Genomic DNA, 461,373 nt, shown 5'->3' with positions numbered 1-461,373 from the left:
CGATAAGACTGTCGAGTTCTTGAAAGAGTTTGGCAATGTCTTCTTGCTTAGGTGTATCCGCATGGCGTTCGAATTTGAGCAGCGTGATTTCCAGATTACTCAGCTGAGCATAGGAATCGGCAATACTATTGGCTTTTAGCCCAGCTTGTTGCATCTGCTGAAAATTCATCACAGCGTATAAGCCAAACCCAGCAAAACCGATACATACGAAAAGCAAAATAGCGATCAGCTTTTGTCGAACAGAAAGTTTTAAGGACACAAAAACTCCTAAGTCAAAGGAAATGAGAAGAGCATAAATTAACGCATAAATATGAACAGTACATTTAAAAAAAGCCCGAGCAAGTGCGCGGGCTAATAAAAAGTACAAAGATTCTCAAAATAAGAAGCATTGAGAGGGCTTCTTAAGAGCTACCAGCGCTAATTAACAAGGGTGATGCCATTACTCAACACTGATAGCTCCACATTAGAGAAGCTCACTAGGGAGTGAAACGCTGTTGTCTAAACCTAAAGTTAGGTGTTGACCAAACAAACCTAGGGATCACAATGAATTGGCCATGTGGAATGCTATAAAGATCGGATATACTGAGTAACATTAGACATCTAGCTGAGTTGTTAGGGGGCATGATGAGCGTGAAAAATTACTCGCTTGGTCAAGTAGGCGACTACGAAATCAAGCAACTGAAAGTCTTTAAAACAGTCGTAGACTGCGGTGGGTTTTCAGCGGCGGAGACCATGTTAAATATTGGCCGCTCTACGATCAGCCTGCATATTTCAAACCTTGAGTCTCGTTTGAACCTAACCCTCTGTAAGCGTGGTCGTGGTGGCTTCTCGTTGACCGAAGAAGGTGAAATCATTTACCGCATGACCGAAACCTTACTGGAATCGTTAGATGCGTTTCGTATTACCGTGAACAACCTCAATGCCAGCTTGACGGGCCGTTTGCGGATTGCGCTGTCAGACTCGGTGAGTCTGGATCCGCGTTGCCGTTTTCCTGAGTTGATTCGTGAGTTCACCGACCGTGCACCGGAGGTGACGCTCGAAACCAACATCACTTCGATGGCTAAAATTGAGCGTACTATTTTAAACGATGGCGCAGACGTGGGGTTTATTCCCTATCACCGTAAACTTGATGGCCTTGAGTACATCCATTTATACAGTGAGCCCTGCTATATCTATGTGGCCAAAACGCATCCATTGGCGCTGTTATCAGAGCAAGAGCAAATCGATTCTGTTGATAGCTTTCCCGCCACACATGCGGGCTTGAAGCCTCATGAAGGGGCAAGTGAGCAGATATCTAACATGACTTTATCTGCAATCTCATATTTTTACGACACGCGTTTAGCGCTTATTTTGTCCGGGCGATACATTGGCTTTTTACCCGAAACTTACGCGGCGGAGTATCTAAAACGTGGTGATATTGTTGCTGTTGCCACATCTCAGCGTTTTTATAACCTCGGCATGGCCGCTATCTACAAGAAAACCGCCCAGCCTAATAAGCCTAGAGAATTGTTTTTAGACGTGATTAGAGCGTACTTTGGACAAGGTGAAATGGGGGCCGCACCTTATTAGGATTAGGCTCAGTGTAACCACATGATCATCTTCTAAATCGCTAATACTGCATTTAATTTTCGAAGTCATTGGCGTTTTTTAAAGTGGGTTAATGGTACTGTCAATGAAACATCCACACAGGAGCTAGAACCATGGCTGGTACAAATTTACTCGCGTTGATTGATGACATCGCTACCCTACTGGACGACATTGCGTTGATGTCTAAGGTGGCCGCTAAGAAAACCGGTGCAGTGCTCGGTGATGATCTAGCACTGAACGCTCAGCAAGTTACAGGTGTCAGCGCTGACCGAGAGCTACCAGTAGTTTGGGCCGTTGCCAAAGGCTCTTTTATTAATAAACTGATTCTAGTGCCGCTCGCTTTACTGATTTCAGCCTTTGCGCCGTGGCTCATTACACCGTTGTTAATGATTGGAGGCTTGTATCTTTGTTTTGAAGGCTTCGAAAAGGTTCTGCACAGCTTAACGCATAAAAAAGAGCACAGTGACCAGTTAAATCTACCAGAGGGTACAGATTTGGTGGCCTACGAGAAAAATAAAATCAAAGGCGCCATCCGCACTGATTTTATACTCTCAGCAGAAATCGTCGTTATTGCCTTAGGTACGGTTCAAAGCGCTGCGTTTATTAGCCAAGTCTTAGTGGTTTCCCTTATAGCCTTTGTTATGACCGCCGGTGTGTATGCTCTGGTTGCTGGGATCGTTAAGCTCGATGATCTAGGACTTTATCTAAGAAAAAAATACCCAGATGGCTTACTAAACACTCTGGGGATGGGGCTCGTAACCTTCGCACCTAAGCTAATGAAAACACTTTCTGTGGTGGGCACCTTCGCCATGTTCTTAGTCGGTGGTGGCATCATTGCTCACGCCTTACCACACTGGGAAGCTCCGCTGTCATCCTTACCACCCGCACTCGAAGCCATTGTATCTGGACTTATCCCGATGCTGATTAATTTAGGGATTGGTGTATTGGCAGGCGCATTCGTTTACCTTGTCTTGCAGTACGTAGCTGGCCCCGTACTATCTAAAATACGCCCTTAAGTTGCCAGAAATGGTTATTCCGTCGCTAAGAAAACAAATACCCATCAAAATCCGGCGCTTCGGTGTCAGACAGTTCAAACAGGGTTCGCTTGACGTTCTCTAGGTGTTGCCACATCGCATCACGCGCGCCTTCAGCACTGCGTTTGCGCAGTTGCATCAATACTTTTTCGTGATCTTTTAGCCATTGGCCGTGATAGGACGACTCAGGGATACGAGCATGCAGTTGCTGCCACATGGGGTTGTTGTCGCGCATGTCCCAAAGACGCAGTACATTATCGACCAATAACGTGTTTTGCGTGGCTTGGGCGACCAATAAATGAAACTCACGATCGGCGGCATTCGCTTTTTCAACGTTTTGCATTTCGGCTTCTTCAAGGTCTAATGTGTCTTGCAGTCGCTGTAAATCTGCTTTTGTCACTGTCAATGCTGCACAGGCGGCCACGGCGCTCTCAATCACTTGCCTTGCTTGAAGCAATTCGAAAGGGCCGACATCTGATACTTGTCGGTCAGGGCGATCAAATGGGCGAGCTTTTAGGTAGCTGCCAGAGCCTTTTTTGACTTCAATGAGCTCTTCAATTTCAAGCATGATGAATGCTTCACGCACCAACGTTCGGCTCACACCAAACAGCTCTGCGTAGACTCGCTCTGTCGGAAGCTTATCGCCAATACCCATGTCTGATTTGAGTATTTCTTGTTTAATCTTCTCACCAATTTCTTTGTAAAGACGTTCTGCCATGATTTCTACTGATTAGATGGTTACAAAAGTGGTATGCCATATTTACGCACTTCCTCGAAAAAGTCGATAGGAAGTCGCGATCTTGTCCGGTTACAGCGAAAAATGGTATGCCAATAGTGCAAGAATGCTTGTTTGTGGTTGAAAATTAGGCTAGTTTTAGCCTCGTAATCCATTTTTTGGTATGCCAAAAAAATAATAAGTTAGGTTTGTCAGTATGAAAATTCGATCTGCAAAAGTGATTGTGACCTGCCCCGGACGCAATATGGTTACGCTTAAAATTGAAACCGATGAAGGCGTATATGGTATTGGTGATGCGACGCTTAACGGCCGCGAGAAAGCGGTGGTAGCGTATCTAGAAGACCATGTTATCCCAACGCTCATTGGTAAAGATCCGCAGCGTATCGAAGATACTTGGCAGTACTTATACCGCGGTGCTTACTGGCGTCGCGGTCCTGTGACCATGACCGCTATTGCAGCCGTCGATGTGGCCCTGTGGGACATCAAAGCAAAAATGGCAAACATGCCTTTGTACCAATTGCTCGGTGGTAAAAGCCGTGAAAAAGTGATGGTCTATGGTCATGCGACCGGTTTAGACATCGACTCTTGTTTAGAAGAAGTGCAAAAGCATGTCGACCTAGGCTATAAAGCCGTACGTGTGCAATGTGGCATCCCTGGCGTACCGACTACTTATGGCGTCGCTAAAGAAGCGGGTAAGCCTTACGAGCCAGCCGACTCTGATCTGCCCGCTGAGCATGTTTGGTCGACGGAAAAATATCTCAACCACGTGCCAAAGTTATTTGAAGCAGTACGCAATCAATTCGGTGAAGACTTGCATATTTTGCACGACGCACACCATCGTTTAACGCCGATTCAAGCGGCGCGTCTTGGCAAAGAAGTGGAACCTTACCACTTATTTTGGTTGGAAGACTGTACCCCTGCCGAGCATCAAGCGTCTTATGAAATCATTCGTCAGCACACCACTACTCCATTGGCAATTGGTGAGGTCTTTAGCTCATTGCACGATTGCCAAGAGCTGATTCAGAAGCAATTAATTGACTACATTCGCGCCACCATTACACATGCTGGTGGTATTACAAACGTGCGTCGTATTGCGGATTTTGCAGCGCTGTACCATGTGAAAACAGGTTTCCATGGCGCGACAGATTTATCGCCTGTCTGCATGGGCGCGGCGCTGCATTTTGATACGTGGGTACCGAATTTTGGTATTCAAGAACACATGCCGCACACCGCTGAAACGGATGCTGTGTTCCCACATGCCTACGAATTTAAAGACGGCTTCTTCACTCCGGGCGAAGTGCCTGGGCACGGTGTTGACATCGATGAAGAACTGGCCGCGAAATACCCTTATAAACCTGCTTATCTTCCAGTGAATCGCTTGGAAGATGGCACCCTGTGGAACTGGTAACCCTATGAAAGCTTTCCAAGTTAAAAACGTTAACGAATACAACCTAATCGACACCGAGATGCCAGAAGTGGCGGCCGGTGAAGTGATGATTAAAACATCGTTCGCAGGGATTTGTGGTTCCGACTTGCACATCATTCATGGTCAAAACCCATTCGTACAGTTCCCCCGTGTCACAGGCCATGAATTCTCTGGCGTGGTAACGGCGCTGGCGGACGATGTCGAAGGTTTAGCCGTCGGTGATCGCGTGTGCGTTGACCCCGTTATTAGTTGTGGCACCTGTTACCCTTGCCGCGCTGGACGCCATAACGTGTGTATGAACATGCAAGTATTTGGTGTGCACCGTAACGGCGGCTTTAGCCAGTTTACCAGTGCGCCAGCGTCCAATGTGATTAAACTGCCAGACAACGTCACGCTAGAACAAGCCGCGTTGGTCGAGCCGTATTCCATTGCGATGAATGTGTTATCGCGTATGAACCCAATTGATGGGGATACGCTATTGATTTATGGCGCGGGCGTGATTGGTCTGACCATCGTGCAAGTCGCTAAAGCGATTGGCATTGAGCGAATTATCGTGACGGACATCGTTGCGGAGCGTTTAGAAACCGCCAAAGCATTGGGCGCAACCGATACGATCAATAGCCGCGAGCAAAACGTCGAAGACACCGTACGTGAATGGACAAATGGCGAAGGCGTACCTTTGATCGCAGATGCGGCGTGCATTCCTGCCCTATTGCCTGAAATTTTGCGCATTGCCTGTCCTGCGGGCCGTGTTGGTCTATTGGGCTTTAGTTCTGCACCCAGTGATCTGTCGCAAATCGAAGTGATTAAGAAAGAGCTCACACTGGTTGGCTCTCGCTTAAATAATCGCCGATTCCCACAAGTGCTGGAATTGATTGCGTCTGGTCAACTGGACCCACTGAAATTAATCAGTCACCGTGTTGCCTTGAATGAAATGCCGGATGGCATCCAGTTAATGGAAAAACACCCAGAGATTACCCGCAAAGTGCTCGTCACTATGGGTGAGTATTGAGAATACGCCTTAAAAAGACACCAGAAAAAGACTTTCTGTCTAAAATAACCACAAAAATAAAAAAGAATGGAGACGATTATGAATACAAAAAAAATACTGCTTGCTGCATCGCTATCGTGTGTTGGTATGACGGCAAGTGCTGAGTCTTATAAGCTAAATATGAGTACGGTGTTAGCCCCTAACAACCCATTGACCAAAGGTCTAAAGCACTTTAAAGCGGAAGTCGAAGCGGCGACGGAAGGGGATATTAAAATCAATGTGTATCCAAGTGGCTCTCTAGGGGGGACAGGTGATTTGATCGAGCAAGCCAGAGCTGGATCAAATGTTTCTATGATGGCTGATCCATCACGCTTGCAAAACTATGTGAATGACTTCGGGGTTTTGGCTAGTCCTTATGTGTTTGAATCATTAGAGCAAGCACAGAACTACTACCAATCTGATGCATTTTCCGACCTGCAAACTGAGCTACAACAAAAAAGTGGCTTAGTTATTCTTTCAGCGAATTGGTTTCAAGGCACTCGAATGCTTGTTACGAAGAAGCCCGTTTCCTCTCCAGAAGATGTAGAAGGCATGCGCATCCGTGCAGCAGGCTCTACTATCGGTGTTAAAACAGTTGAAGTACTCGGTGGTACTGCGACCCCTATGCCTTGGAACGAAGCGTATACCGCATTACAACAGCAGGTTATCGACGGTGTTGAAGTGCATCCAGCAGCATTTTACGACTCCAAACTTTATGAAGTTGCAGACTATATCCAGCCGACAAATCATGCGTTCTTAATGACCTACTTAGTAGTCGGTGAGTACTGGTTAAACTCTTTGCCGGAAGAGTATAAAACGTTGCTAAAAGAGGAAGCAGTGGAAGCGGGTGAATTTGTGACGAAAATGATTCTAGAGAATGAAAAACAATACATCGATGAGTCCATACAACATGGTATGACCTTTAATGACGTCGACATAGAACCTTTCCAAGAGAATAGCAAAACTCTTTATAAAGCGCTGGACTTGACCGAAGAATATGAAAAAGTGCAAGAAAGCCTAAATTAAAAAAGATTAATTATGATTGATCAAAGGGTTTATTATGTTTAATAAAATCAGTCGATCTATCTACAAAATAGAAGTAGCTTTGGCTCAGATTATTTTGTCGTTAATCGTTATACTTGTTTTTTCTGCAGCGATAGCTCGAAGTATGAGCTATCCAATTATTTGGTCGGTTGAAATAGCAAAAATACTATTCATGATTATTTGCTTTCTTTGCATAGACATTACTTTAAAGAAAAATAAGCATATAGGTATCACCTATTTCGTTGAAAAATTAAAACCCAAAGCACAAACCGCTATACAGATTTTTGTACTTCTATTGATGTTGGCGTTTACCATATTTTCGATAGATAAAGGTGTTGAAATTATCGAGCTTTATAAATTTAGGTTATTTAATGCAACGGGTATTCCCTATCGTTACGTAATGCTTGTTATCCCTTTATCTATGGTTCTTATGTCGATTACTATTATGGCACATATAGAAAATAGGATAAGATCGCTGAAGGCTATTAAAAATACAGGAGAAACTGAGCGAAGTGATATGAATAAAAAGGTAGGAGTTTGAAATGTTAACACTGGGTTTAGCGTTTTTATTCTTAGTTGTGATAGGGGTCCCTGTCTCTTTTTCAATTCTCATTTCGACAGCTATATATTTTAGCTTTGTAGGTGAGATTCCCTTCACCATTTTTTATCAGAAAGTGGCTTCACCCACTCAAAATTTCGCATTACTTGCTGTACCATTATTTATTTTAGTGGGCAATATTATGAGTGAGACAGGTATTGCTTCCCGTTTGTTTCACTTCACTAAATATGTGGTTGGCTGGATTGCTGGTGGGCTTAGTCAAATTTCCGTGTTCATGAGTGCTATTCTGGGTGGCGTATCTGGTTCAGCGGTAGCTGATGCGTCGATGCAGAGCCGCTTAATTGGTCCTGAGATGGAGCGCAAAGGCTACCCTGTTGCCTACTCTGCGAATGTTATAGCCTACAGCTCTTTGATCACTGGGCTTTTTCCCCCGAGCATTAGTTTGATTTTGTTTGGTTTTGTTGGGAATGTCTCCATAGGCAAGTTATTTCTAGCCGGAATTATTCCTGGCCTTCTGTTAACTGTGATGCAAATGATCTTAAGCTGGGGTATTGCAAAGCATTATCATATTAAACCTGAAATACCTGGGTTACCTAAATTTAAGGACGTCGCTTCAAGTGCAAGGATCAATATATGGGCGCTGCTGTTTCCTGTATTTCTATTATTTGTCATTCGACTAGGCATTTTCACACCTAGCGAAGCAGGGGCATTTGTTGTTGTATATGCACTGATCGTTGGCCGTTGGATTTACAAAGAATTATCATTTAATGGCCTAAAAAAAGCATTGAAGTATTCTGCGACTGATTTAGGGATGGTGATGTTTCTAATTATGGCAGCCGGTGCATTAGGCTACGCGATTACTTTAGAGCAACTACCTGATGTGGCCGGAGGCTTTATCTCTAATATTACTAATACCCCCTATTTAGCCCTGACATTATGCTTATTATTGGTGCTTATATTCGGCATGATATTAGATGGAACAGTATGTGTATTGCTACTAACGCCTATTATATTACCAATATTGACCTCTTTTGGCTTCGATTCTGTACACATAGGGGTCATCATGATCACTACTATTTTGGTTGGGGCTAATACACCACCTGTAGGGGTTTGTATGTTTACAGTCTGTAGTTTACTAGGGTGTAAAACAGAAGACTTCTTTAAATCGTCAGTGCCTTTTATCCTTACTTTTATACTGTTCCTCGTTTTATTGGTTATTTTTCCAAGTATTTCGCTGGTACTACCCTCTACTTTAATGGAGTAATACATGAATTTTACGTATTTTGATCGCAATGAACTTAAATCATTAGGCTCGCAATTGCTTAGTCAATATGGCATGTCCGATGAGCAAGCTAGTGTTACAGCGGAATTATTGATACAAAGTGATGAACTAGGATTTACCACTCATGGTTTGTCTTTAATTCCTTACTATATTCCAGAATTAGAGGCTGGAAAAATGCAAGAGTCAGATGATATCGAAGTGGTCAATGACACGGGCTCTACATTCGTTTGGAACGCGCATTATATGCCAGGTATCTGGATGATGAACAAAGCCATGGAAGAGGCATTTGCACGTATCAATCAGCATGGAGTGGTAACAGCATCGATCAATCGTGCACATCATATTGGCTGCTTATCAACTTACATTAAACTTGCCACTGATAGAGGCCTAGTTTGTATTGTAACGACTTCTGATCCCGCCGGTAAATTGGTTGCGCCATTTGGGGGGATTGATCCTGTACTAACCCCCAACCCATGGGCTATTGGCTACCCTACTAATGGTGACCCTGTAATTATTGATACGGTAACCTCTATTTGTACTTTTTCTAAAGTGAGAGAGCATCTTAATACAGGAGTTGATATGCCTTTTCCTATGCTTCAAGACAAGCACGGAGAAGCGACGACTGATGCAAGTGTTATCAATGATGGAGGTGCAATACTTCCAATAGGTGGTACGGATTATGGCCACAGAGGTTACTGCTTTAGCATGATGGTTGAAATGCTTACCCAAGGGTTATCTGGTCATGGTCGTGCAGATGATGTTGCACGCTGGGGTGGGAATGTCTACATCCAATTGATTGATCCTAATGCATTTGCAGGCTTGGATGCATTTAAGCGACAAATGGATAAGCTAAACGAATTGTGCCTAGCATCTCGTCCAAGAGAAGCGGATAAGCCTGTGCGAGTGCCAGGACAATTTGGGTTATCTTGTGCTAAGCAGTCTCAAATTCAAGGCGTGCGAATGAACGATGAAACTTTAACTCGCCTGCAAGAGTCTGCCGCTCTGGCAGGTCTAGAGTTTCCCAAAGCACTTTAGAGCGTTGTTGTGTAGAGCCTCGTAATTTCACCTTATAGTCGATCTTTCTTTCATAGACTAAGTTAATTAATTTTATGAATATAACAACAGTAACAAGCCCTATTACGCCTGAACAGCATCAAGCTGGCATCGTTCATATTGGTTTGGGGGCGTTTCATCGTGCCCACCAAGCGGTTTATATCGAAAACACCTTAGTCAAATGTGGTGGTGATTGGGCGTTGGTCAGTGCGAATATCCGCTCTAATGTAACATTGGTTGAGCAATTAAATGAGGCCAACAATGTGTTTCATGTGGTGGAATACGCTGATCAGAATACCGCCACAGTGCGAGAAATTCGCGCCATGAAAGAAGCGTTATTCGCAGGTGATGCAATGGGCCGACAAGCGTTGGTGCAGCGTCTGGCGGATACACATACCAAGATTGTCACGATGACAGTGACAGAAAAAGGCTACTTTCTATCGCCTGCGACAGGTCAGTTGCAAACGGACAATGCGGATATCCAACATGACTTGGCGAACCTAGAGAGTCCAAAGACGATTATCGGGTTATTGGTCCAAGGTTTGCGTTTGCGCCGAGAAGCGGGTTTTGAGCCCTTTACCGTACTGTGTTGTGACAACATGCCCCACAATGGCAAACGCGTGCAAACGGCGGTGGTGAGCTTTGCTAAAGCGTTTGATGCTGAGCTCGCGGCATGGATAGAGCAGCAGGTGGCTTTCCCAAGTTCGATGGTGGACCGTATTGTGCCTGCTATGACCGAGGCGGATTTTGCAGCGATCAAACAAGACACCGGGATCGATAGCCCGACGGTGGTAAAGTGTGAGCAGTTTAGCCAATGGGTAGTAGAAGATAACTTCCCACAAGGTCGCCCACAGTGGGAGGCGTTTGGTGTGCAGATGGTCGCTGACGTGTCTGCATACGAAATGATGAAGTTGCGTATGCTCAACGGTAGCCATTCACTGTTGGCGTATTTGGGTCCTATTGCAGGTTATGAAACTGTCGCTCAAGCGATGACCGATCCTGCGATTGAACAGTTTCTGCGTTTCTATATGATGCAAGAAGTTTCGCCGACCCTGCCATCGTTTGATCAACAAGAATTAGAAAATTACTGCTCTGCCTTGATTCAACGCTTTAAAAATGACAGTTTGCAGCATCGCTTACAACAAATTGCCATGGATGGATCGCAAAAATTGCCACAGCGTTGGTTGCAAGGCTGGTGCGATTTGTCGCAGCAAGGTATGGCTCGACAAGCGACAGAGCTTGGGCTAGCGGGCTGGATGCTGTATGTTATGCAACATCAACAAGCGCAGACCTCGATAAATGACCCGTTAGAAACTACTGTGTTCGCTGCGATCAGTCAGAGCGAGAATACGGTAGAAAAAGTCGCGTCTTTGCTGGCTATGACAGACATTTTTCCTGCACTCTTGGCTGACGACACGGCATTGTGTGAACGAATCAGTTACTTAGTCACACAGCTGCAGCAGTCGCCTTTACAGCCAACACTCAGTTCCCTCTCTTCTTAGACATTGTCATAGCCGCTTAACCTCAGATTAAGCGGCTATGCTTGGAGTTCTCATATGTCCAACATAAAAATTGCCTGCATCGGTGAATGCATGATCGAGCTAACAACAGGCGATACCCCTAACAACTTGATTAAAAATTACGCCGGTGACACCTACAACACGGCTTATTACTTAAAGAAGCTATTAAATAACCAAGCAGATGTGAGCTATATAACTGCAGTAGGTACAGATGAGCTCAGTCATAAACTCATTGATGCACTCAGCGCCGCTGATTTGAATACGGGCTCGATCCGTTGCCTTGAGGATGGCAAGGTGGGGTTATACCTTGTATCAAATGATGACGATGGTGAACGCAGTTTTACCTATTGGCGTGAAACATCGGCGGCTAAGCGCATGTTTGATGGCGATGAAGGCGATGCTCTATTAGCTTCGTTAAGTGACTATCAAATGGTGTATCTGTCTGGTATTTCTTTGGCGATCTTGACGCCGGTAGCACGCATGAAGCTGGTCAATGCATTAAAAGCGGCGCATGTCAGCGTAGTGTTTGATCCGAACTACCGCCCTAAACTGTGGCAAGGTGCCAAAGAGGCATCGTCTGCCATGCAAGATCTGGTCTCAGCTACCCAAGCCACGGTAATGACAACCCTTGACGACGAGCAACTGCTCAATGACCTGCATACAGACCGTGATGTGGTTGCGTTTTGGAAGCAAGCAGGCGCACAGGAAGTCATCGTTAAAAAAGGCGCAGAAGGCTGTCTAATTGCCTCAGAAGAACAGCTTGTCCCCTCGCTGGAAGGCATTCGTCCACTGGACACAACGGGTGCGGGTGATTCCTTTAACGGCGGCTATTTAGCCGGCTTAGCGTTAGGCAAGAGTAAAGCCGACAGCGCCAAGCTTGCGCATAACATTGCAGCACAAGTCATACAGCACCGTGGCGCGATTGTCCCCGAGCATCTATTAAACTTAGCGTAAAGCGCACATAAAAAAGCCGCTGCCCTTGTGAGGCAGCGGCTGAAAACAAGACATTCAACCTGGAGGGCTTGTCTTGTAAACGGAAGTCTAGGTGGACTAAACCGTTAAAACTGACATCTTACACAAGCTCTTTAAAGATGCGCTTGAAGATGTCCATACCCTCATCAATGATCTCCATCTCGATCGTCAATGCTGGTAGGAAGCGGATAACGTTGCCGCGGATACCACAAGAAAGCAGTACTAGACCATTTTCAGCGGCTTTTGCCGATAGGCCTTTCGCTAGCTCTGGGTATGGCTTAGTTACGTCACCGTCGTGAACGAATTCAACTGCGATCATGGCGCCAGCGTTACGCACGTCGCCAATGATGTGTGGGTATTCCGCTTGTAGACCTTTTAGGTGCTCAACAAAACGCGCGCCCACTTGATTAGCACGTTCGCATAGGTTTTCTTCTTCGATCACGTCGAATACTGCAAGACCCGCTGCACAACCTACTGGAGAACCACCGTAAGTACCGCCAAGACCACCAGGAATTGGCGCGTCCATGATGTCTGCTTTACCCACTACCGCTGCGATGGGGAAACCACCTGCGATGCCTTTTGCTGCCGTCATAAGATCCGCTTCGACGCCAGATTGTTCGTGGCAGAACATCGTACCAGTACGGGCGAAACCTGCTTGGATTTCATCCATGATCAATAGAATGCCATGCTCATCACATACCGCACGTAGCTTTTGTAGGAAGCTTGCTGACGCCATGTAGAAACCACCTTCGCCTTGAACTGGCTCGATGATGATCGCCGCTACTTTAGACGCCTCAATGTCACACGTAAAACGCATTTGCAGGTCAGCAAGTGCTTGCTCTTCAGTAATGCCTAGGTACTCATTTGGGTACGGCACGTGGAAAATGTCGCTTGGGAATGGACCAAAGCCAATTTTGTAAGGGTTTACTTTACCTGTTAGACCCATGGTCATGTTGGTACGGCCGTGGAAGCCACCGTTGAACGCGATGATGCCCGGACGACCCGTGTAAGCACGGGCGATTTTCACACAGTTCTCAACCGCTTCTGCACCCGTCGTTACGAAGATAGATTTCTTCGGCGTGTTACCAGGTGCGGCAGCGTTTAGTTTTTCTGCAAGAGCAACAGCTGACTCGTATGGGCTCACCATGACACACGTGTGGGTGAAGCGCTCAACTTGTGCTTGGACTGCGGCTTTCACTTTCGGGTGGTTGTGGCCCGTGTTCACTACCGCGATACCCGCACCGAAGTCGATGTGACGGTTGCCTTCAACGTCCCAAATTTCAGCGTTTAGGGCACGGTCTACATACACAGGAGCCATGTTGCCTTGGCCACGTGCGATGGCATTTACTTTGCGTTCTTGTAAGCTAGCGTTGTTCATTTGTCTCGATCTCTCTTAATTAGGTGCGAGCAATGTCATGTGCTTAGGTCATGTTGGCTGTCTATTGTCGCAAGCAATAAGCCCATGGATGGGCGATCCGCCCCTTTAGGGCATGGACGCCCTACAGGGCGGTGCTGCGACAATAGACGGTCAAACGTTCCGCGCGTCAATGACACTGGCGGGCATTACGGGTGGCTTAGTTAATGCCGCCCATGCATAGGTATTTAATTTCCACGTACTCGTCGATACCGTACTTGGAACCCTCACGGCCACTGCCAGACTCTTTCACACCACCAAATGGCGCAACTTCGCTGGAGATAATGCCTTCGTTAACACCGACCATGCCGTATTCCAACGCTTCGGAAACACGCCAAATACGGCCGATATTTTGGGAATAGAAGTAAGATGCCAAACCAAATGGGGTATTGTTTGCCATCTCAACAGCTTCATCTTCTGTGCTAAAGCGGAACAACGGAGCCACAGGGCCAAAGATCTCGCTTGAGAAAATGGTCATGTCGGGTGTTACACCCGTTAGGATGGTTGGCTCGAAGAACTGCTCGCCTGCTTGCTCTGCTTTTGCGCCACCGATTAATGCTTTTGCGCCTTTGCTCACCGCATCGTTAACAAGCTCTTCAACCTTGTTAACCGCTGCTTTGTTGATCAAAGGACCGATGTTTACGCCGTCTGCAAAACCGTTACCGGTTTTAAATTCCGCAACACGTTTTGCCAATTTCTCAGCAAAGGCATCGTAAACACCGTCTTGAACAAGAATACGGTTGGCACACACACACGTTTGGCCGGCGTTGCGGTATTTGGAAGCAATCGCGCCTTCTACCGCTGCATCAAGGTCAGCGTCATCGAATACGATGAAAGGTGCGTTGCCACCTAGCTCCATGGAGGTGCGTTTTACCGTTTGTGCGCATTGAGAGAGTAGTAGTTTTCCTACTGGTGTTGAGCCAGTAAAGCTCAATTTACGCACGATAGGATTGCCAGTCAGTACGCCGCCTATCGCCTTAGCGTCGGTACCCACTACCACGTTCAGAACACCCGCTGGGATGCCCGCCTGATGCGCCAACTCGGCAAGCGCCAAGGCACACAGAGGTGTTTCTTCTGATGGTTTGATAACGATCGTACAGCCCGCTGCAAGTGCAGGACCGGCTTTACGCGTAATCATGGCAATTGGAAAGTTCCAAGGCGTGATCGCTGCCACAACGCCCACACCCTGCTTGATAGTTAACACGCGCTTGTCATTGGCGAAAGACGGAATCACTTCACCGTATAAACGACGTGCTTCGTCGGCAAACCAATCGATGAACGACGCGCCGTACAGCACTTCGCCTTTCGCTTCAGCAAACGGTTTGCCCTGCTCTAGAGTCATTAGCTTAGCCAGGTCTTCTTGGTTATCAAGAATCAGCTGATTCCACTTGCGTAGTAACATCGCACGTTCTTTTGCTGTTTTACCTTGCCATGCTTTTTGCGCCGCATTCGCCGCTTCGACAGCACGCGTTGTCTCGTCTGCCGCAACATCTGCTACATCAACAATGTGTTCACCCGTTGCAGGGTTGATCACTGCGAAGGTTTTACCAGAATCAGCCGCAACCCACTCACCGTTCACGAATGATTGGCTTTTCAGTAGGTTTGGTTGAGCTAATGTTACTTGCATAATAACTCCAGACTCATAATGAGGTATGTGTGTTCGGACACTATTTGTCCGTAATGATTGGATAGTAGGAGAACTATAGGGCGGAAAAAATGGGAAGCTATCAATGCTTTGTTTGATGTTATTCAAACATTAGAAATTACTACTGCGTTCAGGCAAAGATAAGCCATACACGGCCGCGTTTTTTAAGCCGGTAAATAGTGATGGGACGAGACATTCAAATTGTAATCTAGCCATGAAGTTGACCAATCTATAGTCAGGTATTTTTTCGATAGCATCAAAAGGGCGTGTTTAGCGTTTGTCTGTTTTTAAAGCGAAAGACTAATTGATTTAAATGAAAATGATATTTGCTTTTAAATGATAATGGTTATTTATTTTGGTTTCATTTCATGCATCAAGAGTTAGTGCCCTACCGTGGTATTCCTATTGCGACTAACGCGCCCAATCCAGGCTTCCCCGCCTTCCGTGAAAACACCACCAAAACCCTAGGTCTATATTTGCAGGATATGATTACGGTGGGAGATTGGTTGTTCACAGGGAATGTGCGCCAAGACCGTATGGAGTCTACGAGCTTCAATGTTTGTTCAATTCTTTGTTAACAAAAGTATCGGTTTTACATCATGACAAATCGTCAGCGAAGGGTCGGTGGTAAATGGGATCTATATAAGAAGGCGAGCCAATTGGCTCGCCTTCTTATTATGGGATAGACGTGACACTTATTTAGCGTCTTCTTGTATACCGCCCATACACAGGTATTTGATTTCGACATAGTCTTCGATGCCGTATTTCGAGCCTTCGCGACCGCTACCTGACTCTTTGATACCACCAAAGGGTGCGACTTCGGTAGAGATACCACCTTCGTTGATGCCGACCATGCCGTATTCTAAGGCTTCTGAAACACGCCAAATACGGCTAAACCCTTGGGAATAGAAGTAAGACGCTAAACCAAATGGGGTATTGTTAGCACGTTCAATCGCTTCGTCTTCTGTCTTGAAACGGTAGAGTGCGGCAACGGGACCAAAGATCTCGGTGGAAAACACATCCATATCGTCGGTTACATTGGTCAATACGGTGGGCTGATAGTAGCGCTCGTCACCTTGCTCAGAATCATGTCCGCCGACAGTCACTTGTGCGCCCTTCTTCACGGCATCATCGACCAATTCGACTACCTTCTCTACGGCGCCTTTATTAATCAAAGGGCCCACTTTAACGCCTTCTTCAAGGCCATTGCCTGTTTTTAGCTCAGCAACGCGTTTAGTCAGCTTGTCGGCAAACTCATCGTAAATGCCGTCTTGCACTAGGATACGGTTGGCGCTGATACACACTTGGCCGGCGTTACGGAATTTACAGCCCATCAAGCCATCAATGGCGGCATCGATGTCAGCATCGTCAAAGACAATAAACGGCGCATTACCGCCTAGCTCCATCGATGTGCGTTTTACGGTGTCAGAGCACTGCGACTGAAGCGCCTTACCGACAGGCGTTGAGCCAGTGAAACTTAGCTTGCGAACGGTTGGATGGCTCGTCATCACGCCACCCACATCTTTTGAACTACTGCCGACGATGATATTGAGGACACCCTCAGGTACGCCTGCTTGGTGGGCCAATTCAGCCAGTGCTAACGCACTCAAAGGCGTCTCTTTGGATGGGCGAGCGACCACCGTACAACCAGCGGCTAATGCGGGTGCAATTTTACGAGCGATCATCGCATTTGGAAAGTTCCACGGAGTAATCGTAGCAACCACTCCAACAGGCTGTTTAATAGTAAGTACTCGCTTACCTTCCGCAAAGGTTGGTATGACATCACCATAAATACGACGCGCTTCATCGGCAAACCAGTCTATGAATGATGCGCCGTACAAGATCTCGCCTTTCGCTTCGGCTAACGGCTTACCCTGTTCAAGCGTCATAATTTTGCCTAAGTCTTCTTGGTTGTCCAAGATAAGCTGATGCCACTTACGCAAGATCAGGGAGCGCTCTTTGGCAGTTTTGCGTCGCCACGTCGTGAGCGCTACATCGGCGGCTTCAATGGCGCGTGTGGTTTCATCTGCACCACAGTCGGCAAGGTCGGCGATGGTCTCGCCATTAGCGGGATTAGTCACAGCAAAGGTCTTACCTGAATCCGCTGGGACCCATTGGCCGTTGATGTAAGATTGGTTTCTCAATAAGTTTGGTTGTGCGAGAGTGATATTCATCATTGCTCCAGACTCATAGTGAGTTAGTGCGTTTAAGCTTTTAACTTGAACGCTTGGTGACTTCTGTAGGGTCGATTCCTACGGCTGGTTTCAATATAGCGCTTTATTAGGGCAGTATTTGCTTAAGAAAAATGAAACCATAATGAAGAAAAGAGTAAATACTCTGGTGACACCCAATCAGAACACTAGCGTTGTTCGACGTATTATTAGGTATAATCGATTTATTACCTGTCAGAATGATAATGAAAGGAGACACCTTTTGGCCCCAAAGCGTGCAGTTGTAAGACAAAGCCTGCCTGATGTGATTGTTGCAGATCTACGCCAACGTATTCTTTCTGGCGATTTAGAAGAAGGGGCTTTGATTCGCCAAGAATTACTCGCGCAAGAATACGATGTTTCTCGCATGCCAGTTCGAGAAGCCTTGAAACGTTTGGATGCAGAAGGTTTAGTGGTGTTTCAAAATCATCGTGGTGCCACGGTGACCAAGCATACTTTGGATGAAATCGCCGAGATCTTTGATTTACGCATCCAATTGGAAGTGGCTCTATTCCAGCACGCGATTCCTAAGATGACAGAACAAGATTTTACCGAGTGCGCAGCACTGCTTGAAGAAATGGATGCCTCCTATGAAAAGAGCGACGTCGCACAATGGGGACCTTTAAACACGCTTTTCCATCAATGTTTATACCGAGCGGCGGGTCGTCATTTGACCGAAGCTTTGTTAGAGCGTGTGACTTTGCAAGCCAGTCGCTACGTTGGACTGCACATTGATATCACCAACCATCGAGCGCGCTCAGACCATCAATCTTTGTTAGAGTTTGCTCGAGCAAGAGATGTGGCGAGTGCGACAGAGATGCTACGTGCCCATTTGATAAATACCAAACAACAGGTTTTAGACTGGGTACAGAAAAAGCGTGAGTCTGCATAGCGTCACGTCATGACGATGGTTGTCTAGTACGCTAAATTGTAAGACTCCCCTTGTGTCATAGCGTTATTTCATCAACAATGAAATTGGATACAAAATACAGTTTCATTGTTTGGAAAACGGAGTGCTCTATGACGTTCAAACCTCACGGTAAACATCTCATTGCTGGACAGTGGGTCGATACACAGGACTATTTCCTGTCCTCCCCGGCCAGTGGCAGTGCGCATTCTTACTCCAAAGGCCGAATCGAAGACGTCAAGGTTGCGGTTCAAGCAGCAGAAGATGCGTTTAATGTCTATAACGAAAAGAACCGACTGGATCGCGCAAAATTCTTAAACACCATTGCTGATGAAATCGATGCCAGAGCCGATGCGATTACGGCTATTGGTACCAGCGAAACGGGATTGCCGGAAGCGCGTTTGCAGGGTGAACGAGGCCGTACTTGTGGTCAATTACGTATGTTTGCCGAACATATTCTTGATGGCATGTATTTAGACCGCCGTTTTGATTCACCTTTACCCAATCGCCAACCGCTACCCCGTGCCGATCTGAAAATGATGCAAGTGCCGATTGGCCCTGTGGCGGTGTTTGGCGCGTCCAACTTTCCGCTGGCATTTTCGACAGCAGGCGGTGATACGGCGTCGGCACTGGCCGCGGGTTGTCCGGTTGTTGTCAAAGGTCACCCTGCACACCCCGGTACAGGGGAAATTGTGGCCGAAGCGATTCATGCCGCGATTGAGAAGTGTGACATGCCAGCCGGTGTTTTTAGCTTAATCCAAGACAGCGGTGACAGCTTTGCCATGGGCGAAGCGCTGGTGACACACCCATTGATCAAAGCAGTGGGGTTCACTGGCTCCTTACGCGGAGGTCGTGCGCTCTATGATCTTTGTGCGCAACGTCCTGAGCCAATACCATTCTTTGGCGAGCTAGGATCAATTAACCCCATGTTTCTCTACCCTAATGCGTTGGCGAAGCGAGCTGGCGAACTGGCGCAAGGTTGGGCCAACTCCCTTTGTATGGGCGCAGGTCAGTTCTGTACCAACCCTGGCGTAGCGGTGGTCATGGCTGGCAGCGAAGCCGATGAGTTTGTCACTAAAACCAGTGCCGCATTGTCTTATGTACCCACTCAAACCATGTTAACCGATGGCATTGCTGAGGCCTATCGTGCGGGTCAACAGCGCATTGCCTCCAGCGATAATACCCAAGAGATTTTAGCAACAGAGTGTCAAGACCGTTCTGCTACGCCGTATTTATACACGACAACAGCTCAGCAATGGTTAGCAGATGAACGCTTGTCTCATGAAGTATTTGGTCCATTAGGCATTGTGGTTGTCGCCGACTCCTTGGCGGAGTTTGAGCAGATTGCTCAGCAACTTGAAGGTCAGCTGACGGTCACACTGCACGTGGAGGACGCGGACCATGATGATGCGAAACGTCTAATGCCCACCTTGGTGCGCAAGGCTGGCCGTGTGCTGGCCAATAGCTTCCCTACAGGCGTTGAAGTATGTGACAGCATGGTGCATGGCGGTCCCTACCCCGCGTCGACAAACTTTGGCGCGACGTCTGTTGGCTCCCTAGCGATTAGACGCTTCTTGCGTCCCGTGTGTTATCAAGACATTCCTAGCGCTTTGTTACCAGAGGAACTAATGTTCGCACCGCTGATGGACGATGACTTTATGTAATGCCCATCAACAAAAACGGCACGCTTAGCGTGCCGTTTTGAGCCTTAGAACCGCTTTTGTTGAAAGCGACTAGGTTTGCTTCAACGCCAATAAATCGTCGTACAGCGTTTTAGGGATCTCAACCGCTTGGCGCGCCAGATTATACGCTTGAGCCGCTTGTCGACGTTGAGAAGGCAAGCGCGCACCCTGATCAATGACGTCGGCAAATAAACGTTCAGCGCGATCGTTGTTTTCCAGTGCGCGTCCGCCGCTTAATAGAGTTGGGTCGAACGCTAAAATGATTTCGCCATGATACGGCGCTTCAGGTTTGCCTTCGGCAAAGTCCATGCTTTCTTTGCTGGTCAGATCATCGATCAAAGGCCCAGCCATCAATTCAATCATCAAAGACAGCGCCGAGCCCTTGTGCCCCCCAAAAGTCAGCATGGCGCCGTCCATCGCGGCCTCAGCATCGGTGGTGGGCTGCCCCTCTTTATCGATCGCCACACCTTCAGGTAACGCTTTGCCAGCACGACGGTACAGTTCAATTTCCCCCCTGGCGAACTGGCTGGTGGCAAAATCAAAGGTAAACGGTGATTTTCCCTGACGCGGCCAGCTGAAAGCAAACGGATTAGTGCCTAACAAACCGCGACGCCCCCCCGCCGGTGCTACCCAAGCATGACTCGGCAGCATGGCCATCCCTGCTAAACCCGCTTCGGACAGCTTTTCTACTTCGGGCCATAAAGCGGAGAAATGAAAACAACGGTTGATGGCTAAGGCTGCGATGCCGTTTGTTTTGGCTTTCTCGATCAGCAATGGCATGGCCGCTTGCATCGCCAGTAACGACACACCGTCATTGGCATTGGCTCGAACTACCGCGGGTGCCGCATCTATGATGGTTGGTGCTGCTGTGCCGTCAACGCGTCCAGAGCGGATACTTTCGACGCACATAAATAAGCGGTACAAACCGTGAGAGTGGCAATCGCCGATTTGATTGGTGTAGATAATGTCCGTAATGGCACTGGCGTGGGCTTGGTTAAAGCCATTGCTCACTAGAATGGTTTCACTCAATGTGCGGATATCATCCAGTGATAAGGTGATTTGCTCGCTCATAGTCATTCCTATTATTGGGGCTTACTTGCGCCTTTGCGCAAGGTGTTAAGTTAAAAGCGTTGCGCTGAAAAAGGCGCTAAATCGATACGCGGGGATTTACCAAGCAACAGGTCACAGACCAATTCGGCCGTTCCAGCGGACTGCGTGAGCCCTAAATGGCCATGGCCAAAGGCGTAGACAACGCGTTTAGACTGACCTGATGGGCTGATCACCGGCAAGCTGTCTGGCATTGACGGACGAAACCCCATCCATTGTTGGCCACCTGTTGGATTGAGTGACGGGAGAAACTGAGTGGCTTTATCAAGCAGTAGTTTAGCGCGACGATAATTGGGGGCAAGCGCCAAGCCGCCTAATTCTACCGCCCCCCCGACACGGATTTGCTCGCCGACCTTTGTGACGACAAAACCGTGGTTGCTGAAGATGAGATGGGTACGCAAATCAAACGCCCCTGCTGGCAACGTTGTGTTGTACCCACGCTCAGTTTCTAATGGCAAACTGTCGTCAATTGAGGTGGCTAAGGCCTTAGACCATGCGCCAGCCGATACGACAACTTGTGGGGCGAAATAGTCGTTCTTCTGGCCTTTTATATGCACGCCATTGTCCTTCAACTTCAGTGATGACGCATGATCATGAAGCACTTGGCCTGGCCCACTGAAAAAGGTGCGCGATAAATGGTTCAGCCATGCCTCAGGGTGCGTGGTGTTTTTCCATTCCGGTGTAAAGCCGGCATGGGTAAAGCTACTGTCTAACCCCGGTTGAATGTCAGCGATGTCGGCTTGGTTTGTGAGCAGCTCGCAAGTAACACCGTGTTCTTGTCGTGTTCGCCAACCGGATAACGACTCTTCAAATTCAGCTTGGCCTTGGTAGAGTTGTAATTGACCTTCGTGGCGAATTAGGTGTTCGGCATGGGTGGTGAGTACCTGACGATCGAGAGCGGCCTTAGACAGCTGCATTAGGCTTGCTTGTGCGGTCAGAGAACTCTGGTAACGATCCGCCCAGCTGGCACGCCAAAAGTGCAGCATCCATGGTAAGATCGGCAAGGCATAGGATGCGGGAATCGACAGTGGACCTAGTGGATCCACCAACCATTTAGGCGCTTTTGCCATAATGCCGGGTGTAGCGAGCGGAATAATGTCTGAAAAGGCAAATGCCCCTGCGTTACCAATGGACGTACGAGCGTTAGGATCTTGATTGTCCAGCAGCAAAACCTGTTTGCCTTGCTGCTGCAGCTGTAAAGCAATGCTGATGCCGATAACGCCTGCGCCAATAATAATGATGTCGGCTTGCTGAACGGAAGGCATTGATCGGGTCATTAAGGCACTCCATGGCGCAAGGGGTCATTAGGGTTAGCCATTATTTTCGACTCGCGCGTCACAAAGGCTTGTCCAGTGATACGCGGGATGACCGCATGGCTAGGATGATCGGGCGAGGCAAATTGATAGCTTAAAGTGTAGCCACTGCCAATGATGCTTTCTTGATACATCTCATTCTTAGGTGCCAGTAATTGATCAGCGGCTAAGCAGGCTAAGCGTGCTGAGCTGCCAGTACCGCATGGCGAGCGGTCATAAGCATTATCAGGGCATAGCACGAAGTTTCGGCTGTGATGGGCCGGATCTAACGCTGGCCCATAAAAGATAATATGGTCAATAACGCCACCCTCTTTGCCCTCTATCCCTTTGGCGTACAGAGCGTCGCGAACCTTGATACTGGCTTCTGTTAATTGGCGAATATTGTTCGGGTGTACAGTCACGGGGCTTTGATCAACAATAAAAAACCAGTTACCACCGTAGGCCACATCGCCGATCACCGTGCCCACCTCGGCAACATCCAGAACAACACCTTTTTGAAAACGGTAACTGGGAATATTTTGCAGTGTCACGGTATGGGCATCGTTCAAGGTCACTTCAACGATGCCCACTGGCGTTTCAAGACGATGGCTACCGACCCCTATTTTTCCCATGTGTGCGAGGGTTGCGGCAACGCCAATGGTGCCATGACCACACATTCCAATGACCGCTGCCGCATCAAAGTAAATGACCCCAGCCACGCAGCTTGGGTCGTTTGGTTCCACCAATAACGCACCCACCATGGCTTCTTGACCATAGGGCTCAACGACCAAAGAGCGGTAAAAATCTTGATGATCTGTCGCTAATTTCTGCGCTTTTTGAGCAAGTGTTCCCTTCCCAAGATCTGGTCCACCTTCTATTATGACGCGCGTAGGCTCACCTTCCGTATGACTGTCGATTACCAGCATTCCTTGATTACCCCACCTTGTTTGAACCAATTCTTGAACCACGCTTTAAACAGTGCGTATTGTTGTTCGCAGTAATGTTTTTGCGCGCTGTTCAGCTCATCTGTTGCGTTAAAGTGTAGGCGATAGGCTTGTTCTCCGTTAAGTTCCAGTAAGTATTTAAAGAATAAGACCAGTTCTGGACCTTCGTCGAAACTGGCGAGCACCCCCATGGCTTCTTCTAACTCTTTTGCACGTAGGCGGGCCTCCGCATGGCCTTGAGCGGCTTTACGAGATAAATGAGCCAACAGTAAAACTTCTTTCGGCAGTGCTGTGCCAATACCAGTGATCGCACCCACTGCGCCGCAGTTCACAAAACCGTGGTAAACCGCAGTATCCACGCCCACCATTAACAAAACATCGTTATCGTGCGAGGTGATGTTTTCTGCCGCATAGCGTAAGTCTGCGTCGCCACCAAATTCTTTGAAGCCTACTAAATTAGGGTGCTCTGCACGCAAACTGAAGAACAAATCGGCTTTGGTCGCGAAACCATAGACAGGGCTGTTGTAAATAATGGCCGGAATGCTCGGAGCAGCGTCTAAAATCGCTTTGAAATGATGTCTTTGCGCCGCAATCACGCTACCACGGGACAGTACTCGTGGAATCACCATCAGTCCCGCTGCACCGACTTTCTCAGCATGGGCAGCGTGTGCGACGGCGGATTGGGTATTGATCGCACCGGTTCCAACAATCACTGGAATGCCCGCTTGAACCAAGCGCTCCACTCCTTCCATGCGCTGAGCATCGCTCAACAGTGGCCAATCGCCCATCGAGCCACAATACACCACGGCTGACATACCTGCCGCGATCATCTCATGACCTTTCTCGACTAACGCATCAAAATCTGGGGTTCGATCGGATTGGCAAGGCGTCATCAACGCTGGTATGACACCGTGAAAGACTTGTGTATTCATCGCGAGCTCCTTGGTTAATTGTATTTTGTATCCAAAATACAATTAACCAAGGATGTACGTCAATACCAAGAAGAGACTGCTTATAAAATAAACGATCTGGGAGTGAATCTAATGGAGAGAGCAGAAATCAGGTTTAAGTGTACGTCCCTGTACAGATAGAAATTTGATTATTTATAAAAGCGCTTCATTTCGTCCATAGCTTTTGATAACACACTATAGTCGAGTGCGGCGGAAGAGACCTCATGCATGTTTTCATCATAGATGTGCATGGATCCGTCTAAACTGGAGACGATAATAAGCCCTTCAGAAATCACCGCAAAGGAGCTGTAGCTACCCGCCAGGCGCCAGTTCTTCTGTACTGGAGCGAGTAAGTTACCACCCATAGAGTAGTCTCGTTCAGGGCTAGTCACACTCAAAGCGCGATGCAATAGTGTTGGTACGATATCAAAGTGAGAGGTCTCTACAGCGATTTCGTTTGCTGTTTGCCCAGGCCAGTGCATGATAAAGGGGACATGGGTTTGAGGGGCCGCAAAGTTGCTATTGTGTCCCCAGTAGTTGTGCTTTGTATCATTAAACTCTTGCCCATGGTCGCCGGTAATGATGACAATGGTGTTGTCTAACAGCTGTTTATCTTGCAAGTCGCTGAGGACTTGCCCGATCAATTTGTCATCTTGGTAAACGGCATTGCGATAGCGGTTACGGATCAAGGTGGGATCATAATCATTATCCAGTACCAGATAGTTAATGTCTTCTTCTGGCAAGAATGGCGCAGGCAATGAGTCATCTATCGAGTAGCCATGAGGGGCATCGTAGAATAAGAAACCGAAGAAAGGTTTATCAGCGCCTTGTTGTTGATGTTGATCGATCCATTGTAGCCAATCCTCTGTGAGATCAATGTCTCGCGCAATAGGGGTATCGCCTTCAGAGGTTAGGCGCAAGTTATCGACGTCGCGAAATACAGTACGGTCAAACTCTGGGTTAGTTAGGGTCGCGGCGGTAAATATGCCAAATTGATAGTCGTTGTCTTTGAGCTGTTGTATTAGTACGGGGCCTTGTTTGTTGGCAAACATGGCATCCCAGTAAACACTGGGTAAACCGTAAAACAGCGAAAATATCCCAGCGCGTGTCGAATTACTTCCGCTAAAGTGCGCGTTATAGCGCATGCTTCTTTGCGAGAAATCCCAAATGTTTGGCGACACTTCTGCGTTCATTTCATCGGCACGCCAAGAGTCCACCGCGATAATCAGGACATTCATCGGTGCTGTTAATGGGGCCGCTCGCAGCGGATTCAGCGGGTATTGAATACTGGCATTTTGTTTATTCATCGACAACGAAGCATTGGCTTGTTGCGCCTCTTCATTGAGCCAGCCATGTTTCGCCATAAACTTGGTCGCGGTCGCTGGGTAATAGACGGGCAGATTGCGATTATAGCGCGTGAGACTTTGAATATATTGAGCATCGGCCCAGATATGAATGAGGTTTGCGCTTAAATAGACTACCAAAAGTGCTGAGATGAGGCGTACATGTGGCCATGATTTTTTGGGCTGTGCGAGCTTTTGACCGATAAAGAACAATATCGCCATTACCAACGCAATGGCCATCACAGCCAAGGCCTTCATGGTATTGGAAAAAGCGAAGATCTCATTATTGGTATCATTAAGGATCAGCTTCCAGAGAAACATGTTTAGGTGAAAGCGGTATTGTTGGAATACAAAGGTGTCCACAATGAGAAGCAAGAGTAACGCGCCCAGTTCAAGCGTGATCAGAACCTTGGCGAGTTTCAGATTGGGGATAATTAACGCCGTGGGCAAGATGACGCTGCACCAAGCGATGAGCGCTAAGAAGGCGAAATGCCCGACAAAAGCGGTTGTCAGATAAACAGCACCAAGAAAGGAGTCAGGCCACGCTACGCCAGCAAGATAACGTAAAGCAATTAAATAACCAAATGCTAAGCAGACAAAACCCAGCCTTAAGCTCCAGCTGATGGATCGCATGGGTTGGTAATCAAGGTGTTTCATACAATATTTTTCGCTCAAAATAAAAAAACAGCGCATTGTAGCATCTGCTCATAAAGTTTCATTTAAACTGTCTCTCCATATTTCCCTATAGCGTCTGACGTAGCGATAGGTTAAAAATAGATCTATCAATTGATTAGTTTTAAACATGGATACGCACGATGGATATGAAGTCAAAGTTGGAAGCGCCAAACAAAGCGGTTAATACGACCAAGATAGCGATTCTTGATGCGGCACTTGAGGCCATGCTAAAGCAAGGTTACAAGGCTATGAGCTTTCGTGATTTAGCGGCTGTAGTGGGGATTAAAAGTGCCAGTGTGCATTATCATTTCCCGACCAAAGGTGATCTATGCACAGCGGTCATGCGCCGCTATAGAGATGATTACGCCGAGCGTTTGGTATTACCGAAGAAAAAACGTCAAGCCGCGCAGAAAGCACTGAATAAGTTTATTGACGATTTTAAGCTGCAAGTGATTGACGAAGAGTACGTCAGCCTTTGTACGGTCTTGGCGGTGGAGAAAAGTCTACTCGACGAGGCAACGTTGGAAGCCATGTCTGAATTTTATGAAATGAAGTACGACTGGCTCGCTACGGTTATCTCCTATATGAAAAAAGAATGGATGCCGACCGAAGAATCCCGCCAATATGCCAGCCAAATCTTGGCCAGCATGCATGGTGCCTCGGTGCTGGTACGTGCTACCGGTCAGTCAGAGTGCTTTGAACAAGCGGTTGCCCCATGGCGTAACCTCGTCGATCGCATTTAATCTTATCCAGCGAGAGCGTTCAGTGTACGCGCTGAACAATGTTAGAATGGCTCCAATTTATGTCATACGGATTGGAGCCAAATTGTGAGCGCATTAACCGAGGATAAGATCAACACCGTCAAAGCGTATTTGATGGGCCTGCAAGATCGCATTTGTCAGCGTCTGGAAGTATTTGAACCCAGTGCTCGTTTCCATGAAGATGCGTGGCAGCGTGACACCGGCGGCATGGGCCGCACTCGAGTGCTGTCAGGTGACGTGATCGAAAAAGGGGGCGTTAACTTTTCCCACGTTCGTGGTGATAAACTCCCGCCGTCAGCCACGGCCGATCGTCCAGAACTGGCCGGTGGTAGCTTTGAAGCCATGGGCGTTTCGCTTGTTATTCATCCGCGTAATCCTTACGCTCCCACATCGCACGCCAATGTCCGTTTATTCGTTGTTCACAAAGAAGGCTTAGACCCGGTTTGGTGGTTTGGTGGTGGTTTTGATCTGACCCCTTATTATGGTGATGATGAAGACTGTATCCAATGGCACCAACACGCGTTCGACTCGTTAGCGCCATTTGGCGAACACTATTACGACCGCTTTAAAGCGTGGTGTGACGAATATTTCTTCCTAAAACATCGCCAAGAGCACCGCGGCATTGGTGGTCTTTTCTTTGATGATTTCAATGAGTTACCGTTCGATGAAAGCTTTGCTCTCATGCAAGCCGTCGGTGATGGCTACATTGAAGCGTACGAACCGATCTTAGCGAAACATCAAAATACGCCATTTGGCGAACATGAACGCGATTTTCAATTACATCGTCGTGGTCGCTATGTAGAATTTAACTTAGTATTTGACCGTGGCACGCACTTTGGTTTGCAAAGTGGCGCGGGGCGCACAGAATCAATACTGATGTCTTTGCCACCAGAAGTGAAATGGACTTACGGCTATGAGCCAGAAGCAGGCAGCCCAGAAGCTGCATTAACGGATTACTACTTAACGGGTCGCGATTGGCTAGGTCGCGCCTAATTTTCATAAGCATAACTAGATCAATGATTGGGGTGTACAGTGGAACAGCTCGCAGTAATTGGTAATCCAATAGAACACAGCAAGTCTCCAGATATTCATCATGCTTTTGCCGCACAAACAGAATTGTCCGTGAATTACACTAAGATTCTGGGCGACTTAGAAGGCTTCGAGCAGCAAGTGCGTGACTTCTTTGCTGACGGCGGCCTAGGCTTAAATGTCACCGTGCCGTTTAAACAGCGTGCTTTTGATATGTGTGACAAACTGAGCAAACGCGCCGAACAAGCCGGTGCTGTGAACACCTTGATGATGGGCAAAAACGGTGAGTTATACGGTGACAACACAGATGGCGCTGGCATGGTACGAGACATTGTCAAAGTACTTGAGCAACCGCTTAAAGATAAGCGTATCTTGGTGTTGGGCGCAGGCGGTGCGGTACGCGGAGTCTTGGGTCCGATGATGGCGCAAAATCCCGACATTATTACCATTGCGAACCGTACGGTGGCCAAGGCGGAAGAGTTGGCATTGCAGTTTAGTTGCGATTACTCAAGCTATGATGACCTTGAAGGGCCGTTTGATATCATTGTCAATGGCTCGTCGGCTAGCTTAGGGGGCGAACTACCGCCACTAAAAGACAGCCTCGTGAGCGATAAAACCTGGGTGTACGATATGGTGTACGGTGCTGAACCGACGGTCTTTATGCAATGGGCCTTTGCCCGTGGTGCGCAAGGCGCGGACGGTCTTGGTATGTTGGTTGGGCAAGCCGCAGAAGCGTTCTTTTTATGGCTTCATAAACGCCCAGAGCAAGCTCCCGTGATTGAGAAACTTCGCGCTGAGATGTAAGGCTTTCAGTTTTAAAATCATAAACTCACCTCGCACTGACTAAACGGCACAGGGATGTGCTGTTTAGTCGACTCGGAGATGATGGCTAAGTCACAATAAATAACTTCATTTCGGAGGTGTCATGAAAGCACAATGGTTTGCGTCGGTAGCGGACATAGGCTACCACCGGTGGCAAGAAGCCATTGGTGAGACTTCTTATCCATTTGCCCAATACGCCTTTTATCAAGCATTAGAAGCGCACAACTGCCTGGGTGATGGAACAGGTTGGTATCCAGAATACCTGCTGGTGATGGAAGACGATGAAAGCCCGGTTGCGATCGCACCGACGTTTTTGAAAACGCATTCGCAAGGCGAGTTTGTGTTTGATTGGTCATGGGCCGAAGCCTATGAGCGCTATGGCTACCCCTATTATCCCAAGCGCATTTGGGCGGTTCCCTATTCGCCTGTGACTGGCCCGCGTCTGTTTACGCATCTAGATCCAAGTGGCCGCTCTGAAGAATACGTGTCTATGTATGCAGCGCTGGCGCCGCTACTGACGCAAGCCAACCAAGATCGTCAGTTCTCCAGCTGGCACTTACTGTTTTGTCGCGAGCATCTTGCCAAACACTTAGGGCAATCTGATGAATACTTACATCGTGTCTCCTGTCAGTTCCATTGGTTTAACAAGGGCTACCAGTCCATGGAGGACTACTTTAGCCATTTCTCCAGCCGCAAACGTAAAAGCGCCCGAAAAGAGCGCGATAAGATTGCTCAACAAGGGCTGCATTTAACCCGTAAACTGGGTTCGGAGTTAACCTCAGAAGAGATACAGTTCTTTTATACTTGCTATCAGAGTACCTACGCTAAACGCGGTCAGACAGGTTATTTAACCGAAGCCTTCTTCCAGCAATTGGTCGATACCATGGCAGATCAAATTTTATTGGTATTGGCGTATAAAGGCGATCAGCCAGTAGGCGCATCATGGTGTTTCTTCGACGATTACTCACTTTATGGCCGTTATTGGGGCTGTATCGAGGAATTTGATTGCTTGCACTTCGAAGCCTGTTACTACCAAGGCATCGAGTTCTGCATCGATAAAGGGTTACAGCATTTTGATCCAGGCACTCAAGGGGAACACAAAATCGCCCGTGGCTTTGAACCGGTCTTTAGCCACAGCATTCACTACATCGACAACCCAGGCTTTCGTGATGCGATCGGCCACTTCTGCAAAGAAGAAGCCGAAGCCGTGCGTGGCTACCATCAAGATACCCACGCGTTACTGCCGTTTAAATCCCCTAACCAGTAGAAACCTCGCTGCGCAAGGGATTAAGCTTCTGAATCGAAGCCATTCCCGCGGTAGCCGCGGTCCTACATTGGCTTTTTCTTAAAAGCTTTGATGCGGACCAAACACTTCGTAATGAATGCGATCTTCGCTCACGCCAAGGCTTAGCAGCTGTTCTTTGACGAACATCATAAAACCTACAGGACCACATAAGTAGAAGTCACCCTCTGATAGCGGCAGTACTTCAGCCACTTGTGCCAGTTGCATTTGGCCGGCTAACACATGATCAGTGTTCTCAGGCGCATCGGTTTCATACCAAGTGTAGTAAGTCAGTGCTAACGTATCCGCTAAGCTGGCAACATGCTCGGCGAATGAGTGTTGTTGAGGGTTACGGCATGCGTGTAGGTAGAAAACAGGGTTTTTACTGCCTTGTGCCGCCAGCGTATCCAGCATTGCGTTCATTGGGGTTAAACCCACCCCTGCTGAGATCAGAACGACTGGACGTTCGCGCTCTTGGTAATGGAAGTCACCGGCTGGTGGCATTAATGCAACTTCATCGCCTTCTTGAACACTTTCGTGTAGATAGTTTGATACCACACCATTTTTCACATCGCTCAGCTCGCGTTTCACGCTAATACGGTAGCTTTTGCCATTCGGGGCCGTAGAAAGGCTGTATTGACGAATTTCATCGAATTCGTGATTGCTTGGATGTAACTTAATGCCCAAGTATTGGCCAGGTACGTAATCGACCACCGCAGCGCCATCCGTAGGCTCGAGCACAAAACTTGTTACCAACTCAGATTCAGGGTGTTTTTTGGCAACGCGGAAAGTACGGAAGTCATCCCAACCACCCTGCTTCGCCGCATTGGCTTTGTATAAATCACCTTCAATCTGAATAAACAGATCCGCCAGTTGTTGGTACGCTGCCCCCCATGCTTCTTCGATGTCTGGTGTGAACGCATCGCCCAGTAATTCACGTAGTGTTTCGATTAAGTGATGGCCGACGATTGGGTATTGATTAGGCTGAATGTTAAAACTGGTGTGCTTGTGAGCAATTCGCATCACGGCGCCCGTCAATACTTCTAAGTTATCGATGTGTGTCGCGTACGCGGCAATGGCATTAAACAAAGCTGCTGGTTGGCGGCCAGTGGCTTGATGCGACATATTGAACACGTCTTTAAGCTCAGGGTTGTGTGCGAACATACGCTTGTAAAAATGTTCGATGATAGCCGTACCAGCAGACGCTAAGACTGGGATAGTGGCTTTGACGGTGTCGATATGAGTTTGCGATAACATAAATAGGCTCCTAAGAACGCTCAAGGTAATAAGCTCGATTGACTGAGCAATTTTCATAACAATTACCTAGATCTATAGCGAAAACAGTGCCAGTTTTAATTTTCCTTAAAAATCATAAGGTTAATAAATTCAATAAATCTGATTTATGTCAATTTGACTCTTTTTAAGATATGTCATTATGCTTTAAATAGGTCAATATGACATATACAAGAACGAATCAGTGAGAACTCTATGATTGCCAGCGATAATCTGCTCCGTTTTGCCTTAGATCTTGCCAGCTCTGTCACGCTTGAAGATCGCTTTGAGCGGCTAATTCGTGCGGTGCGTGCCACCATTGAAAGCGATGCCGTGGTGTTGCTTGTGCATCAAGGTGAGCATCTTCAGCCGCTGGCGCAACAAGGCTTAGTGGATGATGTGATGGGTCGTCGTTTTGTGATTGCTGAGCACCCACGCTTCGCGGCCATCTGTGACTCGTATCAGCCAGTACGCTTTCCGACCGGCAGTACACTGCCTGACCCTTATGATGGCATGGTCGCCGGACACGATGACGGTCTGCCTGTGCATGCTTGTATGGGGATTCCTCTGTATGTTCAAGGGAAGCTACTGGGTGTTGTGACGCTCGACAGCATGTCCCCGGGAGTCTTTGATGACATTGATTCACGGGCACTGGACATTGTCGCGACGATGGCGGCGATGAGTCTTAACACGGCCATGTTGTTGGATCGCCTTGAGCAGAAATCGAAGCATGCGCAAAACCTACTTGTCGAATTAAACGAAGAAGCGCTGCTCAAAGAAGGCAGTGATATGGTTGGCAACAGTCAGAGTATGCAAACCCTTCGACAAAATCTTGAACTGGTCGCGCCCGCCGATCTTGCGGTATTGATTGAAGGTGAAACCGGTGTCGGCAAGGAACTGGCGGCGCGAACGCTGCATCGACTCTCGAAACGTGCCCAAGCGCCGATGGTGTACGTCAATTGTGCGGCCATTCCGGAAAGCTTGATTGAAAGTGAGCTGTTTGGTCATGTGAAGGGGGCGTTTACTGGTGCGGATCGGGATCGAACGGGCAAGTTTACGTTGGCCAATGGCGGCACCCTATTTTTGGATGAAATTGGTGAGCTGCCACTCGAAGCACAGGGGAGCTTGCTGAGAGCCATCCAAAACCAAGAAATTCAAGCCGTGGGGAAAGATACTGTCGAGTACGTCGATGTCCGCATAGTTGCGGCGACCAATCGTAACTTAAAACAAGAAGTCGCCGAAAAGCGTTTTCGAGCCGATTTGTACCACCGTTTGAGTGTGTTTCCGATTACTGTGCCGCCATTGCGAGAGCGTCAGGGCGATGTACTCTTGTTGGCAGGGTTTTTTGCCGAACAACTGCGTCGCAAGTTTGGCTTACAGCAAATTACCCTCAGTGCATCAGCACGTCAGCAATTGCAGCAGTATCCATGGCCAGGCAATGTCAGGGAGCTAGAACACGTACTCTCGCGTGCGGCGTTGTTAGCCAAACAACATACAAATCAAGGGATTACCTGCATTGACGTGACGCATTTGAGTGACCTGGATGCGTTTATAGCGGAGCCTGAACCTTGGGATACACTCGCGATAAGCGAGGATGAAAAGGATGCAGTTGAAACACTCGATTTGAAACAGGCCACAGAAGCTTATCAACGTCGTTTGATTCAACGGGCACTTGATCAATCACAGTTAAACTGGTCGCAAGCCGCACGCTTGTTGTCCATGGATAGAGCAAACTTAGTGCGTTTAGCGAAGCGCTTGGGTATCGAAGTCACTAAGCAGCGCAGTTGATACGCTGCTCATTAGAGGGGATTAAGATTGTGCGGCGTGTTGTGCTTGGCTGACTTGTTGAATACGCCCAGCTGGCACGCTAAATGCGGATACTAAGTATTCACGTAGGTCTTCAGGGTAGCCTAAATCACTGATCGCATCCGACATGCAGTTTAGCCAAACTAAGCGTTCGTGATCGTTGATCTTCAGGTGCGCATGGGCACGAGGCAGTGCGATTTGACCGTATTTCTTTGCATACAGACGTTCACCACCCAACCAACCATGCAAAAACAAGATGAGCTTATTAATCGAAGTCTCAATGGGTTGCGGATGCATGTCGTACAGCGGACGGTAAGTTGGTACTTCAGCCATAATGCGGTAAAAGTTATGCACCAGTTTGGTCAACCCTTCTAAGCCACCCACGGCTTGTAAGGTAGCATCGCCTTCACCGTATACGCTTGTTGTAGTCGCTTCAGTCATTTTTTTGTTCCGCAGCGGCTGCTTTATCCGCTTTCGCTTTGTCCATTTTGATGGAGTTGCGGTAACCGCCTAACGCCGCTAAAGCGCCAATGACTAAACTCATGTACATTGGAATATCAAACAACATGGTAATGCTGACAAAGACACAGCCAACGGCGAGGCCCTCAAGAACAGGTTTTAGTGCTTTTTTCATAAAATTCCCCAAAATTTTCGACGCTGAGTTTAGCAAAATACCGACTATTTTAAAGCAAATTGTGGAAAAAACACCCACTTATCCAGAAGTCAATATGTTTGCCTTGGGATACAAGATGAGCGGTTTGTTTTGTGGATAAACAAATTCAAAGAGTGGATTGTGGGTATAAATGGTGTTTATTTCCCTGGCTTGCAGTTGAAAACTTTCTAGTATTCCCTGTTTTGTGTATAAAGTGCTGTTATGTCCACAAGTGAATATTTTTCTTTGGCAGTGCATAAAACAACCACTTATCCACAATAAGTGGATATCCACAGACGACCTATTGTTGAGGCTTGTATTGTTTTATCAACATCTTATAAAGCGCTTTCAAAAAGACGGTGAATTGAACCTAAAAATTTGGCGCATGGCTTGGCCGCCGATGGTTGCCAATATCACCACGCCTCTATTGGGATTGGTGGATACGGCGGTCGTGGGTCATCTAGGGACAGCCGTACATCTTGGCGCTGTTGCCATTGGCGCGAGCATTTTTAGTTTTCTATTCTGGGCGTTTGGCTTTTTGCGTATGGGCTCCACCGGATTGACCGCGCAAGCGCTCGGCCGAGAGGATGGCCGCCAAGTTCGAGCATTGTTATTGCAGTCCATTACTATGGGCGTGGGACTCGGCTTGCTGCTGATTCTGTTGCAAACCCCAATCATTGAGCTTGCCCTCTACTTTATGGCACCCAGTGCTGAATTAGAGCCTTGGGCGAGAGCCTATTGTGAAGCGCGTATTTACAGTGCGCCTGCCGTGTTGGCGGGTTATGCGCTCATGGGATGGTTTTTCGGTGTACAGTATTCTAAAGGCCCGCTTTGGATGCTGTTGGTGATCAACATTGCCAATATGGTATTGGATTACGTGGCGGTGTATCAGTGGGACATGGCCAGTGTTGGCGTCGCTTGGGCGACCGTAGCGTCTCATTACTTGGGTGTTATGGTGGCGTTATTCTTCGCGGCGAAACAATTACGACGTTTTGACGGCCATGTGCCGTTAATCGACTTATCGAAATGGCGTACTTATATCGAATTGATACAAGTGAATCGTTATTTGTTTGTGCGCACGATTTTACTGCTTACCGTGATGAGCTTCTTTACCGCGCAAGGGGCTCGCCTAGGGGACTCGGTCCTAGCGGCCAACGCGGTGTTGCTGACCTTTCTAATGATTATCTCCAATGCTTTGGATGGCTTTGCTTTTTCCGTGGAAGCGCTGTGTGGCGAGTCTCTCGGCCGTAAGCAAAAAGCGCTGTTTCAAAAGGTGATACGGCTATCAACCTATTGGGCACTGCTCGCTGCTGTACTCTTGATGCTGATTTTTAGCGCTTTTGGCGGCATGATCATTGATTTACTGACCAATGTTGAATCGGTTCGCGCTGACGCCAAACTGTACCTGCCTTGGTTAATCGCTTTCCCACTGTTGGGTATTTGGTCGTATATGCTCGATGGTATTTTCATCGGCACGACCAGTGTGAAACAGATGCAAAACACCATGATCGCCAGTGTTCTAGGCATCTTCTTTCCATTGTGGTTTGTCACCCAAGGGTTCGGCAACCATGGCTTATGGTTCAGTATGGCGGTGTTCTTTGTCGCCCGCGCAATCACCCTTTGGTGGTGTTACCGCCGCAATATGAAAGCCGGCGTTTGGTTTGATGCATCATAACTTACCAATCGCCGTTTTCTGTGCGTCGTAAGGAGCGTTGAATACGTGATGCCTCGCGGCGCATTTCCAATAAGTTATCTTCAACAAATATCAGATGGGAGTGAACTGCGGCGCGGGCTTCCTCTGGTTGGCCTGCCATGATCGCATCGTACAACGCTTTATGCTGTGCCATAACGTGACCGCGTGCGGCTTTTTTTTCAAATAAGTTGGTTAAGTTCGCCGAAATACTTTTTTCCAATGTGGAGAACAGGCTGCGTAAAGTATGCAGCAGGACAACATTGTGAGCACATTCCGCAATGGCCATGTGAAATTCTGCATCGAGTTTGGATTCTTGGCTGGCATCTTCTCTAAGGTTTGCTTCCACGAGGGCGTCATAGCGTTTGGTGAGCATGACTTTGTCTGCATCGGTAGCGCGCAAAGCGGCGTAATAAGCCGATAGTCCTTCTAATGCGTCTCGAAATTCGAGTTGATCGTAGAGAAACTCATCGTGTGAACTGAGCAGCGCCTGTAATGGGTCAGTAAACGAAGACCCGAGTTGTTCTGACACGTACGTGCCACCGCCATGTTTGGAATTAAGCACACCTCGGGCGGCTAATTTCTGGATGGCTTCGCGTAACGACGGACGCGAGACTTCAAATCGTTCGGCTAATTCTCGCTCTGGCGGTAATTTTTGCCCCGGCTTAAACGTCCCTTCTAAAATCATGGTTTCCAGCTCTTGCATGATGATGTCTGAGATTTTTGGTTGCTTTACTCGCCCAAAGTTACGCTTTTCCATTGATAGCTGCCTTTTCTGCGGCTCTACGCCATTGGTTTGAATGAACTTTATATATTTGGTATTACCAATATTGGAGTTTTTAACATAATAATGGGGGTCTTTCAAATCATGTGGATAAGTTTAAAAGTGGTAAAACCAATGCTAATTTTCGCGAAAATGTCGACAAAAGTCTTAAATATAACCGGTTGACAAAATTATGACATGTTCTTATCTTTGCCATACTGTGATTAGGTAAATTGGTATGACCAATTTATTTGATCTTGGATAAACTCTTCAAATGACTGGGAGTATTTGAAGGGGAACGATAAAAATAACCATATCCAAATAAAGGTCTGACATATGAACACTACGGTTAAAACGTTGCTTACCGGCACAGCCTTGGCTGTTTCTCTTGCTTCACTCGCGCCACAAGTAGCGCTGGCGGCAGACAGTAAAGTGTTGCTGAAAGTCCCAGTGGCTTTCTCGACAAACTTGCCAAGCCTAGGCTCTCCAATTCTTAAAGTGGCTGATCAGTTAAAACTGGTGTCCAACAATACCCTGCGTATGAAAGTATACGAGCCTGGGAAATTGGTTGCGCCATTTGAAATTCTTGATTCGGTTTCTCGTGGCAAAGTAAACGCTGGTTTTACCCTAGCGGGTTACTGGGCCGGTAAGATTCCTGCCTCACCAATTTTCTCTTCTGTTCCATTTGGTCCTGAAGCGTCTGAGTATCTGGCGTGGATATACTACGGTAATGGTCTGAAACTGTATCAAGAGATGTACGATCAAGCGGGTTACAACGTTCACGTGGTGCCATGTGGTATTACACCGCCAGAAACCTCTGGTTGGTTTTCAAAACCTATTGAGAAGCCGGAAGACTTAGATGGCTTGCGCATGCGCTTCTTTGGCTTGGGTGGCAAAGTGATGGAGAAGCTGGGCGTATCGACGTCGCTACTGCCAGGCTCTGAAATCTTCCCCGCCCTTGAAAAAGGCGCCATTGATGCGACGGAATTCTCGATTCCTTCAGTCGATAAAAACATCGGTTTCCATAAAATCGTCAAGTACAACTACTTCCCTGGTTGGCATCAGCAAGCCACATTGGCAGAGCTGTTGATCCATAAAGACACATGGAATGACATGTCAGAAAGTCATCAAGCGCAAATTAACCAAGTATGTAAAGCCTCTGTTGCAGACTCCTTAGCACAAGGTGAAGCTGAGCAGTTTGCCGTGATGAAAGAAAACGTTGAAAAACGTGGTGTGGTGATCAAGCAGTGGAGCCCTGAAATGCTGAGTACGTTCAAGTCGGCTTGGGACGAAGTGGTGCTAGAAGAAACATCGAAAGACCCATTCTTTGCCAAAGTGTGGCAAGACCTATCTGAGTTCCGCGACGGTTATAAAGTATGGGGCGAAAACGCTTTTCTACCTCGATAACGCTATCTGAGTGATTGCCAAATGCCAGCAAGCTTTTGAGTTTGCTGGCTTTTCTGACTGATTTTACAGGAGAGTAGCGTGTCTCATTCTGATTCCGACGCTTTGCCAACTGTGCCCTTTGCAACCTTTCTAGAGAAAATTGTATTAGGCAGTGGGCGTCTATTTGCTTGGTCTTACGTCGCCTTGATTGCCGTCATACTGCTGCAAGTCGTGCTGCGCTATGGCTTTAACCATGGCATGGTGCTACTGGAAGAACTGCAATGGCATCTGTACGCCATTGGCGTCATGTTTGGTGTGTCCTATGCGCAAGTGACGAATAGCCATATTCGCGTGGATTTGCTGCATAACACCTTGTCTGCTCGTGCTCGTCATTTGTGGGAAGTCTTTGGCATTGTGTTTCTATTGTTCCCGTTTATCTATGTGGTCTTTGACACGAGCTTGCCGTTTGTCTACGACTCTTGGCGCATCAATGAAACCTCCGCTTCTCCGACAGGCCTGTCTTATCGTTGGCTGATCAAGTCGGTCATCCCATTGAGCTTTGCATTGCTGTTCTTATCAAGTTTGGCGCGTCTAATCCGTACCATTGCAGCACTGCGCCGAGGTTAACACTATGGAAATGAATGAAATTTTAGTCATCGCGATGTTTATTACCTTCATCGCGTTGCTGTTCACGGGCTTCCCTGTTGCCTTCGTTTTAGGCGGTGTGGGGGTAGCGTTTGCCTTCATTGGCTATCTATCTGACATCTACTTAGACACGTTCACGGGGTTAGATTATTTAACCTTAAGTTTGGTGGTCAACCGTATTTATAAAGTCATGGATAACTGGGTCATGGTGGCGTTACCCATGTTTATCTTCATGGGCATCATGCTGGACCGCTCCGGTGTCGCCGAGCGATTGATGCAATCGATTCAACAGCTGTTTGGTCGAGTGCGCGGTGGTTTAGCCATTACGGTGACGTTGATCGGTATTATCTTGGCGGCCTCGACGGGGATTGTTGGCGCGTCGGTGGTGTTATTGGGATTGATGTCGCTCCCTGCAATGCGTGCGCAAAATTACAACAAACCCTTAGCACTGGGCACCATTGCCAGCGCCGGTACACTGGGGATTTTGATTCCACCGTCGATCATGTTGGTGATCATGGCGGATCAATTAGCTCTGTCCGTGGGTGACTTATTTATGGGCGCGGTGGCTCCAGGCTTTTTGCTAGGTGCGATGTACATCTTTTTTATTCTCGCGGTGGGCATTATTCGCCCGAGCATGTTCCCTTTGCCTGAGGACGTGAAAAAAGTCGATTGGCCGATTATTTGGAACGTATTTAAAAGTATTTTGCCGCCAGTGGCATTGATCTTCGCCGTACTGGGGTCGATCTTCGCGGGTATTGCAACAGCAACGGAAGCTTCCGGTGTCGGTGCGTTTGGCGCAACGGTATTGGCATGGTGGAATAAGAAACTCAACTTCAGCGTTTTCAAGGACGTGTTGAAAGGCTCTTACAATACAACCGCTTACATTTTTGCGGTCTTCCTAGGCGCAACGTGTTTTGCCCTCGTTTTGCGTGAATTAGGGGGTGATGAGCTGATCGAATCTTGGCTGCATGCTCTGCCATTCGGTGACTACGGTATTATCGTCTGTGTGCTGTTGATTATCTTTCTGCTGGGCTTCTTCTTAGACTGGATCGAGATCACCTTGATCGTATTGCCATTACTGGCACCGGTCATTTCTGCGCTGGATCTAAACATCAACGGCTATGGCGTAATCGATAATCCAGAGCTGGTATGGTTCGTGATGTTGGTCGCGATGGCACTGCAGACCTCCTTCCTGACACCGCCGATGGGCTTCTCATTGTTTTATTTGAAAGGTGTGTGCCCGCCAGATGTGAAACTGTCAGACATCTACAAAGGGGTAGTGCCGTTTATTATCCTGCAGTTAATGGCACTGGCAATCATTGTCGCGTGGCCGCAGCTGGTACTATGGTTACCTGCAATGGCTTACGGCAGTTAGAGAAAAGGATAGAAGAGCGATATGAAACCGCAATATCAAGCGTTATACGACACCTTAGCGCAACGCATCGATCGCGAGCGTTTAATTCATGACCCGTTGCGCACCCTCGCTTACGGCACAGATGCGAGCTTTTACCGCCTTGTGCCGCAGCTTGTGGTACGTGTGCATGACGAAGACGAAGTGCGGTTCGTGCTGCAACAGACCCGTGCGCTTGATATTCCGGTGACGTTTCGTGCCGCCGGGACCAGTCTATCAGGGCAAGCCGTGACAGAATCGGTACTGATTCAACTGTCGGATCAATGGAAAGGCTATCGCATTCACGATCACGGCCATTCGGTGTCGTTGCAGCCCGGTATCATTGGTGCCCGAGCCAACCAGCTATTGGCGCCTTATCAACGCAAGATCGGCCCGGATCCAGCCTCGATCAATGCCTGTATGATTGGCGGCATTGCCGCCAATAACGCCAGTGGCATGTGTTGTGGTACCGCACAAAACAGCTACCACACCGTGAAAAGCATGCGCGTGATCATGGAAGATGGCACCTTGCTTGATACGTCCGATGAGCACAGTCGTACAGCGTTTCGCGAAAGCCACGCAGATTTGCTGTCTGAATTGGAAACACTTGCGGACAGCGTGAAAAATAACAGCGATTTAGCCAATAAAATCAGGCACAAATACAGGCTAAAAAATACCACAGGGTACAGTCTGAACAGTTTGGTCGATTTTGAGGATGCGTTCGACATTCTGACCCACTTAATGATCGGCTCAGAAGGCACACTGGGATTTATCAGTGAGGTGACCTATGAAACGGTTGAAGATCATCCGATCAAAGCCGCGGCACTGATTTATTTCCCTGATATGGAAGCGACCTGTCGTGCGGTGACGGTTCTAAAAAGCACGCCTGTCTCCGCGGTTGAACTGATTGACCGTGCTGGTCTTCGTACTGTCGCCGGCAAACCGGGCATGCCAGCTATTTTGGCGGACTTAGGCGATGACGTCGCTGGCCTGCTGATCGACGTTCGTGGCAGTACAGCCGATGAACTCGATCAAAAAGTACAACAGGTAACACAATCATTGCAGGGTATGAACGCGCTGTATGAGATTGAATTTACCCAAGAAAAAGCACTCTACGATACCTACTGGAAAATCCGCAAAGGCATGTTTCCCGCGGTGGGCGCCGTCCGGAAAGTTGGCACCACCGTCATCATTGAAGATGTCGCGTTTCCCGTGGAACAATTAGCGGAAGGCGTCGCGGAACTGCAGGGCGTCTTTCAAAAGTACGGTTACCGCGAAGCTATCCTGTTTGGCCACGCGCTAGAAGGCAACTTGCATTTTGTCTTTACCCAAGGCTTTGATGATCCGGCGGAAGTAACACGTTACGAAGCGTTGATGGATGAAGTGGCGCAATTGGTGGCGGTGAAATACAACGGCTCGCTAAAAGCAGAGCACGGCACGGGCCGCAACATGGCACCGTATGTGCTGCTGGAATGGGGGCAACAAGCTTACGACATCATGTGGCAGTTGAAAAAAGCCTTTGATCCTAAAGGCTTACTGAATCCCGATGTGATACTCAGTCATAACGCTAATATCCATGTGCAAAATCTAAAGCCCTTACCGCAAGCCAACGACAAGGTAGATACCTGCATCGAGTGTGGCTTCTGTGAGCACGCTTGCCCTTCCCGCGATCTGACCTTAACACCACGCCAGCGCATCGTACTGTGGCGTGAAATACAGCGTTTAGAGCGCTCTGGTGAATCGCCCCAGCGTCTTGCTGAGTTGCGAGAAGAATACAGTTACCAAGGCGTCGATACCTGCGCCGCGTGTGGCTTATGTTCAATGCAATGTCCTGTCGGCATTAATACGGGCGACCTGACTCGCGAGCTGCGACATGAGCGTTATCAGGACACCAAAGTTGGCTATTGGATCGCCGATCATTTTGCCGGCGTCACCAAAACCGCACGCACGGGGCTTGCTGTCGCGGGCACGATGCGAGGTGCCTTGGGTAACGGCGCTATGAAAGCGGTGACGGGCGTGGCCCATAAAGTCAGTGGCGGCATGGTGCCTAACTGGCATCCGCAAATGCCCACAGCCGCGTCTATGCCAAAACGTATTCCTATGGTCAATGACGAACGCCCCAGCGTCGTCTACATGCCCAGTTGTGCCACCCGTGTTATGGGCGCAGGCCCAGATGCTTCTGACAAACGTCCTGTGATGGAAGTCATGTTGTCTGTACTCGAAAAAGCGGGTTATAACGTGATTGTACCTAAAGACGTCGAAAACCAATGCTGTGGCATGGCGTTTCAATCTAAAGGCCAATTTAACGCAGCAGCGAAAAAAGCAAAGGATATCAACACGTTACTAATGGACGCCAGTCAAAAAGGCGCATTACCGATCGTGTGTGACACCAGCCCATGCTTACTCACCATGAAAGACACGCTGGATCCATCCTTGAAACTGTACGAGCAAGTACAGTTCCTTGCAGAGCAAGCGCTGCCGAAGCTTACTATTGAACGCAAAATCCCAAAAATGGCCCTGCACATCACCTGCAGCACCACCCGTATGGGCTTGGGTCAAACGTTTATCGACTTGGCGAGACAGTTGGCAGACGATGTTGTGATACCGCCTGATATTACCTGCTGTGGCTTTGCCGGAGACAAAGGATTCTCCACACCTGAGCTGAACCAAAGCGCACTCAAAACTCTGAAAAGCGCTGTACAAGACTGTGATGTCGGCTATTCCAACTCCCGCACCTGCGAGATAGGTTTAACCGAGCATTCGGGGATAGAGTACCAGTCGATCGTGTATCTAGTAGATCAACTGACACATTGAGCTCACCCCTTCCGGCACTGTCGCGTTTCGGGTTCCCTCCCCTTGTTTTTTTAAGGGGAGGGTTACAACCAAAACGTGGTGTATAACCCAAACACACAGACGAGTAACAGCGCCCAGCCGATGAATTTGAAGAACACAGGCGTTTCGGCCTTTTGAATTTTGTCGTAAAAATGCTGGCCGATCAGGTGCCCAATGAAAGCACAAGGCAGCAACCACAGCTGATGGATCAGTTGCAGATCGACGCCCGCAATCAGGAACGAGACCATCTTGATGCAGACCAAGATGAACCACAGCACAAACAAGGTATCGCGTAACTGATGGCGCGGTACTTTGGTGGCAAACACTGAAACAATCAATGGCGCGCCGATTAATGACGTGCCGCTCACATAACCACCCATCATCAGCAGACCGGTGCTGACAACAGGGCTGTTGCTGTAGAACGGTTTAGCCAGAATATAAGACACGGCAAACACCGCAACGATGATGAAAATCACCCCAGTCACAATGTCATGGGGCAAGGTCAGCAAACCAAATACACCGATCAATTTTGGGACAATCATAATCCCCAGCGCTTTGCGCAAATAGCCCCATGCGATATTGCCCGTAGCTTCGCCGTGCTCTGTGGTGGCGTGTTCCTGTTTGGCTTTTTGCGAGCCTCGCCAGGCGATCCAGCTCGAAAACACCAGTAAATGAATCGAAATGATGGGTAAAAATACCAGTGGGTCGTTATGGACGAGCAGTAGAAATGGCAATGCTAAGACGGCACCGCCAAAGCCTAATCCTGTACGGACAAAGCCGCTCCAAATAAAAATCCCTGCGATGGCAGCGTACTGCCACCAAACTAAATGTTCCATGATGAGGTGGTCTCGTTTGAATCTGAGTGGCTAAATTATGAGGGTTTGAACCACGCTTGGCTATGGAGAAAGGCCATCAACTCATCGCGTACCAGTGTTGCTCTGACAGATAAACTGCGGCGATACGGCCATACCACATAGATTTCGCGCGATCGACCACGCCATTCAGGTAGAACACGCTTGAGCTGCCCTGCTTGAATCTCGTCATACACAAGACTTTCGGGTAAAAACGTCACCCCGTGCCCATGTTTGACAAGGTTGACTGAGATGCGCATATCGTTACAGGTGTGGCGATGGGGCTTATCGATGGTTTGCTCCGCGCCAGACGCATCGTGAATCAAATGCCACTCATTAAACAGCTGCCCTGCAATACTTTGTGTTTGTTCCAGTTGCTCTATCGTCTCGGGAAAAGGCGACAAACTGGGTGAAGCCACCAATATTCCTTGTATTTCACCCACCTTACGTTGAATTAACGATTGATTGCTGGACTGGCCAGAGCGCAAAGCGAGGTCTGCTTGAGTATCTTGTAAGCTTTGAAAATCATTACTCAGCTCAATACGAAGTGAAATTTGTGGGTACTTGATGGCGAACAGAGGCCAAAACTCATCCAACGGCCCCGCACCAAGGTTCGTCGGCGCGAGGATCTTCACCTCCCCTTCTAAACTGTTTAGCGTGTGGTCCAAATCGGAGATACGTTGGTCGAGGGCTTCGATAAATTCCGCGCACTCACGATAATAAGACGCCCCCGTCGTTGTCAGCGTCAGGCCTTTGGTAGAGCGATGCAGCAACACCGAACCAAGGGTGCTTTCAAGATTCGCTATACGACGTGACACCGTTGCGATGGTCATACCCAACTTCTCGGCTGTTGCCGTCAGGCTTTTGGTTTGCGCCGCGGTGATAAAGATTTTTAGATCATCTAGCATTTTGCATATTTGTAAAAAGGGTTCTTAAAAGTGTCTATTTTTACCAATATAGCGATTTGTTATGCTGTATGCATTGTTAAACTTATGCAGTAACGCAGAGGCTTCCTATGAAACACCGTATTATTTTCGCCACCATGATGTCTTTTGTGCTGTCGTTGTTGATGTCCGCTTGGATTACTTTTTTGAACATTGGCCTGCACCCTGACTTTGTATCATTCTGGATGCACGCATGGGTATTGGCATGGCCGGCGGCGGGTGCGATTTCATTTTTATTCGCGCCCTTCTTGCATCAGCTGGCCCATCGCTTGGCGGAGAAAGTGTAAGCACTGAAAAAGACGCTGGTTTAATGGACGCCTTCCAGTTCCAATAGCACGGCTTTGCGTTCGAGCCCGCCCGCATAGCCTGTGAGTTTACCGTTGCTGCCGATCACTCGGTGGCACGGTACCACAATGGAAATCGGGTTTTTGCCATTGGCGAGCCCCACCGCACGCACGCCTTTCGGGTTGTCGATGGCATTCGCGATGTCTTGATAGCTGCGTGTTTCACCAAAAGGTATGGCGCAGAGCGCTTGCCAAACGCTTTGCTGAAACGGCGTTCCTTGAGCCGCCAGCGGCAAATCAAACACCGTCAGCTGGCCCGCAAAATACGCATCAAGCTGGCGGCAGGCTTCGATGGTCAGCTCAGATGGATTCGACGTATGCGCGCCCGACGCTTCGACAAATCGAATCGCCGTAATGCCCTCCTCAGTCGCTTGAATATGAATCAGTCCACATGGGCTTTGAAGGTATTGGTTGTACATAGCAGGCTCCTTATTTTTGATGACATCGGCCATGTGCCACAACTGAATGGCTAAATAACTGCGCCAGGGTGCCGCGCGCTCAGGTTGGATCGGCAGCGTATCGGTCATAGTGCGCACGATTAAGTCGCCGGCTAACGTTCTGTCTGGGTCGCTCAATCCGCGCATCATTATATAATCCAGCGTCCAAGGGCCAATGCCTTTTAACGCGAGTACGGCGTCGGGCGAAAAGTCTTTGGTGTCGGTAGTGGCCATATAATGGGCAAACGCTCGCAAGGTGTTTTTTCTCGCTTGCGGCATTTTAAAAAAGGCTAGGTCACTGGCCGCGACCGCCTCTGGCGTCGGAAACGTCAGGCCGAAGCCATTGTCTTGCCCTAAGGCTTGAGTCAGTTTGTTGATTTGGGAAATGGCCGCTTTCACCGCCACTTGCTGACCTAAAATGGCTCGGCACCCTGCTTCAAACACACTCCAAACACCAGGTAACCGCAGCCCTTCGACCGCCTCATCAGGGTTGATGCCCGCCGACAAGAGCGCTTGGAAAATAAGATCAGGATCGGCATTGAGGTCGAGCACGCGCGTTAACGTCGCCAGTATGTTAGGTGCCGCTTGCAACGTATCAATCGATACGCTCACTGCAAACCCATTGTGCTCGGGTTGATGCTCTGCATAAATCCAACCATTGACGCCATCCTCGCTAAATACACGTCGATAGCTGCTATCACGCACCTCTTCTACCTTGGTAATAGCGCGCCTACGCAAGAAGTCCCGAACCATCGCCCATGGGTAAGGCGGACGATACGCAAGAAAGAGCGTTAACTGAGGCACAGCTTGTTCTAAGCCGTCGGGGTTGGCGCGACGCAGTTGCGAAGGGGTTAATGACCAATGGTTTTTCATCGCGCTCTGCAAACGTCTGGCGGAGTGAAAGCCAACGCTCGATGCCACATCCTCAATCGGCAGACGGGTTTGCTGCAACAAACGCTTAGCAAACATTAGCTGATGGTAAAGCTGAACGCTCTTAGGCGACAGGCCTAACTCGGCATGAATCAATTTATGTAAGTAACGCTCGGAGATGCCCAAACGCTCGGCAATCGTGCTAATCGGCTCCGGTGGCAGATTCGACAGCAGCGTTTGCGCTCGCGTGGCCGTGGTTTGAACGCCCTGCCAAGCACAGGAACCGGGCGCACTGTCGGGTCGGCAACGTAAGCACGGTCGAAAACCATCGCGCATCGCTTCAAGTGCTTGCAGATAGTAGGCAACGTTGGATTCGTTCGGCAAACGCGCAGGGCAAATAGGACGACAGAAAATCCCCGTACTTTTGACCGCCACGAAAAATGTCCCGTCAAAGCGCGGATCACGCGCCAGCCTTGCTTGCTGAAAGGCCGATCGCTGCTGACTAGAAAGCGTATTACTGCTCATCCCGATTACCCATTAAAAAAGAGTGTCAGCAACAGTGTAAAGCAACACCCCCGAAAACATGCGACGAAATCGGAACTCAATAGAACCCCTTCACATCTGTGGGTTGGCGATACCACGCATTTGCTTCGCTTAGCAAAGCGTTTGTATGACCCGATTGTATCGGGGACACGTTGTACGACCTCGCTGTGCGAGGGAATCCGCCCCCGCTCCGCTTCACATCTGTTGGTTTGAGCTGCCATGCATTTGCTTCGCTTGCGCAATGTCTCATGCCGAGACCGTCAGCGCGAATCAAACGCATGACATCGCTTAGGAAAGCATTTGTACGACCCGATTGTATCGGAGACACGTAGTACGACCTCGCTGCGCGAGGGAACCCGCCCCCGCTCCGCATCTAACCTGCTGGTTTGCAATGCCATGCATTTCCTTCGCTTGCGCAATGTCTCGTGTCGGGACCGTCAGCGCGAATCAAACTCACGGCATCGCTTAGCAAAGCATTTGTACGACCCGATTGTATCGGGGACACGTTGTACGACCTCGCTGCGCGAGGGAATCCACCCCTGCTCCACTTCTCATCTGCGGGTTGGAGCAGCCATGCATTTCCTTCGCTTGCGCAATGTCTCGTGCCGAGACCGTCAGCGCGAATCAAACGCATGGCATCGCTTAGCAAAGCGTTTGTACGACCCGATTGTATCGGGGACACGTAGTACGACCTCGCTGTGCGAGGGAACCCGCCCCCGCTTCGCTTCACATCTGCTGGTTGGAGCTGCCATGCATTTCCTTCGCTTGCGCAATGTCTCGTGCCGAGACCGTCAGCGCGAACCAAATGCATGGCATCGCTTAGCAAAGCGTTTGTACGACCCGATTGTATGATAGCTAGGAGTATTCACTCCCCGTAATGTGACCGTGCTCTGATAATCACCACGACACAGCGGCCATTCTCGATCCGGTAGACGATTCTGTCTTGAAAGCTTAAGCGAACCGAGTAATAGCCCTTTAGGTCGCCGACGAGTGGCTTGCCAGTTTCAGGAGCGACAGAGATTTTGTGGCGCAGAATATCTTTTAGCTTGTCCTTAAGCTTTGGGGTTAGCTTGGCAATATCCTTTTGCGCCTGTTTGGTGAACTCTATATGGTAGGGCTTCTCTGTCACAGAGGTTCCCCAAACACATCGTCAAAGCTATCGGTTTGGCCTTCATCGGCTTCTTTAACAGATTGATCGAATGTCTGTTTGAAATGGGGTTGTGACAGCAAATGTAGCGTTTCTTGCAAACTTTCGTAGTCTTCTGCAGACATGATCACCGCATTGCCAGTCTTATGTTGTACCTCAATGATCTCGTGCTGCTGATTGGTTTGTTTAATCAACTCGAAAAATGATTTTCGAGCTTCTGTCGCCGTCATGGTTACCATGATGAATATCCTCTATGAACGTACCATAAAGCGTACCACTTAGTATTTTGAGAAGTATATTAGTATTTAGCTATTCAGATAAACTATTGGTCGCTTTTTAAGCTATCGGGGACACGTTGTACGACCTCGCTGCGCGAGGGACCCCGCCCCCGCTTCGCATCTAACCTACTGGTTTGCAATGCCATGCATTTCCTTCGCTTGCGCAATGTCTCGTGCCGAGACCGTCAGCGCGAATCAAACGCATGACATCGCTAGCAAGGCTTTTGTACGACCCGATTGTATCGGGGACAAAGCAGCGTCCTAGATGATAATAAGCAGGGTTCAAACTACTATTAGCCTGTTTTGATTGGCACTCATTTGAAAATAGATTAGTGTGTCAGCATAGCGTCAAGGAAGACGAGAGCTACACATCTTTTCCTCTCCCTGACTCGCACGGTTATTTAGAAAAACGCGCATACTTGTTTTTACAGTGAGAGAGCGCCTGAAGATTCTTTTTAACCCTGTAATAATCAAATGTTTAGCAACCTTAGCCTTAAGGTGCTAAACAGAATAACCCGCACGTACGGTATGTTGCATAAACGAGCATTCGCGCTATTAAGCTGTTAGTACACTAAGTAACCATAGAGGGAGTCGAAATTGAAAGAATTGAAAAACAAACCAGAAACAGTCTCTGATCTACAAGAATACCTGAAAAGCCTGTACGGCGATGTCAATGCGGGTCGTGATGTAGAGTACATCTTTTCATACCTGTTTAGGAATGTTTCGTACCTCTCTCGAGCCATACCAAGGAAACAAAATTGTGTCCAAAACTTTATAAAAACATTTTCTTGGCTTTTTGCTATAGCTAATAAATTAGAAATTGATCTTCAAGAGTCATATTTGCGGAAATACCCTGAAGTTTGCCCCTATTGCATTACGAGCCCCTGCGTTTGCTCAAAAACAAATAAGAAGCCTGTTTCGTATATAAAAGAATGGAAAATACAGGAAGAGCTTGGTATTAAATATAATATTGCTAGGTCGGCAAACCCTAACCCTTCGATTGACTCATTTGTTAAAAAGACAAACGATCTATATCCTGCAAATACACATATTTGGAAGGCTGCAGGGCCAACTTTTCATTTCTTTAGGCTTCTAGAGGAGCTAGGGGAGGTTCACGAAGCATACACTTCGTTTTGTAAAGGAACAAAAAATAAAATTGAAATTGAAAATGAGCTTGCTGATTGCTTTGCATGGATATTATCCGCTTGGGGAATCTACTATTTAGGAGAAAGCTTACAGGATAGTTTTATTACCTACTACTACAATTCGTGCCCTGTTTGTAGCTCTGATCCATGTAAGTGCGAAGCATATTCTGATAGAGGAGAGATGCTCGTTAAGATTGAGGAATTAAGGCTGTATCGCGATAAAGTCGCCGAACTAATCGAAGCTGCGCCTGACCATAGTGAGCTTCTTAAAAGTGTAATCGAAGATTTAGAGTTTGCAGAAAAACAGGGGAATACCACAGTCGCGATAAGTGCAATTAAGCAAAGTGAATCCGCTCTGCAAAAGGTATCAGGAGAGCTAAAGCACGTTGATAGCTCCGCAAAGTCTATAAAATCAATTATTTCATCGGCTACCGCCATACTTCAAAGTTTCAACTGGCTTTCCTAAGTGCCGGCTTTTGGGTTTGTACTAACAAACAGCTCAAACCGACCTTCACTGCGTTGCTCGTTTTGTGCGTTACCGCTACGCTTGCACAAAACAATCAACTCCGTTCCGGCGGCTTAGCTGGGCGTGGGCAGGAACAAAACTTAACTGCCCGCCCCCTCATCGCTTCTTAACTTCCAACCCTAGCTCAAATCCGCAGGCTTTGGCGTACTTAAGTAAAGTCTGCCAGCTTGGGTTGGCGTTGCCTCGCTCTAGTCGGCTAATGTTGCTTTTTTGCGTGTGCATGCGTTCGGCGACTTGTTCTTGAGTAAGGCCAGCTTTGGTGCGCATGGAAAGCAGTTGATCGATTAAGGAAAACTCGCTTTCTAAGTTGTTGTATTCGTCACGCACCTCAGGGTTCGACAAAGCACGTTGTTTGAGATCTTTTAAACTCATTTCGACTGCACCTCTTTTTGTCTATGCTTGGCTATGGTCAATTCTTTTTTAGGCGTCTTTTGGCTTTTTTTGACAAATGCGTGCAAGACTATAATTTCATTACCTTTTAAGTAGCAAAACAAGCCTCGTCCAATACCTTCTTGTGCTTTTGCCCGTATCTCGAATAATCCATCGCCCATCGGCTCTGTATGGGGAGAACCTAGGTTGGCACCGTGGCGCTCCATGAGCTCTAATAATCGAATCATTCTTGCTTGTATTTTGGGTGGCATTGATAAGATTGACTCTTCAACGCCACTGTAAAACTGTAACTTCCAACTCATGATTCCCTCCATGAAAAGTTATCCTTTATGATAACTTTTGTTGGTTGTTTTTTCAACAATTCTACTCAAGCTAATCGGGGTCGGATGAAAATAACCACTGAATGTTTTGATGCAAAAGCCTTGGGTGGTCTATTGCAAATCAGCGCTTGAATATCGCTCGACCTTGGTGACGTATTTAGCACGCTATAGCCATCGTATTGCCTTATCTAACAACCGCTTCCAAGTGTGGAACAACGACAAAATCAGCCTTCAATATCGAGACTATCGTTCCGGCAAGCAATCGCTTTTAACACTCACGCCACAAGAACTGGTAAGGCGTTTTTTACTGCATGTCTTACCCAAAGGATTTATGAGAATCAGGCACTATGGCTGTTTATCGAATGCCATAAGAGCCAAGGTGAAGAAGCGGGTAGATAATCAGTTAGAGATATACGAACCGCGAACCAAGAACGACAGTGAAAAGGCAGCTGAATCAGGATGTTCGTGTCCTGCTTGTGGCGAGCGTGCTGTGATGTATCTTGGTGATGTCACTGAGAATAAAGCGGCAAAAATGGTCCCCATGTTGTCATGGGACAATAGCAGTTAGCGTTAGCAAACGGCGAGATCAGCGTATAAAAACAGATCAGGTCAAAAGGCCTGAGGGAATCGCTTGCCTCACAAGTCAAATCACGCTACAAAAGGGTTTATTATGAACCAACATAGCGGCGATCAAAGACGATCTGAAGCGGCATAGTCCAAACAGACTTTGGTATTAAGCGAGTTATTTTACAGGGACGTCCTACCATGAAAAAAGCAAATCCCCTATATAGACAACGCAGCCGTTCAACAGTGGGTTATAGCCGCAGCTACGCTGCCGTATAACCCTTAATTGTTAGCTTACAAGGAATATTATGACCACTTTAGATCATTTAACTAATTGGGATATTGAGTTGGTTAAGAAAGTAGTAGACCACTTGAATGAGTTCGGGATTGTATCGGATGAAGATAGTTATGGCTTTCCATCTACTTGGATTGAAAGGTGGTCAGATGCATGTACCGATTACTTAAAAACACATGGCTACGAAGGTGGGCCTTTATCTGATATTAGTGAATATTTTCAGGGGTATGGTGCGGTATATGGTCTATTTAATACAACTGGTATTAGCTATAAGTCCGCAGGTGAATACATCACTAAATTAGCAACTAGCAAAATGTAAGCTAACAAGCAGCTAAAGTCGGAAAAATTACCGCCTGCCATCGCTTCGCGATTATGGCAAACGTCAATTTTCCACTTAGCTGGGCGTTATGTTTCCATCGTTCTCCACCAGCTTGTTACGGCGCGTGCAAGTAATCGGGGTCAGATGAAAAATAGCCGTAACTGCCCGCCCCCTTATCGCTTCTTAACTTCCAACCCCAGTTCAAATCCACAGGCTTTGGCGTACTTAAGTAACGTCAGCCAGCTTGGGTTGGCGTTGCCTCGCTCTAGTCGACTAATATTGCTTTTTTGCGTGTGCATACGTTCGGCGACTTGTTCTTGAGTAAGGCCAGCTTTGGTGCGCATGGAAAGCAGTTGATCGATTAAGGAAAACTCGCTTTCTAAGTTGTGGTATTCGTCACGTACCTCAGGGTTCGACAAAGCACGTTGTTTGAGATCTTTTAAACTCATTTCGATTGCACCTCTTTTTGTCTTTGCTTGGCTATGGTCAATTCTTTTCTAGGCGTCTTCTGGCTTTTTTTGACAAATGCGTGCAAGACTATAATTTCATTACCTTTTAAGTAGCAAAACAAGCCTCGTCCAATACCTTCCTGTGCTTTTGCCCGTATCTCGAATAATCCATCGCCCATCGGCTCTGTATGGGGAGAACCTAGGTTGGCACCGTGGCGCTCCATGAGCTCTAATAATCGAATCATTCTTGCTTGTATTTTGGGTGGCATTGATAAGATTGACTCTTCAACGCCACTGTAAAACTGTAAAACTGTAACTTCCAACTCATGATTCCCTCCATGAAAAGTTATACTTTATGATAACTTTGGTTGGTTGTTTTTTCAACAATCCTATTAGTGCTAAAACCAGAAGTAATTTGGGTCAGATGAAAAATAGTCCCAATAATTGTTCCAACAAATGAGCAAGTAAAAGAAGCATTGGATATTCTTGGCATGGATTACGATAGTTTCCAGTGCTTCTACTGTGGTGCTACTGCTTCGGAGTGGAATCACTTGCGTTAAGAGCAATCAACTACGCGCCTGCTGAGCCGGACGCTACTACTTCGCGCCGGTTATTGCGGCATTAGCAGCACTGTAAAGTGATGCACAATATCCTGTACATGTACTTAGTCTTAAACTAAACTTGTCCCATATATTGTACAAGTGAGGTGCAAAATGAGAATAGTCTCTTTTACCGAAGCCCGAAATAGCCTAAAAGCCGTTTTGGATAATGTCATTAACGATGCGGATACGACTGTAATCACTCGTCGTGACTCTGAAGATGCTGTGGTAATGTCATTGGATTACTACAACAGTCTTATGGAAACGGTTCATTTACTTCGTTCTCCAGCGAACGCTGAACACTTAAATCGTTCAATTGCACAGTTTAAAGCGGGTAAAACGACCCAGCGAGAACTTATTGATGAGTGACAGGCTATTATCATGGACTGATGAAGCTTGGAATGGTTACGTTTATTGGCAGACTCAAGACAAGAAAACCTTGAAACGTATCAATAAGCTAATTGCCGATGTAAAGCGCACTCCATTTGCTGGGATTGGAAAACCGGAACCTCTTAAAGAAAACCTTTCAGGCTTCTGGTCTCGCAGAATAGATGATACCAATCGTTTGGTATATGCCGTGGATGATACAGCAATTACGGTTATTTCGTGCCGTTATCATTACTAGTAATTACCCTTTCTTTGGGCGTTAAGTATTCAAGGAATACGCATGAGATTAGTTGTTATATATAAAGACAAGCTTGAGATGGTGGGTCATTGAAGTAATCGGGGGCAGATGAAAAATAGCCCAAAATAAGCGCCATTAAGTTTTCACCGTTTAAGCGGGCGTTATGCTGCTACAAGGAGATGAGTCGTGGGGTTCTCAGAATCTGAAAAAGCCGCTTTGTTAGCGGTGAAAGGTGTTGGGCCTACTGTGGTTAGGAGGTTTGAAGAAATCGGCATTGATTCCTTCGAGGCGTTATCTGCGCACACTGCAAAAAATGTCGCAGAAATGGTGGCTTCAATGCTGAGAACCAGCTGTTGGAAAAATAGTCCTCAAGCATTGGCGGCTGTTGAAGCTGCCATCTCGCGAGCGAAAGAAGGTCTTTAGCATTGCTCAGCTTGAACGGTTACTGGGGGCAGATGAAAAATAACCAATGTTCGACAAGACGCGTTGTTTAAGGTCTTTTAGACTTATCAGGTCTGTACCTCTTTCTATTTGACAATGATTAGCACAAAAACGGCCTCCGATGAGGCCGTTTTTGTTAGACAGGCAAATCGTTACGATTTCGTCGTGGGGATGTCTTGGGTTTCATCTTCGTTGTTTTCATTCCAGATGTTTTCATCGATCTGGTCTTTCAGCTCAGGGTATTCTCTGGCATCAAAGACAGGGATGTGAGTTTTACGTTGCTTGAAGAAGTCTTTGGTCAGTTTCACGACCACGCCTGACAACATGACGATGGCGATTAAGTTGATGGTTGCCATCAGCCCCATGGCCGCATCGGCGGCATTGAAGACCATCGCAACACTTTGGTATGCCCCCCAAGGGATCATGGCTAATGCCAAGACACGTAGAATGAAAATACCGGGCTTGGTCGCCCATTTGAGGTACGTGAGCGCATTTTCTGCGTAGCTGTAATTACCAATGATGGATGTAAAGGCAAAGAACAAAATCGCAATGGCAACAAAGTAGCTACCAAAGCCGCCTAGGTGCTCATCAAGGGCTGTTTGTGTGAGCATAATGCCGGTTTCATCTGTACCCATTGCGCCTGACAGTAAGATCATCAATGCCGTGGCAGTACAGACAAGCAAGGTATCAATGAACACACCGAGTGACTGCACCATGCCTTGAGACGATGGATGATGCGGATAGGGTGTCGCGACGGCTGCGATGTTCGGCGCCGACCCCATGCCCGCTTCGTTTGAGAACAAACCACGTTTTACACCGTTTAGTAAGGCACCCGCGACGCCACCTGCCGCTTGCTCAAAGCCGAAGGCACTTTTCACAATCAGTGCCAGTGCGGCAGGTACTTCTTCAATATTGACGACAATCACGAACAGCGCCAATAGCAAGTAGGCGCCCGCCATAAACGGAACAAGGATCTCGGCAACACGGGCAATTTTCTTGATGCCACCGAAAATTACCACAGCAGCCAGCGCCATGATGACAAAGCCGGTTGCCAGTTTAGGGATGTTAAAGGCTTCTTCCATTGCGCCAGCAATTGAGTTGGCTTGCACGGCGTTAAACACTAAACCAAAGGCAAGAATCAATGCCAATGAGAACAGCGCTCCAGCCCACGGGGCTTTTAGGCCTTTAGCAATATAGAATGCAGGGCCGCCGCGTAGCTGGCCGTTGGCGTCGCGCACTTTATAAAGCTGCGCCAAAGTGCTCTCAGCATAGGCGGTTGCCATACCAATCAATGCAACCATCCACATCCAGAAAATCGCGCCTGGGCCACCTAAGACGAGTGCAACAGCCACGCCTGCCATGTTGCCGGTGCCGACACGAGAAGCAAGGCTGGTGCAAAGTGCTTGAAAAGGAGAAATACCGCCACGGTCGTTTTGTGGAGTGCGCATGATGGTGCGAATGAACTCTGGGAAGTGTCGGATTTGAATAAATGCGAGTCGGATGGTGAAGAATACACCGACCGCGAGCAAGCCATAAATGAGGATATAACCCCAAAATAGATTGTTTAATGTATCAATAATAGCGGCCATAAGACTCTCCATATTATGTTTTTATGTAGGGAAAGCACATGGAGCATAGGATCGAGCGCCCCTTCCCTGGAAGCACGCAAAGACAGCGCGACACTAAACATAGCAATTATAAAGTCGATCAACTGGACAAAAAGAGTGCAAACACTAAGTGACTAAAATCATTGGGTAATTGGGATCAGATGGTTTGGGTAAGATGAAAACAATCTCGAACCGCCAACGGTGATTCTCGTAGCTTTTCCTTAATCTGATGTCTTCACCGCAGAGAAAGACGCGTCTTACACAGCGTGAAACACAGTGGTAGTAGGGGAATTAGTTGGCTTCTTGCTTTAGGCATGTGCTGATTATCGGTCAATTGGCTTATAATGCGGCACTCAAGTCTGTGTGTGATAACGCATCAGCGTAGCAGAACATTAGGGATTTAAGATTTTTGAAAATGGAGTAGTAAGGATGAATAGGACTGAAATGGAAGCATTCGAATCAACACAAGAGTACGTTGGGTTTTGGGCAAGATGTGGTGCGTCATTTATTGACAGTATTTTAATAATTGTATTTACATTTCCAATGTTACATACAATCTATGGCAGTCAGTATTGGAGCTCAGATCAGTTCATTATAGGGTTGCCTGATTTTATTATTAGTTGGGTGCTGCCTATTGTCGTAACAGTTTTGTTTTGGATTTATAAATCAGCTACCCCAGGTAAAATGGTGATCAAAGCCAGAATACTCGATGCCGCTACAGGTAACGTTCCAACAATAAAGCAGTCAATCATTCGTTATTTTGGCTATTTTATTTCAATGCTGCCCTTTGGTCTTGGTTTTTTCTGGGTCGCTTGGGATAAAAAGAAACAAGCGTGGCATGATAAGCTTGCTGGTACAGTCGTGATACGTCCGGTTAATAGAGGTGTTGAAATCGTAAAGTTTTCCGTGAAGTAATTGGGTTCAGATGAAAGTAACCAAAAAAAGCCACGCCTGTATCAGGCGTGGCTTTTGTGTGTTAGGCGTGTTGGTTACGCAGGTATTTGCTGGGTAATGCAGTGCAAGTTCCCACCGCCGAGTAGGATTTCGCGTGAGGGAATGCCCACTAACGTATGCTCTGGAAAGGCGGTTGCTAAGACGTCTTTCGCGCGTTCATCTTGTGTGCTGTCCAGTTGCGGGTAGAAGATGGCGTCGTTGCAGATTAAGAAGTTCGCGTACGATCCGCCGAGACGTTCGCCTGCTTCGCGTGCCATACGGTCCGGTTGTACTAAGCCTGCGGCTTCTTCTTGAGACATGTAGAGTGGTCCCGGAAGCGGCATCTGATGCACTTTGATCTTCCGCCCCTTGGCATCGGTTTCGTTGGCCAGTACGTCTAACGCTTTTTGGCTGATGGCGTATTGCGGATCCGCGTTGTCGTCACAGACGGTCAGGATCACTTCGCCGGGTTTGACCACATGCAGGATGTTGTCAATGTGGCCATTGGTTTCATCGTTGAATAAACCTAATGGCAGCCAGATGACTTTTTCGATGCCCAAGTAATCCATGAGATACGCTTCGATCTCTGCACGGCTTAAATCTGGGTTACGACTGGGGTGCAGTAGACATTCTTCGGTGGTGTAGACGGTACCTTCTCCATCGCAGTGAATGGAGCCACCTTCAAGAATAAGCGGGGCGTTGTAGCACACCACATCTTCATGTTCGGAGATACGTATGCCAACGGTTTCGTCGTCTGACCAGTCATCGTAGAGCCCATCAAGCTCCCCACCCCATGCGTTAAACTGCCAATTGACGGCACGCTTCTCGCCGGCGTTGTTGATGACCATGGTCGGGCCAATGTCCCGCATCCACGCATCGTTATAGGCCATCGGAAAAATCTGTACCTGATCTGGCAGCATGGCTCTTGCTTGTGTCTCTTGCTCCGGCAGGACGGCGACTTTGACGGTGACGTAGCGGCTTAGGCATTTGATGAAATGCGCGAAGATCGCCTGTGCTGGTGCGGCTTGTTTGCGCCAGTTGTCTGGTCGAGTGGGCCACGCCAGCCACACGCTGGCAAGAGGGCTATGCTCTCCCGGCATCCAAAAACCGTCTGCTTTAGGGGTAGGTACTTGCATAGCGGCTCCTATTTGACTTGTCCATCAAGGGTTTTGATCACATCGTAATGCTCTGGACGACGATCTCGGAATAAGCCCCACGCTTTGCGCTGAGTGCGTATGTGCGCAAGATCGAAGGTGTGGACTAACACGTCTTCGCTGTCGCGGTTGGCTTGTTGAACAAGCTCGCCAGTTTCATCACAAATAAATGAAGACCCGTAGAACGTCAGTTCTAAATCGCGATGCTGAGCGGTTTCCTTGCCAATACGGTTGGAGGCAATCACAGGTACTTGGTTGGCGGCGGCATGACCGCGCATGGTGTTGGTCCAGTGTGGCATGGTATCAAGCTGTGGTTGGCTAGGTTCAGAGCCTATCGCAGTTGGGAACAATAAGATATCCGCACCCATTAAGGCCATAGAGCGTGCGGTTTCAGGGAACCACTGATCCCAACAGATGCCTACACCAACGCAACCGAACTTGGTTTGCCATACTTTAAAGCCGGTATCCCCAGGGCTGAAGTAGTATTTTTCTAAGTAGCCATCGCTGTCTGGGATATGTGTTTTACGATATACGCCCAGTAACTCACCACCGGCATCGATCATGGCGACGGAGTTAAAGCGAACTTGCCCTGCTTTTTCAAACCAGCTGAACGGCAAGACCACATTAAGCTCTTTGGCCAGAGTGGTAAAACGCTGGAATGCCTCATTTTCAGCAAGTGTGGTGGCCAAGTCATGGTAAGGCTCATGAATCTCAATACAAAAATACGGCGTCTCAAAAAGCTCTTGGATCAAAATAATTTGTGCGCCTTGCGAGGCCGCGTTGCGAATCAACTTTTCAGCACGGCTGAGGTTGTCCTGTTGATCCCAAGTACAGTGCATTTGTGTGGCCGCCACCGTTACTTTTGACATAGTGTGCTCTCCAGATCATCACCCAGATGGGTACAGTTATTGTAATAAACAAATCGGCAAAGAGTTTGCTTTGACGTACTGCCTCATCTTAGTGAGCTGCTAAAAAAACGATATACCCCCACGGGGATATGGTGAGATAGGATGGCACTCAGTTAACTTAGAACCCTAGCAATTCACTACACGTTCCCCGTGAGCGTCAGAGAAAGGACGGACGAATGAAAACCTATCAACAATGGCAAACACTTCAACAGGAACTGTCCCTGTCGACGCAGGCCTACATCAATGGACGTTTCACGCCAGCGCAAAGCGGTGACACATTCGCCTGCATTAATCCGACTGACGAGCGCTTACTGGGAAACGTTGCCAGCTGTGATGCGGCGGATGTCGACATCGCTGTGGATGTGGCGAAAGCGGCCTTTAAAAGCGGTACTTGGTCGGATATGGCACCGAGTAAACGCAAGCGCATTTTACAAAAGTGGGCTGATTTACTGGAGCAGCATCAAGACGAGTTGGCGTTAATCGATACCTTAGATATGGGGAAATCCATTTCTGAAATGGTCAATATTGATGTACCAGACTCGATCGACTCCCTACGTTGGTCGGCGGAATGCATCGATAAACTGTATGGCGAAATTGCGCCAACCAATAAAGACAATCTAGCGTTGATCAGTCGCGAAGCATTAGGTGTGGTAGCGATCATCACACCATGGAATTACCCTTTGATGATGGTGATGTGGAAGATTGCGCCTGCGCTGGCAGCGGGCAATTGCGTTATCCTGAAACCCTCTGAAAAGTCGCCGTTGAGTGCGTTACGAATTGCCGAGTTAGCAACGCAAGCGGGGGTCCCAGATGGTGTCTTCAATGTCCTCCCCGGTTATGGTCACACCGCTGGTAAAGCCCTTGCGTTGCACCACGATATTGGCACGTTGGCTTTCACTGGTTCCAGCCGTGTCGCCGGAATGCTGATGCAATATGCGGGTCAGTCCAATATGAAGCGCGTATGGCTCGAAGCCGGTGGTAAATCCCCGTGCTTGGTGTTTGAAGACTGCAAAGACATTCAAGCGGCCGCGAAAGGCGCCGCAACGGCCATCTTTACTAATCAAGGCGAAGTCTGTATCGCTTGTTCGCGTTTGTATGTGCAAAACAGCATCAAAGACGAATTCATGGTGGCGCTACTGGAGGCGGCCAAAGCGTATGTGCCGGGCGACCCTTTGGACCCTGCAACCAAAATGGGGCCGATGGTCGACAAAGCCCAGCTGGATACCGTGACGCGTTTTATTGAAAGTGCCATCGCGGATGGGGCGACGTTAGCCTTAGGTGGCGTACCTGAGTATCAAGCGGGGCAAGGCTTCTACGCTAAGCCAACTATTTTTACCGACGCGACGCATGAGATGGAATTTGTCCGCGAAGAAATTTTTGGCCCAGTGTTAGCCGTCATGGGATTTGACAGCGAAGACGAGGCGATTGCGCTGGCAAATGACTCTAAATACGGGTTAGGGGCCTCTGTATGGACCAACGACTTAGGCCGTGCGCATCGTGTTAGTCGTCTTTTAGAGTCGGGCATGGTGTGGGTAAACACTTGGGGCGATGGTGATAGTACAGTGCCATTTGGTGGCGTTAAAGCCTCTGGTAATGGCCGTGATAAATCATGGCACGCACTAGAGAAATACACCGAACTCAAAAATACGTGGATCAGTCTCAAATAAATATTGGGGTTGCTAACCACCGTTTATCGCCCTCTCAGCGTTTAAAACGAGGGCGGCAGGCGAAGCCTGCCATAAACCTATTATCAGTCTTTAAGCTTTGGAAGGTCGTTTATTATGTCATCTCCTACTCATGCAAACTCTTATTATGCGGCCTCCGCAAACGACAAAACACCGCGTCCGCAGTTAACCGGCGAGCACCGTTGCGATGTCTGTGTGGTGGGGGCTGGATTTACCGGCATTTCTACTGCGCTGGCGTTGGCCGAAAAAGGCAAACGTGTGATTGTCGTTGAAGGCAGTCGTATTGGTTTTGGCGCCTCGGGTCGTAACGGCGGTCAAATCGTTAACAGCTTCAACCGAGATATTGATTACATCTTTGATAATTACGGTGAGGATATTGGCCAGAAAATGGCGAAAATGGCCTTTGCTGGGGCCGATCTGATCCGTCATCGCATTGAAAAATACAATATTGATTGCGACTTAAAACACGGCAACGTCTTTGCGGCCTGCAATAAAAAGCAATTTGAAGAGCTAAAAGCCAAGCAAGCATTGTGGGAGTCTCATGGCCACAATGAACTTGAGCTACTGACTTCCTCTACGATTCAAGACCACATTGGTAGCGATCGCTACGAGGGTGGTTTACTGGATCGCAAAGGCGGCCATATTCAACCGTTAAACCTTGTTTTAGGCCAAGCACAAGCCTTTGAAAGCCTTGGAGGACTGATCTTCGAAGACTCAGAAGTGGTGCGTTTAGAAAAAGGTGTGCCAGGCAAAGTCGTGACCAAACAAGGTTCTGTGATTGCCGATAAAATCGTCGTCGCAGGTAATGCGTACATCTTTGGCATATTGCCAGAGATCGAGAAAAAGGCCATGCCTTGTGGCACACAAGTGATTGCTACCGAGCCGTTATCGCCTGAGATGCAAAAACAACTGTTACCAACGGATCGTTGTGTAGAAGACTGTAACTATGTGCTGGATTACTACCGCTTATCCGGCGATGGACGTCTAATTTATGGCGGCGGCACCACCTATGGCGCGCGTGATCCAGGTGAAATTGAGTCGATCATTGTGCCGAAGATGCTGAAAACCTATCCGATGTTGAAAGGCACAAAAATCGATTTTGCGTGGACCGGTAACTTCCTGTTGACCATGATGCGCATGCCTCAGGTCGGTAAAATCGGCGAGAACTTGTACTACGCACAAGGCTACTCTGGCCATGGCGTGACCAATTCACATTTGATGGGCGAAATCTTATCGGATGCGATAGACGGTGATACCGAACGCTTTGATGTGTTCGCCAGCATGCCACAGTATCAGTTCCCAGGCGGTCGCATGTTACGCGTGCCCTACACCGTTGTTGGTGCGGCGTACTACAACATGCGTGATCGATTAGGCATCTAGTGGGGTCACGGATAAAGAAATGAAAACAGCCGCTCATGAGCGGCTGTTTTGTGTTTATACATTCGGCAGTGATCGCATTCAGTTATACAACTTCTCGGTCTAATGCGTCTAAGTGACTGAGAAATAGCGTGAAAATTTCAGATTGTGTGGAGGTGTCCAAGCGCGCATGAATGTTTTTACGATGCACCTTAACTGTGCCAGCGCTGATGCCCAGTTCGTTGGCAATGGACTTTGATGAGTGCCCTTTCAGTAATAGCCCGAGTATCTCCTGCTCGCGGGTCGTTAAAACACCTTGAGCAAAGGTTTTCAGTGCATGTTTAAGCGGCCCGGTAGACGGTGCTCGCTCAATAAACTCCCCTGCTTGCGCCATCCAAAACTGCCCTATTAACGCTTCCAACATAGGGAATACGGTTTTTAGATTATTCAGCTCTGTACGGCGCACAGAGCCAATCGTTTTTTTACGCCCCAGAGACACGGCGCAGGTGGTGTTTTTATCCAAGTCCACCAAGATGTTGATCTCATCGACCAAATCAAACTTTTGATAGCAGGACTGGTAATACTCCGTTTCTTCAAATGAATCGGGCGCCATATCCACCAAACGATAAATGCCGGGTGCAATGCCTTGTTGGATCGAGTTAAACACAGGGTCGAGTAAATACGCCTGATTTAAATACGTGCGTAAGGTTTGGCTTTGCTCCGCTGGGTCGGAGGGATAAATGAGCAGTGGTTTCAGTGCTTTTTTATAAGTCACCACGATAATGGTGTCAAAGTAGCATAGATTGCTTAAAACCCCTTCTAATACACTTGGAAAGCTAGGCACACGAACGTGACAGGTCAGTGTGGCTAAATCCTTCATGATTTCTGAAAGACCTAGCTGTCCTCGTAAGGTGTTTGTTTGCATGAGTATAACGCCTCTTCTACTTGGATCGAATACGGTGTGACGGGTCAAGCAAGCCTAGCCGTCCTGACGCTGGCTTAAATGAAGCAACTTGTGCGCCAGTTTTCAGGTCTTAACGCATCCTCTATAAATCGATCAAAATGTCGGTTTTTATTTTCTTATCCCGTCTAGGAATGTGCTCTTAGTCAGACAAAAATACATCGACTTTGTATCTGTCCGTGTAGTAAAAATAAATCGGATAACCCGAAATATTTTTCGGTTTAAGATGCGCAGGTTCGCTCCATTTAGGTCTGCTTCCTTATCAAAGTGCCTATATATCAATGCCTTTAGAGCAGCAAAGATAAATAACTGTAATCCTATTAGAGTAGTTTTTATACAAATAGTGCCTTATTGCATATACCTAATCGGGGATAGTTACTCGCATCATTTGCTCGGGTTACAGTGAGTTATATCGAGAGAACCTAACCTGAAATCACTGATTTAATGCTTAACTCGAATTAAAGTTCGGCTATTCATGCGTTAAAGAGTCTCCCGCAGTAAGACTAATTTCATAAGAGAGCTTTTTATGTCGGATATTTACGATAGCAACAATGAGTTTGATTTGTTCATTACAGATCTTAACGGTAACTTGCGCGGTAAGCGTATGCCTTCGAGTGGTTTGAAAAGCGTGATGACGCAAGGAGTGAAATTGCCTCACTCTGTCATCGGTTTTGACCACTGGGGAGATGACGTGCTTGAAAATGGCATGGTGTTTGAGACAGGCGACAGCGACGGTATTTGTTTACCCGTTCATGATGCACCGATTTCTGTACCGTGGGCCGAGTCGGCACGTGATCAGCTCTTAGCGATGATGTTTAATGCCGATGGCACACCGTTTTACCCAGATCCTCGTCAAATCCTAACGCGCATCGTAAAGCGCTTTAAAGATCTCGGTTATACCCCAGTGGTGGCAACAGAATTAGAGTTTTACCTGTTGGATGGTTCGTCTGAAGCCAAGCGTGTCCCTTCGCCACCGGTCATTGTGGATGGCAATGGCTGTCGTCTTAGCAAGACAGATTGTTATTCCATTGAAGAAATGGATGGCCTAGAAGGCTTTTTCGCCGAAGTACGTGCTGCCTGTGAAGCGCAAGGCATTCCAGCGGATACGATCATTTCGGAATTAGGCCCAGGCCAATTCGAAATTAATATGAAGCACACCGATGATGCCGTGCTTGCTGCGGACCACGCGATCATGTTCAAGCGTTTAATCAAAGGCGTGGCTCGCCAACATGATTTCGGCGCGACCTTCATGGCGAAACCGTACGCGGATAAGAGTGGTAATGGGTTCCATGTACATTTCAGCTTGCTGGATGAAAAGGGCAATAACGTGTTCGACAATGGCACGGAAGAAGGCTCAAGTTTGTTAAAACAAGCCGTGGCCGGACTGCTCAATCACATGTCAGATTCTATGCTGGTGTTTGCGCCGCATTTAAACTCTTATCGCCGTTTTCAAAATGGCGCTCATGCACCTACCTTCGCCAGCTGGGGCTATGAAAACCGCACCGTAGCCGTTCGTATTCCTGAAAGCGAAAACATTGCACGCCGTATCGAGCACCGTGTCTCGGGCGCCGATGCGAATCCTTACCTTGTTTTAGCCGCCGTCTTGGGCGCTGCCTTACATGGCATAGAAGCGAAAATGTCGCCTCCAGAACCTATTGAAGGCGATGCCTACGCGATGTCTGAACGCTTTGAAGCACTGCCTAATCGATGGGAGTTGGCGTCTGAATCGTTTCTGGATAGCGCCTTTTTACTGGATTACTTAGGGCCTGAATTTGTCCGTGTTTATGGCTCGGCCAAAGAACAGGAACAACAAAAAATTTATGCGCGCATATCCAATGTGGAATATGAAGCCTATTTATAAGCGCGTTACCCTGAATAAATAACAAGAGAGTCTCAAAGCCTCCAAGAACAAAAAATAATGTCACAACTGGAACAGGCCAATAACAGTTGGCCTATAATGGGAGTCCCCAATATGAAACGTAATACATTAAGTTTTTTGATCGCTGGTGCTGTGTCGACCTTTGCTGCAAGCAGTTATGCAGAGGACGTGGTCAACGTTTATAACTGGTCAAACTATATGGCGCCGGGCGCTTTGGATCAATTCACCAAAGAAACGGGTATCAAGGTGAATTACGACGTGTATGACAGCAATGAAGTGCTAGAAGCCAAGCTGATGGCGGGCGGTTCTGGCTACGATGTTGTCATGCCGTCTAACTCTTTCTTTGAGCGTCAAGTACAGGCTGGCGTGTACCAGAAAATCGATAAGAGCAAGCTAAGCAACTACGCCAACCTCGACCAGACCTTGGCGAAGACGATTGAGCAGCATGATGCTGGCAACCAATACAATATTCCTTACGCATGGGGCACCATTGGGATTGGCTACAACACCAAAATGATCGAAGAGCGTCTGGGGACTACTGAGATCGATTCTTGGGATGTTCTGTTTGACCCCAATACAGCGGCAAAACTGGCGGACTGTGGCATTACCGTGTTGGATTCCCCAGCTGAAATGATGTCTGTCGTGAATAACTATCGCGGCGTAGATCCAAATTCGGAAGACAAAGGTGAGCTGGAAGCCTCGGCTAAACTGATGGCGGGTCTTCGTGAGAGCATTAAGTACTTCCATTCGAGTCAGTACATTTCTGATCTGGCCAACGGTGATGTGTGTGTCTCAGTGGGTTACAACGGCGATGTATTGCAGTCGCAAAGTCGTGCTACCGAAGCGGGACAGGGCGTAGACATTGAATTTGTGATTCCGAAAGAAGGCACGGTGGCGTGGTTCGACTTGATGGCGATTCCTGCCGATGCCCCTCACCCAGAAGCAGCGCATAAATTCATCGACTTTATCTTAAAAGCGGACATCGCTGCGGCGATCTCAAACTATGTGTACTTCGCGGTACCGAATACAGCCGCTGAGTCGATGCTCAATGACGACGTAGCGAACAATAAAGGCATCTACCCTCCGCAAGCGGTAAAAGAAAATCTATACGTACAGTCGGCGCACACATCGCGCTTTGACCGTTCGTTAACGCGTGCTTGGACCAATATCAAAACCGGTCGTTAAGCTCACGCGACGTTGCTAGGCGGTGCCCTTTATCGCCTAGCGGCTTTCTTTTATTGCTAAGTAGGTGAGCTATGTCTGTATCCTCCGTTATGCCTCAAACGACGTCACATGAGAAACTAAACTGGCGTCAGAACGATGCGGAACCCTTTGTCCGAATCGAACAAATCAACAAACAGTTCGGCGATTTCACCGCCGTCAATAATGTCTCGCTGGATATTTATAAGAATGAACTGTTTTGTCTGCTGGGGGGCTCTGGCTCCGGGAAAAGTACCTTATTACGCATGTTAGCGGGCTTTGAAGCGCCGACGTCAGGCCGCATCATTATTGATGGCGTTGATATGTCTAACACGCCTCCTTGGGAACGCCCAGTCAATATGATGTTTCAGTCCTACGCGTTATTTCCGCACCTGAGCGTGGAAGCCAATGTGGGGTTTGGCCTGAAACGCGAAGGGTTGCCCAGTGGTGAAGTGCAAAAGCGCGTTGCTGACATGCTCGACATGGTGCAACTCGGTCACTTGGCGCGCCGAAAACCGCATATGTTGTCGGGTGGACAGCGTCAGCGGGTTGCACTGGCACGCTCGTTGGTGAAACAACCCAAGCTTCTTCTATTGGACGAACCGCTCGGTGCGCTGGACAAAAAACTCCGTGAAGAAACGCAGTTTGAACTGATGCGCATACAAGAAGAGTTGGGCATTACCTTCGTCGTGGTCACCCATGACCAAGAAGAAGCCATGACGTTGGCGACGCGTATTGGCGTGATGAACAATGGTGTGATTGTGCAGACGGCCGAGCCCCATGACATGTACGAATACCCAAACAATCGTTTTGTCGCCGAATTCATTGGTAATGTGAATCTATTTGAAGGCACCGTGGTTACGGATGAACGCGACAGCGCTACCGTGCATTGCTCTGACCTCCAAGAGATGGTGTATTTGGATCATGGTGTCAGCTGTGCGCCGAACCAAAGTGTCAGTGTTGCCATTCGTCCAGAGAAAATACGCATCACCCGTGATGCCCCCGACAGCCCTCACAATCGCAGCGAAGGCGTGATCACAGACGTGGCGTATATGGGCAGCCAATCGATCTACAAAGTGCGATTACTTTCAGGCAAAGAAGTGCGAGTGACACAGCCTAATGTGTATCGAGATTCGGGCGACCGTTTAACATGGGATGATCATGTCTACCTTTCATGGGAACCTGAGAGTAGCGTGGTACTGACATCATGATGACTACTTCAGCACCCTCCGATTCCTCGCGTCCAAGTCTGTTTCAGCGGTTTAAATCACTTCGTTTAGGTCGCTGGTTAGTGATCATGGTTCCCATGTTGTGGTTGGCGGCCTTTTTCTTTATTCCCTTTTTGGTGGTGTTCAAAATCTCCTTATCCGAGGCGATGATTGCCATTCCGCCCTATTCACCTTTGTTTGAATGGGACCCAGACAGTGCCTTTGCGACGCTTAAAGTGACCTTTGGCAACTACTTGTTTTTGTTTGAATCGCGGTTTTACCTCGACGCGTATTTAAGCTCATTACGCATTGCGGCCATCTCAACGTTTTTCACCTTAATTATCGGTTTTCCCATTGCCTATTTGATTGCTCGCAGTGGACCGACAATGCGTACGGTTCTACTGTCGTTGGTGATACTGCCCTTTTGGACCTCGTTTTTATTACGTGTGTACGCCTGGATGGCGCTGCTGAAAAAGAATGGTTTGGTCAACGAAGTTTTGATGTCGATTGGTTTGATTGATCAGCCGTTGCAGATACTACAGACGGATTTTGCCGTGTACCTCGGCATTGTGTATACCTATTTGCCGTTTATGATTTTGCCGCTTTACACGACGCTGGAAAAAATGGATTTGAGCTTGATCGAAGCCGCGCAAGATCTTGGTGCCAAACCTTGGCGCGCGTTTTGCTTAGTAACGTTGCCGTTGGCCAAGCCCGGCATTATTGCTGGCTGTATGCTGGTGTTTATTCCAGCGGTGGGCGAATACGTTATCCCGGCACTATTAGGCGGTTCCGATACGCTGATGATCGGACGTGTACTGTGGGATGAGTTCTTCTTAAATCGAGACTGGCCGCTCGCTTCTGCAGTCGCCATTGTCATGTTAATTGTGCTGGTAGGGCCAATTATGTTCATGCGTAATGGCAATAAGGAGGGGTTATGATTAAAGGTAACTCTTGGACACTTAAACTCAGCGCGGGCTTTGGTTTTTTGTTTCTTTATGCGCCCATCATTGCGCTGATTGTCTACAGCTTCAATAAATCTCAGCTGGTAACGGTCTGGGGTGGTTGGTCATTGAAATGGTATGGCGAGCTGTTTCAGAATGAGCAAATCATGAATGCCGCGTGGGTGAGCCTGAAAATCGCTCTGATCAGTGCGACTTTAGCTGCGGTTCTAGGCACAATCGCGGGCTTTGTTTTAAGCCGAATGCGTAAGTTTCGTGGCAAAACCATCTTATCGGGTTGGGTGACGGCCCCTTTGGTGATGCCAGAAGTGATCACCGGCTTATCCTTGTTGCTGTTGTTCGTTGCGTTGGAAAATATGTTCGGCTGGCCTGCCGGCCGAGGCACGATGACGATCGTCATCGCGCATACGACGTTTTGTTTGGCGTACGTCGCCGTGGTGGTGCAATCCCGCCTAGCGTCGTTAGATGAAACACTGGAAGAAGCGGCGATGGACTTGGGTGCCAAACCTACATCGTTGTTTTTCTTAATTACATTACCGTTGATCGCCCCTGCTATCTTGTCGGGTTGGTTGCTGTCGTTTACCTTATCACTGGATGATTTAGTGATTGCCAGCTTTGTTTCCGGTCCGGGTAACTCGACCTTGCCGATGGTGATTTTCTCTAAAGTTCGTCTCGGTGTTACACCAGAAATCAATGCCCTAGCGACCTTAATGATCCTTGCCGTATCCATCGCAGTGATTGCGGCCATTGTGATCATGCGTCGTCAAAATCGATTCCAAGGGCCTTAAACGCGGTTTGTCAGAGGAAAGTTGTACATGAAAATAGGTATTCTTGCGGCGGGTGTGACGCCCGAGGTACTGCAGTCGCAGTATCCGACTTACGCACAAATGTTTGCACAGCAGCTGCAAGCGCATGAACCTGAGCTCGCATTTGAAATCTTCGACGTGCGCCTAGATGAGTTTCCAGCCAGCATCGATGTGTGTGATGGCTGGCTCATTACGGGCTCTAAGTCGGATGCCTATGGCGATGAGCCGTGGATTCTTCAGCTGTGTGATTTCATTCGTGACGTGGATGCTAAAGGCCAAGTCTTAGTCGGTATCTGCTTTGGGCATCAAGTGATTGCCCGAGCGCTGGGTGGGCGTGTAGCAAAATTCCAGAACGGCTGGGGCGTGGGTGTGCATCATTACCAAGTCGTGGAGGGTTTTGACATTCCAGTGGACCAAAAAGACATTGCGTTCTGTGCGTTTCACCAAGACCAAGTGCTTGAAAAACCCGAGAAGTTGGAGACGTTTTTAACCAGTGACTTCTGCCAACATGCAGGGCTTATTTACCAAGATCGTATTCTTACGTTTCAAGGGCATCCGGAGTTTTCGAAGCAATACGAAAACGAACTGATCGAGCTGTATGATGGGGTTACGTTAACCCCTGAGGTGGCTGAAAAAGCCCGTCAGAGTGTGGAGCAAGACGATATACAAAGCCCCCAGTTGATGGCTTGGATTGGACAGTTTTTAAAAGCCAAAGCGTAAACTCAACGCCTACTCGCTACGTTGAGTAGGCGTTACCTTCCCTCAAATGACTCCCCTGCAGCGATTTACTCGGATCCAAAGGTCTAAAATTATTAGCTTTGTGGTAGCGTTAGTGACAACGTAAGCAAATATTATGTTGGATACGCATGACGGTTAACCACACGCAATATAAAAAAGTTTGCCTTGGTCGAGACTATCTCACCCAGCACTACGCGCTCGCTTTCGATCTAGCGGACGTCGCAACGTATTCGTGTATGTCTAAATATCACTTTTGCCGTGTGTTCTCTGAAGTGTTTGGAGAATCGCCGTACCAGTACATTTCGAAAATTAGGATTGAGCGAGCAAAGGAACTCTTGGTAACGAGCCAACGCAGTATCAATGACATTTGTGAGTTGGTTGGCTACACCAGTATTGGCAGCTTTTCTGCGTTATTTCGCAAAAAGACTGGGTTGTCGCCGACGCAATATCGGACAAAATTACAGGCGTTAGCGAACGACCCGCTCACTCACCCCATTCAGTCTATTCCTATGTGTTACGCGCACCATTTGTTTGGCGCCAAGCTTGAAAAGAGCAATATTGAATAAGGTATCTTCGCTTCCTTTGGCTATGATCAGTAGCTCTACTTACTTTGTTGCCGGAGATGCCAATGATTCAGTCAATCGCCCATGTTACCGTTTACGTTCTTAACCAAGATGAAGCGCTCGATTTCTACCAAAATAAGTTAGGTTTTGAAGTCGGAACCGACATGACCGTAGACGGAGGTTTCCGTTGGCTAACCGTCTTTGCAAAAGCGCAGCCGGATCTTGAGCTTGTCTTAGCCGAGCCAAAAGAAGGGCCAATGTTTACCAAGGATTCCGCGGACAAGATACGAGCCCTCGTCGCGGATGGCGCGTTTGGTGCTGGGGTTTTCGAAACAGCGAACTGTCAAAAGACCTACGAAGAGCTTGTCGCGAAAGGCGTTGAGTTTATCCAACCGCCTACCGAGCAGTTTTACGGGGTCGAAGCCTTAGGCGTCGATAACTCGGGAAATTGGTTCAGCCTAACGCAACGAGCGAAATAACGATCTAACGCGTGTTAAGTTGATCACTAGATTAAAAAAGCTACCCGATCAGGCAGCGAATTGAGCCAAATGAAAAGGAGCTATGCTTCTCATCTGACTCTCACTATTCTCTGCGCAACGTTGCCGTCGCCACCGTTATTTAAAACGTATTCTGAATGACGATTTCAGACAGCGGTAGCTGGCCGCCTCGCGGGTAGGCTTGCGTGGTGCCTTTGCCGATGGCGATCATCATAACAATCACGTGGCTTTCGGGCAGGTTAATAATCCCACCGACTTTATCGATATCAAAACCGATCATGGGGCTGGTCTGATAACCCAGTGCTGTGGCAGAGAGCATAATATTTTGTGCCGCCATGGCTCCTGAGCGGATGGCTTCGTCCCGTTGTAGCCACTCTCGGCCATGGTAAAAATCCTGCAACATGTTGACCAAGGTTTCTTGAGTGCTTTGATCGACATTTTCCCAGTAGCGTTCTGGTGTTTCTTGCCATGATTGAGTATTCGCGGTAACCACCAGCAGAGTCGACGCATCGGTCACCTGTGTTTGATCCCATGCTGCGCTACGCAGCTGTTGGCGAATGTCCATGTCTGTGACATGCACAAAACGCCAATGTTGAATATTGAACGAGGTCGGTGCGAGGCTAGCGGCTTCGAGCAGGGTGTTTACATCCTCTTGGGGCATAACATGGTTAGGGTCGTATTGCTTAATGGAGCGACGATGATGAATGGCTTCGATAGTGTTCATTTGGAGCTCCTATAAAGGGTCAGTGACGATAGAAGCCATTGTGTTTTGATATGCTCTTTGCGTAAATTATTGATATCACTGTTTCGGTTTTGCGTAGTATGCAAAAGTGAGTGCTTTACTTTGTGAGTGATGGTGGTATTTAGTTCAGGTTTGGCTAAGGGAGCAGAACATGCTTGAAGCGATGGAGCAGTTTGTCAAAGTGGTGGAGCTGGGGTCGTTCAGTGCCGCGGCGTCCACATTAGGGAAAACGCCCAGTACCATTACGCGTCGGCTGGACCAATTGGAGCACGAGCTAGGGGTCAAATTACTGGTGCGCTCAACACGGCACCTTGAAGTAACGCCGGATGGAAAGCAATTTTACAGTCAGTGCCAAGAGGTTCTGCAATCGGTTAACCAAATCAAAGAGAGCTTTGGTAAGCCAAGCGAGCGGATAGAAGGGCTGATCCAGATAACGACCTTTGACACGATTGGACGCGAAACATTGACGCCGCTCGTGGCAGAGTTTCGCAAGCGTTATCCAGACGCCCGCGTAGCAATTCATCTGACGAATCAACTGGTTAACCTCTATGACAGCCCTTTCGATTTAGCCATTCGCTATGGTCGTCCAGAAGACTCCAATTTGATTTATCGCCCACTACTGGATATGTCCGCGGTCTTAGTCGCGGGAGCAGACTATGTCGCCAAACACCCACCTTTAACCACCCCCGAGGATTTACACAAGCATGCGTGTTTGACGTTTTTCCGACCCCGTCAATTTACCTGGTGGTATTTTCAAAAAGGCAACGACACTCGCAAAGTGCGCATTGATCCTGTGCTGGCGTCAGACGGTGGTGCGCCTTTGCTAATGTGGGCGCGCGCGAATCAAGGCGTCACGCTGGTGAGTCGCACATTCGTTGAGGACGACTTGCGCTCTGGGCGTCTAGTAGAGTTATTACCAGACTGGCAGCCCTCGTTAACTGAAAGTGGCGAAGCGATGATCTACCTAAATTGGAAAGCCAGCAGCGCTAAGCGCCCTGTTGTAAGAGCCATGGTGGATTTCTTAATTGAGCAGATTCGCTAGTGTCCCCATCATGCGCGACGTTCCCTTCCTAATATCGTCGATATTAACCAAATCCATACAAAAGTCGCTATTACAGACACCGTTTATTTCAATATGGGTGTCGTTTGTCGAGTGTGCAACCACTATTATAAACAGGTGAAGGCATGGACAGACGGTATGAACAAACGTTATTTAGGTAAGACATTGGAGTGGCTGCTTGGTGATAACAATCAGCCATTTGAATACACACATCATGCGGTGCTTTTGGTCGCTTCAGTGCTGTATCTGTGTTCGGCCGTTTTCAATTATGGCTTAGAATTAACCAGCGCTTTTAATATTTACCTTCAATACGCGCTCTCTCTCTTGATACTGATGATTTGGTATCTGTCGCGCTGGAAAATGCAATTCCACGCGATGAGGTTTGTCTTTATCGGTCTGGTTGTATTGGTGTCGATCCCTGCGAATTGGATTGGTAATGCGGGATCTAATGGCCCTACTTATCTCATGATCTTTGGTTGCCTTAGCTATATTTCTGTTTCCTTCAAAGACCTAGGTTGGTACCGACGCCTCGGGCAGTTATTTTGTATCATCATCCCTATTCCATTGATTTTAATTGAGAAACATTATCCCGATATTATTTTTCAATACGCGACGGAAGAACAGAAACAATTTGATCTGACGTTTGCGTTCATCATTATGGGGCTTTTTTTAGTGGTGATGATGGAAAGTTTATCAACTCGATTCAAGCTAGAAAGAGCGAAAGCAGAGACGTTGGCTGAACAGTTACGCGCCCTTTCAGAAAAAGACGCTTTGACCGGATTGTTCAATAGGAGAATGTTGGACAAAGAGTTTCTGACATGGAAAGGTCATCAACCTATTTTCAGTCTAGCTTTGTTGGACCTTGATCATTTTAAGTACCAAAATGATCAATGGGGCCATAGCTATGGCGATGAGATTCTAAAAAGCTTTTCGGCGTTATTGCAAGAGACCGCAGCGCGTAATAAGGGCTTAGCGATCCGCCAAGGGGGAGAGGAGTTTGTGCTCCTGTTACCGTTGTCATTAGATGACACCTATCGAGAGCTGAAATACCTTGCAGAGTCATTTCGCACGACGGATTTGGAGCACGGCCCCGTGACGTTTAGTGCAGGCATCGCAGAAAATACCGCGACGGATAACGAGAGTGACCTACTGAAACGTGCGGATAAATTAATGTATCAGGCGAAAGACGCCGGCCGAAACCGCATTTGTCGATAACACCTCTGTTGGTCAATGTGGCGCAAACGTTTGCCGTATCACGAGTCAGAACGAAAAGCCTCATCATGTTGATGGGGCTTTTTTTGTCAGTTTACAAAGGAGAACTACGCTCTGTTGGGTATTTTAGCGATGCTCGTAACTGACCTATGCTCAATGATCGATGCGCTATCGTGCGCGCTATCTACTCACCACAGGCACGTATGACGTTGCCATAAATCTCAGAGGTCTCTATGTTTTCTCTCGAAGGAATGAATGCACTTATTACGGGCGGTACGTCGGGTATTGGACTGGCAACGGCCAGACGGTTTGCAGCCGCAGGGGCTCGGGTGGCGATTGTGGGTCGTCGGGATGCCACGGGTCTTGCAGAAGAGCTAAATGGAATATTTTTGCAGGCAGATGTGACCAATGAAGATCAGTTGCGCGCGTGTTTTGAAGCGGCCGAAGCGCGCCTAGGTAAGCTCGATATTATTATGAACAACGCGGGCATTGAGAATTCAGGGCCGACCATTGCCGAGCAAAGCGCCGATGAGTTTCAGCGTATTCTGGACATCAATGTTAAGGCGGTCTACAACGGCTTGCGCTTCGCGCCCCAGCACATGAACGACGGCGGCTCCATTATCAATACATCATCAGACGTATCAAAAGTCGGCTACCCCGGTTACGGTCAATACTCGGCCACCAAATCAGCGGTGTGCAGCCTAACACGCGTCGCGGCGATGGAGTTGGTACCCAGAAAGATTCGAGTCAATGCCATCTGCCCAGCGTCGGTATGGACGGAGATGCTGACGCCAGACCATCCAGAAGTGCTGATGACTGAACGTACCAGTCCTATGGGACGGGTGGGTCATCCGGAGGAAGTCGCGGCGCTGTGCCATTTTCTCGCCGCGCCGGATTGCAGTTACCTGACAGGGCAATCCATCAGTGTGGACGGCGGATTGTCGGCGGGGATGGCGGAGCATACCTTTGAACGACTCATAAAAGACTAAAAGCATTGAAGCTTATTAGTTATTGAGAGAAATATAAAAAGCCTGGCGAATCGACCAGGCTTTTTTGAGCGTAACGTATTGAGTGAGATCAACAGAGTGCTGGGGTGTTAACCCAGCGCTGTGAGGCTCTCGTTCATTGCGTTGATGAAGAAATCGACTTCCGCTTCCCCCCACGCCAACGAAGGGCGGACCTTGAGAGTGCCGGGAAGGGATTTACCGATCATGACGTGGCGTTTAATCATTTCTGTGATCAACTGCTCGGTCTCGGCTTCTGCACGGGTGCGTTGCTCTCGGCAATTCACCAGCTCGATGCCGACCAACATACCACGGCCGCGAACGTCCCCGATCAACGGGTGTATCTCTGCCAACTGGCGCAGTCTTGCGCGGAGTAAGTCACCGATGTCGTTGGATTTTTGCACCAGTTGCTCACGTTCGATGACATCCAACACCGCCATGCCCGCGGCGCAGGCAACGGTATTACCGCCAAATGTACTGAACAGCAACGGATGGGTGCCACCAATAAACTGCTTCATCATCTTGCTAGAGAGAATCACCACACCTAGCGGATGGCCGTTGGCAACGGGTTTACCCATGGTGATAAAGTCCACTTTCTCGGGATTAAGCCCTGCGCCCATGAATCCCCAAAACGATCCCATGCGGCCAAGACCCGCTTGCACTTCATCGGCGATGACATAACCTCCAGTTGCACGTGTTTTGTCCGCTACCTGATCAAAATACCCCTCAGGAGGTGTGATCACGCCATGGGCACACAGGGCGGTGTCGAGCAGCAACGCCGCGGTTTTATAGCCACGATTGTCCAGCGCTGCGATGGCGCGGTCGGCATCCGCGGCGTAGCGCGTCGCCGCATCCGCCTGGTCGGCGTAGGGGCCGTTGTACATGTCTGGCTCGATCAGGCGCTCAATTTGCTTTGGATGCAACGCCTCAGGCAAGTGTTGCCACGATTCTGGCGAGTACTTGGTCGTGAGTTCGGTACAGCCGTGATAAGCGTTATGCAGCACCAAACCGCCTTGATGACCGCTTAACGATTGCGCGATCTGAACCGCCAAATCGTTGGCTTCACTGCCTGAGTTAACGAAAATGCAGGTGTCCAAATGGTCGGGGAGGTCTTTGGTCAATCGGGCTGCATAATCGGCAACGATGTCACACATATAGCGCGTGTTGGTATTCAAGGCTTCAGCCTGACGGGCGATGGCTTTAACGATGTGCGGGTGGCAATGGCCCATCTGAGGGACGTTGTTGTACGCGTCTAGATAAGCCGTGCCATCCGCACTGTACATCCAGCCGCCTTGAGCACGAGTGATGTGCAAAGGCTGATCATAGAAGTGCCAAATCTTGCCGAGGTGCTGTTCACGGTGCTGCACCAATTCGTTTTGATCGGTCGCAAACGGCTGACCCTCGTTGTCAATGGGGCTGTAGACTGGGAAGCGTAACGCCTCGCGCAAGCGGCGAGTCACCGTCTCTTGGCCCATGTCGTTCAGCTTGAACAGCATCTTGGTAAAGAAGCGATCTTCTAAATGCGTGCCGGCTTCTGGGTCGTTGAGCTTGCGGAAGTTGATAATAAGAGACGCCATTGCCAAGCGCAGACGCATGACATCAAACAGCAAATCGACTTCTTGCCCCGTCAATGGGTAAGCGCTGTCGAACCCTTGTGCCACATGCAGTAAAGGGCGGATTGGATCTTCTTCGCCTTCGCCGTAAGTCTCTGAAATAGTAACGATTTCTGCCAAAATGCTGTTAAAACCTACATCGCCAAAATCCAGAATCGCGGCGATTTCTGTCGGGTCATCATGACTGACCATGACATTGGCGTCGTTTGCGTCTTGATGGACTAACTGGCAGCGTGTTTTCTTCAACGCGGGGAGGGTGTGCTGTTCCGCAAGCGCGAACACAGAGGTCAACAGATCACGCAATTCGCCCTCAGGAATACCGGAAATCATGTCACGTAATTGCAGACAGTGGCCCAAGTCCCATAAGTGCTTGTTGCTGCCCGCATAGGGGTGGTAGAAGCTTTGCAACGCGGCATTCATACGTCCCATGGTCGCGCCAATATTGTAGTAATACGCATCGCAATAGGCGTCGGGGGTGTCTTCCACCACGCGCCCATCCATGAAGGCAATCAGGCGGATCATGTGGCGCTCACCACTGATATCAGACGTAATCCAGTCGTACGCTTTGCCTTGGCGAGTCGTGATGACAGGCGGAACCACCAGCGTTGGCTCCTGCTCTAAAATGTGGTCCACCGCCTTGATTTGCAGATCGACGATGCCTTCTGGCTCCTGCGCATTGGAGATTTTGATGACACCCTGTGGGCCATCGTCATTACGAATCAACCAAGCTAAATCCCGTTCGCTGTTTAGGGCAGTAAAGCTACCTTCCAGACCATACAGTTCCTGCACCAATGATTTGATTTGGGACAGTTCAAACTGAGGCGGATTACGGTTAGCCAAAGATGAATGATTCGTCATGTTTTGATCCTTTCAAGAATAGAGAGTCGCTATGTGTTTGGTTGGTATATGACCATGGAGCCTAGTGTGAGAGGCGTATCAAAAGAAGGCTATATCCCCTGTGGTGTAATTTGCGCGATGCAATAGAGAAAAATACCTTGCGCAGGGTATACCGCTTTGACACACGGCGATTCAGACTTTCTGAAGTGCATGGAAGGTTTGTGTTGAGTGGTGAGTTAAAACGCTCGTCCAACCGCCCCCTCCGTTTGATTTCCACCAAGACAATTACGAGATCTGTTATGAATAAGACGATTGAAGCAATGCTGGAAAAATACAATGTCACCCCCGAGACGCGTGCTTTCCTCGAAGCCGGCCATCAAAAAATATTTATTGATGGGCAGTTCGTTGACAGTGAGGGCGGGCAAACACTGAACATCGAAGACCCTTCCAACGGCGAACATTTACTCACGGTCCCGAGAGCGACCGTTGCTGATTTGGATAAAGCCGTCGCGGCGGCCAATCGTGCTTTTCGCAGTGGCCCTTGGGTAGACATGAAACCAAATGAGCGTCAGGCGCTACTCTTCCGCATGGCCGATGTGATGGAAGAACACGCTCAGACACTGGCAGAGCTAGAAGCCATTGACGCCGGCAAAGCCATCAGTGGGTGCCAAGAAGTGGACATCGCTGGCTCCATCGACTTCTTGCGTTATATGGCTGGATGGACCACCAAGCTGCAAGGCAACACGCGCAATGTTTCCTGCCCTGGGGAAGCGTTTGGTTTTACCTTAAAAGAGCCCATCGGCGTGGTAGGAGCGATTGTGCCTTGGAACTGGCCCCTGAACATGGCGATGTGGAAAATGTGCGCGCCGCTGGTCGTCGGTTGTACCATTGTTCTGAAACCCGCTGAAATCACGCCTATGAGCATGATTTACCTAATGAAAATCTGGCAAGAAGCGGGCCTACCAGACGGTGTGGTCAACATCGTGATCGGGACGGGTGTTGAGATTGGTAGCCCATTGGCAGGCCATCCAGGGATCGATAAAGTTTCCTTCACAGGTTCAACGCCGGTCGGTAAGCTCGTGGGTAAAGCCGCGATGGATAATCTGAACCCCGCGACACTGGAGCTAGGCGGTAAATCCGCGATGGTCGCGTTTGACGATGCCAAGCTAGATGACATCGTCACTGGCACATTGCAATCCGTCTTCTTTAACTCGGGCCAGACGTGTTCAGCAGGCTCGCGCTTGTATGTTCAGCGCGGCTTATACGAACAAGCAGTACAGGCGGTCGCCAAAGCCGCCAACGAGATGGTTACGGGCGATCCACTTGATCCGAGCATTACTCAGGGGCCACAGATTAGCCAAGCGCAACTGGACAAAATACTGAACTACATTGAATCAGGTAAAGCCGAAGGTGCACGATTAGTGTACGGTGGTCAGCAGGAAGATCGCCCAGGCTACTACGTACAGGCCACAGTATTTGCGGACTGCACCAACGACATGAAAATCGTTCGCGAAGAGATCTTTGGCCCTGTGCTGGCGGTGATCCCATTTGATACCGAAGAGGAAGCAGTACGTCTTGCTAACGACTCGGATTATGGTCTAACGGCGTCGATCTTCACCCAAAATGTCAGCCGCGCCCACCGTTTGCTTAAGAAAATGGAAGCGGGTACAGTATTTGTAAACACTCATGATGCCATGGATTCATCATTGCCATTTGGTGGTTACAAGCAGTCTGGTATTGGTCGAGATTTAGGCCCAGAGCAGTTAGATCACTTTCTACAAGTCAAAACCGTGATCATGCAGCTTTAATGAGTGATCCGTTGCTAGTGGAAACGGTCTATATCCTGCAACAATTCGTCGCAGGTATATAACATTGAGGTACGTATGAGTCGAACAATATCTCCAACCGCCCTAGCAATGGTCGATCGGTTGTCAAAAGGCTTGGTTGATCTCGTCCCTCAAATCGGTAGTGAGGATTTTCCTCGCTTACTGGCTGAGGTGATCAAAGAGTTTGTGCCATCAGACGAGCTCACACTGATCCTGTTTGAAGATAAGCCCGTCTTTCTGGTCTCGGAAAAGACGGAGCTTATTGGCAGCCAGTCTGTTGATATGTATCTGGCAGGTGCTTACTTGCTGGATCCTTTCTACCGCGCCAGCGTTGATCTCAAAAAAAGCCAATTCTTTACCTACGATGAGTTGGTGCCGGATGGCTTTCGTCAGAGCGAATTCTACAAGCAATATCTCGTTAAAATCGGGCTAGAAGATGAATGTGGTTATTTGATTATCTTTCCCGGTGGGCAATTTTTGCACCTAAGTGTCGGTCATGGAAAGGGCAGCGAGGCTCGCTTAAACCTCTCCGAACTGCAATTGCTGGACACTTTGACGCCGCTGATCGACATGCTGTGCCAACAGCACTGGGGCGAGCAACTCTCTAACCCGTTGAATCGACAACTGGATCAGGCGCTCGCCAACTTTGGCTCGTCGAAACTCACCGACCGCGAAGGCACCGTCATCCGCATGGTGTTGCAGGGCTACTCCACGTCCGCCATCGCCGAAAAGTTATTTATTTCACCCGGTACAGTGCGAGTTCATCTGCGCAACAGCTACCGAAAACTCGATATTGGTTCCCAAGTGGACCTACACAACCTTTTCATGGGCGCCTTAATGCAGTTTGAACACTACGAAGGCGGCGACCCTCTGGAAGGGTTCTTCTGATTCCATGCAACTTAATGCACTTGCTCATGGTCGTCACTTGAATAACAACCTTTGCTGAATGTCATCATTCAAAGTCGTTAAAAATGACGCTGTTTGTTGGACTAAGAGCCGAGGCATCCTTACCATTACTTTCAAGTCAATAAACTCGAAAGAAGACACAGCATGATCAATTGGCAAATTAAACGTTTCTCTCAGCTGACAACCTTGCAGTTATACCAAATGCTCAAACTCAGAGTGGATGTGTTCGTTGTTGAGCAACAGTGTGCTTATGCCGAGCTGGATGATAAAGATCATCATCAAGGGGTGTATCACTTATTAGGCTATCAAGGCGATGTGCTTGTTGCGTGCGCGCGTCTATTGCCCCAAGGGCTGAGCTACCCTTCGGTCAGTATTGGCCGGGTGGCGATTTCAGAAAAGCATCGTGGAGGGGGTTTGGGGCATCAATTGTTACAAGAGGCTTTGATGTCCTGTGAAACGCTATGGCCGAAGGCGTCGATCGAAATCGGTGCGCAACATCATTTGTCCGCTTTTTATCAGCGCCACGGTTTTAAGCCCTCGTCGGCGATGTATTTGGAAGACGGCATTGAGCACATCGATATGACGTTGGAAAAATGACGTGTTTTAGATTCAAAAAACCAGAGCAAGCGCTCTGGTTTTTGCGTTGAGAGTTATGTGCTTGCTAGACGGTGTAGCCCAGTATCACAAAGATAGCGAAGCTTGTAACGGCGCCGATGGCGACATACGGCAGTTGAGTAAGAGCGTGCGACATAGGCGAACAACCTGCCCCTTGGGCCGCGAGTACGGTCGAGTCACTGAAGAAACACGCATGACTACCGAATGAAGACGCCGACAACAGTGCACCGATGATCAATGCCATATTGGCATCGACACCTAAAGCAATCGGTACCACGATGGGAATCGCAATGATGAACGACCCCCAGCTGGAAGCCGTACCAAAGACCACCGCGGCCATCACCACAAACACCAGTGCTGGCATCAATTCTGCCGTCATTAAGGGTGCAACGACGCTCACAAGGTAGCTGGTCATGCCCAAGTCATCGTTCACGCTTTTAAGCATAAAGCCGGCGATCACCGTTGAAAGTGGGTACAACATGACTTTAAAGCCTTCAAAGATCCCCTTCATTTGATCTTCTAATGAAAGCAACCCTTGCACGTAATACATCGCCACAGTGATGGCGAGCGTGACGATAATGCCTTTCAATAGATCAATATCGTAATACAGCGTGGCACCAATGAGGATCAACATCGGGACGATAAAGTTAAGCATGCCGACCAAGTTGCTGGTTTTGCGGTATTCAGGTGCCGCCGCTTCCATGGTGTCTCCCGTGTAGTCATCCGGCAATGGCTGACCATTCATCGCGCGCTGTTCAGCTTTTTTCATCGGGCCGAAGTTACCCAGCATGCCACTAGCAACCAGGAACACCACTACCAGAGCAACCCAGCCATAAACCATATATGGGATGGCCGACATATAAACACTCAGACCTTTACCGGTAGCGGCTAAGTCGTTTTCTTCTAACAGACCCGAGAAGAACACCGCCCAAGTAGAAACCGGCACTAAGATACACATAGGCGCCGCCGTCGAGTCGATGATGTACGCCAGTTTTTCACGGGATACTTTGTAATGGTCGGTGACTTTTTTAACCGTAGACGAGACGGCTAGACAGTTTAAGTAGTCGTCTATGAACACCACTAAACCGATAAAGAAGGTCGTTAATAACGATTGGCGTCGGGACTTTATGCGCCCTTTGAGCCAATCACTGAAGCTATTAAGACAGCCACTTTTTTCCAGTAGCACAATCAACCCGCCCATCAAACCACAGACCAACACTACCCAGACAATGGTGTCGTTGCCCATGACAGCAGAAATAGTATCCGTGAATGACGTGACCACCGTGGTGTTGTCGATCATGATTAAACCTGCGACAACACCGATCAGTAGAGATTCAAACGGGGCGCGAGATATCAGAGCAATCGCAAGAACAAGCAAGGTGGGTAATAAAGATTGAGCGCCCCACTCCTCCCCGGGGGAATGGCTGGCTGACAGTGACCAAAAGAAGGCAATGGCGGCGAGCGTAATTAATATAGAGAGCAACAGATGTCGCTTAGGATGAATGGCTTTCATTACCTTAATGACTTGTTCCATGGAGTGTTCCCGATTCGTAGAATAGTTGTTATAGCTTAAAAACTACCTTGAAACACAAGATGGAAAATATACCCCCGACGAGGTAATACATAGGGGATATTGTTATCTGCTGCTTTTCATCTAAATCACCCGAATCCGCCCCTGCTCCGCTTCTAATCTGCTGGTTGGAACTACCATGCATTTCCTTCGCTTGCGCAATGTCTCGTGCCGAGACCGTCAGCGCGAATCAAACGCATGGCATCGCTTAACAAGGCGTTTGGTCGACCCGATTGTATCGGGTACAAGACCAGCACCCTAGATGACAATGAGCAGAGTTAATCCACTATCAACCTGTTTTTATTGGCACTTATTTAAAAATAGATTAGTGTGTCAGCATAGCGTCAAGGAAGACGAGAGCCTACACATCTTTTCCCCTCCTTGACTCGCACGGTTATTTAGAAAAACAAGCACGCTCGCGTTTGTAGTGCGGGTACGCCTGGAAATTCTGTATAACCCCTTAATAATCAAATGTTTATTGCTCTTGAAATTATAGGCACTAAACAGAATAACCCGCACGCACGGTATATTGCATAAACGAGCATGCGCACTATTAAGCTGTTAAGTGCTTTGAGGACATCACACGTATGGCAAGAACAGTGACAAAAGCAGATTGCTTAGCAGAGATGAAAAGATTCTTTAAGTACTACGCTACCTACTGCCAAAGCCCAGACCCTGACTCAGTAAGAGAGGTGCTAGCATCCATTTACAGTGTCAATGACAAAGTACGAAAAGCTGGGTATCCGAATTTTTTTAATAGTGATGAATTTTTAGCAATAAAAGCTATTCGTAACTATGCAATCCATCAAGCTGAAATATATAACGAAGCCAGAGCCTTACCAATGGTCTCTGATGTTCCTATAGAGGCTGAGCTGAATATTCTTTGTTTAATACCAATAGGTGTTATTGACGCCGTTTGTGAAAACACAAATTCAGAAGGTAAAACTGCCATTAAAAACACGTGCATTTATTACAAGAGGTATGTCGATATATACCCATGCATTTTTAATTTTGGGGTTCAGCTGTTTCTTTATAGCGAAGATAACCGTTTGGAGGTTAGCTCTAAAGAGTACAGAGAGTTTAAAAATTCTATCGAATATGAAAGAGCCAATAATTACTCGCACCTTGTATTAGGTGGCTTTAGTTTGCCTCATGGAGAGGACGTAGACGATTTTATTGAGCGTAGCCTTCACACGGTAGAAGAAAAATCGGAATTGCAAAATGCGCTATATTCTGAAGAAAACGGTATGTTCACCTTCAAGGGCTTCAGCTAAATGCACTTAACAAGTCAAAGCACGCGGACGTGGCAAAGCTGTCACCTTTCGTGCAAAAACACGCACAAAAACCGCCAACTTCACCACGCCGGTGTTTGGGGCGTTATGAGAAACGTACATAATTACTATGGCAAATAAAAAAATCTGGGCGTATGCCAAAAGTGACTCAGGCAGCTTCATTAAAGATGAACGTGGACGGTTAAAACTCTTCTTTATTTGGCAAGTGCTGAAGCTAAAAAAGCATGATATTTTCGAATTTAATAAATTGTCTTTCTTCAGCACTCAAACAGACGAAAGCAAGCGGTCTCGAATGACGCCTGTAATAAAAGGTTTTTTTCGATACATTGAGAATTCAGAAGGGGGTTCATTTTCTGGAGATGGGGAGTCATTATCCCACTCCATCGCAATATTAGTGTTATCTGAATTGTCGTCGATTAATTTTGTTTTCGGAAAAAAAGAGTGCACATTCAATTTTTCTGAAATAAAGACTGAAGATCTAAAAATTAGATTTGAAAGTGGTCGATTCTACTTTCCTGATCTAGTAGGTTTTTTCTCCGATGATAATCCTTATTATGAGAAATGGGACGGAAAGGTAGCGATTGAAGTTAAAGTTAGTCATGGTTGTGAGCCTGAAAAAGTACAAGACTTTTTAGAGCACAATATACCAATTATTGAAATAAATATTACTGAAAAATTGAGATTCAAGGAAGAACTGAACAAGCAGTCTTTTGATGAAAATGATTTAGAGCGCTACTACAATTTTTTAACGAGTATATTTAGTAATAAAGTGTACGGTAAAATTGTAGTTGATTCGTCATCAGGAGCATACAACAACAAGCTCATCTCTGCTGAAAAAAATAGAAGTTCTAAGCTAAAAGCTTTGCTTGATAGTGAAGTCGAAAAATCAAATTTTTTAAATCAACAATTGGCCAATAGTAATAATGATCTTCAGCGACATAAAGATAGGCTAGATGTTCTAAATGCTAAACTAAAAGAGTACTCAAAAAAAATTAAAGAATTCAATGGCCGCACCTTATTACAAAAGATATTTGATGTGTTTAGATAATCTCATAAAAAGTTGCTGAACACGGATAAATTACTCGATTCGCTCGCAATTTACCGGTGAGCAAAGCATTATGGTAGGCCACAGCGTAGACGGCACAATGGACTTTGGAATTAATAAATGATCCAGACTAAATACGGAACTTTTGACGGGGATTCATGGGAAGACCTGTGTCAACTGGTTTTCAAATCAAAGTATAAAGATCTACAATACCAAGAGATGGTTGCATCACCTGGTGATTTTGGGATCGAAGGCTTTACGAAATTAGACGGCGTTGCATTTCAATGTTATTGCCCCGATACCCACTACACTCAAAAAGAATTGTACGAAAAGCAGAGAGACAAAATAACTAAAGATCTTGAGAAGCTTCGAGCCTACGAAAATGAAATATCTCGTCGAATGGGTAATACGAAAATTAGGGAGTGGGTTTTCGTGACTCCGCTAATTACCGATAATAAATTGCTAAGTCATGCGCAAACGAAGCAAGTAGAGGTTGTCACATGGGCAGGGCGCGAGCATACTTTGAAGAACTAGCTTCAAGCCTGCCAAAACCTGTATTGTAGCGCTTGTAGTTCATCAAACAGGCTTCATTCCGTGACTCTTATCGAACATCTATCTGTTATTAAAGAAACTCGCTCTGATATTAACCAAAAACATGATTTAGTGGATGTCATGTTTCTCGTTATCACCGCCATTATGGCTGGCGCCGAAGGTTGGCAAGATATCGAAACGTATGGGAATGGGAAGTCTGAATGGCTGAAACAGTATAGAGCATTTAAACATGGTATCCCAAGACGCCACACTATTGCTCGCATTCTAAAGGGCCTGGTGCCAGAAACCTTACTGGAAGCATTAATCAATTGGGTTAATGAGAACCGGAAATCACAAGGAAAACCCTTGATCGCATTGGATGGAAAAGTGCTACGAGGAGCTTATAGAGGGAACCCGCAATCAGCTCTTCAACTTGTCACAGCTTACGATACTGAAAATGGCTTAGTTTTAAGTCAGAAAGCTACGGCCACGAAAACAAGCGAAATCACGACAGTACGAGATATGTTGAGTGTGTTAAATATTCAAGGGGCTGTGGTGACGGTTGATGCACTGCATTGCCAGAGAGAAACGCTAGAGCAAATTAGGGAGCAAAAAGGTCATGTTGTGGTTCAGGTTAAAGGCAATCAAGGGCAGCTAAAAAAAGCGATTGAACAGCAATTTGAGGCGTACTTTAAAAAGCCGAAAGCCACGCCTGTTATAGAGTTGAAAGAAAAAGGACATGGGCGAACAGAAGAGCGAAATGTCTTTCAACTGAAAGCGAAATTCCCGCCGGAGTTGTCTGAGAAGTGGCCCACTGTACGCAGTATCATCGCTGTAGAGAGGCTTAGAACGGTCAAAGGAAAAACAACGATAGACACGTCGTTTTATGTGAGCTCTTTATCGCCTAAACATAAGTCATTGCATCATTACATACGCCAACACTGGCGTATTGAAAACAATCAGCACTATGTTCTGGATGTCGTGTTTAATGAAGATAAGTCAAGAATCGTGATGGATGATGCGGTAGAGCATATGGCTCTATTCAAACGTTTTGTGATGAACATACTTAGGCAATGTAATGATGATTCACCGAGCCAACGGCAGAAGCTAAAAAGAGCTACTTGGAGCGATGATTATCGTGCTCAATTATTGTTTGGTTAAAAAAGAACAAAGTATGCTCGAGCCCTGGTCACATGGGGGCTCTCCATCATAGACCCTGAATTCAAAGTTATTCTGCAAGACGCTGATTATTTTGCTACGGAAATTAACACAATACAAACAGTGAAAGGGAAGAAAATTACTCTTTTTTCTACATTAGAATTAGAAAACAAAGCAGAAGATAAAGAAGTCTCAGAATATGAAAAAAATATTAGCAAGAAGAATAAAGTTCGCTGTACATTCAATGGTGTTTTAGATGAAGAAAAGCATCTAAAATTGAATTACATAACATCAAATAAATGGCTAAAAAACGATCCATTCCTAAAAGAAATAGAGAATAACGCTTCGGAAATCTATTTTCACGTGTTGAGAGCAATAAATCAGTACGAAAGTGAAGTGGAAGAGTTGTGTATAACTTGGCGCGGGGATGCTGAAGAATTGATATCTAAGGTTCGAGACGAATTAGCCCAAAGATTAAGTGAGGCAACACCTACTTTAGGTGAGGCAGAGATATACCGGATAGCTGATCAAATGACTTCAAAATGGATTGCATTGTGTCCGTTAGGTATTGAATGATGAGTAAACTTACATTTCACAGAAAGCCAATGCCTCTTATGGCTGAGCATAGGCCTATATATAAAATTACTCAACTATTACTGGTATTATATCTCTCATCACGAGGAAAGAAGTCTAGCCTAATTCGACTACATTTATTCAGCTGGGTTTTGAAAGATGAGATAAGAAAGAAAATGTTGTTAGAGTCGGCGAACCAAAACCAAATTTTATTTGGGGTATGGGGGATTGATCCAGCAGTCAATATATCACTTCAGTATGCTGAAGCTGAAGGGCTGATTAGTAAGTCTGGAATTTCATATAAGTTAACTCAATATGGCGCAAAATACGTTTCAGGAATTGATAGTGAGATTGCTTTCAAAGATGATTACTTTTTTCTTCAGTCAATAGGTTCGAAAATAACTGAAGGCATGGTGGAAAATATTATTAGGGAATGGGAATGATTGGTTTGAAACTAGAGAAATTTAAAATAGTTCTCAATACGACCGACGGTGAATACGGTTTTGAATGTGAATTTAAATCTGGATTAAATATTGTACGCGGTAATAATTCTTCTGGTAAAAGCACATTGGTTAACTCTCTTATCTATTCTCTTGGAATGGAGGAAATTCTTGGCGGGAAAGGTGAAAAAACCTTACCTTATGCATTGAAGGAATATGTTGAAAGTGAAAATAAGGATAAGATAAGAATAGTATCATCTTATGTTTACTTACAGATCTAAAATAAAAATAGCGATGTTGTAACTTTAAAAAGAGCGATTAACTCTACAGATAAGGATACCAAACTAATCGAAGTGATACATGGGGATTATCTTTCGGGGGAAAATCGAGAATTTGATATATCTCATAAGTATTTGCATGATAAAGGTTCAGCACAGAACGTTGAATCAGGGTATTTTACATTCCTTGAAAATTTCGTCGGTTTAAGACTTCCTTTCGTTCCTGCTACCAATGGTGGTGAGGTAAAGCTCTATATCCAAACTATTTTTTCAGCCCTCCTAATTGAGCAAAAGAGAGGGTGGACTGATTACATAGCTAACACACCCTATTACGCTATCCGTGATGTGAGAACAAAAATTGTTGAATTTATTCTGGGGTTGGATGTTTTCGAAAACGAAAGAATCAAATCAACTTTGATGTCAGACTTGGCTAATCTTCAATCAAAATGGTCGGAGGAGAAGGTTAAAATTGAATTGATGGAAGAGGATCAGTCTATCAATGTGATAGGTATTAAACGCACAGCAGACGATATGTTTGACCCACAACTAGTCAGAATTACGAAGCAAGTTGAAGATGCTACCTTTGTGCTAAGTGATTACATTGTTGAATTGGTAAGAAAAATTGAGGCTATTGACGAGGCTGAGAATAAAACAAGAGATGATGTTTCTATCGATTTGATAGAGGCATATGAGAGTTCAAAAGCAGAATTAGACCTGCTAGTTTCTATGCTTGATTCCGCTAATGCGGAGATTCGGCTTTCCAAATCAAGGCTGACTGAGTATTTATCACTTAGATCAGAAATAGAAAAAGATTTAGAAAAAAACAAGATTGCTAAAAAACTCAAAAATTTTGGTGCCGAGAGTGGTTTGAGCCTTGCGCTTGATAGTTGTCCGGCTTGTCATCAACACGTAGATGACTCCTTGTTTTTAGCAGATACCCTTATACAACCGATGAGTATTGACGAAAATGTAAAATACCTCGATAGTCAGAAAAAGATGGTATCTAAGTATATTTTAGGGTTAGAAAAAACCATTGCAAAATTAGAGTCTCAAGCTCGTGAATATTCAGAAAATGTTTCTGATAAGCGTGCAGTATGCTTGACTTTTAAAAAGCAGATACGATTATCTGGCAATGCAGAAGAGGCTGATTTAAGAGTTAAACTACAACTTGAGCTTAAAGTAGAAAGCCTCTTAAAAGCAGAAAGGGTCATAAACAGTTCAGTCAATAATCTAGTAAATTTCAGAAATGATTTTCGGAATATTAAGGCCAAGTTGGCAGGCTTGCCGGAACGAAAATCCTCTGCTGAGGATGTCAAGAAATATAATAAATTTCAGAATCATTTTCGAAGCTATGCGAGCCTTTTTGGCTATAAAAGTGCGCCAACTTCAGATATAGAAATAAATAGAGACACATTATTTCCATATTTGGCAGGGCTGGAGTTGAGAGAAGTAAATACGGATATAAAATCTGATTCTTCAGCAAGTGACTTTGTGAGACTCATCTGGGCTTACCTACTAGCAGTATATTCTGCCTCAGACGAGTTAGGCGGGAATCACCCTGGATTAGTTCTTTTGGATGAGCCAGGTCAGCATCCTATGGGGGTCACAAGTGTAAATGCACTTTTAACAAATATCTCTAAACAGCGAAGTATCCAAGGTATTGTGGCTGCGTCTTTTGATGAGAGTGATGAAGTATTTGATGAGTCTGTGCTCGGAGTAAATCATCACTTAATTGAGTGCGGCTACAAGCTTTTGAAACCTGTGAGTCAAATGCCATAACAAGCGCCTGTAACCTGACCTTCGGCCACTGCCACCTTCTGTGCAAAAAGCCGCACAAAAGGCGCCAATAGTCTCCGGTTACGGCCAAGGAGGTCAAATGAGCAAGTATGGCGATGTGGCTATCGAGGCAACTCGTATTGCCCAAACGGGAGTCTGCCCAATTGAAGCATGGAAAACAGCTGCTACACGTGAGTTTAAAGACCGCATAGCTTCCATTAACAAGGGATGCCCCAAAAGTACTTTCCTAGGTTTAGCTGAAGATGGTTTCGTCCTAGGTGTACCGAGTGGCAGTTATACTAAGTCGGTTTTAAATAAGCAGTATGCTTTAGAGGCTTTGGCGCTACTAAATCACGACCGAAATGTTAGAAATGACTTAAAAAACTATGGGCTCAATCGTGTAGTTCCGAGTCGAAAGCGCATAACCATCAAATGGACGTTGTTGTTTCGCTGTGGTTAAGTGGGTTGTTGAAGTAAGCACATAACAAACTGTTCAAGCTAGGGCGCAGCCAAGCTGTGCCTCTTAGCGTTAGCGCGGTGGAGGGAAACTATATGGACCAATCTGTTAACCCTAAAACCAGCAGGCTTACCTTTAGCGTTAAGTAACCGGAGCCATTCATGTCATCCATACCCAAGAACAAAGACGAGTTGCTTAGCGCTATCACCGCGGCGTCATCAAAGCTGTTAGAGGATTACATTGCGATACCCGAAGATATGTCGAGAGTTGTTGGGATTGAAGGCAATGTTAAGGGAACAGAGATCAGCGTATGTGACACCGCCGCATACTTAATCGGCTGGGGTAGGCTGGTACTTAAGTGGCACTCTCGAATGTCTAGTGGGCAGCAAGTTGATTTTCCTGAAACTGGATATAAATGGAATCAGTTAGGGCCGTTAGCGCAGCACTTCCAAGAAGAATATAAAGATTGGAGTTTCATTAGCTTGCAGAAGGCGCTTCAACAAGTAACTCAAGAGATTTTGGCGTTGGTTCAATCCCTTGATAATTATGACCTTTATGAAACCTTGTGGTACGAGAACTATACGCTCGGACGCATGATTCAGTTCAACACGTCGTCGCCCATGAAAAATGTTCGAACTAAGGTAAGACGCTTTAAAAAAGCCAATCGGATCAAGGGCTAATGCGACTGTTTTGGGTGTGCATGTGCTTAGATCGCTACTTCAACTCCCAAAATACCTCGACCAGCATGGTTTTCACGGCCAAAGCGCAGTCATGATTCTTTCAAATGTCAGCTTATTGTAATTTTTCGCAGGATAGGTTTAGAAGTTTTCACATGTGAAATGTTTATGGATAAAATACGTTTATTATTTTTGAATGAATGTTTTTACATAGGGAAATGGTTCATGAACAAGGAAGACTTTTGTTTTTCAAATCTTGGTTGGGTACGAAAAGTTTATATTATACTGATGTGGTTGTTCACCTTGGTACTAGTCGGATTTTTGTTTAGTAAATTTTTGAGTGATAAAGAAGATAGCTCTTCTCTGGGTCTATTTTTATTTTCCTTTGTTATATTAACTGGTTTTTCAGCTTGGAAGCATTTCACCATAGTTAAAAGAAAGTCAATACAGCTGGGTGTGATCGCAGTAATAGACCTGTTTAGTGTTAATATTTTGTCATTTATTGCTTTGCTTATTTTCGCTGATGTTAGTAAGAAGGAGCAGGTTGCGCTTATCGCTTCTACTTAAAAAGCAGGCTTAATTAATGTTTATAGCATGACATGACGGGCGCGCATTTTAATTTCAGCTTTACTGTCAACATTAAGCCGCGCCCATCATTTAATTACGCGCTGATGTGTCGAGTTGCGAGGCATGGCGCAAGTTTAGTTGACCCCTACATCAGTTCCCAGAACGCCTCTACCAGTGGGTTTTTCAGGCTTTTCTTTAGCGTAAACAAGCCGATGTCGTAAGGTTCCAGTTCGGGTTGTACGTCTAAAATCTGTACCCGTTCCATCAATGGGCTGTTATCCAGTACGATTTTCGGTACTACGCCGATGCCAAACCCTAGACTCACCATGCTGACGATCGCTTCATTACCCGCGACTTGCGCGTAGATATTCGGTGTGATGTTGAGTTCGCTAAACCAATCGTCTACACGAATACGCGAGACACCACCTTCTGACACGATCATCGGTATCTTTTCCCAATCTTGTAAGGTAGTGGGTGACGTCGTGGGTACGTTGGGTTGTTGCTCGACGGGCGCGATAAATACCAAGGGGGATTTGGTAATGGGTTTAAACGCCAAACCTCGGTGCATGGTCACGGGGCGTGCAGCGATGGTGATTTCTTCGATGCCATCTAAAATGCGTGTGATGGCTTTGTCTGGGTCGCCGGTGTGTAGCTTAATTTCAATGTGCGGGTGTACCTGACGAAAGCGGTTCAACAGTTCGAATAGAAAGCTGTAGCTGGCGGTGACGGAGCAATAGATGCTGATTTCACCACTCAGTTGATCAGAGTTGTCGGTTAACTCGTGACGAATTAAGTTCCACTGGCTGGTGGTTTCCCGTGCGTATTTAACAAAGCGCTTACCCTCGCGAGTCAGTGCGACGGTACGGTTGTCCCGATTAAATAAGTCGACCCCGAGCTCTTCTTCTAAGCTTCGGATGTTACGGGACAGTGCGGAAATGCTGATGTGGCACTCGTCACTGGCGCGGCCAAAGTGGAGTGTTTCCGCTAACGCGAGGAATTGTTTAAGTGCTTTTGTGTTCATAGATCCTATGATAGCTCTGTTTTGCAAAAAATGGGACGTTATATTGCAAATATATCAATTTACGAAAGAGTTGCGCTTCTATACATTGATCTCACTCGCAGCAGGTCTTATTTGTTCAAGGCATGTCTGTGTCACTCTTTTTTAATATCGGCGTGCTTAGATGTCGGTACTTTAAACATAAAATTTTAGGATGTGTTTACCATGGCTAACTACTTCAATACTTTGCCGCTACGTGAGCAATTAGCTCAACTAGCAAAATGTCGTTTTATGGACAGCTCTGAATTTGCAGATGGCGTTGAAGCGCTTAAAGGCAAAAAAATGGTTGTTATCGGTTGTGGTGCACAAGGTCTTAACCAAGGTCTTAACCTACGTGATTCTGGCCTAGACGTGTCTTATGCGCTACGTCCTGAAGCGATTGAGCAGAAGCGTCAGTCTTGGAAAAACGCGACTGAAAACGGTTTCGTTGTAGGCACTTACGAAGACCTAATCCCAACTGCGGACGTTGTTCTTAACCTAACGCCTGATAAGCAACACACACCAGTTGTTAAAGCGGTTATGCCGCTTATGAAAGAAGGCGCTTGCCTATCTTACTCTCACGGTTTCAACATCGTGGAAGAAGGCATGCAAATCCGTGACGACCTAACAGTAATCATGGTTGCACCTAAGTGTCCTGGTTCTGAAGTACGTGCAGAATACGTTCGTGGCTTCGGTGTACCAACGCTTATCGCTGTTCACGAAGACAACGATCCTAAAGGCGAAGGTCTTGCACTAGCAAAAGCGTACGCTGTTGGTACTGGCGGTCACAAAGCAGGCGTTCTAATGTCTTCTTTCATCGCGGAAGTTAAGTCTGACCTTATGGGTGAGCAAACGATCCTTTGTGGTATGTTGCAAACTGGTTCGATCCTTTGCTTCGACAAAATGGTTGAAGAAGGTGTTGACGCAGGTTACGCATCTAAGCTGATCCAGTACGGTTGGGAAACCATCACTGAAGCACTTAAGTACGGTGGCGTGACTAACATGCTAGACCGTCTTTCTAACCCAGCTAAGATCAAAGCATTCGATCTAGCGGAAGAGCTTAAAGTGATCATGCGCCCACTTTACAACAAGCACCAAGATGACATCATCGACGGCACTTTCTCTCGCGTTATGATGGAAGACTGGGCGAACGATGATAAGAACCTTCTACAATGGCGTGCAGACACGGCTGAAACTAACTTCGAGAAAACACCAGCGGGTGACGTTGAAATCTCTGAGCAAGAGTTCTTCGACAACGGTATCTTGATGGTTGCTATGGTTAAAGCGGGCGTTGAGCTAGCATTCGAAACAATGACAGCTGCCGGCATCATCGCTGAATCTGCTTACTACGAGTCTCTACACGAAACTCCGCTAATCGCGAACACAATCGCTCGTAAGAAACTTTACGAAATGAACGCGACGATCTCTGATACAGCTGAGTACGGTTGTTACCTATACAACCACGCTTGTCTACCTCTATTGGCTGACTTCATGAAAGACATCAAAACTGACGTGATCGGTAAAGGTCTTTCTTCCGATGACAACGGCGTTGATAACGCTCGCCTAATCGAAGTAAACACAGCACTACGTTCTCACCCGGTTGAAGCGATTGGTTCTGTATTACGTGGCCATATGGCTGACATGAAAAAAATCGTTTAATTTCCCTTAGGAATTAAGCGCTTAAAAAGCCGAGTGACTCATTGAGCACTCGGCTTTTTTGTCGCGTTACTGTTTGCTTTTAGTCTTTGAAAAGGAATCTCTCATGGATACTGCCATCTGCTTAGACGATCTGAGCGTTAACTTTGATGATCGCTTTCATCTACATCACATCAACTGGACGATTGAGCCGAACCAGCACTGGGTCATTACCGGCACCAATGGTTCAGGGAAGTCGGCTCTGGCGGCGGTGTTGGCGGGCGTTGGCGATATCGAGCAAGGTACGTTATCCGGCGTGCCGAGCCGCGTAGGCTTGGTGTCGTTTGAGGCGCAAGCCGAGTTGATTGCCAAAGAACTGAAGAAAGACGACGCCGACATTATGGATGTCATTTCGTTAGGCACGCCTGTTCAAGAGATGATTTTTGATGCGTGTGCCGACCCTGAGTTGGCCACGGACTTAGTTGAGAAGTTTGGCCTAAGCCATTTATTAGACCGCGCATTTCGTAAGTTATCGACCGGTGAAACCCGCAAAGTGATGTTGATCCGTGCTTTATCGAGCAAACCTGATTTACTGATCTTAGACGAGCCGTTTGATGGTTTGGACGTGGATACCTTAGCGATGTTGCAACAGCATCTTGCATCCATCATTGAGACCACGCCGATGGTCATGGTGTTGAACCGTTTTGACGAAATGCCCGACTTTATTACCCATGTGGCGTACTTAGAAAAAGCCGCCGACGATTGCGGCCAATTGGCGTTCAAAGTGGATCGTCAGGATAAAAGCGCCTTTGCTGAGTTGTACCAACTGCTGCATCTGAAGACCACGGATCTGCAAGTGCCCGCGCCGGATTCAGCGTCTAAGCTCCCAAGCCTCGACCCCGCTCAACCGCTGGTAAAGCTCACTGATGCCACCATAAAATACGATGAAACGGTGATTGTCGACAAGCTCAATTGGACGATTGAACCGGGTAAGCATTGGCAGTTAAGTGGCCCCAACGGCAGCGGTAAAACAGGCGTATTGTCATTGATTACCGGCGATCATCCGCAGTGTTACAGTAACGATATTTTTGTGTTTGGTTTCCAGCGTGGTAACGGTGAAAGCATCTGGCAAATTAAACAGTTTATTGGTTATGTTTCGACGTCGTTGCAGTGGGAATACCGCGTCAGCGTAAGCTGTAAAAACGTGATTATTTCTGGTTTCTACGACAGTATCGGTATGTACTCAAAATCGACGGATAATCAGAAAAAGATTGCCGATGAGTGGCTTGCTCTGCTCGGTATGAAAGATCGTGCCGATCAGCCGTTTAATAAGCTTTCATACGGCGATCAGCGTTTGTTACTGATTGCTCGTGCCATGGTCAAATATCCGCCGCTACTGATCTTAGACGAGCCGTGCTTAGGGTTGGACGACATGAACCGCCAGTTGGTGTTAGCGTTAATTGAGAAAATTTGCGCAGGCCATGAAACCACCGTGTTGTATGTGAATCATCATGCGGAAGACCAGATATCAGGCATTGAAAACTATCTAGCGCTTGAGAAAAATCATTAAGCCAAGGATGAGAAAAGTCTTGAACATATAATGTCTCAAGGCTTTTCTGTAAAGAAGGTACGATCAGTCGCTTGTTTGTAGATGGTGTGCCAGCAGGCTGGTTAGCATCAGTTTCAGATCTTCAAGGGTACGTAAAGCACGGCGCTCGTTTTGGTTGACCACAACTAAGTAGGTGCTGTGTGTGAATTCAAGGTATAAGCGGGCGATCCGCTCACGCTCTCGGATATGCTTTTTCAAACCAATGCGTTTAAAGACTTTCGACATTTGCGAGATCACCATGTCGTCATGACGCTCGTCGAGCTCGCGCAGTTCTGGCACGGAAAACATCGCTTGTACTAGTCGCAGTACTGCACGCTGTTGACGGTAGGTATGCAGGTTGATATCGACCACCTGGTCGATGAATTCCGATAGGCTCAGCGCTTCTAAATCCCATTCTTGGATTTCTTTCAGCACGACTTCGATACTGTCGAGCCAAGTTTTGCCCATGGCGTATAAAATGGCCTGCTTGTTAGGGAAATAGTGATACAGAGAACCAACGGAGATACCTACTTCTTTAGCGATGATCGCCGTATTTAAGTCATTTAAACCAACCGTTTCGAGCAGTTCACTGGTGACATCTAAAATCTGTTGTGTGCGTTTGATCGAGCGCGATTGTACCGGCTCGCTGCGTGGAGAAACAGATTGCAGGGTTTTCATCGTCTCGTTGGGCTTGGCCATAATGAGGTGGCATCCTTGTTAGCTAATGACGGTGAGTCGTAAACTGAAATTATACACTTCCGATTTCACACTGAATATCTTTGTTCAATGTCAGCACGTGGTTTGCGGCGCTAGGGTAACCGGTCGAGCATAGAATAATAGAGCATACCAGCCACTAAGCCGGGCCAGCGTAATAGCGTGCCACCAGGGAAGTCTCGCATCGGTAGCCGCTCAAACGCATCGATGCCTTCTAATGAGCCTTGCACGGCTTTGGCAAAGATAGCACCTGCGTAAGTGGCCATGGCAACACCATGACCAGAGTAGCCATGTGCCACAAAGATATTGTCTTCTTGACGCGCTATGTGTGGCATACGGTTGAGTGTGATGGCTAATGTACCGCCCCAAGCGTAGTCAATTTGATAGTCGCCTAGCTCGGGATAGGTTTGCAGCATGTGCTTTTTAACGAAACTGGCGATGTCTGTTGGAAAGCGGGCGCTGTAGTTTTCACCGCCGCCCCATAACATGCGCCTATCTTTAGATAGGCGGTAATAGTTCACCACGAATTTTGAATCGGCAACGGCCAAGCGGTGCGGGTTGATACGATCTGCTACAGCCTCAGGCAATGGTTCAGTGGCGATGATGAAATTGTTGATCGGCATGATTTTACGTGCCGCTGGGCCATTTAAGTGCCCTAGATAGCCATTGCAGGCAAACAAGACATAACGACAGGTTACTAGTCCTTTCGCCGTGGTGATCACAGGTCGCGGCCCCGTCGTGTATTCGATGACCGCAGAGTCCTCATACAGCTGAGCCCCATGGGATTGTGCCGCATCGGCCAATCCCAATGCAAAATTTAACGGGTGGATGTGAGCGCCTTCTTTGTACCACTCGCCTCCGTGATAACGGTCGGTGCCCAGTGTTTGGGCAACGGCGTTCGCATCAAGGTATTCGACGGCCTCGTAATGCAACGTGGAATGTTTATAGTCGACGGCCGCTTGTATGTCTTGGGCGTGACGCGCTTTATTCGCGACGTGTAAGACGCCATCGGTCAGGTCGCAGTCGATTTGATAGGCGTTGATTAGAGATTTAACCAAGGCCACTGAGTCAACTGAGCTCTGCCACAATATGTCGGCTGTCGCTCTGCCGACTTGTTTGGCGATATCGGCATGGCTCATGTTGTGACCTGGGCACAGTTGTCCACCGTTACGTCCGGAGGCCCCCCAGCCTATTTTATTCGCTTCGAGTAAGGTGACGTTATAGCCCGCCTGTGCCAGATGCAACGCCGCAGAAGTGCCAGTAAAGCCGCCACCAATGATGCAAATATCACTGCTGTGTTCGCCGATAAGCTGGGGATGCTCTTTCATCTTTGTGGCGGTAGCGGTGTAATAAGACGTTTCATGTGTGCTCAAACAAAGACACTCCTGTTGGTATCAAAGCCTAAAAACGGGTTGCTTCGTCAGTTGATAAATATGTCATCACTTTCTGGTATCGATGTAGGCGATATGGTTGATTTAACCCGTAATCTAAAATATGGTTAAACCGAAGTATTGTTCGGTTTATCGCCAAGCATAACCCAATACAAACAGATCGCAAGAGCAAAGTACGGCTTTGTATGATGTACAAAGCCGTCCACGTAAGGTGAGTTATGACAGAATTCGAGACGTTTTTAAAAGAGCACGCCATTACGGAAGTCGAATCAACGTTAGCAGACATGACAGGCAATGCTCGTGGCAAGTTCTATCCAACATTTAAGTTTTTAGCAGAGAAGACCGGACGTATCCCTGAAACCGTGTTAGTGCAAAGTGTCACCGGAGATTGGGCCGATAACCACTACGATATTGTCGACGCCAGTGACCGCGACATGGTGCTCAAGCCTGACCCAAATACCTTGCGCATGGTGCCTTGGGCAGATGAGCCAACAGCGCAAGTGATTAATGATTGTTACACCACGGACGGCCGCTTGCATCCGCTTTCCAGTCGCACCATATTGCGCCACATCTTGTCTTTGTACGAGAAAGAAGGCTGGCAACCGGTGATTGCACCCGAGGTGGAGTTCTACCTGATTGATCCAAACACCGACCCTGATTATGAGCTGAAACCTGCGGCTGGTCGCTCTGGTAAACGTGAGACTTCTCGACGCTCCTATAGCATTGATGCAGTGAATGAGTTCAATACCATCATCGACACACTATACAGTTATTGTGAAGCACAAAACCTAGACGTCGATACTTTGATTCATGAATCGGGTGCGGCCCAGATGGAGATCAACTTTATTCATGGCGATCCATTGGATTTGGCGGATCAAGTCTTTGTATTCAAACGTACTTTGCGTGAAGCCGCCTTGAAACACGGTGTTTATGCCACGTTTATGGCGAAACCTATGAGGGATGAGCCCGGTAGCTCCATGCACATTCATCAAAGTCTTATTGATGCCAAGACGGGTAAAAATGTGTTTGATGATAATGGCGAGCCCAGCGCGTTGTTTTACCATTATCTAGGTGGTCTGCAGCAATACACGCCCAATGCGATTTCGTTCTTTGCACCGAATGTAAATTCCTATCGTCGATTCTCGCCAGAGATGGCGGCGCCGATAAACATGAACTGGGGCTTTGATAACCGTACGGCCGGGCTGCGTATTCCCTATGCTGCGCCTGAAGCGACACGCATCGAGAACCGTTTCCCCGGTGCGGACTGTAACCCTTATCTTGCGATTGCCGCGACCCTGGCCTGTGGCTATCTTGGCATTAAGCAACAGCTCAAGCCAACCGATCCGATACAAGGTAATGTGCCACCTTCTGAATACCCGGAAGTTGAGATTGCTCGTACATTAGAAGAGGGTCTGCGTTTATTGGAGGATTGCGAACCACTGTGCGACATCTTAGGCAAGGACTTTGTGACCGCCTACATGGGGGTGAAACGCAGTGAGTTTGAAACGTTTAACCGAGTAATTAGCTCTTGGGAACGTGAGCACTTATTGCTAAACGTGTAATGACTTTATTTAAGTATTTGTTTAAACGGAATGTTGGGTAGTTTGTTTAACAGGTATAAAAAAAGCGGTTGGTATAAGCCAACCGCTTTTTTGCTTTTCCAGAGACTGGATTAGTCTTGTTTTGGCTTTTCGTCCCACACACTTAGGTCAATGTCTTTCTGGACTTCTGGATAGTCGTCCGAGTTAAACGTCGGTGTATGCGTTTTATTTTGCTCGAAGTAATCTTTGGTCAGTTTCACAACCAGACCGGACAGCAATACGATCGCGATTAAGTTGATCGTCGCCATTAGACCCATCGCCGCATCGGCGGCATTGAATACCATCGCAACACTTTCGTAAGCGCCCCAAGGAATCATCGCCAACGCTAAGATACGTAAAATAAAGATACCCGGTTTGCTGGCCCATTTTAGGTAGGTTAGGGCGTTTTCCGCGTAGCTGTAGTTACCAATGATCGACGTGAAGGCGAAGAAGAAGATCGCAATCGCAACGAAGTAATGACCCGCGCCACCGATGTGGTGGGATAAAGCGGTCTGTGTCAGCACAATGCCTGACTCGCCGTTACCAAGTACACCAGATAGCAAGATCATCAGCGCCGTTGCCGTACAGATCAATAGTGTATCAATGAAGACACCCAGTGCCTGAACCATACCTTGTGACGATGGATGATGCGGGTTAGGGGTTGCAACCGCCGCAATGTTCGGAGCAGAACCCATACCGGCTTCGTTAGAGAACAGGCCGCGTTTCACACCGTTTAATAGGGCACCCGCCACACCACCAGCTGCTTGCTCAATACCAAAGGCACTCTTGAAGATCAGCGCAAACATGGCCGGCACTTCGGTGATGTTCATCGCAATAACGAACAAGGCCAACAGCAAATAGGCAATGGCCATAAATGGCACGACGATTTCAGCGAAACGAGCGATTTTACGAATGCCGCCAAAAATAACGATCGCGGCTAAAGCCATGATGATCAAGCCTGTGGTCAGTTTTGGAATACCGAACGCACCTTCCATTGCACCAGCAATCGAGTTGGCTTGTACGGCATTGAAGACCAAACCAAACGCTAGGATCAGTGCCAGCGAGAAGACAGCGCCTGCCCAAGGGGCTTTTAAGCCTTTACTGATGTAAAACGCAGGGCCACCACGTAGCTGACCATTTTGATCACGCACTTTGTACAGCTGCGCTAAGGTGCTCTCAGCGTACGCTGTCGCCATACCGATCAAAGCGACGACCCACATCCAGAAAATCGCACCAGCGCCGCCTAAGGCCAATGCAACGGCCACACCAGCAAGGTTACCCGTACCAACACGTGATGCCAGACTGGTACACAGTGCTTGGAAAGGGGTAATTCCGCCGCGGTCAGCTTGAGGGGCTTTGAAAACGGTACGAATAAATTCTGGAAAGTGGCGAATCTGAATGAAACCCAAACGTAGGGTAAAGAACACGCCGACTGCTAACAGGCCATAAATGAGAATATAGCCCCAGAATAGGGTGTTCAAAGAATCGATAAGTGTTGCCATTAGGCACTCCCGGTTATTTGTCGTTATTTGCAGGGGGAATGGGCTCTTAAAGAGTCCTAGAAGCATTACATGCTTCCTGAGGAAGCAATGAAGGGGGCTAAGCCTAGCGATTCTGTGGGATTTGGCAATAGGAAAAGGTCAAGAAATGCTCATATTTGGTGCACTTTGATTGCTAAAGCTTCGTGTTGGTGCGAATTTCAGAGAATGATCTCTGTTTTTTTGTCCTCTTTGCTAAGAATGCCGAGTTGGCATGGTGCTGCTTTTCAATTATCTAATGTGCCATTGCGACACAAAGACGTCCTCATGTGAGGCCGTCTTTGTGACTAATAGAAGCCGCGATTTTTTATTTCAAAATGGCTTGGATCGCATCCCAATCCACAATTTTGAAATTTTGATTGTCGACTTGGTACTGGTGGTCAATGTTGTACCAGTCTTGCGCGATGAACAGACCATTAGGATAGTCTTTACCTAAGTTCGCAGATACCGCGTGAATACCATCGGTATCCGTCGCGCCATCTGTGCCCAATGCGTCATCGCCGACAATAGCGAAGCTGTTCACAAATGCGCCGTCGTTGTTTAAATCGAACACGGCATAGGTATTATTGCCTTGGCTTGAAGCAATCAGCAGGTTCTGTTGTGCCGTCTGATACAGTGTTAGACCTTCGATATCATCAATCAAGTGCTCGCCATCGACCTTGGCAAACAAGGTGGCGTCATCATGGCCATCAGGGCGCGCATCAAACGACCAGATCGCGTGGTCTTCTTCGCCAACATAAAGCGTTTGAGTCGCGTCATCGACGACACAGCCTTCTGGTTGCGTGGCCACCTGCAAGGTGCGGACTCGCTTGCCTTCTGCGACACCCTGGTCGACGCCGATGCGCCATTGTTCAATCTGCCCATCTTTGCCGTTTACAAACACGTACGGCGTACCGTCTTCACCGCGAGACATACACAGGCCGTACACTTCGTCGACGTTAGACAGCAGCTCTGGTGCTTCCGAGTGAACGGGGCCTTGCTTCACTGGCAGAGGTTTAATCGGGGTGTTGCTGCCATCAATGGTGTAAAGAGCGATCGTGTTTAAGTCACGATTTGACGCAGCCGCCAGCGTCAGTGTGTGGCCTTGGGCATCATGCAGGCCTTGGCGTAGATCAACGTTATTTGGTCGACCGCCTTCTAGGTATTGGACCTCTTCACCGGATAGGTTGTAGGCCATTAAGCCACCTTTCTTATTGGTGGCAATGATAAGACTCTTTTCCGGATGGTCCGGATTGATCCACAAAGCCGGATCATCGGCTGCATCGCCACCGTTTGCTACGGCTTTTGTTTCCGCTTTCGCGGGCACCAGTTTAACACCAGTGATCTCTAGCTGACGTGGCGTGATGGCGTTAGTGACATCATAGCCAGATAACGTTTTCAGCTCTGACCACGATAATGTTTGATAAACAGGGGTATCCAGCTCCGTATTGCCGAGCCACAGCTGATTGCTGGCCGTGGTGATTAATTTAGCTTCTTCGATGTTGTCGACGGCAAATTTATTGATGAAGGCGTGCGATTCGCGGTCGTACAGTAAAAAGCCTTGGCCTTCGTCTGCGACCACTAAAGCCCCTTTGCCTTCGGCAGAGTAAAGAATGTCCAGGTCTTCGATTTCTTGTAACTGGCCAATGGGGGTGACCACGTCAACCAAGGTACGGTCTTTGACATTTTCAGGGTCGGCACCATACACCCAGATGCCAACGTTTTGTTCGGCAACGTATAACGTGCTGGTTGCATCGTCGATGGCGCAGGCGCTTAACTCTCCGCCCACTTGAGTAATACGGACCGGTAACGGGCCGTCAGTATTGTTGATAATGCTTTGTATCTGATGCCCATCGAAGCCTAACTTGTATTGCTTAACGGTACCTTTTTCATCGTAAGCGGCGACAAATAATGCGCTGGTCGTTGCGTTTTTACCCAAACAGACGCCTTCGGGCGTCATGGAAATAGACAACTGATTTAGCTTTGTTAAAGGGGTGCTACTCTCTGGATCAATACGGTAAAAGCCAATTGCGTCTTCGTCTGGCAGCGCGATGGCAGCGATGTCGATGCGTGCACCATTCGCTGCTTGAATGCCATAACGCACGTCCGCTCCCATGGCTTCAATGCCTTTAATACGCTGGCGTTCTCTGCCTTGCGCGTCATACACAGCAATGCCATCGCCCTCAAGGGTCGCGATCAATAGGGACTGTTGCTGATCGCTGGACTGCCAGACCGCACTGTCGGAAATGTCTTCGTAGCTAGTGTCCGTGACAACGGCGTAACTACTATTAGCGGCCAGAATGGCTGTGGCGATCAGTGTGGGTTTGAAAAAGCTCATGGTCATGCTCCAAAAAATGTGTCTTAAGAAAAGCGATGCAGGCACAGTACGACCTACTCATGGCAGATTTGTGACAGGTGTCATCCCCAACCTCTTTATAAGCAAGTTTTCATGGGAGATCGACGCTGTTTGAGCTTATTTGACTGGGTTTTAGCTGTGTTTTATCAGCATGAACCGACGATATTTAACGCCAGACTCTGTTGTTTGATAAAAAATAGCGTCTTCTGTGAGCCGATCGGACTTTGGTTGTCACATAAATGTCATGTGATCGGAGTACAAAACGGTACAGTTTCTAGGAGAGTTATATGATCCGACACCTACATTATGTCGCCCTACATACCCATAAGTTTATAAAGTTAGTCAGTTTGCATTGGATTTGGTTAATGTCTATTCCGGTTGCTACATCACTGGTTCTGTTGGCAAACAGTGCGACGGGGGGGCTCATTCCCGTCTCCGATTGGACTTGGTTAGATATTGTCGGAGAAGGTGGCTTCGCACTGTTTTCCGTATTTTGGATGATGATCGTGTTAGCGACCCGTAAGAAAGGCCACACGACCAATTGGCTCGCATTCGGTTTTCTTGGTATGTATGTGGCGTGTTTGCAGGATGTGATGGATGAAATGTTTTTGATTCCGACGCACATGCATTGGGATGGCTGGGTGGAATCTTTTCCTATTGGGTTAACAGCCTTGGCGATTGGGCTGCTCTTTTGGTATCGCGAGCAGCGTCAATTGGACCACTATCTAGGCAAGCGGGCGCCAGCGTTTCAGAATCAGCCACAGCTAAACGATGACAGTTTGCTGCCCTCTTGGGCTGGGCTTGTAAACGCCATTGACCAAGCACCGAATCGACAGTCCACGTTAGTGCTGTTGCGAGCGACCCCCGAAACCACGAATCAACCCCCGTTGTCAGTGTCTGATGCCAGTAAACTGCGCTTTTTGTTGGCGGAAATGTTGCTGTGGAACGTTCCTGAGTCGATCAAGGTATTCCATTTAACGGGCGAGAGCTATGCGCTGTTTTGCTCTACTCCGATTGCGCAAGAACAAATCAATGATGTGGTCTTGCTGCTGCGTGCGATGCGCTTTCATGGCGAGAAGCGTGTGTTAGCCAGCCATTTGCACGTCAAAGCGTGTACGGTATTGATTGAGGGCGTTTTGAGCGAGCGAGCATTGCGAGACAAAGTTCAGTGTGTACAAAAGACTCTCTCGGATGAATGCGATGGTATTCGGTCACGCCACTCAGTGACTGATGTGCAAGTCGCTTAAGTGATGACTGAATGGCGCGAAAACCACGACTCGTATCTGCCTTTACAGGCTGGGTCGGCGCAATTAACCGATTTTGTTCTCCAGAATGGCGAACATCTTGATGTGTTTCTGCGTAAAACCAAACTCTTTCAAAACGATTTACAGCGTCCAGATGTCACGCTTTCGGCGATGCAGTTGGCTCAGTTGTATCGCAATACCCGCGCCATGACGACTCACCCTGATTTAGCATTACGGCTCGGGCAGCAACTTTTGCCCAGCAGTTTGGTACAGTTTAGTGCTGGTTTAATGTACGCCCCAGATGTGGCGCGAGCGTTGGCGTTTTTAGAACACACTCAAGCACTGTGGTCACCACTGGTACACATCACTTCATTGAGCAGTGCTGGTCATTTGCACTGGTATTTCAGCGATGCCCAAGGTGTGTTGCTAGACGCTTACGAGCGTAATACATTGTTTGTGGCAACCATGGAAGCATTGCGTTCTGCGCTCTGCTGGTTTGGGCAAGGCATCGACGGTCGCCAATGGCGTTATGAGCTAAACAGCTTATCGCCAGCACTGAATTCGGAGTGCCAAAGCCACTGGCTATTGGGGGATGTGAAGCACGCCACGTTTGCTTGTTTGAGGATCCCTAAAGCACAGCTGACGCAGCCGTTTATTCATGCTTCCGATAGCCTGTATCAGATGACGTGTCAGCAGATTGAAAGTGTCCCAGTGAGCTTTTTGGGGACTATACAAAGTTACTTACTGGAGCAGGTAACCGATATGCCGTCACTGCAGCAAATGGCCGACCGGCTGGCGATGAGTCCCGCAACGCTGAAGCGCAAGTTGAAAGCGCATCGCACCAGTTATCAGAAGCAAGTCGACAGCGTGCGTGCCTTACTCAGTCATCATTACGCTCATGTATTAGGTTACAGCTCTGAGCAAATTGCTGACACGTTATGCTTCTACGATGTCAGCAATTTTCGGCGCGCCATGAAGCGCTGGGTGATCATGACGTAAACGTTTAAATGCTTACTTCTGACGAATGATTTTAAGACCAAACTTGCTGATTTCACCGTTTTCAAACTCTCTAACCGTCAGTTCTATCTCACCAAAGCGGTAACGGTCGCCGATCACGACTCGTCCATGGAACTTCTCTTTGAAAAACTCTTTTACGCTGCTATCGAGGTACGCCTCTTCAACTCTAAAAAAGTAGACGTAGGCAATGTCGCGCATTTTTGCATCGCTGTTGACGACAAAGTCACCATAGAACTGACTCATGGACGTTTGTTGCATGCGTTGGCCTGGGGTGAAATATCGGTTCAGCTCGGAGTCATTTTCTAACTGAGAGAAAAACGCCGCTTTGTCTGTTCCACGCAACACTTCATCGTATTCGACCAGCAGTTGTCCACCACGCATCACGCCCATTGGTCGTGAATATGGTGTCGACGGTAGTGATTCCACAGAACACCCTACTAGGTCACTGTCATCAGGTACTTCGTAAATCAAAATATGGCGATTATTGTAGTCATCAAAGGTAATGCTAAACGCTTTTGGTGTCGCTTCTTTGTCTGGTAGCTCGATTTTGAGCCAGCGTGCGACTTGAGGAATAGTCCAGCCTTGTAAGACCAGCGACATGATGACCACAACAAAAACGAAATTAAAGTAAATGGGCGTTTGCTCGACGCCAGACAAAGACGGATACATAGCGAGGATGATCGGCACAGCGCCGCGTAAGCCACACCAGCTGATAAACAGCTGTTCTCGCCACGGAAAATGAAACGGCAATAACGATATTAGTACCGCCACAGGGCGCGCAATAAAGATTAACACCGCGCCGATAGCCAAAGCAGGCAAAATCACCGGCCCAATTTCACTTGGTGTGACCAACAGACCTAGCATCAAGAACATACCGATTTGGCTGAGCCACGCCATACCATCATGGAAACGGTGAACATCGCGTTTGTAAGGCATGTTATTAGCGTTACCTAGAATAACGCCAACAATATAGATGGCGAGGAAGCCACTGCCGCCCCATAAGTTGGTAATGCCGAAAATACTCAGTCCCGCACTGGTGACTAAAAGCGGGTACAACGAGCTGGCTAAATGTAGTTTTGGTAGCACCCGTTTGAGCAGCAAACCGCCCAATACACCAATGGTTAGCCCCAGCCCCATTTGTTGAATAAACTTCACTAATATAGGCCAGCCAAGGCCTTGTTCAGGGTTGCTGATCAAACTGACCATAGTGATCGTCAAGAAAATGGCCATCGGATCGTTGGCACCTGACTCTACTTCAAGGGTCGCCCCCGTTCGTTCCTTGATTCGTAAGCCTGCGTTACGAATTAAGCCAAATACCGCGGCGGCATCGGTTGAGCCAATGATGGCGCCGAGTAACAAGCTTTCTTTCCATGGCAGCCCAAACAACCAATACACCGCTGAAGCCGTTATTCCAGCCGTCAGCAGCACGCCTACCGTAGCTAATAAAAAGGCGGGCTTTAAACTGATGGCGAACGATTCGCGTCGCGTGCCGAGACCACCATCTAACAAAATGGTTGCGAGTGCCAAGTTACCAAACAGAAAGGCAAGGCCCGCGTCATCAAAGTGAATACCGCCAATACCGTCTTCTCCAGCCAACATGCCGATGATTAAGAACACTAATAATAGCGGTGTGCCTAAACGGCTTGACAGTACGCTCGCTAGAATACTCAGCAGTGCGAGTAATCCTGCGAGAAAAATATATTGGCTTGATATCTCGATGGTCATAAGGGCGATCTACAGAGAAAGTGGGTGAAGGCCGATGCCACGAAAACAGCGATGGCGTATGCGTTACAAAATCAGTTTATGAAATGTTGAGGCGATAGAGAAGATAGCAAGCAAGAACTCTGCCGGATTTCCGTATTTAAGTCGCGTGTATTTTATAGTTTGCCGATCGCGGATACAGGTAGTCCGTACAAATACTATACAGTCATTCTTTGTTTGCTAAGAAACCTCGGGGGAAATAAAGAATGACAATACGAATGCTTCTTTTAACAATGTTGTTTTCCATGTGTAGTGTCAAAGCAATCAGCGCTGAGCCGGATCCGAACCGACCTAACCGCTTTGATACTGAATTTGTCTACGAATCACGTGTGTCCATTGATCCGCAGCGCGTTACGGTAGGACAGAGTAAGCACGGAGAGCGAGGCATCGTTTGGATTACTGGTGGCACTGTAAACGGGCCAAAGATTCAAGCCAATGTGATCTCCGGCGGTGGAGATTGGCAGCTTGGACGTCCTGACGGTGTGAGAGATCTGGAAGCGAAGTATGCGTTGAAGACCGACGATGGGTATGTGATTCTGGTGAATAACAAGGCACTGATTGATCGTCGTCCAACGCCAGACAACCCAGAGAATGACTACGTGCGCAGTGTGTTGAGCTTCGACGCTCCGATCGACAGTCCTTACGAGTGGATGAACAAGTCTATATTTCTAGGCACCGTTGAACTGGCCGACAACTTTGCTGAAGACCCTGCCGTGATTATACGAGTTTGGGAATTGCTGTAGTCTCTCAAAACACCGCATAGCCCACAACCAAAGCGAGCAGTCCTAACTCGCTTTTTTTTTGCAGGCTGATGTATCTTGCATAAATTAATGTGGTTTTAATCACTTACCGGTAGATAAATTCACCTTAGACATTGGTTATTAATGTTAACGGATTTTACTTTTTATTTACATCTGGAGGCTGATCTACTCATCGATGTCTGAGTTACACTCTGACTATTAAAGATAAATTAACTTTCGTGCGCTCGATAAAAGGATTTTAAAATGGATTTTGACATCTATTCTATGGGTTTTAGCCCCAATGAGGTTAGAGCAGTTCGAAGTTGAATTCGCGGGTTTCATTAATCTATCGTCTTTATGTAAAGATCGCTAAAAAACCTCACGCTGATTGAAGTGCTATGAAATAAACGTGTGCCACTTACTCGTTGAAATATAGGCTTTTCTATTGGAATATTAGGTAGGTTAAATAATGAGTAGTCCATACAAAGCCCCATTTCCTAGTGTATTGCCCTGCTTACTGTCTATTTCAATCATGTTTCTTGGTGTTATATCGATAGCAGGGCCTTTTGGAAACTTAGCTGTTTATATGAGTCATGAGCTATTTACCCCTTATTTCTTACTATGCATGGTTTTTGGATGTATTTGTACCGTTTCTGTTTTGGTGTCATTGATGGGAGTCATTCAGGCAAAAAATGTTTTGTTATGTTACTTTTGTATAACCATTATCTACTCCTCTATTGCCCATTTTTACTTCTTTAATGAACTGACAACATCAAATTTTCACGGATATCTAACCGCATTATTTTTTCAAATATTAGGTGTTTTTGCTGTGATTTCTAAAACTCATGTGGACTTTATTAAGTACAGAAAAAAACATGTAGAATATGTCCGTTCAAAAATAAATAGCTAAATGGTTTAACCAGTTAAAATAAGCTGGCTTTAAATGCTAGAGAATCTATATTTGACACACCTCATAGAATTTCGGTTTAAAGGGAGCTCATTGCATTGTAAATGGAAGGAAGACAGGATGCGCTTAATAATAGGACTATTGGTCTACTCACTCATCATTTCAGGGTGTAGCGAAGACTCAAACAAGCAGGCTAATGAAGAGCATAACCACCGCAACCCAACAGCCACGCAGCTTATTGGACAAATCAAGCCAGAAACATTAGAGCAAGACCCTTTAGCCGTAGCGTTTATCGCAGCTGAGCAAAGTTCCATAGAGGATGTCTATTTAGCGTATCTGTATGCGCAATTAGGGGAAGCCTACCTAGAAGGTGGTGACGAGCACAAAGCAAAAGTGATTAGTCATCATCTTCTGCAGCGTATTCAAGAAAATAACCATAAGCAATTCAACGCTTACTTAAGCGATGAGGTGCTATCGCTGCTGGCAAAAACGCTTGATCCCAGTGCCCTACGCAACGCTTTAGACGAAAATCTCGCCATGCATCAAGGTGAACGCGGTCCTTTTGAAGGCAGCGCTATCGTTCAAGCATACGCTCGCCTGGGAAACATAGAAAAGGCATTCGATGTGGCGAGCTCTGAGTTATTTGGGGAGTTTAAGTACATGGCGCTCACAAATATCGCAAGGGACTTTTTTAAGCAGTCTAACTGGCCGCAAGCTGAGCGCATTTTGAACCGTATTAATCTTCCAAAAGACGATGCCAGCGTATTCTTTCTTATGGACAATCTTTGGATGAGTGGCTATAGAGATGCGTCTCGTCTGGTGCGCATTCACTATAGCAATACACCTATGAACCCGCTTCATGCCATTGAGTTAAAAATCCTGCAAGATGAGTCTGTATCTGAGCAGGATTACCAAGCATTAGATAGCTATCTACAAGAGTTTAGCCAATCCTCTGCGGACACTTTAGATCGCGAAGTAACCTTTAATTTTGCGGCGCTAGCGTTAGCTCGGCTTGGGCAAGTAAAGCGGACTCATGCAGTACTAGAGAGAATCAGAGGTTTAGCGGATGACAGGAGTAACTTCGGCAAACTAACGTTACTGTACAAAGAATTTCAAATTCATAAAATTCTGCAAGAAAGCGAGCAACAGCAGCTCACCAAAACCCGCATAGTCGAATTGACGCATAAACTAGAAGAGACATCAAAACATACATTTGCTCTGATCAGTGTGTATCAGGGGCACCAAGAGTTCTGTGAACCATTTGAAGATGTGCTATCAGCGAGTGGTGGCTACAAAATAGAATTTTATTCACCCACTCATGCTTTAACTGCCGCTCAATGCGGTTATTTAGCAGCCTTCATTGAGAACATCGATACAACAGACTTAGATGAATCTGGAAAGCTGGACGCCTATCTAGAGTCATTACTGGCCATTTATAAACACTACGATAATAGCGAGCGCTCCGCTTTAACCAAACGTGTCATGACCATTCTTCAAGAGCGAGGCGATCTGACAATTTAACGTTTCAGCATTGACGCATGATGACTCACCATGCGTCATTATCTATCGACGATTAAACGCTTTTTGAGTAGTGCTCAAAGCTCATCATTGGCAGATAGCCGAGCGACTCATAAAGAGCTTTTGCTGAGCTGTTTGAGACAGCTGTGGCCAGTCTAATCGCTTGCGCGTGAGTGGTTCTAGCATACTGTTCGCAATGGCTGAGCAAAGCTTTCGCAATACCTTTTTGGCGGCTTTCAGGTGTGACATATAAGTCATTCAGAATCCAAGTCCGCTTCATCGCAACAGATGAGAACGATGGGTACAGTTGCACAAACCCTACCGCTCGCCCTGTGTCATCTTTCGCTAGAAAGATCACCGAATCCTCCGAGGTTAGGCGCTGCTCGATAAAGGCTTCTGCGGCATTCAGGTCAGCGGCTTGCTCATAAAACTGACGATAGCTGTCGAATAAAGTCGCTGCTTCGTTTAGCTCGCTTAAGGAGGCTTTAATAATGTCCATTGTGTTCTTCCTTGTTATTTCGCGTTAGGCATTTCTGGGTTGGGATAGTCAATTGTTTGAGCTGCGTCTTGCGCGGGTGCTTGCCAGTGTTTGGTTAATGGCACCACTCCCGCCCACACTGGCCAATCCATGTCTTCAGCGTCATCGATCACGCCTTCGGCTCTGAGTTTGACGCTGGCTTCGTCGATTTTGATGCGCACTAAGCCCGTGGCTAAGACTTCTTGCTCTGTGACTGGGCGTAACTTAGACCAACGATTGGGCGATACTTTGTTCACAAATAGCTCAAAGTGACGCACTTTTTCCGCATAGTCTTCGATGGACTCAGGCACACCAAACAGAGTGACTGAGCGATAATTCACCGAGTGGTGAAACGCTGAACGCGCCAGCACGAGGCCATCTAGTTCACAGATGTTGATGCAGACTTTTTGGGCTTCTTTGACCGCACCATGAGTATTCCGAGCTTTGCTGTGGGCATGCCAGTACAAGTAGTCGCCCTCGCGCCAATGGCAGGTTGGCGTCACAAAAACTTGACCGTTCATCTGTTGACCAATGTGGCAAAGCAGTGTGGCATCGATAATTTGATGCGCTGTTGTGACATCATACTGAGCCCGTTTCAACCCTCTTTTGACGGTACTGATGGTAGTTTTTAAGGTGTCGCTCATGTTGAATATCCTATGCGAGTGTGGCGAATAAGCTTAGGATAAGAGCAATTGGCGAGGTTAAAAATGACCAGTTTTAAACTATTTAACCAGTCCAGATTGGCAATGTAAAAAAAAGCCCATCCGAAGATGGGCTAACGCTAGGTGGTGTTATCAATAGGTCACATAGTTGACCTGTCTACAGGTTTAGAGCGCTTTTGACAGCGACTAAGCCTGGCTGGCCGGAGGTTGTCGAGACGCCCTCTAACCAACTATCCAAGATGTCTGGATTCTGTTTCAGCCATTGGCTTGCGGCGTCGTTTGGAGATAAGCCTTCATTGGCCATCGCAATGGCGGTGTTTTCCATGTCTAACGTGAATGCCATATTTTTAAGCAACTGAGTGACGTTGGGGCATTCGCTGGCGTAGCCTTTACGGGTGACCGTATGAATGGTAGCGCCACCGTAGTTTGGACCGAAGTAATCGTCGCCACCAGATAGATATTTAAGATCAAAGTTGACGTTCATTGGGTGTGGTTCCCATGCTAGGAAAACAATGCCTTTTTCACGTTTGACTGCGCGCGCTACTTGCGACAGCATGGCTTGTTCGCCGGATTCCACAACGCGCCAGTCTCCTAAGTCAAAATCGTTTTTGTCGATCATATTCATTAGGTTTTGGTTAGCGGGTGAGCCTGCGCCAATGCCATAAATACGCGCGCCGAAGTCCTTAGCGAAAGTATTTAGGTCTTTAAAGTCCTGCACCCCTTTGTCGTACATGTATTCAGGTACCGCTAGCGTGAACTTAACACCGGTTAGGTTGGTACGAATGACATCTAAATTGTCGGCGTACTTTTCAATGAAAGTGCTTTGAGCAGGCATCCAGTTGCCTAAGAAAACATCTATCTCCCCGTTTTTAATACTCTCAAAACCAATTGGAACCGCTAATAATTTGATATCAGTTTTGTAGCCAAGCGCTTCTAATACTGTCGTAGCGAAGCCATTTGTTGCGCTAATGTCGGTCCAGCCAGGATCGGTCATGGTGACCGTTTGGCATTGTTCTGGTACCGCCGCGAAAGCGCCGCTAGCAGTGGTAGAAACAAGCGCTGCTAGCAGCGTTTTTTGTAGGCTTATCTTTTTCATCAGTCGGTTCCTCTGTGATGTTTTTTTATATGAGTCTATCTGCGTTGGGTTTATCGATATTCGGCCTTATGCAAGGGTAGTAATAGAACAAAGACGCGCCCATCAGGGCGCGTTTTTGGATGGCATTAAACGACGCGTGGGTAGCGAGATTTCGCTTCCAAGTCGTCTAAGTCAATATGGTTACGCATGTACATTTCGGTGGCTGGGAAATGTGGCTGATGGTCCCATGCGATGTTTGTTTCGCCTTGGCTTACCGCACGTACGATTAAGCGACGACGACGCTGGCTGATTTTGACGGCCTCTGTAATGGCCTCAGAATCCCAGCGTTGTAGAGCCTCATTGCGGAACGCTTTAACGGTCTCAGCGTGAGCTGGGTCGTTAGCCAAATTAGTCAGCTCTAGCGGATCTGTTTCTAGGTCATATAGCTGGTCTGGGTCGATGCAGCAATGTACGTATTTGTACTGACCACGACGGATCATAAACAACGGCGCAATAGCACCTTCGCCGCAATATTCGCCGATCACTTCGTCGTGTCCGCCCGCTTTGCCTTCCACATGAGGCGACAAAGTACGGCCATCAATTGGCATAGCAAACTCTGTGCCTTCGTTGTTAGTCGCCCAATCCACGAAAGTGGGTAGTAAGTCCATCGTGGAGACGGACTCTTTTACTCGCTTAGGTTCGAAACGGTTTGGGGCGCAGACGATCAGTGGGACACGTGCAGAACCTTCAAAATAAGACATCTTGAACCAAAGATTACGTTCACCCAGCATGTCGCCGTGGTCGCCAGAGAAAACAATGATGGTATCGTCTTCTAAGCCACACTCTTTCAAGGCTTTAAGCACGCGGCCTACTTGGTCATCGACGTAGCTGCAAGCACCGTAGTAAGCGTGACGAGCGTTACGAATGTCATCATCGCTGATGTCTTGAGCGTAGTACGCAAACACATCCTGTAAGCGACGAGAATGTGGGTCTTGCTCTGCTTCAGGAATACGAACTTTTGGCAGATCGATTTCATCGTGGTCGTAACGATCCCAATACTCTTTTGTAATGGCATAAGGGTCGTGTGGGTGCGTCATTGAGACGGTTAGACAGAATGGACGATCCTGTTTACCACGTGCGTAGTCGTATAGATAACGCTCAGCGTGAAACACCACTTCGTCATCAAAGTCGAGTTGGTTACTGCGCACACAGGTGCCGGCATCCGTCACGGAAGCCATGTTGTGGTACCACGTTGGGCGCGTGTCTGGATCATCCCAGTTAGGAAACCAGCCATAGTCCGCAGGGTAGATATCGGTGGTTAAACGCTGTTCAAAACCGTGTAGCTGATCTGGACCACAGAAATGCATCTTACCTGTTAACGCCGTGTGGTAACCGCTCTCGCGTAAGTAGTATGGGAATGTGGGAATGTCGGCTGGAAAATCTGCAGCATTATCCCAAGCACCAATGCGCGTTGGTAACTGGCCAGTCATCAAAACATAGCGAGAAGGCGCACAAAGTGGGCTGTTTGTGTAAGCTGAATCAAAGACAACGCCACGCTCAGCCAAAGACGCTAAATGTGGAACTTTAGCTGTTTTGCCACCATAAAATGGCAGTGCAGAGGCGGCCATTTGGTCGGCCATTATGAATAATATATTAGGCTGTTTTTGAGACATTTTGCAAAACTCCAGATGGCTCTTACGAATAAGTTAGGTTAATGTTTATTTCAGCGCTGAAATCCTTATTTATGCTAGATTGAACCTTATTTACTATGCTGTAAACTGACCAAAATTTTATGACTGGGATAAGTTGAACTTATGTTATCTGAAAGCGACATGCCGCCTTTACAAATGCTTGTGGTGTTTGAATCTTCAGCACGCCATCTAAGCTTTACGGCCGCCGCCCGTGAATTGGGCACCACTCAACCAGCCATTAGCCAGCAGGTGAAAGCGCTAGAGCAGTTTCTAAATACGCCACTATTTCGCCGTGTTTATCGCGGGGTTGAATTGACGGATGAGGGTCATATCTTGCTGAAAACGACCCAGTCTAGTTTCAATGAGATCCGCAAAGTGATCAGCTATATCCGCAATAAAAACAAAACGCCGCGAATCAATGTCGCGACCGATTTTGCGTTTGCCGCGTATTGGTTAATGCCGCGATTACCGGACTTTAGACGCCTCTATCCAGACGTAGAAATACGCTTGCAGACCTCGCAAAGTAATGCGGATGTGGCGCTGCAAGATATTGATCTGGCGATTCTTTTCAGTGATGGAAGGCACAAAGGGTTTGTGGCTAAAAAGCTGTTTGAAGAGGAAGTGTTTCCGGTGTGTAGTCCGAAGTTGTTAGAAGAGTATGGGCCGTTTAATACGCTTGAGGATCTAACTCGAGCGCCGTTGCTGAAGCTCTATGCGGAACCGGAAGAAAAGTGGATGGTGTGGGAAAAGCTCTTTGAGCAACACAACATGCTGTGGTCGCCGTCACAGACGGTGATGGAATTCGACAACTATACATTGCTTGTACAGGCCGCCATTGCGGGTCAAGGCGTCGCTTTGGGGTGGCGCTCTTTATTGGATGATATGCTTGAATCAGAACTCTTAGTGCCCTTCCCGAATTTTACGACCCACTCGTCAAATGGTTATTTCTCGGTTGTATCGCCATCAAGGGTGGACGGTTCTGTGGTTGAACAATTTAACGAGTGGCTACATCAGCAGTGCAAATAACAGTGTTTTTGTAGGTTGGCGTGGTCAAAAGGGGCAATAAACGGTGGATAGCATCAAATGATCGCGAGTCTAACATTAAGCATTGAAGACAATGGCACGCCGCGTTACGAGCAGCTGCGTCAGCAATTGCTCAGTGCGATTGAGCAGGAGCGATTGAAGGTAGGTGATAAGCTGCCATCGAGCCGTGCATTGGCGCAAATGTTGGGTGTGTCACGCAGTGTCGTGATGCAAACCTACGATCAGTTAATTTCCGAAGGTTTGCTTGTAAGTCAGCCTAAGCGAGGCGTATTTGTTGCGCAACGAGAGTGGCTTTATCCACCCGTTGCGACAGTCGCGGCAAAGCCGACGATGTCGAGCCTGCAGCGCTTTGACTCGGGTGTTGATGTCAGTGTGTTTCCGAACAAAGCGTGGGCAGCAAGCATGCGACGTGCATGGTTGAACCCTGATCCACGCTTGCTCAAAGGTGAGTATGAAGCGGGTTATCCACCCTTACAGCAAGCCACTTGTGACTACTTGTATGCCCTCCGTGGACTTGAGTGTGAACCTGAACAAATCATATTGGTCGCAGGCAATCATGATGCTGTGTCGCTGTTGCAGCATGTGTTGTCAGATACGATACAACATTGGTTGTTAGAGAACCCCACGTATCCACCTTTACGAGCCAGTTTTTCTGCCACTCAAACACAGGACTTAGTGATCACAGAACAGGGGGTTCAGCCGCTGTCATTAGCGCAGCCTTGGGCCGCTGTACTGACGCCTAACCGTCAATATCCATTGGGTGTATGTGCCAGCTCTGCGACGCGAGAGGAGTGGTTTTCGGCTTTGTCTGACAGTCATAATTTTGTCATAGAAGACGACTATGATAACGAGTTTGTGTATCAAGGCCAGGTTGCTAAACCGTGGTTTCAAGCGGCCCAGCACCGCCAAGGTGTAAGCGAACAGATATTTTACATTGGTAGCTTTTCGAAAGTGTTGTTTCGAGGGCTGCGGTTAGGGTTTATTGTGGCACCGTTGAGCCAAGTGCCGCGAGTATTAGACAGTCAAAAAACGTTGGGCCTGTTTGCGTCGCAAACATTGCAGCCGGTTGTGACTGACTTTCTCGTCAGCGGGGCTTTTTATCGTCATCTCAATCGCATGAAGCGTCACTATCGCAGCAAACGTGACTATTTGCTCTCGCTGCTGGAGCAATGTCTGTCACCTTGGTTTACGTGGCAAAAGCCGACAGGCGGAATGCATCTCGTCATATATGTCAAAACGCCCTTTTCTGATGGAGATTGGTGTCGCGAATTGAACCAACATTGTTTAAAAAATGGACTAAGATTGTCTTGGTTACAAGATCATTACGGCGTAGCCAACGCAGCACCAAAGGGACTGGTGTTAGGTTTTACCGGCCCAACGGAACTGCAGTTAGACGCTTGGATTAAGCAATTGGCGGATGCGTGCCAAACCTTGGCACCTAAACGGTCAATTTAAAAAATCTAAGTAGCGCATAGACATATATAAATGATAATTGTTATTATTTTTGTGGACTGAATTTCTTGGGAGATATCCGATGGAAAGTTGGAAGCAATACATTGTTGCGGGTGATCAAGCATTTCAGCACTGTGAAAACCGTGCGGCCATTAGTTGTTATAAGCAGGCCTCTGCCTGTGCGCGTCAGCATTTAGGTTGTTGGTATGATACGCAAGCGGTTTTGTCGGCCTTAGTCTCTAGTGATTTAAAGGTCGTGGAAGCGCAATGCCGACTAGAATGTTTTGAAGAAGCGGTAGAAACCTACTCCTCTTTAAGTTTGGAATTGCGTAAATTTCAATGCCATGTTGAACCTAGTAATCCGATTGCCGTGGTGATCACACAGGCCATTAACCGTGTGAAAGAAGAATTTATCAATCTCACCAAAGTGTATGCTTACGACATATTGTCTGCGTCGAAACGTACGCCGTTATTACTTAAATAACGTAAAAATCGGCAATAGTGTCGCGAAAACAATAAACTCTAAAGAGCTTGTTCAAGCGGCAGGCGGTGTTATGGCCGTTGATATTCCTAATTAAACCGCTATCCCAAATGGGATATGACGGGCTTTATGCAAAGGTCAAATATAGACAGCACTAATCATCTGCTTAGTGCTGTTGCGTATTTAATTAAAAATCATAAAGCAAATAGGAACTCCCATGAAGACAATAAAAACGTTCAAAAAAGTCCTCCTCGTTTCTCTCCTTCCATGTGCTCTAGCGTCTACACAGAGCATCGCTGCCAATATTGTTGACCCTTTAGTATCAAATGTTGGTCCTGAATCAGATGTCCCTGTCGCCGTGCAAACGCTGCGTTGGCATATGTTAGACCGAGACTTTAACTCTCTTTCTTTCCGCTCTATGGATACATTATTCGATACGCGACAGGTTGCACGAGCAGGCGATATTTCTAAGCTGGTGAAATCCGAACAGCCGATGGACTTAACCTATGAGTATAACGGCGAGACGTATAGCGCTGATGAGTTCCTAGATCGAACCTATACAAACGCATTGTTGGTGATGAAAGACGGTAAAATCGTCTACGAGAACTATCTTAATAATATGCGCCCTGATACTCGACACATGGGATGGTCAATGACCAAATCCATTACGTCTGTGTTAGTGGGCATTGCTCATGAAGAAGGACGCATCGAATCGTTAGATCAGCCGATTACCGATTACATTCCAGAACTTTCTGACAGTGGTTACGCAGGCGTTACCATTCGCCAAGTCTTAGAGATGACGTCTGGCGTCGATTACGAAGAACGTTATGACTTCGCTAACCCGGGCGTTGCAGCTAAAAACCATATATTAGCCTTAGTTAAAAATGTGGCACGCTTCGCGGATGCTTCCACCTCTCTTGAACGTAAGTATGAGCCAGGCACTGTTTCCGAGTATAAAACCATTGATACCGCCGTATTAGGTTGGTTGTTAGAGCGTGTATTAGGTGGTGCCAACGTTGCCTCTTATGCGGCTCAAAAACTATGGGAACCACTGGGTGCGCAGCAAAACGGTTTCTTTATCATGGACGGAGAGCCAGGAGTAGGCCGCGAATTTACTGGGGCTGGTTTTAACGCTACGTTGCGCGATTGGGCGCGCTTTGGGCAGATGGTGCTAAACGAAGGTGAATTTAATGGTCACCGTATTGTGAGCGCAGATTACATCAAAAAATCAACTCATCCGGTCTTACCAGAAGATGACAAAATGGGCGGCTATGGTTACCAGTGGTGGACCATGCCGAATTCAAATGCGTTCTCAGCGATTGGTCTGCAAGGGCAGTTTGTCTACATCGATCCAGATACAGATACCGTGATCGTGAAACTGAGTTACTTCCCACAAGAAGAGATGTTCGATCTAGAAGAAGAGACGCTTACTTTCTTTGATAAAGTTTCTAACTGGCAGACTCACTAAGACACCTTTAAGTATCAATAACGGAGACATACGATGACTATTTCTAAAATATTGAGACTTTGGTGTGCCATGGCGCTGACAGTAACCACTTTTCATGCAGCGGCAGAGGTGGTTCGTCCTACTTTAGACGCTTTACCAAAAGCAGAAACCCCAGAGCTTGAATTGGTGCTTGAAGGCATCGTGGATTTAGGTGAATGGATTGAAGTAGGTGAAACAGCCAAAGGCTTACGCGGTATTGCACCCATTACTGGGGGCGAATTTCAAGGCCGTAACGGCTTCAAAGCGACAGTAAAACCGGGTGGGGCAGATTGGCAGTTAGCTCGAACCGACGGTGTTTGGGAGATCTTTGCTTTGTACTCCATTACCACAGATGACGGTGTCAATATTGTGATTGATAACCGTGGCGTGGCGGTCAATAAGAGTGATGACCCTAAGCTACCGGCTGACGAATGGTATATTGCGACCAATCCAACATTCCTTGCACCTGATGGCAAATACAGCTGGCTTAAACAGTCGCAATTTGCCGGCACAGTAGTCGCTGCAGCGGATGAAAGTTATGTAATTGTGCGAGTCTACGAGATCTTGCAATAGCAATTGAGCGTACATTCAAGCATAACCAAAAGGCTTCCATTCAGAAGCCTTTTTTATGTTTGTAGTAGGCATAAAGCGGGTTTTATGCCTACTGAAAATGGTCTTTGCATTCATCATCAGATAGAAATTAGAGGGTGCTCTTGTTGGCTTTAATGTGTAAGATATTCTTATAAATATATACCTCGGGGTGGGTATTGGTTTTTTACGTTCATAAGGAATAGTCTAACCGTACGAAGTTTGATCAGTCGGGGTGGTTATGCAATACGAAGAAGACAATCAGCTGTTTGCTGATTTATATCGCTGTATCACAGCGCCTTCTCATTGGGTTTCTGTTCTGGATCAGGTGAAAGCCCGTATGAACGTCGCCAGTGTCGTTGTTCAGGTAATCAAAAAACAATACAGCGGAACCGTTGACTTGGAATGGGAAGTACGGGATTCCTTTTCGCTTGAGCACTCAGCATTGCATGACAAGTGGGTGAATAATGCGGATAACCCAAGGTTATTGATAGAAGTTAACCAGCCCCTACAAGTGGTTCGTGATGTCGATGTGTTTGAAGAGGACTGCCCTGTTTTTCGAGGCTTCCAAAAACGACTGGCTCTAGCAGGGCTAGGCAAAGCCATTATGCTCGATATTGCGTTACCAAATGATACCTTGTTGTCACTCATTGCCCATCGACATAGCCATGATGATCAACCTTATGATGCGGATGTTGAGCAATTTTTATATGCTTTGGCGCCGCATCTATCTCAAGCCTTAGAAATATCTCAAGCTTTCAAAAACAGTTTGTGCCAGCAACATTTGTTAGAGAGCATTGTTGACCATATTTCCATGGGGCTCTTATTGATTGATGAAAAAGGCGGCGTTCTTTGGGGAAGTCAAACCGCTGAAAACATGATTCAAAGCAGTGCTGTTATGACATTGCATAACCAACATTTACGCTTTTTAAATAGCAGTGTTAACCACTCATTCCGCGATATCTTATCTCGTTTCACAGATCAGTCCAGTGGCTTTGAGCGCCACATTTTGGTCGTTAGGGAAGAATGTACCAGTACCTTAGAAATTATGCTGACGCCTTTCCACAATAAGGGCGAATTGCCTTATGCGTTGGTGTATTTGAAAGATATGCAATCCGCCACGTTAATCGATCCAAAAGAAGTACAAATACTATTCTCCTTAACCCCAGCAGAAGCGAATATCGCCGTGGCTTTAGCGGATGGGTTAACGTTGTCTGAGTATGCGGGAATTAAAGGTATCTCTATTGGTACGACGCGCATCCAGTTGAAAAGTGTGTTTGCTAAAATGGGCATTAATCGCCAAGCTGAGTTGGTCCGAAAACTGTATTCGTCAGTATCTATGCCAATACAATAGCCGCCCATTTGACATAGAAAGAGCTGTTCGGGCGGCGTAACCTTGTCATTGATCAACCCTCTTTGATCGCTATACGACTTCAATATACCCCATCAAGCCTGTTTTTAGATGCTCAATGACATGACAGTGATACATCCAACGGCCGGGGTTGTCGGCCACAAACGCGATGCGTGCGACTTCATTTTGTCCTAGTAATACCGTGTCAGTATGGAACGGTTCGATGGTTTGTTTGTTCGATTGTAATACCGTGAACGTATGGCCGTGTAGGTGAATCGGATGGTGGTATTGGGTCAGATTAGACAACTCAAAGATATAACTTTTGCCACGCTCTAACGTCGCCAATGGCGCCGGGATATTATCGGCCGACATGCCGTCCCATGGGGTGCGATTGATGGTCCAAAACCGGTAGTTTACCTTGCCGTCTTTTTCGATAGGGTTGATCGATGCATCCCATTCGAAGGCAAAGCGAATGACTTCGGCAGTGTCTAAGTCCGGTGCTTGGATTGGATTCAATGGCAGCCTTGGTAGCTCGCGGCGTTGCTTGTTCTCGCCAATGGTTTGAAAGGTCATCAAGACCTTATTTTTATGGTACAAGGTGACCGTTTCACCAGCGTTGTTGGGCGCAATGAACCCTAAATCTAAACGCATGCCCGGCCCCATTAAGTGATGATCTAATGGACGCGGCTTAGCAATCGGATTGCCGTCTATAGCGACGATGGTGAGATCCGTTTGCGGGCTGTTAATGTCGTAAGTGAGGGTGTTGTCGATATTGGCCAGACGCGCGCGGATCGCGCCTCCAGCAGGAATGTAATAGGTCGGTGCGGTTTTACCGTTTACCGTCATCAAACGCCCCGGCGTGCCCATACGAAAGGCATTGCGTGGCGTGGTCAATGCCGTAAACGAGCCATCGTCACGGATGTGCCAATTTTTAAGCGCCATCACCACGTCGGCATCAAATCCCGGATCTTCCGCTTCATCAACGATAAATGCACCAACCAAGCCTTTACCCAGCTGCTCCACACTGTTCATATGTGGGTGATACCAAAATGTGCCAGCGTCAGGTGGCGTGAATTCATAATCGAAGGTTTCCCCTGGCATAATGGGGGGTTGACTTAGAAAGGGAACGCCGTCCATTTCGATGGGAATACGCAAGCCATGCCAGTGGACCGTAGTGGGCTCATCTAGCTGGTTGACCACGCGAATACGTACCGACTGGTGCTGTTTAGCGCGAATAACTGGCGCAGGAAAGTGACCGTTAAAACACCAAGCAGGCGTATCACCATTGGCGGCGATACGTACGTTAGCAGGTGCCACGATTAACTCATAATCAAATCCCGGGCTGGGCGATGCGGCCAAGGTAATGGTTGGCAAACAGCCTATTACTGCAAGCGCTGAACTGATTTTAAGAAACTGGCGACGATCCACGGTGGACTCCTTTTCTTGATAAGCATGGGATCATTTCACAAATGAAAATAACTCTCAATAAATGGGTTATAGGGATCGTCAGAGTATTGATCTCTATACAGTGCTATTATTGTGGCTCAGTAAAAACGACCTAATTTGGTGCAAATCTGGCGTGTTTTGTCCGACTGTTTAATGATGAACTCGGTAGAATCGAACCTTACTATGATCATTGGCGTTAGGAGGGCACATGGAATTCAATATCAAACTTATCTTTAGTGTGATTGCCATCGTTTTGGCGTTGGTTGGCTTTGTGCCTTACATTGCTTTGATCATCCGAGGTAAGGTAAAACCCCATGTGTTTTCTTGGGTGATTTGGGGTATTACCACGACCGTGGTGTTTTTTGCGCAACTTGATGCCGATGGCGGGGTGGGCGCGTGGCCAATTGGCTTATCGGGCTTTGTCACCATTCTGATTGCGATCTTGGCGTACTTTAAGCGTGGCGACAGCACCATTACCAGAGCTGACTGGGGCTTTTTGATCGCCGCATTGGCATCGCTACCGCTTTGGTACATGACCAGTGATCCGCTATGGACCGTGATCATCTTGACCGCGATCGATATGATTGGTTTTGGCCCGACATACCGCAAAGTTTACTTACGTCCATTTGAAGACAGCCGCATGTTCTTCCTGATTATGATTTTACGCAGTGTGTGCGCGATCGTCGCGCTGGAAGCTTATTCTGTCACTACTGTGCTATTCCCACTGAGTTTGGCGCTAGGGTTCTTGATTGTGTTGGTCATCTTGCAATATCGTCGTATGGTGTTAGCTAACAGTGCTTTTTGATGCGTATATTTAGTAAAGGGTTGGAAAGAATTTAGTAAAATGAGATGCAATACTCGCATAGCAATCGTGTTTGGTTAAATGCAAATGTTATTTTCAGGTGCTGTTGTCAAATTAATAAAAGTACGATTTAAATGCCTCTTGGATGAGATAAAAAATTGTGCTTAATACATGGATTGTAGGCCCTATATGAAACAAGTATTGCTTTTCTTCGCTGGTATATTCTTTTCATCTTTGGTGAGTGCGGAACAGGACCCGAATAGCTACTTCTACGACATTATTTTCCTCAATGACCTGTCACTGGCACCGGAGGCCGTTGATCAATGCCATGAATATGGGCCAGAGCCTGAAACGGCTTACGCTTACGCATGCGACATCTTTGCTAAACTGGAGGGGAAGAAACTAGGCCTCGTATTGAATGACGATGAGAAAAACTCAACGCTGAAAGTCGATGAAAGCACTTACACTAGTGAGTTTGACGAAGACTTTTCATTACACTACGTGGATGCTTATACAAGAAGTGGTGAACACTTTGAAGCATTAATTGATACTGCCTCATACGCTAGCTTTGCAGATGTCGCAACCAATCTATCGGGGACAGATACTCCTTTAAATGAAAATTTATCCTTTTTTTATAAACATGTATTCGGTATAGAAAGCCCATATAATAAAACGCTATCTGTTGGGGTCTCTTTAGTGGACCTACATACAGATATTGCCGGAATGCGCAATAAAATTCTTCTAACAAAAACGGGTATCGATGGCGTGCTAGGTGTCGACTTCATCGGGTATTACGGACAGTTTTCGTTCTATCCGGATGGTATTGCTATCCAACCAGAAGAGGTCCATTGCAAAGAAAAGTGTGTGTCCTACGATGCGATGTTCGATGGTGAGAATCTACACTTCTTCTATCCTATGAATGGTGAGCTACAACGTGTCAGCTTTGAGACAGGCAGTCCTATATCAACCGTGCCTTTTTCTACAGAAGATTCTTGTGTTGCCAAAGACGTTGATTTTTCTGAGCTGGCGGAACGTGGTTTAGATATAAGCGACGAGTCAAAACTTTGTAAGTGGAGCTATGAGTTTGGTGATTACACCATGCAAAGCTCCGTTGTCACACAAGCCAGCCGCGAGATAGACGGTGAACCACTACCTGTGATGGGGATGAATATGATCAATGCATTTGATCATGTCACTGTTGATTTGCAGGCAGAGAAGATTTACTTCTATCACCATTAACACTCGGATATTAGCTTGCACAGGCGCTTTAGTTGCACCTGCGCGCTATCGCCATCAACTGTTTGCTCAAGCGGCCAGCCGCAATTTATCCGTAAGCAGTCGTTATAATCTTGGTGCGTACTAAAACAACTACCACGTCGGATATCTACACCCACTTTACGCGCTTCATCTGCCAGTTGATTGGTGTCCATTCCAGGCACCCTTAGCCATAATACTAACCCTCCTTGTGGCGCGCTAATTTGCGCGTTAGCAGGTAAATGCTCCGTCAGAAACTGTCGATACTGATGCACCTGAGACTGCAAAATGGGGCGCACTTTATTAATATGTTTGTGATAGTCGCCGCTCAAAATAAACTCGGCAATGCAGGCTTGCACCAAACTATTCACCCCCATACTGGTATAGCTATGATGGCCATAAAACTGATCAAAATAGCGTCCAGGTAAACACCATCCGAGTCGTAATCCCGGTGCCAATACTTTCGAAATGGAACTGCACCAAAGAATATAACCATCTTTGTCCCAGTATTTGGCGGGCAACGGCTTATCCTTTTGATGGCTTAGCTCAAAGTAGACATCGTCTTCAATAATTGGCATACGGTACTTATACGCGAGGGCGGCGATGGCCTGCTTTTGCTGTGTCGATAGGGAAATACCAAGTGGGTTTAAGTGAGTAGTACTGAGTAGTGCAGCAGAGACTTTTTGCTTAGCGAAGCACTTTTCAAGAGCGGCTAAATCAATACCTTCATGGGTTACAGGGATTTCAATGATCTTTCGCTTAAGAGTGGTAAGCAAATCCAACAGGCCGCTAAAGCAGGGCGAGCACACCGCTATCGCGTCGTCAGGTTGGGTTAAGCATTCCAACGCGATACGCACAGAGTCTAAGCAGGAGTTAGTGATGACTAACTCACGCGCATTAAAGCTAAAATGGTGCTCGCGAAAGTGACCAGATAGCGCCTGACGGAGACTACTTAAGCCCTGAGATTCAGGGTAGCTAAACATGCTCTGGCTGGCACGACGTGTCACACGTTTGAGAGTCCGTGTTAGATCTGCTTCGGGTAACAGCGCGGGGGAGAGAAGAGACGTACCGAGTGGGGCAAAGCCCGTTAAACCACTGTCATAGCCCTGTGTTGGGGCAAATTGACTGGGGTCGCGGGGAGTTAAAGAATGGCTTGATAATGCCGGAAATTCGGTAATTTCGCTTCGATTAGCTACAAAGTAGCCCGCCTGTGGCCGTGCGTAAATCCAGCCGCGATCCTCCAAATAGCCATAAGCCTTACCCGCCGTGGTTAAGCTCACACTTTGCTGCTGTGCCAGTTGTCGTAGTGCAGGTAACCGTGAACCAATAGGTAAGCGCTCACTAACAATGTCATCAATAAATCGTTGGGCTAAGGATTCGTATAAGGTCATGGCGCGACGGTACTCTCTGAAAACGCTATCTTTGAAATTGTACTCTTATTTTTATTAAAAATTGAATCTGCTCTCTTGGCAAGTATAAAACCATAATGAGTCTTCACTTTCACTAAACCACCCAAACAGGAAGGATGGACCATGACTCGACAAGACAGCTTGCTCTTAGTGCTATTGATGGCGCTATGGGGTTTTAATTTCAGTGTGATTAAGCTCGGTGTGAACAACATCGATCCATTTTTATTAACGGCATTACGCTTTAGCTTAGCGGTCTTACCATTGATCTTCTTCGTACGCCGGCCCAATGTTCCATGGCGTTACTTGATGGCCTACGGGCTGACCTTTGGCGTCGGCGTATGGGGGTTGACCACCTTGTCGGTCAGCGCAGGGTTAAGCAGCGGCTTAGCGTCGTTGCTGCTCGATATGAGCGTCATCAGCAGCTTGTTAGTGGGTCGATACTTACTCAAAGAACAGGTGACCGTCAGCAAAGTACTTGGGTCGGTACTGGCATTGATCGGGTTGAGCGTAATCATTTGGCATCAAGATGCCACCGTCACGCCGCTTGGCATAGCATTAGTACTGAGCGCATCGGTGTTTTGGAGCATCAATGGCTTGATCGTCAAACGCTCGGGAACGCGCGCCGTGTTCGCGTTTAATATCTGGGGCATGGTCTTCGCACCGATCCCACTGTTCGTTCTAGCGTTATGTGTCAGCGGCCCAAGCTCCGTGATGCAATCCATCGCCGACATCAACGGCTCGGTACTGTTCTCGGCCGCCTTCCAAGCGTACCCAACCACGCTGTTAGGCTACTGGTTCTGGAACAAAATGATCGTCAAATACTCCGTCTCCAGCGTCGCCCCCATGACACTGCTGGTTCCCGTATTTGCCCTCATCGGCGGCTATCTCTTCTTCGGAGAAAGCCTTGATGCCGCGCAAGCTATTGCTGCCGTCATCATCTTGCTAGGTGTCGCTGTTAGCGAAATCAAACTGCCAAAAGAGCAAAATGTAGTTTTGAAAGCAAGGTAGCTTGACAGAAGCTAGGTCGTTTGTGAGGCCTAGCTTCTTTGCTTAGGGGTTAATCTTCTTCAAATGGAATATTTAAATTCTCAATAATACTTAATAGTTGACCGTTATCTATAATTTTTCTCTGTGAGCTTGGGATATTGAATAGCATGCTACTTATCTCTCCAACCCTACTTTTGATTTTTCTAGTAGAGAGGTTTGCGATTTCGGCTGTCTCCAGAACAGCAATATTGTGGTTAGATTCGCTTGCAAAGATGTCTTTAAGATCTAAATCTAGGGATATTTTTGATAGTGCCTGTTCACAGATGTCAATTTGATCAATTAGATTTATAAAAGACTCATCTCTTGGGTTTTTGAATATATTTACAGTTTTTGCTTGAAATTGCCCTCGAGTGCGACCAGTTTTAAAAGCCTTTTCATAAATATACAGAGTTGAGTTATTGTCGATATCCTGTGCACTAGAATAGATGGCGGCTCCAAATATTAAACCGACCATACTACAGATAGAGTAATAACTATCTTTCAGATCATTTGCAGTTATGGTCACTTCTACCTGCATGCAGAGCTGTTTTAAACGTCTGAGAGATATTTTATGCTGGTTGAGGTCTGCTATTAGTGCAACTACGGCTCTCAGTTCTTTTGAATTATTTATCTGAGGTAAAGTCATCAAAGGAAATCCTTTGATGTTTTCGAAGATTAGCTCAGCTTGGAGAAATTCAAAAAAGTCAGGCTCAGGCAGCGTCAGTCTTTGCTCGAAAAATCGACTTAGATACTCATGGGAGTCGAAATTTTGCCCGTAAACTGCTTTGATGGAATGCTGAAGCTGTTTGGTATCGGTTGAAAATACAAACACAAAGTTCGGTATATCAAAGAGATGCTTAACGGTCTCCAGCATCTCGATGGCGTAGGTTGGTCTGCAGCGGTCAAGTTCATCAATAAAAACAAAGACTTTTTTATCCGTTTTATCTGGCTGTGCGATATCGACTAGCTTACCAACTTCATCTTTGAAATCTTTGATGAATTGCTTGTGTCGTATATGAGCTCTCGTAGCTTCAAGACCTAGCTCACCCATATTTAAGTCAGGCTCATACTTTTGGTGTTCAATACCGGTTTTAGCGATAGCTTCAACTATACTGCCGATGCTATCTGCGGCATCTTTGCCGAGAAATATACCGATTAAAGCTTTCGCAATAGCTGGAAGGGCGCTTTTTAACTGGACGAGAGCATTAGCTACTTTCTTTTCCTGCTCATGAAATTGAAGGTCGTTACATCGTTCTTTCAGTTGCTCTATGATCTCCGCAATAATGATCGTTAGTGGGTCATCCAGATAGTCTGATTCCCACGCATCAATCTTGATACCAATATGACCTTGCTGTTCAACCAGAAGCTTCCAGTTATCCACAAAGAAGGTCTTCCCTGTGCCCCAAGCGCCGTTCAAGTTTACGGGAAAGGCGTGTTTTTCGGTATCTCGTGTGTTGAGATATTGAGTAAAACGTTTGGCAAGATCTTCGCGCTTAATGCCAGTAGCGCAGTTTTCAAAGGGCTTTTGGTTATCAGAAGGCATAATCGATATCCCTATCAAATTAGAGTTATCGATATGCTAACAGCAAATCAGATAGGGTTCCTTAGTCTTAGCAGTACCCATGCAGCATACGCTCTGTTCCATGCGTTTGATTGGCGCTGACGCGTCGAGGCTGAGGAACGAAGCAAGACAATGCGCAAGCCAATTGAATGGCATGGAATGGTGCCGCCAACGTCGTTGCTATAAGCCAACGCAGAAGAGTTAGCGTTTTATGCGTAATAGTGGTCACTATCGTAATGAAAGGAAAAGCGGCTCTGCTAGGCAGAGCCGCTTTTTACGTTTGCTTTAACGCTTAGTAGTGAATGATGGTTCGAATCGATTCGCTGCTCTTCATCAGGTCAAACGCGGTGTTGATGTCTTCCAATCCCATGTTATGAGTGATGATCGGGTCGATGATGATGTCACCATTTAGACCGATAAAGCCCATGCCGAATACCACTACGGTTGAACCTTATTCCACTTGCGCTGTGTTCAATGCCGCACCGATTCCGGTGGTCACGCCACAGCCGAGCAAGCAGACTTTATCCAACGGCGCTTTTTTATCGATTTTAGCAAGAGAAATTTCCGCCACCACGGAGTACTAAGAAAATGTCGAGGTACCCATGTAATGGTAGATTGGCTCGCCTTTGTAGCTAAAACGCGTTGTGTCATCTGGCATTAGGCTATCGATTACTGGCGCTTTTGTCACAATGGTAAGCATCATAAGTTGCACCCAAAAGGCTCGATCTCCTGCAATAATGGCAATGCCCTGCTGGATGCGACACTAAAAGGCATGGGTTTAGCGCAACTGCCGGATTACTATGTGCAGCCGTATCTAGAGAGCGGCGAATTGATCACCGTACTGGACAAATATCGTGAGCCTGAGGATGGCATCTGGGCAGTGTATCCCCAGCGTCAGTATCCTTCTCCCAAGGTCACTCGACTGGTGGAATTCCTACGGCAAGAAATTCCGAAAAGTCACATAAGCTGTAAATGATTCATCCGTTCTAAGGCCGTCCATACGTGTTGTGATGAACGCTAACGTCAATCGCAGAGCCATAAAAACGCCAGACACTGTCTGGCGTTTTTATGTCGAGGTTAATGCGGCAGTGCGCTAGTTGGCGGTCAGCGCATCATGTTGTGTTAAAGCCTCATCGGCTGGGTTTTTGAGGTAATTGAATACCATGGCGACAAACAGGGTAAAAGCGAACCCAGTCGCTAAGACAAAGCCATAACGCACGTGGCCGAAGTAATCGCTGATCATCCCCATCAATAATGGCGAGACCGCTGCAGAAAGCGCAGTGAAAAACAAGATCACGCCTGCGACCGCGCCGTGTTGTTGGGTTGCAAAGCACGAGATGCCTTTTGAGTTGAGAGTCGGGTAAATCATAGACATAAATAACCCCGACAAAGGCAAGAGTCCAACAGCCCAGTTAACGCCGCCTATTAAGGTAAAGACATAGCACAACGCAATGCCCAAACTGAGACATACCATCACACCTTGCCAGCTAAAACGATTGAGTAACCACACGGCCAAAAAGCGACCCAGAGCACGTAGGATGAAGAACACGGTTAAGGCATAGGTTGCCAGCAGTTGCCAAGGCCCGTCGTAGTCCGCTAGGAGCGTCGGCATCCATACATAGATAGCGACCTCGGTCGCCACATAGAGCGCGATCGCCAGTGAAAACCCTAACGCATAGGGGTTTTTGATCATCGACATGGTGACTTTTAAAGAGGCCGGTTGAGCGTCTTCGCTGTGTTTCACCGCCGTCGGATAATCAATGCGCCACGCACCGATCGCCAGAAGCAGACATAGCACTCCTGCCATGATGTACAGGTACGTCCAGCTCACCTCTTGGGTCAGTAGAAAGCTCACAAACGCGGGCCCGACAATGGCGCCGACACCAAAGAAGCCTTCCACTTTGTTCATCATCTTGGTGTGTTCGTGGTTGCTATGGGATATATCCCCCAATAGCGCTAGGGCACCGGTTTTAAATAAACCGATCGCCAGACCAATACAACTCAATAGAAATAAGAAGAAACCAAAACTGCGGCTGAAGGCGAATAAAAAACAGCTGACGGCGAAGATGGCTAAGCCCAGCATGATGGTCTTTTTACGGCCGAGACGGTCGGCTAGGAAGCCTAAAAAGAGGCCACTGAAGGCAATGAATGCCATGGGCGCGTAATGAAACGCGCTGGCTTGAGTCATGCTTAAGTCAAATTCCTCAATGAGCTGAGGAATGATCATGCCGACGGCATCGGAGGTCATGGCGAACATGAAAAACATCATGTAAGTCAGCCATCGAATGGCGCGCATGGGATCGTTTGAGTGTGAATGTATTGTATTTGTTGTATTCATCTTTGATTCCTCGCAAGCCTAACAACCCATGCGGACATGCGTTCTTATAGCGGCTTAGCTGGTGGTTTTAAAGTTATAAAAACTTCTTGAATTTTTTATTGTTGTAATCAAACATATAACTTAATCGATTAAGTTTCAATGTGGTGCGACAATTTATGATGAAAAATAACGTTCAATTAATCACCTACGCTGACCGCATTACGGGTCAAGGCATCGACGCGCTGACCGAGCTGCTCAATGGCCCGTTAAAGCATGTGTTCTCGGGAGTTCATTTATTGCCGTTCTACAATCCGATAGATGGCAGTGATGCAGGTTTTGATCCGATTGATCACAGCGCAGTCGATGAACGGCTGGGAAGCTGGTCCGATGTAAAAACGCTGGGGCAGACATACGATGTCATGGCCGACCTGATTGTGAATCATGTGTCAGCCCAATCGTTTCAGTTCCAAGATGTGTTAGCCAAAGGTAAGGCTTCGCCATACTGGGACTTATTTTTGACGCAACAAGACGTCTTCCCAGAAGGGATGTCAGAGGCGGATCAACAAGCCATTTATCGTCCTCGACCAGGCAGTTGCTTTACACCGATGACCTGTGGCGACGGTGAAACCTACGACTTTTGGACCACGTTTACCGACAATCAAATCGATATCAATGTCTATGCCCGTGCTGGACGGGATTATCTAAACGACGTGTTGGAGAAATTTTCTCAAAACAACGTCAACATTATTCGTCTGGATGCGGCGGGGTATGCGATCAAAAAGGCGGGCACCAACTGCTTTATGCTAGAAGAGACCTTTGACTATTTGGATCAACTCTCCGCTCGCGCGAATGAGCTTGGGATGGAGACGATTGCCGAAATTCACAGTCATTTTGAAACGCAGATTGACGTCGCGAAGCGTGTAAACATGGTCTACGACTTTGCTTTACCGCCGCTGGTGTTGCACACGTTGTTTACCGGTAATGCCGACGCACTACTGAAGTGGCTGGCGATCGCGCCGCGCAACTGTCTCACGGTACTGGATACTCACGATGGTATCGGCATCATTGATGCGGGGCCGATGGGTGATAAAGCAGGCTTGTTGGACGCTGAGCAGATCGACAACTTGGTGGAAACCATTCACGACAAGAGTCAGGGTCAAAGCCGTAAAGCGACGGGCGCCGCGGCGAGCAATGTGGATCTGTACCAAGTTAACTGCACCTACTACAACGCCCTAGGCGCGGATGATTTTGATTACCTGTTGGCGCGTGCCATACAGTTCTTTGCTCCTGGGGTGCCGCAAGTGTATTACTCAGGCCTGTTTGCCTGTGAAAACGATATGACATTATTGGCCGCGACACAGGTTGGTCGTGACATTAATCGTCCGTATCTGAACCCTGAGGCGATTACTGACGCGCTGCAAACGCCTGTGGTGAAAGGGCTACTGGAGCTGATTGGGATTCGTAATCAGCATCCGGCGTTTGCGGGCGAGTTTGCTTGTCGTGGTGAAGGGGCGTCCTTCACGCTGAGCTGGACGCTTGATGACAGTACGATCTCGCTGAACGTAGACTTAACCAAACGTGATGCCAACATCGTTTCTTACCAGCAAGCCGAGACGCTTACCACGTCGATTGCAGACCTGCTGAACCCTTCACAAGACTGAGTGCTAGCTGCTTTCGCCGAGCTGAACTTGGTACGCAATCAGCGCCTTCTGGCGCTCTTTTTGAACAAACAAATTGGCCGCTAAGCGGCCTTTTTCTTCGCTATTTTGATGAATGGTCGACAGCGTTGGCACGCAGCGTTGGCCTTCGTCAATGCCATCAAACCCGACGATGCGCAGTTGCTCGGGCACGTGAATGCCTCGTGCTGCCGCCTCGCGCAGTGCTGCCAGCGCAATCAAATCACTCATGCACAGTAACACCTCAGGGCGCGGCACACTGTCCAAAACTTCTTTGGCAAGACGTGGCGCATAGCGCTCACTGCTTTCAGGCACGTTCCAGATTTGATCGTCGGCTAAGGTAATGCCCTTGGCCTCTAGGGCGCGCTGATAACCGCGCAAGCGTTGGTGCGCAATCGACTGGCTGGTATCAAAGTTGGGTTGCGCTTGCACACGGCATAAACGCTCCTCATCAAGCAACCTAAGGCCTAAGATCGCTACGTGATCCTGAGGGGATCGTAGGGCATGCATGGCGATATCATAGCTCGCTTGTTCATTATCAATATTGACCGACGTGTTGCGGCCAATATCAAAATCCACTGTCACCACCTGTTTGGTGATGGTTTTCAGCTGCTCGACCAAGCCTTGATTGCGTGGACGGCCATAACAAATAAAGCCATCTACAAAGTCGACCACGTTATTGAGGTGGTCATTGTTGCCAGAAAAAAGCAGCAAATTGATATTGTTGGCTTCTAAAATCGACGAAACGCCACGCATAAAGCTACTGGCGACCGGGTCCGATACCATGTACTCAACGCTGTCGGCCAATACTAGGGCGACAATATTTGAGGTGCCTTTACGCAGTGACTGGGCGGCCTTATTAGGACCGAAATAGCCGCGCTGCTCACAGGCTTTAAGAATCGCTTCGCGACGCGCCTTGGACAATTGGTCGGGGCGATTGAAGGCATTGGAAACAGTGGCATTGGAGACACCCAGTTCCGCAGCAATGCTTTTGAGTGTCCAGCTTTTCGGCTTAGTCATAGAAGGCGTATCTACCGTTTTATCAAAGGGCTTATTTCAGCGATACTGACGCGGGAGCGACAATAACAGGACGCAGGATCGTCGATGCTGCGGTATGTCGCAACCGCCAAAAGATACCATAAAGTGGCGCGCTTGAAACGCAGCGCGCCTTTTTATGACGCGCTAAGCCCCTTGCAAACAGGCCAGCATATCGTGCTCGATTTGCTGCCAATCCAGTGCTTTAGAGCTGATGATTTCGATGCGTGAGTCGCGGCGGTAGGCGACTTTGTCAAAGTCGTGCTCGTCTTTCACACGGTTAAAGAACACCCAGGCATGACCGATGCGGATCACGCCTTTGATGCGTTCAATGTCATCCAGTTCTGTTAGGATTTTTTCCAGAGCCCAGAAGTCGAAGCAGTCGTCGCGATGAAAGATCCAGCCGCAGCTAAATAAACCACTGCCGTTACCTGTTTTACGTATCGGTTGGCCTGGTTCTGCGACGACCTCCGGCGAGGTTTCTTGAGCTGGGTGATGGCCGTGGTGATCATGTGCGTGACCGTGGTCATGATGGTGCGCTTCGGGAAATTGGGCTTTCAATTGGCCGTTGCGGACTAGGTCGAGCAGGGCGGGGTCGATCACGCCTTTAGTAGTCCGTGCAATATGCTGTTTTGGCGGGAACATATTGCTCAAACTGGTTTCAGCGAGTTCGATCAGGTCGACTTCTGCCACGTCGCATTTATTGATCATGACAACGTCAGCAAGGTTAAGCTGGTCATGAAAGGTTTCATTGTTGACCACTTCTTCGAGTTGCAGTGAACGCGGGTCCAATAAGCAAACCGTGGCGCGTAGATCGAGCTTGTCTTTAAAAGCAGGTCCCATCAGCGTGTCGATGATGCCTTCAGGGTGGCCGATGCCGGTGGGCTCGATGATTAATCGATCAGGGTTAGCGTGTTCGATTAACGTTTTTAACGTTGGAATCAGAGACGCACCCAAGGCACAGCAGATACAACCGCCGGCCATTTCTTTTACATAGAGGCCTTCTTCAGTGGGCATCATTTCTTGGTCGATACCGACTTGACCAAATTCATTGACCAGCACCGCCCAAGACTCGCCGTCCGGTTTGTTCGCCAAGAGTGCATTGATGGCTGTGGTTTTACCGACACCAAGAAAACCAGAGATGATGTTGGTCGGGATGGCTTTGGGTTGCTCGTTCATAGTTGCTCTTCGATGTTGGAAAATATGTTATATTATAACTATTTGATGTGGTCATCACAGCATAGAAAGATGATACCTAAATAGATCGTCATGACTATCTGGACGATGATGCCTATTCTGATAGAACTCCGTTGCGAGTTCTTCACCTAAAACGCCACTTTAGCGATTCATATCTTACTCTTCAAACACTCCGCCATAGAATCAGTCGCTTTACCTCGCCTCAATCATTATAATCAAATGATAATAATTGAACGTTTAAGGCTGCCTAATGGAAAGCAAAACTGCCCGTTTTACTGTATTGCTCGACCCGCGTAAGAAAAAGGCGTTCGAGAAGCTGTGCGCGTCGCAAGACTTAACACCATCTCAAGTGGTACGTCAGTTGATGCGTGGTTATTTAGAAGAACATGACGTGGATTACCTAAACGAAGCGCTAGAAGACGAACCAAAGAAAGGTTAACGTCGTAAAAGCATTATCATGTCATTGTCATTGCGTTATAATACAGCGCACATTATTCCCTATTCTTATTGAGGTTATTGAAGTATGAGTCTTCCAGAATGTCCTAAATGTGGTTCTGAGTACGTTTACGAAGATCAACCATTGTTGATCTGCCCTGAATGTGCCCACGAGTGGAATCCAAACGAAGAAGTCGTTGACGAAGATGCAATCATCCTGAAAGACTCAAACGGCAACCTACTAGCAGAAGGCGACAAAGTCACTTTGATCAAAGACCTGAAAGTAAAAGGTTCGTCTCAAGTATTGAAAGTGGGCACGAAAGCCACGATCAAACGCTTCGTTGATGGTGACCACGACATCGATTGTAAAGTCGACGGCGCTGGCGACATGATGCTGAAATCTCAGTTCGTGAAGAAAGCGTAATACAACGCTAATCGGACTTAAGAAGGCTCCTAGAAATAGGGGCCTTTTTTATGCCTGCTGTTAAGTGCCCTAGCAAGCGGGTCAAAGGTCGTTTGAGTTGTTGTATACGTCAAATGACGTATACCTATAGTGTGTTTGGCGCATACCGCGTTGTCGTGATTTTTTGGATACTGAATGCACTGATTAAGACAAGCATGGCCGCAGAGCCGAGCACTCTTGATCGGACAATCCAAAAAACATCACAAAGGACGACTCCAATCATGAAACTTAAGACGCTTGCTTCTGCCATTGCACTCTCTGGTGCAACGCTCATCGCGCTGCCTTCTATGGCGGCAGATACCATCAAAGTTGGTGTGTTGCACTCTCTGTCAGGCACCATGGCGATCTCCGAAACGACGCTAAAAGATACCGTGTTGATGATGGTAGAAGAACAAAACAAAAAAGGCGGCCTACTGGGCAAAAAGCTTGAAGCCGTGGTGGTTGACCCTGCATCAAACTGGCCTTTATTTGCAGAGAAAGCCCGTGAGCTGATCACCGAAGAAGACGTGGATGTGATCTTTGGTGGCTGGACATCAGTGTCGCGAAAGTCAGTGCTACCGGTCATTGAAGAGTTAAATGGCTTGATGTTCTACCCAGTACAATACGAGGGAGAGGAGTCGTCTAAAAACGTTTTCTACACAGGCGCTGCGCCAAATCAGCAAGCGATCCCCGCGGTAAATTACTTAAAAGACGAGCTTGGGGTTGAACGTTGGGTGCTTGCGGGGACGGATTATGTTTACCCACGTACCACCAACAAAATCTTAGAAGCCTACCTTAAAGATATGGGTGTGGCGGAAGAAGATATCATGATCAACTACACGCCATTTGGCCATTCTGATTGGCAGTCGATCGTCTCTGACATTGCGAAATTCGGTAGCGCGGGCAAGAAAACCGCTGTGGTATCAACGATCAATGGTGATGCCAATGTGCCCTTCTACAAAGAGTTAGGTAACCAAGGTATTTCTTCAGAAGACATCCCTGTTGTCGCCTTTTCTGTTGGTGAGGAAGAGTTGTCCGGTCTGGATACTGAACCATTGGTGGGTCATTTAGCCGCTTGGAACTACTTTCAAAGTGTTGAAACCGATGCCAACGAAGCGTTCATCACCAAATGGCAAGCGTTCACTAAGAACCCAGAGCGCGTAAGTAATGACCCAATGGAAGCAACCTATATTGGTTTCAATATGTGGGCCAATGCCGTTACCGAAGCGGGCACAACCGATGTCGATGAAGTTGAGCAAGCAATGATCGGTCAAGAGACACCAAACTTAACTGGCGGTATTGCCGTGATGAACAAGAACCACCATTTGAGTAAACCTGTCTTGATTGGCGAAATCCAAGACGATGGACAGTTCGAAACCGTATGGGAAACGGACGGTGTGGTCCCAGGTGATGCTTGGTCTGATTTCCTACCGGGTTCAAAAGATTTGATTGCCGATTGGACTGCTCCAATCAAGTGTGGCAATTACAACACGAAAACCAAATCGTGTTCTGGTCAGAACTACTAATTTAACCGCATCCCAGGGTTAAAGCTTGGCTCCCAGAGAAGATTCTGGGAGCCCTTTCCTCACGCCACTTCTGATCAATCCTGGAGAATTCTTGTGAAACTCTTTCTCTCACTCTGTCTCTTTTTATCCGCCTGTATGACGCCTGCGTTGGCGGCGAGTGCAGAGACAGATGCGTTGTTACAGCAACTAACGCAAACCAAATTATCGAAGATGCCAGCCATGGTGCAGCAGCTTGAAGCAACGGGGGATGAATCCCTATTACCTGTGTTTCGTGCGTGGCTTGCCGGAGATCTACATTACATCCGTGACGACAACACTCTAGTCGTTGAAGTCGACGTTAACGGTGTAGACACTTTTCAAGACCCTTACACTCAAGCGACCATTGCAGGGCTGACCAGCAAGCAGGTGCGCAAAATCAAAGTGAATAACAAGCTACGTGGGTTACTACGTGGTGTGATCGCACGCATACAGCTGACGTCAAGCAATGCCGATGTCCGCGAAAGTGCAGTGCGTGCCTTGTTGGCAGACATTGACGATGAAACCTTTGCAACCTTGGAGCGCATTTACCCGACTGAGCCGAACAGTGATGTAAGGTCAATGATGCAAACGGCGTTATCGATCTATACTGCACAAGATCAAAACAGCAGTCAAAGTGCGCGCCTAGCGGCCATTGACGTGTTAGGCGATAGCTTAGAAAACGATGTTCGTAATGTGCTGCTTTCTTTGGAACGCAGCGACAACCCCGTGCTCAGTAGCGCAGCGACTCAAGCGTTAGTGAGTATTAACCGACAAGTAGAGCGTTATGCGCTGGTGGATCAGCTGTTCTTTGGTTTAAGCCTTGGTTCGGTATTGCTGCTGGCCTCGATTGGTTTGGCGATCACCTTTGGTGTGATGGGCGTCATCAATATGGCCCATGGCGAGATGATCATGTTGGGTGCGTACACCACCTATGTGGTGCAGTTGTTGATGCCGAACTACATCGATTATTCCATTTGGGTGGCGATTCCTGCTGCGTTTTTAGTCTCTGGTTTGATGGGCGTGGTGATCGAGCGCTTAGTGATTTGTCGTTTGCATGGGCGACCTTTGGAAACTCTACTGGCGACCTTTGGTATCAGTCTGATTTTACAGCAGCTGGTACGTACCATCTTTTCACCGTTAAACCGCCAAGTATCCACACCAAGCTGGATGAGCGGCTCGTGGGAGATTAACCCTGTGTTATCTCTAACGCTAAACCGTTTGTACATCTTGGCGTTTGCCTTGCTGGTCTTTTTCGCACTGGTAATGATTCTTAAGAAAAGCTCTCTAGGACTAAATGTTCGAGCGGTGTCGCAAAACCGTAGCATGGCAAAAGCCATGGGTGTGAAAACCGAATGGGTCGATGCGATGACCTTTGGCTTAGGTTCCGGCATAGCTGGGATCGCAGGGGTGGCTTTATCGCAGCTGACTAACGTGGGGCCAAACTTGGGTCAAGCGTACATCATTGATTCCTTCATGGTGGTGGTTTTCGGCGGTGTAGGTAACTTACTGGGTACCTTGGTGGCCGCATTTACCTTGGGTATTGCTAACAAATTCCTAGAGCCAACAACCGGTGCGGTACTGGCCGCCATTTTCGTCTTGGTATTCATCATTCTCTTTATTCAGAAGCGTCCTAAAGGACTGTTCCCACAAAAAGGGAGGGCAGCAGAATGAGCAAACTGATCAATTGGTTTACCGAAGGGCGCTCGTCAGGCAAGTACACTTTGCCGTTTGTGATCCTGTTACTCGGCGTAACGGTGTTGGCGTCTGCCGCGAACTTGCTGTTGCCACAAGATTCCGCACTGTATGTCAGCACCTACAGTATCACCTTGTTAGGCAAGTATTTGTGTTACGCCATGTTGGCGTTGGCGGTGGATATTATTTGGGGCTATTGCGGCATTTTGAGTCTCGGGCATGGCGCATTCTTCGCTTTGGGTGGTTACGCCATGGGCATGTATTTGATGCGCCAAATAGGTGACCGCGGTGTCTATGGTCACCCAGAGTTACCGGACTTTATGGTGTTTTTAGACTGGCAAGAGCTGCCGTGGTTTTGGCTTGGCATGGATCAGTTTTGGTTTGCCATGGTTGTGGCGGTAGTCGTGCCTGGGTTACTGGCATTTGTGTTTGGCTGGTTGGCGTTCCGTTCCCGTGTCACAGGGGTGTATTTGTCGATTATGACGCAGGCTCTGACTTATGCGCTATTGCTGGCTTTCTTCCGCAACGAAATGGGCTTTGGTGGCAACAATGGTTTAACTGACTTCAAAGAAATCCTTGGCTTTGATTTACAAGCTGACAGCACCCGTGTGTCGCTGTTTATTGCCACCGCTGTGATCTTGTCTCTGGTGTTACTGGCGAGCCAGCGAATCCTATCATCTCGTTTGGGTAAGGTGACGCTGGCGGTACGTGATGCCGAGCCGCGTACGCGCTTTATCGGCTACCGTACCGAGCGCTACAAAGTATGGCTATTTGTCTATTCCGCAGTGATTGCCGGGGTCGCTGGGGCGCTGTATGTGCCACAGGTCGGCATTATCAACCCAGGTGAATTTTCCCCCATTAACTCGATTGAGATTGTCATTTGGGTGGCCGTCGGCGGCCGCGGCACACTGATCGGCGCAATCATTGGAGCGTTGCTGGTGAACTATGCCAAGACGCGTTTTACCGCGATCATGCCAGATGGTTGGCTGTTCGCCTTGGGAGCACTGTTTGTTCTTGTGACGTTGTTCTTACCGAAAGGTTTGATGGGGCTTTACGGCCAGTTGCAATCGAAGCGTCGTCAAAGTGCTGAACAGGAGGTGCAATCATGAGTGCGTTAGAAAATTCATTGCAAGGTTTACGTGAGACGTTTCGTCGCGATCAAGTCTGGCCTTTTCTCATAGATAAGCAAAGTAAGGTCGACGTATCGAATCAAATGATTCTCTATGTTGAAGGTTTAAATCTAAGTTTTGACGGCTTTAAGGCGTTAAATGACCTGAACTTGTACGTAAATGACGGCGAGCTGCGCTGTTTAATTGGTGCCAATGGCGCTGGTAAAACCACTTTAATGGATGTGATTACCGGCAAATCTAAGCCTGATGCTGGCTCTGTGTACTTTGGGCAAACTCATAATTTGCTAACCAAGGACGAAGCCGACATTGCTCAGCTGGGTATCGGTCGAAAATTCCAGAAGCCAACGGTGTTTGAAGAGCAAACCGTGTTCGACAATTTAGAGCTGTCATTGAAAACCGACAAGCGTGTGATCCAAACCTTATTTGCGCGGTTGTCGCCAAGCGAAATCGATCGCATTGACGAAGTGTTGGCCATCATTGGTCTAAAGAAACATCGTTTTATGAAAGCAGGCGCCTTGTCCCATGGGCAAAAACAGTGGTTAGAAATTGGCATGCTATTGGCAGCGGATCCACGTTTGTTGCTTATCGATGAGCCTGTTGCGGGTATGACGGCACAAGAGACAGAGCGGACCGCCGAGCTACTGACGTCGCTCGCGGGAGAGCGCACAGTGATCGTCGTTGAGCATGATATGGAGTTCGTACGCAGCATTGCGCGCACCGTTACGGTGCTTCATCAGGGGTCTGTGCTCGCTGAAGGAACCATGGACCAGATTCAGAATAATAAAGACGTGATCGAGGTGTACCTCGGCGAAGAAGCAGCGGAGGCGTAGCCATGATTTCGATTAACAAAGTCAGTCAGCTATACGGTGGTACACAGATTCTTTGGGATTTGGATTTAGACATCGTCCCCGGCTCAATCACTTGCATTATGGGACGTAACGGTGTCGGCAAGACCACCTTGATGAAAACCATTATGGGGTTGTTACCGATCAAAAGCGGTGAAATTCGAATGGGTGAAGATGCCTTGCACAAACAAAGTGCAGAACGTCGCGCCTACGCAGGCATTGGCTATGTGCCACAAGGGCGTGACATCTTTCCAATGCTCACCGTTGAAGAAAACTTGCGCATTGGCTTACCCGTTCGCAAAAGCAAAGAGATTCCTGAAAAGATCTTTGAGTTATTTCCCGTATTAAAAGAGATGCTACACCGCCGTGGTGGTGACTTATCTGGTGGGCAACAGCAGCAATTGGCCATTGGTCGAGCGTTGGTATTAGAGCCCAAAGTCTTGATTCTGGATGAGCCAAACGAAGGTATACAGCCGAACATCGTTAAGCAAATCGGGGATGTTATTCTGAAGCTTAACGAAGAAGAAGGACTGACGGTGATCCTGATTGAGCAAAAGCTGGGCTTTGCGCGCCGCGTCGGCAAAGAATTTCGCCTAATGGAAAAGGGGCGGATTGTGGCAGCAGACAAGATGGAAAACCTTAACGACGACTTGATCAAGCAATACCTCGCGGTGTAACCGCCAGGTCGTGTAAGGAGCAGTATGAGCCAAGTTCTAGACTCTCGTTTATATCAGCCAACCAAAGAAGCCAGCCAGTGGCAGGCTTATCTCAATCTCGGCTTTACCAAGAGTGAGCGCGGTACGGTGCTGAAAACCTGTGATCACAAGGGGCCTTTGTATGTGCAAAAGCCCTTTTATCCTGAGGGCAAAGAGACGGCTCATGTCTACCTATTGCACCCGCCGGGTGGCTTGGTGTCGGGAGATGAGCTGGTGATTTCATCGCGACAGGCCCCCGATACTCATGTGTTGATCACGACGCCAGGTGCGGGGCGTGTCTACAAGGCGCGACCAGACCGTACGCTGCAATGTCAGACGACGCATTTGCAAGTCCCCGCAGAAGCCATCATGGAGTGGCTACCCCAAGAAACCATTTTGTATCCCGATGCCAACACGCGCCTGCGTAATCATGTTGAGTTACATGGCAATGCGCGATTTATCGGGTGGGAAATCACCTGCTTTGGCTTGCCCGCCAACAAACTCGACTTCGGTGTAGGAAGCGCTGATCAAAGCGTTCAGATTCGCAGCGACGGGCGCATCCGTTTGCGCGAGCGTTTGTTGGTGGATGAGCACAGTCGCGATCTGATGGCTGGCAAAGCAGGGCTTCAAGGGCAACCTGTTAATGGCTTGATGATTGCAGGCCCATTTGTTCAAGACAACGAAGCGCTGATCGATGCCCTGCGAGAATTGTGTCAAGCCGATGACAGCGTAGCGGGAGCAACCGTTGTCGATGAATTTATCGTAATCCGCAGCTTGGGCAACGACAGTGAAAAAATGAAGCGTTTGTTTACACACTGCTGGGGCGTCATTCGCCCCGCCTTAATGGGCAAGCCAGCTTGCGCACCAAGAATTTGGGCAACCTAAGCACTACTGTCCACGGAATCAATTACGCGCTATCGCGACGAATAAAGGGTTTGAACGATGGAATTACTACCAAGAGAAAAGGATAAGCTGCTGGTGTTTACCGCAGCATTGTTGGCCGAGCGACGCTTAAATCGCGGCCTCAAGTTGAATTATCCCGAAGCCATGGCGTTTATCACCATGGAGATCATCGAAGGCGCGCGTGATGGTAAAACCGTCGCCGAGCTGATGGCCTTTGGTAAGACGCTATTGAGCGCTGATCAGGTGATGGAAGGGGTGGCCGATTTGATTCACGAAGTACAAGTGGAGGCGACCTTTCCAGACGGCACTAAATTGGTGACGGTGCATAACCCGATTAACTAACCGCGGAGGCAACATGATTCCAGGTGAAATTCAGGTCGCCGAAGGGGTGATCACATTAAACGAAGGCCGCAAAACGCTGATATTGCGCGTTGAAAACACCGGTGATCGTCCGGTACAGATTGGCTCCCATTACCACTTTTACGAAGTGAACCCAGCACTGGTATTTGAACGCGAGCAAGCCAAGGGCTACCGCTTAAACATCGCTTCAGGCACGGCGGTGCGCTTCGAACCAGGTCAAGGCCGCGAGGTGGAATTAGTGGAATACGCGGGCACGAAAACCATTTATGGTTTCCGTGGCGAGGTCATGGGCACCTTAACAGAGGGAGCAAAATAATGGCGACGATGGACAGACACAGCTATGCACAGATGTTTGGCCCGACCACAGGTGATCGCGTTCGTTTAGGCGACACGGATTTATGGATTCAGGTGGAAAAGGATTTCACCACCTACGGTGATGAAGTCAAATTCGGTGGCGGTAAAGTCATTCGCGATGGCATGGGGCAAAGCCAACTGACCAATGACGTCGCCGTGGATTTAGTGATTACCAATGCGCTAGTGCTGGATCATTGGGGCATTGTCAAAGGAGATGTAGGCATCAAAGAAGGCCGCATTTTCAAAGTTGGCAAAGCGGGCAACCCTGATGTGCAGGACAACGTCGATATCGTGGTGGGCCCTGGTACGGAAGTGATTGCAGGGGAAGGTTCTATTCTGACTGCGGGGGGCATCGACGCGCATATTCACTTTATCTGCCCACAGCAAATTGAAGAAGCGCTGACCTCAGGCGTCACCACCATGATCGGTGGCGGTACTGGCCCCGCGACGGGCACCAATGCGACCACCTGTACGTCTGGCCCTTGGTACCTTGGCAAGATGCTGCAAGCAACGGACAGCATGCCGATGAATTTAGGCTTTTTGGGCAAAGGTAATGCGAGTTTGCCTGAAGCACTGGAAGAGCAACTGGAAGCCGGTGCTTGTGGCTTGAAGTTGCATGAAGACTGGGGCACGACACCAGCGTCGATTGATTGCTGTCTTTCTGTGGCGGAAAAGTATGACGTACAAGTGGCGATTCACACCGACACCTTAAACGAGTCAGGCTTTGTCGACAGTACCTTGGATGCGTTTAAAGATCGTGTGATTCATACCTACCACACCGAAGGGGCGGGTGGCGGACATGCTCCGGACATTATCCGTGCCGCGGGGCTGACTAACGTCTTGCCTTCGTCAACCAACCCGACCCGTCCGTATACGAACAATACCGTCGATGAGCATTTAGACATGCTGATGGTGTGTCATCACTTAGACAGCAATATTCCTGAAGACGTGGCGTTTGCCGATTCACGTATTCGCAAAGAAACCATCGCTGCGGAAGACATCTTCCACGATCGTGGTGCGTTCTCCATGATTTCGTCGGATTCCCAAGCCATGGGGCGCGTCGGTGAAGTGGTCACGCGCACCTGGCAAACGGCCCATAAAATGAAGCAGCAATTTGGTCTATTGCCTGAAGACTCTGATTTGGGAGCGGATAACTTCCGTGCCAAACGCTACATCGCCAAGTACACCATCAACCCTGCCATTGCTCACGGCATCAGCCACGAAGTTGGCTCGATTGAGCCGGGTAAATTGGCGGATTTGGTGTTGTGGAAACCGGCATTTTTCGCGGTGAAACCGTCGCTGATCATCAAAGGCGGCATGATTGCCAGCGCGCCAATGGGCGACCCCAATGCGTCCATCCCAACTCCTCAGCCAGTGCATTACCGCCCAATGTTTGGCTCGTTTGGTAAGGCCAGCGCAGCGACTTCGGTGACCTTTGTCTCACAAGCGGCATTAGGCAACGATCTCAAACAAAATCTGGGATTGGAGCGTACCTTAGTCGCCTGTAAAAACACCCGCAATATTGGTAAGTCCGACATGGTTCACAATGCTTGGATGCCGAATATTACCGTCGATCCGCAAACCTATGAGGTACGTGCAGACGGCGAATTATTAACCTGTGAGCCAGCGGAAAGCTTGCCACTGTCGCAGCTTTATAACTTGTTTTAATGCGCGACGTTGACCGGATTAGGAGTTGTCCTATGTTAGACATTTACACTCGCCTCGGAACGCACTGTCACGATGAGGTGTACACCACGGTTATTTTGACCCATGAGCAGCGAGAGCGTGGTCGCTTAAAGCTGGTTGGCGAAAATGGCGAAGACATTCGCGTGTTTTTAGATCGCGGTAAACCGCTGTTAGTCGGCGAATATTTGCGTGCTGAATGCGGTAAAACGATTCAGATTGTTGGTGCTGTCGAGGACATCGCCCATGCCAGTTGTGACGATTGGACGACCTTTGCGAAAGCGTGTTACCACCTCGGTAATCGTCACACTAAAGTGGAAGTGGGAGAGCGTTGGTTACGCATCAAGCCCGATCATGTACTGGAAGAAATGCTGCACTTACTAGGGTTAGTGGTGAGTCACGAACAGGGTGTGTTTAATCCAGAATCGGGGGCGTATAGCCATGGACATCACCACCACTGATCATGGCCTGTTGCGCTTGTTGCAGCTGAGTAGCGTCAGCCTGCCAGTGGGGGGGTATGCCTTTTCCCAAGGCATGGAATACGCCATTGATCGTGGCTGGGTGACTAAGCAAGCACATGTCTTAGATTGGACTCAGTTGCAACTACTTCAATCGTTAGCTCGGGTGGATTTGCCGATATTGCGTCTGGCTATGCAGGCATGGGCGACACGGGATGAAGCACGTCTTGTTGAGCTTAATGATCTTGTATTGGCCTGCCGTGAAACCAAAGAGCTGCGTCTAAATGATACGGCGATGGGCGAAGCCTTAGCGCGGTTGCTGCGTAGCTTAGAGATTGAGACGCCGTTTGTGCGTTTGGAAGACATCAGTTTTGTGGTGTTGTTCGCCATCGCTGCCAGCCATTGGCAGATCGAATTTGAGACCGCGGCCCTTGGGTTTTCGTGGTCGTGGTTGGAAAACCAAATTGCTGCTGCGACCAAATTGGTGCCACTAGGGCAAACTCAAGCGCAGTTATTGTTAGGTGAATTACAACCCGTCCTATCCGATGCCATTGCCTTGGCGAAAACACTAGAGGAAGACGATATTGGCGCGGGCCTACCTGCGGTGGCCATCGCCAGTTGTTTACACGAAACACAATACTCGCGGCTCTTTAGATCTTAGTCGGTCTAAGTCGTGTGGCATTTTTGAAGAGGAACGAAATATGAGTAAACCAAAGCAAACATTACGCGTTGGTGTCGGTGGTCCGGTTGGTTCAGGTAAAACTGCACTGTTACGTTCTTTGTGCTCGGCCATGCGCGAGCATTACAACATCGCCGTGGTGACCAATGATATCTATACCCAAGAAGACGCCAAGTTTTTGACTCGTCATGAAGCACTGGAGGCGGATCGCATTATCGGTGTGGAGACAGGCGGTTGTCCTCATACAGCGATTCGTGAGGATGCTTCGATGAACCTTGCGGCAATTGATCAGTTGTTGGAACGTCACGGCGAGTTGGATGTGGTGTTTGTGGAGTCGGGAGGGGACAACCTCAGTGCGACGTTTAGTCCGGAGTTATCAGACTTCACGATCTATGTAATTGATGTCTCTGCTGGGGATAAAATTCCGCGCAAAGGTGGCCCAGGGATTACTAAGTCGGACCTGTTGATTATTAACAAGATTGACCTAGCGCCGCTCGTGGGAGCTTCCCTTGAAGTGATGGATGAAGACGCCAAAGCACAGCGTGGTCAGCGTCCGTTTGTGTTTTCAAATTTAAAAGCGGCGCAAGGGTTGGATGAGATCATTCAGCTGATTGTGTCTGAAGGTATGTTGGAAGCGAAAGATATCCCGCCCGCTAAAGCGGTGGTGTAACGCGAAATCGGTGTGTTAAGGAGAATAAAATGCAGTCTGTAATAAAGAAAATTGTACTCGAAAGCGCGTTAGCGGTCAGTTCAAGCGCAGTACTTGCGCATTCAGGTCATGAGCACACGTCGAGCTTTATGTCTGGTTTTAGTCATCCGCTGGGTGGGTTAGATCACTTATTGGCGATGGTGGCAGTAGGACTCTGGGCCGCTAGTTTAGGTGGTCGTGCATTATATGCTGTACCGGTCGCATTTGTGGCTATGATGTTACTAGGGGGCGGCGCGGCAATGGCTGGGTTGAGTGTGCCGTTTGTTGAGCAAGGTATTCTACTGTCGGTCATCGTACTCGGAGCTTTAGTGCTAGGGGCGAAGCGTTTGCCTGTTGTTGCGTGTGCGGCCATTGCTGGTGGCTTTGCAATCTTTCATGGGGTGGCGCACGGTATGGAAATGCCACTGAGTGCATCGGGTGCGCAATACGCACTGGGCTTTGCGTTAGCAACGGCTGCGTTGCATGGCGCGGGTGTAGGCTTTGGTCAATGGATGGCGCGTATCGGAACACCGCTGGTGACACGTGTGGGCGGTTCTGTCATCGCACTGATGGGAATGCTGCTGGCATTGGCCTAGTGAATAATTCGAGTCCGAAAAGGATGAGTAAATCCAGTCAGTGCTGAGCGTGAAAAACGTTCAGCGCTTTGCTGGTTTGAGGTGATATGGCAGCTGCACAAAAGATATTCAAAGTACGACGGCATTATAACAAGTGGGTCGCTGACCAAACCCTAGAAGACTACGCGCTGCGTTATACCGCTAAGCAAGGTCATTCCATGAGCATTGAGCGCGTCGGGCATACTGCGCTGGGTGCAGCTGCGTTTTTGGCATTGGAAGGCTTGGCGGCCGTGATCACACTCAGCTACGGCTTCACAAATGCGGTGGCGGCGATCTTGACGGTGCTGGCAGTGTTCTTTATCACGGGTTTCCCGATCGCTTACTATTCGGCTAAGCATGGCTTAGACATTGATTTACTGACTCGTGGTGCCGGCTTTGGTTATCTTGGCTCAACGATTACATCGCTTATTTATGCCACCTTCACCTTTATCTTTTTTGCGATTGAAGCGGCGATTTTAGCCTCGGCGTTGGAGGTGCTGCTTGGCATTCCTTTGCCCATTGGCTATGCGTTGTCTGCGTTGTTTGTTATCCCCATCGTGACGCATGGAATCCGCGCGATCAGTCGCTTTCAAAATGGCACTCAATGGATTTGGCTGGTTTTGCAAGTCGCGGCCATTGGCGTGGTGGTGACGCAAGAGTATCAGAGCTTCTACGGTTGGTCCGAATTTGTGCCGAGCCACTTGTCCCAAGATACGGGCTTTGATTGGGTGCTGTTTGGAGCGGCAGCGTCGGTGTTGTTTGCCTTGATGGCGCAGATCGGCGAACAAGTGGACTATTTGCGGTTTTTCCCTACAAAAACTAAACGCAATCGTCGCCGTTGGTGGTTTTGGCTGATTCTTGCTGGCCCCGGTTGGGTGTTTATAGGCGCGATCAAAATGCTGCTAGGATCGTTCCTTGCCTATTTAGCAATTTCCGATGGTGCTACAGCGCTGCAAGCGACAGACCCGACGTATCTTTATCAACGCATTTTCTTATTCTTAACCACATCTCCTACCACGGCATTGATACTTGCGGCGGTATTTGTGTTTATTTGTCAGATGAAAATTAATCTGACAAATGCTTACGCAGGTTCGATTGCGTGGTCAAACTTCTTTTCCCGATTGACACATTCGCACCCAGGGCGAGTCGTATGGCTGGTCTTCAATGTCACTATTGCATTGCTGCTTATGGAGCTTGGGATTTACCAAGCGCTGGGGGCAATTTTAAGTGTATTCGCCATCAGTGCCGTGAGTTGGCTGTCGAGCTTATCCGCGGATTTGTTGATTAATAAACCGCTGGGCTTAAGCCCCGATTATGTCGAATTTAAACGGGCTCATTTGTACGACATTAACCCTGTCGGTACTGGGTCTATGTTGATTGCTACCAGCTTGGGCTTACTCAGTTATTTAGGTCTATTTGGTGAGGTGGCGAAAAGTTTGTCGCACTTTATTTCGATTGGGGCCTGTTTTGTATGTGTCCCCTTGCTTGCATGGCTCACGAAAGGGAAATACTACATCGCGCGCCAAAGCCCTGAGCTACTGCCGTTGATTGATTTAGCGAAGCAGGAGAACCCTAATCATGTCGTTACGTTAACTTGCGGTATCTGTGAAAACGAATTTGAAAGTGAAGATATGAGCTTTTGTTCAGCGTATCAGCAGCCTATTTGTTCGTTGTGTTGTTCGCTGGATGTAAGGTGTCTCGACAGCTGTAAACCACAAGCAAGCATTGCTCAACAGAGCGATTATTTTCTTAAACTGTTTTTGCCAAAGCGCTTGGTACGAGCGATCAGTTCACGCTTGGGTCGCTTTGCCTCGATGCTGGTGGTAATCAACGTTATCAATGCGGCATTAATGATGCTGATTTATCGACAGATGGCACCTGAAACAGTCAATGAGTCAACGTTGCTGCAGGAAGCAATGTTTGCGCTGTTCTTTACCTTATTGATTGTGTCGGGTGTGTTGTCATGGTTATTTTTGTTGGCACATGAAAGCCGAGTCGTTGCTCAGAAAGAGTCGAATCGTCAAACTCGTAAACTGACACGAGAAATCGAAGCCCACAAGGAGACGGACCTGGCATTACAGGGGGCAAAAGAACAGGCAGAGCATGCAAATGAAGCGAAAAGTCGTTACCTTAGCGGTATCAGTCATGAATTACGTACCCCTTTACAGTCTATTATTGGCTACGCTCAGTTGTTATCAGAAAAAGAAAATACGCCCTCGGGCCATCAAAATGGCTTAGATATCATTCATCGAAGTGGCTTGTATTTGGCTGATTTGATTGAAGGTCTACTGGATATTTCTAAAATTGAAGCAGGGCGGTTTGATCTGTATCGCAATACGGTGGATTTGCCGAAACTGATTGATCAGCTCAATAGCATGTTCTCGATGCAAGCGCGTGCTAAAGGCATCTCGTTCAAGACTAAAATACTGGCTCCGCTGCCCAACCACGTGGTAACCGATGAAAAACGCTTGCGGCAAATATTGATCAATTTACTGTCTAATGCGGTGAAATACACGCCAAAAGGCTCTGTTATGCTCGTTGTGAACTATCGAAATCAAGTGGCAGAGTTTGTTATTCGTGATACGGGTTTGGGTATTAAGGAAGAGCATTTTGAGCGGATCTTTGATCCATTTGAACGAGTGCGTGATGTGACGACGGCTAACCTGCCGGGTACAGGATTAGGCTTGACGATCGTGAAGCTTCTCGCTGAACTAATGGGTGGGGATCTGCAAGCTCAGTCTACGATAGGGCAAGGCAGTGAGTTTAAAGTGAGCTTAATGTTGCCTTGGATATCTCAAGGTGATGAGCTTACTCATACATCACGCAAAGTAGTGAGTTATCGTGGTTTTCAACGTACGGTGATGATTGTCGATGATGACCCTGTTGTGCGCGGATTATTTTCCGACATCTTGTCACCCATAGGTTTTAATGTGATTGAAGCGGCTGACGCCCAAGCGTGTTTAGCTGAGCTGAATGCGTGCTCTCCTGATTTGTTCATTTTAGATGTTTCGATGCCCGGAATGGATGGGTTAACGCTCGCGAAAACACTACGTGAGCAAAATTACAGTGTACCGATAGTGATGCTATCGGCTGACGCCCAAGAAAGTCAGCGTCACCCCGATGAGCAAAGTGCTTTCAACCAATACATCGTGAAACCCGTGAAAAACAGTGCTCTATTTGATGCCATTCAACATTGGCTTGTGTTGGAATGGGTGTATCAAGAGATAGACGGTGAAGTACAACACTCGGCTTCGCCTGTTTCGAAGGTTTCGTTGCTAGATGATAGTGATGGAGGAACTGAGGGAGGGCACTTACCTAAGATTCCGGATCACGAAAGTATTCGAGAGTTAATGGCATTTGCGCAAATGGGCTATAAAAAAGGTGTACGTGGTGTACTTGACCAATTGAGCGACAGCGATGTTTTAGCGCCGGAGCATCGAATGCAATTGGAAGCGCTATACCAAAGTTTCCAGTTCGATGGTATTGAACAATACCTGCAACAACACTCTTCTGAATCGAGTAGCGGACATGATGAATTCCACCAATAAACGCGACATTGTGCTGGTTGTTGATGACTCACCGGATGCCCTGAGCTTAATCCATGACACCCTTGAAGCCGCTGATATGGATGTGCTGGTCGCCCTTGAAGGTCGGCAAGCGTTAACCATCGCGAAGCGTATGCGTCCTGACATCATTTTATTGGATGCGATCATGCCTCACATGGATGGCTTTGAAGCGTGCCAGGCTTTGAAAAATGATCCTAGTCTTTCGAGTATCCCTGTCATCTTTATGACGGGTTTAAGTGAAACCGATGACATAGTGCGCGGGCTAGAAGCAGGCGGTGTGGACTATTTGACCAAGCCGATTCAGCCAAATGAACTGATTGCCCGTATGCGCGTGCATTTATCGAATGCTCGGCTGAGCAACAATGCTCAATTTGCGCTGGATAGTATGGGTCAATATTTACTGACCTTCAGTGAGTTGGGAGGGGTGGCTTGGGCAACACCGCAAGCGTATGCCTTAATGGCGCGAGCGCGATTAACCCCTTTATGGCAGATTGAGCAGCTTGCACCGCAAGTTCGTGAATGGTTGAGGCATCGCCCTGAAGAAGGCAACCGCTTGATCTTAAAAGGGTTAGACTACCCTTTGGCGTTGAAGTTTATTGGTCACACGGAGCAGAAAGAAGCGTTGGTGAAGTTGGAAGATGGAAACTTGCCAACAGGCCCAGAGCGGTTAAAGATGGAATTAGCATTGACTGAGCGCGAGTCCCATGTGCTCTACTGGATTGCCAATGGTAAAACTAACCGCGAAGTGGCAGAGATTCTAGAAATGAGTCCACGAACCGTGAATAAACATTTGGAACAAATTTTCCCTAAGTTGGGCGTTGAGAATCGCACCGCAGCCGCCGGCGTCGCGTTACGAATAATGGCTGCAGCAGAGTAGCATAATACTGACATCCCAGTTTGGGAAAAAAGCGTAGTACAACGCTGATCGAACTTAAGACGGCTCCTAGCAACAGGACCTTTTTTATTTGCAGTACTCCGAATGCCTCGCTACATTCAATATCCTACTTATCTATCGAAAAGGACGTGCGGTAATGCAAATCGTTAATATAGAAGAATTTACGGTATCCGGTGTGCAAGTACGCACGAAAAATGCCGATGAAATGAACGCTGACAGTGCTAAAATTGGGGGGCTTTGGCAGAAATTTGGCTCGAGCATTGCACCCAAATTGACCTCAGATTCCATCGTTTACGGTGTTTATTGCCACTATGAATCGGATGCTAACGGTGAATTCGATGTGTACGCAGGCAGTAATGTCGTGACCGACCTTGATGACCTAGAAAGCGTGACTGTCCATGCAGGTGAATACATGGTGTTTTCGCAAAAGGGCGAGATGCCACAGTCGGTGATTAATGCGTGGGTAGAAATTTGGCAGTATTTTTCAGAGCTACCAGAGCGTGAACGCGCGTACACCACTGACTTTGAATGCTACAAAGGTGATGACGAGGTTGAGGTGTATATCGCCCTTAAGTAGAACACGCGTCAGTAGTGCTTTCTTACCATGGTCCGCGTTATCGTTCGATTCGATTTCGACCATTATTTTTAGCGCAGTATAGCTTGCTGTCTGCCTGTTGAATCAGTTCAAAGGTGGTGGCATTGGTGCCTGAACTGATACCACCGCTGATGCTCACTGAGAAGTCTTGTCCAGGCAGGCGTATTTGCTCGACGCATGTTTTAATCTGCATGGCGATTTCAAACGCTTGTTCTGCGTTGTAATTGGGTAACAAAACCATCATCTCTTCACCACCAAAGCGGCCCACATAACCCTTAGTGCTGACTTCTGTTGCGATGCACTGAGCGATGTTCATCAGTACTTGATCGCCAAATGGGTGACCATAGGTATCGTTGATGCGCTTGAAGTGATCGATGTCTAGCATAATAAGCGAGAAGTTTGAGTCGTCCTTTTTGGCTTGTTGCAATAGCGAGTCAAATAACACGTTAATATAGCGTCGATTAAACAAGCCAGTTAACTCATCTTTATGCAGCAGAGTGTTAATTCTCTGAGTGGTATTGTTTGAGGCTTTTGCAAGTTCTTCAAACTCTTGATAGATGACTTTGTCTTCATCTATCAAGGATAACTGAGCTGAGCTGGTTTCCAGGTTGCGGGTAAATAGTCTAATACTGGCATTCATTTTTTTGGACACATAGCGGGCTGCTATGACACTTAAAATGAAAATCCCTGCGGCGAGCAGGAGAGCCTTTTGTATGCCGCTAATGAGTTGATTATAAAGCTCATTTTGATGTCGGCTAATGGCATTGTTAAGGTCTTCCATGTTTGCACCAGAGCCAATTGCCCAGCCCCAGCTTGGTATGGCTGCGATATAAGTGAGTTTGTTGCTCGTATTACCATTGCTGAAGTTTGGCCAAAGATGTGTCAGAAATCCGTGATGGGGGGCGGTGCTGGCGATTTCTATTTGGCGATCAATATATTGAACCTTTGGCGACATAGTCATCTCATAGTGGTTCTGTCCAATGAGCTCAGGAAAGCGACCATTTGCCAGCTCATTTCCTTCAAAGTCATGAATAAACACGTACTGCTTGCCGTCGTCACCGTAGCTTAGTTGATTGATGTAGGATTTGATCTCTTCTTGTACTTCTCGGGTTGTGATATCTAGATATTCACCGGTGCCAAAATACCAATCGTAAGGCGCGAATTTATGCACATAGGTGATTTTTTTATGATCTTTTTGGGTGTCTTCCCCCGGTAGCGTCCAATAGCCTTCAATAAAGCCTTTGCCATGCTTGTTGACCAGTTGGATTTCTTGTTGGAGAGAGTAATTGCCGCGCTCATCTTGCAGATAGAATAGATTGCTGCCCTCTGTGCTGGGCGCTACAGGGTATAAAATGACGTCACCCTGTAAGGTGTCAATAAAATAGTAACCACGTCCATCGTTAAAACGCATGCCGCGCACTGCTTCAGTGATGAGCTTTTTAATGTCTGAATCTGGCAGCTTGTCGCGGTTGCTTTCATACAGATATGTCATCAATCCGTTTAGTTCAAGTACACGGCTTTGAATGTTTTTTTGAAGACGAGCTTCAGTGGTTGCTTTACGGTAGTTGATTAAGCTGACGATGGTATCAACACGGTTTTTCAGTTCGTCTTTTACTTCGTTGGTATAGTTTTCTTGGATGCGTTGAGCTTCGCGTTGATAGGTTTGGTAGATATTTCCAATCCATAAAAACGAAGTAATAGAGAGCGTAATCGTGCCGATGAGCACAATACTAAAGAAAACATAATATGAAAGGCGCTTCTTCTGCATGGTTTTTACAATCCCTGTTAAACACACTAGTTTGAACGCTGTTATCGAACCAGAGTAAGTCGGTTGTAGAGTGCATCGGATTATGTAGGGCGATTTAACGCCGTTAAAGGCTGCTCGATGAGCTCTGTTATAAAATCGGCTACACAGCGTACCCGCTTACTATGACGTAAATCGTTGTGCAGCACCAGGTATATGGGTTGGCAGAGTTCCGGCAGAGTTTTCACACAGCGAACCGTTTCATCTATGGTAACGAGGTCTGGTAGTACGGCGATGCCTAAGCCCGCTTTACAGGCGGCTAGCTGTGTTGCGACAGAGGTGGTAGTTAATGCCGGCGTTTTGCCGTCAAGCACTTGGTTTAGCCACACTGCTGCGGGTAAATCTTGATAGTGACTATCCCAGCCAATGGCGGTTTCTGGCGTGAGTTCGATGGTCGGATCTTCAAGTGCTTGATAAAGCCCATAGCTCAAAGTTCCCACTCGACGAAACGACACATGACCTTGTGTGGGCTTGGTCATACGCAAGGCGATATCCGCGTCATGCCGATGTAAATTCGCGGTACGGATATCGGTTACGATTTCAATGTTCAATTCTGGATGCTGTTGCTTTAACTGACTAAGGTTTGGCAATATCAGCTTAGTCGCGAGATTTTCTGCCGTGGCCAGACGCACCGTACCAGAGATCGCCGTATCCAGTGCTTGCTTAGAAAACCCAAGCATGGCCGCTTCCATCTGCTCGGCATGGGCAACCAAAGTTAAGCCTTCTTCCGTCAGTTCATAGCCGGTTTGCGAGCGTATGAAAAGCGCGACGCCAAGGGCTCTTTCAAAGCGCTCAATACGACGCGAGAGTGTGGCGATGCCAATGCCGAGTTGTTGCGCGGCGGCGGTTAACGTGCCTGTTCGAGCAAGTGCTAAGAATACTCGAGAATCATCCCAGTTCAATGCCATACCCATTTTCCAATATTGAAAAGTCGTCTTGTTTTATTGGTTAAATATTCTGTTTTTGAGAAATGTCATGCTACGCCTACAAGCTGCAAATAAACAGAGGTGGGCTATGAATTCTGAACGATACAAACTGGGCTGGCAGAAGTTAGCGCAAATTGATGGCGAGCAAGGGGAGAAAGTGATTCGGGCAATGGAAGGCATCGCACCGGATTTTGCAAGATTATTGATCGAGTTTCCGTTTGGCGATATCTACAGTCGTGAGGCGTTGGATCTGAAGTCTCGCGAGATCGCCACGATCGCGGCCTTGGCGGCGATGGGCAATGCTGCGCCACAGCTAAAAGTCCATATCCATGGCGCCCTCAATGTTGGGGGTTCTCCCCAAGAAATCATCGAAGTGATGATGCAAATGGCGGTGTATGCGGGGTTTCCCGCAGCGCTCAATGGCTTGTTTGCCGTTCAAGATGTCTTGCAAGAGCGCGGCTTAAGCCCAGACTCGGCACCGTTGCCTAGCAAACAGTCATTATCCGCTCTAGCTGGCGGCTACTTCGCCACGGCTGAGCTTGAAATTACCGATGCTAGTCTAATCGAAGAAACCAAAGCCGCTCTTAAGCAGCTATGTGAGCAAACACGTACGGAACCCGGCTGTCGCTTATTTGAGCTACATGAGAACCCAGATGAGCCGACTCAGCTTTTATTATGGGAATGCTTTGCCACGGAAGCAGACTTCCATAAACATCATGCGATGGACTATACCAAGGCCTACCTAGAACAAGGATTGACCGAAGTAAAACACTTGTATCATAGCGAGTTAGTGCGATAAGTGCGCAGATGTTCGACTCCTGACAGAAACTGACAGCGTAATGTTTTATGCTATACCCAACTGTTAAGGAGTCGATGTTATGTCAATGCAGCAAACAAACTCGGATAGGGAAAATGACGCTGCCTCAACGTCACGTTGCTGGATCGCGGTAGCCAGCGCCGATCATGTGGCACGAGGCTATGCTGGTGGTTTTATGCAGGTTTGTCATGGCAAACAAGGGCCGTTAAAACGCGTCAAACCTAATGATTTGGTGGTGTATTACTCGCCGACGTTTATTTACCAACAGAAAGACACCTGCCAAAGCTTCACCGCGCTGGGCCTTGTCAGTAGTACCGTGCCTTACCAAGTCGTTATGTCAGATGATTTTGTGCCCTATCGCCACGACGTGGCATGGCTCAGCGAGCAACAATGCCTCATACGCCCGCTGCTGCAAACCCTAAGCTTTACCCGTGATAATCCACGCTGGGGCTACCAATTTCGCTTAGGGCTGTTTGAAATACCCTTCGAGGATATGCAAGTCATCGCACATCAGATGGGCGTGCAGTTCTCAGAGGATCTATTGGAAGACTTGGAATTGGCTGCCATTGTCAAAGAGCGTGAAAACGAGCCATCGGTCAAAGTTGATATTGATGATTTGTAGGAGCTCGGTTCCCGAGCGAAGGTGTTGGTTCTACCCAAAAACTCTGTAAGTCATTACTCTTCCATAAGTTGCTTTTTAAGTAAGTGCCATTCTGTGCCGACTTTCTGATCATTTTCAAATGCAGCGGAGCGTGCGTCTAGGATGACTTTGTGTTCATCATTGATGGGCGCTGACGACTGCTCTTGGTAAGCACTTTCCCAAAGCTCTTCGGCAAGGCGAACTTTTTCTTCTGTGGAAAGGTGATTGATATTCATAACGCTAAACCCAGTTTGAATGTTCGTATCAGTATACGATATTGAACTTTAGCTGGCGAATTATTCACCAGCTTCATTCCTTGGTAACCGTACCGATATCAACGCGGTTAAAGCAATAAACCCTGTCGAGACCCAGAGGCACACCGCTAAGCCGTAATCTTGATACAACCAACCAGAAAGCAGGGTGCCGATGAGGCGTCCCATGGCGTTGGCCATGTAGTAAAAGCCTACGTCGAGGGAGACGCCGTCTTTGCCGGCGTAGCTGACGATCAGGTAGCTGTGCAGGGAGGAGTTGATGGCAAACACGGCACCGAAGGCCAGCAAGCCTGCGATGACGGCGAATTCAATTTGCCAGTCAAAGGTCAGCGCTAAGGCAATCGCCGCAGGGATTACGGCAAGTACCAGTGCCCAGCCGAGGGCTTGGCGGCCATCGGGGCCTTTGCCAGACGCCTTGCCGGTAAAGTGTGGCGCAAAGCCTTGGACGATGCCGTAGGCAATGATCCAAAGCGCTAAGAAGCCGCCGACGTACCAATGGTCCCAGCCAAACGTGCTGGCAAGGAAAACCGGTAACGCCACCACGAACCATACATCGCGCGCGCCAAATAAGAATAGGCGTGCCGCGGAAAGATAGTTTACCGCTGCACTTTTAGAGAAGATGTCGCCAAATTTTGGCTTATTCTTGGCTTTTCCGAGATCTTTCTTAAGCGAGACGAGGCTTGCGATCCACACCAAAGTCAGCGCAACGGCCATGCCTAAGATCGCGCCTTTAAAACCAAACAGACTCAGTAGCGCACCGCCAAGAAAAAATCCCACGCCTTTTAGCGCGTTTTTAGAGCCGGTGAGCAGCGCGACCCATTTGTACAGCTGGCCTTGAGCATCGCCTGGGACTAGCAGCTTAATGGAGCTCTTCGCGCTCATCTTGTTTAAGTCTTTAGCAATGCCAGACAGCGCCTGCGCGCCCATGACCCAAAGGACGGTTAAGAAACTTGCGGGCACCAGCAGCATGCTTAACGCCACAATCTGCAAAAACAGCCCGATATTCATGGTGCGATTCAGGCCCAGTCGCGCGCCAAGCCAACCGCCGACAAGGTTGGTGATGACGCCAAAAATCTCGTAAAACAAAAACAGCATGGCGATTTCGAGTGGGCTGTACCCCAACCCGTAGAAATACAGCACCACCAACATACGCAGCGCGCCATCGGTTAAGGTAAACGCCCAATAATTTCCTGTGACCACCATATATTGGCGAATGGCGGGCGAAAGATTAGCGAGTGCAGTCATGCGAACGTGATTCCGTTTATCAGCAGAAGTAAGTGGTTAATGCCTCGCTTGATGATGACAGCACCGACCGACGCACATCCCTGTGCGTCGGTCGGATCGCCCATCCATGGGCTAAGTGCTTGTCATCTTCAAGCTAAGCTTTGTTCAAGTATCGCAACAGTTGACTATTGGTGTGGTTGATCCAAGCGACCAACCATGCGCATCAGCTCTGCGGTGCGGTTGGCGTAGCCCCATTCGTTGTCGTACCAAGCATACAGCTTCACTTGTGTACCATTGATGACCATGGTGGACAGTGCGTCGATAATGCTAGAGCGTGGGTCAGTTTTGTAATCCACCGATACTAGCGGGCGCTCTTCATAGCCTAAGATGTCTTTTAGCTCGCCTTTGGCCGCTTCTTGCAAGAAGCCGTTTACTTCCGCTTCCGTCGTCGGGCGGCTGACTTCAAACACACAGTCTGTCAAAGAAGCATTCGCTAAAGGCACACGTACTGCGTGGCCGTTTAGTTTGCCTTTCAGCTCAGGGAAAATATGCGTGATCGCCGTCGCTGAGCCTGTGGTCGTTGGAATTAAGCTGGCGCCGCAAGCACGGGCGCGACGCAAGTCTTTGTGGGGTGCGTCCAAGATGGTTTGCGTGTTGGTGATGTCATGGATCGTGGTCATAGAGCCGTGCTGGATGCCCAGCTTTTCATGAATGACTTTGACGACTGGCGCAAGGCAGTTCGTGGTGCAGGATGCGGCGGTGACGATTGGGTACGTCGCAGGATCGTACAGATCATGATTCACGCCCATCACCACGTTGAGCACGCCGTCTTCTTTCACCGGCGCCGTCACCACAACACGTTTCACACCCTGGTCTAAGTAGGCTTGCAGCAAGGCTTGGGTTTTCATCTTGCCACTGGCTTCGATCACTACATCACAGTTTGACCAATCGGTATCACCGATGGCTTTGTTCTGGGTGCAAGGGATACGCTTACCATTGATGGTCATCTCATTGTCTTCAGAAATGGCTTCATGGTGCCAACGGCCGTGAACAGAGTCGAACGTGACGAGATGTGCCAAGGTCGTTGCATCACCGGCAGGATCGTTAATGTGGACAAACTCCACATCGTCCCAATCAAACGCTGCACGAAAAGACAGTCGCCCCATGCGACCAAAACCATTTATGCCTACTTTAATTGTCATAGTGTTCTCGCTCTAACCTTTAAGAGGGTATGTCATTAGATGGTGGGCGGCTGCTTACGCCGTTAGCCATTCTTTTACTTGATCTGTATGTGGAATAGAGCCTGAGTGTTTCAGTTGCTCGTCAATCACCACAGCTGGTGTGCTCATGACACCGTACTGTAAGAAAGTTTGTGCGTCGGTTTCTTTACTAACGTGCACCTCAACACCTTGTTCAGAGGCAATACGTTCAATCAGTTCTGCTGTTTTTTGACACTTCGTACAACCACTGCCTAACACTTTGATTTGTTTCATTATGCACCTCACAAAAATGCTGAAAATCCATTAAATAGCCACCCCACAAGGGTGAATGACAGAAGCAGCATGGCAAACACCGTCGCGAGCAAACGCCACTGCATCACTTGCTTCAATAGAATAAACTCTGGGAAACTGGCGGCTACAGTACTCATGCAAAATGCCAGTGTTGTACCAATAGGCAAGCCATTCACGATCAGGCTTTCCATGACCGGAATCACGCCGGTTGCGTTGGAATACAGAGGAATACCTAAAAGAACGGCGGCTGGGACGGACCACCATTGACCGTCGCCCAAGTAACGCTCGATCCAGCCATCGGGCACAAAGCCATGTAAGGCTGCACCTAAACCAACCCCGATGATTACCCATTTCCAAACACGGCCGAAAATTTCCAGCGTTTCGTCTTTGGCAAAGCGATGACGCTCAGTAAAAGACAATTTCTCTTTCTCTTGAGTGGTTTGTAATGGTGCGTTTTGCCCAGCTTCCAGCGCTTTTTTAGCAAACGACTGCAACCAGCGCTCCGCTTTGATCGCATCTAGGAACGCCCCGCCGATAATGCCCACTGTCATACCAACGACGACGTATAAAAGCGTGAATTTCCAGCCCAATAGACTCATTAACAGCAGAATGGCGACTTCGTTGATTAGCGGGGACGTCAACAAGAAAGACATGGTGATGCCAACGGGAATGCCTGCCGAGGTAAAGCCAAGAAAGACAGGGATACTAGAACATGAGCAGAACGGGGTGATGGCTCCAAAGCCAGAGCCCAATATGTAACCAACGCCTTTATTTTTCCCTGCTAAGTAATTACGTACTTGCTCGACGTTTAGGGAGGCGCGGAGCAGTGCGATGAAATAAATCATCACGACGAGCAAAACGTAGATTTTGCTGACATCTTCAATAAAGAAATGCACTGCGTCACCGAACTTTGAGTCCGGTGATAAACTCAGTAGTTCATAAGCCAACCAATCGGCGAATTGTGTGAATACTTCAAACATGGGGCATTCCCTTATGGGCTAACCGAGTACGAGAGTGAATGAAGCCTTGTTATTCACAACAGGTCTTTGCACGTTCTGGGCGGCTTCCCATGTGATCCAATCGAGCGAGGTCTGCTGCGCAGTGCTCAAGATTTTCTGCCGCGGTGACATGAAGGACTAACTTGCTCCAAGCTGGAAGCGCCTCGTTGATACGGTAGAACACCCATTGTCCTTGTCGACGATCGGTGAGTAAGCCGCAATTGCGTAATTGAGCTAAATGACGCGATATCTTTGGCTGACTTTCTTGCAGTGCTTCCATCAGTTCACAGACACACAGCTCGCCTTCGAGCTGAATCAACATAAGGCAGCGTAGTCGAGTCTCGTCGGCTAAGCACTTATAAAACTGTGTTGGGTTGATCTCGATATCAACAACATCCCCTGACATGACGTATATCCTGTTTTTCGTTGAATATATGGTTATCCGTATATTCTAATTTAAAGATATATGAAATTTCAGATATTTAAAAGTGCTATTTTTCAGGGTAGTTAAGAGTGAACTCTTGAATTAGTTGGCGAACCCAGCGACGTAACGGATCGGCATGGGTACGTTCGTGCCAAACCTGAGTCAGACGAACGCTGGGAATGGATACGGGGGGAGTGTAAACCCGTAAATCTGGATGGTTTCGTTGCGCGGTTATAGCCACACTTTCAAAGCAGCTGGTGATGATTTGAGGGTTTTCGTTAATGATGTGCGCGGGTGCCAGATGGCTCGAAACCCCTGCGACGACATTACGCTTCTTACCTAACTTTTCCAGTTCGAGGTCCACGTCGCCGATTAAATCGCCTGATACAGAAATGACAAGATGCTCACACATAAGATAAGCATCCAGATCCAGCGTGTCAGTGATAAAGGGATTGTCTTTAGAAGCTAAGACTAAATAGTGGCGGTCGCCGATAAACTGCTGACGCATGGTATCGGGCAAACTGGTATAAAAGCCGGCAATGGCAAGATCACATTGGCCATTTTCGAGCTCCGCACGAGGCAACTCACCACGGGTGTTACGAATCACAAAACGCACATTAGGCGCTTGCTCACGCATGATTTTTAAGAGATGTGCCAAGGAACACATTTCAAAATAATCATGAGTATAGATCACAATCTTATCATTGCGTTGGCGAAAGTCTGGTTCAATTTGCGTAGCGTAGAACGCTTCTAAATTGGGCATCAATTCGCTCACTTCTTTCGCCAGCTCATGAGCTTTTGGAGTAGGAGTTAAGCCTCTTGGCGCCTTAATAAACAGAGGATCACGCCATTCGTCGCGTAGCTTGTTGAGTTTGTGACTTAACGCGGGCTGGCTGATGGACAACAGCTTCGCCGCGCGAGATGCATTGCGTTCTTGGTACAGCACGTGAAACAGCAGTAATAAATTTAAATCGCGACGAAAAATATTCATAACTCAGCCTTTAAAGCGAACAACGCGAGAAAAGGCCCGTGTTGTTGGAGGTTGTTTTTTTTGCGAGTTTTACGGCGTTTACAGGTAGCTTTAGTATCGGCGGCGGCGAGCTGGTTCATGGTCGGTAGAAATCGTAGTTTGCTTAAGTTGGCAAGATTGTCTCATGTTGCCGCTTTAATCGCATGTTCCCTAGATTGGCAGATCTGGCCGAACTGTTTTAGGAGTGGGGAAATGATAAATGTATGGTTAACGTAAAATTAGAGAGTCAGGCGCTTAGCCTTTTCAAATTAATTTGAAAAGTTGTTATGATATTACCCCTTTAGTGAATTTTATATAAATATTTCGCTTTCTTAAGGTTTGGGTTTCAAAAAGGATTTTTAAATGAAATCAAGTTTTTCGTTGCTTTTGGTGGTGTTTTTCGCTGCTTTTAAAGTTCATGCAGGTAGTGTTGAAATTGATCCAACTGATAGTAAGGCGTTTTATCAGTTAATGCCTGTTTTGATATGTCATGATGAGAATTATCTAAGTTGTCAGGGTGATTCTACACCACGTGAATGTATTGAAGAAATGAAGGTTTTTCGAGATTCTTGCTATAAAGGTGATATGAGCACTGAAAAAGAATTAAGAAATGCGATGACATGTGTAGTTAAGAGGCATAGTAAAACGTCAACTATTCAAGAGTTTGGTGAGAAGTGTGGCGGCGGTATAGATCTAAACCTTACGAAGTTAGGTAAATATGTCGAGAAAAATTATACTCAGGAAGAAATTCGTCAAATGTTGGAGTGATTAATTTAAAAATGACTAGTAGAAATTATAAATCGCGAATTCAACTCCGAAGAGCATCACTCTCTAAATTACGCTGCACTTCGTAGTTCATCGAATACGACCGCAGGTTGTCTATAGCCAAGGTACTTTCTTGATCTAAGGTTTAGCGACCTTTGCACCTTCGCAATCTCTTCATCGGTCACCGTTCTGAGGTCCGTTCCCTTAGGGATATATTGCCTCAGCAGGCCGTTAAAGTTTTCATTTAAACCACGCTCCTAGAGTGGTGCACTTATTATCTGGATTTGCGGACTATATGGTGGATAGTGCACGAAGGATTGCAATTAAAACGGCTAACCATATTGCCAACGATTTTCTAGGTGCAGGCAGGACACTAAAGTGAAAATTGAAGAAGATAAATCACCTAGTTTCACCTACTTTTTATGCGTAACGATTGCTCTACTTACTCTCAGTATCTGGGTAATCATAATGTTCGTGATGTTCTGTTATCACTTAATGGATCACTTTCTTAATGATACATCAGTTATCATGCTTAACCGAGGTGGCGCTTTTGGCCTTGGTGGTTTTATCGGATTAATATCATTGGCAGTTGGGGGTGGGATTGTTGGCGTATTGGGACAACCCCTCACAGAAAAAATAAAAAATATACTTGCTTATGGAATGGTAATTGGTATCTCTATCATGCTGTTGCTACCTATTGTAAGTTCGATCGCGATTAGCGTGTACGCTAACAATATAGGGTATATTTCTTGTGAAGAAGCAGAGTATAAACCCTCTTGGCCGATCTATCGCATTATCTATTACACACAAGATGATGCGACCTGTACTGAGCTGGTTACAGAGCTTGAGGTTGAAAGGCCTGTTCTATAAATAACTGTCTATTTCTAACGATAAGTGATGGCATCTGTGTAAAGTAAATTAGATTTTTTTGGCTTTTAATGAGTTTCAGGAAACGGTCTCTGACTATATGGTGGACAGCGCGCAAAGAATTGTAATTAGAACAGCTAACCATGTTATGGGTGATTTGCTAAATTCAGGCAGGAAACTCAAATGAAGATCGAAGAAGAAAAGACTCCCAGTTTTACCTATCTTTTATGCATAACGATAGCTCTATTTGCCTTCAGTATCTATGCAACAGTAGGGTTTTGGGACTTCTGTTATCACTTAATAGATCACTTTATTAATGATACTCCTGTTATTATCTTTGATCGAGGCGGAGCTTTTGGTCTTGGCTGCAGTATTGGGCTTTTTGCATTTGGTTTTGCTGGCGCAGTTAGAGTTATATCAGGTAAAAAAGCACCAGACTTTATTGAAAGAAAGTGTATTTTTTTTATGTTAATAGGCATAGCTTTGATAATTCTGCTACCCATTATCAGTTCGATCGCGATTAGCATGTATGCGTATAACAAGGATTATATTGATTGTGATGAAGCAGAATATAAACCTACTTGGCCCATTTATAGAACAAATTATTACACAAAAGATGATGCGACCTGCATTGAGCTGGTCGAAGAAGTGAAAAGAGACAGACCGTTTCTATAAACCATAAGCGATGATTACCATAAAAATAGCCCCAGTTGGGGCTATTTTAGACTTAGAGGTTACGTAGTAGAGGTAAATCTATTGATAGAAGTGTTTGAGTAGGTTAGTAGCGTGCTAACCAATAGGCATAAGGTGCAGGCAATACAGAAGACGCTTGTTCTTCCTCTAATGCTTTCGCTAGTTGGTAGGTGTAGCGTGGGTTAGCAAGGTAAGCACGGCCGATCAGTACTTGATCCAGTTGCCCTTCTACCACGGCACGTTCGGCGTCTTGTGGTTGATCAAACCCCCACGCAGAGGAAACCGGTAGACCTGTTTCACGACGAACGCGCTCAGCCACGTTGGCGAGCATAGACGCCCCCCAAGGGATTTTGACGTCGGGTGTTGAAAAGCCCACACTGACACTCAATAGGTCAAGTCCATTGTCTTTCAGTTGCTGAGCTAACCAGATAGATTCTTGCAGTGTTTCTTCGTCATGGCCATCGTATTCCAAGACACCAAAACGTGCGGTTAATGGCTGCTCTTGAGGCCAAACAGCGCGAACCGCTTTAAATGTGTCCAAGATAAACTTACTGCGACCTTCTTTGTCGCCGCCGTACTCATCGGTACGCTGGTTTGCATCGCGATTAAAAAAAGACTGAGCCAAGTAGCCATGGGCAAAATGCAGCTCGAGCCACTCAAAGCCTGCGTCTAAGGCACGTTGCGCTGCGGCGACAAAATCTTGTGTGACTCGCTCGATGTCCGCGCGGGTCATTTCTTTAGGTGTTTTTGGTAAGTTGGCACCAAAGGCTACTGCCGATGGCGCAATCGTGTCCCAGCCGCGCGGATCACCCTCAGCAAGATGATCATCACCATCCCACGGGCGGTTGGCGCTGGCTTTGCGGCCTGCATGGGCAATTTGAATGCCTGGTACGCTGCCATTTGCTTTAATGGACTGGGCGATTCTTTTCAGTTCGTTAGCTTGTTCGTCATTCCAAAGACCAAGGCAGTTGGGGGAAATACGGCCTTCGGGTGAGACGGCTGTAGCTTCGACGACGACCAGACCCGCGCCGCCGCGAGCGAGCTCGGCATAGTGCTGCTGATGCCAATCATTGGCAAGGCCGTCTTGATCAGCACTGTATTGGCACATCGGTGGGATACCTATACGGTTTTTTAGGGTAATGTTCTTTAGTTGAAATGGTGTGAATAACTGAGCCATGAAGCTGCTCCTCTTGTAATGGAGATAGCTGGCGAACGTGGGTTAGCCAGTGAGTAAGTGGCTCCTATGATAGGGCGTTATCATTATTCATAAATTGATATTTTTGGATAACAGTCATTTAAAATTCGAATATCTATTAGATGTTAACAAGGTCGGTGTTATGCAAACTTGGATTATTTTATTCGTGGCCATTCTTTCTGAAGTGATTGCCACCTCCGCCTTAAAAGCCAGCGAAGGGTTCTCTAAGTTGGGGCCAAGTGTGTTAGTTGTGGTGGGGTATGCGTTGGCGTTTTACTTTTTGTCGCTGACATTGAAAGTGATGTCGGTCGGCATTGCTTATGCTATCTGGGCAGGGCTTGGAATTGTCTTAACGGCGATTATAGGGTGGTTGATATTCGAACAGAAGCTCGACACCGCGGCTCTTGTAGGGATGGGGTTGATACTTTTGGGCGTAATTGTGATTAATTTGTTTTCAAACGCAAGTGGGCATTAATTCGTCGCAAACAGGATAGTGATTTGACCGACCTCAGCGTAATTTGCCATAAGTCAATTTGGCATATTAGAGGTATTCTATGTTTAGCTTATTAAGCAAATATCAATGCGCAAAAGAATTGGGTTTACCCATTGCTGCATTTATTGCATTGCTGCTATTTAGCGCAATTTTCACTTATTTCTGCCCTGAAAGTGGCTGGTCTACTTTCTTTGCCATTTTACCGCTTGTTCCCGCTATTTGGGCGGTTCGCACGACCGTTCGCCTAGTGAAGCAAATGGAAACGATGTTGCAAGAACAGCAGCTTGTTAACTTTGCCACCAGCTTTGTTGTGGTTGGCTTAGTGACGTTCACTTACGGCTTCTTGTCTTGCTTTGCAGATTACCCAAGCCTGCCGCTGATCCTTGTAGCACCGCTGATGGTCGCTGTTTGGGTGGTAACGGATCTGCTAGCGAAGCGTCGCAACAAGTAATTCGTTCGGCGATCCCACTTTTCTTATGGCTGTAAAGCCATGTTTTTTCTGCCAAATTGCATTCCTCCCGGACAATAGGACAGCCTGATATTTGCAATAATCAGGTTGTCCTTGTGCAACAGTTGTAGCAAAGTAATGGCTTTTTAAGGACGATTAAAATGGCCAGCTTACTCAGTCTGTTCGCCCTCGCTGCACTGTGGGGAAGTTCTTTCCTGTTTATGCGTATCGCAGCACTGCCGATGGGCCCAGCGTTGATGATCGAAGCGCGCGTTGGATTGGCGGCTGTGACACTGTTGATCGTTGCTATCATTCTGCGCAAACGTTTATCGTTCTTCTCTCATGTTAAGCATTATTTTATTCTCGGCTTATTCAGTACGGCTTTGCCATTTATTTTGATTGCGTATGCCGCGCAGACGTTAAACGCTTCGACGCTTTCTATTTTGAACTCAACCGCACCAATATGGGGAGCGCTGATAGGTGCTTTCTGGGGACGAAACCCATTGACGCGTAGTGTCTTGCTTGGGTTGGCGCTGGGAGTGTTAGGGGTCAGTGTATTGGTTGGAAAAGAGGCGCGATTGGTGGGCATCGATGCAATTGTTCCTATGTGTTGCAGTGTGATGGCAGCGTTTTGCTACGGTATTGCCACGAACTACACAAAAATCGCGCCAAAAGTGCCTTCGTTTAATAATGCTCATGGCAGTATGTGGGGGGCAACGATTCTGCTATTGCCTTTGGCGTTATTGATGCCTGCACGTGAGCCGATTACGTTAGACATTGGCTTGCCGGTCTTGGCACTTGGTATCTTTTGTACTGGTTTAGCGTATGTGTTGTATTTTCGTCTAGTGGACGACATCGGCGCTGCTTCAGCATTATCGGTGACCTTCTTGGTCCCTGTATTTGGTATCTTGTGGGGGCATTTATTTTTAGGGGAACCTGTGGGCTGGAATACACTCATAGGTACTTTGCTTGTGCTATCTGGTACGTCTTTGGTCACGGGCTTTTCCGTTACTCGAGCCATACGTAATGTTCGCCGAGCAGACCAATAGAAGACAATTAAGGAGACGGTTTTGTCGTCGTTTAAAGAGCGTTTAGAAAAAGCGCATGCTGAGCTGCAGGCCCAGGGTGTGTGGCTATCAAACTACAAACCACCAATGTTTAGTTTGCTGCGTATGCTGGGTATTAAAGTCCCGCCGCCGTACTACATTGGCTTTCATTTGAATGCCATCATCGCTTTTTGGTATTTTGCGCTGATCATCTTCTTGGTCATGTATTTTGGCATTTTAGGCAGCTCAGATACCTTTCAAACTGCGATGGACAAAGCGCTGTTGTGGGGTTTTGTTTATGGCATAGGGATGGCGGTTTTTTATACCATTCGTCGCCGAAAATTATCACTCAGTGACTGGTCGTCGCTGTAACTATTTATAGGAATCTATATGTCTAGCAAAGTTTATTGTGTTGCGCAGTTCTTGCCAAAAGAAGGTCAAGAAAAAGCGCTGTTTGAAGTATTGCAAAGCCTTGAGCCAAACACCTTACGTGAAGATGGCTGTCTTCAATACCGTGTGACGCGACAAATAGCCAGCCCGTTTGCGGATGGCAAGAGTTTCCCAATTGCCTTTCACGAGCAATGGGCCGATATGGCGTCGTTTGAAGCGCACTGCCAGCGACAGGAAATCGCTACATTCTTTGAAAAGTACTGCCAAGCAGACGACGGCTTAGCAGCGGATTGGAATGTCTGTATTTACTCTGACGAGCCTGCTGATTTTGATGCCCCTGTGTTTGAGTAACTAAGACTTATTTTTCAGCGTGATGCGATCCGCGTTAATGACGCGATTTCGACCGTGTTGTTTGCCGTAATACATGGCTTTATCAGCCCGTTCGATGACGCTGACTAAGGGCTCTTGGTGTCGTGCTAGTGCGACACCAATGGTCACGCTGATTTGAATCGTTGCGTCATCCTGATGAACGATTGGCGTGTGGTACACCGTATGTCGAATAAGCTCTGCCAGTGCTTCGGCCTGCTTAGCTTGCGCGGCACACAGCATAATGATGAATTCCTCCCCGCCATAGCGGTACATCGATTGATCTATATTCAATACATCATGCATTCGCATAGCCAACTGTTGTAACACGGTATCGCCCATATTATGCCCGTATAGGTCGTTAATCGATTTGAAGTGGTCCACATCGATAAACATTAAGGCTAATACGCCAGTGCATTGTTGCTGCTGAGCGCGAAACTCTTGTATTAAGCGTTGACGTAACGGTAAACCGGTTAGGTTATCAATTTGGGTGTAATGGTAAATGGCTTGGGTTTTGAAGTAGGCCAAGTGATCGATCAGCTCGGCTTGGCAGCGCTCGAAGTGTTCTAAATCTTCGATATTGCCCGCCAGCCCTTGGCTGATCGGTCGTGCTAAATTTCGAATAGTATCGTGCATTTGTTGGTGCACGGTCACTAAACGTTGGGTTTGCTCGGCATTGATGGATGTAAACGTGATGAGGTGTTGCGCTAAAAACTGGCCAAATTGGCATAGATGGTGGGCATCGTTATGCATGACGTCATCATCCGGAAATGAGCGCAGCACGGTGCAGCGTAAAATCCTACGACTCCACTCAAGGTGAGCTTGTTGCCCTGCATCAAGAGCGGTAACAAATTCTTGGAAATCGAATTTTTGCACGATTAGACCATAAACTAGATTTATGAATGTAATGTCAGTTTATCTTAGCCCAATCGAATGATCTATCGTTTGTCGAAGTGGCTTGGTATTGTGCTAAGTCAGTACTGAAGCGCAATGATCAGCAGGAAAAATGACCTAGAAGCCTTATTTAGTAAGGCTTCTAGGTATAAAACGTCAACCGGAATGTTAGCTGCTTTGCATGGCAATTCATAGAATACAAAGTATAAGGCGTACTTATCAAAACCACATTCCAGTCGCGCTGGGAGTAAGGCATACAGCAAGTTTCTGGTCGGCAGCAGAGTTCACATGTTTCACTAATACCGACGCTAAAACTACTGTAAGCAGGGTTGGTAAGCTAACCAAACCATAAATGTTATAGTATAACATTTATGGTGAAATGCAATACTTCTTTAAATGGAATGTTAGTACGCAGTCTGAGTGCTGAAATTATTGCGCCCACGTTAACTCATTTAAGTAATAGCTTCGTTCATACGGGTCAAAGCGGAATCCATTCAAGCGCTTGCTTACGGCAGTTTGTTGTACGTAGTAAGCGATTGGTATTACAGGCTTCTCGTCATAGATGACTTGTGCAATCTGCTGAGCTTTTTGTTTGTAAACGACAGGGTCGAGCTCAGTGACTAGAGACTTAAGTAGCGTTTGTACACTTGTATTCGCCCAATTCATACTGCCCCAGTCGCTGCCTTGAAGTGTACTGAAGTCGTCTATTAATACTGTTAGTGGGTCGGCGATGATTCCATAACTGCGCGAGATAAGAGCGGTTTCGAGCGAGCCATTTGAGTGAGCGATTGGGATGGCGCTGAAATGTTTGATTTCAATATTGAGCTTGATGCCGAGCTGTTTCCACTGATCTTGGATGACAGTTGCGACCTCAGCCAGTTCTGGACGGAGAAGGTAGGTCAACATGTCAATTTCAAAGCGCACTTCGTTTTTTTCGAGCCAACCATCGCGGTTTTTCGTCCAGCCTTGTTGTGTCAGTAATTCGCTCGCTTTTGCCATATCTTGCTGCATTGATGTTTCTGCTAAATACCAGTCGCCCATTGATGGCGGCATTAATTGGGCTGAAGCAGACTGGGGGGTTCGCAGTATTGCAATGGCAATACCTTGTCGGTCGATGGCAAGACTGAGGGCTTGGCGTGTCTTAATGTCCTTCAAATAAGGGTGCTCTGCATTGAGCTTAATTGCGACGGTGCGAGGCAGTTCGGAGCGCATGATATTGAGATTGGGCTGTCGTTGCAGTGTTCCAATGATAATCGGGTCTAAATCAAAAATAATATCGGATTTGCCGCTTCGAGCTTGCAGCATGCGGGCTTCGGTGCGAAGCCCTGTCAAATAGCGGGCATAAGGAATGGCGGCTTTTTTACCCCAGTAACGATCAAACTTTTTAACCACCAAACGATAAGGGGGGGTTATTTTGTAGGCCGAATAAGGCCCCGTGCCAATGAGCTGTGTCTCAATACTTTCTTGATCATAAGACTCTGTATCAATGATGCCGCTCGAATGGTGTGCTAAGATAGCTCCGAGTGGCTGGTAGGGGCTATTGAGAAAAATATCAATATATTGGTCGCTCTCTGAAGAGATAACCCTGACAGGAACGTTTCTCCAGACGCTGGCATGTTTCACAGCGTTATGTAAGACTTTGACGACCGCCGCCGTTGTGAGCGTTTTGTCGTTATGAAAAACAACTCCGTCGCGCAGCGACAACCTCCAATGCGTGCCTTCCTCTAGGATTTGCCAATCGGTTGCAAGTCCTGGTAGCAAATTGCCTTGGCGATCAATGTTCAGCAAGGTTTCGACCACTTGCATACGGGTAAACACATAGCCATAGCGTGACAAATCTAGATTCTGGAATTCAAAACTAGCACTAATATTGACTGTATTGGTCTGCGTAGGTTCAGCTTTTATCGATGCATTGGCCTCGAAAAATAGCGAAAACATAACGACCATAGATATCGCTTTTGAGAAAGACATGGTAATGGCGAGACCTTAAATTACATAAGTAATGTTCAATATACGTTCACTTAAAGATTATAGGCTTTAAATACGCATGAAAGATTTTCATGTTCTGAATGCACTTTAAGCGACGTATAACAAAAAACCAGTGTGTTTATGAATAATAGGCTGGTTGAGATGTTTTTTCTGAAATTTTGAGTGGAGAGATTGTGAACTAATGTGTACAATTTTCGGTCGAAATTCTGATTTAAGTCAAAATTGATTATATAATGATCAATTCTGTTCTGTCACAAGTCAACAACGTAGGTATCCGATAGTGGATGATAAACAAACCAGCAACATGATGAGCAATTTTGGCGAGCTACGCCAGCCTCTTCAGTCTCTGAAGTGGGCGGCTCGTTTGAATGCGTTTGTTTTAGCTGTCGTCGCGGTGAATCTGATTATTTTTCCGCTCGGTGGCGCTTATGATCCAAGTGACTTTTTCCACACGGTCTTCAAAGACCTTCCGCTTATCTCCCTGTATGCCTTCTTTGGCATGATCAGCCTCTTTGTGTTTGTCTACTGGCTATTTATGCCTAGTGGGCAATTTGTGTTGCCGGAAAGAAACCGTCGCAACATAAAGCCACCGCGTCAGGTGGTTATTCGACAAGCCAACTACCGTAAGGTATCTGCTTGTCGTGCACCTCCCGTTTCTGCTTAAAGAGTTTTGCGGATTAACTAACGACTCATCCGAGTTTGCGGTTAGTCACGTACTCTTTGAGTGCACGCATTACTCCCGCGCGGAAAAGTTACCGGCCTGAGCCGGTCTGAAATCCTGTCATCGTTTCGATGTCAGCCTACGTCAATCTGGGTTAGAGGATGAATCTCTTGTTAACTCGTAACTTAAGTAAAGTCGCTTTGGCAGCACTAGTAGCATTACTAGCTGGTTGTCAGGGTGGTGTGCTTGACCCGAAAGGACAAATCGGTGTGATGGAGAAGGAGCTGATTATTACAGCTACGATCCTAATGCTGCTTGTTGTGGTTCCGGTGATTCTCATGACTCTTTACTTCGCGTGGAAGTATCGCGAAGGTCGTGGTGAAGCATATGAGCCAAAATGGTCACACTCCACAAAAATTGAAACCGTAGTATGGGTTATTCCAATTATCATCATTGCGATTCTTGGTGTAATTACTTACAAATCAACGCATGCGTTGAACCCGTACAAGCCTATCGAATCTGAAGAAGAGCCGATCACTGTTGAAGTGGTATCTCTTAACTGGAAATGGTTATTCATTTACCCAGATCTTGGTATCGCTACGGTAAATGAGTTGGCGTTCCCTGCGAATGTTCCTGTGAACTTCAAAATCACGTCTGCCGGAACAATGAACTCATTCTTCATCCCACAATTGGGTAGCCAAATCTACTCTATGGCGGGCATGGAAACGAAGCTTCATTTGATCGCAGACGAACCGGGTACGTTCAAGGGTATTTCAGCAAACTACTCTGGTCATGGCTTTACAGGCATGAAATTCGAAGCGATCGCGACACCAACGCGTGAAGACTTCCAAGAGTGGGTTGAAGGCGTTAAAGCTAGCGGTGAAACACTGTCTACTGAACGTTATGAAGAGCTTGTTGAGCCGACTGAATACCACCCAGTCGAGTACTTTGCATCGGTTAAAGATGGCTTGTACTTCGATATCATCTGGGAATACATGGGCGATATGGGGCGCATCGATTTCTACGGTAAGCCTGAATACGGTGCACAGCTTCCTGAGGGCGTAATCCTTCCTCAGCGTGAGCAAAAGAGTACTACCCATGAAGCTGAGGAGGCCTCTCACTAATGAATCTTCTAGGTAAATTGTCTTGGGATGCGATCCCTCATGACCCAATTGTCCTAGTTACCCTTGCTATCGTAGCGATTGGTGGCGCGGCTTTGTTCGTGTTCATGACGTTGGCGAAGAAATGGGGCTGGCTATGGCGTGAATGGTTGACGTCTGTCGACCACAAACGTTTGGGTATCATGTACATCATTCTTGCGCTAGTAATGCTGGTTCGTGGTTTCGCGGACGCCATTATGATGCGTACACAGCTTGCTGTGGCAACCAATGGTTCGGAAGGTTACTTACCACCGCACCACTATGACCAGATCTTTACGGCACACGGTGTCATCATGATCATCTTTATGGCGATGCCATTTATGATTGGTTTGATGAACATTGTCGTGCCACTACAGATCGGTGCGCGTGACGTTGCCTTCCCATTCCTGAACAACCTATCTTTCTGGTTGGCAGTGTCTGGTGCGTTGCTGGTAAACATCTCTCTAGGTCTTGGTGAATTCGCAATGACAGGCTGGGTAGCTTACCCACCATTGTCAGGGCTTGAATTCAGTCCGGGAACTGGGGTGGATTACTACATATGGGCGTTGCAGATATCCGGTATCGGTACCACTCTAACGGGTGTGAACTTCTTAGTCACTGTACTTAAGATGCGTGCACCTGGCATGAAGTTGATGGATATGCCTATCTTTACTTGGACCTGTACTTGGGCCAATGTATTGATCGTAGCGTCTTTCCCGATCCTGACGGCTGCGCTAGCCATGTTGACGCTTGACCGTTACTTGGATTTCCACTTCTTCACTAACGACCTTGGCGGGAACTCGATGATGTACATCAACTTGTTCTGGGCATGGGGTCACCCTGAAGTGTATATCTTGGTACTGCCAGCATTTGGTATGTTCTCGGAAATCGTATCGACTTTCTCGGGTAAGCGATTATTCGGTCACAAGTCGATGATTTACGCATCCGGTGCGATTTCTATCCTTGGCTTTATCGTATGGCTGCATCACTTCTTTACCATGGGGTCGAGCGCGAACGTTAACGCCTTCTTCGGTATCATGACGATGATCATCGCGATTCCGACCGGTGTGAAGCTGTTCAACTGGCTATTTACTATGTACAAAGGTCGCATTCGTATGACTGTGCCAATGTACTGGGTAATGGGTTTCATGATCACCTTCTCTATTGGTGGTATGACAGGTGTATTGCTTGCCATCCCTGGTGCGGACTACGTATTGCATAACTCTTTGTTCCTAATCGCTCACTTCCATAACACGATTATAGGTGGTGCAGTGTTTGGTTACCTAGCGGGCTTCGCTTTCTGGTTCCCGAAAGCAATGGGCTTCCACCTAGATCCAAAACTGGGCAAGGTGTCTTTCTGGTGTTGGTTCATCGGCTTCTTCCTAGCATTCATGCCACTTTATGTGCTTGGTTTCCTAGGTATGACGCGTCGTCTAAACCATACAGACAACCCAGACTGGAACGTTTGGTTATACATCGCAGCAGTCGGTGCGTTTGTCATCGCTATTGGTATCGCAGCGTTCGTTCTTCAATTGATTCTTGGCTTCAAGAACAAAGACAAGAACTTGGACAAAACTGGCGATCCATGGAATGGCCACACTCTAGAATGGTCTCTAGCGTCTCCACCACAGTTCTACAACTTCGCGAAAATTCCGCACGTTGAAGACTTGGATGCGTTCACTGACATGAAAGAGAAAGGCACAGCGTACCAGCGTCATGCGAGCTACGAGCCTATCCACATGCCAAGCAACACCAATGCAGGTCCAATCATGGGTCTACTAGCGACAGCGATGGGCTTTGCCTTGATCTGGCACATTTGGTGGTTAGCTGGTGCAAGCTTCATCGGCTTGATCGTTGCCTTCATTTTCCGTGCTTACGCAAGTAATACTGATTACTACGTACAGCCTGATGAAGTAGCACGTATCGAGAATGAACACCTAGATAACGTGGCGAAGGGGTAATCATGAGTACTTCTGCAACTGCGCATCACGATGCGCACCATGACGAGCACCACGATACTGGACGTAATACTACGTTAGGTTTCTGGATTTACCTGATGACTGACTGCATTCTGTTCTCGTGCTTCTTTGCGACGTACGCAGTGCTGTTCATGAACACGGCAGGTGGTGTCTCTGGTAAAGATATTTTTGATCTGAATCTGATCGCGGGTGGTACGGCTGCACTATTGTTGAGCTCGATTACATTCGGCTTCGCAATGATCAGCGCATACAAAAAGAGCAAAGGCGGCACGCTACTTTGGTTAGCTGTGACGTTCTTGTTCGGTGCGACCTTCATCGCGATTGAGCTTTACGAGTTCAATCACTTGATCCATGCGGGTCACGGGCCAAGCACAAGTGCGTTCCTAACGGCGTTCTTCTCGCTGGTTGGTTTGCACGGTTTGCACGTAACTGCCGGTCTACTATGGATCACGATTATGTTTATCGATGTTGCTAAGCGTGGTCTTAAAGACCGCACTGTAACTCGCTTAGGTTGCCTAAGCTTGTTCTGGCATTTCCTAGACGTAATCTGGATCTGTGTGTTCTCTTTCGTCTACCTAATGGGAGCTATGTAAAATGAGTCAACATGATCACGATGCGCATTCTCACGGTAGTAGCGTAAGCTCATACGTAGTCGGTTTCGTACTGTCTGTTATCCTGACTGTGATTCCATTCTGGGCAGTGATGACGGGTGCGTTTGACCGTGCCACATTGTTCGCGGTAATCGTTGTAACAGCCGTGGTTCAGATCGTTGTACACTTGAAGTACTTCTTGCACCTAAACTTCACTAAAGAAGGCAAGATCGATACTTTATCGTTCATCTTTACAGCCATCGTTATCGTAATGGTCGTAGCGCTATCCATCTGGATTATCTACGAATCTGTTCTGATGATGATGTACTAGGCGAAGAAGCGTATGTTTAAGCGGATATCATCGTCGCAAAAACCAGAGCAACATAGTGTGTTCGACCGTTACGTAAAAGTGACCAAGCCGGGCATCATTATGGGCAACTTGATCTCTGTGGCGGGGGGGTACTTCCTCGCCGCTCGCGGAGACATCGATTGGCTACTTATGCTGGTGACCATCATTGGATTATCACTGGTCGTAGCCTCTGGTTGCGCAATCAACAACTGCATCGACCGCGACATTGACGCCAAGATGCAACGTACTCGTAACCGCGTAACAGTTACTGGTGAAATGTCGCTGAAAGCGGCATTAGCACACGGACTGGTACTAGGCGTGGTTGGGTTTAGTTTACTGGCGTACTTTACGAACGCTGTGGCTGTGTTTTTCGCAGTTTTCGGTTACTTCGTATACGTCGGTTTATACAGCCTGTACTTCAAACGCAATTCGGTTTACGGCACGCTAATTGGTAGTTTGTCTGGCGCAGTCCCTCCTGTGGTGGGTTACTGTGCTGTGACGGGTCAATTCGATGCGGGTGCGGCGATTTTATTGGTGATGTTTAGTATTTGGCAAATGCCTCATTCTTATGCTATTGCCATTTTCCGCTACAAAGACTACGCAGCGGCGGGTATTCCAGTGCTACCTGTAGCCGAAGGCATTCAAAAAGCGAAACACCATATTGTATTGTGGATCGCTGTGTTTGCCGTCGCGTCAGCATTGCTACCTTTGACAGGTTACGTAGGTGTCGGCTTTATGGCCGTCGCCGCGTCAACCAGCCTCTGGTGGCTTGGTATGGCCCTTAAAGGCTACCGTGCTGACATTGATGTGAACCGTTGGGCACGCCAAGTGTTCTTCTTCTCCATCATTACCGTTACGGCATTGAGTATTACCATGTCGTTAGACTTTCGTGACGTAGCCCCTGACTATCTCGTTATGCTATCGAACTAAGTCTGATTCGTCTGACGAACTTCAAAACGCCCCGCTGGGAAACCAGCGGGGCGTTTTTCGTTTGTGTTAATCTTATAAGATGTGCCATGGATTTTGGATTTGTGCTAACTCGCTCATGCACTCGCGTCTGCCACTAAGTATGGCTTGCTATGCCATGGCATACAGCATGGTCTGATATAAGTTATTCGCGATGGTGATTTTTTGCTAACTGTACCCGCAAGCGATTACCTGCTGTATAAGTATGGATACAAGTTTATGCTTAGAGGCCAGCTGCTACGCTTGCATTAAAACTGGCAGAGTCTTTGCTTTAATTAGGCATCAAAACCTCCAAAGTGGGGCAGTCTGGTGCGCCAGTAAATAAACCTTTCATTGGTCGCTGTGAGCATTGGAATCGCTAGTAGAAGGATGTCACTCATGAAACATTACTTAGAACGAGATTACGCCGGATACGGACGTGCTAGCTTGCCAAAAGTTGAATGGCCAAACCAAGCCCGTATTGCGTTGCAATTTGTGCTGAACTTCGAAGAAGGCGGTGAAAATTGTGTGTTACACGGCGATGAGCATGCAGAAACCTTTTTGTCCGAGATCTTTGGTGCGCAGCCGTTTAAAGATCGTCATATGAGCATGGAGTCGCTCTACGAATACGGCTCTCGCAATGGTGTTTGGCGTATCCTGAATGAGTTTGAAAAACGTGGACTGCCGTTATCTGTGTTTGCTATTGCCACCGCATTGAAACGTAACCCAGAGGTCGCAAAAGCCTTTGTTGAAGGTGGGCATGAGATCGTTTGCCATGGTTTAAAGTGGATCCATTACCAAGAAATGTCCATCGAAGAAGAGCGTCAGCACATGCAAGAGGCGCTGCAAATGATTCAAGAAGTGACGGGTGTGATGCCCATGGGCTGGTACACTGGACGAGACTCACCCAATACACGAACCTTGGTCGCCGAACAGGCTCAACTGCAATACGACTCTGATAATTATGGCGATGATCTGCCGTATTGGGTGAAAGTACCGCATCATGAAGACAAGACCACAACTAAGCCTCATCTGATTATTCCCTACACGCTAGATTGTAATGATATGCGCTTCGCATCGCCTTACGGATTCAGTCATGGCGAAGAGTTTTTTCAGTATTTGAAAGACAGTTTTGACTGCTTGTACGCCGAGGGAGAAAGAACCCCCAAGATGATGTCGATCGGAATGCATTGCCGTACTTTAGGCAAGCCAGCACGCTTTATGGCGTTAAAGAAATTTCTCGATTATGTGCAATCGCATGATGGGGTATGGGTAGCACGGCGAGACGATATTGCCAAACATTGGATCGCACATCATCCGCCAGCTTGAAGAGTTCAGATAGAGAGCATCCCGTGCCCGATTGCTATCTTATTGAGAGTCAAGAATGTAGCAAGTGGGCATCGAAAAGTGGGTGTTTTCATAGCACGCCAGAAGTGCCTGCTCTTCTGCTTCAGTTTGAGTTTCTGCTTGTGTGCTTGCTTGAATACCCGATAAATTGCCAGCAATGGCTTTGTGGCCTGAGGTGGCTTGATATTTATCCCAGTGGGCTGCATCGCGGTAAGCGATCACTTCTTTAGGGTAGTTATCTTGGTTTAAGGGCGCTCTATCGGTTGTGGATTCGTCTTCTAAACGACAACCCGTGTTTTGGTTTTGAGTGTACGCATGGCACAGTCTTAGGGCTTCTCGACGGGCTATTTCAATAGACAGCTTGTCATCAGCAAAACCAGTCGCTCGTGGAATGCCCTGTTTATCCCAATAGACGGCGAACGCTTTGTTGCCCGTTTTATCAAGGTATACTTGGTACTCATCTTCAAGCCATTGGGTTTGTTCTAACGAGCTAGAAAAATGTGGGCGTAAGGTCGCTGTTGATTCTGCATTAATAGAATTATTGACCATAGAACAAGCGCTTAAGGTTATTATAGAAAAGGCAGACAGGCTTGTAGTAAATAAAGACGAGACTTTCATCTATTGCTCCCTGATGATTAATTAACCGTCATTGGTTCTTTTAAGTAATTAATACACTGTGGCAGAATTGTAAGTAAATCAGAAAACTATGTTAAGTTTTTCTAATGCGAAAATACGCATAAAGAATGCTATTTATCGATCAGATGCATCGAATAGTCAGATCAATTGATGTAGAAAACGGCCAAATTGAAACGACTATATGCTTCATTTGGCCGTTTAAAAAACTAGACCTCAACGATCAATTTTCCTTTATTCTCTCCACGGAATAATAAGTTGATACCATCAGGGGCTTGATCTAAACCGTTTAATACATGCGCTCGATAGGTGAGTTCGCCCTTACTTAGCATTGCACCAAGCGCTTGACCGTATTCTGGGATACGGTGCCAATGATCAGGCATAGTAAAACCTTGAATAGTTAAACGGCGTTTAATAATGCCCACCCAGCTAGGTCCTGGCGATGCTTCCGTCTTATTGTACTCTGCGATCATGCCACATACGGCAATGCGGCCGTGCGGGTTCATGGCTTCAAAGATCGGCTGTTGAGCAATGCCACCGGTGTTTTCAAAGAATAGATCGATGCCATCTTTGGCTGCTGCATTGAGTTGGTCTGCAAAATCGGCGTCTTTATAATTTAGAGCATGATCAAAGTTCAACTCGTCTTTTAGCCAAGCGCATTTTTCCTTTGAACCGGCGACACCAATGACTGTTAGGCCTTTGTTTTTTGCCATTTGTCCGACTAGTGAGCCAACAGATCCAGCCGCTGCGGTAATGGCAATGGTTTGACCTGATTCCGGTTTGAGTACTTCAAAAAGCCCGTGGTAGGCGGTGATGCCGGGAAGTGCAATAACACTTAGTACGGCTTCGGCAGGAAGTTCGGCGGGAAGTTTGTTAAGGCCACTACCATCGCTGACCGCGTATTCCGTTAACCCCATAAGGCCCATAACGCGCGTCCCCACTGGGAATTGCTCATTGTTCGACTGCTCAACGAAGCCAATGCCGCTAGCGCGCATGGTATCTCCCAGTTGAACCGGAGGGATGTAACTGTTTTCGTCGGCGCTCATCCAACCGCGCATGGCAGGGTCCAATGAAAGATGAGTTAGTTTCACCAACAGTTCGCCGTCTTTTAATGTTGGAAGTGCTTGGCTAGTGGTCTCGAACAGATCAGGTGTGATGGCTTCTGTGGGGCGTTTAACCAGTTTGATCGCTTGATAAGTCATAGGTTTGGTTCCGAATCTAATAAGTATAAAATCGAGCCTAGACCTATTTGACCAATAGGTTAAGTAGTTGAGGCTAAAATGATGGGCCTTTCCATAGTTGTTTAATAATTGGTCGGCGTTTATTCTTACTTTAGGAAAGTAAAAACAATCATTTTTCGTGAGGGATCACTGTATGACGCGATTTTATCTATTGATGTGCGTCTTAGGCACGGCGTTACCGTTTAGCAGTTTTTTACCTTGGATCACGACGTTTGGCTTTGATTTACCTCTAATATGGCAAGGTATCTCTCATCCGCTCAGTGCTTTTGCATGGCTGGATGTAGTGGTATCAGCGCTGGTGTTATTTGGTTTTATCATCGTGGAAGGCCGTCGTTTACGTATGTCTAAGCTTTGGTTGCCTATTTTGGCAACCTGTATCGTCGGTGTTTCGTTAGGGCTGCCACTGTTTTTGTATTTACGTGAACGACAATTAAATGAAACAATCAACGCTAAGTCTGATCTTAGTTTCCCTTCTATTAATTAATAGGCTCATCATTCGTTCGTGAATATTTTTACTTCCCCTGATGTGATCCAAGAGTTCACACGAGTTTACTTAGCAATCTTCTACACTGTCGTGGCATTGTTTTACACTGTTCGGATTATTACCTTAAAGCGCTCTACTGGTATGGAACGTGTGTATCATGGACCGTTTATGTCACCTAACTGGTGGCATCATAAAGTATTCGGCGTTTTTCGCGTGACTATTTGGATGGCGTGTGTAGTGCGCTGGCTGTCCCCAAGTACTGACAGCTATCTTGGTATTTTTCCTGCCATATCCTCATCATGGAGTCTGATGTTAGGCGATATTCTGCTTACGTTTGGTTTTGCTTGGACGATTTGGACGCATTTTTCATTGGGTAGACAGTGGACCTCTGGGATCAGTCAAATAGGTCCGACCAAGTTGGTCACACAAGGCGTCTATCACTACAGTCGCAACCCCATATATATCGGGGTGCTGGTGTCTCAGTTTGGGTTTGTGTTGGCGCTACCGTCTTGGTTTTCAGTGCTGTGTTTTGCGATTGGAGTCACAACCATTTTACGTCAAACTCGAGAAGAAGAGCGCCATCTAGCTCAGCTTTTCCCTAAAGAATACCCTGTTTATCAAGCGCAAGTGCCTCGTTGGCTGTAAGAGTTAGACGCGCTTGGCTAATATCACCGTCAATATCCCACCTAAAATACACAGTGCAGACAATAGCAGTCGTAAGCTAATAGGCTCAGCGATAAATAATACGCCACCAAAGGCAGCAATCACAGGTACCAGTAGCTGTAAAACACCGGCTTGCGTGGCACTCAAATGAGATAGCACAAGATACCAAACGGTGTAGCCTAATCCTGAAGCAATCGCGCCAGAGAGAATGGCATAGAGCACGCCTTGATAATCAAGTGAAAGCGTCGACCAGCTTGCCAGCATCAAAATAATGACGAATGGTGTGCAGCGTAGAAAGTTGTAAGCGGTGTCGGCTAATGGGTCACTAGAACCTCTTCCAAGTAATGTGTATAACCCCCAAGCAGCGCCTGCGATAGACATCAGCAGCACACCGGATACTGATGGCGTAGAGACTTCAGGCCAGACCAAATAGACAAACCCTAGAAAGGAAACCCCAATCCCCAGCCATTCTAATCTGTGTAAGACGTGTCCTTTCAACAACGACACAGCCACCATGGTGATTTGCACCATACCAAATAAAATCAGTGCGCCAGTTCCTGTTTCAAGCAGCAGATATGCGTAAGAAAACCCCGTTGCATAAAGAAACAACATAATACTGGCAAACCAACTGCCGTTGGCTTGCGTGATAGCAGGGCGTTTTTGTCGAAGCCATAAAATCGACATAAGAATGGTGCTGCCCGACAGTAAGCGAATGCTGGTGAAGCTGCCTGCGTCGATTAGCGGTTCTGCCAGCGCCATACGTGTCAGAACCGAATTAGCCGCAAATGCGATGAGCGAGAGACAAGTAAGGCCTATAAGAGGAAGCTTAGAAAGCGTTTTCATAGATATTTTGGTGCCCGAGGATTGCTCAGTAAGATGATATTAAATAGTGCGGTACTGATCATTATCGACCTGAAGAGAATAAACATGTTCTAGATTCAGGTAACGAATGTATTTAAATTTTTTATAGTTTGTCGTATATATTCTATACAACAAGCTTCGATGGCGCTATTACTCAAGGTTTAATACGCCAGTGCTTTTTAAAGCAGGATAAAAATGCTGTGCATGGTCACTTAATGTTGGTTTTTTGTGTCGTGGCAAGTGAAGTCTGATCAATAGGCAGTGCTGCAGTAGCAAATCACCATTGTGACAATGGCAGTGAGATACTTTAAGGGGATAGAATGTTTGGACAGAAAAGAATCCGTGCTTTGGAGCAGGAACTTGAAAAGACACGTCAACAGAACCAAGCGCTGATAGCGCAAGTTGATGACCTAACCACTCAAATTGCTCAGTCAGTATCTCAAACGCCTATTGAGACACACTCAGCATCGACGATGACAGCTGATTTGACACAGACTCAGGTCCCTGCGATGGTCTCAGGGCTTGACTGGATCGGCAAGGTGCTAGAACAGCTATTTGAACCGATGAGTGCATCTGAAGGGGCAAATGAAGATATTGAGATAAATAAGAACGATATTTCCACACTGACCCAAAATATGTCTACTATCGCAACCCAAAGTTCAGAAAGCTTAGATAATGTGAATGCGTTAAAAGAAATTTCTTCTGAGATTCGTGGTTTTACCGATACCATCCAAAGCATTTCAGAACAAACAAACTTACTGGCGCTGAATGCCGCAATTGAAGCTGCCAGAGCTGGAGAGCAGGGTCGAGGGTTTGCTGTCGTCGCAGACGAAGTACGTACCTTGGCAACCAAAGCAAAAGAATCGAGCGATCAAATTTCCAACTTAGTGTTGCGTATTGACGAACGAACTCAAGCGGTTGCTAAGCAGATTGGTGGGCTAAATACTTCTGCAACGCAAATCAAAGAGTCTTGTCTTTCTCTGGAAAGCTCGTTTAACCGAACCGCTCAAAATAGTGCTCAGCTGACGACAGCAAGTTACTTATCGATGACGTACGCTCATATTGCTGCGACGGTACTCGAGTTGCATATGTGGCGCACACAGATTGTGACAAAGATGATTGACCCTTCTTCAGAACCGCCACAGGATATTATGAAAACCGCGTATGCGCAGTGGTATTACCATGATACGGATAATGATTTTAATTTCCGTGAACAACGAGCATTTACGGCTATTGATGAGTATATGAAACAGCTTCAGGACTTATCGACACAGGCCGGTGAACTAGACCTCTCAGAGGAGTCTAGCATTCTCTCCTTTAATACAAAGATCATTCAAACGATCAAATCCATAGAAACTCATATGGAATCATTGCTGGCTTATTTACATCAAAACTTTTCTTAAGGTACTCCGAAGCAGCTGAGATATTAATTTGATGCTGCTGACTTGGAAGCTGTAATACAGCTTTGAGCGATATTGGTGCCGTATTAAGGAGTTGTGCACCAAAGTCTAGCCTAAAAGAGCTTAATACGGTCGAGGTAGGCCTGTTGCTTAACCTGTTTTTGGTACGCCATTGGGGTCGCTTGAACGCACTTTTTGAACTCTCGCTGAAAGTGAGATTGATCGCTGAAACCTAAATCGCAGGCCATATCGGAGAACTCAATGCGGTCGCAGTGGTTAATGATATAGACGGCTGATTGGCAACGTACAATTTGGCTAAAAGCTTTGGGGCTCATGCCCATATCGGCGCTAAATTGGCGTTGTAATGTACGTGTTGAATAGCCAGTTGCTAGCGTTAGTTCATCAATACGCACATTGCCATTGCGTGCAAAGATAATGTCTACGGCGGTCTGTGTAACAGAAGACAAAGAGCGAACGGATGTTTTCTCGAAAAACTGATTAAACAACGCCACCTGATCGGAAAAATTTGTAGTGTTAACAATGCTATCAACTAGTTGATTTGTATTAGGAACCACATCTACCAAATTAAAGCAGTGGTTAACGATTTCCTCAGCAGAGGCCTGCATACAATCAGGAACAATACCTGACGTAAAACGTACACCAAAATAGTGATGACCCTGTTGAATCCCCGTATCCATAGCAGACATCGGCGTTCCGAATACCTTTGCAGTAGACTGTGAATGTCCGCAATCAAATAGAACTTCCACACAGCCATCAGGAATCGCGACAATTGGTGCGTCTGAATCATTGGCTTCAAAGCTGTAATAATGTGAAATCGCGGGGTTGTCAGAACATGCCACTGAGAAGGTATTGGCTGCACTTAAGACCAACCAAGGCTGTTTTGAACGGATTACTTCAAGACGATTTGCAAGCGAGTGAGCTGACATAGTAGCACCTCATAAAAGTTGTTTTATTGTTATTTGCAAACAAGATGCCAGCTTTTCACTTCATATCTAAACATGATTGCCCTGTCGTAAAAGTTCAATACAGAGTCAGATCGCCTCGCTAGGATCAAATAAACGGTCGTTATTTATGTTTACTTGATGAGGTGATGATATGTCTGAGACAACAAAAACTGATTTTATTTACTTGTCCGAAGAGGACATGATTCATGCTGGCGTGACGGATATGCCAGCGTGTGTGGACGCCATGGAAGAGATGTTTTCACTGTTGTATCACGGTGATTATCGCATGGCGGGGCCTAACAGTGATTCCCACGGTGCGATGATCACCTTCCCTGAAGAATCCCCTTTCACAACAATGCCGAAACCAACCCCCGATCGCCGTTTAATGGCGATGCCGGCCTACCTTGGTGGCGAATTCCAAACCTGCGGCGTGAAATGGTACGGCTCCAATATCGCTAACCGTGATAAAGGTCTGCCGCGTTCAATTCTAATGATGATTCTAAATGACATTGATACAGGCGCTCCGCTGGCATTCATGTCAGCCAATTTGCTGTCAGCGTATCGCACGGGCGCAGTGCCTGGTGTGGGGGCTCGTTATTTAGCACGCAAAGATTCCAAAGTAATTGGCGTACTGGGTCCTGGTGTCATGGGTCGTACTTCTGTTGCTGCTTTCATTGCGGCCTGTCCTGAAATTGACACGGTAAAAGTGCAGGGAAGAGGGCAAAAGAGCTTAGACGATTTTATGACGTGGATGAACGTCAATTATCCGCATATTAAAAATATCGAGGTCGTGGATTCGCTTGAAGCGCTGGTTCGAGGATCTGACATCATCACCTATTGTAACTCTGGTGCCACAGGCGACCCTTCTACCTATCCATTAGTCAAACGTGAATGGGTGAAACCGGGTGCCTTCCTATCCATGCCAGGCTATTGCCAGTTAGACAGTGCCATGGAGCAAGACGATGTACGTAAGGTGCTTGATAACACAGGCCTTTACGAGGCGTGGTTCGAAGAAGTACCAAAGCCGGCTCACAACCACATCCCAATGCCAGGTGTCCGCTTCATGGACATGATTGACGAAGGTTTGATTACCGCTGATCACTTAGAAGATTTAGGCAAAATTGTGGCGGGCAAGAGTGTCGGCCGTCAAAACGATGAAGAAATCATCATCCTTTCGGTTGGCGGTATGCCAGTAGAAGACGTTGCTTGGGCCACGAAAATCTATCGCAATGCGATTGAGAAAGGCATTGGTGTGAAGCTGAACCTTTGGGATACGCCGGCATTACGTTAATACAACGCAGATATGACTCAAGTATCGAAAGGACAAGCGACACCAAACTAGAAGAAATGGCGAGAGACACGCACGTGATTGCAGTGGAGAGCAGGGTCTTTGTTACCAACACAGCAGTCCGTAATCCAGAGATAAAAGAGCTGGCTGAGGGTGTGATGGCTTTTTTTGGGCTTCTCAAGTCAATGTGACCACTATCTCGTTAGCGCAGTAGTAGGCAGGACTAATAGTTATGACAAAGACACTTATTAAAGTTGATACGACAAACGAGCTTCCCACATCCACTTCGGTGGTGATCATTGGTGGCGGTATTGTTGGTATCACTGCGGCGCTAACGCTGGCCGAGCGTAATATTCCGGTGGTATTGCTCGAGAAAGGGCATATTGCCGGTGAGCAATCTTCACGTAACTTAGGCTGGATCCGAAAAACGAGTCGCCATTATGCGGATGTGCCTCTTGCCGCGGCAGCTGACAAGCTTTGGTCTGCGATGCCTCAGCGCATTGGGGCTGATGTAGGCTACCAACAAGCTGGAATCATGTTTCTCGGTAAAACAGATGCACAAATGGCGATGCATGAAAGCTGGTTAAAATCTGTTGAGTCACTGGATTTGGATTCACGGCTTCTGAGCGCCGCTGAGGTATCCAAGCTGGTGCCACATGGCACAGGGCAATGGAAAGGCGGGATTTATACCCCTTCTGACGGTCGTGCTGAGCCAGATGTTGCCACAACAATGACGGCTCAAGCGGCGATACGGCAAGGTGCGAAAATTGTTCAAAACTGTGCGGTGAGAACTTTAACGACGCAAGCCGGAAAAGTTTCAGGAGTGGTGACCGATCAAGGCGAGATTCGTTGTGATCAGGTGCTGCTTTGTGGTGGGGCTTGGTCGCGCCGTTTTCTTGGAAATTTAGGCGTTTCACTGCCGACTCTACCGCTGATTTGTTCGGTGTTGCGCACTAAACCTATGGAAGGGCCGACAGACATTGCTGTGGGTGGTCCAGACTTTTCTTTTCGTAAACATCGTGATGGCGGTTACATCATCACACAACGTGGCAAGCTCGATGCACCTCTCACCCTAGATCATTTGAAAGTAGGCCTAAAATTTGCTGACCAACTCAAAGCGTCACGTGACTTTTTGAAAGTTGGATTCGGTAAGTTCTTCTTTGAAGATTTGTCATTGCCGCGCCATTGGCGAGGCGATCAAAAGACACCTTTTGAGCGTATTCGCGTACGCGACCCTGATGTGAATCATGGCCTCAATCAAGATGCCATGAACAACCTTATCAATGCTTGGCCAGCCTTTGAAAACGCCGAAATAGAAGAGTCGTGGGCGGGCCTAATTGATGTGACGCCGGATTCAACGCCGGTCATCGATCGTATACAGACGATCCCAGGACTAACCATAGCGACGGGCTTTTCGGGCCATGGCTTTGGAACTGGGCCCGCTGCGGGGCAGTTAGCCGCAGATATCGTAACGAGCGAAAAACCAATGATTGACCCTGCACCTTATCGCTTTGACCGTTTTTAGGCCAAACGTGGATTGTATAAGTGCGGGTTAGTTGTGTTATTCATAAGAGGAACAAAATGATGAGCGATATCTCAACAACAGAAAAAATGACGATGGCGGGAAACACCGCTACGAAAAAGAAATTAGGTTTAATAACGATGATGGCCATCTGTATTGGTATGGTTATCGTACAGGGCGCCATGATTTCAGCTACCCAAGGTATTGGCTTGGGCGGCATGGCGTTTATTTTTGCTATGCTAGCGGCGCTGGTGATCGCTCAGTTTAATGCCATGAGCTTTGCCGAACTATCGTTAATGTTTCCTGAGCAGGGAACGCTAGCAACGTATACACAAAAAGCGATTGGGCATTTCCCTGCGATCGTATCTGTGTTTTCGGGCTATGTTGTCGTCGCCATGCTGGCGTTGCCGGTGGAGTTTTTCTTGGTCGATGCCATGATTGGACAATTGCTACCAGGCATGTTCCCAGAAAAACTGATTCCCTTGCTGATTATTGTGGCTCTGGCCATCACGAATATTGTTGGCGCGGACGTGTTTGCGAAGGTGCAAAACTTATTGGCGTTTGTCATGGTCAGCGCGATCGTACTCACGGGTTTAGTGGCTATTTTTGGTATTAGCCAGCCACACCCAGAGTTGACGGGCACGCCGGTTGACTGGAGCTTTGGTGGAGTGATGGACGGCAGTTTTGTTGGTCTGATTGCGCTTGCTATGTGGCTTTTTGTTGGGGCTGAGTATATTTGTCCGATGATCAAGGAAGTGAAAAACCCAACTAAAAACATTCCTCGCGCTATGCACTGGTCATTGTTCGCAATTTTTTTGATTTTCGCTGCGTTTGCAGTGGGCGCTTCCATGTATTTGGATGTCGAGTCCTTACTTGGTTCGCCGATCCCTTATTTAGATTATGCCAACGCTGTATTTGGTCCGTCTGGTTTAGCCATCGCGACCATCATGGCATTGACGGCAACGTGTAGTTCGGTGAACACCATTTTTGCGGCGTTGCCTCGTATGTTACAAGGTATGGCAGAAAACAAGCAGGCGTTTCCGATTCTGAAAACGGCTAACCGCTTTGACACACCGTGGGTGGGTATCGTGATGATGGCGGTATTGTCGGCCATTCCATTCTTATTGTTGGGTATTGATTCTTTGATCATGCTGGTTATCGCCGCAACAACCAGTTATCTATTGGCCTACATTGTGGCTCATATTAACGTCATTGTGTTGCGCAAACGTCTACCGAGTCATCCTCGTCCTTATCGCACGATGTTTTTTCCATTGCCGCAAATATTAGGGATCGTCGCAATGATTTATGTGGCACTGAACAATTCGCCTGCACCTGAAATGACTCAGCAGGTATATACCATTGCAGGGGGGATGTTACTGGTCATCAGTTTGATTGCTGCAATTTGGGTCAAATTCTATATGAAGAAAGGCTTGTTTGAGGCTGATCTAAGTTAGTCTCTCGCTTTTATTTGGGTATTAACTGGGTTGTAGTGCTTTAATAGGCGCCAACCCAGTTTGTTGTTGTAATCGGCAACTATAATTTGACTACGGAACAAAGCGGGCAGCTCAAGTAAGCTCACTAAAATCAGCAGCGCTACGCCAAGTAGGGGAATGATGAATAATAGAATGCACCCGATCAGCATAAGCATCAGGTCTACTATGCCTGCTAGCCATTCTTTTAGGTAAAAGTTATGCAGCCCAGAGACAAAAAACCAATTGAGAGTGGCATAGGTATCCGGGTCTTTTAGTTGAGGTGTGTATTGCTTGTAAAAGAGACTGCGTTGTTCGTCAGATAAATTGCGTAGCGCTAACCGAAGCGCTTCATCTTGCTCTGTCACTTTTTCCGAGCGTAAATGCCAAGCTTCAAACATTTAGTCCCCTTAGTCGACAGGGTCGTCGATTTTATCTACACGGTCGCGCTCATTGCACCGTTTTAGGCGCTTAAACGCCATGCAGCAACCTTTTATCGAGCCGTGTTTTAAAATGGCTTGGCGAGCGTATTCTGAACATGTCGGATTAAAGTTGCATGACACGCCGAATTGCGGTGTACCACCACCTTTTTGCTGATATCGATCGATACGTTGAAGTATAAAACGCTGCAACCAAGCCATAATAAAGGGGTTAACGGCCTAAAGTGAGAATAACCGTTTCACGCGTCCAAAACAGCCAAAAGCGCTTTTGTTCAATCACTTGGAAGACCATTTGCCAGCCTTCAGAGGCCGCTTCATTCAGTCTCGACTCAAGACGTTTGATCGGTAAACCTGATGAACCTAAAAGCAGTGTGCCACATCCGCCTTCGGTTACGATTTCGACTTTGTATTCCTTGTACATTGCTAAGTTCTCCAATTTAAGATGCTGGGATAATAGTTGGCAGTTTGTTAGCAATACATGGAATTTGCAACTAAAAATAGGCTAGCGTGGGCTAGCCATAGAGGGTTAAGCGTCAGTCGCTTTGCTTTTTGAAGAACGTACATGCAATTGTAGTCCGAGCAAAAAGTAACGCAAAATCTGGTCTTTACACTCACGGTAGTGGCGGTTGTCCGGTTTACGGAAAAATGCACTGAGCTCATGTTTACTTAGGTTAAACTCTGCCAAGCGCATCATTTCCAACATGTCTTCTGCTTTAAAGTTCATCGCGATACGAAGCTTTTGCAGTACGATGTTGTTGTTTAAACGTGTCTCAGGCTCAGGCTGTTCACCGTCACGTGGACCACGCTTTAAGACGATTAAACCGTTTAAGAAAGATGCCAGCTCGACATCTTCAATTGGCTCAAAGCCGTCTACATCATCTTTTTTTAACCAAGCCGCTACTTGCTCTTCTGTTACTGTTACTTGCGCTAACGCGAAGATTTCCACCATAGTGCTGTCTTTAAAATCGAAGGTGTAGCGTACGCGACGCAAAATATCATTGTTGGTCAAAATAGATTCCAGTAGTCGATAAGCCCAGCTCAATCCACATGATTGCTGGTAAGCACGCATGGTAACAGACAAGCACTACTGCCAGCACCGAATTTTGACGCGATTGGCCGGTAAAAAGGGCTTTTCAGTGTATGTATTACGTCTCTTGGGTTAGTTTATGCGTCATAGCGGCGGCGGAGATCGCGTCGCAGCCACTGACATTTTGCCCTGCCCAAAGCGGAGAAAAATCTCCCGAGCCTTGTTTTTCTGCGGCCGCTCGAAGCGGCGCGATGGCTGCGGAAGCCAATGGGAAAACCGGTGTTTTCTGGCTCATTGGCCCCAACTCTGTCATGGCACGATTGACAATACCTCGTGCGGCGCCGCCACTGAATAAATTGGTCAAAGCGGTGACGTGAGCCGCATTACTTTGCAGTGCTTCACGGTGAATAGGCGTGGTTTTCGCTTCGTCACATAACAAATACGCAGTACCTACTTGCACGCCCGCGGCTCCTAAGCTCATTGCCGCTTGAACCCCTTTGGCATCGGCAATGCCACCCGCGGCAATCACCGGAATGGATACCGCATCAACGATTTGCGGCAGTAAAGCAAAAGTACCGACTTGCGTGGTGATATCTTTATCTAAAAAGAAACCACGATGGCCTCCGGCTTCTAAACCTTGGGCGATGATGGCGTCGACACCATGTTTTTCGAGCCACAGGGCTTCTTCAACCGTGGTCGCAGAGGATAAAACTTTGCCACCCCACGCACGAATCTGTGCAATGAGCGAGGGTGAAGGCAACCCAAAATGAAAACTCACTATTGGCGGCTTAAAGTGTTCTAGCACCTTGGCAAAGTGTTCATTAAATGGTGTACGGCCAGCCCCTGATTTTATTGTCGCAAGGTCGAGACCAAACTCCTCAAAGTAAGGCAGCAGAGCGGCACGCCAACCGCCTTCAATGGCACTATCAGGCTCTGAGGGACGATGGCAAAAAAAGTTAACGTTATAAGGTTTATCCGTTTTACGGGTCAGTGCCGTTAATTCACGTTCGAGCGCTTCGACATCTAACATAGCGCAAGGTAAAGACCCAAGACCGCCAGCATTAGAAACCGCCGCCGCTAGTTCATGATCTTGCACGCCCGCCATGGGCGCTTGGATAATGGGCAACTCAATGCCGAACACTTCTTGAATTGTCATAATGCCGCCTTATTCAGTCCATTGTTATAAAAACAGGCTACCACTGAATCATGACGGAATGAAATTAAGATTTTTGCCATTCTGCTTGAGGTTCTACAGGCGTGACAAACTCGTTCCAAGAATAGTCCTGTAGAGATATTGGCACAGGCTTTGCGAACGCCTTTATAGCAATACCGAATCTGCTTACAAAACGGCATTTTTGCAGATTTTATCCACGGGACAGAGGAAATAAGCGGTTTGAAATTGCCATGTCTGCTCTCTCGCCCGTTATGTTTGATTATCAAAAGGAGTTTGTATGAGTATAACGTCAATAAAACTAAACCCCGATCTAGTGGGACGAGTGAGCCAAAATACCGCGACGGTGCGAGAGTTTAATGAGCTTCGCTCAGAGGGTTTGATTGGGGAACAATCTGGGGCGCTGCAAGAAACCAATCCTCGTAACAGCTACGACGACCCCATCGTGCAGCAGGAAAAGCTTAGATTCTGGAGTGAGCGTACCAATACTCAGTGGTGGGCGATGATGGAGGATGGTGAACACGGCCAGCAAGCGGCCAATTACTTGGCACAAATGACGGCAGAGAAGCGTCAGCTAGCCGCTGATTATCTTGCTAATTTCAACGATCTAGCGGATGCCTTGCAAGCACATTTGGGTGATCAAGCGGGTGGCGAAGGTGATTTGGACCAATTATTAGATAATGTTGCAGCTGGACGCGCGCCGACATTGAACGCCGATGGCTCCAGTGTGGAACATGCCGAACAGATCCAACCATTCTGGCAAGCGCAACAAGCCAACATCTCTGAAGTTGAGCAGCAATATGAAGGTTTAAAATCCTTCCCGCAGCATCTGTCTGAGTGGCTTAATGATAAACACATTGAGCGTTCAGCAGAAGTCGATGCGATGGTCGAGAAGCATCGCTACAGTGGCTTGAATGGTTTAAGGGAACACAGTGAAGCCTTAAAAGAAAGCTATCGTTTTAATATCCGCGACGGTGAAGAGGCGCAAAAAATAGTGCCGAGTGAACTTGGTGGTCTTCGTTCTAAAGACAACTTTTCCCTTTTCGATGCCTTGCTATTCTCTTTTCCCGTGCATGAAGACTATACCAAGCGATCCATCCAAATGGCGCTGATACTGGGCGATGCGGGCGCTATGAAAAACGCTCTCGCCACCGGTATGATGCAACAAGAGCAGCAAAGCCAACTTGCCAAATACAGTAATATCTACGGGACATTATCGGCCAATATCCAAGGGCAAATGCAAAGTATCGAACCTAGCATGTCGCTCCAGGAAATTTTGGATAACCTTGCATCGGGTAAAGACCCAGCGATGCTGCCTGGTGACAACTTACACCCAGATGCCGACAAGATTCGTGATGTAACGGCCAAATTTGCTGGTCTGATCAATGCAGTGCAAACCCAGCAACAGCAATTTGAAAGCACACCGAAAACAGTGAAAGAGTGGTTGGCAGAGGGTAAAAACAGTCAAATGCTCGACCAAATGGTTTATAACAAATTTGGCCTAGAGCCATGGGAAGTCGGCACTAATAGCCGCTTACTACGTGACTCCAATAGCCACCCAGGTCTAGCGTTTTTCCAGCAACAAGGTGAAGACTACCGACAGAAAGTTATGGATGAAGCGGTCGAACGTCGTGACCGTCTTGAGTCGCAACTCTTTCGAATCACTGGTGGTGGCGGCACACTTGATTTAGACACTGTGCTGCATAACTTCCGCTTCAATCTTCCTCTTGGCTTAATGGAAATCGATGAGATTCATGATGCTAGTTACTCTCTAAAAGCCTTTATTGAAGACAACATGGATGACATTGCCAATCATATCGACTGGTCTTGGGTGCTTGGTGAACAAGAAAATCTCACCATGATCGACTACAGCCAATGGATGGGCTATGACCGTGCGGAAAAAATCGCCGAGCCAGTAGTAGATTGGTTATTGGAAAGCTTGAGATCTAAGAAGTTTTAACGCGTATTGAGAATGACAAAGAGTGACAGTCGCCTAATTTCATCGGGTGGCTGTCCATTTTAAGACGATTATTGTCAGTTATACCTCAGACGGACATTGGCAGGCTTTTTACTATCTTCGCTCTCATTCGTTATTTAGGAGCGTTTCGGTCATGTTAGACAATCCGGCAAGAAAATACCCTGCTGCCCACATCATTGATTACCCCCAGCGTACTTGGCCAGCCAAACGATTACAGGCTCCGCCTAGATGGTGTTCAACAGATTTGCGAGATGGCAATCAAGCGCTCGTAAATCCAATGGATGCGCAACGCAAACTGACATTTTTTAAGCATCTAATTGCCTGCGGATTTAAAGAAATTGAAGTGGCCTTTCCTGCCGCTTCTGAGGTTGATTTCGCTTTTGTGCGTTTATTAATAGAAGAAAATCATATACCGGAGGACGTTACCATTCAGGTGATGACTCCAGCTCGTCCAGACTTGATTGAACGCACGATCGTCTCCTTGAACGGTGCCTCGAAAGCGATAGTGCACGTCTACAATGCAACAGCCCAGATCTTTCGTGAGATGGTGTTTCAAAAAGACAAGGTGGAGCTGATCGCATTGGCCACTGCTGCGGCGAAGCAAGTTCGTCAATTGTGTGAGCAATTCCCGCAGACGGATTGGACACTGCAATATTCGCCGGAAACCTTTTGCTTTACGGAAGCGGACTTCGCGTTGGAAATTTGTGAAGCGGTCGCGCAGATATGGGAGCCAGAACCTAAGCGTCCTTTGATCCTCAATTTACCAACGACAGTTGAGGTAAATACCCCCAATGTATTTGCGGATCAAGTAGAGCATTTTATGCGCTCTTTTTCAGACTTGAAGAACATCACTATTAGTGTACACCCGCATAATGATCGGGGAACGGGGGTTGCCACAGCTGAAATGGCAATGTTGGCAGGTGCGCAGCGAGTAGAGGGGTGTTTATTTGGCAATGGCGAACGCACAGGCAACGTGGATCTTGTCACCCTTGCGATGAATCTTTATACGCAGGGCGTCCATCCTCAATTGCAGTTTGCCAATATTCGGCAAACCGTTGAAATTGTCGAACAGTGTAATCAGCTGCCGGTGCATCCGCGTCACCCTTATGGTGGCAGTTTGGTGTTTACGGCGTTTTCTGGCTCTCACCAAGACGCCATTAAAAAGGGCTTTGCTCATCGAGCTAGGCTGGGCAGTGAAGCGTGGCATATTCCTTATTTACCGCTTGATCCTCAAGACGTCGGTTGCAGTTACGAAGAGGTGATCCGAGTAAACAGTCAGTCAGGGAAAAGCGGAGCGGCTTGGCTACTACAGGAGAACCATGGGCTAAGATTACCGCGAGCATTGCAGGTTGATTTTAGCCAACATGTGCAGCGCCAGACGGAGCAAACAGGCAAGGAAATCTCGCAAGCACAGGTGTGGCAGCTGTTTCGTTCGCTCTATGGGGTACTAGAAAACCGTCCACTGAGTTTGCTGCACTACACAAGCGAACCACGCGGAGCAGAGCAACACGTCACGGCGACACTGCGCTATGGCGAGGAGACATTGTCGCTTCAAGGGCAGGGATGTGGGTTATTATCTGCCTTATCTGATGGTGTGCAAAAAGCGTTCGATTGCGTATTAAACATCATGGATTACCAAGAACATACACTGGGCCGCAATCGAGTAGTAACGCGATTTCTTATATTCAAATTGCCTCCCCTAGCTGTGCCGTCACGCACTTTGGTGTGGCCATTGAAGCCGATGCGAGCAAGGCTGCTTTGCAAGCCTTGTTGAATGCCGTAGCGAATTTAATACGAGAGTGAGGGAAAATAATCCCGAGGTGAGACCCCCAGTCGGCTTTTAAACATCGCACTAAACGCACTGGGGCTTTCATAACCAATAGCCAACGCCGTATCCAAGACGCTATGGCCCATCCCTAAGCTTTCCAGCGCGTATTGCAGTCTTTTTTGTCGCAGCCATTCGCTAAATGTCATCCCTAGCTCTTGCTGAAAGCGGCGTAATACGGTTCTCTCGCTGACGCTTAACCATCCCGCAATGTCGGCGGTTGTCCAAGGGTGTGCAATACGTTGGCTAATGTCGTGGCAGAGCTGCTTTAGGTCCGCTGAGGTAGGCGTGGGTGCATAAAAAGAGAGCCCTTTTAAGCGTCTGAGCTCATCGAGAATTAATTCGATAATGCGTTCATCACGACTGCCTATCGGACGTTCCAAAGGCACGTTAATCGCTTCGACGATCAGTGCTTTCAGCAATAAACTGATATCGACGACGGTACAGCGGTTTGGTAAATCTGCCCGTGCCAACGGATCGACAAATAAAGTGCGGACTTTTACCGCGCCGCTGATATGTAAACTATGGGGAACACCAGCAGGAATCCACATGCCTTTAGAGGGCGGGATCACCCAACTGCCTTGCGCTGTTTCGATACGTATCACGCCGCTTAACGAATGGAGTAGCTGCGCGCAACGATGGCTATGTTCTGCTTCAACGGTGCCATGTGGATAATCTTTTGCGTAAGCAACAAGATTGTGCGAAAGCATTTGATCGGTAAATTTCATAGATGAATTGCGAATATCCATTGTTTGGTAGAGCAGCATTAAATATAACGGTCTTACCATGATACGCCCAGCCATGAAGCTACTTGGCTAGGCGGTCCTTGTTGTGTAGTCCTTATTCATCTTCTTTAAGGTCAATGCCTTGTAGAGATTCGTTTAGGGTATTCGATAAGCAGTAGATGGTCGCAATACGCTGATTTTTGTTAGCCACGGTGACACCGGAGGTAAGAGGGAAACCTTCGGTCATACGGTCAACTGAATAAAAAACGGTGTAAGTAATAGCGCCGTTTGGCAGCGTAACAGAATAACCCATATAACGACCTATGCCTGGCCATTGCCATGTGGAAGCCGCTTCACGAGGGACGGAGAGAGATAACTCAGGACGGTCTAAGTCACGGCCAAATGCGTACTTAATATGTTCACCAGCGTCTTCAACCAAGACCTGCTTACCGTTTGTTGTATCGCAGGAAAATATAACGTCGGCCGACACTAGGCCTGTGTATAGACCACTCGCTATTACCAGCGAGGCTTTCATGATTGCGCTTCTATCCATGTTCATACTCAAATACATCAGTGAAAGTGAGGGTTCAAGTACTTACTGTATAGACTCCAAAGCCGCTGTTCCAACATTTATAAAATCGAACACTTGCGCATAATAGCCCTGAGCAATGATAGAGCGGACAATATTAGGATCGATGTTTAAATAGTCATGCACCAACGCATTACGCAAGCCAATGACTTTGCGCCAGCGAATTGAATTGCATGGAGAAGGACTTACCGAACTTACAATGCTGTCCCTTCAGGAAGGGTGACAAAGATTGAGTGGCGGATTTCGTTGTTCAAGGCTTTTGAGCAATGGCCTTCGCCTTCGGTGTCTTCTAGCAGTAGCACATCTCCGCCTTTAAATTGACGGGTTTCACCGTTCGACACTTTAAACTCGCAGCTGCCTTTGATGATAAACAACAACTGACGCTGTGGCGTTGGATGCCATTTAAAATCGTAGTCGGCTGGGGTTTCACGAAAGATCATCTCACCTGCGGAGAAACGCTCCGACAACATACCAATCGGTCCACCGTCACGGACATTGATATTTACTTCACCGAAGTGGCTTTTGCCCTGATCGTCATTATAAATTCGAGTAAATTGCATCAAGTAATCCCTGTAAGTATTCAGGGGTCAGATCCCTTAAATCTGTCTTATTAATAAGCTTTCATGCGTTTAATTAGCGCGCTCTTTAATTCAAGTACGGTCGAGGGACGAGAATTGCGCAAGCTAATTGAATTGCATGGACGCTTATACCCACAAAAGGGATCTGACCCCTTCATCTAGATAAGGCTGGGAGCTCATTAGCAAACGTCTATGCGTTTAATTGGCGCTGACGCGGTTGAGGAACGAGAATTGCGCAAGCCAATTGAATTGCATAGACGGGTGCATCAACGAGAGATAGGAAACTCCCCCAATGATTTTGTATGAATGCGTATCTGTAGAACTTATTTCAAACTCTGCAGTGTATGGCTTAGTACGGCCAAGGTCGCACTCACATCTTCAGTTGTGATGGCTTCTGCTGGATGATGGCTGATGCCTTTATCACAACGCATAAACAGCATAGCAACAGGGCAGATGTCGGCCATGGCTACCGCATCGTGTCCAGCGCCAGAAAACAATGTATGCACACCAATACCCTGCGCTGCGATCGCGTTGCATAGTACGCTTTGCAGCTGGTCGTCACATTGCACAGCGTGTGCACTGTGGGTCGGTCTGTGCTCTAACGCCAGATTCCGTTTTGCTGCGATGTTGTCTAACCGATCCATAATATCGGCAATGGCATCATCACGCTGAAAGTCTTGCGCGCTGCGAACATCAAGTGAAAATACGGTTTTCCCCGAGATCACATTGACGCCGTTGGGCCTATTGCTGATCTGGCCAACGGTGGCGACTACACCATGTTCTTTAGCAACGCTTTCGACGGCTAAAATCATTTCGCTACTGGCCGCCAATGTATCCAGGCGCATGGGCATAGGAACGGTGCCTGCGTGACCCGCCATGCCAGTAACGGTAATCTCAAAACGTTTGGCGGCGGCAATCGCACTCACGACGCCGACGGGCAGATTTCTTTGTTCTAACACTGGGCCTTGCTCGATATGTAATTCAAGGTAACCCTTTAGATTTTCAGTTGCTATGGTGGCTTCAGAGACGTTATCGAAGCTCAGCCCAAAGTTTTCTAACGCTTGGGCGAGGCTGATGCCGTCTTCATCTTGCAGGTCGGCCCAGCTTGCTGCCCATTGACCCGTTAATGCACGGCTGCCCAATAATGTGGAGCCAAAGCGTGTCCCTTCTTCATCGCCAAAGCCAACGATATCCAAGTGAAAGGGTAAACGAATGCCTTCTACATGGAGGGCTTCGATCAATGTGATAGGAGCGACCACACCCAACATGCCATCGTACTTACCGCCATTTGGTACGGTGTCGAGATGGCTCCCCATGATATAGCGGGGTGCATCGCTTTGCTCTGCTTCAAAGCGGCCCCAAATATTACCGGCTTGATCTTGCCAAGAACGCATGCCAGCGGCAGTCATCCATTTATCTATCAGTTGGTTGGCGCGTTTGTGCTGCTCAGATAAATAGCGCCGGTCCAGATAATCGGGTGACTGACTTATTTTGCCAAGTGTTTCTAAACGTGCCATGACGGTTTGGCCGAGCGTCTGGAAGTCGATCATGACGTAGCCTTCTCTGTTGCCGCACTATGTTGAGCAGAGCTATAAACAGCTAGGGCCGTATCGACACCTGCACCATTAGGCAAGCCAAGACCTTGTCCACGCAATACCGTTTCCAGTGATTGCAGGGTATGGAGTACTGCATCTTGGCGTGCGTTATAACCCATCGTGCCAATGCGCCAAACTTTACCTTTCAATGGCCCGAAACTGGTGCCAATCTCGATATTAAAAATGTTCAGCAAGTCGTGGCGGACTTTCTCACCATCCACGTTGTCTGGGATAGACACACCGACCACGTTGCTCATCTTGTTGCTCAAGTCGCCATAAGGCTGTAAGCCCATTGCTTGAATACCTTGCAGCATGGCATTGCCCGCAAGCTGGTGGCGAGCAATCACCGTATCTTGTCCTTCCCGAAGCAGATCGACAGCACACTGACGCGAACCAAATAACATCGTTGCCGCTTCGGTGTGATGGTTTAGACGCTCTTCCCCCCAGTAATCCATAATCATGCCAAGGTCAAAGTAGTTGGAACGAATCCGTGAACCTTTTGCGTCCTCGTGGTGGGCGTCTCGAATGCCTGCTTCGACATGGTGGCGTTGGCGCACAACCGATGCGAAGCGATCGTTGAAACTGACTGGCGCACTGCCAGATGGTCCACCAAGGCATTTTTGCAGACCCACGGAGACCGCATCGATCTGCCAAGCGTCCATATCAAACGGGTTACCGCCAATTGATGCTGTGGCATCGGTATACAGCAACACATCGTGTGCTCGACAAATACCACCTAGCTCGTGCAATGGCTGTAACATGGTGGTTGAAGTATCACCTTGTACGATCGCTAAGACTTTGGGTTGCACACGTTTGATGGCTTCTTCAATGTGTTGCGGGTCAAACACTTCGCCCCAAGGTACTTCGATCGTATGCACATCGGCGCCAGCGCGTTCTGCAATTTCCGTTAGCAGATGACCAAAGCGGCCAAAAATCGGCACAAGCACCTTATCGTTTGGCTCAAGCACCGATACCAAAGAGGCTTCAATGCCTGCACGAGAGGTACCATCGATGAGGAACGTTTGTTCGTTTTGTGTATTGAATACTTGGCGATACAACGCCATGACCTCATTCATGTAGCCAGTCATGGTTGGATCGTATTGCCCGACAAGCTGCGTCGACATGGCTTGCAGAACGCTCGGGTAGCAATTAATAGGGCCTGGGCCCATCAGCAAACGGGGTGGAAAGTGAAGAGGTTGCATGAGAGGCTCCTAAACTAAAGCTTGGTATAGCATTCTTAGACCGGTGAAGATCAGCACGACGGCAAAGACTTTTTTCAGCATGGCGGCGTTCAAGCGTTGCGCAAGGCCTGCGCCAACGGGCGCAAACAATACGGTCAGCGGGATTATACAGGCTGCGCCGACTAGGTTTACTAAGCCAAATGTGCCGAATGGTGAATCGATAGGCGTTTGGCCCACAATAAGCATAGTGATGGCGGCAGGCAGTGAAATGATCAGACCAACTGCGGCGGCGGTACCTACTGCTCGGTGTGCGGGGTAATTACAAAACGTAAGCGTTGGTACGGTTAACGTACCGCCTCCGATGCCAACCATAGAGCTAAAGAAACCAATGCAAGCGGCGATGATTCCTTGCCCGCCTTTGCCCGGCAGTGATTGGAACATGGCGTCCTTCTTACCCAACAACATGTTTAAAGCGGATAGCGTAGCAATGACGCCGAACAGTAAGGTTAACCATTGGCCTTCGACTTGCGTCACCACATAGCTGCCCACTAAGACACCTAGAAAGATAAAAACGCCCCAGAACTTCAGTAACTGAAAGTCCACATTGCCTTTAGCATGATGGGCGCGGATAGAGCTAATCGATGTTGGAATGATTGTTGCGAGCGACGTTGCGGTGGCCACTAGCATCGCTGTATCAGCGCTAACGCCGAGCCCTTGGTACAAAAAGAACAGTACTGGAACGATTACGATACCGCCGCCAACACCTAAAAGACCTGCCAAGATACCGGCAATTACACCTGTGCCCATCATGGCTAAAATCATGGAATAGTTTTCCATTATGAATGACATGTTTTGCTCTCTTTAACGTTAAATATGTTGTTGTGTTCTCGGAACAGCAACACCTTCTCGACTCGGCTTAGACGGCGCTTTCAGAATCAACTTCGATGCATCTCAGACCCAATGACTTAACCTGAGTGACTAGCCGAAGAAACCGCTAAGCCATCACTGCGTGGGTCGGTGGCGGCGTCGGTGTTGCCCTCAGGGAATGACACCACAGCGCCAGCATGGCCCATTAACTCATTGCAGGCAGGCACTTCAACAAGGTCGTGTCCACGAGTAATCAATGATTGTGCGGCATCGGCGGCGAGATCACTTTCCACTTTTAAATTGTGACTAACATCGCCCCAGGTGCGGCCAAGTAGCCAGCGCCCAGCCGCGATACTAATGTCTAAGGGCTGCTTGTGATACACGTAACGACTGAATAAAGCCGCTTGAGTTTGTGGTTGGCCTTCGCCACCCATGGTACCGTAGCTGATACGGCGTCCATCAGCTAGCTCTGCAAATGCAGGGTTTAGGGTATGAAAAGGCTTTAAATTGGGCTTAAGTTCCTGCAAGTTGCCTTTCTCAAGACTAAAGGACGATCCTCGGTTGTTCCAAACAATGCCTGTGCTTGGACTGACGATGCCACTGCCAAATTCCCAGAACAAACTTTGAATATAGCTTACCATTCTTCCTTCGTCGTCACAGCAGCCCATCCAAATGGTGTCGCCGTGTTTCGCTGGGTGTGGCCACGCTTGTGCTTGGTCGATGGCAATCTTGTCAGTCATCGTTGCGAGGTTTGCATCACTGAGTAAATCTTGCAGATTAATACTCAGGCGCGCGGGATCTGTGACGTATTCGTTGCGAGCGATAAAGGCTTGTTTAGTGGCCTCAATCAAAAGATGTGCCATGTCGGTTTGGCCCCCATCACCTAAGTGATGAATGCGATCGTACAAGGCCAAGATAATTAACGAGGCAATACCTTGGGTCGGCGCTGGCAGGTTGTAAAGTTTGCCAACGCTGGTTTCCACGCTTAATGGTGTAACTTGTTCGGCGCGGTAATCGTGAAAATCCGCCAAGCGAAGCGGTGAGCCAGCGGCTTCTAAATCGGCAGCGAGTTGCTCTGCGATCGAGCCGTGGTAGAAGTCATCAAGGCCTTGCTCTGCCAGATGCTTTAACGTATCAGCCAAAGTACTAAGCGTTAAGCAGTTGCCATGAGTCAGTGTATCACCTTGATCTAAGAACTGCGCAAAGCCTGGTAATGTTGCCAAGTCGTCATGCACTTTACGACTTGCTGATTGCAGACTTTCGGTAATCTCAATGCCATTTTTAGCGTGATTGATGGCATTTTTAAGAAGTTCGTTTAGAGGCTTGGGTGATTGCCAAAAGGCGCTGATGTCTAACGCTTTTTGCCAGCCGGCCACGGCTCCGGCCATCGTCACGGTGGCTTTGCCTCCGCGAGTTGGGATGGCATCGTCTTCTGCATAGAAATCCAGCGTGGCTCTTTGCGCCGCTTTACCCGATGCATCAATGCCAATCGGTGTTTTACCTGGTTCGCTGATCAGCCAAAATCCATCACCGCCCAGACCATTCATATGAGGGTAGACCACAGCAATTGTTGCGGCGGCTGCGACCATCGCTTCGATGGCGGTGCCACCTTGCTCAAGAATGGCTTGGCCTGCTTTGGTCGCCTCATGGTGCGGTGCGGTAAACGCGATAGAAGACATGTATTACTTCATTAATGTTTTGGCGAGAGCGATCAAACTAAGATCACTGCCTCGTGGGCCAATCAAAGACAGGCCACACGGTGCATCGTTGATCTCGCAAACAGGTAAGTGCAATTGAGGAAGGCCGCACAGGCCGGCGATAGCAGTAAGCTCTAATAGTTGATTGCGGTAATTCGCTAACTCATTGTCTTGCATGGTTAACAGTGGAGAGCGACCCGGTGTGGTGGGCACTATCAAAACGGCACTTTCAAGCTGCTCATCGAGCCATGCTCGAAACTTGGCTTGTTGTGTTTTTGCTTGGGCAACATCATCGGCGCTAATCGTTTTTGTCCATTCAAAACGGCTGGCAATGTCTGGTGCAAAGTCAGGATCGTTTTGTGTAATCCAGTCTCCGTGAGTCTGCCAAATTTCCGCTCCTTGCAAAGTGCGGAATGTGGTGCCGGTTTGCCAGTACATGGGATCAATTTCAAGATTTTGTTCAGTGCTAAGAAGGCCTTCCGCTTGCCAAATATCGAGCTGCGCTTGGAGCGCGTCTTTGTGTTCCACTTGACTGATTAAATCTTTCGCAATCAGTGTCTTAGTTAACTTGGTGGGCGCTGTTGGTAACAACACCTGAGCGACTTTTTCAAGCTCATCTAAGCGACGAGTCATAAAGCCCACGGTATCGAACGATGGTGCTAACGCGACCATGTTGTCCATAGCTATGGCGCCATGGGTCGGGCGCAAACCGAACAGGCCGTTGTAGCTGGAGGGAACACGAATCGATCCACCCGTATCGGTGCCTAAACCAATGTCAGCAAAACCTTTTGCTACGGCCACCGCTGAACCAGAAGACGAACCACCCGGTAAGCGATCCGGTGTCACCGGGTTCTCGGGGGTGCCGTAATGGATATTTTGGCCGTTGAGGCTGTAAGCCAGTTCGTCGGTAATGGTTTTCCCGACAAACTGTGCGCCGGCTTGCAGCAGCTTGATCACGCTTGAGGCCGTTGTGGTGGGTAAATCGTGAGTGGCTAGCCAAGTAGGATTACCTGCTGAAGTAGGTAAACCTTGCATATGAAACAAATCTTTCACGGCTAAACGCATTCCAGCCAACGGTTGCTCTGACGCAGCAGGGCAGCTTGGAAAGCTGGCCAGTGTCAGTCTTAAAAATGGGCTAGTGGTGATGGAATGCTGCATTGTTTGCTCCTTTGATTTGTCTATATGAAACAATCGTTTCCAGCATCTGTCAACTGAAACAAAAGAAACATTTTATGCACCAATTTTGGTCGTTATCCCCATAATTCCTCTGGTAAATCTTGTAAGCGAAAGCCTGCAATTTTATGTACTTCGTTTAATGCGTGGCGGAACTCTTTTTCTTGGGTACTGGGTAAGCGAGCTTCAAACCCTTCAATGATTTGGTCCTTAGTTGCACCTCTAACCGCCATGATGAACGGGAAGCCGAATTTGTCACGATAGCCTGTGTTCAATGCTAAGAAATACTCCAACTCCATCGGACTTAAAGTATCTAATCCTGCGCCAGCTTGCTCATTGCTGGAAGCATCAGTTAGCTCCCCTGCCAGTGCGGCTTTTCCAGCCAGATCAGGATGAGCGCGTAACAGGGCCAGCTGTGTGCTGTGGTCAGCGTGTTCAACAATGTCTTGCATGGCTTGTGCCACCGAATACTGCAGCTCCTCAGAATGCGCTTTGAGTGCATCACGTTGCTCATAAAGTGCCACAGCAACCCACTTAGAGTGTTCGTAAATATCTTTTAAGTGATTGATGAAGCTGTCTTTATCTAGTTCTAATAGTGATGTTTTATGGTTACTCATTACATCTCCTTGTTGGTGTCTGGGGTGGATTTGTGATTAGCTGACAGTCACTTTTGATCGTAATCACTTGTCAGTGCAAGTGTTAATTTTTTAAATGGATAGTGAGCATAGGACTATTTTGAGGGCTGGAAATGGGCTATTTAACAACACATATTTTGGATAACACGCGCGGCGTTGCTGCATCGGGGGTCATTATCGAGCTGTACAAATTAGCAGAAGATGGTACGCGAAACTTGGTCTCTAAAACGATTTCAAATACTGATGGCCGTTGTGATTCGCCGCTACTTGAAGGTGACGCTTTCCAAGCTGGGTGTTATGAATTGGCATTCTTGGTCGGTGACTACTTTGCTGAAAAAGGGGTGGAATTACCTGAGCCTCGCTTTCTGGATGTGGTGTTATTACGTTTTGGTGTAAGCGATGAAGACAGCCATTATCATGTGCCATTGTTGGTAACACCTTATTCTTACAGTACTTACCGAGGCAGTTAAGGTGCACAGATTTGATTGGTTGCACTGATTCAGTGCACCTGTTTTTGCTTGTTAATTACTAAAATTGACCAAATGGTTAGTAAATTCCATGCCATCAAAGGCGTTCCTAGGAATGCCTGCTTTGGGCACAGTTCTTGCGATGTACTGTATAACGCAGTATTTAGGCAATGAGGTATCGTTATGAAAGCAATCATCATTGGTGCGGGCATCGGTGGTATGTCGGCCGCCGCGGCATTGGATCAACAAGGTATTGAGTGCGAGATCTATGAAGCGGTAAAAGAAATCAAACCGGTTGGTGCGGCGATTTCGGTTTGGTCCAATGGCGTAAAGTGCATGAATCACTTGGGGATGGGCAAAATCATGGACGATCTGGGTGGGCCAATGCATTACATGGCGTATCTTGAAGGCTTTAGTGGTGAAAAAATGACGCAATTTAGCTTATCGCCCTTGGTTGAAGAGGTGGGCGAACGACCCTGTCCGGTCTCTCGTGCAGATCTGCAATCGCGCATGATTGATTGGTGGGGGCGCCATAAAGTCCAGTTTGGTAAACGCCTAGAGAGTGTCAGCCAAAATGATCAGGGTGTGACCGCCACATTTACCGACGGTAGCACGGCACAAGGGGACTTTATGATTGCGGCCGATGGTGCTCACTCTATCGCCCGTGACTATCTAATGGGTCATAAAGTGGAACGGCGCTACGCAGGCTATGTGAATTGGAATGGCTTAGTTGAGATCGATGAAAGCATTGCTCCAGCGGAGCAATGGACAATGTTTGTGGCGGATGGCAAACGTGTCTCTGTCATGCCCATTGCCGACAACCGCTTCTACTTTTTCTTTGATGTGCCGCTTGAAAAAGGCTTACCGCAAGATCGTTCTACCGTAATCAAAGACCTTAAAGGCTATTTTGAAGGGTGGGCTGAACCGGTCCAGCGCTTGATCGATGCGATTAATCCCGATACTACCAACCGTATTGAAATCCATGATGTCGACCCTTTTAGCCCGTTAGTGAAAGGGCGTGTTGCCTTGTTGGGTGATGCAGGTCACAGCACTACTCCTGATATTGGCCAAGGCGGAGGTGCCGCGCTAGAAGATGCTGTGGTACTAGGACGCAGCTTTGCAATCTGCAAGGATATCGAAGGTGCTTTGTGGTGTTACAACGATGCTCGTTTAGAGCGTGTAAAAGATTTGGTGCTTAAGGCACGCAAACGCTGTGAGGTAACCCATGGCTTTAACCCAGATGAAACCAAAGCTTGGTATGAAGAATTACGCAATGAGGATGGCGCTGGTATCTTGAGCGGTTTGTCAAAAACAATTTTGGGTGGCCCGTTAGGCTGAGTAATTGATTAAGACCGCAAAAAATAACCCTTACCATCGGATAAATGTGGAATTGCTCTAGTAAATATCTGTAAATGAAGTATTTTTAAATCATTCATTATTTTATTGGGTCGCTCTATGTGCAAAATTAAGTATCGTCTGTATTCGGCCGTTTTCAACTTCGCCAAATGTCGTCAAGGCGTTACTTCAATTGAGTATGCGGTCATGGCAGTTTTAATTGCTACCTTAGTTTCTGTTATATTTAATACGGATAGTGGAGGTTTTCATGATGCTATGGAAGCTGCTAGAACTACTATAGTTAATGCACTATCTAGTTAGTCATAGTACGTTTTTTTCATATATGATGAAGGTGAAGATAGTTTTTGCTTCATCGCTGCTTATCAGTAAAATCCGTTTATTATTGTTTGTACCTATAACGGATTAACGCATGACAAAACTCCCACCAGATCGTTTAAAGCATCTTTGGTTTGAACGCGGTGCGTATGCCAACAAAAAAGCACGCCATTTTTTGCGCGAAGAGTTTGATCCAAACGCAATCAAAAAAATCACCGTAATTCGTCATGCGGCATTGGGTGATCAAGTGATCCTACGTCCCTTCTTAGTCGAAGCGCGCAAGTTCTTTCCGAATGCAGAAATTACCTTGGCGGCCGTTTCTAATTATCAATATGGAATGCCAGTAGATTTAGTGGATCATGTGAACATCATGCCTGGCACTGATATGCGAAAAACCACAGGTAGTAAAGATAAAATTGCCTGTGTCAAAGCACTTGGTGAACAAGACCTCATGTTCGATCTCGCCAGTACCAATCGCTCCCATTGGATGATGGCGCTGGGCAAAGCAAAGCTTAAAATTGGTTTCCCTTACAATAGTTTGATCCGTAGAGTACTGTGTGACGTGGCGATTTTTCGTTCTGACTTACAGCCTGAAGTTGAGGTGATGCTAGACATGCTGCGTATTTTAGGACATACACCACCAAGACGTTTAGAGTTTGCCTACCCAGATCACCAAGTTGTTTGTGATAAAGAGCAGCCATTTATTTTGTACTTCAATGGTGCTTCGATGAAAAGCAAAATCCTGTCTAAAGAGCAGATGCGTGACGTTGTGGAGCAGGGAATGGCTGCGTTACCAGATTACCAACATGTGTATTTAGAAGGTAAAAATGACTTTGAAAAAGGTGAGTTTCTGGAAGACTTAACGTCGAAAAGTAACTTCTCGATCCAGGCGTGTTTACCTTTAGATGACTTAGTGATGAAAGTCGCTAAAGCGTCGCTACTTGTGGCGCCCGATACAGGGGTTCGAAATATCGCGATATCGACACATACGCCAACGGTAGGGATATTCTATTTTACGGTACCTTATCGCTATACGCCGCTTTACGAATCACATCATATTGTCATGCGTGCTGATGCTAGTATTCCTTCAAGCGCAGAGGTTGTAGCCAGTATGGTCACTGCATTACAACATTAATTAAAACTGCAGAAATGGTTAAAAACCAATCTGTTTGAAGGTTGGTTTTTATTCGTAGTCATAGCACTTGGGCAATTATTCCATCTCACCTAATTCATTGAAAAGCTGAGAAATCGCTTGGGTGCGATGATGGCCGTTTTTACCAATCAGATCATATACGCGATTAGACAACATCGACACTAAGCTCATCGGTGCAGCGTAGCTGTAAAAAGGATTGTCATTACCCAAATGGCACACTAAGACTTGGCTGACTTGTTGGTTGTACATTTGACCGGTAGGGTCAGTGATCAGAATCGTTTGATGGTCTTGCAGTACTTCGACGATTTTCTTAAAGACACGAGTACGGCGCTGGAAGCCAAATAACACAATCACTTCATCGTCTAAAATATCGTGTAAATCTTCCCCTAATGTCTGCCCTGGTTGAGGCAGTAAGCGGATAGACGGTCGAATCTGCTGTAACTGCTGGCGAAAGTGCAAGGCCACGGGATAAGAGTTACGAAAGCCAATCAACGTAACACGGCTGGCGTTCGCTAATTGAGCGCACACGTCATTGAGTATATCGGCATGCAATCCTTCGAAAGTCAGTGATAAATTTTTTAATTCTTCAGCGGTTTGATCTATTGAGTTGTCTTGAGTTAAAACAGGCACTCCGTTCTGACGCAATTGTAATTGCGCCTGTTTAGCATCTTGTTGAGACTCAAAACCTAATTGACGAAAGAAGCGGCTGACCGTGGCTTTAGAGGTATGCGTATGTTCGGCAATCTCGGCCGATGTTTGGCTAACAATCGCTAGCGGGTGCTGCTGCAAGTAATTTGCGATGCTACGCGCTGAAGGCGATAAGGTCGGATAGTTTTGCTCGATTAAAGAAAGAACATCTTGCTTCACGTGTTGTATCGCCTTAGTAGATCAATGTATGACGTATAAGGTAATCTAAAGCGGGCTAGCGTGCCAACGTTGAATGTTTTAAATAGCGTCGAACCTTGTCCCTAAACATGCCTCAATAACCCTTTTAAGCTGTTTCTGTATGTCCGGCAGTTTTGCGTTATCCAGATGGTAAATGCTCTGTGCAGCCTGCTCTTCATTGAGGTAAGTTGCTTGTGATAATTCTAACTGAATCGCGTGGATGCCTTGCTCCGGTTGGCCGAAGTGTCGAGTAATGTAACCGCCTTTGAAGCGCCCATTAGAGACAACGGAGTAATTTGGATCAATGGTGTCGAGTACCGCGTCGAGTAGGGCTTGATCACAGGATGCGCCTTGGTTGGTGCCCCAGTTGAAATCAGGCAGTGTCCCTTCAAACAGCATGGGGACTTGGGCGGCAATGCTGTGAGCATCGAACAAGATGGCGTAGCCGAACTTGGCTTTCAATCGTGCCAGCTCCATGGCGATTGTGGTGTGGTATAGCTGCCAAATATGTTCTTTAAACTCTGCTCGCTGAGCCTCTGTTGGGCTTTTATGGGCTTCGAAGATGGGTTGCTCGTCAAATAAAATATTCGGAAACAGCCCCGTCGTTTTACTTTGGTACAGGGGTTTGTCATCAAGCGGTCGGTTAAGATCAATGACATAGCGAGAATAGTTGGCTTTGATGACACCGACACCTAAAGACTCTAAAAAACCATACAGCTCAGGGATATACCAATCCGTATCAGGCAGTTTTTTAGCTTGTTCTGTTAATCCATCGACAATGCTATTTGGTACTTCTAACCCCGAGTGCGGCATGCTAACAAGCAGAGGGGTTTCGCTTTGGCGAAACTCAAATGGCGCATGGTCGAGCGTTGGACTGAATGGTGTCATGAGCTAATGATTCCCTGTTGAATACGTTGTTTCACGATATCGCCTCCTAACCAATAGCTCAATTCCCCCGGACTTTCTACATCCCAGCAAATAAAATCGGCTACTTTCCCCATTTCTAACGATCCATGCGTGTGCGCCATACCCAGAGCGTTAGCGGCGTTCAAGGTGGTGCCAGCTAAGGCTTCTTCGGGTGTCATGCCAAACAGTGTACAGGCCATGTTCATCATTAAGCGCAATGACAGCGCCGGCGAGGTGCCTGGGTTGGCATCGGTGGCAATGGCAATTTTGACACCGTGCTCACGCAGCAAGCTCATTGGCGGTCGTTGGGTTTCTTTTAGCGTATAGAACGCACCAGGCAATAACACCGCCACAGTACCGGCGCTGGCCATGGCTTTGACATCGTCTTCAGTGATAAATTCCAGATGGTCGGCGGATAACGCTTGATACCTCGCAGCCATGGTACTACCGCCTAGGGCTGACAATTGTTCCGCATGGAGTTTAACCGGCAAGCCTAATTTATCTGCCGTTTGAAAGTAACGCTCGACTTGCTCGGGACTGAACGCAATGTGCTCGCAAAAAGCGTCGACGGCATCGGCCATGCCCAACGTGGCGACCTTCGGCAACACGTCATTACAGAGATAATCAATGTAGCGATCTTTGTCATCAAACTCTGGGGGCATGGCATGGGCTGCCAAGCAGGTACGCTTGATCGTGACGGGCAGTTCATTGCCTAATGTGGTTGCGACACGCAGCATTTTTAGCTCGCTTTCAAGGGACAAGCCATAGCCGGATTTGATCTCAACTGTAGTGACGCCATCACGCATTAAGCTTTGCAAGCGACGTTTACTGCTGGCCACCAAGTCTGCTTCACTGGCGGCGCGCGTAGCACTAACGGAAGCCGCAATGCCGCCTCCTTGGGCGGCAATGTCTTGATAGCTGACACCGTTTAAGCGTTGTTCAAATTCACCCGCACGATTGCCACCAAATACCAAGTGTGTGTGGCAGTCGATTAGCCCAGGCGTGACCCAGCACCCTGCCATATCGTGCTCTTGCTGAGTCTGGTAGCGCGGCAACTGATCGGCGGGGCCAATCCACGCAATACGGCCGCCGTGCACACCGATGGCGGCGTTCTCTATCGTACTGTATTGACCGTCTTTCATGGTCGCGACATGCACGCCGCGCCATAAACTGTCGAGCTGCATGAGGTCGTCCGATTGCGTCATGTGGGCTCCTTAGATCAATGCAAACTTGGCAGTAAACCCTCAGGCATACTGTCATTGTGAGTCGCTTCTTTAAGCAAGTTATTCGCCTTTTCAATGTCGGGTGCGAAGTAGCGGTCTTTATCGTAGAACGGTACGCGTGCTCTTAACGTAGCGCGTGCCAGCTCCAGTCGTTCTGATGACTTTAACGGCGCGCGAAAATCCAACCCTTGCACCGCGGATAAGATTTCCACCGCGAGAATGCCACGGGTGTTTTCCGACATGTCGTTTAATCGACGCGCGGCAAACGTCGCCATGGACACATGGTCTTCTTGGTTAGCAGAGGTCGGTAGACTGTCAACCGACGCAGGGTGGGCATAGGTTTTGTTCTCACTGGCCAATGCCGCGGCGGTGACTTGGGCGATCATAAAACCTGAGTTAACGCCGCCATTATCGACCAAGAATGGTGGCAATTTGCTTAGATTACTGTCGATCAGCAGCGCCATGCGACGCTCAGACAAGCTGCCAATCTCGGCGATGGCTAACGCGAGATTGTCGGCGGCCATGGCCACGGGTTCGGCATGGAAATTCCCCCCAGAAATAATGTCACCTTCAGCGGCAAATACTAACGGGTTATCCGAGACAGAGTTGGCTTCTACGCACAGCACGTTGGCAGCACTGCGGATTTGTTCTAAGCACGCGCCCATAACTTGTGGCTGACAGCGCAACGAGTAGGGGTCTTGGACTTTCTCACAGCCCACATGGGAATCACCCAGCTCGCTCGTTTCACCCAATAGATGGCGATAGGCGGTCGCGGCGTCGATCTGTGTTTGATGGCCTCGCACTTGATGAATACGGTCGTCAAATGGGCTACGGCTGCCGAGCGCGGCTTCCACTGTTAAAGCACCACACACGGTAGCCGAAGCAAACAAATCTTCGGCTTGGAACAGACCTTCTAAGGCAAACGCGGTGGACGCTTGGGTGCCGTTCAGCAGTGCTAGACCTTCTTTCGGGGCTAAGGTAATGGGTTCTAATCCGGCAATGGCGAGCGCCGCTTTACCCGATAGGATTTCGCCTTGGTAACGGGCTTGGCCTTCACCTAGGAGCACCGTGCTCATATGTGCCAATGGTGCTAGGTCGCCGGACGCGCCCACGGAGCCTTTTTTCGGAATACATGGATAAACTTGTTTATTGATCAAGGTGATCAAGGCTTCAACCACACTTAAACGGATGCCCGAGAAACCACGTGCTAGGCTGTTTACTTTAAGTGCCATGATCAGCTTAACCGTTTGATCGTCCATCAGTGCGCCGATGCCAGCGGCGTGGGACAACACGATGCTGCGTTGCAGCTCGTCTAAATCTTCTGGGGCGATGCGGGTATTGGCCAGTAGGCCAAAGCCTGTGTTAATGCCATAAACCGTGCGGTTTTGTGCGATTACATCGTTGACCACTTGGGTGCTGGCATTAATCGCCGGAATAGCGCTTTCGTCCAATTGTATCTTGACCGAACGGCGGCTGATTTGGCGCAAATCGTTTAGGCTTAACTTGCCCGGTTGTAAGGTTAATTCAAACATGGTCTACCTCGAATTATTGGCCAGTGATCATTGGCAAGTTAAGTTGTTGTTCTTTGGCGCAGTCGATGGCAATGTCATAGCCTGCGTCGGCATGACGCATAACGCCTGTTGCTGGGTCGTTGTGCAGTACACGCGCAATGCGTTCAGCGGCATCGTCGCTGCCATCACAGACAATCACCATACCGGAGTGTTGTGAGAAGCCCATACCCACGCCACCACCGTGATGCAGCGACACCCATGTGGCGCCAGAAGCGGTATTCAAAAGCGCGTTTAATAGCGGCCAATCTGATACCGCGTCGGAGCCATCTTGCATGCCTTCGGTTTCACGGTTTGGACTGGCAACAGACCCTGAGTCTAGGTGGTCTCGGCCAATCACGATAGGCGCAGACAATTCACCACTGCGTACCATTTCATTAAAAGCGAGGCCAAGTTTGGCCCGTTGTCCCAGTCCGACCCAACAAATACGGGCTGGCAGACCTTGGAATTGAATGCGTTCGCGCGCCATATCAAGCCAGTGATGCAAATGCTCATCGTCAGCGATCAGCTCTTTTACTTTGGCGTCAGTTTTATAAATGTCTTCGGGATCGCCTGACAGTGCCGCCCAACGGAACGGGCCAATGCCACGACAGAATAAGGGACGAATATAAGCGGGCACAAAGCCCGGGAAATCAAACGCGTTTTCGACGCCTTCTTCCATCGCCATTTGACGAATGTTGTTGCCGTAATCAAATGTTGGTACGCCCATTTTTTGGAAATCCAACATGGCTTGTACGTGTTTCGCCATGGATTTTTTCGCAGCGGTGACGATTTCCTTAGGCTGCGTTTGTGCTTTGTCGCGGTACTCTTCCCAGCTCATACCAATCGGTAAATAACCATTAAGCGGATCGTGCGCGGACGTTTGGTCGGTCACCATATCAGGGCGAATACTACGCTTGACCATCTCTGGCAGAATATCGGCAGCGTTACCACAGAGGGCGATCGACACCGCTTTACCTTCGGCCGTGTATTGCTTAATGCGTGCCATGGCATCGTCTAAATCGGTCGCTTGCTCGTCCACATAACGAGTGCGTAAGCGGAAGTCGATACGGCTTTGCTGACATTCGATGTTCAATGAACAGGCACCCGCCAAGGTGGCGGCAAGGGGCTGTGCGCCGCCCATGCCGCCTAAGCCTGCGGTCAGTACCCAGCGACCTGCGAGTTTACCATCATAATGCTGGCGACCTGCTTCCACGAACGTTTCATAGGTGCCTTGCACAATGCCTTGGCTGCCAATGTAAATCCAAGAGCCCGCCGTCATTTGACCGTACATCGCCAAACCTTTGGCGTCGAGTTCGTTGAAATGTTCCCAATTAGCCCAGTGGGGCACCAAGTTAGAGTTAGCAATCAAAACGCGCGGAGCGTTGCTGTGGGTTTTGAATACGCCTACCGGCTTGCCCGACTGAACCAGCAAGGTTTCGTCTTCTTCTAGCTGGGTGAGGGATTCAACGATTTTATCGTAACTTTCCCAATTACGTGCGGCGCGGCCAATGCCACCATAGATCACCAACTCTTCTGGGTTCTCCGCCACATCTGGATCTAGGTTATTCATTAACATGCGCAGTGGCGCTTCGGTGAGCCACGATTTAGCGGTTAACTGGGTGCCGGTAGCGGCTTTGATCACGCCAGAGCGATGACGGGTATGATGATTAGGTTGTGACATGAACCACTCCTACAATGAATACGGCTGTTTAATTGTTATTAGATGTATATACAAGCTTGTATTGAAATTAGTGCTTTTAAGGGAGGTATGCAAGTATTTCACGGACATTTTTTATGAATAAATGAGCTATTCATCAATGTTAAACGTAATTTTTTAGGTTTATTTCAAATAAAACAAACAGTTATAATTTTAATTAAGGATTTATATTCATAGGATGCTTTTGTTTTACTTGTATATACATTAAAGGCTCTATTACACTCTTTCTTATCGCTTTTATTGGACAGGATTATGATCGAGATGAAAACCAAGCCTACAAAGAGTGACCTGTACTTCGCTAAGCGTGCCTGGTTGGCGACCGGATGGGCAAACAATGTTGTGTTGGACGTTCAGGCGGGGGTTATCCGTTCGGTGCAATCCGATCAAAAATGTCCGGCAGACGCGACGCTTCTCTCAGGTCCGGTATTACCAACCGTGGCCAATGTGCATTCACACGCCTTTCAGCGGGTGATGGCGGGGGCCGCTGAAGTCTGCTTGAATCCGAATGATAGTTTTTGGAGCTGGCGTGACCTGATGTACAAGGTCGTGCAAAAACTGACGCCTGAAGACGCGCGCATCATCGCCAAGCAGCTGTATATTGATATGCTCAAAGCGGGTTACTCCCAAGTTGGGGAGTTTCATTATCTGCATCATCAAACCGGTGGCACGCCGTATCACGATCCCACTGAAATGGCACAGCAACTGCTTTCAGCCGCGAACGATTCAGGCATCGGGTTGACCTTGTTGCCGGTGCTTTACAGTCATTCAGGTTTCGGCGGACAAGCGCCGACGTCTGGGCAGGCGCGGTTCATTCATTCCACCGATGCCTATTTAGCATTATATCAAGCCTGTGACGCTTTGCTGATCGCGCAACCGCAGCATCAATTGGGCGTCTGTTTCCACTCATTAAGAGCGGTGACACAGACGCAAATTGAAGCCGTGCTACAGGCCACACCAGAACAGGCTCGTGTGCATATCCACATCGCCGAACAACAAAAAGAAGTGCAAGACTGTGTTCAATGGAGCGGTCAGCGCCCCGTGGCGTGGCTGCAAGAGCACATTGGTTTAAATAGCCGTTGGTGCCTAGTGCATGCCACCCATTTGGATGACAGCGAGTTACAGGCCATTGCGAGCTCAAACGCCGTCGCTGGTTTGTGTCCGACCACGGAAGCGAATCTTGGCGATGGCATTTTTCCCGGGGTGGCGTTTGAGCAGGCTGGCGGTCGCTGGGGAATTGGTTCTGACAGCCATGTGAGTTTGTCGATCGTGGAAGAGTTACGCACTTTGGAATACAGCCAGCGTTTGCGTGATCAACAACGTAACCGATTGTATCGCGTCACCCAGCCACACGTTGGCGATTACTTATTTGACCAAGCCTTACACGGCGGCAACCAAGCCTGTGACGTGACGCTTGGATTACAGACAGGGAGTCGGGCGGACTTTATGGTGCTGGATGACACGCATCCGTTTATCGCCGCCAGTGAATCGCACGATCTGCTTAACCGCTGGCTATTTGCCTGCCAAGACAATGTTATCAAAGATGTGTTTGTCTTCGGTAAGCAGGTGGTAAAAGACTTTCACCATGAACAAGAAGCGGAGAGTCGTCGCGATTTCGCTAACGTTATTAAAAGAGTGATATACGATGCTTAACTAGCGTCCAAAATGGCCAAACAGCTGGAAACGTGAACCAGGGTGCAATAAGCGTGTGGCGGTGACGATATCATCGCCCGCCCAAGTGCGTCGTTGAATTTGCAAGCAGGGTTCGCTTGTTTCAATCTGCAAATGTTGGCTTTCTTCTTTGCTGGGCATCACGGCTTCTACCAAATGTTCTCCTTCCGTCATGGGGGCGACGCTCATGAGATACTCGTAGGCGGTGTGCTGAATGAAATCTTGCGTAGGGTAGTCCGGCGCCATCAACGCATTGACGACGCGCTCTTCGATCTGGATGGGCAAATCGTTTTCAAAATGCAGCACTGCGGAGCGAAAGATAGCATGACCAGTCCGTAGTCCAAGCATCATGGCTTCTTCGACAGTCGCCTTGCCAGACTCCAGCAACAGCAGTGTCATATGATGCTGATTGCCACGTTCACGGATTTCTTCAGCGATGTTATGCACTTCAAATAAGGCCGAATGCGCCTTTTTCTCCGCCACAAACGTGCCTAAGCCTTGCTGACGCGTAAGAATGCCTTCCGCCGTCAGCTCACGCAGAGCACGGTTAACCGTCATGCGGCTAACGCCTAAACCCTGCACGAATTCCGCTTCGGATGGCACCCGTTGTTTTGCCTTCCAATGGCCGCTTTGAATGCGTTGAATGATCGCGTGTTTCAAGCGCGCATAAATCGGCTGCGGTGTATCGTCCAAGCCATCGAATAAATGCTCAAGTAACGGGTTTTCAGGTTTCGACACAGTGCGCTATCCAAGAATTCAACGAAAGCATTATGGTACTCCAAATGGGCCGTTGGAAAATAGAGCACGATGATGGCCAATGCAATTGCGTAAATATAATCTTTCTCAAAAGGGATTATTTTGATATGTTATAACATTATCAAAACACGTAAATACATTCATACCATGTCATCTACCCACTTAGACCCAAAATGCGTACTAGACGTGCGTAATCTATCCCTGTCTTTAGACCAGAAAACGCTGGTCGATAACATCAGCTTTTCGGTGTATGAAGGGGAGCGGGTGTGTTTGATAGGCGCATCGGGGTCGGGGAAGTCGCTAACGGCTCGGGCGATCAACGGCACGGTCGCGCCGTACATTGAGGTAGCCGGTGATGTGATTGTGAATGGTTTGCCTGTGGCACGACAGCCAGTATTAGCGCGTCGTGCCGAAGCCCGTGTGGCTACCGTGTTTCAAGATACGTTCAGTGCGTTGAACCCATTGATGAGTGTGGGCAAGCAGTTGTCGCTGAGTACCAATATTCAGTCGCGCGACGAGTTACTAGCGCTGCTACAGCAAATGCAGTTGAAAGACGCAGAGTCCTTACTCGCGCGTTTGCCCTCTGAATTATCGGGTGGCCAACGGCAGCGTTTATGCATCGCTTTTGCACTGCTTAGTGGCTCAAACTTACTGGTTGCCGATGAACCGACCACCGCACTGGATGTGCTGAGTCAGCAGCAAGTCATTAAAGTCTTGCGTCAATGTTGTGACGATCATGTGTGCACCCACTCTGAACAGTTACACGGCAGCCCATTGTCGTTGTTGTTTATCACCCATGACATCAGTGTTGCCGCGCAACTGTGTGACCGTGCCATCGTGATGCAGAACGGAAAGATCGTAGAGCAAGGTGCGTTAGCGCAGTTATTGAGTGCGCCACAACATCCCTACACCCAAAGCTTGGTCGCGGCGGCCCAACAAGTCTTTTCGGACATGGCCCAACCCCCAAAAAAGGTTGTTAACGCATGAGTCAGGTGTCTTTTTTACAGTTGGAAGCACTGCGTTATGGCCGTGACCGAGCATCCGATATCATTCCACCATTGAGCTTGAACATCGGTCAGCAAGAGCGCATCGGTTTAGTTGGGGAGTCCGGCTGTGGCAAATCCACTTTGCTGAAGCTCGTGCTCGGCGTGATTCAAGCCCGGTCAGGTCAGATTCATTGCGAAGGCGAGCTGATAAGCATCAAGCCATGGCGCCCGATGAATCATTATCGCAAGTTAGTGCAGTACATTCCGCAAGATCCGCATACGGCCTTACCGCCACACCAAACTGTCGCCACTTTACTGTCTGAACCCATCAAGCGGCTTAAGCTGGGCACCCCTGATATGGCTATGTTGCAGCGCGCGGTAGAGCAAGTGGAGTTGCCACATTCTGTACTGGCCCAAAAAGCCGGAGAGCTGTCGGGGGGGCAAGCCCAGCGTGTTGCGTTAGCCCGTGCTCTGATTATCAAACCTAAATTTCTTCTGGCGGATGAACCCACCAGTGGCTTGGATCTCCCGTTACGTGAGCAAGTCAAAGCTCTGCTTTCGCAGGTATGCGATGAGAATCAAATGGGGCTGTTGGTGGTCACCCATGATATTTCCATGGTGTCAGGGTTATGTGACCGCATGCTCGTTATGCAGCAAGGGCGCATCATCGAAGATCAGCCCACCGTCGATGCCTTGCGAGCACCGAACAATATTTATACCCAACGCCTTCTCGAGGCGGTGCCGACCATTCATGCCAATGCATGGCAACCCTCTTCTTTATTATCGAACTAACTTAAACAAAGGAAATTTTCATGAAGCCAAAGAAAACCTGGTCGTGGATGGCGCTTGCGCTGTCTATCACAGCATTAACGGGCTGTTTTGACGGAAGTGAAGACGCGAAACAGAGCGCCGATGCCGCCGTTCAAACTCAAGACGACCGTTTGAAGCTGGCGATGTTGTTGACGCCTCGTACAGGCCTGTCGCCATTGAGTGATGATGCCTTTAAATTCTCCCGTTGGAGCGTTGGTGAGACCTTAGTATTTTTAAATGCCGAAGGCACGTTAGAACCTAAACTGGCGACCGAGTGGGAGCAGATTACACCGAATGATTGGCGCATTACGTTACGAGAAGGCGTTATGTTTCATGATGGCACGAAAATGGATGCAAGCGCCGTGGCCAATGTGCTTGATAGGGCGGCGAACGCCGCGCCAAAACCACGCATTCTAGACGGTGTGGATTGGACCGTGAAAACCGATGGTGACAACGCGGTCATCGTCAGCAGTAAAGTGCCAGACCCGCTATTGGCGCAACGTCTAAGCAGCCCGCAGCTCACCATTTTAGCGCCAAGCGCTTACGGTGAAAACGGGGCGATCAACCCTGAAAGTACCGCAACAGGCCCGTTTCGTCTGGTCAAATTAAATGGCTCAAGCACAGCCACGGTCGATCGTTTTGATGGCTACTGGGGCGAGCCAGCCAAACTGGCGGGTATTGACGTGAGCTTCGTGCCAGATGGTATCGCGCGTGCATCGGCGTTGCGCACTGGGGAAGCCGATGTGGTTGAGGCGATTCCAGTGTCGCAAGCTCCGCTGCTGGATCCGTCTATGATTCGTGAAGTTGCGATGCCGCGTACCAATACGCTGTATGCGAATATGAACAGCAGCGTCATGAAGGATGCGGGCATGCGCGCAGCGGTGCGTGAAGCGCTTGACCGTCAGCAGCTGATTGATAATGTTTACGAGTCTCGTGCTGACATCGGTGTGGGTTTGCTTGGGCCAGCGCTACCTTGGGCGGCAAAACTACGTCAACCGGTGGCAGCGCCGGTTGCCCCTTCTGATCCAGAGGGCGTGGAGATTGTATTGGGTACCTATACCGACCGAACTGAACTTCCTGAAGTGGCGGTGTATTTGGCTCAGCAATTGACTGAAGCGGGCTTTACCGTCAAGCAAGATGTGCGTGAATACTCGCAAATTGAACAGGATGCATTGGCAGGTAAATTTGACTTGTTCATCTTGTCGCGTGCCACCATGTTGGATCTTGGTGACCCCGTTGCTTACATGTCGAGCGACTTCACGTGTGAAGGTTCCTATAACCTAGCGCAGTTGTGTGACCCGGCGATCGATGACGCCATTGAGGCGGCGTCTGTGTTACCCGCTGGTGAAGCGCGTCAAAAAGCCATCATGAAAGCGGAACGTTTGATCTTGGCAAGCGATGCGGCCATTCCCCTATTGCACGAGCGTGTGATTCAAGGCGAATCAAAGCGTGTTAGAGAGGCCATTTCGGATCCCCGCGAGCGTTTGATTATTTCAACGCAAACTCATCTTGTGTCTTCTGACTCAGCGAAATAAGCGTTTAGCATTTCTATGAAAGCTCGACTACAAACGACGTTACAAGCAGCGGTTAAGACCTTACCTCTTGACCAATCTTGGGCCTTTACTTTGTCTTCACGATTACTGTCCCTTATGGGGATGGTCATCGTGGTGGCAATGCTGCCTTGGCTATCAGGCCAAGACCCCGCGTTGGCATTATTGCGGGCGCGCTACTCAGAGCAAAATCCGACCCCCGAGACCTTAAACGCGATTCGTGAATCCTTGGGCTTAGATCAAGGTCCGATGGCGCTGATGTTGTCTTGGCTGAAGGGGCTACTGCATGGTGATGCTGGCGTGTCATGGGTCACCGGAAAGCCTATATTAGGCGATATGTTGAGCGCGGCAGGGGTGTCCTTGACGCTGATGGGGTTTGCCTTAGGCGTGTCGTTTGTACTGGCTTTGTTACTGTGTATCCCAACCATCCGACGTGGCCTGCGAGGTCAGGCCTATCGTAGCAGTGGCGCATTCGCGGTGCTGTTGACGGCCTTACCCGAATTTGTCTTGGCTTCGATGTTGTTATTGGTCGGCTCAGTGTGGCTAGGATGGTTACCGACGTATGGTTGGAAAGGCATTTCGTATGTGGTCTTACCCGCGCTAGCGTTAGCGATTCCCACCGCGGGTTACCTAGGACGGCTATTGTCCGACAATATCGCACAAGTCTTCACTGAGGCATGGGTCGCCACGTGGAGTGTGGCCGGTGTGAGTCGGTGGCACATCGTTTTAGCGGTGCTTCGCCGTGCCCTGACCACGGTATTGCCCATGATTGGACTGACGATTGTGGCACTGACGGGCAGTGTGGTGGCCATTGAGAAAATCTTCGCCATCCCTGGCATTGGTCGTGCAACGCTTGGAGCGGCGGTGTCGAAAGACGTGCCATCCTTGCAGCTGGGCGTGTTGTTCATGCTCGTGTTTGCCTTCTTTATTGGTATGCTGGTGAATGTCTTGAAGGCGATGATTCTCGGTCAAGCATTGCGTCAGGGGGCCATGCCGATTCCAAAAGAAGCGGATGTCATTCTGGCCAAGAGTACACGTCTGATCCCCGTGTTGTGTTTACTGTTATTGGTCGTTATGACTTGCGCTGGCATCATACGTGATCCTTATTCGGTTGAATTTATGCGCTTACAAGCACCGTCGTTGGCGCTACCGTTTGGTGCCGATGCGATGGGGCGTGATTTGTTAGCACGCTTAGCACACGGCAGTTTCTACACCTGTGTGTTAGCGATCGTCGTGGCGTTGGTGTCTTTGCTTTTGGGCTTTGTTATTGGGCAGTTCCCTCGTTTGATGGCTGGTCCCATTGAAGTCGCGAATGCATTGCCACCGATTTTGAGCGGCCTATTGGTCGCGGCTGTCTATGGTCCTGGGCTGGTGGGTGCCTCCATTGCTGTGATTTTAGTCAGTTGGGCGCCGTTGGCCGCCCATGCTTCAGCACTTACGGCCGAAGTGAAAGCGCGCCCATATGTTCAAATGCTGCCATTAATCGGCGTGGGAGTGATACGTCGCAATGTTTTTTACGTGTTTCCTGCGGTGATTAAACCCCTGTTACGTCATGCGATGTTACGCGTTCCCGGAATCGCTTTAACGTTGGCATCGTTAGGGTTCTTAGGCTTAGGCGCTATGCCTCCAAGCCCAGAATGGGGGCGTATTTTAGCGGAAGGCTTACCCTATATTGAGCGCAGCTACTGGGTTGTCTTAGCCCCTGTAAGCGCCTTGGCATTGCTATCGGTATTGGCCGTCAGCACCGCTAGTGCATTTGGCAACCGTCGATAACAGTATCGGCGGCAAACCGCTCTAAGGTTCACCTTCTTAGACTTTAGAGCGTTGGTCAGCCCTTAAATAACGTGCGAAAAACGTGCATTAAAGTAAATAGTGCTAATGAAATAAGCACTCTGTTGGAATCTCCTAGTTAGTACGTTAACGTCGAAGGCATAGGGTGTATCGAAAGGACGAAGTTCGGGTTTCATATCGGTCAAATGGATTGGCTAAAAACGGATTGAACAGGACACCAACGAACAGAGAGCATAACTTTCAAAAATGCCGCGCGACCTGAAAAGCGACAAGAGTAGGGGCAATCAATATAGGAAGGATGAACAATGGAAAATTACGTTATTGCAACCAATGCGGACTCTAAAGTAGAAGCGTTTTATATTGATGAATCCGGCACAGTAATGCACACATGGCAACTTGATGATTCAAGCAAAACCCAGTGGTCTAAGCCGCAACCGTTACAGGGCACGTGCAGCAAGACTGGCAGCAATGAGCCACTGACAAATGCGACGCGTGTCGAAGCGTGTACCAATCCAAATGGCCAAATCCAAGTGGTTGCCTACACCAAAGAAGGTGGAAAAGATGGCACCTACTACATCTGCTACCAAACGCCGGGATTCTGGAACGGCTGGAATAAAATTACGCAAGAGTAATTAAGTGATCTGATTTTTTAAAAAGCTCCCTATGGTACGCGTCATAGGGGGCTTTTTCGTCATAACCTCGGTCACCAGTCCTTATCGCCATCTTGCAAATACTTCCTTGACGAGTTTATGTCTTACTTGGTTTGGCCTCACGCTATGACGGTTCAAGTATGAATCTGGAATTACGCGTATACTAGTCAGCCATTTACCTGTTTTAGGATCACATATATGTCGCTTCTGTTTGAAGAGCTGGACAGCCAAGACTCGCCGTTAGGTGAAATTTCCCTGCGTAAGCGCCGTATCCCTGCTTTGGGGGATCGTGATATCTATGAAGTGAAACTGGGCGAAGAGTTTTTAATGTCGAGCATGTTTGTCGCGGCGGAAGAAGCTTTATCAACGCTAGGTTTGGCGCAGGTAGAAGGCGAGCAACTAAAAGTCGTCGTGGGTGGCTTGGGGTTAGGTTACACCGCGGTAGCAGCCTTGGCCGATGAACGCATTGCTGAGCTGTTAGTCGTGGACGCGTTAGAAACTGTGATTCATTGGCATCAACAAGAAATGGTGCCCTTGGGCAAAGTGCTTAACGCCGACCCTCGTAACCGCTATGTATTAGGCAGCTTCTTTGACTTGGCCACGGCCCCAGAGACAGGCTTCGACCCGCAGCACGCCGGCAAAAAGTTCGACGCGATTTTATTAGACATCGACCATTCGCCAACGGAATACCTCAACCCTGCTAACGCTGGGTTTTACACCACCGCGAACTTGACCTTAATGGCAAACCAACTGGTTGAAGATGGCGTATTTGCCATGTGGTCGCAGAACCCACCGGAAGACGACTTCATTGCCTTGTTGAAGACCGTATTTGAAACCGTCGAATCCCACTTAGTACCGTTTGAAAACCCATTCCAAGGCGGCATCGCCACCAACTCGGTTTACGTCTGCAAACGCCCGATTCGATAAAGTACAAAACGCTTTGAAGACTCTATTCCATGTGTTTAATTCGCTTGCGCAATCCTCGTGCCTCGGCCACGTCAGCGCGAATTAAGCAACATGGAGTATCGCTACTTATGCGTATGAGCATGTTGCATCCGCGATCAAAGCAACAGCTTTGCCCCGCAGCATCCGAACCGTAGGAGCGCACTCCGTGCTGCGACCTGTACGACCTCGCTGCGCGAGGGAATTCGCATCGCAATCTAGACAACTTTCCTCTAGGTTGCCAGTGCTCCCGTGTTGGTGCTCATTAACCTTATTGCAGACTCTATCCCATGTATTTAATTCGCTTGCGCCATGTCTCATTCTTCGACCATATCTACTTTAAAGAGTGCGCGAATTAAGCAACATGGAACATCGCTAAAATGCCGCGTACGAGCGGATTGTATCCGCGATCAAAGCGGCAGCTTTGTTTAGTTGTACGACCTCGCTGCGCGAGGGAATCAACGCCGCAATCTAGACAACTTTCCTTCTAGGTTGCTAGTGCTCCAGTGTCGGTGTTCATTAACCTTATTGCAGACTCTATCCCATGTATTTAATTCGCTTGCGCCATGTCTCATTCTTCGACCATATCTACTTCAAAGAGTGCGCTCATTAAACAACATGGAACATCGCTAAAATGCCGCGTATGAGCGGATTGTATCCACGATCAAAGCGGCAGCTTTGCCCTGTAGCATCGAATCTCACGTAGGAGCGCACTCCGTGCCGCGACCTGTATGACCTCGCTGCGCGAGGGAATTCGCATCGCAACTAGACAACTTGATCCAGTGTCGGTGTTCATTAACCTTATTGCAGACTCTATTCCATGTATTTAATTCGCTTGCGCCATGTCTCATTCTTCGACCGTCAGCGCTCATTAAACAGCATTGAACATCGCTAATAAACTAAGTCAGAAGATTCGAGGCTTGCACTATCCAGATGATGTGCAGGCTAGGAACAGATGCTGTAAGCATGAAAAGTTGTATATGGCGGTGGCGTTAGCACTTAGTGAGGTCAGGGTATAAAAATAGATCAGATCATAAAGTCTGAGGGAAGCGCTTGCCTCTCTGGTCAAATCACGCTACAAAAGGGTACATTATGAACCAACATAGCGGCGATCAAAGACGATCTGAAGCGGCATAGTCCAAACAGACTCTGATGCTTAGCGAGTTATTTAACAGGGACGTCCCACCATGAAAAAAGCAAATCCTCTATATAGACAACTCAGCCGTTCAACAGTGGGTTATACCCGCAGCTACGCTGCCGTATAACCCTTAATTGTTATACCTACAGTAGACCGGACAACTTATGAGCGATGAACTAATAGAAGAATTAGATCTGGCAAATTCTGGAGCCTTACCTTCGCCGTTTGGTAGGGCGGAGTTTGAGGTGCTTGGATCACCTGCCTCAGTACAATCAAAAAAGGCTGTTCGTGACGAGTATCTCAATGCAATAAGGGAGCAGTTAAAGGAGATTAAATACTTAATGTGACTTGGCTACTTCCGGCCAAAAACAGGTATGAAACCGATGCAAGATCCGATATTGATAATTGTTTAAAACCGATAATTGACGCATTCACTGGGCCGGACGGTTTCTTTATAGATGACTGCCAATTGCGAGGGTTGTATATATGCTGGCGACATATTGAATCAGACAATGAACGGCTACATTTTGAATTTGAATTTCAAGCTGATCAATATTCTTTAAAGGAGGAGCTTGCTTTCATTCAGCTAGAGGGAGCGCTTTGTACTCCTGTAAACTTAAATTGGCCATTAGCTGCCAAGGTTTTGTGGGCAGGGATGCTCAAGTCAAATCAGACAAGTAAAAATATTCTAGAAAAGCTAGGAGTTAGCTACCCTAAAGTTGCAGGTTTTTTAGGTGGTGGGCAACCGTTCCACCGAACTAGAGTCAATGATTTTAAATTATTGCCACTAAGTGAGTTTGCATGTTTGGGTGCAACTAGTGAAAAGGTATAACAAGCAAAGGCAGTGCGACGGAAAAAGCGCCGCGCATGCTTTGGGCGTTATGTTACTTAATGGAGATTGGCATTGATTTCAGATTCTGTACCTTGGAAACAAGAATGTTTAAAAATCGCAGCAAAATTGGCGAAAAGGTATAATCAAAAAAAGTGGTCTGAAAGATCTCTGTTCACTTTAGAAAAAGAAGTCTTCCTGGGCTTGTTTGCACTGAGAAAATTGATGGAGTCAAATAAGGTTACTGATGCTATAAAAAACACTAAAGTTGAATTAGCTATATATCCTGCAAACGATAAGCCTATTACATTATTAAATCAGCATAAATTTTCTGAGCTTTACGATTTGTATGCAGGTCAAAAAGAAGCTATTAGCTATTGGGACATATGTAACCAATTTATTCATAGCTCTATATTTGCACCATTTTTTCCTTTTGGTAAATCACTTGTTGGCTTTTACATTGCATCAGACAGGGCTAAAAAGAAAAAACTGTATTATATTCAGCTAAAAATTTTAGTAGAAATGTTAGAGAGTGTTGGAAATGATTATCCTAAACATATTGAAATTACCTTTAATGAAAAAGCTAAAAATTATAAGGTTGGTTCTGCGTAATTAGTAGCATAAAAAGAAATAAACAAGGACAAAAAACAGCGGGTTTTTATCACTTCATTCCTATTTTAGCTCACTATTTTTGCCTGTTAATTGGGCGTTATGAGTTTTCCAGAAGTTAACCTTCAGAGGTATGAATGTCAGAGCTATTAATGAAAGAAGTAATCACGACAGTAACGTCGAGTGCTGTATTACTTGGGGTAATAGCATATTTGATACGTTCGATAGTTAAGCATATTTTGGACAAAGACTTAAAAGTACATGCAACACAATTGCAAGCAAAAGCAGATGTTCAAATGGCTATTTTCAAAGATAACTTGGAGAAGGAGCGCACAAGGCTTCAAGTTTCATATGGGGGCATTTTTGAACGACAAGCCGATGCAATTATCGAGTTGTATGGGATTGCTTTAGCTATAGAAGGCAGACTTAATGACGGAATTTCAAAGCCAGAAGCAAGAGAAGAACTCCATAACCTAGTCCTCAAGTTACGTGCTTTCTATCATCAAAATAGAATTTTGTTTCCCGAACGTCTTGATCATTTAGCTAAAGATCTGTTGGGTCTCGGTATAAATATTTATTCTGAGTCATCAAATGGAAAAATCCCTAGTGACTTGTACTTTGCTTTGACAGCAACAAAAGATGAAGCAATTCGTGAAATAAGATGTCTTTTATCGACAAATGTGCCATCAAACTCATAACAAAGCGTTTAAGAGAGATTCATGCCGCGTGGCATTTTGGTATGCGGCGAGTTTTGGTGGTGAAAGTGTCTGCGGAAGGTTGGTTTGTGCGGCACTCACCCCTTAACGCGGCGTTAACTCCCCAAAGGACGATCATGCAACCAAGTGATTTAAGGGTGTTTATCCCGAGTAAGGATCACGAAGAATCCCAATCATTCTACAAGGCGTTGGGATTTCAAATGGAGCCTGCCAGTGATGATTTAACTATTTTTAGCAAAGGCCCTTGTACATTCTTTCTGCAAAGATTTTTCAATGAGGAATTTGCAAAAAATCTGATGCTTCAGCTTATCGTGTCAGATATTCAAGAGGCATTTGATGTTATATCTAAAATAAAGGGCATTGATATCAGGTTTGAGCCAATCAAATCGGAGCCTTGGGGAAAGGTCATTTATCTTTGGGGGCCATCAGGGGAGCTGTGGCGTGTCACTGAGTTTAGCAGTTAACAAGTCAATAATGTCACTTTGAACATCGATAGGATGGGAAGAGCATGAAGATGTTAGCCGATGATATTTGGATTTTTGATGGCGAGTCTGTGCCGTTCTTTGGGTTGCCTTATTCCACGCGGATGACGGTGGTTAGGTTGTCTAGTGGCGATCTTTGGGTTCACAGTCCGATCAAGTTGTCGGCGTCCATTATGGAGCAGGTGGACAGTTTGGGCGGCGTTAAATACTTAATCTCGCCGAATCAATTACACCATTTATTCTTGTCTGAATGGATGGCGGCTTACCCTGATGCAGAGGTTTATGGCACAGATGGGGTGATGAAAAAACGCAGTGATTTGTCTTTTCATGCGCCGCTGAATAATTCACAACGTTATGCTTGGGATTCAGACATTGAGCATGAGTTGTTTACTGGCTCGCCATTGATGGAGGAGTGTGTGTTTTATCATAAAGGCTCAGGTACGTTGATTGTGACGGACTTGGTAGAGAACTTCTCGGGGAATGAGTTTAACGGCTGTCAACGTGTGGTGGCGAAAGGTGCGGGTATTTTAGCGCCGAATGGCAAGACACCTTTGGATTGGCGGTTAAGTTTTATCTTTGGTAGGGCGAAAGCCCGAAAACACTTTAATAAAGTGTTGTCTTGGAACCCTCAAGTATTGGTAATGGCACATGGGGAAATTGTCAGCGAAGAGACGGACAGGTTCTTACACAGGTCTTTCAAATGGTTACTGTAGCAAGCCCTTGAATAACCCTGCCAGTCTCGCGGTTAACCCTTATTTCTTAATACGAATCTTGCTGCAAAAACGCTGAAATATCGTGGTACATGTCATCGTGAAGTGCAGGACGTGTGCTTTCGCCATCTCGGCATACGATGCTGTCTCCTGGTGACTCTTCTTCCAAAATGGCTTCTGCACCTTCTTTGCAGAGCTGCATAAAGCTAAAGTGCAGTGCTTCGCTGTAGGTTTTGTAGCGACGTTTTAAAAGCGGAATGTGCTCGGCCAAAAAGCCGGTTTCCAGCTTCTCATCTAAGTCACCGATATCAATGCCGGCAGACAGTAATAACGCTGGCGTTGAGAGGGTTTTTAAGCTGTCAGTCGATAATCCTCGTGCGAGACCAAGGTCCAGTGAGACGATTTTTTGAATACGAGAGTCCTGTAAATTCGATGCGTCAGAAGGCGCTTTTTGTGTCAGGTCCATCTCGTCAATGACGGCTGTGATTCTAGGGTTAGGGTAGCGGTTGTATTGCGCTAACAGCTGCACTGGGTCGGTCTGAGCGCCTGCAAGTAACATAACCGTCCAACCACCTAGGGAATGGCCAATAGCACTGATGCGGTGTTGATCAATAGCGTCTTGCCAAGTGGGGCTCGCCAGCAGCCAATCTAATGTGCGGGTGAGGTCTCGTGGTCGTTGCCACCATTGCTGTGCCGCTGCTTTGTCATGGCTATAAAAGGTGGTTCCGATGTGATCAACGCCAGCCACAATGTAGCCATCTTGCACCAATCGCGTTGCTAGCCAGTTTAAATTACGCCAACTACCACGGTAGCCATGGGAGAGCAGTACCAGCGGAAAGCGTCCTGCTTGCAGGGTGGCTTCTTGTATGACCGAGGTGCCAAGGAAGACGCTGTTTTCAGCGACTTGAGTGATGGGCGATTGGTCTGTGGTTGGATACCAGAGGGTCACTGGCACAGGGCGGTCGGACTCTTTGCCAATCTGAGTTTGAGTAAAGCCCACTTGATAAGAGGGGCTGCTGGCAGACACTTCCATAGCAAACAAAAAACTGATCAGGATTAGAAGGTATTTCATCGCGGGTGACTCCTTAGTGTTAACACGGTAAGTAGCCTCAACTATTAGTGAAACACAGCATGGGGGCGTCCTAAGACCGTACTTAGGACGTCCTCAAACCCGATATAGGACGTGAAAGCGGTGCTAAATCGTGATGATCGTAATTCTTTTAAGCACGATTGAGTCGCATTGGTTAGGCAGCAAGTAAAAAAATGTCTAATGGGCCCAGCTGCTTGCGTGAGCCTTGGCACTAAGCGCGAATTAGCCTAAGTTGTTTAATAAGGTGTCACGGAGGGCGAAGCGTGTATTGTAGAACATGCGCTTACGTCAAACATGTTAGACGCTCGTGTTCGAGCATCACTTATGGCTGAGGAATTATTATGAATAACAAAATTATCGGGATTATATTGATCGCTGTTGGCGCGGCCTTAGCTTTATGGGGATACAACGTTTATGACGCCGCAGGGTCGCAAATTGATCGAGCTTTGAGCGGAGACACGCCTATTGAGGCTTGGCTCGGCATGGTTGGCGGTGCTGTCTGTATCGGCATTGGCTTGTTAAGAATCAAGTAAGACGACCGCTCGTTAGAGTCAGTTGAAACAACATTTTTTCTGACTCTAACGTAGCTAAACGCAGGCTTGGCTCATGTAATGTTTAAGCATCGATGTAATCTAACCCTGTCGCAAGCTGGTCAAAGACAAAGCGTATTCGGGGCTACTGACCGATTTTTTTGTAGCGGATCAGTATGATAAAACGTAGCGCATTTGAATGAAAAGCAGATGCAGTGAAGCCTAATTGCTATTACGAAATACTAGAAGGGTGGTCATGAGTCGCTCAAAGCGCTTGTTAACCTTGCTGGACTTGTTGCGTCAAAGCCGTCGTCCGATAACTGCACGCCAATTAGCACAGCAGCTTAATGTCAGTGTACGCAGTATTTACCGCGATATTGCGACCCTGCAAGAGCAAGGGGCGCAGATCGAAGGCGAAGCCGGTGTTGGTTATCAAATGGCATCGGGCTTTTGGTTACCGCCTCTCAATTTTACGTCACAAGAATTAGAAGCGTTGGTGTTAGGCATGCACTGGGTCACCCGACAGGCAGACCCTGAGCTGGCACACAGTGCGGCGGCTTGTTTGGGCAAAGTGCTGTCTGAGTTGCCGGACGATTTAGCCGATGAGGTGACGCACAACACGCTATTGGTCGGCCCTGCTGCGTCTCTGGCAGATGATGATAATGTGGCGTGTTTGCGTGCCGCACTGCAAGCTGAATTCAAAATCGAGTTTCAATATCAAGATCAAGCAGGGCGTAACAGCCAACGAGTGGTGTGGCCGATGGCGCTGGGCTACTTTCAAACCGCGCTCATGTTGATTGCTTGGTGTGAGACGCGCCAAGACTTCCGCCACTTTCGTGTGGACCGATTGTACGACTTAGTCGTCAAGGACCAAGCTCGCTACCCAACAGCTCGGCGTACGCTGATGAATCAATGGTACGAGCAACAACAGATTCCTAAACCGCTGCCGTTTTAAGCAAAACCCTACTGACAGAAACTGACGCACAGGCGTTTTATGCTGTACTTCTTCTCAATACAGAATGGAGTATCAATATGATGTTAAGTGGTTTCGTACTTTATGTCGCATCCCTTTCCCAAAGCGTCGCGCTATACAGCGAGATTCTCGAGCAGCCACCCACCAGACAATCCGATGATTTTGCGCTGTTTGTCACGCCCGTAGGGCAATCTTTGCGTTTGTGGCAACAGGATAAAGTGATCCCCACGACTAATGCCTCGGCCGGTGGCGCTGAAGTCGTCTTAAACGTCGGCAGTCTAAATGAGCTGCAAGCACAATGGCGTCGTTGGCAGTCACTCGGTTTGCAGCCGATTCAACCCATTGAAACCCTGAGCTTTGGCGAGACTTTCATGATGACCGATCCCGATGGCCATCGTCTTCGTTTGATGAGACTGTCTGTATGAATCAGTGCGCGCTCTGCCAGTGCTGACCATGTCGCCAGTGGTTTAGAGTAATGCTTTATGTAGGTGTGCCATGGCAAAGCATGGCCATTGAAACGCCTGAGTGCAGGAGATTGGGTGGCGTATTACTCGCGCACCCAAACGCTCGGCGGACAAATCAAACTGGGTATTTCCTATCAAGTAGAAATGGGGCCTACATTTAAACCTTAGTATCGCTCGATTCCAGGTGTCTAATTCGCTTGCGCCAAGTCTCACTCTTCGATCTTATCTGTTTTTAAAAATGCTCGATTCAAACACATGTTGAAGCGCTTGCGTAAAGTTGGTCGTTAATTGTAGGTCGAGTGCTTTTTCTGGGATGGTCAATAGGCAGTCATTGAATTACTATAAGGGATGGTTATTTAATGCTCGTAAATTGAGCAGCGGATATTTTGTGCATAGGGATGTTATGAAGGGACGTACATGTTTGATTAGGAATCGGTTGGGGCTTTTATTTCTGCTTCTAATCAGTCTGGCAGGCACATCCCATGGACAGGATATCTTAACGCCTGAAGAACGACTATGGCTGGATCAACAGCCTGTGATTCGCTTTGCACCCGCACCCAACTTCCCCCCAGTTGAATTCTTTAATGAAGATAACGAATATCAAGGTATTACGGCTGACTTTATTAAAATAATCGACCAACAACTCAATCTAGGGCAGAAGCTAAAGATCGTCCAGCTTAAGGATTGGGGCGAAGTCATGTCTGAAGGGCGCTCGCGTGGAATAGATATGTGGGGCGCTGCTGAGAAAACCGCAGCACGTAGTCAGTATATGCAGTTTACCGAGCCTTATATACGCTTGCCCGCGGTGATTATTGTGCGTCAAGAGTTTGCCGGTGACGGAATAGAGGCGCTCGTAGGCAAAAAAGTCGTCGGTATCGAAAATTACGCATCCTATGAACATTTGCAAGAGAACTACCCGCAACTCAATGCGTTAGGTGTCCCGGATATAGAGGCTGGGCTGCGGATGGTCTCTTATGGGGCAGCCGATGCCATTGTCGCGAACAACGCGGCGGCTATTTACTATATTGAAAAAAATGGTCTGACGAATCTTAAAGTAATCGGGGAGTCAGGTTTTGAATGGAATTTACGCTTCGCAGTAAGAGATGACTGGGCACCGTTGTTGTCCATTATGCAAAAAAGCTTAGACAGCATTACGGCGTTGCAGAAACGAGATATATATCGTTATTGGATTAATTTAGATTCATCAGATGGCTGGAAATTCACGAAAGACTATATGTTGATCGCCATGGCTGGCGCTCTGATGGTTATTGTATTGGTTCTATTTGGCTGGGGGTGGCGGAAAAGAGCGGCAGTGAATATGCAGCGGCTCACTCAGCGAATTGAAGAGCAAAAAAAGATAGAAGAAGAACTAAAAAATCTGGCCACGACCGATGAGTTAACCGGCACCTACAATCGCCGTGCTATTTTGGAAATCGCACAAACTGATTATCAAAAGTGTCTTGATGAAGGACAACCCTTTAGTGTGTTGCTGATGGATATTGATCACTTTAAGCAAGTGAATGATCAATACGGTCATGAAGTGGGGGATCGGGTGATCAGGGCTATTGTAAATGTCTGTAGCGATATATTGAAGGTCAAGAAAATCGGTCATATCGGTCGCATTGGCGGCGAAGAGTTTGTGGTTCTCCTTCCAATGATCGACCACATAGAGGCACATTCAGTGGCTGAACAGCTAAGGCAATGTGTCGAAAAAGAGCCTATCCAATGTGTCGAAAATACTTGGTACAGTGCAACGGTTAGCGTCGGTTTGGCGTCTCTGGAGCACTCTGAAAAGTTTGACGAATTGTTAAATAGGGCGGATATGGCTATGTATCAGGCAAAGAAAGCGGGCCGTAACCGTGTGGCCGTTTCGCAAGAGCTTGTCGCTGGCTAATCATTGCTTTGCAGGCTCTATCCCACGTATTTAATTCGCTTGTGCCATGTCATTCTTCGACCTTATCTATTTTTTAAAAGAGCGCGAATCAAACACATGTGAAATCGCTATTTACCACGTATGAGCGGATTCCATCCGCGATCAAAGCGACAGCTTTGCCCTGCAGCATTGAACCTCACGTAGGAGCGCACTCCGTGCCGCGACCTGTAAGACCTCGCTGCGCGAGGGAATCAACGCCGCAATCTAGGCAACCTTCCTTCTAGGTTACTAGTGCTCCAGTGTTGGTGCTCATTAACCTTATTGCAGACTCTATTCCATGTGTTTAATTCGCTTGCGCCATGTCTCATTCTTCGACGCGTCAGCGCTCATTAAACAACTTGGAATATCGCTAATATGCCGCGTATGAGCGAATTGTATCCGCGATCAAAGCGACAGCTTTGCCCTGCAGCATTGAACCTCACGTAGGAGCGCACTCCGTGCCGCGACCTGTAAGACCTCGCTGCGCGAGGGAATCAACGCCGCAATCTAGGCAACCTTCCTTCTTGGTTACTAGTGCTCCAGTGTTGGTGCTCATTAACCTTATTGCAGACTCTATTCCATGTGTTTAATTCGCTTGCGCCATGTCTCATTCTTCGACGCGTCAGCGCTCATTAAACAATTTGGAATATCGCTAATATGCCGCGTACGAGCGGCTTGTATCCGCGATCAAAGCGATAGCTTTGTTCTGTTGCTAAAAAAGAAAGAAACGCTCTAACCTCGCTAGCTCCCATTTGATTGGACTGTATAAATATACAGTCTATTTTTGCTTTATCAAATCGAATGCGCATTTTTATGATTTGAATACCGTTCAGTTTCTCGGTCTGTCATAGAGGTGTCAGCGAAAGTGTATTAAGATCAATAACTAACCAATGACACAGTCAGAATAACGTGCTGTGGACAACTGATATAACGCGCATTCTCGATTTCATGTTTTGAATTTCTATGGGATAAGCCAGAAAAATGTTTTTAAAACAAATCATTAGAAATTTTGATTTGGGATTTCTGGAGCCGCCTAAACACGCATGCGCACTATTAAGCTGTATACGCTATAGGAGAGATCGTGGGTAGATTGAAAGATAAGATTGTTTTAGTAACTGGTGCAGCTAGAGGTATCGGTCAGGCGGTGTCAGAGCTTTTTTGTGAAGAAGGTGCCACCGTAATCCTTAGTGATATTAATGATGAGTTAGGCCAAAAGGTTGCTACTGATATTGGTGGTAAGGCTGAGTACCATCATTTAGATGTTTCAAGTGAAAAGGATTGGGAAGAAACCAGTAACTATATCTTAGAAAAATATGGAAAACTGGATGTATTAATTAATAATGCCGGAATCACAGGGTTTCTTGAGACTTCAGGCCCACATGACCCAGAACATTTAGATATTGATAGCTGGAACAAAGTACATAGTGTCAATTTAGATGGTGTTGCTTTTGGTTGTAAAGAGGCCATCAGATTAATGAAAGGTTCAATTTCAGCAAGTATTGTAAATTTATCATCTCGCTCGGGTATGGTTGGCATTCCGGGAGCGGCGGCTTATGCATCAAGTAAAGCTGCGATAAGGAATCACACTAAAACAGTGGCCTTATACTGCGCAGAAAAAGGTTACCCTATTCGCTGCAATTCTATACACCCAGGTGCAATTTTAACTCCAATTTGGGATGCGATGTTAGGTGAAGGAGAAGTAAGAAAAGCCGCGATTAAAGGCATCGCTAAAGATGTGCCTCTCGGCACTATGGGTGAGGCTAAAGACGTAGCGTATGCAGCCTTATATTTGGCGTCTGATGAATCAAAATATGTTACGGGAATTGAGCTAAACGTAGATGGTGGTATCTTAGCAGGTAGTGCGGCGGCACCATCACAAGAATAGCGTATAACAAGCAGCTGCAATCTGACTCCGCAAACTGCCACGCTTTTTGTTCCAAAAATCCCGCCGGCTTACTACGCAGTTGAGCTGAGCGTTATACAAAAACTAAGAGCAACTGTTGGATAGACTTATTATGAACACGCCACTAACATCTGATGAAGTTCTAGATATCATAAAAAATCACTATAATTTGGGTGATATTGACTACTGTATGTTTCTTCGCCGCGGTTTCAATGACAGCTATGTCTTGGAAGTCGGGCGCGAGAAATACGTATTTCGAGTGTATTCAAAGGATAAATACTACATTGAATCCGAGGACGATTTTAGATTTGAATTAAGCTTAATCAAACATCTACATGAAAATGATGTGCCGGTAGCCGCTGCAATACCGACTGCAAAAGGAGAATTGCTAGGGGCAGAACAAACCAAAAATGGGCAACAAGTCTTTGCATTGTTTCAGTACGCTGAGGGATTTCCAATTAGTGGAGATTCTGTAACCGAAGCGCAAAGCTTTCGAATGGGGGTTGCGCTAGCGAATTTGCATCTTAAATCTAATTCTTTTGAATCCCAATACACACGCTATAAGCTAGATTTAAAATACTTAGTAGAAGAACCTTTGCGATTAATTTCTGAAGGAGAGGATTGTGCTGAACCCCACGAATTGATAAAGCGAGGTCAATACGTTTTAGGGAAACTACAACCGATAGAGTCATATATTAATCGTCTTAAAAGCATTGGAACAGATGGAGACAAGTTTGGAATAATTCACGCTGACATGCATTTAGGTAATATACATTTTCGAGGCGAGGAGCTTACAATCTTTGATTTTGACCATTGCGCTTACGGTTGGCGTGCATATGATCTAGCCATATCTAATGGGCTTCCAAAGGCTCAAAAAGCTTCAATGATTGAGGGCTATGAGAGCAGGCGTCCACTTAGTAAGGAAGAACGAGATAGTTTGCAAGATTTAGGTCATCTTAGAAGCCTTTGGGACATCGGTGATATGTTAGCCACTCAGAATCTTAGAGAAGAGTAGTGCATAACAAAAAGTTCCACCCGACAATTTATCGCTGCCCGAATTGCCAAGCTCGCAAGCTCCATTTCACGGCAATTAGGCAATCGAATATATTGCGAGTGAACTTGGCGTTAGCTTTCTCAAGGAGATTATATGAGGCAAAGAGTTACTGGGTTTGACCTTGCAAGAGCATTGGCAATTTTCGGCATGGTCATTGTTAATTTTAAAATTGCCATGAACGCTGAAACTGGCAACCTGTTATTGATAAGTTTTGCTGGGCTTTTTGAAGGTCGAGCATCGGCCTTGTTTGTTATTCTTGCAGGTGTTGGCGTGACATTTCTGACCAATAAAGCAAGAGAGTCTAGTGATGGGGCGCTTGTATTAAAAAATCGTTTATCGCTGATAAAACGCGGGCTACTACTGATTGCGATCGGTCTTGTATACACTCCAATATGGGAAGCTGACATCCTCCATTTTTATGGCTTTTATTTTTTAATAGCTGCGGCCATATTTACAGTTAACGACAAAGTCTTACTATTTATATCGGCAATTATCATGCTGGTATTCCCAGTCTTAATGCTGTTTCTGAATTATGAGCAGAACTGGGATTGGTCAACATTAACGTATGAAAACTTTTGGTCATTCGATGGAATGATTAGGCATATAGTATTTAACGGCTTTCACCCCGTCTTTCCCTGGGCAGCATTTTTGATATTTGGGATGTGGCTGGGGAGGCAGGATTTATCCCAAAGCTTGATGAGAAAAAAGTTGCTTGCTTTGTCACTCATCACTTTGCTTGTCACCGAATGTGGTTTTTATCTGATAAGAGGAACTATCGGTGATGGTAGTGCGCTTGAAATGACATCTGAAGAAGTAACATTTCTGTTTTCAACATCGATTATACCTCCATTGCCCCAATACATAATCTCTGCTGGCAGTTCCGCCGTTGTTGTGCTAGTTGCTTGCTTATACTTTTCAGATAGATTTTCTGAAAGCAACATCAACAAATGGCTGTACAAAACAGGACAATTGTCTTTGACCTTGTATGTTGCTCACGTCATTGTTGGTATGGGTACCCTTGAGTCAATTGGTCGGTTAGAAAATCAGACAATAAACTTCTCACTACTTAGCGCATTAATATTTTGTGTTTGCGGGATAGTTTTTAGTGTTGTATGGCTTAAGTTTTTTAAAACTGGACCGTTAGAATGGGTTTTCCGTAAAGTAGCAAGCTAACAATGCATTGCAGCGGACAAGCCACTGAATGCGGCGTTCAAATAAGCCGCTTTGCGGATTTTCCCCTGATTCCTTAGAGCTACACAGTTAGCCGTCATGAAGCTTGCTACACACAAAGTGATAGAATAGTGTCACTTTGATATTCCTTTGGAGCAGCTCTAATGAAAGTAGAGCTCGTTACATCACTCAAACGCCAAGCGACTAAGATACTTGCTGATCTCGACGACACTAAAGAACCAGTGTTAATTACTAAACACGGTAAGCCTTCTGCATATCTGGTTGATGTTGATGATTACGAGTTTATGCAAAATCGTCTGATGATTCTGGAGGGGATAGCACGAGGTGAGCGCGCATTAGCTGATGGTAAAGTGGTGAGTCATGATGATGCCAAGGACAAAATGTCAAAATGGTTGAAGTAATCTGGACTGAATCTGCGCTATCTGACCTCAACGATATTGCAGAATACATCGGCTTGAAAATGTTGTCGCAGCTAAGCAATGGGGCCAAATTAGTTTTCTCTAAAGTTGAACGCCTTGAAACCTTTCCTGAATCGGGTCGTATTCCGCCAGAATTAGAGCAGTTAAATTATCGTGAAGTTGTCGTTAATCCATGTCGTGTTTTCTGTAAACAAGACGGTGAAAAAGTATTTATTCTGTTTGTTATGCGTGCTGAGCGAGATTTGCGTAAATTCCTGTTAAACAAGCAATAACCTTTGATAATGAGCGCGGTTAACAAACTGCTCAAGAAGAATTCGCAACGTGTTGCTTTGAGTGCTTAAGGCGGTATGCGGCAGCTTTTGTATTGGGTTGCTCAAACCTTAACGATCCATGGTGGCAGTCGTGATGTGGATCTATGCGATATCAAAGAGTTAGAGTGTTTATAAGACGATTACTCTTTAATGTGGCGTGAAATCTAAAGGCAGTGATAATGAACAAAGCGGTGCAAGAACGGTTCGATGAGTACCCTGAAGATGCGCGATTGTGTCTGGAAGCATTGCGCAGTTATATCTATGAATTGGCTGATGCGTTGGCTCTTGGGCAGGTCGAAGAGTCTTTAAAATGGGGTGAGCCGAGCTACCGTGTGAAATCAGGCAGCCCGATTCGTATGGATTGGAAATCAACATCGCCACAGTATTGCTGTTTGTTCTTTCATTGCCAAACCAAGTTGGTCGATACGTTTCGCGCGTTACACGGCGATGAGTTGGTGTTTGAAGGCAATCGCGCCATTGTCTTAGATCTATCTCAGCAGATTCCAGAGTTTGCCATCAAGCATTGCTTAGAGCTGGCTTTAACCTATCACCAGCGAAAGCATTTACCACTTTTGGGGGCTTAGCAGGGGTCAAAAAAGCCCTTCAATATTGCCTTGTTCATTGAGGCGAATGCGGTTAGCGGCGGGTTCTCGTGGTAGCCCAGGCATGGTCATGATGTCTCCGCAAACGACGACGACAAAACCTGCCCCTGCGGACAGATGGACTTCTCGAATCGGTACAACATGTCCACCGGGTGCACCTTTTAACGAAGGGTCGGTTGAGAAGCTGTATTGTGTTTTGGCGATACAGACGGGCAAATGACCGTATCCAGACTGTTCCAACATATTAAGATGATCGCGCGTTTTTTGGTCGGCAGTAATGTCGTCGGCGCGATACAGACGCGTGGCAAGCGTGTGGACTTTGTCCCATAAGCCTAGGTCATTGTCATAAAGCGGCTGGCAAGTGGGCTGTTCTGTTTGGGTTAAGCCTACGACTTGCTGGGCGAGGGCTTCGGTGCCTGCGCCGCCGTCAGACCAGTGTGAGCAAATCTCGGCGCTTACGCCATGGGATTTGGCGATGTCTCGGATCAGTTCTAGCTCCGCGTCGGAGTCGGTGGTGAAGCGGTTCACGGCGACCAGTACGGGCACGTCAAACTGCTTCATATTCTCAATGTGTCGAATCAGGTTATCGCAACCCGATCGAACGGCGTCGATGTTTTCCGTATCGAGCGCTTCTTTGCTCACGCCGCCGTGCATTTTTAAGGCTCTGACCGTGGCGACAATGATGGTCGCATCGGGAGTCAAGCCTGCGCTGCGGCATTTGATGTCGATAAATTTCTCTGCACCGAGGTCGGCACCAAAGCCAGCTTCGGTGATCACGTAATCGGACAACTTCAATGCGGCTCGAGTGGCAATCACCGAATTACAGCCATGGGCAATATTAGCGAATGGACCGCCGTGGACAAAGGTTGGGTTGTGTTCGAGGGTTTGTACTAGGTTGGGCGCTAGGGCCTCTTTTAACAATACCGACATTGGGCCGGGGGCTTTAAGCTCTTTGGCCGTAATAGGTGTTTCGTTGCGACGGTAGCCGACGACGATGTTGCCCAAGCGCTGCTCTAAGTCTTTTAAGTCACGAGCAAGGCAGAAGATCGCCATGACTTCCGAGGCCACGGTAATGTCAAAACCATCTTGGCGTGGGAAGCCATTATTGGGCCCGCCCAGTGCGCAGGTGATTTGACGTAAGGCTCGGTCGTTCATGTCCATGACGCGTCGCCATACAATGCGCCGCTGGTCGAATTCCAGCTCGTTTCCCCAATGAATATGATTGTCAATTAACGCTGAAAGTAGGTTGTGCGCGGTACTGATGGCGTGGAAATCACCCGTAAAATGAAGGTTGATGTCTTCCATCGGAACGACCTGCGCATAGCCACCGCCAGCCGCGCCGCCTTTCATGCCAAAGCAGGGGCCAAGACTCGGTTCGCGTAAGCACGCTGAGGCATTATGGCCCAGCCGGTTGAGTGCGTCGGTTAGTCCTACCGTCGTGGTGGTTTTGCCTTCGCCTGCGGGGGTGGGGGTAATGCCTGTTACAAGAATGAGTTTGCCATCGGGTTTGTGTTCAAGTGTTTTTAGGTAGGTTAGGTCGACTTTGGCTTTGTGGTGTCCAAATGGCTGTAAAGCGCTTTCTGGAATGCCAAGCTTTTCGGCGATGTGCCGGATCGGCTGTAATGACGCTGCTTGAGCGATGTCGATATCATTCATAGTGCTCACCTCTACGGCTAAACCAACGGGTAAAGATAACGCGATAACGTTAGCTGGAAATAAAAGTATTAGTGTAGTGCATCGAAAAGAAGCTCGCCTACTTGGTAGATCAATGAGTTAGTACTCAGGTGGGCGAGATAAATGAAAGGGGCGAGTCGCCCCTTTATAAGCGTGCTTTAAGGTGTTTCTTTCGCTTGGATATGCAGTTCACCCACTTGCAAATTCACCACTTCGACAAGGGTACCTTTGGCGATTGGGGCGCTGGTGACTAAGCGCCATTCAATGCCAGAGAAGCGGTAAGTCACTTTTTTATCAGGCGCAACGTCTTCGGGTAGTACAAAGCTGTGTCCGATTAAGTCGCTGCTGACGGTGGTGTGCTCTGAGGTTTGTTGTGCCCGTTTCATAATGGGCCACAGTACGATGCCCGTTAGCAGAGTGTAGACCGTGGTAGCGATCAGAGCCCATTGCCACGTGGTTGGGATCCATTCCATGTACATCGACAGGGAGGTCAACAACAGTGCCAGCCCTGCAAATAAGAGTACAAAGGTACTGATTCCCAATACCATGACTTCCACAGCGAGCAGCACGAGTCCTAAGACAGCGAGTGCTTGAACGAGGTGAGTGGCAATAAAATCCATTACGCTTGCTTATTCAGTTGGCTAATAATAGAGGTGGCTTGAGCAACAAGAGAGCCAGCGTCCGTTGAGCTATCCGGTAGGATGACCATGGACGATTCTTTCGCAATCGCGTGCTTCGCTGCAATAGCTTTAGTGGCTAAGTCGAGTTGAATGGCTTTTTGACCACTTTCAGTATTGGCTGATTCACCGACGGTACGTATCGCAGCCGCTTGTGCATCGGCAACGGCGATGATGGCTTTGGCTTCACCTTCAGCGCGCAGAACCTGCTCTTCTTTATCGGCTTCAGCGGATAAAACGACTGACTGTTTCTGACCTTCTGCTCGGTTGATCGCCGCTTGGCGGTCACCTTCAGATTCTAAGATCTGCGCACGTTTCACACGTTCCGCTTTCATTTGGGCTTCCATCGCTTCCATGACCGATTGTGGTGGAATGATGTCTTTGATTTCGTAACGCAGTACTTGGATACCCCACGGGCCAGCCGCTTCGTTGATGGCCGCGACAATATTGGTGTTCAGTGCATCACGCTCTTCAAAAGTCTTATCCAGCTCCATTTTACCCAATTCAGAACGCATGGTTGTTTGAGACAATTGAGTGACGGCAAAAACATAGTCATCGACACCATAAGTCGCTTTGTACGGATCAAGTACACGAAAGTACAGCACGCCATCGACATGTAGGGAGATATTGTCCTTCGTGATCGCGCCTTGTTTCGGCACATCCACGGCTTGCTCTTTCAAAGAACGATCCGCGCCGACACGATCAATAAATGGGATTAAAAAGTTCAACCCCGCTTCTTTAGTGGAACGGAACTTACCAAAGCGTTCAATTAAGTAAGCTCGGTTTTGTGGTACAAAAATAATTGAGGATTTAAGCAGTATTAGAGCGAAGATTAACAGCACGACGGGCACTGTAAAAAAGGTATTAATGAGAAACTCGATCATATCCATGGCGTTGGTTCTTTCCTAAGTTAATAAATAAGCACCCTGAGTTTACTGTGCTTATGAGGGCAAAGATACCACTTAATTGGTCAATGAAATGGGGCTTAATATTCAGTCAATAGACTGAATCGTGTTCTGTATTGGTGCGTCCTAGATCGATCGTGCTTTAAGGATTGGCGTTCAAATAATTGACTTATCGGTCAATTAGTTAAGCTGGTGTCAGTTATATTTTGAGGTAATGAATTGAATACTGGGACTTTCGTCTCATCAAAGCCACTTAAAGAAACTTTTGTTTCACTTTGGCATGGGTGTTGCAAACTTCGTTTCATATTATCCATAGATGAAGCGAGGACGCCTGACAATGAAAGCCCTTAAAAAACTGCTTGGCAAAACTTTAATCGCAACCGCTTGTATGACCGCAGCCATGACGGCAACCGCGGATGTGCTAAGTGATATTAAATCTCGTGATGAGATTCGAATTGCGGTACCACAAGACTTTCCCCCGTTTGGCTCCGTTGGCGCGGATCTAAAGCCCCAAGGCATTGATGTTGATATGGCGCATTACATTGCTGATCAAATGGGCGTGGAGTTGAAAATTGTGCCGGTTACTAGCGCAAACCGTATTCCGTACCTGCAAACCAGTAAGGTTGATCTAGTTATTTCAAGTTTGGGCAAAAACCCTGAGCGTCAGAAAGCGATTGATTTTTCGACACCGTATGCGCCGTTCTTTCTCGGTGTGTTTGGTGAGAAAAGTGTCTCAGTAGGAGAGCTTCAAGATCTATCAGGCAAAACGGTCGGTGTGACGCGAGGCTCTGTAGAAGACTTAGAGCTAGAAAAGAATGCCCCGACTAGCGTGAATATTCAGCGTTTCGAAGATAACAACACCACACTCACCGCTTACCTAACAGGTCAGGTTAACTTGATAGCGACGGGTAATTTGGTGGCAACGGAAATTGCGAAACGCAAACCAGCTCGAGCACCAGAAGCGAAGTTTATGCTAAAAGACTCGCCGTGTTACATCGGTATGGCGAAGGGGGAAGCTGCGCTGCAAAGCGAAGTGAACGCCATCATTGCGAAAGCATTAGCCGAGGGCAAGCTCAATGACATTTCAATGAAATGGCTAAAAGCGCCGTTACCAGCAGGCTTTGGTGTGTAAGGCGTAGGCTATGCTGAATTTTTCGGACTTATTGCCGTATACCGATGTGTTCCTTGGTGGTCTGCTGACCACCATCGAACTCACTCTATTGACGACGTTTTTAGGGGTGATGGTGGGCACGCTGTGTGCGTCGATCCGTCAATATGGAAACAAGGCCAGCCGTCGAGTGGTGACGGCTTACGTGGAATTGATTCGTAATACACCCTTTATTGTGCAGTTGTTTTTTATCTTTTTCGGTTTGCCATCGATCGGTTTTTTACTGACGCCATGGCAAGCCAGCATCATTGCGTTAACGATTAATTTAGGTGCCTACAGTACTGAGATTATTCGTGCTGGATTGAGCAATATCCCTAAAGGGCAATGGGAAGCGGCTAAGGTGTTGGGGATGAACTTTCGCCAAACTCTGATGCGCGTGGTATTCACCCCAGCGTTTGAAAAGATTTATCCAGCGTTAACCAGCCAATGCATCATTGTGATGTTGGGCTCGGCGGTGTTGTCACAAATTTCGGTTCAAGATTTAACCTATGCCGCCAATTTAGTTCAGTCGCGCAATTTCCGAGCTTTTGAAAGCTATGTTGTAACGGCGTTGATGTATTTAGGTTTAGCCATGTTAATGCGCTATGTCTTTAGCTTAATCGGCAAGCGTGTGTTCGCGTATCGGGAGGTCCGATGATTGATTTTTCGAACTGGGACATTGTGCGCAATTTGTTGTTTGCGACTCAGTGGACAGTGTTGCTTTCGCTGGCTGCATTTGTGTGCGGATCCAGTGTGGCTTTATGTTTGAGCGCGATTCGCTTGACCCGCAATCCGGTCATGGTGCGTTTTGTTAAGGTCTACATTGAACTGTTTCAAGGCACGCCGTTGTTGATGCAGATGTTCTTGTGCTTCTTTGGTTTATCCATGATGGGTTATGAGATTTCCGCATGGGGGGCCGCTATTCTGTCACTGACGCTCTTTACCAGTGCTTTTTTAGTCGAGATCTGGCGTGGTTGTATCGACACCTTACCGAAAGGGCAATGGGAAGCCAGCCGAGTATTAGGCATGAATTTTTTGCAGACGCTGCGGTTCATCATTTTGCCACAAGCGATGCGTGTGGCTTTTGCCCCGACAGTCGGCTTTTCTGTGCAAGTGGTGAAAGGCACGGCACTTGCGTCGGTCATTGGTTTTGTTGAGTTAACCAAGGCGGGCACTATGTTGAATAACGCAACCTTTGAGCCGTTTAAAGTCTTTATTTTCGTGGCGCTGATCTATTTTGCCTTGTGTTACCCGCTGTCACTTTTCAGCCAGTTTTTGGAGAAGAAATACCATGTCGCTCGTTAAGCTTGATCAAGTCCATAAATACTATGGCGACTTCCATGTACTCAAAGGCATCGATTTAAACATTAAGGCTGGCGAAGTCGTGTCGATCATTGGCAGAAGCGGTTCTGGCAAAAGCACACTGCTACGTTGCATTAATGGTCTTGAAGAATATCAGCAAGGTGGGATTTCGGTAGACGATAAAGAGGTGACATCAGAAGACATTCAAGTCCGTCGTTTGGCGTTGAGCGTTGGTATGATCTTCCAGAATTTTAATTTGTTTCCGCATCTAACAGTCGGCGAAAACATTATGCTTGCGCCGACCATTGTGTTGAAAAAGTCAAAGAGTGATGCTGGCACGATCGCCAAGGCAATGCTCGAAAAGGTGGGGCTTGGGGATAAGTTTGACAGTTATCCAGAGAAATTGTCCGGCGGACAGCAGCAACGTGTGGCGATTGCTCGAGCGCTGGCAATGAACCCCAAGGTTTTGTTGTGTGATGAAATCACGTCAGCATTGGATCCTGAATTAGTGGGTGACGTATTGAAAGTTCTGGAACAGTTGGCCGCAGAAGGAATGACGTTGGTGTTGGTAACCCATGAAATGAACTTTGCGCGTGATGTGGGCAATCGAGTGGTGTTTATGCATCAAGGCAAAGTCTGGGAACAGGGTGATTCGAAAACACTCTTATCAGAACCTAAGACAGAGGAACTGAAACAGTTTATCGGGGCGGTATTGTAGGTAAAGTGCCAGTATAGCAACAGGCTATTTATCGCCACACTGGCCTTGAAGATTAGCTCAATGGATCGCTTCGAGAGTTATTAGTCATCTAAAGACACGACTAGGAAGTCAGTCTTAATACTCTTAACTAGTTTGGGAACATGGCTCGTTAGGTTGCTGAGTAGGTCATGATGATGACCGCAGACAACTAGGTCGATCTCTTTCTCTGCGACGATGTTGGCAATTTGGACATGAAGGTCGCCGATTAGAGCTTTAATATCGTTAATCGGATAACCGCTCTCTACCGCAAGGTCTTGTAAGCGTTGCTTGATCTGCTGTTTCTCTGATTTACCTTCCAAGATATGGTCTTTGTCGACATAGACAATCGACAGCTCACTGAGATCGGGGGTGGCTTGGGCAATGGCTTTTTTGATGAGTTGAGTACTTGAGTCGCTTAAATCTACGGCAACGAGAATATGGTGGTAGCTCATAATGTAACTCCTGCTGTTTGCTTTATTCCTAGAGTCTAGCAGGCCATGGCGTATTCGCTGCTGGTAAACGCAAGTTCCCCCCTTTTCTTAATTTATTGCTCGATATATTCTTAGTTGAGGTACTGAAGTGCTAACTATCTCGAGTTTCAGGTTCTAACTTCAGTGTTTCAACACCCGAGCATGTTTTCGATCATTACAGCGTGGTGTTCAGGGCATCAAATATTACTTGGACGTTCCGTTGTATTGGCCGCATACATCATATGCTCTTCGACGTTAAGCCGTCTAAGACGAGCGTGTTTCCCTCAAATATAATAATGATATCCGTAATTAGGTAATGACTCTGCGGTATCACTCGATTGTGTTCTAATGAAATTGTGGGATAATCTCCTGCCCACTTCAGGAATGACTAATAAAGAGGTGGTTGCTGTAAAGCGGATATAGAATCAATGGATTGAGTGATTATGTTAAGTCAGCTATACCCAATATTTATTATTGGCGCTTCTCTATTTTTGTACTCTGAATACCAGAGTTCGCAAACGAATAAAGTTGCGACCACCGTGGAGTCTCGTCGCGCTGTCGAGTTTCAAAACAGTGAGTCTTCTCATCCCCGCCAGATAGCCACCTCACCTATCAGAGTTCAACATCAGCCTGCTTTTCAATGCGATGGTCGACAGCATTGTCGTCAAATGAGATCGAGAGCAGAGGCCGAGTTTTTCTTAGCGAGCTGTCCAGATACGAAAATGGATGGCGATCATGATGGTATTCCCTGTGAAAGGTATTTCTAGTTTAACGCCGATGGCATTCAATAAGACAAGGATAAAAAATTGAAGGAAGAGATGCAGCATCAGTGGGTCGCAGGTTTTTGGCGGCGCTTAGTGGCGATACTGATTGATATTATAATCGTTGCCATGATTGGTTTTGGGCTTGGTTTATTTGTCGGCGATTTCTATGCCCAGATGGGCCACTGGTCTAGCTTGGTCGGTTTTTTCTTAGCGCTAATGTACTTTGGCATTATGAACAGTGCGATTGCTGGAGGTCAAACACTCGGTAAAAGGCTCGTTAAAATATGTGTGGTCGATGGCGATAATGCGCCCATTTCTCTAGGCCGATCGCTGATGCGTTATTTGATCGTTGGGGTGCCATTTCTCCTCGATCAGCTATTATTTATGCTAGTGCCTGCTGGTTCTTATCTTATTTACCCTGTGGCTTCGATTGTCTTTGGGGGAATGCTGACCACGGTGTATTTATTCGTATTCAATAGACATACTCGTCAGTCGTTACATGATGTAGTAACCAAGACCTATGTTGTGGATTTGTATGCACAGAAGGCACCATTAGAAAGTGTTTGGCGGTTGCATTTTGTGGTTGCTGCGGCATTGTTTTTAGCCGCGTCAACGCTGCCTTATATGATCAGTCTAGTGCCTCAACCGGTCATCAATGAGAGCACATTGCGCGTGAGGTCTGTTTTACTTCAGGAAGCTAATGTCGTCGATGTTGAACTTAATGACGGCCTTGCTTCAGTCGCGATGAGTGAAACGGATGAACAAACGATTAGCTATATCGAAAGTAGGGTGTATTTGGGCGTTAATAAAGTCGGGGATGAGGCGTTTGCCAATCGATTGGCACTGACCATTCTTGAACAGTATCCCGAGGCAAATCAGAAAGATCTTATTCAGATTATTTTAACCTATGGCTATGACATAGGTCTCGGCTCTAAATGGCATTCAGAAGCATACAATTTTTATCCACGTGAAATGCAACGGGCAGAGTAAGAGCGATGGATGTATTGCTGGCTTGGAAAATTGACATAAAGTTGAGTTCTACTTAGTTAGAGCTTCTCCATGATTTTATCTTGTTAAAGGACATTGACATGAAAAGAGTGTGCGCTGGTTTTATAGTAGCGGTTTGTGCGGTGAGTGCTTCTGCAGCGGATTATTCCGAATCACCCAATCACCAAATTGGTGGCTTAGGCTTTATGACTTTGGAAGGTGACGACGTAGATTATACGATAGGTGCTTTAGTGGGTTCGATTGCTTCGAAGCATCGTGTGAGTAATCGTTTCTCGCTGGTGCCTGAATTACGTTTAGGTATTGGTTTAGATGACGATAAAGTTATTGTAGAAAATACATCAGTTGATGTAGAACTGGAATATTTTGCAGCGTTATCTGTCAAAGCTCAGTTAGATGTCACGGAGCATCTGTATCTATTTGCTAACCCTACGTACGCTTATAGCAGCGTTAAAGGCTCATCTGGAGACATCAGTTTATCGGATTCGGATTCAGCCTTTGCGATCGGTGCTGGAGCGGGTTACGAGTTCTATCGAGGGGTATCGGCTGAACTGTCATACGAGAAATTTAGTGATGCGAGTGTTACCAGCCTAGGCTTAAAATTCCCGATGTAATAGCTATTAAGAACTAGCTTGCTATCAAGCTAGTTCTTAATATTTCTACCGTGCTTTATACAAATTATCGGTTTAAATCGAAACCCTTAGTATTAGTAGCACTTCGCCGATAAAAAGTAGGTCATATAATTAGTTCAAGATCATCAATACGCTGAGAGTTAGCATGAAAACCGCAATGATCCCATCCAAAATCCGCCACGCGTTGGGGTTGTTAAACACCGGGCGCAGTAGCCGAGCACCGTAGCCTAGTGCCACAAACCAGACGATACTCGCGCAGCAGGCTCCAATGCCAAAAACAATCTGCCCGACGCCAGGGTAATGAGTCGACAAGCTGCCGAGCAAAACCATGGTGTCGAGATAAACATGTGGGTTAAGAAACGTGAACGCCAAACAGGTTAATACAGCCACTTTTAGTGAAGCTCCTGCACCTGATTGGCTGGCTTGAAGGGCGCCAGCGCCAGTCCAGGCACGGTAGGCGGCTTGCAGTCCGTACACAGCAAGAAACACTGCGCCTCCAAGTTGAAGTAGATGAATGGCTTTTGGCCATTCGTTGACGATGTAGCCAATGCCCGCTACGCCGGCACTGATGAGTAAAACGTCGCTCAAGGACGTGATCGCTACGATCACGCCAACATGTCTACGTAGTAAACCTTGACGTAAAACAAACGCATTTTGTGACCCAATCGCAATGATCAAGCCTGCTCCAGTGGTAAATCCTGCTAATAGCGCTGTGAGTAGCATCAAGACTTTCCTATGAGGTGATAAGTAGGGGGAATCATGGAGTCCAACGTTAAATTAGTAAATTTAATTTTTCTGGGTATGATTAAGAAAAATTAATCTGGGGTGATGATGAGTTTATTGCATCCACAATTGGCAGCGTTTGCTGCCATCATTGAAGAAGCCAGTTTTGACGGTGCGGCTAAACGCTTGGCAGTGACACCATCGGCAATCTCTCAGCGAGTCAAAGCGTTAGAGGATCGTCTCGGACAGGTCTTGATCGTACGTCAGCCGCCTTGTCGACCAACTGAAGCAGGGCAGATTTTGTTGCGTAAGGTTCAGCCGATGTTGGTACTGGAAGCTGAAGCCTTTTCAGATTTTCAGTTGGATCAACCCGCTGAGACAGCCATACGTCGCCTCAAAATTGCGGTCAATGATGACTCTCTAGAGACTTGGGTGTTGCCAGCTTTAGCCGCCTTAACTCATGATTTTGGTTACTTATTTGATGTGATTGTCGACGATCAAGATCATTCGTTAAGTTTATTGCGAGATGGCTCTGCGGTAGGAGCTGTGACGTCGGAGGCTAAGGCGATACAGGGCTGTGATATTCATTCGCTCGGGACTATGCGATACCATGCGATTGCTTCATCTGCTTATCAAGCGCGGTACTTTGCCAACGGTCTGACAGCTGAGGCGTTTCAGCAAGCTCCGATGCTGGTGTTTAATCGTAAGGACACTTTGCAAAGCCGCTTCATGGCGCAATTTACCGATCAGCCACTGTCGCCCCCAACACACTACTTACCAACCTCGAAAGGGTTTGTCGAGGCAGCGGCGTTAGGGTTGGGATGGTGTATGGTTCCGGAATGCATGATTCAGTCAGCGTTGGCAGAACAACGAGTTGTGTTGTTAGACAGTCGCGTCACTGTGGATGTGCCTTTGTATTGGCAGCATACCTCAGTGCGCTCCGCTGTCTTGAGTAATCTAACCCGCGTCTTTATCGCTCAAGCAAAGAGTACGATGGGATAGGTGATTGCCAAATCTAGTTCTAAAGTATAGCGTTTACTGAGTTTAGCCACACCTGTTGCTGCCACTGTTCGAACTTTACTTCCTTGGGGATTGAGGCATTAGCAGGGCTGGTTGAAGGCAATATGGCGATTTCATACGCTGCAAAGAAGGCTGGGTTATTTTTCAGTAAGTGGCGTTTGAAGGATTGATAAGCTTTTTGTCCGTTGAAGTAAAGCTTTGAAATGTTTGGGTACTGTGAAAGCAAACCGAGCAGATCGTTGGCTTGTTCTGTGCCTGCGACAATCTTTGAGTCTAAGCTGCCTTGCCGCTCACAGTGTTGTAATACGTCCCATAACGCAACGCCAAAGCGCTTCAACATCGCCACGCGTTCTGCATACGCGTCTGGTACAGGCTGGTCTAATACCGCAGCTGGAATTTTCCAGAACAGATTGTGAGGGTGTGCGTAATACTGTTGCTCGTCCAGAGATGCTTGGCCTGGCATAGAACCGAGTACCAGTGTGGTTGCCTGTTCATCCACTATTGGCGCGAAACTTTTTAGTAAGGGGTTACAGGGCTTCATTTGGGTTTTCAATATCGAATAAGTACGCCCACTCTTGATCTCGTCCCATGGCGTCGACCATTTGAACTTTCAGCACCCACTGCATGCGTTCATCGGTACATAAGGGCACGACGACGTGGTTTTGCCATGTATTATCCGGCAATTTTCTCAGCGGGTATTCGTAGACACCTAGGTACATGTCTCGTCCTTCAAGTACGAGCGTGACGGCTTGAGCATTTTGAACCGCTTTTGGTAATTCCAACGTAGTATTAATACGTCGATTCAAACGTATGCCGTCTTCAAATTGGATGGTTGCACCGTTAAAGCGTTTCGGCGTTTCCTGTAAATAGCAGGCACCAGTGTCTAAATTACAAGGTCCTAATGCCTCTGGCAGTGGGTCTTCCGAGTGAATCATTTTAACGATAGCCGCTACACCAAACACAGACACAAATGCGCCAGCGTAAAACAGCAGCTCAACTTTGCTGAAAAATTTCATAAGTCAGAGTTTCTTTGATCGAGTATTTAGTCTGTTACGTATTTTACCCTGTAACAGACCATATGAGCATTGAAGAGTTCGCGTTGCACTGGAAATTCTTTTTATGATGAAGGGCAAAATGGCGGCTGACGGACTTTGCTAGACCTTCGCTATGAAGATAAACAGCGGAGCGATCATCGGTCTATAAAGAGTGTCAATATTGCAGAATTATGCATTTCCTCTTATATATTTGTTAAATTGAGAAATCTAATAGCAACTATTTAGGGCCATGATGTGCATTGATGGTGCTTTTGTATATATTGGTATGTAAACAGGTGTCCTCATAGGAGTAGGTGTGATGACGATAAGAAGGGTACAACCCATTGATTTAGAACCATTGGTAGAGCTTTGGGAAATGGTCTTTCCCGATGATCCGTCCCACAATGCACCACGCTCTATGTTACCCACGAAACTGGATGTTGATGATCTGATTTTAGTGGCTTGGGAAGAAGGCAAGTTAATTGGTGCCTGTATGCTTGGCTATGACGGTCACCGTGGCTGGCTGTATGCCGTCGCTGTACACCCAGATTACCGTCGTAAAGGTGTCGGGACAAATTTGATTAATGCTTCGTTTCAGACACTGCAATCTCTTGGTTGTATTAAAGTGAATTTGCAGGTACGCGAGGTGAACAACCCTGAACTGATTGCTTTCTATGAATCTTTGGGATTTGAAGTAGAAAAACGTATTAGTATGGGTAAATTAATTGACGGATAGTGACGGCCCCTGAAAGATTTTTGTGTCTCGTCTTGAAATACGCTGACACAAAAGGAGGGCCCGACCGTTAAGATCTGCTTTATCTGCTTCTTCAAAAACGCGATAACCCTATCTGAAATCCCATTATCATGGCTGTTGCTTGCCTTCTCATTTCAATGGCTTAGTTTTCTTTGACATTGTGATTACTCGATCGCTGAGCTAAATACCGTGACTTTTCCTCTCTGTCTTATTCTACATGTGTAGTAGAAGCGCATAATTTTGACGTTTTTAGTATACATCCACACGTTTAAACACGATTACACTAAGTGTACTAGCACAAATGTTATACAGATTTTCTTTCTTATATCGTTTTGTACTTAAACAAAGAAGCAATGCTCTGTCGAAATGCTGATCAAAGCTGAACGCATTATTCCCAGAATAAGACAGAGAGTCCTTGTCTGGTTTTAAAAAAATTAAAACGCCAGAGCATACGAATTTAACTATCTTGCAGGTAACGAAAAGATGACTTCTATTGAGCAAATCAAATCCGCACGCGCCAGTGCGCTTTCTATGACTCAAAACGGTGCGCCTAAAGCGACTAGCAACCAGTTTTTTGGTGTCGGTCCTATCACGGATATGACTCAGAATGAAGTTGATGCACGTCAATTACGCTTTGAATTTGATGCTTGGATAGAAGAAAACTATCCAAAACTGGATGACAAAGGTAACCGTATTGGCAGTTTCACAACGGCTGAACTTGGTCGTGGTATGCACCGTGGTTACCCTGCAGATAAAGTTCTTAATGACATGATGCGTGAAATCCACCGTTACTTTGGTTTCCCTAAAGCCAACAGCATGGCGGTAGGTCTTGGTGGTGGTCACAGTGGCTTTACGGCTGCGGCGCTTCACTTGATGACAGCAAACGATCCGTCACAAATCGTGTTTGTTGATACGCCTAAGCCTGAATCAGAAGAAGGCAAAGCTGGCGGTTTCTTCCGTCAATCTTGGGGTACTCAGCTAACAGAACTTCAACGTTATGCAACCAACGGTGACGAAAGCCGTATCCTTTTCGCAGAAGGCGAAGGCGCGATTCCTAGCGCATCTTTCCTACAAGAGAAAGGCGTTAAGTTGTTCTTTGGCGTTGGTCACGAAACAACGGGTGCAACCACTTACACAGAGCAAGAAATCCGCAACCTTCTAGAATGGGTTGACGCAAACCCAGAAGAACACCACGCGGTAATCGACGCGACATCTCTTCTAGGTGCGATGCCTTGGTCAAAAGAGCTAGTAGATGGCGTGTTGACAAAATGTAACATGTTCATGCCGTTCCAAAAGGCCATCGGTGGTATCTCTGGTTACTTCATCGTCTCTCTGACTAAACCAGCACTTGCGCGTATCAATGCGAACCAAAAAGATCCAGCATGGGCGATTCCTCGTCAGTTGAAAATTGCTGTGCCACGTGATGCAAAAGCACCTCTATCAAGCGAAAAAACCACAGATCTTGGCCCTATCTACGACGCTGAAAAAGATCAAATGCTGGGTGGTATCATTAACACATTCAGTACGCTTGCGTTTGCTGAAACCACTTTCGCTGTACTACGCAACGAGCGCATGATCGGTGACGTTTACACACTGAACGCACGCTCTGCGCAAAACCGTGTGCTAGTAAACGAGTGGATTGCCAACAACGACCTATTTGAATTGGGTGTAGAAAACTCTGATTCTCGTGGTGCAGCGGTTACCCTTCTGAAAGTAACTGACCAAGACATCACAGATGCAGACGTACACAACCGTATCATCGTGAAATCTAAGCAAATGCTAGGTTACGAAGGTATTACTCACACTGATGGTACGCATGAGAAAGGCCTAGACGTTGCGCGTTACGTGAACGCATTCCCAGGTTCTCCAGGCGACTACCGTGCTTGGATCGGTGGCATCCGTCCAACGACTGACATTACCGCACTACTAGACAACATCCAGTACTGCTACCTACGTGCGAAAAACGCTGTCCTAGAAGAAATTCTAGCGGAGCAAGGTGAGTCTTTCGAAAGCGCTGTTTCTGCATCAAACGCTGCTGACGTTCGTGTAGACGACGCTAACCGCGCTTACAAAGTACTAATCGCTGACCTAGTTGGCATGGTATTCAATGCAGATGGCGAAGCCGATTGCAGTGAAGTGGCAGCCTACATTAAGTCTCAAGGCGGTGAATTCCACTTCGGTTCTGTTTCTGAAGCGGGCGATCTTGCGAAAGGCAAAGTACATTTCTTCTACCAGCCAAGCCTAAGCCGTGAAGACGAGCTACTAGCGGAAACGGGTGAAGGCCAATACGATGCTGTGATCGCTGCGGCAACTTTCTTCCCAGCTGAATCTAAATTCGAGCTAGGTGGCGTACGCATTGGTGCGGGTACGGGTAACATGGGTTCTGCGAGCTGGGGCGGCGGTAACGGTGAAGGTGGTGTCGCACCACTGATGAACACGCCAAGCTTCAACTCTCGTGCAACAGCACAAGCCGCAATGAAAGCACTGCTTAAAGTGCTTCCAGATCTTCAAGTAAGCGCAATGCACGATCGTGTTGTGGCTGGTGACTTCGACACAGGTAAGAACCTTGCTGAATTCCCAACCACTAAGCTTGAAGGCAAGAAACTTGCTGTTGTTGGTTACGGTAACATCGGTCGTGAAGTTGCGAAACTGGGTGCAGCATTCGGTATGAATGTATCGGTATACGCGCGTCCTGCTCATCAGCAGTGGATCGAATCTGAAGGGTTCACATTCGCGTCTAGCATCGTTGAAGCAGCGCAAGACGCTGATGTTCTTAGCCCACATACTGGCCTAGGTGCATTCAATGCTGACACTGGCAAGTTTGCTAACTCTGACATCATCAATGCAGAAGTATTCTCTGCGATGAACCAAGGTGCCGTACTAGTAAACTACGACCGCGGTGAAGTGGTTGATATCGAAGCGCTTGATGCAGCATTAGCAAGCGGCCAAATCCGCTACGCAGCCATCGATGCCGATCTATTTAAAGATCCAGAGACTGGCGAATTGTCTGGTCCTATGGTTCCATACCGTAACATTTACGAAAAACACGTCGGTAAGATGGAGCTTCTACCACACGCTGCAGCAGATACTGAGCACGTTTCACGTGTGGAAGGTGCTAAGCAAGCTGTTGATCAACTTCTATCGGTTATCCAGTACGGTAAAGTTGTGAATCTAAAAGGCGATCTACCAGCTGGCTTCACAGATGGCGGCGCTAAAACAGTAAACGGTGTGGGTAAAGTGAACTCTAGCTCGGTTGCGAACTTATCTGCTGAGCAGATCAAGCAACTTGCAGACAGTGCAACACAATTGGCGGCTTACTGGGGCGCAATTAACGCAACAGAAGATGCAGACAAGCGTGCGGCATTGATTGCAGAGTACACAGAGATGATGGTATTGAACTCTAATATCTACGGTACGCTACTTGCACAAAATGGTCTTCAAGGTCCATTTGGAAAATAATTGCTATTAGTCAGTTCCAATAGATAGCTCGATAAGCCGCATCAACGCCGTGACGTAAGTCCTGCTGATGCGGCTTTTTTATATTTTATGCCGCTAGGAAAATGAGGGGAATAGAGTTGCATTCAGTTGATAAAGATTCCGCAGTTGCTATTTTTGAAGCCGCCATTGATGCGGTCGCAGGGTACAGTGCAACGTATCGAGCTGTATCGGGATTTGACGGATTTAAGCCAGATCAAATAATTGCTGTAGGTAAGGCCGCGAGCGGCATGTGTGCCGGAGCGCTGGCGGCCTCAAATCCAGAGTGTCCAGCTCTGCTGGTGACCAAATACGATCACACCGATCAGACCATGTGGGCGGCACCTAATGTGACGGTGATCGAATCGGCGCATCCTGTGCCAGATCAGCATTCATTGGATGCAGGCAAAGAAATGCTGGCGACAGTCGATGCTATGGCGCCTGATAGCAAGCTATTGTTGCTTGTTTCAGGGGGAACGTCGGCTCTATCAGAAGCCTTACCTGATGATGTGTCATTAGCAGATTGGCAGCAATTGACAGACCAAATGCTGGCGGCCGGTTATAACATTGGTCAAATCAATGCGCGCCGCAAAGAAACCTCGCTAATCAAAGACGGTAAGCTGCTGTTGAACTTTAAAGGTGCGGAAGTGCGCGTCTTAGCGATTTCGGACGTAGAGGGCGACAGCATTGCAACCATTGGCTCAGGAACGGGTGATACCAAGCGCTGTCCGACGAAGTCGAGCGTTGACCTGATTGCAACCAACGAAGTAGCGCGTACCGCGGCGGCAACAAAAGCCAAAGCGCTAGGCTTTACCGTCAATGATAACCAAGAGTGTCTTTACGATGATGTACTTGTGTTATCGGAGCGTATCGGTCAAGAGTTAGCGAAAGCAACGCCTGGCGTGTACATCTACGGTGGCGAACCGACGGTAAAATTGCCAGAGAATCCTGGTAGTGGCGGTCGTAACCAAGCGTTAGCCTTAGGTTTGGCACAGCATATTGTCGGCCGTGATGACATACTGATTTTGGTTGCAGGTACCGATGGCAGTGATGGTCCAACCGATGCAGCTGGCGGTATTGTGGACGGTTCGACAGCCGTAAACGTAGAGCAAGTGCGTGATGCGCTTAAACGCGCTGATGCGGGGACGTATCTACGAGAGCATGATGGCATCTTTATTACGGGTCCAACCAACACCAATGTTATGGATGTGGTAATTGCGATTGTGCGCTAGTTATTACTAGTTTTTATAGCGCGTTTTCACGGTTAAAAAATAGGGGAAGCGGCTGTGGATTTGAGCAGCTTCTCTTGTTTCGAGCCGGCCACTCATTCTATAGAGACTGCGTAACGTGATGAGACAGTGTGCTGCGAGCGCACTATCCTTTGCGAAGGGTTTTATCTACAATATCGCTACTTCTAATGTTGAGATGACAATGTCGAATACAGTCGCTTCAGGTTTGCGTAAATACGGACGCTGGGTATTATTTGCCTGGATGCTGTCCTTGCTGGGACCCTTAGTGGTGCCAACGCAGCCAGTTGTGCAAGATGACTATGTCGTTCTGCGTGTATGTACTTTAATGAACGGCGTACAGTTCATTAAAGTACCGCTTTCCGAATATTCAGACAGTAAAGTGAAAGACCACATTGGCCAATTACATGCCAGTTGTAAATGTGGTTTGAATGTCGATCATCTGTCTATTCTGGCCGTTGATTTTCCTCTGCCAGACATGAATTTTGCACCAGCTCGCTGGGCAATCTCCCTTAATGGGCACGTTCTCGCGACTTTCGATGCTCATTATTCTCCTCGAGCCCCTCCTAATTTGGTTATTTAAATCATCCGTTACATATCAATACGCGTAAAAAACTAATACCCAATTTCTAGGAGGGCGATTTATGCCTGTTAAACAGTTTGTTTCATCGGTTGCATTGTTAGCGGCAGCATCCGTGTCTAGCTTGGCAATGGCCAGCACTATTGAATTGTCCGACCCCGCCGTACGAGCAATGCCGCCGGGCGCGCCAGCCAGTGGTGCTTACGTGACGCTGACCAATCATTCTGATCAAGAACGTTTTTTGGTGGGTGTGGAAAGTGACGCAGCGGACACGGTTGAGATCCACATCAGTAAAATGGAAGGCGACACTATGGTTATGGAGCGTGTGCCGCACGTTGCTGTACCAGCACATGGGCAAGCGATGCTAAAGCCTGGTGGTTACCACATCATGATGATTGGCTTAGAAAAACCCTTTAAAGCCGGCGATCAAGTCGCGTTTACCTTGGTAATGAAAAATGGTGAACGCATTCCTATGCAAGCACCGGTGATGTCCCCAGAGCAAATGGCGAGCTATATGCCAGCGGGTATGTCGATGAAACACATGGACCATTCAACGATGAAGCATGATGACATGAAGAGTCATGAGGGTCATAAGATGAAAGATAAAGATGAGCACAGCGCACATCATTAATCGATTGGCGGAGGCTGAGCTTAGCCGCTAGCCTCCGCCAGCAACGCGCGTTATCATTTGGTTCTATCTTTGTGACCCTGTGAAGGAATCGACCATGAGCCGCCACTTTATTCTAGGCTACGGCAGCCTTATCAGCTCAGAAAGCCGTGCTAAAACGGGTGAAACAGGCCAAGTGTGGCCAGTAAAGTTACTCGGCTATGAACGATCGTGGGCGGTGATGTCTACGGCTCTAGGAATGAGCTCTGTAGCGGTGATGAAAGCGGAAGCGAAAGCCTGTAATGGCGTGCTAATCGAAGTGGAAGAAGATCAGTTTCCACTATTTGATGAGCGTGAACAGGGCTATCAGCGTGCACAACTTGAGCGCCATCAATTACAGTCTTATCACCAAGAAACGTTACCAGAAGGTACCTATTGGGTATACCATACGCAGCAAGTGGTAGAGCCGTGTCATGTGTACCCGATTGTTTTGAGTTATGTGGATGTCATTCTAGCGGGATGCTTAGAGCATGGCGCGGCTTTCACTGATGATTTTTTATCGCTTACCAAAGGCTGGCATGCGCCACTGGTGAACGATCGCCGGACACCGATTTATCCTCGGGCCCAACTAGACCTTTCGACTGAGCGTTTGAACCATTTATTAGCGCCAGTCTCGAACCTGACCTTACATGAGCTATCTCGATCCTATGACTCTTAATTCCCCTAGCTTACTGCTAGAGCGCAACGCATCTCACTTCACTGGCAAGGTATTATTCGCCAACCCAGAAGACGCTTACCCACATAATTTAAGCAAAGACGCAACGGTCTATGCTTGGTGTCAGTCGCGTACAGTGTTCGACCTTCTGACTCGACTGGGGATGGGCGAAGACGTTTTACACTTTGGTCACCAGTGGGATGATACCAAGGCGAATGAATTTGACCACGTCATTATTTATCAGCCGAAAGCGAAAGAGCTATTAGATTATCTTCTCGCGGTCACGTTACCTTTGTTGAAGCAAGGTGGCTGTGTTTGGCTAGTGGGCGATAATAAAAGTGGTGTGAAGTCTTCTATGAAGCGCTTGGTGGCGCCGCTTGAAGAAGTGGGCAAAGTTGAAAGTGCCAAGCACTGTTTGCTGTTTAGCGGGCGTAAACTGGGTGAAGCGACGCCCTTTGTATTTGATAAATGGGTCAAACGCTGGGATCAAGACGTGGCAGGGCAGACGTTCACCTTGTGTAGCATTCCTGGCGTGTTTGGCCATGGGAAAGCCGACAAAGGCACGACATTGCTGCTGGAACAGTTGTCGCAGCATCGTTTTATGAGTGATGTTGCCAATGCGCGCTTGCTTGATTTTGGTTGTGGTGACGGCATTATCAGTATGTGGTTACACCAAAAAACGGGCGCCAATATTTCTGCATTGGATGACTCGGCTTTGGCGTTGAAAGCCACCGAGTTGACGTTTGCGGCCAATGACGCAAGTGCCGCGCTGACGCTGATTGCATCGAATGGCTTGGATAATGTGAAAGGCCGGTTTAATTATGTGATTACCAATCCGCCATTCCACTCAGGCGTTCATACCGACTACTCCATCGCAGAGCGTTTCTTTATCGGTGTGAAACAGCATTTGACCTTAAACGGCGAACTGTTCGTAGTTGCGAATGATTTCTTACGTTACCCGCCATTGATCGATGCTTCGTTAGGTAAGCATCAAAAGCTTCATAAAGCGCAGGGTTTTGTGATTTATCATGCTCGTCAGATCAAGAAATAAGCGATACAGCGTCCAATGCGTTAGTTCTTGTTAATTAGAAAAGCACAATCCAGTTTGGTGATTGTGCTTTTTCAGTTGGATCGATTATTACAGCCAATTGTTGGCATAGATGGAGTCGTCGGTCGTTGGGTTAGTGGGGAGTCCGGCAAAAATCGCTATGCGATTATGCGTCATGTGTTAGAAGATGGCTTTTGCATGAGCTGAACAGATCCAGTTGTTGGCTTTTGGCACGAGTCTGGATGCCATATAAGCCTAAAATAGAGTGGAATAAATTGTCGTGAGAAAGTGCTGTTTCACTTGCTTTCTTTGACACACACGCTTTATCAATCCCCTTACTGTGTGCGTATTGTTCGGGTAGCCAAAGTAGCCATGGCACGTGGGTTTGCTCTTTGGGTGCTATGGCATAAGGCGTACCATGAAGATATAGGCCACTTTCGCCTAATGATTCTCCATGATCGGATATGTACGATAGGGCAATGTTGTACTGTGACTGAAAGGGTTTAAGTGTCTCAATGGTCTTGGCGATGAAATAGTCTGTGTAGGCAATGGTATTGTCATACACGTTCCGAATTGCCTCATCGGTGCAATTTTCGATATCACTTTGATTACAGCTAGGCGAGAAAATTTCCATCGAATGAGGGTAGCGTTGCCAATAAGTCGGACCGTGGCTTCCCATCGTGTGCAGCACGACAAATTTGTTTTGTGGCGCTGACTCAATAAACGCTTTCATTGGTGCAATTAAGCTTTCATCGTAGCAGTAATCCTTTTGACAAAAAGGGCTGACTTGAGAAATAGCATTCATCGTGCTGCTTGTCCGAGCAACACCTTTATCGCCCCCGTCATTTTCAATCCATAACGTCTCGACACCGGCTTTCCTGATCACGTCGACAAGGCTATCTCGGCTTTGAGCACGTGCTTTTTCAAAATCATTTTGACCCAAATCGGAAAACATACAAGGTACTGACCGAGCGGTGTAGGTGCCACATGATGTTACATCTGTAAATGAAATGAGGGGATCGACCATAGTGTAAGGATTAGTATTACGCTCATAGCCATTATATGAAAAATTTTTTGCCCTAGCGGTTTCTCCTAAGATGAGTACCACAAGAGTTGGTTTAGCATTTTGGCTGGTGGCAATCTGGGCATCGTCACCTAACGAGACGTAAGGAAGTGGGGCTGTAAAATAGGTCTTATTTAGGTACTTTATCGAGTTAAAAAACTGAGCCGGAATGATCATTCCTCCTAAATAATGGTTATTACGACCAATGGATGCATAGTTTTTATATTCCGTTGAAAGAACGCATCCGATGCCAATGATACCGATTAAAAAAACACCTAAGCGTGGTTTAAATTGTCCCCAGATGCCTTTCGGATACTCAATCTTAACGAAGCCAATGAATAAACTAGGGAGGATGCCGTACATCATAATAAAAAGTACCGAGCTCAGGCTAATGTAGGTACTCAATTCATTTTGATTGGTTTCAAAGACATTTTCCATCATGCTCACACCCAGTAAAATGTGGTACTGCTCAACTCCATACATGGCAATCGCTGATGTGAGTGTTAGGAAAATCATGAACGGTTTAAACACGTAAGGAAGCGAAACCACGGTAAACAGAAACGCCAGTAAGCAAAATAATAGAATGGGAGCGGTATAAGGGAATATCGCAAGATTACTGTCAGCGGCCAGTTGAAATAGCTTGTCTAATAATGCTCTGTTCAATACTAACGAGTAATACAAGGATAACAGAAGAATTAAGTGTTGAATTTTAATAGAGGGCCTTGCGGATAGAATGCGTCTCACAGATAACAGCCTTAAACATTATTTTAAGCATCGCAATATATGTGGCAATTCTTAACAGTAGCTTAAGTGCTGATTGTTTACTGTACTCTTGCTTGTTTTGGGAGTTGTTCATTCGTCAGACTCATGTCATCTTAGTTTACAACGTTAATTATTAAGGAAAGGGCATGAACTTTTTGACGAGTTTGTCAGAATCCATCATTCACTGGGGGGCGCTAATATTTTTGTGTGCTTTGGTTGTAGGGTGTGTGTACATCGCTTTTATGTACTGGGTTGATGTTAGCCAAACTAAACATACGATACGCCGAAATTATCCTGTCATTGGCCGCATGCGCTATACCCTTGAGCACATGGGAGAGTTTTTTCGCCAATACTTCTTTGCCTTTGACCGTGATGAGCGGCCGTTTGATCGTGCTGAGCGTTCTTGGGTTTACCGTGCTGCAAAACACGAAGACACCACAACGGCCTTTGGCTCGACACGCTCGTTAGAAACTCCTGGCGATATTTTCTTTGTCAGCAGCGTGTTCCCTAAATTGAAAGAAGAAGCGGTTAAGCCAGCAGAAGTTTGTATCGGTGAGCACACCGCGCGTCATCCCTACCGAGCGTCGTCCTTAGTGAATATTTCTGGCATGAGTTATGGAGCATTGTCTAAGCCTGCCGTGAGGGCCTTGTCTAAGGGGGCAAAGCAAGCCGGTATATGGATGAATACTGGCGAGGGCGGTCTATCGCCTTATCATCTTGAAGGCGGCTGCGACATTGTCTTTCAAATTGGTACTGCAAAATACGGCGTACAAGACGAACAGGGGCATTTGGACGATGATCGTCTACTGAAAGTCGCCTCTCATGAACAAGTGAAAATGATCGAGATTAAGCTGTCTCAGGGCGCGAAGCCTGGTAAAGGTGGCATGCTACCAGGTGCCAAGGTGACAGCAGAGATTGCTGAGGTCCGTCATATCAAAGAGGGTGAAGATTCGATCAGCCCAAATCGACACGTCGACATTTCTTGTACCGATGATTTGCTTGACATGATTCACCATGTGCGTGAATTAACCGGCAAACCTACGGGTATCAAGATGGTCGTCGGTGATTTGAGCTTTTTTGATGAGTTCTTCTCTCGCATTCATCAGCGTGGTTTGGAGTATGCGCCCGACTTCATTACTTTGGACAGTGCTGATGGCGGTACGGGTGCAGCCCCGCAAACATTGATCGATTATGTAGGTGTAACCATCCGTGAGAGCTTGCCTGAAGTCGTCAATCGTGTGACATCTTATGGTTTGCGTTCGCGTATCAAAATTATTGCAACAGGCAAATTAATTACGCCAGGCAAAGCAGCTTGGGCTTTGGCGATGGGCGCAGATTTTGTGGTCAGTGCTCGTGGTTTCTTATTCTCATTAGGCTGTATTCAAGCGCTGAAATGTAACCATAATACGTGTCCTACAGGGATTACTACGCACGATACTGAGCTGCAAAAAGGGCTGGTACCGGAAGAAAAATCCGTCCGTGTTGCAAACTACGCCAGTGAAATAGCGTACAGCATTGGTTTGATTGCTCATGCTTGTGGTGTGAGTGAAGCGCGTCAGCTTAATCGTAAGCATGTACGAATGATTCAAGATCAAAGTCATTCTGTTTGTTACGACGATGTGAATCCGTTGCCAAAAGAAAACGCTAACCGACATGAGACGGATGCATTTTAACGTCTCTATCGATCTATAAAAAATTGAGTAATACACTCGCCGCCACAGACAAGCATTAAGGTTAACGTATGCTTGTCTGTGGCGTATCCGTTAGCCTTTTCTACGCCATGCATGATAACGCTCTAACCATTTCATGATGGCCTTAGGCGCGTGGGCTTTTTTCCATTCTCCAGCGGCATACTTATTTGCTTCAGCCCAGGTTGGATAAGCATGAATGGTGCCCAATACTTTGTTTAGACCCAGTCCATGTTTCATCGCTAGAACAAACTCTGGCAGCATTTCTCCCGCCTGTTCAGCCACAATCGTAACACCTAAGATACGGTCTTTGTTGGGCTCGGTGAGTACCTTGATAAAACCGGTAGCTTGGCTTTCAGTAATGGCGCGATCTAAATCAGACACATCGTAAACCGTTACTTCATAGTCAATGTTCTGAGCGTTGGCGTCGGCTTCGTTCAGTCCCACACGAGCCACTTGAGGCTCAACAAAAGTGACCGCAGGAATCACACGATAATCGGCTTTAAAGCGTTTTAGCTGGCCAAATAGGGCGTTTACGCTGGCATACCAAGCTTGGTGTGCTGCTACATGCGTTAATTGGTATGGCCCTGCGACATCGCCCGCAGCCAAAATGTTTGGATACAAGGTTTCTAAAAACGCATTCGTCTCGATGGTTCGTTCGCAAGGGATGCCCAGCTCTTCTAGGCCAAAGCCTTTTAAGCGTGCTTGGCGACCTAACGCTAGCAGCACATAGTCAAAATCGATACGACTTTCCTTACCCTTCTCAGAAGCGTAGACGCTGGCTTGGCCATCTTCAAAAACGAAGTGCGTGGCGTGTGTTTGTAACCGTATATCGATGCCTTCGGCCGTTAGCGTATCTTTGACTAAGCTGCTGACATCTTTGTCCTCTCTTGATAGCAAAGACTCACTTTTTTCCAATAACGTGACTTGGCTACCAAGACGCTGCAGTGCTTGGGACAATTCACAGCCAATGGGACCTCCGCCTAGAACTAATAAACGCTTAGGTGGTGTTTCTAAGTCCTTAAATGTTTGCCAAAGAGTATCGCTGGTGACGTACGGAACGTCATCTAAGCCTTTCATTTCAGGCACAAAAGGTCGAGCTCCGGTAGCGATGACGATGCTGCGACTGGTTAGTGTGTCCTCACTTCCATCAGGGGAAGTAATGCGAACGGTCCAAGGGTCTATCAGCTTAGCGTGGCCTTGACGCACATCGACACCGAGATGGGTATAACGCTCAATGCTATCGTGTGGTTCAATTTGGCTGATTACGTCCTGCACGCGAGCCATAACGGTTTTAAACGAGAACTCTGGTGTGGCATTGGTTAAGCCGTAACGCTCGGCATAACGCATCTGGTGCGCTACTTTGGCACTTTTGATCAAGGTTTTACTCGGGACACAGCCAAAATTCAGGCAATCGCCTCCCATATGTTGTTGTTCTATAAGGGTGACTTTTGCTTTTACCGTAGCTGCAATGTAGGCGCTTACTAACCCCGCGGCACCGCCACCTAAAACAATTAGGTTACGATCGAAATGCTTTGGTGGTTGATGCTGCTCGTACACTCGACGTTTTTTGATGAAGCCCAGTAGCAGTTTTGCTATCCAAGGAAAAATACCCAATAGAGCGAACGAAGCAAGTAGGCTGGGAGAAACAATACTGCCAAGGCTATCAATCTGCGCCAGCTGTGTGCCAGCGTTCACGTACACGGCTGTGCCTGCCAACATGCCGATTTGAGACACCCAGTAAAATGTCCAAGTCTTGATCGGGGTTAAGCCCATGAGTAAGTTGATTAAAAAGAAAGGGAAAACCGGAACCAAACGAAGTGTGAATAAGTAAAATCCTCCATCTTTTTCAACGCCTTGGTTGATCGCTTTTAGGCGTTGATGAAAGCGTTCTTGCACCCAGTCACGTAAAAAGAAACGTGCGCCAATGAATGCCAGTGTGGCGCCTAATGTGCTGGCAAAGGAAATAATCGCCAGACCCCAAGCTAAACCAAATAGGGCTCCGCCAGCCAGCGTTAGCAAGGTTGCACCCGGGATGGACAGCGCTGTCATCAACACATACAGCACAAAGAAAACGAGGGTGACTAAAATAGGCTGTTGATCTCGCCAGTCCTGAAATTGCGCTAGGTTTTGCTGCATCGAAGTGAGCGTAAGATAGTCACCAAATAGAGTAAAAAGGATCCCCCCTATTAGTAGAACAGTGCAGGCCAAAACGATTTTCTTCATAAGATTCTACCTAGAAAAATAAGGTGATGATGTGACTTAAAGGCTGTCTTTTTATTAGACGACATTGCTTAAAAATTATTACATCACGAAAAAATTAAATTAATTATGTTTAACGAGTGGCTTTGCGCGTGCGCCCTAAAAATTAGTTTGTTGTAAATTAGCGGTTTATCGGTGCACATTCTGCTCAAATTCTTAACAAACAGGGAATAGTGTTGCTGAGCTTTTACATTTTGTGAAAATAGTTTCTACTCTAAATATATTCGTCTTCACTTTTATCTTTTCACAAGGAGTGTATTTGTACCATGATTCTTTTAACCGTACTGTTTAGTGTAATCGGTATTGCGTTATCTGCCGGTGGGATTTGGCTCTTAGCGCTCGGTGGAAGCCCTTACTATTTGATTGCTGGCCTAATGTTTATCGTCGTCGGCGTGACGCTCAAGCGTCGTCGAGTGCTGGCCAATTCTGTTTACGCATTGTTATTACTGGGGACAATGGCGTGGGCGCTTTGGGAGTCAGGACTAAACTGGTGGCCGCTGGCGAGTCGAATGGGGCTTTGGTTAGTGATGGCCGTGCCTTTACTTATTTTCGTTCGTCGCCAAGGCGTGCGTGCTAATGCACTGTTACTGCCCGTGTGGGCTATTTGTGGTGCGATTACGTTAAGTCCACTGGCGATGGAAGACTCTACTGCCGTTAAAGGCACGATGGCAAATACAGTCATTGATGAAGATGCCAATACCGGTCTTGAAGGGCAAGACGAATGGTTGGCTTATGGTCGCAGTAATTTGGGGCAACGCTTTTCACCTGCGAATCAAATTACCGTCGATAATGTCTCAGACCTTGAATTGGCATGGGAATATCAAACGGGCGATACTAAAGGCCCAAAAGATGTCACGGAAACCACCTATCAAGCAACACCACTCAAAATTGGCAATGCTCTGTACCTTTGTACACCTCACAACTGGTTGATTGCACTGGACGCCGACACGGGTAAAGAACTTTGGAAGTACGATGCCAAAGTTCCAGCAGAGAGTCAGCGTCAACATCAGACGTGTCGTGGTGTTTCGTATTTGCCTCCAAGTAATCCAAATACAAAAAATATCGCGATGAAAATGACGCAGCCTTCTGAGGACTTAGCGCCGGTTCAGTGTGATGCTCAATTATTTATGCCAACATCGGATGCGCGTTTGTTAGCGTTTGATCCGATGACAGGGGCGCTGTGTAAGAACTTTGCAGACGCAGGCACATTAGACCTAATGCATAACATGCCTTACAAGCAGTCGGGCTATTACTATTCCACTTCGCCGCCGTTAGTAGCCAATGGCAAAGTGGTCGTCGCTGGCGCTGTGAATGATAATTATGCGGTTAACTCGCCATCGGGTGTGATCCGTGGTTACGATGTGAAAACCGGTGAACTGAAGTGGAATTGGGATGCGGGCCACCCTGAGGACACGACACCTATCGGTGCAGATGAAACGTATGCAGTTAGCTCACCAAATAGCTGGTCGGTAGCAAGTGCAGACGAAGAGCTTGGCCTCGCTTACTTCCCGATGGGCAACCGCACACCTGATCAATTAGGGATGTATCGTTCTCCAGCGGATGAAAAATACTCGACGTCTGTTGTGGCGTTGAGTCTTGAGACAGGACAAGCACAATGGGTGCAACAATTTGTGCATCATGATTTATGGGACATGGATACACCAGCACAGCCCGTCTTGATTGACTTGGACACCGACGATGGCAAACAGCCAGCATTGGTGGTGCCAACCAAGCAGGGTGATGTATATGTGCTGAACCGTGCAACAGGTGAACCGATCTTTCCAATTACGGAAGAACCTGCGCCGCAGGGGGCGATCCCTGGTGACTTCAGTGCACCAACGCAACCGACGTCAGCGGTGACGTTTAAACCTGATCCGCTGACGGAAGCCAAAATGTGGGGAGCGACACCTATCGACCAAATGTTGTGTCGTATTGAATTCAACAGTTTGAATTACGAAGGTCGTTACACGCCGCCGTCTGAAAAAGGCACCTTGGTGTATCCCGGTAACTTTGGTGTGTTCAATTGGGGCAGTGTGGCGGTCGACCCTAAACGCCAAGTGATGTTTGGTATGCCATTATACTTAGCGTTTACGTCTAAGTTGGTGGCGAAAGAAGGCCAAGATTTGGGTGAAACGAACCAAGGTGAACAGGGCCTTAACGAAAATGCAGGCGCGGCTTATGCGGTGGAAATGGGGCCGTTCTTGTCGCCTATCGGCGTACCATGTCAGCAACCGCCATGGGGTTATGTTGCTGGGGTTGATTTACGCACAGGTAAAACGGCATGGCAGCATAAAAACGGTACCATTGAGGATTTAACACCGCTGAAATTACCGATCAAAATCGGCGTGCCAGGTATCGGCGGACCGATTATCACAGACAGCGGTGTCGCATTCATGGCCGCAAGTGTGGATAACTATTTACGTGCCTACAATGTCAAAACCGGTGCTCAGCTATGGGAAACACGTTTGCCGGCAGGTGGCCAAGCGACCCCTATGACGTATTTGAATAGTCAAGGCGAGCAAATGGTCATACAAGTAGCTGGTGGCCACGGCTCACTGGGCACGACAATCGGGGATTATGTTGTGGCTTATAAATTGCCGTAATCGAAACCGTATTATATCAGATCGCTAAGCCCAGCCTCGCTGGGCTTTTTTATTTCTTTTAGTTTCTTAATTTTAGAGGATGTGGATTTTTAGTTATAACGAAACGATGCCATAAAAGTACGATTTAATATTGGCGAGTGCTGTAAGAATTTCCTATCATGCCCGCCTAACCGTAGCCAAAAGCTACGATCTCCAAGAAATTAAGCTGGAAACAACAGTTATTATGAGCAAACCAACCCCTGTGGCATTGCTGCCACTGATTCTCTTTTTGACGCTTTTCGTTGGCAGTGGCCTGTGGTACCAAAGCCAAGACGTTGATTTTGCGTTCTATCAAATTCAAGCACCTGTGGCGATTTTGCCAGCTTTGGTATTGGCTATTTTGCTAAGCCGTGGCGCTTTGAATGACCGTATTGAAACCTTTATGAAAGGTGTGGGTGATCCCACTATCATCACGATGGTGTTGATTTACTTGTTGGCGGGTGCCTTTGCGAGTGTGGCAAAAGCCATTGGCGGGGTCGATGCGACGGTGAACTTTGGTTTAAGTATTATCCCTCCGAGCTTCATCTTACCTGGGATCTTCATCATTACCGCTTTTGTGGCGACGTCGATGGGGACTTCGATGGGGACAATCGCAGCGATTGCACCGATTGCAATTGGTGTGGCGGATGCCGCCGATTTGCCATTGCTCACGACGGTGGGTGCTGTGGTGGGTGGCGCGATGTTTGGTGATAACTTGTCGATTATTTCCGATACGACAATAGCCGCAACGCGTACACAAGGTTGTGAAATGCGCGATAAATTCCGTATGAACTTTAAAATTGCATTGCCTGCTGCGTTATTGGTGTTGGTATGGCTCTTTTTCCAAGGCTCACAGGCACAGGTCGAAGATTTGCAGGACTTTGATATCTGGTTAGTCTTACCTTATGTAGCGGTTCTAGTGTTGGCTGTGCTCGGTGTTAACGTACTGTTGGTGTTATTTTCAGGCATTGTGCTGGCTGGAGTTATTGGCTTGCTAACGATGGCGGATTACAGTGTGGCAAGCTTGTCGAAAGATATTTACTCAGGCTACACCGGCATGCAGGAAATCATGATTCTATCGTTGTTGATTGGCGGTTTGGGTGGTCTGATGAAATCCCAAGGTGGCTTGGACTGGATCGTGCAAACGATTGAGTCGATCAGCCGTCGATTGGGTGCTAAAGAAGGCTCCCAGAGAGCGGGCGAATTGAGTATTAGTGCGTCGGTTGCGCTTACAAACTTATGTACAGCAAATAACACGGTCGCTATTTTGATCAACGGCTCCGTTGCAAAAGACGTGGCGACTCGATATGGCGTGGATCCTCGCCGTAGTGCGAGCTTACTGGATATCTTCTCTTGTGTGATTCAAGGCCTGATACCTTACGGCGCGCAAATCCTATTGGCGTCTTCATTGGCAGGTATCTCACCTATTGAATTGATTACACATGTCCAGTACAGCTGGATTTTGGCGCTGGTTGCATTGACTTCGATTCTAGTGGGTTGGCCTAAACCAAAGTCGCTATAGGTATTTAAAGCGCAAAAAAACCGCTTGCAGTAACGTTGACTGCAAGCGGTTTTTTATGACTGTCATCTCGACCTATTTTAGGGCGATGGCCGATGATGACTGTCAAACACCATTATTTTGAATAAGCACCGGATGCGCTGCGCTCAGATAATGAACCTTCTGCATAGTCTGCAATGGCTTCACCTTGCTTCTTCCAAAGCGCTTGCTCTTCAGCCGTCGCTTTTGGCGAGAACACACCAATTTGTGCGTAGATCAGACCCAATACAGGGGAGATCCAACAAGCGAAAGCTAATGGAATGTACAAAAGGTTTTCAAAGTTGCCGTCGCCAATCGTCAAGCCCAATGCGCCGATAACAAAAGCACCACCCGCGTTCCATGGGACAAGAGGTGATACCAGTGTACCGCCTTCTTCGATTGCTCGAGATAAGTTCAATGTGGAGTATTTCATGCCACGATAAACCGGCGCGTACATACGACCAGGCAGTGCGATTGATAGGTACGGGTCACCCGCGACAAGGTTAGTCGCGACAGACGTAAGTGTTGCAGACGTTTGAATGCCACGGAATGAATCTACTTTTGACATAATAGCTGCGATGATGGCTTCTAGACAGCGTGTTTTTTCGAGCGCGCCACCAAAACCAAGGGCAATCAAGATCAACGAAATCGTCCACATCATGGACTGGACACCACCACGATTTAATAGACTGTTGATGGCATCAGAAGATGTTTGGATAGAGTAACCACTGTTCGCATACGTTAACACGTCATGTACGCCAGCACCTTGAGTGATCATGGCCACAGCAGCACCCGTTAGTACACCTGCAAAAAGCGATGGAATAGGCGGCATACGCTTCACTGCTAACACAATAACAACCAATGCGGGAGCCAGTAACCATGCTGAGATTTCGAAGTTATTTTGCAGTGATGTAGTGATGGCGGTAATGCGTTCAAATGATCCATTATCATTATCGATCATAGTGAAACCTGCAATGAGGTAAATCACTAAGGCGATCAACATAGACGGCACAGTCGTTGGCATCATGTTCTTGATGTGAGAGAACACATCCGTACCGGTTACGGCAGGTGCTAAGTTAGTAGTATCAGAAAGTGGCGATACTTTGTCACCGAAGAAGGCACCTGAGACAACGGCACCAGCGGTCCAGTACATAGGGATTTCAAACCCCGCACCGATCCCCATGAGTGCTAGACCAACCGTACCAACCGTACCCCAAGAGGTACCTAAAGAAAGCGATACCACGGCACACAAGATCATCGCGGCGGCTAAGAAAATCTGAGGCGTTAATAATGTTAGTCCGTAGTAAATCAGCGTAGGTACAGTACCCGATGCGATCCAGACACCAACGATCATACCCACTAAGATCAATACAGAAACCGAAGGCATGGACACGTGAATAACGTGAAAAATACCTTCTTCAATATCTTTCCAGCGCAGTCCAAGTTTAATACCGACCAGTGCCGTGATCGCTAAACCGATGGCTAAAGGAATGTGCGGTGTGAAATCACCAAAATAGAATATTTGAACGCCGAGTATCGCCAGCGTCAGAATAACGGGGATAAGCGCTAGCGATAAGCTAGGCATTTGTGCCGTTCTAGTAGATGAATTTGATGACATGTTATGTTCCTGTTTTCTTGTGTTGTGCCGTTTTTATGAAGGTTCAGTAAACAGCCTAAGTTTAGTAGGTCATAAAGTTTTAGCAGGATAAATTCAGCAAATCACAAACAACTCGTAATACTTTGTATGAACAATGTGACGCTAAAAATCGGTTAATTCCGGCCGAATGTCACCTGTAATACACCAAGTATGCGTTTAAACATGAGGTTTGAAGCGAATGGTTGAGTCAATTAGGCGAGGCTTGAAGGGGAAAGAGAAAGCGTCATGCACCAATGTAAGTCAACTGTCAGGGCGACACGCTAAGCCCCGTGTAGGAATGGCCATGCGAATAGCTTCTTGTGTGAGTGGGCTGCTCTTAATGTGCGCACAATCCGTCGGCGAAGGCGATTTTTTGAGGCATTGGTCTATGGACAGGGGCTTTAATTGAGTAATCAACTTGTATGCTCTGTCACCCTTGGATGCGATCCATTGACCTACTTGTAATATATGTGGGTTGCCTGTTTACAAGTGGTCTATTTGTTTACATTCTGTTTATAAGTAACCAATAAGGCAATGCTTATCTTTTAGTCTTTGAATTGCTATAGTCCTACAACATCACAGCCTGATGACGGCTTTATGACGATGTGTTCTTTCCTTTCCTAACGCTAACTGTGATCAGACTATGCTGACATCTGAAATCAAAATACTCGTGGTAGACGACTCCGGCGTCACCCGTGAAACACTGCAAAGCTACTTTGCAGAAGAAGGCTACAGCGTTGAAGGTGTTGATACCGCGGAAGCGGCCGAGCAGCGTTTAGCAAATGAGGCATTTGATCTGGTGCTGCTGGATATTCGCCTGCCCGGTAAAGATGGCCTAACGCTGACACGAGAGCTACGATCTCGTTCGGAGATTGGTATTATTTTGGTAACCGGCAAACAAGATGAAATTGACCGCATTATTGGTCTCGAATGCGGTGCGGATGAATACGTTTGCAAACCATTCAATCCACGTGAAATTCTTGCCCGAGGTAAAAACCTCATACGTCGTGTACGCGCTCAAAGAGACACAAGTAAGCCCACAGAAGAACCGGTCTTACGACCTCTGGGTCCATGGCATCTGGATACTTCCCGTAGAGTGCTTGTTCGTTCCGATCGCACAATCACGCAGTTAACCGAAGGAGAATTTCAGTTACTGCTGACTTTAATGGAGCATGAAGGCACGCCATTAAGTCGCGATCAATTAATGGATCGTATTAAAAACCGCACTTGGAATGCAACGGATCGAACGATTGATGTGTTGATCGGGCGTATTCGCCGCAAGCTTGCTGACGATCCAGAGTGCCCTCCGATGATCATTACCGTGCATGGTGTGGGTTATCTGTTTAGTGTCTCCGCGATTGAAGATGAGTCATGCGATCCTTAACTTTTGGGCTCGTGACACTGTTTTTCAGTGTATCGGCATGGGCAACAGAAGCCTTTTCTGAAGAGCCTCTTGCGTTAAATAATATAACCGTGCGCATCTGTGGCACGACTGCTTACCCTCCGGTTTCATGGGTAACGCCTGGCGGTCGTGTTGAAGGTGTAAATGCCATGATTGTCCACGCTCTCCTAAAACCGCTCGGTATTTCTGTGGATGATCAACAAGACAGCAACTGGCAACGTTGCTTGAAAGAGGTCGAGCTTGGCAATGTCGATATCATGACCGGTTTTAGGAACGAAGTACGTTCCGAATACATGGTGTTCTTAGAAGCTCCGATTGTTCGAGAAGACATCAACTTATTTTACCCAGCCTCTAAACCGTTGGTCTTTAACGATTGGGAAGGCTTATCTGGTAAGCGTGTCGGCGTGTTAATGGGGGATAGCTTTGGTGACCGGGTGGACAGTGCATTGGCAAAGTATCCGCGTTTGGAATGGGTATCGAGCCAACATCAAAACCTATTAAAGCTGGCCGATCACCGCTTAGATGCGGTGCCTATGGGGAAGTTGTCAGGGCAACTGTTGATTAATGCTTTTGGACTTACAGGGCAGATAGATTCTGTCGCAACGGATGTCAGTGATTACTGGTATGTCGCCATATCTAAGCGCTCGCCACTCATGCAATGGTTGCCAAGGCTCAATAGCGAATTGAAAGCGTTGCTAAGTGACCCTAAGCTGATTCCTTTATGGATGAAACAGCAACGTTTGATGTATTTACAAAGTACTGCAGAAGAGACTTCGGGTCAGGATATTCCATGACACCTTCATCCGTTTTAGCCAAAATATTAGGTTATAAGCAAGCTCACCCACTGGCTTATCGTATCTTTATTAAGCTGATTTCGTTGAGCTTGTTGTTAGCACTCGTTTCGACCAGTATTCAGGTCTACAACGAATATCGTCGAGAGCGAGTCGCTTTGCAGCAGCAAACGGATTTCATTACGTCATCGCATATAGAAGGTATTCGAAAGGGGCTATGGGATCTTGATCAAGAACAGTTGTTGCTGCAACTGAAAGGGATAATGAACTTTTCTAACGTCAATGCCGTGATGTTGCACTCTCAAGACTGGCAAGAGGACATTGTTGTTGGGGATGTTCCTGAAAAAGTATCGCAAACCTATGGTACGACCTTTGATATCTATTACGAGGACCGTGATGGTCAGCTCACTTCGCGGTTACTTGGAGAGCTGACGGTTTACCATGATATGGCGGCTATCCAGTCTCGTTTACTGCGATCGGCCGTTGAGATTGCATTGTTTCAAAGTGGTTTAGTATTAGTGAATGGTCTATTACTGCTGCTGATCGTGCATTTTATGGTGACACGGCACCTAGAATACATGTCACGTTATACCCGTTCTATTGGCGCGGGAAACCTCAAACAAACGTTGCGTCTGCCGCATAAAAAGAAAGCGGCTCAAGACGATGAGTTAGACGCAGTAGTGAATGCGTTAAACGATATGCGAGAAGCTATTTTAGAGGATATTAAGCAAAAAGACCGAATTGAAGCGGAGTTGCGTTACCACCGTGATCAGCTGCAAGAGCAGGTCCTACGCCGCACGCAACGATTACAGGATGCGAAGGAGGCGGCCGAGCAAGCGAATAAAGCAAAAAGCCAGTTTTTGGCGACCATGAGCCATGAAATTAAAACGCCTTTAAATGGTATTTTAGGCATGGTTGAGTTGTTGCAGCGCACCGATCAAGCCGCTGCAAACCAAGAAAAACTCGATGCTATTTATCAGTCTGGTGATGCGTTACTAGAGATTCTAAATGGCTTGCTGGACTATGCACGCTTAGAAGAAGGCATGTATTGCCCTGAAATGAGTGTTTTTTCGATTCAAGAGTTAGTGTCGTCAACCAGCTTGCTGTTTTCTGCCCAAGCAAAAGCACAAAACAGCCAGATTGCCGTCAACATCAGCGATGAATTAGCCAAGCAATATTATGGTGGAGCCGGAGCGTTACGTCAGATTTTGTCGAATCTTGTATCGAATGCCATTAAATTTACTGAAGCAGGTACCGTGACTATTACGGTGATGCCCGCTAACGACCCAGACCACAGCGATGGTGTGTTCTTTGAAGTAGAAGACACCGGCATTGGCATATCGGAAGACTATTTAACGCAGATTTTCGAGCGCTTTAGCCAAGCGGACGAGAGCATTACTCGACGCTTCGGTGGGACTGGATTAGGGCTGGCCATTACCGCTCAGTTGGTGAATGTGCTGCAGGGTGAGATCGGCGTTACCAGTGATGTTGGGCATGGCAGCCTGTTTTGGTTTTATGTACCTCTGGCTCCCATACCCGCAGAAACAAGGCATGCTCCGGCGCAGCTAGAGACGGTGCTGCCATCGTTGCCATCTATGTCGATTTTATTAGTGGAAGACACGCCGATAAATCAGGCCGTGACGATGGAGTTATTAAGGCAAGATGGGCACCGAGTGACGTTGGCTGAAAACGGCACTCAGGCTCTTGCTGCCATGGCCTCGGATCCGTTTGATCTGATTTTAATGGATATTCACCTGCCTAACATGAGCGGTTTAGAAATCGCACAACGCATTCGTTCCGAGTCTGGTGTAAATCAGCACACACCTGTCGTAGCCTTGACGGCCAATGTTCAACCCAGCAATGTGCAAAAGTGTCATGCAGCCGGTATTTGGGCGGTATTACCTAAGCCGTTTAAACAAGAATCGTTGCAGCAAATTATGCGTACTCAAACAGCCCCGTCGACTTCGCTTAAAGAAACACAAGGTGATTCTGAGTTAATTGATCCAGTTCTTCTACGGTCACACTTATCCGCTTTAGGTGAACAACGGCTGCGTAAGTTGTTAATCAGTTTAGAGCATGCCATGGCTGAAGGTTTGACAGATCTAAAGCAAATGCACGCTGAGCAAGATGATTACGAGGTAGCGGATATTGCGCACCGATTGGCCGGTGACGCGGATGCGGTTGGCGCACTACAGCTTGCTAATTTACTACGACAATTAGAAACAGCGGCCAATGTTGGCCAACTAAATGATTTTGAACACCTTGTTACGACGCTGCAACACAGTGTGAGAAATACACTAGCAGAGTTTGATGCCATATTGGCTTAATGTACTTTAGCTTCCAAACCTTAGACACGGAGTGACAATGTCAAACATGGATTCGACGGCAAAATCAGGCATGCTTTATGGGATTACCGCGTTTCTATTGTGGTCTATCGCTCCGTTGTATTTTAAAACCATTGACCACATACCCGCGTTGGATATTTTATCGCATCGGATCTTATGGTCGTTTGTGGTAGTCGTGATACTGATGACAGCGATGCGCAAATGGCGAGCGTTAAAGCAGGCTTTAAGCACAAAGGTATTGCTGGCGGTTGCATTGTCCTCGGTATTAATTGCCGTCAATTGGGGAACTTATATTTATGCCGTCAATAGCGAGCAACTGCTGAGTGCGAGCTTGGGTTATTACATCAACCCTTTAGTTAGCATTGTATTGGGGATGGTGTTTTTTAAGGATCGCCTTGATCGACCAAAACAGTGGGCAGCTTGGCTGTGCCTGTTAGCCGTGGTGTTTGAGGTTATTCAATTCGGACGCTTACCATGGATAGCTCTAACACTGGCGCTGAGCTTTGGTTTGTATGGATTAGTGCGAAAGAAAATCGCCTTGGATAGCTTTATGGGGATGACGTTAGAAACGGCTATTTTGATGCCTTACGCGCTGCCTCAGCTGTATTGGTTTGGTGCGGATGTTGGTTTTATGCAGAGCGGCCAGTGGGCGTCTAGTTTACTTCTAATGGCCGCAGGGCCAGTCACTATGGTGCCGCTAATGTGTTTTGCTGCGGCCGCAAACCGAATCAGTTTGGTGACCTTGGGCTTTTTTCAATACATTGGCCCCAGTGCCATGTTCTTGTTGGCCGTCTTTCTTTACGACGAACCGTTCTCCAGTGAGAAACTGGTGACTTTTGGGTTAATTTGGGCGGCTTTAGCCATGTTAATTGTTAGCTCGATTAAGCAACTGCGCAAACAGAAACAGGCGCTTTAGCAACACAGAAAATAGCCAACCCTTCGAGGGTTGGCTATTACGCTACGATTATTGAGAGGCTATTATGCAATCACATCTTCAGTCGTTTGCTGCTGTACGCCGATTAGGTAATCGCCGGTTGCATCTGGATTCGCATCCGATGCACCAATGAAGTAGGTGCCAGACTCTTCGGCAGTGAAGGACAGGATGCCATCTTCATTACCTTCTTCAAGGGCTAGTGCTAATTCACCGTCGTTGTCCATAACGGCTAGCTGGCCAGACTCTAGAGCATCGCTTTCCATGGAGATGTCGTAGGTCATGCCTGCTTCTAGAGAGGTGGCGAACCAGTCCTCATCGCCTGCGAAGTCTAGCGAGCTTTCAACTGTACTGCCGACATCCAGTAGGCTAGTTGTGAGAATGTCTGCAGATACGTCGTCTTCATCCAGTTCAGGAATCTCAATAGTATCTTGCTCGTCAGTGGTTAACGCTAATGTGTAGTCTCCGATAGCAGCGCTAGAGAGATCACTAGCATCTAGGAAGTAGGTACCTGCTTCTTCTGCTGTGAAACTAATGTCTACATCATCACCTGTAATACTGAAATTATTTTCAACCGTTTGGCCTTCTGCATCACGTAGCACTAGAGCAGGGATTTCAACATTCTCAGAAGAGAATGTCATAGTGTAGTCTGTGCCTGCTTCAAGATTCATTGAGTACCAATCTGAATCACCTGCTTGTTCGAATGTTCCTTGTACTTCTGTGTTGGCAACAATGGCACCCGCTGTTGTGGTATCTGCTGTAAAATCATCTACAACCGTGTCATCGGGCGTTTCGTCAACAGGATCGGTTTCAGAGCCATCTTGTGGGTCTTCTGTCTCATCGACGGGGTCGGTTTCAGAGCCGTCTTGTGGGTCTTCTGTTTCATCGACGGGATCGGTTTCAGAGCCATCTTGTGGGTCTTCTGTCTCTTCGACGGGGTCGGTTTCAGAGCCATCTTGTGGGTCTTCTGTCTCATCGACGGGGTCGGTTTCAGAGCCGTCTTGTGGGTCTTCTGTCTCATCGACGGGATCGGTTTCAGAGCCATCTTGTGGGTCTTCTGTCTCATCGACGGGGTCGGTTTCAGAGCCGTCTTGTGGGTCTTCTGTTTCATCGACTGGGTCGGTTTCAGAGCCGTCTTGTGGGTCTTCTGTCTCATCGACTGGATCGGTTTCATCTGACGAGGTAACACTGATGTTGTAGTTGCCAGAAGCATCGTCTTCTAAGTCAGATAAATCCAAGTAGAAAACGCCTGACTGTGGCGCCGTAAAACTGAATGACGTATTGGTTTCATCGTCTTCTTGAGCATCGCTTGAAATACGCTCGCCATCACTGTTGCGTAACACTAAATAAGGTGAAGAAAGTTCGTCGCTTGTAACAGTGAAAGAGTAGTTTTCGCCTTCTTCTAATTCAATAGAGTACAGGTCGTTTTCCATTTCCGTATCAATGCTGGCATCCAGTGCCGTGTTCAGCTCTAGCGCTGTCGCATTGCTACCATAATTGTCTTGTGTGGTTTCTTCTTGCTGCTCAAATAGCGCCTCAAGACCGTTTTGTGCAAAGTAACGCACGATTTGACCTGGTGGTAAGCTGTCAAGAACTTGGGCAACGTAATCTGATGTAAGGTTCTGCTGATTCAGGTTGTTGAGCAAATATTCTGGTGTGCTCATATTGCCTTTCGCTGTGTCTAGTGCATTGCCTTGATTTGAAAATTGCTTTGCTGATTTCATGAAGACCTCCGTCCTAAGTTTGGTTTCAAAGTGATAAGCGATGAAGATATTCGCTAACACGCCATTCAAGATAAGAGAATCGTTTCAAAGATGGTGTCAGGTGAATGTTAAGGTTCAGAAAAGCTTATTCTGGAAAACTTACGTATTGAAAGGGTCAGTGTAAATTCACTGGTAATCGGATCTAAGAATATAACTGTTTGAATTTTTTGATTATTTTTTTTTGCTTCTTGCGCGAAGTGTGGCCTAGACAAAACTAAGGTGATGGCAAGACCTTGGAAGACCTGCATGATAATCGTTGTTAACAACATAAAGAGATTAGAGGATGTTGCAAGCATTACGACTTTACAAGTGGTAATGCTTGATAGAATCTTGAAGGTCGGAAAATCACTAAGTGGCTTTCAGGAAAAGAACATTAACTTCATAGCCGCGATGCACGACATAAGACGGATTAGCCATTTAAAGTGTGCCGGTGTCACATGTTTTAAAAAGTGGTAGCCGATCAACGCACCGATTAACAAACCTGGTAGGGCATACGCACCGATGGTTAAGCTTTCTTGGGTTAGCAGTCCGAGACCTAGATACATCGGCAGCTTGATGACATCGATGATCAGAAAGGCCCAAGCACGAGTGCTGACGTAGCTGTCTTTGCTAAGCTTTTGCTCCATTAAGAATAAGCTGAATAAAGGTCCTGCGGCATTTGCAACCATCGTAACCAATCCACCTGCTAGCCCCATAAAATAGGCCGTTATGGGCTTTTGCATAAAGTTACTCGGCCGTGCATCCAAGTAAAGCCCTAAAAGTATCATTGAAATAATGATCACACCGAGGAGTGTGACAAACTGATCTGCGTTTAAGTCGGCGAGTAGGTAAGAACCGATAAGCAGCCCTATGAAAGCCAGCGGTAAAAAGCGTGCCAGTACCCGCCATGAGATATTCTTGCGGTAGCTGCAAGCCGCCATCACGTCAGTAATAATATATAAAGGCAATAAAGCCCCGAGTGCTTCAGGACCAGGAAAGGCAATCATGACGATCGGCAATATGATTAGCCCCATTCCCCCTACGGAAAACTTTGAAAAGCCGGTTACTATGCCAGCCATAAACATCACCACAAATGCGGTTGTCACGATAGTCCTCCTTGGTTATAAGTGTGTTGCTTGATGAGCGATAGAATAACGGCAATAATGAATTAAAAATAATTTCGTTTTTTGATTGTAATGAAAGGAAATTTTTATCATGAAGCTGGATCAACTCAGGGCTTTTATTGCGGTGGTTGAAATGGGCAGCTTTCGTGCTGCTGCCGAGGCGATTCATAAAACCCAGCCGAGTATCAGTGCTGCCGTCAAAGCCTTGGAAGGGCAGTATGGTATCCAGCTATTGGATCGTGATAGCTATCGTCCAACACTCACAGCAGAGGGCAAAGCCTTCTTTAAGCAGAGTAAAAAGCTGTTGCTACAAGTAAATCAATTAGAGCACCTGGGGCACCACTTAGCTCAAGGAACTGAACAGCAGCCGCTGCGCTTATGCATCAGTCAGATGAGTTTGACAGAACACATTGTTGGGCTGCTTAAGGCATTTGATGCCGAACATCCACACATTGCGGTTGAACTGACGACCGATCACTTAAACGGCGTACAAGAGCATCTGGTCAAAGAGAAATCCGACATTGCCATTGGTCCCAGCTATGGTCTTGATGATCGGCATATCTTTGTTGAGGTGGGCAAGTTGGAAATGACCTGCGTCGTGCATCCCGATCTGCTGCCTACACTGCAGGCTGGCTCACAAAAAGTGAAGCAACAAGCCTTGTATTCCTTACCGCAAATCTTAGCCAGTCGCTCAGCGGAAGAACAGGAGCATCGTTTTGTCTTACCAACGGGTCGACGCTGGCACGTGAACGATTTCCAAGTCAAGAAAACCTTGGTACAAGCGGGCATGGGCTGGGCACGTATGCCCCATTACATGATCAAGGACTCTCTAGAGGAAGGGCGCTTGGTACGCATGGATGTGGAAAACTTCAGCTCCCACAGCCAGTTTCCGCTGTTTATGGTTCGTCTTAGAAATCAGACCTTGAGTCCTGAGGCCAATGCGTTTTGGCGCTTTATCAAACGCTACTTAAAAACACCTACCTCAGACAACGGAGACTAAGCGGTTGCTTGGAAGCGTTGACTGATTTTAGCCGCTAAATGACTACCAAAAGCTGGATGTGGCACCGGTGCAACTGCCAATACAATGTCCACTGACGGCAACGGAGGTAGGCTGGTGTCACGGCTAATGGTTAATCCAGGAGACACGCTGGAGACCGCCATAGCGCTGATGCCAATGCCGCGGCGTAATAAGCTTTTAATCGCTGTGGCGCTCGACGAACTGGCGACTAAGGTATAGGGACGGCCTTGTTTTTCCATGCCGTCAATGGCCGCGCTGTGGAATTTGCAGTCCGGCTCATACAGGACTAAGGGCAAACTCTCGTTTTCCAAACTCTTCCCGCCATGCACCCAGACCCCTTTATCATGCTTCAGTAGGTAGCCTTCTTCCGCATGAGGGGCGCGCGTTAAAATCGCCACATCGACCTTACCTTGATCCAGCATAAGGCGTAACTGGGAGCTGCAATCGCAGATAATGGTTAAGGTTTGCTGGGGCAAATGCTCGCGCATTAAAGCGACCACATCCGGCAGCACGGATTCCGCATAATCATCTGGGCAACCTAATACCAGCGGTCGATGATGTACCGTGTGCTTAAAGTGGCTCATGGCTTCGTCGTGCAAGGAAAGAATTCGTCGAGCATAGCTCACCAGCTCTTGCCCTCGCTCCGTTAAGGCAACATTGCGTCCTTCCTTGGTAAACAGTGATTGCCCCGTGGCCTCTTCGAGCTTTTTCATCTGCATACTGATGGCACTTTGGGAACGATAGGTTTGTTTGGCAGCACGGGTAAAGCTCCCCGTATCGACAAAGGCTAGAAAGCTGCGCAACGCATCAATATCCATGGCACCATCCATTCATTAGCAAAACGAAAGTAATCCATTAAAACTATTCGTTAGTCATATAAATATCAAGGGCGCACAATGAAAGCACTTCTAACCACTCGCTAAGGAACTGCTTACATGAAACTGATCATTGCCAACAAAAACTACTCCTCTTGGTCACTGCGCGGCTGGCTGGCGCTAAAAGCCTTCGACGTGCCGTTTGAAGAAGTGAAGCTCACCCTGTTTACGGATGACTTTTACCAACAATTAGCACTTTATTCACCAGTCAAAAAAGTGCCTGTGTTGGTCGACGATGGCATTAATGTGTGGGATTCATTAGCGATTGCAGAATACATCAATGAAGCCTACTTGGCTGGCAAAGGTTGGCCTATCGATCGTGCGGCTCGTGCGGTAGCTCGTTCAACGGTGGCCGAAATGCATTGTGGTTACACAGCTTTGCGTAATGCCATGCCGATGAACTGTCGCGCCCGTCGTCGAGTCGATATCAATGACGCCATCGCTAAAGACATCGCCAACATTGATGCCATCTGGGGTGAGCAGCGTCTAGATTACGCCGAGCAGGGCGACTACTTATTCGACGAGTTCAGTATGGCTGACGCCTTCTTTGCGCCGGTAGTATTTCGTTTTATGACGTACGGCGTCGAGCTATCTGAGTCGGCCAAAGCGTATCAACAAACTATGCTCAACCACCCCGCGATGCAAGAATGGTTGGAAGACGCGCTAACTGAAACCGACATCATCGAAGAAGACGAAGCCGGCGAGCCGTTATAACGGATAGTCGCTCAGCCTTTAACCTGTTCATGTTAAGCTTCAAAAACGGTCTACTTTAAATGCATTTAATGACAGCAGCGTTGGCTCATGCTGTATTTTTTGCAGCAAAAGTTCTGCGGTGATAGCCGCTTGCGTGATGCCAAGGTGCTGATGCCCAAAAGCAAAACTTAAACGTGAAAATGTAGGGTGCTGGTCAATCACAGGCAGCGAGTCAGGTAAGGTCGGGCGGTGCCCCATCCACTCTGTGGGCGCCTCTTTGCCTTTGCTATACGCCTCGGGTAGAAGTGCTTTGGTGTGCTTATTGAGCACGGCATAGCGCTTCTTAATTGGAGCCAATGATGTACCTCCGATTTCACTCATGCCTACCACACGTAAACCAGAGTCTAACGGCGACATAACAAAGCGGCGATCTGCAGATAAGACCATGTGGTTTAGATGTTGTTGATTCTTCTCTGGGAAGGTTAATTGATAGCCGCGCTCTGCTTCCAGCGGCACAGTTATGCCCACTTGTTTTAGCAGTTCTGTACTCCAAGCGCCTGCGCACACCGTAACTTGGTCAAATGGATAGGCTTTTTGATCTTCAAGATAGATCTGAATGGCCTTATGGTGAGCCTCGAGTCCCATCACTTTTTGCTGGAAAAACTGACCGCCTCGTTCGATGAAGGTGTTATAAAGTGTTTGGCAAACGGCATAGGGATCACTTAAGCGATAAGCATCTGGGAAGAATACCGCATGACTTAATTGCTGTGATAACTCTGGCTCTAAATCAGCAAGACGTTGCCCTTCTACATATTCGCAGGTGAGGCCAAAAGTGGCCATTCGTTCAATCAAAGCGTGAGCGTCTGCTTTTTTTTCAGGGTTTTCCCATACGACTAAATTGCCTACTTTGATGATCTGATCGGTAGCATCGATATCCGTAAGAAGCCGTTGCCACGCGGAGACAGAAAGTTGGTTCAGTGCAGAGAGAGCCTGTGTGCCTTGTTGCGCATTGGCGGTATTCGACGCGGCAAGAAATTTTGCATACCAAGGAATCGAATTGCGTAGATATTTCCACGGTACACAGACAGGTCCATCAGGATCGAGGCATAGCTTAGGGGCACTTCGAACCGATTCGGGCGTTGCTAATGGGTCGATTAACTCTGTCGCGAGATAGCCTGCATTGCCATAAGAGGCTGCAGTCCCAGGCTCATTGCTGTCTAGTAAGGTGACGGCATAGCCTTGGCGAAGTGCTTCCAATGCGACACACAGTCCTACAACGCCAGCCCCCACGACCGCGAAACTGGGTTTACCGGTCGTGTTTGCAGGAATAATGCTGGAATCCAATAATGTGCGGTTCATGGGGCTCTCCTGATGGTGCGTCGATTAAGTCAGTCAATTAATTAAGAAGCGTTATAAGCCAATATAGCAGCAGCCAAATCTTCACGTGAGTCGCCAACAGATTTGAACAAGGTAATCGCCTTATCTGGATCCGCTAATTGCGCTCGGCCTTTATGTTCAGCCCCGCAAAGCTCTGTTAGTTCCGCACAAATATCGTCTTCTGAGAAGGCGCCTTCTTTGATAGGGATGATTAAGTCGCCTGTCTCGGCTAAAGCGCCGGCACGTGTATCAACAAAGACATTCGCTGCTTGCATGGCTTGGTTATCGACTTCACGCATGGTAGGCGTAAAGCTGCCAACGAGGTCTACGTGCGTACCTGGGCGTAACCAGCGCCCTTGAATAACCGGTTCTTTTGCCATCGTAGCACAGCTGATTAGGTCTACTTCGCCAGCAATGTGAGGTAAGTCGGCTTGCACGCAAGCATGCGCATCAATGCCTTGCGCGACAAGCTCTTTGGCAAACGCCCGCGCCATGTCTTCATTGCGATCCCAGATCCATACGGTTTCAATAGCACGCACACTCATATGAGCAGGCACTAAGAAATGTCCCATGCGTCCAGCCCCAACCATTAGCATGGAACGAGTGTTCGAGCGTGAGAGGTAAGATGATGCCAAGGCTGACGCCGCTGCGGTGCGTCGTGCGGTGATAATATTGCCATCCATTTGCGCTAAGGTTTCACCGGTTGTACCACTGCTTAACGTATATAAACTGGTGAGCCCTGGTAAACCTTTTGCATTGTTACCCGGAAACACACTGACTTGCTTAACGCCTAAATACTGACCTTCAATCCATGCGGGCATCAGTAGTAGAGTGGCTTGAGGCTCATCTGGAACATCCATAAAGTGATGGTGGCGTACTGGAGAGTGAACATCGGTGGTAAAAATAGTACGCAAAGCATCAATCATGGCTGGCCAAGTAAGGCGCTGGGTAAGGGTTTCGGCCGATAAGTACATTATGAATCCTTATTGCAGAGAGAGGAGATGGTCTACGCTTTATCCTAGACCTTGCCACACGTAAGAGTTAACCAAAACTCTGCTATAGTTGACCAAGGCTATCTATAACAACTGAGAGTTGCTATATAGAGACGGTTAGAGTGAAGGGTAGCTAAGGCCTTATGCAAGAGAACAAGCAAAGTAGCTTGCGTCGAAATAGGATCGCAACGCAGCAAGGTGAGCATATACATGACTATTCTCAGGTCTTGATTGGCTGGCAGGGAATCATGACGTGTGAACTCAGCTCCGCGGCTCTTGATTTATCTCGTGGCCGTTTTGCCATGGCGCCAGAAGTGCTTCCTCATTTGTACCAAGGTCATTCGTCAGACTGCGAGATATTGGTCATAGATCTGGTGCCGAGTGATCCAGTCATGCGCTACATTGAAGAAAGCGCTGGGGTGTCTGTTTCCGAACTTTTCCAGCAGTCGTCTCGTTTTGCTCAGTTACCTGCCACTGCTATGCCGTGCGTTGAGTTTGCAGCAACACAGTTACTGGGTCTTTCTGAAGTGGCAAAACAAAGGCTGTCGACGCAAATGTTGCCTATGTTGCTGATGCAGATAGCCGACGCAGTGATTGAGCAAGATGTGCTTTGGCATAAAATAAGCCATTCGCGGTTAGATATTGCGGAACTCCAACGTTTGATTGACCTGTCACCAGAGCAAAATTTTAGTAATGTATGGTTAGCTCAGTATTTTAATATGAGTGAAAGTCATTTCTACACGGTGTGTCAGTCTTTGCTGGGTATGAGCCCTCAAAAATACGTGTTGCAACGTAAATTGACCGAAGCGCAGCGTTTACTACAAACCACTAAAATTCCGGTTGCTATTCTGTCTGATCGCTTTGGCTTTTCTTGTCCATCGGCCTTTTCACGGGCTTATCGTAAGACGATGGGGCAATCGCCCGCACAAACTCGGCGCACTCGTTAGTTGCTTAGTGGGTCGACTAATTCGTTACTGGACTGAAAAAGAGCGATACATTGCTCACTTTGAGGAAGGGTTAAGGTATTTCTGTAGTAACACTGGATTGTATTAAAATGAGCCCGTAAAGTGTAAAGAAATTCATTTAAGGAAGTGCCTCATGAGCGCAAATATTCAGAAGTTTTTTGCAAAATTCTTAGCCACACTGTTCTTCCTGCTCGCCATTTTAGTCTGTGGTAGCAGCCTTATGACTGGGTTCACTCAATTCATGGATGGAGAGGACATGACGCAGATCTTAATTAAAGTCATTAACTCTAACATTATCGCAATTGCAGTATTTGAGTTGGCCATGGTTATTAATAAAGAGTACGGCAATAAAAATGAACACGATGTAATCGTCATGATGCGGCGTACATTACCTCGATTTATTACGACGGTTTGTGTGGCTCTGTCTTTAGAAGGCTTGATTATGGTGATTAAGTACAGCCAAGCTGATATGGCAGGTAATCTATATTACCCTGTTGCCATTGTCATTAGTGCGGCATTTTTGTTGGTAGCACTCGGCTTGTTTTTGCACTTTGTACCGCAAGATCCGGAAAATCATATTGATGATGACGAGCACTAGATCAGACCTTTCTTATTCGAATTGATTATTAAATAAACATGTTTGACGGCCGATACCCTTAGCTTAAACACTCAGGGAGGCCGTCATATGGCAGAGAGTCAGTTATCCTTTCAATCGCGTTACGCGCATCAAACTTCAACGTTTAGTGGCCAACGGCGTACTCGAATCGAGCAAGAGCCGGATACCAATGCAAACGCTCAACGCCCAGCCGCCTTTGCTCAGGCACAGTTTTCCGAACGAATTACCCGGCAGCAAGAGGTTGCCTTCAGTTCACAGGTACAACAAGAGCTGGAGGTCGAAGACGAAGCCACAAAAAGTATCAGCATTATTGAACAGCGGTTTTCGAAAATGCTGACATTGTTGGAGCGTATGTTTGGTGTTGAGATCAGCCTGTTTGATGAACGTGACTTTCAAAAGGCTTCAGAGGCGCAGCAATCCGTTGCGCAACCGCCAGAAAGTGCTCGTCAAAGCGATGAGGGAACGGGTGGACGCCGTCAAGTGATTGAAGCCATTCAAGAGTATCGCTATGTGACAGAAACGGAATCCAGCTCTGTGGCGATACAGGGCAAGCTAGAACTGAACGATGGACGCAAATTGGATGTTGATTTTCGACTGGACATGTCACGTTCAAAGGTGGAGGAATATTACGGCCAAATAACGTTATCAAGTCGTACAGTCGATCCATTAGTAGTGAATTTAAACGGTAACGTGGCACAGTTGACCAATCAGCGTACGTCGTTTGACATTGATGGCGACGGCGAAGAAGAGCAGATAGCGTTCGCGACCGGTGATTCTGCTTTTCTTGCCGTGGATAAAAACGGCAATGGCCGCATTGATGACGGTAACGAACTGTTTGGTCCGCGCTCAGGTAGCGGCTTTGCAGACTTAGCCAAGTATGACGATAACCAAGATGGCTTGATCGACGAGTTGGATGATATTTGGCAAGAGTTAGTGCTGGTGCAGCGCGACGAATCGGGTAATGAGTCGCTGCTTTCCTTAAAAGATGTTGGTATCAGCGCCTTTGTATTAGAACGCACCAGTTCGCTGTTTAGCTTGTTTGACGAGCAAGGAGAGCAAACCGGTGTTGTTCGCGAAACTGGTTTATATGTGCGGGATGATGGCTCGATAGATAGTCTGCAGCACGTGGATTTAGTGGTTTAATGATCAATTGATCAGATCGAAGATGGCAGGGCATAGAATATTTGCCCTGCCACTTATTCAACTCTTAAAGTGCTACTAAAGGATTATTGCTGACAAGTGTCGGTGTTAGTTGCAGAGCATCGATTCTTGCCACACTGGCATCCACTGACTCACTGTCTGTTAGCAGGCCAAAGCGTACTTTGAAGACCTTACTGGCTTTTCCTTTAATCGTTGGCACGAGCCCTAAATTCCACTGATGCTTGCGGTTGTAGGCGAAGGATGTTCCTGGCTCGATACCGACTACATAGCCTTGCTCGATGGTGTCTGTATTTTTCCATAAGGTCAAAACGGGGAGTGTGTTTTGCGCCCAGCTGACTTCAATCGCGGCGTCGCCTGCGGCGTTTTTCATTAGAGCATGGCTCATGCCTTCTTCATCAGCGATGGGCAGTACGTTGAACACCATCTCGTCGAAATTTTCTGTTGGTGCTGACAGTTGACCCCATTCATGTACGCCATTGACCGCATAGTCGTTGAAAGGCGAAATTTGCGTGGCGGCGACATGTAATGAAGCCCCTTCCTCAAGCAATGGCGCGCCGAAATTATTATGGTAAATCGCCTGATAGGTATTATCGTAATTCGAGAGGTTGGTAAGCGTATCTTGAATGTGGATGTAGGGCTCATCAGGTGTCAGAGAAAGCTCAGTGTGCACTTCAAAGTTGGTGAACTTAAAACGCTTTTCGTCTACTCGTCCTGATAACGTAACGCGATAAGGTGGGAATTGCTCAACGGTAAGAACGACTTCATCGGCCGGTGTATTTTGGATACGGCCATGAAGTGTCAGCATGTCGCCATTGTCTTCGCCAGGGTGTCCGGCCCATTGATAGCCACAGCGAACCAGCATTTCATTAAAGCCATCGAGCCATCCAAGTCCGCCGGACGCTTCTTGATTGATAAAGCTTGGGTGTACTACTTCAGTAATGGGAGAGTCCCAGCCATAACGCAGTTCACCCCGAGACGCATCTAAAATGGCCATAGCGCGCGTTGGTATGACTCTTAGTACTTTGTCACCCACAGTTAGGGTGATGAGCTTAGAGCCTTGCTGCTTACCGCCACGTAGGGTCTGTAACTTACATTCAATGGCAATGTCGCTAGGAAGCCCCATATCTTCGGCGGTTAAGTGTGCCGAACTTAGATCAATGTTGTGATCGTGACTTAGAAACGTAAAACGAAACTCGGAGGACTGAGACATAACGACTCCCTTGTAGGTGGTGACGTCACTATATCGAGTTGCCGCGGTGCTGTAAAAGCGAAACCGATGGTCTACGCTTAAAGTGTGATCTGGGACTTGTCCCAAAGAATACTGTGGATGCCAGCTTGACTGGTACTGCGGTGTGCTGGCGTGCAACGGACGCTCTGTGTTCGTTTGCACGCCTTTTAATTTTCCTGCCTTATTTATATCTCATTTTGTGCAAACTGTGCTATGAATTAAAGAGTCCTGCTGTTGTTAGGTGAAAGCCTTACTGATGGCCCCTTTTAAAATACTAAGAGTACTGATACGTCTATGAAGTCAGCCATGATGATTCGCCAGAAAGTGGTATTGGGGTTAGCCGTTATTTTTGTGTTAGCCATTGCTATGATTTATATGGTGGTAGAAGGAAAAGTTAAGACGGATCTGATAGCAGAGCGCCAAGCTCAAATACAAGTTAACCAGCGTGGAGTAGTCGCGTTACTCGGTGCTAAATTAGACGAAGTACAGTTGATGACCAGCTCGCTCGCTTTAGCAGCGGCGCAATTACCAAAAGACGCAGCACTTTTTAAACAGGTATTCCCTCCTCTGATTGATAATCATGGTGATGGTAGTATTGCGGGGGGCGGTATCTGGCCGGAGCCTAATGCGTTTACCCAAGGTGTTGAGCGTCGTAGCTTTTTTTGGGCGCGTTCTGGGTCAGGTATCGAATTACTGGAAGACTATAATGATCCGGCAGGTTCGGGATACCACAATGAGGGTTGGTATAGCGTTGGGCGTAATGCGCCGATTGATCGTTGTAGCTGGTCGGAAGCCTATACCGACCCAGTGTCTAAAGTGCCCATGGTGACGTGTACCGTTCCTATCAAGGAGCAAGGGAAATTTACCGGTGTCGCGACAGTCGATATGTTGCTGGGTGGTATCACGCAGGTACTAGAAGATTATGGGTCTCAGAGCGAAGGGTATGTTTTTGCTTTGGATGCTCAAGGTCAAATGCTCAGCTTCCCTAAGTCGGCCGCAAAAATTGTTAAAGCCGATGACTCAATGGTGACTGCGAAAGAATTAGCGAGCCAACTACCTTGGTTGGCACCGGCTTTGAATGCGGCACGTAATAACTCTGAAACTATGATGGCGTTGTCAAGAGATGAGATTTTGGGGCAGTCTGCTTTCGTTGATATTATCAAAGAGCCAAAAACGGGTTGGACGATTGGTTTGGTCGTTCCTAAAGGCGTTATGACCGAAGTCGCTGACAGTATGAGTTGGTTTCTAATGATCGCATTAGGCGGTTTATTGATCGTTGTTAGTGGGATCACGCTAATGTTCTTCCGTAGGTTATTAGCTCGTATCGAACAGACGACGGAGCAGATTAACGGCTTGGTGTCTGGCAATACCTCACAAGCGCTTCAGATTCTTCATGGTGATGAGATTGGCGCATTGCGGACATCGGTGAATGCGTATGGCGATAAATTGAAGGCCTTACTTGCGAGTATCCACGCTGAATCAAGTAAGTTGGTGAGTGATGCCGGAAGACTGAAAAATTTCAGTAATGAATTTTTGAGTAAGGCCAATAGCCTTAGTGACGAGAACCATACTTTGGCGGCGGCGACCGAGCAATTTGGCGCCACATCCTCGGACGTTGCGATGTATTCCAATGAAACCAAATCGACAGTCGAACGAATTCATGTGGAAGTTCGCACCAGCGGCGATGAGATGTCAGGTGTGATCAATACCATGCGAGTATTGTCGAAAACCATGGACAGTGCTCAGCAGAAAATTTTACAACTGGACGAAGACAGTCGCAAAGCTCACAGCATGTTGAGTGTTATTCGGGATATTGCTGAGCAAACCAACCTGCTGGCATTAAATGCAGCCATTGAGGCGGCTCGTGCCGGTGAGACTGGTCGCGGTTTTGCGGTCGTTGCGGATGAAGTTCGAAATCTAGCGGCTAAGAGTGAAAGTTCTGCAGTAGAGATTGAGCGTGTATTAAACCGTTTGCAAGATGCTTCGAAAGACTCCGTTAGCTCGATGTCACAGGGCCTTTCTGAAACGGAGAAAGCGGTGACCAGTGCGGAATCTACCGCCAGTCATTTGCAGGAAGTCGTGAGTTCATTCTCTTTGATTACCGATCAAGCAACACAGATATCGGTTGCGGCAAATGAGCAGCAAAAAGTCTCGAATGATTTGACCCAATTTGTATCGCGCTTGCAGGCATTAACCAGCAGCAATGCAGATGATTCCAGTCATTTAAGTCACATGAGTGAAGAAATTGACGCGATCGCTAAGCGTTTGAACGAGCTACGTTAAAACGAAAAGTTCCAGTGATTATTTCCAAAAGCCTGCCAATTAAAGCAGGCTTTTTTTGGCTCGAAAAAGCCTCTTGAATTGGCGTAAGCTAAACAGAGATTGAACTAATAAGGAGTGACATGATGAAGGTAAGTTTCTTAGGGCTAGGCACAATGGGCTACCCAATGGCAGGTCATGTGAGCCGCGCAGGTCATGACGTCACGGTTTATAATCGCACACCAAGTAAAGCTCAAAATTGGTTAGAGGCATACTCGGGTGCAATGGCATTGACGCCAGAAAGCGCGGCAAACGCCTCGGATATTGTTCTAACGTGTGTGGGTAATGATGACGATCTGCGTCAATTGTATTTAGGCGAACAGGGGGCTTTGACATCAGCGCAACCTGGGACCTTGTTTATTGATCACACAACCGCTTCAGCCGAAGTGGCAAAAGAACTTGCTGAAGCCGCTGAAGCCAAAGCGTGCCGTTTCTTAGATGCGCCAGTCTCTGGAGGACAGGCCGGTGCGGAAAATGGTGTCCTAACGGTTATGATAGGTGGCTCTCAAGCGGATATTGACGAGGCTCAGCCGGTGTTAGAGTGTTTCGCTAAAGCTTATACACGCATGGGGGAGGTAGGCGCTGGCCAGCTGACTAAAATGGTAAATCAGATATTGGTGGGTGGTGTTTTAAGTGGCCTGTCAGAAGGTATCCGCTTTGCTCAGCAAGCAGGATTAGACGTTGAAACCTTAGTAGAAACACTCAAGTATGGTGCGGCTGGCTCATGGCAGTTAGAAAACCGTGGTGCGACCATGGCGAAGGACGAATTTGATTTTGGCTTCGCGATTGAATGGATGCACAAAGACCTGGGCATTGCTTTGGCTCAAGCGCAGCGCATGGGACTAACATTACCGTATACCCAAGTGATTGATTCGGATTATCAGGGATTAATTGAAGATGGTCGTGGGCGTCAGGACACCTCTGTATTGATTAAAACCTTGGATAAGTAACCCAAGGCTTTGTTTAAACCTGTAAGCGAGACGTTAGAACGAGTACAGCACCGATGCCGTGGTTTCGGTGTCTGTGGTATCTGTATCTGCTGGTACATCCGATGTGTATTTCACTCGGTAGGCCAGCTTCATTGCTAAATTCTCGATTATGCTCGCTTGTAATGAGGAAACGGATTCATTCACGGTATTGCCTCCATTAGTGCTGATCTCACTGGTCAGCTCTTGGCGAAATAAAGACGTTTTGGTGAAGCGTTTTTCATAAGTCCCCGCAAAGCGAACAAAATTGCCTCGGTCGGAATCAGCGTTTAGCGTGTCTCGGTCAATCGCAAAGTCGCGATAACCTACTCCAGCGGATGCTTCTAAATAGGATCCATCCGCTGCTTGCCAGAAGCGATTACCGTAACCAGTGGAAACAGAGCTTTTTCTGCGATAGCCTGAGAAACGATCATTTTCATGAGAGCCGCGGACATACCAAAACTCTTCCGTATTAAATTTGTAGTTGCTCTGGATGGAGCCGGAATACTTTTCGGCAGTCGTATCGCTATCTGAGCTACTGTACAACGAGCTAAGAGTATAGTTTGTTCGCCACTGAATGGACTCTTGGGTCAGGTCTAAGCGGCCATTAATATTGTTAGTATCACTGTTGCCTGATGTAGAAACAAAGCCAAGCTCAGCGGAGCCTGACCAGTTATCAGTGTTACTGTCGGTATCGGCAAAGACAGCGGAAGAAGCTAGGCTGACAGCAATAAAAGGGATTAGCAAAGCTCTGTTCATGGGTAGGGTCCTTTTGGTCTTGAACGGCGTATACCGTCAAACCTACCACAGCCATTTCTTTGACAAGAGTGAATGGGAACAGGTTGCATTGTTTGGCCATACTTCCCCTGATTTTTTGAAAATTGCTTAAGTGAATCTTGCAACAGAGAGATTTTATTCCTTTTTGATCGAGTGGTTCGTTACACTATTAAGTCAGTGATTAGCATAGAGTAGAGATGGTCCGTGTCGAATGTGAAGCGTTATTTAAATGGCTATGAATCAAGCTTGCAGCAGCAGGTAGAGGCAATGTTAGCAGCAGAGAAAACCGGAGCATGGCTAAAGAGTAAATATCCTAATTCTCACCAGTTGGCAGGTGAAAAGCAGCTCTATGAGTATGCGCAAGACATTAAACAAGAGTTTATGCGCAGCTCCGCGCCCATAAGTAAAGTTATCTATGATGATAAAATTCACGTGATTAACAATGCGTTAGGGTTGCATAGCTTTGTATCGCGGGTACAGGGTAGTAAGCTCAAGGCAAAGCATGAAATTCGCGTTGCTGCTATGTTTCGGCGTGTACCAGAAGCGATGTTGAGAATGATTTTGGTACACGAGTTAGCCCATCTTCGTGAAAAAGAGCACAACAAAGCGTTTTATAAGCTGTGTCGCCATATGGAACCGGATTATCACCAACTAGAGTTTGAGCTGCGTATTTACCTTTGCCATAAAGATAAGTTTGGTGAGCTGTGGAAGTAAGGACTGAAGTTATGCTTCAGTCCAGAGTTGAGATAGCTTAATCGAAGTCTGCTGAGCTGTGCCTTTCAGTCAGCCCATCATCGCCCCATGTACGATTTACTCGCACCCCACGTTTCACAGCAGGGCGTTCGGCGATCATCTCGGCCCAGCGTTTCACATAGGTGTATTCTTCGACATTTAGAAACTCGGCTGCATCGTAAAGTTTGCCCAATACTAAATTGCCATACCAAGGCCAGATAGCGATGTCTGCAATAGAGTACTCGTCGCCCGCCATATACTTATTTTCAACTAAGTGCTTATTCAGCAGGTCTAGCTGGCGTTTAGTTTCCATCGTGTAACGGTCAATTGGGTATTTGAGTTTCTCTGGCGCATAGGCGTAAAAGTGACCAAAACCACCGCCAAGGAAAGGCGCTGCGCCCATTTGCCACATTAGCCAGTTGCGACACTCCGTTTTCCCCTTGATATCTTTTGGCACCAGCACATCAAATTTTTCTGCTAAATACTGGAGGATGGAGCCAGACTCAAATACGCGTATCTGTGGGTCAGTAGTGGTGTCGATCATTGCTGGAATTTTTGAATTAGGGTTGATGTCGACAAAGCCTGAAGAAAATTGTTTGCCCTCACCAATATCAATTGTATACGCATCGTACTCTGCGTCATCTAAGCCTAACTCCAACAACTCTTCGAACATTATGGTTGCTTTCTGGCCATTGGGTGTTGCTAGGGAATGTAACTGGAAAGGGTGCTTGCCCTGTGGTAGAGCTTTATCATGAGTTGGGCCAGAGTAAGGGCGGTTAATTTTGGACCATTTTCCTGCCTCCTTCTCATCATATTTCCAAACTTTTGGTGGCGTATAATGGTTCTCAGAACTCATGATCTGCTCCTTTAATTAATGTGTATAGTTAACGTTATAGTGGTAACTACATAGAACCTCAAGGACAGGAGTAAGGAGACTGTGTGCAAAAAAAAAGCCAGCATAAAATGCTGGCTTTGATGAACTGACTAAAGTCGCTTAGGCGATCTTGGTCAACCAGTTATGCTTGTCAGGTGCTTTGCCCCACTGGATGTCATTCAGAGCTTGGCGCAGTTTCTGAGCCACAGGACCTGTGTCTCCAGAACCGACTTTGTATTCTTTATCATTGTGAATGAAGGTGCCTACAGACGTTAATACCGCAGCGGTACCAGAAAGCATGGCTTCAACACCAGGTTTCGCCGCGCGCTCAAGCAGTTCCTCAACAGATACTTCACGCTCAGAAACCGTCATGCCCAGATCTTCAGCGATGGTAAGAATACTAGAGCGCGTAACGCCGTGTAGGAAGCTTGAGTCCAGCGCTTTGGTAATGATTTCGTTGCCATCAACGATCAAGAAGTTAGCCGCGCCCGTTTCAGTGATGTAGCCATTTGGGCAGAAAAGAATCTGATCGGCTTGGTACTTTGCTTTCGCTTCAAGCGTTGGTGCAAGAGCACTGGCGTAGTTACCACCACTCTTGATCATTCCCATATGTGGTGCGCAGCGTTGACCGGTCTCATCAAGTAATAGTCGCAGTGCTTTAGCTCCGCCAGCAAAATAATCACCTACTGGTGAAAGCAAGATGTAAACCATCGATGTTTCAGAGGGTGCTGCCGCTTTGCCAACCGCTGCTTCTGTACCGATGTGTGTCGGACGAATGTACATTGAGCCAGGAGGTAAAGGAACATCTGCAGCGTATTCAGCCACAACGTCTTTAATCATTTGAGAGACTTGTTCTTTATCGACTTCCGGCAACGACAACAATTGGCTGCTTTGCGCGAAGCGATTGACGTTTTGGTCCATTCGAAAGACATGCACGCTGCCGTCTTCGTGACGGAATGCTTTCAAGCCTTCAAAACAAGTGCTTGAGTAGTGCAAAACGTGCGCACCTGGGTGCAGAGAGATGCTGTCAGATGAAACGATCTGAGCGTCAGACCATTGATTATTTTCGAATGTTGCTAATGCCATTTTCGGCATAAACACGCTACCAAAAGCCGCCATTATGAGTTCCTACTGAATGAAATTGCGAAAAGGATATGTGCGATTAAGTTTGGTCAGGCGATAACATTGGATGTCCAAGACTTAATCTCAAAATAGTAAAACAGATTGGCGTTGTAAGAAAGTGAGATTCTTAGATTAGGGCGCTCTTGCGACCAATTATCGATATTTTTAGGGTTTTAGCGAAGTGCCACAGACTGATAGGTTCTATGGCACTTTTGGTTAGCGATTATTCAGAATCGAAATATAGTGATCTGTGCGATTGGTATGCTCGTGCGGCGCAACCTCCCGTATCTGCTGAACGCCTTTGAAGTCTGCACGTAGGGCTTTTATTAATGCGTACATCATCATGAAGATAATAAAAGAAAACGGAAGCCCTGCGGCAAGAGACGCTGTTTGTAGTGCCTTTAATCCTCCAGCGAGTAATAACACTGCCGCAACAACGCCTTCACTTAGTCCCCAAAAAACACGATAGCCAGTCGGTGGCGTTTCACTTCCCATCGACACCATGGTGGTGATGACTAAGGTGCCAGAGTCAGATGAGGTGACGAAGTAGGTAATGATTAGGATTAAAGAGATCAAGGCTACAAATTGCGTCAAAATACCTAAGTTGAGGTTTTCGATGACGACAAATAAAGGCTTGGAAATGTCTTCATTAACGGCATTAATCACACCGGCAGTACCAAAACCGCCTTCAGCGAATAGCTCCATGTGCATGCTTGTGCCACCTAGAATCGCCATCCAAAAGAATGTCACTAATGTCGGAACCAGCAGTACGCCTAAACAGAATTCGCGAATCGTTCGACCTTTTGATACTCGTGCGATAAACATGCCGACGAAGGGTGCCCAAGCAATCCACCACCCCCAGTAGAACACTGTCCACCAGCCTTGCCACTGTCGTGTAGGGTCAGGGTCAACCCAAAAACCCATCGGGATCATGTTTACAATGTAATCTCCTAGATTCGTTACAAAGAAGCCAAGCAAGAACACCGTAGGGCCCGCAAATAGAAAGATAATGATCAGTAAAATCGACAGCCACATGTTAACTTCAGACAAGATTTTGATGCCACGACCAACCCCTGATACCGCTGAGATAGTCGAAATCACCGATACAACACCGATAATAATGACCTGCGGGACAATGCCAATTTCCACTCCGAACATATAATTCAAGCCAGCATTAATCTGGCCAGCGCCGAGCCCAAGGGTGGTCGCTACACCAAATAGCGTTCCGAATACGGCCAGTAGATCGGCAATATGACCGCGCCAGCCGAAAATCTTATCGCCAAAGATAGGGTATAGAGCTGAGCGGATTGTCAGTGGTAGCTCATGTCGATAAGCAAAATACGCTAACGCTAAGCCCACGATGACATAGACGGCCCAACCATGTAGTCCCCAGTGTAAGAACGTTGTTTGCATAGCAACGTTCGCGCCTTCCATGGTATTGGCGGCACCGTCAGCAAGGAAAGGGCTGTTTTGAATGTGGTAAGACGGCTCAGCAATGGACCAGAACAATAGGCCTATTCCCATCCCCGCACCAAACAGCATTGAGAACCAAGAGAAATAGCTGAACTCTGGACGGTCGTCGTCTTTGCCAAGTCGTATGTGGCCGTAGCGGGAACACATGAGGTAGAACGTAAAACCAACAAATACACACATCGATAAAACATAAAACCAATCTAAGCTATTTTGAATCCAAGACTGCATCCCAGAAAAAGTACTCGCAGCGAAGTCGACGTCGTAGAGTGTAAAAATGACAAAAGCGAGGATGAGCCCTTTCGAGAAGAGCGCCATATTCGGGTTAAGGTCCCGAAACATGCCTTTGTTAGCGAGTATTACGTAGTCCGTATCGGATCTATTTGATTTTATTCCCATGGGAAGACCTTTATGAATGCTATCGATGGTAATACGTTAGCGATCAAGAAAGAGGCCGTAAACGCCCTTTAAACTAATGAATAACATAAGAATAACTAATGTTATTTTTCTTTTTAATGCTCTTGTTTTGGTACATGTAAGTCTGTTTGATGCAGGTTACGAAAATGGATAGGAGCTAAAAACAGAAATACCAATTTTAAGTTTATGATAAATAGGGCTTTTAATTTTTTTGGTGACTTTTCTTGAAATAGAAAAGTGGCATTTGTTTTTATGGTTAAGAAAATTAGTTTCCTATATATTATTATAGTTTATGTTTATGAGGTCGTTTTAGCGAGTGTTTAAAATGCTACTCTGATTGTTTTTTTGACGGTAATAGGCAATTTAAAGGACGTTTTTATGGGTGGCAATTCAGCGTATTCATGACGGCTTGTACCGTTAATTTTGTCGAAGTGGAGTGGGATGAACATATTTATTTAGGTAAAAAAAAGCCCCTTCTAATGAGGGGCTTTCGTAATGCTATGGCTAAATGAAGCTTAAGCGCTGACCTTCGCAGATAAGCGTTCAGCGGCTAACTTAGCGGCCGGTTCAAATTCTTCCGTACCGCTTGCAAGTTGCTCCGCTAGGATCTTCTTCATGCGACGTGACCAGAATTTAATAATGTGGTTCTCCACAATATCTGCGACGTCCGAATCAGAGCCTGCGCTCACATTGTTTTGAGCAATGTGGTTAATCATCGTTACGATGCTTTCTTCTTCAGTATGAAACATAGTGCTCTCTCAATACCTACTTATTTAACAGCATCAGCGGAAGACGCTGCGCCACGCAAGAACTCATATTGACGTTCATGGTTGTCTTGGAAGTTCTTCTGCCATTCAGATGGCTGAGATACTTTCTCAACTTGCACTGCAGTCACTTTGTACTCAGGACAGTTGGTTGCCCAGTCTGAGTTATTGGTTGTGATCACGTTTGCGCCACTGCCTGGGTGATGGAATGTTGTGTATACCACACCTGGCTGCATACGCTCAGCAACACGCGCACGCAGAACAGTTTGACCTGCACGGCTGGTAATGCCCAACCAATCGCCTGTCTTAATACCGCGCTCTTCGGCATCGTGCGGATGAATGTCTAGAATATCTTCATCATGCCACGCTTGGTTGTCTGTACGACGTGTTTGAGCACCTACGTTGTATTGGCTCAAAATACGGCCGGTTGTTAGCAACAATGGGAAACGGCCGTTAGCGCGTTCTGTTGTTGGTACAAACTCCGTTACAGCGAACAGTGCTTTACCTTCGTCACCGATAGGGAAGCTTTCAGTGTGCATGATCGGAGATCCCATCGGGAATTCATCGTTACATGGCCACTGTAGGCTGCCGTGTTTTTCTAGCATATCGTAGCTAACGTTGGCGAAGCTTGGCGTCAATTGCGCAATCTCATCCATGATCTCAGATGGGTGAGAGTAGTTCATTGGGTAGCCTAAAGCATTTGAAAGCTCAACTGTCACTTCCCAATCTTCTTTGCCTGCAACCGGTGGCATCACTTTACGAACGCGGTTGATACGACGCTCTGCGTTAGTGAAGGTACCGTTCTTCTCTAGGAAAGTAGAACCTGGTAGTAATACGTGAGCAAATTTCGCTGTTTCGTTCAAGAAAATGTCTTGTACGATCAAGCAATCCAATGCTGATAGAGCAGCTTCAACGTGCTGTGTGTTCGGATCGGACTGAGCGATGTCTTCGCCTTGAACGTACATGGCACGGAATTCACCAGACAAGGCCGCATCGAACATGTTCGGGATACGTAGACCTGGTTCGTCGTCTAGCGTTACGCCCCATACTTTCTCGAAACGAGCACGGGCAACAGCGTCAGAAACGTGCTGGTAACCTGGTAGCTCGTGCGGGAAAGAACCCATATCACACGAACCTTGTACGTTGTTCTGACCACGCAGTGGGTTAACACCAACGCCTTCACGCCCCATGTTGCCTGTCGCCAGTGCAAGGTTGGCGATGCCCATTACCATGGTTGAACCTTGGCTATGTTCTGTAACGCCTAGACCGTAGTAGATTGATGCATTTTTTGCAGTTGCGAACTTACGTGCAGCGTCACGTACTTTCTCTGCTTTAACGCCTGTAATCTCTTCTACATTTTCTGGTGCATGACGCTCTTCAATAATGAATTCACGCCATTTCGCATAAGCACCTTGTTCACAACGTGCTGCAATGAACTCTTTGTCCTCATAGCCTTCGGTAATGACCACGTGTGCTAGAGCGTTGATCATAGCGACGTTTGTACCAGGGCGAAGAGGCAAGTGCGTTGAGTTGCCTAAGTGAGGTGTGCTCAAAAGATCGATTTCACGTGGGTCCGCTACGATCAAACTTGCGCCTTCACGAAGACGGCGACGCATTAGCGAGCCGAATACTGGGTGAGCGTCTGTTGGGTTGGCACCGATAACAAGAATACAATCCGAGAACATAACGGAGTCGAATGTTTGCGTGCCCGCAGATTCGCCCAGTGTTTGTTTTAGGCCGTAACCGGTCGGGCTATGACATACACGTGCACACGTATCGGTGTTGTTGTTACCAAAGGCCGCACGAATCAGTTTTTGCACCAAGTACGTTTCTTCGTTAGTACAACGAGAAGACGTAATACCACCGATACTTTCACGGCCGTATTGTGCTTGGATGTCTTTTAGACGTTTTGCTGCGAAACCGATCGCTTCTTCCCAGCTTACTTCTTTCCAAGGCTGGTCGATGGAATCACGAATCATTGGCGCTTTAATACGGTCTTTATGGGTTGCGTAACCGAATGCGAAACGACCTTTAACACACGAGTGACCGTGGTTGGCGTCGCCTTCTTTCGCTGGCACCATTCGTACTAGCTGATCGCCTTTCATTTCTGCTTTGAAAGAACAACCGACACCACAGTAAGCACATGTCGTTGTGACGCTGTGCTCAGGTGTGCCCATGTCAATGACAGAGTTTTCCATCAGTGTGGCGGTCGGACATGCTTGTACACAAGCGCCACACGATACACATTCCGAATCAAGGAAATCTTCGTCTTGGCCCGCAGCGACTTTAGAGTCGAAGCCGCGTCCGTCAATCGTCAATGCAAACGTACCTTGCACTTCTTCACAGGCGCGTACGCAACGTGAACAAACGATACACTTACTCGCATCGAAGGTGAAATAAGGGTTTGATTGGTCTTTTGGTGCATCTAGGTGGTTATTGCCATCAAAGCCGTAACGCACTTCGCGTAGACCTACTGCCCCTGCCATGTCCTGTAGTTCACAGTCACCGTTTGCTGGACAAGTCAGACAATCTAGCGGGTGATCGGAAATATACAGTTCCATGATGTTACGACGAAGCTTCGCAAGCTTGTCGTTTTGAGTCGTAACTTTCATGCCAGCATCAACAGGTGTTGTACATGAAGCAGGTGTGCCACGGCGGCCTTCAATCTGAACCGCACAAATGCGGCAAGAACCGAAGGCTTCTAGGTTATCGCTGGCACACAGTTTAGGGATATTAATGTCGTGAAGTGCGGCTGCACGCATCACAGATGTACCTTCTGGCACGGTGATTTCCACGCCATCGATTTCCAGTGTCACCATCTTCTCGCTTAGAGAAGCTGGTGTACCGTAGTCTTTGTTAGGGTCAAAATGTTGCAACATAATTAGACCTCCTTCGCTTGGGTCGCTGAAGCTGCGTTCTTAACGAAGTCCTCAGTAAAGTGTTTCATGGCACTCTGTACTGGGAATGGTGTCATACCGCCCATGGCACAAAGAGAGCCGTCTAACATCGTCTCACATAGGTCAGACAACAACTCCATGTTTGCGTCGACGTTCTTACCTTCGCGAATGCGGTCGATCACTTCGACACCACGTGTAGAACCGATACGGCATGGTGTACATTTACCGCAAGACTCAGCAACACAGAACTCCATAGAGAAGCGTGCCTGTTCACTCATATCAACCGTGTCGTCAAACATAACGACACCACCGTGACCAAGTACCGCATCTTTCTGGCTAAATTCTTCATAGCCTAGTGGTGTATCCCACTGGCCTTCGTGTAGGTATGCACCTAAAGGGCCACCTACTTGCACCGCACGTAATGGACGACCATTGCGTGTGCCACCACCGAATTCGAACATCAGTTCGTTCAGTGTAGGACCAAATGCCAATTCCACCAAGCCGCCGAACTTAACGTTACCCGCTACTTGGAATGGTAGCGTACCGCGAGAACGGCCAACGCCAACATCGGCATAGGCTTTCGCGCCTTTGTCCATAATGAATGGCACAGCCGCTAAAGACAGTACGTTGTTAACTACGGTTGGTTGGCCGAATAGGCCGACAATCGCTGGCAAAGGTGGCTTCGCGCGCACTAGGCCGCGTTTGCCTTCTAAACTTTCTAGTAGTGACGTTTCTTCACCACAGATGTAGGCACCGGCACCCATTCGCACTTCTAGATCGAAGTGGTTGCCGCTGCCTAGAATATCAGCACCTAGCAAGTTGTTTTCGTACGCTGTTTTGATTGCCTGATTCAAATTTTCGATTGAAAGAGGGTATTCAGAACGGCAGTAGATATAACCTTGTGTTGCGCCAACAGCAAGACCTGCAATGGTCATACCTTCAATCAGCATGTATGGGTCACATTCCATCACCAAACGGTCTGCGAAGGTACCTGAGTCACCTTCGTCGGCGTTACAGACGATGTATTTTTGATTCTTTGGAGATTCAACATCCAGAACCGTCTGCCATTTGATGCCAGTCGGGAACGCTGCACCGCCACGACCACGTAGGCCCGACTCTTTCACGGCATCAACGATTTGTTGAGAGGAAAGTTTGATGGCGTTTTGTAGGCCTTTAAAACCGTCGTTGGCTTGGTAATCTTCAAGCGATACAGGGTTAGTAATACCTAAGCGTGCGAACGTGAAGCGCTCTTGGCGTTTTAGGTACGGAATTTCTTCTACGAGACCTAGCGCTAAAGCGTGCTCTACGTCACCTTTCCAAAACTCTGCTGCAAACAAAGACTCAATATCGCCTTCTTTGACAGGGCCGAAACCGTAGCGACCAGCGTCGGTGTCCACTTCTACAAGTGGTTCGATCCAGTAAAGGCCGCGGGTACCATTACGACGTACTTCTACGTCGATTTTATGCTCTTCAGCAACGATCTCAATCAGACGAGCAATGCGGTCCGCACCCCGAGCTTTAGCGGTCGTGTCAGAAGGAACGTGAATGCGAAATGTCATTAAAGAATCTCCACTCGATCGGTTTTAAGGCCTTCAACCAATTCATCGAAGCGTGTTGCATCGACGTCAGCATGAATGTCGTTACCCACACGAATAGATGGGCCACAAGAACAGTTGCCTAAGCAGTAAACTGGCTCAAGAGTAATGTTACGATCGGCCGTCGTTTGGTGGTAGTCCACACCTAGCGCTGCTTTAGCGTGAGCTTCTAGCGCACGAGAACCTTGCGCTTGGCAAGCCTCTGCACGACAAATCTCAACAACGTGGCGTCCTGGTTGATGTGTACGAAAATGGTGGTAGAAGCTGATCACACCATGAACTTCTGCACGAGTTAACTTCAACGCCTGAGCGATCAAGGAAACAGCCTCTTCAGGGACATAAGAAAAGCGGTCCTGAATAGCGTGTAGAATCGGTAATAGAGCTCCTGGCTTGGATTTGAGCTCATCAATGATGGCCTGGGCAGTTACTGGCTCCCATGCAACTGCTTTAGATGTAGTCATTGTATTTCCTCCTGTCGCCCAGCTACAAAGTTGAGTTCGTAATCTGGCGGAAATGTTGCTTATTATTGTAGCGGTTAATGCGTGTAAGAGCAGTGTAGTTCAGTTAGGGTTCTCCTGCAGAACCTTCACTAATCAACTGCTACTTAGCCGCTGTCAAGAGTTTAAAACTGATGCGCACATTAGCACAGGTCAATTTTGCTCATTTATCTTATTACGACACATTCTAGTACTTTGGCGCATTCGTTTTTGCAAATCTTAAAATTGAAATAATTGTTTAAGTTTTGCGCAAAGCAATGTCACGAGTCAGCTTTTCTACATAAAACTCCTTTCAGTGATGCTTTGCTATCAAAAAAAGTTATAGCTGACATAAAAAAGTCACAGGAAAACAAAAAATCGTCGTTATCACGACTTGCGCTGACGCTTGTGTGCAAGATTACTCGGGGTAGCTGGTTTCTAATTGGCTACATCCCAATATAGGGTGATAGTCCACATAAGTGAGGTGAATGGCACTTTTGTTGACTGATTATACAAGAAAACTTCGGCTTAAACTCGGACAAGAATAAGTACGGCATCATTATGAAAATTGGAATACCGAAAGAGATAGAAGACGGCGAGCTGCGGGTGGCCATGACCCCAGCAGTCGCTGAAAGGGTCAAGAAGCTAGGCTTTGACTTGGTGATTGAGAGCGGCGCAGGTGCGGCGGCTTCTTATTCAGATGAGGCGTATCTAGCTGCAGGCGTAGAGGTGACCAGTGATACAAAAGCACTGTGGCACGATTCAGACGTTTTGATTAAAGTTCGTCCTCCGGTTGAACACCCAGAGCTAGGCTTTTATGGCATTGAGCTTTTGGGTCAAAACCAGACACTCATTAGTACCCTCTATCCAGCGCAGAACTCTGTGAAGCTAAATCAATTAGCTGAACGAGGTACAAATGCTGTCGCTTTGGATGCCGTACCACGTATTTCTCGTGCGCAAAAAATGGACGTATTGAGCTCCATGGCGAACATCGCGGGTTACCGTGCGGTCGTTGAAGCTGCGCAACACTTTGGCCGTTTCTTTACCGGACAAATTACCGCCGCTGGTAAAGTTCCACCAGCGAAAGTACTTGTTATCGGTGCTGGCGTGGCAGGTCTTGCGGCCATTGGTGCAGCGAAAAGTATGGGTGCCATTGTTCGTGCATTCGATACGCGTCCTGAAGTAAAAGAACAAGTCGAAAGTATGGATGCGGAATTCCTAGTATTGGATTTCGATGACGAAGACGGCAGTGGCGAAGGTGGTTACGCCAAAGTCATGAGTCCTGAGTTCATCGCCGCAGAAATGGCGCTTTTCGCAGAACAAGCAAAAGATGTCGACATTATTATTACTACTGCATTGATTCCGGGTAAGCCAGCACCAGAACTGATCACTGAAGAAATGGTTCGCTCCATGAAACCAGGCAGTGTCATCGTTGACTTGGCGGCAGAAACGGGCGGTAACTGTAAGCTTACGAAAGCGAACGAAGTGGTTCAGGCGCACGGTGTTACGTTGGTAGGATACACAAACTTGCCAAGCCGTATGGCGGCTCAATCAAGCCAATTGTTTGCGACGAATATTTACCACCTTCTAACTGAATTGTGCCCGAACAAAGATGGTCAGATTGATCTGAACATGGAAGACGAAGTGATTCGTGGTGCAACGGTTGTGAAACAAGGCAACATCACTTGGCCACCACCGGCGCCACGTTTATCTGCAGCACCAAAAGCGGATGTCAGTGAGCCTTTGCCGGAGGCGAAATCAGACGCTAAGAAAGAAGAGAAGAAACCGAGTGCCTTTGGTTTCCTTGTACCAGTATTAATTGTTGGTGCATTGCTAATGGGAGTGGGCAGCGTTGCGCCTGCTGAGTTTATGGGACACTTAACCGTCTTTGTGTTGTCGTGCTTTGTCGGTTATATGGTGGTTTGGGGAGTTAGCCACTCTCTGCATACGCCACTAATGAGTGTGACCAATGCCATCAGTAGTATCATCGTAGTCGGTGCGTTGACACAGGTTTCGAACGATAGTCCGATCGTTTCGATACTGGCTGCTTTGGCCATCTTTATTACCAGCATCAACATCGTCGGTGGCTTTGCCGTGACGCATCGTATGCTGAAAATGTTCCGTAAGTAGGAGACGACAATGAACTTTGGAGTAATGACGGCTGCCTACATCGGAGCCAGCGCCTTATTCATCATGGCACTGGGTGGCTTAAGCCACCAAGAAAGCGCACGCCGCGGTAACATCTACGGCATTTTAGGTATGGTATTGGCAATGGTTGTGACCATTGCTGGTGCGGTGACAGACAACTACGGTTTGCTACTATTGGGGCTTGTACCGGGTGGTATCATCGGTTATGTCTTGGCAAAACGTGTTGAAATGACGTCGATGCCAGAATTGGTGGCGATTCTACACAGCTTGGTAGGCTTGGCCGCGGTGTTCGTTGGTTTTGCCAATGCCCTAGGCCACGGTGCTTATGAGTCGGTTGTAGCGCAGCGTATTCATGATGTTGAAACCTCTTTAGGTATCTTCATTGGTGCGATTACCTTTACGGGTTCTTTGGTTGCTTACCTTAAATTAAGCGGCAAAGTATCGGGTAACCCGCTGCAGTTACCTGGTCGTCATATGATGAACCTAGCGATTGTGTTGGTTTCTCTTTACCTGATTGTTGAGTTTGCAGCGGTTGGCGCGACTGACGGTATGATGTACCTATACATCATTACATTGCTTGCCTTAGTATTTGGTGCGCATCTGGTGGTAGCGATCGGTGGTGCAGATATGCCAGTGGTTGTGTCGATGCTGAACTCTTACTCTGGTTGGGCAGCAGCGGCCATGGGCTTCATGCTAGGTAACGATCTACTGATCGTAGTCGGTGCACTAGTGGGTAGTTCAGGTGCGATTCTGTCTTACATCATGTGTCGTGCGATGAACCGTAAATTCTTGAACGTTATCCTAGGCGGTATCGGTAGCAAGAAGAAGAAATCAACGCCTGCGGCGGGCGCTGCAGCAGAAGAGCAAGGTGAGATTGTTGAGATTCAGACAGAAGAAGCCGCTCACATGCTGGAATCTGCGAAAGAGGTCATGATCATCCCAGGTTACGGTATGGCCGTTGCGCAAGCACAGCACACAGTATTTGAGATCACTAAGAAACTTCGTGAGAAAGGCGTGAATGTTCGCTTTGGTATCCACCCAGTTGCGGGTCGTATGCCAGGTCACATGAACGTATTGCTAGCGGAAGCGAAAGTGCCTTACGACATCGTGTACGAAATGGACGAAATCAACGAAGATTTCCCGAAAGTAGACGTGTCTGTTGTGATCGGTGCGAACGATATCGTCAACCCTGCTGCAAACGACGTAGAAGACAGCCCAATTGCAGGTATGCCTGTACTTGAGCCATGGAAAGGTAAGCACACCATCGTACTGAAACGTGGTATGAGCCGTGGTTACGCGGGTGTCGAAAACCCACTGTTCTTCAAAGACAACACTCGTATGCTTTTCGGTGACGCGAAGCAAACAGTGGACGCTTTGCTAAAGCACTTGTCTGCTGACTAAGTTCTTTAGGCAATAAAGAAAGCCCGAGGCATCCGCTCACGCCTCGGGCTTTTTTTTATTTGATTGGACCACCTTAAAACAGTTGATACTTTTATATACGCCAATAGCCGTTCTAAACGAAAGAAAACAGGTCAGTGGTCTTTTGATACTTCAATTCAATCACCATCAAATATACGTCGGCCTTGTTGGATGAATATGTCCCTTAGGCATTTCGCGGCAGGAGACAGGTAGCCTTCTCTACGGCTGATAACATTGTAGAACCTATCCATGCTTAGCTCTGCGATGGGAACTTCTTTGAGATGCTTTTTGCTGGTATCGACACTTTCTAAGTTCCGTCTAGAAATAAAACTCAGCAATTCCGTTTTCATAATAACGGAAGGAATCATAAGCAATAAATTTGTTTCAATTTGTACTTCAGGTTTGCTGAAACCATGCAGATCGAAAGCCCGATCAAGCCATTGGCGGCTCATAACGGAGCTGGGTGCTAAGATCCATTTAAAGTTTACAAGGCGTGCGAGGCTAATCTCCTCTTTGAAAATGTCATGTGAACTATTGGCGACGACAACCATCGTATCTTGATAAAAAGGCACACATTCAAAATTGTCGTCTAATTCACCATACAGACCAATGACCAGATCAAGCTCACGTTCTCTGAGCTTTTCGTAGAGAAAATCGGTTTGCCCAATGACGGTTTTTAGCTGAATGTTGGGGAAGTCTCGCGTGAGAATATGAATGATCGGTAATAGTATGTGATGCGCTGCAGTAGGTACTAATCCAAGCTTCACTTGGCCTTTCTCACCGGACTCTAGCTCTTTGATCTCTTCGGCAACATCTTGCACGCTTGCGAGTATCGATTGCGATCTCTGCAACAATAATTTTCCCGCCGCCGTAAGCTGAATATTACGGCCATCTTTTTCAAATAGTCGTGTATTTAGAGTACGCTCTAATCGGCGAATGCTGCCTGTTAACGCAGGTTGGGTTTTATGAAGTTGCTCAGCGGCTTTGCCAACATGGCCCAGCGTGGCAATGCGCTGAAAGTATATAAGATCACGCAACTCTAATTGATCATTCATATTTATCGATTTCAAATAAAATACTATTGGAATTTATTGATTATATACAATAATAATTTTGCTATGTAGATGTGCTTTGTTAGCCGACTTGTTATTGGTTAACCCCATCGTATGTCACGCCATATAAAAATAAACAGAAAATGCGAGAACTTAAATAATGAAACTATCTAGCTCAAAACTGATTAAATGTTCAGCGATGGCTCTATTAGTCAGTACCTCAAGTGTATACGCTGATGACTTTCCCACTCACCCAATCACTGTTGTAGTGCCATATGGTGCGGGTGGGACAACAGACATCTCAGCTCGCAAGCTTTCTAGTTTAGCGGAAGGGGAGCTTGGACAACCGATTGTTGTAGAGAATCGCCCCGGTGCCAGCGGCACAAACGCCATGCGAGCCGTCGCCAATGCCAAAGCAGATGGCTACACACTGATTGCCACCACTTCTTCCCCTTTATTTGTGACCCCTGCAGTGCGTCCGGTTGGCTACGATTCGGTGCAAGACTTCACGCCTATTTTAAATTATTCAGGTCCTTACCATGGGGTGTTGGTGCAGGCGGATAGCCCTTACCAGTCGTTTGATGAGTTAATGAAGGCCGCCAAGTCAGATAAGTCCATTAGTTATGGAACGGCAGGCGCTATGGGCGGGCCTCATTTATCGTTTGAATTAATCGCTCGAGAAACGGGGGCCAAACTTAAGCATGTACCGTTTAACGGTGCTGGCGCTGCCACAGCGGCTCTGTTAGGCAACCACGTAGATGTCGCCCTAGTTCCGGCTTACCGTGATTTGGTTCTAGACTCAAAGCTGAGACTGTTAGGTGTGTTGGATGACAGTCGTGATCCTGACTTTGCGTCCGTTCCAACATTAAAAGAGGCTGGCTATAACGTCGAATTCCCATCAGTGGTAGGCATCATGGCTCCCGCGGGTACTGCCCCTGAGATTGTCAAAAAGCTAGAAACGGCTTTTACCAAAGTCGCTACATCGGATGAATTCCAAACCTTTATGAACAAGCTGAATCAGCCTGTTAGGGTGATGAGCGGAGACAAATTGGGTGAAATCATTCAATCTAACCTTGAAACCTATCGCAATGTTGCTAAAGAGTTGAGTCAGAAGTAATGAACTCCCATGTTTCACAGCTATGGGCAAAGAGTGGCTTACAGTCACTCATTTGCCTAATATCGGCTAGTTTTGCGGGTCTAGGTCTCTGGACGTTAGATACCCAAGTACAGGTATTTAGCTTTGGCGATTCTTTGTTTGATGCGCAGTTCTTCCCGCGCATTGTACTAGGCCTGATCGCCGTAACCGCTCTTTTGTGCTGTGTGGCGCGAATCAAAAAAACGGATGAACCTATTGGCCCTTTTTCAGGATGGATAAAAGTGTTGCTCGTGGTTGGGGCAATAGTGTTGGCATTATGGTTTATGCCTAGCATGGGCTTTTTTATCAGTGCATGTGTCGCCGCGATTACTACCGCGCTTGTCCTTGGTGAGCGACATATTATTTTATATGTTGGTCTCCCTCTTCTAGTGGCAGCGCTTGTCACGTTAGGTGCTCAGCATGGGCTCAACATTCCTTTACCCTAATCCTGTGAGTGGAGACTATTAACATGCTGATGGATGCTTTTAATGCATTGATGGATATTTGGGTTCTGGTTGCTGCTGTATCGGGGATCGTAACAGGTATTATCATTGGTGCGATTCCAGGACTAGGGCCGACCATGGCCATTGCGTTACTGATTCCAGTTACTTTTACCATGGCGCCTATTCCCGCTATTACGTTGCTTCTAGGGGTTTATCAAGGGGCTATTTTCGGTGGCTCCATTTCCGCTATTTTGCTCAATGTACCGGGTACGCCTTCTTCTGCTGCAACGGCCATCGATGGCTATGCGATGGCGCGAAGAGGTGAGGGTGGACGAGCATTGCGTATTGCGCTTTATGCCAGTGTGGCAGGCAATATATTCAGTTGTCTTGTGTTGATTCTGCTTGCTGAACCTCTTGCCTCCATGGCACTGAATTTTGGTCCTGCCGAGATGGCGGCACTGATGTTTTTTGCCCTTCTTGTCATCATTTTATTTGGTGGTGGTGTTCGTTTGGACGCCGCTTTGATGGTGCTACTAGGTGTGTTCGCAGGCATTGTAGGGCTTGATCCAATAGAAGGCACCCCTCGTTTTACCTTTGATAGTTTTGCCATGGAAAACGGCTTACAGCTCATCCCTGTATTGGTCGGTCTGTTCGCCATGTCTGAGGTGTTTCTAAAGTTATTTGCACGACATCAAGAGCACCACAACGAGCTTGAGATGCCGGAGATTCAACCTAGCAAGGTTAGGTTTTTAGATATGTGGCGCATGCGTGCAACGCTGTTCTGGTCGTCATTGATCGGAACGTTTGTGGGGATTTTGCCGGGTATTGGTTCAACCGTGCCAGCGTTTATGAGTTATAGCCTTGCGCGAGCCCGCTCAAAGCAAGCGCAACAGTTTGGTAAAGGTGCGGATGAAGGTGTTGCGGCTCCTGAAGCAGCAAATAATGCGGTCACAGGTGGTGCTCTCATTCCAACTTTAGCATTGGGTATTCCCGGTGATGCGGTGACGGCCGTGATTCTTGGTGCGTTTATGTTGCAAGGCTTAGCGCCTGGGCCATTTTTATTCCGTGACTATGGCGTAGAAGTGTATGCCATCTTTGAGGCGTTAATCCTGTCTTCGATCCCGACCATTATTTTTGGTTTGTTGCTGTTTAAAATTGCCGTTCATGTGATTCGTATTCAACCGCGTCATTTGTTTCCAACCATTACCATACTAGCGTTACTGGGTGCATTTTCAGTGAACAATAGTCTAGTCGATGTTTGGGTAATGCTAGGCGCTGGTTTCGTTGGGTTTGTCTTACGTCGAGGAGGGTTTCCTTTGCCTCCGCTTCTGATTGGTTTGATCTTAGGTACCCCTCTTGAGCAAAGTGTTCGTCAGGCACTTTTAACTAGCAACGGCAGTTTAGACATTTTTTGGAACTCTGATATTGCGTTATCCATATTTGGCTTAACTGCTATCAGTATATTGATCAGCTTGATGATTCCTATGCTGCGAAAGCAACGTCAGAAAGGGGAAGGCTGATGTCTAATTCGAATGTCATCCTGTGCGACAGCCATATGCATGTCTTTAGTCATCATGAGGTGATCCAATCCTCTAATTATGTAGCACCTGCGAAAGATCTGTCCGACTTTATCTTAGAAGCAACCACCGAAGACATTGGTCGAGCGGTGGTGGTGCAAGCTTCCATTGATGGAACGAATAATAGTCGATTACTCGAGACGCTGTTGCATCACGATCAACTGACGCTACGCGGTGTTGCCATGATTGATGAGCACAGCAAAGACCTTGAAATTCTTGCCAATGCGGGAGTGCGAGCTCTTCGAATTCAGGATCGTACACGGCTTGGTATCAATGATCTGGAGCGCTTACCTCAATTGGCGGCGATGGGAGCTGAGGTGGATTGGCATGTGGAGATTAATACAGAGCCGGCACGCTATGAGCACCTTAAGCAGCTCTTGAATGAGCTTCCCGCTGGGCAAGCTGTGGTACTTGATCATTTTGGTCATTGTGCCCCGCTTAATCTTGAACAACGACATCAACTGTGCCGCTTGCTCGACACTGGGCGGGTATGGATCAAGTTAGCGCCCACCCGAGTTAGCCAACACGTGGGCAACTATAAAGATCTGACAGCCATTGTTCAGACTTTGGCAGCGGGTTACACCGAGCGCTGCCTTTGGGGCAGTGATTGGCCTCATGTAATGACGGCCGACCCGTTGCCAAAAACAACAGATATGCTGGCATTTTATAAAAACGTGCTGACCACGGAACAGTTTGCTGCCTGCTTTAGCCACAATCCGGCCAAGCTCTATAAGTTTTAGTACGCGGGTCAACTGACCGTGTAAAAAGGAATCTCATGTCTTCGACTTCGTCTAATCAAGGGAATGAGCTAGATAACGAGCTCGCTCCCTGGCAACAAAGAATGTTGGTTACGTCACCGAACCCGAACCCGAATCCTGAGTGGCTTGCTCAAGTCAAAGAAGCGCCCCTGTTACCAGAACTTGCCATAGTAGATGCGCACCATCATTTGTGGGATCGCTCCGGTTTTCGCTATTTGCTAGAGGAGTACGCCGACGACATTGGTTTTAGTGGTCGCAATGTTGTGGCTTCTGTCTTTGTGCAATGTCGCTCAATGTATCGCCAACATGGACCAGATGCCATGAAGCCTGTTGGTGAAGTGGAGTTTGTGCGCGGGATTGCCGCCCAAGCGCGCAGCGGGCACTACGGTCAAACAAAAGTTGCTGCCGCGATTGTTGGCGGCGCTGATCTTTTATTAGGAAGTGAAGTCGCAGTGGTGCTAGATGCCATGCAAGACGCCGGAGGAGGATTGTTGAAGGGCGTGCGTACCCCTGTTGCGGCCCACGCGGACCCCATTATCCGTTCTAACCCAGTTCCCGTACCCGAAGGGTTAATGCTGACCGCGGAATTTATGGCGGGAGCAAAGCAGCTTTTGCAGCGTGATTTGTTGTTGGACCTCTGGGTGTATCAGAGCCAATTAGCAGACGTTGTTAAGCTCGCTCAGCGGTTACCAGACTTGCGCATCGTCATCAATCATGCGGGCGGACCGTTAGGCATTGGTCCTTATAAAACTGAACGGGCGCGGCATTTCGCACATTGGCGCGCCGCGCTGACAGTGTTGTCGAAATGCCCGAATGTATTCATTAAGTTAGGTGGGTTTGGCATGCCGATTATGGGATTCGGTTTTGCAGATCAACCTAAACCGCCCAGCTCTGAAGCACTTGCTGAAAGTATCGCGCCATACATTGACGTCGTCATTGATTTGTTTGGCGAGGAGCGGTGTATGTTTGAAAGTAACTTTCCTGTCGACAAAGGCAGCTTTTCCTATGGCGTTTTATGGAATGCCTTTTGTCGGATAACAGAGCATTGGAGCGAGCAGGCTCGTAATCAAGTGTTTCATGCCACTGCGTTACGTGTGTATCAAATAGACATGAACGTTTGAGTGGTCAAATGTCCAAACGTTTCTTAGGAGACGTTTCGTCGGAAGTAGGGGTAGCAGAGGTTGTCGCAGCTGCCTGGTTAGTCACAAAAATAAAACTAAAAGGTGAACCATGAAAACTTTGAAACGTACCGCAGTTGTCTCCGCAGTCGCTCTGACGACGGCTTTGTCCGCGTCTTGGAGCATTGCCAGTGAGTATCCAGATAAAACCATTGACGTCATAGTCGGTTATTCGGCTGGCGGTGGCACGGATGTGATGGCGCGAACCATCGCCTCTCATTTAGAACCCTATCTAGGGGAAGGGGCGGCAGTTGTCGTTAAGAATCATCCAGGAGCCGGTGGGCAAATAGGCTTTACCAAAGTGGCTACGGCAGAAGCGGATGGCTATACCTTGGGAACCATGAATCTGCCAGCAGCGTTATCTTTAACCTATGATCGTGATGCGGAATACGACGCAGACAGTTTTACATGGCTGGCGAATTTTGTGTCGGACCCTAATACCTTAGTGGTAAGTCAGTCCTCGGGGATCACCACGGTTGAGGAACTGATTCAAGCCGCTAAAGAAAAACAGGGTGCGATGACGGTGGGATTAGCGTCGTTAGGCGGTAATGATCACTTCGCAGCGATCCAATTTGCTAAGGCGGCGAATATTAAACTGACACAAGTCCCTTTTAAAGGGGCTGCGCTAGCACGAACGTCTATTATGGGTGGCCATATTAACATGGGGGTGATGACGTTCAGCCAAACAGTGGGCTTTGAAGATGACATGCGCGTACTGGCCACTCTATCTGATAAACGTCTGGCTCAAGCGCCGGATGTCCCAACCGCCAAGGAGCTGGGCTACGATGTCGTAATGGGATCTTATCGAGGCCTGGTCGCACCGGCTGGCTTGCCTGAAGAAACGCTGAAAACTCTGAAAAGTGCCTTGGACAAGCTTTCTACTGATCCAGCATTCTTAGCGGATATGGAAAAACGTGGAACGCCGGTTCATTATGAAAATGGCGTTGCTTATAAAACGTTGGCAAAAGAGCAAAATGACATTGCTGAGAAAATCTGGCAAGACACACCCTGGAAATAACGTGGTTTAGCCAATCTGCTATAAAAGGGTAAAGCCTGCCTTTACCCTTTTATAGCAAGCCACTCTAGTGACTTGCGCCTCAATTTTCGGCGTCTATTCTAGGTAGGCCGTTCCGTCCACACTGCTCGGCCAAGTGGTCGTGTAACTCTTCTATGATCGCTTTTCGCGGATTATTATTACGTTCAACAATGCCGATCCTACGCGATACTTGCGGCGATCCAAACTCAACTTTGGCTAAATTGGTCATTTCTGATTCCAGTAAAAACATTTGCGGTACCACGGTAATGCCTAAACCACTACGAGCGCAGGTAATAAGCGCATTGATGGTGTCGACTTCTGCCACATCGTTGGTGGTGACACCCAGTAGTGAAAGTTCGGTATCAATGACATTAGCGAGCGGAACAGCGCTTTTAAAGCGAATGAAGGGGTACTCATTTAACATCTCTTTAATGGGGCGTATTTCCATATCCTTAGGCAGCACGAGCCAGAGTGGTTCATCTAAAAAGGGATGCCACGTCAAGTGTTGCGGAATGCTGATATGTTCCGCAATGATGGCGGCGTCTAGATGGCCTGATGCCACATCTGAAACCAGCTGTGCAGAGAGCCCGATGCGCAGGTTGGTTTTTAAATCAGGGTACTTTGTACGCATTTTTACCATGGCCCCTGGCACAACATTGACGGCACTGGAGCGCACTGAGCCGATCATTAAAGTGCCAGATACGACGACTCCGCGTAAAGAAAGCTTGGTATCTTCTTCCAGTCGAAGGATTTTGATCGCCATGTCGACCACTTGCAATCCCTGTGGTGTGAACGTCGGCGGACGAGTGGAACGATCAAACAATTCGGTCCTAAGTTCTTGTTCTAAGGAAACAACCTGCTGACCAACCGCTGCAGCCGTTAAATTTACTTTCTCAGCGGCTTGAGAAAATGTGCGGTATTTATGGATGGCTAATAATGTTTTGAGATGTCTAGTGTTCACTTATAAAGAAAACCTTTATATGTTGTAAAATATTATTCGATATACTAAAGCAAACCTTTTTCGTAGTCTATTTCCATCGAATCGAATTGTGTTTAAACATTTTGAACGCGCTCGATGACTGCTTTTCTAAATGAAGATAAGAACAATATGACAACGAAAAATATTCTTGTAACTGGGCCTAGTCTAGCGCCTAGTGCTACACAATTCTTAGAGGACAAAGGATACACGCCCGTTCACACTCCGCCTTACGCGGACAGTGCAACCATTGCGAACCTACTTCGCGAGACGTTGGCTGTGGGTGTCATTTCACGTATGGGTCGCTTAGATGCTGAAACGCTCGATGCTGGCCTCCCCCATCTAAAAGTGATTGCTAAACATGGTGTTGGTGTGGACAACATTGACATCGAAGCTGCCGCTCAACGCAATATTCCTGTGGTGGTTGCGACGGGAGCAAATGCGGTATCGGTGGCTGAACATGCCATTGCGCTGATGTTTTCTGCGGTTAAGCGTGTGTTACCTCTGGACACCAGTCTTCGTGAAGGCCGATGGGAAAAACCCGGGTTTTCCGGTGTTGAGTTGGCGGGCAAAAACATGGGCTTGTTTGGTATGGGAGCCATTGCCCAAGCAACGGCTCGAATGGCGAAAGCCTTTGGTTTGAACCTATTCGGATACGACCCATACGCGAGTGACGCCGTCTTTACTGAGTACGGTGTGACGCGCTGCGAAACGCTCGAAGAAATGCTATCAAAGAGCAATATTCTAAGCTTGCATTGCCCTCTTACGGAACAAACTCGCTCCGTCATCAATACTGAAAATATCGCTAGGATGCCAAAAGGCAGCTATATCGTAAACACGGCTCGTGGTGGTTTGATCGATGAAGCGGCCTTGGTGGCGGCTATTCAGTCAGGTCATCTTGCTGGTGCAGGCTTGGATACCTTTGCCGTTGAGCCCCCTGCTGCCGATCACCCATTCTTAAAAGAAGACGCGATCGTTGTCACACCGCACATTGGTGGTGTGACGAAGGAAGGTAGCACACGTGTCAGTGAAGATGCTGTCGCAGGCATTGTGGCCATTGTTGAAGGTAAATGTCTTCCAGCCCATCGCATCATTAACCGCACATTGTTAGCCGATCCAGCGCAATACGTGCAATAAGGAGAATAAAAAATGTCTATTGGTTTCCAAGTTTTGAAACGTGAGCGTAAAGCGTCAGATGAAATGATCAAGGCGTTTACCGGTCTTCCAGTGGCCAACGTATCCGATTCAATGAATCGTGTTTTTGCTGCGGGTCCAACACTACGTCCAATGCACACCTCAGGCGCTATGATCGGTTCCGCGATCACAGTGAAATCTCGTCCTGGCGACAACTTAATGCTTCATAAGGCCATTGATATGGCTGAGCCGGGTGATGTGATTGTTGTGGACGCCGGTGGTGATCTAAGCAATGCCCTAATGGGTGAGCTAATGCTGGCCCATGCAATCAACCGCGGCGTGGCTGGTTTTGTTCTAAATGGCGCCATTCGTGATTTGGATGCCTTTGAAGAAACAAACTTACCGACATTTGCGGCGGGTGTGACGCATCGAGGTCCTTACAAAGATGGTCCGGGCGAAATCAATGTACCCATAAGTATTGATGGCATGATCATCCATCCAGGAGACATTGTGATCGGTGATTGTGATGGCGTTTTAGCGGTGCCACTGGATCATGCTGAAGCGGTATTGGCCAGCACAATGGAAAAACAAGATAAAGAAGTGAAGCAAATGGCGGCGATTAAAGCACGTACCAACGATCGTAGCTGGGTCGATGCGGCACTGAAAGAAAAAGGCTGTAAATTTCCAGAATAAATACTGAATTTTAGCCAGCTGTAAATTTTTACAACTGGCTATCTAAGTGTTTGGGTCTGAGCGGAGGCTCAAATATACAGTAGGGACACCTCTCTACTAAACGTAAAATCTCAGGAGAAGACGCATGTTCAATTATAAAAAGAAAGCTGCGCTTATGAGTGCCTTGTTATTCGCATCGGGTGCTGCATTGGCTGATTACCCAGAGAAACCGATCACACTGATTGTGGGTTTCTCTGCCGGTGGCGGTACGGATGTTATGGCACGCAATGTAGCGCCATTTGTTGAAAAATACCTAGGTAATGATGCCAGCATCGTTGTGAAAAACATGCCAGGCGCCAGTGGACAAATTGGTATTACCGAAGTAGCTCACTCTGATCCAGATGGCTACACCATTGGTACGTACAACCTACCGGGTATGATGGCACGTACATTAGACCGTGAGGCGAAGTATTCAGCAGACAGCTTTACGTTTCTTGCCAACATCGTCAGTGACCCGAACGTTATTGTAACGGCTAAAAAAACGGGCATCACCAACGCTCAAGAGTTGATTGAAGCTGCTAAAAAAGCGCCTCGTTCGATTACGGTTGGCATGTCCAGTCTGGGTGGAGATGACCATTTAGGGTTAACGAAATTCCAAAACATTACGGATACAGAATTCACCATCATTCCCTTCAAAGGGTCTTCCGCAGCTCGTACGGCCATTCTAGGCGGGCATGTAGCAGCTGGTGTGTTGAATATCTCAGAGGTAGCGGCCTTTAAAGATGAGTTGAATGTGATTGGTGTTGCCCAAGCGAAACGCTCTGAGTTTGCGCCGAATGTAGAGACCTTCAAAGAACAGGGTGTTGATTTTGTTAATGGTGCATTGCGTGGTTTCGTTGCGCCTGCAGGTTTACCCGCGGACGTTGAGCTGAAGTTGCTTGAGGCATTTAATCAAGCCGCAAACGATCCTGAATTGTTAGCGAAAATGAAAGCAACAGCGAACCCAGTTGAAGCTTCCATTGGTGAAGACTTCAAGAATCTAAACGATGAGTTATACGAGTTAGCGAAACAGGTTTGGGAAACCACTCCTTGGAAATAATCGCTGTCGGTGTGGGGTAATCTTGCCCCACACCTTTTTTTTACCCTTTTGGATAGTGGCTTGTGATGAATAATAACAATACAAAACCATTGTTTCGGCCGATGATAGTAATTGCAATCTGCATTTTTATTGCATCAGCTGCGTTCCTTGTGCCTGCTTTAGAGCTCAACGGCAATGCCTCATTGTTGCCGGTTGCCATGCTTGTCTCTCTGATGCTTCTATCGGTCATATTAATCGTGATTGATGTCAGTAAAGCTCGAAGCAATAAGGCACCTCATACGCCTGCGCTCGAATCGCCTAAGCGTGTCGTTGGCGCTTTACTGTCTGTTTTCCTATTTGTCACCTGTGTAGACCTTTTCGGATTTTATCTTACGACCGCGATCTTCGTACCCGTGACGGCTTATCTTTTCGGCTGCCGCAGCGTAAAAATTCTACTGATAGCTGACGTCATTGTGGTTGCAGGTATTTATCTTATCTTTGGTATGGCAATGGCTAAAGATTTTCCGATGGGCTCAATTTGGTAAAGGTGGCAAATTATGTACATGGATCTTATTTCCGCTCTGCCGAGCGTGCTCACATTAGATAACTTTTTTGCCATTGTGATTGGCGTATTGTCGGGTATTGCAGTGGGTGCAATGCCGGGCTTGAGTGCCACAATGGCCATCTCAGTATTGGTTCCTTTTACGTTTGGTTTAGACCCATTAGTCGCCTTAGGCTTAATGGCAGGTATTTATAACGGTGCCATGTACGGTGGCGCGATACCGGCCGTACTATTACGTATTCCTGGCACACCGGCCGCGGTGGCGACCAGTTTTGACGGTTACCCTATGGCACAAAGTGGCCGTGGTGGCTTTGCGTTGCAAATCGCTGTCGTGTCTTCTGCAATTGGGGGGATTGCCAGTGCCCTCGCTTTAATGCTGTTGGCGCCGCCGTTAGCGAAAGTGACGCTTTTATTTGGTCCGTCGGAGGTCTTTTGGATCGCTGTATTCGGCCTTTGTAGCATTATCTTCTTGTTAGGTGAAAACCCGATCAAAGGTCTGATCAGTGCTTGTTTTGGTATCTTTGTCTCCATGGTGGGGGCAGACCCAATTACCAGTGAAGACCGTTTTACCTTTGGTCAACTTGAGCTTTTAGATGGCATCAACATGGTCATTTTGTTGGTGGGGCTTTACGCCATGCCGCCTGTGATCGATTTGCTTGAGCAGCCGTTGGATACAAAAGAAGCTGGTAAAGCGCTTAAAACAGAATCGCTGTGGCGCAGTTTGCCGAAGATGTTCCATTTCTGGAAAACATGGATTCGCTCTTCATTGATTGGTATTTGGATCGGTATCCTGCCAGGTGCTGGCGGCTCTATGGCAGCATTCATGTCTTATAATGAAGCGCGTCGTGCGAGTAATAATCCAGACGAATGGGGCAAAGGAGAGCCAGAAGGTGTTGCGGCGTCTGAAACAGCCAACAACGCGGATACGGCTTCTGCGCTGATTCCTGCCTTAACGCTGGGGATTCCTGGCACTGCGGTAGCGGCCGTTATGTTAGGGGGATTATTGGTACATGGCTTGCAGCCAGGTCCCATGTTATTCCGTGATAATCCTGATGTGGTCTTTGGGTTTATGTGGCAGTTCTTGTTTGGCGCAATCCTATTGGTTTTCTTAGGTGGATCGCTGGCTACCAACAGTTTCGCACATCTACTAAAGCTGCCTCGTCCTGTGTTAGGGGCCATCATTATTGTATTGATGTTCATCGGTGTTTATTCCATAAACGGTCGGATGTTCGATGTCTACTTGATGCTTGGTTTCGGTTTAATTGGCTATGTCATGGACAAGTTTAAATTCCCATTACCGCCTGTGGTTCTTGGCTTGATCCTCGGTGGGTTTGCGGAAGAAAATCTACGTTTGACGTTATTGATTGGTCAAGGTCAATGGTCTTCACTGTTCGCTAACACAACAAGCTTAGTGTTGGTCGCAATGACCATCGCGGTTGTGGTAGGCCCTATGATCAAACGTCGCATTGTGAAAGCTCGCTAGCCAAAAAGCTAATGCGCAAAAAGGTGTAGACAAGGTTGGCTCATCACTGCGCCAGCCTTGTCTTATTTAAGTGGCCAAGTATCTTCTTGGCTAACTTTGTTAGCAATAATAAATATAGTTCAAATGCTACGGAGACTTACATGAAATTAAAAACGATAGTTGCCAGTACTTTAATGGTGTGTTCGGTTGCGGCCAGTGCGACGAGCTGGACAGGTTATACTTACTCATCTGTGTCAACTACTGCCGCAGTAAAAGGTATGACTCGTATCAGCGAGCGCGTTGCGTCAGAAACGGACGGTGACCTAGATATTAAAATCCACCTCGGTAAAACCCTGCAAATCAAATCCGCTGACATCACTCAGGCTGTAGGCGATGGCATTGTGGACTTCGCGGCCGATTATTTCTTTTCTGGGAATGTGCCGATTGCTCGCGTATTGAATCTGCCCATGCTGATCGAAAATGATCAAGAGTGGGAGAAAGCCTATGAGGCAATGAAACCAATGCTTGAAGAGGCATTTGAGCAGCAAGATGTGGTTTTATTGGGCGGCTATCGTTATCCGCAACAAGTGTTTTTCACCACTTTCCCTGTCGATCAACTGAGTGATATTAAAGGCCATAAAATTCGTGTGACCTCTCCGGAACAAGGCCAATTTGTAGAGACCTTTGGTGGCTTACCTATTACCTTGTCTGGCAGCGAAGTGCCTACGGCATTGGAGCGTGGTGTGATCGACGGTGTGTTGACGGCGAGCGCTGGCGGTGCAAAAAAATGGCATGAGTTTTTGCCAAACAACTACCGTTTTGCGGTGAATTACGGTAACTCAATGATCATCGCCAACATCGATTCCTTCGAGGATTTAGATCAAGAAGATCAAACCATTTTGCGTCACATCGTGGCCGAAGAGGGTGACAAGATTTCGGCGGAATTCATTGAAGATGAAAAGGCGCAAATGGCGTCTCAGCAATCAAAGGGTATGCTCATCACTATTGCGGCAGAGGGTGATGCTCAAAAAGCACGTGATTTGCTGCGTCCTTACTGGACTGAATGGGCGAAAGAAAATGGCGCTGAATACGAACAGGCCTTGTCTGTCGTTCTAAAGGCGATTGGTAAGTAGTATGCATTCCGAGCAACCTTTACAAGGTGTGGCACCCGCCGCACCTTTTTTCAATCTGTTAGGCAAAAGTGTGGGGGTTCTGACTTCCGTGATGCTCACTGCTTTGGTGTTGCTGGTGTCGCTGGAAGTCTTTTTGAGAGCCGTCTTCGGCTACTCCCTTGGATTTGTCGAGGAAGTAACGGGATACTTAGTGGTGGCGCTTACGTTGTTTGGCGCAGCGATGGCGGTAAGAGCGAACTCTTTGTTCCAAGTACAGGTCGTGTTCGATGCATTCCCGTATTCGGTAAAAAGGCTGCTCGGTGCTGTGTTCGCTCTGTTAGCCATTGCCATCTGTGCGGTACTGGCGTGGAAAACGTTTGACCTGGTGGGCAGTTCTTTTAGCCGCGGCAAGTTTGCTCCCACCGTTCTGCGCACGCCTTTATGGATACCACAGACGCTTTTGCCTTTAGGCTTTGTTGTCATCGGTATTTTTTTAGTAGAGCACCTGCTTATTTTGTTACGTATGAAGGACGGTGATCAATAATGGAAGGCATTTTAATATTTGGTCTTCTTGTTGGCCTGATAGTTGGAGGCATGTGGGTTCAGTTTGCTGTCGCCAGTGCTGGCTTAACTTATCTGTGGGCCATTAAGGGCTTTGCCGGTTGGAAGGCTTTAGGCATTGTGAGTTGGGGCTCTGCGAACAGTTTTACGCTCGCAGCCATTCCGCTCTTCATTCTTATGGCGGAAATTTTATTAGGCTCAGGACTGAGTTCTCGATTGTATAATGGGGTCTCTCCTTTTGTGCGTCGTTTACCCGGAGGCTTACTGCACACGAACATCGCGGGCAGTGGCATTTTTGCTGCTATCTCCGGTGGCAGCGCACCGACGGCCGCTGCGATGTCAACCGTGGCATTGCCTGAATTGTCATCGCGCGGTTACAACATCCGCTTAGTGTCTGGCTCATTGGCGGCAGGGGGCACGTTAGGCATTTTGATTCCGCCCTCCATCACCATGATCATTTACTCCACTTTTACCGAGACCTCGATCGCCCAATTATTCTCTGCAGGCATGTTGCCAGGTATTTTGCTGGCCGTGTTCTACATGGGGCTTATCATGATTCGCTGTACGTTGAATCCTAATTTAGTGCCTGTCGACAAAAGTAAGCTGACGTTTAAAGAGCTATACACCGCCGCTCTTGACGTTTTTCCATTCTTAATGTTGATATTCATCGTTTTGGGCAGCATTTATGGTGGCATTGCGACGCCCACTGAAGCGGGTGCTGTAGGCGTGTTAGGGGCAATGCTGGTCGCGGGGATTTATAAACGCTTAAATGTGGCTTTGCTGCGTAATGCGTTGACGCGCACGATCAAAATGAGCGGTAATATTTTGTTCATCGTGTTTACCTCTATGATTTTTGCGTACGCAACGGCTTTGTCTGGGGCGGGTGAAACTCTGGTGAATTACTTGCAGGAAGCGGACGTCTCGCGTTTCATGTTTCTTGTCATCGTCATGGTGATCTTTGCGATCCTAGGCTGCTTTATGGAAGGCTTAGGTATGATCGCAATCATCGTACCGGTTATTTTTCCTGCCTTGATGGCGTTGGATATTAACCTTATATGGTTTGGTGTGTTCGTCGTGATTCTGGTTGAGCTGGGACAACTGACCCCTCCACTTGGGGTGATTTTGTTTGTTGTTGCGAGTTCTTCTAAGAACGTAAAAGTCGAAGACGTTGTGATGGGCACCTTGCCTTTCTTCATTGTCATTGTGGCTTTTCTTTTCCTATTGATGGCGTTTCCGGAAATCGCTTTGTATTTACCCTCCTTAACAACAGGTTGATAACATGACGTATCCTCTTCCAGAGCCCGCTGTATTTGATGCGGAAGTTTTTACTGAGTTACCTGAATCCTTACGTCGTCCCAATGCGTCTTCCTATTGGGCGACTCGTAATAAACGAGGCGCTACGGTAGACAGTTTCATTGAAGGGCCATCATTTGATCGTGACGGCAATTTATACTTTGTTGATATTCCCTTTGGACGCATTATGCGAGCGGACCCTGCTGGGAAAGTGGTTCAAGTCGCTGAATACAATGGGCAGCCAAACGGTCTAAAAATCCACAAGGATGGACGTATTTTTATCGCCGACTTTCAGAATGGCATTATGCAGCTTGATCCGCAGTCAGGTGAGGTGACAGGGGTGCTGAAGGACTGTGATTCTGAAGGTTTTAAGGGCTGTAATGATTTACACTTTGGTCCAGATGGTTCGTTGTATTTTACGGATCAAGGCCAGACGGGACTGCAAGACCCCACTGGCCGAGTATACCGTTGGCAGCCTGAGACGGGGGAGCTGACTTGTTTGATTGATACAGCTCCAAGCCCCAATGGTTTGGTGTTGGATGTAAACAGCCATGTACTGTATCTAGCCGTCACGCGCGCTAATGCAGTGTGGCGTCTGCCATTGTCAGAAAGTGGGCGTGTTAACAAAGCTGGCCTGTTTTTACAGTTCAATGGTGGGCGCGCGGGTCCAGATGGGTTGGCACTGACCGCTCAAAATGGTGTCGTGGTTTGTCAAACGGGTATGGGGTTAGTTTGGATACATGACAATCTAGGTCGCCCCGTAGCGGTGGTTCGATCTCCCAAAGGCTTGGGTACTACAAACTGTGCATTCGGTGGCAAAGATTTGCGTACGCTTTATATGACGGAATCGGACAGTGGTTCAATTCTCAAAGTCGAGTTTCCTGAAGAGCTCAACATTTCAGGGCATCCGATGTATTCCGGTTATACCGGCCGTTAGACGTCACCTTGTGGTGAGCCAACCCAATGGGGCCCTTACGGTCCCCATTGGGTTGGCAGTGATACGTTCAACCGAAACAGGATATGGGTCGTTAATCGCTTCTCAGATTACGCCATATCCAGTGTCATCAGTAGGCGCATTTGACCTGCTTCGACACTTGGAGAGCGGTGAACCGCTCCTCGGCCTTCATTCCCTTCCCAACGCTCACCTTTTAACAGCGCCACGTCACCGACACTGATTTGTTGGACGTCAGCCTCGGCACGAACTAAGCCTGAGTGACTGTCCGGCTGGCCATTATTACCGCGACCCAGTTTTTGACGGTTTAGCGATTGCTCGTCAAGCCATTGCGTTGCTGGCCCAGCATAAGTAGTAATCAGGCGACAAGGTACTTGATCCACATGAAAACGTGGGCACATAGCGCGATCCACTTGCGTTAGACGAAGGCCTGCTGTGTTTAAATCAAATAAACAGCAGTAGGCATCAACCAGTAGGGCAATGTCGCGGATCAAGGCGTCACGACCATCGATACTTGGTAGGCCGCGTGCCAAAGCATCACTGACGTTCTCAGGAGAGACAATTTGATTGAGTGAAAAGCTCTTCCCTGCAGAGAGTACCTTAAACACCGCTTTTTCCGTGTCGCTGTCGAGCTGACGTTGCCAAACCATTAAGTTAACGTCGTCTCGATAAATGCCCGCAAGGCCCGATAACTCGTCAGAAAAGTCTGAAACTGGCGAGCGTAAAGCACCGAAGGTTTCTTCTAAAACGCTCATGCTGCCCCCTGTTGCCATTCTGGGAAGGGATCTTCCATATCTTTCCAGACACTTTTACCTTGCAACAACTCTTCTTCTGTTAGTAGGGCGTCGTTGAGTGCTTGTGTCATGCTTTCTTGATCAAGGTTTTGACCAATGAAGACCAGCTCCTGTCGCATATCACCAAAAGGCTCATGCCAGCTTTCTTTGATCAGTGCTAATGATGCCTCGTCTTGTGGCCAATATTGTTTTGGCACCGCATGCCAAAACATACCTGCAAAACCGTATTGAGCAATGCCACCTGCTTGGCTCCATTGCCCCGCAAACTCTGGACGCGATGCTAACCAAAAGTACCCTTTTGAGCGAATCAGTTTACCGTACTGTTCTGTGCTGTGTAGGAAGTGGTGAAAGCGTTTTGGATGAAATGGTTTGCGAGCGACAAAGCTGAAACTGGCAATGCCATATTCTTCGGTTTCAGGTGTGTGCTCACCGCGCATTTCGGCAAGCCAACCTGGTGCTTGTTGGGCTTTTTCAAAGTCGAATAATCCAGTGCCTAGCAATTTATTAACAGGTACTTGCCCACGTTCCATTGGAAGGATTTCAGCAAGGCTGTTTAAACTGCGAAGAATGGCTTTCAGCTCGTTAAGCTCTGATTCATTTACCAAATCGATTTTGCTGATCAACAATAAGTCGGCAAACTCGACTTGATCAATCAGCAAGTCGGCGACGTTGCGCTCATCTTCGTCACCTAAGAATTCACCGGTTTCTTTTAGGCTTTTGGCGGTTTGGTAGTCTTTTAAGAAATTAACGGCATCGACGACGGTTACCATGGTGTCGAGAGTTGCGATATCCGATAGGCTGACGCCATCTTCATCGGCAAAGGTGAACGTCTCAGCCACGGGCAGCGGCTCCGAAATGCCTGTGGACTCGATGACAAGGTAATCAAACTTGTCAGCTTCGGCGAGCTTACGTACTTCAATCAGTAAATCTTCTCGCAAAGTACAACAGATACAGCCATTGCTCATTTCGACCAGCTTTTCTTCGCCGCGATTAAGTGAGACTTCTTGTTCAATGAACGCGGCATCAATGTTGATTTCACTCATGTCGTTGACGATCACGGCAATGCGTAAGCCGTCACGATTATTAAGTAAGTGGCTGAGTAAGGTGGTTTTACCTGCGCCTAAAAAACCGGATAAAACGGTAACAGGCAGTCGTTTGGATGTGGATGATAGGGTCATTAGGTTCTCTCCTGAATTTATAAAACGTTATAACATAACATTTGTTTTTATTAAAGCGTGTTGCTTTCTTGAGTCATCCCTTAGACCTACGCGTAAATTACTTTTATTATTGACCCCTTGGTTGGGATTAAAGATGAGGTGGTGTGTGTCCGAGCGAGAACAAGAACTGCTGGAAGTGATGACTCGGGTTGATGGCGTCACGCCAGGAACGGGGCTTAAGAAGCATACTAAAATGGCGACAAGCCCATTTTTGATGCTACGAGGAGCTTCCTCTGTGTTTTATCAAGATTTGGCCAGCCTGAACTACCGTTTGCCTGACGCATTAGAATCATGGCCACTGACGATGGTGGTTGGCGACTGCCATGTTTCTAACTTTGGCTTTTTTAGCGAAGAGGGCTCCCATGGGGATGAGGTTATTTTCGCGCCGAATGATTTTGATGATGCCTGTGTTGGGTATGCGGGCTGGGATCTACTTCGGTATGGCGTGAGCTTGTTATTGTGTGCTGACCATTGCCAAGGTGCTTTGGAAGCGCGTTATCAGCTATTGGAGCCAATAGATAAAAGCAAAGTCATTGATCATGATAGTGCACAGCGCGCATTGACGGCTTTTTGGCAAAGTTATCGCGACACCTGCCAACGTATACTGGATAAAGAAATCGATTATCGTTATGTATTACAAGATTTTGCGGATGAGCATGTATTGTATAAAGCCGAGCAAAAGGCTCGTTAGCGCCAAGCTGGTGGCATCGATTTCTCAAGCAAAAGTTCTCTAGCGAAAGCGGTCGATCTTGACGCTCGTCCATTGGTTTTCAAAGAGGATGCGGAAAAGTTTAAAGCAGTGGACGGCAATACCTATCGCACTATTGAAAAGGTTTTTTCACCTTATGTGGACGACCACATTCTCGATATCGTCGAGCGTATTGGTGCTGGAACGGGTTCCGTCAACATGAAGCGGTATTATCTATTGGTTGGGCCAGAGACGGTTTCCACAGAAGAGGACATTACACTGTGTCATCTTGTTGAAGTGAAAAAGCAGCGGGCCGCCGCCGCGCTGTTTGAATACCAAGATTTAAGTTTAATGAATTTATTATCGCCTGCGCATTTGACCGTTAACTGTCAGCGCCGCATGCAGCGCAATCCAGATCTGGTGTTGGACGATGTGAACTGGCGTAAGGCGCATTGGTTGGTTCGTTCACGACATCATGCACGAGTGGGGATCGACCCAGAAGACATTGCTTGTGGTAAACGTGCGCTAAAGGGGGGCTATGAAGAGTACGCTATTGCCTGCGGTACATCGTTAGCGTTAGCTCACAGTCGGTTCGATCGGCGCTCTATGCGCTTTGAACAAGCCGTAGTGAATACCTCCGATGAGGTTTGGTCGGCGTTGGAAGCACTACAACATGATTATGCCCAGCAAGTGATCGAAGATTGGCGATGGTTAGCACAGCTGGAGTCCTTCGCGGAGTAATGCCAATACGAGACAGCGCGCTTTAGTTCTTTGCAATTTGTGCCCAATGGAATAACTGCTGATGATCAACCGCATCTATTTGCTCTGCTTTAAGAAACGTTTTTGCGTAAGTAAGGTAGGTTTCAGTCTCGACAAACAACTTAAATAAGGGGCCATCTAGGTGTTCATCGCGCACCATAAAGGCCAGTATTTTGAGAGATTCAGAGACTGTCTTGCCTACTTTGTATGGACGATCGGATGCGGTTAATGCTTCGAAGACATCGGCAATGGCTAGAATACGATCTTGTACGCTCAATTGCTGTGCGTTTAACTTTCGAGGATAGCCACTCCCGTTGAGCTGTTCATGATGATTACTGGCGATGTTAGGCACATTCTTTAATTCTTCTGGAAACGGCAGAGATGACAGCATCTTAAAGGTCTGTACCATGTGGTCTTTAATGATAAAGCGCTCTTCTTTCGTCAACGTGCCGCGTTGAACACTTAAATTATAAAGCTCCCCTTTATTGAATGCCTGCTCTGGTAGGTCCATATCGAAGCCCCAGATATTGTCTGAGTTATGAGCTTCTACAGCAGGTTTTCGGTCCCCCCATACTTCGATATGCTCGATTTTGTCTGCTAGAAGTGGTTCGCGTACAGGCAGTAGTTCTGGCGTGTCGGGAAGCTGTTGTTGCTCGTCTTGTGATATACCAATACGACTACTGAAATGACGTGTCCAAGATTGAGTGGCAATACACTGAAGTCGATCTAGGTTTTCTTGATCCATGAATTCGCCGCCGATATTGCTGGTGGCAATGAAGGCGAAATCTTCTTGTAGGCGTTGTTGTTGGGCGTATTTAGCTTGCTCTAAGCGCTGTTTATCTTGACCCGCAATTAAGCCTGTTAAGTATTCTATCTCGGCGTCGCGCCATAATACTTCAAAGCGAGTCCTAACTTCATGAATACGATTATAAATGGTTTCTAGCTTGGTCGCTTTGTCCACCACATGAACGGGGCTAGTGATTTTGCCACAGTCGTGCAGCCACGCAGCAATATGAAACTCTCGGCGTTCGTATTCGTTCATTTTAAAGGTAGCCAGCTCATCTGATTGTGATCGAATTGCTTCGTCAGCAAGCATTTCAGCCAGCTCTGGCACACGTTCACAGTGGCCGCTGGTGTAGGGTGATTTCGCATCGATTGCATCGGCGAGCAAACGAATAATGCCGTCCAGTAGTGCCTGTTGGGCTTCAAATTGTCGGCGAGTGGCGATTGCCGTTGCGGCAGCGCCTGAGACTTCGGTCATAAAGTTGTGGAAGGTTTTATTATTGATATGCGAATCTTTTGGCAGCTGCAGTACCAGCACACCAAGAATCGATTCATCTCTATCGATCAAGGGTGTTAAAAATAAGCTGTTATCTTCCGCTTTCAGAGTGCTGATCAACTCTGGAAGCAGCTTATCCCAAGTTTGATTGCAGCAGTTGATGTGTTCAGGGATCGGCATACTTCCTTTGGTCGCAATGTTTAGTGTCAGCTCGTTTTTATTGAACAAATACACCGCCCCGGCCCTTGAAGAGGTAATGGCGATCAGGTGTTTCGACACCTGAGCAAGCATACTTTCTAAGTCAGGGTGGTGGGCAAGTTTATGGGAGATCGACTGGAAGTTATGGATGGTCAATGCCATATGATCGGTGAGAGAGGAGAGTACATTGATTTCTTTTACCGAAGAGTTGATGACGATTTTACGGCTGAAGTCGAAAGAGGCGAGTTTACTGACTTCTGTCGATAGCAATTGTAGCGGCCGAGAAATAGAGCGGCCGACCAGTAGGCCGAACAATACTAGTATCATAATGACTCCAGCAGATAGGAGCAGTTGATTGATTAAGTGCTGGTTAACATCTTTTAATAATTCCGCCTTTGGAATAGCGTAGAGCAGTAGCCAGCCTTGATCACTGAAACTGTTAATAGGTAAAGTCATGCCGTACCAAGCATTCTTACCGGTATAAAATTCTTCTAAGTTTTGCTGCGCCTGAGGCAACGTTATGAGTTGGCCGAACGTTTTATTGGGTAAGTCCGTGACTCTTTTCAGGGTAGGTTTGTTTGAGTCATCGTATTCGACAAGTGAAATATCCGAGTTGTTGTGTCCTAAAATCAAATGATTCTTGTCGACTAACGCCATGTGTACCGCGTTAGAGGGTTGCAAACGTTTCATAAAACTGGATAAGTCGTTGATGGAAGCGTCTACGCCTACCGTTGCTTTGGCTGACTGATTGCGTAGAGCAAATGAGGCGCCTACTTCGCCTGTGGTATAGAAAGCATAGGGTGGTGTAAGAATGAGGCCATTTGATTGTTGTGCGTGTTGATACCAAGGCCGTTCGCGGGGGTCGTAAGCATAATCTTGTGATGCAAGCGCAGAGCCTAACGAGTTGAGTTGTGGGTCGAAGAATTCCCAGCGTGTTTCAGCGATGGCGCCTGCTGCGTCCCGGTCGATTGCTTGTAATAAATAGTTTGCCTTGTCGGGGGCTGCAAGTGCTTGTTTGGCATGTGGGTTTTTCAGCGAGCGTAAGAGAAAGAAGTCACCGTCGTCATAGCCAACATAAATTGAACTCAATATAGGGTTCATTTCCATCATACTGGCCAGCAGAGGGATTCGAGAGAGGCGCTGATCTAACGTTGTCTGATTCACAATGGCGTCATGATTAAGCAAAATGACGCTTTTTTCCGCTGTTTGGGTCACGTACTCGATTTGCTTTTCAAGAGATAAGGTCGTCTGTTTGGCGCTGAGCTCGACTTGGCTATTTAAAGATGCACGGGAGTATAGGTATGAAAACAGCGTTAAGACTGCAGCTAGCAGAAGCATGCTAATAATGATGCTGCCACTGAATAAAACTCTGATCGGAATGCCGGATTCCTTGCGGTGTTTGTTCATCCTTGTATCCCTTTGGAAAGGCTAAAGTACAAATAGTGATCGCCACAGTAGCTTTTTAGTATTGTCGACAGTTCAGGAATACACAAGGCGGGGTGTGGGTATGACTGGAGGGTTCACCGTAAGGGTGATGGCGTAGAATGGTCTGGCTAAATGAGATAATAATAAGCCTGCGGGGATGAATGTCATGCAGGCTTATATTTTGAATCTGAAAGGTTCATTTTTGAGCCATTTCTGGCGGCAATTGACCCGATAGCGCGGCTTGGATAGTACTTACCAGTTGTATAAAGCCCTCTCCACCTTGATATAAATCGGCACCGGAGAAAATATAATTCTGACCTTCATTATTGGTCATGATTAATTGCGGAACCCCACCCGATCCTGGCAAGCGGCTTAGCAGCTGACTGGCTTGCTGAACCATTTGATCCGCTTGCTGTTGCAGTGGACTGTCATTCTGTAGAGCGTGTTCAAGCATATCTGCGTCGATGGAAATGCCTTGTTCTGCAGCCACTTCTGTAGCGATGCTCACGACGGCAGGGACTTCAGAGGTATCGACACCATCGACATAACGGCGTAATTGTGTCTCATGCAGAAACTGACCTGCTAACCCTAATTTCTGAGACTCAAGAAAGATAGACGCTTGTGTTAGTGCTCGTGACGAAAATACGCCATCTGGTTTTTGCAGTACGTCATCAAAGTAAGTGTCAGAGAACGCTTGGCCAGATAGAGATTGAATCCGCAGGTCATTGGTTTTGGCGTGCTCAGCAATCTCGCTGGTCGGGCGGGCTTTGTAAAAAAGCCCTACAGGCGCCATTGCGATATTTCCTAGACTTGCTTCACGCAAAGCTTTAATAGCAGGTGCGGCGGCATAGCACCAGCCACATAAAGGGTCAAAGAGGTAAGTGAAAGTCATAATTGACAGTCCAAATGATCGTAAAGTCACACCATAAAACGAATGGCAAGATTTTAAAAGTGCTTTGCCGTTTAGTGATAAGAGAGATTGTCGCTGCGCAATATTGTCATTCTTCAACGCATATACAGTTCAAGGGTGTCCAATAAAAAAGGCTGAGCAATGTTGCCCAGCCTTAGTCATGATGCATTAGAAAATGTTAACTTGCAGGCGCTTCCTCAGGATGAGTATTCTGAACATGGTGCTTTTCTGACACCTTACGAATAGACATATTAGCGAAGAAAGCAATCACTAATAACAATGCCATGGCATACATGGTGCTGTTATAAAGGCTCGATGTTGGATCAACAGTGCCTGCTGGGGCGATTTCCATTAAGCGACCGAGCGTCACGGTATTCGAGGCCATGAGTGCTTCCAGCTGATCTACACCTGCACCGAAAGCTTGTTGGAATCGCGCGGGGTCGACTTTTTGCGCCAAATTATGAATCGCCGTATTCAGGGATTGTTCGCGTAAATAGGTGATCGCAAATGGCCCTAATACACCCGCGGTACTCCATGCCGTTAGAAGTCGACCGTGAATGCCGCCTACATGCAGGGTTCCGAAAATATCCGCTAGATACGCAGGTATGGTTGCAAACCCACCGCCGTACATAGTGAAAATTATCATCGTTGCAATACAGAAAAGCACTAACCAAATAACCGCTGGATTGCTGCTGACTTGGCTCGCAAAATACGGAATAGACACATACAAGATCATGCCGAGTAAAAAGAAGCAGTAAAAGGTTCGTTTACGCCCGATATAATCCGAAGCCGAGGCCCAGAAGAAGCGTCCCACCATATTAAACACACTGATCATCAGCACGTATGTGGCGGCAAAGCCTGCATCGACAATGAGCGGTAATGTGGTACCAAATATCTCGGTCATCATTGTCTTCGCGACACCGATGACGCCAATGCCTGCGGTCACATTGAGACACAATACTAACCACAGTAAATAGAACTGCGGTGTTTTAAGAGCTTGATCGATGTGGACATGATTATCACTGATCAGGCTAGTTTTAGTTTGTGTTTCTGCTGGTGGTGTCCAGCCTTCGGGACGCCAATCTGGGGCCGGAACACGATAAGCGAACGCAGCGATGGTCATAATAATGAAGTAGACAATGCCCAGCGTAATGAACACGCCAGCAACACCGGTATCCCCTGTGTTGACGACATAGACGCCTTCTGGACCTGGTATCGGCATTTTGGCCATGTCAGCGGCGCTGGCCACAACCACTTCAAGACGCTCGCCCGCGACTTCAACAAAACGACGTCCCGCGTCGGTAATCATTGATACGTCAGCAACCGTGCCGAGGTATTGAGGCGCTTCGTAGAATTTAGTTAATAACCATTCTTTTAATGGTGCACCAATCATAGCGCCACCACCAAAGCCCATTATGGCCATCCCTGTGGCCATCCCCCTTCGGTCAGGAAACCAGCGTATGAGCGTGCTGACGGGAGAGACATAACCCAGTCCGAGACCGCACCCTCCCATGACGCCATAGCCTAAATACAGTAGCCATAATTGATCCCATAAGATCCCTAGACTACCGACAAGAAAGCCACCGCCCCATAGAATGGCCGCTAAGAAGCCGACGGCACGAGGGCCAACTTTTTCAAGCCACTTACCGCCAATGGCGGCCGCTAAGCCTAAAAAGACGATGGCCGTAGAGAAAATCCAGACAACAGAACTTAATGACCAATCCTCTGCGGCGCTGGCAACCACGCCATGTTGACGAATAAGGGGTGGGTTAAAAATACTCCAAGCATAAACTGAGCCAATACACAGGTGAATGGCTATGGACGCGGGTGGAACGCGCCAACGGTTGAAACCGGGTTTAGCGACGATGCGCTCTTTTAGCAGAAAGGAAAAAGGACCAGATGTGTTCGACATAAGGTATTACTCCGCTTTTATATTTATTGTAGTTGTCGATGTAATGTGGAATGTTCCACTTCGATTTGCTGGAGCAAAAACTACGCCAAAGATATATGTGGTTGATTAATATAGGGTTGTTATGTAACGACAATGGTTTGGAGATGTAGCTAGGGTTACTTTGACTCGGTTGTTCAAGTGGTGTGGGTTATTTTGACTCGGTATTAAGCCAAATAAAAAATACAATGCCGCGATCTAGACCAGATATGACTTTAACTCAGTGATAGAACTGGGTTGTTGAAAAAGCGTTTTTGAAATACGTACATCTGGTTTTTATTATAAGTAGGTGGTTGGAGCACTCTTTTGAGGGTTAATTAGCACTTCGAATGTGGATTCTGAAAGAACCCTGAAAGAGGCTTAAAATGCCATTTTAATCTCTTTAGGGTTCGTTTTACGAGCAGAGTTGGATATTAGGATGACTAACCTAATGAGGCCAGTGACTTTGTACTTGTTCTACTTCGTCGAGTAACCACGCTCGAAACAATTCAGCATGAGGGTGTTCAAAATCTTGATTTGAGCTGATCAAATAAAATGACTCACTGGTTGGAAGCTTTTGTTCAAAAGGGGCCACTAATTGCCCAGCGGCGATCATTTCTTTAATTAAAGAGCTTCGTCCTAATGCGATCCCTTCGCCTGCTTTGGCCAATTCAAGTGCTGAAATTAAGGTATCAAAATGGATGCCCTGAGAAGAGTCAATATGCTGAAAACCGGTTTTGTTCAACCAGTACCCCCATCCTTCATTATAACCATCGACGTGTAAAAGTGTGTGTTCGGTAAGTTGGTTCGGAGTGTTTAGGGGCGTAGAAGTATTTAAAAGAGCAGGACTGCAAACGGGAATAAGATGGTCCCAAGTGAGTCTATGATAATTCACGCCAGACCAGTCCCCCATTCCGTAACGAATCTCCATGTCCGATTCTTTATCAAGGTTTTCTACCCAAATATTAGTTGGTAGCCGTAACCTGACTTCAGGGTGAAGTTTTCTAAAACGACCGAGTCGAGGAGCTAACCAAGTTGTAAAAAAAATCAAGCTGGAGCGGATTGTTAGCGGTCGAGTTTGGCCTTGACCAAACAGTTCATCGGTTACCTCCGCTAAGCGCTCAATGGATTCATGAACGATGGGAATATAAGCTCGCCCGGATTTTGTCAATTCCAAGCCTCTTGGTAAACGTTTAAACAGCACAGTGCCTAATTGTGCCTCTAATCCTTTTATTTGTTGACTGACTGCCGCTTGGGTCATATTGAGTTCGTGAGCTGCCTGTGTAAAGTTCAGGTAGCGTGCTGAAACTTCAAATGATCTAAGCCAATTAAGGGGAGGAAGTTTTTTTTTCATTTTTATTCTTCTGAAGTTTATTGGTCCATGATCGAGCAAAAGTGCTCGTTACCAGTCATTTAAACTCTAATAGATAGATTTTTAATTATCAGCTTTTTTAACGTATTTATTACTAACTATTAACGCCATAGCAGCTCTCTAAAACGACTTCCTAGAATTAGCATAAACCTTTCCTATGACGGAATTAAAACGAAAAAAATAGGCCAGTAATATACTGGCCTATTTAATTGTCGCTAATGCTTTAATTAGCTTGGAAATGCAAAAGACACACCTTCACGTACGCCACTGGAAGGCCAGCGCTGCGTGATGGTTTTACGCTTCGTGTAGAAACGCACCCCATCTGGACCATACGCATGAAGATCGCCAAACAAAGAACGCTTCCAGCCACCAAAACTATGGTACGCAACCGGTACTGGCAGTGGCACGTTGATGCCTACCATGCCCACTTGAATATGATTTGAGAAATAACGCGCTGCTTCACCATCACGAGTAAAGATACAGGTACCATTACCGTATTCATGATCGTTAATAAGTTGCATCGCCTCTTCCATGGTGTTGACTCGCACAACCTGCAGTACGGGGCCAAAAATTTCTTCTTTGTAGCTCTGCATCTCAGCGGTTACACCATCAATGAGTGTCGCGCCAACAAAGAATCCATTTTCATAGCCTGAAATGTTTGGCTCGCGACCGTCGACCACAACTTTAGCGCCATCGGCTTCAGCGCTGTTAATGTAGCCCACAACTTTCTGTTGATGATCACGAGTGATGACAGGGCCAAAATCATTCGTTTTGTCGCTGTACTCACCCACCGTTAAGTTTTTCATAGCAGTTTGCATTTTTGCAACTAAGGCATCGGCTGCCTCTTCCCCTACGGCTACGGCAACCGATAATGCCATACAGCGCTCACCGGATGAACCAAACGCCGCACCTAGCAGTTGGTTAACAGCATTGTCCATATCTGCATCAGGCATCACAATGGCATGGTTTTTAGCACCTCCCAGTGCTTGGCAACGTTTGCCATTGGCACTGGCCGTCGCATAAATATATTCAGCAATTGGGGTTGAGCCGACAAAGCTCACGGCTTTAATTCGATCATCTGTCAGTAACACATCCACCGCTTCTTTATCACCATTGACTACGTTTAACACGCCTTCTGGCAAGCCTGCTTCCTGTAGTAACTGAGCAATATAAAGTGTTGAGCTAGGGTCACGCTCTGAAGGTTTTAGAATAAAGGTGTTACCGCACACAATTGCAAGCGGGAACATCCACATCGGCACCATCGCAGGGAAGTTAAAAGGCGTGATACCGGCGACGACACCTAGGGGCTGGAATTCGCTCCAAGAGTCAATGTTTGGTCCCACATTTTTACTGAACTCACCTTTTAAAAGTTCTGGTGCGCCACAAGCGTATTCTACATTTTCAATGCCTCGCTGCAGCTCGCCCGCGGCATCATGGCAAATTTTACCGTGCTCTTCACCGATCATTTGGCAAATCTTATCGCTGTTTTGCTCAAGTAGCTCTTTAAAGCGGAACATCACTCGGGCACGTTTCAACGGTGGCGTATCGCGCCACGCAGGGAAAGCGGCTTGGGCTGCTGCAATGGCGTCTTCGACTGTTTCTTTTGGTGCTAAGGCCACTTGTTTTGAAACTTCGCCCGTCGCAGGATTGTAGACATCTTGCATGCGCTGAGAAGTGGTGACTAGTTGACCATTAATTAGGTGTCCGATGGTGTTCATTGCGTTTCCTTAAATATTGTTAGCATGGCACTAAGTTGTGTCGGTAATGATGGGATTTTGCCGTCACTCACCAAAGCTGTTGATAAATGTCGATGATTTGCTCTGCCGTTGGCACGATAGGGTTATTGTTGGGTGAACCCGATGCGAGCGCTTGCTCTGCCATGGTTGGCATTAAGTCAAAAAATTGCTGGCGGTCGATGCCAAATTGCTCAGGTGTTGGCACCTGTAATTCATCATTAAGAGCTCTCAGCTCAGCAATCAGTTTTTGGTTAGCGACATCATCTGAATCAGCTTGGGTAGCGACACCGATTGCGCGGGCACAATCCGCGTATTTCTCCTCAGCGCTGGGGATAGAAAACTCAGTTACAGCAGGTAATAACATCGCATTGGAAAGCCCATGAGGGACATGAAACGCTGCGCCAATAGGTCGGCTCATACCATGCACCAGTGCAACTGATGCGTTTGAGAAGGCAATGCCAGCGAGAGTAGAGCCTAACATCATGGCTTCACGGGCTTTATGATCACTGCCATCGTGATAGACACGGCGTAGATTAGGGCCAATTAATTTCATCGCCGCGATGGCTTGGCTGTCGCTGTAAGGACTTGCTTTTTTACTGACATAAGCTTCCATCGCATGCGTCAAAGCATCGATACCCGTGTCGGCGGTGATTCGAGCGGGTAAGCTGAGTGTTAGTTTGTAATCGACAAGGGCGGCGATGGGCATGAAACCTACCCCGACACAGAGCATCTTCTCGTCATTGGTTTCGTCTGTAATGATGGTGAAACGTGTCACTTCTGTGCCTGTGCCAGCTGTGGTTGGCACAGCTATGATAGGTAGGCCTTGCTCATTAACGATTCTCGGAAATTTGTAATCTCGCATTTCGCCGCCAAATTTACCTAAGATGCTAATGGCCTTAGCACTATCAATTGGGCTTCCGCCGCCTAAGGCAATGATGCTGTCGTAATTGCCATTGCGAACAGTATCTACACCAGCTTGAATGGAGCTAACAGTCGGCTCTGGTACTGTATCGTCGAACACTTCCGAGTTGATCTGGTGATCTTTTAGACAAGATTGAACTTGTTTCGCGTAGCCAAGTTCAACCATCATTTTATCTGTGATGATGAGAGGGCGAGTACACCCCAAACTGTCCAAAATGCTCGGAATTTCTAAACTGGCATTTTCCCCTACCTGTAAAACGCGAGGTAGAATGATTTGGTTAGACATATAGGCTCCACTTATTGTTATTTTATTTGTCCATCTCTTAACGCTTTAATACGAATATTTATGACGTTAGGACATACCCTTATTCATCGCAACCTTAGGCTACGAAACAACGACATTGTTATGAATAAGTCGTGGCCTTTAAAGCAATAAAAAATCACCCATAGAGCTAATTTTTTTTATAGCTACTGCCTTGCTAAACCACCTCACGGAATTTTTTTCTATTGATATCAAAAGATTAAATTCTTGATGCGTTTTGTCGTCTCTGAGGTATAAAAAAAATTCACCCACCGATCTCGTTTTTATTGCTAGTAGCCGCCTAGGGGCAATTCTAGTATGCGTCCTGTGCTGATCTTCGCAGTACTTACTAATTGGCTTTGTCTTGATAACAAAAATAAATCAATAAATACAACACGTACTGGCTTCCTTCATTCATTCAGTTGAAAGACGCTTTTTACACAGGATCAATAGAGATGAATAACAACAATCAACTACCTCTTATTGGTGTCCGAGTCGTGGACTTTGGACAACAAATTGCTGCTCCCGCTGTTGCTATGGTGCTTGCCGACCTTGGCGCAACAGTGATCCATATTGACCCACCCCAAGGCCCGCAATGGGTTAGCCCAGCCAATGCGGTGTTAAATCGCAACAAACAGTGTATTCACTTAGATTTGAAAACCTCAAAAGGCCTGAGTGAAGCGTTGCAGCTGATTGATCAAGCGGACATTGTGATAGAGAACTTTCGTCCTGGTGTTTTGGCTAGGTTAGGTATTGATTACGAAGAATTAAGAGCTAAGCGTCCTGAGTTGATTACCCTATCGATACCAGGCTTTGCCAGTAATGATATGTTGAGACGAGAATGGAAAGCGACAGAAGCGATTATCGCCGCTACGTCGGGTTCATTTACGGATATGGGTTTTAATCGCGTCCTCATGGGGATTGAGCCTAGTTTCTCACCGGTCCCGCTAGGTTCTTCTTATGCGATTTCGCTTGCTGCGAGCTCCATCATAATGGCCTTGTATGAACGAGCTCATCATGGTCACGGGGATCATATAGAAGTCCCCGTGGCAGCGGCTTTAATGGAAGGGCTTTCTTATAATTCTTTTGTGATAGATGGTTTACCTGAACGCTATAAGACGATGCGTGAGCGTGAAATTGAGCATCGTCATATGTGTAGCATCGACATGAACCTAACGTATGAAGATCTACAAGAATACTTAGATCCTTTCTTCCGCACCTATGATTGTGCTGACGGTAGAAAGTTTTACTGTGTTTGCCCGTCTCATCGAAATCACGCTAAACGTGCCCTACAAGTGCTGGGAGTTTATGACGAACTCATGGCAGAAGGCTTCCCAGAAGTACAAGATTTACATGCGCCAATTGATGAATGGGACGGTGAAACCTCTTTGGGGGTTTACCCGCTACCGCCTAGATGGGCGAGAGTCATCTCAGAGAAGATGAAAAGAGCCTTTCTGACCAAAACTTCCAGCGAATGGGATCGTATATTTGGTGAAACCGGTATTCCTGGAGCATCACAGCGTACAACAAAGGAATGGCTGCATGACGAACATACCAACAAAGCTGGCTTAATCATTGAAGTGGATGATCCAGAATATGGGTTGATGAAGCAGCCTGGGCCACTGGTTTGGTTTGAGCATAATGCCTCTGCTTTTATGCAAGCGAAGGGCAGAAGGTTTGTGGATTTTGATACAGCATTAGACACCTTGTGCAGTGTCAGATCACCGCTTACACAGGATTTACCACGACGAAGTGAAGCGAATAAACCGGAGGAAAAAGGCTGGTTAGATGGTAAAAAAGTGCTTGATCTGACTAATGTGATCGCTGGCCCTCACTCGGCTGCTTTTTTAGGAAGATTCGGTGCAGAGGTTATTAAGCTTGATCCTGTTAAGCCGCTTTATGATCCATTAATTGGGTGTCTTTACAGTTTTCAAACTGATATGGGCAAAAAGAAAGCGTTGGTTAACATTATGACGGAAAAAGGGCGAGAGGTGTTTAATCGACTCGTACAGTCCGTCGATTTAGTCCTTATTAATGCGCCTGAACGTCAGCTTGAAACTCTCGGTCTTGACTCAAAAAGCTTACTTGAGATCAATCCGGATGTATTGTTTTGTCGTTTAGATTGCTTTGGCGGACCATTAAGAGGTCCTAAAACAGATTACATTGGCTACGATGATATTATTCAGGCTAATAGCGGCATAATGATGCGTTTTGGTGGCAGTGATACCCCAGAAGAACACGCTCATGTTGGAACGTTAGATGTTAACTGTGGCTTTGCTGCTGGTATGGGGATGGCGCTTTCTATGTACCATCAATTAGTTACGGGTCAAATTAGTCGGGTTAGAACCTCGCTATCTGCGGTCACTAATATGGCGCAAATCCCGTTTATGTTTGATTACGAAGGAAGAGGGCCGTTTGACGAGGCGTCGGGTCGAGAGGTATTAGGCAACCATGCGCTATCGCATTTTTATGAAACAATGGACGGTTGGATTTTTCTTGATTCGGACCATAACGAGTTTGATAAATTAAAATCATTGGAAGGCTTAACCGAACTGGGTGACACACCTGATCTGCATGAGTATTTAAAACATGCCTTTAAGCAGGCTGCTACTTTACACTGGCTTAACTTACTGAGAGGCGCAGATATTGCGGTAGCTGAGCCAAATTCGATTGAAACGCTGCGTCATGATTACAGCCGTATTCATGACGGTGAAGTAGGTACGCATTTTGGTAGCTATGCGTTCTCCGTTTATCCAGATCATCCTAGTGGTCACTGCTTTACTCAAATTGATCACTATTCTATTCGCCCTGAAAGAGCGGCTATTCGAGCCATTGCACCCACGGAAAAGTTCGGGCATTCAACTAAAGAGATCTTAGCCAGTGTTGGCTACAGTGAGTCTGAAATAGAGACCATGATCGAGGCTAATATTGCCAGCTTAGGCTGGGCGAAAGAATATTTGCCCAGTTAGGTTAAACAAAGATTAAAGGGTATGCCAGCAGGAGGAATTTGATCGCTCATGATGAGTGAGCCATTAATATCATTATGTAGAGACCCCATTTTTCTAGTTTGTTATATCTATTTTAGATTAATAGGATGACGTGGCGACAATAAAAAAAATAAAGAGGTTACCAATGCTAAAAGATAAAGAGATCGATGCCCTCATTTCCCAGCGGGGAATGTTAAAAGGGCTTAATACGACCCTGGGAATAACAGCCTTAATTATGGTTGTTGTATTTATTCTCTATACCGTTTTGCTCGGTGAAATAGCCAGTCAGCAGTTCATAGGCTTGAAAAGCTGGATAGAAGAAACGTTGGGGTGGTATTACATCCTTGTCATGCTGCTTGCTTTCGTTGTGTGTGCGACGTTAATGGTAAGTAAAGTAGGTGCAATTCGATTAGGTAGAGATAACGAGAGGCCTGAGTTTTCAAACTTTGCTTGGTTTTCAATGCTTTTCGGCTGCGGTACGGGGGCTGGCATGTTGTTCTTCTCCATGTCCGAACCGATGATACATTTTGCCAGTGGTTGGAGCGGTGGTAACCCTTTCATGAGTACCGAAGTGAAAGCGGCCGTGAGCAGTTTTTTCGAAGCTAAACAAGTGGCGCTTGCGGCAGGCTTACAACCAGGCGATGTGGGCTTTCCTATTCCTAATGATTTAGTCGCAGAAGCGGCCGTCGGCGGTCTAACTTTGACCGTATTCCATTGGGGGGCTGTTGCTTGGTCAATGTACGCAATCGTTGGCTTGTCGTTGGCGTATTTCTCTTTTCGTAAAGGTCTGCCTCTTTCCATTCGTTCTGCGCTTTATCCATTGATTGGAAATAGAATCTATGGACCCATTGGTCACGCTGTCGATATCTTGGCCGTTTTTGGTACCATCTTCGGTATTGCCACCACGCTGGGCTTGGGTGTAGAGCAGATTAGCTCTGGACTTATTTCGCTAAACGTTTTGGCCGAAAGATCCACCATGGTAACCGTTTTATCCATTGTATTTATTACCTTAATTGCGACCTTGTCTGCCACCAGTGGTGTTGCCAAAGGCATTAACATGCTGTCTCAATTTAATAGTTACATCTGTATTGCGATTATCTTGTATTTTCTAATTGCATCGAATGGTAACTACCTGATTGCAAACAGTTTGACGACATTAGGTGACTACGCCTCTCAATCGCTTTCTATGACACTTTGGACGGCACGAAGCAGTGATGAGCAAACTTGGCAGGGTGGCTGGACTATCTTCTATTGGGGTTGGTGGATTGCATGGTCTGCATTTGTGGGCATGTTCATCGCACGTATTTCTCGCGGTCGTACTATCCGAGAGTTTGTTATGGGTGTTGTATTTATTCCAACGCTTGTCTCCTTGTTGTGGTTTAGTGTTATTGGTTCAGCAGGTATCCATGCATCGATCTATGGGTCAGACATGAGCATTTACAATACCTCTGTAAACAATTGGGATTATGCTGGTACCTTGTTTACCGCTTTTGAAGTACTGACTCCAGGTGTCGCTGCGACGATTGCTAAAGTCTGTGCGTTGGTTGTAGTGGTGGTGTTTTTTGTGACGGCTGCAGACTCAGGTACATTGGTATTAGGTCGACTGTTGTCGTTTGGTCGTCGTCCTCCAATTCAGCAACGTATTCTTTGGGGTAGTTTACTGGGTGTAGTTACTCTGATGATTCTGTTAATGGGCGGTAATGAGGCATTGAAAGCCTTACAGGCAGCGTCTATCGCGGGGGCACTACCTTTTACCTTTGTCATCATTGCAATGATGTTCGGCCTAGTTAAATCGTTACGCAAAGACAGCGAAAACTTTGTCGCTGATGAAGAACAAGTACGAAAAATAGTGGAAAGAGAAATAGCTGACCTTTCTTAAATAGGGCAGCATCCACATAAATTTTTCGACACGTTGTCGAACTTAGGCAGTTCCTCACTAATACGCCACCTATTGGTGAGGAACTTAACCTAGACAGCCCCTCTCCTGAAAATTCTTATCAACTTTCTAATTTAGTACCAATAAATTGTTTTAAAGCCCTAGGTAATTGAAAAAATAAGCGTTATTTTTTTTCGGTGCTAAGCCAAATAAAAAATACACTGCCGCGACCTAGTCGAGACCTAACTTTAATTTGGGCATTCATTTGGCTTAACAATCGATGGGAGATTGCCAGCCCTAGCCCTGTGCCAGAGTGAGAGGTTGAGAAAAAGGGGTCGAAAATACGATTTAAATGCTGGGGATCAATACCTGAACCATTGTCTCGAATGGTAAGTTTTACCCAACCATGAGCAGAGTCGTGACTGCGAACAATAATTTCTCCTTTCTCTTCTGTGGCATTGGCGGCATTCATAACGAGATTGATCAATACTTGTTGTAACTGAGGGGCGTCTGCATACGCTGGCCGTTGTGCGTTTAAGTCTAATGTTAAGTGAATACCACGACGTTGGAGTTCGTGCTTTACCAAGGTCTGTGTTTTACGTATGACCTCATTGAGGTCGATGGTTTGGTAGGTCAGTGTCTCTGGCACAGGGCGAGCTAGTTTGAGTAAGTCATTAATAATGGTGCGAATACGATCAACTTGCGCAATGATCAGTTCAGCATCATGGCGCATTTCAGGTGTGGCTTGGTCGCCCAGTTCATCTAGGAGCAAATCCATGTAGCCTAAAATGACCGCTGTCGGGTTGTTGATTTCATGGGCGATACCAGCAGTTAACTCGCCTAACGCTGCCAGCTTGCCTTGTTCAATGAGCTGTTCTCGGGTGCGATTCAATAAGGCAATGTGTTGCTGTAATTCATCGGTTCGGTGTTTTAATTGGGCGGTACGCTGATTCACTTTTTCTTCGAATTGGTCTGCTGCCGATTGTATGGCGTGATGCTGCGTGTCGAGCTGGCTCAACATGGCATTAAAGTGCAATGCTAGTTCTTGAATTTCATCGCTGCTTTGATAGTGCGGGAGTGTTTGGTGTTGGCCGTCACGAACGCGATCCATCACCTCGGTCATATGCTCTAACGGTTTAGATATCGAGCGAGCACCGCGGACGGCAATGATGGCACAGCCAATCAGTACCACGGCAAACAGCCACAACAGTAACTCTAGCCAGTAATAGAAACTGTCGAGGAAGGGGGACTCAAGAAACCCCGCGTACAGCATACCGACACGTTTGCCTGATGCGTCGATAACAGGCTCATAAGCAGAGATATACCAATCGTTCACCACAAAGGCGCGATCAAGCCAACGTTGACCTTGTCCTAATACTTGCTGATGTACCTCGGTAGACACTTTTGTGCCCAGTGCTCGACGTTCTGGAGAGTTTGGGTGGGGCACATTGGTACTGATGCGAACGTCGTCTAAAAACAGCGTTACGGTACCGATGCCTCCTTCTGGTAGGCTGCCGGGGCCATAAACGGTGTTACGGATCTGATCGACTAAGGCGAAGTTGCCATTCATCAGCACACCCGCGGCTAAGGCTCCGATGACCTCGCCGTGATCATCTCGGATCGGCTCGAAGAGGTGGATTAACATACCTCGCTGTTCGCTAATGTCTGAATCAACCATGGGAATTCTAGCCCGCTGAGCCAGTATTGGGTCAATGTTGTTGAGTTGACGGGCAGAGAAGATCTCAATAGCACTGAGAGGCTGTCCCTTAAAGGCCTGCGGCATTGAGGGAGAGTTTGGGTATTGGCATTGATTATTGCGTTGCTCACAGCCACTCAAATCAAGTAGACGAACGAAGTCCAGCCCTGCTTCGTTTTTGAGTGTGTCTTCTAAGGTTTTTATAGAAGCAGGGGTTGTGATGGCAAGCGCTTGGAGTATCGCTCTATGATGGTGGCTGGCCGCCAATGAGAGGTTCATTAAATACGATTGCTGGCTGTTTAAGAACGCTTCGTGGGCCACTGCTAGGTCTGTATTGGCTTTCATTAAGAGCTGGCGGTAGCCGACTTCTTGGCTCCATAAATAGGCGAGACCAATGACGCCGGGCAAAACAAGCAAGAGTGGAAACAAGGTCAGGACTAGCAATCGATAGCGTAGACTTGTACGACGCTTCGACCAACGCTCAAGCACGGTCATTAATCCTTGATTGCAGCTTTCGGTCTAGAGTTTTTCGTGTTGTACCGAGGTGTTTGGCAGCTTGCGTTTTGTTACCGCCATGGGCATCTAAAACACGCTCTATGTGGGCGTATTCGACGTCCTCTAATGTCCAGTCTAATGGGTAGCCTTGTACTTGGAGCGTGTTTGAGTTCGGATCAGAGACTGAACCTTGCAGTAAATCATGAGCAGGCATGCCTAGCAGTAGGCAGCGTTCCACAAGGTTTTTCAGTTCACGAATATTACCTCGCCATGGCTGTTGGCGCATTACGGCGAAATCGGCCTCAGAGAACTGAATCGTCGGCATACCCAAATCACGACTAAGGCGCTCAATGAGATGCTCAACCAGTAGTGGTAAATCTTCTAGACGGTCTCTAAGGGGAGGCAATTGGCATTGTAAAACATTTAAACGATAGTAAAGGTCTTCACGAAAGCTGCCAGCTTGCACGGCTGCGGCGATGTCTTTATTGGATGCGGCAATAATACGCACATTGACCGGTACTTCCCGCTCAGTACCCAGTGGGCGAATACGACCATCTTCCAATACTCGGAGTAGCTTAGCTTGCAGTGCTAAGGGCATTTCCGAGACTTCATCTAGGAAAAGTGTGCCGTGATCGGCGTAACTGAACAGCCCTTCACGAGCTTGATGGGCGCTGGTGAACGCGCCTTTGGTGTGGCCAAAGAGTTCTGATTCCATCAATTCAGGGGCCAAGGCTGCGCAATTAATGGGAACAAACGAGCCTTGTCGGCCGCTGCTTTGGTGGATTGCGCGCGCTGCCAGTTCTTTACCTGTACCGCTTTCCCCTTCGATCAATACGGCAGATGGGGCTGGCCCGATGCGCTCAATTAGCTGATTTATTCTAACAATGGTCGCGCTTTTTCCCAGTAGTCCAACTTGAGGCGTGTTCGCTAATTGGCGTTGTAAAACAAAGTTTTCGCGGGTTAATCGAAGATGGTCAAGGCTTTTCCTAACCGCCGAGCGCATTTGCTCAATTCGAAAAGGCTTTTGAATTAAGTCGTTTGCCCCGAGACGTAAGGCTTCAATAGCGTGGTTCATGTCGGCAAACGCCGTCATAAAGATAACGTTGCCAGTGTTCCCTCTGTCTCGAATTTGTTGCATCCATTCTACGCCAGAGCGGCCAGGCATGCAGATATCGACGATGAGTAAGTCGTATTGGGTTGTGTTTAATAATAAGTCAGCACTATCCGCAGAATCAGCCGTATCGACACGCGAATACAATCTGTTCAATGCTCGTTGTAAAAAGTCCCGGATACCTTCCTCGTCGTCTACGATCAGAATCGTCATTGAATTTAATGAGGTGGTTGCCGGGCGTTCAGCCCATTGCTCGTTCATCGCCATATTGTTGTTCTTAAAAAGCAGGTAATAGAAAAGCGTTGATCACACGCCTCAGCTGAACAATGTAGCGTGATGCCTTATAAACCGAAAGAGCAATTTTTTATGGTAGCTTAAAAACGACAGGTTTAAGGCGTGATTATTCGTAGGAAAACGTCACGGTTGAACGCAAACATGGAGCACATGTGCGTATAAATCGAAGCAAAGGTGCAATGGCCATAAATCGTCTGCTTGGGTGTTGAATAAAAACGCGGAGTCTTCAATTCTGTATGTACGGATGAACGAAACGCTTCATACATAACGAATTAAACGATAAATAACCAAGGAGGCAACCATGTTGCAAACAACACCAGAGGTTAACCATATTTCAGACATTATTAAAGTCATGAACAGCGGTATCGAGTTTTATCAAGAAGCGAAAGGGAAAGTCGACAGCGCAGAGTACACGGGCTTTTTTAACCGCATGATTGATGCTAAACAAGAGGCCGCGGCGGATCTTCAAAAGTTTGCAGTAGCTGAAACAGGTGATCTGGAAAACGGCTCTGACACCATGACCGAAGTGCGTAAAGCGTACACGAACCTTGTTAATAAGGTCTCAACCACTTCTACAGAAACAAATTACGTCGATCAACTTGAAGAGGTTGAAGACAAAGTCTTAGCAGAAATCAGTACGGCGCTGAGTAAAGATCAAGCACCAGATTGTGAGGCTACTCTTCGTCGCGTTCACACACGTATGAAAGAGTGTCACGATGAAATGCGGATGTTGAAAAAAGGCATTACACATTAATCATTTACAATGATCTAAGATTCGAAGCCACGCTTTCTCTAGAGCGTGGCTTTTTTGTGTCTAAAAAGTCGGTTGTTGAATATTAAAGCCTTTAAGTGAAGAGTTAATTAGGTACTTGCTAAAGTAGTCCGTGAAACGCTCGTCTACTACTTTTCGTTGCAACTGGCTGGCGTGGCGCAAATACAGTTGACCATCCTTTCGAATCGCAATGGACTGATGCGTCACATTAAGATTTGTGCCAATCCACTGCTTCACATCGTAATTGGGTCTGACCATACTGATAATACTTCCTGAAGGGATACGATCGAGTAGTGCCTGATTGATGTCGGTGTCTTCTACGTACGATTGAGTGGTGTCAGCTCTCGCAGGTTGAACAATGAATAATGCCGTAAGCGGAATATAAGGTGTTTTTACTGGCTCAGGTGAGAATGGTAAGCCTTCCTGATGTAAGTCATCCAGCAATGTTTGTTTATTGACCGTGGTTGATAGCCCTTGAAGGCGGTCTTCTGACATGGCTTGATACCATGCTTTCTTATCGATGACAGTTTCTGCGAACCGTTCAAAGCCTTGTCCAACCTTTGCCGTAATATCTTCCAGCAACCATTGATTGTTGGGTATCCAGTCTGCACTGGTAAAGTGGTTGCGTGTTACAAATGAAACAATACCCTGTTGATAGCGAATCTTCTGCATATGCCGTGGAAAGTCTTGCGCATGGCTCGATAAGGCGCCAGCGAGTACTGTTTCGACATAGGTTGTGCAATCAAACACATCAAATCGAAATAATGGGTCTTGGTCATATCGACCTTTTTCACCTTCGCCAAGGTTGCCATCGACATAAGGCCTGTTCATGAGGCTGGCACTTAGCACTTCCATGCGGTTAGCGGTGGTCATTTTTGTGTTGGCTATGCTGTCGATCAGAGTTAAAAATTCTGGTTGCGCGTGACTTTGAGCTGCATGCAGTGCGATCGATGTTAAGACGAGAGTCATTGGAAGTTTGCATATAGAAGATAGCATAATGAGCCTTAGTTAGAGCCATGTATAAATTAGTGTGCACCAGAATGATGTTGGGCACTAGTGGCTAACCTTTGTAAGCCGTGGGTTTGTGGTGAGTGTAACTGAAATAGCGGGAGGGTAAAGCTAGGAAGGTAATCGAGAGAAAGAGGCAAAAAAAAGAGGCGATACCTCGCGGTATCGCCTCTTTTTTTGTGCTACTTTAATTAAAAATTAAAGAGCAACGATGTTTTCAGCTTGAGGGCCTTTTTGGCCTTGAGTTACAACGAACTCAACTTTTTGACCTTCAGTCAAAGTTTTGAAGCCAGAACCTTCGATTGCACGGAAGTGAGCGAATACGTCAGGACCGTTTTCTTGTTGAATGAAACCGAAGCCTTTAGTTTCGTTGAACCATTTTACTGTACCAGTCGTTTTATTAGACATAATGTATATCCTGTAGATAAAAAATAATAAGTGCCATTAAATGGCGGATGTAGCGGAAAAAAAGACAATATTTTAGATCTTACAAGACGAAGGACTACTACTAATAACGCGACGTAACGAGGATGTAAAAAACGCAAACTTTCTAGCTGCGATTAATATATGGCCAATCATTAACTATGTCAAAGGTTATTTTCATTTTTCGCTAAAATAATTGTGATTTTCTCCAAAGTGCCCGTAAAGGATGCGAAGTGAACACTCTGCAACGTTGTCACGACGCCTCATCATTTTGACATCGCAATACCTTCGGTACACTGACCACAGTCCTACATTGACAATAAAAAAAGTCAGAATGATGAAATTTTAAAAAATAGACTGATATGGGAATTTAAGTAAGGTCACGCAACATGAGTCGGTCGCTTCTCGTCTTAGCCAATCTGTTTTTGTCCAACCAGATACCCAACATACCCGATGATGATAATGCCAAGCCACGCGGTGGCCTTAAACATTGGTTTTTGCGTTTTATGGCGAAAGTGCGTTTGACCATATAGCGCGCCTAAACCGCCGCCCAATAAGGCGAAAATATGTAAGACAAGCTCAGGTATACGCTCTTTATTACGCTGTTTAGATTGACGTTTGTCATACCAGTAAAGCAGCGGCATAAGAAATACATTCTGCGAGACAACAAAACTAATCAACAACCACATGTACAGGGGCTTAAGCTCGACAAATAACGTTATTTGTCGATTTAACCAAATCGCCATAATTAAATTCAGAGCACCGAACGTCAGGCTCAATAGGGTGCTTATGGAAAGCCATTTTGCATAAATCGGTGGCAAGCTTATGTCCTTAATGAGTAGAAAAATAAAGCGTTAGCGTGTCTTCGAACGCATTAAATAACAAGCACTAATAAGAGCCCCACTGCGCTGGCGATCATCAACGGGATGCTGGCGCGAATCAACATGGCTTTTCCTCCAATACCGATGGTTAAACCGGCTTTAAGCAGGCCATTGACAGATGCCGCGATGACGATACCCAGTACGGCTGTTTCTAGCGCAAGGTTTTCACGGCTCATTCCTGATAAAGATAAGTTAATTGGATCGACATCGGCGACGCCCGAAGCTGCCGCTAATATTAAAATACCAGCGTCTCCTAGTGTGGCTTGAAGGCCGCTACTAAGTAGCAAAATGGCGGTAAGTAATAGACCAAACCCCAATGCTGACCACATAGAAAGAGGGGAGGCAGGTGGTGCGATGTCTTCAGGAACGGATTGATTACCTCGATACCAGAGCCAAAAGGCTGGCAAATAGGTGAGTACCGCCATGGTCAGCGTTGGTATGGCTAATGGCATCAGTAAGTCAGGGTTAATAACACTTGCAACCAGCAGGACGCGTGGGTACATGGTCCCGCATGCAAACAAAACACCAGCCGCCAACAATGGGGATGCAGCAGGGACTTGTTTAGCCATTCGAGAAAATTGCAACGTTAAAGCGGTAGACGATGCAAAGCCTGCAAACAACGCAGTGGCCATGATGCCTTTGCGTGCTCCGGCAAATTTAATGGCAAAGTAACTGACAAACGAAATGCTGGAAATTAGCACGACCATCCACCAGATTTCATAGGGGTTCAGCGCATCCCAAGGCCCCATGTCTTCATTTGGGATGACTGACAAAATCACCACTGAAATCAGCAATAGCTCCAACGCTGCCCACAGTTCTTTCTTTTCAATCAGCCATAACCAACGGTGTAGTTCGCCTTTTAAACTGAGCAGTAGCGTTGTAATAACCGAAAGTGAAGAGGCCTCCACGACATACCCCAGCATAACCATTGCGCCATAACAAAACGCTAGAAGCGAAGCGATCAAAGAGGTTAGCGAGGCGCGCTCACGAGTGCTGTTTACGACGTAAGACGCAGTCAGAGCAAAAGCCAATGCGGCAAAAAAAACGCCAAGTAAATAACTACCAAGACTCTCGGAAAGCATGGCGGAGACCGCCCCTAAGAGAGAGGTTAAGCCGTAAGTTCGCAGACCAGCAACGCGTGAGCCTTCTTTTTGGTCGCGGTATTTAAAACCTCGTTCAACGCCAATTAGCAGCCCCAAAGATAAGGCAATCGCCAGCAATACAACGGAAGATTCACTAAACTGCATAGCACCATCCTATTGTTTTTATTGAAGGAACGGCTTTTACCGTCATTCTAAAAGCGTAACACAAGATATGAAAAGCGGTGTTGAAACCCTGTTAAAAATGATGAGCGTCTGATTAAAGCTGGGCTGAGCTGAGAGGGGTGTTACAAAGGCTGACTAAAAAGTCAAATTATCAGCAACAAACGTGCTTGGGATTGAAACGCCGTTAAGTCACCTCATATCGTATTTATCTTAATGAATACTCGACGATTTGGAGTAGAGAATGTCTTTATCAAACACAGCGCTGTTCACCCCAGTTAAGCTAGGCACATTAGAGTTGCCTAATCGAGTGATCATGGCGCCTCTAACGCGTACTCGTGCGATCAATCATCAACCCAATGAGCTGATGGCCGAATACTACGCTCAACGCGCCAGCGCTGGGCTGTTGATCTCGGAATGCACCATGGTATCCGAAGGCACCTCCGCTTTTGGTCACGATCCTGGTATTTACAATCAAGATCAAATTGACGGTTGGAAGCTAACCACTGACGCGGTTCATAAAGCCGATGGCCGCATTTTTATGCAAATTTGGCATGCAGGACGCGCTGCACATCCACTGTTTAACAATGGACGTGAGGCCGTGGCGCCCAGTGCCGTTGCGATTGACGACGTCACCCACACGCCGGAGGGGAAAAAGCCGTATACCGTACCACGTGCATTAACAGTGGAAGAGATTCAACAGGTTGTAGAAGACTTCCGTCAAGGCGCGATTAACGCCCGCGAGGCAGGCTTTGATGGCGTCGAGATTCACGGCGCCAATGGTTATCTGATTGACCAATTTTTACGTGACAGCGCCAATCAACGCGAAGATATCTATGGTGGCTCTTTGGAAAATCGTACTCGTTTTCTACGGGAGATACTCGACGCAGTTACGGAGGTAATGGGTGCGGGACGTGTGGGCTTACGTCTGTCACCGCTCAACAGTTTTAATAGTATGCGCGACAGTGATCCTGTGGAATGGATGCGCTACCTTGCGGATCTCTTAAATGGTTACGATCTGGCCTACCTGCACGTAATGCGTGCGGACTTTTTTGATCAGCAACATGCCGATGTTGTCAGTGTGGCGCGCAATACCTACCAAGGTCATCTGATGGTTAACATGGCATACAGTGTTGAAGAAGCTGGTCACACCATTGCTGATCATCAAGCCGACAGTGTCGCATTTGGTAAGGCCATATTGGCGAACCCTGATTTTGTCGAGCGCGCGAAAATCAACGCGTCGCTGAATGAGCCTAACCCTGAGACGTTTTATACGGATGGTGCCGAAGGTTACACCGATTATCCCTTTATGAATGCATAAACGAGGATTCAAAAAAACCGCTGCTAAGGCGGTTTTTTTAGGACTGAACTGGCGTGCAAGCGTTGAGACTGAGTAAGGTCTAGGTTGTCTATTTTTTACAAGACAATGGAACTCAGTGTCATCTATGCTATGGCGTGAGGAGGGCTTATGGACAGCGTGCAGCATTTCAGTTCACCAGATCGTGCGATTAGTTTGATTTCGGGGCAATATCAGTCGTTTGAATTTGAACGACATTATCATCTTGATTATCACTTTGGCCTTATTACAAAAGGCCAACAACAGTTTGTATGTGCGGGAGAGCGATATCATGTTGGCCCCGGCGACGTAGTCGTGATGCCGCCTGATACGTTACACGACGGTCGATCTATGGCTCATTCAGGTTATCATTCGCATGTGTTTTCGATTGAGCCAGAATGGTTCGATCACTTCTTGAGTGAATCAAATATCCGTTCAGGATTAGGTTTCAAAAGTATTGTTTTAAACGACTCTAACGTCTTTACCTTACTTAGACGCACCCATCTTGCACTGCGTTCAGGTGAGCTGAGTCAATTGGCGCAGGATTGTTTGCCTTATGAAAGCTTTTCGGCGGTTGTCTCTAAATATGGGCAAACTAAGCGGTTAGAAGAAAGGCGTATTGGGCGAGTAACACTGGAAATGTTACGTGATTTTTTAATGGCGCACCTAGCAGATTCCGTACATCTTCATCAATTGGCCGAATTGTGTCAGTTGACGCCGACGCAGTTTCAACGACACTTCAAAGCCTCGGTTGGTATGACGCCCTATGCGTGGTTCACACGTTTACGTCTAGAGCAGGCCATGAAGCTATTAAAGACCAACTTATCGAGCACCGAGGTAGCTCACCAAGTTGGCTTTTATGATCAAGCGCATTTTAGCAAATCTTTTAAACACACCTTTGGTCTCACACCTTCGCAAGTGCGTTAGCTGTTAGTTTTTTACAAGCGAGCGCTTTTATTGAAGTGGTACAGTCTTCTGCAATGGAGGACCTATATGAACGAAGTATCTATTCTTATCACTCTGGCGACGGTGCATTTTATTGCTCTAATGAGTCCAGGCCCTGACTTTGCCTTAGTCGTACAAAATGCCACGCGTTTTGGGCGTCAAACAGGGATTTATATTGCTCTAGGCTTATCTTTGGGGATTTTGACGCATGCGATATTTAGCGTGACGGGGGTGAGTTATATTGTTCACCAACATCCGACACTCTTTGCGCTACTTAAGGGCGCAGGTGGTAGTTACTTGTTGTATTTAGGATTAGGCGCTTTATTCGCAACGTGGAAGCATTGGCGTGTGCCTTCTGCTTCAATAGTGGCTGATAACGCTATGATGCTGGCAAATAAGCGTTTAGCGTTTTGTCGTGGCTTTATGACGAATTTATTGAACCCCAAAGCATTGGTGTTTTTTATTAGCCTCATGTCGAGCTTGGTTCCGGTGGGGATGTCCACCGCAGGCAAGAGTGCAGCCTTGATCATTATTTGGGGCTTATCGTTTACTTGGTTTGCTATGTTGGCCTGGTTACTGACTCGCCCTGCTATGCAAAGCGGGCTTCGCAGAATAAGCCGATACATCGATATGTTGTGCGGAGTTGTGTTTACTCTATTGGGTGCTACCATTTTATATCAACTGGTGATGATCAATTTTGTGATGACTTAATCTTTTGCCTTTCATAATGGATTTTTATGGCATGATTAGCATAAGAGGCAAATATATGATGAATTTCAGTAAATGGTTAATTTTATGTTGGGCGGCAATGAGTCCATTTTCATGGGCGGAAAACATGCATGTCTCTCTGACTGCAAATGAGTGGCCTCCTTACACCTCGGCTAACATTGAGGGCGGTGGTCTAGTCATTGAGTTAATCAAGTCAGCATTTGCAGAAGAAGACGTGACCATAGATTACGTTATCATGCCTTGGGCGAGAGCGATGGCATCGGTTGAAGCTGTAAGGAAGGACGCTGTTGCCGCTTGGTATAGCGAAGAGCGTAGTGAGAAGTTTGTGTTTAGCGATGTGCTTTTAATCAATCATGCCGTCATGGTCAAAAGAAAAAACGCTGACATCCAATGGCAAGAGCTAGAAGACTTAATCCCTTACAGCTTTGTTCTGTTAATTGATGCCGTTAACGAAGAGCAATTTGATCAATATGACGCACTAGATAAAACGTATGTCGGTGATGAAAAGCAGGCATTAGACATGGTGATAAAGAAACGTGTGGATATGACGGTAAGGGATCAAGGGATGGTGGAGTATTTGATCGAAACTGAACCTGAACGCTTTGCTGATAAATTGGATTTTGTCGAAAAAAAGTTAGCTCATAACTCATTGTCATTGATGCTTTCTAAACAACACCCAAATCGTGAAGAAATCATTGCCCACTTTAACCGTGGGCTCAGTAAGATTAAAGAAAATGGTCGTTATCAAGCGTTGCTTGAAAAATACAATGTGAGCGCATTGGAGCACTAGCTAGACCCACATTTTGTTCTTGAAGAGTGATTTTTAGAGTTGAAATCGCTTTTTGAGGTTAGTTTCTCGGTGCAAACATAATAATGGCCATGCCAAGTAACGCGACCGCAGACCCCATCAAGTCCCAGACGGAAGGACGGATGCCATCAACCGTCCAAAGCCATAATACCGCCACAAAAATATACACGCCGCCGTACGCCGCATAAACACGGCCCGACGCCGTCGGATGCAAAGTCAGCAACCACGCAAACAGCATTAAACTCAGAGCTGCAGGCAGCAATAACCAAATGGGCTTGCCTTCGCGTAACCACAAGTAAGGCAAGTAGCAGCCTACGATCTCAGCCAAGGCCGTCAATAAAAAAAGTCCAAGCGTTTTAAGTTCCGGCATGACAAATCCTTGAGTTAAGCACTGGCAATCAAGTTGCTAAACGCTTTGCTGATCAGGTCTTTTTTTACGGTAGGGCGTGCGACTGACTGGTCAAACCAGAAACTCAGCGACTGATCAAAGCCGATGCCATGCATGTAGTTATACAGAGCTTTGCGAAGGCCGTTGCCCAGCATGTCATGATCAACGTTCGTTGGATCGAAGAAGTCCACATCATTTTCAGCAAATAACGTGTCAGGGCGCTCCGCTAAGGTGATACCATATTCTTCTGGGTTGATACCGATAGGGCTGTGAATGGTCGCCGCAAAGCGGTGCCAGTAAGCTGACTGGAAGCAGCCTTGAGACATCATTTGACGCACCATTTCGAGAGCGTCGACGGTTTCTTGTTCAGTTTGAGTCGGGAAACCGTACATCAGATACGCGTGTACTAAGATGCCGGCATCGCTGAAGCCTTTGGTGACACGGGCGACTTGCTCCACGCTAACGCCTTTTTTCATCAGTTGTAGTAAACGATCCGACGCGACTTCCAATCCGCCACTGACGGCGATACACCCCGAGTCGGCTAGTAGCTGGCATTTTTCCGGTGAAAAGGTTTTTTCAAAGCGAATGTTGCCCCACCAGCTAATCACCACACCGCGTTCAATCAAGCGCTCGGCCATCGCAAACAGCGCTTTCGGCGGGGCGGCTTCGTCGACAAAGTGAAAGCCCGTTTGGCCGGTTTCTTCGATCAGTTGCTCAATCCGGTCGACTAGGATGTCTGCGCCAGCGTAGTCGTAGCGTTCGATGTAGTCGAGGCTCACATCACAGAAGCTGCATTTCTTCCAGTAACAACCGTGGGCAATGGTCAGTTTGTTCCAGCGGCCATCGCTCCAAATACGGTGCATCGGGTTGAGCATCTCACATAAAGCTAAATACTCGCTCAATGGCAGGCCATCGTATATTGGCGCACCGACTTCCGTTTGAGGAATATCATGTAGGGCCTTGTTGTCATTGAAATAGACAAATGGCTCACCATCTTGGTCTTGAGCAAGGAAGTAGGTGCGCACCAGATCGTCAACGTCACGTTTGCCATCAAAATATTCCAGCAAGGTCATAAAGGGACGTTCGCCATCGTCGACACAGATAAAGTCTACGAACTCAAAGACCCGGGTGTCTTTCAGTGCGCGCAGCTCGGTATTGATAAAACCGCCGCCCATGACGATCGGTATATCGGGATTGATCTCTTTACAGGTTTGCGCAATGCGCAATGCACCGAGCATATTGCCGGGGAACGGCACAGTCAGTGCAATGACGCTGGGTTGAGTTTCTTCTAAGTAGGCTTCAACAAGCTGCTCAAGGATCTCTGAGCTGAACGTCGACTCTGACATTAGGGTGTTATACAGATCATCAAAGCTTGGGTTTGCCGCCGCTAAGCGTTCGCCATAACGACTGACTTCAAAGTAAGGGTCGACGCCTTGAGTAATCACCGCCGAGAGATCATTGATAAACAAGGTCGCCAAGTATTTGGCTTTGTCTTGTACACCTAAGTCGCCAAAGGCTTTTTTTAGCACATCGCCAGACACTGCTTCCATTTGTTCAATAACATCGAACGCCGGCCCTTCTGGTAGAAAACGACGCGTATTAATGCGCATGGCAAGACTAGGGTCTTTACCTTGTAAGAACCGAATCGCGGGCTCGACACACAGACGATAGCGATCAAACTCAGCTAAAAAAGTAAATATCGCATCCGGTAGCTCATCGTCTTCAAATTGTTCGAAATTATCCTCCACATGTTGGCGCATGATGTCTAAACCTTGTTGCGTCATCATTTCCAAAAACAGTTCAATGGCTGGATCTCGCTGCACCGCCTCATACCCTTGGGCGCGTAAAAAACCGGTCAGATACGCTGTCGCTGGATACGGCGTATTCAGTTGCGTCATGGGAGGAGTCATTAGAAGAACAGTCATGGGTTACCTTGAAATGCAGAGCATATAGAAATAGGCCGCTATTTTAGCACTAAACATGCGAAATAAACCGTGCGCTTTCTTGTGTTTTATTAGGTTAAGTAGTTCTATAAGTGGAACTAATATAACGGATGACGCTGGTTGTCTTGTTAGTGATTAAAGTAATAAAAATGTCACTGACAAAACAGCGTGAAGACATCATTTCTCAGGCAGTATCGATGAAGGGAATACGCTATGAACAGGTTTTCAATGAGAACAAAATTTACGATATTGACCTCCTCAATTATCTTCGTCTTTTTGGTTGCTCTTATCGTCATTAAGTCAAAAAGTACGGATTTGGCCAATAGTTTTCAGCGGTTTTATAGTGAAAACCATTCCGTATCGGTTAACTTAGAGCGTATTAAAGAAACCCAAGTGGACATTGTGTTAAATGTCAGAGGGTTACAAATTGGGTACTTGTTGTCATTAGACAACCAGATTCCACCTTATTTAAAAACCATCAATGAAGCGTATGCCAAAACGCCTGGGTTGTTTCAGAATCTAAAATCAGATTATTCAGGGGATGCGCAAGCGCTAAAAGCGTTAGACGTGTTGGTTAAAGACTTTCAGGCCAAAACCAAAACGTTTGTATCAACGATGCAAAATACACCGGATCACAAAGCGCCTTTCCCTGTGTTCTCAGCGTTCATGAATTCTTATACTGCGTTAATGGATGAGTTTGAAGGCTTTTCAGAAGCGAATGATAGTGCTGTAGCCGCGGCTAAAAGTGACACCGAAAGCTTAATTTCAGAAATTGAATGGAGTTTCTGGGGGGCGATCATTTTAACGCTTATCGTATCGCTGTCCTTGAGCTATGCCATTTCTGGTAGCATCGTAAGACGTATCCAAAGCGTAAGAGCTGCCGCTCAAGAAATGGCAAAAGGTCATTTAAACAAACCTGTAGACGTGAACGGTGATGACGAAATTGCAGATTTAGGGCGCGCAATCAATGCCTCTACTGAGCATTTACGTTCTGTGATCACGAATATATTGGGCGCAGTAGACGCCGTTAACAAAAACAGCCTAGGTGTACTGCAAGCCAATAAAGAAGCAGGTAAACGCTCGACGGATATTATGGACAACACCGAGCTTGTTGTCGTGGCGTTAGAGCAAATGTCAGCGAGTAACCGCAGTATTTCCGAGAGCACGCAGGATTCTTCTGAAGCCGCAAACGGCATACGCAGTGTTGCACAAAACAGTCTTACCACTGCCCATAAAACGCTGTCTGAAACAGATAATTTGGTAGCGACGTTAAATGAAACCAATGTGGCGGTGACGGAACTGCGCAGTGAAACCAATAATATTGAAACCATTCTAGGTGTTATTCGCGGCATTTCAGAGCAGACTAACTTGCTGGCTTTGAATGCGGCCATCGAAGCGGCGCGTGCCGGGGAAACTGGCCGTGGATTCGCGGTTGTTGCTGACGAAGTTCGCGCGTTAGCGCAGCGCTCACAAGACAGTGTGAATGAAATTGAAGCGCTGCTATCGAAGTTGAACAAAGCTAGCCAACGAGCAGTAAGCCAAATGGGAAATAGTTTGACGCTAGTGGATAGCTCACGCAAAAGCGTGTCTGAAAGCAATGAGCTAACTCGGGATATTTTGGCGCGTATTGAACGCATTTCTGAGCAAGCTAATCAAATTGCATCTTCAGTCGCTGAGCAAATTTCGGTGACGGATGATATTAATCACAAGATGCATTCAGTGCGTGATCTGACGCAGCGCAATGCGGAAGAGGGCAAAAGCTCCGGTCAGAATGTGATGAACAGCAGTGCGGATGTGAAGAAGCAATTAGAGTTCTTTAAAATCTAGCCTGTAGTCAGATCTCTCATAAAGCGCCAGTCATACAAGAAAGCCGCCTAACGTTGGCATCGTAGGCGGCTTTATCATTTTAGCTATTAAATTACTTTGAACGTGCGTTAGTGGGTGGGATGTTATTGGCCCAAGGCTGGGCTTGTTCTAGCTGTGCTGCCAGTTGCAATAAGGTGGATTCCTCACCAAAGCGGCCGACAAATTGTGACCCAAGAGGTAAGTTATTTTGAGTCCAGTACAGCGGCACCGACATCGCCGGTTGTCCTGTCGAGTTAAAGACGGCCGTGAAAGGGCAGTAACCATGAGATTGTTGAATAAATTCGTCTAATGACGCATTTGCATCTAGTGTACGAATGTCGCCGATTTTAGGCGGCTCTCGTGTTAGCGTAGGTGTCAATAACACATCAAAATTCTGCATGAAACCGGCCATTTCTCGACCTAATCGATGAAAGTGCTCAATGGCTTGGGTGTATTTTACGGCACTGATATTACCCCGTTCACGTAAAATTATACGTGTTCCAGCTTCCAGCTCTTCATCCTTGACTGGCGCACCGCGCATGTCACCCAGTAATTGCACATAGCTCAATGTATTGGGTGCGATCACATCAAAAGCGCTGCTGAAAAACGACGGCAAATCGACCGGGAACTTAACGATTTCAACCGAGTGCCCTAGGCTTTCACATAGCTTGGCGGTATGTCGAACACTGGCGAGGGCTTCCGCAGAAAGAGGCCATGGGCCAGCATCTTCCACTAAAGCAATGCGTAATGGTTTGACAGTCTGTTGCAAGGAATTAAGGTAAGACATTTGTTGTGTTGGTGCGGCATACGGCGCGCCTAAATCTGCACCTGACACGACATCAAGTAATGCCGCGCTGTCTCGAACGGAAATCGTTAGAGCGTGGACACAGCCCATTCCGCCCCAGCCTTCACCGACTAATGGACCACTGGGTACCAAGCCCCGGCTTGGTTTTAAACCAAATAAACCACAGCAAGACGATGGCACACGAATCGAGCCACCGCCATCGTTGCCATGCGCAAAAGGCACCACACGAGCGGCCACGATCGCCGCGGCACCGCCGCTCGAACCGCCGGCGCTGTGATCCAAATTCCATGGGTTACGGGTAGCGCCAAAGCGGGTTGATTCAGTCGTGTATGAAATACCAAACTCAGGCGCTGTAGAGGTGCCAATAAAACGCAAACCAGAGGCTCGAAGGCGTGATACTACCGAGTCATCCAAACCTGGACGGGCTTCGCCCAGTGCGAGTGAGCCATTGCTCATACGTGCTTCTTGCATTGGCGCGAAGAGATCTTTGACCAAAGTAGGTACGCCTTCAAAAGCACCGGTTGTGGCTGGTGCTTCACGAGCGCTGTCGTACAGTTTTTCGGCTACCGCATTAATACTCGGATTCACTTTCTCTAGGCGCTCAATGCTGGCCTCTAGAAGTTCTTTTGGCGTTACTTCTTTCTTTTTGACCTGTTCGGCCAATGCTATGCCGTCACATTGGTCCATCAGTGAATGAATGTCTTTCATACTATTACCTACTAAATCGTTGCTGAAATGCGCAATTTAGCGCCGCATTACACGGCACTGTCGCTGTTTACGGGGGTGCTGCCACCGACAAAAAGTTTGGATACGATCCAAAGCGCCGAGACGAAAAGGCTGGCGCACGCTAAATATGTAATGGCGCTGACAAGATCTGTTTGCGTGGTGCCGATGATCATTCCGACGATAATAGGGCTGATAAATTGGCCTAAGTACAATGCCGACGTAAAGCCACCAATCCCACGACCACGAACCGCATCGGGTAAGGCATTCATCACCGACGCCATGACGTTTGGCACCATGATTCCGGCGCCAATGCCATGAATACATACCGCAAATAACACATCGTTGTAGGTCTTGGCGCTGGCCAATAGCCACAGACCAACGGCTAACAGAGCCATGAGCAACGCATTACAGCCATATAAACCAATCAAGCGTCGTAGTAGTGGCCACGTTAGCGATCCACCTAGTGTCGCAAGAAGGCCCAAACCTGCTGACAGACCGATTTTAGTCGTCGATGTCACGCCGATGGCGACGAGTAAGGCAGGTGCCTGAACGGGGACGATGAAATTCAGTACCATACCGCCCAAAATCATAAGGTAGCCTACAATCAAGGGGGTAAAGGCCACGCGTGCATCAGGATCAGCCGGTGGTAAGTATTCGCGGTTTTTCTTAGGTTCCCATAAGATTTTTGCCATAAAGGGAACCAGCAATAGTGGTCCTAAGTACAAATAGAAAGGTGTGCGCCATGACTCTTCACCCAAGACACCGCCAATGACGAAGAAAATGGAGCCGACAATACCAATCGAGACCACTTGGAAGTTAACAAACCGGAACCGTTCCTCCCCATGCCAGTAGTCGGCGATTAAAGCGGTACAGCACGTCATGATGACGGCTTCGGCACAGCCAAATAAGAAACGAGAAATGACGATATCGTTTAGGTCTGTTTGCAAAGCCGGTAAAGCGCCTAGCAGGGCATACAGAATGGTTGCGATGATCAGCATCGCTTTGCGTCCCAAACGGTCTGATAGCCAGCCTGCAAACGGCGCAAAGAGCGCAATCGCTAAGGCTGGGCCGGTTGCTGCCAGCGGTAGTAATGTGCCCGCATCAGGGTTGAGTGGACCAAATTCTTGGCCCATCTTTGGTAACATGGGCGCGACCATAACAGAGCCCATGATGGTTAAGCTGCTTCCGAGTGCGATGAGAATACCTTCGCGTCCAGCGGTCGCTTTTCTAACGATAGTTTGATCAGTCATTACGGCTTCCCCCTAGAATGAATGCGCGACACGGACGGCTACGTTATAGCCTTCTGTACGATTCTTTGCATCGAACTCTTTGTAAGCATGGAACAGCACGGTTGGTTTGCCCGGAGAGAAGTAACTGATAGCAGGCCCTAATGCTAAGACTTCAAGCTTGTTGCCATCGACAATTGGCTGACCAGCGTAGTTGCTGCCAGTTTTGTCGTCGGTTAGCTGGCGGTAATAATAGCCACCTAAGCCCACAGTCCATTCATCGACATGTTGGCCTACAGCAAACTCATGGCGAAATTCCAAACCATTTTTGTAATCCGTATCGTCATTTCTAGTGCTGATGTCTAACTGGAAGTTTGAGGAAACCTCGAAGCCACTTTGGCTGATGTATGAGAAAGCCGCGCTTGGTGTGAAAACCCAATGGTTTAGACCCGGAGAAATGAAACGGTTTTGATCGTAGTCGCCAGTGGGGGCTTGAATAGCAAACTGGGTATTGAATGCCATATTGGGCGCGGGATTCCAACCTAACATAAGTGGAATGAACTGAATATCACCGAGCTTAAAGAGCTCAGCGCTGTCCTCAAACACGGTACCGACACCCGGCACAGAAACTGAGATGCTGCCATCCATTCGTAAGAATGGAACAATGGCAGAGTAGCCATAACGTCCGCCTAATATTTCCGTATCTGTCATATTCAAATACACAGCTGACACCGACAGGACGTCTAAGTTGAAGTCTTGTCCTGGTGTGCTGTCACCATTGTTGTTGGCCAGCTTGTCAGCACTGTAAACATTGATACGTGTTGCGATGGTGCCGTTTTCAGTCGCTGGTGGTAAGTAACCTGCGCCAAAATCATAAACGCCTACGGCGGTAGAAGGGGATCCACTCTCAGTGGCAGAGGCTAAGGCGGAGAAGGTAAGTGCCAGTGTCAAACCAGCATATTTATAATAGGGGGTTTCTATCTTTTTCATGGTGCGCTCCTAATGTGATTTTTTTAGTTTTTTTAATCAACAATTTCACATTACAGCGAATAAAAAGGCAGGCGTTAGCCAATATTAGCAAACTTTATGCAAGCGAATTACTGTGTTGGGCATGATGAGAACCTCAAAATTTGTCGAAAAAACACTCAATTCGTGACGCATTCGAACGTCATTAACGGGTGGCGATAGTGCTTTGTAATCGAGGAAAGAATAGGGTTGAAAGCTAGGCAGATAGACAATTCAGCAAGGCTGTAGCAGAGTGTCAGTACTCCCATCCAAAGAGGAATATTAAATGTTCAGTCATGTAATGCTCGGCGCGAATGATATAGAAAAGTCAAAAGTGTTTTACGATGCGATCTTATCGGTATTGGGTTATAACGAAGGTTTTTACGATCATAAAGGACGCTGTGTGTACCTTAGTGATGAGTCGGTGTTTCTGCTGACTAAGCCTATTGACGGTGAGCCTGCGACGCATGGTAACGGTATGACAATTGGTTTCAAAGCCAGCAGTCCCGAATTAGTCGATGCGTGGCACGCAGCGGGTAAAGCCAATGGCGGTGAGCCGATTGAAAACCCACCGGGTGTTCGCCAAAGCGGCGATCGACAACTGTATCTGGCGTATTTACGAGATCCTGCGGGTAATAAAATCTGTGCGATGCATAAGGTGTCAGGCTAATTAGCTCAACACTTGATGTAATGAAGAGAGGGCTAATCTAAGCCCTCTTTTTTTATAACAGCAAGTTTGTTCGCCTGTTACAGAACGTGTATGACTTGATGCGATGCTAGGCGGGATTTTGGCAGTGGTGCATTGTAGTCATTTTCGTCACTGCGATAACCCATGGCCAGTGCAACATCACAGCGATAACCGCGCAGTTCATCTGCGAACAATTCACTTAGCATCTCATGATCAACGCCTTCCATGGGAGTAGAGTCAATGCCTAAGCGCGCTAAAGTATGCAGCGTGTTGCCCAGCGCTAAATACGTTTGAGCTTTGGTCCACGTTTCCGTATTACCTTCAGCGTCTGTATTCAGCTCAGCAAAGGCGAACGCTCCGAATGCCGCTTCACGATTCGCCTCAGGAGTGCGACCAGCCTCAATATCTTGCTCAATGACTTTTGCGTAGTCATCTCGTGTGTAATGGGTTTTATGCGCAAATAGCACGATATGGGATGCCGCTTTAACGTGTTTCTGATTGAATTGAAATTTATTCACAAATGAGTCGTGTAAACGCTGCTTAGCGGCATCGCTTTCAATCACAATAAACTTCCATGGCTGCGAATTAATGGATGAAGCAGATAGACGTAATGCTTCATAAATAACTGTTAGATCTGCTACTGGTATGCGTTTTTTCGCATCGTAGAGTTTTGTGGTATAGCGTTTCGATAAATCAGAAATAATAGGGTGGGTCATAGTGAGCCTCAATTATTCAGTGTTCTAGCAAGACAGATGCTTTGAAAGTTAGGCTATGCTAAGGAATTCACTTGATTATAAAAATAGGCTAATAGTTGAAATTTTATCAAAAATAAATTGATAATAAGTTTCTGGCACACATTGGGTATAAACGTCCATGCAAATCCAAGATCTAGAAGTAGTCTTAAAAGTCGCAGAGCTTGGCAGCATTACGGCTGCGGCTAAGCAGCTGGACATGCAAACGGCTACTGCCAGCGCGGCCGTAAAGCGTGTCGAAGCCTATATAGGGGCCGAATTATTTATTCGTACGACACGTCAGCTGCGTCTTTCTAATGTTGGAGAGCGGTATATTCCGCAATGCCAACAAGCTTTGATGGGGCTAGATCTAGCGAGGCAAGCGGTACATCAAGAGCAAGGTATTATCAGCGGTGAGGTCCGTGTCGCGGTGTCATCAGATTTAGGCCGTAACCTAGTTATGCCTTGGATTGATGATTTTCTTGAAGCACACCCACAAGTGTCAGTTCGTGCGCATTTGAGTGATAGTAATATCGACTTTTATCGTGATGCGTTGGACATCGCAGTACGCTATGGCGCACCGCCTGATTCCAGTCTATATGGTTTTAAAATTTGTGATGTGCCACGTGTTTTGTGTGCTAGCCCAGAGTATCTGAGGCGACACGTTGAACCGCAAACACCGAGTGAATTGAAGCACCATAATGGCTTGTTTTACCAACTGCAGAACATCTTGAATGACACATGGCAATTTTATGATGAGCAAGGCGTATATAAGGTAAAACCGAACTCAAATCGTTCGGCAAACGATGGCGAGTTAGTTCGGCGCTGGTGCGTTGCCGGTAAAGGTATTGCAGTCAAGTCGAGCTTGGATATCGCGGATGACTTGTTAACAGGCAAGTTGATTCCGGTGATGCAAAACTATCAAGTAACAATGGGAGAGCTTTGGCTTATATACCCAAGCCGCCAAACGATCACTCCCACCATTCGTTTATTGCGAGATATGTTTCGTGAGCGAACCCACGCACTGCTGTCTGCATTGATAGAACGTGAGTTATTGTCAAAAGAGGCTTTGTCATAGCTATTTACACTGGTAGACGCGTTACCAGTAGCTGTTCAACGCGTACCCCTTCTAAGTCCAACACTTCAAACTTATAGTTTTCATGGATAAATGAGTCTGTACGTTTGGGTAGGCGTTTCAATTTATAAATAACAAAACCAGCAATGGTTTCGTATTGATTACGGTCGGGAAACTCATCAATCTCAAGGCTTCGCATGACATCAATAATCGGGGTCAAGCCCTCGATTAACCATGAGGCTGCGTCGCGTTGAACGATTTGTTCAGCGTATTGTGGTGTGATTAAGTCGCCCATAAAACTGCTGAGTAAGTCTTTTACGGTGACTAAGCCCACTACGGTACCGTATTCGTTGACCACAACGGCAAACGGTTGCGGTGCGATTTTAAAGGCATTAAGTGCTTCCGAAAGGGTCAAGGTTTCGGGCAAATAGAACAAATCTTTTTCAACTTGAGACGGCAGAATAGAGGCTTTCTCGCCTTTTAACACCATCCGCAAAATTTCTTTCGATTCGATCACGCCGAGTATTTTGTCGAGATTGCCATCACATACTAGAAAATCGTTATGAGGATGCTCGATGATCTTCTGACTAATGTCTTCACTGCTTTCATTGGCATCGAAATAAATAATTTGATCACGGGGCGTCATAGCGCTGCCGATGGTCAAAGTGTCCAGTTCAAACACATTACCGATCAGCTGATACTCTTGTTTTTGCAAGCTGCCGTCTTCGGCACCTGCGTCCATCATCGCGACGATATCTTCAGTGGTGACTAATTCTTCTTGCTTCGTTGGTAAGTTCAACAAGCGTAAAACTGCATTGGTGAAACCATTAAAGAAAAAGACCAATGGCATTAATAAAAACGTTATCCAGCGCATCGGTGTGACCACTCGTATTGCAACAGCTTCAGGCATAATGATGGCCAAGCGTTTGGGTAACAAATCTGCGAAAAGAATAAACAACGAGGTGAGTGTTAAGAATGAAAGAATAAAGCTGATTTGGTCGAGTAATGGCCCTTGATAAACCATTATTACCAACTCTTTCATATAGGGTGTTAGAGCTTGCTCACCCACAATGCCGCCAAGAATTGAAATCGCATTCAGAGCAATCTGAATCATGGCAAAAAAAGCACCAGGGTTTTGCTGTAACGCGAGCACTGCTTGCGCTTTTTCGTTGCCGTCCTCAATCATCACTCGCAGCTTAATTTTACGTGCTGCCGCCATACCGATTTCAGACATGGCGAAGAGCGCGCCAAATATAACCAACAGACCAATACCAAAGAAATCACCCATTACGGCCCCTCACTTGCACGATGTTAAACCGTGCTTGGGGCAGTGCTTTGAGACGGCGCTGGTGTCCATTAACGGCGTTTTCATTATGAAAACTCGCGCATTATAGAAGTAAATTGCGGCTATGCAATGCTTATTTTATAACCAAGCAAGAAACGTTTTAAGGCGTTTAGAGTGCATGAGTGAACACTTAATTTAAAATAGCGGATAAATGTTGTGCGCTTAATTGATCCATTTGACGTTCTATCCAAGATACGCGCTCGCGTAGTGGGTCGCTAAGGCTATTAGGGTTGCGGCTTCGCGGACTTGGTAATAGAACCGCAAGACGAGCGGCTTGGCGTGGCGTAATGTTCCGCGCAGAGCGACCAAAGTAATGTTGACTCGCTGCTTCTACACCATAGATACCTCGGCCAAATTCAGCAATGTTTAAATACACTTCTAAGATGCGCTGTTTGCCCCAAATAGCTTCTAAGCTAAGCGCTAAACCGGCTTCCAACCCTTTACGAATCAGGCTGCGACCTGGCCATAGAAAAACATTTTTTGCCGTTTGTTGAGTGATCGTGCTGGCGCCGCGTAAACTTTCGCCATCGCCGTAATCATGTAAAGCATTACTGATGGCTTTGACATCGACACCAAAGTGATTGGGGAAGCGTTGATCTTCTGATGCGACCACCGCTAAAGGCAGGTATGTCGGCAATTCATCAATAGGTACCCATTTGTGAGTCACTGGATAAGGACTTTGCAACATGAAAGCGGTCGTTGGCAGAGGGGCAAAGCGAAACAGCAGTAATACCAGCATCAGTAATAGCAAGACTTTCCAAAGAATGGACCAAATCCAACGAATCACACCACGTTTACGTTTTGCCATTTCATCCTCGGTAAAAGAAAGTAGCCACCTATTTGTTGACATCATAACAAGTTTTGGCTGTGCACAATGTTGAAGAGTTTGCGACGGCCAATACCCTTAAATGAATAAGAGTTGTTAGTAATTGAATGAGTGTCAATCATCATTGTTGTTATGGTGTAGACACGATAACAACAAAAAAGGAAAAATGGATGTCGGTTGAGCAGAACAAAACTGAGGTTAATTCGTTTTGGCCAGTGTTAGGAATAACGCTGGTATCAGCGTTGATCGCTGTTATTGGAACTTTGTTTTTACCTTCAATACAAGCGGCGATGCTAGGAATATTGATTCTATGTGCTGCCTTGTGGGCGACTTCCTATGTACCAGAATACTGGCCTGCGGTGGCGCTGTTTGGATTGATTACCGTAACGCAGATTGCTCCCGGCAGTGTTGTATTATCAGGGTTTACTTCATCTACATTCTGGTTATTGTTCAGCGGTATGGTCTTTGGCGCTGCGATTCAGTTCACGGGGCTGAATCATAAAGTCGCTCGCTTGTTGATACAGATATTAGGGCAGCGTTATCGCAGTGTCATCACTCGTACCGTTATGTTCGGCTTGTTTTTGGCATTTTTGATTCCGTCAGGGATTGGGCGAGTGGTGTTATTGATCCCTATAGTGGTCGCTATTGCTGATCAGCTAGGTTATCAAGAAGGCTCAAAAGGGCGTTACGGTATTCTGTTGGCGGCCGCTTTTGGTACCTTTCTTCCATCGTTTTCTATTTTGCCCGCTAATGCCCCCAATATGTTGTTATCGGGTATCAATGAAGCCTTGTACGGCAACACGTTGTCCTATTGGGATTATTTGGTGCTGCATTTTCCGGTGTTAGGGCTTGCCAAAGCGCTGGTCGTGATTGCAGTGATCTTGTGGTTGTTCCCAGCTCAAGACCCTAGCCATTCAGTGCAACAGCCTCAGTCAAACACGTCAGAGCCGATCTTCAACGCGAAAGAAAAGCAACTTTTACTGGTTTTGATTGCCTGCTTTTGTGCTTGGTTTACCGATAGCTTGCACCATATTTCTCCCGGTTGGATTGGGTTGATAGCGTGCTCGGTATTGCTCTGGCCAAACGGTGGCTTTACCAGTAAGCAATGTTTGAGTAAGGATTTGAACTATGGGCCGTTATTTTTTGCCGCTGGGATCATCGGTCTTGGTGCGACCATTGCGTTCACGGGATTAGGCGATTCCATGGTGAATGCTTTAACGCACATCGCGCCGTTTAAAGAAGGCGCTCATGTTCTGAATTTAGCTTTGGTAACCGCCATATCGTTATTGGTAGGGATCATCGCAAATTTATCGAGTATTCCGGCGATCATCACGCCCTTGGCAGCGGATTTAGCCGACATTACCGGGCTGTCGAGTTACGCCATCGTGATGTCAGAAGTGATGGCCTTTTCCACCGTACTGTTACCGTATCAAGCGCCTCCTCTGATTACCGCCATGGCGCTTGGTAAGCTACCACTGAGCATCGTGAGTAAAGTCTGCTTAATTACGTTTGTGATCACACTGTTTGTATTGCTACCGCTTAATATCTTATGGTGGCAAATCGTTGGCATGCTATAACCGCGTACGCTTCGTTTACAGTGGTTTTTGACGGTAAAACTGACACAGCAAGCGGTAGACATCGGGTAAATGGCTGGCTAAGGCTTGAGGGCCTTCAAAAAAGGTTTCGCTACAGACGGCGAAGAACTCGGCGGGATTGGTGAGGGCGTATTCATCTAAAGGTAAAGACGCATGGTGCTGCCAGCGTTGTTCAAGTTGCTGCCATGCCGCGGTAAACACATCATGCCATTCACCGGCTTTCATTCCTAAGTGCATCGGTGGAGCGCCATTGGCACCGTCGCGTAGCATATCGAGCTTGTGAGCAAACTCATGAATCACTACGTTGCTGGCATGGCCATGGCGCCTATGAGCGCCGCTGGCGCAGACCGATGCCCACGATAAAATCACTGGGCCGCGTAACCAAGCTTCGCCACTGAGCCCCGGCGCTTGATTATGAACGATACCATCGTCACTGATATAGGGTCGATTGGGGATGAAATCCCCTTGATAGAGGATCACTGTTTGCCAGTGATCGTACCAATTTAAACCAAGGTTAAGGATTGGCACACAGGCCATGGTGGCAACGCGTAAGCACATCTCATCTGTGATGTCCGCATCGCCGCCTGGGGTGATGGTTTTATGAACTAAAAAGCGCAATGTGAGTTGATAAAGCTCATCGCGCTCGTTCCCTTGATAACGAGATAGCACCGGCCATTCGGCATTAGCGGCTTCCCATTGCTCTCGGGTGACGGGCAGTTGTTTGATCTTACGGTCTTCCCACCAGTGCGTGATTGTATCGAACATATTAACACCTAGTTTCATTGCAGTTGTAAGGCGATGAGCTTGTTAACCCTATAATAGTTCTCGTCTTGTTACGATGGCCGATAAAAGGAAAAGCCCCGCATATTAGGCAAGGCTGTTGTAGAATCAAGTAGGGCTACTGAGGCGGACGAAACTAGAAACGGGTGACAACGGTCACGCCAGGAGGATTAATAGTGTCAATGTTGGTCAAAGCATCAATCGATTCTTCAAGGCTAATGGTGCGTCCGAGTAACTTTTCAGGGCTTAGTTTGCCTGTTTTAATCATAGAAAGCATGGCGTCGTAGCGAAATGCTTGCATGCCATGACTGCCTAAAATTTCTAATTCGTGCGCAATAACCAAGTTCATTGGGATCGGCGGTGTGGCTTGTTCTGCAAGCAGTAAGCCCACCTGAATGTGCTTACCTAGTTTCTTTAAGCTCTTGATCGAGTTGATGCACGTGGATGGATGGCCGAGTGCATCCATCGAAACGTGCGCGCCACCCCGAGTGAGCTCTTTAATGGCTTCAGGAACATCGGTTACCGTACTGGCATTGATGGTGGCGTAAGCGCCTAACGATTTAGCCAGCTCAAGTTTGTCTTCGGTGATGTCTACGGCAATGACATTAGCGCCAATGCTGTTGGCGATCATAATGGCAGATAAACCTACGCCACCACAGCCATGTATGGCAACCCATTGTCCGGCGCTCACCTTGCCTTGATCGACGACGGCACGAAATGAGGTCACGAAGCGACAACCAAGGCTGGCTGCGGTGGTGAAATCAATCGTTTCTGGCAACGTAACAAGGTTTACATCGGCGTGATGAATGGTGACGTACTCGGCAAAGGAACCCCAATGAGTGAAGCCAGGCTGAGTCTGGTTACCACATACCTGATGATTGCCTCCATGACATTCAGGGCAGGAGCCACAACCGCTTACAAAAGGTACTGTTACACGGTCACCGATGTTAAATCGTTTGACATCCTTACCCACGGCTTCAATGACGCCAGCAAATTCATGTCCAGGTACATGTGGCAGAACGATATCAGGATCGTGCCCCATCCAGCCATGCCAATCACTGCGACACACACCAGTCGCTTCGACTTTGATGACCACACCGTGATTTTCAGGGGTAGGGTCATCAACGGTCATAATTTTAGGGGGTGCTGTAAAGCTTTCATACACCACTGCTTTCATAGAAGTGCTCCTATAGAGTAATCAAAATATAATAAATAGCGTACGCTCATTGACAGAAATAACGTTGCTTATTTAGTTAAATAATGGGGTTTTTATGGAATAGTATTTCTAAAATATGATTTTTATGAGGGAGTTCTTTCAATGAGTGGTTTGGATAGAGTGGATGCGAAGATTGTTCAACGCATGCAAAAAGATGGAAAGTTAAGTAATACCAAACTTGCCAGTGAGCTGGCATTGAGCGAAACAGCCTGTTGGAGGCGCTTGAAACGGCTTGAAGAAGAGGGCGTAATTATCGATTACCAAGCAAACTTAGATCGTCGAAAATTAGGCTTTGGCGTCATGGCGTTTGTGCAATTGACCTGTAATCAGCACGACGCTGAAACGACAGAGCGATTTGAACGCACTATTGAGCAGTGCGACAATGTCATGGCGTGCCACAATACCACTGGTGAGGCAGACTTTCTTTTACAAGTGGTGGCAATAGACTTAGACGATTACAGCCGTTTTGTTGATCAAGTATTGCGCAAGCTTCCTGGCGTGTCCGCGATCTCTTCGAATATCTCATTACGAGAGCTAAAGTCATCAACACGGCTGCCAGTCTAGTTGTATAAGGATGGCAATGCTTCTTCAATTTGGTTGGAAAATGACCATGACAGCCCCCGCGAATTGGGATAACGTCTGAGTGGAAAAAGTAACGACTTTCGACAACATATTGATTAAAAATAACAAAGGACTCGCTATGAAATTTGAATCTCTAGCCCTTCACCATGGCTATACCTCAGAAGCAACCACCAAAGCTGCCGCTGTACCGATCTATCAAACCACGTCTTACACATTTGACGATACGCAGCACGGCGCAGATCTGTTTGATCTGAAAGTGGCTGGCAATATTTACACACGTATCATGAACCCAACGAACGCCGTTCTAGAAGAACGTGTGGCTGCATTAGAGGGTGGCATTGGTGCACTAGCAGTTGCTTCAGGTATGGCGGCGATTACTTATGCAATTCAATGTATCGCAGAAGCTGGTGATAATATCCTGAGTACGAGTCAGCTGTATGGCGGTACGTATAATCTGTTTGCGCATACTTTTCCTAAGCAAGGAATCGAAGTGCGCATGATCTCTCACGATGACTACGCGGGTTTTGAAGCGGCAATTGATGACAAAACAAAAGCCATCTTCTGTGAGTCAATTGGCAACCCTGCGGGGAATGTTGTCGATATTGAGCGCTTAGTTGCCGTGGCACACAAACATGGCATTCCTGTGATTGTCGACAACACTGTCGCGACGCCTTACCTATGTCGTCCATTTGAACTTGGTGCAGACATTGTGGTGCATTCCCTAACAAAATATATGGGCGGCCACGGAACCAGTGTGGGTGGCGTGATTGTCGACTCAGGAAAGTTTGATTGGAAAGCAAACAGCCAACGCTTCCCAGCATTAAACGAACCAGATCCTTCTTACCATGGTGTTGTTTATACCGAAGCTCTAGGTGAAGCCGCTTATATTGGTCGTTGTCGTGTGGTGCCATTACGAAATACTGGCGCGGCATTGTCTCCCCAAAATGCTTTCTTGATTTTACAAGGCATTGAAACACTTGGCTTGCGTATGGAGCGTCATTGTGAAAATGCGGAGAAAGCCGCCGCGTTTTTGCAGCAGCATGAAAAAGTAAGCTGGGTAAACTACGCAGCCCTACCGGACAGCCCTTACTACGAAACGTGTCAGAAGATTACTCACGGTAAAGCGTCAGGTATCATCAGCTTTGGTATCAAAGGTGGCCTTGAGGCCGGTGGTCGTTTCATCGATGCGTTGCAAATGATCTTACGACTGGTAAACATTGGCGATGCGAAATCGCTTGCCTGTCATCCAGCTTCGACGACACACCGCCAGTTGAATGCGGAAGAGCTCAAAAAAGCGGGTGCGAGTGAAGACATGGTGCGCTTGTCAATTGGCATTGAGCACATTGACGACATCATTGCAGATATCCGCCAAGCGCTTGATGCAGCTTAAACACACTCTTTCTTTGTGTGAATAAAAAAACGAGTGGCTCCCAATGATTTGAGAGGCGCTCGTTTCTTGTTTTGCGTACTAGTCAGACGACTGAACTAAATCTCCAACGACGTGAGACACATGCTCCGCGCCTTTGAGAATTTCATCGATAATGCCCGATGCTTCGCGGATATTATCGGAGCTGGTCTGCACCTGAGCGTTCACTTTAATCATGCTCTCTTTGGCTTTGGCAACGAGCTGGGTATTTTTGTTCACCATGTCGTTAATTTCATCCGTTGACTTGCTGGTTCGAGCCGCAAGAGTACGTACTTCATCGGCGACGACAGCAAAGCCGCGTCCATGTTCACCTGCACGCGCCGCTTCAATGGCTGCATTCAAGGCAAGCAAGTTAGTTTGATCGGCAATCGAGCCAATGGTATCAACAATTTTAGAAATCTCTTCAGATTGATGATTCAGGTCTTCAATCAGGTTACTAGAGGTTTTTACATCTTCGACGATGCTTTCTGAATTCGTCACCGTATCTTTCAGGATGGTTGCACCGCGTTCCGATACCTGAGCGGTTTCGACGGAGGTGCTGTGTGCCACTTCAGCGGCGCGCTGAATAGAGAGCTGTTTGTTTACGCGATCGGTAATGTCCGTCGCAACCTTAACAACCTTAGTAACTTTGTGTTCATTGTTCCAAACGGGGTTATAAGTGGCTTCAATCCAAACGATATCGCCATTTCTACGCTGACGTTTAAACAGACCAGATTTGACTTCGCCTTGTGATAGCTCTTTCCAAAAGTTTGGGTTTTCTTGATAAAACTCGTCAAAACAAAACTCTTTATGATGCTTTCCAGGAAGCTCTTTCTCACTACTGTAACCCAGTGCATGGGCAAAGTTTGCGTTCGCTTGAACGACTGTGCCATCTGGGGTGAATTCGATGATGGCATTGGATTTATCTATGGCATCAATTAATGAGCCACGCGCTAAATTTCGTTCATAGGCTTCTGTGATATCCGCTGCGATTTTAAAGACTTTGATGACTTTATTATCCGAGAAGATCGGAAAGTAGGTCGCTTCAATCCAGAGGTCGCTGCCATCTTTTCGACGGCGCAGAAACGTACCTGAATGGCTTTCGCCTCGCGCGAGGGTTGACCAAAAAGAAGTGTAGTCTTTCGCGTTTGTGACGGCAGAAGGGCACAGCGTACGGTGATGTTTGCCTTTGATTTCATCTAAGGAGTAGCCGATTGCGGACAAGAACAATGCATTAGCGTCTTCGATTTCGCCATCTGGAGAAAACGTAATAACGGGGCAAAACTTCTTCATCGATTCTATGATATCTGCATTGATATCCGAGACTTTTATCGTCCCTGTATCGCGTGTTTTTGAAGACCTGAAAAACATTGACATACTCCTGTTGTGGCCGATAACTTTTTCTTGTAACCGCCAATCCTGTAGTGTGAATAAGAAAATATATCGTACGTAGATTAACTATAATTAAAATCTGATATATATCAAAGGTATATGTCGCAGGTCTTTTGGGTGTCTCGCATTCTGAAAAGAAGTTCATAACATACCTGTAACGTATGTTCATGATTTTAGTTTTAACGAAGAAATTTTAAACACATTCAGTGTGTCGAGTTGCAAGGTAATGTAAGCGATGCGTTACCGTATGTGAGTATCAGAGCGTCTATTTTAATGCTCCACATTTGTTTAAGTCGTGCGCAGTCGCAGAAAAGCCTGCCGCGCAGAGACTGACAGGCTTTCGATATACTCAAGCTAGAACGGGACAATTGCAATAATTTGGCCGTATACATTGGTGTCGTTATCACCGAGCTGAACTGAGTTTTTGTTATCAGGCGAGTACAGCCCTACTAATGGACTGATAATCAGGTTCGATGCAACCACCCACTCGGCGTAGATGTCCAATTCCTGAGCATCCATCATACCGCCGCTCGTACCACCGAAGTCGAAGAGCAGGGCGCCGACGGTCAGCGTGTCTGTTGGGTTGGCTTTGATGGCAATCTGCTGAATGTCTGAACCGGTATTAAATGGCCCGGCGAAGTTGGCCGCAACCTCTCCTTGGAACCAAGTGCCGTAGCCGCGATTGAAACCATAGAAAAGCGGGTCAAATCCATCATCAAATTGAGCGTATCGGTAATTCACACTTGGCGACCAGGCCACATCGGAGAAGGTCCACCCCGCTTCTACGTACCACGCGTCAGCATTGTCACCAGTGTCGCCACTTTCTTGAGTGACATATTCGCCAGACAAGAATAGATTCTCAACACCAGCATTACCTTGGTAACGCAGGCTGATGGTTTCTTGGCCGTCACGGGCATTATTACCTTCGGCATCTAAGCCCTTAATATACATGGTACCCAATGTACTTTCTGGGGTGACGTATTCGGTATTGATACCTGCTAGCTCCATTTTGTTTTGAGCAACGTTATCAGAATCTAGCCAGAAAACATCGGCACGCGCGCCTTCACTGCCACCGATACGAACCACAGCGGTTTGATCGAACGCTTTACGTGGAGCAAGCCAGTAACCGCCGCCACGATTGAGGCTGCCATCGAAAGCATTACCAAAGTTCAGACCGTCACCATTGATTAGGAAACCATCGCCAATCACAAAGTTCTGTCGACCGAAAGATATGTCTAAGCCATCCTGACCAAGCGCTGGCATCAAGTTGCCGGAGCGCCAGCCCACGAATGCGTCTTCAAGATCGGTTTCGCGCTCATTACCTTTCGAGAAACCGGCCGCGTCGCCGTCGCCCCATGTGCCGGAGGTAATAGCATTTAAGCCGCCGTATACGCTGGCTTTACTGTCTGCGTAGGTATGACTACCGGAAAAACCATATTTAATATATCCCTCTTTCCATGACGAGCTACCAGCTGACTTCTCACCAATCGTGCCGTAATTGTGGTCACTCGAAAACATACCGAATATGGCTTCTATGTCTAGATTCAGTTCTGTACCGTCTTGTTCATAGACGTTGTAAGCGCTTGCGGAGGTTGCCATCGCAGAGGCGATGATCACCGGCAAAACTTTCTTGGTCATGCAGTATTTGTAGTCATTCATGGTTGAGTCCTGAAGTTGAGTCCAAAGTGCGACACGTTATTCCAAGCTATTCAGCATCTTTTGCAAGAAAGCCGCAGGCTGTTTGAAACAAAACCTCACCATGGATAGGGGGTGCTCGTGTCATCGCTTTATCGAAACTAGCAAATTCAACCGTGCTAATATCTATTCCTTTGGGGACATATTTGCTTAGTTTGTCATTATTTTTGCAAAATAAATGCACTTTTGTGGCTTGGGTGAGGCTCGTTCTGCTTCCTAATACGCCTGTTTTAAAAAGGGAGGTGTGGCTCGAAAAAGACAAGACGAAATAAATGCATTGTGCGCTTGCTATTAGGCAATGATTAACAGTTCTTGGCGTCGCGGCCAAAGTTGGCGCTCTATTTCTGTTCAGAGTATTATGATTTTCTCCGGTTGCCGATTACATGCTCCTATGCTTGGTAGCAGAAATATTAATTATTGAAAGGGAAAAAACATGTTGAAAGTACTTGAAAGCAGAATCCTTGTTTTTCTTCTAATCGCTACATGTATGTCGGCAGCTGCTGCTGAACAAAGGCCAATTAAAGTAAGCACTTCAGACGGATCGATCACTTTTCTATTAACCAGTGATGTGCTTAGTACATTAGAAAACACCTCGTTTAATGCCACACTGCCAGCAACAGATGGGGCGGTTCGTCATGTAAGTGGCCCCTTGATTCGCGATGTTATTAAGGCCTCTGGTGCTCCGATGGGCGATCTTATTTTGAAAGCGTTTGATGGATACGAAGTCGTCTTACCTGCCTCTGATTATAAGAATATTGATGTGATTTTAGCCTATAAGATTGACGGTAAGCGCTTTAGCCTTAGAGAGCGAGGCCCAGCGTGGGTCGTTTATCCTAATGAAGCTTACCCTGAGTTGAAAGGCGAGTTATATACGTCGCGCAGTGTTTGGCAAATGAGTGAGATCATCGTTGAGTAAAGTTAAGAATGCAGCCGCACTCAGAAGAAGTCTGTTCTTAGTCGGTGCGATTGCGCTTGTCACCTTATCGTTTGCAATCTTTCATGAAGTTGTAAAATTGCAGCAAGGAGTCGATCAGCCGCTTTATTATTCTTCTCGCTTGGAAGAAACCGGACGAATGGCCCGCGAAGCAGGGGAGTTATTTGATTACGCAGAGCAATACGCTCGCGGTTCGGATCAATATAGTTATGATGACGTGATCCTCGCATTGGATATTTTCTGGTCTCGGGTAAACTCGATTAATACGCGCAGCTATACAGAAGCCTTTGGCGATAAGGATATAGATTCAGTACTCATTCCTGAGCTGGCGAAGGCATTACCGTCTTTTGACGATGCAGTTCGCTCTTTAAAGTCGGGAGAGATTACATCCTACGAGCCGTTATACGATCTTAAAGTAAGGTTTTCTGAGCGGTTAGGCAAATTGGCTGAGTTTGCATGGAGTAGACGCACGCAAATGCAAACTCAACTGGCCGTCACTAATTTAAATATACTCTCCAGAATTCAGCATATCCAGGTTGGTTTTGTCGCGATTATCGTGCTTTTCCTAAGCTACGTTGTTTCTCAATTACTGATTACACGAAGACTGAATACCAAATTGCATAACTTGGTAGAGGAAAAGTCGACGTTATTATTGACCGACCCATTAACGCAGATCGCCAATCGCGATGGCTTTGAGAAATATGTTAATCAGTTAAGCGCTTTTGAAAAACCAGACTTTTCCATTGTTCTGATGGACTTAGATGGCTTTAAGGAAGTGAATGATGCACTTGGACACAGTGTCGGGGACCGTTTATTAAAAGATGTTGCTTATATTCTAAGTAGTCAGTCAGCAGGTGAGGGGTTAGCGTGCCGATTTGGTGGTGACGAATTTGCGTTAGTCGTACCGGGGGCATTGAACGCTGCAGAAGCTTGTGCGGAGCACATTAGAGCACAGGTAGAAGCGCTAACCTTGGGTCAAGAATACCCTATTCGCTTTTCGATCAGCGCTGGCATATGTCATTGGAGTAGCTTGTCAGGGGATTGTACTATCGACGAAATTCTAAGTTGTGCGGATTTTTCACTGTATTCTGCAAAAGAAATGGGTAAAAACCGTATTGTTATATTCCAAGCCAGTATGCAGGAGCAATACGCCTCACGTAAGTTGATTCACAGCCTTTTGCCAGTCGCCATAGCAGAACAAAAAATTGACGTACACTTTCAACCGATAGTCGACTTGACAAAAGGCCGTGCCATTTTTGCGTTGGAAGCCTTAATTCGTTGGAATATAAGCGAAGGTCACCCTATTGAGACTAAGAAGCTGATTGAGGTTGCCGAGACCAATGGCCAGATTAAGGCGCTAACATGTTTAGTTTTACGACGTGCGCTGCGACTATCGAAACGTCTACATGACAACAATCTGACCCTTAATATAGCGGTTAATTTCTCGGCTTTATTGTTGTCTGATCCAAATTTAGCATCAGAGATGACGGCGATTTTAGAAGAAGAGCGCGTTGAAGAAACTAACATTGTTCTAGAGCTTTCGAAATACGAAGAAATGGAAGGAAACAGTGTTTCTAATCGTAATCTGATTGCGTTGAGTAGAATGGGTTTTAATTTCTCGATCGATGACTTCGGTTGTACTTCTAGTAATATTCGTACGTTATTGGCAGTGGAAGATATTCGTTTCAAACTGGCAGAAGAGATTGTTCGTGACGTTGTTGTGTCTAATACATCCAGAGAATTGTTACGTGGGCTAGTGAGCTTTATAAGTGCTTTTGATGCGATGATAGTCGCGGGTGGCGTTGATCAAGAGGAGCAAGCTCAGATCGTACAAGAGGTAGGTATTAGATATGCGCAAGGAGACTGCTTCTACTCTGCGTTAACAGAAGACGCAGCATTTGATTTGGTTACGAACCAATAGCCGCCGCTTTAGTGCCACTTGAGTTCATTTTTTATTAGTCACTTAGCGATCACCTCGCCCTATTATTGCTTAATAATAGGTTTCTTAGATCGACTTCCTTGTCTGTTTTTCCTCTGTGATTTGCCAGCTGTTTGTAAGATGACGTGAGACATGCATAGCAATTCAAGACGTCACAGAATGATTCCTGTAGTATGCGCCCACTAACGGCTTAGCCTCTCTAAAGCCTGTGTATCACCTGATAGAAACGCAATAAGGACATCGACCAATGGCCGATTTTAAAACCCATGTTACTGTGGCTGCTGTGCTCAGCGCACCGTTAGCTGCGAGTGCTTTTATAATGGGGTTTGCGACAACGAATGAAGCAATTTTTTATGCCTTGGCTGGCACGCTCGGCGGTTTACTCCCCGACATTGATGCTGATGAATCTATTGCCATCCGGATAGTGTTTAGATTATTTGGCGCATTAATAGCAGGTCTAATGATTGCTTCAACGATGGATCAACTGCTGCCTTGGCAAGTGCTTGGTGTGGCAACAGTGGGTTATCTTGTGGTGCGCTTTCCAGTACGTTGGCTATTTGAGAAGCTTACGGTTCATCGAGGGGCGTTACACAGTGTCTTAGCGAATCTCTTTTTCGTTGCGGTGATCGTGCCCATCGTCTATCACTTGTTTGAGTTAGATGCGAAGACGGCGTGGGGCATTGGAGCCTTCGTTTTTTTAGGCGCGACCATCCATTTAATACTGGATGAAATGTACAGTATTGAACTGTCAGGTATGCGCATCAAACGCTCATTTGGCACAGCGCTAAAGTTGACCGATTGGAGCGAGCCACTGGCAACACTGGCCTTGGTTTTAGGGTGTGTTGTAGGCTATTGGCTTAGCCCCGATACCAGTGATTGGCAGCTAGCCCTCAGTTGGATACCCGAACCAGTACACTTAGTAGAATGGTTAGCTCAAGGGATGAATGGGCTGCAAGAATTTATTCAGAAAACGAGCGCTAGATTACTGAATGCTTGAGCAGGCGGCTTGAATAATGGGTTCCAATGCGCGATTTTTTAAGTAGGTAAAATAGACAGGAACAGCTGATTTGACGGTCATAATCAGCTCGACCTCTTCCTCTAGGCGAGCTTCTTGTACAACATCCTGATGTAACAAGCCAACACCTACACCACCCGATATCAGCGTCCGAAGCACTTTTTCATCGTCCACGCGTATCAGCTGCTTAGGCGTGCTGCCTCGTTGTTGAAACAGAGCTTCCGCCAGTTTACCGCAGCAAGTCGAAGGGCTTGGTATCACCCATGTTTGTTGTGCCAAGTAACACCAATCTTGTTGTTTGGAACGGTCAAGCAGTCCTGCTGGTGCGACTAGGTCTACGCCGAATTGAGTCACTTGAATAACGTTTTGCTCTGGACGGGGGATGTCGCCTTCATTGTAAAACGCCACATCAAAGCGACCGTTAATAAGCCCAGCTTGAATATCTAGTGACGGCGCATGCAGGATATCCATCTGAATATCGGGGTAGTGTTCGGTTAAGCGACTGACCAGAGCACCTAAGGCTTGAGAGCTGGTATTGGCCGCCACACCAATGATGAGTTTTCCGCTGAGGCTGTGTTTGATTTGCTTAGCTTCGTCTAAAAAACGCTGGTGTGCCTGAAGGGTATGTTGCGCTTTAGGCAACAAACGCGTCCCGTCTTCCGTAAGCGTCATTCCGCTTGGCGTTCTTTCAAACAGAGAAACGCCTAATATCTCTTCCATCGCTTTAATATGTGCGCTGACCGCGGGTTGGCTTAGAAAAAGCAGCTCGGAGGCACGTCGAATGCTGCCTTCATTGGCTACGGAGGCAAAACTTTTAAGTTGATGAATGTCCATATGCTTTCCTAGAGAGATAGCCAGTATTTATAGCATGCCATTGATTTGCCACCAGAGAAAGTTCAAAGGTAATAACCCTAAAACAGTAGTAACAAAGAGGATTATGCATACTTTACTGACGGCGGCGAGCGGTAGCTTGCCCAGTGCTATAGCGGTAATAAGTGGTGGCGCTTGATAGGGTAAAAAGACACTGGAAAATGCCATCACCTCCGACATCACAATTGCATGGCTAGACAGTCCTGTAATGTCTGCAAGATCAGCCGCTAAAGGGGTAATAATGGCTGGAATACCCGCTAAGTTAGCGACCAAACCGACCAAGATGGAAATACCTGTTATCAAGGCCAAATTAAGAGTGTGTTCGCCCTCTACAAAAGGAGCAATCTGAGTCAGCGCATTGACCATTGATTCACCCAATCCAGTATAAGCAATCGTTGCACCGAGGCCGATGATTCCCGCTGCAAAAAACAGCGGACCATAGTTAATATCTTTACTCAAACAGTGTTCACTGGTTAGACCCGAGTTGGGCCAGAGACACACTGCGCAAGCGATTAAGCCTATCCATCCTGGCGAAACATGATGCAGGCTATCCGTTAACCATGCGACAAAACAGAGTACTAAAATGAGTAGCAGTTGTTTTTCTTTACGGGAAAAACAACTGTCTTGTGGGTGAGCATTTACTGGTTTAACTTGATGGCTAGGGTCTCGTTCAGGAAATAGCCATAACACCACTGCAATGAGGACAATGGTTTTAGTTAACCCTAAGACTGGAAAGTGCAGTAACAGATAATCCCAGTATGAAAGTGGATTATCGTATAGAGCTTCACTGATTCCTGAAAGCAGCATGTTGGGGGCGTTAGCTGGCAAGATGGCGAATGAAGGTAGAAATGTTCCGAATGACGCCGTGAGTAGCATGCCATAGCGACCTTTTGATTCTTCTTCGTAGCCTAATTGGTCGGCAATAGCGACCACAATAGGTATCAATAGCACAACGCGACCAATGCCTGAGGGAATCAAAAATCCAAGTAGAACACCGAAAAAGGCCGTTCGAGTGATGACGCTGCGATAGCTTGCTCCGAGTATTTGAATCAGTAAACCTGCCGCTTTTTGGTTCAGCCCAGTAAACTTAATGGCTGCGCCAAATACCATACCGCTAAACAACAGCCAAAATGTCGATGACTCAAAGCCTGACAAAACAATGTTGCCAGGCGCTATTTTCGTCACCGTAATAAATGCAAAGAGGGCAATAGCCGGCCAAAACTCAGGCACATAGGAGGTGGCCCACAACGCCGCAGAAAATATTAAAATGCCCAGCATCGCGGCTTGCTCAACAGGTAAAAACCACATCCCGAATACTGCGCAAAAAGCCGCCCCTAAGGCAATGTTAAGCACAGGCCAAAAAGCATTTTTGGACCTAGGTGGAACCTGATTGGCAACGCCTGATGGCTGGTTGGAAGTGTTCGACATAACGTACCCCATTAATGATTCTTACTGGCAACTTTGGCACGAGTCATGATCCGGATCGATTCGTTTATCTTGAGGGGTATAAGTATCTTTGAGTGCTCCTCATCCAAATCCAGTGAGTTATCTGTATTTTTAGTGGGTGACATTTACTTTGATGATCAAGTTATCTATCATTTACTTATATTTGATAATCAAAGTATTTATTATGACAATCCCTAACTGCACCAAAGTTGATCAATTTTCTTACTTCGACTCAGAAAACGAAAAACGTACGCGTTATGTTCTAGCTTTAACGTTTGTCACCATGGTGCTAGAAATTGGCGCGGGGACGATATTTGGTTCCATGGCACTGTTGGCAGACGGCTGGCACATGGGAACGCATGCCGCGGCGTTTTGTATTACTTTGTTTGTGTATCGATACGCACGTAAGCATAGCCGCAGTGGTCAGTTTTCTTACGGAACGGGCAAAGTCGGCGTATTAGGGGGGTATACCAGTGCCATGCTATTAGGCATGGTGGCATTGGGCATGCTGTTTGAGTCGATACACCGGCTGGTCAGCCCAGTTGAGATTGAGTTTAATGCGGCGATTGCTGTAGCAGTGATTGGCTTAATCGTTAACCTGCTGAGCATGCTGTTGTTGGGCCACAATCATGATCATTCGGGGGCGCATGAACACAGTCATGATCACCCTCACGAGCATAACGACCACCACCATCACGATGATCACAACTTAAAAGCCGCTTACATACATGTGCTGACGGACGCCCTGACGTCAGTGTTGGCGATTGTTGCCCTGCTCGTTGGTAAGTTTGTCGGATGGACATGGTTAGACCCTATTATGGGCGTTGTCGGGAGTGTCATCATTGCCAAGTGGGCGTGGGGGTTAATGAAACAAACGTCGCCCATTTTGTTGGATAAGGCTATTGAGCAAACGTATCAACAACAAATTGTCATGAAACTCGACAATGCCGGTGTATCGCTGCTGGACATCCACATTTGGAAAGTCAGTGCGGATCATTTCTGTGCAACCTTGACACTAAAAGATGAACAGATGCGTGAACCTGCTTTCTTCAAGCAACTCTTGGTAGACTTTGATAAAATCGATCACCTTGTTGTTGAAGTGAACCCCGCATAGGAACGACATATGTCTACAATCGTCTCATTAAACAAAGCACTGACAGAGTTTTACGACAAAATGGCGTCGTGGGAGTCGTCCGTCGTGCGAGAGTCAGAGTACTCCTTGGCACAGATTCATACGCTGGAAGTGCTGGGGAATTATGGCGCGATGAACATGAAGTCGTTGGCTAATCAGCTGGGCATCACCACGGGCACGTTAACGGTCCAAGTGGAAAAATTAGTAAAACTCGACTTGGTAAAGCGCCAACACAGCGAAGACGATCGCCGTTCGATTACGGTTGCTTTAACGGAAGCAGGGCAAGCGATTCATGAGCATCACAATGCGTTACACCTTTCTTTAACCGAAGATCTAAGCAAAGACTTTAGTGAAGACGAACGTCATACGTTGATGGCGTTACTGAATAAAGTGAACCAAGAGTTTTAAACGAGGAGAAGCCTCTTTTTTCTCACACCTTGTGTTAGCTCCCATTACCAATTCTTTGGCTGCACAATATGCTGCTTTGCCATACGTCGATACACAGTAGGACGAGAGATGCCTAATATTCTCGCCACAGCGGAAACATTCCAACGCTGCTGTTGTAGTAACTCTAATAGAGACGCGCATTCGGATGAGTCAGAAGGTCTGTCCTGCATCGCAGTACTGACCGATGGCGTTGTTCGAAGCGAGAGATGAGAGACCTCTGTGTGAGGATGGTGGTTCGTAAACTCTTCCGGTAAATGCTGCACTGTAATCTCATCAGACGTGCAAATAGCTTCAGCAAACGTCAAGGTATTCTTAAGCTGACGAATGTTCCCAGGCCAGCTATAAGCCAGCAATGCACTCATCGCATCGGCCCGCAACCTCACGCTTGGGTTGATCTTTTTTAAGAGTATCTGAATCAAATACTGCTTATCAGCACGTGCATTAAGTGTCGGCAATTTTAAAGTTGCGCCATTTAAACGGTAGAACAAGTCTTCGCGAAAATGCCCATCGGCTATGCGCTGTGACAGATCACAATGGGTAGCGGCTAGCACACGGATATCAATATTGACGGGTTGTACTGCTCCCAACGGTAGAACCTGGCCTTCGGCTAACACTCGCAATAAACGCGTCTGCAAATGCAGTGGCATATCACCAATTTCATCTAGAAAAAGTGTGCCGCCGTCCGCTTGTTGAATTAACCCTTTGGCACCTTTTGCACGGCCTCCAGTAAATGTGCCTGGCGCATAGCCAAACAGCTCACTCTCAATCAAGGACTCTGGTATAGCGGCGCAATTGACTGCGACAAATGGTTCCTCGGATCGTTGGCTGCTGGTATGAATCGCTTGAGCCAACACTTCTTTCCCCGTTCCTGTATCACCCAGAATCAGCAAGTTCATATCACGATGACGCAAGCGTTTTGCCAAGCTAATGGTTTTTCGCATGGCTGGGTCATCAGCACACAAACAATCAAGCTCGGAAACAGGTTCTTCTTGATTAGCAAGCACATTGGAAAGATGTCTTTGATAAGAGACATTCAGGGTTGGCTCAATCAACATGCCAAATAGGGTTTGCTGTGTACCGGCTAAACGAAAGGCTCGAATACCGTCTTTGCTCTCGTAAGTTATTGATAAAATATCCCGCCACTGACACTCCAATAAATTGGGTAGGGAAATAGTCGCTTGATCAGTGACTTGGCATTGAGACAACAGGTCACGCCCAGCGGTATTTGCCGCCAACACTTGGCCCTGTTCGTCTAATGCGAATAGCAGCTGCCCATTCACTTGAACGAGTTCCCGTGATTGATCACATTTGAATATCAAACTGTGCCGATAGCGGCGCAAAAAGTAGGCATCTTCGATTAAGCGTGCGTAGAGTTGGGTTAAATGCAGTGCAAAGTTTTGACTGTCAGATGTGCGAGGAGAGTCTAAAGCTGATATGTCTAGCACGGCCAGCAATTGACCAAATGGATCTTTAATCGGTGCGGCCGTACAGGTTAAGTTAATATGAGAGCTGTCAAAATGATTAGTACGATGGCAGGTTAGCGCCTGTTGCTCTTGGATGCAGGTGCCTACGGCACAAGTCCCTGCGTATTGCTCACTCCAATCCGCACCTAAATACAGCCCCGCCTTATGCAACCGTTCATCGTCTTTGATGTTACCTAGAAATTGAACAGTGATGCCTCGATAGTCACTGAGTAATAAAACATAGCCTAAACTCGCCACTTGCGTGAACAGCTGCTCTACACCCGCACGTGCGACGTTCAACAATTCATCTACAGAGTCTTGATGTTCCAGTAAGGTTTGCTGAGTCACAATACGAGCCGGTCTGGGTCGGCTAGGGTCTAAACCGTATTCGTTGATACAGCGCTGCCAAGAGCGGCCTATTAACTCTGGAGGAGTGCTATTACCAATCGCTTGATGGCCGCCATAGCTCAATATTGTTTCTATATGACGGCGCTGCTGACTCATATTGCTCATGCTCACACCTTGTTTTGGTCTATTTATATTTATTTTTGACTGCCTTCAGTCTACCCCCGAAAAAAGAACCTTTCTAGACTTCTTTACAACCACTGTTTTGGCGATCAAATAGTTAAAATTTCACCTGTAACAATCAGCGTTACACCTGTAATAAAAAGAGTGACAGGTGCAACTCTCAGGAAGCTCGAAAGGTTATGAGGGACACCTAATGAAAAATATGAATGCCATGATAAACCTATAAAAAGCAATAACTTAAAAGTGTGTCTTCCATTCAGGAAGACTGTTGGCACGTAAGCTGCTGAGTCTTACGCACCGACATAATCCGAATGACGATTTAACTGATTTCTTGTTGGCTGTCTTATCGAGACAAACGCAGTAACAAAAACAACAATCTGCAATGGAGATACTTATGACCCAATCCGCATCTAAGCAATCAATGCTGAGCGCAGCCCATCAACCTAACAGTGCCGTCCTGAATTGGCTGGAAAAACTATCCAATGCTTTTCATTCAAATGCCTCCGATGATGTCGCGTCGTTGTTTGAAAAAGACGGATACTGGCGCGACTTAGTCGCTTTTACATGGAACATCAAAACGCTGGAAGGGCGTGACGCGATTCGCGATATGGTGAGTGAAACGGTGAGTCATGTTCAACCAACAAACTGGCAGTTAGAAGAGGATGCTACAGACACTGACGGTGTTATTGATGCTTGGATTACGTTTGATACCGCGGTTGCTAGAGGTCGTGCGTATCTTCGCTTGCGCGATGGGCTGGCGTGGACGTTCTTAACGACGATGACTGAGCTGAAAGACTACCCTGAGAAGCGTAACAAGCTTCGTCCCAAAGGTGCGGAGCACGGTGCCAACAAGAATCGCCAAACATGGCTGGAAAAGCGTCAACAGGAAGAGCGTACATTAGGTTATGACGAGCAACCTTACTGCCTGATCATTGGCGGAGGGCAGGGCGGTATTGGATTAGCGGCTCGTTTACGTCAATTGGACGTGCCTACCATCGTTATTGATGCGCTACCAAAGCCCGGGGATACCTGGCGTAACCGCTATAAATCGCTCTCGTTGCATGATCCCATTTGGTACGACCACATGCCGTATCTGCCATTTCCGGAAAACTGGCCAGTGTTTACACCCAAGGACAAAATTGGTGACTGGTTAGAGATGTATACCAAGGTTATGGAAATCAATTACTGGGGCTCTACCCGTTGTACGAGCGCTCAATACGACGAAGAAAAGCAAGAATGGTTAGTTAGTGTCGAAAAAAATGGCGAGACACTGACGTTACGCCCTAAACAGCTTGTTTTGGCGACGGGGATGTCTGGTATCCCCAATATTCCCGAAATACCTGGCATGGAAACCTTTGAAGGAGAGCAACACCACTCCAGCAAACACCCAGGTGGTGAAGCCTATAAAGGTAAAAAATGTGTGGTGCTGGGGGGCAATAATTCCGCCCATGATATCTGTTGCGCACTTTGGGAAAACGACGCCGATGTCACCATGATCCAACGCTCTTCGACGCATATCATTAAGTCTGACTCATTAATGGAGCTTGTCTTAGGAGGCTTATATTCAGAGGAAGCGGTGGAAAATGGCATGACGACGTATAAAGCCGATTTGACCTTTGCTTCCATTCCATTTCAGATCATGCCGCAATTCCATATTCCGGCTTACCAAGCGGTAGCGGAAAGGGATAAAGACTTTTACCAACGCTTAACTGATGCAGGTTTCTTACTCGACTTTGGTGAAGATGGCTCTGGTCTATTTATGAAATACCTACGCCGCGGCTCGGGCTATTACATTGACGTGGGCGCATCCGATTTGGTTGCTAACGGTGATATCAAGCTTAAATCCGGTGTGTCTATTGAATACATCAAACCCAAATCCGTTGTATTAACGGATGGCACAGAGCTCGAAGCCGACTTGATTGTCTATGCCACAGGGTTTGGCTCAATGAATGGCTGGGCGGCTAAAATCATCTCGCAAGAGGTAGCCGATAAAGTGGGCAAGTGCTGGGGCATGGGATCGAACACCACGAAAGACCCTGGCCCTTGGGAAGGAGAACTGCGTAATATGTGGAAGCCAACTCATCAAGACGCACTTTGGTTCCACGGCGGCAACCTGCATCAATCCAGGCACTACTCTCAATACTTATCACTGCAATTAAAAGCCCGTATGGAAGGTATTAAAACCCCTGTTTACGGTATGGAGCCAGTTTATCACCTGAGTTAGGAAAGGAAATGTTTAGGCCATGATATAAATGGCCTAAACAGTCTTTAAGTGTGTGAAATGGCAGACTTATTTAGTTCTGTAAGTTTACATCTCATCAGTTAAAACAGCGGCCATTCGGGAGACCGCTTTAACTAACGCTTCTGGCTCAGCATTGGTGAAGTTCAAACGAAGTGCTGAGTAAGAGTCTTCCATATGCGCTGGATAAAAGACAGAGCTCGGCACCACTGCGACACCATTTTTTAACAGCGTTTTTGCTAAGGCGTTCACATCACAGGTTGGCAGGATGAGCCATAGAAACATGCCGCCTTCTATCGGCAAAGCAGAACACGAGTCCGGTAAATGCTCTGCTATGGCGCTTGCAAGTATCTTGTAACGGGATTCATACAGTGCTCTGATCGCTTGTAAATGTTGTGGAAAATGGTCATGGGTTAATAAGCCTAATAGTAGTGCTTGCATCGGGAGACTAGAGTGCAAATCTGACGCCTGTTTAAGCGTAATTAACGGATGGATATAGTGGCTTTCACCTGTAATAACACCCAACCTTATGCCCGGTGAGGCGTATTTCGAAAACGATCGCAGTACGATGGCTTGTTCAGGGCACAGTTCAGAGACCATGGGTAGCATCTCGCCTGCAAAGCGCAGTTCACGGTAGGGGGCATCTTCTATCAGTACAACATCATAACGGCGACACAACTGAGCCACTTGTTTACGTACGGCAAGTGACCAACACACGCCGGTGGGATTATGAAAGTCGGGTACCGCATAAAAAAGTTTCGGCGAGTGTTGTGCAAAACACTGCTCTAGCTGCGTTAGGTCTGGTCCGTCAGACGTCTGATCAACCGGAATGATACGTGCTTGAGCCAGTTCAAATACTTGCACTGCGCCGAGATAGCTGGGCGCTTCCATCACAATGCCATCGCTAGGATTAAGGTACGCCCTAGCAATTAAATCCAAACCTTGTTGAGAGCCAGTGGTCACTAAGGACTGATCCGTAGGACTTAGAGAAAAGTGTTGGTCGCAGTAGTCGAGTAACGGGGCATACCCTTGTGTCGGGCCATATTGAAACAGACTCGAATCGTTTGCGAGTTGCGACATTATAGATTGAAAAATGGGCATTGGAAAAGACTGTTCGGCAGGTAATCCACCCGCTAATGAAATGGTATTGGGGTCACCTGCCACGGCTAAGATTTCTCGGATATAAGACGGCTGTAGACACTGAAAAGACTGTGTTAATTCCATAATGGCCTCGTGGAATGAGTTAAAAGAGAAGGAGTGCCATCATGCTACTGCGGTTGGTGAAAATTTAATTGTCCATTTGTGCGAACTGATTTGTCGATATATGATCTTGTAATTGTCCATTTATGATGTTCCGCCTATGAACGATCTACAACAATCACGTATTAACGATGTGCTGTTTTACATACACCAAGATATTAGCCAAGCGCTCAGTGCAAAAACATTGGCCGATATAGCGGCGTATTCAGAGCAGCATTTTCATCGTGTCTTCAAACGCGTCGTTGGTGAGTCGGTGCACAGTTATATTCGCCGAACAAGGATGGAGTACGCTGCGAACCAGCTGATGTTTGCCTCGAAATCGAGCATTTTAGACATTGCAAATCGTTGTGGTTTTCAATCGGTATCGTCGTTCAATAAAGCGTTTAAAGCCACTTTTCATATGTCCCCCAGTGCCTGGCGGCATTACGACAACCAAATCAGCGATAAACCTTACCTAAGCGACCCAGAGATCGCTGCTGGCTATCGTATAGTTGCACAGCATCCATTGCCCGAGCCTAAGATCAAAGATGTATCTGAACGACTCGTCGCGTATGTTCGGCACACCGGCTATGATCGCTCGATACGCCGTGCGTGGCTCATTCTCAAAGCGTGGGCCGACACCGAAGGGAGGGTATTTTCAGATCAGCTCGGCTTGCATCACTCTAACCCAGCTTGGGTGGCATTGGACAAGTGTCGTTACGTTGCCTGTTTGGCCATTGATCGGCCTCTAGAAAGACGCTCAATAGTGTGCCAGCTGACGATACCGGCTGGCTTACACGCTATCTTTCGCCTATCAGGAAAGTATGGCGAACTGCTGCCTCAAATCAGTAAAATAGTAGAGCACTGGCTGCCCAAATCAGGCTTCAAACTGCGCTCTACACCAGCTTACGTGTACTACTATAAAAATCATTTTTTGGAAGACGATGAGATCTTTGAATTGGACTTTTACCTGCCTATCAGCTTTTTTTAGGTAATTTATAGCTAGAGTGATTGTTGTTAATCGTCGGTATATGAGCAAAAAGTTGACTCATAGGGGGCGTAATCTTAAGCCAAATTCTAAATAGCAATACGTAGTATCTTTGCGGTTGGAAAGCGAACAAGACCGGATGGATGCGTGTCCATCCGGCGCCTAATAAATATGTGCTCAGCTATTCTTTTGGTAAAGCATAGGGGCCGTTCAGGAGGCCTCGGCTAGGCTGATTGATGGCTAGATTATTAGCTGCTCGGGCCACTGTAGGGGTCTGATCGCTGTACGAGTTAATGATTTGTGTTGCGACGGCATTTATTAAGTTGCCAAGGAGTCCGCCTCCGCCTGAATCCGAGCTTCTTACAGCCGAAGCCCTTGCGTTCCATAAAAGTGCGCCGGTTTTACCGTCTAGTAATGTCATGGATACATCGACGACGGTTTCAGAGGACAGTATCTTGTACTTCTGCCCCCAGTCATTGATTTCTGTGTATAACACGGCGTCAGCGCCAATATGCTCATACAGTTTATCTAACGGTACAAAGTTCATTTCTTCTGGCGTTGGTAAACCGTTTTCTTTTAGAAAAGCATCGATCACAGCGACCGGAAAAACGTAGTATCCCTTTTCTCCAAAAGGTCTACTGATGGTAGACAAATAAATATACGGGGCGTTGACCTCCACTGAATTATTTTTTGGCGGAATAATCAAAATAGATCGAGGCTCTGATGCCAGCAGAGCCTCGTAGTTATATGAGGGAGGTGTAGAACAGCCTGTTAGAAATAAAGTAATCAACACGCTTGATAATAGCGTTAGCGCTTTAAATGACGTCATTATTTTTTCCCCTCAAGACGAGTAAGCATGCCGTCAATCAGCGTGGCTGACTCTGGAAATAGGTTCTTTTCCAGAGTCAATTCTGCTTTTGCCTGTGACATGTTGCCTTTTAGAGCGTACATATATCCTAAGTGAGCATGAATTCCCGGAGCAATGCGCATCCCCATAGACTTACTTTTTTGAATATCTTCTTGCAGGATAGCGATCTGGGTCGCCGAATCTGCACTGCCTGGTTCTAAATACATGCCGTAAAGCATACTCTCGTACTCGCCCCAGTAGAATGTGCTGCGTGGTGCAGAACAACCTACCAAGGCGAATAAAATAATACCCAGTAAAGAGAAACGAGCCTTACTGCTGTTAATGACAGAGGTTGGCTTCATATTATTGTACGGTCCATGTACCATTTTCTAAATCACGAACGACATTGTTAACCGCTTCGGTGATGGCGAAGTTTAAAACTTTTCCGTTTAATGTTGCATCATAACCAGCCGTAGACCCAAAGCCAGCAACTTCTCGATTACTTAATTCGTATTCTCCCGCTGCTTGAGTCGCGTAAACAACTTCTCCTGTCATCACATCTACAATATTCAAACTTACTTTTGCATAAGCGGTTTGGGTTTTTCCTGAGCCTAAAATACCGAAGAGTTGTTTATCACCTGTTACTTTACGGCCGAACTCCGTCACATCGCCCGTTAACGTATAACGCGCACCAGTTAACGACTGGGTGACACCGTTTAACTCTGCTTCACGTTTTAAAATGTTTAAATTCTCTCGATCTACGACCCTGAAGCGATTGGTTTGTTGCAAATGCGTTTTTAGGATTGTTTTTGCTTGGTTGCCAAGCTGATCCGTATTGGTCGAAAACAAACCTTGCATATAGGAAGAGCGATTTTGAAAGTTGCCAACGACCAGTGTTGTTTTAACGCCATTGTAGTCAGTTTTGTAGCTGCTGACTGTTTCAGAAGTGACTGAGTGGTTTGATTGAGTAACAGAGCAGCCGGTTGTTGCTAACAGCAGAACAACAGACACACTAATAACCGATTTTTTTAATGGGCATGAAAAAAGAATGGCCATTTTATACTCCTTGTAAAAATGCAATAGATAGGGCAACTAAAAGTTTGCAAGATTGTATATTCCTTCCTCTACAGTGACCAGCGCCAAATGATGAAGCGGTTGAAACATAAACGTTGGTCAGTATTCTTCAATACTCACTTCGGCGATGACCGCATGCTATGAACAGTCAAAGAAGAGGAGACTGTCATGGCTGTTTCGACGTTAATTTCAATGAGTTTATTTGCTTTAGCCGCCTCGCTTTCCCCAGGTCCAGTCAACTTGGTTGGGGTGATCAGTGGGGCGCGTTTTGGTGTGCGAGTAGGATGTTATTTTGTGACCGGCGCGACGCTTGGGTTCATTGCGCTGTTTCTTTTAATCGGATTTGGGCTACAGCAGATTGTGGGTCTGATTCCGCAATTGATGGAGTATATAAAATGGGCTGGTGTTGCCTTTCTGTTATACGTCAGTTTGCAGTTAATACGGGACTCGGGCGAATTATCTGACCAGGGGAGAACGTCTGCACCGACACCATGGTTAGGCGCAGTTATGCAATGGCTAAACCCGAAAGCTTGGTTGGCATCAATTGCGGGTATCGCGGCGTACACGCATCAGGCCGAAGCCAGTGCCGTTTGGGTCTTTGCAGGTATTTATTTAGTCATTTGCTGGTTATCACTTATGGCTTGGGTGCTGTTAGGTGCTTGGATAAGCGATTGGTTGAGCTCGCCGCGACGTATTCGGGTGTTGAATCGAATGCTTGCTCTGGGATTAGTGCTGAGCTGTTTTGCGATTTTCTATTAGTGGTGACAGGGGGGCGTTCGATATTGCTTCGGTGTTGCGGCGACCCGCTCTTTGAAAGCGCGCTGGAAGTGAGCTTGATCGCTGAACCCAAACTGATTGGCGACTTCTGCAATAGGCACGCCATTTTTGAGTGCAATTTGGCTAAGTTGAATGCGGCGATTGATTCTAAAAGCATGAGGTGTTGTTTGATAATAACGTTTAAATTGTCGAGTTAAGTAACTGTTGCTGAAGCCAAAGCGTGCAGCAACCTTATCAATCGGGTCATCAAGGTCACCATGCTCAATCAAATAGAACGCCACCTTAGCCAGTGTTGGTGGCGCGTTCCGTTCATTAAACTCCCTTGGTAACTGTTTAATATGTTCAAACAGCTGTGTTAGCCAACGGTTCAACGCGACGGATTTTTCGTTAGTCGAGGTATCGGACAGGAGCAGATCGCAGACGTTACGCATTATTTCAGATAACGCTGAGTCTTTAATAACATCTTGCAGTGTAGGCTCCCAAATCGCTTCGTCTTGAATCCCCGCCTCAAACAGTCTTTGAGCCAGCCAATGGCAGTCAATGTGCATCATGTAATACGACCAAGCGGATTCTGGGGCTGGGTTGCAGCAATGTACCTCTTGGGCATTCATAATAACCAAGTCCCCTTCAGCAACCTGATGAAGTCGGTCGCCACAGAGAAAAGAGCTTTGTCCTTTCAAAATAACTCCGATTGACCACTGCTCATGAGAATGCGGAATGTAACGTACCTGATGCCCATCGGCGATATAGCGTAAGTCTATATGCGGAAACTGAGGGTCACGCCAGAAGATAGGTTGAGAGTCATTGGTCATTGTTTGCGTCTGCATGCCAAACTAAGAGAGGTTTTAGTATAACAAGTTTCGATAAACATGAGGCACAGTCGTATTGTCTGAGAGCTCACATTACTTAGGTGAGGCGGGTTATAAGCTGGATTCGCTTTCATCCGCTATCAATTCCTTGATAAATTGGGAAACGCGCTAAGAGCCACCACATTCAAATCATAAGGAGCCAATATGGCATCGCAAACATTAGAGCAACATGAGATTGATTCAGCCCTTATACAACTCAATGCAGACGCTATTCAGAACTGGATTATTGAAGAGGGTAAACTCACAAAAACCTTCAAATTTAAAAACTTCCAACACGCATTTGGTTTTATGACCATGTGTGCCATGTACGCTGAAAAGAAAAATCATCATCCCGAGTGGTCGAACGTCTACAACAAAGTCGCAGTTCAACTGATTACACATGATGTTTCTGGGCTATCAGATAAAGACTTTGATCTTGCTAAGCAGATGGATGTGTTTGCCAGTCGAGCCTGAATAGAGCTGAACATGTCAGTGAGAGGGCTTCTGTCTGGAACATTTTGTTACTCTTTCTCAATCACTATAGGTGTTTATCTAGGGTAAACTTAAATCCAAGTATATTGGAAAGGGGTGCTTTTGATGTTGATAAGCTTTCTGCGTCGCCCGAACAACCTCTCCCAAAAAATGATGCGCGTGATTTTCTCCATCTATCTAGTGGTTACTTTGCTAATCACAAGCGTCCAATTTTTGAGTGAGTACCTGAAAACGCAGGATGCTATTGTCAGTGAATTAGAGCAATTGGAAGCAACCGTACGTGGCCCGATATCGACGAGTTTGTGGCAATACGACCAGAAGCAGTTAGATGAACTCGCCTCTGGGCTTATTCAAATGCCTATCATCGAAGGTGTCGATATCGTCGACCAAAATGAACAAAGCATTCTATCGAAAAGGTTTTACGATCCTGACGCCATACCAGTGTCTGTTTTTGATTCGACAACCCAGCTAAGCTGGACTCTCAATGGCGAAAGCATAGGGCTGGGTTCATTAAAGCTCTACTCATCCTCTGATGTAGTATTTGAGCGGGTATGGTTTGGCTTTGCTTTAATTGCGACGACCGCGATTATCAAAATGACGATCTTATTTTGGCTGTTTATTTGGGCGTTTGATCGTTTTTTAGCTGCGCCTCTAAAAGAGTTGATGTCACAAGTTGATGAGGTGCAATTAAGTCAAAATCTCAGTAAACGCATCCATCTTGAAAATAACGAAGGTAATGAGCTAAACCAACTTCAAGGGCATATGAATCGTATGCTTAGTGCTATGTCGATAGATCGGCAAAACTTGTTAGAAGATGAGCAAGCTAAGCGAGATTGGTTGGAAGTGGCGGTTGCAAAACGCACGGAAGATTTACAGATCCTCAATGAAAAACTTAAGTATCTGGCAACAAGAGACTCACTGACGGATGTATTAAATCGCGGGAGCTTCTTCGAAGCTGCGCAGCAACGGCTGGTTCTTTCTCAGCAAAAAACATCGACAGCCTCTTTTATCCTGCTGGATTTGGATTTCTTTAAGCGTATCAACGATACCTACGGTCATTTTATCGGCGACAAAGTACTGATTCAGTTCACTCAAATATTGCAGAGCTTTTTAAAAGAATCCGATCTGCTGGGCAGAGTAGGTGGCGAAGAGTTCGCCATATTTTTGCCTGATACGAAATTGGACGCCGCTTTCCAGCTCGCTGACGAAATACGCCAAGCGGTCAGTAAGACAACATTGGAAATAGAAGGTAAGACAGTCACTTATACGGTAAGCCTTGGTGTTGAATCATCGGAGCCTGATGATCAACTCATCGATGATCTGTTTAAACGTGCCGATTTGAAGCTCTACGGAGCGAAAGATAAAGGGAGAGATCGTGTTGAAAGATAGCCAATGCAGAATTTTGCCGACTCTTTTGTGCGTTCTGATGATGAGTGTATCGAGTCCTAGTCAAGCCGTGACACTCAAAGTGTGTTACGACCAATGGCCTCCCATGACAATCTTTCCCACAGAAAGTGCACCAGAGCGCGGCATCATTATCGAGATGCTTGAACACATCTATTCCGAAAGAGGCTACACACTTGAATACTATGAAGTGCCTCTTGCGAGAGGTCTTGATATGGTGGCAGAAGGGCTGTGTGACATGTTGCCAGAGTTCTTGTATTCCAAACACGCTGATAAAGGCTTTGTCTATGCAGATGAACCTACTTTTGCCTACGATAGTGCTTTTGTCGTTAGGCAGGGCGATACTTGGCGATATGACGGCATCTCATCGTTAAAAAATAGGCGTGTTGCGACTGGCCCCGGTTGGGACTATAGCTCCATGAGTGAAAACTATCAGAATTATATCGACAACCCAAAAAATGCTCAGCTGGTAGAAGTGATTGCTGGCAATGATGATGTTATTGGTCGAGTATTCCAGATGATCAAAAACAATCGAGTCGACTTATACGCTGATAACGAGCTGGTGCTTCAGTATGTTTTAAATCAACTAGACTTACAGAACTCACTGCAAATCGTCCGTCCCGGCTTAGAGAAAAAACTTGTTGAAATGCCGATCTATTCCACGCAAATACCCACGGGCGAAAGGCAAAAATTGATCGACATTTGGAACCAAGGGCGCTTAGCCATGAAGGGTGAAAAGGAACAAGCGCTTTTTAATAAGTATCGAATACCGGTTGAGTAGGATTAAAAAGTAATGCTCCTCTTCTGGTCACGTGATGGTTTTGTCTCCCGCTTACTGGGTATTTTAATCATCTTTGACCGCTGTGTGATCGGCAACATAAGCACCGCGTTGTCCTATTTCTTGAGCTGGACCGACCGTACTGTCTTTGGATGTTTGTTGTTCCGTAGCAGCATTAATTACCGCACCGAGTATTAAAATATAGGCACTGATGTACAGCCACATCAGCATAATCACAACACCACCGAGTGAACCATACGTTTTGTTATAGCTGGCAAAGTTCGAAACATAAAATGAAAAGCCAATTGACGCAACAATCCATAACACAGTCGCTACAAATGAGCCCAGCGTGACCCATCGCCATTTAGCAATTTTTCGATGGGGCGCGTAACGGTATAGAAGGACTAAAGCGAAGTTAAATGTAAACGCCAAAATAGGCCATGAGATAAGCTTGATCATTAAATCAATGCTGTCTTTCATACCCACTAAATTCAATACGATCGGTAAAATACCAATAATGATCAAAGCAAAAATGGCCACCGAAATAGCACCTACTGAAAACAGAAAGCGCACCAACAGAGCGTTAAATAAAGAACGTTTTTCGTATTCTTGATAACTAATGTTACAGGCGGTGATTAAGGCCTGACTGCCTTTAGAGCTACTCCAAATGGTCAATAGCAAGGTACCAATAGCGCTTAAACTTAAGCTGGCTTGTGAGCTTTGTGCGAAATCTGATACTTGCGATAAAATCAGTTCGCGCGAGCTCTCAGGTAGCAACATGACAAATTGCCCTAAATGTTCACTAATGTCGGTTGGTGAAGCAAAGTAAGTATAGATAGACACCAGTGCCGCAATCGCTGGAAAAATAGCCAGCAGGGCGTAGAATGCTACGCCTGCAGCAATCAGAGATAAATTATCTCGGTCCATTTGATTAAAAATACGTTTCGCAATATCCCACCACCCCTTAATAGGAATATGCCCTGGTTGCTCAGCATACAGTCCTTTTTTAGTTTTACTCATACATAACTTCCCGGTGTTGTTAGTTTTTGAGTAACGACAAATAATAGCCAACTCAAATTAGTGTACGGTCATAAATTTGCTGTTACAGTGCATAAAGATTAACCATGGATGATAAGCGATGCCCACTAACACATCTACCGTTCCTCAAAGCTTTGGCAGCGATGCTTTCTCGTGGTCTTTTTTTCACGATCAGTTCACTCAATTAGTTCACGCAAGCGTGCAATTATTGCCCACGTTGCTGCTAGGTTTAGTCCTGTTTATGATCTGCTATGTCATAGCAGGGCCGATGTCACGCTTACTGATTAAGCCCATCGATTTGATGACCGACAGTAAACTTGTCGTGCTTGTGGCGAGGCGAGCAATCAGTGCTCTTGTTATTCTGTTGGGTGCCTATTTGTTTTTACGTTTAGCAGGGCTTACTGAATTTGCCGTTGCCATCATGAGTGGCACTGGTTTGATTGGTCTAATCCTTGGCTTTGCTTTTAGAGATATCGCAGAGAACTTTATCGCAAGTCTGCTATTAAGCATTCAGCGGCCGTTCAAAATAGACGATGTAATAGAAGTGGATGGCCGGTTAGGTGTGATTAAAAAGGTTACGGCACGAGCGACCACACTGGTTGATTATGACGGTAATCATATTCAAATACCCAATGCGACAGTGTATAAAAATACCATTAAAAACTTAACCGCTAATCCGAGGATGCGAGGTAAAGTAGCAATCGGCATTGGGTATGATAATGATATACGCAGCGCACAAACGCTAGCCTTGGCTATTGCTAATCAGCAAACGGCAGTATTAAGCGACCCCCCTGCGCAAGTACTCATAGACAGCTTGGGCGCATCCACAATCAATTTCAGTTTGTATTTCTGGGTCAACAGCGAACAGCACAGCACGCAAAAAGTTAGTTCGCAGCTCATGAGAGCGTTAGTTAATGAGTTTACCAAGCAAGATATCAGTATGCCGGACGACGCGCGCGAGCGTATTTTGCTTAACATGCCAAACGATGAGCGGACGGATACAGAGTTTCAGCCATCAAAAGTTCCTAAGCATGAGACAGATACGCAAGAACACTCAGATACGCTGAATGATGTGAGTAGTGATACTGATGAGATACGTGAACAAGCGGAACAGTCTCGCGACCCCGAGCAGGGTAAAAATATTATTTAGCTATTCTTAGAACCTAAAAGACAGATTTTTAGGTTCTAAGAATCTTTCTATAGCACTAAAGTTGATTTGCTATAAAGTGACGTTAAATTTCGTTAAACCTATGAGCTGACCTGAATCAGTCTCAACTTGGACCTGCCATTGGCCCACGGCATCTTCAGGGAAATTTACTTTGTGAGTCCATGCTCGGTAGCCTTCCTCTCGGCCACCGGTAATTTTCAAAGGGATCCGATCCACTATTTCTTTATTATGAATCCAGACATGAAATATTTCTTCGTTTAAGCCTCTGGGCGCTTTAACCGCTGTCCAACTATAAAGCCCTTTATCATGCAAAGCATCTGAGCTAATCGTCTTAATGCTATCGGAAGGTTTTAGTTTTTTTATATTCACATCATGAGAGATGGTAATGCCAGTTAAGCGTAACGCTGCGGGCGGTACCCAGCTACGTAACTGCCACAGTCCAACACTTAACACACAGAGCAACAAAATTAAGATTGGAAAACGCCACCACCTAGCGTTGAGCATTAAATTCCCTAAACTTGGCAAGGTGAAGATGACTGCTGTAATTAAGGCTATTTTTACACTCTGGCTTGTGGTCAGGTTCAATAGAATTGGCAATGTGACAGAAAGTACAGAAAATAGAGCGAAGTTATGAAATACAGTGAAAAGCACTTGTTGGCTTGCCAATTTTTTGTAGTAAATCGGATCAACCACTGATATCAGCGCGCAGAGAATAATTAACGAGGTAAAGATGGCTTGAGGGTGGTTCCAAGACGTCACTGCAAGAAAAAAAGGTAAAGCAAAAAATAAACTTTCCTGCTGCACCATTTGTAATGCGAAGCGCATCACATTAGGTGAAACGGTGACACCAAAACGTTTTTTCACTTTATCGCGTAACCAGTTATCAATGATTAGCCATACCCAACTAACTAGTAAGAGAACAGCAATCATCTGTGAAAATGATTCGTTACGTTCGACTAAGACATAACTTGCAACACCACTACTGAATGCTATAACGGCCAATAGACCAGGCCACTGCTGCATCAGTACAATAAATTTTGTGATTAAGTTCTTAACATAGATCATTCAATGAAAGTCCGAGTCAGCCTGTATGATTAATGAACGGACATTATCGGCATGGCATAGGTTAATATCGTTGTCGTTAAATTCTTTGTTATCAATAGTATAACGCCCTCATTTAAGCATGAAGGTGATGGGTAGCTCATGTTAAAGGCGATTTTCGATGCATACCAGTTTTACTCTACTTTTAGAGTGAAAAAACAAAGTAATGATCATGATGACAGTCAATTCGATCAGTATTAAATACTCTTGTAATAGGGCGTGTAAATTCCGATGAACACTTCGATGGGTTTGAGTTGGAAATAGCCGCTCACAATGCGAGCGCTTTTTATTCGGTCTATTCGGAACATCCGCGGGGACTCTCTAAGATGATCCCAAGCCGTGATGTACCAGATTGGCCAATTGAGCAAAATGTACTGCGCTTCAATGACCCGTGTTGTGTGGTCTCCTGAGTCAGACTGGTAATCAATTTCTAAACAGCTTTGCTCTAAAAACGCTTCAGCAATACATTCTGAAAGGGCGTGTTCTGGTGCGATATAGCGAGAAACGATGTTTTCTCCAGCATTACTGCCGATCATGATGCGTTTACGGATATTACTGACGGCACTTCGCTGTTCCTGCGGGAATGCTTGAAACAGCTTTTGTTTAATGGCTTTCAGATTACTGGTCAGTAGCGGGGATTGTAGGGACTCCATAATCGCTAAAGACAAGATTAACTCAACCACTTCATGATGGCTCAATTGCAGGCGATCCACGCCCCATCGGCCATTTAAACGAATGCCTCCACCACGGCCTCTTTCTGATTCAATAGGGTACCCCGCGCGTTTCAGCTCGGCCAGTTCACGCATCAAGGTGCGCTGACTTATGCCCAGTTGCTCACGCAAGTCGGAGGTCTTCCAGTAGGTTTCAGAGCGCAGCAAACCAATCAGTCGATTGCGTCGCTCGGTCCGTTGTTCAAAGCTGGTGTTGATCATGTATCTAATGTGCCATTAAATGGCATAAATAGCCATATACTCCAAATCAGAGGCAACATTTCTTAGGACATGGCAGCCATTCAACGCATTATTCAATGTCGTCATGACGACAAGGAGTTTTAAAACATGAAGCACTATTTCAACCCAATGAGCCGAGCGATTACCACAGACTGGATGCTTAACGAGCTGGATGCTCCGCATGAACAAATTACCATCGACTTTGTGTCGAATGAAAATAACACAGCTGAATTTCGTAAGATTAATCCGATGGGGAAGCTACCAGCATTGGTAGACGGTGATGCGGTGGTTACAGAAGTATCAGCGATTTGCGCGTATCTAGCGGACAAGTTTCCAGAAAAGAATCTTGCGCCTGATGTCGGCTCGGTGGAGCGCGCCGCGTATTATCGTTACCTGTTTTTTGCCTGTAATACCATTGAACCGGCGTTCGCACTTGCCGCTTGCGGATTGGAACACCCTGACCCTGTATCGGCTGGATGGGGTGACATGCCGCGCGTATTGGCGACAATAGAAGACATGACGCCAGAGACAGATTGGGCGCTTGGCGAACAGTTTACGGCCGCTGACGTTGTCTTCGGTGGTTTACTGGACTTTTCCATTACCTTTAAATGGCTGGAACCATCTCCTAAAGTCGCGGCTTATGTGGCGCGCATTCGTCAACGTCCCGCTTACCGAGCAACCCATAGCGCTTTTGACAATGCGTAAATTTCACCCGCTCTAAAACTCCTCAGTATAAAATGGATGGCTCTTCCTGAGAGTTGTCCACTTTTAGGCGCAGGTATTTAAAAAAGTTCAAAGTTAGCTATAAGACTTCTCATCCAGAAGCCACATCTGTTCGCGCAAAGAAAATGGTATCGGTTTATGGCCGATACCATTTAATACTGTTAGGGACGAACAATGATTTTCACAGCGGATTCATTATTGTGAATTAATGTATCGAAGCCTTGGGAGATTAGATCGTCTAACTCTATTCTCTGAGTAATAAAAGGCTCTAAATTAACCTTGCCTTGTTCCACTAATTTAATGGTCTCTGCGTGGTTATTTACGTAAGCAATGGTGCCGCGAATATCCAGTTCTTTCATAACGACACTGTGAACGTTTACGGTCGCAGGGTGACTCCAGATAGAGACAATCACAATGGCCCCTGTAGCTTTTGTACTCTCTACTAAGGTATCTAATACTTTGTTGTTACTGGTACATTCAAAAGCCACATCGACACCACGGTTTTCTGTGATTTTCATGACTTCATCTGTGACGTTAACTTCGGTCGGGTCCAAAATATAGTCCGCTACGCCAGTATCGAGCGCTTTTTCTTTACGCTTAGCACTTAGTTCGGTCAGGATGACAGTAATGCCTTTTGCCTTTAACACGGCGGATAACAGCAAACCAATAGGACCGCCACCGCCAACCAGTGCAATATCACCCGCTTTCGCGTCACTGCGAACAAACGCATGATAGCCAACGGCCAGAGGTTCAATCAAAGCGGCTTGATCCAAAGGGATTGAGTTAGCAATAGGATGAACCCAACGGCGTTTCACTGCGATTTTCTCGGATAAACCGCCACCGCAACCGCCAAGGCCAATAAAGTTCATATTCTTCGATAAGTGATAATTTTCTCCCGGTCCGGTTGGCACATCATCAGCAATAATATAAGGCTCTACTACAACCTGTTGACCGACCTGAATATCTTCAACACCTTCACCCACAGCGTAAACCACCCCTGAAAATTCATGCCCCATGGTGATAGGTGCAGACTCTCCAGAAATAGGATGTGGATGACCACAAGGCGGGATGAAAATTGGCCCTTCCATAAATTCATGTAGATCGGTACCACAGATACCACACCAAGCAACATCAATACCGACTGTACCAGGTTCGACAGTAGGCTCTGGGATATCTTCGATACGAATATCCCCTTTATCGTAAAAACGAGCAGCTTTCATTGAACTTTCCCTGTGTTTAAGTTTGAAAATTAGTGCCTAGATTAAGGGAGGTCAAAGAGATGGATCTCCATGCAACCCTAACTGGTTATAACAGCTTATGGCTCAAGAGTTTTATTGGCTGATAGTCTTATAGACCCAATCTTTACAGTACGTCGAAGCTACTTTCCTATGTTCTAGAGAAAAAGCTGCTCAAAAAAACAGACAAGAAAGTTGACAAAACTTTGTTCTATATATAGAACGTTCAATATATCGAACAACTTTTGAGTCATGTAATGGAAAATCCCAACCTCAACAGTCTTGGTCAGAATCTAAAAACCGTGCGCTTAGCGCAGGGGTTGTCCCTGTCTCAGCTGGCGAGCAATGCAGGTATCGCCAAGTCCAATTTAAGTCGAATAGAGCAAGGCGAAGGCAACCCAACCATTGAAACCATTTGGCGTTTGGCGGTGCAGTTAAATGTACCGTTTGGTGACTTGATTGCGGGCAGTCACGAATTCCTTGGGGAAAATGGCATTCAAGTGAAATTGGTCGATCAAGGCTCGGATGATCCAAGAGTCGATGTGTATTGGATGTCTTGCGCGGCTCACACAATGAAAATGTCGGAAGCGCATACTAATGGCACGACAGAACAACTGACGTTGATCAGTGGTGAGCTCTTCGTTGGTCCAAACGATGCTTTGCAGCAACTCACGGCAGGCGACACCTACACGCTCAATGCAGACCAGCCCCATTGTTACCAAACGCAAGAGAAGGCCGCCACACTGATGCTTGTGATTACGTATCCAAACCAAAAGGACGCATCATGAACACCGCAGCGCACTCACTTTTAAGCAGTCCTTGGAAGCAAGGGGCGAAAGACGCCCTACCTCTGCTTGGCGGCTATATTCCCGTGGCGGTTTCGTTTGGCTTATTTTCGGTGCAGGCTGGCTTTGGCGTATTGGAAACCATTTTGGTGTCAGCGTTTATTTATGCAGGAGCGTCGCAATTTCTATTTGTGGCGATGGTGGTATCCGGTGCACCAGTCTGGCTCGTCATTGTCATGACTCTCCTGATCAACTCACGCCATTTGGTCTACGGGCCTAATATTGCGCCGTATTTGCAAAAGGACGTGCGCTGGCTGCCGTTGATGCACTTATTAACCGATCAAATCTTTGCTTTGACTCTGACGCGTATGCCGCATATGACGCCAAGCGATCGCCTGCGTTGGTACGTGAGTGCGGGCGTGATTGCATGGCTAAGTTGGATCTTAGGCACTGCCTTAGGTGCTATTGCAGGAGATGAGCTGATTGAGCGCTGGCCGTTAATAAGCGAAGTGTTACCTTTCGCGCTGCCAGCTTTATTTTTAGTGATGGTGCTGCCCCGATGCACGGATCGTCGTTGGACGATCACCATGGTCATGGCGACCTGTACGGCCATGTTGTTGAAGCTGTTTGGCTTTCCCAATATCGCCATTCCCGCTGCGGCGATTTGCGGTGCGTTGGCCTATTACGCCATTCAAGTCCGTCCTACCGATAAAGGGGAGCGATCATGAGTGGTCAAACTTGGGTCATTCTTATTAGCATCGCGTTGGGTACCTACTTGATCCGCGCTTTACCTTATCTATGGATGTCACGAAAGCTCAACAAACAATCCGCACAAGGCAAAATTGCTAGTACTCCTATTTGGCTGACGATACTTGGCCCGACCATGATTGCCGCCATGTTTGGCGCGTCCTTAGTGCCAGTTGAACCGTCTCCACTGTCTTGGCTTGCTACCGTGATTGGCTGCGGTGCAACGTATTTAGTGTGGCGACGCACCCGCTCAATGGGTTATCCCATTGTGGCTGGTGTTTTAGTCTTTGGTGCGCTGATCGTGACTTTGGGATAACTTAATGCGGTCGAGTGTCACTGGAGAGCATGCTACCGACTTTGCTTGATCTACTGGAGCGATGAATTATAGTAAACTGGCCTATAAAACGAACTGCTAAGGATGAACATGCGTAGGGCAAAGAGATGGATTTTTTTTATGATTTTCTGCGTAATCCTTGGCCTTTCTGTAGCCCTGTTTTCCGGGCTAAACGACTTTGATGTGAGTGATGACGCTGTCCTGAATCTATCGTTTACGTCTCATCAGAATGTACTGGCCGGTTCCTTGATATTACCCAAGCATACTCGCACGCCACCGATTGCCATCATTGTGCATGGGGATGGCGCGCAAACACGCTTTTCCGATGCCAGCTATTTACCCATGGTGAACCGTTTATTAAAACAGGGGATTGGTGTGTTTAGTTGGGACAAGCCTGGTGTCGGCGAAAGCACTGGGGATTGGTTACAGCAATCCATGCAAGATCGAAGCGATGAGGTGATCGCAGCTTATAATAAGATACATTCCCTGCCGGCGCTAAAAGGCAGTCCGATTGGCTTTATAGGATTTTCTCAGGCGGGCTGGGTCTTACCCATTGTCACCAATGAAATGACGCCTGCGTTTACGGTAATCGTCGGTGGTGCGGTCAATTGGCGTCATCAAGGGGCTTACTTCACCAAGCGTCAGCTGGAAGCGCAAGGAGGGCTGAGTTCCGAGCAAGTGGTCTATCAAGTGGCGGACAATTTGACACAAAACGACGCGACCTTTGCCTCCTCTGATACCCTGAACCCGAGTCTACGGCCCGATATGGATCCGAAGCGTTTTGCGTTTGTCGCGCGCAATTATAACAGTGATGCAACCCCCTACCTTGGCACAATGCAGGGGCCGGTGTTGGCCCTCTGGGGAGCAAACGATCAGAATGTTGACTCAGCCTATAATCATGCGATCTACCAACAAATGCTACAACCGAATAAAAAGCAAAGCGCGATTATTTTACCACAAGCCACTCATGGCTTACTCAACGCAACATGGTTTGATTACCAACTTCCGTCAGAATGGTCTCTCTGGAGCCAAGGGTTGTTTATACTAATGGGGCATCATGCTTATGCTCCTAATGCTTTGGATACGATTGGGGCATGGATAAACAAAGTGGCTCGGATAAAGAGCGTGCTTCCAGAGACTCCTTGAAAGTGTTTGCATTCGCACTGACCGTTTTAAAATGTCCGTGGATATATCTAACGTGTCTCCACATAAGTGTTGAAAAGGGTAGGCCGTTAAGATCAGTCTTTATCAGCACGATTTATTAAAGTTGCAGTAATGGCTTCTTTTAATGGAGTATGTGGCTCAGTGCCAAGTAAGGCGATTAGTTTTTCATTGCTTAGGTGCAGTGGGTGTTGCCAAAGATAGCGCATTTCAAGCAGCTCCTTGTAGGTCGGATTTAACACAGAGGCTGCGCAAATCATCCACCAAGGAAAGGTTTTAATACATGGCCTACTGCCTCGTTGTTGAGCAATGACCTGCGCTGCGGTATTGATCATTTGCTTACCATCATGATCCCAATGACCAGCCATGTGAAAACGAGCAAAATCGGGAAGCTCATGGCGACGCAAGATCAGTTGCATCATGACTTCCGCCACATCTGGAATATAGGCCCATTGATGGCCTATCCTTGGTTCAGCAAGATTAAAGAGACGCTTACTAGTGGCCCCTTTAGGCGCAATCCCTTTTTCAAACCAGCCACTGTTACTGCTTGGGCCAAAAAAGTCACCGCAGCGAACTACAACACAGCGTCCTCCTTGCTGTGCAAACGCTTGTAACTTTTGCTCCATTAATACTCGTATTTGTCCCTTTTTACTGGAGGGTTGTTGGGGGGTGTCTTCTCCAATGTGGGTACCTGCATGCGCATCAAAGTTATATATATTGCCCGGCACGAAAACGCATGCTTGATGATGTCGTGCTGCTTGTAATGTATTCTCCAGCATCGGTATAACAAGCGTCTCCCAGTTACGATACCCCGCAGGATTGACAGCATGCACAATGATCTGACACCCCTGACAGGCGTTGACAACATCCTCTTGGTTTAGCGCATCTCCTTGTTGCCAATCAATTTTGGCGTCTGAGGGTAAACCTGTTAGATCTCGCTTGAGTGCAGTGACTTGCCAGCCTTGCTGTAACAGCCGCTGAGTAATGGCTGAGCCAAAACTGCCCGTTGCGCCTAGTACCAAGGCTCTACTAGCTTCCAAATCATGAGTACCTATTGGGCGTGATGTCGATTGTAGATGTTGTGTAGCAGTCATCTTGTTGCCTTTTTGTAGTGGTCGAATAGGACAACATTAGCTACTCTTTTAGATATATAAAATTGTCTAAAATAGCCTATCGGATATACAAAAATTTATGGATAAAGCCATTAACTGGACGTTATACCACTCCTTTTTAGCCGTTATGGAGCAGGGATCCTTATCTGGCGCCGCCCGAGTCACAGGCTCTACCCAGCCGACCATAGGACGGCATATCACAGAGCTCGAAAAAGCGCTGAATGTGAGCTTGTTTATTCGTACTCAAACAGGGTTTGTACCAACAGATGTTGCCCATGAACTATTGCCCCATGCGCAGCAGATGGCCGCCACTGCCGCATCGATTCAACGCTCGGCGCAGCGGGTTGGAGAGAGCGTAAGTGGCTCCGTTCGAATCAGTGCCAGTGAGGTGGTTGGTGTGGAAATTCTCCCGCCTGTGCTTGCAAAACTCCGGCACACTTATCCAGAGTTAGTGGTTGAATTGGTCGTTTCAGATGCCCCTCATGACCTGCTATACCGAGAAGCAGATATTGCTTTGCGCATGTTTCGACCCACCCAACACGCATTCGTGGTGCGGTTAATCGGTCAACTTGAACTAGGCTTTTATGCCCATCAAACATACCTTAATCAACATTCAGCACCGCGGACTGTCGCAGACCTGAGTCAACACACACTCATAGGTTTCGACACAATGTCCGACTATATTCGCAATCATACAGCGGCTTTTCCAATGGCATTGGACCGTACTCTGTTTCAATATCGTTCAGACAGCAGCCTAGCTCAGCTGGCCATGCTGCGAGCGGGCGTCGGCATTGGTGTTTGTCAAAGAGGCCTGGTTGCTGACGACCCTGAAATCATCCCCGTATTGACTGGCCAGCTCACTCTCTCTCTTGATATGTGGCTTACCATGCACGAAGATCTAAAGCGCAATCGAGTGTGTAAAACGGTGTTTGATTTCTTAGGTGTTGCATTAGCCGCCGACTATTGCCGTTAGTACTGATGTTGAGATAAGGAATGATTAAACCAAAGCGCGAGATGCGAACAAGCAGCTGAATAGTATTAGTGAGTGAGAAAAGGAATCGAGTCAGGCAAATTGATTTACATCTGATTTCGATTGTTTGATGGTTATAGATGTATGGCCTATTAATAAGACTTCGATGTTATCGCGGTGGCCTAACAAAGATTGGAATGAATCGCAGCGAGTGCAATAGACGCTTCTCAAAACGTGCTCTGTGTTCGTCTGAATTACTCTATTGATGTGGTACCTTAGACCATCTATCTAGGGCGCTCTCTAGTAGCGTTAAATTGATGGGCTTACTAACAAAATCGCACATGCCTACGTTGAAACAGCGCTTTTTGTCTTCTTCGAATACGTTTGCCGTGAGTGCGATGATGGGCACATCATGAAAGGCCTCCATCTGTTTGATCTCAGTGGTGGCTTGCAGCCCATCTTTAATGGGCATTTGCATATCCATAAAGATAAGGTCAAAGTGCCCGTCTTTACATAAATTAATGGCTTCTTCACCATCTTGAGCGATGGTGATGGCGTTAACGCCCAATCGCTTAAGAAATCCGTTAAGCACAATTTGATTGGTTTTATTATCCTCGGCGATTAGTACTGATAATTGCGAATAATCAACCTGTTCTGACGCATGGTCATTAGCCTGTATGGGGATGGTTGGCTTTTCGGCTGCGCATTCATTCGTCTCAATAACAAAAAAGAACGTCGATCCTTTTGCAATTTCACTTTCTACTTTGAGTTCAGACCCCATTAAGGTGAGTAATTTGCTGGCAATGGTCAGCCCCAATCCCGTTCCGCCAAATTTTCTCGTAATAGAGGTGTCTGCTTGTGAAAATGCATCAAATAGCTTTTCGATATATTCTTGTTGAATGCCCATCCCTGTATCGATGACGCTGAACGTAATACTAACGCTTTCTTTCTGCCCCTTTACGATTTCTGCAGCCAAGGTGACTTCGCCTTGATCGGTGAACTTGATCGCGTTGCCGAGCAAATTCATGAGTACTTGCTTAATTCTTGTCTCATCACCTGTGAAGATAATGTCTTCCATCTCAAACTGACTCTTGGACGATAATTCAACGCCTTTAGAAACAGCCAGTCCTCTAAATAACAATTCAAGTTCTTTCAGTAACTTACTCAACACTACTGGGCGATGTTCTAGCTCAATTTTATCCGCATCAATCTTACTTAAGGTCAGGATATCATTAATAATCACCAGCAAGCTTTGCCCAGATGAGGTGATAATATCGAGCATTTCTTTTTGCGAGTCGGTCAGAGGTGTATCCGATAATTGTGTTGCCATGCCCAATATACCATTCATTGGTGTACGTATCTCATGGCTCATGTTCGCTAAGAATTCAGATTTTACTTTAGAGGTTCGTGCAGCCGCTTGAGCCTGCGCGCTTAACCGTGAGTTTTCCTCTTCACGTTGTTTAAGTACAGAAATAGAGACTTGAAGGGCGGCAGAACGAAGCAACTCATCATTACTATTATGCATGGAAGGATGCACTTGAGACGCGATGCTCGTACTTTGCGCCATACGAACAATGTTGCCAGAAGCACTGACTTCTTGCTCCACCAAAACAGTTTGCCGATTATTGATATACTCTAAAGGTTTTTTGTTTTCGCCACGGCCTGCCCATGACAAGTCTAGCGCTCTCTCTGGCAGTAAACAGGCATCGTAAATTTCTTTGGCGCTGATGCCTTTTTTCAGAAGAGACGCGGCATCAGAAAATTCCTCGGCGAAGCCCGACGTCCAGTCGAGCAAACACTGCTGATCATCAAACACGGCAAAACTACGACTGAAGGGTCGCAACTCATTCATGCAGCATTCCTTGCTCATTTGTTAATTTTTCCGCCGCCATAGCGGTTCCCAACACGCGTGCACGAATCTTAGCAAACGCCGTTTCGCGCGTGGTTGAGACATCATCGCAAAAAGGTGAAAAGCCACAGTCGTCCGTAGTCCCCAGTTGTCCTAAAGGTATATAGCGAGCTGCGAGTAACACCCGTTGGCAGACTTCTTCAGGTGTTTCAATGGCAGGGTCAATGACATCGATCACACCGATAAATGCTCGTTGATTCGGTTTTAAATAACGTGCCACGATCTTTAAGGCCCGTTCTGGATTGTCTTCCCCCGCCATGGCAATGTAAAAGTTGCCCGCTTTCAGTTCAAATAGACTTGGCAGCAGCTCAGCGTAATCCACATCCGCGCTGTGGGTCGAATCGTGGTCCGCACCAGGGCAAGTATGAATGCCTATTAGTGCCCGTTCCTCTTCACTAAAGCGCACTAGCACTCGATTATTGAGCTCTATAAAAGCGTTTAATAAACCACCGCTTGGGTCCAGTTTCACGGCCAAACGCCCTTCGGTAAAATCAATTTGAACTTTATAAGCGCCAGCCTCAAAACAACCACGAATTTCTCTTTCCTGTTCATCGACTAAGTCATTTAAAAAGTCTTCTCGACTGTAATCCGGCAAGCTTTCTGCTGGGTACAATAAGCTTAGGGCAGAGATAGAAATGATAGACTGTTTGACTGGAAGCTCGGTGAAGCTCTTAGCAACGTTAAACGTTTTGTACGCGTTAAGCATAAAACGGAATGGGCCAGCTGTAAGCCGAGGTAATCGCCGCACATGCCCATCTTTAAAGGGAATTTCGAGACCATCGGGGGCGAGATTTTTAGCCCCTTCTACAGAGTAGGTGACAAAGTTGTGAGTCTTTCGCTGTTCTCCATCACTTAAAATTGGCGAGCCAGTCAATTCAAAGGCGCGTATAGTCTGCTCAATCGCTTCCTCATAAAATGCTTCCATTTCCGCTGAGTCGATCTTACCTTCATCAAACTGCCGCTGCGCCTTCATTAATTCTGGTGATCGAGGGAGGCTTCCGATGGCTTCAGTAGGTAACAACATCATGTTTTACTCTCCTTACAAAGACCTTAATATCCAAGCAACATTCAAACTTTCTTTACAAATAGCAGTGTAGACCATTCTTTTATTATGGAGAAAGAATAAGTCTTCTGGCTGAAACGCACTTTCATTAAGAGGTAGGTGAGTCGTTGATCTTTGTGGACAAGTAGCCCAATAGAATAGCTGTATCATTTTAAACTAAACATGACTTATTCACCGTAGTTCTGAGTCATACGAGAAGTGTTGAACCTTAGAAAGAATGTCGTTTTAAGGGCGCCGCGAACGATTTTTTGTGTTGTGATTAAGCGGAATTATGGGGGGATTCTGCTAAGGGACAGTTTTACGGACCACTACGTTATTGTTCGCGTCTTTCGATTTCCGTATTAGGTCATCCCCCGCAAGCGCTTTAGAAGATTTCGCCAAACGGTCGTATAAAACAACATTTACGGATGCCGCTAAGTTCATGCAGCCGATGGTTGGCACAAACACAACGTGATCGGCAGCATCCACTACACTTTGGGCGATGGTTCCATCTTCTGGGCCGAAGATGTAGAGCGCTTTATCGGGGTGAGAAAACGCGGGTAATGGCGTAGCGCCAGGAATTAAGTCAACGCAGACGATTTGAGTGTCGTCGTCAACGGCATCGCAAAAATTGAGCGCTGCCAAACTATCAAGGTGCAGTAGCGGGATGGCATTATACATCTTTTTCGTGTCGGTGGACATTTTCAGCGCGCGGTTGAAACGCGTCCCTGAGTACAGCACTTTATCAACCTGATAGCAGCCTGCTGCCCGCATGACAGAACCGACATTTTCGGTACTCTTTGGATTGGTTAATCCGATGGTGACAAATTCGGTTCTCATGGCTGTTGTTCTACGTCTGAAAGTTAAAATAGGCGCGCATCATAGCACTTCTAATTGTGTTGCGGCGCATTCTCTTGTTACGCCCTGTTGTCATCAATGCCGTTTAACGTAGCCATTCTTGCGCCGCGTTATTAATGGCGATCAACGCTGGGTTGGAAAGCCGACGCTCTGTAGCGATGGCAAAAAACTGCTCGCGGATCTCTTCAGTGCTGCCAATAATATCCACTTTAAACTGCTCGGAGACTTCTTGAGCAATGGCTGATGGCACAATAAATACGCCAGCACCTGCTTGACCAAAGGCTTTCATCAGCGCGCGGTCGTCAAACTCTCCTGTAATTCTTGGGTGAATACTGTGTTTCTCAAACCACTGCAATAGCTGTGCTTGAATGATGGATTGATCGCTTGGAATCAAAAACGGTGCGCCGACTAAGCAGTGTGGAAACGGTGTTCTATAATGGTCGGCCACTGAAGCTGCAGCCATAAATGACGTCCCACACTCGCCTAAAAAGTGGTTAAAGCCACGCACACCCAAATGTGGTGGAATTTGACCATCCGCAATAATTAAATCGAGTTTATGTAAGGCTAACTCGCCGAGTAGGCTTTCTAGGCTGTTTTCTTTGCATACAAATCGAACTGGGTCATCCAATGACATGGCTGGCTCAAGCAGTCGATAGGCGATGGATTTTGGCACCGAGTCAGCGATACCCACTCGCAGTAATTGTGTTCGATCGGTCGAGGCGGCGCGAACAGATTGCTCTAGCTCACTGCCAAGAGAAAAAATTTCGTCCGCATAGCTGAGTACCATGCGGCCATTATCCGTCAGTTCTAGATTGCGCCCAACCTTTGCAAATAAAGGCTTTCCTAGCTGTTCTTCGAGTAAGCTGATTTGTCCGCTGATGGTTTGTGGTGTGATGTGTAGGTGTTCGCTGGCTTTGCTGATACTGCCTTGTTTTGCTGTGACCCAGAAATAATGCAAATGTTTGAAATTAAGCATACAGCCTCCGACACATCGAAAAAAACTGATTATATTTTTAGATAATTCGATTATATCTTATGGGTTTTTGTTAGTAACGTGAAGTTTCCAACATAACTTATCCAAACATGGGTAAAGGAGAACAAGATGAAAATTAAAGTACAAGCACGTCGTTTTGCGCTTACTAAAAGCTTGAAAGAGTACGTAAAACGTCGCCTTAATTTTGCATTGGATCCCCGTGGAAATGATATTCAACAAGTGACGGTGACACTGTCGGACGTTAATGGACCAAAAGGTGGTGAGGACAAACACTGTCAGGTGCTGGTAAAAATAAGCGGCCAAAATGATGTCGTTGTCAGTGATAAACAAGCGGATATGTACGCGGCAATTGATAAGGTCGCAGGGCGTACAAGTCGAACCGTTTCTAGAAGAATAGAGCGTTTGCAAGGTAAAACGACACGACTCAAAGCGTCATTACATAAAATGAGAGCACCGAAGAAAATGCCGCGCGATATTTATGAAGAGTATGAGAATGAGTACGGCTACTATCGCCACGCATAAACTCCTCTGACGTTGCGCTATAAAAAAACAAATATTGTTATGAAGAGCGTGCCTCAAAAAAGCGCGCTCTTACTTTCTAGATGGCTAACAAAGTACTTTTATTACTCTGCGTTTGGCATAGCAAGAAAGTAGAACTAATTTTTCTCAGCCCCAAGTCGCTCGACAATAATTTAGTTTATTTTATGAAATGGACGCTTATAGTCGAGTCTGGTTGGTCTCTGTAACGTCGTATCTTGGTCGTCAACGCCTGCGTAGAAAGTGCCGTTCTTAATGTAAATGATGTTGTATTCTTCAGGGTAGAAGTCGGCGCCATCGGAGTGCATAGTGCGAGAGTTCATTTCGGTTACGATAGTGCCATCATTTAGCATAATGCCATTTCCAAGCTTGAATTTGATAAGTGCTGTTGGGTTTGGTGCCTCCCGATAGGGCTGGGTGCAGCCAGCATCTATGTAGTTTTTGATGTCTGTGGTGAATTCGCTACGGCTGAAGGATACTGTAACGATATCAAAGTGCGGTGAACCGTCTACAGGCCCGCATGGTTTTCTCTAAGAGCCTTCAAGTTCACTTAGTGTCACAGTAGCGTTATATTCTTTCCCTGTATTGTTACCTTCGTTTTCTATATCGGGATTTTCATAGATGCTTTTGGGATAAGTTTCATGACCTATGCAGCCAGCCATTAGCACCGTAACAAGACGAGCTTTTCCATAGCTATTTTTCCTTACGAGATTGTCTGTTTTTTGAACCCTAATATTATTGTCGCATAAGGCGAATTTCGGCAACATATATACCTCTAATGGAGAAAATGAGAGTCGATTCTCATCTGCTTCCCAAGCAATTGTTACATTGGTTGGCCTTGGTATACTGGCGATAGGCGCATCATCACCAATACTATTGCTTATTTTCTGTTTAAGTCGCATCCCAAAACAAAGCGGGTTTTCTGTTAATATTCTACACCAATTCAAAATAACACAGCTCTGGACACGCTGCTCCAGCATGTTGCTTATCAACAGGAATGAGACATGATTCACCTGCAAAACTACTTTGCCCGTATTAATTATCAAGGGCCAACCACATCAGAGCTTTCTACCTTAAAAGCCATTCACGCGCTGCATCCGGCACATATTCCTTTTGAGAACATTGATGTTCTGCTTGATCGTGGTATTAGTCTGGAGCTCGATAATATCCAGCAAAAATTAATCGATTATCGCCGTGGCGGTTACTGCTTTGAACACAACGCTCTTTTTATGCAGGTGCTCAAACAACTGGGATTTGAAGTCGAATCGTTGATGGCTCGTACTGTTTGGCGACAACCCGATAATATGCCTCTTGGCCCAAGAACCCACCAAGTTCTAAGAGTTCGAGTCGACGGCGAATGGTGGCTAGCAGATGTCGGTTTTGGTGGCATGGTGTTGACTGATCCATTGCGCTTGGACACTGATCAAGCGCAGCAAGGGCAACACGAAGCGTTTCGTTTTAAGGCACACGATCACGGCTGGCTGTTACAAGTTAATATTCAGGATGAGTGGCAAGACCTATACGATATTGGTAGCCAACCTCAGGAGCCGATTGATATTGATGTTGCAAACTGGTTCACTTCGGCGAGTCCCCAATCCAAATTTCGTCACAACCTAATGATGGCGCGGGCTACACCAGACACTCGTTATGCGCTGTTGAATAATCGCCTAACGATCCGTCCACGCAACGGTGTCGCGGAACAACGAGAATTAAATCCTGAGGAATTAGCCGCTGCGTTAGAAGAGTGCTTCGAACTAAAGGTCGAAAGCGAATGGATGCCACTGCTAGAAAGGATTGTTGAAAAAGAAATTGAGGGCAGATGAAAATAGAACCCTGTTCGTCTTCTTGGTCTAGAAAGTGTGTGCCATAAGGTGTTAAAGAATCTGATATTGATGAATAGGATGTTCATCAATATCAGATTCTTTTCATAAAAGTACACGCAACAGTATTAGGTAAACCCCGTTAGAGCCAACATGGTCGGTCACCCCATATATAGGAGTTTATCCATGCTCAGATAAAACCTGCTTTACGATATAGATTCACCACATCTTGAGGGACATTTCCCCCAGCAATGCCCTCTCGCAACGACTCTAAAAAGTCGGCACCAGTGTTAACTTCGTCGTAGCGACCATCGCCAGGCTTTAACATCAGATACGCCTTGGAATCGTAATCATAGGCTAATTTAACGTCTTCGCCATAGCGGCTTTGTAAGCTATTTTCGACCTTTAACAAATCAATGCGCTCTAATGCTTGTCTTACCTGCTGCAGCAATGACTGTGACTTATTCTGAGCTAAAGGCACGCTTTCAATCGAATCACCTATAGAGTGAATTCGTCCTGAGCCTTGATAAGGGGTGCCCGCGGAGAACTCGGCTTCCACATACGTCGCATTCGCCTCTGCCTCTCGCCAATAGTTAGCACTTTGCATCTCAGGCGGCACGTCCCAACTAAGCCCAAAGCCATCATGGCTATCTAACTTATGACCCGCCACCACCACGTCATAACCATTTATGCGCTCGATCTCCCAGTTGTCACGATTGACCTGACGTTCGGATGTTGCTTCGACAGGCGACGTGCTTGTTTCTTCAGCCGTATCATAATACCAAGGCTGCTGTGCGTTATTCTTTCGCTCTTGCTCAAAGTACCTAAACTCTTGTATGGGGTCGCGATCTTGTTTCGGTGTTGTTGGAAACCCCGTATTAGGCGATTGAGTATAGAGTGATCTATTGATTTGCATGGTCACACCTCGTTTTGTAGTGAATGAAACCAGCAAGATTTAGACCAAGCCTAAAAAACATTATAAAACAAAGGGATAAGGTCGAAAATAGAGTGTTGGCGGCAAAAAATCGCCAATTAAATAGGAGCTTATTGCCCGGTAACAATGATCAACAGGTCTGCGTGGTGAAATTGTGAAATTGTGAAATTTGAAATTGGGGTCTGAAATTGTGAAATTGGGGTCAGATGAAAATAGAACAATGATTGTCTTCTTGACCTAGCAAGCGTTTGTCACTATCAGGTAAAAGTGCATGCATGGGTGTTTATGACCAACCATGTACATTTACTTGTAACGCCGATGATAGAAGGCGGTGTATCGAAGATGATGCAAGCACTGGGTCGCCGCTATGTCCGTTATTTCAACCATATCTACCAAAGAACGGGCACATTGTGGAAGGGCGCTTTAAGTCTTGTGTCATAAGCGCTGAGGAGTACTTCTTTATTTGTCAGCGCTATATCGAATTGAATCCCGTAAGAGCCAACGTGGTCGCTCACCTCATCGACTACAAATGGTCGAGCTACCGATTTCATGCACAAGAGTCACTGGACCTACAAAGTGAACTCTGGCAGCCACACGAGCTCTATCTCGAACTGGGCCAACAGCAAAGAACCAGAGCGAAGCGTTACCAAGCATTATTCAAATACCATATTCCCGACGAAGAGCTTGGACGTATTCGATCCGCTACGCATTCCGATATGGTGTTGGGGAGTGACAGATTTAAAGGAGAGATCGAGGCGTTTACTGGGAGGCGAGTGACACCAAAGAAGCGAGGTAGAAAACCGAGTCAGATGGAGTGATTTTCATCTGACCTCAATTATTCTATTTCAATTAACAATGCTATACGTAATGTACTCACTATCTTAGCCCCGTCCGAAATAATTGGTTGGCTAATACCCTTAAGCTTTATTCTTGTCACGTTTCATACGTTCAACCATGTCTTTGCCGGATTGAATATGCTTTTTTCTATAAGTGATAAATGATTTATACATTTCAGAATTGACCAGCATTATTGAAAAAATACAAACTAAAACACTCATTCCAGCTGCAATAAGGTTTTTCCACCCAATAGCATCGTAATAATATATATGTCCCACTACAGCAGCTATTGCAAAGGCTACAAAAAGAGTAGTAATAATATATCTGGAGTAGTGAATGCCCAACATAGAGATTGATATAGACAGCCCTAGAGCTATTAATGTAAAAGTTGAGTACATTGAGATCACTGTAAATTCTGCTGGGCTCATGTAGCGTCCAAGGCTGCCTAATGGTGTCGACATGGATAAAACAGCAAGGAAAAATAGCCCTAGAGAGGCTATAGCTGACTGCCAGTTTGGGAATGGTTTAGAATATCTAGGGTCTCTCATTGATGGACTCCTGCTATAAGTGTTGACTACATTCAGCTAAAAGTACTTTGAGCTAAGCATTCTCTATTTTCAAACTACCACCAAGCTGATTCCCCGATATCATGTGCTTTGCCACATGTGGATGAATTGGTGTTAGGCCAGACTTAATGCCAAAGGGCTTAAATACGGTGTCAATCATCGACTGGGCTTGGTTGCCTTTGTCTTGCTCAATATCTGTTAGCGTACGACGACTCACTCCGACAAACTCTGCATAGCGAGTTTGAGAAAAGCCCAAGACCTCTTTACGTAGCTTTTTAAGCATTTGTCCTTGACTGATTTCGCCTAATAAATGCTGTTGTAGCAGTTGCACCAATAACGCTTGTCGTTCGGCAGGTGTCATACTCATAAAAGCCCCCAGCGAGTCAGTTTCGTTTCCAGCCATTCGATTTGAATGACGCTCAAAATGCGTTCTGCAACGCCGCGTTCAGTCAACCTATCTTGCAGCCCCACGAGCTTTTGAGCGGTGTTTTGCAGTGCCGAAAATGAAATATCACTAGGGCAAAGGTCTTCTAATTCTTCCGTGATGGCGTGCCAGCGGTATTCGCCGCCTTCCTCAAAAGGTGAGCCCCATTTGGTGGTACGTGTCACGCCTTCTGGGTCAACTTTCATCGGCGCAAAGTCATAGATAGGTGACAGCCAAATATCATTCGGGCGTTTCAGTAAAGCGGTATTGCGACCATGATTATCTGTGTTGCCAAAAGCAATGTTCAATAAGTCGCGAGCCAGCCATTCACAAACAAAACGCTGTTGGTCAAATGTCGCAGAGCGTTTGGCAAGCAAAGCACAGACTGAGTGCAACACCTCAAAATGATTCAAATAACTGCCAGCCGGCTTGTGTAGCACGGAGAATATTGACTCTAAGCCATAGCGCTCCCAAGCCGAACCATTCCATTGTGTATCAAAGCGAGGTAACCAAAGGGAAGGGTAGCGATCTCCTTCAATTAGGCGCATACCTTCTGTATTGATGGTGTTAAAGCCCATGACTGTTAGCTCTTGGTAAAAGTGGTACTCAGCGCGCAAGATATCGCAATCATCTTGTGTGCGGTGCTTTCCTCTGGGAAATTTTACCAAGTAATGGGCATCGGCCATCGTATGTTGGTCTTGGAAGGTATCAATCCATACTTCTTCGTTATTAGAGCAGCGCAACAACAACTTAGGTGCTTCGCCACCTGCTCCCGTAGCACCACCACTAATGGCACCCATTTCCTGAGCATAGGCTAAAAAGTCAGAATCCCGCTCGACCACATCTTTCACGGCAAACTTTCGTAAATGAAGAGTCGAGCTTTCTGGTAACTTAGGTAAAGATTCCTTAACTCTTAAATTACCTACCGGTGCAATGGTGCCTTTTTCTAATAGTTCAGAGTCCAATTCGCCTGATGAGAGGCCCACTAACCCCCAAGCATCCACCAAATAGCGGCGTGCAGCCCCTGCTGGAACGATATCGTCCAAGAAGCCAAACCAGCGATCTGCTTCATGTTCAATCATCACTTGCACAGGAAGCATTAGCCCACAAGCATGTTCATCATCGTAGTCAAGCCACTCAATGGAATAATCCATCTCATAGCCAAGGCTACATCGACTAGCATTGCCTTTCTCTGGCTCAGCCATATTGATGATAGCGATATCACGCCACTGTTGGTTGAATAGTGCTTGGATAGTAAGGGATTTCATAAAACACCTAAATGAGCAGTATGCTGCTCATTTTAGACGCTTTGAGTTATTTGTGGGAAATATATTTCTCAAAATTCTCTGAAATACTCATTTGTGAGAGATATATTGCTCAATATAATTGAAATTGGTGAAATTGGTGAAATTGGTGAAATTGGTGAAATTGGTGAAATTTGAAATTGGGGTCAGATGAAAATAGAACAATGATCCCCTTCTTGACCTAGAAAGCGTTTGTCATAAGATGTTAATTAACCTGATACGAATAGGATGTTCATATCAGCGTCTTTTCCGTAAAGCTAATTTCAAAGGAGTGAAATATGGCCAGGCTTCCCCGTCTTTGTCCTATTGGTATCCCTCAACACATCATCCAGCGTGGCAATAACCGCCAAGTGTGTTTTGCCAGAGAAGATGATTTTATTACCTACACACATTGGTTAACCGAGTATGCTGAACAGTTTCAGGTGAAAGTCCATGCATGGGTGTTTATGACCAATCATGTACATTTACTGGCGACGCCCATGATACAAAATGGAATTTCGTTGATGATGCAGGCGCTTGGTCGCCGCTATGTGCGCTACTTCAATTACACCTATCAACGTACTGGTACATTGTGGGAAGGGCGCTTTAAGTCCTGTGTCATTTGTGCGGAGGAGTACTTTTTTATATGTCAGAGCTATATAGAACTAAACCCCGTCAGAGCCAACATGGTCGCTCATCCCATCGACTACAAATGGTCGAGCTACCAATTTCATGCCCAAGAATCACTCGAACTGCAAAGTGGCCTTTGGCAACCACACGAGCTTTATCTCAAACTTAGCCGTCAGCAACGAACGCGAGCGAAGCGTTACCAAGCACTATTCAAATATCATATACCAGAAGAAGAGCTCGGACGTATTCGTAATGCCACCCAATCCGATATGGCGTTGGGGGATGATCGCTTCAAAGAAGAGATCAAGGCGCTAACGGGAAGGCGAGTGACACCAAAGAAGCGTGGAAGAAAGCCGAGTCAGATGGATTAAATTTTCATCTGACCCCAATAATTCAGGAATTAATTTTCATCTGACCCTGATGTATCCCTAGAAGAACTCGGACGTATTCGCAATGCCACCCAATCTGATATAGCGTTGGGAAACGCACGTTTTAAAGACGAGATTGAGCAGCTAACAGGTAGGCGAGTGACGTCCAGAAAGCGAGGTAGAAAACCGAGTCAGATGAATCAGATGGATTAATTTTCATCTGCCCTAAATTGTTATAATTACTGTTAATTCTGTTAAGTTATTTCAATATCTAAGAAATATATTTTACGAAAAAATTATAGAATTTAATTCTTTTATGCATATTTTAGAGGGAACGATGAATGTTTCTTAATGTAAGCTGATGAGCTTAATTTTAGAGAGGTTTAAGTATGGAAGCTAACGAGCTAGTATCTGATTCATTTATTGAGAAGTTAAGATATCCAACTTTTGAAAATAACAAGGATCTAATTAGGTCTTTGGGTGATGTGCTGGGTATTCCAGCATCAATAACAGATACAGTGTCAAATCAAGAAAAATGTGCATCAGCCATGTCTGGTGTAATTATGTATCGACAGCTAAATCGCATTGAAAAGATGGAGGTAATGAGGTTAATTCGCTCAATTGAAAGTAAAAAGCTTGTGGAAAAGCTAATAGAAAAGGTTACTGATGTCATTGTTCAACCTAAATGGGGTTTATGGTCTTTATCTAATGAAGAGCTACAAGATCTTATTGACTTCCACTCAGAGTTTGGCGAATGGTCAAATCTTTTAGGCGTAAACCCAGGTGCATATGGTGTTGCTGCTAGTGGTTGGGGGTTAATAAAAAAAACTCGTGCAGGTATGACTGGAGCTGCCTTGAGATCTAATAAAGTGGGATTGATTGTAAGTGTTGCTTTAATGGGGATTAGTCTTATATCTGCAGATCAACTTAAACGTAGTTCTATTGAAAGAGAGAGAAGGCGTATTTACGCTAAATAAATGATGAAATACTACTTTATTTATGTGATATCTTATTTTTCATTATCTATATTGAGTATTTTTATTAATGAATTGCTTAGTTTTCCACCAGGAGTGTCTCCAAATATTTTTGTTCAGATAGGCTGCGTGGCTTTTTTCATTAAGAAAGTTTATAATATAGAAAGACTCAAATATACTAAAATAATACTGCTTCCATTGTTTTTTTCAGGTACAGCTATTGTTTTTTTATATTTCATGGAGATTTTTTTTCTCGAATGGAGGCAGGCAGGAAAAGAGATCACCCCGTTTGTTTTGACGGTGGTTTTCTTAGTTAACTATTTTGTTGGTATAGTTACAACACTTTATATTTCTAGTTCCAAAAAGATCATCCAATAAGGTTAGGATGGATTAATTTTCATCTGACCCCAATTGTTTTATTGAAGAGATAGTATCTTTTAACTAGCATTGTCATTGAGAGCTTCGGATATCCCTGCTTAGGCAGCCCACCGAAGACATACGAAGTAGAAAGCCATGCTCAGCATGGCTTTTGTCGTTTGAGGTTTAATTTTCATCTGACCCCAATTGTTCCACATTATCCAACGTGGCAATAACCGCCAAGTGTGTTTTGCCAGTGAAGATGGCTTCATCGCTTATGCGCACTGGTTAACAGAATATGCCCATCAGTATCAGGTGAAAGTCCATGCATGGGTGTTTATGACCAATCATGTACATTTACTGGCGACGCCCATGATGAAAAATGGCATTTCGTTGATGATGCAGGCACTTGGTCGCCGTTATGTGCGCTACTTCAATTACACCTATCAACGTACTGGTACATTGTGGGAAGGGCGCTTTAAGTCCTGTGTCATTTGTGCGGAGGAATATTTCTTTATTTGTCAGCGTTACATCGAACTCAACCCAGTCAGAGCCAATATGGTCTCCCATCCAGCTGAATACAAATAGTCGAGTTATCTCTTCCATGCACAAAAGTCACTCGAATTGCAAAGTGGCCTTTGGCAACCGCACGAGCTTTACCTCAAACTTAGTCTTCAGCAACGAACGCGAGCGAAGCGTTACCAAGCACTATTCAAATACCATATTCCCGACGAAGAGCTTGGACGTATTCGATCCGCCACGCATTCCGATATGGCATTGGGAAACGCACGTTTTAAAGACGAGATCGAACAGCTAACAGGTAGGCGAGTGACGCTCAGAAAGAGAGGTAGAAAACCGAGTCAGATGGATTAATGTTCATCTACCCCCAATTGTTCCAATTGTCCGTTCTCTATTTAATCAGTGGCCATTGGGTTGGATCATATACTGCTTCCTTAGAGGCTTTATCATTAGATAATGGCTGGTCACTGCATGAGCGTTCTCGTCGTTCTAGTAAACGCGCTGGAGTTTTCGCATCACCTAACTGAAATACACGGTATACACCACAGTCCCCAGCTCCTCTGGATAAACTTGTAATGGCAAGTTGGTGCAAGGCTTTATGATAGTGTAAACGGCCAATGACTTTTTTTGGATCATCTGTGCTATTTGGGTCGCCAAGCTCGAGCTTACGTACATAGTGGTCATCTGCTTGGTAGGTGTATAGGGTGTACGTCGGCTGGTAGGCTCCTGGGACACACATGACGGTTACTAGCTGCCCTTGCTGTTCTAGATCATAGGTCTCTACATCCGCTACGTAATCGCATTCTCGATCCCAACGTAATATCTTTTTCCATTGCCATTGGCTATTGCTCCAACTGTCTGGGCCAGACCAGATGTCATGATCGTAATCTTTTAGTAAGTCGAGTTGGTGGGTATCTGTCTGCGCACAGGCAGACATAGCGATGGCGCATACTAATAATAAAGGACTAAAAGGCTGTTTCATTGCGAGCTCCCGTTTAAGCAGCAGAGGCTAATAGGATAATTTCAAAGTCTTCTGCATAGTTAGCAATCGTTTGAAATATACTGCTCAAAAGAATGGTTTTACCGGTCGATCATGAAATTGGGGGCAGATGAAAATAGAGCATAAGTTAGATAGCCAAGTTTTCCGTCCTAACCTTACCAAGGGTTAGGACGGATTCATTCTATAGGTGACTCAATTCTTCAATGTCCCTAATCACAGCGCCATTCTTCAGTGACTTTATGCTTTAGATAAGCATCAATCTTAGTGTAAAGATCAATATTAGAGCGAGATACTGAATACTCAAATTGTAGTGACTCGATAGGAAGGCTGCGCTTGCACTGAATGTAGTTATTTGTATTGAAGAGATAGTGACTGCAAAACCCCCAGTGAGTTCTCGATTGATCTGGCTGTATTTCATAGGCCTCCCAGAAATCATTGGGATCGGTTTGATAGCCGACTAACTGGGGATTCGGCTTAGAAAAGAAAGAATCGTATTGGCTTGGTGCTGGGATACTATTAGATAATGGTTTTTGACGAGTGATTGTTACGTGTAGCGGCGCATAACGTATAGCGCTTCCTGAGCCAAATTGACCTTGGTATTCAGGAATGACTTGTTGAATAATTTCAGCGTCGATAGACATGGCTTCATAAATAACAGGAGCGCTATCATAGTCGTTCAGGTTCTGTGATCCAGCCCCCAAATTCAGCATCAATTGATTGGGAATACAAATTTCCGTATCACCGATCTGCTTAACATCGCTATTACCGGTACAAGCAATCAAACTGGTACTGAGGGCCAAAATTAGAGGTATTCTTGATATTGCGTTCATTCTAATTGACCTGTTCTCTTAGATATCCCTCAGACGAGTCGCAGTCGTGACAATATAAATCACCATACAATTTAAACTCCCACTCATCCGGTACCCTAGACAAAAACGTTCCGCCATATATGTCAGGAGTCATGTAAAATTCTGCAAAGGCTTCATGATGGTAATCGGCTATTTGTGCCATGCTAAGCAATCCAGGCTGGCGACCATAATTGTTTCTTATATCGTTTTTGACATACTCCGCATGAGCATTGGCGACCGCTAAACCAATTTTTTTAATCTCCTCTCTCATCTCGCCGAAGGTGCCATTAAATCCAGCTTTTTGTAGTCCAACTGATAAATTGACAACTGTGGTTCGCGCCATGGTTTCCCAGTAGGCAAACCCCTTACGATCCCAGTAGGCCTGATCTCCTGTATTGATGGCGCGCTTAAGATCATCTGCTGACTTGCACCACAAAGCGTAGCCGATACGCGCGATCGGATCTTTCTTTTGCTGGCGACTGTACCAGAATTTATCTAAGTCTTGATTGGCAAGGTATGATCGCTCTTGAGCAGTGATCGATAAGTCCATAATCTATCCTTTAAATCCATTTAATTATTTGAGTGTAGCAAACTAGGTAACTTTACTAATAGAGTTCAAATCCACCTTTACTAATAGTTTGCAAGCTTAGGCTGCTGCTTTAAGAAATCGTGGGCAGATGAAAATAGAATCATGTTTGCCTTCTTGACCTAGCAAGCGTTTGTCATAAGATGTTAACTAATTTGATATTGATGAATAGGATGTTCATCAATATCAGCTTCTTTTCAGTAGAGCTTATTTCAAAGGAGTGAAATATGGCTAGGCTTCTTCGACTTTGTCCTATTGGTATCCCACAACACATTATCCAACGTGGCAATAACCGCCAAGTGTGTTTTGCCAGTGAAGATAACTTCATCGCTTATGCGCACTGGTTAACAGAATATGCCCATCAGTATCAGGTAAAAGTGCATGCATGGGTCTTTATGACCAACCATGTACATTTACTTGCAACGCCGATGATAGAGGGCGGAATATCTAAGATGATGCAAGCACTGGGTCGCCGCTATGTGCGCTACTTCAATTACACCTATCAACGTACTGGTACATTATGGGAAGGGCGTTTTAAGTCTTGCGTCATAAGCGCTGAGGAGTACTTTTTTATCTGTCAGCGCTATATCGAGCTCAACCCAGTCAGAGCCAATATGGTCTCCCATCCAGCCGACTAAAAATGGTCGAGCTACCGATTTCATGCCCAAGAATCACTCGAATTGCAAAGTGGCCTTTGGCAATCGCACGAGCTTTACCTCAAACCAAGCACTATTCAAATATCATATACCAGAAGAAAAGCTCGGACGTCTTCGCAATGCCACCCAATCCGATATGGCGTTGGGGAATGACAGATTTAAAGGTGAGATTGAGGTTTTAACAGGGAGGCGAGTGACACCAAGGAAGCGTGGAAGAAAGCCGAGTCAGATGGGGTAAATTTTCATCTGACCCCAATTGTTTTCAATTGTTTTCAGAGGCGCTAACGGGAAGGCGAGTGACGCCAAAGAAGCGTGGAAGAAAGCCGAGTCAGATGGATTAAATTTTCATCTGACCCCAATTCTTCGCATTCAGATATGGCATTGGGAAACGCACGTTTTAAAGACGAGATTGAGCAGTTAACAGGTAGGCGAGTGACGTCCAGAAAGCGAGGTAGAAAACCGAGTCAGGTTTAATTTTCATCTGACCCCAATTGTTTAAATTATTGATCGCTAAGAGCTATGAACGTTCCCTTCTTATTCTAACATTATGATCTATATTGAAATTTTGTGGGGATACCTCAGCATCTGACCCCAATTGTTCTCAAAGGCACCATGATTGCTCAGCAATATATGATGAACGGCAATGTCCCTGAGTATCTACAACCTTTATTAGATGAAACGGTTGCAGCCTATCGGCAGCGTTTAATGGATATAAGCTGGTTCATACTCTAAAGAGCACGCGTGAAAGAGCTAAATGAAAACATTGCTCGGCAGGCAAATCTTGAAGATAAATGTACCGGAAGGTTCTGGGAAGGGCGTTTCAAATCCCAAGCGCTACTCGACGAAGCTGCACTGATCGCCTGCATGGCGTATGTCGATCTCAATCCAGTAAGAGCCAAGATTGATCAAGCACCTGAAACCTCAGCCTATACCAGTATCAAAAAACGCATCAAGGCTGCCAAACGCAACCAGCAACCCAAAACGCTTTACCCCTTTATCGGCAATCCAAGAGAAAATCAGCCAAAAGGACTTCCCTTCAAACTTGAAGACTATCTTGAACTGGTCGATCTCACAGGCCGCATTGTGCGCCAAGATAAACGCGGTAGTATCGACTTGTCCTTAGCGCCCATCCTCCAGCGACTTAACATTCCTTCTGAAAACTGGCTTACCATCGCGATTGAGTTTGAGAAACATACCTATGCTGCAGTTGGCACAGAGCTGATCCTATCTAACTACTACCAGAATGCAGGCTACAAACGTCGACCGAAAATAGGCAAAACGAAACAGCTACTCGCTTAGTAATCTCTCACTTTCTTCTCATCCAGTATTGCCTGACTTGGCAAGAATTCGCCATGTCTAAGAAATGCTAAATTCCTATAAATTCTAAGATATTGAAGGTGAAGAAGCAGAAAAAGCCAGTTTTAGATGAAACTGGCTCATTCCTTGTAGATGAATGCTGAATCACTTTTTATAGTGGGTGGCCTGTTAAGCATTTTGTTAAGCATTTCGCAATTGTTTTACTCGATAAATTCCTACTTATTCTTTGGATTTTCCAAAGTCTTCAGAAGGGTATAAGTAATCGTTGTAATCAATTTTAGGTATTGAAACTGATTTTGGATACTGCACCTTTCCTTTTGATATAGAGGCTAACGCTAGGCTTACCTCTTCAGATCGGCTAAGCGAAATATCTCCAGATCTCTTCCAATGTTCTTTCAAGTAATTGAGTAATACTTCACTGTGATTAGATTTTGCCTTTATTGATAGTATAAATATGGCAGTTAATGCTATTAATAAAAGACTCAAAATTACTTTTGGAATTTCAAATTCATTATTTAAGTTTGATGTCTCTATTAAACCTGAATTTATTATGATAGATGATAATGAAACTCCAGACATGAAGAATAAGATTGTATTTATGGATAATAATGATCTTTGAATCATTGCTGTTGATGAGTCGCTAGGTGTAATGATGTTTTCTAGGGTTTCTGCTGTCTTTGAAAATATTTTTTTACCGGTTAGTTTTTGGTATTTTTTTAATAGATTTAGAAATATGGTTGTCTGTTTTAAAAAAAACAATTCATTAAATAGGCTTACTTTTAAGTTCAACTTAATTGCTCTTGAAGTGATTTGTATGAAGTCCTCTCCAATACATTCAGAAAGATATGAAATGCTATTTCTTTCCTCAGATAGCCTGACGAATAAGTCAGTCTCTCTAGATGATTTTTTTATCAATTGTGATGCTCTATAATTGCCTGCGTCAGTAGTAATGGTAATTGACTTCGCAACTAAAAACTCAAAAAACTGCTTGTGAGGGAACCTTAAGTTTGAGGCTCCACCTGCAGCATCTGAAACAAGAAGTCCTGCACTACATATTTCAGACGTAATTGCATCAATTCGATCAGATTGGGATTCGGTTTCATATCGTTTTTCAAATCTAATAATAGTATCGGAGATTTCAGGAGAAACTCCATCGGACTTCCCTATAGTTATAATTGAAGGGTATATGTCTTTTACCATTTCAGATATTTCTGACCTTGGTATAGTGTTTTTATAACTAAGACCGGACATTCTCCAGGCGACACAAATTGTAAGTAGTTCTAGTAGTTGTTTAGGAAGTAATAGGTATCTTGAATCTTTAGGTGAGTCTCGCAAATCCCTATCTTGCGTTAGTTCTTTGTCTTTTCTTGAAAAGACGGCTTGTATGTACATTTCTAACAGTCTTGCGCGTGTCAGATAGGCGTTTTTCTGTTGTAGCTCTTGAATATTAGGCCAAATAGTCGCTACTACTGGAAGCATTGAGGGCCTACTTATTATATCTAAGAAGTCTTTATTGTTATGTGTAGAGGCAATAATTCCATCTCGTATAGACTCTTCATAGCTTCTGCAAGCCTTCTCGATTTGGATTATGTCTAGTTTTTGAATATTCCAAACCTCTGTATGGAGGTCACCAACGTTTACTCTATTGATTTGATTACGTAGAGTTCTGTTAAGTTCACTTTGATCTAAAAAGAAGTTTGGTCTACCTGTAAATATTAGTTTATTGTTCGGATAAGCAAATTTCCATAATGCATTAAAATGCTGGTGTCTATAGTATGCTTTCCCTGCATTTCTAAGTTCATCAAAGCCCTCGAAAATTAAAAGAGCTCCTCCTGACTTAATTAGATTCATAATTTGAGTTGGATCAAGTCGATAACGGGTACACCAAGATGAAATGAAGCTGATCGGATCATTTTCAGATGGGCTTTGTCCACGTAATTCAATCAATAGGGGGATTCGTTCGCCAATTTCACCTGTTTTTAGAAAATTGTAAGCCCAGTCAACACATACTTTCAGTAGGGCAGTACTTTTTCCTTGTCCATATTCTCCGGTGATTGCTAAATGTTTATTGCCGGTTTCAGATAGCCAGCTTTCAATAGCAGTTTGTAATTTTATTACCTTGGAGCTTTCATTTAATCCTTTGATATATAACTCAACGAATGAATTACTTAATGTCGCGGATGTACCGCCTATATGTGTTTTCTCGAAAGTTGATATTAATGATTTTGCATACCATGTTAAATTTAATGCTTCTAGAAGCATTCTTCTTGATGAGTATATATCCACCTCAAAGTCATAGATTTTTACTTTCTCTAACTCTTTTGTTTCCCCTTTTTCTGATTGGTAGATGGCAAAAAATTTTTTGACATCTAGCTCTTTTAATTCTGTGTGTATGGTATCTATTCTAGATTTTATTGATTCTATATTTGGGGTTTCTTCAAATAAAAAAGCAATTGCGATAGAAGGTTTATCTAATGACAATCCATATATTTCCCCAATCCATAATTTGCCATTATCTCGCCAGCCATTTTTCTGAAATTCGAGCTCTCGTATACATGAAACTAACATGTCTTTCAGAAGGTCTCTTGTTTCAATTGATCTTGGTTGAGGTGTGAAATCATTTTCCCAACTTGAAAAGTAATCACTAGCAATAGGGTCTTTTTCTTTTTTAGATATCAAGCGGATTTGCTCAGAAGTAAGCGCGAATATACTATTATCTAAATTTTCTTCAGCTAGATTTACTTCGGAAACACGAGAAGGTGCTTCCCAATTTTTAATTGCAGACTTTCCAAACTTATAAATATAATACATTGCTAATAAGGAAAGCGGGAGAACTATATAGTCAGGAGCACCAGCATTAATTTTTCCATACCCCAAAGCCTCAGATATGGTAGACATTATTGCAGTCGGCAAACTAGAAGAAATCGAAGATACAGAAAATACAAAACAAGTTAGTAAAGTTGTAACTATAGTTAGTGCGAAACGCCCTTTGGATATTTTTTGCTTCCATCTAAACCAAAATAAGACTAGAAGCAATAGTAAAAAGCAGCCTGCTATGGAAAGAGGTATTATCATTTACATTCCTTTGATATGTATTAAAGCTATAAAAACTAATTTCAAAAAAGTAACTCTTAGAGCAAAGGCGCCTAATGCGCCTCGTCCCAGTTATCCCCAACCCCAGCTTCCACCAATAGAGGCACGTCGATCTCGCTGCTATTCTGCATAATCTCGACGATTTTCTCTTGCGCGGCATCAAGGTCTTTCTCGGCGACTTCGAAGATGAGTTCATCGTGTACTTGCATGATCATTTTCACGTCGAGGTCGGTGTCGGCGAGCCAGTTGTGCATGTTGATCATGGCGCGTTTGATGATATCGGCGGCAGAGCCTTGCATCGGAGCGTTGATGGCGGTGCGTTCGGCGGCTTGGCGCATCATGGCGTTTTTCGCTTTGATCTCGGGGAGGTACAAGCGACGGCCAAAGATGGTTTCGACGTAGCCTTGCTCTTTGGCGCTCTCACGGGTGTTGTCCATGTAAGTACGCACGCCCGGGTAGCGTTCGAAGTAGCGCTGTACGTATTTCTGCGCCTCTGGACGACCGATGCCGAGCTGCTTGGCGAGGCCAAAGGCTGACATGCCGTAGATCAGGCCGAAGTTGATGGCTTTGGCGCGGCGGCGTTGTTCGGTGGTGACTTCTTCCGCGGTGGTGTCGAAGACTTCCGCGGCCGTCGCCTTGTGCACATCCAAGTCGTTGGCGAAGGCGTCTAATAGTCCCCTATCTTGTGATAGGTGGGCCATGATGCGTAGCTCGATCTGCGAGTAGTCGGCAGCCAGTAGCTTGTAGCCTTCGGGTGCAACGAACGCTTGGCGAATGCGGCGACCTTCGGTGGTTCGGATTGGAATGTTTTGTAAGTTCGGATCGGTCGAGGACAAGCGTCCTGTTGCGGTCACAGCCTGATGGTAAGACGTGTGAATACGGCCCGTCTTTTGAATCATCTCTGGCAGTTTGTCGGTGTAGGTCGACTTGAGCTTGGCGAGGCTGCGGTGTTCCATGATCAAACGTGGCAGTTCGTATTGCTCGGCCAGCTCTTGCAAGATCGGCTCGGCAGTCGACGGTTGGCCTTTTGGCGTCTTCTTGATCACTGGCAAGCCTTGTTTCTCAAACAAGATCACTTGCAGTTGCTTTGGTGAACTTAGGTTGAAGCTTTCACCGGCTTCTTCGTGGGCTTTGATCTCGATCTCTTGCAGTTTGGCCGCGATCTCGCTGCTTTGTGCGTGCAATAGCTCGGGGTCAATCAAGGCGCCAGTTTGCTCCATTTTCGCCAGCACGGGCACCAAAGGCAGTTCGATGTCGGTTAGCACGTTGACCAAGTCGCCTTCTTTTTCCAGCTTGGGCATGATGGCTTCGTGCAGGCGTAGGGTTATGTCGGCGTCTTCTGCGGCGTAAAAGGCCGCTTGTTCCAGCTCGATTTGGTTGAAGGTTTTTTGCTTCGCACCTTTGCCCGCGATGTCTTCAAAGCTCACGGTGGTATGGCCGAGGAATTTGGTCGCCAAGCTGTTCATGTCGTGACGGGTAGCGGTGGAGTTGAAAATGTACGACTCCAGCATGGTGTCAAACGCAATGCCACGCAGGGTAATGCCGTAGTTATTCAGTACATTGGCGTCGTATTTTAGGTGTTGGCCGACTTTCTTTTGCGTGTCGTCTTCAAGCCAAGGTTTTAGCTGTTCGAGTACCCAATCACGATCCAGTTGCTCAGGCGCGCCGTCGTAGTCGTGCGCGACGGGAATGTACGCGGCTTTGCCCACTTCGACCGAGACGCTTAACCCAACCAGCTCGGCCGCCATGTAGTTGAGCGAGGTGGTTTCAGTATCAAAGGCCACTAGATCAGCGTCTTGGATTTTCTTTAGCCACGCGTCGAAGCTGTCTTGGTCTAAGACGGTGTCGTATTCCACGTCGATGTTGGCCGCTTGAACTGGCTCATCTGCGTTGTTAACGGTGTCGTCGGCTTTGCCATGAGCAGGGGCTTTATCGATGTCGCGTAGCCAGGTTTTGAATTCCAGCTTTTGGAACCACTCACGTAGAGCGTCTTTGTTGATTTCTTCGTTTTTCAGTGTGTGTGGGTCAAACGGTAGCTCGACGTCGCATTTGATGGTCGCCAGTAGGTAGCTCAGTTCGGCCATCTCTTGGTTATCTTCCATCTTTTTCTTCATGGTTTTGGAACCACGAAAGCCCAGTGCGGCGATGTCGTCCAAGCGCTGGTAGATGTCTTTGATCGAGCCGATGCCTTGCAGTAGAGCCAGAGCGGTTTTTTCGCCCACACCCGGCACGCCCGGGATGTTATCGACTTTATCGCCCATCAGCGCTAAATAATCGATGATCAGCTCCGGTGGAATGCCGAATTTGTCTTTCACACCGTCCACGTCCATGACTGTGTCAGTCATGGTGTTCACTAGGGTCACTTTGTCGGTGACAAGCTGCGCCATGTCTTTATCGCCCGTCGAGACGACCACTTCGCGGCCTTCTTCGCCAATTTGCTTGGCAATGGTACCGATCACGTCGTCGGCTTCGACGCCGTCAATGACCACAAGCGGTAAGCCCATGGCTTCGATCATGCGGTGGATTGGTTCGATCTGTACGCGCAGATCGTCCGGCATCGGCGGGCGTTGCGCTTTGTATTCGCTGTACATCTCGTCGCGAAAGGTTTTGCCTTTGGCATCGAAGATCACCACGATCGGCGAATTGGGGTAGTTATTGATCAGGCTGCGGATCATGCTGATCACACCGCGCGCCGCGTTGGTCGGTTGGCCGTCGCTGGTGGTTAACGGTGGAATCGCGTGAAAAGCACGGTATAGGTAAGACGAGCCGTCTACCAAAACCATAGGGGAAGTGCTTGTTAATGTGTCCGTAGCCAAAATAAAACCTCTGTTATAAAACGCCGTAATTGGCGTCTATTCTAGGGCGTTCAGCAGAAATTTACAGTGTTAAAGTGGTCTGAGTGGCGGCTTAATGCTTTATTCCTCAGATGAACGGCTGACCATCTGGTCTCGACCTTGTCGTTTGGCGATGTACAGACAAGCGTCGGCTTGACGGATAATGGTATCAATGTCGTTGGACTGGATATTATGAGCAACACCAATGCTGCAGGTGAGTTGCCCTACGGTTGGGAAGGTGTTTTTTCGGATGTGCGTTAGACAGCTGTTGGCTACTTCTTTTGCTCGTGCTGCTGTGGCGTTGGGCAGCAAGATAATGAATTCGTCTCCGCCCCAGCGTGCAAGGCAATCTTGCTCGCTTAAACTGCCCGCTAAAATCACTGATATCTGCTTGAGTATGTCATCTCCAACTTCATGGCCGTAGGTATCGTTGATGCTTTTAAAGTGATCAATGTCGATGATTAAGCCAGTGAAGTGGGCATTGTCAGTAGAGTATTGGCTCAACCAATACAGTACGCCGCGGCGGTTTGATATGTTCGTTAGAGAATCTGTATCAGCTTGTTTTCTAGAATACTTTAGGCTTCCTTCAATTCGATCAAAACGATCATGAAGTTCACGCTGATACGACAAAACGATAAATAATAACGCACCCCCAGGCCCAAACAGCACCATAAGGTCTCGGCCTCGTGGTGTTTCCAGTTGTAAAGGGTGGGTGATCAGAAACAATACTATAGGTGCGCAGATCGAGATCCACATTAAGATAACGTAGCGTGTCCATGATTTAGGGATCATAAAAATCAGCACGGACATGGCGATCAGGATGATAGCGCTGATCGGAGGGAACTCTTCAATTAGGGGCCAACCATACCAGGTAGCGCCTAGGACGAAATACCATACAGGTATCACGAAAGCGATAATATTGGCTAAATAAAGGCACTTTATCGTGGTGATTTGTCGGTTGCTGGGGTCTTTATGGAAGTAGGCCAACAGTAAAGTGATGCCGATACCACATGATAAAGGCACGACTTGATCTATTACATGACCCGTAGGTGAGAATAGGTGGAGGGTTCCCATAATAAAGCCAACAGCACCATACAATAGAAGTGCGATATACGTTGCTTTTATCGAAAATAGAGTCTGTTGCATTGAAACCATTCCTGTTTACGGGGTCGAGCGGATACTGCAGCACTCTTTTAAAGCGTCAATATTCAGTGTAGGCAATGACGGCGCGAAGATCTGTATGGATTGTGTGTGGAAAATGTCACAGCCTGTTCCGTGATCGTCCTCAAACGCGCTAAAAATGCCTGTATATTGAGGTTTTTGTGATAACGAATTGACCTTTTTGCACTTATTAGGGAGCATAAGCGACTTAACGCGATTACGCTTGATCTCACATAATTTTAGGTACAGATTTTGGCTGTTTACACTTCTCTCTCGGACTCTGACATGCGCGGCCTTGTGGCCGATTACAACTTGGGTGAATTAGTGTCTTTTCAAGGCATTTCAGGTGGCGTAGAAAACACCAACTATTTCCTCACGACCACGACAGGTAAATACGTTCTTACCTTGTTTGAAGAGTTTGAATTTGACGAAGTGCCGTACTTCTTAGATGTGGTGTCACATCTGCAAGAGAAAGGTTTTAATGTGCCCGCCGCGTTATTTGATCAGCAAGGTGAGCGTTTACGCGTGGTTCAAGATCGTCCAGCGATCATTGTAGATTGCTTCCCTGGCGATATCATGGATGGCACCACGGTTGAGTCGTGTCGCATCATGGGTAAAGTGTTGGCGCAGTTGCATACCGCCGGTGCGGATTTTCCGGAGCAGCGTGACAGCCATCGTGGTATGGACTGGTGGCGCAGTACGTCTAAAGCCATTGCGCCAGAATTAGAGCCTGAGCAAGCGCACTTATTGTTAGAGCAAGTGTCTGAATTTGATGACTTTATTGCGCAATACGACGACCAGCTGGCCAAAGGTACGGTGCACGGTGATTTGTTCTTCAACAACACGTTGTTTGAAGGGGATCAGCTGTCGGCGATCATCGACTTCTACAATGCCTGCCATTCTTGGTTGATGTATGACTTTGCCATCGTTGTAAACGATTGGTGTTCGGACATGACAACGGGCGAGTTGGATATGGACAAATACCACGCGTTGGTGAATGCCTATATTCATGAACGCCAACCAAATGCGGCGGAAATCATGGCGTGGCCACATATGTTAAAAATCGCGGCGTTGCGTTTCTGGTTATCACGACTTGAAGCGTGGCACGGTGCTAAAGATGACCCAGAGCGTTTGGCGCAACAGCACGACCCAATGGAGTTTCAGCGTATTTTAGAAGCGCGCGTACGTCATGTGCCGAGTCTGACGGAGAATTAATTGATGGGTCGCTGGAGTCACTTGGTTGGCGCGGGTCTTGCTCTGTTTGGTGCAGGTCAGGCGTTGGCGCATCCGCATATTTGGATCGATTCTTACTATCAAGTGAATCTATCGTCGCCGAAAGTGCAGATTCTTGAAGCCTATTGGCAATTTGATGTGTTCTCCAGTGTGGACATGCTGATGGAGTTTGATAAAAACGCCGATGGCCAATTAACCGGTGCTGAAAAAGCCGATGCGGCGACGGCGATGACGAATCTCGCGCAATACCAGTATTTTATTCGACTGCAAGTTGATGGTCGTGAAATCACGCCAGCGCAGATCGATGTGGTGGACGTGGGGGTGGTGGATCAGGCCATGACCGTTCGCCTTGGCATTACCTTGTCGGAAGACGTTGATTTACGTCGTGATACCTTGCGTCTGGGTTTTGGTGATCCTGAAAACTATTTTGCCATGGTGGTGCCGGAAGCCGGACCAATCAAATTAACTGGCATGCTGGCTGAGACTTGTACGCCAGTCGAAGCGAAGGCCGAAGAATTTTATATGGAAGGCTGGGTCGATCTTCAGTGTGATGCCTAGAGCATTGATGTCTTTTTAATCGCTGCGTACGAGGGCGTGTCATGTTAGAGCATTTTCTATGGTTGCCATTTTTGTTGGCTATTACGGTGCTAACCATGAGCCCCGGTGTGGACACCTTGTTAGTGCTGCGCAGCTCTGCTGTGGCGGGCTGGCGGGTTGGCTTTGTCTGCAGTTTGGGTATTTGCCTAGGCTTGTTTGCCCACGCGACGGTTTCAGCGCTCGGTTTATCGGTGATTTTGCTGGGATCGGCCACGCTGTTTACCACGTTTAAATTAGCTGGTGCCTTGTATTTGGCGTATTTAGGCTTTCAGGCGCTGCGCAGTGCGTGTCACCCAAAAGGTTTAACTCTGAATGTCCCCGAGGGTCGTCAAGTGACGGCCAAAAGTGCGTTCCGTCAGGGCATTCTGTCAAATATCTTAAACCCGAAAACGATCGTGTTCTACATGGCGTTTCTGCCACAGTTTATTGACCCAGCGTATTCGGCTGTGGCGCAATCTCTGTTTATGGCTGCCCTTCACTTTATCATAGCGATGGTGTGGCAAACGTTTCTTGCGGTGATGGTTCACCGAGCAAGAGTATGGCTTGCGCGACCAAAAGTGGCGCAAGTCTTGGATGGCTTAACCGGCATATTGCTGGTGGGCTTTGGCATTAAATTGGCACTGACCCAACGCTGATCGCGTGGCGGTGCTTATTAGGTATCCCCTTATATGAGTCTGTTGATCTCCACTTGGATTAAGTTCTTTTTCCTGTTTGCTCCTTTCTTTGTGATGTCGATGTTTTTGGCGTTGACCCGTGGTCAAAGTTCCTCTGAGCGTCGTCAAGTTGCCAATAAGTCGATTATTGCTGCTCTGGCCATTGCGTTGGTATTAATGTTTTTCGGCAGTGGTTTGTTTGAGCTGCTGGGCATTACGTTGGACTCCTTTCGTATTGGCTCCGGTATCTTGCTGTTTATGTCGGCGATCAGTTTGGTGAAAGACGGTACGCGTAACCATGCGACGGGTATGCCGAATGAAGAGCGTGATGATGTGTCCGTGGTGCCGCTGGCGGTGCCGACTATCATTGGGCCTGCGACGATCGGTACGATCCTGGTCTACGGTGCCGAATTTAAAGGCTGGGATCTGGTTATCGGTGTGATGGGCTTAACCGGTGCGTTATTAACCTTAGCCGTGATTTTGTACTGCAGTTCGCTGATTGAGAAGATTCTTGGTCGCACGGGCCTGAATATCCTATCGAAAATCACTGGTTTGATTCTGGCTGCGATGGCCGCGCAAATCTTTATGGGTGGTGTCATGGGTTTTTTACACCCTGCAGCAGGATAAAAAACAGAGAATGCGTTTCCTGTGTGCTACCAGTGTTATAGTATAACAGTATGTTGATGACCTGTTGGAGTTGAGGGTGCGCATAGCGAAATGGTTAGGTGTATTTGGTCTGTTCTTTTCCGGTGTGGCGCTGGCAGCAGACCAAGTTATCGTGTTTGAAATGGGCCGTTGGGTCATGGAGCAGCAGCGTGATTTTCATCGTGAACTGGCGCGTCTGGTGCAGATGCTGGCGAAAGAAGAAAATCCTGCCTTGCTCGGCAGCTTGTTAGTGGCGAGCTTTTTGTACGGTGTGTTTCATGCGGCGGGGCCGGGTCATGGCAAAGCGGTGATTGCCTCCTATTTATTGGCCACTAAAGCACCATTACGTAAAGGCATTCAGTTGTCGTTTACCTCGGCTTTGTTGCAAGGCGTGGTTGCTATCAGCTTAGTTTGGGTATTGGCGCAGGTCTTGGATTTAGCAGGCAGCATTACCGAAACCACACAAGTGTTGGAGTTGGCGTCCTACGCTGCGATTGGCTTAATTGGTGTCTGGATGCTGTGGCGTCTAGCGCGCGGGAAATCGAGCTGTGGTCACGACCACAGTCAAGACGAACATGCCCATCAGCATAGTCATAGTTGCGAACATCATCATGCTGCGCCCAATCATCATGAAGCCCATCATCACGAACATTCGCATTCGTGTGGGCATGCACATGCTGGCCATCATGCACGGCTGGAAGCGCCTAAAGATGAAATTTCTACCGCCAAGCGCAGTACCCTTGCGATGGTCTCTGCGATTGGTATCCGCCCTTGTACGGGGGCTGTATTGGTGCTGTTGTTTGCCACCAGTACTGGCATTTTTAAATGGGGCGTGTTGGCGACATTGATTATGTCGCTGGGCACTGGTATCACAGTCGGGGCGTTGGCGTTGATCAGTGTATTGATCCGCGACGGTAGTTTCGCCCTTAGCCCCAGTAAATGGCGTCGTCGTCTCACCAAAATCTTAGGGGTGTTGGCTGCGTGCGCATTAATATTTATCAGTGTCACGATGATTTACAGTGACCTACAGGTAACAGGGCGGGCATTCTAATGACCGAACACAAGCATTCTCATGAGCATGTACACAATCACGATGTGTGTATTGAACAAGCATTGGAAACGGCCGAAGCGGTGTGTACTGAGCAAGGCCAGCGCCTGACAAAAGTACGTCGTCGTGCGTTGGAGCTTATTTGGCAAAGCCATCGTCCTTTAGGGGCGTATCAATTGCTGGCAAAGTTGGCAGAAGAAGGCTTTAACTCTGCACCGCCGACGGTGTATCGCGCATTGGATTTTTTAATCTCTGCGGGCCTTATTCACAAAGTGGAGTCGATGAACGCTTACCTAGGATGCGCACATGCAGACAAAGCGCACAAAGGTTACTTCTTGATTTGTGATGAGTGCCAAAATGTCATGGAGTTTGACTACCAGGACATTCATAAGACCTTGATTGCGAAAGCCGCTGAGCAGGGGTTTGAGCTGCGTTCGGATACGATTGAGCTGACTGGCTTATGCGCAGACTGTCGCGAAACAGGGTCACAACCATCATGAGTACCCGTTTAGCCGAATTAAAAGACATTGGCATTCGTTTTGGCGATCGCCAGTTGTTAAGCAATATCAATATTACCCTGCATCAGGGTGAAATCGTCACCTTGATTGGCCCAAACGGCAGTGGCAAAAGTACTTTAATTCGTACCTTGTTGGACCTACAGCAGCCGTCTTCTGGCAGCGTGATTCGTCATAACACCCTACGTATCGGCTATATGCCGCAAAAGCTGCACATCGATCCGACCTTGCCGTTAACCGTGAAACACTTTTTGGGCTTGGTACGCGGTGTGAATAAAAAAGACATTACGCCTACGTTGAAAAAAGTCGGCATTCCGCACCTCGAAAACTCGCAAGTGCATGTGTTGTCTGGTGGTGAAACGCAACGTTTACTGTTAGCGCGTGCGTTATTGAATCGTCCAAATTTATTAGTGCTGGATGAGCCGGTGCAAGGTGTGGATGTGAACGGCCAAATTGAGCTGTATGGCTTGATTGCCGCGATCCGCGATGAATTGAATTGTGGTGTGTTTATGATCTCACACGATTTGCATTTGGTGATGGCGCAGACGGATACGGTGGTATGTATTAATCAGCACGTGTGTTGCTCAGGGTCGCCGCAACATGTGAAAGATCACCCGGCGTACCGTGCGTTGTTTGGTGTGCCGGGGGCAGATGCTTCGTTGGCGATTTATGCCCATCAACACGATCATGTACACGATGACAGTGGTGAAGTGGTCGAAGAAGGGCATGTTCACAGCGCCAGCTGTAAACATCACGCTCATTAACGCGGAGAAGAATTGAAATGTTAGAACTGTTAATGCGCGCGTTGCTGGGCGGCTTAGGGGTCGCTGCCGTAGCCGGGCCATTGGGTGCGTTTGTAGTGTGGCGTCGTATGGCTTATTTCGGTGATACGTTGGCGCACTCGGCGTTATTAGGTGTGGCGCTGGGATTTTTGTTAGACATTAATTTAAACCTCGCCATTGTGGTGCTGTGTGTCGGCTTGGCATTGGTGCTGGTCGCGCTACAAAAGAAACACATTATTGCGACCGATACGTTATTAGGGATTCTGGCGCATTCGTCGCTGTCGTTAGGTTTGGTTGCAGTCAGCTTCCTTGATAACGTGCGCATCGATTTGATGGCGTATTTATTTGGCGACCTATTGGCCATCAGCCAGACGGATTTGTACTGGATTTACGGTGGTGGTTTGCTAGTGATGGCGCTGTTGGTGGCATTTTGGCGGCCGTTGTTGGCGCTGACCGTGAACGAAGAGCTGGCGAAAGTCGAAGGCTACCCAGTAGAAGCCATTCGTTTATTGCTGATGTTGCTGGTCGCAGTCGTCATTGCCGTGGCGATGAAAATCGTCGGCGTGTTGTTGATTACCTCGCTTATGATTATTCCTGCTGCCACATCACGAAAGCTATCTCAGACACCGGTTCAAATGGCCACTTTTGCGGGTGTTATTGGCTGTTTGTCAGTGTGTGGCGGATTGTGGGCGTCCTATCATTGGGATACGCCAACAGGGCCAAGCGTCGTAGTCTGTGCCGCGCTGTTGTTCTTGATCGCATATACCTTGCCAACGCGTAAGATGACTTGAAGTTTAGCCGCACAATTTGACTAGATTGTGCGGCCACTTCAAATTTCAATTACAGCGTCACTCCTTAATTACCTTCTGCTTAAGGTAATTAACATAACTCAATTGCTAATTAATCTGAGATCTAGAAAGAAATTAGCTTACCTCAGTCTATCTTAAGTGTTATTTGGTAAAAGTGTGCCACTTATTTCTGTGATGTAAGATAAGATATCGTCATAGAATTAGGGGATGAATTCGCGTTCCTCTAAATAAATATGATTTTTATTAGGGGACGAAATAAGTTATTTTAAGAAATGGCTATCCAATCTGTACTGTTTAGATTTAATTAAATTATTCGCATTGCCAAGTGTTGATCATCTGTTTTCTCCTTTATATTAATATCCATCTGAACCACCGCAGTTTCGATATTATCTATGATAGCGCTAACAGCGCTATCGGTTTCAATATAGTATTTTCGATTCAGGGATAGCCTTAGTTTGCGAATTATGATTTAATTTTTATACTTCATGCGAATTTTATATTTTAGGAGTTATGATATTTCAAGGACGATAATAACTTTCTTTGTGTGTGCTATCATTTTTTATTTAGATGGCGTTTTTAGGTCTTATACTGAGCTTCCAATATCGGTAGTGGATATTGTTTTTCTAATTCTATCAGTTTTTCTTGTTTATTTTCTGAAGTATTTTAGGTCTTCTTTCAGAAGAGAAATTATAGATATCTATTGTGATGATATACCAAGCTTTTCTTTTTTGATTGGCATTTTTTTGTTTATGGTTTTGTTGTTTCTAAGTGGGATTTTCATTTCATGGATTGGAATACAAGATCCATTTAAGTTTCATTCAGGATTTAAAAGTAGTTATAGTCATGGTTATACGTTGATTTACATGGGTATTCTCTCAGCTATATATGCTCTATGGGGCGGTCTGATTTTTTTGTTTAAATTAATTAGATATCGCCATAGAACTAGAAAATGAAACGCCCTCTAAATAGACACTGATTGTTATGTGTTCCCGTATGCCAAGTATCTCAGCTACCTTTATCGGTATGCTTGGTTGTAATTCAGTGTGGCTGTTTGTGGGCGTCCTATCATTGGGATACGCCAATAGAGCAAAGTTCGGTAGTGTGTGCCGCGCTGTTGTTCTTGATCGCATATACCTTACCAACGCGTAAGATGGCGTCGTAGAAACGCGGTTAGAATCAAACAATAGACCTAAAAAACGCGACCTTGAGTCGCGTTTTTTCGTTTGAAGAGAGCAATTCAGCGTTATTTTTGACTCAGTGTATCGAGCGAGAATTTACCTGCACCGCGAGACATTATTAACAGTGCCAATGCGGCCCACGAGGCGTGTAAGGCATAGGCGCTTGGGTAGACAAAGATCTGAATAACTATGGTCATTGCCAAGATTCCGAACGCGCCTAAACGAGCAAATAACCCTGTCAGTAGCAGGATGGGCAATACATGCTCGGCAATGGTTGCCAAGTACGCCGCTAATTCAAATGGAATAATAGGCAAAGCGTACTCGTACTCAAATAAAAACAGAGTGCTGTCTTTTAACGTAGGCCAGCCGAATTCATACAGGCCGGCGAACGGGTTGAATGCGAATCCCTCGATTTTGGTTTGTCCCGAAAGCCAAAAAGCAGCGGCTAATGCAAAGCGTGCTAGGAACAATACAAGTGACTCAGGTAAGCCTGAAAACAGGCGTTCAGTCGTGTTTTGGATTAAGCGCATAGCCATGACTCCTACGATTCATTAATGTCATCAAAGACTTGCCACGTCATTAATCGAGCAAGGGTTTGGCCTAAGTCGAAAGCATCGTCATCTGGTAACGCGTGACTAAGGCTTGGGTTCTGTTTTAGTGCGTTGATAAAGTGGTATTCAGCTTCACTTAATGGGTAGCAGCAGCCATAAAGACCTGCTTTGGTGAGCAATAAATATTCCGGTGCCGAGATTTGCAAACCCTTTAAATTGGGTTCGGGTTGTTGGTGCGCTAAATACAAGGCACCAACGGAAAAGGGGCTGTGCATGAGTTGACACTGGGCATTAAGGTGTAAGGCTAAGGCTTCTGGGTGTTGCACGTGGCTGAGTGTTTGCTGAGCAGCTTGAAGCGATAGGGTCTTGGGTTCGGCCGTATTCGTCAGCTGTAGAAGACGGTATTCCAGTTCACACAAGCTTGATAAATAGGGTAATGCTTGGGCAGGTGGAAAGTTTGCAATGAAGTCACTAAAGTTGCCGCCATATTCTGACAAGATCGGAGAAGTCGGTCGGTTTTGTTCGATGTACTCATGTGCCATCGCGTTGAAAAAGTCTTCACCCACCAACTGTTTGCACACTGGGAAGATGTCACCAAGCGCTGTTTGTAAAGACACATGGACATTGTTGCGGTAGACATTTAGTCGCTGAATACGCTCTTCTGTAGAGTGGCCTTTAATGTCATTCACTAGCTCGTCTGATTGTTTGAACAGTGCGGCGTTAAACTGATTCTGCATGACTTTGCTCCTTTACAAGGGTGCGCAAATGATCTGCATGGCGAGCTTCTGTGAGTAATTCTGATAGGTCAGGAAAGTTGCCGTCTCGCTCAATCAGCGTTGGACAATCACCAATCAGCTCTAATGTGCGCTGATACAACTGCCATACCTCATTGGCAACCGCTTGGTCATGGGAGTCGATTTTGAGTGACGCTTGTTCGTCTAGGGTATAACCTGCCAGATGAATCTGCTTGACCGCATGCATGGGGTAGCTCTGTAGGTATTCATACGGGCTGCGTTGGTGGTTGAAGCAGGAGACTTCTACGTTATTCACATCCAGTAATAAACCGCATCCAGTGCGTTGTACTAATTCAGTAATGAACTGTGTTTCACATAAGACACTGCTTTGAAACTCAAAGTACGTGGACGGGTTTTCAATTAAGATCTGACGGTTAAGTCGGCTCTGAACCTGATCTACGTGTTGGCACAGTAGGTCTAAACGCGCTTCGGTGTAAGGCACAGGCAGTAAGTCGTTTAAGAAATACTGTTGGTGAGTGGACCATGCGAGGTGTTCAGAGAATACAGCTGGATTGGTCCATTCGACCAACTTAGCGACACGTTCTAAGTGCTCAAGGTCGAGAGCCTCTTCGCCACCCAGTGACAAGCCTACGCCATGAACGGTGAGGTCATAGTGGTTACGCACTTGCTCTAGGTAATAGCGGGCAGGACCACCGGCGCTGAGGTAGTTTTCTGCATGAATCTCAAAAAAGCCTACCTTTGGCAACTCCGCTAGGATTTGCTGGTAGTAGCTTGGTTTAAGGCTCACGCCGGTGCGCTGTGCAAAGCCCGAGGGTAGTGTTTTACCCTCGGTTTGCGAGAAAGCTAAACGGGTCATGGGATACCTTAGAAGGCTTCCAGTTTGCCGTGACCTGTTGGTGATGTTTGAGATTCCATATCCATACAAGTACCTGCAGGAACCAATTTCCAAGCGTTGCTTTGGTAGTCAGTTGTTGATGTGCCTGCACAAGAAGTACCTGGGCCTGCGGCACAGTCATTTTGACCTGCTAATGCTACGCCGTAGCACTTTTCTTTATCCGCAGCTTGAGCTGGAACGGCGACTGCAGAAAGGGCCACGGCTGTACCAAGGGCTAGAGCAAGAGACGTATTTTTAGTAGACATAATTTGGATCCTCCAAAGGAACATTTTGTTAGTTACTGTCGTTAGACGCAGGCGGCTATCTACTTCTTACACAAAAAAATAAAATAATTTTAAAAGCACAAAAAATATTTTTATGATGTTTTTATGATCGAAGTATTAAGTTTTTATGAAATGAGGTGGGGCGGGGTTTCGTTCTGATGGTGAGGCGAGTATGGTATTTCCACAACTTAAAGATGAATCAAGGAGTTTGGATATGTCTAAGCAAGAAGTGAAAGCAATCAAATCTGAAATCAAAGAACGTAAAGAGAAAGTTGCAAAGCAGAAAGACAAGATTGCTAAGTTGAAAAAATCATTAGCGAAGAAAGTTGAAAAGAAAGTATCAAGCAAAGCGACAAGCAAGAAACCATCTGAGTCGCCAGCCAACAAATCCGCTAAAAAAGCTTCTGGTAAAAAGTCAGCTGCGAAAAAAACAACGAAAAAGTAATCCTTCGTTGTCATAGAATGTCGGCAGCATAGTTCACATAGCTATGCTGCTTTTTTGTTGTTAAGTGTTATCTCCCCTCTCTTCGCGATCACTTTGTTTTACGTAACGTTGGCTGATGTCTCTAAGAGACAGCATTTGTTTACCAAACTGTCGGCAGGCTGGGCACATCGCTGTATGAATGCCTAAATTCATTTTTTCTTTGTTAGACAAAGGCCGGTCGAGTTTTTCAGATAAAAGCTGAGTGGCTTGCGTGCACTTCATCATGTGTTGTTCTCCCCCTGAAACCAGTTATCTTCAAGACATTCTCGTAAACGTAATCGAGCGCGAAACAAGGTCGTGTTTAAATTGCTTACGGTCACCTCTTCGTTGTCACAAATCTCATTGGTATCCAACTCTAGAAATTCGCGCATCATAAAAAAGCGACTGTATTTAGCCGGTAACGCCTCTAAACAAGTGTCGAAAATACGCCAAAAGTGTTTACTTTCGACACCATGATCGGGTTCGTCCCATTTCTGTGGACGCTCATCTTTTTGCCAATGGCCATTCTCGGTAAATAAATGATCGATCAGAGCTTCATCGTTGAGACTCGCCCCTTCTTCCAGAATACTGGCGTTGGTGTAACGTTTTTCCTTTCTCAAAATATCAATCAGCTTATTTTTGAGAATGGCAAATACCCATGTTTTTAAGGCGGCTTGGCGATTAAAACGATCAATGTTTTGATAGGCAGAGAGCATAGCATCTTGTACTGCGTCTTCTGCGAGCGCTTCATTACGTACTTGCAGTATCGCGAATTTCAACATCTGTAAACGTAGGTCATTCATAAATTCGTTGTTATGAAAGAGCTGTCCACTAGGTTGTTTGTCAGAACGAGATAAGGCCTGTGTCATAGGAAAAACTCGGCTTGTTATTAAGAAGTTACCTAGCAATGTATCTAAGTAGACGTCACAAGCCGAGAGTTTCTTACACAAAAAGCCAAAAATTATGGGTTTAAGGCGGTAAGTATGTTGCCGAGGTGGGATTTATCGTAAGGCGGCTTGATAGAACCCGCAAATTTCCCTTCTGGATTGATAAGCAATACCTTACCTTGATGAATTGCATAGTTGTCTGCGCTCGTGACTTGGACTAAATCCTGATAAGCCGCTTGCGAAGGAGGCACTATATGGACACCAAAGGAAGCTTGCTGTGCCATTTGGCCTTGGCAAACAGCGTCACAAACTTTGGGTTGTAGGTTAATGGCCTGCCACTTTCCAGCGGTTAAGCGCTCCAGCGGCGGTACATTTCGAGGAAACTCCAGCAGTTGAATACCTAAGTTTTGTTGCGCTTCGGGCGACAGTGCAGGGTCTGCAAAGTTCTTCTGGTAAGACTGAGTTGCAACCCAAAAAGCCCCCGCCACCAGCGTTACCCCAATGAATGGCGCACTTAAGCGGCTCATTTTGATTGCCCTTCCTCTGCGGCCGCTTCTGCTAAATACTCGTCTTTGAGTTTGACGTAGTTCAGCCCGGCATATTGGAAATATTCGATTTCTTGTTCGGTCAAGGCACGTGCTGGCTTAGCAGGTGAACCTTTGTATAAAAAGCCAGATTCGAGACGCTTGCCTGGTGGTACCAAAGAGCCAGCGCCAATAATGACTTCGTCCTCAATCACCGCACCGTCTAAAATGGTGGTACCCATGCCAACTAATACTTTGTTACCGATGGTGCAGCCGTGTAGCATGGCCATGTGGCCGACGGTGACATCGTCACCGATGTGGAGCGGGTGGCCTTCCGGCTTGTAGGTGCTGGCATGAGTGATGTGTAGGCACGAATTGTCTTGGATGCTGGTGCGTTGACCGATGCGAATGCGGTGCATATCACCACGAATTGCCACCAAGGGCCAAACCGAGCTGTCGTCGCCGATCTCGACGTCACCGATGATGACGGCACTCTCATCGACCCAAACACGTTCTCCAAATGTTGGCGTGTGACCACGAAATGTCTTGATAGTCATTGTCTCTTCCTTAGCACACACGGTGCAGCATTAATGAAAGCTATGGATGTGATCGTTGTTACCCCATTGAAAAAGCGCCAAGACCACATATCTTATATGTCAGTACTAAACCTATTTTTTGCAAGGTGCCGAGCATCTTGCTGACGCCAAAAAGGATACCACGATATGACACAGTCCGTATGGGATGCCACCAGCTTGCCAGAATTCTCTAAAGTTGATCCGAGTTCGGTTGCCGCTGATCTTGAGGCGTTGCTTGAAAGAAATCGCACCGACATTGAAACGGTCGTTGCAAAAAACCAGCAGCCAACGTGGGCAACGTTGGTCACACCACTCGATGAAATCCATGATCGTTTAGGTCAGTTCTGGTCACCAGTAAGCCATTTAAACTCGGTGCAAAACACACCAGAAATTCGTGAGGCCTACAATGCGTGTTTGCCTAAGCTGAGCGAATATTACACCGAACTTGGGCAAAACAAAGCGCTATATGAAGCCTACAAAGCCTTGGCTGATAGCGAAGAGGCTAAAACACTGACACCTGCACAAAGCGAAGCGCTGACACAAACCATTCGTGACTTTGAATTATCAGGTGTAGGTCTTGAGGGCGAGGCAAAGCAACGCTATGGCCAGATCAGCGCGCGCTTGTCTGAGCTGGGCAGTCAATTTGGTGAAAATGTATTGGATTCGACGCACGCTTGGAGCAAGCTGATTACCGATGAAGCTGAGCTTGCTGGTTTGCCTGAGTCAGCCTTAGCGCAGGCAAAACAAATGGCTCAAGCCAAAGAGCAAGAGGGCTGGTTGTTCACATTAGACCTGCCATCTTACTTGCCCGTGATGAGCTACGCGGACAGCCAAGCGTTACGCGAAGAGGTTTACACCGCGTATGCTACCCGCGCTTCTGAACTTAGCAATGAAGGTAAATTTGATAACGCACCTTTGATCAGTGAAATTCTAGCGCTACGCCACGAAATGGCGCAGATCCTAGGCTTTGACAATTACGCTGAATTGTCTGTGGCAACTAAAATGGCGGAAAGCGGCCAGCAAGTCGTCGACTTCTTAGACGATCTTGCCGTGAAATCAAAGCCGTCTGCAGAGCAAGACTTAGCTGACCTGAAAGCCTTTGCCAAACAAGAGCATGGTATCGAGTCCCTGAATGCGTGGGACGTTGGCTATTACGCCGAAAAGCTGCGTGAGCAAAAATTCTCGATCTCTCAAGAAGTGTTGCGCCCTTATTTCCCAATCAACAAAGTGCTATCGGGCTTGTTCTATACCGCACAAACGTTGTTTGGCGTGGACATTCGAGAAGAGTCCGGCTTCGATACGTACCACAACGATGTGCAGCTGTTTACGATCTCTAAAAACGGCGAAGACATCGCGCGTTTCTTCCTCGACCCTTACGCTCGTGAAGGCAAACGTGGCGGTGCTTGGATGGACGAATGTCGTGTGCGTCGTCGTTTAGAGGACGGCCGCTTACAGCTGCCAGTAGCGTACTTGGTGTGTAACTTTACGCAGCCGATTGGTGATCAGCCGGCACTGTTGACGCACGATGAAGTCACTACTTTGTTCCATGAATTCGGACATGGTCTACACCATATGCTGACACAGGTGGATGTGTCATCGGTCTCTGGCATCAACGGTGTGGCGTGGGATGCGGTCGAATTGCCCAGTCAGTTTATGGAAAACTGGTGTTGGGAGCCTCAAGCGCTAGCGCACATTGCCGGTCACTTTGAAACCAATGAACCATTGCCGCAAGATTTGCTCGACAAAATGCTGGCGGCGAAAAACTTCCAGTCTGGCATGCAAATGGTACGTCAGCTGGAGTTTTCGCTGTTTGATTTCCGCTTACACCGTGAATACCAAGATGGCATCCAAGTGCAAGATGTATTGGACGACGTACGCAGTAAGGTCTCAGTGAATGTGCCACCTGCGTTTAATCGTTTCCAAAACAGCTTCTCGCACATCTTTGCAGGCGGTTACGCGGCTGGCTATTACAGCTATAAATGGGCGGAAGTATTGTCAGCGGATGCCTTCTCTAAATTCGAAGAAGAGGGCATTTTCAACACTGAAACCGGTGCTCACTTCCGTGATACTATATTAGCGAATGGTGGTTCACGTCCTGCAGCCGAGCTGTTTGAAGCGTTCCGTGGCCGTGAACCAAGTGTTGATGCACTGCTACGCCATAGCGGTATTGCGGCTTAGCTTTTGGTTTTCTGGCTAGATCTGTTTCCTTTTACCTCGACGAAGGTGTATTCCTGCACCTTCGTCTTGCGTGTTCATTGATGGATGCGGTCAAAAGGAAAGCAGATCAACCTATTGGCCGTCTTTTTAGACGACTGAAAGTCTCAATTAGTAGCGGCATGATGGCGTAAACTTAGATGCATTGAGCTGGACTCTAGAAACCGAGGTTAATAATGACAACCAAACGCTTTATCGCGGGGGCAGTATGCCCACGTTGTAGTGAGATGGATAAGATTCGTGCGTGGCGCGATGACGATGCTGAGAAGCAATTTCGCGAGTGTGTGGCCTGTGGCTATGAAGACGAGCAGTCGACTAAAGTCCAAGCGCAACCACAAGAGCTCGAAACTCGTGTAAATCAGCCGCACAGTTCTGCACCCGAAGCGGATACAGCGGTCATAAATTTTGTGCCAAATCCGGGTGATACCAAACACTGATACACGCCCTGCGTAAACTTGCCTAATCACGCTCTATTCGAGGGTTAGTGGCTAGATATACGGGTGAGTTGTTGAATATGATATTTGTTATCATTAACATAACGAATATCTCTTGTAACAATTCACCTTTTCTAGGCCATCGTATGAGCTCCTTTCTAAAGCGTTGTGTTGAGCGTCCAATTCTGGGCGTCTTTCTTTCTTTTTTGTTAGGGCTTCAGGGCCACACGTTGGCCAGTAATATTGTCGTGTCGCATGCGATGGGGGACACTGAAGTTGTCTCGTCTCAGCGAGTGGTCACCTTATATCAAGGCGCAACAGATTCTGTCGTGGCGTTAGGGATTACGCCTGTTGGGGTAGTGGAGTCGTGGGCACAGAAACCTATCTACCACTATTTGCGCGATGATTTAAAAGGCGCTGAGGTCGTTGGTCTTGAAACGCAGCCGAATTTGGAAGCCATCGCACGTCTCAAACCGGATTTGATCATTGGTGCTAGACTCCGTCATGAGAAAATTTACGGTCAGTTGTCACAGATTGCGCCTACAGTAATGGCGGACACCGTGTACGATTTTCAGCGTTCGTTAGCGTTGGTGGCTGAAGCGACGGGGCATCAAGCTGAGGGCGAAAAACGGTGGCAGGCGTGGCAAGCACGTACGGCAGATTTTCGTAAGCAGCTCAGCGCGCAGCAGAAAAAGTGGCCGCTAACGGCGTCGATCCTAAATGCCCGTGCCGATCATATGCGTATATACCTAGACGAAAGCTTTCCTGGTGCGGTATTAAGAGATATTGGTTTTACATCGCCTATACCAGAGCATAAGGGCTGGGGGATAAAACTAAAAACCAAAGAAGCACTGCCGAGCATCAACGCTGATGTGTTCTTTGTGCTGTTTGATCAAGAAGATGGGGCGGTACAGCAAAACTACGATGATTGGCGTCAGCACCCTTTATGGCAAGTATTAAAAGCCCCTCGAAACGGTCAGGTGTACCAAGTTAACTTTGTGAATTGGATACTCTCTGGCGGTATTTTAGGCGCCAACCTGATGTTGGATGAGTTGTCTGAGCTTTATCATCTAACGCCTGCGAGCTGATTATGTTGATTTCCTATCAAGCATTTGGCTTACGATCTGGGCTTGTGCTGCTTTCATTGCTCGTACTGCTGCTAAGTTTTGTGGTCAGTGTGGCCTTTGGGCAATACTCAGTTCCGCTTCACAGTGTTTGGGATGCTTTCTGGCAGTACGATCCGAATTCTATTGATCATGTGATCATTCATACTACTCGCATGTCGCGGGCGGTTGTAGCTTGTGCTGTCGGGGCTGCGTTGGCGGTATCGGGCGTATTGATGCAAACGCTGACGCGAAATCCTCTAGCTTCGCCTGCGATCTTTGGCGTGAATGCGGGCGCTGTCTTTTTCATTGTTTTGTTCGCTCAAGTTTTTTCGGTCACAACCCTTAACGACTACATTTGGATCGCGTTTGTGGGGGCTTCACTGGCCGGTGCATTGGTTTATGGTTTAGGTTCAATGGGACACGATGGCCTATCTCCTGTGCGTATTGTCTTGGCCGGTGCGGCGATCAGTGCGTTGTTTATGTCTTTCACTCAGGGGTTATTGGTGATCGGGCAAGAAGGCTTGGACAGCGTCTTATTCTGGGTGGCAGGCTCAGTTTCTGGTCGTGAATTAGACACGATATTACCCATTTTACCTTATCTTGGTGCGGGGCTTTTTGTGGCGTTGCTGCTGTCGCCCCATATTAATATTTTGCTGTCTGGGGACGATGTTGCCAAAGGGCTTGGGCAAAATACCCTGTTGCTAAAAGTCGCGCTCAGCGTGCTGATTATTGGTTTGGCTGGTATATCCGTCGCGTTGGCAGGGAATATCGGTTTTATTGGCTTGGTGGTTCCGCACATGGTGAGGGCGTTTGTAGGGAATGATCATAAATGGTTAATACCACTGGCGGCCCTCTGGGGCGCCAGCTTACTGCTGTTATCGGATGTGGTCAGTCGCTTTGTGTTGGCACCAGAAGAAGTACCTATTGGCGTAGTGACGGCCCTGATTGGTACCCCGTTCTTTATTTATTTGGCACGTAAGGGGCGTAAACATGGCTAAGCAATGGGTGATTCGCCAGCGTTGGGGGTCCTTTTCGGTGCCATACCAAGCGTTGTTGGCGTTGATACTGATTACGATGGTGATGTTGTTGGTGATGTGGGTATCACTGTGTCTGGGGGATACTTTGATCATGCCGAGAGACGTTTTGGCAACATTCTTATCGGAGTCTAGCAGCGAGTTTGCTTTTGTGGTGGAAGTTTTGCGCTTGCCGCGCTTGTTGATGGCGGCCATGGTTGGAGCGGCCTTGGCGGTGTCCGGTTTGGTGTTGCAGTCGATGATCCGCAATCCGTTGGCATCGCCCGATATTATTGGCATTACCAGCGGTGCGTCCGCCGCCGCTGTGACGTTTCTATCATTGTTTGCTGGGTTAGGCATGGGGTGGTTACCTGTCTTCGCCATCGCGGGTGCGCTGGTCGCGGCATTGGCGATTTACGTATTGGCATGGCGCAATGGCGTGACGCCCATGCGTTTGATCTTAGTTGGGATTGGCGTGTCTGCGGCCATGGGCGCGGTGACGACGCTGTTGATTGCTGTCAGTTCAACAGCAACCAGTATCACGGCGTATATTTGGCTAACCGGCAGTGTGTACGGAAGCGATTGGCATGATGTGCGTGCATTGGCACCTTGGTTGTTGGTCAGTATGCCGTTGACGCTGTGTCTAGCGCGGCGCATCAATGCACAAGAGCTCGGTGATCAGTTAGCCACTGGGCTAGGTATTTCGGTGCAGCGCTTGCGTTTAGTTTTGCTTGGTTTGAGTGTTTTGTTGGCCGCTCCGGCTGTGGCGTATGCGGGCGCTGTGGGTTTTGTTGGCTTGATTGCACCGCACATCGCGCGCCGTTTAGTGACACGTAGTTTTGGCTTATTGATGCCTGCTACCGCGATGATTGGCGCATCGTTAGTGATGTTGGCGGATCTAATTGGGCGTACGCTCTTTCAACCGTTGGACATTCCTGCCGGTGTGTTTGTGTCTGCTATTGGCGCTCCATTTTTTATTTTTCTGCTATATCGACAACGATTTTAAGTGAGCAACGCGTTATGACTACTCCGTCGAATGTCTCGCCATTGCGCTGCGCAAAGCTGACGCTTGGGTACGATAAAACCATCATCATTGATGATTTAAACCTGGCCATTGAGCCAAATCAAATTACAGTATTAGTGGGGGGGAACGGCTGTGGTAAATCGACGTTACTGAAGTCGTTGGCTCGTTTGCTAAAACCCAGTTCTGGCGAGATATTGTTGTACGATCAAAATTTGTTAGAGCAGTCTGGAAAAGCCGTGGCTCGCAAGCTGGCGATCTTACCTCAAGGGCCGACCGCACCAGAAGGGCTGACGGTGGAGCAATTGGTGCGCCAAGGGCGTTACCCACATCAAAATTGGCTGCAAAGTTGGACAGAACAGGACGAACAGCTGGTACAAAAGGCGCTGCATGACACCAATATGCAAGACTTTGCCGCGCGTCCTATTGAAGCTTTATCTGGTGGTCAGCGTCAGCGAGCTTGGATCGCGATGGCCTTGGCACAAGATACCGAAATTCTGTTACTGGATGAGCCAACGACTTATCTAGATTTAACCCACCAAATCGAGATACTGGATTTGCTGTTTGAGCTGAATCAAACGCAAAATACGACGATCTTAATGGTATTGCATGATTTGAACTTAGCGTGTCGGTATGCCCAGAAAATGGTGGCTGTGAAGCAGGGCAAGGTATTCTGCCAAGGGGCACCAGAAGATATTTTGAATTTCGACATGGTGAAAAGCGTGTTTGATATGGAATGTCATATCACGCAAGACCCATTATTTGGAACGCCCATGTGTATTCCATTTGGTAAGGGGCGTAAGCTTGGTTAAAGGAACCTTTACGGCGGAAGAATGGCAAGCATTGCAGGCCTATGGCTTGTCGTTGTCTTCGCCGGATGAGACGTTTTGCTCTCGTATCGATGCGGCACAACTACTCGATGATGATCACTGCTTGGCGGTGCTGGAGCAGATTGCGCCCGTTTTGGGGGCGCCAAACATTAAAGTCGCGGCGTCGTTAACCATTAAACGCTTGGCCTTTCTAGTTTTGGCCCCGACACTTTATGCCATGTCCCGTTTTGATAAGGGCTTGGACGTTTCCCTTTCTCTATGTCAGTTTGACTATCGTCTGAAAGATCGTATTTGGCAGTCTACATTGCCGCTAAAAAGCATTCACATAACACTCTTGTGTGCTGATCGTTCGGCTTGGCGTACACTCGTACTGCAGCAAGCATTTGCTGAGCATTTAACGCCGCTGGTCGAAATATTTCACCGCCTTACCCGTTCGCCGAAGCGGATCCTTTGGGAAAATGTAGCGGTACGTGTGTTCAGTATTTATGAGCGACGTGTTCTGCCTGGCTTGGAAGGCAGTCAGCGGGCGTTGGCGCAAGCGGATTATGCGTGGTTGCTGTCGCCCGATGCGAGTGCGGTTTTTGGTCTAGAGACAAACCCAATTGCTGAGTTTGATGCGGCGTTTACACAGCTTGAGCATGTGGCGGAGCCTGTGCGTATACGTCGTACTTGTTGTTATTATTATCGCGCGACGGAACCGCAGGAGTTTTGTAATAACTGTCCATTGCCTCTGCGTTTGCAACGAAATAAAAAAGCGCCTATTCGTTAAGCGAATGGGCGCTTTTTAGGTATTGAAGACGTAGGTTTAGAACTCTAAACCGTACGCCAAGGTAACGGTACGACCGCGACCTTTGAAGTAAAAGTCATCATTTTTATAAGCACTCTGCGAGTAATACGTGAAGTAGTCCTCGTTCAGGAGGTTCGCGACAGATACATTTAAGCGGCCTACAGGAAGCTGATAGCCCATTGATGCGTCAACGAGTGTGTAGCCGTCAAATTCTAACTCGTTGTCATCGAAATCACGGTCAAAGGCATGATTGGCTTGTAACATAGTGGACAGTTTATTGTTCCAGTTAGCCGTCCAAGCAAGACGTAGGCGGTTCGGTGGAATCTCTGCGCCGGTTAGCTTGGTATCCACTGAACCATCGTCGTCACGATCGGATTTACCTTTGATATAAGAGTAACCTGCCTCCAGACGATGTTGCTCTGTTAGGGCTAAACCGAGAGTAGCCTCAGCCCCTTGGATTTCTTTCTTCTCGCGGCTGACCGTATACAACCCATTGTTTTCAACAATACGGCTGCCTAAGTCAGAGTTGCTTTCGTAATAGCTTATTTCGAAATCAAGGTTTTGCTTGTTATAGCGTACACCGGCCTCGTAGTTGTCAGTGATGATCGGCGAGAGATCAATCAGGGTGTCAACGTCCTGATCTGCAACGCTTACACCACGTAGCACTCGACCGACATCCGGCATACCAAAGCCTTGTGAATAATTTGCGAACACACTGACGGAAGGGGTTAATTTAAAGACGGCACCCGCGTTGTAAACGGCGTCTTCGAATTCTGGTTGTCCGCCATTAACGGTGACGCCATTACGGGCGGCGACGGTTTGATAAGTGTCTACATCGAGCTTAGCTTTTTCATAGCGTGCACCGGCTTGTAACACAAGGCGCTCATTCGCTTGCAGTTCAAACTGTGCAAAGGGAGCGTAGTTCTGATAAGTGGTCTCCGGCACATAAGTGCGATCTGTTAGGATCAGCTTTTGACTGGTGGTGTCCTGCAGTACATCCAATCCTGTCACGACTTTAAGGCGGTTATCCAGCAGGTCATCTTTGGTTAAGCTAATTTTAGCGCCAATTTTTTTAGATTCATTTTGCGATTGATCATAGATGGTTTCTGAGGTGTTTGGGTCTTGGAAACTCCCCGATGTACTGGACCCGTAACGGCCTTTAAAGTCTTGATGAAAAGCCTGCGCTTTAAGCTCCATACCTGCTATATCTGTGTCGGTATACACTAAGCTCGTTGTTTTAACTTCGTTAAACGGCGCTTTTCCTTCGGGGCGAGCTTCGATGGAGCTGGTCGCAATGCCATTGTCGCGGTCACCCGAAACACCACGGTAATTCATTTGCCCTTCGAGTTCGTAGCGGTTGTGTTCAAATTCTAGGTTTTGATCGTCATTGAACCAGTAGCCTATTTTACCAAACGCGTCGTAGCTGTCGGAATCTTGGATGTCACCTCGAACCGTGGCTGAGCCTACGTAATCTCCATTACCATCGATATACATGCCCTGTGTTTCACGTGTTAGGCCAACTAAGTAATCCCAGTTGCCTTTTGCCCCTTGTGCTTGGTAGCCCACTTTATAAGACAGGGTATCACCGTCAAGGCCTTCGGTTGGCATGGTCAGTTGAGCATTGATGTTCTGCTTTAGGCTGTCGGAACGATTCGACTTGGTGATGAAGTTAATAATACCCCCTGTAGCTCCTAAACCATGAATCGCGCTAGCACCATGAATCACTTCAATGCGCTCTACCATGGCTAGGTCAATGGTATGCGCCGAGCGACTTCCTTCGCGGATGGGATTGGACTGTGGCACGCCATCGACCATATATAGGACAGAACGACCGCGGAAAGTCTGGCTGCTGTTATTTAGTTTCTGCGTATTGGGCGCATAGGCCGGAAGTAAGTTAGACAGCACTTGTGAACTGTCTGAGCTAACACTCATCTGTTGCTCGATTTGTTCTCGTGTGATGACGGTAACGACTTGGACGTTATTACCTTTTTCGGTGTTCATACGACTTGATTCAATGGCGATCGGCTCAAGTTGAATGGATTGAGTGTCAGCGATGGCGGCTGATGTAATTGTTAAAGCGAACGGTAACGCAACGATACCAAACGGCATCGAGAGAGAGTAGCGCATAGGGGATTCCTCACCTAGAGTTATTTGTTACTGTTAAAGTTGGTGAGAATAGTAACGGTTATCGTTATGTTTTGTAAAACAGAACGCGGTTTTTCGTCAATAGAAGTAGAAATAGGGTCGCATTGTAAACGTTGGAAAGGCTACGCTAGTTTGCGTAGCCACTGCCAATGGCGCTAAAGGGTAAATCGAGTTCAAGTTCTGGCACTTGTAAACCGACCCAAGCTGGAAAGGTGTTGCTGTTGGGGCCGGGGAAGACAGTGTAGTCGTTTTTCCAAGGATACTCCTGTACCGCTTGGTCTATTTTTGGAATCAGTTCGGCGGCTTTCTCGCCTTTTATCGATAAGATTTTTTCAGGCTTTGCGCCAAACCAGTATCGGTCGGGTGTAGTGGTCATATAACTGTAGAGCGCCGGCTGTCCGCGTTTTACACGCCAACCAACCACCTCGTGGACTTTGTATTCTGATGCGTCGGCTTCTTTGGTGGCGATCCAAGTATGCACTGCAAACCAGCCGCGCCAGCTGAAAGCGTCAGCACCGTACACTTCGATGACCGCTTCAGGCTCCTGATCTGGTGCCGGCGCTATCCCTGCTGGTTCACGACTTGCGGTACGCCAATCTGAGTTAGAGCATGCGCTTAATAACATTGCTAAGGTGGCAACGCACAGTATCTTTTTCATATCCATCTCCAAGTTTATTATCAGTTTGACAAAAAAAGGCGCATAGCGCGCCTTTTCGAGAGGGTTACAGAATTGATTCATAATCCGAACACACTTGATGATCGGTTTAGGATCAGAGTAAATGCTGCATCAGCTGTTCTTCTGATACCGGAGGTAAGAATAAGTACCCCTGTAGATACTCAATACCCATATTGGTTAATAGGCGCCGCTGTTCTTCCGTTTCGACGCCTTCTGCCACAACTTTGTAGTCAAAAGCGGAGGCGATTTGAGAAACCGCTTCTACAATGGCGCGGCCACCAGTATCCATAGACCAGATAAAGGAACGGTCTATCTTGACGTAGTCCACATCGAACTCTTGCATCACAGACAATGATGAGTAGCCAGTGCCGAAATCATCAATAGAGACCTTAATACCGGTTTTCTTAAGTCGTGCAATGTTATCAATTAGGCGACGTTTATCGTGGGCAAAAAGGGACTCAGTAATTTCTAAGTCAAGACAATGAGCTGGAAAGTCCGTATGTTTCAACGTCGCAGCGACTTCATCAGGGAAGTCCTCGTCCAACAATTGTTGAATAGAGACGTTAACACTGATGCCCAGTTCAGGGCTTTGCGCATGCATACGTTTCCCCGCGAGACAGGCTTCACCAAGTACCCATAAACCAATAGCGCGAATAAAGCCGTACTGCTCGGCAACGCCGATGAATTCATCAGGTGGAATCATTTCATTGTCTAAGCGCCAACGTAGGAGCGCTTCGACGGCATCGATTTTGCCTGTGTCCGTGGCAATAATGGGCTGATAAACCAAAAAGAGTTCGTGCCGGTGTACGGCATTCTCTAAATGATCTCGGAGGCGAAGCTCGCGTAGTAAGTGTTCACGCAACGATTCGTCAAAGACGCCGACACGGCCTTTCTCAGAACGTTTCTGGTTGTACATGGCCATGTCTGAACGTTGAATTAAACGATCGTGTTGGGAGCCATGCTGCGGGTAGTAAGAGATGCCAACGGTTGCACCAATGGAGAGCTTTGATCCATCGATAAGATAAGGAAACGATATGTGTGTAATTAACTCTTGGGCGTCTTCGAGCAGATGGTCATGTTGTTCAACCACTAATAAAAATTCATCGCCCCCCCAACGACACAGTAGATCGCTGGGTTCTATATTTTGCTGTATGCGTTTACTCGCCTCTCGGATGACGGCGTCGCCAGTTTCATGACCCAATGAGTCGTTGATGGTTTTGAAGCCATCAAGGTCGATAAAAAGGACGGCCAGTTGACTGTTGGGTTGAGTTTGTAGGCGATAGTTAAACTTTTCGGAAAACGCTTTACGGTTGAATAGACTGGTTAGTGGATCAATATTCGAGAGAGAGTAAATTTCTTGAGTACGCTTCGCGACTTCCTGCTCCATATGGGATAAGAAGTGGTCGTTTTGATGTTTTAGGTGTATTGAGCGCGAAGTGAACTGCGCTGCTTTATTGGCTCCCACAGCCATGACAATAAAGAAAGCAAACGTTAGATAAGATAGGGTGTCATGGAACGGCTCATCAGAGAACAGTAGCGCTATGGCTAACGGTAAAGTAATCACAGCACAGTAACTGATAGACAGCTTGCGTGAGCCCGCTAGCAGACTGATAGCACCGCCCGCAAACGCCGCAATAATAATGCATGTGATGGCAAGTTCCGCCCAACTTCGGTCTTGTATCACAGCCAATACAGCATAAGTACTCCAAGCACTTCCTGTTAAAATCGCTCCTATGGAAAATCGACGGAAAGCTCTGCCATAGGCAAACTTATCTGCGTGTCGGGTGCGAAAGAAGAAATACAACAGATCTGCAAAGCGTAAGATGCAGATGAGTAACAGCAAGCCCCACCATAAAAATTGCACAGAACGTTGCTCATCCGCATGAGGGAATGAAAAGATCAATGTCGATGAGGTTACAAATGTGATGAATAAGCCAATGCCTAGATTGTTATAAAGAAGGCTGACAGCATCTTTTTGTTCGACTTGTGAGAGTTTTGTTGGGAGCATAAGGGTATTATTTATTCTCTTCAGGACACACAATCCAGTGTATCGATGTCGACCCAATTCTAAATGTTATAGATCTACCGATAGCGCTGCTTCAAAGTTATAACGCTCAAGGTATTTCCTAATTATATCCAATTTATCGGGAGAGTAAGTGGAATCTTGAAGTTTGTTTAGACAAATCAGTGCTTCATCGGCATCTCCTAGCTCGCATGCGTGCTGAAATTGCTGATGCAGTTCATCGCGCGTGGCTGTATCGATTTTTACTTTTGTCTGAGAAGGGCGAAGCAAATCTGCGTGTCCCTTGGTTTCTTCAAGCGAACTCTCGCAAGGTGTGAGCGTCATGAGGTCGCGTAAGCTTTGACATAATTGTTGCCAAGCGACGGGTTTAGCTATGTAGTCGGAAAAGCCGTTGTTCAAAAAGTGGCGCTTTTCATGATCAAAGCTGGATGCGGTGACGGCAATAACGGGGAGTGTTTGAAGCGATGAGTGGGTGCGGATATGTTTAATTAGCGCCATACCGTCCATATTAGGCATACGGATATCAGAGAAGACGACGTCAACGTGGGCGTTTAGGTAATCCAATGCTTGCTCGCCATCTTCGGCGAGCAACACACTAAAGCCTATTTTTTTTAGCATTTGTTCTAGCATTTCCCGGCTGAGTTCATCATCTTCGACAATAAGGGCTGTTTTAGTACTGCCTTGTGGCAGTCGCCACTGGATATCTTTGTTTTCTAGGTGATCTTCGACGATCAGTGATACCGGTAAATCCACTTGTACTTCGGTACCTTGATCCACTGCACTGTGTAAGGTAAATGAGCCTCCCATTGCATCGGCTAAGCGTCGAGCTAATATTAAACCTAGTCCGGTACCACCATGGGTTTTGCCACTTTGGCCTTGGCTGAATGGTGAGAATAAACGATCTAAGTCGTCTTGGCTGATTCCCGGTCCTGTATCTAAAATTTGGACTTTAAGGTGTTTTTGGCGGTATTCGACGATGAGTTTTATGCTACCTCGATCGGTGAATTTAACTGCATTGTCCAGAGCATTGGATATTATTTGGCCGAACTTTGTTTTATCCAAGAAGGCATGGTCGTGATCGTTTAGCTGAATGTCACTGTGGAATGATAGGCCTTTGGATTCAGCTCGTTGGCGATGCATGGCGGCAAGTTCCTGTAGTTCTTTTTTGATTGGGAAGCTTGCTTCATTGAGTTGCAGTCGTCCTGCCTCAATTTTCGAAAGATCGAGGATGTCATTGATGAGGCCTAATAGACGATGGCCTGCTGAGTAGATCCGTTGTATTTGATGATTTGGTTCTTGGCCTAAGTTTTCTTGCTGAAGCAGCTGCGCATAGCCCAAGATGGCATTCAACGGCGTTCGAATCTCATGGCTCATATTGGCTAGAAATACGCTTTTACTCGCATTGGCTTGGTCTGCGCGATGCTTAGCTTCCTGTAATTCCTGTTGTAGCAAAAAGGTGTCTGTGATGTCTCGTGCCACAGATAAAATCCCAATGACTTGTTTATCACTGTTCACAAAAGGAGTTCGAATAATACTGAGATACGCTTTTCGTTCTGCATCAGGACAGACCCAAGTTGAGGTATGACAAAGGTTTTGTGTCTTTCTGAGCGACTCTTCTTGTTTTATCCAGATGTTTTTTTGATCGCTGGATAGGCTATCGAACAGGGATTGTTGATTGAAAAAAGTGCGATAGGCTCGATTCGCGATAGGTTCCTGTTGATCAAATAACTCCAGTACGACGAGGTCGGGTAAAATTTCAAATAACAGCGTGACAATAGCATTACTTTGCTGCTTCTCGGTCTCTATCAATTTACGGTTTGTGATGTTTTCAATCGTACCAATCAGCAACGGCTTTTTGCTGTGCTCGTCCATCGTACTGCCTTTGACTGCGAGCCAGCATGACTTGTCGCCGTTTAAGCGAAATTCGACATCGATGGGTCTGTTGCTATTTAAGCGTGCTTGGCGAAACGCTTCGTAAACAGCCTCCTGATCGTGTGGATGCGCTAGGTTGATTAAGTCGTTTAGGTTTTTCGGGTGTTCTGTATCAAACGGTAGGATGTCTTTAAACGCTCTTGATATTTGGAAAAAAGAGGACTGCTTCACCATACGCCAGCCCGCCGCATTAATAGCGGATAATGATGCCTTGAAATGCTGCTTTTGACGGTTGATAAGATAGCGACTGTACCACGCATAGCTGGTAAAGCTGATGAGTAGGAGGATGATCACGGAAGACCAAATGACATAGACCCAATTGATCGAATCTTTGCTGAAGTAACTGGTGTTGTTTAAATACCAGCTTTCTGCAATTTGGTAACGTTGTTCAGGGGTTAGGGAATCTATCCAGCGGTTAAAAATACCATTGAGTTGTGGCCAGTCATTGCGAATTGCAAACGCCAAGTGTGCTTGTACAGGGAGTTGTCCTCGAATACTGAGGTGATTCTTTGCAAGCGTTTTGAGCTGGAATTGTCCTAATGCATACGTGGTGATGAGGTAATTGAACTTTCCATCTTCTAATGCAGCTAAGCCCGCCTGAACATTATCAACTTCGACAAAATACGTATCTGGATAACGTTCATAGAGGTCCCATGTATAGCCATAGCCTTTAATAATGCCAATTGGGCTGGGGCTGATGTCAGTGACATCTGTAATTTGCCCTCCAACTTTGTTGGAGATGATTACTAGATTATTACTGATGTAGGAATTAGTAAAAGTGTAATGCTCGCGTAGCGTGAGGCTGCCTAATACATCAGATAGCACATCCACTTCGCGCTTATTCGCCAGTTTTAACGTTTCACTCCAAGAGTCTGTTGGGCGAAATTCAAATTCTATACCCGTATCGTCGGTAAATTTTTTTAGGAAGGAGGACACAATACCAATGTAGTGTCCTTGGTCGTCAAAGGCTTCAAAAGGTAGCCAGTTAGGGTCCCCTGTAAAAACGATTTTAGCTGGATGCTGTTCTAGCCATTGCAGCTCCCCTTTGGAAAGCTCAAAAGATGCCACGTAGGTTGAAGCACAAATAGAAAAAGTACTAATAATCCAGCAAATAAAGGTTCGAGCTAGTGCGACTCTTCGCATACTTTTGCCCTAGTAAGGCACAGATCAACATTGGCCGCATTGAGTGGTTCAGGTTTATGGAAATGATAACCTTGCCCCCATTCAATGCCCATTGATTGATACAGATCGGCCAATCCTTGGTTTTCAACAAACTCCACAACGCATGGTTTGTTGAGTTTTTTGGCTACGTCTAAGATGGACTGCACCATGGCCATGCTGGCATCTGAGTGTTCGATTTCACGGGCAAAGATGCCATCGATTTTAATATGATCAAATGGAAAGTCTCGCAGGTAACTAAAACTGGAGTAGCCACTGCCAAAATCATCAATAGCGATGCTACAACCAAGTTGTTTAATTTGTTCGAGAATGGATGATGTTCGATGTACGTGAATAATTTGTTCGGTCTCAGTGACTTCAAAGCACAACTTACGTGGGTTAATCGCATACTTCTCTAAGGCATCTTGAATATAATCGACTAAATGCGCATCACGCAGAGTGGTTGCAGACAGGTTGAGGGCGACTTGTTCAATGAGTTGTTGCTGTACTGGATGATCACGAAGAAATTCACATACTTTGCGAATCATCCAACGATCAATATCTGCAATCAGTTGGTAACGTTCTGCGGCAAATAAAAAACTATCGGGGAACAGGATTTTTTCTTGGTCTGGTGCATAAAGGCGAACCAGTGTTTCCATTCGTATGCCGTTGCTTTGTGCATTAAGAGGACAAATCTGCTGAAAATAGACACGGAAGTGATCGTATTTTAATGCATCAATGAGTCGTAATGCCCAGTTTTGTCGTGCGTTCTGTTTGCTTGCTTGCTCGTTGTCATCGCTAAAGTAGCTAACACACTGACCGCCGGCGCGCTTAGCGCTGAACATGACCTCATCGGCCATCATCAGGACTTGATCAAAGGACGTCAGTGATTGGTCAATTTTCACGACTGCAAGGGTGGCGCCAATATCAAAATGACGCTCTCCCCAGAAAAATCTAAAACGCGAAAATTCCTCATGTAGTTGGTTTGCGATACTACTCGCTACGGAACAATCATCGGTTGGATAGACGACAGCAAAACTATCGCCACTTAGGCGTGCGACAAAAGCATTACTGCCTACAATCAGTGAAATAAGCTCGGCGGCTTCACTTAATAGTTCATCGCCAGCAATTAACCCACAGCTTTCATTGACGACTCTAAAACGAGACAGATCAACTGACATATAATAGGCTTCTTGAAAGCTGTCTTGTGGTTGGGAAATCAGCTCAACGACAAAATACTCTAAGGCCTTACGGTTGTGGGTTCGGCTAACAAAATCATGGTCAGCGAGATACTTGAGGCGATCTTGCATATAGCGCCGTTCGTTAATCTCTTCGCGCAACAATTTGTTGGTGGTCACCAATTCTGCTGTACGTTGTCGTACACGTTCTTCCAGTTCGCTATTTAAAGAACGCAGTTGCTGCATCATCTGATGTCGTTCTTTGTGATGGGTGACGCGAGCAATCACTTCGTCGGTATTGATTGGTTTGGTGATGTAATCATTGCCCCCTACTGCGAAGCCTTGACTGATGTCATCGGTGCGACCGGTCACAAATATAATAGGGGTTTCTTTAAAACGCGGATCTTTACGAAGTAGGCTACATAGATCAAAGCCACTCATGCCAGGCATCATGACGTCGAGCAACATTAATTCAGGCTCTAGTTGCTCAAGAATGGATAACGCACGTTCAGCAGACGTAGCAACAGATACCTTGCAATCTAGCGGCGCTAGCACTTTGCGCAGTACATCAATGTTGTCTGGTACATCGTCGACGATCAATACAGTAAAAGCTTTCATCTTGATCCCATCATCTTGGATAGTACTTAGAGTCGTTCATTTTTTAGGCAAAGTCTAGTAACCAAGTGTTAACAGCGTATAGGTATGTTCGCTAAAACTGGTAAGCGTAGGGGAAGGCTAGCTTTTATTGTGATTTTACTATGAGGTAGGGAAATTCCATTTCTCTGCTGACGTCAGCGGGATTACAGGTTTATACTGATCTTACAAATAAGCAGTAACAAAAGAATAGGATGGCCTTATGACACAACATTTAGTGTTAACGGTAATTGGTGATGATCGCCCAGGATTGGTAGAGGCGTTATCTCATGTTGTCGCAGAACATCAAGGCAACTGGAGTGAAAGTCGCATGGCGCACCTTGCTGATAAGTTTGCTGGGATTGTGACAGTTGAAGTACCAAAAGAGCATGAGCAAGGTCTGATCAAAGCTCTGCAAGCATTGTCTTCTGTGGGGTTAAAAGTCTCTGTTGAAGCGGCCAGTCGTCGAGCATATTCCGATGAAGTGGTGGTGTTATCTGTGATGGGGAATGATCGTACTGGCATTATTCGTGAAGTCTCCAAAACGTTGAGTAGCTTAGGAGCGAACGTTATTGACTTAAACAGCTATTGTGAACCCGCACCGATGAGTTCAGAGATGCTGTTTAAAGCCGAGCTTGAAATTACACTGCCCAGTAACCTGAGTGCCAGAGACTTAGAGAAAGCAGTCGAACAGATTAGTAGCGACTTAGTTGTGGAGCTAGCTGAGTAAGACTGAACTGTCTACGTAAATAAGAAATTTTGCTGCGATTCAGGGAAACATTGTGCTATTCGTTGCAGCATTTTTAGAACCTGTTTCAATGATTATAAGATCATTGAAACAGGTTATCTTTAAGCACATGCAACTCCCTACCACGTTCCGAGCATTATCCAACCCCAACTTTAGGCTTTGGGTGATCGGCGCCTTTATCTCAAATATTGGTTCTTGGTTACAACGCACTGCACAAGACTGGATCGTTATCTCTCAACTGACGGATCATAATGCCGCGGCGGTGGGGGTTGTGGTGTTCCTGCAATTTATTCCCCAAATCTTATTGCTTCCTATTACCGGCTGGGCGGCAGATCGGATTGACCGACGTAAGCTTCTATTGGTGACGCAACTCTCAATGGCATTTTTAGCGCTCTTGTTGGGCATATTAGCGATATCGGGCGTCATTGAACTTTGGCACGTCTATGCTTGTGCTCTTGGACTAGGCATCGTTGCGGCCTTTGACGCACCTGCTCGCCATGCGTTTGTATCCGATGTAGTGACGGAAAAGGAAGTGTCCAATGCCGTGTCTTTGAATTCCATGTCATTTCATTCTGCGCGTTTGATTGGGCCTGCTATTGCGGGCCTCTTGATTGCTGGGGTGGGTGCTGGCTGGGTGTTCGTATTAAACGTTGTGACGTTTGTTCCTCTTCTTGTTGCGTTGTATTTGCTCGGCAAACGCACGTTAGCCGGTCAACAGGAGAAAACTGAGAAAGCAGAAAGTGCCGGTTTCTTAGCTGGCTTTGGTTATCTAAATCAGCACCGTGAAATGGCGGTATTATTGGTCATGATCGCGATGGTGACTGCGTTTGTGATGAATTTCCCAGTTTATCTTTCTGCGATGACAGTGCATGTGTTTCATGGCGATGCTGGTCAATATGGTTTGTTGATCTCAATGATGGCGATTGGTTCGATTGCTGGCGCGCTTATGACGGCAAGTCGCAAGCAACCGACTTTTGGCTTTTTAGTGTGTTTACCGGCTGGTGTTGCTGTGAGCAGTACGCTGCTGGCGGTGGCGCCCAATTTTATCAGTTTTGCGATTATGATGACGGTTTTGGGCTTTAGTATTCAGCTACTGACGATCTCTTCGTTTACCTTTCTACAGTTGTCTACGGTACGTGTTTATCGGGGACGCGTGATGGCCATCGCCTTGGCAACGATGTTAGGCAGTACAGCACTTGGTGCACCATTAGTCGGCTGGATCGCAGACAGTATGAGTCCGCGCTGGTCGATTGGTATCAGTGGTGTTTCGGCTTTAATGGCGTTCGCTTTGGGCATTTTTTATTACCGCCAATATTATCTGCCGCAACAGCGTCAATCGCATGAGTCTGCGTGACGTTCCCAAAAAACGTCACGCTTACAAGATTATAGCGTCTAGTTATCAAGAGTTGCCGTGTCACAGTCAGGCTGAGATGGTTGAAAGCCAAACCAGCTGGACCAAGCCTTGCGCGGATGCAAAACAAAACCTTCGGCGAG

General features: G+C 46.9%; 430 protein-coding genes and 6 pseudogenes (2 of these 436 only partly in view). 254 read left to right on the top strand and 182 right to left on the bottom strand.

The window, feature by feature from the left end; translation table 11 throughout:
• Window positions 1-259, bottom strand: the 5' portion of a protein-coding gene (locus ACPUEK_RS02975; RefSeq protein ID WP_425642287.1) for a methyl-accepting chemotaxis protein. 1,628 nt of this gene lie to the left of the window's left edge; only the first 259 of its 1,887 coding nucleotides appear in the window; its start codon is at window positions 257-259; the stop codon falls past the left edge of the window.
• A gap of 365 nt (window positions 260-624) precedes the next feature.
• Here ACPUEK_RS02975 and ACPUEK_RS02970 point away from each other — a divergent pair, with 365 nt between their 5' ends.
• Together ACPUEK_RS02970 and ACPUEK_RS02965 are read left to right on the top strand one after the other, a co-directional pair.
• Entirely contained in the window at window positions 625-1,569 is a 945-nt protein-coding gene (locus ACPUEK_RS02970) for a LysR family transcriptional regulator (protein WP_067219005.1), read from the top strand.
• Between the two features lie 131 nt (window positions 1,570-1,700).
• On the top strand, window positions 1,701-2,603 hold the full coding sequence (locus ACPUEK_RS02965) for a DUF808 domain-containing protein (RefSeq protein ID WP_425642286.1): 903 nt from the start codon (window positions 1,701-1,703) through the stop codon (window positions 2,601-2,603).
• A gap of 25 nt (window positions 2,604-2,628) precedes the next feature.
• Here ACPUEK_RS02965 and ACPUEK_RS02960 read toward each other — a convergent pair whose 3' ends face one another.
• Window positions 2,629-3,339: an FCD domain-containing protein gene (locus tag ACPUEK_RS02960; protein WP_067035404.1), complete on the bottom strand. Its 711-nt coding sequence runs from the start codon at window positions 3,337-3,339 to the stop codon at window positions 2,629-2,631.
• A gap of 214 nt (window positions 3,340-3,553) precedes the next feature.
• Between ACPUEK_RS02960 and manD the strand changes: the two genes are divergently transcribed.
• From manD to ACPUEK_RS02920, 8 genes are all read left to right on the top strand, one after another.
• On the top strand, window positions 3,554-4,765 hold the full coding sequence (manD, locus tag ACPUEK_RS02955) for a D-mannonate dehydratase ManD (RefSeq protein ID WP_067035401.1): 1,212 nt from the start codon (window positions 3,554-3,556) through the stop codon (window positions 4,763-4,765).
• Window positions 4,766-4,769: 4 nt separating this feature from the next.
• The gene (locus ACPUEK_RS02950; protein WP_425642285.1) at window positions 4,770-5,795 is read left to right on the top strand and encodes a Zn-dependent oxidoreductase; all 1,026 of its coding nucleotides are present in this window, start codon (window positions 4,770-4,772) and stop codon (window positions 5,793-5,795) included.
• 78 nt (window positions 5,796-5,873) lie between these two features.
• Window positions 5,874-6,839, top strand: a complete 966-nt coding sequence (locus ACPUEK_RS02945; protein ID WP_425642284.1) for a C4-dicarboxylate TRAP transporter substrate-binding protein — start codon at window positions 5,874-5,876, stop codon at window positions 6,837-6,839.
• A gap of 34 nt (window positions 6,840-6,873) precedes the next feature.
• Window positions 6,874-7,398 carry a TRAP transporter small permease gene (locus ACPUEK_RS02940; protein WP_425642283.1) on the top strand — a complete coding sequence of 175 codons (525 nt, stop codon included), beginning with the start codon at window positions 6,874-6,876 and terminating at the stop codon, window positions 7,396-7,398.
• Between the two features lies 1 nt (window position 7,399).
• The gene (locus ACPUEK_RS02935; RefSeq protein ID WP_425642282.1) at window positions 7,400-8,680 is read left to right on the top strand and encodes a TRAP transporter large permease; all 1,281 of its coding nucleotides are present in this window, start codon (window positions 7,400-7,402) and stop codon (window positions 8,678-8,680) included.
• Window positions 8,681-8,683: 3 nt separating this feature from the next.
• A complete protein-coding gene (locus tag ACPUEK_RS02930; protein ID WP_425642281.1) occupies window positions 8,684-9,733 on the top strand; it encodes an Ldh family oxidoreductase in 1,050 nt (349 codons plus the stop codon).
• 74 nt (window positions 9,734-9,807) lie between these two features.
• Window positions 9,808-11,253, top strand: coding sequence for a mannitol dehydrogenase family protein (locus ACPUEK_RS02925; protein ID WP_425642280.1), 1,446 nt, complete (start codon window positions 9,808-9,810; stop codon window positions 11,251-11,253).
• A 54-nt stretch (window positions 11,254-11,307) separates the two neighbouring features.
• Window positions 11,308-12,225, top strand: coding sequence for a sugar kinase (locus ACPUEK_RS02920; protein WP_425642279.1), 918 nt, complete (start codon window positions 11,308-11,310; stop codon window positions 12,223-12,225).
• A 118-nt stretch (window positions 12,226-12,343) separates the two neighbouring features.
• Here the strand turns inward: ACPUEK_RS02920 and gabT are convergent, their stop codons facing one another.
• Together gabT and ACPUEK_RS02910 are read right to left on the bottom strand one after the other, a co-directional pair.
• A complete protein-coding gene (gene gabT, locus ACPUEK_RS02915) occupies window positions 12,344-13,621 on the bottom strand; it encodes a 4-aminobutyrate--2-oxoglutarate transaminase (RefSeq protein WP_067219028.1) in 1,278 nt (425 codons plus the stop codon).
• A 196-nt stretch (window positions 13,622-13,817) separates the two neighbouring features.
• Window positions 13,818-15,284, bottom strand: coding sequence for an NAD-dependent succinate-semialdehyde dehydrogenase (locus ACPUEK_RS02910; RefSeq protein ID WP_067035376.1), 1,467 nt, complete (start codon window positions 15,282-15,284; stop codon window positions 13,818-13,820).
• Window positions 15,285-15,670: 386 nt separating this feature from the next.
• Here ACPUEK_RS02910 and ACPUEK_RS02905 point away from each other — a divergent pair, with 386 nt between their 5' ends.
• Window positions 15,671-15,880: a TonB-dependent receptor domain-containing protein gene (locus tag ACPUEK_RS02905; RefSeq protein ID WP_425642278.1), complete on the top strand. Its 210-nt coding sequence runs from the start codon at window positions 15,671-15,673 to the stop codon at window positions 15,878-15,880.
• 117 nt (window positions 15,881-15,997) lie between these two features.
• Here the strand turns inward: ACPUEK_RS02905 and ACPUEK_RS02900 are convergent, their stop codons facing one another.
• The gene (locus ACPUEK_RS02900) at window positions 15,998-17,476 is read right to left on the bottom strand and encodes an NAD-dependent succinate-semialdehyde dehydrogenase (protein ID WP_425643049.1); all 1,479 of its coding nucleotides are present in this window, start codon (window positions 17,474-17,476) and stop codon (window positions 15,998-16,000) included.
• Between the two features lie 259 nt (window positions 17,477-17,735).
• Between ACPUEK_RS02900 and ACPUEK_RS02895 the strand changes: the two genes are divergently transcribed.
• Both ACPUEK_RS02895 and ACPUEK_RS02890 read left to right on the top strand, forming a co-directional pair.
• Complete coding sequence (locus tag ACPUEK_RS02895) at window positions 17,736-18,404, top strand: GntR family transcriptional regulator (RefSeq protein ID WP_425642277.1); 669 nt, start codon at window positions 17,736-17,738, stop codon at window positions 18,402-18,404.
• Window positions 18,405-18,532: 128 nt separating this feature from the next.
• A complete protein-coding gene (locus ACPUEK_RS02890) occupies window positions 18,533-20,083 on the top strand; it encodes an aldehyde dehydrogenase (NADP(+)) (protein ID WP_425642276.1) in 1,551 nt (516 codons plus the stop codon).
• 69 nt (window positions 20,084-20,152) lie between these two features.
• Here the strand turns inward: ACPUEK_RS02890 and ACPUEK_RS02885 are convergent, their stop codons facing one another.
• The 5 genes from ACPUEK_RS02885 to ACPUEK_RS02865 all read right to left on the bottom strand — a co-directional run bounded on the left by ACPUEK_RS02885 (window position 20,153) and on the right by ACPUEK_RS02865 (window position 26,394).
• Window positions 20,153-21,172: an Ldh family oxidoreductase gene (locus tag ACPUEK_RS02885; RefSeq protein WP_425642275.1), complete on the bottom strand. Its 1,020-nt coding sequence runs from the start codon at window positions 21,170-21,172 to the stop codon at window positions 20,153-20,155.
• 50 nt (window positions 21,173-21,222) lie between these two features.
• Entirely contained in the window at window positions 21,223-22,485 is a 1,263-nt protein-coding gene (locus tag ACPUEK_RS02880; protein WP_425642274.1) for an NAD(P)/FAD-dependent oxidoreductase, read from the bottom strand.
• Entirely contained in the window at window positions 22,485-23,426 is a 942-nt protein-coding gene (locus ACPUEK_RS02875) for a proline racemase family protein (RefSeq protein WP_425642273.1), read from the bottom strand. The genes ACPUEK_RS02880 and ACPUEK_RS02875 overlap by 1 nt, the downstream gene beginning before the upstream one ends.
• Window positions 23,417-24,376 (bottom strand): dihydrodipicolinate synthase family protein, encoded by a 960-nt coding sequence (locus ACPUEK_RS02870; protein ID WP_425642272.1) that lies wholly within the window; start codon window positions 24,374-24,376, stop codon window positions 23,417-23,419. Before ACPUEK_RS02870 ends, ACPUEK_RS02875 begins: the two co-directional genes overlap by 10 nt.
• 167 nt (window positions 24,377-24,543) lie before the next feature.
• A complete protein-coding gene (locus ACPUEK_RS02865; protein ID WP_425642271.1) occupies window positions 24,544-26,394 on the bottom strand; it encodes a DUF3413 domain-containing protein in 1,851 nt (616 codons plus the stop codon).
• Between the two features lie 158 nt (window positions 26,395-26,552).
• Here ACPUEK_RS02865 and ACPUEK_RS02860 point away from each other — a divergent pair, with 158 nt between their 5' ends.
• The 4 genes from ACPUEK_RS02860 (at window position 26,553) to ACPUEK_RS02845 (ending at window position 30,291) form a co-directional block, all read left to right on the top strand.
• The gene (locus ACPUEK_RS02860) at window positions 26,553-27,155 is read left to right on the top strand and encodes a TetR/AcrR family transcriptional regulator (protein ID WP_082866181.1); all 603 of its coding nucleotides are present in this window, start codon (window positions 26,553-26,555) and stop codon (window positions 27,153-27,155) included.
• 84 nt (window positions 27,156-27,239) lie between these two features.
• Window positions 27,240-28,166 carry an oxygen-dependent coproporphyrinogen oxidase gene (hemF, locus tag ACPUEK_RS02855; RefSeq protein WP_425642270.1) on the top strand — a complete coding sequence of 309 codons (927 nt, stop codon included), beginning with the start codon at window positions 27,240-27,242 and terminating at the stop codon, window positions 28,164-28,166.
• Window positions 28,167-28,205: 39 nt separating this feature from the next.
• The gene (gene aroE / locus ACPUEK_RS02850; protein ID WP_067035344.1) at window positions 28,206-29,006 is read left to right on the top strand and encodes a shikimate dehydrogenase; all 801 of its coding nucleotides are present in this window, start codon (window positions 28,206-28,208) and stop codon (window positions 29,004-29,006) included.
• Between the two features lie 121 nt (window positions 29,007-29,127).
• Window positions 29,128-30,291 carry a GNAT family N-acetyltransferase gene (locus ACPUEK_RS02845; protein WP_425642269.1) on the top strand — a complete coding sequence of 388 codons (1,164 nt, stop codon included), beginning with the start codon at window positions 29,128-29,130 and terminating at the stop codon, window positions 30,289-30,291.
• 78 nt (window positions 30,292-30,369) lie between these two features.
• Here the strand turns inward: ACPUEK_RS02845 and hmpA are convergent, their stop codons facing one another.
• A complete protein-coding gene (gene hmpA / locus ACPUEK_RS02840; RefSeq protein WP_425642268.1) occupies window positions 30,370-31,563 on the bottom strand; it encodes an NO-inducible flavohemoprotein in 1,194 nt (397 codons plus the stop codon).
• A gap of 231 nt (window positions 31,564-31,794) precedes the next feature.
• Here hmpA and norR point away from each other — a divergent pair, with 231 nt between their 5' ends.
• Complete coding sequence (gene norR, locus ACPUEK_RS02835; protein WP_425642267.1) at window positions 31,795-33,366, top strand: nitric oxide reductase transcriptional regulator NorR; 1,572 nt, start codon at window positions 31,795-31,797, stop codon at window positions 33,364-33,366.
• Window positions 33,367-33,387: 21 nt separating this feature from the next.
• Here norR and ACPUEK_RS02830 read toward each other — a convergent pair whose 3' ends face one another.
• Together ACPUEK_RS02830 and ACPUEK_RS02825 are read right to left on the bottom strand one after the other, a co-directional pair.
• Entirely contained in the window at window positions 33,388-33,825 is a 438-nt protein-coding gene (locus ACPUEK_RS02830; protein ID WP_425642266.1) for a group II truncated hemoglobin, read from the bottom strand.
• On the bottom strand, window positions 33,818-34,018 hold the full coding sequence (locus ACPUEK_RS02825; RefSeq protein ID WP_067035328.1) for a hypothetical protein: 201 nt from the start codon (window positions 34,016-34,018) through the stop codon (window positions 33,818-33,820). The genes ACPUEK_RS02830 and ACPUEK_RS02825 overlap by 8 nt, the downstream gene beginning before the upstream one ends.
• Before the next feature lie 403 nt (window positions 34,019-34,421).
• Between ACPUEK_RS02825 and ACPUEK_RS02820 the strand changes: the two genes are divergently transcribed.
• A complete protein-coding gene (locus tag ACPUEK_RS02820) occupies window positions 34,422-35,711 on the top strand; it encodes an MATE family efflux transporter (protein ID WP_425643048.1) in 1,290 nt (429 codons plus the stop codon).
• A gap of 1 nt (window position 35,712) precedes the next feature.
• Here ACPUEK_RS02820 and ACPUEK_RS02815 read toward each other — a convergent pair whose 3' ends face one another.
• Entirely contained in the window at window positions 35,713-36,486 is a 774-nt protein-coding gene (locus ACPUEK_RS02815) for a GntR family transcriptional regulator (RefSeq protein WP_067035325.1), read from the bottom strand.
• 339 nt (window positions 36,487-36,825) lie between these two features.
• Here ACPUEK_RS02815 and ACPUEK_RS02810 point away from each other — a divergent pair, with 339 nt between their 5' ends.
• From ACPUEK_RS02810 to ACPUEK_RS02795, 4 genes are all read left to right on the top strand, one after another.
• Window positions 36,826-37,896, top strand: a complete 1,071-nt coding sequence (locus ACPUEK_RS02810) for a TRAP transporter substrate-binding protein (protein WP_425642265.1) — start codon at window positions 36,826-36,828, stop codon at window positions 37,894-37,896.
• 78 nt (window positions 37,897-37,974) lie between these two features.
• A complete protein-coding gene (locus ACPUEK_RS02805; RefSeq protein ID WP_067035319.1) occupies window positions 37,975-38,502 on the top strand; it encodes a TRAP transporter small permease subunit in 528 nt (175 codons plus the stop codon).
• Between the two features lie 4 nt (window positions 38,503-38,506).
• The gene (locus ACPUEK_RS02800; protein WP_067035316.1) at window positions 38,507-39,895 is read left to right on the top strand and encodes a TRAP transporter large permease; all 1,389 of its coding nucleotides are present in this window, start codon (window positions 38,507-38,509) and stop codon (window positions 39,893-39,895) included.
• Window positions 39,896-39,916: 21 nt separating this feature from the next.
• Window positions 39,917-42,724, top strand: a complete 2,808-nt coding sequence (locus tag ACPUEK_RS02795) for an FAD-binding and (Fe-S)-binding domain-containing protein (RefSeq protein WP_425642264.1) — start codon at window positions 39,917-39,919, stop codon at window positions 42,722-42,724.
• A gap of 62 nt (window positions 42,725-42,786) precedes the next feature.
• On the opposite strand, the gene ACPUEK_RS02790 is transcribed toward ACPUEK_RS02795, so the two are convergent.
• On the bottom strand, window positions 42,787-43,578 hold the full coding sequence (locus tag ACPUEK_RS02790; protein ID WP_425642263.1) for a TSUP family transporter: 792 nt from the start codon (window positions 43,576-43,578) through the stop codon (window positions 42,787-42,789).
• A 35-nt stretch (window positions 43,579-43,613) separates the two neighbouring features.
• Window positions 43,614-44,501 (bottom strand): LysR family transcriptional regulator, encoded by an 888-nt coding sequence (locus ACPUEK_RS02785; protein WP_067219101.1) that lies wholly within the window; start codon window positions 44,499-44,501, stop codon window positions 43,614-43,616.
• Window positions 44,502-44,608: 107 nt separating this feature from the next.
• Between ACPUEK_RS02785 and ACPUEK_RS02780 the strand changes: the two genes are divergently transcribed.
• Window positions 44,609-44,824 (top strand): DUF2798 domain-containing protein, encoded by a 216-nt coding sequence (locus tag ACPUEK_RS02780; protein WP_425642262.1) that lies wholly within the window; start codon window positions 44,609-44,611, stop codon window positions 44,822-44,824.
• Window positions 44,825-44,844: 20 nt separating this feature from the next.
• On the opposite strand, the gene ACPUEK_RS02775 is transcribed toward ACPUEK_RS02780, so the two are convergent.
• Complete coding sequence (locus ACPUEK_RS02775; protein WP_425642261.1) at window positions 44,845-46,713, bottom strand: methylated-DNA--[protein]-cysteine S-methyltransferase; 1,869 nt, start codon at window positions 46,711-46,713, stop codon at window positions 44,845-44,847.
• 591 nt (window positions 46,714-47,304) lie between these two features.
• Between ACPUEK_RS02775 and ACPUEK_RS02770 the strand changes: the two genes are divergently transcribed.
• Entirely contained in the window at window positions 47,305-47,583 is a 279-nt protein-coding gene (locus ACPUEK_RS02770; protein WP_425642260.1) for a hypothetical protein, read from the top strand.
• Between the two features lie 13 nt (window positions 47,584-47,596).
• Here the strand turns inward: ACPUEK_RS02770 and ACPUEK_RS02765 are convergent, their stop codons facing one another.
• Both ACPUEK_RS02765 and ACPUEK_RS02760 read right to left on the bottom strand, forming a co-directional pair.
• The gene (locus ACPUEK_RS02765; RefSeq protein WP_425642259.1) at window positions 47,597-47,860 is read right to left on the bottom strand and encodes a type II toxin-antitoxin system mRNA interferase toxin, RelE/StbE family; all 264 of its coding nucleotides are present in this window, start codon (window positions 47,858-47,860) and stop codon (window positions 47,597-47,599) included.
• Window positions 47,857-48,117 carry a type II toxin-antitoxin system Phd/YefM family antitoxin gene (locus tag ACPUEK_RS02760; RefSeq protein ID WP_067093856.1) on the bottom strand — a complete coding sequence of 87 codons (261 nt, stop codon included), beginning with the start codon at window positions 48,115-48,117 and terminating at the stop codon, window positions 47,857-47,859. Before ACPUEK_RS02760 ends, ACPUEK_RS02765 begins: the two co-directional genes overlap by 4 nt.
• 636 nt (window positions 48,118-48,753) lie before the next feature.
• On the opposite strand from ACPUEK_RS02760, the gene ACPUEK_RS02755 reads away from it, so the two are divergent.
• A complete protein-coding gene (locus tag ACPUEK_RS02755; protein WP_425642258.1) occupies window positions 48,754-49,767 on the top strand; it encodes a hypothetical protein in 1,014 nt (337 codons plus the stop codon).
• 156 nt (window positions 49,768-49,923) lie between these two features.
• On the opposite strand, the gene ACPUEK_RS02750 is transcribed toward ACPUEK_RS02755, so the two are convergent.
• Both ACPUEK_RS02750 and ACPUEK_RS02745 read right to left on the bottom strand, forming a co-directional pair.
• A complete protein-coding gene (locus tag ACPUEK_RS02750) occupies window positions 49,924-50,199 on the bottom strand; it encodes a helix-turn-helix domain-containing protein (protein ID WP_425642257.1) in 276 nt (91 codons plus the stop codon).
• Entirely contained in the window at window positions 50,196-50,519 is a 324-nt protein-coding gene (locus tag ACPUEK_RS02745; protein WP_425642256.1) for a type II toxin-antitoxin system RelE/ParE family toxin, read from the bottom strand. The genes ACPUEK_RS02750 and ACPUEK_RS02745 overlap by 4 nt, the downstream gene beginning before the upstream one ends.
• Before the next feature lie 97 nt (window positions 50,520-50,616).
• Here ACPUEK_RS02745 and ACPUEK_RS02740 point away from each other — a divergent pair.
• Window positions 50,617-51,105 (top strand): annotated as a pseudogene (locus ACPUEK_RS02740) (IS91 family transposase); the annotation flags it as partial.
• Window positions 51,106-51,409: 304 nt separating this feature from the next.
• On the top strand, window positions 51,410-51,715 hold the full coding sequence (locus tag ACPUEK_RS02735; RefSeq protein WP_425642255.1) for a hypothetical protein: 306 nt from the start codon (window positions 51,410-51,412) through the stop codon (window positions 51,713-51,715).
• 173 nt (window positions 51,716-51,888) lie between these two features.
• Here the strand turns inward: ACPUEK_RS02735 and ACPUEK_RS02730 are convergent, their stop codons facing one another.
• Both ACPUEK_RS02730 and ACPUEK_RS02725 read right to left on the bottom strand, forming a co-directional pair.
• On the bottom strand, window positions 51,889-52,164 hold the full coding sequence (locus ACPUEK_RS02730) for a helix-turn-helix domain-containing protein (RefSeq protein ID WP_067093865.1): 276 nt from the start codon (window positions 52,162-52,164) through the stop codon (window positions 51,889-51,891).
• Window positions 52,161-52,487 (bottom strand): type II toxin-antitoxin system RelE/ParE family toxin, encoded by a 327-nt coding sequence (locus tag ACPUEK_RS02725; RefSeq protein WP_425642254.1) that lies wholly within the window; start codon window positions 52,485-52,487, stop codon window positions 52,161-52,163. Before ACPUEK_RS02725 ends, ACPUEK_RS02730 begins: the two co-directional genes overlap by 4 nt.
• Before the next feature lie 390 nt (window positions 52,488-52,877).
• Between ACPUEK_RS02725 and ACPUEK_RS02720 the strand changes: the two genes are divergently transcribed.
• The 3 genes from ACPUEK_RS02720 (at window position 52,878) to ACPUEK_RS02710 (ending at window position 53,811) form a co-directional block, all read left to right on the top strand.
• Window positions 52,878-53,132: a type II toxin-antitoxin system Phd/YefM family antitoxin gene (locus tag ACPUEK_RS02720; RefSeq protein WP_067093868.1), complete on the top strand. Its 255-nt coding sequence runs from the start codon at window positions 52,878-52,880 to the stop codon at window positions 53,130-53,132.
• Window positions 53,125-53,388 (top strand): Txe/YoeB family addiction module toxin, encoded by a 264-nt coding sequence (locus tag ACPUEK_RS02715; protein WP_067093871.1) that lies wholly within the window; start codon window positions 53,125-53,127, stop codon window positions 53,386-53,388. Before ACPUEK_RS02720 ends, ACPUEK_RS02715 begins: the two co-directional genes overlap by 8 nt.
• Before the next feature lie 186 nt (window positions 53,389-53,574).
• On the top strand, window positions 53,575-53,811 hold the full coding sequence (locus tag ACPUEK_RS02710) for a hypothetical protein (RefSeq protein ID WP_067219136.1): 237 nt from the start codon (window positions 53,575-53,577) through the stop codon (window positions 53,809-53,811).
• Window positions 53,812-53,981: 170 nt separating this feature from the next.
• On the opposite strand, the gene ACPUEK_RS02705 is transcribed toward ACPUEK_RS02710, so the two are convergent.
• Window positions 53,982-55,418 carry an alanine/glycine:cation symporter family protein gene (locus tag ACPUEK_RS02705; protein WP_425642253.1) on the bottom strand — a complete coding sequence of 479 codons (1,437 nt, stop codon included), beginning with the start codon at window positions 55,416-55,418 and terminating at the stop codon, window positions 53,982-53,984.
• Window positions 55,419-55,880: 462 nt separating this feature from the next.
• On the opposite strand from ACPUEK_RS02705, the gene ACPUEK_RS02700 reads away from it, so the two are divergent.
• Window positions 55,881-56,351 (top strand): RDD family protein, encoded by a 471-nt coding sequence (locus ACPUEK_RS02700; protein ID WP_425642252.1) that lies wholly within the window; start codon window positions 55,881-55,883, stop codon window positions 56,349-56,351.
• A 74-nt stretch (window positions 56,352-56,425) separates the two neighbouring features.
• Here the strand turns inward: ACPUEK_RS02700 and aguA are convergent, their stop codons facing one another.
• Window positions 56,426-57,505, bottom strand: a complete 1,080-nt coding sequence (gene aguA, locus ACPUEK_RS02695) for an agmatine deiminase (protein ID WP_425642251.1) — start codon at window positions 57,503-57,505, stop codon at window positions 56,426-56,428.
• Window positions 57,506-57,513: 8 nt separating this feature from the next.
• Window positions 57,514-58,392, bottom strand: a complete 879-nt coding sequence (aguB, locus tag ACPUEK_RS02690; RefSeq protein ID WP_425642250.1) for an N-carbamoylputrescine amidase — start codon at window positions 58,390-58,392, stop codon at window positions 57,514-57,516.
• Between the two features lie 215 nt (window positions 58,393-58,607).
• Here aguB and ACPUEK_RS02685 point away from each other — a divergent pair, with 215 nt between their 5' ends.
• Entirely contained in the window at window positions 58,608-60,098 is a 1,491-nt protein-coding gene (locus tag ACPUEK_RS02685) for an aldehyde dehydrogenase (RefSeq protein WP_425642249.1), read from the top strand.
• Between the two features lie 114 nt (window positions 60,099-60,212).
• Complete coding sequence (locus tag ACPUEK_RS02680) at window positions 60,213-61,496, top strand: NAD(P)/FAD-dependent oxidoreductase (protein WP_067219154.1); 1,284 nt, start codon at window positions 60,213-60,215, stop codon at window positions 61,494-61,496.
• An 82-nt stretch (window positions 61,497-61,578) separates the two neighbouring features.
• Here ACPUEK_RS02680 and ACPUEK_RS02675 read toward each other — a convergent pair whose 3' ends face one another.
• Window positions 61,579-62,397, bottom strand: coding sequence for a LuxR C-terminal-related transcriptional regulator (locus ACPUEK_RS02675; protein ID WP_425642248.1), 819 nt, complete (start codon window positions 62,395-62,397; stop codon window positions 61,579-61,581).
• A 562-nt stretch (window positions 62,398-62,959) separates the two neighbouring features.
• On the opposite strand from ACPUEK_RS02675, the gene ACPUEK_RS02670 reads away from it, so the two are divergent.
• The 8 genes from ACPUEK_RS02670 (at window position 62,960) to ACPUEK_RS02635 (ending at window position 70,265) form a co-directional block, all read left to right on the top strand.
• Complete coding sequence (locus ACPUEK_RS02670) at window positions 62,960-64,294, top strand: glutamine synthetase family protein (protein WP_067219160.1); 1,335 nt, start codon at window positions 62,960-62,962, stop codon at window positions 64,292-64,294.
• A 111-nt stretch (window positions 64,295-64,405) separates the two neighbouring features.
• Window positions 64,406-65,497: a polyamine ABC transporter substrate-binding protein gene (locus tag ACPUEK_RS02665; RefSeq protein WP_425642247.1), complete on the top strand. Its 1,092-nt coding sequence runs from the start codon at window positions 64,406-64,408 to the stop codon at window positions 65,495-65,497.
• A gap of 71 nt (window positions 65,498-65,568) precedes the next feature.
• Window positions 65,569-66,723, top strand: a complete 1,155-nt coding sequence (locus tag ACPUEK_RS02660) for an ABC transporter ATP-binding protein (protein ID WP_067219166.1) — start codon at window positions 65,569-65,571, stop codon at window positions 66,721-66,723.
• Window positions 66,723-67,658, top strand: coding sequence for an ABC transporter permease subunit (locus ACPUEK_RS02655; RefSeq protein WP_425643047.1), 936 nt, complete (start codon window positions 66,723-66,725; stop codon window positions 67,656-67,658). The genes ACPUEK_RS02660 and ACPUEK_RS02655 overlap by 1 nt, the downstream gene beginning before the upstream one ends.
• The gene (locus ACPUEK_RS02650; RefSeq protein ID WP_067219168.1) at window positions 67,655-68,467 is read left to right on the top strand and encodes an ABC transporter permease subunit; all 813 of its coding nucleotides are present in this window, start codon (window positions 67,655-67,657) and stop codon (window positions 68,465-68,467) included. The genes ACPUEK_RS02655 and ACPUEK_RS02650 overlap by 4 nt, the downstream gene beginning before the upstream one ends.
• A 27-nt stretch (window positions 68,468-68,494) precedes the next feature.
• Window positions 68,495-69,205, top strand: coding sequence for a glutamine amidotransferase-related protein (locus tag ACPUEK_RS02645; protein ID WP_425642246.1), 711 nt, complete (start codon window positions 68,495-68,497; stop codon window positions 69,203-69,205).
• Between the two features lie 146 nt (window positions 69,206-69,351).
• The gene (locus tag ACPUEK_RS02640) at window positions 69,352-69,789 is read left to right on the top strand and encodes a helix-turn-helix domain-containing protein (protein ID WP_425642245.1); all 438 of its coding nucleotides are present in this window, start codon (window positions 69,352-69,354) and stop codon (window positions 69,787-69,789) included.
• A 62-nt stretch (window positions 69,790-69,851) separates the two neighbouring features.
• Window positions 69,852-70,265, top strand: a complete 414-nt coding sequence (locus ACPUEK_RS02635) for a VOC family protein (protein WP_425642244.1) — start codon at window positions 69,852-69,854, stop codon at window positions 70,263-70,265.
• A gap of 139 nt (window positions 70,266-70,404) precedes the next feature.
• Here ACPUEK_RS02635 and ACPUEK_RS02630 read toward each other — a convergent pair whose 3' ends face one another.
• Window positions 70,405-71,007, bottom strand: coding sequence for a nitroreductase family protein (locus tag ACPUEK_RS02630; protein ID WP_425642243.1), 603 nt, complete (start codon window positions 71,005-71,007; stop codon window positions 70,405-70,407).
• Between the two features lie 169 nt (window positions 71,008-71,176).
• On the opposite strand from ACPUEK_RS02630, the gene ACPUEK_RS02625 reads away from it, so the two are divergent.
• The 3 genes from ACPUEK_RS02625 (at window position 71,177) to ACPUEK_RS02615 (ending at window position 74,286) form a co-directional block, all read left to right on the top strand.
• A complete protein-coding gene (locus ACPUEK_RS02625) occupies window positions 71,177-72,067 on the top strand; it encodes a LysR family transcriptional regulator (RefSeq protein ID WP_425642242.1) in 891 nt (296 codons plus the stop codon).
• A 156-nt stretch (window positions 72,068-72,223) separates the two neighbouring features.
• A complete protein-coding gene (locus ACPUEK_RS02620; protein WP_425642241.1) occupies window positions 72,224-73,300 on the top strand; it encodes a GGDEF domain-containing protein in 1,077 nt (358 codons plus the stop codon).
• Window positions 73,301-73,530: 230 nt separating this feature from the next.
• Window positions 73,531-74,286: an SDR family NAD(P)-dependent oxidoreductase gene (locus ACPUEK_RS02615; RefSeq protein WP_425642240.1), complete on the top strand. Its 756-nt coding sequence runs from the start codon at window positions 73,531-73,533 to the stop codon at window positions 74,284-74,286.
• A gap of 107 nt (window positions 74,287-74,393) precedes the next feature.
• Here the strand turns inward: ACPUEK_RS02615 and ACPUEK_RS02610 are convergent, their stop codons facing one another.
• A complete protein-coding gene (locus ACPUEK_RS02610) occupies window positions 74,394-76,772 on the bottom strand; it encodes an aminotransferase class III-fold pyridoxal phosphate-dependent enzyme (protein WP_425642239.1) in 2,379 nt (792 codons plus the stop codon).
• 278 nt (window positions 76,773-77,050) lie between these two features.
• Between ACPUEK_RS02610 and ACPUEK_RS02605 the strand changes: the two genes are divergently transcribed.
• The 3 genes from ACPUEK_RS02605 to ACPUEK_RS02595 all read left to right on the top strand — a co-directional run bounded on the left by ACPUEK_RS02605 (window position 77,051) and on the right by ACPUEK_RS02595 (window position 80,080).
• Window positions 77,051-78,559 (top strand): aldehyde dehydrogenase family protein, encoded by a 1,509-nt coding sequence (locus ACPUEK_RS02605; RefSeq protein ID WP_425642238.1) that lies wholly within the window; start codon window positions 77,051-77,053, stop codon window positions 78,557-78,559.
• 75 nt (window positions 78,560-78,634) lie between these two features.
• Window positions 78,635-79,465: a helix-turn-helix domain-containing protein gene (locus ACPUEK_RS02600; protein WP_425642237.1), complete on the top strand. Its 831-nt coding sequence runs from the start codon at window positions 78,635-78,637 to the stop codon at window positions 79,463-79,465.
• A gap of 162 nt (window positions 79,466-79,627) precedes the next feature.
• Window positions 79,628-80,080, top strand: a complete 453-nt coding sequence (locus ACPUEK_RS02595; protein WP_425642236.1) for a GNAT family N-acetyltransferase — start codon at window positions 79,628-79,630, stop codon at window positions 80,078-80,080.
• A 64-nt stretch (window positions 80,081-80,144) separates the two neighbouring features.
• On the opposite strand, the gene ACPUEK_RS02590 is transcribed toward ACPUEK_RS02595, so the two are convergent.
• Complete coding sequence (locus ACPUEK_RS02590) at window positions 80,145-81,632, bottom strand: Na+/H+ antiporter NhaC family protein (protein WP_425642235.1); 1,488 nt, start codon at window positions 81,630-81,632, stop codon at window positions 80,145-80,147.
• Between the two features lie 623 nt (window positions 81,633-82,255).
• On the opposite strand from ACPUEK_RS02590, the gene ACPUEK_RS02585 reads away from it, so the two are divergent.
• From ACPUEK_RS02585 to ACPUEK_RS02535, 11 genes and pseudogenes are all read left to right on the top strand, one after another.
• Window positions 82,256-82,942, top strand: coding sequence for a hypothetical protein (locus ACPUEK_RS02585; RefSeq protein ID WP_425642234.1), 687 nt, complete (start codon window positions 82,256-82,258; stop codon window positions 82,940-82,942).
• A 127-nt stretch (window positions 82,943-83,069) separates the two neighbouring features.
• Complete coding sequence (locus tag ACPUEK_RS02580) at window positions 83,070-84,008, top strand: hypothetical protein (RefSeq protein ID WP_425642233.1); 939 nt, start codon at window positions 83,070-83,072, stop codon at window positions 84,006-84,008.
• A 117-nt stretch (window positions 84,009-84,125) separates the two neighbouring features.
• On the top strand, window positions 84,126-84,539 hold the full coding sequence (locus tag ACPUEK_RS02575) for a hypothetical protein (protein ID WP_425642232.1): 414 nt from the start codon (window positions 84,126-84,128) through the stop codon (window positions 84,537-84,539).
• A gap of 60 nt (window positions 84,540-84,599) precedes the next feature.
• Window positions 84,600-85,697, top strand: coding sequence for an ISAs1 family transposase (locus tag ACPUEK_RS02570; RefSeq protein ID WP_425640654.1), 1,098 nt, complete (start codon window positions 84,600-84,602; stop codon window positions 85,695-85,697).
• A gap of 120 nt (window positions 85,698-85,817) precedes the next feature.
• A complete protein-coding gene (locus ACPUEK_RS02565) occupies window positions 85,818-86,270 on the top strand; it encodes a hypothetical protein (protein ID WP_425642231.1) in 453 nt (150 codons plus the stop codon).
• Window positions 86,271-86,443: 173 nt separating this feature from the next.
• Window positions 86,444-86,710, top strand: coding sequence for a hypothetical protein (locus ACPUEK_RS02560; RefSeq protein ID WP_425642230.1), 267 nt, complete (start codon window positions 86,444-86,446; stop codon window positions 86,708-86,710).
• The gene (locus ACPUEK_RS02555; protein ID WP_425642229.1) at window positions 86,707-86,988 is read left to right on the top strand and encodes an AAA family ATPase; all 282 of its coding nucleotides are present in this window, start codon (window positions 86,707-86,709) and stop codon (window positions 86,986-86,988) included. The genes ACPUEK_RS02560 and ACPUEK_RS02555 overlap by 4 nt, the downstream gene beginning before the upstream one ends.
• Window positions 86,989-87,060: 72 nt before the next feature.
• On the top strand, window positions 87,061-88,764 hold the full coding sequence (locus ACPUEK_RS02550; RefSeq protein WP_425642228.1) for a hypothetical protein: 1,704 nt from the start codon (window positions 87,061-87,063) through the stop codon (window positions 88,762-88,764).
• A gap of 97 nt (window positions 88,765-88,861) precedes the next feature.
• Window positions 88,862-89,238, top strand: a pseudogene (locus ACPUEK_RS02545) (DUF6979 family protein).
• 141 nt (window positions 89,239-89,379) lie between these two features.
• Window positions 89,380-89,898: a ClbS/DfsB family four-helix bundle protein gene (locus tag ACPUEK_RS02540; protein WP_425642227.1), complete on the top strand. Its 519-nt coding sequence runs from the start codon at window positions 89,380-89,382 to the stop codon at window positions 89,896-89,898.
• A gap of 222 nt (window positions 89,899-90,120) precedes the next feature.
• On the top strand, window positions 90,121-90,462 hold the full coding sequence (locus ACPUEK_RS02535) for a hypothetical protein (protein ID WP_425642226.1): 342 nt from the start codon (window positions 90,121-90,123) through the stop codon (window positions 90,460-90,462).
• A 145-nt stretch (window positions 90,463-90,607) separates the two neighbouring features.
• Here ACPUEK_RS02535 and ilvY read toward each other — a convergent pair whose 3' ends face one another.
• Window positions 90,608-91,483 carry an HTH-type transcriptional activator IlvY gene (gene ilvY / locus ACPUEK_RS02530; RefSeq protein ID WP_067035236.1) on the bottom strand — a complete coding sequence of 292 codons (876 nt, stop codon included), beginning with the start codon at window positions 91,481-91,483 and terminating at the stop codon, window positions 90,608-90,610.
• A gap of 201 nt (window positions 91,484-91,684) precedes the next feature.
• On the opposite strand from ilvY, the gene ilvC reads away from it, so the two are divergent.
• Entirely contained in the window at window positions 91,685-93,157 is a 1,473-nt protein-coding gene (ilvC, locus tag ACPUEK_RS02525; RefSeq protein WP_067219214.1) for a ketol-acid reductoisomerase, read from the top strand.
• A 103-nt stretch (window positions 93,158-93,260) separates the two neighbouring features.
• Entirely contained in the window at window positions 93,261-94,703 is a 1,443-nt protein-coding gene (gene modF, locus ACPUEK_RS02520; RefSeq protein WP_425642225.1) for a molybdate ABC transporter ATP-binding protein ModF, read from the top strand.
• Between the two features lie 63 nt (window positions 94,704-94,766).
• Here the strand turns inward: modF and ACPUEK_RS02515 are convergent, their stop codons facing one another.
• Window positions 94,767-95,420, bottom strand: a complete 654-nt coding sequence (locus ACPUEK_RS02515; protein ID WP_425642224.1) for a TetR/AcrR family transcriptional regulator — start codon at window positions 95,418-95,420, stop codon at window positions 94,767-94,769.
• A 110-nt stretch (window positions 95,421-95,530) separates the two neighbouring features.
• Window positions 95,531-96,808 (bottom strand): NAD(P)/FAD-dependent oxidoreductase, encoded by a 1,278-nt coding sequence (locus ACPUEK_RS02510; RefSeq protein ID WP_425642223.1) that lies wholly within the window; start codon window positions 96,806-96,808, stop codon window positions 95,531-95,533.
• Between the two features lie 236 nt (window positions 96,809-97,044).
• Here ACPUEK_RS02510 and ACPUEK_RS02505 point away from each other — a divergent pair, with 236 nt between their 5' ends.
• On the top strand, window positions 97,045-98,388 hold the full coding sequence (locus ACPUEK_RS02505; RefSeq protein WP_067219225.1) for a glutamine synthetase family protein: 1,344 nt from the start codon (window positions 97,045-97,047) through the stop codon (window positions 98,386-98,388).
• A gap of 110 nt (window positions 98,389-98,498) precedes the next feature.
• Here the strand turns inward: ACPUEK_RS02505 and ACPUEK_RS02500 are convergent, their stop codons facing one another.
• Window positions 98,499-99,908: an alanine/glycine:cation symporter family protein gene (locus ACPUEK_RS02500; RefSeq protein WP_067093926.1), complete on the bottom strand. Its 1,410-nt coding sequence runs from the start codon at window positions 99,906-99,908 to the stop codon at window positions 98,499-98,501.
• 343 nt (window positions 99,909-100,251) lie between these two features.
• Entirely contained in the window at window positions 100,252-102,261 is a 2,010-nt protein-coding gene (locus ACPUEK_RS02495; RefSeq protein ID WP_425642222.1) for a phytase, read from the bottom strand.
• A 305-nt stretch (window positions 102,262-102,566) separates the two neighbouring features.
• Here ACPUEK_RS02495 and ACPUEK_RS02490 point away from each other — a divergent pair, with 305 nt between their 5' ends.
• Together ACPUEK_RS02490 and ACPUEK_RS02485 are read left to right on the top strand one after the other, a co-directional pair.
• Entirely contained in the window at window positions 102,567-103,526 is a 960-nt protein-coding gene (locus ACPUEK_RS02490; RefSeq protein WP_425642221.1) for a hypothetical protein, read from the top strand.
• Between the two features lie 3 nt (window positions 103,527-103,529).
• Window positions 103,530-104,522 carry an AraC family transcriptional regulator ligand-binding domain-containing protein gene (locus ACPUEK_RS02485; RefSeq protein WP_425642220.1) on the top strand — a complete coding sequence of 331 codons (993 nt, stop codon included), beginning with the start codon at window positions 103,530-103,532 and terminating at the stop codon, window positions 104,520-104,522.
• 12 nt (window positions 104,523-104,534) lie between these two features.
• Here the strand turns inward: ACPUEK_RS02485 and ACPUEK_RS02480 are convergent, their stop codons facing one another.
• Window positions 104,535-106,265 carry a potassium/proton antiporter gene (locus tag ACPUEK_RS02480; RefSeq protein ID WP_425642219.1) on the bottom strand — a complete coding sequence of 577 codons (1,731 nt, stop codon included), beginning with the start codon at window positions 106,263-106,265 and terminating at the stop codon, window positions 104,535-104,537.
• Window positions 106,266-106,519: 254 nt separating this feature from the next.
• Here ACPUEK_RS02480 and ACPUEK_RS02475 point away from each other — a divergent pair, with 254 nt between their 5' ends.
• The 3 genes from ACPUEK_RS02475 to ACPUEK_RS02465 all read left to right on the top strand — a co-directional run bounded on the left by ACPUEK_RS02475 (window position 106,520) and on the right by ACPUEK_RS02465 (window position 109,469).
• Window positions 106,520-107,044, top strand: coding sequence for a DUF3237 family protein (locus ACPUEK_RS02475; RefSeq protein WP_425642218.1), 525 nt, complete (start codon window positions 106,520-106,522; stop codon window positions 107,042-107,044).
• A gap of 466 nt (window positions 107,045-107,510) precedes the next feature.
• The gene (locus tag ACPUEK_RS02470) at window positions 107,511-107,951 is read left to right on the top strand and encodes a hypothetical protein (RefSeq protein WP_425642217.1); all 441 of its coding nucleotides are present in this window, start codon (window positions 107,511-107,513) and stop codon (window positions 107,949-107,951) included.
• Between the two features lie 117 nt (window positions 107,952-108,068).
• Window positions 108,069-109,469 carry a hypothetical protein gene (locus tag ACPUEK_RS02465; RefSeq protein WP_425642216.1) on the top strand — a complete coding sequence of 467 codons (1,401 nt, stop codon included), beginning with the start codon at window positions 108,069-108,071 and terminating at the stop codon, window positions 109,467-109,469.
• A 52-nt stretch (window positions 109,470-109,521) separates the two neighbouring features.
• On the opposite strand, the gene ACPUEK_RS02460 is transcribed toward ACPUEK_RS02465, so the two are convergent.
• The 4 genes from ACPUEK_RS02460 to betC all read right to left on the bottom strand — a co-directional run bounded on the left by ACPUEK_RS02460 (window position 109,522) and on the right by betC (window position 113,393).
• The gene (locus ACPUEK_RS02460; RefSeq protein WP_067224009.1) at window positions 109,522-109,965 is read right to left on the bottom strand and encodes a GNAT family N-acetyltransferase; all 444 of its coding nucleotides are present in this window, start codon (window positions 109,963-109,965) and stop codon (window positions 109,522-109,524) included.
• 14 nt (window positions 109,966-109,979) lie between these two features.
• Entirely contained in the window at window positions 109,980-110,627 is a 648-nt protein-coding gene (locus ACPUEK_RS02455; RefSeq protein ID WP_425642215.1) for a pyridoxamine 5'-phosphate oxidase family protein, read from the bottom strand.
• A 175-nt stretch (window positions 110,628-110,802) separates the two neighbouring features.
• Window positions 110,803-111,741, bottom strand: coding sequence for a choline ABC transporter substrate-binding protein (gene choX, locus ACPUEK_RS02450; RefSeq protein WP_425642214.1), 939 nt, complete (start codon window positions 111,739-111,741; stop codon window positions 110,803-110,805).
• Between the two features lie 125 nt (window positions 111,742-111,866).
• Window positions 111,867-113,393: a choline-sulfatase gene (gene betC / locus ACPUEK_RS02445; protein WP_425642213.1), complete on the bottom strand. Its 1,527-nt coding sequence runs from the start codon at window positions 113,391-113,393 to the stop codon at window positions 111,867-111,869.
• A 141-nt stretch (window positions 113,394-113,534) separates the two neighbouring features.
• Between betC and ACPUEK_RS02440 the strand changes: the two genes are divergently transcribed.
• From ACPUEK_RS02440 to ACPUEK_RS02415, 6 genes are all read left to right on the top strand, one after another.
• Entirely contained in the window at window positions 113,535-114,437 is a 903-nt protein-coding gene (locus ACPUEK_RS02440) for a choline sulfate utilization transcriptional regulator (RefSeq protein WP_067035154.1), read from the top strand.
• A gap of 57 nt (window positions 114,438-114,494) precedes the next feature.
• Window positions 114,495-115,910 (top strand): PLP-dependent aminotransferase family protein, encoded by a 1,416-nt coding sequence (locus tag ACPUEK_RS02435; protein WP_425642212.1) that lies wholly within the window; start codon window positions 114,495-114,497, stop codon window positions 115,908-115,910.
• A gap of 79 nt (window positions 115,911-115,989) precedes the next feature.
• Window positions 115,990-116,391: a hypothetical protein gene (locus tag ACPUEK_RS02430; protein ID WP_067220308.1), complete on the top strand. Its 402-nt coding sequence runs from the start codon at window positions 115,990-115,992 to the stop codon at window positions 116,389-116,391.
• A 214-nt stretch (window positions 116,392-116,605) separates the two neighbouring features.
• The gene (locus ACPUEK_RS02425) at window positions 116,606-117,856 is read left to right on the top strand and encodes a serine hydrolase domain-containing protein (protein WP_425642211.1); all 1,251 of its coding nucleotides are present in this window, start codon (window positions 116,606-116,608) and stop codon (window positions 117,854-117,856) included.
• Between the two features lie 33 nt (window positions 117,857-117,889).
• A complete protein-coding gene (locus ACPUEK_RS02420; RefSeq protein ID WP_425642210.1) occupies window positions 117,890-118,447 on the top strand; it encodes a DUF3237 family protein in 558 nt (185 codons plus the stop codon).
• Between the two features lie 256 nt (window positions 118,448-118,703).
• Window positions 118,704-119,816, top strand: coding sequence for a helix-turn-helix domain-containing protein (locus ACPUEK_RS02415; RefSeq protein ID WP_067220316.1), 1,113 nt, complete (start codon window positions 118,704-118,706; stop codon window positions 119,814-119,816).
• Between the two features lie 69 nt (window positions 119,817-119,885).
• Here the strand turns inward: ACPUEK_RS02415 and ACPUEK_RS02410 are convergent, their stop codons facing one another.
• Entirely contained in the window at window positions 119,886-121,241 is a 1,356-nt protein-coding gene (locus ACPUEK_RS02410; protein ID WP_425642209.1) for a multicopper oxidase family protein, read from the bottom strand.
• Window positions 121,242-121,467: 226 nt separating this feature from the next.
• On the opposite strand from ACPUEK_RS02410, the gene ACPUEK_RS02405 reads away from it, so the two are divergent.
• Entirely contained in the window at window positions 121,468-122,064 is a 597-nt protein-coding gene (locus ACPUEK_RS02405) for a hypothetical protein (RefSeq protein ID WP_425642208.1), read from the top strand.
• A gap of 186 nt (window positions 122,065-122,250) precedes the next feature.
• Window positions 122,251-123,300: a hypothetical protein gene (locus ACPUEK_RS02400; RefSeq protein ID WP_425642207.1), complete on the top strand. Its 1,050-nt coding sequence runs from the start codon at window positions 122,251-122,253 to the stop codon at window positions 123,298-123,300.
• Here the strand turns inward: ACPUEK_RS02400 and ACPUEK_RS02395 are convergent.
• Window positions 123,297-124,706, bottom strand: coding sequence for a PLP-dependent aminotransferase family protein (locus ACPUEK_RS02395; RefSeq protein ID WP_425642206.1), 1,410 nt, complete (start codon window positions 124,704-124,706; stop codon window positions 123,297-123,299). The genes ACPUEK_RS02400 and ACPUEK_RS02395 overlap by 4 nt on opposite strands.
• 141 nt (window positions 124,707-124,847) lie before the next feature.
• Between ACPUEK_RS02395 and ACPUEK_RS02390 the strand changes: the two genes are divergently transcribed.
• Window positions 124,848-125,732, top strand: a complete 885-nt coding sequence (locus ACPUEK_RS02390; protein WP_425642205.1) for an EamA family transporter — start codon at window positions 124,848-124,850, stop codon at window positions 125,730-125,732.
• Between the two features lie 49 nt (window positions 125,733-125,781).
• Here ACPUEK_RS02390 and ACPUEK_RS02385 read toward each other — a convergent pair whose 3' ends face one another.
• From ACPUEK_RS02385 to ACPUEK_RS02375, 3 genes and pseudogenes are all read right to left on the bottom strand, one after another.
• Window positions 125,782-127,293: a KAP family P-loop NTPase fold protein gene (locus ACPUEK_RS02385; RefSeq protein WP_425642204.1), complete on the bottom strand. Its 1,512-nt coding sequence runs from the start codon at window positions 127,291-127,293 to the stop codon at window positions 125,782-125,784.
• A 310-nt stretch (window positions 127,294-127,603) separates the two neighbouring features.
• Window positions 127,604-127,738, bottom strand: a complete 135-nt coding sequence (locus ACPUEK_RS02380; RefSeq protein WP_425642203.1) for a hypothetical protein — start codon at window positions 127,736-127,738, stop codon at window positions 127,604-127,606.
• Window positions 127,739-127,765: 27 nt separating this feature from the next.
• Window positions 127,766-127,972 (bottom strand): annotated as a pseudogene (locus ACPUEK_RS02375) (S-(hydroxymethyl)glutathione dehydrogenase); the annotation flags it as partial.
• A 45-nt stretch (window positions 127,973-128,017) separates the two neighbouring features.
• Here ACPUEK_RS02375 and ACPUEK_RS02370 point away from each other — a divergent pair.
• Window positions 128,018-128,287, top strand: coding sequence for a LysR substrate-binding domain-containing protein (locus ACPUEK_RS02370; protein WP_425642202.1), 270 nt, complete (start codon window positions 128,018-128,020; stop codon window positions 128,285-128,287).
• 117 nt (window positions 128,288-128,404) lie between these two features.
• Here ACPUEK_RS02370 and ACPUEK_RS02365 read toward each other — a convergent pair whose 3' ends face one another.
• The gene (locus tag ACPUEK_RS02365; protein WP_425642201.1) at window positions 128,405-129,649 is read right to left on the bottom strand and encodes an MFS transporter; all 1,245 of its coding nucleotides are present in this window, start codon (window positions 129,647-129,649) and stop codon (window positions 128,405-128,407) included.
• A 155-nt stretch (window positions 129,650-129,804) separates the two neighbouring features.
• Here ACPUEK_RS02365 and gtfA point away from each other — a divergent pair, with 155 nt between their 5' ends.
• A complete protein-coding gene (gene gtfA / locus ACPUEK_RS02360; protein ID WP_425642200.1) occupies window positions 129,805-131,289 on the top strand; it encodes a sucrose phosphorylase in 1,485 nt (494 codons plus the stop codon).
• Between the two features lie 3 nt (window positions 131,290-131,292).
• Here the strand turns inward: gtfA and ACPUEK_RS02355 are convergent, their stop codons facing one another.
• Both ACPUEK_RS02355 and ACPUEK_RS02350 read right to left on the bottom strand, forming a co-directional pair.
• Window positions 131,293-132,324: a LacI family DNA-binding transcriptional regulator gene (locus tag ACPUEK_RS02355; protein WP_425642199.1), complete on the bottom strand. Its 1,032-nt coding sequence runs from the start codon at window positions 132,322-132,324 to the stop codon at window positions 131,293-131,295.
• A gap of 162 nt (window positions 132,325-132,486) precedes the next feature.
• On the bottom strand, window positions 132,487-133,518 hold the full coding sequence (locus ACPUEK_RS02350) for a CobW family GTP-binding protein (RefSeq protein ID WP_425642198.1): 1,032 nt from the start codon (window positions 133,516-133,518) through the stop codon (window positions 132,487-132,489).
• Window positions 133,519-133,786: 268 nt separating this feature from the next.
• Between ACPUEK_RS02350 and ACPUEK_RS02345 the strand changes: the two genes are divergently transcribed.
• The 18 genes from ACPUEK_RS02345 to ACPUEK_RS02260 all read left to right on the top strand — a co-directional run bounded on the left by ACPUEK_RS02345 (window position 133,787) and on the right by ACPUEK_RS02260 (window position 151,096).
• A complete protein-coding gene (locus ACPUEK_RS02345) occupies window positions 133,787-133,975 on the top strand; it encodes a CopG family transcriptional regulator (protein ID WP_067220357.1) in 189 nt (62 codons plus the stop codon).
• 84 nt (window positions 133,976-134,059) lie between these two features.
• The gene (locus ACPUEK_RS02340; protein WP_067035089.1) at window positions 134,060-134,395 is read left to right on the top strand and encodes a zinc ribbon domain-containing protein YjdM; all 336 of its coding nucleotides are present in this window, start codon (window positions 134,060-134,062) and stop codon (window positions 134,393-134,395) included.
• Window positions 134,396-134,655: 260 nt separating this feature from the next.
• Window positions 134,656-135,939, top strand: coding sequence for an urea ABC transporter substrate-binding protein (gene urtA, locus ACPUEK_RS02335; RefSeq protein WP_067035086.1), 1,284 nt, complete (start codon window positions 134,656-134,658; stop codon window positions 135,937-135,939).
• A 135-nt stretch (window positions 135,940-136,074) separates the two neighbouring features.
• Window positions 136,075-137,628: an urea ABC transporter permease subunit UrtB gene (gene urtB, locus ACPUEK_RS02330; RefSeq protein ID WP_425643046.1), complete on the top strand. Its 1,554-nt coding sequence runs from the start codon at window positions 136,075-136,077 to the stop codon at window positions 137,626-137,628.
• Window positions 137,625-138,758: an urea ABC transporter permease subunit UrtC gene (urtC, locus tag ACPUEK_RS02325; RefSeq protein WP_425642197.1), complete on the top strand. Its 1,134-nt coding sequence runs from the start codon at window positions 137,625-137,627 to the stop codon at window positions 138,756-138,758. The genes urtB and urtC overlap by 4 nt, the downstream gene beginning before the upstream one ends.
• Window positions 138,755-139,609 carry an urea ABC transporter ATP-binding protein UrtD gene (gene urtD / locus ACPUEK_RS02320; RefSeq protein WP_067035078.1) on the top strand — a complete coding sequence of 285 codons (855 nt, stop codon included), beginning with the start codon at window positions 138,755-138,757 and terminating at the stop codon, window positions 139,607-139,609. Before urtC ends, urtD begins: the two co-directional genes overlap by 4 nt.
• 2 nt (window positions 139,610-139,611) lie before the next feature.
• Window positions 139,612-140,301, top strand: a complete 690-nt coding sequence (gene urtE, locus ACPUEK_RS02315; RefSeq protein WP_425642196.1) for an urea ABC transporter ATP-binding subunit UrtE — start codon at window positions 139,612-139,614, stop codon at window positions 140,299-140,301.
• A 24-nt stretch (window positions 140,302-140,325) separates the two neighbouring features.
• Window positions 140,326-141,204 (top strand): urease accessory protein UreD, encoded by an 879-nt coding sequence (locus ACPUEK_RS02310; protein WP_425642195.1) that lies wholly within the window; start codon window positions 140,326-140,328, stop codon window positions 141,202-141,204.
• A 57-nt stretch (window positions 141,205-141,261) separates the two neighbouring features.
• On the top strand, window positions 141,262-141,564 hold the full coding sequence (locus ACPUEK_RS02305) for an urease subunit gamma (protein WP_067220370.1): 303 nt from the start codon (window positions 141,262-141,264) through the stop codon (window positions 141,562-141,564).
• Window positions 141,565-141,577: 13 nt separating this feature from the next.
• Entirely contained in the window at window positions 141,578-141,898 is a 321-nt protein-coding gene (locus tag ACPUEK_RS02300) for an urease subunit beta (protein ID WP_425642194.1), read from the top strand.
• Entirely contained in the window at window positions 141,898-143,604 is a 1,707-nt protein-coding gene (gene ureC, locus ACPUEK_RS02295; protein WP_425642193.1) for an urease subunit alpha, read from the top strand. The genes ACPUEK_RS02300 and ureC overlap by 1 nt, the downstream gene beginning before the upstream one ends.
• 32 nt (window positions 143,605-143,636) lie before the next feature.
• The gene (gene ureE, locus ACPUEK_RS02290) at window positions 143,637-144,080 is read left to right on the top strand and encodes an urease accessory protein UreE (protein ID WP_067220381.1); all 444 of its coding nucleotides are present in this window, start codon (window positions 143,637-143,639) and stop codon (window positions 144,078-144,080) included.
• Window positions 144,061-144,738 (top strand): urease accessory protein UreF, encoded by a 678-nt coding sequence (locus ACPUEK_RS02285; RefSeq protein WP_425642192.1) that lies wholly within the window; start codon window positions 144,061-144,063, stop codon window positions 144,736-144,738. The genes ureE and ACPUEK_RS02285 overlap by 20 nt, the downstream gene beginning before the upstream one ends.
• A gap of 40 nt (window positions 144,739-144,778) precedes the next feature.
• Window positions 144,779-145,426, top strand: coding sequence for an urease accessory protein UreG (ureG, locus tag ACPUEK_RS02280; protein WP_425642191.1), 648 nt, complete (start codon window positions 144,779-144,781; stop codon window positions 145,424-145,426).
• A 29-nt stretch (window positions 145,427-145,455) separates the two neighbouring features.
• On the top strand, window positions 145,456-146,040 hold the full coding sequence (locus ACPUEK_RS02275; RefSeq protein WP_425642190.1) for a HupE/UreJ family protein: 585 nt from the start codon (window positions 145,456-145,458) through the stop codon (window positions 146,038-146,040).
• An 86-nt stretch (window positions 146,041-146,126) separates the two neighbouring features.
• Window positions 146,127-149,606 (top strand): hybrid sensor histidine kinase/response regulator, encoded by a 3,480-nt coding sequence (locus ACPUEK_RS02270; protein ID WP_425642189.1) that lies wholly within the window; start codon window positions 146,127-146,129, stop codon window positions 149,604-149,606.
• The gene (locus ACPUEK_RS02265; protein ID WP_425642188.1) at window positions 149,587-150,501 is read left to right on the top strand and encodes a response regulator; all 915 of its coding nucleotides are present in this window, start codon (window positions 149,587-149,589) and stop codon (window positions 150,499-150,501) included. Before ACPUEK_RS02270 ends, ACPUEK_RS02265 begins: the two co-directional genes overlap by 20 nt.
• Before the next feature lie 154 nt (window positions 150,502-150,655).
• Entirely contained in the window at window positions 150,656-151,096 is a 441-nt protein-coding gene (locus tag ACPUEK_RS02260) for a GyrI-like domain-containing protein (protein WP_425642187.1), read from the top strand.
• A 37-nt stretch (window positions 151,097-151,133) separates the two neighbouring features.
• On the opposite strand, the gene ACPUEK_RS02255 is transcribed toward ACPUEK_RS02260, so the two are convergent.
• Together ACPUEK_RS02255 and ACPUEK_RS02250 are read right to left on the bottom strand one after the other, a co-directional pair.
• The gene (locus ACPUEK_RS02255; RefSeq protein ID WP_425642186.1) at window positions 151,134-152,882 is read right to left on the bottom strand and encodes a sensor domain-containing diguanylate cyclase; all 1,749 of its coding nucleotides are present in this window, start codon (window positions 152,880-152,882) and stop codon (window positions 151,134-151,136) included.
• A gap of 80 nt (window positions 152,883-152,962) precedes the next feature.
• Window positions 152,963-153,826 (bottom strand): LysR family transcriptional regulator, encoded by an 864-nt coding sequence (locus ACPUEK_RS02250; RefSeq protein WP_425642185.1) that lies wholly within the window; start codon window positions 153,824-153,826, stop codon window positions 152,963-152,965.
• Window positions 153,827-153,932: 106 nt separating this feature from the next.
• Here ACPUEK_RS02250 and ACPUEK_RS02245 point away from each other — a divergent pair, with 106 nt between their 5' ends.
• Both ACPUEK_RS02245 and ACPUEK_RS02240 read left to right on the top strand, forming a co-directional pair.
• On the top strand, window positions 153,933-154,643 hold the full coding sequence (locus tag ACPUEK_RS02245) for a carboxymuconolactone decarboxylase family protein (protein WP_425642184.1): 711 nt from the start codon (window positions 153,933-153,935) through the stop codon (window positions 154,641-154,643).
• A 79-nt stretch (window positions 154,644-154,722) separates the two neighbouring features.
• Window positions 154,723-155,283 carry an EVE domain-containing protein gene (locus tag ACPUEK_RS02240; protein WP_425642183.1) on the top strand — a complete coding sequence of 187 codons (561 nt, stop codon included), beginning with the start codon at window positions 154,723-154,725 and terminating at the stop codon, window positions 155,281-155,283.
• A gap of 53 nt (window positions 155,284-155,336) precedes the next feature.
• On the opposite strand, the gene ACPUEK_RS02235 is transcribed toward ACPUEK_RS02240, so the two are convergent.
• The 7 genes from ACPUEK_RS02235 to ACPUEK_RS02205 all read right to left on the bottom strand — a co-directional run bounded on the left by ACPUEK_RS02235 (window position 155,337) and on the right by ACPUEK_RS02205 (window position 160,721).
• Entirely contained in the window at window positions 155,337-155,537 is a 201-nt protein-coding gene (locus ACPUEK_RS02235) for an addiction module protein (protein ID WP_067220412.1), read from the bottom strand.
• Window positions 155,538-155,597: 60 nt separating this feature from the next.
• Window positions 155,598-156,818, bottom strand: a complete 1,221-nt coding sequence (gene arsJ / locus ACPUEK_RS02230) for an organoarsenical effux MFS transporter ArsJ (RefSeq protein WP_425642182.1) — start codon at window positions 156,816-156,818, stop codon at window positions 155,598-155,600.
• A 164-nt stretch (window positions 156,819-156,982) separates the two neighbouring features.
• A complete protein-coding gene (locus tag ACPUEK_RS02225) occupies window positions 156,983-157,999 on the bottom strand; it encodes an ArsJ-associated glyceraldehyde-3-phosphate dehydrogenase (protein WP_425642181.1) in 1,017 nt (338 codons plus the stop codon).
• A 54-nt stretch (window positions 158,000-158,053) separates the two neighbouring features.
• Window positions 158,054-158,290, bottom strand: coding sequence for a thioredoxin family protein (locus ACPUEK_RS02220; protein ID WP_067035030.1), 237 nt, complete (start codon window positions 158,288-158,290; stop codon window positions 158,054-158,056).
• An 8-nt stretch (window positions 158,291-158,298) separates the two neighbouring features.
• Complete coding sequence (locus tag ACPUEK_RS02215) at window positions 158,299-159,288, bottom strand: permease (protein WP_425642180.1); 990 nt, start codon at window positions 159,286-159,288, stop codon at window positions 158,299-158,301.
• Window positions 159,289-159,337: 49 nt separating this feature from the next.
• Window positions 159,338-159,712: a metalloregulator ArsR/SmtB family transcription factor gene (locus ACPUEK_RS02210; RefSeq protein WP_425642179.1), complete on the bottom strand. Its 375-nt coding sequence runs from the start codon at window positions 159,710-159,712 to the stop codon at window positions 159,338-159,340.
• An 85-nt stretch (window positions 159,713-159,797) separates the two neighbouring features.
• Window positions 159,798-160,721 carry a LysR family transcriptional regulator gene (locus ACPUEK_RS02205; protein ID WP_425642178.1) on the bottom strand — a complete coding sequence of 308 codons (924 nt, stop codon included), beginning with the start codon at window positions 160,719-160,721 and terminating at the stop codon, window positions 159,798-159,800.
• Between the two features lie 381 nt (window positions 160,722-161,102).
• On the opposite strand from ACPUEK_RS02205, the gene ACPUEK_RS02200 reads away from it, so the two are divergent.
• Window positions 161,103-161,507, top strand: coding sequence for a hypothetical protein (locus ACPUEK_RS02200; RefSeq protein ID WP_067220436.1), 405 nt, complete (start codon window positions 161,103-161,105; stop codon window positions 161,505-161,507).
• 68 nt (window positions 161,508-161,575) lie between these two features.
• Here the strand turns inward: ACPUEK_RS02200 and ACPUEK_RS02195 are convergent.
• Window positions 161,576-161,761 (bottom strand): annotated as a pseudogene (locus tag ACPUEK_RS02195) (IS30 family transposase); the annotation flags it as partial.
• A 121-nt stretch (window positions 161,762-161,882) separates the two neighbouring features.
• Here ACPUEK_RS02195 and ACPUEK_RS02190 point away from each other — a divergent pair.
• Window positions 161,883-162,374: a hypothetical protein gene (locus tag ACPUEK_RS02190; protein WP_425642177.1), complete on the top strand. Its 492-nt coding sequence runs from the start codon at window positions 161,883-161,885 to the stop codon at window positions 162,372-162,374.
• A 180-nt stretch (window positions 162,375-162,554) separates the two neighbouring features.
• Entirely contained in the window at window positions 162,555-163,046 is a 492-nt protein-coding gene (locus tag ACPUEK_RS02185; RefSeq protein ID WP_425642176.1) for a hypothetical protein, read from the top strand.
• Between the two features lie 103 nt (window positions 163,047-163,149).
• Here the strand turns inward: ACPUEK_RS02185 and ACPUEK_RS02180 are convergent, their stop codons facing one another.
• Window positions 163,150-164,241 (bottom strand): NADH:flavin oxidoreductase/NADH oxidase, encoded by a 1,092-nt coding sequence (locus tag ACPUEK_RS02180; protein ID WP_067220447.1) that lies wholly within the window; start codon window positions 164,239-164,241, stop codon window positions 163,150-163,152.
• 160 nt (window positions 164,242-164,401) lie between these two features.
• On the opposite strand from ACPUEK_RS02180, the gene ACPUEK_RS02175 reads away from it, so the two are divergent.
• The 5 genes from ACPUEK_RS02175 (at window position 164,402) to ACPUEK_RS02155 (ending at window position 166,987) form a co-directional block, all read left to right on the top strand.
• The gene (locus tag ACPUEK_RS02175; RefSeq protein WP_067220451.1) at window positions 164,402-164,734 is read left to right on the top strand and encodes a DMT family transporter; all 333 of its coding nucleotides are present in this window, start codon (window positions 164,402-164,404) and stop codon (window positions 164,732-164,734) included.
• A 79-nt stretch (window positions 164,735-164,813) separates the two neighbouring features.
• Window positions 164,814-165,203: a hypothetical protein gene (locus tag ACPUEK_RS02170; protein WP_425642175.1), complete on the top strand. Its 390-nt coding sequence runs from the start codon at window positions 164,814-164,816 to the stop codon at window positions 165,201-165,203.
• Between the two features lie 158 nt (window positions 165,204-165,361).
• Complete coding sequence (locus tag ACPUEK_RS02165) at window positions 165,362-166,249, top strand: DMT family transporter (protein WP_067220458.1); 888 nt, start codon at window positions 165,362-165,364, stop codon at window positions 166,247-166,249.
• Between the two features lie 21 nt (window positions 166,250-166,270).
• Window positions 166,271-166,618, top strand: a complete 348-nt coding sequence (locus tag ACPUEK_RS02160; RefSeq protein ID WP_067035007.1) for a DUF6404 family protein — start codon at window positions 166,271-166,273, stop codon at window positions 166,616-166,618.
• An 18-nt stretch (window positions 166,619-166,636) separates the two neighbouring features.
• Window positions 166,637-166,987 (top strand): putative quinol monooxygenase, encoded by a 351-nt coding sequence (locus ACPUEK_RS02155; RefSeq protein ID WP_067220462.1) that lies wholly within the window; start codon window positions 166,637-166,639, stop codon window positions 166,985-166,987.
• Here ACPUEK_RS02155 and ACPUEK_RS02150 read toward each other — a convergent pair whose 3' ends face one another.
• Together ACPUEK_RS02150 and ACPUEK_RS02145 are read right to left on the bottom strand one after the other, a co-directional pair.
• Window positions 166,988-167,878, bottom strand: a complete 891-nt coding sequence (locus ACPUEK_RS02150) for a diguanylate cyclase domain-containing protein (RefSeq protein ID WP_425642174.1) — start codon at window positions 167,876-167,878, stop codon at window positions 166,988-166,990.
• 447 nt (window positions 167,879-168,325) lie between these two features.
• Window positions 168,326-169,867, bottom strand: a complete 1,542-nt coding sequence (locus tag ACPUEK_RS02145) for an ABC transporter substrate-binding protein (RefSeq protein ID WP_425642173.1) — start codon at window positions 169,865-169,867, stop codon at window positions 168,326-168,328.
• Window positions 169,868-170,165: 298 nt separating this feature from the next.
• Between ACPUEK_RS02145 and ACPUEK_RS02140 the strand changes: the two genes are divergently transcribed.
• The 7 genes from ACPUEK_RS02140 to puuE all read left to right on the top strand — a co-directional run bounded on the left by ACPUEK_RS02140 (window position 170,166) and on the right by puuE (window position 176,877).
• On the top strand, window positions 170,166-170,549 hold the full coding sequence (locus tag ACPUEK_RS02140) for a hypothetical protein (protein WP_067034996.1): 384 nt from the start codon (window positions 170,166-170,168) through the stop codon (window positions 170,547-170,549).
• Between the two features lie 158 nt (window positions 170,550-170,707).
• Complete coding sequence (gene cyoA / locus ACPUEK_RS02135) at window positions 170,708-171,670, top strand: ubiquinol oxidase subunit II (RefSeq protein WP_067034993.1); 963 nt, start codon at window positions 170,708-170,710, stop codon at window positions 171,668-171,670.
• On the top strand, window positions 171,670-173,646 hold the full coding sequence (cyoB, locus tag ACPUEK_RS02130; RefSeq protein WP_425642172.1) for a cytochrome o ubiquinol oxidase subunit I: 1,977 nt from the start codon (window positions 171,670-171,672) through the stop codon (window positions 173,644-173,646). Before cyoA ends, cyoB begins: the two co-directional genes overlap by 1 nt.
• A gap of 2 nt (window positions 173,647-173,648) precedes the next feature.
• Window positions 173,649-174,257 carry a cytochrome o ubiquinol oxidase subunit III gene (gene cyoC / locus ACPUEK_RS02125; protein ID WP_067220473.1) on the top strand — a complete coding sequence of 203 codons (609 nt, stop codon included), beginning with the start codon at window positions 173,649-173,651 and terminating at the stop codon, window positions 174,255-174,257.
• A 1-nt stretch (window position 174,258) separates the two neighbouring features.
• Window positions 174,259-174,585 (top strand): cytochrome o ubiquinol oxidase subunit IV, encoded by a 327-nt coding sequence (gene cyoD, locus ACPUEK_RS02120; RefSeq protein WP_067220477.1) that lies wholly within the window; start codon window positions 174,259-174,261, stop codon window positions 174,583-174,585.
• Between the two features lie 12 nt (window positions 174,586-174,597).
• Window positions 174,598-175,533 (top strand): heme o synthase, encoded by a 936-nt coding sequence (gene cyoE, locus ACPUEK_RS02115; protein ID WP_067220480.1) that lies wholly within the window; start codon window positions 174,598-174,600, stop codon window positions 175,531-175,533.
• A 414-nt stretch (window positions 175,534-175,947) separates the two neighbouring features.
• Window positions 175,948-176,877, top strand: a complete 930-nt coding sequence (puuE, locus tag ACPUEK_RS02110; protein WP_425642171.1) for an allantoinase PuuE — start codon at window positions 175,948-175,950, stop codon at window positions 176,875-176,877.
• Between the two features lie 39 nt (window positions 176,878-176,916).
• On the opposite strand, the gene ACPUEK_RS02105 is transcribed toward puuE, so the two are convergent.
• Together ACPUEK_RS02105 and ACPUEK_RS02100 are read right to left on the bottom strand one after the other, a co-directional pair.
• The gene (locus ACPUEK_RS02105) at window positions 176,917-177,444 is read right to left on the bottom strand and encodes a hypothetical protein (RefSeq protein ID WP_425642170.1); all 528 of its coding nucleotides are present in this window, start codon (window positions 177,442-177,444) and stop codon (window positions 176,917-176,919) included.
• Window positions 177,445-177,737: 293 nt separating this feature from the next.
• Window positions 177,738-178,730 carry an NADP-dependent oxidoreductase gene (locus ACPUEK_RS02100; RefSeq protein WP_425642169.1) on the bottom strand — a complete coding sequence of 331 codons (993 nt, stop codon included), beginning with the start codon at window positions 178,728-178,730 and terminating at the stop codon, window positions 177,738-177,740.
• A gap of 172 nt (window positions 178,731-178,902) precedes the next feature.
• Here ACPUEK_RS02100 and ACPUEK_RS02095 point away from each other — a divergent pair, with 172 nt between their 5' ends.
• Both ACPUEK_RS02095 and ACPUEK_RS02090 read left to right on the top strand, forming a co-directional pair.
• A complete protein-coding gene (locus ACPUEK_RS02095; RefSeq protein WP_425642168.1) occupies window positions 178,903-179,253 on the top strand; it encodes a DUF2834 domain-containing protein in 351 nt (116 codons plus the stop codon).
• 18 nt (window positions 179,254-179,271) lie between these two features.
• Window positions 179,272-179,898 carry a methyltransferase family protein gene (locus tag ACPUEK_RS02090; protein ID WP_425642167.1) on the top strand — a complete coding sequence of 209 codons (627 nt, stop codon included), beginning with the start codon at window positions 179,272-179,274 and terminating at the stop codon, window positions 179,896-179,898.
• Between the two features lie 3 nt (window positions 179,899-179,901).
• Here the strand turns inward: ACPUEK_RS02090 and ACPUEK_RS02085 are convergent, their stop codons facing one another.
• The gene (locus ACPUEK_RS02085; RefSeq protein ID WP_425642166.1) at window positions 179,902-180,759 is read right to left on the bottom strand and encodes a DMT family transporter; all 858 of its coding nucleotides are present in this window, start codon (window positions 180,757-180,759) and stop codon (window positions 179,902-179,904) included.
• Between the two features lie 338 nt (window positions 180,760-181,097).
• Here ACPUEK_RS02085 and ACPUEK_RS02080 point away from each other — a divergent pair, with 338 nt between their 5' ends.
• Window positions 181,098-182,180: a methyl-accepting chemotaxis protein gene (locus ACPUEK_RS02080; protein ID WP_425642165.1), complete on the top strand. Its 1,083-nt coding sequence runs from the start codon at window positions 181,098-181,100 to the stop codon at window positions 182,178-182,180.
• A 110-nt stretch (window positions 182,181-182,290) separates the two neighbouring features.
• Here ACPUEK_RS02080 and ACPUEK_RS02075 read toward each other — a convergent pair whose 3' ends face one another.
• On the bottom strand, window positions 182,291-183,124 hold the full coding sequence (locus ACPUEK_RS02075) for a helix-turn-helix domain-containing protein (RefSeq protein ID WP_425642164.1): 834 nt from the start codon (window positions 183,122-183,124) through the stop codon (window positions 182,291-182,293).
• A gap of 169 nt (window positions 183,125-183,293) precedes the next feature.
• Here ACPUEK_RS02075 and ACPUEK_RS02070 point away from each other — a divergent pair, with 169 nt between their 5' ends.
• The 3 genes from ACPUEK_RS02070 (at window position 183,294) to ACPUEK_RS02060 (ending at window position 187,406) form a co-directional block, all read left to right on the top strand.
• Window positions 183,294-184,433, top strand: coding sequence for a tyramine oxidase subunit B (locus ACPUEK_RS02070; protein ID WP_425642163.1), 1,140 nt, complete (start codon window positions 183,294-183,296; stop codon window positions 184,431-184,433).
• Window positions 184,434-184,662: 229 nt separating this feature from the next.
• Complete coding sequence (locus ACPUEK_RS02065; protein WP_425642162.1) at window positions 184,663-185,955, top strand: NAD(P)/FAD-dependent oxidoreductase; 1,293 nt, start codon at window positions 184,663-184,665, stop codon at window positions 185,953-185,955.
• 56 nt (window positions 185,956-186,011) lie between these two features.
• Window positions 186,012-187,406 (top strand): APC family permease, encoded by a 1,395-nt coding sequence (locus ACPUEK_RS02060; protein WP_425642161.1) that lies wholly within the window; start codon window positions 186,012-186,014, stop codon window positions 187,404-187,406.
• Here ACPUEK_RS02060 and ACPUEK_RS02055 read toward each other — a convergent pair.
• The 5 genes from ACPUEK_RS02055 to ACPUEK_RS02035 form a co-directional block, all read right to left on the bottom strand.
• Window positions 187,403-187,822, bottom strand: a complete 420-nt coding sequence (locus tag ACPUEK_RS02055; protein ID WP_425642160.1) for a hypothetical protein — start codon at window positions 187,820-187,822, stop codon at window positions 187,403-187,405. The genes ACPUEK_RS02060 and ACPUEK_RS02055 overlap by 4 nt on opposite strands.
• Window positions 187,823-187,831: 9 nt before the next feature.
• Complete coding sequence (yidD, locus tag ACPUEK_RS02050) at window positions 187,832-188,062, bottom strand: membrane protein insertion efficiency factor YidD (protein ID WP_067034955.1); 231 nt, start codon at window positions 188,060-188,062, stop codon at window positions 187,832-187,834.
• Between the two features lie 10 nt (window positions 188,063-188,072).
• On the bottom strand, window positions 188,073-188,282 hold the full coding sequence (locus tag ACPUEK_RS02045; protein WP_067034953.1) for a DUF4177 domain-containing protein: 210 nt from the start codon (window positions 188,280-188,282) through the stop codon (window positions 188,073-188,075).
• A gap of 105 nt (window positions 188,283-188,387) precedes the next feature.
• On the bottom strand, window positions 188,388-188,870 hold the full coding sequence (locus tag ACPUEK_RS02040) for a DUF1456 family protein (protein WP_067220623.1): 483 nt from the start codon (window positions 188,868-188,870) through the stop codon (window positions 188,388-188,390).
• A 136-nt stretch (window positions 188,871-189,006) separates the two neighbouring features.
• Entirely contained in the window at window positions 189,007-190,044 is a 1,038-nt protein-coding gene (locus tag ACPUEK_RS02035) for an NAD(P)H-dependent flavin oxidoreductase (RefSeq protein ID WP_425642159.1), read from the bottom strand.
• A 295-nt stretch (window positions 190,045-190,339) separates the two neighbouring features.
• On the opposite strand from ACPUEK_RS02035, the gene ACPUEK_RS02030 reads away from it, so the two are divergent.
• Both ACPUEK_RS02030 and ACPUEK_RS02025 read left to right on the top strand, forming a co-directional pair.
• Window positions 190,340-192,019, top strand: a complete 1,680-nt coding sequence (locus ACPUEK_RS02030) for a hypothetical protein (RefSeq protein WP_425642158.1) — start codon at window positions 190,340-190,342, stop codon at window positions 192,017-192,019.
• Between the two features lie 151 nt (window positions 192,020-192,170).
• Window positions 192,171-193,811 carry a 2-isopropylmalate synthase gene (locus ACPUEK_RS02025; RefSeq protein WP_425642157.1) on the top strand — a complete coding sequence of 547 codons (1,641 nt, stop codon included), beginning with the start codon at window positions 192,171-192,173 and terminating at the stop codon, window positions 193,809-193,811.
• A 14-nt stretch (window positions 193,812-193,825) separates the two neighbouring features.
• Here ACPUEK_RS02025 and ACPUEK_RS02020 read toward each other — a convergent pair whose 3' ends face one another.
• The 10 genes from ACPUEK_RS02020 to uraD form a co-directional block, all read right to left on the bottom strand.
• Window positions 193,826-194,665, bottom strand: a complete 840-nt coding sequence (locus ACPUEK_RS02020; protein ID WP_425642155.1) for an AraC family transcriptional regulator — start codon at window positions 194,663-194,665, stop codon at window positions 193,826-193,828.
• A gap of 37 nt (window positions 194,666-194,702) precedes the next feature.
• Window positions 194,703-195,140 carry a hypothetical protein gene (locus tag ACPUEK_RS02015; RefSeq protein WP_425642154.1) on the bottom strand — a complete coding sequence of 146 codons (438 nt, stop codon included), beginning with the start codon at window positions 195,138-195,140 and terminating at the stop codon, window positions 194,703-194,705.
• 42 nt (window positions 195,141-195,182) lie between these two features.
• Complete coding sequence (locus ACPUEK_RS02010) at window positions 195,183-195,302, bottom strand: hypothetical protein (RefSeq protein WP_407943016.1); 120 nt, start codon at window positions 195,300-195,302, stop codon at window positions 195,183-195,185.
• A gap of 68 nt (window positions 195,303-195,370) precedes the next feature.
• Window positions 195,371-195,736 carry an AraC family ligand binding domain-containing protein gene (locus tag ACPUEK_RS02005; protein WP_425642152.1) on the bottom strand — a complete coding sequence of 122 codons (366 nt, stop codon included), beginning with the start codon at window positions 195,734-195,736 and terminating at the stop codon, window positions 195,371-195,373.
• A gap of 341 nt (window positions 195,737-196,077) precedes the next feature.
• Window positions 196,078-197,304, bottom strand: a complete 1,227-nt coding sequence (locus tag ACPUEK_RS02000) for an allantoate amidohydrolase (protein ID WP_067220527.1) — start codon at window positions 197,302-197,304, stop codon at window positions 196,078-196,080.
• Window positions 197,301-198,551, bottom strand: coding sequence for a pyridoxal-phosphate-dependent aminotransferase family protein (locus ACPUEK_RS01995; protein ID WP_425642151.1), 1,251 nt, complete (start codon window positions 198,549-198,551; stop codon window positions 197,301-197,303). The genes ACPUEK_RS02000 and ACPUEK_RS01995 overlap by 4 nt, the downstream gene beginning before the upstream one ends.
• A 9-nt stretch (window positions 198,552-198,560) precedes the next feature.
• Window positions 198,561-199,379 (bottom strand): sulfite exporter TauE/SafE family protein, encoded by an 819-nt coding sequence (locus tag ACPUEK_RS01990; RefSeq protein ID WP_417505092.1) that lies wholly within the window; start codon window positions 199,377-199,379, stop codon window positions 198,561-198,563.
• 116 nt (window positions 199,380-199,495) lie between these two features.
• On the bottom strand, window positions 199,496-201,076 hold the full coding sequence (locus tag ACPUEK_RS01985) for a gamma-glutamyltransferase family protein (RefSeq protein WP_425642149.1): 1,581 nt from the start codon (window positions 201,074-201,076) through the stop codon (window positions 199,496-199,498).
• A 3-nt stretch (window positions 201,077-201,079) separates the two neighbouring features.
• Window positions 201,080-202,252: an amidase gene (locus ACPUEK_RS01980; protein ID WP_425642148.1), complete on the bottom strand. Its 1,173-nt coding sequence runs from the start codon at window positions 202,250-202,252 to the stop codon at window positions 201,080-201,082.
• Window positions 202,253-202,344: 92 nt separating this feature from the next.
• Window positions 202,345-202,884: a 2-oxo-4-hydroxy-4-carboxy-5-ureidoimidazoline decarboxylase gene (gene uraD / locus ACPUEK_RS01975; RefSeq protein WP_425642146.1), complete on the bottom strand. Its 540-nt coding sequence runs from the start codon at window positions 202,882-202,884 to the stop codon at window positions 202,345-202,347.
• A gap of 131 nt (window positions 202,885-203,015) precedes the next feature.
• On the opposite strand from uraD, the gene uraH reads away from it, so the two are divergent.
• From uraH to ACPUEK_RS01960, 3 genes are all read left to right on the top strand, one after another.
• A complete protein-coding gene (uraH, locus tag ACPUEK_RS01970) occupies window positions 203,016-203,372 on the top strand; it encodes a hydroxyisourate hydrolase (protein ID WP_425642144.1) in 357 nt (118 codons plus the stop codon).
• 180 nt (window positions 203,373-203,552) lie between these two features.
• On the top strand, window positions 203,553-204,707 hold the full coding sequence (hpxO, locus tag ACPUEK_RS01965) for an FAD-dependent urate hydroxylase HpxO (RefSeq protein ID WP_425642143.1): 1,155 nt from the start codon (window positions 203,553-203,555) through the stop codon (window positions 204,705-204,707).
• 427 nt (window positions 204,708-205,134) lie between these two features.
• Window positions 205,135-206,175 (top strand): glycosyltransferase family 9 protein, encoded by a 1,041-nt coding sequence (locus ACPUEK_RS01960; RefSeq protein ID WP_425642142.1) that lies wholly within the window; start codon window positions 205,135-205,137, stop codon window positions 206,173-206,175.
• A 75-nt stretch (window positions 206,176-206,250) separates the two neighbouring features.
• On the opposite strand, the gene ACPUEK_RS01955 is transcribed toward ACPUEK_RS01960, so the two are convergent.
• The 5 genes from ACPUEK_RS01955 to hutU all read right to left on the bottom strand — a co-directional run bounded on the left by ACPUEK_RS01955 (window position 206,251) and on the right by hutU (window position 212,438).
• Window positions 206,251-207,060 carry a MurR/RpiR family transcriptional regulator gene (locus tag ACPUEK_RS01955; RefSeq protein WP_425642141.1) on the bottom strand — a complete coding sequence of 270 codons (810 nt, stop codon included), beginning with the start codon at window positions 207,058-207,060 and terminating at the stop codon, window positions 206,251-206,253.
• 78 nt (window positions 207,061-207,138) lie between these two features.
• The gene (hutG, locus tag ACPUEK_RS01950) at window positions 207,139-207,966 is read right to left on the bottom strand and encodes an N-formylglutamate deformylase (protein WP_425642140.1); all 828 of its coding nucleotides are present in this window, start codon (window positions 207,964-207,966) and stop codon (window positions 207,139-207,141) included.
• Complete coding sequence (gene hutI, locus ACPUEK_RS01945; protein ID WP_425642139.1) at window positions 207,963-209,189, bottom strand: imidazolonepropionase; 1,227 nt, start codon at window positions 209,187-209,189, stop codon at window positions 207,963-207,965. The genes hutG and hutI overlap by 4 nt, the downstream gene beginning before the upstream one ends.
• Before the next feature lie 14 nt (window positions 209,190-209,203).
• Window positions 209,204-210,739, bottom strand: coding sequence for a histidine ammonia-lyase (gene hutH / locus ACPUEK_RS01940; protein WP_425642138.1), 1,536 nt, complete (start codon window positions 210,737-210,739; stop codon window positions 209,204-209,206).
• A 13-nt stretch (window positions 210,740-210,752) separates the two neighbouring features.
• A complete protein-coding gene (hutU, locus tag ACPUEK_RS01935; RefSeq protein WP_425642137.1) occupies window positions 210,753-212,438 on the bottom strand; it encodes a urocanate hydratase in 1,686 nt (561 codons plus the stop codon).
• Window positions 212,439-212,726: 288 nt separating this feature from the next.
• Between hutU and ACPUEK_RS01930 the strand changes: the two genes are divergently transcribed.
• Window positions 212,727-214,124 carry a formimidoylglutamate deiminase gene (locus tag ACPUEK_RS01930; RefSeq protein ID WP_425642136.1) on the top strand — a complete coding sequence of 466 codons (1,398 nt, stop codon included), beginning with the start codon at window positions 212,727-212,729 and terminating at the stop codon, window positions 214,122-214,124.
• On the opposite strand, the gene hutC is transcribed toward ACPUEK_RS01930, so the two are convergent.
• Window positions 214,125-214,880: a histidine utilization repressor gene (gene hutC / locus ACPUEK_RS01925; RefSeq protein WP_425642135.1), complete on the bottom strand. Its 756-nt coding sequence runs from the start codon at window positions 214,878-214,880 to the stop codon at window positions 214,125-214,127.
• A 165-nt stretch (window positions 214,881-215,045) separates the two neighbouring features.
• Here hutC and ACPUEK_RS01920 point away from each other — a divergent pair, with 165 nt between their 5' ends.
• The 12 genes from ACPUEK_RS01920 to ACPUEK_RS01865 all read left to right on the top strand — a co-directional run bounded on the left by ACPUEK_RS01920 (window position 215,046) and on the right by ACPUEK_RS01865 (window position 226,114).
• On the top strand, window positions 215,046-215,885 hold the full coding sequence (locus ACPUEK_RS01920) for an ATP-binding cassette domain-containing protein (RefSeq protein ID WP_425642134.1): 840 nt from the start codon (window positions 215,046-215,048) through the stop codon (window positions 215,883-215,885).
• Window positions 215,882-216,676: an ATP-binding cassette domain-containing protein gene (locus ACPUEK_RS01915; RefSeq protein WP_425642132.1), complete on the top strand. Its 795-nt coding sequence runs from the start codon at window positions 215,882-215,884 to the stop codon at window positions 216,674-216,676. The genes ACPUEK_RS01920 and ACPUEK_RS01915 overlap by 4 nt, the downstream gene beginning before the upstream one ends.
• 20 nt (window positions 216,677-216,696) lie before the next feature.
• Entirely contained in the window at window positions 216,697-218,229 is a 1,533-nt protein-coding gene (locus tag ACPUEK_RS01910; RefSeq protein ID WP_425642131.1) for an ABC transporter substrate-binding protein, read from the top strand.
• A 15-nt stretch (window positions 218,230-218,244) separates the two neighbouring features.
• Window positions 218,245-220,017, top strand: coding sequence for an ABC transporter permease subunit (locus tag ACPUEK_RS01905; protein WP_425642130.1), 1,773 nt, complete (start codon window positions 218,245-218,247; stop codon window positions 220,015-220,017).
• A gap of 323 nt (window positions 220,018-220,340) precedes the next feature.
• Window positions 220,341-220,667 carry a hypothetical protein gene (locus ACPUEK_RS01900; RefSeq protein ID WP_067220594.1) on the top strand — a complete coding sequence of 109 codons (327 nt, stop codon included), beginning with the start codon at window positions 220,341-220,343 and terminating at the stop codon, window positions 220,665-220,667.
• Window positions 220,668-220,883: 216 nt separating this feature from the next.
• On the top strand, window positions 220,884-221,612 hold the full coding sequence (locus tag ACPUEK_RS01895) for a spermidine synthase (RefSeq protein ID WP_425642129.1): 729 nt from the start codon (window positions 220,884-220,886) through the stop codon (window positions 221,610-221,612).
• A 1,317-nt stretch (window positions 221,613-222,929) separates the two neighbouring features.
• A complete protein-coding gene (locus tag ACPUEK_RS01890; RefSeq protein WP_425642128.1) occupies window positions 222,930-223,112 on the top strand; it encodes a hypothetical protein in 183 nt (60 codons plus the stop codon).
• The gene (locus ACPUEK_RS01885) at window positions 223,109-223,597 is read left to right on the top strand and encodes a hypothetical protein (RefSeq protein ID WP_425642127.1); all 489 of its coding nucleotides are present in this window, start codon (window positions 223,109-223,111) and stop codon (window positions 223,595-223,597) included. Before ACPUEK_RS01890 ends, ACPUEK_RS01885 begins: the two co-directional genes overlap by 4 nt.
• 72 nt (window positions 223,598-223,669) lie before the next feature.
• Entirely contained in the window at window positions 223,670-224,206 is a 537-nt protein-coding gene (locus ACPUEK_RS01880; protein WP_425642126.1) for a hypothetical protein, read from the top strand.
• Between the two features lie 149 nt (window positions 224,207-224,355).
• Window positions 224,356-224,901, top strand: coding sequence for a hypothetical protein (locus ACPUEK_RS01875; RefSeq protein WP_425642125.1), 546 nt, complete (start codon window positions 224,356-224,358; stop codon window positions 224,899-224,901).
• Window positions 224,865-225,383, top strand: a complete 519-nt coding sequence (locus tag ACPUEK_RS01870) for a hypothetical protein (protein ID WP_425642124.1) — start codon at window positions 224,865-224,867, stop codon at window positions 225,381-225,383. Before ACPUEK_RS01875 ends, ACPUEK_RS01870 begins: the two co-directional genes overlap by 37 nt.
• 44 nt (window positions 225,384-225,427) lie before the next feature.
• Window positions 225,428-226,114, top strand: a complete 687-nt coding sequence (locus tag ACPUEK_RS01865; protein WP_425642123.1) for a DUF4336 domain-containing protein — start codon at window positions 225,428-225,430, stop codon at window positions 226,112-226,114.
• Window positions 226,115-226,160: 46 nt separating this feature from the next.
• Here ACPUEK_RS01865 and ACPUEK_RS01860 read toward each other — a convergent pair whose 3' ends face one another.
• Window positions 226,161-227,183 (bottom strand): alpha/beta hydrolase family protein, encoded by a 1,023-nt coding sequence (locus ACPUEK_RS01860; RefSeq protein WP_425642122.1) that lies wholly within the window; start codon window positions 227,181-227,183, stop codon window positions 226,161-226,163.
• A gap of 359 nt (window positions 227,184-227,542) precedes the next feature.
• Here ACPUEK_RS01860 and ACPUEK_RS01855 point away from each other — a divergent pair, with 359 nt between their 5' ends.
• The 10 genes from ACPUEK_RS01855 to ACPUEK_RS01810 all read left to right on the top strand — a co-directional run bounded on the left by ACPUEK_RS01855 (window position 227,543) and on the right by ACPUEK_RS01810 (window position 236,542).
• Entirely contained in the window at window positions 227,543-227,734 is a 192-nt protein-coding gene (locus ACPUEK_RS01855) for a DUF3185 family protein (protein WP_067038611.1), read from the top strand.
• 253 nt (window positions 227,735-227,987) lie between these two features.
• Window positions 227,988-228,686, top strand: a complete 699-nt coding sequence (locus tag ACPUEK_RS01850) for a helix-turn-helix transcriptional regulator (RefSeq protein ID WP_425642121.1) — start codon at window positions 227,988-227,990, stop codon at window positions 228,684-228,686.
• Window positions 228,687-228,763: 77 nt separating this feature from the next.
• Window positions 228,764-229,129: a VOC family protein gene (locus tag ACPUEK_RS01845; RefSeq protein ID WP_425642120.1), complete on the top strand. Its 366-nt coding sequence runs from the start codon at window positions 228,764-228,766 to the stop codon at window positions 229,127-229,129.
• A 442-nt stretch (window positions 229,130-229,571) separates the two neighbouring features.
• Entirely contained in the window at window positions 229,572-231,062 is a 1,491-nt protein-coding gene (locus ACPUEK_RS01840; RefSeq protein WP_425642119.1) for a transporter substrate-binding domain-containing diguanylate cyclase, read from the top strand.
• A 1,099-nt stretch (window positions 231,063-232,161) separates the two neighbouring features.
• On the top strand, window positions 232,162-232,965 hold the full coding sequence (locus ACPUEK_RS01835; RefSeq protein ID WP_067216003.1) for an SDR family oxidoreductase: 804 nt from the start codon (window positions 232,162-232,164) through the stop codon (window positions 232,963-232,965).
• A 130-nt stretch (window positions 232,966-233,095) separates the two neighbouring features.
• Window positions 233,096-233,998: a phosphotransferase enzyme family protein gene (locus ACPUEK_RS01830; protein ID WP_425642118.1), complete on the top strand. Its 903-nt coding sequence runs from the start codon at window positions 233,096-233,098 to the stop codon at window positions 233,996-233,998.
• 132 nt (window positions 233,999-234,130) lie between these two features.
• Window positions 234,131-235,210: a DUF418 domain-containing protein gene (locus tag ACPUEK_RS01825; RefSeq protein ID WP_067216000.1), complete on the top strand. Its 1,080-nt coding sequence runs from the start codon at window positions 234,131-234,133 to the stop codon at window positions 235,208-235,210.
• 161 nt (window positions 235,211-235,371) lie between these two features.
• The gene (locus ACPUEK_RS01820) at window positions 235,372-235,629 is read left to right on the top strand and encodes a type II toxin-antitoxin system Phd/YefM family antitoxin (protein ID WP_425642117.1); all 258 of its coding nucleotides are present in this window, start codon (window positions 235,372-235,374) and stop codon (window positions 235,627-235,629) included.
• Complete coding sequence (locus tag ACPUEK_RS01815) at window positions 235,617-235,919, top strand: type II toxin-antitoxin system RelE/ParE family toxin (protein WP_425642116.1); 303 nt, start codon at window positions 235,617-235,619, stop codon at window positions 235,917-235,919. The genes ACPUEK_RS01820 and ACPUEK_RS01815 overlap by 13 nt, the downstream gene beginning before the upstream one ends.
• 218 nt (window positions 235,920-236,137) lie before the next feature.
• Window positions 236,138-236,542, top strand: a complete 405-nt coding sequence (locus tag ACPUEK_RS01810) for a DUF1801 domain-containing protein (RefSeq protein WP_425642114.1) — start codon at window positions 236,138-236,140, stop codon at window positions 236,540-236,542.
• 6 nt (window positions 236,543-236,548) lie between these two features.
• On the opposite strand, the gene ACPUEK_RS01805 is transcribed toward ACPUEK_RS01810, so the two are convergent.
• The 3 genes from ACPUEK_RS01805 to ACPUEK_RS01795 form a co-directional block, all read right to left on the bottom strand.
• The gene (locus ACPUEK_RS01805; RefSeq protein ID WP_425642113.1) at window positions 236,549-238,216 is read right to left on the bottom strand and encodes a formate--tetrahydrofolate ligase; all 1,668 of its coding nucleotides are present in this window, start codon (window positions 238,214-238,216) and stop codon (window positions 236,549-236,551) included.
• A gap of 176 nt (window positions 238,217-238,392) precedes the next feature.
• Window positions 238,393-238,854, bottom strand: coding sequence for an NfeD family protein (locus tag ACPUEK_RS01800; RefSeq protein WP_425642111.1), 462 nt, complete (start codon window positions 238,852-238,854; stop codon window positions 238,393-238,395).
• A complete protein-coding gene (locus ACPUEK_RS01795) occupies window positions 238,854-239,801 on the bottom strand; it encodes an SPFH domain-containing protein (protein ID WP_067215984.1) in 948 nt (315 codons plus the stop codon). The genes ACPUEK_RS01800 and ACPUEK_RS01795 overlap by 1 nt, the downstream gene beginning before the upstream one ends.
• A gap of 352 nt (window positions 239,802-240,153) precedes the next feature.
• On the opposite strand from ACPUEK_RS01795, the gene ACPUEK_RS01790 reads away from it, so the two are divergent.
• Genes ACPUEK_RS01790 through ACPUEK_RS01775 form a run of 4 tightly spaced genes read left to right on the top strand, consistent with a single transcriptional unit; the run spans window position 240,154 to window position 242,983 of the window.
• A complete protein-coding gene (locus tag ACPUEK_RS01790) occupies window positions 240,154-240,948 on the top strand; it encodes a transporter substrate-binding domain-containing protein (protein WP_425642110.1) in 795 nt (264 codons plus the stop codon).
• Between the two features lie 10 nt (window positions 240,949-240,958).
• Entirely contained in the window at window positions 240,959-241,621 is a 663-nt protein-coding gene (locus tag ACPUEK_RS01785; RefSeq protein WP_425642108.1) for an amino acid ABC transporter permease, read from the top strand.
• Window positions 241,618-242,268 carry an amino acid ABC transporter permease gene (locus tag ACPUEK_RS01780; RefSeq protein ID WP_067038582.1) on the top strand — a complete coding sequence of 217 codons (651 nt, stop codon included), beginning with the start codon at window positions 241,618-241,620 and terminating at the stop codon, window positions 242,266-242,268. Before ACPUEK_RS01785 ends, ACPUEK_RS01780 begins: the two co-directional genes overlap by 4 nt.
• On the top strand, window positions 242,255-242,983 hold the full coding sequence (locus tag ACPUEK_RS01775) for an amino acid ABC transporter ATP-binding protein (RefSeq protein ID WP_067215975.1): 729 nt from the start codon (window positions 242,255-242,257) through the stop codon (window positions 242,981-242,983). The genes ACPUEK_RS01780 and ACPUEK_RS01775 overlap by 14 nt, the downstream gene beginning before the upstream one ends.
• Before the next feature lie 80 nt (window positions 242,984-243,063).
• Here the strand turns inward: ACPUEK_RS01775 and ACPUEK_RS01770 are convergent, their stop codons facing one another.
• Window positions 243,064-243,453, bottom strand: a complete 390-nt coding sequence (locus tag ACPUEK_RS01770) for a universal stress protein (RefSeq protein WP_067215973.1) — start codon at window positions 243,451-243,453, stop codon at window positions 243,064-243,066.
• Between the two features lie 461 nt (window positions 243,454-243,914).
• Here ACPUEK_RS01770 and ACPUEK_RS01765 point away from each other — a divergent pair, with 461 nt between their 5' ends.
• The 3 genes from ACPUEK_RS01765 (at window position 243,915) to ACPUEK_RS01755 (ending at window position 245,854) form a co-directional block, all read left to right on the top strand.
• Entirely contained in the window at window positions 243,915-244,238 is a 324-nt protein-coding gene (locus tag ACPUEK_RS01765) for an excalibur calcium-binding domain-containing protein (protein ID WP_082866090.1), read from the top strand.
• Window positions 244,239-244,277: 39 nt separating this feature from the next.
• Window positions 244,278-245,225 (top strand): RDD family protein, encoded by a 948-nt coding sequence (locus ACPUEK_RS01760; RefSeq protein ID WP_425642107.1) that lies wholly within the window; start codon window positions 244,278-244,280, stop codon window positions 245,223-245,225.
• 98 nt (window positions 245,226-245,323) lie between these two features.
• Window positions 245,324-245,854 (top strand): outer membrane beta-barrel protein, encoded by a 531-nt coding sequence (locus tag ACPUEK_RS01755; RefSeq protein WP_425642105.1) that lies wholly within the window; start codon window positions 245,324-245,326, stop codon window positions 245,852-245,854.
• Between the two features lie 129 nt (window positions 245,855-245,983).
• Here ACPUEK_RS01755 and ACPUEK_RS01750 read toward each other — a convergent pair whose 3' ends face one another.
• On the bottom strand, window positions 245,984-246,595 hold the full coding sequence (locus tag ACPUEK_RS01750) for a LysE/ArgO family amino acid transporter (protein WP_425642103.1): 612 nt from the start codon (window positions 246,593-246,595) through the stop codon (window positions 245,984-245,986).
• A gap of 108 nt (window positions 246,596-246,703) precedes the next feature.
• On the opposite strand from ACPUEK_RS01750, the gene ACPUEK_RS01745 reads away from it, so the two are divergent.
• A complete protein-coding gene (locus tag ACPUEK_RS01745) occupies window positions 246,704-247,597 on the top strand; it encodes a LysR family transcriptional regulator ArgP (RefSeq protein ID WP_425642102.1) in 894 nt (297 codons plus the stop codon).
• Window positions 247,598-247,616: 19 nt separating this feature from the next.
• Here the strand turns inward: ACPUEK_RS01745 and ACPUEK_RS01740 are convergent, their stop codons facing one another.
• Together ACPUEK_RS01740 and ACPUEK_RS01735 are read right to left on the bottom strand one after the other, a co-directional pair.
• Window positions 247,617-248,156, bottom strand: a complete 540-nt coding sequence (locus ACPUEK_RS01740) for a DNA-deoxyinosine glycosylase (protein WP_425642101.1) — start codon at window positions 248,154-248,156, stop codon at window positions 247,617-247,619.
• Window positions 248,143-248,631 (bottom strand): hypothetical protein, encoded by a 489-nt coding sequence (locus ACPUEK_RS01735; RefSeq protein ID WP_067215963.1) that lies wholly within the window; start codon window positions 248,629-248,631, stop codon window positions 248,143-248,145. The genes ACPUEK_RS01740 and ACPUEK_RS01735 overlap by 14 nt, the downstream gene beginning before the upstream one ends.
• Window positions 248,632-248,968: 337 nt before the next feature.
• Here ACPUEK_RS01735 and ACPUEK_RS01730 point away from each other — a divergent pair, with 337 nt between their 5' ends.
• The 7 genes from ACPUEK_RS01730 (at window position 248,969) to ACPUEK_RS01700 (ending at window position 257,077) form a co-directional block, all read left to right on the top strand.
• On the top strand, window positions 248,969-249,385 hold the full coding sequence (locus ACPUEK_RS01730) for a GNAT family acetyltransferase (protein WP_067038567.1): 417 nt from the start codon (window positions 248,969-248,971) through the stop codon (window positions 249,383-249,385).
• Between the two features lie 501 nt (window positions 249,386-249,886).
• Window positions 249,887-252,862 (top strand): NAD(P)-dependent oxidoreductase, encoded by a 2,976-nt coding sequence (locus ACPUEK_RS01725; RefSeq protein WP_425642099.1) that lies wholly within the window; start codon window positions 249,887-249,889, stop codon window positions 252,860-252,862.
• A gap of 116 nt (window positions 252,863-252,978) precedes the next feature.
• Window positions 252,979-254,109 carry a DUF4147 domain-containing protein gene (locus ACPUEK_RS01720; RefSeq protein WP_425642097.1) on the top strand — a complete coding sequence of 377 codons (1,131 nt, stop codon included), beginning with the start codon at window positions 252,979-252,981 and terminating at the stop codon, window positions 254,107-254,109.
• Window positions 254,110-254,308: 199 nt separating this feature from the next.
• The gene (locus tag ACPUEK_RS01715; RefSeq protein WP_067215954.1) at window positions 254,309-254,707 is read left to right on the top strand and encodes a hypothetical protein; all 399 of its coding nucleotides are present in this window, start codon (window positions 254,309-254,311) and stop codon (window positions 254,705-254,707) included.
• A 61-nt stretch (window positions 254,708-254,768) separates the two neighbouring features.
• On the top strand, window positions 254,769-255,335 hold the full coding sequence (locus ACPUEK_RS01710; protein ID WP_425642096.1) for a copper chaperone PCu(A)C: 567 nt from the start codon (window positions 254,769-254,771) through the stop codon (window positions 255,333-255,335).
• A 94-nt stretch (window positions 255,336-255,429) separates the two neighbouring features.
• Window positions 255,430-256,029 carry a gamma-glutamylcyclotransferase family protein gene (locus ACPUEK_RS01705; protein ID WP_425642094.1) on the top strand — a complete coding sequence of 200 codons (600 nt, stop codon included), beginning with the start codon at window positions 255,430-255,432 and terminating at the stop codon, window positions 256,027-256,029.
• Window positions 256,019-257,077, top strand: a complete 1,059-nt coding sequence (locus ACPUEK_RS01700; RefSeq protein WP_425642092.1) for a methyltransferase — start codon at window positions 256,019-256,021, stop codon at window positions 257,075-257,077. Before ACPUEK_RS01705 ends, ACPUEK_RS01700 begins: the two co-directional genes overlap by 11 nt.
• Before the next feature lie 163 nt (window positions 257,078-257,240).
• Here the strand turns inward: ACPUEK_RS01700 and ACPUEK_RS01695 are convergent, their stop codons facing one another.
• Window positions 257,241-258,881, bottom strand: coding sequence for a phosphoethanolamine transferase (locus ACPUEK_RS01695; RefSeq protein WP_425642090.1), 1,641 nt, complete (start codon window positions 258,879-258,881; stop codon window positions 257,241-257,243).
• A 164-nt stretch (window positions 258,882-259,045) separates the two neighbouring features.
• Between ACPUEK_RS01695 and ACPUEK_RS01690 the strand changes: the two genes are divergently transcribed.
• The gene (locus ACPUEK_RS01690) at window positions 259,046-260,572 is read left to right on the top strand and encodes an FMN-binding glutamate synthase family protein (protein ID WP_425642089.1); all 1,527 of its coding nucleotides are present in this window, start codon (window positions 259,046-259,048) and stop codon (window positions 260,570-260,572) included.
• A gap of 90 nt (window positions 260,573-260,662) precedes the next feature.
• On the opposite strand, the gene ACPUEK_RS01685 is transcribed toward ACPUEK_RS01690, so the two are convergent.
• On the bottom strand, window positions 260,663-262,813 hold the full coding sequence (locus ACPUEK_RS01685; protein WP_425642088.1) for an FAD-dependent oxidoreductase: 2,151 nt from the start codon (window positions 262,811-262,813) through the stop codon (window positions 260,663-260,665).
• Window positions 262,814-263,115: 302 nt separating this feature from the next.
• On the opposite strand from ACPUEK_RS01685, the gene ACPUEK_RS01680 reads away from it, so the two are divergent.
• Together ACPUEK_RS01680 and ACPUEK_RS01675 are read left to right on the top strand one after the other, a co-directional pair.
• Window positions 263,116-265,452: a glucose/quinate/shikimate family membrane-bound PQQ-dependent dehydrogenase gene (locus ACPUEK_RS01680; protein WP_425642087.1), complete on the top strand. Its 2,337-nt coding sequence runs from the start codon at window positions 263,116-263,118 to the stop codon at window positions 265,450-265,452.
• Between the two features lie 223 nt (window positions 265,453-265,675).
• Window positions 265,676-266,992, top strand: coding sequence for a Na+/H+ antiporter NhaC family protein (locus tag ACPUEK_RS01675; protein WP_067216121.1), 1,317 nt, complete (start codon window positions 265,676-265,678; stop codon window positions 266,990-266,992).
• A 112-nt stretch (window positions 266,993-267,104) separates the two neighbouring features.
• On the opposite strand, the gene nhaC is transcribed toward ACPUEK_RS01675, so the two are convergent.
• The gene (gene nhaC / locus ACPUEK_RS01670; RefSeq protein ID WP_067215927.1) at window positions 267,105-268,625 is read right to left on the bottom strand and encodes a Na+/H+ antiporter NhaC; all 1,521 of its coding nucleotides are present in this window, start codon (window positions 268,623-268,625) and stop codon (window positions 267,105-267,107) included.
• Between the two features lie 661 nt (window positions 268,626-269,286).
• On the opposite strand from nhaC, the gene ACPUEK_RS01665 reads away from it, so the two are divergent.
• Genes ACPUEK_RS01665 through rarD form a run of 4 tightly spaced genes read left to right on the top strand, consistent with a single transcriptional unit; the run spans window position 269,287 to window position 274,097 of the window.
• Window positions 269,287-270,027, top strand: coding sequence for a response regulator (locus ACPUEK_RS01665; protein WP_425642086.1), 741 nt, complete (start codon window positions 269,287-269,289; stop codon window positions 270,025-270,027).
• Window positions 270,015-270,839 carry a substrate-binding periplasmic protein gene (locus ACPUEK_RS01660; protein WP_425642085.1) on the top strand — a complete coding sequence of 275 codons (825 nt, stop codon included), beginning with the start codon at window positions 270,015-270,017 and terminating at the stop codon, window positions 270,837-270,839. Before ACPUEK_RS01665 ends, ACPUEK_RS01660 begins: the two co-directional genes overlap by 13 nt.
• Complete coding sequence (locus ACPUEK_RS01655; RefSeq protein ID WP_425642084.1) at window positions 270,836-273,163, top strand: ATP-binding protein; 2,328 nt, start codon at window positions 270,836-270,838, stop codon at window positions 273,161-273,163. Before ACPUEK_RS01660 ends, ACPUEK_RS01655 begins: the two co-directional genes overlap by 4 nt.
• Before the next feature lie 37 nt (window positions 273,164-273,200).
• The gene (rarD, locus tag ACPUEK_RS01650) at window positions 273,201-274,097 is read left to right on the top strand and encodes an EamA family transporter RarD (RefSeq protein ID WP_425642083.1); all 897 of its coding nucleotides are present in this window, start codon (window positions 273,201-273,203) and stop codon (window positions 274,095-274,097) included.
• 62 nt (window positions 274,098-274,159) lie between these two features.
• Here rarD and ACPUEK_RS01645 read toward each other — a convergent pair whose 3' ends face one another.
• Together ACPUEK_RS01645 and ACPUEK_RS01640 are read right to left on the bottom strand one after the other, a co-directional pair.
• Window positions 274,160-275,836: a pre-peptidase C-terminal domain-containing protein gene (locus ACPUEK_RS01645; protein ID WP_425642082.1), complete on the bottom strand. Its 1,677-nt coding sequence runs from the start codon at window positions 275,834-275,836 to the stop codon at window positions 274,160-274,162.
• A gap of 398 nt (window positions 275,837-276,234) precedes the next feature.
• Window positions 276,235-276,960: a sulfite exporter TauE/SafE family protein gene (locus ACPUEK_RS01640; RefSeq protein ID WP_082866087.1), complete on the bottom strand. Its 726-nt coding sequence runs from the start codon at window positions 276,958-276,960 to the stop codon at window positions 276,235-276,237.
• 109 nt (window positions 276,961-277,069) lie between these two features.
• On the opposite strand from ACPUEK_RS01640, the gene ACPUEK_RS01635 reads away from it, so the two are divergent.
• Window positions 277,070-277,978, top strand: a complete 909-nt coding sequence (locus tag ACPUEK_RS01635; RefSeq protein ID WP_067215911.1) for a LysR family transcriptional regulator — start codon at window positions 277,070-277,072, stop codon at window positions 277,976-277,978.
• On the opposite strand, the gene ACPUEK_RS01630 is transcribed toward ACPUEK_RS01635, so the two are convergent.
• Complete coding sequence (locus ACPUEK_RS01630; protein ID WP_425642080.1) at window positions 277,975-278,814, bottom strand: LysR family transcriptional regulator; 840 nt, start codon at window positions 278,812-278,814, stop codon at window positions 277,975-277,977. The two genes, ACPUEK_RS01635 and ACPUEK_RS01630, sit on opposite strands and share 4 nt — an antisense overlap.
• A 117-nt stretch (window positions 278,815-278,931) precedes the next feature.
• Here ACPUEK_RS01630 and ACPUEK_RS01625 point away from each other — a divergent pair, with 117 nt between their 5' ends.
• Complete coding sequence (locus tag ACPUEK_RS01625) at window positions 278,932-279,585, top strand: glutathione S-transferase family protein (RefSeq protein ID WP_425642079.1); 654 nt, start codon at window positions 278,932-278,934, stop codon at window positions 279,583-279,585.
• Between the two features lie 39 nt (window positions 279,586-279,624).
• On the opposite strand, the gene ACPUEK_RS01620 is transcribed toward ACPUEK_RS01625, so the two are convergent.
• Entirely contained in the window at window positions 279,625-280,923 is a 1,299-nt protein-coding gene (locus tag ACPUEK_RS01620) for an NAD(P)/FAD-dependent oxidoreductase (RefSeq protein ID WP_425642078.1), read from the bottom strand.
• A 41-nt stretch (window positions 280,924-280,964) separates the two neighbouring features.
• Window positions 280,965-281,915, bottom strand: coding sequence for an ornithine cyclodeaminase family protein (locus ACPUEK_RS01615; RefSeq protein ID WP_425642077.1), 951 nt, complete (start codon window positions 281,913-281,915; stop codon window positions 280,965-280,967).
• A 161-nt stretch (window positions 281,916-282,076) separates the two neighbouring features.
• Between ACPUEK_RS01615 and ACPUEK_RS01610 the strand changes: the two genes are divergently transcribed.
• From ACPUEK_RS01610 to ACPUEK_RS01600, 3 genes are all read left to right on the top strand, one after another.
• Window positions 282,077-282,880, top strand: coding sequence for an AraC family transcriptional regulator (locus ACPUEK_RS01610; protein WP_425642076.1), 804 nt, complete (start codon window positions 282,077-282,079; stop codon window positions 282,878-282,880).
• Window positions 282,881-283,031: 151 nt separating this feature from the next.
• Window positions 283,032-283,496 carry a hypothetical protein gene (locus tag ACPUEK_RS01605; RefSeq protein ID WP_425642074.1) on the top strand — a complete coding sequence of 155 codons (465 nt, stop codon included), beginning with the start codon at window positions 283,032-283,034 and terminating at the stop codon, window positions 283,494-283,496.
• An 87-nt stretch (window positions 283,497-283,583) separates the two neighbouring features.
• Window positions 283,584-284,657: a hypothetical protein gene (locus ACPUEK_RS01600; protein ID WP_425642073.1), complete on the top strand. Its 1,074-nt coding sequence runs from the start codon at window positions 283,584-283,586 to the stop codon at window positions 284,655-284,657.
• A 64-nt stretch (window positions 284,658-284,721) separates the two neighbouring features.
• Here the strand turns inward: ACPUEK_RS01600 and ACPUEK_RS01595 are convergent, their stop codons facing one another.
• Window positions 284,722-285,885 carry an aldose 1-epimerase family protein gene (locus ACPUEK_RS01595; RefSeq protein ID WP_067033078.1) on the bottom strand — a complete coding sequence of 388 codons (1,164 nt, stop codon included), beginning with the start codon at window positions 285,883-285,885 and terminating at the stop codon, window positions 284,722-284,724.
• A gap of 324 nt (window positions 285,886-286,209) precedes the next feature.
• Between ACPUEK_RS01595 and ACPUEK_RS01590 the strand changes: the two genes are divergently transcribed.
• Together ACPUEK_RS01590 and ACPUEK_RS01585 are read left to right on the top strand one after the other, a co-directional pair.
• On the top strand, window positions 286,210-288,186 hold the full coding sequence (locus ACPUEK_RS01590; protein WP_425642072.1) for a methyl-accepting chemotaxis protein: 1,977 nt from the start codon (window positions 286,210-286,212) through the stop codon (window positions 288,184-288,186).
• A gap of 119 nt (window positions 288,187-288,305) precedes the next feature.
• Complete coding sequence (locus ACPUEK_RS01585) at window positions 288,306-289,172, top strand: NAD(P)-dependent oxidoreductase (RefSeq protein ID WP_425642071.1); 867 nt, start codon at window positions 288,306-288,308, stop codon at window positions 289,170-289,172.
• A gap of 33 nt (window positions 289,173-289,205) precedes the next feature.
• Here ACPUEK_RS01585 and ACPUEK_RS01580 read toward each other — a convergent pair whose 3' ends face one another.
• Window positions 289,206-289,946, bottom strand: a complete 741-nt coding sequence (locus ACPUEK_RS01580; RefSeq protein WP_082866086.1) for a DUF481 domain-containing protein — start codon at window positions 289,944-289,946, stop codon at window positions 289,206-289,208.
• Window positions 289,947-290,177: 231 nt separating this feature from the next.
• On the opposite strand from ACPUEK_RS01580, the gene ACPUEK_RS01575 reads away from it, so the two are divergent.
• Entirely contained in the window at window positions 290,178-290,678 is a 501-nt protein-coding gene (locus ACPUEK_RS01575) for a M48 family metallopeptidase (RefSeq protein ID WP_425643045.1), read from the top strand.
• A gap of 37 nt (window positions 290,679-290,715) precedes the next feature.
• Here the strand turns inward: ACPUEK_RS01575 and yghU are convergent, their stop codons facing one another.
• The 7 genes from yghU to ACPUEK_RS01540 all read right to left on the bottom strand — a co-directional run bounded on the left by yghU (window position 290,716) and on the right by ACPUEK_RS01540 (window position 300,296).
• Window positions 290,716-291,552 (bottom strand): glutathione-dependent disulfide-bond oxidoreductase, encoded by an 837-nt coding sequence (gene yghU / locus ACPUEK_RS01570; RefSeq protein ID WP_425642070.1) that lies wholly within the window; start codon window positions 291,550-291,552, stop codon window positions 290,716-290,718.
• A gap of 138 nt (window positions 291,553-291,690) precedes the next feature.
• Complete coding sequence (locus ACPUEK_RS01565; protein ID WP_067215876.1) at window positions 291,691-292,689, bottom strand: branched-chain amino acid aminotransferase; 999 nt, start codon at window positions 292,687-292,689, stop codon at window positions 291,691-291,693.
• Between the two features lie 219 nt (window positions 292,690-292,908).
• Window positions 292,909-294,561 (bottom strand): BCCT family transporter, encoded by a 1,653-nt coding sequence (locus ACPUEK_RS01560; protein WP_425642069.1) that lies wholly within the window; start codon window positions 294,559-294,561, stop codon window positions 292,909-292,911.
• Window positions 294,562-295,094: 533 nt separating this feature from the next.
• Window positions 295,095-295,328, bottom strand: a complete 234-nt coding sequence (locus ACPUEK_RS01555; protein ID WP_067215863.1) for a formate dehydrogenase subunit delta — start codon at window positions 295,326-295,328, stop codon at window positions 295,095-295,097.
• Window positions 295,329-295,348: 20 nt separating this feature from the next.
• Window positions 295,349-298,222, bottom strand: a complete 2,874-nt coding sequence (fdhF, locus tag ACPUEK_RS01550; RefSeq protein ID WP_425642068.1) for a formate dehydrogenase subunit alpha — start codon at window positions 298,220-298,222, stop codon at window positions 295,349-295,351.
• 2 nt (window positions 298,223-298,224) lie between these two features.
• Complete coding sequence (locus ACPUEK_RS01545) at window positions 298,225-299,799, bottom strand: formate dehydrogenase beta subunit (protein ID WP_425642067.1); 1,575 nt, start codon at window positions 299,797-299,799, stop codon at window positions 298,225-298,227.
• Complete coding sequence (locus ACPUEK_RS01540; RefSeq protein ID WP_067215855.1) at window positions 299,799-300,296, bottom strand: formate dehydrogenase subunit gamma; 498 nt, start codon at window positions 300,294-300,296, stop codon at window positions 299,799-299,801. Before ACPUEK_RS01540 ends, ACPUEK_RS01545 begins: the two co-directional genes overlap by 1 nt.
• 576 nt (window positions 300,297-300,872) lie before the next feature.
• On the opposite strand from ACPUEK_RS01540, the gene ACPUEK_RS01535 reads away from it, so the two are divergent.
• Both ACPUEK_RS01535 and ACPUEK_RS01530 read left to right on the top strand, forming a co-directional pair.
• Window positions 300,873-302,441, top strand: a complete 1,569-nt coding sequence (locus ACPUEK_RS01535) for a Re/Si-specific NAD(P)(+) transhydrogenase subunit alpha (protein WP_425642066.1) — start codon at window positions 300,873-300,875, stop codon at window positions 302,439-302,441.
• Window positions 302,442-302,450: 9 nt separating this feature from the next.
• Complete coding sequence (locus tag ACPUEK_RS01530; protein WP_067033175.1) at window positions 302,451-303,860, top strand: NAD(P)(+) transhydrogenase (Re/Si-specific) subunit beta; 1,410 nt, start codon at window positions 302,451-302,453, stop codon at window positions 303,858-303,860.
• A gap of 155 nt (window positions 303,861-304,015) precedes the next feature.
• On the opposite strand, the gene ACPUEK_RS01525 is transcribed toward ACPUEK_RS01530, so the two are convergent.
• Entirely contained in the window at window positions 304,016-304,933 is a 918-nt protein-coding gene (locus ACPUEK_RS01525) for a LysR family transcriptional regulator (RefSeq protein ID WP_425642065.1), read from the bottom strand.
• A gap of 157 nt (window positions 304,934-305,090) precedes the next feature.
• Here ACPUEK_RS01525 and ACPUEK_RS01520 point away from each other — a divergent pair, with 157 nt between their 5' ends.
• The 6 genes from ACPUEK_RS01520 to ACPUEK_RS01495 all read left to right on the top strand — a co-directional run bounded on the left by ACPUEK_RS01520 (window position 305,091) and on the right by ACPUEK_RS01495 (window position 311,039).
• Window positions 305,091-306,047 carry a Bug family tripartite tricarboxylate transporter substrate binding protein gene (locus tag ACPUEK_RS01520; RefSeq protein WP_082443822.1) on the top strand — a complete coding sequence of 319 codons (957 nt, stop codon included), beginning with the start codon at window positions 305,091-305,093 and terminating at the stop codon, window positions 306,045-306,047.
• Window positions 306,047-306,511 (top strand): tripartite tricarboxylate transporter TctB family protein, encoded by a 465-nt coding sequence (locus ACPUEK_RS01515; protein ID WP_425642064.1) that lies wholly within the window; start codon window positions 306,047-306,049, stop codon window positions 306,509-306,511. Before ACPUEK_RS01520 ends, ACPUEK_RS01515 begins: the two co-directional genes overlap by 1 nt.
• A 23-nt stretch (window positions 306,512-306,534) precedes the next feature.
• On the top strand, window positions 306,535-308,028 hold the full coding sequence (locus ACPUEK_RS01510; RefSeq protein WP_425642062.1) for a tripartite tricarboxylate transporter permease: 1,494 nt from the start codon (window positions 306,535-306,537) through the stop codon (window positions 308,026-308,028).
• Complete coding sequence (locus ACPUEK_RS01505) at window positions 308,028-308,825, top strand: amidohydrolase family protein (RefSeq protein WP_425642061.1); 798 nt, start codon at window positions 308,028-308,030, stop codon at window positions 308,823-308,825. The genes ACPUEK_RS01510 and ACPUEK_RS01505 overlap by 1 nt, the downstream gene beginning before the upstream one ends.
• 35 nt (window positions 308,826-308,860) lie before the next feature.
• Window positions 308,861-309,964, top strand: coding sequence for an amidohydrolase family protein (locus ACPUEK_RS01500; RefSeq protein ID WP_425642060.1), 1,104 nt, complete (start codon window positions 308,861-308,863; stop codon window positions 309,962-309,964).
• A 109-nt stretch (window positions 309,965-310,073) separates the two neighbouring features.
• On the top strand, window positions 310,074-311,039 hold the full coding sequence (locus ACPUEK_RS01495; protein ID WP_425642059.1) for a Bug family tripartite tricarboxylate transporter substrate binding protein: 966 nt from the start codon (window positions 310,074-310,076) through the stop codon (window positions 311,037-311,039).
• 79 nt (window positions 311,040-311,118) lie between these two features.
• On the opposite strand, the gene ACPUEK_RS01490 is transcribed toward ACPUEK_RS01495, so the two are convergent.
• Window positions 311,119-312,018, bottom strand: coding sequence for a LysR substrate-binding domain-containing protein (locus tag ACPUEK_RS01490; RefSeq protein ID WP_425642057.1), 900 nt, complete (start codon window positions 312,016-312,018; stop codon window positions 311,119-311,121).
• Window positions 312,019-312,165: 147 nt separating this feature from the next.
• On the opposite strand from ACPUEK_RS01490, the gene ACPUEK_RS01485 reads away from it, so the two are divergent.
• From ACPUEK_RS01485 to ACPUEK_RS01445, 9 genes are all read left to right on the top strand, one after another.
• Entirely contained in the window at window positions 312,166-313,170 is a 1,005-nt protein-coding gene (locus ACPUEK_RS01485) for a hydroxyacid dehydrogenase (protein ID WP_425642056.1), read from the top strand.
• A 12-nt stretch (window positions 313,171-313,182) separates the two neighbouring features.
• On the top strand, window positions 313,183-313,860 hold the full coding sequence (locus tag ACPUEK_RS01480) for an RraA family protein (protein ID WP_425642055.1): 678 nt from the start codon (window positions 313,183-313,185) through the stop codon (window positions 313,858-313,860).
• 124 nt (window positions 313,861-313,984) lie between these two features.
• Window positions 313,985-314,938 carry a Bug family tripartite tricarboxylate transporter substrate binding protein gene (locus ACPUEK_RS01475; protein ID WP_425642054.1) on the top strand — a complete coding sequence of 318 codons (954 nt, stop codon included), beginning with the start codon at window positions 313,985-313,987 and terminating at the stop codon, window positions 314,936-314,938.
• A 65-nt stretch (window positions 314,939-315,003) separates the two neighbouring features.
• Entirely contained in the window at window positions 315,004-315,462 is a 459-nt protein-coding gene (locus ACPUEK_RS01470) for a tripartite tricarboxylate transporter TctB family protein (protein WP_425643044.1), read from the top strand.
• A 12-nt stretch (window positions 315,463-315,474) separates the two neighbouring features.
• Window positions 315,475-316,962, top strand: a complete 1,488-nt coding sequence (locus tag ACPUEK_RS01465) for a tripartite tricarboxylate transporter permease (RefSeq protein WP_425642053.1) — start codon at window positions 315,475-315,477, stop codon at window positions 316,960-316,962.
• A gap of 140 nt (window positions 316,963-317,102) precedes the next feature.
• A complete protein-coding gene (gene dctP, locus ACPUEK_RS01460) occupies window positions 317,103-318,074 on the top strand; it encodes a TRAP transporter substrate-binding protein DctP (RefSeq protein ID WP_425642052.1) in 972 nt (323 codons plus the stop codon).
• 1 nt (window position 318,075) lies between these two features.
• Complete coding sequence (locus ACPUEK_RS01455; RefSeq protein WP_425642051.1) at window positions 318,076-318,597, top strand: TRAP transporter small permease; 522 nt, start codon at window positions 318,076-318,078, stop codon at window positions 318,595-318,597.
• A complete protein-coding gene (locus tag ACPUEK_RS01450) occupies window positions 318,597-319,889 on the top strand; it encodes a TRAP transporter large permease (protein ID WP_425642050.1) in 1,293 nt (430 codons plus the stop codon). The genes ACPUEK_RS01455 and ACPUEK_RS01450 overlap by 1 nt, the downstream gene beginning before the upstream one ends.
• 4 nt (window positions 319,890-319,893) lie before the next feature.
• Window positions 319,894-320,844: an SMP-30/gluconolactonase/LRE family protein gene (locus ACPUEK_RS01445; RefSeq protein WP_425642049.1), complete on the top strand. Its 951-nt coding sequence runs from the start codon at window positions 319,894-319,896 to the stop codon at window positions 320,842-320,844.
• A 107-nt stretch (window positions 320,845-320,951) separates the two neighbouring features.
• Here the strand turns inward: ACPUEK_RS01445 and ACPUEK_RS01440 are convergent, their stop codons facing one another.
• The gene (locus tag ACPUEK_RS01440; protein ID WP_156489015.1) at window positions 320,952-321,614 is read right to left on the bottom strand and encodes a DUF1826 domain-containing protein; all 663 of its coding nucleotides are present in this window, start codon (window positions 321,612-321,614) and stop codon (window positions 320,952-320,954) included.
• Window positions 321,611-322,831, bottom strand: coding sequence for a zinc metallochaperone GTPase ZigA (gene zigA / locus ACPUEK_RS01435; RefSeq protein ID WP_067215845.1), 1,221 nt, complete (start codon window positions 322,829-322,831; stop codon window positions 321,611-321,613). The genes ACPUEK_RS01440 and zigA overlap by 4 nt, the downstream gene beginning before the upstream one ends.
• 145 nt (window positions 322,832-322,976) lie before the next feature.
• Between zigA and ACPUEK_RS01430 the strand changes: the two genes are divergently transcribed.
• Together ACPUEK_RS01430 and ACPUEK_RS01425 are read left to right on the top strand one after the other, a co-directional pair.
• Entirely contained in the window at window positions 322,977-323,561 is a 585-nt protein-coding gene (locus tag ACPUEK_RS01430; protein ID WP_425642047.1) for a DUF2252 family protein, read from the top strand.
• A 15-nt stretch (window positions 323,562-323,576) separates the two neighbouring features.
• The gene (locus ACPUEK_RS01425) at window positions 323,577-324,299 is read left to right on the top strand and encodes a DUF2252 family protein (protein ID WP_425643043.1); all 723 of its coding nucleotides are present in this window, start codon (window positions 323,577-323,579) and stop codon (window positions 324,297-324,299) included.
• A 22-nt stretch (window positions 324,300-324,321) separates the two neighbouring features.
• On the opposite strand, the gene ACPUEK_RS01420 is transcribed toward ACPUEK_RS01425, so the two are convergent.
• From ACPUEK_RS01420 to ACPUEK_RS01395, 6 genes are all read right to left on the bottom strand, one after another.
• Complete coding sequence (locus tag ACPUEK_RS01420; RefSeq protein WP_425642045.1) at window positions 324,322-327,201, bottom strand: HD domain-containing phosphohydrolase; 2,880 nt, start codon at window positions 327,199-327,201, stop codon at window positions 324,322-324,324.
• 214 nt (window positions 327,202-327,415) lie between these two features.
• Window positions 327,416-328,111: a hypothetical protein gene (locus tag ACPUEK_RS01415; protein WP_425642043.1), complete on the bottom strand. Its 696-nt coding sequence runs from the start codon at window positions 328,109-328,111 to the stop codon at window positions 327,416-327,418.
• Between the two features lie 196 nt (window positions 328,112-328,307).
• Entirely contained in the window at window positions 328,308-330,041 is a 1,734-nt protein-coding gene (locus ACPUEK_RS01410) for an OFA family MFS transporter (protein WP_067215836.1), read from the bottom strand.
• A 463-nt stretch (window positions 330,042-330,504) separates the two neighbouring features.
• The gene (gene gcvA / locus ACPUEK_RS01405) at window positions 330,505-331,410 is read right to left on the bottom strand and encodes a transcriptional regulator GcvA (RefSeq protein WP_067215833.1); all 906 of its coding nucleotides are present in this window, start codon (window positions 331,408-331,410) and stop codon (window positions 330,505-330,507) included.
• Window positions 331,411-331,655: 245 nt separating this feature from the next.
• Window positions 331,656-333,146, bottom strand: a complete 1,491-nt coding sequence (locus ACPUEK_RS01400; RefSeq protein ID WP_067033194.1) for a CoA-acylating methylmalonate-semialdehyde dehydrogenase — start codon at window positions 333,144-333,146, stop codon at window positions 331,656-331,658.
• Window positions 333,147-333,213: 67 nt separating this feature from the next.
• Window positions 333,214-334,371 (bottom strand): iron-containing alcohol dehydrogenase, encoded by a 1,158-nt coding sequence (locus ACPUEK_RS01395; protein WP_067215830.1) that lies wholly within the window; start codon window positions 334,369-334,371, stop codon window positions 333,214-333,216.
• A gap of 470 nt (window positions 334,372-334,841) precedes the next feature.
• Here ACPUEK_RS01395 and ACPUEK_RS01390 point away from each other — a divergent pair, with 470 nt between their 5' ends.
• Window positions 334,842-337,355 carry a CoA transferase gene (locus ACPUEK_RS01390; RefSeq protein WP_425642041.1) on the top strand — a complete coding sequence of 838 codons (2,514 nt, stop codon included), beginning with the start codon at window positions 334,842-334,844 and terminating at the stop codon, window positions 337,353-337,355.
• A gap of 163 nt (window positions 337,356-337,518) precedes the next feature.
• Window positions 337,519-339,252, top strand: coding sequence for a BCCT family transporter (locus tag ACPUEK_RS01385; protein WP_067215825.1), 1,734 nt, complete (start codon window positions 337,519-337,521; stop codon window positions 339,250-339,252).
• Window positions 339,253-339,433: 181 nt separating this feature from the next.
• On the opposite strand, the gene ACPUEK_RS01380 is transcribed toward ACPUEK_RS01385, so the two are convergent.
• Together ACPUEK_RS01380 and ACPUEK_RS01375 are read right to left on the bottom strand one after the other, a co-directional pair.
• Window positions 339,434-341,434 carry a cache domain-containing protein gene (locus ACPUEK_RS01380; RefSeq protein ID WP_425642040.1) on the bottom strand — a complete coding sequence of 667 codons (2,001 nt, stop codon included), beginning with the start codon at window positions 341,432-341,434 and terminating at the stop codon, window positions 339,434-339,436.
• Window positions 341,427-342,818, bottom strand: coding sequence for a sigma-54-dependent transcriptional regulator (locus ACPUEK_RS01375; protein ID WP_425642038.1), 1,392 nt, complete (start codon window positions 342,816-342,818; stop codon window positions 341,427-341,429). The genes ACPUEK_RS01380 and ACPUEK_RS01375 overlap by 8 nt, the downstream gene beginning before the upstream one ends.
• Window positions 342,819-343,146: 328 nt before the next feature.
• On the opposite strand from ACPUEK_RS01375, the gene ACPUEK_RS01370 reads away from it, so the two are divergent.
• Complete coding sequence (locus ACPUEK_RS01370) at window positions 343,147-343,599, top strand: PA2169 family four-helix-bundle protein (RefSeq protein ID WP_425642037.1); 453 nt, start codon at window positions 343,147-343,149, stop codon at window positions 343,597-343,599.
• 60 nt (window positions 343,600-343,659) lie between these two features.
• Here ACPUEK_RS01370 and ACPUEK_RS01365 read toward each other — a convergent pair whose 3' ends face one another.
• From ACPUEK_RS01365 to ACPUEK_RS01350, 4 genes are all read right to left on the bottom strand, one after another.
• Window positions 343,660-344,586 carry an N-acetylmuramoyl-L-alanine amidase-like domain-containing protein gene (locus tag ACPUEK_RS01365; RefSeq protein ID WP_425642036.1) on the bottom strand — a complete coding sequence of 309 codons (927 nt, stop codon included), beginning with the start codon at window positions 344,584-344,586 and terminating at the stop codon, window positions 343,660-343,662.
• Window positions 344,587-344,823: 237 nt separating this feature from the next.
• Window positions 344,824-345,033, bottom strand: a complete 210-nt coding sequence (locus ACPUEK_RS01360; RefSeq protein WP_067033204.1) for a cold-shock protein — start codon at window positions 345,031-345,033, stop codon at window positions 344,824-344,826.
• Between the two features lie 425 nt (window positions 345,034-345,458).
• A complete protein-coding gene (locus ACPUEK_RS01355; RefSeq protein ID WP_425642034.1) occupies window positions 345,459-345,869 on the bottom strand; it encodes a DUF1294 domain-containing protein in 411 nt (136 codons plus the stop codon).
• A 53-nt stretch (window positions 345,870-345,922) separates the two neighbouring features.
• On the bottom strand, window positions 345,923-347,176 hold the full coding sequence (locus tag ACPUEK_RS01350) for an MgtC/SapB family protein (protein WP_425642033.1): 1,254 nt from the start codon (window positions 347,174-347,176) through the stop codon (window positions 345,923-345,925).
• Between the two features lie 259 nt (window positions 347,177-347,435).
• On the opposite strand from ACPUEK_RS01350, the gene ACPUEK_RS01345 reads away from it, so the two are divergent.
• The 4 genes from ACPUEK_RS01345 (at window position 347,436) to ACPUEK_RS01330 (ending at window position 350,991) form a co-directional block, all read left to right on the top strand.
• Window positions 347,436-348,512, top strand: coding sequence for an alkene reductase (locus ACPUEK_RS01345; protein ID WP_425642031.1), 1,077 nt, complete (start codon window positions 347,436-347,438; stop codon window positions 348,510-348,512).
• Between the two features lie 147 nt (window positions 348,513-348,659).
• Entirely contained in the window at window positions 348,660-349,454 is a 795-nt protein-coding gene (locus ACPUEK_RS01340; RefSeq protein ID WP_067033209.1) for an AraC family transcriptional regulator, read from the top strand.
• A 66-nt stretch (window positions 349,455-349,520) separates the two neighbouring features.
• Window positions 349,521-350,183 (top strand): LysE family translocator, encoded by a 663-nt coding sequence (locus tag ACPUEK_RS01335; protein WP_417504905.1) that lies wholly within the window; start codon window positions 349,521-349,523, stop codon window positions 350,181-350,183.
• A 55-nt stretch (window positions 350,184-350,238) separates the two neighbouring features.
• Window positions 350,239-350,991 (top strand): substrate-binding periplasmic protein, encoded by a 753-nt coding sequence (locus ACPUEK_RS01330; RefSeq protein WP_067215802.1) that lies wholly within the window; start codon window positions 350,239-350,241, stop codon window positions 350,989-350,991.
• A 58-nt stretch (window positions 350,992-351,049) separates the two neighbouring features.
• Here ACPUEK_RS01330 and ACPUEK_RS01325 read toward each other — a convergent pair whose 3' ends face one another.
• Both ACPUEK_RS01325 and ACPUEK_RS01320 read right to left on the bottom strand, forming a co-directional pair.
• Complete coding sequence (locus ACPUEK_RS01325; RefSeq protein WP_067033215.1) at window positions 351,050-351,379, bottom strand: YnfA family protein; 330 nt, start codon at window positions 351,377-351,379, stop codon at window positions 351,050-351,052.
• A 14-nt stretch (window positions 351,380-351,393) separates the two neighbouring features.
• Entirely contained in the window at window positions 351,394-353,322 is a 1,929-nt protein-coding gene (locus ACPUEK_RS01320) for a B12-binding domain-containing radical SAM protein (protein ID WP_425642030.1), read from the bottom strand.
• A gap of 246 nt (window positions 353,323-353,568) precedes the next feature.
• On the opposite strand from ACPUEK_RS01320, the gene ACPUEK_RS01315 reads away from it, so the two are divergent.
• Window positions 353,569-355,167: a methyl-accepting chemotaxis protein gene (locus tag ACPUEK_RS01315; protein ID WP_425642029.1), complete on the top strand. Its 1,599-nt coding sequence runs from the start codon at window positions 353,569-353,571 to the stop codon at window positions 355,165-355,167.
• 91 nt (window positions 355,168-355,258) lie between these two features.
• Here ACPUEK_RS01315 and ACPUEK_RS01310 read toward each other — a convergent pair whose 3' ends face one another.
• Genes ACPUEK_RS01310 through ACPUEK_RS01300 form a run of 3 tightly spaced genes read right to left on the bottom strand, consistent with a single transcriptional unit; the run spans window position 355,259 to window position 358,932 of the window.
• Window positions 355,259-356,698, bottom strand: coding sequence for an amidase (locus ACPUEK_RS01310; protein ID WP_425642028.1), 1,440 nt, complete (start codon window positions 356,696-356,698; stop codon window positions 355,259-355,261).
• 47 nt (window positions 356,699-356,745) lie between these two features.
• The gene (locus ACPUEK_RS01305) at window positions 356,746-357,966 is read right to left on the bottom strand and encodes an MFS transporter (RefSeq protein ID WP_425642027.1); all 1,221 of its coding nucleotides are present in this window, start codon (window positions 357,964-357,966) and stop codon (window positions 356,746-356,748) included.
• A gap of 12 nt (window positions 357,967-357,978) precedes the next feature.
• Window positions 357,979-358,932 carry a SphA family protein gene (locus ACPUEK_RS01300; RefSeq protein WP_425642026.1) on the bottom strand — a complete coding sequence of 318 codons (954 nt, stop codon included), beginning with the start codon at window positions 358,930-358,932 and terminating at the stop codon, window positions 357,979-357,981.
• Between the two features lie 301 nt (window positions 358,933-359,233).
• On the opposite strand from ACPUEK_RS01300, the gene ACPUEK_RS01295 reads away from it, so the two are divergent.
• On the top strand, window positions 359,234-359,617 hold the full coding sequence (locus ACPUEK_RS01295; RefSeq protein ID WP_425642025.1) for a VOC family protein: 384 nt from the start codon (window positions 359,234-359,236) through the stop codon (window positions 359,615-359,617).
• Window positions 359,618-359,694: 77 nt separating this feature from the next.
• Here ACPUEK_RS01295 and ACPUEK_RS01290 read toward each other — a convergent pair whose 3' ends face one another.
• Entirely contained in the window at window positions 359,695-360,351 is a 657-nt protein-coding gene (locus ACPUEK_RS01290; RefSeq protein WP_425642024.1) for a nitroreductase family protein, read from the bottom strand.
• A 157-nt stretch (window positions 360,352-360,508) separates the two neighbouring features.
• Here ACPUEK_RS01290 and ACPUEK_RS01285 point away from each other — a divergent pair, with 157 nt between their 5' ends.
• Window positions 360,509-361,444, top strand: coding sequence for a LysR family transcriptional regulator (locus tag ACPUEK_RS01285; protein ID WP_067215772.1), 936 nt, complete (start codon window positions 360,509-360,511; stop codon window positions 361,442-361,444).
• A gap of 4 nt (window positions 361,445-361,448) precedes the next feature.
• Here the strand turns inward: ACPUEK_RS01285 and ACPUEK_RS01280 are convergent, their stop codons facing one another.
• Window positions 361,449-362,729 (bottom strand): hemolysin family protein, encoded by a 1,281-nt coding sequence (locus ACPUEK_RS01280; protein WP_067215769.1) that lies wholly within the window; start codon window positions 362,727-362,729, stop codon window positions 361,449-361,451.
• A gap of 187 nt (window positions 362,730-362,916) precedes the next feature.
• On the bottom strand, window positions 362,917-363,594 hold the full coding sequence (gene mtgA / locus ACPUEK_RS01275) for a monofunctional biosynthetic peptidoglycan transglycosylase (RefSeq protein WP_425642023.1): 678 nt from the start codon (window positions 363,592-363,594) through the stop codon (window positions 362,917-362,919).
• A 188-nt stretch (window positions 363,595-363,782) separates the two neighbouring features.
• Between mtgA and ACPUEK_RS01270 the strand changes: the two genes are divergently transcribed.
• The gene (locus tag ACPUEK_RS01270) at window positions 363,783-365,189 is read left to right on the top strand and encodes an SLC13 family permease (RefSeq protein WP_425642022.1); all 1,407 of its coding nucleotides are present in this window, start codon (window positions 363,783-363,785) and stop codon (window positions 365,187-365,189) included.
• Between the two features lie 15 nt (window positions 365,190-365,204).
• On the opposite strand, the gene ACPUEK_RS01265 is transcribed toward ACPUEK_RS01270, so the two are convergent.
• Together ACPUEK_RS01265 and ACPUEK_RS01260 are read right to left on the bottom strand one after the other, a co-directional pair.
• A complete protein-coding gene (locus ACPUEK_RS01265) occupies window positions 365,205-365,972 on the bottom strand; it encodes a zinc-dependent peptidase (RefSeq protein ID WP_425642021.1) in 768 nt (255 codons plus the stop codon).
• A gap of 151 nt (window positions 365,973-366,123) precedes the next feature.
• The gene (locus ACPUEK_RS01260; RefSeq protein ID WP_425642020.1) at window positions 366,124-367,164 is read right to left on the bottom strand and encodes a zinc-dependent alcohol dehydrogenase family protein; all 1,041 of its coding nucleotides are present in this window, start codon (window positions 367,162-367,164) and stop codon (window positions 366,124-366,126) included.
• 141 nt (window positions 367,165-367,305) lie between these two features.
• Between ACPUEK_RS01260 and ACPUEK_RS01255 the strand changes: the two genes are divergently transcribed.
• Together ACPUEK_RS01255 and ACPUEK_RS01250 are read left to right on the top strand one after the other, a co-directional pair.
• Window positions 367,306-367,767, top strand: a complete 462-nt coding sequence (locus ACPUEK_RS01255; protein ID WP_425642019.1) for an Lrp/AsnC family transcriptional regulator — start codon at window positions 367,306-367,308, stop codon at window positions 367,765-367,767.
• 136 nt (window positions 367,768-367,903) lie between these two features.
• On the top strand, window positions 367,904-369,175 hold the full coding sequence (locus ACPUEK_RS01250; protein WP_425642018.1) for an O-acetylhomoserine aminocarboxypropyltransferase/cysteine synthase family protein: 1,272 nt from the start codon (window positions 367,904-367,906) through the stop codon (window positions 369,173-369,175).
• 78 nt (window positions 369,176-369,253) lie between these two features.
• On the opposite strand, the gene ACPUEK_RS01245 is transcribed toward ACPUEK_RS01250, so the two are convergent.
• Complete coding sequence (locus ACPUEK_RS01245) at window positions 369,254-370,561, bottom strand: methyl-accepting chemotaxis protein (RefSeq protein ID WP_425642017.1); 1,308 nt, start codon at window positions 370,559-370,561, stop codon at window positions 369,254-369,256.
• 375 nt (window positions 370,562-370,936) lie between these two features.
• Window positions 370,937-372,241, bottom strand: coding sequence for an alginate export family protein (locus ACPUEK_RS01240; protein WP_425642015.1), 1,305 nt, complete (start codon window positions 372,239-372,241; stop codon window positions 370,937-370,939).
• A 469-nt stretch (window positions 372,242-372,710) separates the two neighbouring features.
• Between ACPUEK_RS01240 and ACPUEK_RS01235 the strand changes: the two genes are divergently transcribed.
• The 3 genes from ACPUEK_RS01235 to ACPUEK_RS01225 all read left to right on the top strand — a co-directional run bounded on the left by ACPUEK_RS01235 (window position 372,711) and on the right by ACPUEK_RS01225 (window position 376,147).
• Entirely contained in the window at window positions 372,711-373,193 is a 483-nt protein-coding gene (locus ACPUEK_RS01235; protein WP_425642014.1) for a hypothetical protein, read from the top strand.
• Window positions 373,186-375,132, top strand: a complete 1,947-nt coding sequence (locus ACPUEK_RS01230) for an EAL domain-containing protein (RefSeq protein WP_425642013.1) — start codon at window positions 373,186-373,188, stop codon at window positions 375,130-375,132. Before ACPUEK_RS01235 ends, ACPUEK_RS01230 begins: the two co-directional genes overlap by 8 nt.
• A gap of 265 nt (window positions 375,133-375,397) precedes the next feature.
• Window positions 375,398-376,147: a metal-dependent hydrolase gene (locus tag ACPUEK_RS01225; RefSeq protein WP_425642011.1), complete on the top strand. Its 750-nt coding sequence runs from the start codon at window positions 375,398-375,400 to the stop codon at window positions 376,145-376,147.
• On the opposite strand, the gene ACPUEK_RS01220 is transcribed toward ACPUEK_RS01225, so the two are convergent.
• Window positions 376,133-376,999 carry a LysR family transcriptional regulator gene (locus ACPUEK_RS01220; RefSeq protein WP_425642010.1) on the bottom strand — a complete coding sequence of 289 codons (867 nt, stop codon included), beginning with the start codon at window positions 376,997-376,999 and terminating at the stop codon, window positions 376,133-376,135. The genes ACPUEK_RS01225 and ACPUEK_RS01220 overlap by 15 nt on opposite strands.
• Before the next feature lie 27 nt (window positions 377,000-377,026).
• Window positions 377,027-378,463 (bottom strand): SLC13 family permease, encoded by a 1,437-nt coding sequence (locus ACPUEK_RS01215; RefSeq protein ID WP_425642009.1) that lies wholly within the window; start codon window positions 378,461-378,463, stop codon window positions 377,027-377,029.
• A gap of 202 nt (window positions 378,464-378,665) precedes the next feature.
• On the opposite strand from ACPUEK_RS01215, the gene dmeF reads away from it, so the two are divergent.
• Together dmeF and ACPUEK_RS01205 are read left to right on the top strand one after the other, a co-directional pair.
• Entirely contained in the window at window positions 378,666-379,595 is a 930-nt protein-coding gene (dmeF, locus tag ACPUEK_RS01210; protein WP_067033261.1) for a CDF family Co(II)/Ni(II) efflux transporter DmeF, read from the top strand.
• A 9-nt stretch (window positions 379,596-379,604) separates the two neighbouring features.
• A complete protein-coding gene (locus ACPUEK_RS01205; RefSeq protein ID WP_067215726.1) occupies window positions 379,605-380,021 on the top strand; it encodes a MarR family winged helix-turn-helix transcriptional regulator in 417 nt (138 codons plus the stop codon).
• Between the two features lie 44 nt (window positions 380,022-380,065).
• Here the strand turns inward: ACPUEK_RS01205 and ACPUEK_RS01200 are convergent, their stop codons facing one another.
• On the bottom strand, window positions 380,066-382,036 hold the full coding sequence (locus tag ACPUEK_RS01200; protein WP_425642008.1) for a sigma-54-dependent Fis family transcriptional regulator: 1,971 nt from the start codon (window positions 382,034-382,036) through the stop codon (window positions 380,066-380,068).
• Between the two features lie 409 nt (window positions 382,037-382,445).
• On the opposite strand from ACPUEK_RS01200, the gene ACPUEK_RS01195 reads away from it, so the two are divergent.
• Window positions 382,446-384,275, top strand: coding sequence for an NAD(P)/FAD-dependent oxidoreductase (locus ACPUEK_RS01195; protein WP_425642007.1), 1,830 nt, complete (start codon window positions 382,446-382,448; stop codon window positions 384,273-384,275).
• Between the two features lie 84 nt (window positions 384,276-384,359).
• On the opposite strand, the gene ACPUEK_RS01190 is transcribed toward ACPUEK_RS01195, so the two are convergent.
• Window positions 384,360-385,514, bottom strand: a complete 1,155-nt coding sequence (locus ACPUEK_RS01190; protein ID WP_425642006.1) for a PLP-dependent aminotransferase family protein — start codon at window positions 385,512-385,514, stop codon at window positions 384,360-384,362.
• Between the two features lie 136 nt (window positions 385,515-385,650).
• Between ACPUEK_RS01190 and ACPUEK_RS01185 the strand changes: the two genes are divergently transcribed.
• A complete protein-coding gene (locus ACPUEK_RS01185) occupies window positions 385,651-386,520 on the top strand; it encodes an AraC family transcriptional regulator (RefSeq protein ID WP_425642005.1) in 870 nt (289 codons plus the stop codon).
• Between the two features lie 178 nt (window positions 386,521-386,698).
• Here the strand turns inward: ACPUEK_RS01185 and ACPUEK_RS01180 are convergent, their stop codons facing one another.
• The 3 genes from ACPUEK_RS01180 to ACPUEK_RS01170 are packed head-to-tail and all read right to left on the bottom strand — an operon-like array spanning window position 386,699 to window position 388,420.
• Window positions 386,699-387,346, bottom strand: a complete 648-nt coding sequence (locus tag ACPUEK_RS01180) for a DUF799 domain-containing protein (protein WP_425642004.1) — start codon at window positions 387,344-387,346, stop codon at window positions 386,699-386,701.
• On the bottom strand, window positions 387,346-387,726 hold the full coding sequence (locus tag ACPUEK_RS01175) for a DUF4810 domain-containing protein (protein WP_425642003.1): 381 nt from the start codon (window positions 387,724-387,726) through the stop codon (window positions 387,346-387,348). Before ACPUEK_RS01175 ends, ACPUEK_RS01180 begins: the two co-directional genes overlap by 1 nt.
• A gap of 1 nt (window position 387,727) precedes the next feature.
• Window positions 387,728-388,420 carry a CsgG/HfaB family protein gene (locus tag ACPUEK_RS01170; RefSeq protein WP_067094480.1) on the bottom strand — a complete coding sequence of 231 codons (693 nt, stop codon included), beginning with the start codon at window positions 388,418-388,420 and terminating at the stop codon, window positions 387,728-387,730.
• A 186-nt stretch (window positions 388,421-388,606) separates the two neighbouring features.
• On the opposite strand from ACPUEK_RS01170, the gene ACPUEK_RS01165 reads away from it, so the two are divergent.
• A complete protein-coding gene (locus tag ACPUEK_RS01165; RefSeq protein WP_425642002.1) occupies window positions 388,607-389,197 on the top strand; it encodes a LysE family translocator in 591 nt (196 codons plus the stop codon).
• Here the strand turns inward: ACPUEK_RS01165 and ACPUEK_RS01160 are convergent.
• Window positions 389,194-390,042, bottom strand: coding sequence for an AraC family transcriptional regulator (locus ACPUEK_RS01160; protein WP_425642001.1), 849 nt, complete (start codon window positions 390,040-390,042; stop codon window positions 389,194-389,196). The two genes, ACPUEK_RS01165 and ACPUEK_RS01160, sit on opposite strands and share 4 nt — an antisense overlap.
• A gap of 186 nt (window positions 390,043-390,228) precedes the next feature.
• On the opposite strand from ACPUEK_RS01160, the gene ACPUEK_RS01155 reads away from it, so the two are divergent.
• From ACPUEK_RS01155 to ACPUEK_RS01145, 3 genes are all read left to right on the top strand, one after another.
• Window positions 390,229-390,537, top strand: a complete 309-nt coding sequence (locus tag ACPUEK_RS01155) for a 4a-hydroxytetrahydrobiopterin dehydratase (RefSeq protein WP_067215701.1) — start codon at window positions 390,229-390,231, stop codon at window positions 390,535-390,537.
• 123 nt (window positions 390,538-390,660) lie between these two features.
• Entirely contained in the window at window positions 390,661-391,944 is a 1,284-nt protein-coding gene (locus ACPUEK_RS01150; protein WP_425641999.1) for a diguanylate cyclase, read from the top strand.
• 37 nt (window positions 391,945-391,981) lie between these two features.
• On the top strand, window positions 391,982-392,740 hold the full coding sequence (locus ACPUEK_RS01145) for a substrate-binding periplasmic protein (RefSeq protein WP_425641998.1): 759 nt from the start codon (window positions 391,982-391,984) through the stop codon (window positions 392,738-392,740).
• 63 nt (window positions 392,741-392,803) lie between these two features.
• Here the strand turns inward: ACPUEK_RS01145 and ACPUEK_RS01140 are convergent, their stop codons facing one another.
• A complete protein-coding gene (locus ACPUEK_RS01140; RefSeq protein ID WP_067215697.1) occupies window positions 392,804-393,757 on the bottom strand; it encodes a YihY/virulence factor BrkB family protein in 954 nt (317 codons plus the stop codon).
• Between the two features lie 118 nt (window positions 393,758-393,875).
• On the opposite strand from ACPUEK_RS01140, the gene ACPUEK_RS01135 reads away from it, so the two are divergent.
• The gene (locus tag ACPUEK_RS01135; RefSeq protein WP_067215694.1) at window positions 393,876-394,925 is read left to right on the top strand and encodes a mechanosensitive ion channel family protein; all 1,050 of its coding nucleotides are present in this window, start codon (window positions 393,876-393,878) and stop codon (window positions 394,923-394,925) included.
• A 69-nt stretch (window positions 394,926-394,994) separates the two neighbouring features.
• Here the strand turns inward: ACPUEK_RS01135 and ACPUEK_RS01130 are convergent, their stop codons facing one another.
• Together ACPUEK_RS01130 and ACPUEK_RS01125 are read right to left on the bottom strand one after the other, a co-directional pair.
• Complete coding sequence (locus ACPUEK_RS01130; RefSeq protein ID WP_425641997.1) at window positions 394,995-396,008, bottom strand: DUF5924 family protein; 1,014 nt, start codon at window positions 396,006-396,008, stop codon at window positions 394,995-394,997.
• Window positions 396,009-396,241: 233 nt separating this feature from the next.
• Entirely contained in the window at window positions 396,242-396,976 is a 735-nt protein-coding gene (locus ACPUEK_RS01125; protein WP_425641996.1) for a helix-turn-helix transcriptional regulator, read from the bottom strand.
• 126 nt (window positions 396,977-397,102) lie between these two features.
• Between ACPUEK_RS01125 and ACPUEK_RS01120 the strand changes: the two genes are divergently transcribed.
• A complete protein-coding gene (locus tag ACPUEK_RS01120) occupies window positions 397,103-397,699 on the top strand; it encodes a glutathione S-transferase family protein (RefSeq protein WP_425641995.1) in 597 nt (198 codons plus the stop codon).
• Between the two features lie 179 nt (window positions 397,700-397,878).
• Here ACPUEK_RS01120 and ACPUEK_RS01115 read toward each other — a convergent pair whose 3' ends face one another.
• Entirely contained in the window at window positions 397,879-398,937 is a 1,059-nt protein-coding gene (locus ACPUEK_RS01115; protein WP_067215681.1) for a 2,3-butanediol dehydrogenase, read from the bottom strand.
• A 272-nt stretch (window positions 398,938-399,209) separates the two neighbouring features.
• Here ACPUEK_RS01115 and ACPUEK_RS01110 point away from each other — a divergent pair, with 272 nt between their 5' ends.
• The 4 genes from ACPUEK_RS01110 to ACPUEK_RS01095 all read left to right on the top strand — a co-directional run bounded on the left by ACPUEK_RS01110 (window position 399,210) and on the right by ACPUEK_RS01095 (window position 401,964).
• The gene (locus ACPUEK_RS01110; RefSeq protein WP_067215678.1) at window positions 399,210-399,740 is read left to right on the top strand and encodes a helix-turn-helix transcriptional regulator; all 531 of its coding nucleotides are present in this window, start codon (window positions 399,210-399,212) and stop codon (window positions 399,738-399,740) included.
• Window positions 399,737-400,465, top strand: a complete 729-nt coding sequence (locus ACPUEK_RS01105; protein ID WP_425641994.1) for an AzlC family ABC transporter permease — start codon at window positions 399,737-399,739, stop codon at window positions 400,463-400,465. Before ACPUEK_RS01110 ends, ACPUEK_RS01105 begins: the two co-directional genes overlap by 4 nt.
• Window positions 400,462-400,800 (top strand): AzlD domain-containing protein, encoded by a 339-nt coding sequence (locus ACPUEK_RS01100; protein ID WP_067215672.1) that lies wholly within the window; start codon window positions 400,462-400,464, stop codon window positions 400,798-400,800. Before ACPUEK_RS01105 ends, ACPUEK_RS01100 begins: the two co-directional genes overlap by 4 nt.
• A 138-nt stretch (window positions 400,801-400,938) precedes the next feature.
• Entirely contained in the window at window positions 400,939-401,964 is a 1,026-nt protein-coding gene (locus ACPUEK_RS01095; RefSeq protein ID WP_425641993.1) for an alpha/beta hydrolase family protein, read from the top strand.
• A gap of 92 nt (window positions 401,965-402,056) precedes the next feature.
• Here ACPUEK_RS01095 and ACPUEK_RS01090 read toward each other — a convergent pair whose 3' ends face one another.
• Window positions 402,057-403,073, bottom strand: coding sequence for an NAD-dependent epimerase/dehydratase family protein (locus ACPUEK_RS01090; protein WP_425641991.1), 1,017 nt, complete (start codon window positions 403,071-403,073; stop codon window positions 402,057-402,059).
• Between the two features lie 97 nt (window positions 403,074-403,170).
• Here ACPUEK_RS01090 and ACPUEK_RS01085 point away from each other — a divergent pair, with 97 nt between their 5' ends.
• Entirely contained in the window at window positions 403,171-404,064 is an 894-nt protein-coding gene (locus ACPUEK_RS01085) for a LysR family transcriptional regulator (protein ID WP_425641990.1), read from the top strand.
• Between the two features lie 256 nt (window positions 404,065-404,320).
• On the opposite strand, the gene ACPUEK_RS01080 is transcribed toward ACPUEK_RS01085, so the two are convergent.
• The 4 genes from ACPUEK_RS01080 to nhaR all read right to left on the bottom strand — a co-directional run bounded on the left by ACPUEK_RS01080 (window position 404,321) and on the right by nhaR (window position 408,846).
• On the bottom strand, window positions 404,321-405,913 hold the full coding sequence (locus ACPUEK_RS01080) for a response regulator (protein ID WP_425641989.1): 1,593 nt from the start codon (window positions 405,911-405,913) through the stop codon (window positions 404,321-404,323).
• Window positions 405,906-406,997, bottom strand: a complete 1,092-nt coding sequence (locus tag ACPUEK_RS01075) for a cobalamin-independent methionine synthase II family protein (protein ID WP_197467752.1) — start codon at window positions 406,995-406,997, stop codon at window positions 405,906-405,908. The genes ACPUEK_RS01080 and ACPUEK_RS01075 overlap by 8 nt, the downstream gene beginning before the upstream one ends.
• 321 nt (window positions 406,998-407,318) lie before the next feature.
• The gene (locus tag ACPUEK_RS01070) at window positions 407,319-407,852 is read right to left on the bottom strand and encodes an RNA methyltransferase (RefSeq protein ID WP_425641988.1); all 534 of its coding nucleotides are present in this window, start codon (window positions 407,850-407,852) and stop codon (window positions 407,319-407,321) included.
• A 103-nt stretch (window positions 407,853-407,955) separates the two neighbouring features.
• Window positions 407,956-408,846: a transcriptional activator NhaR gene (gene nhaR / locus ACPUEK_RS01065; RefSeq protein ID WP_067215656.1), complete on the bottom strand. Its 891-nt coding sequence runs from the start codon at window positions 408,844-408,846 to the stop codon at window positions 407,956-407,958.
• Window positions 408,847-408,972: 126 nt separating this feature from the next.
• On the opposite strand from nhaR, the gene ACPUEK_RS01060 reads away from it, so the two are divergent.
• A complete protein-coding gene (locus ACPUEK_RS01060) occupies window positions 408,973-409,386 on the top strand; it encodes an HPF/RaiA family ribosome-associated protein (RefSeq protein ID WP_067215653.1) in 414 nt (137 codons plus the stop codon).
• A gap of 170 nt (window positions 409,387-409,556) precedes the next feature.
• Here ACPUEK_RS01060 and ACPUEK_RS01055 read toward each other — a convergent pair whose 3' ends face one another.
• Together ACPUEK_RS01055 and ACPUEK_RS01050 are read right to left on the bottom strand one after the other, a co-directional pair.
• Window positions 409,557-409,754, bottom strand: coding sequence for a hypothetical protein (locus tag ACPUEK_RS01055; RefSeq protein WP_425641987.1), 198 nt, complete (start codon window positions 409,752-409,754; stop codon window positions 409,557-409,559).
• Between the two features lie 177 nt (window positions 409,755-409,931).
• A complete protein-coding gene (locus ACPUEK_RS01050) occupies window positions 409,932-410,381 on the bottom strand; it encodes a hypothetical protein (RefSeq protein ID WP_425641986.1) in 450 nt (149 codons plus the stop codon).
• A gap of 24 nt (window positions 410,382-410,405) precedes the next feature.
• Here ACPUEK_RS01050 and ACPUEK_RS01045 point away from each other — a divergent pair, with 24 nt between their 5' ends.
• The gene (locus ACPUEK_RS01045) at window positions 410,406-411,224 is read left to right on the top strand and encodes an arylamine N-acetyltransferase family protein (protein WP_067215647.1); all 819 of its coding nucleotides are present in this window, start codon (window positions 410,406-410,408) and stop codon (window positions 411,222-411,224) included.
• Between the two features lie 187 nt (window positions 411,225-411,411).
• Here ACPUEK_RS01045 and ACPUEK_RS01040 read toward each other — a convergent pair whose 3' ends face one another.
• Window positions 411,412-412,137 carry a hypothetical protein gene (locus tag ACPUEK_RS01040; RefSeq protein WP_425641985.1) on the bottom strand — a complete coding sequence of 242 codons (726 nt, stop codon included), beginning with the start codon at window positions 412,135-412,137 and terminating at the stop codon, window positions 411,412-411,414.
• A 282-nt stretch (window positions 412,138-412,419) separates the two neighbouring features.
• Between ACPUEK_RS01040 and ACPUEK_RS01035 the strand changes: the two are divergent.
• Window positions 412,420-412,596 (top strand): annotated as a pseudogene (locus tag ACPUEK_RS01035) (transposase); the annotation flags it as partial.
• Between the two features lie 62 nt (window positions 412,597-412,658).
• The gene (locus tag ACPUEK_RS01030; RefSeq protein WP_425641983.1) at window positions 412,659-412,973 is read left to right on the top strand and encodes a hypothetical protein; all 315 of its coding nucleotides are present in this window, start codon (window positions 412,659-412,661) and stop codon (window positions 412,971-412,973) included.
• A gap of 99 nt (window positions 412,974-413,072) precedes the next feature.
• Here ACPUEK_RS01030 and ACPUEK_RS01025 read toward each other — a convergent pair whose 3' ends face one another.
• From ACPUEK_RS01025 to ACPUEK_RS01015, 3 genes are read right to left on the bottom strand one after another with little or no spacing between them, the layout of a single operon-like run.
• On the bottom strand, window positions 413,073-413,540 hold the full coding sequence (locus tag ACPUEK_RS01025) for a hypothetical protein (RefSeq protein WP_425641982.1): 468 nt from the start codon (window positions 413,538-413,540) through the stop codon (window positions 413,073-413,075).
• A 52-nt stretch (window positions 413,541-413,592) separates the two neighbouring features.
• The gene (locus ACPUEK_RS01020) at window positions 413,593-413,925 is read right to left on the bottom strand and encodes a helix-turn-helix domain-containing protein (protein WP_425641981.1); all 333 of its coding nucleotides are present in this window, start codon (window positions 413,923-413,925) and stop codon (window positions 413,593-413,595) included.
• Window positions 413,922-415,250: a type II toxin-antitoxin system HipA family toxin gene (locus ACPUEK_RS01015; RefSeq protein ID WP_425641980.1), complete on the bottom strand. Its 1,329-nt coding sequence runs from the start codon at window positions 415,248-415,250 to the stop codon at window positions 413,922-413,924. Before ACPUEK_RS01015 ends, ACPUEK_RS01020 begins: the two co-directional genes overlap by 4 nt.
• A 314-nt stretch (window positions 415,251-415,564) precedes the next feature.
• Between ACPUEK_RS01015 and ACPUEK_RS01010 the strand changes: the two genes are divergently transcribed.
• The 3 genes from ACPUEK_RS01010 (at window position 415,565) to ACPUEK_RS01000 (ending at window position 418,182) form a co-directional block, all read left to right on the top strand.
• Window positions 415,565-416,266: a transposase gene (locus ACPUEK_RS01010; protein WP_425641979.1), complete on the top strand. Its 702-nt coding sequence runs from the start codon at window positions 415,565-415,567 to the stop codon at window positions 416,264-416,266.
• 386 nt (window positions 416,267-416,652) lie between these two features.
• Window positions 416,653-417,240, top strand: coding sequence for a hypothetical protein (locus tag ACPUEK_RS01005; protein WP_425641977.1), 588 nt, complete (start codon window positions 416,653-416,655; stop codon window positions 417,238-417,240).
• Window positions 417,241-417,801: 561 nt separating this feature from the next.
• Entirely contained in the window at window positions 417,802-418,182 is a 381-nt protein-coding gene (locus ACPUEK_RS01000) for a transposase (RefSeq protein ID WP_425641976.1), read from the top strand.
• A 322-nt stretch (window positions 418,183-418,504) separates the two neighbouring features.
• Here the strand turns inward: ACPUEK_RS01000 and ACPUEK_RS00995 are convergent, their stop codons facing one another.
• From ACPUEK_RS00995 to ACPUEK_RS00985, 3 genes are all read right to left on the bottom strand, one after another.
• Window positions 418,505-419,095 (bottom strand): hypothetical protein, encoded by a 591-nt coding sequence (locus ACPUEK_RS00995; protein WP_425641974.1) that lies wholly within the window; start codon window positions 419,093-419,095, stop codon window positions 418,505-418,507.
• A 227-nt stretch (window positions 419,096-419,322) separates the two neighbouring features.
• Window positions 419,323-419,943, bottom strand: a complete 621-nt coding sequence (locus ACPUEK_RS00990) for a hypothetical protein (RefSeq protein ID WP_425641973.1) — start codon at window positions 419,941-419,943, stop codon at window positions 419,323-419,325.
• A gap of 1 nt (window position 419,944) precedes the next feature.
• The gene (locus ACPUEK_RS00985; protein ID WP_425641972.1) at window positions 419,945-420,511 is read right to left on the bottom strand and encodes a hypothetical protein; all 567 of its coding nucleotides are present in this window, start codon (window positions 420,509-420,511) and stop codon (window positions 419,945-419,947) included.
• A 263-nt stretch (window positions 420,512-420,774) separates the two neighbouring features.
• Between ACPUEK_RS00985 and ACPUEK_RS00980 the strand changes: the two genes are divergently transcribed.
• Both ACPUEK_RS00980 and ACPUEK_RS00975 read left to right on the top strand, forming a co-directional pair.
• On the top strand, window positions 420,775-421,185 hold the full coding sequence (locus ACPUEK_RS00980) for a transposase (protein ID WP_425641970.1): 411 nt from the start codon (window positions 420,775-420,777) through the stop codon (window positions 421,183-421,185).
• Between the two features lie 621 nt (window positions 421,186-421,806).
• Window positions 421,807-422,502 (top strand): annotated as a pseudogene (locus ACPUEK_RS00975) (transposase); the annotation flags it as partial.
• Between the two features lie 237 nt (window positions 422,503-422,739).
• On the opposite strand, the gene ACPUEK_RS00970 reads toward ACPUEK_RS00975, so the two are convergent.
• The 3 genes from ACPUEK_RS00970 to ACPUEK_RS00960 form a co-directional block, all read right to left on the bottom strand.
• Window positions 422,740-425,595 carry an NACHT domain-containing protein gene (locus tag ACPUEK_RS00970; RefSeq protein ID WP_425641969.1) on the bottom strand — a complete coding sequence of 952 codons (2,856 nt, stop codon included), beginning with the start codon at window positions 425,593-425,595 and terminating at the stop codon, window positions 422,740-422,742.
• A gap of 71 nt (window positions 425,596-425,666) precedes the next feature.
• Window positions 425,667-428,396, bottom strand: a complete 2,730-nt coding sequence (polA, locus tag ACPUEK_RS00965; protein ID WP_425641968.1) for a DNA polymerase I — start codon at window positions 428,394-428,396, stop codon at window positions 425,667-425,669.
• Window positions 428,397-428,528: 132 nt separating this feature from the next.
• Window positions 428,529-429,593: a GGDEF domain-containing protein gene (locus ACPUEK_RS00960; RefSeq protein WP_425641967.1), complete on the bottom strand. Its 1,065-nt coding sequence runs from the start codon at window positions 429,591-429,593 to the stop codon at window positions 428,529-428,531.
• A 267-nt stretch (window positions 429,594-429,860) separates the two neighbouring features.
• Between ACPUEK_RS00960 and ACPUEK_RS00955 the strand changes: the two genes are divergently transcribed.
• The 8 genes from ACPUEK_RS00955 (at window position 429,861) to znuB (ending at window position 435,872) form a co-directional block, all read left to right on the top strand.
• Window positions 429,861-430,823 (top strand): homoserine kinase, encoded by a 963-nt coding sequence (locus ACPUEK_RS00955; protein WP_425641966.1) that lies wholly within the window; start codon window positions 429,861-429,863, stop codon window positions 430,821-430,823.
• Window positions 430,824-430,826: 3 nt separating this feature from the next.
• On the top strand, window positions 430,827-431,399 hold the full coding sequence (locus ACPUEK_RS00950; RefSeq protein ID WP_425641965.1) for a DUF1007 family protein: 573 nt from the start codon (window positions 430,827-430,829) through the stop codon (window positions 431,397-431,399).
• A gap of 41 nt (window positions 431,400-431,440) precedes the next feature.
• Entirely contained in the window at window positions 431,441-432,073 is a 633-nt protein-coding gene (locus tag ACPUEK_RS00945; RefSeq protein ID WP_425641963.1) for a LysE family translocator, read from the top strand.
• Window positions 432,074-432,106: 33 nt separating this feature from the next.
• Complete coding sequence (locus ACPUEK_RS00940; protein ID WP_425641962.1) at window positions 432,107-432,718, top strand: MarC family protein; 612 nt, start codon at window positions 432,107-432,109, stop codon at window positions 432,716-432,718.
• 76 nt (window positions 432,719-432,794) lie between these two features.
• The gene (locus ACPUEK_RS00935) at window positions 432,795-433,787 is read left to right on the top strand and encodes a nickel/cobalt transporter (RefSeq protein WP_425641961.1); all 993 of its coding nucleotides are present in this window, start codon (window positions 432,795-432,797) and stop codon (window positions 433,785-433,787) included.
• Window positions 433,787-434,284, top strand: coding sequence for a Fur family transcriptional regulator (locus ACPUEK_RS00930; RefSeq protein WP_067094590.1), 498 nt, complete (start codon window positions 433,787-433,789; stop codon window positions 434,282-434,284). Before ACPUEK_RS00935 ends, ACPUEK_RS00930 begins: the two co-directional genes overlap by 1 nt.
• Complete coding sequence (gene znuC, locus ACPUEK_RS00925; protein WP_067215585.1) at window positions 434,281-435,063, top strand: zinc ABC transporter ATP-binding protein ZnuC; 783 nt, start codon at window positions 434,281-434,283, stop codon at window positions 435,061-435,063. Before ACPUEK_RS00930 ends, znuC begins: the two co-directional genes overlap by 4 nt.
• 17 nt (window positions 435,064-435,080) lie before the next feature.
• Complete coding sequence (gene znuB, locus ACPUEK_RS00920) at window positions 435,081-435,872, top strand: zinc ABC transporter permease subunit ZnuB (protein WP_425641960.1); 792 nt, start codon at window positions 435,081-435,083, stop codon at window positions 435,870-435,872.
• A gap of 1,261 nt (window positions 435,873-437,133) precedes the next feature.
• On the opposite strand, the gene ACPUEK_RS00915 is transcribed toward znuB, so the two are convergent.
• From ACPUEK_RS00915 to ACPUEK_RS00900, 4 genes are read right to left on the bottom strand one after another with little or no spacing between them, the layout of a single operon-like run.
• Window positions 437,134-437,598, bottom strand: a complete 465-nt coding sequence (locus tag ACPUEK_RS00915) for a DoxX family protein (RefSeq protein WP_425641959.1) — start codon at window positions 437,596-437,598, stop codon at window positions 437,134-437,136.
• An 11-nt stretch (window positions 437,599-437,609) separates the two neighbouring features.
• Window positions 437,610-438,356: a putative DNA-binding domain-containing protein gene (locus tag ACPUEK_RS00910; RefSeq protein ID WP_425641958.1), complete on the bottom strand. Its 747-nt coding sequence runs from the start codon at window positions 438,354-438,356 to the stop codon at window positions 437,610-437,612.
• Window positions 438,340-439,230 carry a DUF692 domain-containing protein gene (locus tag ACPUEK_RS00905; protein WP_425641957.1) on the bottom strand — a complete coding sequence of 297 codons (891 nt, stop codon included), beginning with the start codon at window positions 439,228-439,230 and terminating at the stop codon, window positions 438,340-438,342. The genes ACPUEK_RS00910 and ACPUEK_RS00905 overlap by 17 nt, the downstream gene beginning before the upstream one ends.
• An 8-nt stretch (window positions 439,231-439,238) precedes the next feature.
• Window positions 439,239-439,514, bottom strand: coding sequence for a BufA1 family periplasmic bufferin-type metallophore (locus ACPUEK_RS00900; protein ID WP_067033406.1), 276 nt, complete (start codon window positions 439,512-439,514; stop codon window positions 439,239-439,241).
• 232 nt (window positions 439,515-439,746) lie between these two features.
• Between ACPUEK_RS00900 and ACPUEK_RS00895 the strand changes: the two genes are divergently transcribed.
• Window positions 439,747-439,977 carry a hypothetical protein gene (locus ACPUEK_RS00895; protein ID WP_067033409.1) on the top strand — a complete coding sequence of 77 codons (231 nt, stop codon included), beginning with the start codon at window positions 439,747-439,749 and terminating at the stop codon, window positions 439,975-439,977.
• 60 nt (window positions 439,978-440,037) lie between these two features.
• Here ACPUEK_RS00895 and ACPUEK_RS00890 read toward each other — a convergent pair whose 3' ends face one another.
• The 4 genes from ACPUEK_RS00890 to ACPUEK_RS00875 all read right to left on the bottom strand — a co-directional run bounded on the left by ACPUEK_RS00890 (window position 440,038) and on the right by ACPUEK_RS00875 (window position 441,963).
• Entirely contained in the window at window positions 440,038-440,241 is a 204-nt protein-coding gene (locus tag ACPUEK_RS00890; protein WP_067215564.1) for a zf-HC2 domain-containing protein, read from the bottom strand.
• On the bottom strand, window positions 440,238-440,864 hold the full coding sequence (locus ACPUEK_RS00885) for an RNA polymerase factor sigma-70 (RefSeq protein WP_425641956.1): 627 nt from the start codon (window positions 440,862-440,864) through the stop codon (window positions 440,238-440,240). The genes ACPUEK_RS00890 and ACPUEK_RS00885 overlap by 4 nt, the downstream gene beginning before the upstream one ends.
• Before the next feature lie 92 nt (window positions 440,865-440,956).
• Window positions 440,957-441,409 carry a hypothetical protein gene (locus ACPUEK_RS00880; RefSeq protein ID WP_425641955.1) on the bottom strand — a complete coding sequence of 151 codons (453 nt, stop codon included), beginning with the start codon at window positions 441,407-441,409 and terminating at the stop codon, window positions 440,957-440,959.
• Window positions 441,406-441,963 carry a gamma carbonic anhydrase family protein gene (locus ACPUEK_RS00875; protein ID WP_067029915.1) on the bottom strand — a complete coding sequence of 186 codons (558 nt, stop codon included), beginning with the start codon at window positions 441,961-441,963 and terminating at the stop codon, window positions 441,406-441,408. The genes ACPUEK_RS00880 and ACPUEK_RS00875 overlap by 4 nt, the downstream gene beginning before the upstream one ends.
• Before the next feature lie 165 nt (window positions 441,964-442,128).
• Here ACPUEK_RS00875 and prlC point away from each other — a divergent pair, with 165 nt between their 5' ends.
• The 7 genes from prlC to ACPUEK_RS00840 all read left to right on the top strand — a co-directional run bounded on the left by prlC (window position 442,129) and on the right by ACPUEK_RS00840 (window position 449,368).
• Window positions 442,129-444,159, top strand: a complete 2,031-nt coding sequence (gene prlC, locus ACPUEK_RS00870) for an oligopeptidase A (RefSeq protein ID WP_425641953.1) — start codon at window positions 442,129-442,131, stop codon at window positions 444,157-444,159.
• Between the two features lie 212 nt (window positions 444,160-444,371).
• Window positions 444,372-444,632: a YheV family putative zinc ribbon protein gene (locus ACPUEK_RS00865; protein ID WP_067029921.1), complete on the top strand. Its 261-nt coding sequence runs from the start codon at window positions 444,372-444,374 to the stop codon at window positions 444,630-444,632.
• Between the two features lie 143 nt (window positions 444,633-444,775).
• Window positions 444,776-445,717 carry an ABC transporter substrate-binding protein gene (locus ACPUEK_RS00860; RefSeq protein ID WP_425641952.1) on the top strand — a complete coding sequence of 314 codons (942 nt, stop codon included), beginning with the start codon at window positions 444,776-444,778 and terminating at the stop codon, window positions 445,715-445,717.
• Between the two features lie 2 nt (window positions 445,718-445,719).
• Window positions 445,720-446,733 carry a FecCD family ABC transporter permease gene (locus ACPUEK_RS00855; RefSeq protein WP_425641950.1) on the top strand — a complete coding sequence of 338 codons (1,014 nt, stop codon included), beginning with the start codon at window positions 445,720-445,722 and terminating at the stop codon, window positions 446,731-446,733.
• Entirely contained in the window at window positions 446,726-447,754 is a 1,029-nt protein-coding gene (locus tag ACPUEK_RS00850) for a FecCD family ABC transporter permease (RefSeq protein ID WP_425641949.1), read from the top strand. The genes ACPUEK_RS00855 and ACPUEK_RS00850 overlap by 8 nt, the downstream gene beginning before the upstream one ends.
• Before the next feature lie 14 nt (window positions 447,755-447,768).
• Complete coding sequence (locus ACPUEK_RS00845) at window positions 447,769-448,581, top strand: ABC transporter ATP-binding protein (protein ID WP_425641948.1); 813 nt, start codon at window positions 447,769-447,771, stop codon at window positions 448,579-448,581.
• The gene (locus ACPUEK_RS00840; RefSeq protein ID WP_425641947.1) at window positions 448,574-449,368 is read left to right on the top strand and encodes an IucA/IucC family C-terminal-domain containing protein; all 795 of its coding nucleotides are present in this window, start codon (window positions 448,574-448,576) and stop codon (window positions 449,366-449,368) included. Before ACPUEK_RS00845 ends, ACPUEK_RS00840 begins: the two co-directional genes overlap by 8 nt.
• A 36-nt stretch (window positions 449,369-449,404) precedes the next feature.
• Here ACPUEK_RS00840 and ACPUEK_RS00835 read toward each other — a convergent pair whose 3' ends face one another.
• The 5 genes from ACPUEK_RS00835 to ACPUEK_RS00815 all read right to left on the bottom strand — a co-directional run bounded on the left by ACPUEK_RS00835 (window position 449,405) and on the right by ACPUEK_RS00815 (window position 459,116).
• The gene (locus ACPUEK_RS00835; protein ID WP_425641946.1) at window positions 449,405-451,513 is read right to left on the bottom strand and encodes a TonB-dependent receptor; all 2,109 of its coding nucleotides are present in this window, start codon (window positions 451,511-451,513) and stop codon (window positions 449,405-449,407) included.
• A gap of 145 nt (window positions 451,514-451,658) precedes the next feature.
• On the bottom strand, window positions 451,659-452,189 hold the full coding sequence (locus tag ACPUEK_RS00830) for a DUF3750 domain-containing protein (RefSeq protein ID WP_425641945.1): 531 nt from the start codon (window positions 452,187-452,189) through the stop codon (window positions 451,659-451,661).
• Between the two features lie 112 nt (window positions 452,190-452,301).
• A complete protein-coding gene (locus ACPUEK_RS00825) occupies window positions 452,302-454,215 on the bottom strand; it encodes a putative bifunctional diguanylate cyclase/phosphodiesterase (protein ID WP_425641944.1) in 1,914 nt (637 codons plus the stop codon).
• A 66-nt stretch (window positions 454,216-454,281) separates the two neighbouring features.
• Window positions 454,282-457,305 carry a response regulator gene (locus ACPUEK_RS00820; RefSeq protein ID WP_425641942.1) on the bottom strand — a complete coding sequence of 1,008 codons (3,024 nt, stop codon included), beginning with the start codon at window positions 457,303-457,305 and terminating at the stop codon, window positions 454,282-454,284.
• Complete coding sequence (locus tag ACPUEK_RS00815) at window positions 457,287-459,116, bottom strand: two-component system response regulator (RefSeq protein WP_067215524.1); 1,830 nt, start codon at window positions 459,114-459,116, stop codon at window positions 457,287-457,289. Before ACPUEK_RS00815 ends, ACPUEK_RS00820 begins: the two co-directional genes overlap by 19 nt.
• Before the next feature lie 238 nt (window positions 459,117-459,354).
• Here ACPUEK_RS00815 and ACPUEK_RS00810 point away from each other — a divergent pair, with 238 nt between their 5' ends.
• Together ACPUEK_RS00810 and ACPUEK_RS00805 are read left to right on the top strand one after the other, a co-directional pair.
• On the top strand, window positions 459,355-459,861 hold the full coding sequence (locus tag ACPUEK_RS00810; RefSeq protein WP_067215521.1) for a glycine cleavage system protein R: 507 nt from the start codon (window positions 459,355-459,357) through the stop codon (window positions 459,859-459,861).
• A gap of 127 nt (window positions 459,862-459,988) precedes the next feature.
• A complete protein-coding gene (locus ACPUEK_RS00805; RefSeq protein ID WP_067216073.1) occupies window positions 459,989-461,233 on the top strand; it encodes an MFS transporter in 1,245 nt (414 codons plus the stop codon).
• Between the two features lie 38 nt (window positions 461,234-461,271).
• On the opposite strand, the gene ACPUEK_RS00800 is transcribed toward ACPUEK_RS00805, so the two are convergent.
• Window positions 461,272-461,373, bottom strand: partial view of a hypothetical protein gene (locus ACPUEK_RS00800; RefSeq protein WP_067215518.1) — the 3' end only. It continues 399 nt past the right edge of the window; only the last 102 of its 501 coding nucleotides appear in the window; its start codon lies beyond the right edge, outside the window — the gene reads right to left on this strand; it ends in the stop codon at window positions 461,272-461,274.

The organism is Marinomonas gallaica (assembly GCF_049821165.1).
GTDB classification, from domain to species: Bacteria; Pseudomonadota; Gammaproteobacteria; order Pseudomonadales; family Marinomonadaceae; genus Marinomonas; species Marinomonas gallaica.
Note: the sequence above shows the minus strand (reverse complement) of the source record. Positions and strands in the feature narration are given on the sequence as shown.

Coding starts and splice junctions, on each gene's coding strand:
- ACPUEK_RS02970 (WP_067219005.1), top strand. CDS start 625: ATGAGCGTGAAAAATTACTCGCTTGGTCAAGTAGGCGACTACGAAATC.
- ACPUEK_RS02965 (WP_425642286.1), top strand. CDS start 1,701: ATGGCTGGTACAAATTTACTCGCGTTGATTGATGACATCGCTACCCTA.
- ACPUEK_RS02960 (WP_067035404.1), bottom strand. CDS start 3,339: ATGGCAGAACGTCTTTACAAAGAAATTGGTGAGAAGATTAAACAAGAA.
- manD (WP_067035401.1), top strand. CDS start 3,554: ATGAAAATTCGATCTGCAAAAGTGATTGTGACCTGCCCCGGACGCAAT.
- ACPUEK_RS02950 (WP_425642285.1), top strand. CDS start 4,770: ATGAAAGCTTTCCAAGTTAAAAACGTTAACGAATACAACCTAATCGAC.
- ACPUEK_RS02945 (WP_425642284.1), top strand. CDS start 5,874: ATGAATACAAAAAAAATACTGCTTGCTGCATCGCTATCGTGTGTTGGT.
- ACPUEK_RS02940 (WP_425642283.1), top strand. CDS start 6,874: ATGTTTAATAAAATCAGTCGATCTATCTACAAAATAGAAGTAGCTTTG.
- ACPUEK_RS02935 (WP_425642282.1), top strand. CDS start 7,400: ATGTTAACACTGGGTTTAGCGTTTTTATTCTTAGTTGTGATAGGGGTC.
- ACPUEK_RS02930 (WP_425642281.1), top strand. CDS start 8,684: ATGAATTTTACGTATTTTGATCGCAATGAACTTAAATCATTAGGCTCG.
- ACPUEK_RS02925 (WP_425642280.1), top strand. CDS start 9,808: ATGAATATAACAACAGTAACAAGCCCTATTACGCCTGAACAGCATCAA.
- ACPUEK_RS02920 (WP_425642279.1), top strand. CDS start 11,308: ATGTCCAACATAAAAATTGCCTGCATCGGTGAATGCATGATCGAGCTA.
- gabT (WP_067219028.1), bottom strand. CDS start 13,621: ATGAACAACGCTAGCTTACAAGAACGCAAAGTAAATGCCATCGCACGT.
- ACPUEK_RS02910 (WP_067035376.1), bottom strand. CDS start 15,284: ATGCAAGTAACATTAGCTCAACCAAACCTACTGAAAAGCCAATCATTC.
- ACPUEK_RS02905 (WP_425642278.1), top strand. CDS start 15,671: ATGCATCAAGAGTTAGTGCCCTACCGTGGTATTCCTATTGCGACTAAC.
- ACPUEK_RS02900 (WP_425643049.1), bottom strand. CDS start 17,476: ATGAATATCACTCTCGCACAACCAAACTTATTGAGAAACCAATCTTAC.
- ACPUEK_RS02890 (WP_425642276.1), top strand. CDS start 18,533: ATGACGTTCAAACCTCACGGTAAACATCTCATTGCTGGACAGTGGGTC.
- ACPUEK_RS02885 (WP_425642275.1), bottom strand. CDS start 21,172: ATGAGCGAGCAAATCACCTTATCACTGGATGATATCCGCACATTGAGT.
- ACPUEK_RS02880 (WP_425642274.1), bottom strand. CDS start 22,485: ATGACCCGATCAATGCCTTCCGTTCAGCAAGCCGACATCATTATTATT.
- ACPUEK_RS02875 (WP_425642273.1), bottom strand. CDS start 23,426: ATGCTGGTAATCGACAGTCATACGGAAGGTGAGCCTACGCGCGTCATA.
- ACPUEK_RS02870 (WP_425642272.1), bottom strand. CDS start 24,376: ATGAATACACAAGTCTTTCACGGTGTCATACCAGCGTTGATGACGCCT.
- ACPUEK_RS02865 (WP_425642271.1), bottom strand. CDS start 26,394: ATGAAACACCTTGATTACCAACCCATGCGATCCATCAGCTGGAGCTTA.
- ACPUEK_RS02860 (WP_082866181.1), top strand. CDS start 26,553: ATGGATATGAAGTCAAAGTTGGAAGCGCCAAACAAAGCGGTTAATACG.
- ACPUEK_RS02845 (WP_425642269.1), top strand. CDS start 29,128: ATGAAAGCACAATGGTTTGCGTCGGTAGCGGACATAGGCTACCACCGG.
- hmpA (WP_425642268.1), bottom strand. CDS start 31,563: ATGTTATCGCAAACTCATATCGACACCGTCAAAGCCACTATCCCAGTC.
- norR (WP_425642267.1), top strand. CDS start 31,795: ATGATTGCCAGCGATAATCTGCTCCGTTTTGCCTTAGATCTTGCCAGC.
- ACPUEK_RS02830 (WP_425642266.1), bottom strand. CDS start 33,825: ATGACTGAAGCGACTACAACAAGCGTATACGGTGAAGGCGATGCTACC.
- ACPUEK_RS02825 (WP_067035328.1), bottom strand. CDS start 34,018: ATGAAAAAAGCACTAAAACCTGTTCTTGAGGGCCTCGCCGTTGGCTGT.
- ACPUEK_RS02820 (WP_425643048.1), top strand. CDS start 34,422: ATGGCTTGGCCGCCGATGGTTGCCAATATCACCACGCCTCTATTGGGA.
- ACPUEK_RS02815 (WP_067035325.1), bottom strand. CDS start 36,486: ATGGAAAAGCGTAACTTTGGGCGAGTAAAGCAACCAAAAATCTCAGAC.
- ACPUEK_RS02810 (WP_425642265.1), top strand. CDS start 36,826: ATGAACACTACGGTTAAAACGTTGCTTACCGGCACAGCCTTGGCTGTT.
- ACPUEK_RS02800 (WP_067035316.1), top strand. CDS start 38,507: ATGGAAATGAATGAAATTTTAGTCATCGCGATGTTTATTACCTTCATC.
- ACPUEK_RS02795 (WP_425642264.1), top strand. CDS start 39,917: ATGAAACCGCAATATCAAGCGTTATACGACACCTTAGCGCAACGCATC.
- ACPUEK_RS02790 (WP_425642263.1), bottom strand. CDS start 43,578: ATGGAACATTTAGTTTGGTGGCAGTACGCTGCCATCGCAGGGATTTTT.
- ACPUEK_RS02785 (WP_067219101.1), bottom strand. CDS start 44,501: ATGCTAGATGATCTAAAAATCTTTATCACCGCGGCGCAAACCAAAAGC.
- ACPUEK_RS02780 (WP_425642262.1), top strand. CDS start 44,609: ATGAAACACCGTATTATTTTCGCCACCATGATGTCTTTTGTGCTGTCG.
- ACPUEK_RS02775 (WP_425642261.1), bottom strand. CDS start 46,713: ATGAGCAGTAATACGCTTTCTAGTCAGCAGCGATCGGCCTTTCAGCAA.
- ACPUEK_RS02770 (WP_425642260.1), top strand. CDS start 47,305: ATGCATTTCCTTCGCTTGCGCAATGTCTCGTGCCGAGACCGTCAGCGC.
- ACPUEK_RS02760 (WP_067093856.1), bottom strand. CDS start 48,117: ATGGTAACCATGACGGCGACAGAAGCTCGAAAATCATTTTTCGAGTTG.
- ACPUEK_RS02750 (WP_425642257.1), bottom strand. CDS start 50,199: ATGAGTTTAAAAGATCTCAAACAACGTGCTTTGTCGAACCCTGAGGTG.
- ACPUEK_RS02745 (WP_425642256.1), bottom strand. CDS start 50,519: ATGAGTTGGAAGTTACAGTTTTACAGTGGCGTTGAAGAGTCAATCTTA.
- ACPUEK_RS02735 (WP_425642255.1), top strand. CDS start 51,410: ATGACCACTTTAGATCATTTAACTAATTGGGATATTGAGTTGGTTAAG.
- ACPUEK_RS02730 (WP_067093865.1), bottom strand. CDS start 52,164: ATGAGTTTAAAAGATCTCAAACAACGTGCTTTGTCGAACCCTGAGGTA.
- ACPUEK_RS02720 (WP_067093868.1), top strand. CDS start 52,878: ATGAGAATAGTCTCTTTTACCGAAGCCCGAAATAGCCTAAAAGCCGTT.
- ACPUEK_RS02715 (WP_067093871.1), top strand. CDS start 53,125: ATGAGTGACAGGCTATTATCATGGACTGATGAAGCTTGGAATGGTTAC.
- ACPUEK_RS02705 (WP_425642253.1), bottom strand. CDS start 55,418: ATGGCCGCTATTATTGATACATTAAACAATCTATTTTGGGGTTATATC.
- ACPUEK_RS02700 (WP_425642252.1), top strand. CDS start 55,881: ATGGAAGCATTCGAATCAACACAAGAGTACGTTGGGTTTTGGGCAAGA.
- aguA (WP_425642251.1), bottom strand. CDS start 57,505: ATGCAAGTACCTACCCCTAAAGCAGACGGTTTTTGGATGCCGGGAGAG.
- aguB (WP_425642250.1), bottom strand. CDS start 58,392: ATGTCAAAAGTAACGGTGGCGGCCACACAAATGCACTGTACTTGGGAT.
- ACPUEK_RS02685 (WP_425642249.1), top strand. CDS start 58,608: ATGAAAACCTATCAACAATGGCAAACACTTCAACAGGAACTGTCCCTG.
- ACPUEK_RS02680 (WP_067219154.1), top strand. CDS start 60,213: ATGTCATCTCCTACTCATGCAAACTCTTATTATGCGGCCTCCGCAAAC.
- ACPUEK_RS02675 (WP_425642248.1), bottom strand. CDS start 62,397: ATGCAAACAAACACCTTACGAGGACAGCTAGGTCTTTCAGAAATCATG.
- ACPUEK_RS02670 (WP_067219160.1), top strand. CDS start 62,960: ATGTCGGATATTTACGATAGCAACAATGAGTTTGATTTGTTCATTACA.
- ACPUEK_RS02665 (WP_425642247.1), top strand. CDS start 64,406: ATGAAACGTAATACATTAAGTTTTTTGATCGCTGGTGCTGTGTCGACC.
- ACPUEK_RS02660 (WP_067219166.1), top strand. CDS start 65,569: ATGTCTGTATCCTCCGTTATGCCTCAAACGACGTCACATGAGAAACTA.
- ACPUEK_RS02655 (WP_425643047.1), top strand. CDS start 66,723: ATGACTACTTCAGCACCCTCCGATTCCTCGCGTCCAAGTCTGTTTCAG.
- ACPUEK_RS02650 (WP_067219168.1), top strand. CDS start 67,655: ATGATTAAAGGTAACTCTTGGACACTTAAACTCAGCGCGGGCTTTGGT.
- ACPUEK_RS02645 (WP_425642246.1), top strand. CDS start 68,495: ATGAAAATAGGTATTCTTGCGGCGGGTGTGACGCCCGAGGTACTGCAG.
- ACPUEK_RS02640 (WP_425642245.1), top strand. CDS start 69,352: ATGACGGTTAACCACACGCAATATAAAAAAGTTTGCCTTGGTCGAGAC.
- ACPUEK_RS02635 (WP_425642244.1), top strand. CDS start 69,852: ATGATTCAGTCAATCGCCCATGTTACCGTTTACGTTCTTAACCAAGAT.
- ACPUEK_RS02630 (WP_425642243.1), bottom strand. CDS start 71,007: ATGAACACTATCGAAGCCATTCATCATCGTCGCTCCATTAAGCAATAC.
- ACPUEK_RS02625 (WP_425642242.1), top strand. CDS start 71,177: ATGCTTGAAGCGATGGAGCAGTTTGTCAAAGTGGTGGAGCTGGGGTCG.
- ACPUEK_RS02620 (WP_425642241.1), top strand. CDS start 72,224: ATGAACAAACGTTATTTAGGTAAGACATTGGAGTGGCTGCTTGGTGAT.
- ACPUEK_RS02615 (WP_425642240.1), top strand. CDS start 73,531: ATGTTTTCTCTCGAAGGAATGAATGCACTTATTACGGGCGGTACGTCG.
- ACPUEK_RS02610 (WP_425642239.1), bottom strand. CDS start 76,772: ATGACGAATCATTCATCTTTGGCTAACCGTAATCCGCCTCAGTTTGAA.
- ACPUEK_RS02605 (WP_425642238.1), top strand. CDS start 77,051: ATGAATAAGACGATTGAAGCAATGCTGGAAAAATACAATGTCACCCCC.
- ACPUEK_RS02600 (WP_425642237.1), top strand. CDS start 78,635: ATGAGTCGAACAATATCTCCAACCGCCCTAGCAATGGTCGATCGGTTG.
- ACPUEK_RS02595 (WP_425642236.1), top strand. CDS start 79,628: ATGATCAATTGGCAAATTAAACGTTTCTCTCAGCTGACAACCTTGCAG.
- ACPUEK_RS02590 (WP_425642235.1), bottom strand. CDS start 81,632: ATGGAACAAGTCATTAAGGTAATGAAAGCCATTCATCCTAAGCGACAT.
- ACPUEK_RS02585 (WP_425642234.1), top strand. CDS start 82,256: ATGGCAAGAACAGTGACAAAAGCAGATTGCTTAGCAGAGATGAAAAGA.
- ACPUEK_RS02580 (WP_425642233.1), top strand. CDS start 83,070: ATGGCAAATAAAAAAATCTGGGCGTATGCCAAAAGTGACTCAGGCAGC.
- ACPUEK_RS02575 (WP_425642232.1), top strand. CDS start 84,126: ATGATCCAGACTAAATACGGAACTTTTGACGGGGATTCATGGGAAGAC.
- ACPUEK_RS02560 (WP_425642230.1), top strand. CDS start 86,444: ATGTTGTTAGAGTCGGCGAACCAAAACCAAATTTTATTTGGGGTATGG.
- ACPUEK_RS02555 (WP_425642229.1), top strand. CDS start 86,707: ATGATTGGTTTGAAACTAGAGAAATTTAAAATAGTTCTCAATACGACC.
- ACPUEK_RS02540 (WP_425642227.1), top strand. CDS start 89,380: ATGTCATCCATACCCAAGAACAAAGACGAGTTGCTTAGCGCTATCACC.
- ACPUEK_RS02535 (WP_425642226.1), top strand. CDS start 90,121: ATGAACAAGGAAGACTTTTGTTTTTCAAATCTTGGTTGGGTACGAAAA.
- ilvY (WP_067035236.1), bottom strand. CDS start 91,483: ATGAACACAAAAGCACTTAAACAATTCCTCGCGTTAGCGGAAACACTC.
- ilvC (WP_067219214.1), top strand. CDS start 91,685: ATGGCTAACTACTTCAATACTTTGCCGCTACGTGAGCAATTAGCTCAA.
- modF (WP_425642225.1), top strand. CDS start 93,261: ATGGATACTGCCATCTGCTTAGACGATCTGAGCGTTAACTTTGATGAT.
- ACPUEK_RS02515 (WP_425642224.1), bottom strand. CDS start 95,420: ATGGCCAAGCCCAACGAGACGATGAAAACCCTGCAATCTGTTTCTCCA.
- ACPUEK_RS02505 (WP_067219225.1), top strand. CDS start 97,045: ATGACAGAATTCGAGACGTTTTTAAAAGAGCACGCCATTACGGAAGTC.
- ACPUEK_RS02500 (WP_067093926.1), bottom strand. CDS start 99,908: ATGGCAACACTTATCGATTCTTTGAACACCCTATTCTGGGGCTATATT.
- ACPUEK_RS02495 (WP_425642222.1), bottom strand. CDS start 102,261: ATGAGCTTTTTCAAACCCACACTGATCGCCACAGCCATTCTGGCCGCT.
- ACPUEK_RS02490 (WP_425642221.1), top strand. CDS start 102,567: ATGATCCGACACCTACATTATGTCGCCCTACATACCCATAAGTTTATA.
- ACPUEK_RS02485 (WP_425642220.1), top strand. CDS start 103,530: ATGACTGAATGGCGCGAAAACCACGACTCGTATCTGCCTTTACAGGCT.
- ACPUEK_RS02480 (WP_425642219.1), bottom strand. CDS start 106,265: ATGACCATCGAGATATCAAGCCAATATATTTTTCTCGCAGGATTACTC.
- ACPUEK_RS02475 (WP_425642218.1), top strand. CDS start 106,520: ATGCTTCTTTTAACAATGTTGTTTTCCATGTGTAGTGTCAAAGCAATC.
- ACPUEK_RS02470 (WP_425642217.1), top strand. CDS start 107,511: ATGAGTAGTCCATACAAAGCCCCATTTCCTAGTGTATTGCCCTGCTTA.
- ACPUEK_RS02465 (WP_425642216.1), top strand. CDS start 108,069: ATGCGCTTAATAATAGGACTATTGGTCTACTCACTCATCATTTCAGGG.
- ACPUEK_RS02460 (WP_067224009.1), bottom strand. CDS start 109,965: ATGGACATTATTAAAGCCTCCTTAAGCGAGCTAAACGAAGCAGCGACT.
- ACPUEK_RS02455 (WP_425642215.1), bottom strand. CDS start 110,627: ATGAGCGACACCTTAAAAACTACCATCAGTACCGTCAAAAGAGGGTTG.
- choX (WP_425642214.1), bottom strand. CDS start 111,741: ATGAAAAAGATAAGCCTACAAAAAACGCTGCTAGCAGCGCTTGTTTCT.
- betC (WP_425642213.1), bottom strand. CDS start 113,393: ATGTCTCAAAAACAGCCTAATATATTATTCATAATGGCCGACCAAATG.
- ACPUEK_RS02440 (WP_067035154.1), top strand. CDS start 113,535: ATGTTATCTGAAAGCGACATGCCGCCTTTACAAATGCTTGTGGTGTTT.
- ACPUEK_RS02435 (WP_425642212.1), top strand. CDS start 114,495: ATGATCGCGAGTCTAACATTAAGCATTGAAGACAATGGCACGCCGCGT.
- ACPUEK_RS02430 (WP_067220308.1), top strand. CDS start 115,990: ATGGAAAGTTGGAAGCAATACATTGTTGCGGGTGATCAAGCATTTCAG.
- ACPUEK_RS02425 (WP_425642211.1), top strand. CDS start 116,606: ATGAAGACAATAAAAACGTTCAAAAAAGTCCTCCTCGTTTCTCTCCTT.
- ACPUEK_RS02420 (WP_425642210.1), top strand. CDS start 117,890: ATGACTATTTCTAAAATATTGAGACTTTGGTGTGCCATGGCGCTGACA.
- ACPUEK_RS02415 (WP_067220316.1), top strand. CDS start 118,704: ATGCAATACGAAGAAGACAATCAGCTGTTTGCTGATTTATATCGCTGT.
- ACPUEK_RS02405 (WP_425642208.1), top strand. CDS start 121,468: ATGGAATTCAATATCAAACTTATCTTTAGTGTGATTGCCATCGTTTTG.
- ACPUEK_RS02400 (WP_425642207.1), top strand. CDS start 122,251: ATGAAACAAGTATTGCTTTTCTTCGCTGGTATATTCTTTTCATCTTTG.
- ACPUEK_RS02395 (WP_425642206.1), bottom strand. CDS start 124,706: ATGACCTTATACGAATCCTTAGCCCAACGATTTATTGATGACATTGTT.
- ACPUEK_RS02390 (WP_425642205.1), top strand. CDS start 124,848: ATGACTCGACAAGACAGCTTGCTCTTAGTGCTATTGATGGCGCTATGG.
- ACPUEK_RS02385 (WP_425642204.1), bottom strand. CDS start 127,293: ATGCCTTCTGATAACCAAAAGCCCTTTGAAAACTGCGCTACTGGCATT.
- ACPUEK_RS02380 (WP_425642203.1), bottom strand. CDS start 127,738: ATGGGCTTTATCGGTCTAAATGGTGACATCATCATCGACCCGATCATC.
- ACPUEK_RS02365 (WP_425642201.1), bottom strand. CDS start 129,649: ATGAATACAACAAATACAATACATTCACACTCAAACGATCCCATGCGC.
- gtfA (WP_425642200.1), top strand. CDS start 129,805: ATGATGAAAAATAACGTTCAATTAATCACCTACGCTGACCGCATTACG.
- ACPUEK_RS02355 (WP_425642199.1), bottom strand. CDS start 132,324: ATGACTAAGCCGAAAAGCTGGACACTCAAAAGCATTGCTGCGGAACTG.
- ACPUEK_RS02350 (WP_425642198.1), bottom strand. CDS start 133,518: ATGAACGAGCAACCCAAAGCCATCCCGACCAACATCATCTCTGGTTTT.
- ACPUEK_RS02345 (WP_067220357.1), top strand. CDS start 133,787: ATGGAAAGCAAAACTGCCCGTTTTACTGTATTGCTCGACCCGCGTAAG.
- ACPUEK_RS02340 (WP_067035089.1), top strand. CDS start 134,060: ATGAGTCTTCCAGAATGTCCTAAATGTGGTTCTGAGTACGTTTACGAA.
- urtA (WP_067035086.1), top strand. CDS start 134,656: ATGAAACTTAAGACGCTTGCTTCTGCCATTGCACTCTCTGGTGCAACG.
- urtB (WP_425643046.1), top strand. CDS start 136,075: ATGACGCCTGCGTTGGCGGCGAGTGCAGAGACAGATGCGTTGTTACAG.
- urtC (WP_425642197.1), top strand. CDS start 137,625: ATGAGCAAACTGATCAATTGGTTTACCGAAGGGCGCTCGTCAGGCAAG.
- urtD (WP_067035078.1), top strand. CDS start 138,755: ATGAGTGCGTTAGAAAATTCATTGCAAGGTTTACGTGAGACGTTTCGT.
- urtE (WP_425642196.1), top strand. CDS start 139,612: ATGATTTCGATTAACAAAGTCAGTCAGCTATACGGTGGTACACAGATT.
- ACPUEK_RS02310 (WP_425642195.1), top strand. CDS start 140,326: ATGAGCCAAGTTCTAGACTCTCGTTTATATCAGCCAACCAAAGAAGCC.
- ACPUEK_RS02305 (WP_067220370.1), top strand. CDS start 141,262: ATGGAATTACTACCAAGAGAAAAGGATAAGCTGCTGGTGTTTACCGCA.
- ACPUEK_RS02300 (WP_425642194.1), top strand. CDS start 141,578: ATGATTCCAGGTGAAATTCAGGTCGCCGAAGGGGTGATCACATTAAAC.
- ureC (WP_425642193.1), top strand. CDS start 141,898: ATGGCGACGATGGACAGACACAGCTATGCACAGATGTTTGGCCCGACC.
- ureE (WP_067220381.1), top strand. CDS start 143,637: ATGTTAGACATTTACACTCGCCTCGGAACGCACTGTCACGATGAGGTG.
- ACPUEK_RS02285 (WP_425642192.1), top strand. CDS start 144,061: ATGGACATCACCACCACTGATCATGGCCTGTTGCGCTTGTTGCAGCTG.
- ureG (WP_425642191.1), top strand. CDS start 144,779: ATGAGTAAACCAAAGCAAACATTACGCGTTGGTGTCGGTGGTCCGGTT.
- ACPUEK_RS02275 (WP_425642190.1), top strand. CDS start 145,456: ATGCAGTCTGTAATAAAGAAAATTGTACTCGAAAGCGCGTTAGCGGTC.
- ACPUEK_RS02270 (WP_425642189.1), top strand. CDS start 146,127: ATGGCAGCTGCACAAAAGATATTCAAAGTACGACGGCATTATAACAAG.
- ACPUEK_RS02265 (WP_425642188.1), top strand. CDS start 149,587: ATGATGAATTCCACCAATAAACGCGACATTGTGCTGGTTGTTGATGAC.
- ACPUEK_RS02260 (WP_425642187.1), top strand. CDS start 150,656: ATGCAAATCGTTAATATAGAAGAATTTACGGTATCCGGTGTGCAAGTA.
- ACPUEK_RS02255 (WP_425642186.1), bottom strand. CDS start 152,882: ATGCAGAAGAAGCGCCTTTCATATTATGTTTTCTTTAGTATTGTGCTC.
- ACPUEK_RS02250 (WP_425642185.1), bottom strand. CDS start 153,826: ATGGCATTGAACTGGGATGATTCTCGAGTATTCTTAGCACTTGCTCGA.
- ACPUEK_RS02245 (WP_425642184.1), top strand. CDS start 153,933: ATGAATTCTGAACGATACAAACTGGGCTGGCAGAAGTTAGCGCAAATT.
- ACPUEK_RS02240 (WP_425642183.1), top strand. CDS start 154,723: ATGTCAATGCAGCAAACAAACTCGGATAGGGAAAATGACGCTGCCTCA.
- ACPUEK_RS02235 (WP_067220412.1), bottom strand. CDS start 155,537: ATGAATATCAATCACCTTTCCACAGAAGAAAAAGTTCGCCTTGCCGAA.
- arsJ (WP_425642182.1), bottom strand. CDS start 156,818: ATGACTGCACTCGCTAATCTTTCGCCCGCCATTCGCCAATATATGGTG.
- ACPUEK_RS02225 (WP_425642181.1), bottom strand. CDS start 157,999: ATGACAATTAAAGTAGGCATAAATGGTTTTGGTCGCATGGGGCGACTG.
- ACPUEK_RS02220 (WP_067035030.1), bottom strand. CDS start 158,290: ATGAAACAAATCAAAGTGTTAGGCAGTGGTTGTACGAAGTGTCAAAAA.
- ACPUEK_RS02215 (WP_425642180.1), bottom strand. CDS start 159,288: ATGTTTGAAGTATTCACACAATTCGCCGATTGGTTGGCTTATGAACTA.
- ACPUEK_RS02210 (WP_425642179.1), bottom strand. CDS start 159,712: ATGTCAGGGGATGTTGTTGATATCGAGATCAACCCAACACAGTTTTAT.
- ACPUEK_RS02205 (WP_425642178.1), bottom strand. CDS start 160,721: ATGAATATTTTTCGTCGCGATTTAAATTTATTACTGCTGTTTCACGTG.
- ACPUEK_RS02200 (WP_067220436.1), top strand. CDS start 161,103: ATGAAATCAAGTTTTTCGTTGCTTTTGGTGGTGTTTTTCGCTGCTTTT.
- ACPUEK_RS02185 (WP_425642176.1), top strand. CDS start 162,555: ATGAAGATCGAAGAAGAAAAGACTCCCAGTTTTACCTATCTTTTATGC.
- ACPUEK_RS02180 (WP_067220447.1), bottom strand. CDS start 164,241: ATGGCTCAGTTATTCACACCATTTCAACTAAAGAACATTACCCTAAAA.
- ACPUEK_RS02175 (WP_067220451.1), top strand. CDS start 164,402: ATGCAAACTTGGATTATTTTATTCGTGGCCATTCTTTCTGAAGTGATT.
- ACPUEK_RS02170 (WP_425642175.1), top strand. CDS start 164,814: ATGTTTAGCTTATTAAGCAAATATCAATGCGCAAAAGAATTGGGTTTA.
- ACPUEK_RS02165 (WP_067220458.1), top strand. CDS start 165,362: ATGGCCAGCTTACTCAGTCTGTTCGCCCTCGCTGCACTGTGGGGAAGT.
- ACPUEK_RS02155 (WP_067220462.1), top strand. CDS start 166,637: ATGTCTAGCAAAGTTTATTGTGTTGCGCAGTTCTTGCCAAAAGAAGGT.
- ACPUEK_RS02145 (WP_425642173.1), bottom strand. CDS start 169,867: ATGTCTTTCTCAAAAGCGATATCTATGGTCGTTATGTTTTCGCTATTT.
- cyoA (WP_067034993.1), top strand. CDS start 170,708: ATGAATCTCTTGTTAACTCGTAACTTAAGTAAAGTCGCTTTGGCAGCA.
- cyoB (WP_425642172.1), top strand. CDS start 171,670: ATGAATCTTCTAGGTAAATTGTCTTGGGATGCGATCCCTCATGACCCA.
- cyoC (WP_067220473.1), top strand. CDS start 173,649: ATGAGTACTTCTGCAACTGCGCATCACGATGCGCACCATGACGAGCAC.
- cyoD (WP_067220477.1), top strand. CDS start 174,259: ATGAGTCAACATGATCACGATGCGCATTCTCACGGTAGTAGCGTAAGC.
- cyoE (WP_067220480.1), top strand. CDS start 174,598: ATGTTTAAGCGGATATCATCGTCGCAAAAACCAGAGCAACATAGTGTG.
- puuE (WP_425642171.1), top strand. CDS start 175,948: ATGAAACATTACTTAGAACGAGATTACGCCGGATACGGACGTGCTAGC.
- ACPUEK_RS02105 (WP_425642170.1), bottom strand. CDS start 177,444: ATGGTCAATAATTCTATTAATGCAGAATCAACAGCGACCTTACGCCCA.
- ACPUEK_RS02100 (WP_425642169.1), bottom strand. CDS start 178,730: ATGACTTATCAAGCGATCAAACTGGTTAAACGCCCCACAGAAGCCATC.
- ACPUEK_RS02095 (WP_425642168.1), top strand. CDS start 178,903: ATGACGCGATTTTATCTATTGATGTGCGTCTTAGGCACGGCGTTACCG.
- ACPUEK_RS02085 (WP_425642166.1), bottom strand. CDS start 180,759: ATGAAAACGCTTTCTAAGCTTCCTCTTATAGGCCTTACTTGTCTCTCG.
- ACPUEK_RS02080 (WP_425642165.1), top strand. CDS start 181,098: ATGTTTGGACAGAAAAGAATCCGTGCTTTGGAGCAGGAACTTGAAAAG.
- ACPUEK_RS02075 (WP_425642164.1), bottom strand. CDS start 183,124: ATGTCAGCTCACTCGCTTGCAAATCGTCTTGAAGTAATCCGTTCAAAA.
- ACPUEK_RS02070 (WP_425642163.1), top strand. CDS start 183,294: ATGTCTGAGACAACAAAAACTGATTTTATTTACTTGTCCGAAGAGGAC.
- ACPUEK_RS02065 (WP_425642162.1), top strand. CDS start 184,663: ATGACAAAGACACTTATTAAAGTTGATACGACAAACGAGCTTCCCACA.
- ACPUEK_RS02060 (WP_425642161.1), top strand. CDS start 186,012: ATGATGAGCGATATCTCAACAACAGAAAAAATGACGATGGCGGGAAAC.
- ACPUEK_RS02055 (WP_425642160.1), bottom strand. CDS start 187,822: ATGTTTGAAGCTTGGCATTTACGCTCGGAAAAAGTGACAGAGCAAGAT.
- yidD (WP_067034955.1), bottom strand. CDS start 188,062: ATGGCTTGGTTGCAGCGTTTTATACTTCAACGTATCGATCGATATCAG.
- ACPUEK_RS02045 (WP_067034953.1), bottom strand. CDS start 188,282: ATGTACAAGGAATACAAAGTCGAAATCGTAACCGAAGGCGGATGTGGC.
- ACPUEK_RS02035 (WP_425642159.1), bottom strand. CDS start 190,044: ATGACAATTCAAGAAGTGTTCGGCATTGAGTTGCCCATTATCCAAGCG.
- ACPUEK_RS02030 (WP_425642158.1), top strand. CDS start 190,340: ATGAGTATAACGTCAATAAAACTAAACCCCGATCTAGTGGGACGAGTG.
- ACPUEK_RS02025 (WP_425642157.1), top strand. CDS start 192,171: ATGTTAGACAATCCGGCAAGAAAATACCCTGCTGCCCACATCATTGAT.
- ACPUEK_RS02020 (WP_425642155.1), bottom strand. CDS start 194,665: ATGGCTGGGCGTATCATGGTAAGACCGTTATATTTAATGCTGCTCTAC.
- ACPUEK_RS02015 (WP_425642154.1), bottom strand. CDS start 195,140: ATGGATAGAAGCGCAATCATGAAAGCCTCGCTGGTAATAGCGAGTGGT.
- ACPUEK_RS02005 (WP_425642152.1), bottom strand. CDS start 195,736: ATGCAATTTACTCGAATTTATAATGACGATCAGGGCAAAAGCCACTTC.
- ACPUEK_RS02000 (WP_067220527.1), bottom strand. CDS start 197,304: ATGATCGACTTCCAGACGCTCGGCCAAACCGTCATGGCACGTTTAGAA.
- ACPUEK_RS01995 (WP_425642151.1), bottom strand. CDS start 198,551: ATGCAACCTCTTCACTTTCCACCCCGTTTGCTGATGGGCCCAGGCCCT.
- ACPUEK_RS01990 (WP_417505092.1), bottom strand. CDS start 199,379: ATGTCATTCATAATGGAAAACTATTCCATGATTTTAGCCATGATGGGC.
- ACPUEK_RS01985 (WP_425642149.1), bottom strand. CDS start 201,076: ATGTCTTCTATCGCGTTTACCGCACCGCACCATGAGGCGACCAAAGCA.
- ACPUEK_RS01980 (WP_425642148.1), bottom strand. CDS start 202,252: ATGCAGCATTCCATCACCACTAGCCCATTTTTAAGACTGACACTGGCC.
- uraD (WP_425642146.1), bottom strand. CDS start 202,884: ATGAGTAACCATAAAACATCACTATTAGAACTAGATAAAGACAGCTTC.
- uraH (WP_425642144.1), top strand. CDS start 203,016: ATGGGCTATTTAACAACACATATTTTGGATAACACGCGCGGCGTTGCT.
- hpxO (WP_425642143.1), top strand. CDS start 203,553: ATGAAAGCAATCATCATTGGTGCGGGCATCGGTGGTATGTCGGCCGCC.
- ACPUEK_RS01960 (WP_425642142.1), top strand. CDS start 205,135: ATGACAAAACTCCCACCAGATCGTTTAAAGCATCTTTGGTTTGAACGC.
- hutG (WP_425642140.1), bottom strand. CDS start 207,966: ATGACACCATTCAGTCCAACGCTCGACCATGCGCCATTTGAGTTTCGC.
- hutI (WP_425642139.1), bottom strand. CDS start 209,189: ATGACGCAATCGGACGACCTCATGCAGCTCGACAGTTTATGGCGCGGC.
- hutH (WP_425642138.1), bottom strand. CDS start 210,739: ATGTTTGAATTAACCTTACAACCGGGCAAGTTAAGCCTAAACGATTTG.
- hutU (WP_425642137.1), bottom strand. CDS start 212,438: ATGTCACAACCTAATCATCATACCCGTCATCGCTCTGGCGTGATCAAA.
- ACPUEK_RS01930 (WP_425642136.1), top strand. CDS start 212,727: ATGATCGAGATGAAAACCAAGCCTACAAAGAGTGACCTGTACTTCGCT.
- ACPUEK_RS01920 (WP_425642134.1), top strand. CDS start 215,046: ATGTCATCTACCCACTTAGACCCAAAATGCGTACTAGACGTGCGTAAT.
- ACPUEK_RS01915 (WP_425642132.1), top strand. CDS start 215,882: ATGAGTCAGGTGTCTTTTTTACAGTTGGAAGCACTGCGTTATGGCCGT.
- ACPUEK_RS01910 (WP_425642131.1), top strand. CDS start 216,697: ATGAAGCCAAAGAAAACCTGGTCGTGGATGGCGCTTGCGCTGTCTATC.
- ACPUEK_RS01905 (WP_425642130.1), top strand. CDS start 218,245: ATGAAAGCTCGACTACAAACGACGTTACAAGCAGCGGTTAAGACCTTA.
- ACPUEK_RS01900 (WP_067220594.1), top strand. CDS start 220,341: ATGGAAAATTACGTTATTGCAACCAATGCGGACTCTAAAGTAGAAGCG.
- ACPUEK_RS01895 (WP_425642129.1), top strand. CDS start 220,884: ATGTCGCTTCTGTTTGAAGAGCTGGACAGCCAAGACTCGCCGTTAGGT.
- ACPUEK_RS01890 (WP_425642128.1), top strand. CDS start 222,930: ATGAGCGATGAACTAATAGAAGAATTAGATCTGGCAAATTCTGGAGCC.
- ACPUEK_RS01875 (WP_425642125.1), top strand. CDS start 224,356: ATGAAAGAAGTAATCACGACAGTAACGTCGAGTGCTGTATTACTTGGG.
- ACPUEK_RS01870 (WP_425642124.1), top strand. CDS start 224,865: ATGTCTTTTATCGACAAATGTGCCATCAAACTCATAACAAAGCGTTTA.
- ACPUEK_RS01865 (WP_425642123.1), top strand. CDS start 225,428: ATGAAGATGTTAGCCGATGATATTTGGATTTTTGATGGCGAGTCTGTG.
- ACPUEK_RS01860 (WP_425642122.1), bottom strand. CDS start 227,183: ATGAAATACCTTCTAATCCTGATCAGTTTTTTGTTTGCTATGGAAGTG.
- ACPUEK_RS01855 (WP_067038611.1), top strand. CDS start 227,543: ATGAATAACAAAATTATCGGGATTATATTGATCGCTGTTGGCGCGGCC.
- ACPUEK_RS01850 (WP_425642121.1), top strand. CDS start 227,988: ATGAGTCGCTCAAAGCGCTTGTTAACCTTGCTGGACTTGTTGCGTCAA.
- ACPUEK_RS01845 (WP_425642120.1), top strand. CDS start 228,764: ATGATGTTAAGTGGTTTCGTACTTTATGTCGCATCCCTTTCCCAAAGC.
- ACPUEK_RS01840 (WP_425642119.1), top strand. CDS start 229,572: ATGAAGGGACGTACATGTTTGATTAGGAATCGGTTGGGGCTTTTATTT.
- ACPUEK_RS01830 (WP_425642118.1), top strand. CDS start 233,096: ATGAACACGCCACTAACATCTGATGAAGTTCTAGATATCATAAAAAAT.
- ACPUEK_RS01825 (WP_067216000.1), top strand. CDS start 234,131: ATGAGGCAAAGAGTTACTGGGTTTGACCTTGCAAGAGCATTGGCAATT.
- ACPUEK_RS01820 (WP_425642117.1), top strand. CDS start 235,372: ATGAAAGTAGAGCTCGTTACATCACTCAAACGCCAAGCGACTAAGATA.
- ACPUEK_RS01815 (WP_425642116.1), top strand. CDS start 235,617: ATGGTTGAAGTAATCTGGACTGAATCTGCGCTATCTGACCTCAACGAT.
- ACPUEK_RS01810 (WP_425642114.1), top strand. CDS start 236,138: ATGAACAAAGCGGTGCAAGAACGGTTCGATGAGTACCCTGAAGATGCG.
- ACPUEK_RS01805 (WP_425642113.1), bottom strand. CDS start 238,216: ATGAATGATATCGACATCGCTCAAGCAGCGTCATTACAGCCGATCCGG.
- ACPUEK_RS01800 (WP_425642111.1), bottom strand. CDS start 238,854: ATGGATTTTATTGCCACTCACCTCGTTCAAGCACTCGCTGTCTTAGGA.
- ACPUEK_RS01795 (WP_067215984.1), bottom strand. CDS start 239,801: ATGGATATGATCGAGTTTCTCATTAATACCTTTTTTACAGTGCCCGTC.
- ACPUEK_RS01790 (WP_425642110.1), top strand. CDS start 240,154: ATGAAAGCCCTTAAAAAACTGCTTGGCAAAACTTTAATCGCAACCGCT.
- ACPUEK_RS01785 (WP_425642108.1), top strand. CDS start 240,959: ATGCTGAATTTTTCGGACTTATTGCCGTATACCGATGTGTTCCTTGGT.
- ACPUEK_RS01780 (WP_067038582.1), top strand. CDS start 241,618: ATGATTGATTTTTCGAACTGGGACATTGTGCGCAATTTGTTGTTTGCG.
- ACPUEK_RS01775 (WP_067215975.1), top strand. CDS start 242,255: ATGTCGCTCGTTAAGCTTGATCAAGTCCATAAATACTATGGCGACTTC.
- ACPUEK_RS01770 (WP_067215973.1), bottom strand. CDS start 243,453: ATGAGCTACCACCATATTCTCGTTGCCGTAGATTTAAGCGACTCAAGT.
- ACPUEK_RS01765 (WP_082866090.1), top strand. CDS start 243,915: ATGTTAAGTCAGCTATACCCAATATTTATTATTGGCGCTTCTCTATTT.
- ACPUEK_RS01755 (WP_425642105.1), top strand. CDS start 245,324: ATGAAAAGAGTGTGCGCTGGTTTTATAGTAGCGGTTTGTGCGGTGAGT.
- ACPUEK_RS01750 (WP_425642103.1), bottom strand. CDS start 246,595: ATGCTACTCACAGCGCTATTAGCAGGATTTACCACTGGAGCAGGCTTG.
- ACPUEK_RS01745 (WP_425642102.1), top strand. CDS start 246,704: ATGAGTTTATTGCATCCACAATTGGCAGCGTTTGCTGCCATCATTGAA.
- ACPUEK_RS01740 (WP_425642101.1), bottom strand. CDS start 248,156: ATGAAGCCCTGTAACCCCTTACTAAAAAGTTTCGCGCCAATAGTGGAT.
- ACPUEK_RS01735 (WP_067215963.1), bottom strand. CDS start 248,631: ATGAAATTTTTCAGCAAAGTTGAGCTGCTGTTTTACGCTGGCGCATTT.
- ACPUEK_RS01730 (WP_067038567.1), top strand. CDS start 248,969: ATGACGATAAGAAGGGTACAACCCATTGATTTAGAACCATTGGTAGAG.
- ACPUEK_RS01725 (WP_425642099.1), top strand. CDS start 249,887: ATGACTTCTATTGAGCAAATCAAATCCGCACGCGCCAGTGCGCTTTCT.
- ACPUEK_RS01715 (WP_067215954.1), top strand. CDS start 254,309: ATGTCGAATACAGTCGCTTCAGGTTTGCGTAAATACGGACGCTGGGTA.
- ACPUEK_RS01710 (WP_425642096.1), top strand. CDS start 254,769: ATGCCTGTTAAACAGTTTGTTTCATCGGTTGCATTGTTAGCGGCAGCA.
- ACPUEK_RS01705 (WP_425642094.1), top strand. CDS start 255,430: ATGAGCCGCCACTTTATTCTAGGCTACGGCAGCCTTATCAGCTCAGAA.
- ACPUEK_RS01700 (WP_425642092.1), top strand. CDS start 256,019: ATGACTCTTAATTCCCCTAGCTTACTGCTAGAGCGCAACGCATCTCAC.
- ACPUEK_RS01690 (WP_425642089.1), top strand. CDS start 259,046: ATGAACTTTTTGACGAGTTTGTCAGAATCCATCATTCACTGGGGGGCG.
- ACPUEK_RS01685 (WP_425642088.1), bottom strand. CDS start 262,813: ATGAAGAAAATCGTTTTGGCCTGCACTGTTCTACTAATAGGGGGGATC.
- ACPUEK_RS01680 (WP_425642087.1), top strand. CDS start 263,116: ATGATTCTTTTAACCGTACTGTTTAGTGTAATCGGTATTGCGTTATCT.
- ACPUEK_RS01675 (WP_067216121.1), top strand. CDS start 265,676: ATGAGCAAACCAACCCCTGTGGCATTGCTGCCACTGATTCTCTTTTTG.
- nhaC (WP_067215927.1), bottom strand. CDS start 268,625: ATGTCATCAAATTCATCTACTAGAACGGCACAAATGCCTAGCTTATCG.
- ACPUEK_RS01665 (WP_425642086.1), top strand. CDS start 269,287: ATGCTGACATCTGAAATCAAAATACTCGTGGTAGACGACTCCGGCGTC.
- ACPUEK_RS01660 (WP_425642085.1), top strand. CDS start 270,015: ATGCGATCCTTAACTTTTGGGCTCGTGACACTGTTTTTCAGTGTATCG.
- ACPUEK_RS01655 (WP_425642084.1), top strand. CDS start 270,836: ATGACACCTTCATCCGTTTTAGCCAAAATATTAGGTTATAAGCAAGCT.
- rarD (WP_425642083.1), top strand. CDS start 273,201: ATGTCAAACATGGATTCGACGGCAAAATCAGGCATGCTTTATGGGATT.
- ACPUEK_RS01645 (WP_425642082.1), bottom strand. CDS start 275,836: ATGAAATCAGCAAAGCAATTTTCAAATCAAGGCAATGCACTAGACACA.
- ACPUEK_RS01635 (WP_067215911.1), top strand. CDS start 277,070: ATGAAGCTGGATCAACTCAGGGCTTTTATTGCGGTGGTTGAAATGGGC.
- ACPUEK_RS01630 (WP_425642080.1), bottom strand. CDS start 278,814: ATGGATATTGATGCGTTGCGCAGCTTTCTAGCCTTTGTCGATACGGGG.
- ACPUEK_RS01625 (WP_425642079.1), top strand. CDS start 278,932: ATGAAACTGATCATTGCCAACAAAAACTACTCCTCTTGGTCACTGCGC.
- ACPUEK_RS01620 (WP_425642078.1), bottom strand. CDS start 280,923: ATGAACCGCACATTATTGGATTCCAGCATTATTCCTGCAAACACGACC.
- ACPUEK_RS01615 (WP_425642077.1), bottom strand. CDS start 281,915: ATGTACTTATCGGCCGAAACCCTTACCCAGCGCCTTACTTGGCCAGCC.
- ACPUEK_RS01610 (WP_425642076.1), top strand. CDS start 282,077: ATGCAAGAGAACAAGCAAAGTAGCTTGCGTCGAAATAGGATCGCAACG.
- ACPUEK_RS01605 (WP_425642074.1), top strand. CDS start 283,032: ATGAGCGCAAATATTCAGAAGTTTTTTGCAAAATTCTTAGCCACACTG.
- ACPUEK_RS01600 (WP_425642073.1), top strand. CDS start 283,584: ATGGCAGAGAGTCAGTTATCCTTTCAATCGCGTTACGCGCATCAAACT.
- ACPUEK_RS01595 (WP_067033078.1), bottom strand. CDS start 285,885: ATGTCTCAGTCCTCCGAGTTTCGTTTTACGTTTCTAAGTCACGATCAC.
- ACPUEK_RS01590 (WP_425642072.1), top strand. CDS start 286,210: ATGATGATTCGCCAGAAAGTGGTATTGGGGTTAGCCGTTATTTTTGTG.
- ACPUEK_RS01585 (WP_425642071.1), top strand. CDS start 288,306: ATGATGAAGGTAAGTTTCTTAGGGCTAGGCACAATGGGCTACCCAATG.
- ACPUEK_RS01580 (WP_082866086.1), bottom strand. CDS start 289,946: ATGAACAGAGCTTTGCTAATCCCTTTTATTGCTGTCAGCCTAGCTTCT.
- yghU (WP_425642070.1), bottom strand. CDS start 291,552: ATGAGTTCTGAGAACCATTATACGCCACCAAAAGTTTGGAAATATGAT.
- ACPUEK_RS01565 (WP_067215876.1), bottom strand. CDS start 292,689: ATGGCGGCTTTTGGTAGCGTGTTTATGCCGAAAATGGCATTAGCAACA.
- ACPUEK_RS01560 (WP_425642069.1), bottom strand. CDS start 294,561: ATGGGAATAAAATCAAATAGATCCGATACGGACTACGTAATACTCGCT.
- ACPUEK_RS01555 (WP_067215863.1), bottom strand. CDS start 295,328: ATGTTTCATACTGAAGAAGAAAGCATCGTAACGATGATTAACCACATT.
- fdhF (WP_425642068.1), bottom strand. CDS start 298,222: ATGTTGCAACATTTTGACCCTAACAAAGACTACGGTACACCAGCTTCT.
- ACPUEK_RS01545 (WP_425642067.1), bottom strand. CDS start 299,799: ATGACATTTCGCATTCACGTTCCTTCTGACACGACCGCTAAAGCTCGG.
- ACPUEK_RS01540 (WP_067215855.1), bottom strand. CDS start 300,296: ATGACTACATCTAAAGCAGTTGCATGGGAGCCAGTAACTGCCCAGGCC.
- ACPUEK_RS01535 (WP_425642066.1), top strand. CDS start 300,873: ATGAAAATTGGAATACCGAAAGAGATAGAAGACGGCGAGCTGCGGGTG.
- ACPUEK_RS01530 (WP_067033175.1), top strand. CDS start 302,451: ATGAACTTTGGAGTAATGACGGCTGCCTACATCGGAGCCAGCGCCTTA.
- ACPUEK_RS01525 (WP_425642065.1), bottom strand. CDS start 304,933: ATGAATGATCAATTAGAGTTGCGTGATCTTATATACTTTCAGCGCATT.
- ACPUEK_RS01520 (WP_082443822.1), top strand. CDS start 305,091: ATGAAACTATCTAGCTCAAAACTGATTAAATGTTCAGCGATGGCTCTA.
- ACPUEK_RS01515 (WP_425642064.1), top strand. CDS start 306,047: ATGAACTCCCATGTTTCACAGCTATGGGCAAAGAGTGGCTTACAGTCA.
- ACPUEK_RS01510 (WP_425642062.1), top strand. CDS start 306,535: ATGCTGATGGATGCTTTTAATGCATTGATGGATATTTGGGTTCTGGTT.
- ACPUEK_RS01505 (WP_425642061.1), top strand. CDS start 308,028: ATGTCTAATTCGAATGTCATCCTGTGCGACAGCCATATGCATGTCTTT.
- ACPUEK_RS01500 (WP_425642060.1), top strand. CDS start 308,861: ATGTCTTCGACTTCGTCTAATCAAGGGAATGAGCTAGATAACGAGCTC.
- ACPUEK_RS01495 (WP_425642059.1), top strand. CDS start 310,074: ATGAAAACTTTGAAACGTACCGCAGTTGTCTCCGCAGTCGCTCTGACG.
- ACPUEK_RS01485 (WP_425642056.1), top strand. CDS start 312,166: ATGACAACGAAAAATATTCTTGTAACTGGGCCTAGTCTAGCGCCTAGT.
- ACPUEK_RS01480 (WP_425642055.1), top strand. CDS start 313,183: ATGTCTATTGGTTTCCAAGTTTTGAAACGTGAGCGTAAAGCGTCAGAT.
- ACPUEK_RS01475 (WP_425642054.1), top strand. CDS start 313,985: ATGTTCAATTATAAAAAGAAAGCTGCGCTTATGAGTGCCTTGTTATTC.
- ACPUEK_RS01470 (WP_425643044.1), top strand. CDS start 315,004: ATGAATAATAACAATACAAAACCATTGTTTCGGCCGATGATAGTAATT.
- ACPUEK_RS01465 (WP_425642053.1), top strand. CDS start 315,475: ATGTACATGGATCTTATTTCCGCTCTGCCGAGCGTGCTCACATTAGAT.
- dctP (WP_425642052.1), top strand. CDS start 317,103: ATGAAATTAAAAACGATAGTTGCCAGTACTTTAATGGTGTGTTCGGTT.
- ACPUEK_RS01455 (WP_425642051.1), top strand. CDS start 318,076: ATGCATTCCGAGCAACCTTTACAAGGTGTGGCACCCGCCGCACCTTTT.
- ACPUEK_RS01450 (WP_425642050.1), top strand. CDS start 318,597: ATGGAAGGCATTTTAATATTTGGTCTTCTTGTTGGCCTGATAGTTGGA.
- ACPUEK_RS01445 (WP_425642049.1), top strand. CDS start 319,894: ATGACGTATCCTCTTCCAGAGCCCGCTGTATTTGATGCGGAAGTTTTT.
- ACPUEK_RS01440 (WP_156489015.1), bottom strand. CDS start 321,614: ATGAGCGTTTTAGAAGAAACCTTCGGTGCTTTACGCTCGCCAGTTTCA.
- zigA (WP_067215845.1), bottom strand. CDS start 322,831: ATGACCCTATCATCCACATCCAAACGACTGCCTGTTACCGTTTTATCC.
- ACPUEK_RS01420 (WP_425642045.1), bottom strand. CDS start 327,201: ATGAACAAACACCGCAAGGAATCCGGCATTCCGATCAGAGTTTTATTC.
- ACPUEK_RS01415 (WP_425642043.1), bottom strand. CDS start 328,111: ATGACTTTCACTTACCTCTTTGACCCTTTATGTGGCTGGTGCTATGCC.
- ACPUEK_RS01410 (WP_067215836.1), bottom strand. CDS start 330,041: ATGTCGAACACATCTGGTCCTTTTTCCTTTCTGCTAAAAGAGCGCATC.
- gcvA (WP_067215833.1), bottom strand. CDS start 331,410: ATGAAAAAAAAACTTCCTCCCCTTAATTGGCTTAGATCATTTGAAGTT.
- ACPUEK_RS01400 (WP_067033194.1), bottom strand. CDS start 333,146: ATGAACACCATCGGACACCTAATTAATGGTCAACTAGTCACCACTTCT.
- ACPUEK_RS01395 (WP_067215830.1), bottom strand. CDS start 334,371: ATGTCTAACCAAATCATTCTACCTCGCGTTTTACAGGTAGGGGAAAAT.
- ACPUEK_RS01390 (WP_425642041.1), top strand. CDS start 334,842: ATGAATAACAACAATCAACTACCTCTTATTGGTGTCCGAGTCGTGGAC.
- ACPUEK_RS01385 (WP_067215825.1), top strand. CDS start 337,519: ATGCTAAAAGATAAAGAGATCGATGCCCTCATTTCCCAGCGGGGAATG.
- ACPUEK_RS01375 (WP_425642038.1), bottom strand. CDS start 342,818: ATGGCGATGAACGAGCAATGGGCTGAACGCCCGGCAACCACCTCATTA.
- ACPUEK_RS01370 (WP_425642037.1), top strand. CDS start 343,147: ATGTTGCAAACAACACCAGAGGTTAACCATATTTCAGACATTATTAAA.
- ACPUEK_RS01365 (WP_425642036.1), bottom strand. CDS start 344,586: ATGACTCTCGTCTTAACATCGATCGCACTGCATGCAGCTCAAAGTCAC.
- ACPUEK_RS01360 (WP_067033204.1), bottom strand. CDS start 345,033: ATGTCTAATAAAACGACTGGTACAGTAAAATGGTTCAACGAAACTAAA.
- ACPUEK_RS01350 (WP_425642033.1), bottom strand. CDS start 347,176: ATGCAGTTTAGTGAATCTTCCGTTGTATTGCTGGCGATTGCCTTATCT.
- ACPUEK_RS01345 (WP_425642031.1), top strand. CDS start 347,436: ATGTCTTTATCAAACACAGCGCTGTTCACCCCAGTTAAGCTAGGCACA.
- ACPUEK_RS01340 (WP_067033209.1), top strand. CDS start 348,660: ATGGACAGCGTGCAGCATTTCAGTTCACCAGATCGTGCGATTAGTTTG.
- ACPUEK_RS01335 (WP_417504905.1), top strand. CDS start 349,521: ATGAACGAAGTATCTATTCTTATCACTCTGGCGACGGTGCATTTTATT.
- ACPUEK_RS01330 (WP_067215802.1), top strand. CDS start 350,239: ATGATGAATTTCAGTAAATGGTTAATTTTATGTTGGGCGGCAATGAGT.
- ACPUEK_RS01325 (WP_067033215.1), bottom strand. CDS start 351,379: ATGCCGGAACTTAAAACGCTTGGACTTTTTTTATTGACGGCCTTGGCT.
- ACPUEK_RS01320 (WP_425642030.1), bottom strand. CDS start 353,322: ATGACTGTTCTTCTAATGACTCCTCCCATGACGCAACTGAATACGCCG.
- ACPUEK_RS01315 (WP_425642029.1), top strand. CDS start 353,569: ATGAGAACAAAATTTACGATATTGACCTCCTCAATTATCTTCGTCTTT.
- ACPUEK_RS01310 (WP_425642028.1), bottom strand. CDS start 356,698: ATGAAAGACATTCATTCACTGATGGACCAATGTGACGGCATAGCATTG.
- ACPUEK_RS01305 (WP_425642027.1), bottom strand. CDS start 357,966: ATGACTGATCAAACTATCGTTAGAAAAGCGACCGCTGGACGCGAAGGT.
- ACPUEK_RS01300 (WP_425642026.1), bottom strand. CDS start 358,932: ATGAAAAAGATAGAAACCCCCTATTATAAATATGCTGGTTTGACACTG.
- ACPUEK_RS01295 (WP_425642025.1), top strand. CDS start 359,234: ATGTTCAGTCATGTAATGCTCGGCGCGAATGATATAGAAAAGTCAAAA.
- ACPUEK_RS01290 (WP_425642024.1), bottom strand. CDS start 360,351: ATGACCCACCCTATTATTTCTGATTTATCGAAACGCTATACCACAAAA.
- ACPUEK_RS01285 (WP_067215772.1), top strand. CDS start 360,509: ATGCAAATCCAAGATCTAGAAGTAGTCTTAAAAGTCGCAGAGCTTGGC.
- ACPUEK_RS01280 (WP_067215769.1), bottom strand. CDS start 362,729: ATGGGTGATTTCTTTGGTATTGGTCTGTTGGTTATATTTGGCGCGCTC.
- mtgA (WP_425642023.1), bottom strand. CDS start 363,594: ATGGCAAAACGTAAACGTGGTGTGATTCGTTGGATTTGGTCCATTCTT.
- ACPUEK_RS01270 (WP_425642022.1), top strand. CDS start 363,783: ATGTCGGTTGAGCAGAACAAAACTGAGGTTAATTCGTTTTGGCCAGTG.
- ACPUEK_RS01265 (WP_425642021.1), bottom strand. CDS start 365,972: ATGTTCGATACAATCACGCACTGGTGGGAAGACCGTAAGATCAAACAA.
- ACPUEK_RS01260 (WP_425642020.1), bottom strand. CDS start 367,164: ATGAAAGCAGTGGTGTATGAAAGCTTTACAGCACCCCCTAAAATTATG.
- ACPUEK_RS01255 (WP_425642019.1), top strand. CDS start 367,306: ATGAGTGGTTTGGATAGAGTGGATGCGAAGATTGTTCAACGCATGCAA.
- ACPUEK_RS01250 (WP_425642018.1), top strand. CDS start 367,904: ATGAAATTTGAATCTCTAGCCCTTCACCATGGCTATACCTCAGAAGCA.
- ACPUEK_RS01245 (WP_425642017.1), bottom strand. CDS start 370,561: ATGTTTTTCAGGTCTTCAAAAACACGCGATACAGGGACGATAAAAGTC.
- ACPUEK_RS01240 (WP_425642015.1), bottom strand. CDS start 372,241: ATGAATGACTACAAATACTGCATGACCAAGAAAGTTTTGCCGGTGATC.
- ACPUEK_RS01235 (WP_425642014.1), top strand. CDS start 372,711: ATGTTGAAAGTACTTGAAAGCAGAATCCTTGTTTTTCTTCTAATCGCT.
- ACPUEK_RS01225 (WP_425642011.1), top strand. CDS start 375,398: ATGGCCGATTTTAAAACCCATGTTACTGTGGCTGCTGTGCTCAGCGCA.
- ACPUEK_RS01220 (WP_425642010.1), bottom strand. CDS start 376,999: ATGGACATTCATCAACTTAAAAGTTTTGCCTCCGTAGCCAATGAAGGC.
- ACPUEK_RS01215 (WP_425642009.1), bottom strand. CDS start 378,463: ATGTCGAACACTTCCAACCAGCCATCAGGCGTTGCCAATCAGGTTCCA.
- dmeF (WP_067033261.1), top strand. CDS start 378,666: ATGACAATCCCTAACTGCACCAAAGTTGATCAATTTTCTTACTTCGAC.
- ACPUEK_RS01205 (WP_067215726.1), top strand. CDS start 379,605: ATGTCTACAATCGTCTCATTAAACAAAGCACTGACAGAGTTTTACGAC.
- ACPUEK_RS01200 (WP_425642008.1), bottom strand. CDS start 382,036: ATGAGCAATATGAGTCAGCAGCGCCGTCATATAGAAACAATATTGAGC.
- ACPUEK_RS01195 (WP_425642007.1), top strand. CDS start 382,446: ATGACCCAATCCGCATCTAAGCAATCAATGCTGAGCGCAGCCCATCAA.
- ACPUEK_RS01190 (WP_425642006.1), bottom strand. CDS start 385,514: ATGGAATTAACACAGTCTTTTCAGTGTCTACAGCCGTCTTATATCCGA.
- ACPUEK_RS01185 (WP_425642005.1), top strand. CDS start 385,651: ATGAACGATCTACAACAATCACGTATTAACGATGTGCTGTTTTACATA.
- ACPUEK_RS01180 (WP_425642004.1), bottom strand. CDS start 387,346: ATGACGTCATTTAAAGCGCTAACGCTATTATCAAGCGTGTTGATTACT.
- ACPUEK_RS01175 (WP_425642003.1), bottom strand. CDS start 387,726: ATGAAGCCAACCTCTGTCATTAACAGCAGTAAGGCTCGTTTCTCTTTA.
- ACPUEK_RS01170 (WP_067094480.1), bottom strand. CDS start 388,420: ATGGCCATTCTTTTTTCATGCCCATTAAAAAAATCGGTTATTAGTGTG.
- ACPUEK_RS01165 (WP_425642002.1), top strand. CDS start 388,607: ATGGCTGTTTCGACGTTAATTTCAATGAGTTTATTTGCTTTAGCCGCC.
- ACPUEK_RS01160 (WP_425642001.1), bottom strand. CDS start 390,042: ATGCAGACGCAAACAATGACCAATGACTCTCAACCTATCTTCTGGCGT.
- ACPUEK_RS01155 (WP_067215701.1), top strand. CDS start 390,229: ATGGCATCGCAAACATTAGAGCAACATGAGATTGATTCAGCCCTTATA.
- ACPUEK_RS01150 (WP_425641999.1), top strand. CDS start 390,661: ATGTTGATAAGCTTTCTGCGTCGCCCGAACAACCTCTCCCAAAAAATG.
- ACPUEK_RS01145 (WP_425641998.1), top strand. CDS start 391,982: ATGATGAGTGTATCGAGTCCTAGTCAAGCCGTGACACTCAAAGTGTGT.
- ACPUEK_RS01140 (WP_067215697.1), bottom strand. CDS start 393,757: ATGAGTAAAACTAAAAAAGGACTGTATGCTGAGCAACCAGGGCATATT.
- ACPUEK_RS01135 (WP_067215694.1), top strand. CDS start 393,876: ATGCCCACTAACACATCTACCGTTCCTCAAAGCTTTGGCAGCGATGCT.
- ACPUEK_RS01130 (WP_425641997.1), bottom strand. CDS start 396,008: ATGATCTATGTTAAGAACTTAATCACAAAATTTATTGTACTGATGCAG.
- ACPUEK_RS01125 (WP_425641996.1), bottom strand. CDS start 396,976: ATGATCAACACCAGCTTTGAACAACGGACCGAGCGACGCAATCGACTG.
- ACPUEK_RS01120 (WP_425641995.1), top strand. CDS start 397,103: ATGAAGCACTATTTCAACCCAATGAGCCGAGCGATTACCACAGACTGG.
- ACPUEK_RS01115 (WP_067215681.1), bottom strand. CDS start 398,937: ATGAAAGCTGCTCGTTTTTACGATAAAGGGGATATTCGTATCGAAGAT.
- ACPUEK_RS01110 (WP_067215678.1), top strand. CDS start 399,210: ATGGAAAATCCCAACCTCAACAGTCTTGGTCAGAATCTAAAAACCGTG.
- ACPUEK_RS01105 (WP_425641994.1), top strand. CDS start 399,737: ATGAACACCGCAGCGCACTCACTTTTAAGCAGTCCTTGGAAGCAAGGG.
- ACPUEK_RS01100 (WP_067215672.1), top strand. CDS start 400,462: ATGAGTGGTCAAACTTGGGTCATTCTTATTAGCATCGCGTTGGGTACC.
- ACPUEK_RS01095 (WP_425641993.1), top strand. CDS start 400,939: ATGATTTTCTGCGTAATCCTTGGCCTTTCTGTAGCCCTGTTTTCCGGG.
- ACPUEK_RS01090 (WP_425641991.1), bottom strand. CDS start 403,073: ATGACTGCTACACAACATCTACAATCGACATCACGCCCAATAGGTACT.
- ACPUEK_RS01085 (WP_425641990.1), top strand. CDS start 403,171: ATGGATAAAGCCATTAACTGGACGTTATACCACTCCTTTTTAGCCGTT.
- ACPUEK_RS01080 (WP_425641989.1), bottom strand. CDS start 405,913: ATGAATGAGTTGCGACCCTTCAGTCGTAGTTTTGCCGTGTTTGATGAT.
- ACPUEK_RS01075 (WP_197467752.1), bottom strand. CDS start 406,997: ATGATGTTGTTACCTACTGAAGCCATCGGAAGCCTCCCTCGATCACCA.
- ACPUEK_RS01070 (WP_425641988.1), bottom strand. CDS start 407,852: ATGAGAACCGAATTTGTCACCATCGGATTAACCAATCCAAAGAGTACC.
- nhaR (WP_067215656.1), bottom strand. CDS start 408,846: ATGCTTAATTTCAAACATTTGCATTATTTCTGGGTCACAGCAAAACAA.
- ACPUEK_RS01060 (WP_067215653.1), top strand. CDS start 408,973: ATGAAAATTAAAGTACAAGCACGTCGTTTTGCGCTTACTAAAAGCTTG.
- ACPUEK_RS01055 (WP_425641987.1), bottom strand. CDS start 409,754: ATGCTAAATGATGGCACTATCGTAACCGAAATGAACTCTCGCACTATG.
- ACPUEK_RS01050 (WP_425641986.1), bottom strand. CDS start 410,381: ATGCTGGAGCAGCGTGTCCAGAGCTGTGTTATTTTGAATTGGTGTAGA.
- ACPUEK_RS01045 (WP_067215647.1), top strand. CDS start 410,406: ATGATTCACCTGCAAAACTACTTTGCCCGTATTAATTATCAAGGGCCA.
- ACPUEK_RS01040 (WP_425641985.1), bottom strand. CDS start 412,137: ATGCAAATCAATAGATCACTCTATACTCAATCGCCTAATACGGGGTTT.
- ACPUEK_RS01025 (WP_425641982.1), bottom strand. CDS start 413,540: ATGAGAGACCCTAGATATTCTAAACCATTCCCAAACTGGCAGTCAGCT.
- ACPUEK_RS01020 (WP_425641981.1), bottom strand. CDS start 413,925: ATGAGTATGACACCTGCCGAACGACAAGCGTTATTGGTGCAACTGCTA.
- ACPUEK_RS01015 (WP_425641980.1), bottom strand. CDS start 415,250: ATGAAATCCCTTACTATCCAAGCACTATTCAACCAACAGTGGCGTGAT.
- ACPUEK_RS01010 (WP_425641979.1), top strand. CDS start 415,565: ATGGCCAGGCTTCCCCGTCTTTGTCCTATTGGTATCCCTCAACACATC.
- ACPUEK_RS01005 (WP_425641977.1), top strand. CDS start 416,653: ATGGAAGCTAACGAGCTAGTATCTGATTCATTTATTGAGAAGTTAAGA.
- ACPUEK_RS00995 (WP_425641974.1), bottom strand. CDS start 419,095: ATGAAACAGCCTTTTAGTCCTTTATTATTAGTATGCGCCATCGCTATG.
- ACPUEK_RS00990 (WP_425641973.1), bottom strand. CDS start 419,943: ATGAACGCAATATCAAGAATACCTCTAATTTTGGCCCTCAGTACCAGT.
- ACPUEK_RS00985 (WP_425641972.1), bottom strand. CDS start 420,511: ATGGACTTATCGATCACTGCTCAAGAGCGATCATACCTTGCCAATCAA.
- ACPUEK_RS00980 (WP_425641970.1), top strand. CDS start 420,775: ATGGCTAGGCTTCTTCGACTTTGTCCTATTGGTATCCCACAACACATT.
- ACPUEK_RS00970 (WP_425641969.1), bottom strand. CDS start 425,595: ATGATAATACCTCTTTCCATAGCAGGCTGCTTTTTACTATTGCTTCTA.
- polA (WP_425641968.1), bottom strand. CDS start 428,396: ATGGTTTTGGTAGACGGCTCGTCTTACCTATACCGTGCTTTTCACGCG.
- ACPUEK_RS00960 (WP_425641967.1), bottom strand. CDS start 429,593: ATGCAACAGACTCTATTTTCGATAAAAGCAACGTATATCGCACTTCTA.
- ACPUEK_RS00950 (WP_425641965.1), top strand. CDS start 430,827: ATGGGTCGCTGGAGTCACTTGGTTGGCGCGGGTCTTGCTCTGTTTGGT.
- ACPUEK_RS00945 (WP_425641963.1), top strand. CDS start 431,441: ATGTTAGAGCATTTTCTATGGTTGCCATTTTTGTTGGCTATTACGGTG.
- ACPUEK_RS00940 (WP_425641962.1), top strand. CDS start 432,107: ATGAGTCTGTTGATCTCCACTTGGATTAAGTTCTTTTTCCTGTTTGCT.
- ACPUEK_RS00930 (WP_067094590.1), top strand. CDS start 433,787: ATGACCGAACACAAGCATTCTCATGAGCATGTACACAATCACGATGTG.
- znuC (WP_067215585.1), top strand. CDS start 434,281: ATGAGTACCCGTTTAGCCGAATTAAAAGACATTGGCATTCGTTTTGGC.
- znuB (WP_425641960.1), top strand. CDS start 435,081: ATGTTAGAACTGTTAATGCGCGCGTTGCTGGGCGGCTTAGGGGTCGCT.
- ACPUEK_RS00915 (WP_425641959.1), bottom strand. CDS start 437,598: ATGCGCTTAATCCAAAACACGACTGAACGCCTGTTTTCAGGCTTACCT.
- ACPUEK_RS00910 (WP_425641958.1), bottom strand. CDS start 438,356: ATGCAGAATCAGTTTAACGCCGCACTGTTCAAACAATCAGACGAGCTA.
- ACPUEK_RS00905 (WP_425641957.1), bottom strand. CDS start 439,230: ATGACCCGTTTAGCTTTCTCGCAAACCGAGGGTAAAACACTACCCTCG.
- ACPUEK_RS00900 (WP_067033406.1), bottom strand. CDS start 439,514: ATGTCTACTAAAAATACGTCTCTTGCTCTAGCCCTTGGTACAGCCGTG.
- ACPUEK_RS00895 (WP_067033409.1), top strand. CDS start 439,747: ATGTCTAAGCAAGAAGTGAAAGCAATCAAATCTGAAATCAAAGAACGT.
- ACPUEK_RS00890 (WP_067215564.1), bottom strand. CDS start 440,241: ATGATGAAGTGCACGCAAGCCACTCAGCTTTTATCTGAAAAACTCGAC.
- ACPUEK_RS00885 (WP_425641956.1), bottom strand. CDS start 440,864: ATGACACAGGCCTTATCTCGTTCTGACAAACAACCTAGTGGACAGCTC.
- ACPUEK_RS00880 (WP_425641955.1), bottom strand. CDS start 441,409: ATGAGCCGCTTAAGTGCGCCATTCATTGGGGTAACGCTGGTGGCGGGG.
- ACPUEK_RS00875 (WP_067029915.1), bottom strand. CDS start 441,963: ATGACTATCAAGACATTTCGTGGTCACACGCCAACATTTGGAGAACGT.
- prlC (WP_425641953.1), top strand. CDS start 442,129: ATGACACAGTCCGTATGGGATGCCACCAGCTTGCCAGAATTCTCTAAA.
- ACPUEK_RS00865 (WP_067029921.1), top strand. CDS start 444,372: ATGACAACCAAACGCTTTATCGCGGGGGCAGTATGCCCACGTTGTAGT.
- ACPUEK_RS00860 (WP_425641952.1), top strand. CDS start 444,776: ATGAGCTCCTTTCTAAAGCGTTGTGTTGAGCGTCCAATTCTGGGCGTC.
- ACPUEK_RS00855 (WP_425641950.1), top strand. CDS start 445,720: ATGTTGATTTCCTATCAAGCATTTGGCTTACGATCTGGGCTTGTGCTG.
- ACPUEK_RS00850 (WP_425641949.1), top strand. CDS start 446,726: ATGGCTAAGCAATGGGTGATTCGCCAGCGTTGGGGGTCCTTTTCGGTG.
- ACPUEK_RS00845 (WP_425641948.1), top strand. CDS start 447,769: ATGACTACTCCGTCGAATGTCTCGCCATTGCGCTGCGCAAAGCTGACG.
- ACPUEK_RS00835 (WP_425641946.1), bottom strand. CDS start 451,513: ATGCGCTACTCTCTCTCGATGCCGTTTGGTATCGTTGCGTTACCGTTC.
- ACPUEK_RS00830 (WP_425641945.1), bottom strand. CDS start 452,189: ATGAAAAAGATACTGTGCGTTGCCACCTTAGCAATGTTATTAAGCGCA.
- ACPUEK_RS00825 (WP_425641944.1), bottom strand. CDS start 454,215: ATGCTCCCAACAAAACTCTCACAAGTCGAACAAAAAGATGCTGTCAGC.
- ACPUEK_RS00820 (WP_425641942.1), bottom strand. CDS start 457,305: ATGCGAAGAGTCGCACTAGCTCGAACCTTTATTTGCTGGATTATTAGT.
- ACPUEK_RS00815 (WP_067215524.1), bottom strand. CDS start 459,116: ATGAAAGCTTTTACTGTATTGATCGTCGACGATGTACCAGACAACATT.
- ACPUEK_RS00810 (WP_067215521.1), top strand. CDS start 459,355: ATGACACAACATTTAGTGTTAACGGTAATTGGTGATGATCGCCCAGGA.
- ACPUEK_RS00805 (WP_067216073.1), top strand. CDS start 459,989: ATGCAACTCCCTACCACGTTCCGAGCATTATCCAACCCCAACTTTAGG.